Annotated in this window: 372 protein-coding genes, 4 pseudogenes and 3 riboswitches (2 of these 379 running past the window's edge); of the genes and pseudogenes, 229 read left to right on the forward strand and 147 right to left on the reverse strand. The window is 45.6% G+C overall.

What is annotated here, in order from left to right; genetic code table 11:
* Positions 1-606 carry the 3' portion of a Bcr/CflA family multidrug efflux MFS transporter gene (locus QMG91_RS06305; protein ID WP_281829675.1) on the forward strand. 585 nt of this gene lie to the left of the window's left edge, so only the last 606 of its 1,191 coding nucleotides appear in the window; its start codon lies beyond the left edge, outside the window; it ends in the stop codon at positions 604-606.
* Positions 606-1,265 carry a DUF2913 family protein gene (locus tag QMG91_RS06310; protein WP_281829678.1) on the forward strand — a complete coding sequence of 220 codons (660 nt, stop codon included), beginning with the start codon at positions 606-608 and terminating at the stop codon, positions 1,263-1,265. The genes QMG91_RS06305 and QMG91_RS06310 overlap by 1 nt, the downstream gene beginning before the upstream one ends.
* A gap of 38 nt (positions 1,266-1,303) precedes the next feature.
* Here the strand turns inward: QMG91_RS06310 and QMG91_RS06315 are convergent.
* Positions 1,304-2,755: pseudogene (locus tag QMG91_RS06315) on the reverse strand (DUF2867 domain-containing protein).
* 101 nt (positions 2,756-2,856) lie between these two features.
* Here QMG91_RS06315 and QMG91_RS06320 point away from each other — a divergent pair.
* The 5 genes from QMG91_RS06320 to nhaA all read left to right on the forward strand — a co-directional run bounded on the left by QMG91_RS06320 (position 2,857) and on the right by nhaA (position 10,108).
* Positions 2,857-4,236 (forward strand): MATE family efflux transporter, encoded by a 1,380-nt coding sequence (locus tag QMG91_RS06320; protein WP_281829680.1) that lies wholly within the window; start codon positions 2,857-2,859, stop codon positions 4,234-4,236.
* 128 nt (positions 4,237-4,364) lie between these two features.
* Positions 4,365-5,036 (forward strand): ABC transporter ATP-binding protein, encoded by a 672-nt coding sequence (locus QMG91_RS06325; protein ID WP_004402320.1) that lies wholly within the window; start codon positions 4,365-4,367, stop codon positions 5,034-5,036.
* Positions 5,017-7,470 carry an ABC transporter permease gene (locus tag QMG91_RS06330; protein WP_022599084.1) on the forward strand — a complete coding sequence of 818 codons (2,454 nt, stop codon included), beginning with the start codon at positions 5,017-5,019 and terminating at the stop codon, positions 7,468-7,470. Before QMG91_RS06325 ends, QMG91_RS06330 begins: the two co-directional genes overlap by 20 nt.
* A gap of 1 nt (position 7,471) precedes the next feature.
* On the forward strand, positions 7,472-8,590 hold the full coding sequence (locus QMG91_RS06335; protein ID WP_223094353.1) for a lipocalin-like domain-containing protein: 1,119 nt from the start codon (positions 7,472-7,474) through the stop codon (positions 8,588-8,590).
* Positions 8,591-8,938: 348 nt separating this feature from the next.
* A complete protein-coding gene (nhaA, locus tag QMG91_RS06340) occupies positions 8,939-10,108 on the forward strand; it encodes a Na+/H+ antiporter NhaA (RefSeq protein WP_004402317.1) in 1,170 nt (389 codons plus the stop codon).
* A 59-nt stretch (positions 10,109-10,167) separates the two neighbouring features.
* On the opposite strand, the gene xthA is transcribed toward nhaA, so the two are convergent.
* Complete coding sequence (gene xthA / locus QMG91_RS06345) at positions 10,168-10,974, reverse strand: exodeoxyribonuclease III (protein WP_004402316.1); 807 nt, start codon at positions 10,972-10,974, stop codon at positions 10,168-10,170.
* A 742-nt stretch (positions 10,975-11,716) separates the two neighbouring features.
* Here xthA and QMG91_RS06350 point away from each other — a divergent pair.
* Both QMG91_RS06350 and QMG91_RS06355 read left to right on the forward strand, forming a co-directional pair.
* Entirely contained in the window at positions 11,717-12,196 is a 480-nt protein-coding gene (locus tag QMG91_RS06350; protein ID WP_022611063.1) for a GNAT family N-acetyltransferase, read from the forward strand.
* A 309-nt stretch (positions 12,197-12,505) separates the two neighbouring features.
* Positions 12,506-13,006 carry an SLATT domain-containing protein gene (locus tag QMG91_RS06355; protein WP_022611064.1) on the forward strand — a complete coding sequence of 167 codons (501 nt, stop codon included), beginning with the start codon at positions 12,506-12,508 and terminating at the stop codon, positions 13,004-13,006.
* Positions 13,007-13,044: 38 nt separating this feature from the next.
* On the opposite strand, the gene QMG91_RS06360 is transcribed toward QMG91_RS06355, so the two are convergent.
* On the reverse strand, positions 13,045-13,587 hold the full coding sequence (locus QMG91_RS06360; RefSeq protein WP_281829689.1) for an outer membrane beta-barrel protein: 543 nt from the start codon (positions 13,585-13,587) through the stop codon (positions 13,045-13,047).
* 421 nt (positions 13,588-14,008) lie between these two features.
* Between QMG91_RS06360 and QMG91_RS06365 the strand changes: the two genes are divergently transcribed.
* The 3 genes from QMG91_RS06365 (at position 14,009) to QMG91_RS06375 (ending at position 16,806) form a co-directional block, all read left to right on the forward strand.
* Complete coding sequence (locus QMG91_RS06365) at positions 14,009-14,824, forward strand: ABC transporter ATP-binding protein (RefSeq protein WP_281829692.1); 816 nt, start codon at positions 14,009-14,011, stop codon at positions 14,822-14,824.
* Entirely contained in the window at positions 14,824-15,780 is a 957-nt protein-coding gene (locus QMG91_RS06370; RefSeq protein WP_281829694.1) for an ABC transporter substrate-binding protein, read from the forward strand. The genes QMG91_RS06365 and QMG91_RS06370 overlap by 1 nt, the downstream gene beginning before the upstream one ends.
* A gap of 69 nt (positions 15,781-15,849) precedes the next feature.
* Positions 15,850-16,806: a FecCD family ABC transporter permease gene (locus QMG91_RS06375; protein WP_281830446.1), complete on the forward strand. Its 957-nt coding sequence runs from the start codon at positions 15,850-15,852 to the stop codon at positions 16,804-16,806.
* A gap of 33 nt (positions 16,807-16,839) precedes the next feature.
* Here QMG91_RS06375 and QMG91_RS06380 read toward each other — a convergent pair whose 3' ends face one another.
* Entirely contained in the window at positions 16,840-17,715 is an 876-nt protein-coding gene (locus QMG91_RS06380) for a substrate-binding periplasmic protein (protein WP_281829695.1), read from the reverse strand.
* A gap of 141 nt (positions 17,716-17,856) precedes the next feature.
* A complete protein-coding gene (locus QMG91_RS06385; RefSeq protein WP_004402309.1) occupies positions 17,857-18,153 on the reverse strand; it encodes an ArsR/SmtB family transcription factor in 297 nt (98 codons plus the stop codon).
* Positions 18,154-18,256: 103 nt separating this feature from the next.
* On the opposite strand from QMG91_RS06385, the gene QMG91_RS06390 reads away from it, so the two are divergent.
* From QMG91_RS06390 to QMG91_RS06400, 3 genes are all read left to right on the forward strand, one after another.
* Positions 18,257-19,180 (forward strand): permease, encoded by a 924-nt coding sequence (locus tag QMG91_RS06390; RefSeq protein ID WP_409351254.1) that lies wholly within the window; start codon positions 18,257-18,259, stop codon positions 19,178-19,180.
* A gap of 387 nt (positions 19,181-19,567) precedes the next feature.
* On the forward strand, positions 19,568-19,894 hold the full coding sequence (locus tag QMG91_RS06395; RefSeq protein ID WP_022551072.1) for a hypothetical protein: 327 nt from the start codon (positions 19,568-19,570) through the stop codon (positions 19,892-19,894).
* The gene (locus QMG91_RS06400) at positions 19,891-20,337 is read left to right on the forward strand and encodes a GNAT family N-acetyltransferase (protein WP_281829698.1); all 447 of its coding nucleotides are present in this window, start codon (positions 19,891-19,893) and stop codon (positions 20,335-20,337) included. Before QMG91_RS06395 ends, QMG91_RS06400 begins: the two co-directional genes overlap by 4 nt.
* Before the next feature lies 1 nt (position 20,338).
* Here the strand turns inward: QMG91_RS06400 and QMG91_RS06405 are convergent, their stop codons facing one another.
* Complete coding sequence (locus tag QMG91_RS06405) at positions 20,339-21,094, reverse strand: 3-hydroxybutyrate dehydrogenase (RefSeq protein WP_004402306.1); 756 nt, start codon at positions 21,092-21,094, stop codon at positions 20,339-20,341.
* 233 nt (positions 21,095-21,327) lie between these two features.
* On the opposite strand from QMG91_RS06405, the gene QMG91_RS06410 reads away from it, so the two are divergent.
* From QMG91_RS06410 to QMG91_RS06430, 5 genes are all read left to right on the forward strand, one after another.
* Positions 21,328-21,630, forward strand: a complete 303-nt coding sequence (locus QMG91_RS06410) for a Dabb family protein (protein WP_004402305.1) — start codon at positions 21,328-21,330, stop codon at positions 21,628-21,630.
* 198 nt (positions 21,631-21,828) lie between these two features.
* Positions 21,829-22,176, forward strand: coding sequence for a hypothetical protein (locus QMG91_RS06415; protein ID WP_281829700.1), 348 nt, complete (start codon positions 21,829-21,831; stop codon positions 22,174-22,176).
* 36 nt (positions 22,177-22,212) lie between these two features.
* The gene (locus tag QMG91_RS06420) at positions 22,213-22,680 is read left to right on the forward strand and encodes an OsmC family protein (protein WP_281829702.1); all 468 of its coding nucleotides are present in this window, start codon (positions 22,213-22,215) and stop codon (positions 22,678-22,680) included.
* Between the two features lie 173 nt (positions 22,681-22,853).
* Positions 22,854-23,378, forward strand: a complete 525-nt coding sequence (locus QMG91_RS06425) for a lipocalin family protein (protein WP_200766987.1) — start codon at positions 22,854-22,856, stop codon at positions 23,376-23,378.
* A 150-nt stretch (positions 23,379-23,528) separates the two neighbouring features.
* Complete coding sequence (locus QMG91_RS06430) at positions 23,529-24,473, forward strand: polysaccharide deacetylase family protein (protein ID WP_281829706.1); 945 nt, start codon at positions 23,529-23,531, stop codon at positions 24,471-24,473.
* Between the two features lie 82 nt (positions 24,474-24,555).
* Here QMG91_RS06430 and QMG91_RS06435 read toward each other — a convergent pair whose 3' ends face one another.
* The 6 genes from QMG91_RS06435 to QMG91_RS06460 form a co-directional block, all read right to left on the reverse strand.
* Positions 24,556-26,247, reverse strand: coding sequence for an LruC domain-containing protein (locus QMG91_RS06435; RefSeq protein WP_281829709.1), 1,692 nt, complete (start codon positions 26,245-26,247; stop codon positions 24,556-24,558).
* A gap of 10 nt (positions 26,248-26,257) precedes the next feature.
* On the reverse strand, positions 26,258-26,737 hold the full coding sequence (locus tag QMG91_RS06440; protein ID WP_004402299.1) for a hypothetical protein: 480 nt from the start codon (positions 26,735-26,737) through the stop codon (positions 26,258-26,260).
* Between the two features lie 275 nt (positions 26,738-27,012).
* On the reverse strand, positions 27,013-27,465 hold the full coding sequence (locus QMG91_RS06445; RefSeq protein WP_281829712.1) for a DUF302 domain-containing protein: 453 nt from the start codon (positions 27,463-27,465) through the stop codon (positions 27,013-27,015).
* A gap of 109 nt (positions 27,466-27,574) precedes the next feature.
* A complete protein-coding gene (locus QMG91_RS06450; RefSeq protein ID WP_281829714.1) occupies positions 27,575-28,249 on the reverse strand; it encodes a spondin domain-containing protein in 675 nt (224 codons plus the stop codon).
* A gap of 169 nt (positions 28,250-28,418) precedes the next feature.
* On the reverse strand, positions 28,419-29,300 hold the full coding sequence (locus QMG91_RS06455; protein WP_281829717.1) for a DMT family transporter: 882 nt from the start codon (positions 29,298-29,300) through the stop codon (positions 28,419-28,421).
* A gap of 86 nt (positions 29,301-29,386) precedes the next feature.
* The gene (locus tag QMG91_RS06460) at positions 29,387-30,553 is read right to left on the reverse strand and encodes a phytanoyl-CoA dioxygenase family protein (RefSeq protein ID WP_281829719.1); all 1,167 of its coding nucleotides are present in this window, start codon (positions 30,551-30,553) and stop codon (positions 29,387-29,389) included.
* A gap of 100 nt (positions 30,554-30,653) precedes the next feature.
* Here QMG91_RS06460 and QMG91_RS06465 point away from each other — a divergent pair, with 100 nt between their 5' ends.
* The 4 genes from QMG91_RS06465 (at position 30,654) to QMG91_RS06480 (ending at position 34,092) form a co-directional block, all read left to right on the forward strand.
* Positions 30,654-31,661 (forward strand): LacI family DNA-binding transcriptional regulator, encoded by a 1,008-nt coding sequence (locus QMG91_RS06465; RefSeq protein WP_281829720.1) that lies wholly within the window; start codon positions 30,654-30,656, stop codon positions 31,659-31,661.
* Positions 31,662-31,814: 153 nt separating this feature from the next.
* Complete coding sequence (iolB, locus tag QMG91_RS06470; protein WP_281829722.1) at positions 31,815-32,630, forward strand: 5-deoxy-glucuronate isomerase; 816 nt, start codon at positions 31,815-31,817, stop codon at positions 32,628-32,630.
* 22 nt (positions 32,631-32,652) lie between these two features.
* A complete protein-coding gene (gene iolG, locus QMG91_RS06475; protein ID WP_281829724.1) occupies positions 32,653-33,642 on the forward strand; it encodes an inositol 2-dehydrogenase in 990 nt (329 codons plus the stop codon).
* Positions 33,643-33,810: 168 nt separating this feature from the next.
* Positions 33,811-34,092, forward strand: coding sequence for a hypothetical protein (locus QMG91_RS06480; RefSeq protein WP_281829726.1), 282 nt, complete (start codon positions 33,811-33,813; stop codon positions 34,090-34,092).
* Positions 34,093-34,145: 53 nt separating this feature from the next.
* On the opposite strand, the gene QMG91_RS06485 is transcribed toward QMG91_RS06480, so the two are convergent.
* The 5 genes from QMG91_RS06485 to QMG91_RS06505 all read right to left on the reverse strand — a co-directional run bounded on the left by QMG91_RS06485 (position 34,146) and on the right by QMG91_RS06505 (position 37,830).
* Positions 34,146-34,964: a MurR/RpiR family transcriptional regulator gene (locus tag QMG91_RS06485; RefSeq protein WP_281829728.1), complete on the reverse strand. Its 819-nt coding sequence runs from the start codon at positions 34,962-34,964 to the stop codon at positions 34,146-34,148.
* A gap of 182 nt (positions 34,965-35,146) precedes the next feature.
* Positions 35,147-35,881, reverse strand: a complete 735-nt coding sequence (locus QMG91_RS06490) for a BPL-N domain-containing protein (RefSeq protein WP_281829730.1) — start codon at positions 35,879-35,881, stop codon at positions 35,147-35,149.
* Between the two features lie 49 nt (positions 35,882-35,930).
* Positions 35,931-36,479, reverse strand: coding sequence for a biotin transporter BioY (locus QMG91_RS06495; protein WP_022551053.1), 549 nt, complete (start codon positions 36,477-36,479; stop codon positions 35,931-35,933).
* Positions 36,480-37,094: an energy-coupling factor transporter transmembrane component T family protein gene (locus QMG91_RS06500; RefSeq protein WP_281829732.1), complete on the reverse strand. Its 615-nt coding sequence runs from the start codon at positions 37,092-37,094 to the stop codon at positions 36,480-36,482.
* The gene (locus QMG91_RS06505; RefSeq protein WP_281829734.1) at positions 37,069-37,830 is read right to left on the reverse strand and encodes an energy-coupling factor ABC transporter ATP-binding protein; all 762 of its coding nucleotides are present in this window, start codon (positions 37,828-37,830) and stop codon (positions 37,069-37,071) included. Before QMG91_RS06505 ends, QMG91_RS06500 begins: the two co-directional genes overlap by 26 nt.
* Positions 37,831-38,432: 602 nt before the next feature.
* On the opposite strand from QMG91_RS06505, the gene QMG91_RS06510 reads away from it, so the two are divergent.
* Complete coding sequence (locus tag QMG91_RS06510) at positions 38,433-40,922, forward strand: reprolysin-like metallopeptidase (protein WP_281829736.1); 2,490 nt, start codon at positions 38,433-38,435, stop codon at positions 40,920-40,922.
* Between the two features lie 102 nt (positions 40,923-41,024).
* On the opposite strand, the gene QMG91_RS06515 is transcribed toward QMG91_RS06510, so the two are convergent.
* The 7 genes from QMG91_RS06515 to iolD form a co-directional block, all read right to left on the reverse strand.
* On the reverse strand, positions 41,025-41,561 hold the full coding sequence (locus QMG91_RS06515) for an AAA family ATPase (RefSeq protein ID WP_281829738.1): 537 nt from the start codon (positions 41,559-41,561) through the stop codon (positions 41,025-41,027).
* Positions 41,562-42,003: 442 nt separating this feature from the next.
* On the reverse strand, positions 42,004-43,167 hold the full coding sequence (locus tag QMG91_RS06520; RefSeq protein WP_281829740.1) for a Gfo/Idh/MocA family protein: 1,164 nt from the start codon (positions 43,165-43,167) through the stop codon (positions 42,004-42,006).
* Between the two features lie 10 nt (positions 43,168-43,177).
* Complete coding sequence (locus QMG91_RS06525) at positions 43,178-44,008, reverse strand: class II fructose-bisphosphate aldolase (RefSeq protein ID WP_281829742.1); 831 nt, start codon at positions 44,006-44,008, stop codon at positions 43,178-43,180.
* A 12-nt stretch (positions 44,009-44,020) separates the two neighbouring features.
* Entirely contained in the window at positions 44,021-44,878 is an 858-nt protein-coding gene (locus tag QMG91_RS06530; protein ID WP_281829745.1) for a 5-deoxy-glucuronate isomerase, read from the reverse strand.
* Positions 44,871-45,944, reverse strand: a complete 1,074-nt coding sequence (iolC, locus tag QMG91_RS06535) for a 5-dehydro-2-deoxygluconokinase (protein ID WP_281829748.1) — start codon at positions 45,942-45,944, stop codon at positions 44,871-44,873. Before iolC ends, QMG91_RS06530 begins: the two co-directional genes overlap by 8 nt.
* A complete protein-coding gene (locus tag QMG91_RS06540) occupies positions 45,937-47,115 on the reverse strand; it encodes a Gfo/Idh/MocA family protein (RefSeq protein WP_281829749.1) in 1,179 nt (392 codons plus the stop codon). The genes iolC and QMG91_RS06540 overlap by 8 nt, the downstream gene beginning before the upstream one ends.
* 10 nt (positions 47,116-47,125) lie before the next feature.
* Positions 47,126-48,982, reverse strand: coding sequence for a 3D-(3,5/4)-trihydroxycyclohexane-1,2-dione acylhydrolase (decyclizing) (iolD, locus tag QMG91_RS06545; protein ID WP_281829750.1), 1,857 nt, complete (start codon positions 48,980-48,982; stop codon positions 47,126-47,128).
* 252 nt (positions 48,983-49,234) lie between these two features.
* Here iolD and QMG91_RS06550 point away from each other — a divergent pair, with 252 nt between their 5' ends.
* The 9 genes from QMG91_RS06550 (at position 49,235) to QMG91_RS06590 (ending at position 59,778) form a co-directional block, all read left to right on the forward strand.
* Positions 49,235-50,125 carry a TIM barrel protein gene (locus QMG91_RS06550; protein WP_022602622.1) on the forward strand — a complete coding sequence of 297 codons (891 nt, stop codon included), beginning with the start codon at positions 49,235-49,237 and terminating at the stop codon, positions 50,123-50,125.
* Between the two features lie 55 nt (positions 50,126-50,180).
* The gene (locus QMG91_RS06555) at positions 50,181-51,308 is read left to right on the forward strand and encodes an ABC transporter permease (protein ID WP_022551040.1); all 1,128 of its coding nucleotides are present in this window, start codon (positions 50,181-50,183) and stop codon (positions 51,306-51,308) included.
* A 20-nt stretch (positions 51,309-51,328) separates the two neighbouring features.
* On the forward strand, positions 51,329-52,132 hold the full coding sequence (locus tag QMG91_RS06560) for an ATP-binding cassette domain-containing protein (RefSeq protein WP_004409189.1): 804 nt from the start codon (positions 51,329-51,331) through the stop codon (positions 52,130-52,132).
* Positions 52,133-52,242: 110 nt separating this feature from the next.
* The gene (locus QMG91_RS06565) at positions 52,243-53,208 is read left to right on the forward strand and encodes a sugar ABC transporter substrate-binding protein (protein ID WP_004409187.1); all 966 of its coding nucleotides are present in this window, start codon (positions 52,243-52,245) and stop codon (positions 53,206-53,208) included.
* 242 nt (positions 53,209-53,450) lie between these two features.
* Complete coding sequence (locus QMG91_RS06570; protein ID WP_281829755.1) at positions 53,451-54,485, forward strand: LacI family DNA-binding transcriptional regulator; 1,035 nt, start codon at positions 53,451-53,453, stop codon at positions 54,483-54,485.
* A 373-nt stretch (positions 54,486-54,858) separates the two neighbouring features.
* Positions 54,859-56,160, forward strand: coding sequence for a hypothetical protein (locus QMG91_RS06575; protein WP_022551038.1), 1,302 nt, complete (start codon positions 54,859-54,861; stop codon positions 56,158-56,160).
* 104 nt (positions 56,161-56,264) lie between these two features.
* Positions 56,265-57,185 carry a hypothetical protein gene (locus tag QMG91_RS06580; protein WP_281829757.1) on the forward strand — a complete coding sequence of 307 codons (921 nt, stop codon included), beginning with the start codon at positions 56,265-56,267 and terminating at the stop codon, positions 57,183-57,185.
* Positions 57,186-57,203: 18 nt separating this feature from the next.
* Complete coding sequence (locus QMG91_RS06585) at positions 57,204-58,391, forward strand: c-type cytochrome (RefSeq protein WP_281829759.1); 1,188 nt, start codon at positions 57,204-57,206, stop codon at positions 58,389-58,391.
* Positions 58,392-58,401: 10 nt separating this feature from the next.
* Positions 58,402-59,778, forward strand: a complete 1,377-nt coding sequence (locus QMG91_RS06590; RefSeq protein WP_281829761.1) for a hypothetical protein — start codon at positions 58,402-58,404, stop codon at positions 59,776-59,778.
* A 65-nt stretch (positions 59,779-59,843) separates the two neighbouring features.
* Here the strand turns inward: QMG91_RS06590 and QMG91_RS06595 are convergent, their stop codons facing one another.
* The 5 genes from QMG91_RS06595 to QMG91_RS06615 all read right to left on the reverse strand — a co-directional run bounded on the left by QMG91_RS06595 (position 59,844) and on the right by QMG91_RS06615 (position 65,153).
* Positions 59,844-60,296, reverse strand: a complete 453-nt coding sequence (locus tag QMG91_RS06595; protein WP_281829762.1) for a hypothetical protein — start codon at positions 60,294-60,296, stop codon at positions 59,844-59,846.
* Between the two features lie 114 nt (positions 60,297-60,410).
* Entirely contained in the window at positions 60,411-61,019 is a 609-nt protein-coding gene (locus QMG91_RS06600) for a hypothetical protein (RefSeq protein WP_022551033.1), read from the reverse strand.
* Between the two features lie 175 nt (positions 61,020-61,194).
* On the reverse strand, positions 61,195-61,566 hold the full coding sequence (locus QMG91_RS06605) for a VOC family protein (RefSeq protein ID WP_281829765.1): 372 nt from the start codon (positions 61,564-61,566) through the stop codon (positions 61,195-61,197).
* Between the two features lie 101 nt (positions 61,567-61,667).
* Entirely contained in the window at positions 61,668-63,179 is a 1,512-nt protein-coding gene (locus tag QMG91_RS06610; protein WP_281829767.1) for a CoA-acylating methylmalonate-semialdehyde dehydrogenase, read from the reverse strand.
* A 30-nt stretch (positions 63,180-63,209) separates the two neighbouring features.
* Complete coding sequence (locus QMG91_RS06615) at positions 63,210-65,153, reverse strand: bifunctional 5-dehydro-2-deoxygluconokinase/5-dehydro-2-deoxyphosphogluconate aldolase (RefSeq protein ID WP_281829768.1); 1,944 nt, start codon at positions 65,151-65,153, stop codon at positions 63,210-63,212.
* 478 nt (positions 65,154-65,631) lie between these two features.
* On the opposite strand from QMG91_RS06615, the gene QMG91_RS06620 reads away from it, so the two are divergent.
* Positions 65,632-67,752 (forward strand): methyl-accepting chemotaxis protein, encoded by a 2,121-nt coding sequence (locus tag QMG91_RS06620; RefSeq protein ID WP_022551030.1) that lies wholly within the window; start codon positions 65,632-65,634, stop codon positions 67,750-67,752.
* A 65-nt stretch (positions 67,753-67,817) separates the two neighbouring features.
* On the opposite strand, the gene QMG91_RS06625 is transcribed toward QMG91_RS06620, so the two are convergent.
* The 8 genes from QMG91_RS06625 to QMG91_RS06660 all read right to left on the reverse strand — a co-directional run bounded on the left by QMG91_RS06625 (position 67,818) and on the right by QMG91_RS06660 (position 77,802).
* On the reverse strand, positions 67,818-68,963 hold the full coding sequence (locus QMG91_RS06625) for a cupin domain-containing protein (protein WP_281829771.1): 1,146 nt from the start codon (positions 68,961-68,963) through the stop codon (positions 67,818-67,820).
* A 113-nt stretch (positions 68,964-69,076) separates the two neighbouring features.
* Positions 69,077-70,093 carry a glycosyltransferase family 2 protein gene (locus tag QMG91_RS06630; RefSeq protein WP_004406693.1) on the reverse strand — a complete coding sequence of 339 codons (1,017 nt, stop codon included), beginning with the start codon at positions 70,091-70,093 and terminating at the stop codon, positions 69,077-69,079.
* Between the two features lie 380 nt (positions 70,094-70,473).
* Positions 70,474-71,700, reverse strand: coding sequence for an alanine racemase (gene alr / locus QMG91_RS06635; protein ID WP_281829774.1), 1,227 nt, complete (start codon positions 71,698-71,700; stop codon positions 70,474-70,476).
* A gap of 99 nt (positions 71,701-71,799) precedes the next feature.
* Positions 71,800-73,434, reverse strand: coding sequence for a methyl-accepting chemotaxis protein (locus QMG91_RS06640; RefSeq protein ID WP_022595670.1), 1,635 nt, complete (start codon positions 73,432-73,434; stop codon positions 71,800-71,802).
* 397 nt (positions 73,435-73,831) lie between these two features.
* Positions 73,832-75,202, reverse strand: a complete 1,371-nt coding sequence (gene purB / locus QMG91_RS06645; RefSeq protein WP_022595668.1) for an adenylosuccinate lyase — start codon at positions 75,200-75,202, stop codon at positions 73,832-73,834.
* A gap of 34 nt (positions 75,203-75,236) precedes the next feature.
* The gene (gene hflD, locus QMG91_RS06650) at positions 75,237-75,854 is read right to left on the reverse strand and encodes a high frequency lysogenization protein HflD (protein ID WP_004406683.1); all 618 of its coding nucleotides are present in this window, start codon (positions 75,852-75,854) and stop codon (positions 75,237-75,239) included.
* An 18-nt stretch (positions 75,855-75,872) separates the two neighbouring features.
* Complete coding sequence (gene mnmA / locus QMG91_RS06655; protein WP_281829779.1) at positions 75,873-76,985, reverse strand: tRNA 2-thiouridine(34) synthase MnmA; 1,113 nt, start codon at positions 76,983-76,985, stop codon at positions 75,873-75,875.
* A gap of 142 nt (positions 76,986-77,127) precedes the next feature.
* On the reverse strand, positions 77,128-77,802 hold the full coding sequence (locus QMG91_RS06660) for a pseudouridine synthase (RefSeq protein WP_281829781.1): 675 nt from the start codon (positions 77,800-77,802) through the stop codon (positions 77,128-77,130).
* A gap of 433 nt (positions 77,803-78,235) precedes the next feature.
* On the opposite strand from QMG91_RS06660, the gene QMG91_RS06665 reads away from it, so the two are divergent.
* Positions 78,236-80,464 carry an NADP-dependent isocitrate dehydrogenase gene (locus tag QMG91_RS06665; RefSeq protein WP_281829782.1) on the forward strand — a complete coding sequence of 743 codons (2,229 nt, stop codon included), beginning with the start codon at positions 78,236-78,238 and terminating at the stop codon, positions 80,462-80,464.
* A 124-nt stretch (positions 80,465-80,588) separates the two neighbouring features.
* Here the strand turns inward: QMG91_RS06665 and cspD are convergent, their stop codons facing one another.
* A complete protein-coding gene (gene cspD, locus QMG91_RS06670) occupies positions 80,589-80,810 on the reverse strand; it encodes a cold shock domain-containing protein CspD (protein WP_004406675.1) in 222 nt (73 codons plus the stop codon).
* A gap of 425 nt (positions 80,811-81,235) precedes the next feature.
* Between cspD and clpS the strand changes: the two genes are divergently transcribed.
* The 3 genes from clpS to QMG91_RS06685 all read left to right on the forward strand — a co-directional run bounded on the left by clpS (position 81,236) and on the right by QMG91_RS06685 (position 85,087).
* Positions 81,236-81,556, forward strand: coding sequence for an ATP-dependent Clp protease adapter ClpS (clpS, locus tag QMG91_RS06675; protein WP_004406672.1), 321 nt, complete (start codon positions 81,236-81,238; stop codon positions 81,554-81,556).
* A gap of 42 nt (positions 81,557-81,598) precedes the next feature.
* Entirely contained in the window at positions 81,599-83,872 is a 2,274-nt protein-coding gene (gene clpA, locus QMG91_RS06680) for an ATP-dependent Clp protease ATP-binding subunit ClpA (RefSeq protein WP_004406671.1), read from the forward strand.
* A gap of 168 nt (positions 83,873-84,040) precedes the next feature.
* Positions 84,041-85,087: a serine hydrolase domain-containing protein gene (locus tag QMG91_RS06685; RefSeq protein WP_281829786.1), complete on the forward strand. Its 1,047-nt coding sequence runs from the start codon at positions 84,041-84,043 to the stop codon at positions 85,085-85,087.
* 69 nt (positions 85,088-85,156) lie between these two features.
* On the opposite strand, the gene infA is transcribed toward QMG91_RS06685, so the two are convergent.
* From infA to aat, 3 genes are all read right to left on the reverse strand, one after another.
* Positions 85,157-85,375, reverse strand: coding sequence for a translation initiation factor IF-1 (gene infA / locus QMG91_RS06690; protein WP_001040192.1), 219 nt, complete (start codon positions 85,373-85,375; stop codon positions 85,157-85,159).
* An 84-nt stretch (positions 85,376-85,459) separates the two neighbouring features.
* Entirely contained in the window at positions 85,460-86,161 is a 702-nt protein-coding gene (locus tag QMG91_RS06695) for an arginyltransferase (RefSeq protein ID WP_004406558.1), read from the reverse strand.
* Positions 86,158-86,883 (reverse strand): leucyl/phenylalanyl-tRNA--protein transferase, encoded by a 726-nt coding sequence (gene aat / locus QMG91_RS06700; RefSeq protein ID WP_022551019.1) that lies wholly within the window; start codon positions 86,881-86,883, stop codon positions 86,158-86,160. Before aat ends, QMG91_RS06695 begins: the two co-directional genes overlap by 4 nt.
* A 34-nt stretch (positions 86,884-86,917) precedes the next feature.
* On the opposite strand from aat, the gene QMG91_RS06705 reads away from it, so the two are divergent.
* On the forward strand, positions 86,918-87,373 hold the full coding sequence (locus QMG91_RS06705) for an outer membrane lipoprotein (RefSeq protein ID WP_281829848.1): 456 nt from the start codon (positions 86,918-86,920) through the stop codon (positions 87,371-87,373).
* A 139-nt stretch (positions 87,374-87,512) separates the two neighbouring features.
* On the forward strand, positions 87,513-88,793 hold the full coding sequence (gene aroA, locus QMG91_RS06710) for a 3-phosphoshikimate 1-carboxyvinyltransferase (RefSeq protein WP_281829850.1): 1,281 nt from the start codon (positions 87,513-87,515) through the stop codon (positions 88,791-88,793).
* A 60-nt stretch (positions 88,794-88,853) separates the two neighbouring features.
* On the opposite strand, the gene QMG91_RS06715 is transcribed toward aroA, so the two are convergent.
* Positions 88,854-89,102: a YciN family protein gene (locus QMG91_RS06715; protein WP_022592885.1), complete on the reverse strand. Its 249-nt coding sequence runs from the start codon at positions 89,100-89,102 to the stop codon at positions 88,854-88,856.
* A 430-nt stretch (positions 89,103-89,532) separates the two neighbouring features.
* Here QMG91_RS06715 and topA point away from each other — a divergent pair, with 430 nt between their 5' ends.
* The 5 genes from topA to QMG91_RS06740 all read left to right on the forward strand — a co-directional run bounded on the left by topA (position 89,533) and on the right by QMG91_RS06740 (position 99,174).
* Positions 89,533-92,163, forward strand: a complete 2,631-nt coding sequence (topA, locus tag QMG91_RS06720; RefSeq protein ID WP_022592886.1) for a type I DNA topoisomerase — start codon at positions 89,533-89,535, stop codon at positions 92,161-92,163.
* A gap of 194 nt (positions 92,164-92,357) precedes the next feature.
* Complete coding sequence (locus tag QMG91_RS06725; RefSeq protein ID WP_281829853.1) at positions 92,358-95,057, forward strand: EAL domain-containing protein; 2,700 nt, start codon at positions 92,358-92,360, stop codon at positions 95,055-95,057.
* Between the two features lie 439 nt (positions 95,058-95,496).
* Positions 95,497-96,717, forward strand: a complete 1,221-nt coding sequence (gene glgC / locus QMG91_RS06730; protein ID WP_022551014.1) for a glucose-1-phosphate adenylyltransferase — start codon at positions 95,497-95,499, stop codon at positions 96,715-96,717.
* A 1-nt stretch (position 96,718) separates the two neighbouring features.
* On the forward strand, positions 96,719-98,176 hold the full coding sequence (gene glgA / locus QMG91_RS06735) for a glycogen synthase GlgA (protein ID WP_281829855.1): 1,458 nt from the start codon (positions 96,719-96,721) through the stop codon (positions 98,174-98,176).
* Positions 98,177-98,376: 200 nt separating this feature from the next.
* On the forward strand, positions 98,377-99,174 hold the full coding sequence (locus QMG91_RS06740) for an alpha/beta fold hydrolase (protein ID WP_004406541.1): 798 nt from the start codon (positions 98,377-98,379) through the stop codon (positions 99,172-99,174).
* On the opposite strand, the gene QMG91_RS06745 is transcribed toward QMG91_RS06740, so the two are convergent.
* The 4 genes from QMG91_RS06745 to torD form a co-directional block, all read right to left on the reverse strand.
* Positions 99,152-99,481 (reverse strand): putative signal transducing protein, encoded by a 330-nt coding sequence (locus tag QMG91_RS06745; RefSeq protein WP_045961228.1) that lies wholly within the window; start codon positions 99,479-99,481, stop codon positions 99,152-99,154. The genes QMG91_RS06740 and QMG91_RS06745 overlap by 23 nt on opposite strands.
* Before the next feature lie 146 nt (positions 99,482-99,627).
* Positions 99,628-100,218, reverse strand: coding sequence for a TfoX/Sxy family DNA transformation protein (locus QMG91_RS06750; protein WP_022551011.1), 591 nt, complete (start codon positions 100,216-100,218; stop codon positions 99,628-99,630).
* 124 nt (positions 100,219-100,342) lie between these two features.
* Positions 100,343-100,436, reverse strand: a riboswitch (cyclic di-GMP riboswitch).
* 161 nt (positions 100,437-100,597) lie between these two features.
* On the reverse strand, positions 100,598-101,602 hold the full coding sequence (purR, locus tag QMG91_RS06755; RefSeq protein WP_004400957.1) for an HTH-type transcriptional repressor PurR: 1,005 nt from the start codon (positions 101,600-101,602) through the stop codon (positions 100,598-100,600).
* A gap of 315 nt (positions 101,603-101,917) precedes the next feature.
* Positions 101,918-102,559 carry a molecular chaperone TorD gene (gene torD, locus QMG91_RS06760; RefSeq protein WP_281829859.1) on the reverse strand — a complete coding sequence of 214 codons (642 nt, stop codon included), beginning with the start codon at positions 102,557-102,559 and terminating at the stop codon, positions 101,918-101,920.
* Positions 102,560-102,855: 296 nt separating this feature from the next.
* On the opposite strand from torD, the gene torR reads away from it, so the two are divergent.
* Positions 102,856-103,569 (forward strand): two-component system response regulator TorR, encoded by a 714-nt coding sequence (gene torR / locus QMG91_RS06765; protein ID WP_022551009.1) that lies wholly within the window; start codon positions 102,856-102,858, stop codon positions 103,567-103,569.
* A 76-nt stretch (positions 103,570-103,645) separates the two neighbouring features.
* On the opposite strand, the gene elyC is transcribed toward torR, so the two are convergent.
* The gene (gene elyC, locus QMG91_RS06770) at positions 103,646-104,437 is read right to left on the reverse strand and encodes an envelope biogenesis factor ElyC (protein WP_022551008.1); all 792 of its coding nucleotides are present in this window, start codon (positions 104,435-104,437) and stop codon (positions 103,646-103,648) included.
* Positions 104,438-104,552: 115 nt separating this feature from the next.
* Here elyC and cmoM point away from each other — a divergent pair, with 115 nt between their 5' ends.
* The 14 genes and pseudogenes from cmoM to QMG91_RS06840 all read left to right on the forward strand — a co-directional run bounded on the left by cmoM (position 104,553) and on the right by QMG91_RS06840 (position 123,708).
* Positions 104,553-105,338 carry a tRNA uridine 5-oxyacetic acid(34) methyltransferase CmoM gene (gene cmoM, locus QMG91_RS06775; protein ID WP_022610568.1) on the forward strand — a complete coding sequence of 262 codons (786 nt, stop codon included), beginning with the start codon at positions 104,553-104,555 and terminating at the stop codon, positions 105,336-105,338.
* 11 nt (positions 105,339-105,349) lie between these two features.
* Positions 105,350-106,687, forward strand: coding sequence for a chromosome partition protein MukF (gene mukF / locus QMG91_RS06780; protein ID WP_022551006.1), 1,338 nt, complete (start codon positions 105,350-105,352; stop codon positions 106,685-106,687).
* Positions 106,668-107,378 (forward strand): chromosome partition protein MukE, encoded by a 711-nt coding sequence (gene mukE, locus QMG91_RS06785; protein ID WP_004400943.1) that lies wholly within the window; start codon positions 106,668-106,670, stop codon positions 107,376-107,378. Before mukF ends, mukE begins: the two co-directional genes overlap by 20 nt.
* Positions 107,375-111,844: a chromosome partition protein MukB gene (mukB, locus tag QMG91_RS06790; RefSeq protein WP_045961224.1), complete on the forward strand. Its 4,470-nt coding sequence runs from the start codon at positions 107,375-107,377 to the stop codon at positions 111,842-111,844. Before mukE ends, mukB begins: the two co-directional genes overlap by 4 nt.
* A gap of 163 nt (positions 111,845-112,007) precedes the next feature.
* A complete protein-coding gene (locus QMG91_RS06795) occupies positions 112,008-112,919 on the forward strand; it encodes a LysR family transcriptional regulator (protein ID WP_045961223.1) in 912 nt (303 codons plus the stop codon).
* Positions 112,920-113,017: 98 nt separating this feature from the next.
* Positions 113,018-114,031 carry an AraC family transcriptional regulator gene (locus QMG91_RS06800; protein ID WP_281829869.1) on the forward strand — a complete coding sequence of 338 codons (1,014 nt, stop codon included), beginning with the start codon at positions 113,018-113,020 and terminating at the stop codon, positions 114,029-114,031.
* Between the two features lie 202 nt (positions 114,032-114,233).
* Positions 114,234-115,397 carry a DmpA family aminopeptidase gene (locus QMG91_RS06805; protein WP_281829870.1) on the forward strand — a complete coding sequence of 388 codons (1,164 nt, stop codon included), beginning with the start codon at positions 114,234-114,236 and terminating at the stop codon, positions 115,395-115,397.
* 45 nt (positions 115,398-115,442) lie between these two features.
* Entirely contained in the window at positions 115,443-116,627 is a 1,185-nt protein-coding gene (locus tag QMG91_RS06810) for an MFS transporter (protein WP_281829872.1), read from the forward strand.
* Positions 116,628-116,865: 238 nt separating this feature from the next.
* Positions 116,866-118,230 (forward strand): omega-aminotransferase AptA, encoded by a 1,365-nt coding sequence (locus tag QMG91_RS06815; protein WP_281829874.1) that lies wholly within the window; start codon positions 116,866-116,868, stop codon positions 118,228-118,230.
* 3 nt (positions 118,231-118,233) lie between these two features.
* Positions 118,234-119,725: pseudogene (locus QMG91_RS06820) on the forward strand (CoA-acylating methylmalonate-semialdehyde dehydrogenase).
* 206 nt (positions 119,726-119,931) lie between these two features.
* Entirely contained in the window at positions 119,932-120,480 is a 549-nt protein-coding gene (locus tag QMG91_RS06825; RefSeq protein WP_022592901.1) for a TFIIB-type zinc ribbon-containing protein, read from the forward strand.
* Positions 120,481-120,601: 121 nt separating this feature from the next.
* On the forward strand, positions 120,602-121,699 hold the full coding sequence (locus tag QMG91_RS06830; protein WP_281829877.1) for a YcjF family protein: 1,098 nt from the start codon (positions 120,602-120,604) through the stop codon (positions 121,697-121,699).
* On the forward strand, positions 121,686-123,230 hold the full coding sequence (locus QMG91_RS06835; protein ID WP_281829879.1) for a GTPase family protein: 1,545 nt from the start codon (positions 121,686-121,688) through the stop codon (positions 123,228-123,230). The genes QMG91_RS06830 and QMG91_RS06835 overlap by 14 nt, the downstream gene beginning before the upstream one ends.
* Positions 123,231-123,330: 100 nt before the next feature.
* The gene (locus tag QMG91_RS06840) at positions 123,331-123,708 is read left to right on the forward strand and encodes a VOC family protein (RefSeq protein ID WP_022550994.1); all 378 of its coding nucleotides are present in this window, start codon (positions 123,331-123,333) and stop codon (positions 123,706-123,708) included.
* 8 nt (positions 123,709-123,716) lie between these two features.
* Here the strand turns inward: QMG91_RS06840 and arfB are convergent, their stop codons facing one another.
* The 3 genes from arfB to QMG91_RS06855 form a co-directional block, all read right to left on the reverse strand.
* The gene (gene arfB / locus QMG91_RS06845) at positions 123,717-124,130 is read right to left on the reverse strand and encodes an alternative ribosome rescue aminoacyl-tRNA hydrolase ArfB (protein ID WP_004401116.1); all 414 of its coding nucleotides are present in this window, start codon (positions 124,128-124,130) and stop codon (positions 123,717-123,719) included.
* Positions 124,131-124,208: 78 nt separating this feature from the next.
* Positions 124,209-127,004 (reverse strand): PAS domain-containing hybrid sensor histidine kinase/response regulator, encoded by a 2,796-nt coding sequence (locus tag QMG91_RS06850; RefSeq protein WP_281829882.1) that lies wholly within the window; start codon positions 127,002-127,004, stop codon positions 124,209-124,211.
* The gene (locus tag QMG91_RS06855) at positions 126,991-128,013 is read right to left on the reverse strand and encodes a cytochrome-c peroxidase (protein ID WP_281870202.1); all 1,023 of its coding nucleotides are present in this window, start codon (positions 128,011-128,013) and stop codon (positions 126,991-126,993) included. Before QMG91_RS06855 ends, QMG91_RS06850 begins: the two co-directional genes overlap by 14 nt.
* A gap of 218 nt (positions 128,014-128,231) precedes the next feature.
* Here QMG91_RS06855 and QMG91_RS06860 point away from each other — a divergent pair, with 218 nt between their 5' ends.
* On the forward strand, positions 128,232-128,831 hold the full coding sequence (locus QMG91_RS06860; protein WP_281829885.1) for a beta-phosphoglucomutase family hydrolase: 600 nt from the start codon (positions 128,232-128,234) through the stop codon (positions 128,829-128,831).
* A 325-nt stretch (positions 128,832-129,156) separates the two neighbouring features.
* On the opposite strand, the gene QMG91_RS06865 is transcribed toward QMG91_RS06860, so the two are convergent.
* Positions 129,157-132,516, reverse strand: a complete 3,360-nt coding sequence (locus tag QMG91_RS06865) for an RCC1 domain-containing protein (protein ID WP_281829887.1) — start codon at positions 132,514-132,516, stop codon at positions 129,157-129,159.
* Between the two features lie 245 nt (positions 132,517-132,761).
* Here QMG91_RS06865 and QMG91_RS06870 point away from each other — a divergent pair, with 245 nt between their 5' ends.
* The 23 genes and pseudogenes from QMG91_RS06870 to QMG91_RS06975 all read left to right on the forward strand — a co-directional run bounded on the left by QMG91_RS06870 (position 132,762) and on the right by QMG91_RS06975 (position 150,965).
* Positions 132,762-132,977 (forward strand): Flp family type IVb pilin, encoded by a 216-nt coding sequence (locus tag QMG91_RS06870; RefSeq protein ID WP_281829889.1) that lies wholly within the window; start codon positions 132,762-132,764, stop codon positions 132,975-132,977.
* A 96-nt stretch (positions 132,978-133,073) separates the two neighbouring features.
* A complete protein-coding gene (gene cpaB / locus QMG91_RS06875) occupies positions 133,074-133,961 on the forward strand; it encodes a Flp pilus assembly protein CpaB (protein WP_281829891.1) in 888 nt (295 codons plus the stop codon).
* A 107-nt stretch (positions 133,962-134,068) separates the two neighbouring features.
* Positions 134,069-134,320, forward strand: a pseudogene (locus tag QMG91_RS28975) (pilus assembly protein N-terminal domain-containing protein); the annotation flags it as partial.
* Between the two features lie 99 nt (positions 134,321-134,419).
* The gene (locus QMG91_RS06880) at positions 134,420-135,445 is read left to right on the forward strand and encodes a type II and III secretion system protein family protein (protein ID WP_281870205.1); all 1,026 of its coding nucleotides are present in this window, start codon (positions 134,420-134,422) and stop codon (positions 135,443-135,445) included.
* 8 nt (positions 135,446-135,453) lie between these two features.
* Positions 135,454-136,098, forward strand: coding sequence for a hypothetical protein (locus QMG91_RS06885; protein WP_281829895.1), 645 nt, complete (start codon positions 135,454-135,456; stop codon positions 136,096-136,098).
* Positions 136,095-137,267 carry a MinD/ParA family protein gene (locus tag QMG91_RS06890; protein ID WP_004401095.1) on the forward strand — a complete coding sequence of 391 codons (1,173 nt, stop codon included), beginning with the start codon at positions 136,095-136,097 and terminating at the stop codon, positions 137,265-137,267. The genes QMG91_RS06885 and QMG91_RS06890 overlap by 4 nt, the downstream gene beginning before the upstream one ends.
* Before the next feature lie 3 nt (positions 137,268-137,270).
* The gene (locus tag QMG91_RS06895; protein ID WP_281829897.1) at positions 137,271-138,593 is read left to right on the forward strand and encodes a CpaF family protein; all 1,323 of its coding nucleotides are present in this window, start codon (positions 137,271-137,273) and stop codon (positions 138,591-138,593) included.
* 322 nt (positions 138,594-138,915) lie between these two features.
* On the forward strand, positions 138,916-139,488 hold the full coding sequence (locus QMG91_RS06900) for a type II secretion system F family protein (RefSeq protein ID WP_158091116.1): 573 nt from the start codon (positions 138,916-138,918) through the stop codon (positions 139,486-139,488).
* A gap of 135 nt (positions 139,489-139,623) precedes the next feature.
* Positions 139,624-140,391 (forward strand): type II secretion system F family protein, encoded by a 768-nt coding sequence (locus QMG91_RS06905; protein WP_281870207.1) that lies wholly within the window; start codon positions 139,624-139,626, stop codon positions 140,389-140,391.
* A gap of 9 nt (positions 140,392-140,400) precedes the next feature.
* Positions 140,401-141,129, forward strand: coding sequence for a tetratricopeptide repeat protein (locus QMG91_RS06910; RefSeq protein ID WP_281829900.1), 729 nt, complete (start codon positions 140,401-140,403; stop codon positions 141,127-141,129).
* Positions 141,122-141,583, forward strand: coding sequence for a TadE/TadG family type IV pilus assembly protein (locus QMG91_RS06915; protein WP_004401090.1), 462 nt, complete (start codon positions 141,122-141,124; stop codon positions 141,581-141,583). Before QMG91_RS06910 ends, QMG91_RS06915 begins: the two co-directional genes overlap by 8 nt.
* Entirely contained in the window at positions 141,583-142,239 is a 657-nt protein-coding gene (locus QMG91_RS06920) for a hypothetical protein (protein ID WP_281829902.1), read from the forward strand. The genes QMG91_RS06915 and QMG91_RS06920 overlap by 1 nt, the downstream gene beginning before the upstream one ends.
* Positions 142,229-143,680, forward strand: a complete 1,452-nt coding sequence (locus QMG91_RS06925) for a Tad domain-containing protein (RefSeq protein ID WP_281829904.1) — start codon at positions 142,229-142,231, stop codon at positions 143,678-143,680. The genes QMG91_RS06920 and QMG91_RS06925 overlap by 11 nt, the downstream gene beginning before the upstream one ends.
* A 234-nt stretch (positions 143,681-143,914) precedes the next feature.
* Positions 143,915-145,843, forward strand: a complete 1,929-nt coding sequence (gene thrS / locus QMG91_RS06930; RefSeq protein ID WP_004401087.1) for a threonine--tRNA ligase — start codon at positions 143,915-143,917, stop codon at positions 145,841-145,843.
* A gap of 3 nt (positions 145,844-145,846) precedes the next feature.
* Complete coding sequence (gene infC / locus QMG91_RS06935) at positions 145,847-146,398, forward strand: translation initiation factor IF-3 (RefSeq protein WP_079655637.1); 552 nt, start codon at positions 145,847-145,849, stop codon at positions 146,396-146,398.
* 120 nt (positions 146,399-146,518) lie between these two features.
* Positions 146,519-146,713: a 50S ribosomal protein L35 gene (gene rpmI, locus QMG91_RS06940; RefSeq protein ID WP_004401085.1), complete on the forward strand. Its 195-nt coding sequence runs from the start codon at positions 146,519-146,521 to the stop codon at positions 146,711-146,713.
* A gap of 40 nt (positions 146,714-146,753) precedes the next feature.
* The gene (rplT, locus tag QMG91_RS06945) at positions 146,754-147,107 is read left to right on the forward strand and encodes a 50S ribosomal protein L20 (RefSeq protein WP_004401084.1); all 354 of its coding nucleotides are present in this window, start codon (positions 146,754-146,756) and stop codon (positions 147,105-147,107) included.
* A 217-nt stretch (positions 147,108-147,324) separates the two neighbouring features.
* Positions 147,325-148,131, forward strand: a complete 807-nt coding sequence (locus QMG91_RS06950) for a nucleotidyltransferase domain-containing protein (RefSeq protein WP_281829914.1) — start codon at positions 147,325-147,327, stop codon at positions 148,129-148,131.
* Positions 148,132-148,165: 34 nt separating this feature from the next.
* On the forward strand, positions 148,166-148,936 hold the full coding sequence (locus tag QMG91_RS06955) for a phosphotransferase enzyme family protein (protein WP_281829916.1): 771 nt from the start codon (positions 148,166-148,168) through the stop codon (positions 148,934-148,936).
* A gap of 129 nt (positions 148,937-149,065) precedes the next feature.
* On the forward strand, positions 149,066-149,491 hold the full coding sequence (locus QMG91_RS06960; protein WP_022592923.1) for a hypothetical protein: 426 nt from the start codon (positions 149,066-149,068) through the stop codon (positions 149,489-149,491).
* Positions 149,492-149,629: 138 nt separating this feature from the next.
* Positions 149,630-150,046, forward strand: coding sequence for a GNAT family N-acetyltransferase (locus QMG91_RS06965; RefSeq protein ID WP_022592924.1), 417 nt, complete (start codon positions 149,630-149,632; stop codon positions 150,044-150,046).
* 66 nt (positions 150,047-150,112) lie between these two features.
* The gene (locus QMG91_RS06970; RefSeq protein WP_281829920.1) at positions 150,113-150,556 is read left to right on the forward strand and encodes a GNAT family N-acetyltransferase; all 444 of its coding nucleotides are present in this window, start codon (positions 150,113-150,115) and stop codon (positions 150,554-150,556) included.
* Positions 150,557-150,629: 73 nt separating this feature from the next.
* The gene (locus tag QMG91_RS06975) at positions 150,630-150,965 is read left to right on the forward strand and encodes a hypothetical protein (protein WP_281829922.1); all 336 of its coding nucleotides are present in this window, start codon (positions 150,630-150,632) and stop codon (positions 150,963-150,965) included.
* Between the two features lie 2 nt (positions 150,966-150,967).
* Here QMG91_RS06975 and QMG91_RS06980 read toward each other — a convergent pair whose 3' ends face one another.
* Positions 150,968-151,156 (reverse strand): hypothetical protein, encoded by a 189-nt coding sequence (locus QMG91_RS06980; RefSeq protein ID WP_004401077.1) that lies wholly within the window; start codon positions 151,154-151,156, stop codon positions 150,968-150,970.
* Between the two features lie 243 nt (positions 151,157-151,399).
* Here QMG91_RS06980 and QMG91_RS06985 point away from each other — a divergent pair, with 243 nt between their 5' ends.
* The 14 genes from QMG91_RS06985 (at position 151,400) to QMG91_RS07050 (ending at position 167,773) form a co-directional block, all read left to right on the forward strand.
* Entirely contained in the window at positions 151,400-151,690 is a 291-nt protein-coding gene (locus QMG91_RS06985; protein WP_022595624.1) for a hypothetical protein, read from the forward strand.
* Between the two features lie 361 nt (positions 151,691-152,051).
* Positions 152,052-153,224 carry an HD domain-containing phosphohydrolase gene (locus QMG91_RS06990; protein WP_004401075.1) on the forward strand — a complete coding sequence of 391 codons (1,173 nt, stop codon included), beginning with the start codon at positions 152,052-152,054 and terminating at the stop codon, positions 153,222-153,224.
* Positions 153,225-153,292: 68 nt separating this feature from the next.
* On the forward strand, positions 153,293-153,778 hold the full coding sequence (locus tag QMG91_RS06995) for a GNAT family N-acetyltransferase (protein ID WP_022550983.1): 486 nt from the start codon (positions 153,293-153,295) through the stop codon (positions 153,776-153,778).
* A gap of 540 nt (positions 153,779-154,318) precedes the next feature.
* Positions 154,319-157,207 (forward strand): pyridoxal phosphate-dependent class III aminotransferase, encoded by a 2,889-nt coding sequence (locus tag QMG91_RS07000; RefSeq protein WP_281829926.1) that lies wholly within the window; start codon positions 154,319-154,321, stop codon positions 157,205-157,207.
* A gap of 15 nt (positions 157,208-157,222) precedes the next feature.
* Positions 157,223-158,476: a carboxynorspermidine synthase gene (locus QMG91_RS07005; RefSeq protein WP_022592929.1), complete on the forward strand. Its 1,254-nt coding sequence runs from the start codon at positions 157,223-157,225 to the stop codon at positions 158,474-158,476.
* 108 nt (positions 158,477-158,584) lie between these two features.
* Positions 158,585-159,718: a carboxynorspermidine decarboxylase gene (gene nspC, locus QMG91_RS07010; RefSeq protein ID WP_281829929.1), complete on the forward strand. Its 1,134-nt coding sequence runs from the start codon at positions 158,585-158,587 to the stop codon at positions 159,716-159,718.
* A gap of 134 nt (positions 159,719-159,852) precedes the next feature.
* Positions 159,853-160,872: a LacI family DNA-binding transcriptional regulator gene (locus QMG91_RS07015; RefSeq protein ID WP_022607007.1), complete on the forward strand. Its 1,020-nt coding sequence runs from the start codon at positions 159,853-159,855 to the stop codon at positions 160,870-160,872.
* A 382-nt stretch (positions 160,873-161,254) separates the two neighbouring features.
* Entirely contained in the window at positions 161,255-162,232 is a 978-nt protein-coding gene (locus QMG91_RS07020) for an ABC transporter substrate-binding protein (RefSeq protein ID WP_004401069.1), read from the forward strand.
* A gap of 76 nt (positions 162,233-162,308) precedes the next feature.
* Positions 162,309-163,346 carry an ABC transporter permease subunit gene (locus tag QMG91_RS07025; RefSeq protein ID WP_004401068.1) on the forward strand — a complete coding sequence of 346 codons (1,038 nt, stop codon included), beginning with the start codon at positions 162,309-162,311 and terminating at the stop codon, positions 163,344-163,346.
* On the forward strand, positions 163,339-164,100 hold the full coding sequence (locus QMG91_RS07030; RefSeq protein ID WP_022592932.1) for an ATP-binding cassette domain-containing protein: 762 nt from the start codon (positions 163,339-163,341) through the stop codon (positions 164,098-164,100). Before QMG91_RS07025 ends, QMG91_RS07030 begins: the two co-directional genes overlap by 8 nt.
* A gap of 10 nt (positions 164,101-164,110) precedes the next feature.
* Positions 164,111-164,944: a class I fructose-bisphosphate aldolase gene (locus QMG91_RS07035; protein WP_022550976.1), complete on the forward strand. Its 834-nt coding sequence runs from the start codon at positions 164,111-164,113 to the stop codon at positions 164,942-164,944.
* Positions 164,944-166,080, forward strand: coding sequence for a Gfo/Idh/MocA family protein (locus QMG91_RS07040; protein WP_281829934.1), 1,137 nt, complete (start codon positions 164,944-164,946; stop codon positions 166,078-166,080). The genes QMG91_RS07035 and QMG91_RS07040 overlap by 1 nt, the downstream gene beginning before the upstream one ends.
* On the forward strand, positions 166,077-166,745 hold the full coding sequence (locus QMG91_RS07045; RefSeq protein ID WP_022592934.1) for a D-lyxose/D-mannose family sugar isomerase: 669 nt from the start codon (positions 166,077-166,079) through the stop codon (positions 166,743-166,745). Before QMG91_RS07040 ends, QMG91_RS07045 begins: the two co-directional genes overlap by 4 nt.
* A gap of 23 nt (positions 166,746-166,768) precedes the next feature.
* A complete protein-coding gene (locus tag QMG91_RS07050) occupies positions 166,769-167,773 on the forward strand; it encodes a carbohydrate kinase family protein (RefSeq protein WP_022612961.1) in 1,005 nt (334 codons plus the stop codon).
* 1 nt (position 167,774) lies between these two features.
* Here the strand turns inward: QMG91_RS07050 and QMG91_RS07055 are convergent, their stop codons facing one another.
* The 3 genes from QMG91_RS07055 to QMG91_RS07065 form a co-directional block, all read right to left on the reverse strand.
* Complete coding sequence (locus tag QMG91_RS07055) at positions 167,775-168,512, reverse strand: substrate-binding periplasmic protein (RefSeq protein ID WP_281829937.1); 738 nt, start codon at positions 168,510-168,512, stop codon at positions 167,775-167,777.
* A gap of 174 nt (positions 168,513-168,686) precedes the next feature.
* Positions 168,687-169,199, reverse strand: a complete 513-nt coding sequence (locus tag QMG91_RS07060) for a glycine cleavage system transcriptional repressor (RefSeq protein ID WP_022550972.1) — start codon at positions 169,197-169,199, stop codon at positions 168,687-168,689.
* A gap of 185 nt (positions 169,200-169,384) precedes the next feature.
* Positions 169,385-170,275 carry a DUF3943 domain-containing protein gene (locus tag QMG91_RS07065; RefSeq protein WP_004401060.1) on the reverse strand — a complete coding sequence of 297 codons (891 nt, stop codon included), beginning with the start codon at positions 170,273-170,275 and terminating at the stop codon, positions 169,385-169,387.
* Between the two features lie 219 nt (positions 170,276-170,494).
* Here QMG91_RS07065 and QMG91_RS07070 point away from each other — a divergent pair, with 219 nt between their 5' ends.
* Both QMG91_RS07070 and QMG91_RS07075 read left to right on the forward strand, forming a co-directional pair.
* Complete coding sequence (locus QMG91_RS07070) at positions 170,495-171,730, forward strand: CinA family nicotinamide mononucleotide deamidase-related protein (protein WP_281829940.1); 1,236 nt, start codon at positions 170,495-170,497, stop codon at positions 171,728-171,730.
* A gap of 219 nt (positions 171,731-171,949) precedes the next feature.
* Positions 171,950-172,231 (forward strand): hypothetical protein, encoded by a 282-nt coding sequence (locus QMG91_RS07075; RefSeq protein ID WP_004401058.1) that lies wholly within the window; start codon positions 171,950-171,952, stop codon positions 172,229-172,231.
* 27 nt (positions 172,232-172,258) lie between these two features.
* On the opposite strand, the gene yfaE is transcribed toward QMG91_RS07075, so the two are convergent.
* From yfaE to ubiG, 4 genes are all read right to left on the reverse strand, one after another.
* Positions 172,259-172,534 (reverse strand): class I ribonucleotide reductase maintenance protein YfaE, encoded by a 276-nt coding sequence (yfaE, locus tag QMG91_RS07080; RefSeq protein WP_022550969.1) that lies wholly within the window; start codon positions 172,532-172,534, stop codon positions 172,259-172,261.
* Complete coding sequence (gene nrdB, locus QMG91_RS07085; protein ID WP_004401056.1) at positions 172,534-173,667, reverse strand: class Ia ribonucleoside-diphosphate reductase subunit beta; 1,134 nt, start codon at positions 173,665-173,667, stop codon at positions 172,534-172,536. The genes yfaE and nrdB overlap by 1 nt, the downstream gene beginning before the upstream one ends.
* 81 nt (positions 173,668-173,748) lie before the next feature.
* Positions 173,749-176,031 (reverse strand): class 1a ribonucleoside-diphosphate reductase subunit alpha, encoded by a 2,283-nt coding sequence (gene nrdA, locus QMG91_RS07090; RefSeq protein WP_281829944.1) that lies wholly within the window; start codon positions 176,029-176,031, stop codon positions 173,749-173,751.
* Positions 176,032-176,716: 685 nt separating this feature from the next.
* On the reverse strand, positions 176,717-177,424 hold the full coding sequence (gene ubiG, locus QMG91_RS07095) for a bifunctional 2-polyprenyl-6-hydroxyphenol methylase/3-demethylubiquinol 3-O-methyltransferase UbiG (protein WP_022550967.1): 708 nt from the start codon (positions 177,422-177,424) through the stop codon (positions 176,717-176,719).
* A 275-nt stretch (positions 177,425-177,699) separates the two neighbouring features.
* On the opposite strand from ubiG, the gene gyrA reads away from it, so the two are divergent.
* Positions 177,700-180,315 carry a DNA topoisomerase (ATP-hydrolyzing) subunit A gene (gene gyrA / locus QMG91_RS07100; protein WP_281829947.1) on the forward strand — a complete coding sequence of 872 codons (2,616 nt, stop codon included), beginning with the start codon at positions 177,700-177,702 and terminating at the stop codon, positions 180,313-180,315.
* Positions 180,316-180,504: 189 nt separating this feature from the next.
* Here gyrA and QMG91_RS07105 read toward each other — a convergent pair whose 3' ends face one another.
* The 7 genes from QMG91_RS07105 to QMG91_RS07135 all read right to left on the reverse strand — a co-directional run bounded on the left by QMG91_RS07105 (position 180,505) and on the right by QMG91_RS07135 (position 191,825).
* Entirely contained in the window at positions 180,505-181,077 is a 573-nt protein-coding gene (locus QMG91_RS07105; protein ID WP_022550965.1) for a TetR/AcrR family transcriptional regulator, read from the reverse strand.
* Positions 181,078-181,361: 284 nt separating this feature from the next.
* Positions 181,362-181,757, reverse strand: a complete 396-nt coding sequence (locus tag QMG91_RS07110) for a phosphate ABC transporter substrate-binding protein (RefSeq protein WP_022550964.1) — start codon at positions 181,755-181,757, stop codon at positions 181,362-181,364.
* A gap of 9 nt (positions 181,758-181,766) precedes the next feature.
* Positions 181,767-183,146 carry a hypothetical protein gene (locus tag QMG91_RS07115; protein ID WP_281829951.1) on the reverse strand — a complete coding sequence of 460 codons (1,380 nt, stop codon included), beginning with the start codon at positions 183,144-183,146 and terminating at the stop codon, positions 181,767-181,769.
* 19 nt (positions 183,147-183,165) lie between these two features.
* Complete coding sequence (locus tag QMG91_RS07120; protein ID WP_281829953.1) at positions 183,166-184,785, reverse strand: methyl-accepting chemotaxis protein; 1,620 nt, start codon at positions 184,783-184,785, stop codon at positions 183,166-183,168.
* A 139-nt stretch (positions 184,786-184,924) separates the two neighbouring features.
* Positions 184,925-186,112, reverse strand: a complete 1,188-nt coding sequence (locus QMG91_RS07125) for an EAL domain-containing response regulator (RefSeq protein WP_281870210.1) — start codon at positions 186,110-186,112, stop codon at positions 184,925-184,927.
* A 14-nt stretch (positions 186,113-186,126) separates the two neighbouring features.
* On the reverse strand, positions 186,127-187,419 hold the full coding sequence (locus QMG91_RS07130) for a response regulator (protein WP_281829957.1): 1,293 nt from the start codon (positions 187,417-187,419) through the stop codon (positions 186,127-186,129).
* Complete coding sequence (locus QMG91_RS07135) at positions 187,416-191,825, reverse strand: ATP-binding protein (RefSeq protein ID WP_281829959.1); 4,410 nt, start codon at positions 191,823-191,825, stop codon at positions 187,416-187,418. Before QMG91_RS07135 ends, QMG91_RS07130 begins: the two co-directional genes overlap by 4 nt.
* Positions 191,826-192,697: 872 nt before the next feature.
* Between QMG91_RS07135 and QMG91_RS07140 the strand changes: the two genes are divergently transcribed.
* From QMG91_RS07140 to QMG91_RS07175, 8 genes are all read left to right on the forward strand, one after another.
* A complete protein-coding gene (locus QMG91_RS07140) occupies positions 192,698-193,294 on the forward strand; it encodes a GTP cyclohydrolase II (RefSeq protein WP_004399766.1) in 597 nt (198 codons plus the stop codon).
* 162 nt (positions 193,295-193,456) lie between these two features.
* The gene (locus QMG91_RS07145) at positions 193,457-194,716 is read left to right on the forward strand and encodes an imelysin family protein (protein ID WP_004399767.1); all 1,260 of its coding nucleotides are present in this window, start codon (positions 193,457-193,459) and stop codon (positions 194,714-194,716) included.
* A 66-nt stretch (positions 194,717-194,782) separates the two neighbouring features.
* Positions 194,783-196,168, forward strand: coding sequence for a di-heme oxidoreductase family protein (locus tag QMG91_RS07150; RefSeq protein ID WP_281829962.1), 1,386 nt, complete (start codon positions 194,783-194,785; stop codon positions 196,166-196,168).
* Between the two features lie 12 nt (positions 196,169-196,180).
* On the forward strand, positions 196,181-197,248 hold the full coding sequence (locus QMG91_RS07155) for an imelysin family protein (protein ID WP_281829964.1): 1,068 nt from the start codon (positions 196,181-196,183) through the stop codon (positions 197,246-197,248).
* Positions 197,229-198,320 carry a DUF1513 domain-containing protein gene (locus QMG91_RS07160; protein WP_281829966.1) on the forward strand — a complete coding sequence of 364 codons (1,092 nt, stop codon included), beginning with the start codon at positions 197,229-197,231 and terminating at the stop codon, positions 198,318-198,320. The genes QMG91_RS07155 and QMG91_RS07160 overlap by 20 nt, the downstream gene beginning before the upstream one ends.
* Before the next feature lie 108 nt (positions 198,321-198,428).
* On the forward strand, positions 198,429-200,015 hold the full coding sequence (locus tag QMG91_RS07165; RefSeq protein WP_281829968.1) for a L,D-transpeptidase family protein: 1,587 nt from the start codon (positions 198,429-198,431) through the stop codon (positions 200,013-200,015).
* A 111-nt stretch (positions 200,016-200,126) separates the two neighbouring features.
* Complete coding sequence (locus QMG91_RS07170; protein WP_004402081.1) at positions 200,127-200,678, forward strand: DUF882 domain-containing protein; 552 nt, start codon at positions 200,127-200,129, stop codon at positions 200,676-200,678.
* 91 nt (positions 200,679-200,769) lie between these two features.
* Positions 200,770-201,423 (forward strand): MBL fold metallo-hydrolase, encoded by a 654-nt coding sequence (locus tag QMG91_RS07175; RefSeq protein ID WP_223094179.1) that lies wholly within the window; start codon positions 200,770-200,772, stop codon positions 201,421-201,423.
* 25 nt (positions 201,424-201,448) lie between these two features.
* Here the strand turns inward: QMG91_RS07175 and QMG91_RS07180 are convergent, their stop codons facing one another.
* A complete protein-coding gene (locus QMG91_RS07180) occupies positions 201,449-202,129 on the reverse strand; it encodes a DUF2982 domain-containing protein (RefSeq protein ID WP_022550955.1) in 681 nt (226 codons plus the stop codon).
* A 199-nt stretch (positions 202,130-202,328) separates the two neighbouring features.
* On the opposite strand from QMG91_RS07180, the gene QMG91_RS07185 reads away from it, so the two are divergent.
* From QMG91_RS07185 to QMG91_RS07210, 6 genes are all read left to right on the forward strand, one after another.
* Positions 202,329-202,697 carry a MarR family transcriptional regulator gene (locus QMG91_RS07185; protein ID WP_004402084.1) on the forward strand — a complete coding sequence of 123 codons (369 nt, stop codon included), beginning with the start codon at positions 202,329-202,331 and terminating at the stop codon, positions 202,695-202,697.
* Between the two features lie 385 nt (positions 202,698-203,082).
* Complete coding sequence (locus tag QMG91_RS07190) at positions 203,083-204,180, forward strand: TRAP transporter substrate-binding protein (RefSeq protein WP_004402085.1); 1,098 nt, start codon at positions 203,083-203,085, stop codon at positions 204,178-204,180.
* 156 nt (positions 204,181-204,336) lie between these two features.
* Positions 204,337-204,861 carry a TRAP transporter small permease subunit gene (locus QMG91_RS07195; protein ID WP_022550954.1) on the forward strand — a complete coding sequence of 175 codons (525 nt, stop codon included), beginning with the start codon at positions 204,337-204,339 and terminating at the stop codon, positions 204,859-204,861.
* Between the two features lie 15 nt (positions 204,862-204,876).
* Entirely contained in the window at positions 204,877-206,160 is a 1,284-nt protein-coding gene (locus QMG91_RS07200) for a TRAP transporter large permease (RefSeq protein ID WP_038123810.1), read from the forward strand.
* A gap of 135 nt (positions 206,161-206,295) precedes the next feature.
* On the forward strand, positions 206,296-207,651 hold the full coding sequence (locus QMG91_RS07205; protein ID WP_281829974.1) for a cache domain-containing protein: 1,356 nt from the start codon (positions 206,296-206,298) through the stop codon (positions 207,649-207,651).
* A gap of 27 nt (positions 207,652-207,678) precedes the next feature.
* The gene (locus QMG91_RS07210) at positions 207,679-208,335 is read left to right on the forward strand and encodes a response regulator transcription factor (protein ID WP_281829976.1); all 657 of its coding nucleotides are present in this window, start codon (positions 207,679-207,681) and stop codon (positions 208,333-208,335) included.
* 53 nt (positions 208,336-208,388) lie between these two features.
* Here the strand turns inward: QMG91_RS07210 and QMG91_RS07215 are convergent, their stop codons facing one another.
* Positions 208,389-208,877: a MarR family winged helix-turn-helix transcriptional regulator gene (locus QMG91_RS07215; protein ID WP_281829978.1), complete on the reverse strand. Its 489-nt coding sequence runs from the start codon at positions 208,875-208,877 to the stop codon at positions 208,389-208,391.
* Between the two features lie 447 nt (positions 208,878-209,324).
* Between QMG91_RS07215 and QMG91_RS07220 the strand changes: the two genes are divergently transcribed.
* Positions 209,325-210,899: a BCCT family transporter gene (locus QMG91_RS07220; protein ID WP_022550940.1), complete on the forward strand. Its 1,575-nt coding sequence runs from the start codon at positions 209,325-209,327 to the stop codon at positions 210,897-210,899.
* Positions 210,900-210,964: 65 nt separating this feature from the next.
* On the opposite strand, the gene QMG91_RS07225 is transcribed toward QMG91_RS07220, so the two are convergent.
* The 6 genes from QMG91_RS07225 to QMG91_RS07250 all read right to left on the reverse strand — a co-directional run bounded on the left by QMG91_RS07225 (position 210,965) and on the right by QMG91_RS07250 (position 220,022).
* Positions 210,965-211,690, reverse strand: coding sequence for a 3'-5' exonuclease (locus QMG91_RS07225; RefSeq protein WP_022550939.1), 726 nt, complete (start codon positions 211,688-211,690; stop codon positions 210,965-210,967).
* Positions 211,691-211,701: 11 nt separating this feature from the next.
* Entirely contained in the window at positions 211,702-213,585 is a 1,884-nt protein-coding gene (locus tag QMG91_RS07230) for a DUF294 nucleotidyltransferase-like domain-containing protein (protein ID WP_281829981.1), read from the reverse strand.
* A gap of 114 nt (positions 213,586-213,699) precedes the next feature.
* On the reverse strand, positions 213,700-214,890 hold the full coding sequence (locus tag QMG91_RS07235; RefSeq protein WP_281829982.1) for an amino acid aminotransferase: 1,191 nt from the start codon (positions 214,888-214,890) through the stop codon (positions 213,700-213,702).
* A 215-nt stretch (positions 214,891-215,105) separates the two neighbouring features.
* On the reverse strand, positions 215,106-216,608 hold the full coding sequence (locus QMG91_RS07240) for an HD domain-containing phosphohydrolase (RefSeq protein WP_004400163.1): 1,503 nt from the start codon (positions 216,606-216,608) through the stop codon (positions 215,106-215,108).
* A gap of 271 nt (positions 216,609-216,879) precedes the next feature.
* On the reverse strand, positions 216,880-218,280 hold the full coding sequence (gene asnS / locus QMG91_RS07245; protein ID WP_038123680.1) for an asparagine--tRNA ligase: 1,401 nt from the start codon (positions 218,278-218,280) through the stop codon (positions 216,880-216,882).
* Positions 218,281-218,402: 122 nt separating this feature from the next.
* Positions 218,403-220,022: a methyl-accepting chemotaxis protein gene (locus QMG91_RS07250; RefSeq protein WP_281829983.1), complete on the reverse strand. Its 1,620-nt coding sequence runs from the start codon at positions 220,020-220,022 to the stop codon at positions 218,403-218,405.
* Between the two features lie 461 nt (positions 220,023-220,483).
* Between QMG91_RS07250 and QMG91_RS07255 the strand changes: the two genes are divergently transcribed.
* From QMG91_RS07255 to QMG91_RS07285, 7 genes are all read left to right on the forward strand, one after another.
* Complete coding sequence (locus tag QMG91_RS07255; protein ID WP_281829985.1) at positions 220,484-221,074, forward strand: hypothetical protein; 591 nt, start codon at positions 220,484-220,486, stop codon at positions 221,072-221,074.
* Positions 221,071-222,246, forward strand: coding sequence for a hypothetical protein (locus tag QMG91_RS07260; RefSeq protein ID WP_281829987.1), 1,176 nt, complete (start codon positions 221,071-221,073; stop codon positions 222,244-222,246). Before QMG91_RS07255 ends, QMG91_RS07260 begins: the two co-directional genes overlap by 4 nt.
* A gap of 342 nt (positions 222,247-222,588) precedes the next feature.
* Positions 222,589-223,155 (forward strand): hypothetical protein, encoded by a 567-nt coding sequence (locus tag QMG91_RS07265; protein WP_140050472.1) that lies wholly within the window; start codon positions 222,589-222,591, stop codon positions 223,153-223,155.
* A 138-nt stretch (positions 223,156-223,293) separates the two neighbouring features.
* The gene (locus QMG91_RS07270; protein WP_281829990.1) at positions 223,294-224,307 is read left to right on the forward strand and encodes a hypothetical protein; all 1,014 of its coding nucleotides are present in this window, start codon (positions 223,294-223,296) and stop codon (positions 224,305-224,307) included.
* 371 nt (positions 224,308-224,678) lie between these two features.
* Complete coding sequence (locus QMG91_RS07275) at positions 224,679-225,074, forward strand: hypothetical protein (RefSeq protein ID WP_281829992.1); 396 nt, start codon at positions 224,679-224,681, stop codon at positions 225,072-225,074.
* A 134-nt stretch (positions 225,075-225,208) separates the two neighbouring features.
* Entirely contained in the window at positions 225,209-225,979 is a 771-nt protein-coding gene (locus QMG91_RS07280) for a GNAT family N-acetyltransferase (protein WP_281830448.1), read from the forward strand.
* A 207-nt stretch (positions 225,980-226,186) separates the two neighbouring features.
* Positions 226,187-226,687, forward strand: coding sequence for a GNAT family N-acetyltransferase (locus QMG91_RS07285; RefSeq protein WP_281829994.1), 501 nt, complete (start codon positions 226,187-226,189; stop codon positions 226,685-226,687).
* A gap of 201 nt (positions 226,688-226,888) precedes the next feature.
* On the opposite strand, the gene QMG91_RS07290 is transcribed toward QMG91_RS07285, so the two are convergent.
* Positions 226,889-227,302: a RidA family protein gene (locus tag QMG91_RS07290; RefSeq protein ID WP_281829995.1), complete on the reverse strand. Its 414-nt coding sequence runs from the start codon at positions 227,300-227,302 to the stop codon at positions 226,889-226,891.
* A 40-nt stretch (positions 227,303-227,342) separates the two neighbouring features.
* Positions 227,343-228,278, reverse strand: a complete 936-nt coding sequence (locus QMG91_RS07295) for an NADP-dependent oxidoreductase (protein ID WP_281829996.1) — start codon at positions 228,276-228,278, stop codon at positions 227,343-227,345.
* 223 nt (positions 228,279-228,501) lie between these two features.
* Between QMG91_RS07295 and QMG91_RS07300 the strand changes: the two genes are divergently transcribed.
* Positions 228,502-229,428, forward strand: coding sequence for a LysR family transcriptional regulator (locus QMG91_RS07300; protein ID WP_281830449.1), 927 nt, complete (start codon positions 228,502-228,504; stop codon positions 229,426-229,428).
* Positions 229,429-229,530: 102 nt separating this feature from the next.
* On the opposite strand, the gene QMG91_RS07305 is transcribed toward QMG91_RS07300, so the two are convergent.
* The 4 genes from QMG91_RS07305 to QMG91_RS07320 form a co-directional block, all read right to left on the reverse strand.
* Positions 229,531-230,007, reverse strand: a complete 477-nt coding sequence (locus QMG91_RS07305; protein ID WP_004407552.1) for a GNAT family N-acetyltransferase — start codon at positions 230,005-230,007, stop codon at positions 229,531-229,533.
* 65 nt (positions 230,008-230,072) lie between these two features.
* Positions 230,073-231,434, reverse strand: a complete 1,362-nt coding sequence (locus QMG91_RS07310) for an L-serine ammonia-lyase (protein WP_004407554.1) — start codon at positions 231,432-231,434, stop codon at positions 230,073-230,075.
* An 82-nt stretch (positions 231,435-231,516) separates the two neighbouring features.
* Entirely contained in the window at positions 231,517-232,770 is a 1,254-nt protein-coding gene (locus QMG91_RS07315; protein ID WP_004407556.1) for an aromatic amino acid transport family protein, read from the reverse strand.
* A gap of 336 nt (positions 232,771-233,106) precedes the next feature.
* Positions 233,107-233,697 carry a CoA pyrophosphatase gene (locus QMG91_RS07320; RefSeq protein ID WP_022550921.1) on the reverse strand — a complete coding sequence of 197 codons (591 nt, stop codon included), beginning with the start codon at positions 233,695-233,697 and terminating at the stop codon, positions 233,107-233,109.
* 117 nt (positions 233,698-233,814) lie between these two features.
* Between QMG91_RS07320 and QMG91_RS07325 the strand changes: the two genes are divergently transcribed.
* Together QMG91_RS07325 and QMG91_RS07330 are read left to right on the forward strand one after the other, a co-directional pair.
* Positions 233,815-234,354: a heme NO-binding domain-containing protein gene (locus QMG91_RS07325; protein ID WP_004407560.1), complete on the forward strand. Its 540-nt coding sequence runs from the start codon at positions 233,815-233,817 to the stop codon at positions 234,352-234,354.
* A 10-nt stretch (positions 234,355-234,364) separates the two neighbouring features.
* Entirely contained in the window at positions 234,365-236,080 is a 1,716-nt protein-coding gene (locus QMG91_RS07330) for an ATP-binding protein (protein WP_022592983.1), read from the forward strand.
* An 18-nt stretch (positions 236,081-236,098) separates the two neighbouring features.
* Here the strand turns inward: QMG91_RS07330 and pabB are convergent, their stop codons facing one another.
* Positions 236,099-237,469 carry an aminodeoxychorismate synthase component 1 gene (gene pabB, locus QMG91_RS07335; RefSeq protein ID WP_281829997.1) on the reverse strand — a complete coding sequence of 457 codons (1,371 nt, stop codon included), beginning with the start codon at positions 237,467-237,469 and terminating at the stop codon, positions 236,099-236,101.
* Between the two features lie 239 nt (positions 237,470-237,708).
* On the opposite strand from pabB, the gene QMG91_RS07340 reads away from it, so the two are divergent.
* From QMG91_RS07340 to QMG91_RS07400, 13 genes are all read left to right on the forward strand, one after another.
* Positions 237,709-239,229 (forward strand): fumarate hydratase, encoded by a 1,521-nt coding sequence (locus QMG91_RS07340; RefSeq protein ID WP_281829998.1) that lies wholly within the window; start codon positions 237,709-237,711, stop codon positions 239,227-239,229.
* A 134-nt stretch (positions 239,230-239,363) separates the two neighbouring features.
* Entirely contained in the window at positions 239,364-239,549 is a 186-nt protein-coding gene (locus QMG91_RS07345; protein ID WP_022550917.1) for a hypothetical protein, read from the forward strand.
* 87 nt (positions 239,550-239,636) lie between these two features.
* Positions 239,637-241,016, forward strand: a complete 1,380-nt coding sequence (locus tag QMG91_RS07350) for a YcjX family GTP-binding protein (RefSeq protein WP_281829999.1) — start codon at positions 239,637-239,639, stop codon at positions 241,014-241,016.
* The gene (locus QMG91_RS07355; protein WP_281830000.1) at positions 241,013-242,035 is read left to right on the forward strand and encodes a YcjF family protein; all 1,023 of its coding nucleotides are present in this window, start codon (positions 241,013-241,015) and stop codon (positions 242,033-242,035) included. The genes QMG91_RS07350 and QMG91_RS07355 overlap by 4 nt, the downstream gene beginning before the upstream one ends.
* 212 nt (positions 242,036-242,247) lie before the next feature.
* Entirely contained in the window at positions 242,248-243,789 is a 1,542-nt protein-coding gene (tyrR, locus tag QMG91_RS07360; protein WP_022550914.1) for a transcriptional regulator TyrR, read from the forward strand.
* 2 nt (positions 243,790-243,791) lie between these two features.
* Complete coding sequence (gene rimJ, locus QMG91_RS07365; protein ID WP_022550913.1) at positions 243,792-244,373, forward strand: ribosomal protein S5-alanine N-acetyltransferase; 582 nt, start codon at positions 243,792-243,794, stop codon at positions 244,371-244,373.
* A 10-nt stretch (positions 244,374-244,383) separates the two neighbouring features.
* On the forward strand, positions 244,384-244,863 hold the full coding sequence (locus tag QMG91_RS07370) for a DUF2947 domain-containing protein (RefSeq protein ID WP_022592989.1): 480 nt from the start codon (positions 244,384-244,386) through the stop codon (positions 244,861-244,863).
* A gap of 591 nt (positions 244,864-245,454) precedes the next feature.
* Entirely contained in the window at positions 245,455-245,664 is a 210-nt protein-coding gene (locus QMG91_RS07375; protein ID WP_004402953.1) for a hypothetical protein, read from the forward strand.
* Between the two features lie 44 nt (positions 245,665-245,708).
* Positions 245,709-246,875 (forward strand): radical SAM protein, encoded by a 1,167-nt coding sequence (locus tag QMG91_RS07380; protein ID WP_281830001.1) that lies wholly within the window; start codon positions 245,709-245,711, stop codon positions 246,873-246,875.
* A gap of 1 nt (position 246,876) precedes the next feature.
* Positions 246,877-248,151: an aKG-HExxH-type peptide beta-hydroxylase gene (locus tag QMG91_RS07385; protein ID WP_281830002.1), complete on the forward strand. Its 1,275-nt coding sequence runs from the start codon at positions 246,877-246,879 to the stop codon at positions 248,149-248,151.
* Between the two features lie 106 nt (positions 248,152-248,257).
* Positions 248,258-248,494 (forward strand): hypothetical protein, encoded by a 237-nt coding sequence (locus tag QMG91_RS07390; protein ID WP_004402945.1) that lies wholly within the window; start codon positions 248,258-248,260, stop codon positions 248,492-248,494.
* Between the two features lie 191 nt (positions 248,495-248,685).
* A complete protein-coding gene (locus QMG91_RS07395) occupies positions 248,686-249,900 on the forward strand; it encodes an iron-containing alcohol dehydrogenase (RefSeq protein WP_281830003.1) in 1,215 nt (404 codons plus the stop codon).
* A 165-nt stretch (positions 249,901-250,065) separates the two neighbouring features.
* Complete coding sequence (locus QMG91_RS07400) at positions 250,066-250,662, forward strand: NADPH-dependent FMN reductase (RefSeq protein WP_281830004.1); 597 nt, start codon at positions 250,066-250,068, stop codon at positions 250,660-250,662.
* A gap of 21 nt (positions 250,663-250,683) precedes the next feature.
* Here QMG91_RS07400 and QMG91_RS07405 read toward each other — a convergent pair whose 3' ends face one another.
* Positions 250,684-251,214 carry a Crp/Fnr family transcriptional regulator gene (locus QMG91_RS07405; protein ID WP_281830005.1) on the reverse strand — a complete coding sequence of 177 codons (531 nt, stop codon included), beginning with the start codon at positions 251,212-251,214 and terminating at the stop codon, positions 250,684-250,686.
* A 91-nt stretch (positions 251,215-251,305) separates the two neighbouring features.
* Between QMG91_RS07405 and QMG91_RS07410 the strand changes: the two genes are divergently transcribed.
* Genes QMG91_RS07410 through QMG91_RS07420 form a run of 3 tightly spaced genes read left to right on the forward strand, consistent with a single transcriptional unit; the run spans position 251,306 to position 253,139 of the window.
* Positions 251,306-252,034 (forward strand): SDR family oxidoreductase, encoded by a 729-nt coding sequence (locus QMG91_RS07410; RefSeq protein WP_281830006.1) that lies wholly within the window; start codon positions 251,306-251,308, stop codon positions 252,032-252,034.
* Positions 252,035-252,036: 2 nt separating this feature from the next.
* Entirely contained in the window at positions 252,037-252,465 is a 429-nt protein-coding gene (locus QMG91_RS07415) for a DUF2141 domain-containing protein (RefSeq protein ID WP_281830007.1), read from the forward strand.
* 14 nt (positions 252,466-252,479) lie between these two features.
* Positions 252,480-253,139 carry a TVP38/TMEM64 family protein gene (locus QMG91_RS07420; RefSeq protein WP_281830008.1) on the forward strand — a complete coding sequence of 220 codons (660 nt, stop codon included), beginning with the start codon at positions 252,480-252,482 and terminating at the stop codon, positions 253,137-253,139.
* A gap of 43 nt (positions 253,140-253,182) precedes the next feature.
* Here QMG91_RS07420 and QMG91_RS07425 read toward each other — a convergent pair whose 3' ends face one another.
* On the reverse strand, positions 253,183-253,872 hold the full coding sequence (locus QMG91_RS07425; protein WP_022550904.1) for a DNA-3-methyladenine glycosylase I: 690 nt from the start codon (positions 253,870-253,872) through the stop codon (positions 253,183-253,185).
* A gap of 118 nt (positions 253,873-253,990) precedes the next feature.
* Here QMG91_RS07425 and QMG91_RS07430 point away from each other — a divergent pair, with 118 nt between their 5' ends.
* A complete protein-coding gene (locus QMG91_RS07430; protein ID WP_281830009.1) occupies positions 253,991-254,632 on the forward strand; it encodes a DUF6796 family protein in 642 nt (213 codons plus the stop codon).
* A gap of 55 nt (positions 254,633-254,687) precedes the next feature.
* Here QMG91_RS07430 and QMG91_RS07435 read toward each other — a convergent pair whose 3' ends face one another.
* Positions 254,688-256,586 carry a PhoX family protein gene (locus QMG91_RS07435; protein WP_281830010.1) on the reverse strand — a complete coding sequence of 633 codons (1,899 nt, stop codon included), beginning with the start codon at positions 256,584-256,586 and terminating at the stop codon, positions 254,688-254,690.
* Between the two features lie 322 nt (positions 256,587-256,908).
* On the opposite strand from QMG91_RS07435, the gene QMG91_RS07440 reads away from it, so the two are divergent.
* Entirely contained in the window at positions 256,909-257,229 is a 321-nt protein-coding gene (locus QMG91_RS07440) for a heavy metal-binding domain-containing protein (RefSeq protein ID WP_004408273.1), read from the forward strand.
* Between the two features lie 110 nt (positions 257,230-257,339).
* Here QMG91_RS07440 and QMG91_RS07445 read toward each other — a convergent pair whose 3' ends face one another.
* The 4 genes from QMG91_RS07445 to QMG91_RS07460 form a co-directional block, all read right to left on the reverse strand.
* On the reverse strand, positions 257,340-258,215 hold the full coding sequence (locus tag QMG91_RS07445; protein ID WP_281830011.1) for a 6-carboxytetrahydropterin synthase: 876 nt from the start codon (positions 258,213-258,215) through the stop codon (positions 257,340-257,342).
* 149 nt (positions 258,216-258,364) lie between these two features.
* Positions 258,365-261,172: an Hsp70 family protein gene (locus QMG91_RS07450; protein WP_281830012.1), complete on the reverse strand. Its 2,808-nt coding sequence runs from the start codon at positions 261,170-261,172 to the stop codon at positions 258,365-258,367.
* A gap of 90 nt (positions 261,173-261,262) precedes the next feature.
* Positions 261,263-263,182 carry an Hsp70 family protein gene (locus QMG91_RS07455; RefSeq protein WP_281830013.1) on the reverse strand — a complete coding sequence of 640 codons (1,920 nt, stop codon included), beginning with the start codon at positions 263,180-263,182 and terminating at the stop codon, positions 261,263-261,265.
* Complete coding sequence (locus QMG91_RS07460; protein ID WP_281830014.1) at positions 263,182-263,814, reverse strand: DUF2760 domain-containing protein; 633 nt, start codon at positions 263,812-263,814, stop codon at positions 263,182-263,184. The genes QMG91_RS07455 and QMG91_RS07460 overlap by 1 nt, the downstream gene beginning before the upstream one ends.
* A gap of 337 nt (positions 263,815-264,151) precedes the next feature.
* Between QMG91_RS07460 and QMG91_RS07465 the strand changes: the two genes are divergently transcribed.
* Positions 264,152-265,699, forward strand: coding sequence for a sensor domain-containing diguanylate cyclase (locus QMG91_RS07465; protein WP_281830015.1), 1,548 nt, complete (start codon positions 264,152-264,154; stop codon positions 265,697-265,699).
* A gap of 122 nt (positions 265,700-265,821) precedes the next feature.
* Positions 265,822-266,352, forward strand: coding sequence for a 3'-5' exonuclease (locus QMG91_RS07470; RefSeq protein WP_281830016.1), 531 nt, complete (start codon positions 265,822-265,824; stop codon positions 266,350-266,352).
* 66 nt (positions 266,353-266,418) lie between these two features.
* Here QMG91_RS07470 and QMG91_RS07475 read toward each other — a convergent pair whose 3' ends face one another.
* The gene (locus tag QMG91_RS07475) at positions 266,419-267,312 is read right to left on the reverse strand and encodes a bile acid:sodium symporter family protein (protein WP_281830017.1); all 894 of its coding nucleotides are present in this window, start codon (positions 267,310-267,312) and stop codon (positions 266,419-266,421) included.
* 255 nt (positions 267,313-267,567) lie between these two features.
* Between QMG91_RS07475 and QMG91_RS07480 the strand changes: the two genes are divergently transcribed.
* The 3 genes from QMG91_RS07480 to QMG91_RS07490 all read left to right on the forward strand — a co-directional run bounded on the left by QMG91_RS07480 (position 267,568) and on the right by QMG91_RS07490 (position 270,472).
* Entirely contained in the window at positions 267,568-269,265 is a 1,698-nt protein-coding gene (locus QMG91_RS07480; protein WP_281830018.1) for a vWA domain-containing protein, read from the forward strand.
* A 92-nt stretch (positions 269,266-269,357) separates the two neighbouring features.
* Positions 269,358-269,912: a sigma-70 family RNA polymerase sigma factor gene (locus QMG91_RS07485; protein ID WP_281830019.1), complete on the forward strand. Its 555-nt coding sequence runs from the start codon at positions 269,358-269,360 to the stop codon at positions 269,910-269,912.
* Positions 269,909-270,472, forward strand: coding sequence for a hypothetical protein (locus QMG91_RS07490; RefSeq protein WP_223094102.1), 564 nt, complete (start codon positions 269,909-269,911; stop codon positions 270,470-270,472). Before QMG91_RS07485 ends, QMG91_RS07490 begins: the two co-directional genes overlap by 4 nt.
* Positions 270,473-270,552: 80 nt before the next feature.
* On the opposite strand, the gene QMG91_RS07495 is transcribed toward QMG91_RS07490, so the two are convergent.
* A complete protein-coding gene (locus QMG91_RS07495; RefSeq protein ID WP_281830020.1) occupies positions 270,553-271,329 on the reverse strand; it encodes a helix-turn-helix domain-containing protein in 777 nt (258 codons plus the stop codon).
* 125 nt (positions 271,330-271,454) lie between these two features.
* On the opposite strand from QMG91_RS07495, the gene QMG91_RS07500 reads away from it, so the two are divergent.
* The 6 genes from QMG91_RS07500 to QMG91_RS07525 all read left to right on the forward strand — a co-directional run bounded on the left by QMG91_RS07500 (position 271,455) and on the right by QMG91_RS07525 (position 275,385).
* Entirely contained in the window at positions 271,455-272,369 is a 915-nt protein-coding gene (locus QMG91_RS07500; protein WP_281830022.1) for an alpha/beta fold hydrolase, read from the forward strand.
* 266 nt (positions 272,370-272,635) lie between these two features.
* On the forward strand, positions 272,636-273,658 hold the full coding sequence (locus QMG91_RS07505) for an NAD-dependent epimerase/dehydratase family protein (protein ID WP_281830024.1): 1,023 nt from the start codon (positions 272,636-272,638) through the stop codon (positions 273,656-273,658).
* Positions 273,658-273,978, forward strand: a complete 321-nt coding sequence (locus QMG91_RS07510; RefSeq protein ID WP_281830026.1) for a hypothetical protein — start codon at positions 273,658-273,660, stop codon at positions 273,976-273,978. Before QMG91_RS07505 ends, QMG91_RS07510 begins: the two co-directional genes overlap by 1 nt.
* Positions 273,971-274,405: a hypothetical protein gene (locus tag QMG91_RS07515; RefSeq protein ID WP_281830028.1), complete on the forward strand. Its 435-nt coding sequence runs from the start codon at positions 273,971-273,973 to the stop codon at positions 274,403-274,405. Before QMG91_RS07510 ends, QMG91_RS07515 begins: the two co-directional genes overlap by 8 nt.
* Entirely contained in the window at positions 274,395-274,973 is a 579-nt protein-coding gene (locus tag QMG91_RS07520) for a nucleotidyltransferase family protein (protein WP_281830029.1), read from the forward strand. The genes QMG91_RS07515 and QMG91_RS07520 overlap by 11 nt, the downstream gene beginning before the upstream one ends.
* A complete protein-coding gene (locus tag QMG91_RS07525; RefSeq protein WP_281830030.1) occupies positions 274,951-275,385 on the forward strand; it encodes a GNAT family N-acetyltransferase in 435 nt (144 codons plus the stop codon). The genes QMG91_RS07520 and QMG91_RS07525 overlap by 23 nt, the downstream gene beginning before the upstream one ends.
* A 2-nt stretch (positions 275,386-275,387) precedes the next feature.
* On the opposite strand, the gene QMG91_RS07530 is transcribed toward QMG91_RS07525, so the two are convergent.
* Positions 275,388-275,837: a tellurite resistance TerB family protein gene (locus QMG91_RS07530; protein WP_281830032.1), complete on the reverse strand. Its 450-nt coding sequence runs from the start codon at positions 275,835-275,837 to the stop codon at positions 275,388-275,390.
* A 365-nt stretch (positions 275,838-276,202) separates the two neighbouring features.
* On the opposite strand from QMG91_RS07530, the gene QMG91_RS07535 reads away from it, so the two are divergent.
* Positions 276,203-276,490, forward strand: coding sequence for a UxaA family hydrolase (locus QMG91_RS07535; protein WP_022589098.1), 288 nt, complete (start codon positions 276,203-276,205; stop codon positions 276,488-276,490).
* Positions 276,491-276,506: 16 nt separating this feature from the next.
* Positions 276,507-277,673, forward strand: coding sequence for a UxaA family hydrolase (locus tag QMG91_RS07540; RefSeq protein WP_281830034.1), 1,167 nt, complete (start codon positions 276,507-276,509; stop codon positions 277,671-277,673).
* A gap of 77 nt (positions 277,674-277,750) precedes the next feature.
* Here QMG91_RS07540 and QMG91_RS07545 read toward each other — a convergent pair whose 3' ends face one another.
* The 8 genes from QMG91_RS07545 to QMG91_RS07580 form a co-directional block, all read right to left on the reverse strand.
* Positions 277,751-278,470 (reverse strand): GntR family transcriptional regulator, encoded by a 720-nt coding sequence (locus tag QMG91_RS07545; RefSeq protein ID WP_022550882.1) that lies wholly within the window; start codon positions 278,468-278,470, stop codon positions 277,751-277,753.
* 221 nt (positions 278,471-278,691) lie between these two features.
* Entirely contained in the window at positions 278,692-279,690 is a 999-nt protein-coding gene (locus tag QMG91_RS07550; protein WP_281830037.1) for an alcohol dehydrogenase catalytic domain-containing protein, read from the reverse strand.
* A 16-nt stretch (positions 279,691-279,706) separates the two neighbouring features.
* Positions 279,707-280,474 (reverse strand): SDR family NAD(P)-dependent oxidoreductase, encoded by a 768-nt coding sequence (locus QMG91_RS07555; RefSeq protein WP_022596378.1) that lies wholly within the window; start codon positions 280,472-280,474, stop codon positions 279,707-279,709.
* Positions 280,471-281,775, reverse strand: a complete 1,305-nt coding sequence (gene hisD, locus QMG91_RS07560) for a histidinol dehydrogenase (RefSeq protein ID WP_281830039.1) — start codon at positions 281,773-281,775, stop codon at positions 280,471-280,473. Before hisD ends, QMG91_RS07555 begins: the two co-directional genes overlap by 4 nt.
* A gap of 87 nt (positions 281,776-281,862) precedes the next feature.
* Positions 281,863-283,185 carry a TRAP transporter large permease gene (locus tag QMG91_RS07565; protein ID WP_022604634.1) on the reverse strand — a complete coding sequence of 441 codons (1,323 nt, stop codon included), beginning with the start codon at positions 283,183-283,185 and terminating at the stop codon, positions 281,863-281,865.
* Between the two features lie 8 nt (positions 283,186-283,193).
* Positions 283,194-283,712, reverse strand: coding sequence for a TRAP transporter small permease (locus QMG91_RS07570; RefSeq protein ID WP_281830041.1), 519 nt, complete (start codon positions 283,710-283,712; stop codon positions 283,194-283,196).
* A 69-nt stretch (positions 283,713-283,781) separates the two neighbouring features.
* Positions 283,782-284,936: a TRAP transporter substrate-binding protein gene (locus tag QMG91_RS07575; RefSeq protein ID WP_022550876.1), complete on the reverse strand. Its 1,155-nt coding sequence runs from the start codon at positions 284,934-284,936 to the stop codon at positions 283,782-283,784.
* 83 nt (positions 284,937-285,019) lie between these two features.
* Positions 285,020-285,271 (reverse strand): hypothetical protein, encoded by a 252-nt coding sequence (locus tag QMG91_RS07580; protein ID WP_004400006.1) that lies wholly within the window; start codon positions 285,269-285,271, stop codon positions 285,020-285,022.
* 340 nt (positions 285,272-285,611) lie between these two features.
* Here QMG91_RS07580 and QMG91_RS07585 point away from each other — a divergent pair, with 340 nt between their 5' ends.
* From QMG91_RS07585 to QMG91_RS07655, 15 genes are all read left to right on the forward strand, one after another.
* The gene (locus tag QMG91_RS07585) at positions 285,612-286,658 is read left to right on the forward strand and encodes a LacI family DNA-binding transcriptional regulator (protein WP_004400005.1); all 1,047 of its coding nucleotides are present in this window, start codon (positions 285,612-285,614) and stop codon (positions 286,656-286,658) included.
* Positions 286,659-287,797: 1,139 nt separating this feature from the next.
* Positions 287,798-288,664 carry a LysR family transcriptional regulator gene (locus tag QMG91_RS07590; RefSeq protein WP_022550873.1) on the forward strand — a complete coding sequence of 289 codons (867 nt, stop codon included), beginning with the start codon at positions 287,798-287,800 and terminating at the stop codon, positions 288,662-288,664.
* 281 nt (positions 288,665-288,945) lie between these two features.
* Positions 288,946-289,155 (forward strand): Flp family type IVb pilin, encoded by a 210-nt coding sequence (locus tag QMG91_RS07595; RefSeq protein WP_045961049.1) that lies wholly within the window; start codon positions 288,946-288,948, stop codon positions 289,153-289,155.
* Between the two features lie 50 nt (positions 289,156-289,205).
* Positions 289,206-289,979 (forward strand): hypothetical protein, encoded by a 774-nt coding sequence (locus tag QMG91_RS07600; protein WP_281830046.1) that lies wholly within the window; start codon positions 289,206-289,208, stop codon positions 289,977-289,979.
* Positions 289,979-291,289, forward strand: a complete 1,311-nt coding sequence (locus tag QMG91_RS07605) for a type II and III secretion system protein family protein (RefSeq protein ID WP_409351255.1) — start codon at positions 289,979-289,981, stop codon at positions 291,287-291,289. The genes QMG91_RS07600 and QMG91_RS07605 overlap by 1 nt, the downstream gene beginning before the upstream one ends.
* Positions 291,289-291,777: a hypothetical protein gene (locus tag QMG91_RS07610; RefSeq protein ID WP_281830048.1), complete on the forward strand. Its 489-nt coding sequence runs from the start codon at positions 291,289-291,291 to the stop codon at positions 291,775-291,777. Before QMG91_RS07605 ends, QMG91_RS07610 begins: the two co-directional genes overlap by 1 nt.
* A gap of 5 nt (positions 291,778-291,782) precedes the next feature.
* Entirely contained in the window at positions 291,783-292,970 is a 1,188-nt protein-coding gene (locus QMG91_RS07615) for an AAA family ATPase (RefSeq protein ID WP_281830050.1), read from the forward strand.
* A gap of 9 nt (positions 292,971-292,979) precedes the next feature.
* Positions 292,980-294,245, forward strand: a complete 1,266-nt coding sequence (locus QMG91_RS07620; protein WP_281830052.1) for a CpaF family protein — start codon at positions 292,980-292,982, stop codon at positions 294,243-294,245.
* Positions 294,242-295,153: a type II secretion system F family protein gene (locus QMG91_RS07625; RefSeq protein ID WP_281830054.1), complete on the forward strand. Its 912-nt coding sequence runs from the start codon at positions 294,242-294,244 to the stop codon at positions 295,151-295,153. The genes QMG91_RS07620 and QMG91_RS07625 overlap by 4 nt, the downstream gene beginning before the upstream one ends.
* Positions 295,153-296,025 carry a type II secretion system F family protein gene (locus tag QMG91_RS07630; RefSeq protein ID WP_281830056.1) on the forward strand — a complete coding sequence of 291 codons (873 nt, stop codon included), beginning with the start codon at positions 295,153-295,155 and terminating at the stop codon, positions 296,023-296,025. The genes QMG91_RS07625 and QMG91_RS07630 overlap by 1 nt, the downstream gene beginning before the upstream one ends.
* Positions 296,018-297,154, forward strand: a complete 1,137-nt coding sequence (locus tag QMG91_RS07635; protein ID WP_281830058.1) for a tetratricopeptide repeat protein — start codon at positions 296,018-296,020, stop codon at positions 297,152-297,154. Before QMG91_RS07630 ends, QMG91_RS07635 begins: the two co-directional genes overlap by 8 nt.
* A 10-nt stretch (positions 297,155-297,164) precedes the next feature.
* On the forward strand, positions 297,165-297,710 hold the full coding sequence (locus tag QMG91_RS07640) for a TadE/TadG family type IV pilus assembly protein (RefSeq protein WP_281830060.1): 546 nt from the start codon (positions 297,165-297,167) through the stop codon (positions 297,708-297,710).
* On the forward strand, positions 297,703-298,248 hold the full coding sequence (gene tadF, locus QMG91_RS07645; protein ID WP_281830062.1) for a tight adherence pilus pseudopilin TadF: 546 nt from the start codon (positions 297,703-297,705) through the stop codon (positions 298,246-298,248). Before QMG91_RS07640 ends, tadF begins: the two co-directional genes overlap by 8 nt.
* 29 nt (positions 298,249-298,277) lie before the next feature.
* Positions 298,278-299,558 (forward strand): vWA domain-containing protein, encoded by a 1,281-nt coding sequence (locus QMG91_RS07650; RefSeq protein ID WP_281830064.1) that lies wholly within the window; start codon positions 298,278-298,280, stop codon positions 299,556-299,558.
* Between the two features lie 2 nt (positions 299,559-299,560).
* Positions 299,561-300,130, forward strand: coding sequence for an OmpA family protein (locus tag QMG91_RS07655; protein WP_281830066.1), 570 nt, complete (start codon positions 299,561-299,563; stop codon positions 300,128-300,130).
* A gap of 84 nt (positions 300,131-300,214) precedes the next feature.
* Here the strand turns inward: QMG91_RS07655 and QMG91_RS07660 are convergent, their stop codons facing one another.
* Positions 300,215-300,562, reverse strand: coding sequence for a VC1380 family protein (locus QMG91_RS07660; RefSeq protein WP_004406872.1), 348 nt, complete (start codon positions 300,560-300,562; stop codon positions 300,215-300,217).
* 175 nt (positions 300,563-300,737) lie between these two features.
* On the opposite strand from QMG91_RS07660, the gene QMG91_RS07665 reads away from it, so the two are divergent.
* The 12 genes from QMG91_RS07665 to QMG91_RS07720 all read left to right on the forward strand — a co-directional run bounded on the left by QMG91_RS07665 (position 300,738) and on the right by QMG91_RS07720 (position 314,020).
* Entirely contained in the window at positions 300,738-302,075 is a 1,338-nt protein-coding gene (locus tag QMG91_RS07665) for a MipA/OmpV family protein (protein ID WP_281830068.1), read from the forward strand.
* A gap of 692 nt (positions 302,076-302,767) precedes the next feature.
* Positions 302,768-303,499: a FadR/GntR family transcriptional regulator gene (locus tag QMG91_RS07670; RefSeq protein WP_281830069.1), complete on the forward strand. Its 732-nt coding sequence runs from the start codon at positions 302,768-302,770 to the stop codon at positions 303,497-303,499.
* Between the two features lie 6 nt (positions 303,500-303,505).
* Complete coding sequence (locus QMG91_RS07675) at positions 303,506-304,594, forward strand: ABC transporter ATP-binding protein (protein WP_281830071.1); 1,089 nt, start codon at positions 303,506-303,508, stop codon at positions 304,592-304,594.
* A gap of 84 nt (positions 304,595-304,678) precedes the next feature.
* Entirely contained in the window at positions 304,679-306,025 is a 1,347-nt protein-coding gene (locus QMG91_RS07680; protein WP_022610800.1) for an extracellular solute-binding protein, read from the forward strand.
* Positions 306,026-306,179: 154 nt separating this feature from the next.
* Positions 306,180-307,100, forward strand: a complete 921-nt coding sequence (locus tag QMG91_RS07685; protein WP_281830075.1) for a carbohydrate ABC transporter permease — start codon at positions 306,180-306,182, stop codon at positions 307,098-307,100.
* A complete protein-coding gene (locus QMG91_RS07690) occupies positions 307,097-307,969 on the forward strand; it encodes a carbohydrate ABC transporter permease (protein WP_022589122.1) in 873 nt (290 codons plus the stop codon). The genes QMG91_RS07685 and QMG91_RS07690 overlap by 4 nt, the downstream gene beginning before the upstream one ends.
* A 61-nt stretch (positions 307,970-308,030) precedes the next feature.
* Positions 308,031-309,137, forward strand: coding sequence for a lactonase family protein (locus tag QMG91_RS07695; protein WP_281870219.1), 1,107 nt, complete (start codon positions 308,031-308,033; stop codon positions 309,135-309,137).
* Between the two features lie 20 nt (positions 309,138-309,157).
* The gene (locus QMG91_RS07700) at positions 309,158-310,687 is read left to right on the forward strand and encodes an FGGY-family carbohydrate kinase (RefSeq protein ID WP_281830079.1); all 1,530 of its coding nucleotides are present in this window, start codon (positions 309,158-309,160) and stop codon (positions 310,685-310,687) included.
* Positions 310,684-311,334: a 3-dehydro-L-gulonate-6-phosphate decarboxylase gene (locus QMG91_RS07705; protein ID WP_022604662.1), complete on the forward strand. Its 651-nt coding sequence runs from the start codon at positions 310,684-310,686 to the stop codon at positions 311,332-311,334. Before QMG91_RS07700 ends, QMG91_RS07705 begins: the two co-directional genes overlap by 4 nt.
* A gap of 1 nt (position 311,335) precedes the next feature.
* Positions 311,336-312,214: an L-ribulose-5-phosphate 3-epimerase gene (locus QMG91_RS07710; protein WP_281830080.1), complete on the forward strand. Its 879-nt coding sequence runs from the start codon at positions 311,336-311,338 to the stop codon at positions 312,212-312,214.
* Entirely contained in the window at positions 312,207-312,902 is a 696-nt protein-coding gene (gene araD / locus QMG91_RS07715; RefSeq protein WP_281830082.1) for an L-ribulose-5-phosphate 4-epimerase, read from the forward strand. The genes QMG91_RS07710 and araD overlap by 8 nt, the downstream gene beginning before the upstream one ends.
* Positions 312,903-313,171: 269 nt before the next feature.
* Positions 313,172-314,020, forward strand: coding sequence for a Cof-type HAD-IIB family hydrolase (locus QMG91_RS07720; RefSeq protein ID WP_281830084.1), 849 nt, complete (start codon positions 313,172-313,174; stop codon positions 314,018-314,020).
* 68 nt (positions 314,021-314,088) lie between these two features.
* On the opposite strand, the gene QMG91_RS07725 is transcribed toward QMG91_RS07720, so the two are convergent.
* A complete protein-coding gene (locus QMG91_RS07725) occupies positions 314,089-315,105 on the reverse strand; it encodes a serine hydrolase domain-containing protein (protein WP_281830085.1) in 1,017 nt (338 codons plus the stop codon).
* Between the two features lie 179 nt (positions 315,106-315,284).
* The gene (locus QMG91_RS07730; protein ID WP_004406850.1) at positions 315,285-315,869 is read right to left on the reverse strand and encodes an FMN-dependent NADH-azoreductase; all 585 of its coding nucleotides are present in this window, start codon (positions 315,867-315,869) and stop codon (positions 315,285-315,287) included.
* A gap of 200 nt (positions 315,870-316,069) precedes the next feature.
* Between QMG91_RS07730 and QMG91_RS07735 the strand changes: the two genes are divergently transcribed.
* Positions 316,070-316,495 (forward strand): hypothetical protein, encoded by a 426-nt coding sequence (locus tag QMG91_RS07735; RefSeq protein ID WP_281830086.1) that lies wholly within the window; start codon positions 316,070-316,072, stop codon positions 316,493-316,495.
* A gap of 30 nt (positions 316,496-316,525) precedes the next feature.
* On the opposite strand, the gene QMG91_RS07740 is transcribed toward QMG91_RS07735, so the two are convergent.
* Entirely contained in the window at positions 316,526-317,458 is a 933-nt protein-coding gene (locus QMG91_RS07740; protein WP_281830088.1) for a glycosyltransferase family 2 protein, read from the reverse strand.
* Between the two features lie 370 nt (positions 317,459-317,828).
* On the opposite strand from QMG91_RS07740, the gene hrpA reads away from it, so the two are divergent.
* From hrpA to QMG91_RS07755, 3 genes are all read left to right on the forward strand, one after another.
* Complete coding sequence (gene hrpA, locus QMG91_RS07745; RefSeq protein ID WP_262415332.1) at positions 317,829-321,743, forward strand: ATP-dependent RNA helicase HrpA; 3,915 nt, start codon at positions 317,829-317,831, stop codon at positions 321,741-321,743.
* A 141-nt stretch (positions 321,744-321,884) separates the two neighbouring features.
* Positions 321,885-322,337 (forward strand): outer membrane beta-barrel protein, encoded by a 453-nt coding sequence (locus QMG91_RS07750; RefSeq protein WP_004406845.1) that lies wholly within the window; start codon positions 321,885-321,887, stop codon positions 322,335-322,337.
* A 350-nt stretch (positions 322,338-322,687) separates the two neighbouring features.
* On the forward strand, positions 322,688-323,167 hold the full coding sequence (locus tag QMG91_RS07755; protein ID WP_281830093.1) for an outer membrane beta-barrel protein: 480 nt from the start codon (positions 322,688-322,690) through the stop codon (positions 323,165-323,167).
* 73 nt (positions 323,168-323,240) lie between these two features.
* On the opposite strand, the gene QMG91_RS07760 is transcribed toward QMG91_RS07755, so the two are convergent.
* Positions 323,241-324,188 (reverse strand): cupin-like domain-containing protein, encoded by a 948-nt coding sequence (locus QMG91_RS07760; protein ID WP_022606436.1) that lies wholly within the window; start codon positions 324,186-324,188, stop codon positions 323,241-323,243.
* A gap of 222 nt (positions 324,189-324,410) precedes the next feature.
* On the opposite strand from QMG91_RS07760, the gene QMG91_RS07765 reads away from it, so the two are divergent.
* Positions 324,411-325,661, forward strand: a complete 1,251-nt coding sequence (locus QMG91_RS07765) for an MFS transporter (RefSeq protein WP_281830095.1) — start codon at positions 324,411-324,413, stop codon at positions 325,659-325,661.
* A 6-nt stretch (positions 325,662-325,667) separates the two neighbouring features.
* On the opposite strand, the gene QMG91_RS07770 is transcribed toward QMG91_RS07765, so the two are convergent.
* Positions 325,668-326,984 (reverse strand): hypothetical protein, encoded by a 1,317-nt coding sequence (locus QMG91_RS07770; protein ID WP_281830097.1) that lies wholly within the window; start codon positions 326,982-326,984, stop codon positions 325,668-325,670.
* 176 nt (positions 326,985-327,160) lie between these two features.
* On the opposite strand from QMG91_RS07770, the gene QMG91_RS07775 reads away from it, so the two are divergent.
* From QMG91_RS07775 to QMG91_RS07785, 3 genes are read left to right on the forward strand one after another with little or no spacing between them, the layout of a single operon-like run.
* Positions 327,161-332,194 (forward strand): non-ribosomal peptide synthetase, encoded by a 5,034-nt coding sequence (locus QMG91_RS07775; protein WP_281830099.1) that lies wholly within the window; start codon positions 327,161-327,163, stop codon positions 332,192-332,194.
* A complete protein-coding gene (locus tag QMG91_RS07780; protein ID WP_281870220.1) occupies positions 332,194-344,022 on the forward strand; it encodes a non-ribosomal peptide synthetase in 11,829 nt (3,942 codons plus the stop codon). Before QMG91_RS07775 ends, QMG91_RS07780 begins: the two co-directional genes overlap by 1 nt.
* Complete coding sequence (locus tag QMG91_RS07785; RefSeq protein ID WP_281830104.1) at positions 344,015-352,795, forward strand: non-ribosomal peptide synthetase; 8,781 nt, start codon at positions 344,015-344,017, stop codon at positions 352,793-352,795. The genes QMG91_RS07780 and QMG91_RS07785 overlap by 8 nt, the downstream gene beginning before the upstream one ends.
* A gap of 73 nt (positions 352,796-352,868) precedes the next feature.
* On the opposite strand, the gene QMG91_RS07790 is transcribed toward QMG91_RS07785, so the two are convergent.
* Positions 352,869-353,978, reverse strand: a complete 1,110-nt coding sequence (locus QMG91_RS07790; RefSeq protein WP_281830105.1) for a substrate-binding domain-containing protein — start codon at positions 353,976-353,978, stop codon at positions 352,869-352,871.
* A gap of 89 nt (positions 353,979-354,067) precedes the next feature.
* On the opposite strand from QMG91_RS07790, the gene QMG91_RS07795 reads away from it, so the two are divergent.
* Both QMG91_RS07795 and QMG91_RS07800 read left to right on the forward strand, forming a co-directional pair.
* Positions 354,068-355,186 carry a substrate-binding domain-containing protein gene (locus QMG91_RS07795; protein WP_022550839.1) on the forward strand — a complete coding sequence of 373 codons (1,119 nt, stop codon included), beginning with the start codon at positions 354,068-354,070 and terminating at the stop codon, positions 355,184-355,186.
* Positions 355,183-357,657 carry a putative bifunctional diguanylate cyclase/phosphodiesterase gene (locus QMG91_RS07800; protein WP_004402135.1) on the forward strand — a complete coding sequence of 825 codons (2,475 nt, stop codon included), beginning with the start codon at positions 355,183-355,185 and terminating at the stop codon, positions 357,655-357,657. The genes QMG91_RS07795 and QMG91_RS07800 overlap by 4 nt, the downstream gene beginning before the upstream one ends.
* Positions 357,658-357,723: 66 nt before the next feature.
* Here QMG91_RS07800 and otnI read toward each other — a convergent pair whose 3' ends face one another.
* Both otnI and dld read right to left on the reverse strand, forming a co-directional pair.
* Positions 357,724-358,503, reverse strand: a complete 780-nt coding sequence (gene otnI / locus QMG91_RS07805; protein ID WP_281830108.1) for a 2-oxo-tetronate isomerase — start codon at positions 358,501-358,503, stop codon at positions 357,724-357,726.
* Between the two features lie 125 nt (positions 358,504-358,628).
* Entirely contained in the window at positions 358,629-360,335 is a 1,707-nt protein-coding gene (gene dld / locus QMG91_RS07810; RefSeq protein WP_281830110.1) for a D-lactate dehydrogenase, read from the reverse strand.
* 478 nt (positions 360,336-360,813) lie between these two features.
* Between dld and QMG91_RS07815 the strand changes: the two genes are divergently transcribed.
* Positions 360,814-361,233, forward strand: coding sequence for a hypothetical protein (locus tag QMG91_RS07815; RefSeq protein ID WP_281830112.1), 420 nt, complete (start codon positions 360,814-360,816; stop codon positions 361,231-361,233).
* 38 nt (positions 361,234-361,271) lie between these two features.
* On the opposite strand, the gene QMG91_RS07820 is transcribed toward QMG91_RS07815, so the two are convergent.
* The 3 genes from QMG91_RS07820 to QMG91_RS07830 all read right to left on the reverse strand — a co-directional run bounded on the left by QMG91_RS07820 (position 361,272) and on the right by QMG91_RS07830 (position 363,334).
* Positions 361,272-362,021, reverse strand: coding sequence for a helix-turn-helix domain-containing protein (locus QMG91_RS07820; protein ID WP_281830114.1), 750 nt, complete (start codon positions 362,019-362,021; stop codon positions 361,272-361,274).
* A gap of 295 nt (positions 362,022-362,316) precedes the next feature.
* The gene (locus QMG91_RS07825) at positions 362,317-362,775 is read right to left on the reverse strand and encodes a carboxymuconolactone decarboxylase family protein (RefSeq protein ID WP_281830116.1); all 459 of its coding nucleotides are present in this window, start codon (positions 362,773-362,775) and stop codon (positions 362,317-362,319) included.
* Positions 362,776-362,878: 103 nt separating this feature from the next.
* Positions 362,879-363,334 carry an Lrp/AsnC family transcriptional regulator gene (locus QMG91_RS07830; protein WP_004402221.1) on the reverse strand — a complete coding sequence of 152 codons (456 nt, stop codon included), beginning with the start codon at positions 363,332-363,334 and terminating at the stop codon, positions 362,879-362,881.
* Between the two features lie 148 nt (positions 363,335-363,482).
* Here QMG91_RS07830 and QMG91_RS07835 point away from each other — a divergent pair, with 148 nt between their 5' ends.
* On the forward strand, positions 363,483-364,397 hold the full coding sequence (locus tag QMG91_RS07835; RefSeq protein ID WP_281830118.1) for a DMT family transporter: 915 nt from the start codon (positions 363,483-363,485) through the stop codon (positions 364,395-364,397).
* A 104-nt stretch (positions 364,398-364,501) separates the two neighbouring features.
* Here the strand turns inward: QMG91_RS07835 and QMG91_RS07840 are convergent, their stop codons facing one another.
* From QMG91_RS07840 to QMG91_RS07850, 3 genes are all read right to left on the reverse strand, one after another.
* Positions 364,502-365,146, reverse strand: coding sequence for a copper homeostasis protein CutC (locus QMG91_RS07840; RefSeq protein ID WP_281830120.1), 645 nt, complete (start codon positions 365,144-365,146; stop codon positions 364,502-364,504).
* A 43-nt stretch (positions 365,147-365,189) separates the two neighbouring features.
* A complete protein-coding gene (locus tag QMG91_RS07845) occupies positions 365,190-365,939 on the reverse strand; it encodes a copper homeostasis protein CutC (RefSeq protein WP_281830122.1) in 750 nt (249 codons plus the stop codon).
* An 85-nt stretch (positions 365,940-366,024) separates the two neighbouring features.
* Complete coding sequence (locus QMG91_RS07850) at positions 366,025-366,741, reverse strand: SIS domain-containing protein (protein WP_281830124.1); 717 nt, start codon at positions 366,739-366,741, stop codon at positions 366,025-366,027.
* Between the two features lie 165 nt (positions 366,742-366,906).
* On the opposite strand from QMG91_RS07850, the gene QMG91_RS07855 reads away from it, so the two are divergent.
* The gene (locus QMG91_RS07855) at positions 366,907-367,764 is read left to right on the forward strand and encodes an AraC family transcriptional regulator (RefSeq protein ID WP_281830126.1); all 858 of its coding nucleotides are present in this window, start codon (positions 366,907-366,909) and stop codon (positions 367,762-367,764) included.
* A 110-nt stretch (positions 367,765-367,874) separates the two neighbouring features.
* Here the strand turns inward: QMG91_RS07855 and QMG91_RS07860 are convergent, their stop codons facing one another.
* The 4 genes and pseudogenes from QMG91_RS07860 to QMG91_RS07875 form a co-directional block, all read right to left on the reverse strand.
* Positions 367,875-368,327 (reverse strand): GNAT family N-acetyltransferase, encoded by a 453-nt coding sequence (locus QMG91_RS07860; protein ID WP_281830128.1) that lies wholly within the window; start codon positions 368,325-368,327, stop codon positions 367,875-367,877.
* 85 nt (positions 368,328-368,412) lie between these two features.
* A pseudogene (locus QMG91_RS07865) lies at positions 368,413-368,670 on the reverse strand (carboxypeptidase M32); the annotation flags it as partial.
* A 13-nt stretch (positions 368,671-368,683) separates the two neighbouring features.
* On the reverse strand, positions 368,684-369,682 hold the full coding sequence (locus QMG91_RS07870; RefSeq protein ID WP_281830131.1) for an HNH endonuclease: 999 nt from the start codon (positions 369,680-369,682) through the stop codon (positions 368,684-368,686).
* 2 nt (positions 369,683-369,684) lie between these two features.
* Positions 369,685-370,263, reverse strand: a complete 579-nt coding sequence (locus tag QMG91_RS07875; protein WP_281830451.1) for a class I SAM-dependent methyltransferase — start codon at positions 370,261-370,263, stop codon at positions 369,685-369,687.
* Positions 370,264-370,368: 105 nt separating this feature from the next.
* Here QMG91_RS07875 and QMG91_RS07880 point away from each other — a divergent pair, with 105 nt between their 5' ends.
* The gene (locus QMG91_RS07880) at positions 370,369-370,482 is read left to right on the forward strand and encodes an AraC family transcriptional regulator (RefSeq protein WP_080927993.1); all 114 of its coding nucleotides are present in this window, start codon (positions 370,369-370,371) and stop codon (positions 370,480-370,482) included.
* A 280-nt stretch (positions 370,483-370,762) separates the two neighbouring features.
* Positions 370,763-371,941: a hypothetical protein gene (locus QMG91_RS07885; protein WP_281830133.1), complete on the forward strand. Its 1,179-nt coding sequence runs from the start codon at positions 370,763-370,765 to the stop codon at positions 371,939-371,941.
* 163 nt (positions 371,942-372,104) lie between these two features.
* Here the strand turns inward: QMG91_RS07885 and QMG91_RS07890 are convergent, their stop codons facing one another.
* Positions 372,105-373,586 (reverse strand): carboxypeptidase M32, encoded by a 1,482-nt coding sequence (locus QMG91_RS07890; protein ID WP_281830135.1) that lies wholly within the window; start codon positions 373,584-373,586, stop codon positions 372,105-372,107.
* A 183-nt stretch (positions 373,587-373,769) separates the two neighbouring features.
* On the opposite strand from QMG91_RS07890, the gene QMG91_RS07895 reads away from it, so the two are divergent.
* Complete coding sequence (locus tag QMG91_RS07895; RefSeq protein WP_022550824.1) at positions 373,770-374,402, forward strand: LysE family translocator; 633 nt, start codon at positions 373,770-373,772, stop codon at positions 374,400-374,402.
* Here QMG91_RS07895 and QMG91_RS07900 read toward each other — a convergent pair.
* The 6 genes from QMG91_RS07900 to QMG91_RS07925 form a co-directional block, all read right to left on the reverse strand.
* The gene (locus QMG91_RS07900; RefSeq protein WP_281830138.1) at positions 374,399-375,307 is read right to left on the reverse strand and encodes an alpha/beta fold hydrolase; all 909 of its coding nucleotides are present in this window, start codon (positions 375,305-375,307) and stop codon (positions 374,399-374,401) included. The two genes, QMG91_RS07895 and QMG91_RS07900, sit on opposite strands and share 4 nt — an antisense overlap.
* Before the next feature lie 146 nt (positions 375,308-375,453).
* Positions 375,454-376,830, reverse strand: a complete 1,377-nt coding sequence (locus QMG91_RS07905; RefSeq protein WP_281830140.1) for an alanine/glycine:cation symporter family protein — start codon at positions 376,828-376,830, stop codon at positions 375,454-375,456.
* 116 nt (positions 376,831-376,946) lie between these two features.
* A riboswitch (glycine riboswitch) is annotated at positions 376,947-377,026 on the reverse strand.
* 2 nt (positions 377,027-377,028) lie between these two features.
* Positions 377,029-377,113: riboswitch (glycine riboswitch) on the reverse strand.
* 146 nt (positions 377,114-377,259) lie between these two features.
* Positions 377,260-377,784, reverse strand: a complete 525-nt coding sequence (locus QMG91_RS07910) for a hypothetical protein (protein ID WP_281830142.1) — start codon at positions 377,782-377,784, stop codon at positions 377,260-377,262.
* 211 nt (positions 377,785-377,995) lie between these two features.
* Positions 377,996-379,381 carry a TRAP transporter large permease gene (locus QMG91_RS07915; protein WP_022589153.1) on the reverse strand — a complete coding sequence of 462 codons (1,386 nt, stop codon included), beginning with the start codon at positions 379,379-379,381 and terminating at the stop codon, positions 377,996-377,998.
* Positions 379,368-379,910: a TRAP transporter small permease subunit gene (locus QMG91_RS07920; protein ID WP_281830145.1), complete on the reverse strand. Its 543-nt coding sequence runs from the start codon at positions 379,908-379,910 to the stop codon at positions 379,368-379,370. The genes QMG91_RS07915 and QMG91_RS07920 overlap by 14 nt, the downstream gene beginning before the upstream one ends.
* 62 nt (positions 379,911-379,972) lie before the next feature.
* A complete protein-coding gene (locus QMG91_RS07925; RefSeq protein ID WP_281830147.1) occupies positions 379,973-381,049 on the reverse strand; it encodes a TRAP transporter substrate-binding protein in 1,077 nt (358 codons plus the stop codon).
* Between the two features lie 213 nt (positions 381,050-381,262).
* Between QMG91_RS07925 and QMG91_RS07930 the strand changes: the two genes are divergently transcribed.
* The 5 genes from QMG91_RS07930 to QMG91_RS07950 all read left to right on the forward strand — a co-directional run bounded on the left by QMG91_RS07930 (position 381,263) and on the right by QMG91_RS07950 (position 385,276).
* Positions 381,263-382,648 carry a cache domain-containing protein gene (locus QMG91_RS07930; RefSeq protein WP_281870257.1) on the forward strand — a complete coding sequence of 462 codons (1,386 nt, stop codon included), beginning with the start codon at positions 381,263-381,265 and terminating at the stop codon, positions 382,646-382,648.
* Positions 382,645-383,274: a response regulator gene (locus tag QMG91_RS07935; RefSeq protein WP_004401413.1), complete on the forward strand. Its 630-nt coding sequence runs from the start codon at positions 382,645-382,647 to the stop codon at positions 383,272-383,274. The genes QMG91_RS07930 and QMG91_RS07935 overlap by 4 nt, the downstream gene beginning before the upstream one ends.
* A gap of 143 nt (positions 383,275-383,417) precedes the next feature.
* The gene (locus QMG91_RS07940) at positions 383,418-384,152 is read left to right on the forward strand and encodes a beta-ketoacyl-ACP reductase (RefSeq protein WP_281830149.1); all 735 of its coding nucleotides are present in this window, start codon (positions 383,418-383,420) and stop codon (positions 384,150-384,152) included.
* Positions 384,153-384,347: 195 nt separating this feature from the next.
* On the forward strand, positions 384,348-384,506 hold the full coding sequence (locus tag QMG91_RS07945; protein ID WP_022589703.1) for a hypothetical protein: 159 nt from the start codon (positions 384,348-384,350) through the stop codon (positions 384,504-384,506).
* Between the two features lie 14 nt (positions 384,507-384,520).
* Positions 384,521-385,276: a hypothetical protein gene (locus tag QMG91_RS07950; RefSeq protein ID WP_022589702.1), complete on the forward strand. Its 756-nt coding sequence runs from the start codon at positions 384,521-384,523 to the stop codon at positions 385,274-385,276.
* 54 nt (positions 385,277-385,330) lie between these two features.
* On the opposite strand, the gene QMG91_RS07955 is transcribed toward QMG91_RS07950, so the two are convergent.
* The 4 genes from QMG91_RS07955 to QMG91_RS07970 are packed head-to-tail and all read right to left on the reverse strand — an operon-like array spanning position 385,331 to position 390,012.
* Positions 385,331-386,485 (reverse strand): ABC transporter permease, encoded by a 1,155-nt coding sequence (locus QMG91_RS07955; RefSeq protein ID WP_281830153.1) that lies wholly within the window; start codon positions 386,483-386,485, stop codon positions 385,331-385,333.
* Entirely contained in the window at positions 386,482-387,630 is a 1,149-nt protein-coding gene (locus QMG91_RS07960; protein ID WP_004401405.1) for an ABC transporter permease, read from the reverse strand. The genes QMG91_RS07955 and QMG91_RS07960 overlap by 4 nt, the downstream gene beginning before the upstream one ends.
* A gap of 1 nt (position 387,631) precedes the next feature.
* Positions 387,632-388,615 (reverse strand): HlyD family secretion protein, encoded by a 984-nt coding sequence (locus QMG91_RS07965; protein WP_004401404.1) that lies wholly within the window; start codon positions 388,613-388,615, stop codon positions 387,632-387,634.
* The gene (locus QMG91_RS07970) at positions 388,612-390,012 is read right to left on the reverse strand and encodes a TolC family protein (protein WP_281830452.1); all 1,401 of its coding nucleotides are present in this window, start codon (positions 390,010-390,012) and stop codon (positions 388,612-388,614) included. The genes QMG91_RS07965 and QMG91_RS07970 overlap by 4 nt, the downstream gene beginning before the upstream one ends.
* A 217-nt stretch (positions 390,013-390,229) precedes the next feature.
* On the opposite strand from QMG91_RS07970, the gene QMG91_RS07975 reads away from it, so the two are divergent.
* The 4 genes from QMG91_RS07975 (at position 390,230) to QMG91_RS07990 (ending at position 395,936) form a co-directional block, all read left to right on the forward strand.
* A complete protein-coding gene (locus QMG91_RS07975) occupies positions 390,230-391,789 on the forward strand; it encodes an ATP-binding protein (protein WP_281830453.1) in 1,560 nt (519 codons plus the stop codon).
* Positions 391,786-392,472, forward strand: a complete 687-nt coding sequence (locus QMG91_RS07980) for a response regulator (RefSeq protein WP_004399284.1) — start codon at positions 391,786-391,788, stop codon at positions 392,470-392,472. Before QMG91_RS07975 ends, QMG91_RS07980 begins: the two co-directional genes overlap by 4 nt.
* A 71-nt stretch (positions 392,473-392,543) precedes the next feature.
* Positions 392,544-393,506 (forward strand): ABC transporter substrate-binding protein, encoded by a 963-nt coding sequence (locus tag QMG91_RS07985; protein WP_281830155.1) that lies wholly within the window; start codon positions 392,544-392,546, stop codon positions 393,504-393,506.
* Between the two features lie 303 nt (positions 393,507-393,809).
* Positions 393,810-395,936: a methyl-accepting chemotaxis protein gene (locus QMG91_RS07990; RefSeq protein ID WP_281830157.1), complete on the forward strand. Its 2,127-nt coding sequence runs from the start codon at positions 393,810-393,812 to the stop codon at positions 395,934-395,936.
* 105 nt (positions 395,937-396,041) lie between these two features.
* On the opposite strand, the gene rtcR is transcribed toward QMG91_RS07990, so the two are convergent.
* Entirely contained in the window at positions 396,042-397,646 is a 1,605-nt protein-coding gene (rtcR, locus tag QMG91_RS07995; RefSeq protein ID WP_281830158.1) for an RNA repair transcriptional activator RtcR, read from the reverse strand.
* Positions 397,647-398,183: 537 nt separating this feature from the next.
* On the opposite strand from rtcR, the gene QMG91_RS08000 reads away from it, so the two are divergent.
* From QMG91_RS08000 to QMG91_RS08015, 4 genes are all read left to right on the forward strand, one after another.
* Positions 398,184-399,338 (forward strand): slipin family protein, encoded by a 1,155-nt coding sequence (locus tag QMG91_RS08000; protein WP_281830160.1) that lies wholly within the window; start codon positions 398,184-398,186, stop codon positions 399,336-399,338.
* Between the two features lie 84 nt (positions 399,339-399,422).
* The gene (locus tag QMG91_RS08005) at positions 399,423-400,658 is read left to right on the forward strand and encodes an RtcB family protein (protein WP_281830162.1); all 1,236 of its coding nucleotides are present in this window, start codon (positions 399,423-399,425) and stop codon (positions 400,656-400,658) included.
* A gap of 7 nt (positions 400,659-400,665) precedes the next feature.
* A complete protein-coding gene (gene rtcA / locus QMG91_RS08010) occupies positions 400,666-401,697 on the forward strand; it encodes an RNA 3'-terminal phosphate cyclase (protein WP_281830164.1) in 1,032 nt (343 codons plus the stop codon).
* 10 nt (positions 401,698-401,707) lie between these two features.
* On the forward strand, positions 401,708-402,502 hold the full coding sequence (locus QMG91_RS08015) for a nucleotidyltransferase domain-containing protein (protein WP_281830166.1): 795 nt from the start codon (positions 401,708-401,710) through the stop codon (positions 402,500-402,502).
* 49 nt (positions 402,503-402,551) lie between these two features.
* Here the strand turns inward: QMG91_RS08015 and QMG91_RS08020 are convergent, their stop codons facing one another.
* The 3 genes from QMG91_RS08020 to QMG91_RS08030 form a co-directional block, all read right to left on the reverse strand.
* Positions 402,552-404,087 (reverse strand): tripartite tricarboxylate transporter permease, encoded by a 1,536-nt coding sequence (locus QMG91_RS08020; protein ID WP_004405853.1) that lies wholly within the window; start codon positions 404,085-404,087, stop codon positions 402,552-402,554.
* A 9-nt stretch (positions 404,088-404,096) separates the two neighbouring features.
* Entirely contained in the window at positions 404,097-404,576 is a 480-nt protein-coding gene (locus QMG91_RS08025; protein WP_281830168.1) for a tripartite tricarboxylate transporter TctB family protein, read from the reverse strand.
* Positions 404,577-404,806: 230 nt separating this feature from the next.
* Positions 404,807-405,778, reverse strand: coding sequence for a tripartite tricarboxylate transporter substrate binding protein (locus QMG91_RS08030; RefSeq protein WP_004405843.1), 972 nt, complete (start codon positions 405,776-405,778; stop codon positions 404,807-404,809).
* Between the two features lie 249 nt (positions 405,779-406,027).
* On the opposite strand from QMG91_RS08030, the gene QMG91_RS08035 reads away from it, so the two are divergent.
* The 10 genes from QMG91_RS08035 to queC all read left to right on the forward strand — a co-directional run bounded on the left by QMG91_RS08035 (position 406,028) and on the right by queC (position 417,019).
* The gene (locus tag QMG91_RS08035) at positions 406,028-406,546 is read left to right on the forward strand and encodes a hypothetical protein (protein ID WP_281830171.1); all 519 of its coding nucleotides are present in this window, start codon (positions 406,028-406,030) and stop codon (positions 406,544-406,546) included.
* Positions 406,547-407,047: 501 nt separating this feature from the next.
* Positions 407,048-407,728 (forward strand): GntR family transcriptional regulator, encoded by a 681-nt coding sequence (locus tag QMG91_RS08040; protein ID WP_281830173.1) that lies wholly within the window; start codon positions 407,048-407,050, stop codon positions 407,726-407,728.
* Entirely contained in the window at positions 407,725-408,627 is a 903-nt protein-coding gene (gene prpB / locus QMG91_RS08045; RefSeq protein ID WP_281830175.1) for a methylisocitrate lyase, read from the forward strand. The genes QMG91_RS08040 and prpB overlap by 4 nt, the downstream gene beginning before the upstream one ends.
* A 101-nt stretch (positions 408,628-408,728) precedes the next feature.
* Positions 408,729-409,859, forward strand: coding sequence for a bifunctional 2-methylcitrate synthase/citrate synthase (gene prpC, locus QMG91_RS08050; RefSeq protein ID WP_281830177.1), 1,131 nt, complete (start codon positions 408,729-408,731; stop codon positions 409,857-409,859).
* Between the two features lie 17 nt (positions 409,860-409,876).
* On the forward strand, positions 409,877-411,328 hold the full coding sequence (locus QMG91_RS08055; protein ID WP_281830179.1) for a bifunctional 2-methylcitrate dehydratase/aconitate hydratase: 1,452 nt from the start codon (positions 409,877-409,879) through the stop codon (positions 411,326-411,328).
* A gap of 52 nt (positions 411,329-411,380) precedes the next feature.
* Positions 411,381-413,267 (forward strand): propionyl-CoA synthetase, encoded by a 1,887-nt coding sequence (locus QMG91_RS08060; RefSeq protein WP_281830180.1) that lies wholly within the window; start codon positions 411,381-411,383, stop codon positions 413,265-413,267.
* Positions 413,268-413,415: 148 nt separating this feature from the next.
* Positions 413,416-413,895, forward strand: a complete 480-nt coding sequence (locus QMG91_RS08065; RefSeq protein WP_004405835.1) for a GNAT family N-acetyltransferase — start codon at positions 413,416-413,418, stop codon at positions 413,893-413,895.
* A gap of 44 nt (positions 413,896-413,939) precedes the next feature.
* Positions 413,940-415,397: a bifunctional NUDIX hydrolase/phosphatase PAP2 family protein gene (locus QMG91_RS08070; RefSeq protein ID WP_004405834.1), complete on the forward strand. Its 1,458-nt coding sequence runs from the start codon at positions 413,940-413,942 to the stop codon at positions 415,395-415,397.
* Positions 415,398-415,652: 255 nt separating this feature from the next.
* A complete protein-coding gene (gene queE, locus QMG91_RS08075; protein WP_038143663.1) occupies positions 415,653-416,303 on the forward strand; it encodes a 7-carboxy-7-deazaguanine synthase QueE in 651 nt (216 codons plus the stop codon).
* A gap of 14 nt (positions 416,304-416,317) precedes the next feature.
* Positions 416,318-417,019: a 7-cyano-7-deazaguanine synthase QueC gene (gene queC, locus QMG91_RS08080; RefSeq protein ID WP_281830183.1), complete on the forward strand. Its 702-nt coding sequence runs from the start codon at positions 416,318-416,320 to the stop codon at positions 417,017-417,019.
* Here the strand turns inward: queC and QMG91_RS08085 are convergent.
* The 4 genes from QMG91_RS08085 to QMG91_RS08100 form a co-directional block, all read right to left on the reverse strand.
* Complete coding sequence (locus QMG91_RS08085) at positions 416,973-418,943, reverse strand: GGDEF domain-containing protein (RefSeq protein WP_281830185.1); 1,971 nt, start codon at positions 418,941-418,943, stop codon at positions 416,973-416,975. The genes queC and QMG91_RS08085 overlap by 47 nt on opposite strands.
* 256 nt (positions 418,944-419,199) lie before the next feature.
* Complete coding sequence (locus QMG91_RS08090; RefSeq protein ID WP_004405831.1) at positions 419,200-419,553, reverse strand: DUF2750 domain-containing protein; 354 nt, start codon at positions 419,551-419,553, stop codon at positions 419,200-419,202.
* A 131-nt stretch (positions 419,554-419,684) separates the two neighbouring features.
* Positions 419,685-420,302, reverse strand: a complete 618-nt coding sequence (locus QMG91_RS08095; protein ID WP_004405830.1) for an OmpA family protein — start codon at positions 420,300-420,302, stop codon at positions 419,685-419,687.
* Between the two features lie 11 nt (positions 420,303-420,313).
* Complete coding sequence (locus tag QMG91_RS08100) at positions 420,314-421,615, reverse strand: TolC family outer membrane protein (RefSeq protein ID WP_457853493.1); 1,302 nt, start codon at positions 421,613-421,615, stop codon at positions 420,314-420,316.
* Between the two features lie 400 nt (positions 421,616-422,015).
* On the opposite strand from QMG91_RS08100, the gene QMG91_RS08105 reads away from it, so the two are divergent.
* The 3 genes from QMG91_RS08105 (at position 422,016) to QMG91_RS08115 (ending at position 450,509) form a co-directional block, all read left to right on the forward strand.
* Positions 422,016-434,567, forward strand: coding sequence for a VCBS domain-containing protein (locus QMG91_RS08105; RefSeq protein ID WP_281830188.1), 12,552 nt, complete (start codon positions 422,016-422,018; stop codon positions 434,565-434,567).
* 925 nt (positions 434,568-435,492) lie between these two features.
* A complete protein-coding gene (locus QMG91_RS08110) occupies positions 435,493-441,678 on the forward strand; it encodes a VCBS domain-containing protein (RefSeq protein ID WP_281870226.1) in 6,186 nt (2,061 codons plus the stop codon).
* Between the two features lie 59 nt (positions 441,679-441,737).
* On the forward strand, positions 441,738-450,509 hold the full coding sequence (locus QMG91_RS08115) for a VWA domain-containing protein (protein ID WP_281870227.1): 8,772 nt from the start codon (positions 441,738-441,740) through the stop codon (positions 450,507-450,509).
* Positions 450,510-450,563: 54 nt separating this feature from the next.
* Here QMG91_RS08115 and QMG91_RS08120 read toward each other — a convergent pair whose 3' ends face one another.
* Both QMG91_RS08120 and QMG91_RS08125 read right to left on the reverse strand, forming a co-directional pair.
* The gene (locus QMG91_RS08120) at positions 450,564-451,760 is read right to left on the reverse strand and encodes a class I SAM-dependent methyltransferase (RefSeq protein WP_281830192.1); all 1,197 of its coding nucleotides are present in this window, start codon (positions 451,758-451,760) and stop codon (positions 450,564-450,566) included.
* A 119-nt stretch (positions 451,761-451,879) separates the two neighbouring features.
* Positions 451,880-453,283 carry a methyl-accepting chemotaxis protein gene (locus tag QMG91_RS08125; protein WP_281830194.1) on the reverse strand — a complete coding sequence of 468 codons (1,404 nt, stop codon included), beginning with the start codon at positions 453,281-453,283 and terminating at the stop codon, positions 451,880-451,882.
* Between the two features lie 87 nt (positions 453,284-453,370).
* Between QMG91_RS08125 and yccX the strand changes: the two genes are divergently transcribed.
* Positions 453,371-453,643 (forward strand): acylphosphatase, encoded by a 273-nt coding sequence (gene yccX, locus QMG91_RS08130; protein ID WP_004399707.1) that lies wholly within the window; start codon positions 453,371-453,373, stop codon positions 453,641-453,643.
* Between the two features lie 7 nt (positions 453,644-453,650).
* Here yccX and QMG91_RS08135 read toward each other — a convergent pair whose 3' ends face one another.
* The 6 genes from QMG91_RS08135 to QMG91_RS08160 all read right to left on the reverse strand — a co-directional run bounded on the left by QMG91_RS08135 (position 453,651) and on the right by QMG91_RS08160 (position 459,184).
* Entirely contained in the window at positions 453,651-453,980 is a 330-nt protein-coding gene (locus tag QMG91_RS08135; protein WP_004399706.1) for a TusE/DsrC/DsvC family sulfur relay protein, read from the reverse strand.
* A gap of 115 nt (positions 453,981-454,095) precedes the next feature.
* Positions 454,096-454,758, reverse strand: a complete 663-nt coding sequence (locus QMG91_RS08140) for a Bax inhibitor-1/YccA family protein (protein ID WP_022550783.1) — start codon at positions 454,756-454,758, stop codon at positions 454,096-454,098.
* A gap of 232 nt (positions 454,759-454,990) precedes the next feature.
* Positions 454,991-455,740, reverse strand: coding sequence for an amino acid ABC transporter ATP-binding protein (locus tag QMG91_RS08145; protein ID WP_022550782.1), 750 nt, complete (start codon positions 455,738-455,740; stop codon positions 454,991-454,993).
* Between the two features lie 22 nt (positions 455,741-455,762).
* Positions 455,763-456,860, reverse strand: a complete 1,098-nt coding sequence (locus QMG91_RS08150) for an amino acid ABC transporter permease (RefSeq protein WP_004399703.1) — start codon at positions 456,858-456,860, stop codon at positions 455,763-455,765.
* Position 456,861: 1 nt separating this feature from the next.
* Positions 456,862-458,064 carry an amino acid ABC transporter permease gene (locus QMG91_RS08155; RefSeq protein ID WP_004399702.1) on the reverse strand — a complete coding sequence of 401 codons (1,203 nt, stop codon included), beginning with the start codon at positions 458,062-458,064 and terminating at the stop codon, positions 456,862-456,864.
* Between the two features lie 91 nt (positions 458,065-458,155).
* Entirely contained in the window at positions 458,156-459,184 is a 1,029-nt protein-coding gene (locus QMG91_RS08160) for an amino acid ABC transporter substrate-binding protein (RefSeq protein ID WP_004399701.1), read from the reverse strand.
* A 446-nt stretch (positions 459,185-459,630) separates the two neighbouring features.
* Between QMG91_RS08160 and QMG91_RS08165 the strand changes: the two genes are divergently transcribed.
* Positions 459,631-460,575: a precorrin-2 dehydrogenase/sirohydrochlorin ferrochelatase family protein gene (locus tag QMG91_RS08165; protein WP_022608257.1), complete on the forward strand. Its 945-nt coding sequence runs from the start codon at positions 459,631-459,633 to the stop codon at positions 460,573-460,575.
* Between the two features lie 88 nt (positions 460,576-460,663).
* Here QMG91_RS08165 and QMG91_RS08170 read toward each other — a convergent pair whose 3' ends face one another.
* Both QMG91_RS08170 and QMG91_RS08175 read right to left on the reverse strand, forming a co-directional pair.
* A complete protein-coding gene (locus QMG91_RS08170) occupies positions 460,664-461,146 on the reverse strand; it encodes a YajQ family cyclic di-GMP-binding protein (RefSeq protein WP_004399699.1) in 483 nt (160 codons plus the stop codon).
* Positions 461,147-461,150: 4 nt separating this feature from the next.
* Positions 461,151-461,373 carry the 3' end of a 3-deoxy-7-phosphoheptulonate synthase gene (locus QMG91_RS08175; protein ID WP_022550778.1) on the reverse strand. It continues 839 nt past the right edge of the window, so the window shows 223 of its 1,062 coding nt (coding positions 840-1,062); the start codon falls outside the window, past its right edge; its stop codon occupies positions 461,151-461,153.

The following is a 461,373-nucleotide window of genomic DNA, read 5'->3' on the forward strand; positions in this document are numbered from 1 at the left end:
AGGCAACCTTTAAACTTCAGAACGAGCCTGCGAAATTACGCCAAGCTATTTAAGAACCCGGTTGCGCTTGGGCTTAATTTTTCTAGCGCTTTTTCTTTTTCTGGCATGTTTGTTTTTTTAACAGCAGGCTCTTTCGTATACATCGACCTTTATCATGTATCGCCTGATCAATTCGGTTACTTATTTGGTCTGAACATTATCTGCATGATAGCTATGACCGCACTAAATGGTCGGATTGTTAGGAAAATGGGCTCTCACTGGATGCTTAAGTTTGGGTTAGCCATTCAGCTCATTGCGGGTATTGGCTTGTTTGTCGGCTGGCTATTTGATTTCGGGCTTTGGGGCATCGTGCCTTTTGTCATGCTGTTTGTTGGCACCATCTCCACCATTGGTAGTAATAGCATGGCGTTATTACTCAGCGGTTACCCCACTATGGCCGGGACTGCTTCTTCATTGGCAGGTACGCTAAGGTTCGGCATTGCTTCCATTATGGGTGCTGCTGTTGCAATGATGCCATCCGACAGTGAAATCCCAATGATTATGATGATGTTCTTGTGTGCGGTATTATCCGCGCTGTTCTATTGGACGTTAGGAAGAAAAGCGTAATGTCTGCGTATCATATTGAAATTCAAAAACTGGTAAATGCTGCACTTGATGAAATGGATCAGGAGCATGTAAAGGGGCGATTAACCAATGCGCCTGTCAGCAACACTAACTTTTTATTGCGCTGGATAACCAAATCCATCAAAGGGCAAAGATTTCACCGCTTGGCGAGTGGCGACCTTATAAAGTGGCAAAAATCGGGAAGAAGTAAAGGGACCCAATTAGATCTGCCTACTTTGTTTCGTCAGATATCGACGCTTTACAGTGAACTTGCACCTGTTGACCAAGAACCAAAAGCCATTCTAGATAGTGAAATCGAAGCATTTATCGATTTTATGGAAGAGAAAGGCTGGGCAGTGTGTACAGAATACGATGCACGCGAAAAGATTCAGGTGTTTACCGAAGGTGACAGTTCATTCCTGCTTTGTTCGCATCAATGTGATGACTGCTTTGATGGAGAAAACCTCGTCAAGCCTATGAGCTGGTATGTTCGTGGAAATCACGCCGAGTTTGTTAAGCTGGCGACAGAGAAAGGTTTTTTGGTCCACAAGGTGACGGATTACAAATCCAAAGTGAAATACCACGGTGAGTACCTGATTTTCCCAAATAACCACGGACCGCAGCTGGCGGAAATACCAATTGGTTATGCGGTGGATAGTTAAATCTATCAAAACTGGAAAGAGAGCCAAGCGGCTCTCTTTTAGTTTGAGTTCTTTTCAGCCAGTTTTGCAATGGCTTTCACCATCCCTTTGAATACAAAAAGATGGGCGGGCATCATGGCAAACCAGTAGAGTAATCCCAAGAAGCCTTTTGGATGCCACCAGGCTTTTACTTCAAGTTCTCTGTGCTCTCCATGATCTCTCAAAGTGAATTCCAATCGCCCAAGCCCGGGACCTTTCATTCCAAACAGTAGAGAAACAAATTCATTTTCCCGATGCTTAATAACTTTCCAGGAATCAATGAAATCGCCTTCCTTCAATGTGCCGTCACTTGGATGTTGTCTGACTGGCAGACCGCCGCCAAAAAGTACATCCAGTCACTCTCTTAATCGCCACAAACCTGTTGCGAAAAAATAGCCATGCTCAGCACTTCCAATTTGTTTTACATATGTCCATATTTCATTTGCCTGAGCATTTGATCGGATTTTAGCGCCTGTCTGCTTAGGGTAGTAACCAAAACCGGGCTGCCACCGCTTTAGGGCGGCGGGGTCAAAACCCCAGACATTACTTCGTAAGTATTTCCCTTCGCTGGCGATGGCATTTGCTACTGCATCTTCAAAAGAAATTAACGACTGAGGGATCTGGCTTCGTATCTCGCGATTGTCAGCAATAAAATCGTGGGTGAGCCCTGCCAATAACGCCCGACCAACGCTGGAAGGCACTGAAGTGACTAACCCTAGCCAATATCCGGCAATGGCAGGTGTGAGCAGAGCAGTAGAGTAGATCTGGCGCTTTTCCCCGGTAATTGCGCTGATGATTTCGAATTGCTGGCGGTAACTGACGATATCAGGACCGCCAGCTTCGTACATTTGATGCTGCGTAGGAGAGGTCTTTGCGAGTTCCAGTAAGTAGTGATTTAAGTTCTCCAGAGCGATAGGGTTTGCTTTAGAGTCTATCCACTTAGGGGCAATAATGACGGGTAAGTTGTAGATGAAATCACGCATTATTTCGAAAGCTGCGCTTCCGGCACCTATGATAACGCCAGCTCGCAACTCTGTTACGGGAACCTTCGAAAGCCTCAGCGTTTCTCCTGTTTCTCTTCTGGCTTTTAAATGTCTGGAATCTCCTGTTTGCGGTTGCAGCGAACTCAGGTAAATCACATGCTTTATATCGCTGTTATCCAAAGCTTCACGAAAATTAATCGCCAGAGACAGTTCATAATCCAGGAAATCGTAGCCTTGAGCCATTCCGTGTACTAAGAAAAAAGCTATATCGACATTTTTTACGGCGTTCAGCGTCGCTTGCTTATCCGATAGATCGAGAAATTCTATGGTCAGGTCGGGATGAGGTGCGACTCTCTGCCTCAGATAGTCGATCTGGCGCGCGGTCGCAATGACTTCATATCCTTGCTCTAAAAGCTGTGGAATCAATTGCGATCCGACATACCCAGAAGCACCTAGCACTAACACACGAGTTTTTTCCATATAATCCATATACTTATTAATGTTATTCATATAGATTGATAGTTCGGATGAAATTATCGCCATTTCTCCGCGCTCACTCCATATTTCTTACCGGATGCTCAGAGGGACGTATGACATCAACCGCACATCTTGCATTTCAGCATACTCGAGGAGACTTTGTTCGCAAACTGTTCGCGATTGCCTTACCGATCACATTGCAAAGCATGATGTTTTCTAGCCGGGGTATGGTGGATGTTTTGATGTTGGGACAACTCGGTGAAGCTGAAATTGCCGCAGTTGGAATCGCCTCTCGTGCCATGTTCGTCACTACCATCATGCTAGTGGGCATCACTACCGGTGGGGCTATGCTTATCGCCCAATATTGGGGAGCGGCTAATCATCAGGGGGTAAAAGAAAGTACGGCATTAACCTGGATGATTTCGATGCTGGTGGCTGCGTTAACGGTGTTTGGGTTTGTCTTCTTTCCATCCGAGATAATGGCAATTGCGACCGATTCCCCAGAGGTCGTTGATCTTGGAAAAGACTACATCATTCTTACCGCATTCAGCATGTTTGGTGTTGCCTGCGTTGCCAGTATGGCGGTGGGGTTAAGGTCGATTCAAAAACCCGGGTTAAGTACATTTTTTAGCGGTATCGGAATTCTTTCGAATGTCTTTTTTAATTGGGTTTTGATCTTCGGTAACCTCGGCGCTCCGGCGCTCGGAATTAAAGGGGCAGCAATTGCAACGCTTATCAGTAGCTGTATTGAAGTCACCTGCCTGTTTGGTTACCTGTATTGGAAAAAACACCTTTTGTCGTTTGGTTTTAAAGAGATGGCAAAGGTTTGGAATATGGATACCGTTACCCGGTTTTTAAAACTGTCATTGCCAACGACCTTTAACTTTCTTGCATGGGCGGGAGGTTTATTTGCTTACCATGCAATATTAGGGCAAGCCGGAGTACAGGGGTTGGCGGCGTTGTCCGTTATGACACCAGTAGAATCTATGTCACTCTGCTTGTTGATTGGAGTATCAAATGCATCCGCAGTGCTCATTGGCAACCAATTGGGTGCCAAAGATTACGAGTCGGTTTACTACCGGGCGATTGGTTTGGTAGCCATCAATATTGTTCTCGGCATAATCACTGCGACGGTGCTTTTTGTCGCTCAAATGTATATCTTGGATGCATTTACCGCGTTAACCGAAGAAACTCGGGCGTTAAGCGAGAAATTCATCTTGATTTTATGCGTGGGCATTGTCCTGCGATCTTTCCCAATGATGGCCATTGTCGGTATCTTGCGGGCGGGTGGGGATGTGAACTTTTGTCTTTATCAGGACTTGATAGCTCAATGGGTCATAGGTATTCCGGTAGCGGCATTTTGTGCGATCATATTGGGCTGGAAACCCGAGTTCATATTTGCTTTATTTTTGCTTGAAGAGCTCATCAAATGGTTCGGATCTTCATACCGTATAAAAAGCAAGAAGTGGATACGTAATTTGGTCGGAAATTGAACGAATATCGCTATGATAATGTAACGAAGTGCATATAGTGTGATCCCTGCGTCAAAATGCTTCCTAGTCACAGGGTTTTAGTGTAGATTCTCTTACCTAATTTCTAACTAAGCCTGTTGAGTAAGTGAATGTTAAATCTTTCAGACCTATGTAAAGGGTACGTAGATGGTGGTGAATTTCATCCCGTACTGCAAGGGGCTGAATTAACGTTGGAGCAAGGTGAACAGCTAGCCCTAATGGGGGAAAGCGGCTCCGGAAAAAGCACTTTACTCAATCTTATTGCAGGTATCGATCAAGTCGACTCTGGCGAGATTTGGTTCGCCAAATTTGGTATGCATACCCAGCCAGAATATAAGCGCACAGCGTATCGTAGAAATAACATCGGACACATCTTTCAGCAGTTCAACTTACTTCCTACCCTGAATGTCGCAGACAATATCCGCTTTTGTCGTCAGCTCAAAGGTCTTCCTGAAGACAGAGGACTGTGGCGTCAGATTTTGTCTGCTCTTGACCTAATGCCTTTATTGGGTCGCTACCCTGAAGAAGTATCCGGTGGACAGCAGCAACGTGCCGCCATTGCACGTGCTCTGTATATGGAACCGAAACTGCTCCTTGCGGATGAACCAACGGGCAGCCTGGACGAACGTAATGCTGAAGCTGTGATGCGATTGCTTACCACCCTGACCAAACAGCTGGATTGCACCTTACTACTGGTCACTCACAGTGAAAAAGTGGCGCAGCATATGGAAGGCTGCATTCGTCTTCAGGGAGGACAACTGCATGTTATGGCCCGTAGTTAAAGCACTACTCGGTCACTACAAGCGTCACCCGCTTCAGATTGTTTTAGTCTGGCTTGGTCTGACCCTCGGGGTTTCTCTTCTGGTTGGCGTTCTCGCCATTAACCACCATGCTAAACAAAGTTACAGCGCAGGCGAAAAGCTGTTTTCAAACCCTTTACCTTATCGTATTCGACCTGTCCAAACTGCCAGCAAGATCCCTCAGGGTTTTTATGTTCAACTGCGGCGTGAAGGGTTTCACCAATGCATGCCGTTTGATGCTTACCGAATTTCTACCCAAACTGGTTTAGAACTGACCATTACTGGTTTAGACCCTGTCGCCATGCTGGAATTGCAGCAGGGCGCATCTCTTCGCGACATCAACACCCTTAAGCTCAAAGAGCCACCGTATCCGATCATGGTCAGCTCTGATCTAGCATCTCACCTAAACTGGCGAGATGGTGACTACATTCCTTTGGAAGACGGAAGCTTACTGGGACCACTTCTGGTTGATGAGCAGAACTTGCTTTCTGGTACCCGAGTTGTTGCAGATATCGCTTTGATTCGAATGCTCAGTCGCCGTACAGGGTTTGATCTTATCGCGTGCGGAAAAATGCCACCAGAAAAAGTGGAGAAGCTCAAAGAGCTGCTTCCTAATGGTATGAAGTTCTCGCAGAATACCAGAGCCGAACTGGACTCTCTTACACTGGCGTTCCATACCAACTTAACAGCGTTGGGAATGCTTTCCTTCTTTGTAGGGTTGTTCATTTTCTATCAGGCAATGACGCTTTCTTTTGTTCAGCGTCAGCCCCTCGTTGGTGTATTGCGCCAAACCGGGGTTTCGATGTGGCAACTTACCTTGGCTTTGGTATACGAGCTGATTTTCTGGATCTTGATAGCATGGCTCTGCGGAAATGTGTTTGGCTTGTTCCTGGCTAACCAGCTAATGCCAACGGTTTCCGCAAGTTTAGAAGACCTTTACAACGCCAATGTGGGGCTAGATATTCAGTGGAGCTGGGAATGGAGCAAGAAGAGCCTTCTTGTCGCCATTATGGGGACTCTTCTGGCCTGTAGTTTCCCATTATTCCGCCTTCTTCGCACTCAGCCTGCACGTCTGAGTGCCAAATTGTCGATTGTTCGCTTTGCAGGTAAAGAGTTTACGTTTCAGGCGATGCTTGCGTGCGTGTTTTTGATTGCAGCAGTTGCCGTTCATCAGGCTAACCAAACTCAGGAATCGGGCTTTGCCTTGATAGCACTGCTTCTGATCAGTGTTGGCTTATTCATGCCATGGGTGGTGTGGAAAATCTTTAACATTCTTTCTTTCTCTCTAACCTGGGTGAAAGCTCGCTGGTTCTTTGCTGATTGTGCTGCCAGTATGAGTTACCGAGGCGTTGCGGCAATGGCGTTTATGCTGGCGCTTGCCACCAACATTGGTGTTGAGACCATGGTTGGTAGTTTTCGTGAGACAACCGACAAATGGCTGACTCAACGTTTGGCTGCCGACGTTTATGTGATGCCAACTAACAGTATTGCCAAGCGAATGAGTTCTTGGCTAGATGACCAAGATGAGGTCAAAGAGGTCTGGTGGCGCTGGGAGAAAGACATCAATAACATTGATGGGACACTTCAAGCCGTCAGTACCGGAAATTCTACAGGTGAGAAAGGCGCTCTGACGATCAAAGTAGCTATTCCAGATTACTGGTTCCACCTTCACCATTCCCAAGGTGTGATGGTCAGTGAATCGATGGCGATTAAACTGGGCATTCGCGCAGGTGATTACATTCAACTTCCTGCACCTCTGGAAAGTAATTGGCAGGTAGTGGGCGTCTATTATGATTACGGAAACCCATACAATCAGGTAATGTTGTCGCATCGAAACTGGCTGACTCATTTTGCCAATCAGGGTGAAGTGGGGTTGGGCATCATCATGGAAGACGGGGCAGAAACCAGCATTTTACTCAGAAAGTTGAATCAAGAATTCAAGCTTTCTCCTGAACGAGTTTACGACAACAATAAGGTGCACGATCAGGCTCTGAAAGTGTTTGACCGTACCTTTGGTATCGCAGGAACTCTGGGGAATATCACCTTAGTCATCGCTGTGTTTGGGCTGTTCTTCGCAACTCTTGCAGGTGAGATATCACGACAACGTCACTTTGCGCTTCTCCGGTGCTTTGGGTTGTCTGCGAAAGAGCTGGTGCTTTTAGGTGGCTTACAGCTGCTTGTGTTGGGGGCTTTTTCTGCGCTAATCGCTATTCCTCTCGGGTTAGTTTTGGCAGATCTGATGATTGACGTTGTTCTGAAGCAATCTTTTGGCTGGACGATGCAGCTGGAGGTTATTCCTTGGGAATACGGGGCAACATTTGCCTGGTCGTTCAGTGCGCTGATGATTGCCGGAGCTTGGCCTGTATTTAATATGGTTCGCAAAACACCGATGAAATCTCTAAGGGACGCTCTGTAGAATGGCACGCCCCACCAAACTTAAAATATTTCCTATTCTGTTTTCTATCATTGCCCTGAGCGGTATTGGCTGGATCTTTTATGACTCATTTTACGGTGGCGTAACTGGGGAACATCACAACGAAGTGAATGCGGTGCTGATAGGCAGCAAAGACGCAGTATTTGAACCTGTCTTACCTGATGATCCTGTCGCTATTCCCGAGGATTTTAAAGAACACCCAGAATTTCAACACGAATGGTGGCACTTTTTTGCCAACGTACAAGACGAACAAGGTGAGCACTACGGGATACAGTGGAGCTTTTTCCGAATAGCCAATGACGAACGTGAAATGAGTGGTTGGCAAAGCCCTCAGATGTACCTGTCTCACGCTGTTATCACCTCGAATCAAACCAGTATTAAAGAACAGCGCGTTGCTCGAGGGGGCATTGGGCAGGCGGGTATTCAGGAACTACCTTTTGGTATGTGGATAGACAACTGGCGTTGGAAAACCACAGGTAGCTCACCATTTCCGGGTAGCTTACATATCTCGACGGATGAGTTTGAATTGAATCTGGATAGCACTGCCATCGGTCCCTATGTGGTCAACGGCGAGCTGGGTTACCAGATCAAACACGATTTATTGCCTGTTGCATCCTATAGCATTAGCGCACCTTTTATCAGGACGAAAGGTGAACTAACTCTTGGAGGCAAGACCTATCGGGTACAAGGCGAAGCCTGGTTCAACAAAGAATGGGGCAGTGGTCTGCTGGCGGAAGGTCAGCAAGGCTGGGATCAATTTGCGTTGCGTCTGGAAGACGGAAGAACGTTGATGGTTAACCAATATCGCCATATCCGTCAGCCGTCCTATACTTTTGGTACATTAGCAAACCGCAAAGGTGATGTTGTAGTGTTGCAAGGTGACGAATTAGAAATTATCCCAATAAGTAATTCTACCCTTCGCAACGGTCGTACTTTACCCCTTCAGTGGATTATTAATGTACCGGAGCACAATATCAATCTGACGACACGAGTGATGAAAGCAGAGCAGTGGCTACCCTTTGCGATTCCATACTGGGAAGGACCAATAGTGGCAACGGGAAGCCATGACGCCATTGGTCTGATGCAGTTAACTGGCTATTGAATGAATAGGATTTACAGTGCCTAACGATTCAAAATAAGCATTCACTCTCATAATTCGATTCAGAAAAAACCGTGTTCTTGTAGCGCGGTTTTTTTGTAGCTATAAATAGCGAATAAGTTGCAACGATTAGCCTTATAAACTGTGAAGAGGTTTACACTTAGGTAAGACGTAACAGGCAGCTTAAGAATAACAGTAAGGAATACTCTGGTTAAAACATGGTTATCTTCGGAAATACCGATGTTTTGACTCTGAACAAGCGATTTTTCTAAGACCAAGTCACATTATAAACTTTGGCGTATTGTTTGTTAGCATTCTATTAACAAAAGTAGATAAAAAAAGGGCGATATCATGAATGATGTCATAAAACACTTTTTTAAGATGGAATCAGCGGGTGGCATAATCTTGGTAATTGCAGCAGCAATTGCAATGTTTGTAGCAAACTCTCCACTTAATGAAATGTACCAAGCTGGTCTTCATACCTACATCTTGGGCATGTCCGTCTCTCACTGGATCAATGACGGCTTAATGGCTGTGTTCTTCCTTCTCATTGGTCTAGAAGTAAAACGCGAACTTCTCGAAGGTGCTTTAAAATCGAAAGAAACAGCTATCTTTCCAGCCATTGCCGCTGTCGGCGGTATGCTAGCACCAGCACTTGTTTACATTGCTTTCAATAGCGGTGACCCAACAGCAATGCAAGGTTGGGCGATTCCTGCGGCAACCGATATTGCGTTTGCACTGGGTATCATGGCGCTGCTAGGTAAACGTGTACCAGTTAGCCTGAAGGTTTTCCTGCTTGCGCTGGCTATCATCGACGACTTGGGTGTTGTTGTTATCATCGCTCTGTTCTACACAGGTGAACTTTCTACAACCGCACTGCTGATAGGCTTTGTCGCCACCGCTGTACTGTTCTTTATGAACAGCAGGCACATCACCAAACTTCGCTGGTATCTGATTGTCGGATTCATCTTGTGGGTAGCGGTACTTAAATCTGGTGTTCACGCAACACTTGCTGGTGTGGTGATTGGTTTTGCTATCCCACTCAAAGGCAACGAGGGTGAAAGATCTCCACTGAAACATCTGGAACATTCATTACACTCTTACGTAGCGTTCCTGATTCTGCCTATCTTTGCGTTTGCGAATGCGGGTATTTCGCTGGAAGGTGTTTCACTTTCAGGTCTGACGGACATGCTTCCGCTAGGTATTGCGCTAGGTCTGTTGGTTGGTAAACCTCTGGGTATCTTCAGCTTTAGCTGGGCTGCTGTAAAACTTGGTGTAGCAAGGCTACCAGAGGGAATCAACATGGTGCACATCTTTGCGGTGTCGGTTCTGTGTGGTATCGGATTTACGATGTCGATATTCATCTCCGGGTTAGCGTTTGTCGATGTAAGTGCCGAGTTCGATACTTATTCAAGACTGGGTATTTTGATGGGATCGACAACCTCTGCGATTCTCGGATACCTGCTGCTTCACTTCTCACTGCCTAAAGAGCCAGTGGTTGTAGAAGAAGTACAACACTAAGCGTTAGAAAAAACAAAACCCCGCTAGAGATAGCGGGGTTTTTTCGTTGTAGAGAATGATTATTTAAATACAGACCAGATAGGTGCGTGGTCAGACGGCTTTTCAATCCCACGCAGTTCGTAGTCGATATCCGCTTCAATACATTTGCTTGCGAGAGTAGGTGTTGCCAAAACTACGTCAATACGGAGTCCACGGTTGTCATCGAACCCTCTTGAGCGGTAATCGAACCATGAGAATTTATCATCCACCTCTGGGTGCAGATTACGGAACGTGTCTTCGAATCCCCAATCTAAAAGTGTTTGCAACCATTCACGTTCAATAGGCTGGAATGAACATTTGCCCGTTTTCAACCAACGCTTGCGGTTTGGTTCACCAATGCCAATATCAAGATCGACCGGGCTAATGTTGATATCACCCATCACAATGATTTGCTCATCGTTGGTGTGATGATCGTTAAGGTAGGTCATTAAGTCTTTGTAGAACTGCTCTTTGTATGGAAACTTTGTTTCATGGGCGATATTGTCACCCTGAGGGAAATAACCATTTAATACCGTGACTTTCTCACCATTGGCGTCTTCGAAAGTCGCCATAATCATACGCTTTTGATGATCTTCGTTATCGGTTGGGAAGCCTTTTTTAACTTCAATTGGCTCTTGTTTACATAACATGGCCACGCCGTAGTGGGCTTTCTGTCCATGGAAGTAAACTTTGTAGCCCATCGCTTCCACATCTTCTAACGGGAAAGCATCGTCGTGAACTTTGATTTCCTGCAAACCAATCACATCTGGCTGGTGCTTATCAATAAGTGCTTGTAGTTGATGAAGGCGAGCACGCAAACCATTGATATTGAAACTTATTACTTTCATTTTATTAATATCCTCTGATGAGACCTTGCAATCCTTTGCAGTTCTAGGTTTCTGTTTGTAAAGGTATTCATTGGAGTGACTACCTATCTCTACGCCAATTTAAACACTTTTGAATGGGAACGGCTATACTGCCAGGTTACAGGAATAGAAATATTGTTGTTTGTAGTCTTGATGTATCGACAGGCAGTTTAGCGTTGAGGAGCTTGATGTTCACTTATCAGCGTCTGAAATGCTTTCATTTCAAACTATCAGGTAAATAACGGATATATTTTCAACAAGTTAGTTATTGGTTACAAATGAATGTCAATGTTGGAATTCTGTAAATTTGATAGTGTACGGTATTTTGATTTTTTATGGGATGATTGACTGTACATGGGGTTGAGTATCACTTTTTTGTCTACTAGTATTCGCTCTGAAAATGCCTTATCCGTCCGATGGATGGTATATGCAACCTTAATTTGTGGTACTTAGCACATCCTCACCTACGTTGCGGTACGTAGGTGATCTTTTTTTGCTTCTTCTATCCTGAAATACGAAAGTAAGCCTATCTTGCTCTTCTTATCATTCTCATCACTCCTTTATTTAGTTAGCTACTGGCGCGACCAATTGCTGGTTATACTCAAGTGTTAAATGGCAAATCATTTTAATTGTTAGTCAGGTTTATTAGCGAATTAGTTTGTAGTTACACCAAGTGATGGTTTATAGGTGAACCGACCGAGACTATGGAAAGGGGGGGGGAAACATGGAAATTAAGCTAGTAGGCAAAGCTGAATGTTCTGAACTTGTGCCAATATTTGCCGAGCTGGAACGTTACTACTTTTCAGATAATGCTGCGTCTTGCGATGAGCTTGAAAACTATCTCGTTAATCAGGTGTTTTCAGATTTCTCGGGTGTAAGAGTCGTCGCTGCATATAAAGGTTCGCAAGTTCTGGGTTTTGCTACTTTTACCGTGATGTACCCAGCACCGACTTTGGCAGGTCAGATGTACATGAAAGATCTGTTCGTTTCTTCCCAGTCAAGAGGAAGCGGTGTTGGTCTTAGTATCATGAAGCATCTAGCAAAAATTGCTTCTGACAATGGGTGTGTTCGTCTGGACTGGACTGCTGAAACCACGAACCCTACTGCCGGAGAGTACTATCGCTCTATCGGTGCCTCTCTGATTAAAGAAAAAGAATATTATCGATTTGAAGGCGACGAACTGCATCGTTTTGCCACATCCTAAATCATTGGGGTAACGTGCTTCTAGATGGATTAGTGCTTTATCCTACCTGTCTCAATTCCTATCACTTTTATCCAAAACTGCGACGATGTTTCGGGCTGACCTGCCGCAATTCGAATGTGTTCACAAGCAAGCAACAGTGCAAAAAAATATCGGTAGAAAACTGTATATACATACAGTATATTTTAAAAGGTTGATATGAATTGATATGCAAAAGGAGAGGCACGATAACTTTCGCGGGGGGCGAAAAGTGCCTTGAATATGCTGTGACTGGGCAGGGAATGCTGGACATGAGATGTTCAGGTTGTGTTTATGGCAAAGAGTCTGAATGAAGGTCAGGTAGCGACGCTAGTTAAATGGCGGGCTCGCTGTAAGCGTGCGCAGTTGGCGCATAGCTATACAGCGATTTCTTATGGTCGCTATCACTTATTGTTAGGGGTTGTTCTGATCGTGCTGACTACGGCTTCTTCCGTACTGATTTTTGCCAGCCATGTTCAGCCTGTGTGGCTGTCACCAGTTGTCGGTACTTCCGCGGCACTATTTGCTTACCTGCAGACGTTTCTTAGGCTGTCGGAAAAAGCAGACACTCACCGACAGGTTGCGCGCCGATACGGTGCTCTGAAAAAACGGATTGAATATGTCGTCGACTTTCGATCACCGATTAAAGATCTGGGTACGCAAATTGATGCGATACGACAAAAAGAAGATGAGATAGCATCGGATGCTCCGCACGCACTGAGTCACAGGTGGAGCAAAGCGAAAAAAGAAACACACACAGAAAATGAAGCGGCGCGACTTCTGACTCGTCTATAGAACTGCGCGAACAGAGTTGCCCGCGCAGCTTTTCAGAATCAGAACTTAAAGTTTACGCCAGCAAACAGGGCGTTAGACTCATAACTGTTTTCAAGTATAAACCGACGATATTCCAAACTTAAGCTAAGAGTATCGACAAATATCAGCTCTGCACCCCCTCCAAAATAAGGGTTTACACCTTTGTACGAATCTACGGTTTCTACACCGCCGGATTTTGGAGTGAGTATCTTTTCAACGTTGGAGTAACTGGCTCCGCCCACTGCATACAAATTGAAAAAATCTACGGGGATTAAGTGTGCTTTAAGCCCGACAAATGTTGCGCTATAGCTAAGTGATTCTGTTGTATCCCCAAGAACACCAGTTATGATTGAGCTAGAGATACCACTCGCAGTTGTATAGCCGATTTCTGCCGAAAAATTGGGGTGAAACTGGTACGCATAGTCGACTAAAAAAGAAAGCCCAGCATCTTCGTCTTTTGAGTTTTCGATAGATGATGCGCCAATTTTTAAACCCAGGTGATTTTGCGAGGCAAGCGTTACTGGCGAAAGTACCAGTGTGAGTAAAAGTAATAATTTCTTCATGTTACATCCTTTCCGCTAACAACAGATTTCCCCACCGTACAACTCTAGGTTTAACTTAGTGCTGATTCTGTTAGAAGCTATTTCTGTAGTTGTTCTGTGACTAAACTGTGCTCGTTATTGGAGCTGAACCCCCTAAAACACAGCCACAGCACATTAGCAATTTAGTGTTATTAACAATATTGCCAATTCTTGAAATCAGGACGCTTATCACAAATTTTGTACACTGTTTTTTATTCGTGCTCTGAACCATAATCTACATGTTTCTTACCTATTAAATTTGGTTTCGTCGCGCCCTGAAGGTAGGACGTAAAAGACCCGTATCAAAAATGGTATTTCCCAGGCTGAGCTAAAAATACTATTGACAATTATATTTCTATAAATGTTATGTTATAACGTATCTTTTTGGTTCAATGGATTTCTTATGAAGGGATTGCCTACGTCAATAGTTTCCGCTCAGCAGCTCTGTTCGAACAGTTCACAAGGTTGGAGAGCTGTCACTGATGCGACGTTTTCTGTAGCTCAGGGCGAATGTGTGGCTGTGATCGGCCCAAATGGAAGCGGTAAATCCAGTTTGCTCAAAGCCATTACTGGAGAATTTAAAACAGTGAATGGCAGGCTGTTAATTAATGGGACAGATGCCAATCAGCTGGATCCAAACCAAAAGGCGAAAATGGTTGCGGTTGTGGCGCAACATGAACACGCTGATCCTCGTTTAACTGTTCGTGAATATGTATGGCTGGGACGTGTTCCCCATACTTTCTGTTGTAGCAATAAAGAACACGAGCGAGCGGTTGAACAGGCTTTGGAAGACGTAGGCTTATCAATGAAAGGCAACCGCCCGATTGGTTCGCTTTCAGGAGGCGAACAACAACGGGCAAATATTGCGCGAGCATTCGCTCAAGAACCCAGACTGTTGCTACTCGATGAGCCGACTAACCATTTAGACCCACTTGCTCGCCTTGAACTGCTAGAGCTCATCAAACTGAAAGGCGTTGCGTCCATCGCTGTGTTACATGACTTGCCTTTAGTCGCCCCTTTTGCCGACAAAGTCCTTTTAATGTCAGAACAAAAAATGGTGGCGTACGCCTCGCCAGAGCAAGTGATGCAAAACGAATACATCACCCCCGTTTTTGGGCTGCGCGTTGTCACGCTCAGTCATCCTCAAATCGCAGGTGCGGTGCATCATTTTGAAGCCGCATCGTCAAATTACAATATTCCATCAATAGGAGCCGCCTAATGAAGTGGTCTGCAATACTGACTCTTTTATTCCCCATTGCCGTTGCCAATGCAGCAGATACCCAATACCCCGTAACTGTCGATAACTGTGGTAGCCCGCTTACCATTGATAAACGTCCTACACGCGCAGTGTTTCATGACATCAACATGACTGAAATGGCGTTTGCACTTGATCTTCAGACAAGCATGGTTGGCGTAACAGGTATTACTGGTTGGTACAAGATGTCGCCATCGTTCAAAAAGACCTTAGGCGAAACGCCCGAGCTTGCGCCTAAATATCCGTCGCTAGAAACACTGATTTCAGCAAAACCCGACTTCTTCTTTGCGGGTTGGAACTACGGAATGAAAGTGGGCGGTGAAGTGACGCCTCAAAGCTTAAAGCCTTATGGCGTTGATACCTTGGTTTTGTCTGAAAGTTGCATTCACACGCATAAACTTAAAGACGGCGCCAGCATGGAACTGCTTTACGGAGACGTTAAAAAACTGGGTGTGATATTCGACCGACAAGACAAAGCCAATGCTCTGGTTAAAGAGTGGAAGGCAAGAGTCAAAGCAGTTGCAGAAAAGAAAAATAGCTCGGGTCAGCCCGCGCCAAAAGTTTTCCTGTTTGACTCCGGCGAGGACAAACCTTTCACCGCTGGCAAATTTGCCATGCCGAATGCAATGATCCATGAGGCCGGTGGGCACAACATTACCGAAAATATGGAAACAAGCTGGGCAAGAACATCGTGGGAAAATGTGGCGAGAGAAAACCCAGATGTCATCATCTTACTTGACTACCAGACCGCCAACGGAGCCGATGCTCTTAAGGACTTTCTGGAGCAACACCCTCTAATGAAACATACCAACGCTGTTAAATCTGAGCGCTATGTGAAGTTACGATATGAACAACTCACTCCTGGTCCTGCCAACATTGAAGCGATAGAAAAACTCTCCAATGCGTTCTTTTCTCAATAAGTGAAGGCAAAGTAACGCTTAATGAAATTGTCTAAATACCAGATGGCATGGTGGCTTGGAGGAAGCGCCATGCTTGTTTCGTTTGTGTTCAGCTTAAAATTTGGTTCGGTGTCACTGTCACTTGATGAAGTACTGGCAGGGCTACGTGCTTTCAATGACGAAGAGATGAGCATGACCAGCCGGATCCTCATTGATTTACGGCTTCCAAGAGCTCTTCTAGCCATCATTGCTGGGGCAGGGCTCGCAATGGTTGGTGCTCTGCTTCAGACAACGACGCGAAATGATCTGGCAGATCCGTTCTTGTTTGGTTTGTCTTCCGGCGCTTCTGCTGGCGCTGTAATGGTCATAACTCAACTGGGCGATGCGTTAGGGGTGTGGTCGCTTCCTTTGGCAGCTTTTGCCGGAGGGATTGTGTCTGCCTCCGCAGTGCTGATCTTATTCTCGATGCAGAAAAAGCGAGGCAACAACAACCTGGTGCTGTGTGGTCTGGCGATCTCGTTTCTATTCGGAGCGGTGACCAGTTTTCTGATCTACTCGGGTGATCAGCGCGCCGCCACTTCTATTTTGTTCTGGACCATGGGAGGTTTGGGACTGGCTCGTTGGGAGAACCTGATTTTTGCTGCGATTGGCGTATTGTGTGTGGTGGTGCTGATCTTATTCCGCTATCGCGAGCTCGATACTTTACTGGTTAGTGAACAAACTACGCATTCCCTTGGTGTTAATGTGCATCGACTTCGAAGTGAAGTCTTCTTATGTTGTGCGTTTTGCACCGCATCCATTGTTGCCCTGACTGGAGTGGTCGGTTTTATCGGGCTGATGGTTCCTCATCTTGTACGCCCATTTTCAGGGATGACTCACAAGCTTGCGCTGCCACTGGTAGCCTTGTGGGGAGCCGTGATGCTGACGCTGGGTGATATCGTTAGCCGGACTATTCTTTCGCCACAGGAACTCCCGGTGGGCATCGTAACTGCAGCGTTAGGTGGTGTGTTTGTTTTGTACTTAGTGTGGAAAAAGCCTGCAAGCTGACAGCTTGCAGGCTATCTAACTAAAGAGGTTATATCACAGGCAGTCGAGTAGAGAATTTGGATCATCACCGATCACGGATTTCATATAAGTATCAAAAATCGTCTGATGTACGCCATTAGTTTTTAACTTCACTAGAGACGCATTGAGCTTCGTAACCAGCTCTTCAGCACGAGGAGACTGGCGCGAGATCATCAGATAAAAATCGACAGGCTTTTCAATCAGGCGTTGGCATCTGATGTCTTTGGGAAGTGACAGTTTCCCCGTCGAGATACTGCCTGCCACTATGGATACCTGAGTTTCCAAAATCTGGCATCGCTCTTGTTGCAGCATCTTCATTACGCTTGTCAGCCCGCCATGAACGGTGGTGATAATGTTGTCCTGAGGAATACCATATTTACTGGTGTAAATCTCATAGTTCCAGCCTGCCATTCCACAAATCTCAAAGTGTTTTAGTTCTCTCACTTTGGTCACTGCTTTCTTGGTTTCAGGGTTGATCACTCCGTTTGGGAATGCTCTTCGCGAGTAGAAGATAGCAATAGGTGCCGAATAAATCGGACCGACGAAGTGATATTTCTCGCCCCGACTGGCGTTATAGGTGGCGTCAGTGGCAACTTCATGTTTTTTGAGTGAACTGAACTTTTCTGTATTGTGCAGGCAACGTTTCCAAGGGATCACTTCCGGCAAGAATTCCAGATCAGTGTCTTGGCTGATGGCTTTAAAAAGCTCGATATTTATCCCTTGAACTTTGGGGCGTTCACCAACCGAGGGATTAGGGTCCAGATAAAAGTAGGGCGCCCAGGGTTTGCCGCAAACCCGAATAGGCGGTTCAGTAATACTGGCGTGAACAGAAAGAACCACGAACAAGTTTACTAGTAATGTAAACAAGGAAAACAAAACGAAATGATGCATGTTATCACCATAATTTTTGTGTGGTCTTAAGTTTAAAAGGATAGATTAGATTAAAGTCTCATGGTTGAGGAATGCGCAATATTCTCGCAGAAGAGAATATGTATCTCCTATTGGCGGGGAGAGTTGCATATGTGGAGGGCTTTATGATTCTTCTTCGTCGGCGCAACATTCATCTAAAAGGAAACTGATCACATACTGCAGTTTTTCGTATTCAGCAACGCAAAACAGTGTACGTCCTTCTCTTCGCTGCGTTAGCAGACCAGCTGAAACCAATCCAGAGATATGGTGTGAGAGCGTTGATCCGGGAATGTTCAGTTTTTCTTGTAAGCCACCCACGGCAATACCTTTAAACCCTGCTTTGACCACAGATTTGTAAATCGTCAGCCGCGTCGGGTGCCCAAGTTCTTTTAGTGATTTCGCAACAATATCAATGTCCATTTCAGATCCTGTAAAAAATTTATTTCGATAATAATAGAAATATCTTGATCGATACAATAGATGATCTTATATTTCGAATATTCTAGAAATATAGATGTGTAAAATGATGACTATTGATTCTCTCGCCTTACAAGAAACGCTGAATATGTTTGCCTTCTTAGCAGTCGAACTGACGTTGCTTTTTTTGCTGATTAGCTATCTGGTTGGGGTAGTACAAATGTACATCCCACCTTCAAAAATTCAGCGAATTTTGAGCAGCAAAAATGGCAGTGGTTACATCATCGCTGCATTTTTGGGGGCAATTACGCCATTTTGTTCTTGTTCAACCATTCCATTCTTAAAAGGATTGCTAAGAGCAAAGGCAGGGTTTGGGACCATGATGGTCTTTTTATTCGCAAGCCCGCTACTTAACCCGATTATCATCGGGCTATTTGCAGTGACTTTTGGGCTAAAAGTGACGATGCTCTATTTCACTGTGGCAATGAGCGTATCGATTGTCGCAGGGTATCTGCTTGAGAAGCTTGGGTTTGAGAAATACATTAAACCAGAAGTGTATGAGGCTCCTGCATCCTCTGGCTGCTCGGCATCTTCTTGTGGTGCGGAATCGAAACCCGAGAACAAGTGGCTAAAAGTCTGGAACAGTACCTGGAGTGACTTTAAAAAGGTGTTGCCTTACCTCATTGGGGGAATTGCATTGGGGTCGGTGATTTACGGGTTTATGCCGACTGAGTTCATCGCTTCTGTTGCGAGTGAAAATAATCCGTTGGCGATACCTGTCGCGGCTGTAATTGGCATCCCGCTCTACGTTCGCGCTGAGGCGGTTATTCCCCTCAGCGCAGCGCTGGCAGCAAAAGGCATGGGGTTAGGTGCAGTCATGGCACTCATTATCGGGAGTGCTGGTGCCAGCCTGACAGAGGTTATCCTGCTTAAATCCATGTTCAAAAACACCATGATAGTGTCATTTGTCGCGGTCATTCTGACCATGGCAATAAGTGCGGGTATTCTCTACAATTTGGTGTTTTTATAAAATAGTGTGAACAGTGTTAGGAGGCGGCGTGCGAAATTGGATGTAGTGCGCCGCTTTTGTTATGATTTCTATACCCAAGTGACTTCAAGATGCAGGATTCAGAGCTTCATATTCTGTTTCAGTTCAAGCTTCTCTATTTCAAAATCAGGAACGCAGTGGAATGACAAGTCCTTTCCAAGTTCTTTGGCGATGAAATGGAATAGAATATGAGCTCCCAAGGGCGAGTTTAACTGGCTTTTATACCGCGTTACCGATTCTTGATTTAGAACCACTAGATCTTCAAATCGGTGTCTTGTCTAAAAGCCAGTTAATTCTCGCTGAACCAAGCATCTTGAGGTTACTTGGGTATATTGGATTAAACCATGTGAGTCAAAGGATTGAATAGTCATGGATGCAGCGTACGCCAACGTTATTGTTGGTTTCTATTATATTGCCGTCATTGTTTTAGTTGAGAAGCTGGGATTGCTCCGATGCAATGGCAGTAAGTGGTTGGCAATTTCCACCTTTTTGTTGGCTCCTGCCATTATCTTTGTGAGTGCAACAGCTCTCATTCTGTACTTTCAGTCTACTGGTGCGGATTATTTTGCAAGGGTAATGACCAACACCATTATGATTGCCGGTCCCCTCGCCACACTTTATTGGGCGCGTCTGGCATATCACTATCGCGTTGCTCTTGCTGAGGCTCGCGCTTCTGCTCAAAAAGAAAGCCTATGAGTTCACTTCAATTCAAAGCATCTTCTCCTGACTCTTCAGATTTTCAGGCGCTTATCAGTCAGCTCAACCGTTCTCTTACTCAGATAACTCAGGATAGCGGGGAAAGCTCGTTTCAGGCTGAGGAATTTTCTCCGCAGCGGGATGGGGCATTGGTCGGGTATGACCAAGATGAGCCTGTCGCCTGTGGAAGTTTTCGTTTCCATCAGCAAGGTATTTGCGAAGTAAAGCGCATGTTCTCTGCTAAGCCGGGCAGCGGAAGCGCGCTGCTGGTTGCTCTGGAAAATTTTGCCCGAAGTAAAGGGTATCAACGCGCCATACTTTCTACTCGGCGCGTCAATACTCAGGCGGTCAATTTTTATCTGAAAAACGGATACGTGGAAATCCCACCCTATGGGAAATACGTTGGCAGAGAAATCTCTATCTGTTTAGGAAAATCGCTCTGATTTACTGCGCTGTCCAGCCTAAATCTATCGATAAGCTTGTGCCAGTAATAGAACGTCCGGCATCGCTGATCAGATAGTTCACCATGGCACCAATTTCCTCAGGTTCGATCATCTTCTTGATTGCCGCTTTTTTTAGCATGATTTCCTTAATCACTTGATCACGATCGATGTTGTGATTGCTCGCCTGATCAGCAATCTGTTTTTCAACCAGAGGTGTTTTAACGTAAGCAGGGCAGATCGTATTGGCGGTAATGCCGAACTCGCCCCCCTCTAAAGCAGAAGACTTCGTCAAACCCATTAGCCCATGCTTTGCCGTGACATAAGCGGATTTATAAGGAGAAGCAATTTTCCCGTGAATGGATGCAATGTTGATGACTCTGCCCCAATTGTTTTTCTTCATATACGGCCAGCAGTATTTGGTGAGAAGAAAAGGGGAAGTGAGCATAACCGAAAGCATGGTATTGAACGTGTTTTCTGGAAAGGACTCGATGGGTGATATGTATTGAAAGCCAGCGTTGTTTACCAGAATATCGATATGTCCAAAGTGATTGGCGACCGCTTTGACAAGTGAAAGATTGTTTTCCTGAACCGATAAGTCGCACTGAAAAAATTCAGCGTTTAGCTGCTGTGCAGCGGCTTCACCATCCTCTTGATTGAGATCGGCTATCGCGACCTGTATTCCGTTATCTCGCAGTGATTTCGCAATGGCGAACCCAATACCACTGGCACCACCTGTGACCAACGCAACTTTTTCCATGTTTACTCTCCTTTATGGTTATATTTTACTCTAGTGCAAAAGGCATAAGCAGACGTTGTTCTGTGTCTCAGGCTAAGAAATAGACACCTAAAAGTAATGAGAGTCAAAGGGATACCTTGCCAGATAGCAAAATGGCTGGCTGGAATACACATCGCAGAAAGCTTAGCGAAAACACCATGTTTCTAATTCGTCCCGTATGATGATGTTTATTTTATAAAATAAAGGAGAGGGAAATGATAAGGCATTTATTACTGGTTCAGTTTAAAGCGTCAGCACAGGAATCCGACATTCAGACTTTGCTGGGGCTGTTTGTGGAAATACCTCAAAAAGTGGACGGAGTGTCTGCGGTTGAATGGGGAGAAAATGACAGCCCGGAAGGAAAGAACAAACAATATACGCATTGTATTTTTATGACCTTCGCTGATGAAGCGGGTCGTCAAAACTATCTGGAACATCCTGAGCATGAGGATCTAAAAGCCAAGTTCCATCCGATTCTAGAAGACATTGTGGTGCTAGATTACCAGCCTCAAAGTTAACTTTATTGCCGTATTGATAGCGCGAAACACCATCGCGCTTTTAAAATCACCTCGCTCAATAGTTCCTTAAATCCCAGCATTTCTTTTGTCTTAAGGTTAAGTTTGGAACCGAACTGACAAGAAGCTCAAAAAACTTTGATAAAAAAATGGTTATTTATAAAATAAATGACCTGAGTTGTACCAATAAACAAAACATTAATGAACCGAATTCTTTTAGGCACATCTTTGCTTGCTGCCACCATCTCTATTATTTCAACCGCCCAAGCCAATTCTATTCTTTACGATTCCTGTGAGCGTAATTCTCATGCATCGACCAGTGTGAACTGCGAAGACGAATCCAAAGTAAATAACGACTTTGAATATGAAGGCTCCATATGGGAAAGCGATGATTCCGATGCGTCCCTTATTACTTTCGTTGACCGGGGTCGATCTCCTGATGATAATGAGTGGGAAATCATGAACATCGAAGACAAGGTTCAAAACGAAAAGCGAAATGAATGCGCAAACCGCAGCTACGGTGAATGCATTATTTACGAAAACGATTAGAATACTCGTCACCAATTTCCAATGTGATGTAAACGGATGACGACCCATCGCGCAACAGTTCACTGGCAAAAGCTGCCTGAACAACCTTTTACCGACAGCCAGTTCAGTCGGGTACACACTTGGGAATTTGATGGGGGAGTCTGTATTCCTGCTTCTCCTTCACCCGAGGTCCTGCCTCCTCCTCTTTCTGATGAATCCGCGGTAGATCCTGAAGAAGCCTACATAGCAACGCTTTCGAGTTGTCATATGATGGCGTTTCTGGCAATAGCTGCGAAGCGAAAGTACGTCGTCGAGCAATATCGGGACACAGCACAAGGTGTTCTCAGCAAAAACGAATATGGAAAATTCTGGGTAAGCAAAGTTTGCCTTTGTCCAGACGTTCAGTTTTCGGGTGGCAAAATCCCTTCACCAGAACAAGTTCAAAAACTGCACAAGCTAGCCCATAAAAATTGCTTTATCGCAAACTCTGTTAAAACCGTAATAGAAATCTCAAGCGCTTCATAGCAATATGCATTCAGGTTGTTACTCTTCCTGCAAAGGCTAACCTGGAATTCGATATAGAGTTCTCTGTCCGAAGAGGGAAGTGATCTTCCTGAAATAATTTAGAACCGACAGAACCAACGGGTACTTGCATACGTAAAAGCGTGCAAAATCAAAAGAATTATTGAGGATCCGATATGCGAATGTTAACTGCGCTGCTTGCTTCAATTGTGTTGTCAGGTTGTTTGGGTATGCCAGATCAGGTTAAGCCAGTACAAGGGTTTGATGGCGAAAGATATCTTGGGAAATGGTACGAAATAGCGCGGCTGGACCACTCGTTTGAGCGAGGTTTAGAGCAGGTAACGGCCGAATATTCTTGGCGAGATGATGGTGGCATACGAGTCATCAACCGTGGTTACTCCATTGAGGAACAGGAGTGGGATCAAGCCGAAGGTAAAGCGTATTTTGTTGAAGGCGATAATCAAGGTTATCTGAAAGTGTCTTTCTTTGGTCCTTTCTATGGTTCTTACGTGGTGTTTGAACTGGAACAAAATAACTACGACTATGCGTTTGTTTCCGGACCGGACAATACCTATCTATGGCTACTTTCCCGTACTCCAGAGGTAGACCAGTCCATCAAGGACAAGTTCGTTGCTATGTCTAAAGAACGTGGTTTCAACACCGACGAGCTGATCTTCGTGAATCAAACTTCCTCGCAATAATTCTCTAAGTACTCCAACTGGTAATGTTTTACTGCTCGGACTTTCTGTTCGAGCCAACTGAAAAACCAGCAAAATCAAAACATAAGTCAAGTTCTGCTTATTCCATATATGTCATATTACGCCCTGTTGTTAAAACGAACAGGTGCATAAATGGCTAGGGTATGGATGTGTGTATTGGCTCTGATCTTTGTTGTTGGCTGTACAGACTCAAGTAAAGTCAGCCAATGTATTGGTTTTGGTAAAGATGACACCGTCTTTGTTATTAATGCCGATGATATAGGTATGCATCCCGATATGGATAATGCGGTGTTCGAGATGTATGAAAAAGAGATAGTCCAGACCTTCTCACTTATGGTGCCTACACCAAATTTTAACTTTTCTGCGCGCTATGCGATCAACAACAAAGTGCCCGTCGGGCTGCATCTCACCCTCACCAACGAATGGCAGGAAGCCAATAGCTGGACACCTCTACTAAGTAAGGAAGAAGTTCCTTCCCTGTATAACGAAAAAGGTTATATGTGGCCAACTGGAGAGGAGCTTGCCGAGTATGCTGATATTAAAGAGGTGCGCAAAGAGCTCGAAGCGCAGATAAATAAAGCGCTAGAGATGGGGCTTGAGGTTACGCATCTGGATTTTCACATGCTTTACTGGGCGTATCGAGAAGATTTCTGGGACGTCACCTTAAGCATTGCTAAACATTACAAAATGCCGATTGTGATTCAGCATCACTGGATGACTCAAAGAGAACAGCGTAGCCGAACGTCCACGCTCCAATGGAAAGACTTTTTCACTGCCGACGTTTTCTGGATGTATTACAACCCAACAGATAGATTGATGGATGAAAACTTAAGTCGTTCCCAATATCAGAACATGTTCAAAGATGCGAAACCTGCATTGCACCATGTCGCCATTCACCCGGCTTACCGAACGGAGAGTGCAAAACAACAGTTCAGAGATGCGGAGTTCCGCTTTGATGAATTTCGAGTCTGGACCGATGGTTCGCTTAATGATGCCATTAAAGAAAACGACGTGAAGTTCACCAATTATCGAGAGCTAAAACGCCTGATGACTTCTGGCAGCGATTGCCTGAAATAAGCGAGAACACTACAAAATACCCCCTACGGCTCAAGTAGTTTCCGTAGGGGGAGGTGTAGCAGGCTAAAGCACCTTTAGCTTGCTACTGACACTTCCAGCACTTGCCTGAAGACTTATTGTCATACCAATCCATTTTATCTACGCCACCGGATTCTGCCCAAGAGCGGATGTCTGGATAAGCTTCGGTAACGTCAACCGTTTCGTGCGGGTGAGACCACTGTGACTGAACATCTAACGCCCATGGAAGCCCTGTCGAAGTCTGGTAATACCGAGATGCGCTAATATCCGAATCATCAGAATCGGTACCAAACAAGCTGGTGTCTGCCAAATCGGTATTTGGGTAATTGACCAGATGGACTTCTTTGTTCCGGTTGTAGGTGTTGTAAATGAATGGGTTAAGAGTCTGACTGGTAAAGCTTACCAATGGCGTGTTTAGTACTACCGAAACGCGGTAATCTTTAGCGTCTCTGTCGTCACCTGCATTGGTGTTATAGAAGGAATACGTGCCATTTGCTGGTAGTGTATCGCTCAGATTACTGAAGACCACAAAAACCAATTCACCTGAATGCCCGCTTTCCGCGCTGACAAGAGAATCCGACCCTTCGTAAGTTTTGGTGATAGACGTTGCGTGACCGGGTTCCACACCATTGAGTGAAATGCCAAATCCGTTTGCTCGGGTTGCCCCTCTCGCCACCGCCTGACCGATGAAATCAAAGCGCGTCATTTCGTTATCCGCATTCGTGTAGATCTCATAGGCATAGCGCGTCACAAAGTCATTTAAGTCATAATCACCCTCGGCTGGCCAACGATCCTCAAACGCCAGAGTGTACCAACCGCTGGTGGGCGTTCGGCTATAAAAGGCGATGTTAGGATCATTTGGGGCGTAGTCTGAAGCGTCACCCACTCCGTCTCCGTCTGCATCTCCTATTTCTGGCCAGCTGATCTCTGCGATCTCACTGATCAAGCCATTGGAATCGGTGGCGAAAACCTGAACTTTCCATCGTTCTCCAATGGCTGTTTGACTGGATGGCACGGTTGCGCCCGTTGTATTAGATTTGCTGGCGAACTCATCATCCACATAGAAGCCTTGCCCGACATCCACAAACCATCGGTAGCTGTAGGTAACAGAATCACCATCTGGATCTGCAGGAGATGGTCCGGTAATCGTAACGACCAAATCGTCTCCTTCGGCAATACCTGAACTCCGGCTAAGTGTCGGTGTGTATGGAGGGTCGTTGGGTATGATGATGTAGGTAACAGTCATCTGGCTATAGCTTACGGTGGTAAGCCAAGACAGGTTTGCCATGTCAATATCTAGATCTACGTCCACAACCCCGTCATCTAGGGATGAAAGAGGTAAATCAAACTCTGTATTTGACCATGTGCCATTGGTTCCCTGAAGAAAACCGGGGTTAAGCTGAGCTCCGTCGACAGATACTCCGTCATATTCGCCATTTGCCCCATGAAATGGCTCTGAGTCGACGTCGTATGCGCGGATCATCAGAGTCGCTGAAGTGACCTGAGCGCCTGCTGGAAGCGTAATACTGTGTTGCCAGGAAAAGTCGCTATTTTTACCACTGTAAAGATTAAAACCGTAACCGTTTGGCGCGACATAGTGTGGCGATGTACTAGAGGCATCAATTTTCTGAGTAAATGTAGTAGAACCATCTCCATTGTCGACATACTGCTCTTCTGTTGGGGCCGCTAATGCATGAAAGCTAAGTATGAAATACAGAGCAAGTGGCAGCTTTATCATCTTTGATAGTAAGTTCATCTTGCTCTCCTTAGTCGGAACCAATTGTAACGTCGCACCCAATTAGCATCTCGGACGTCATGGTGCTGATAGAAGCTTGTTGGGTGCAGGTAGTGCCATCGACAGAAGCCACAATTTTTATCTGTTCCCAATTAGAAGAAAGCTGGAGTTCTCTGGTCAGCTTTCCAGTCTGGTCTGTACGACCTGTGTAGAAGGGTTGGCTGTCTACTCCTGAGGACGAGACGCTGTACATTTTGAGAATATGGCGTCCGTTTACATTCACGCCCACACCGTTTTGCGTAGAAAAGTTACTGACAACACGAAAGGTAATTTCTTTGCTTTCGCTGCTCTTCCAGGTGAATCCACTCGGGATCGTAATGTCTTTAAACGTGTATGAAGACCCTGAATCAGAAGAAGGGGAGGATGAAGGACTATCACTACTGCCACCACCACATGCGAGTAGGGAAAATGGAACAAATGAGTACAGAAAGTATCGGAATATTGGTTTCATTATAATGACTCTATCCAGTGAGATCTGAAGTCACTAAGCAAACAATATGCCGTTTTTAACTTATTGAAAAATAAGAAATATAAAATATTAGCATTGACTAATTTTCTTTTTGAAAGTCATATTAGAGAGTTTTTGAAGGATTTAGCTCTCAAATTAAGAAGTTTGAAGAGAATAGGGAAGGGAAATAGCCCGATATTCGTTGTGTAATTCCGGAAACGCCTGCCAATAAAATTCTACGTTTCCGGACTTATGTTGCTATCTGTCGATTAGTGGCTTCACTGTGTGGCTGCCTTGGCAAAGTTACCCAGTGCTTGTTTCACTTTTCCGATGACTTTGGCGCAGCCTTCTAAACCGTGTCGGTCATTGAGATAATCCGGGCTGTTGTAAGAAAGCCAGTTTTCACCAGAGGCATCCTGCCAAATCAGCATTTTTTGTGGTAAGTCGATAGCAGTGGTCTGACTGCACTTCATTAGTGGTGTGCCTACCTTGGGGTTCCCGAAGATAACAAGTCGGGTAGGGAGCAATTCCATTCCGACCTTTTTCGCTCCTTCGTCGTGCTTGATCTGAGTGAAAACGGTCATGCCTTTGCTTTCAAGCACGTTGATTAATTTCTCAACAGTTTGCTCGACACTGTGATGACTTTTTACTGTGATAAGACCATTGTCAGCAGCAAAAGCTGAATAAGAAAGCAGGCATGAAATCACGCCCGTTGCGATGGTTTTTTTCATTGGGTTGTTCCTCTGTTATGGGTTGATTGACGGTTCCTCCAATTCCCCACTCAGAGCGAACAATCATGAATCAGAATACGGCAGGGCAAATACCCCGCCAAGCTTCAACTTATTGAATACGTTTGATTCTTACTTTGGCGACAGCTCCCTGCCAGTCGTAAGCAGACTGAGCAAGATCGCCTTCTCCATGTATTCCCGGGCTTGGGTAAACGTAACCTTCATCCGTTGCAGCATCTGCCGAGAAAGGCTGACCACCACAAAGCGGACCTGGGATATTGGCGCACAATTCATCATTGGCTTCCGTACCTGCATCGTAGGCGTGCATTTGGTAGGTTACTGATGTGCCAATGTATCTTGGCAGGCGTTTTCCTCGCAGTGAAACCATGGTGTCGTTGGTCGGCAATAGCATAGAAATCAAACTGATACGGCTATGCGGGCGCTGAGATGTGATTTCAAAGGTGACACTTTGCCCGTTAGTCAGTAAGCCTTCGGATGCCGCCGTTGCGGAGTATTGGCTTGACGCATCAAGCTCCGCTCTCAGAGGTCCAATATCACCCCCTTCAGCGACACGTTCTACGTTGTCTGTGACAGGTTCTCCCAAGCGGAAAAGTTGGTTTCTGGGTAAATGGGTAGTGCCAAGAACAGGAGTAAAGGCGATACCTTTGGTCAGGTTGGTCACCGTTACCTCATACACGCGTTCATGATAGTAATAAGAGCTTGCCAGCAGCGAAGGAGACAGGCTTAACAAAGCGAAAGAAATGAGCGTTTTAGTTGCGTTTTTCATACGAAAACCTCGCAGGTCGTTATTGATTGCAATTCGCGAGTGGAACAGGTCAGTACGACTATACGCAGGTGTATGATGAGAATGGCTCACAGAAAACTCACAAAAGCATCACAATTGATGCTTTTGCTAGCATTTCTTTTGTCCTGAGGGGAATTAAACCAAAGTCAGGTTATTTGGATTTTTTGCTTTCCCAATGGGTGATGAAAGCGACGGAAGCAATGATGATAGCGGCACCCAGCCACAATCTGCCCGGAGGCACCCAACCAAATACCATCCAACCCGCCAGAACGTTTAACGGCAGTTTGGCGTGATCGAAAGGCTGTACAAATGAAGCATCAGCCACCGCATAGGCCTTTACGATTGCCCATTGTGCAAGTGCTGTAAACAGACCCGCAGCAAACAACACACCCCAGATATTGAAACTCTCAGGCATGGTGAAATCTGGCAGTGCTAACAGAATATTGAAAGGAGTAATCAGAAGCAGCAGATAAACCACCATGGTAGATGGCGGATCGTTTACTGATAATTTTTTGACCATAAGTGAATAACATGCCCAGAAGAAGGCCGCACCCACAGGCAGTAAGGTTGCCCAACTGAAATCATCTGCCCACGGTTCAAGAATGATCATCGCACCTGCAAAGCCAGTGAGAGTGGCAAACCAACGGGCAACGCCGACTTTTTCTTTCAGGAATAAACCTGAACCGACAGTGGCAAACAGCGGTGAGGTCATCAGCAGTGCAATGCCCTGCCAAATTGGTACGGGGTAGGCTAACGCCCAAAGCCAGAGTTGAATGCCGATAACAGACAGAAAAACACGGGTGGCATGCCAGCCAAAATGCTCAGTCCTGAGTGACTGGCGAATACCTAGTGTTCGCAGGTAAGGCAGTATCACAATCAGTGCGATGCCGTACTGAATTAGAGCGACAGTGGTCGAAGGTACGCCAAAATTGATACTGGCGACTTGAGCAAGGCTGTTCACAATAGCGAAAGCCAAGCCCGCAGTGAGCATCCAGGACGCTCCCTGCAGTGGGTTGTGGTGTTGAGCGTTCATAAAAGTGGTGAATAAAAATTGTGTTTGCAAATCATACGTTTTATTCACTATGAAGCCAACGCTATTATTTCTGGGGTTTTGATACGTTACGGAGCCGCTTCTGCCTGACGCCTCTCTATCTGATTATTCATCGCTTCCTGATACCTTGCCTTTGTCCAACCTTGATCTAACGCTTCTTGAAGAAGTTGTTTCATGGTTTGCGGGGCAAGTTCTCCAATTGGCGAGTCGGTATCAAGGTTTGTCGGAAACGAATACCCATCAGCGGATGCCGTGAGTATTGCGTCCTTTTCCTCTTTGGTCAGAGAGTTACCTGACCAATGTTGTGCTAAGTATTCGAAGAGTGTGGTTGAGATTTTTGCCAGATCGACGGTTTCCATCGGCTTTCCAAACGCTGAAGAGATCTGAAGTAGATTCGCGCTTCTGTGCACATCATCAGTGTCGTTTTGCCCTGCGGCATGAATGATGGCTGGGTTAAAAAATACAGCATCCCCTTTTTGCAAGGGTAGCTGAACGTAGTTTTCTTCAAAGTACTGCTGAAACTTCTCTTCGCGGCAGGAAACGTATCCGAGCGAATAATGCTGGGAGTAGGGAAGCAGCTTTGTTGGTCCTGATTCCAGTGGCATGTCTGAATGCGCGACCGCACCTTGCAAAGTCAGCATGGCAGACATCTTCTGCGCGTGAACGGGATAGTCCTTGAGTGTGTCGGCATGCTGAAAACCCAGATGATAGTCTCGGTGCGATTGCTGCGCGCGACCACCCGGTCGCACTATGTTGACCTGAGACGTTACCTGATAATTCGATCCCAGCCAGGCTTCGGAGACCAATTTGAGTAGCGGGTTTTTGTAGTAGTCGATGAAGCTTTGAGGATCGAGAACCGCACTTTTCTGAAACGCATTCCAAATTCGACCATTTGACATAGCCCCCGCTTGGGCGAAATGATCCCCTTCGCCAAACCCAAGCTCTGAGTCGAGAATATCGTCGAAAATGCGGTTCATTCGGTCAATGATGTCTGTATTGGCGAAAAAACTCTTAAACACAACAATGCCGCTGCCGTTCAAAAAAATATCGGCAAATTCGCTTCTAAGTATCTGCCATTTCTCAGGTGTTATTGTTTTCGTATCATAAATCATAATGCTTTTGTAGCACTGCATGGCGTTGGGGTAATTTTGATTGTCTCTAGGCTTGCAACTGTCAATAAACGAGTCGATGTCCAAATGCGCTTTGCCAGCAAATGTTGGAATTGGTCTGTCCATAGAAATCTCCTTAATTGGTGACAAAAATGTTAATCATTTGTAATCTTTTGGGTGAGGCAAATGTCCATCAAAAGTCCATCAAGAAGCGGAGAACTCCCTGATGAGCAAATTCACAGTGAAGCAGATAGCGGCTCAGGCTGGGTTCAGTACCGCGACGGTGGACAGAGCATTACATGGAAGAAATGGTGTGCATGACCAGACACGGCAACGCGTGGAGCAAGCCATCTCTGAGCTTCGCGAGCAATATAAGCTAGACGCCCTGCAAGGTCGGACTTTTTATATCGACGTCATCATGTACACACCTGCCCGGTTCAGTCATCTTGTCCGTGAAAGCCTGAACCGCATCTCTGTGCAAATGGCTCCGTTTCGAATTCGGCTGCGGTATTTTCTTTATCAGGATATCGATATTGAGTCCCTGTCGGAGGTGATTCACGAAGCGGAAGATCGTGGTAGCCATGGGGTATTGCTAAAAGCCCCTGATCACCCCGAGATCAATCAGGCAGTGAATAGGCTTCATCATAATGGCATTCCTACTGTCACACTTGTAACCGATCTACCCAGTTCTAAAAGGCTGAACTACATAGGGATTGATAATATTTCGGCTGGAGAAACCGCCGCGTTTCTGATGACTCAATGGTTGGGTTCCGATCCAAACGGCATTCTTCTCGTTCAGAGCAGTCATTTGTTTCATGGCGAAGAAGCACGCGCAGAAGGCTTTTCACAATTTCTTAGCCATCATCCTCACATAGAAGTCACTACAGTTAGTGAAGGGCATGGGTTAAATCTCAGTACCAAAAAGCAAGTGAAAGATGTACTCGGCAAGAAAGAGAACATTAGCGCGGTATACAGCATTGGTGGGGGAAACCGAGCCATTCTGGATGTTTTTCAGGAAATAAACCGACCTATTCAAGCCTTTATTGGTCACGATCTGGATGATGACAATCGGCATTTACTGCGATCCAGACAGCTGCACGCGGTTATCGATCACAATCTCGATGACGACGCCAGAGTGGCATTTTCAAACCTGCTGTCACCCTATGGTCTTATGCCGACTTTCTCGTATACCACCAGTCGAATTAATATCGTGACGCCTTTTAACTTACCTTAGATTTTGTCAGGAGCACCTGACTGTGAGTTGATGCTTTTCTAGCCAGTCATCACACTTTTTAATTTTGCTTTTTGAATTAACTGTTTCATTATAGTTTCATGTGAAATATTCATTTCTAGTAGTTAATCATCTAAAGATCGTGTGGGGCAGAAAATGTCGGATTTGCTGTCAAAAATGCAACCTAGAGACGAAGCGAAACGGACTCAGCACATTACGCCTGAATCCGCAGGCTGGACTTATATTGGGTTTGATGTGGTCAAGCTGAAAGAAGGCGAAGATCTAGAATGGATTGCAGACAACGGGCAAGAGCTATGTATTGTTCTGGTTTCAGGAAAAGCATCGCTAGACCTGAATGGAGGCTTGCAGGGTGAAATTGGGCAAAGGATGTCGCCTTTTGAGAAGACAAAACCTTACGCTGTCTACCTAACGCTGAATGATAAGTGCTCTCTAACCGCGACAACAGACGTTGAGCTGGCGGTATGCCGGGCGCCGGGAAAACGGAGCTATCCATCTCGATTGATCACACCACAAGAGATAGGGGCAGAGCATCGCGGAAAAGGCAGAAACCAGAGACAGGTACATAATATTCTGCCGGACGATGAGCCCGCAGACAGTCTGCTGGTGGTAGAAGTGTATACCGATGAGGGATGTACCAGCTCCTATCCAAGCCACAAGCACGATCAGAATGATCCACCCAATGAAACCCAACTGGAAGAGACCTACTACCATCGACTGAATCCGCCCCAAGGTTTCTGTTTTCAAAGGGTATATACCGATGACAGAACATTAGATGAATCCATGGCCGTGTATGACGGTGATGTAGTTCAGGTACCCAGAGGATATCACCCAGTGGCAACGGTTGCTGGTTATAACAGCTATTACTTAAATGTGATGGCTGGACCAGTACGGAAGTGGTTGTTTAGCTGGGAAGAAGATCACCAATGGGTAAATACCGAATCTTATCGTTAGCGATTCTAAAGGGAATAAGAACATGTTTAATATCGCTTTATTTGGCGCTGGTCGTATCGGTCAGGTTCACGCCGCAAATATAGCTGCTAATCCAAAAACGCAACTCGCTGCTGTGGTTGACCCCTATCTGGAGGGGGCGAAAATGTTAGCAGAAAAGTACGGCGGCGAAGTCATGTCGATTGAAGAAGCTATGAACAACCCGGGGATTCACGGTGTATGCATCGGCTCTGCTACTGATACCCATGCCAACTTGATTGAGCTGGCTGCAAAAGCCAACAAAGCCATATTCTGTGAAAAGCCGATTGACCTGAGTTTGGAGCGTGTAAGAGAGTGTCTGGCGACCGTCGCTGAACATCAGGTTCCGTTTCTTGTCGGATTCAACCGACGTTACGATCCCAATTTCTCCGCAGTACAGCAGCGATACGCCATGGGGTCGATAGGCAAAGCAGAAACCTTGGTGATCACCTCACGTGACCCAGCGCCACCGCCTGTGGAATACGTGAAAGTATCCGGAGGAATGTTCCGAGATATGACCATTCATGATTTCGATATGGCACGTTTTATTCTGGGGGAAGATCCGGTTTCCGTTATGGCACACGGTCATTGTCTGGTTGACGAAAACATAGGTAAAGCGGGCGACATTGACACCGCCGTTACCGTATTAACTTTTCCGTCTGGCACTACGGCAACCATCATTAATAGTCGACGTTCAGGCTACAGCTACGACCAACGCGTCGAGCTGCATGGCAGCGAAGGTGTATTGGCCGCAGAAAATGTTCGGGAAAATCAGGTTCAGCAATGGGATGAATCCGGTTTTCAGGCAGCCAAACCACAGCTCTTTTTCCTTGAAAGGTACGAAAAAGCCTATCAGGTTGAATGGCAACACTTTGTTGACGTTCTCGAAAGAAAGTCCGCTCCGTTATGCGGTGGGTACGATGGTGAAATGGCGCTGGTTATCGCTGAAGCTGCAACGGAATCCCTAAGAACAGGTCTGCCAGTTAAAATTGGCTAATTCTCATTCTAAAGATTTGAAATGCTGACAGATTGCCAGCATTTTTTGCTTTATTAGCATGAGAAATAAATAGTTCTGCGTCGCATTGTTCTGCCGATTCACTGAGATTTTCTTCTATGAAGATTATCCTCTTACGCAATCTATTGGCTACAGTATGTAGGAGTTTAAGTGTCTCTTTTATGGGTGATTTTAGGATCCATATTTCAGTTTGGGTTGGCTCCATTCTCTATTATGTTTTTTATTTTTGGTACTGGTGCAGGACACCCCAAAGTGCTCACATTGGCAATGTACATAACGCCTTTAACATGCCTTGTAAGCGCATTGATCGTGATCTTTGGATACCTAAAAGGATGGTCTGGGTTTACCTATTGGTGGTACGGCTTCCCACTGATCGTGACTGTTATTTTCTTTTTTGTCGCAGGAAATATGAATGAATCAGATTACGGATGACACAATGACCCTATTTTAGCTTTGAAGTGAAGCTTAGTATCAAATCTAAATTGTCACTCACTGGCCAGTGAAACGGCGAGGGTCTGAGCCAGACAAAGCGAAGCAGACTGCCCTCTAAACCCGCCAACGTTGGCTTCGTTGACCACAAAATTCACATCAGACAGCTCCGCAATGGGGCTAACCTGGCTGTCGGTCAGGGTTACCTGCTTTGCTCCTTTATCTCTCGCTGCTTTCACCCAGTTATGAGTTTCTTCCGCATAAGGAGAGAAGCTAATGGAAACAACGGCATCTTTGCCTGTTACCATCGAAAGCTGTTCATCATACATTCCGCCCAAACCGTCGATCAGTACCACTCGTTTACCCAAATGGCGCAACGCATACACCATGTAAGATGCAATACTAAAAGATCGGCGGAGACCAATCACATAAAGACATTCAGCGTTTTTAAGCAGGGTGATAGCATTATTCAGGTCGCTCTCTTCAATCTTATTTGCCAGTTGTTCAAGCGCGTGTGCGTTGGCGTTGGCGAAATTGTGGAGCTGAGAAATCGGCGTGCTCGCTTGCGCGTCATCAGGGGACATGGCTTTAAACAGCTTAACTCGCTCTGAGTAGTTGCTCGTTTCTTCAACCATGTTCTGACGATACAGCTGTTTCATGTCGTTGAAGCCACTAAAACCCAACGCATTAGCGAAACGAATTAGGGTAGAAGGGGGAACATCAGCATTACTGGCAATAACCGCAACCGTATCAAATGCCACATTTTCTGGGTTATCTAACAGGTACTGACCCACCTGCTGAAGCCGCTTACTCAGGTTGCCGTATTCTTTTCGAATGTCTTCTTGAAGCTCAGAAAGTGTCGTTGCTGGTTTCATGCTTGTCCCATAAATAAAGAGGATCATCCCTCAATTGTTTCGAGGTTACTTTATTTGGAATAAACATTTCAAATGTTGCGTAGTTTTTCGTGAGCCAAATATTCACTAATGAACTCGATAACTATTCCATATCTCGGTCATGTCTTTCGAAAATCAATGTGAACATATTGCATTGATAATGGTTATCCATCAGAAAGTAAGATATCGAGTAGTTCCAGCGTTAAGGTATCTGTGTTTTTCAGAGTGTTAAAGTCTTGGTAGTCGTTACCAATAACATCAAACTGCATCAGTTGTGTGGCCTCAGCATCGTATTCTGGATGCGTAGAACACAAAACGTATTCCCCATCGCCAAACTCGCCCTTAACTATTGCTGCAGGTTTATCTGGCAGTTCTGAAAAACGAGCGACGACTTCATAGTTGCCTTTGGTTTCATTGTTCGCTTCAAAAAAGCAGCCCCCAAGATACATAGACTCAAATACCTGCTTCTCGGTTTCGAGCTGAACAATTCGAGCTTCGGTGGCATTGTAATTGTCCGCCAGTGCAAATTGTTCGATAGGTCCTCTGGCAGTTCCGCTGAAAAAAGCCAGTTCATTGGGAGTAATGATTTCAAATGGTGTGCCTTTTGCCCATTCTGTGCGTTTACAAGCCAGATAGGCACCGCCGCAAATCCCTAAATATTTGCCTCCATTAGCGACATATTCAGAAATGCGTTGGTAGCCTTCACCATTGAGTTTGTCAGATTTGTAGCGGCTGGCTCCACCTGGCATCACCAATAGATCAACGTTTTGGTCGAGAGCTCCAGCCAGTATTTCATTGGCATTAACAAAAAAGACGTTACTTTTGCCGCGCAATCTTCCCAACGCATAATAAAGGATATGGTTGTTAGAAACGTTGTCGCTATAAATTAGAGTTGTCACAGTCGTTTTGATCCCGCGGCAAAAAGTAAATTATCTCGAATCAGATTAACTAGGCTGCACGGGACAGCAAGCTTGCTGGTCGGGCTTTCGCAATCGCTGAGGTAATCAACCCCGTCACTACTGCTTTGGCGATATCGCCAGGAATGAAGGCAGTGACCAGAGCACTTGCTTCAAGCAATGTCTTGTTTAGTACGATAGACATTCCAACGATCCCGAAGATATACATCACGATAATACCACCGACGATGGCTGCAACTGTCGCAACCAAAGTCAGGTTTGCGCTGCGCCATTTTTCGACAATAAGACCGGTAACAAAGGCAGCAACTGGCCAGCCAATAAGGAACCCACCTGTAGCACCTACAAATAGCGCAATTCCGCCGCGTCCACCAGACAATACAGGGAGCCCGATAGCAACCAGCAGAAGCAACAGCAGCACCGCCAGAGTGCCTCGCTTAGCGCCTAAAATCGCGCCACAAAGCATAATGCCAAGGCTCTGCGCCGTGATTGGCACGCCGAAACCTAAAGTAAAGGGAGGGATTATGCCAAGTCCGACAATCAGTGCTGCAAACAAGGCAATGTATGCAATGTTCTTTTCCATTTATTTTTTCTCCAAAATGTGTGTACCGCCGCGCGCTTTTAGCGCCTCGGCTACGTGGTCAGCATCGTCCAGTGCAATAACAGTAAAAGGGATAATAATTCGCCAGCCGGCACGTTTTGTTGTTCGTGCTCGCCATGCGAGAGAAAGTGTTTGTCCTTTAGACATTAAAACGGGTGTCATTCTAATGACCAAAGCGATTGAAAGTTCCAGCGCTCTGCTACTCAGTCCAAATCGCCTTAGAGGGCGTGCCACAAAATGGGCGACATCCATCATATCGGCTAGGCGAGTGGTCATAGTAACAAGGTTGGCAAGGGCAACGGCGGATATCATTCGAATTATAACCATTGCCCCTAATTGATACTCTTGCGTGAAGCCATGCCAAATAGCCATGATCAACACCACTGGCCACAAGATTTTTAGGTGTTTCATTCCCTGAATGAAGAATGCTTTCCCAGGGAGTACATACAAAATCAAAACACTGATAAGGAAAGCGAGGTGTAAAAGAAGATGCTGAACAAAAAACAGAGCAATAGTCGTTACAGCCAGAGCAGAGAGTTTGTATCCTGCCGACCAGCTATGCGCTCTGGTCTCAATGGGAGAGGTTAGAGATATCATCACTTTCCCCCAATCTTTCCATCTCGGTCAGATATTTTGGCAGCACAACTTCTGGTGCATCCAGTTCCGATAACTTACCGGATTCAATCCAGAGGACCTGGTCGTAGTGCTCAATATCTGCCGGGTCGTGGCTAATATGTATCAAGCTACCGGAAAACGAATCTAAGTATCTTTGTAGCTGTTTTTTGGTCGGAATATCTAAACCGGCAAAAGGCTCATCCAAGATAATTAGGTTTGGCTGCATCGCGACCACAGCCATAAGGCACACCAGGTGTTTCTGACCCTGAGAAAGGGCAGAGGTGTGAACATTCGCCCAATGAGTTTTACCAAATTCAGCCAGCACAGAGCGGGCATTGTCATCTGCTTCATTTTTGGACTGACCTAACTGGCGGAGACCAAAAGAAATCTCTTCAATGACCGTCGGGAAAATGATCTGGTGATCTGGGTTCTGGAACAAAATCCCGATTTCAGTCAGTGCTCCCTTACGATTTTTAAAAGGATCGATTTGAGCGACCCTTACCTCGCCGGAATTCACTTCAATCAATCCAGATAAAACTCGGGACAAAGTAGACTTGCCTGAACCGTTGCGTCCAATTACCCCGAGACGCCTAACCTGAACGTCAAACGACAGGTTATTCAACACCGTTTTTCCCTGTATTTGTAAGCTCACGTTTTCCAGCCTTATCTCACTGATTTTAGACAGTTTCTCTTGTTCAGGTGTGTGCAACGTGCTCATGTAGTTCCAAATACAGTTGTAAAAACAGTCAAATTAAAGATGGTGACGGTAGCCAGAAAGCTGTGATGCTCCTATGAAGCCCATGGCAAAAGAACAGCTTCACCGCGAGCGAATACTAACAAGTTGGTTTAGTAGGGTAAACCACCAAAAAGCTGTGGTATTGGAATGTTTTGTATTTGTGTGGGGATTTGGCTGGAAAGTAATAAAACGACTAGGGGGTTCGCCAGAAAAACAAAAATATCCTTTTAAATCGAGGTGAAAGAATTTACATATGCGTATGATTTCACTTTGTTTTTATAAAATAAAGTGGAAATTATTAATCATATGAATGATCTCTCATTTTGAGCTCAACGTCATTTCAATTCATTGAAATGACACGAAAAAGAGAATCCATGCGGTTGGTGTTGTTAATCTTGTATGTCATTGATAATAGGCAACTTATGGTTTTCTCAATAGAGTGATTCTTCATGTCTTGGGAGTAACAGACATGCTGCTTTTTACTGTACGCAAACTTTCTATTGTGAAATTCAGCGAGCTGCATTTATCCAAATAACACTGTGTTTATATATGCCTGAAAGGGCATATCACTCTTGGAGCCCTACATGAAAAAAAATATGAATCGATGGATTAATGTCTGTTTTGCTTTATCTGCTACAGCCCTCGGTGTGAGTCAGGCGATTGCTGCTAATGACGTCCACTCAGCTGCGTTAGAAAAAGAATACATAAACCAGCCATCAAGTGCCCAGTTTTGGCAAGAAACGGTGGAACACTCTTCCACTTCCGAAGCTGACCGCCAACGTTATATCAAGCCAGCTAAATTCCGCTTAATTCAGTTAGAACTTGACCAACTTAAACATCACCTAAATCAGACCGTAACTGCTTCTACAGATTTGGTAAATGAAAGGGCAGCAAGCGTCGATCTTTCTATCCCATTGCCGAATGGGGGTTACGAAACCTTTGTTGTTGCGCCAAATCAAGTGCTGCCAGTTGAACTGGCTGCGCGCTATCCCGGGATTAAAACGTTTAGCGGAACCAGTGCGGAGACTAAGAATACTCGAATTGTACTGGACTACACGTTGCAAGGGTTTCATGCGATGGTGACATCAGAGAAATACGGTACGTTCTATATCGACCCTTATGAATCAGGAAATACTAGAACATACATCAGTTATTTCAAAAAGGATTATCACAAAACCAAGGATTTGCGCCTTATCGAAGAAACACTGACTCACAGTGATTCTCAGCTTAACAATGCTCCTTCATTCCGATCTGGGCGCTCAGGTTTTGGAACTTCAGATATGTATCCGTTAAGAACATATCGTTTAGCAATAGCAACGACTTATGAATACTCTCGCTTTCATGGTGGGACAAAACAGAGCGTGATGTCAGCCGTTGCAACCACAATCAACCGAGTGAATGAGATCTATGAGCGTGATTTGGCCATACGCTTGCAATTGATCCCTACCACTGATCAGCTATTTTCCCTCGATGTAAACGATTACTACACAAATAATCGCTCAGATTTAATGCAAGGAGAAAGTCAGGTCGTCATTGATAAGGTGATTGGTCAGCAAGGTTACGATGTTGGTCATCTGTTCAGTGCAACGGGCGGCGGAAGCGCGCTCATCGGTTCTGTTTGTACCCGAGGCAAAGGAAGCGGTGTTTCAGGGTTAGGTATGCCAATGGGTGATGCATTTGATATCGACATTGTCGCGCATGAGATTGGTCACCAATTTGGTGCCGAACATACCCACAATACAGGGTGTAATCGCGTCTCTTACAATGCGGTGGAGCCGGGAAGTGGGTCAACAATCATGGGTTATGCGGGCGTTTGCGGACCAAATGTTCAAGTGAACTCCGATGCCATGTTCCATAGCTATAGCATCGGGAATGTTCGTCATTTTATGGATCGCGGGTATGGCAGTGGATGCGGTACGTCTGAGATGTCATTAAACACACCTCCAGTCGTCCGTGCAGGACCAGACGTGACAATTCCAAAAGAAACGCCATTTGTTTTGACAGGGTCGGCAGCTGATACAGAAGACCAAGCCAGCTTAACCTACAGTTGGGAACAAATTGACCGGGGTGATTTGGTCGCACGTCCAACCGCGAGTCAAGTGACAGGCCCCACATTCAGAGCAAAACTACCAGCCGTATCTCCAACTCGTTACCTGCCCAACCTAGACGCAATTATCAACAACCAGACGCCTACCTGGGAGGTACTTTCTTCTGTGGCACGCAGCTACAAATTTCGGTTAGTGGCTCGGGATAACAATGCAGAATCGCCTCAGGTTTCATGGGATGAGCGTGTGATTACAGTCGATGGAACTGCGGGTCCGTTTGTGGTCAGCGAACCAAATACAAAAGTAAACTGGCTTCCCGGTTCAACGCAGACGGTACGCTGGCAAGTTGCAGGAACCCATTTACCACCAGTGAGTGTAAGTTTGGTAAACATCCTGCTTTCTCTGGATGGCGGTAAAACTTACCCACACACCCTAGCCACAAACGCCCCTAACACAGGTAAAGCGGAGGTTGTTCTACCGAATTCGATAAGTAACACTGCCCGAATCAAAGTTGAAGCGGTTGATAACATCTTCTTTGATATTTCAAACGTAGATTTCTCAATCTCTGAAGGGATAGGTTTGAATCAGGCTCCGGAGTTCACCTCAGTCGCTCCGGTGAATGCGACCAGTGGTATGGCATATCACTATCAAGTTAGCGCTAAGGATGTGGACAGCCCTGAAATACGATTCAGAGCCAAAACCAAACCTGCATGGCTATCTTTTGATGCGAGCACATTGGTACTTAGCGGTACACCAACAGATGCAGATATTGGTAGCCATCAAGTGGTACTGCAAGTATCAGACAGCCAGATCGTCACCAGCCAGACCTTCCAGATTACGGTTACAGGTAGCGCAACACAGACTTGTGGCACCGCTGAACCTTGGAGCGCCAGTCAGGTATATGTTACAGGTGATCAAGTTTCCTATGGAAACAAGACCTTTGAAGCGAGATGGTGGACAAAAGGGCAACAGCCTGACGCATCAAAAGTAGATGGCGACTGGAAACTGATTGACCCATGCCAGCCATAGTGAAATAACGTCTTATTGATATTTATAAGGTGTAATAAAATCAGGCGAGCCTAAGATCGCCTGATTGTTGTTATAGAGAACAGATCACGCCAGTTAGTCCGTTTAACGTCTTGTTCGCTGGAATGCTTGGTCAACATCTGACTGAGGCACAAAAATCACCTCTTGCTTCGTACACTCGATTTCATTTGGCTCTTCCCACATATTGCTGGCAAGTTCGAATACTTCATCAGAGACTTCCATTGAAAAAGTACTCCCTTCTGAAATATTCCTGTACTGCACTCTTTTTCTTCTCTGCTCTTTCGGGGCATCCAACACGTAAACAGAAACCTTGTGTCCAGATTCGTTGATAAGATCGTACATCGACTTTCTACTATCTGATTGAATCAGTCCCAGTTCAAGAATGACATCGCTACCGGAGTTGAGAATGCTAAGAGCGACTTCCCATATTTGTTCATTGCAGCGCTTCTTCCTTGCAACATACCACTCAAAGATATTTGTCGAGGGGCGATCGGGGCTAAAGAGTCTGCTCATCCAAGAATCGAGGTTTATATGTGGCGCACTCATTCGTTTGCTCAGATCTTTGGAAAACGTCGACTTTCCTGCGCCAACAGGTCCTTCTATTAAGAATACTTTTGCCAAAATGCCTCCGATCTTCACAATTAGTTATCTAGGGTCTGTTGACCTTTCGCGGTTAAATTTTGTTCGATTTCTATGTGTTTTAATCGCGGCGCAAGGTCTTTAGCCTAGTCATTCTAAGCAAATACCTTGCAACAAAGAGTAAAGCACATAGAAACGAACCCTTCGGGCAGCCTTTGTGGCTCCTTTCTACTGCGTTACCGCTTATTGATGTAGAGCGACTACACCGATTAAGCGCTGCCTTGTATAAAGAACCCACAAAAGGCTGCAAAAATCAGCTCGAAAGGTCAACAGACCCTAACAATCAGTTATTAAACAGCAAAACTACTAATTTATATATGGTGGAGTTGTTGCGTTGTAGGTGGCAACAAACTTATTCAGCTGTACGGATTTCAAACAAAAAGCCCGCAAACTCTAGCTTGCGGGCTTTCTCAAAATCAATTCATCAAAACTTTCTAACAGAAGTCCACTGGCTGTCAGAGTCCCGTGAATCCAGTGAAGAATAGACAAATGCCATGCCTTCTGCGCCTTCTTCAACACTAGGGTAGGAAAGGCAAAGAGGGTCGGGTGATTCGCCTTGCTCTAGAGCCACGATATGATGTGCCAAATCGAAATAGAGGTTGGCGAACGCTTCGCGATACCCTTCGGGGTGACCAATGGCGACGTGAGAAACTCGCTCCGCTTCAGGAAGTAACCCTTTACCGCCTTTTGTTAAGACGTAGGCAGGGGCATTAATTGGGCGAACCAGTAGCTCGTTGGGTTGTTCTTGATTCCACTCCAGCCCACCTTTGGTGCCATAAATGGTAAAGCTTAATCCGTGCACACCACCAGCGGCTGCCTGAGTGACAAACAGTTGCCCGCGAGCCTGATTAGCGTAGCGAAGCTGAATGCCACAGTAATCATGGGCTTCCCGACCATCGACCAAAGCCGTCACATCCGCACTTAAAGCTTGTGGCACCATGCCGGATACGTAGCTCAGAAGGTGGTAACTGTGAGTGGCAATATCCCCCAGAATCAGTGACGGACCAGCAAGTTCAGGCTTCATGTGCCAGTTTGTGCCGTCTTTTTCGCTGGGTGTCAGTTCCGCCAAATGTCCCTGAATGTATTGGCTCTGAAGCATTTTAATTTCGCCAAGTATGCCGTGTTCTATCATTGCTCTGGCTTGCCGAACCATAGGGTAGCCAGTGTATCCGTATGCCACGCAATAACATTTTCCGGCTTCTTTGGCTTTGCTCACCAACGCATCGGCTTCCTCCACGTTCATGGTTAATGGCTTTTCGCACATCACGTGAAAGCCATGCTCCAGAGCCTGAACGGATAAGTCATAGTGCGAATTGTTTGGCGTCATAATGGCAATCACATCGGCACCGTCTTCGCGCTTGTTTTCAGAAGAAAAGAGCGCTTCGGGCGAACCATAACCTCTTAGCCCCATAGACTCCGCCGCCTGTATAGAGCGTTCCGGATTGGAGGATACTACTCCCGCGACCACTTCAAACTCTTCATGCATGGTGGCGGCACTTCGGTGAATCGAACCGATAAAAGAATCGGGGCCGCCTCCGATCACTGCCAGCCTTAGTCTTCGTCCTAATTTTTGAATAGATACGCTCATCAGGTTTTCCTTAATCCGGGGCGAGAAGGGTTAATACGCGTTCCACTTCCTGTTGCAAAGCAGGCATGGCGGCCAGAGCAAACCGGCTGCGGTCGAAGTGCCTATCCTGTTCCATCAAATCTCGAATACGTTTACCCATAGCCATGCGTAGCGTGGTACCGACATTGAATTTAGCAACGCCAGTGCGCTTAAGCTTCATTAAGTCGTCAGGGTGAATACCAGTTGTGCCGTGAATCACCAAGGGAATCGGCATGTCTTGCTCAATTTCCTGTAACAATTCAAAGTGAATGGGGCAATCGGCTTCAGTTTTTCGGTGAACGTTGCCGACGGAAACTGCGAGCACGTCTGCGCCGCTCTCTTTAGCATAGCGCCAGGCTTCTTGCGGTGATGTGAGTTCTGAACGAATATGATCTCGTCCTTCCTCATAAGGAACCGATCCAAGCTCGCCTTCTAGCGATACGCCCATAGAGCGGGCAACCCGACTCACCTGATACGTTCGCGACAGATTTTCTTCGAAAGGAAGCTGAGAACCGTCAAACATGACCGATGTAAATCCCGCTTTCATCGCTTTAAAGACGACGGTTTCTTCGTAGCAATGATCCAGGTGAACCACCACAGGCACCGAGCTCTGCTTAGCTAAGGGGACAAGAATCCCTGCCATAACGTCCACGCCTGCAAGGTCGACCATGTCTTTATTCACGGCGAGAATCACAGGGCGATCCACGGCTTCTGCACCCTTTACAATGGCGATGGCTTCTTCGATACCGAACACATTGCAACAGGCAACCGCGCCAGAACTTGCCGAGGCTTGTGGCAGTATCTCGTTGAGTGATACAAGCATGTGTTTTCTACCTTATTTGAATTTCGCGACCATATCTTTGATGCCGGGAATGGTGTGCACCTGATATTCATGGTGAGGGTCGAAGTACTGGATCAGGGACTTGCTGCTTTCACCCACAATGATGGTGAAGTAATACATTTCGTATCCCGGAGCAGCAACGCTGGGGTGGTAGCCTTTGTCGATGGCGATCACGCTGCCTGTTTTCACGTGATAGACCGGACCCTGATCGTCTTCGTGCTCATACAGAAACTGTGCACCAAACCCCTGTCCGGGATTAAAGCGGAACTGGTAGACTTCTTCATAACGCGTTTCTGTTGGTGGTCGTTCTTCGTCGTGTTTGTGCGACGGGAACCCAGACCAGCCACCTGCACCGACGGTGAACAGCTCGCTAACCAGTAAGCGACCGCGTTGATCCGCGTTTTTCTGCCCCAGAATGTGCTTGATCTTGCGGTGAGTTTTGGTGTCGTCGCTGCCGTACTGCACCTTGTCGACCTCATCTGGGGTGACGGCAAAAGGCTGAAGCTCGGGTTTGTCTTTATCATCGTATCGACCACCAGCGATAAGCACGTCGGCGGCATTAGAAACACAGGTAATGACTGCTTCGGATCCAACAGGCACATAGACGCCAGAAGGATCGCCATCCCAGACCGATTCGCGCTGACCAATCTCAGGGAAGTTTTCGCCATTTACCGTGATATCGCAGGTTCCGCCAGCCAGAACCACAACACTCTCGTAGCTTTCTAAACGATAAGTGTGGCTCTCTCCTTGTTTAAGAGATACGGGGTTGAAATAGCACAGTGGAGTAGTGTCGTCATTGACGTCGATGACTGGCTGATTCTGATTATCGAATGGTGGAATATGCTTACCCATGACACGACTCCTTGTGAGATAAGAGGGAAAACTGAGGTGAAAAGTCATAACGATGCGTTTTCATAAATGCCAGCAGCTCAGGCAGTTCTGCCATGGCTTCAGAACAAGTGTTGCCCATCACGTTTATGGCGGCGTTCGCGGAACCTAACGCTATGCTGTCTTCAAGTGGCTGCCCACGTAGCAAACCAAATAGAAGTGCTCCGGCAAACGCATCCCCGGCTCCATAAGGTTTTCTGGCTTCTACCTGAAAAATGCCCTGAGAGAACGAAGTGAGTGACTGATTCGCGTCCAGCCCAAATACTTTGCAGCCATGTTCGCCCGCTTTAGCCACAATCATCTCTGGCTTTTTTGCAAGTAACTGGTTTGCGATGTCTGCCATAGCGTCGCTGTCTTTTGAATGAAGATCGGATGCCATCATCACCTGAAATTCTTCTTCATTTCCGATAATGACGTCGCTCAGCTCCGCGGCTTTCTGGTAGCAAGACGCTGCCTCTTCCGCGCTTTGCCAGCTATACGCTCGATAATCCAGATCCAGTACTACTTTGCAGTGTTCAGCAGCGGCTTTTTTCATTGCTAGATAACAGGATTCTCTTGATGGCGACCGAGACAATGCCGTACCAGATACCACAAGCGCACGTATCTGACTAAAATCGATCGCAGAGATGTGTGATTCACTCAGTGCCAGATCGGCGGCAAGGTTCCGATAGATCACCACTTCAGGCTTAGGATCGTACTCTGCCAACGCAAGGCTGGTTCGATGTTCGCCGCCTACAGTGAACAGGAAATCGGTGTTGATTCCTTGCTTCTCCATTGCCTTGCGAACAAATTCACCGACGCCGTCTTTCGAGACGCAACTTAAAATTGCAGCGTTGGCACCCAGCTTCGAAAGGGCAAATGCGATGTTGGCGGGCGAGCCGCCAACAGCCTTGTGATAAGTGGAAGTGGTCGCCAGCGTTGCACCAAAATCACTGGCGTACAGATCCATGCCCGCCCGCCCCAGGCAGATTGCCTCGATAGGACGGTTGTGGCTGGCAGACCAGTCATGCAATACCAGTTCGCTACTCATTGCAGTTCACCCATATTGCACCGTTATCGGCGGATTTAACGCACGACTCGACAAACTTAACGCCGCTGATCCCGGCGTTTATGTCTGGATACCAGTGGTTATCAAGAAACGCCTTATCGTTACGTTCAAATGCATCGATGGCTAATGCAAATCTGTGATACAGGTTTGCCCAGGATTCAAAGAACCCTTCACCATGACCGCCACCGATTCGGGAACTGTTGACGCCTGCCACATCGTTGTAGAGGTAAGGCATACCGCGTTCCAGCACCTGAGCAGGTTCGCCCTGAACCTCATAACGAAGCTGGTTAGGGTATTCATCCCACCACTCAATGCTGGCCTTTTCTCCTACTACCCGAATTTTTTGCTGATGCATGGAACCGGAGTTAATGGCGCTTGCCCACATGGTGCCCACTGCGCCGTTATTGAAGTTCATGATCACGTGTGCGTTGTCTTCAAGTGGCGCGCGAGACTCAATGAAAGACTGTTTGCTGCACAGTAAAGACGTGACTTCCAACCCGGTGATCAATTCTGCAAGGTAAAAGGCATGTGTACCGCAGTCTCCAATGATAAAGCTGGGACCAGAGACTTCAGGGTTCATGCGCCATTTTGCTCCGGGGGAATGCTTCTCTACTTCAACATTGTGATAACCGTGAGCAAACTGCATCTGGATTACTCGCACACTGCCTATGTCGCCGCGTTGAACCATTTCACGTGCCTGTTGCACCATCACATGCCCTGTGTAGCCGTACATCACGGCAAGCATGAGATTGTTTTCACTGGCGATATTTTTGAGTTCAAGTGCCTCATTTGACTGGAAAGTTACGGGTTTTTCGCAAATTACATGCAGACCCGCTTCCAACGCAGCTTTGGCAATTTCGTAGTGCGTGGCATTAGGGGTGGCAATCGACACCGCCTGAATACCATCTTCACGTCTGGCTTCCTGCTCGAACATCACTTTGTAATTCGCGTAGCAGCGACTCTCTTCCAGACCAAGGTTGGTGCCGAAATCAATGCAACGCTGGTGGTCGATGTCCAGTGCACCGGCGACAAAATGAAATAATCGGTCACGCGCAGCCGCGGCTCGGTGTGAATAGCCGATTTCGCTGCCACGACCACCGCCTATCAGTCCCCAGCGAATTGGGGATGTTAATCGTGTTTCTTCATTAAACATTCACTGGCTCCTATACCCCACGGCGTTGATGACGTCGACCTTCATCCCAGGTCGCTTTGGCTTTAACCACTTCCTGACGGTCGGTTACTTCTGGCAAGCCAACTTCCCACCACGCATCCACCGATGACCAGACTGTCGGGTCAATATCAACGACCAACACATAAGTGCGATCCGCTTCTTTTGCTCGGTTAAAGGCGTCTTCAAATTCCGACAGGGAGCCGACTTTTTCAGACAAAGCACCAAGCCCTTGTGCGTGTTTCACAAAGTCCACTCTTGGCAGCTCTGCGTCTTCGCGTACCGTGGTGCAGTCTTTAAGCAGGTTATTGAAACTCTCGTTACCTGTGTTGTTTTGCAGTTTGTTGATAACGGCAAAGCCAGCGTTGTCGCAAACCACCACTATCATCTTGTGACCAGTGAGCACGGAGCTATAAATGTCGGAGTTAAGCATCAGGTAAGAACCGTCACCGACCAGCACAATGGCATCATGATCAGGGCGAGCCATTTTGGCTCCCCAGCCGGCAGCCACTTCGTAGCCCATACAAGAGAAACCAAATTCAATGTCGAGTTGCCCCGGCTTACTGGCGAGCCAGTTCATATTCAGCTCTGCTGGAAGCCCACCCGCGGCAGTAATGATTCTGTCATCGGGGGAAGCGAGCTGGTTTACCTGACCTACGACTTGTGCGTAAGACGGCGCGGCAGTGTCAGTTGGCTCGGTGCGACTTGCGACAATATCCAGCCATTTCTGACGTTCCTGTCTTGTATAGATCGACCAGGTTTTGTCGATCTTCCAATTGGTCAGCATGGGAGATAGCTGGTCAATCGCTGCTTTGGCATCTGCCTGTATCGGGCACGACCAGTGCTTGATGGCATCGAAGCGACAGGTATTAATGCTCACGAGTTTCATGTCTTCACGGCGGAAAACCGTCCAAGAACCTGTAGTGAAATCCTGTAGTCGTGTACCGATAGCAATCACTAAATCGGCGCGCTCAGCGATATTGTTGGCGCTGTCTGAGCCTGTAGCACCGATGGGACCACAGTTAAGCGGGTGGTTCGCAGGTAACAGAGTTCTGCCCGCAATAGTTTCTAGCACCGGAATGTCGTATTTTTCAGCGAAGCTTTGCAACTCAGCCTGAGCACCGCTGTAAAACACGCCACCACCTGCCACGATCACTGGTTGCTTACTTTGCTTGATCAGGTTGGCTGCGGCTTCTAGATCTTCAAATTCTGGCTGCGGTCTTCGAATTCGATGGACTTTCTTTTCGAAAAAGATTTCTGGGAAATCCCAGGCATCACCCTGAACATCTTGCGGTAACGCCAGAAAAACAGGACCACAATCACCAGGATCTAACAAAGTAGCGAGAGCCTGAGGCAAGGAAGCCACTAGCTGCGCAGGGCTGGTAATGCGATCCCAGTAACGCGTTACGGTTTTGAAAGCATCGTTTACCGTCAGTGTCGGGTTACTGAAATGTTCCGTCTGCTGCAAAACCGGATCAGGAAGGCGAGAGTTAAAAGTGTCTCCTGAAAGAAGAAGCAAAGGCAGTCGGTTGGTATGTGCGACGCCAGCGGCAGTCACCATATTGGTTGCCCCCGGACCGACAGATGAGGTCGCAATTCCTATGCGTTTGCGTTGATTCGCTCGGGCGTATGCAATAGCAGCCATAGCCATCGACTGTTCGTTCTGCCCGCGCCAGGTTGGAAATACATCCTGATTTTCCAGCAATTGCTGACCAAGGCAGGTTACGTTGCCGTGCCCGAAAATGGCAAAGGCGCAGCCAAATAAAGACTCTTCCTTTCCATCAATCTCTATGTATTGCGCTGCTAAGTACTTTACCAGTGCTTGTGCTGTTGTGAGCCTAACCGTTGTCATCTTTATGCTCCTTGTCTACTCACGATTTGTATTGATCAAATAATAGCCACACTCTGAAAATGTTTTCAATATGTTTATTGCTTGTTAATTAAAAAATGAGCTTTATTTATATCAATATGAGATCCATGAGCACAAAATTGGTCAATAAATAGACTTTTTAAGTTGACACATTGAAAACATTTCCACTATTGTTTGCTTATTGTTAATTAAATGTGAATTTTGTTTGTGTTTTTTTCACACGGAGAAACGACAGTGGAACTAAAGCTTGCAAATGCCCCATGCTCTTGGGGAATAGAATTTCCGGATAACCCAGACAACCCAACGTGGGAGAGAGTGCTGAATGAAATCAGCCTGTCTGGTTACAAAGCGACGGAATTGGGACCTTTGGGATACCTTCCTCAGGATCAACAGGTACTGGAGAAAGAGCTGTCACAAAGGGAGCTGGACTTGATTGCAGGTACGTTATTTGTGCATCTGCATCGTCAGGACAATCGCGAAGCCATTTACACTCAAACCCGAAAAGTTTGCCAGATACTGCAACAGCAAAACGCAAAATATCTGGTGGTTATAGACCATGTATCTTCACCCAGAACCGATCAGGCAGGGCAGGTAGACACAGCCACGCGCCTCTCTCCTGAAAGCTGGTCCTTCATGATGGACACGCTGAAAGAAGTCGGACGTATTTGCGCTGACTACGGCATTACGCCAACTCTTCATCCCCATGCCGGGACTTACATTGAGTATCGCGATGAGCTTGATCGTGCCATGAACGATTTGCCACCAGAGTTAATGTCTCTGTGTGTGGATACCGGGCACTGCATCTACGCTGGTATGGACCCTTGTGAGGTACTGTCCACCTATCGAGACCGCGTGAAGTATCTACACTTTAAAGACATTAATGCCGCCGTTCATAAAGAGTCGGTAGCAAATGGTGTCGACTTTTATTCAGCCATTGGTAACAACATATTCTGTCCGCTTGGCGAAGGGTGTGTCGATTTTGACGCCGTTAAACACACATTGATTGAAATTGATTTCAAAGGGTGGGTGACGGTAGAGCAGGACACCGACCCTAAAGCCAAGAGCGACGCCAAAACGGATGCGGAAAGAAGCCGAACGTTTATAGAACAAACCATCTTAGCCTGATCTGCGATGACAAAGCAGTTCGAGGATAGCGCGAATTAAGATTTGGAGAAATTGTATGACAGGGAAAGTAGAAGCGGAGGCAGTACCCATGACTTCGAAAGGTGATGAAAGGGTTCGCAAGGTTTCAACCTTGAATCGATTGCTGTCACGACCTGAACTGGGGGCAGTATCGGGTACGATATTGGTCTTCCTATTTTTTGCAATCGTTGCCTGGGATTCAGGCATGTTTAACGCCGACGGCATAATGAACTGGACAACGGTTTCGGCGCAGCTCGGCATTATTGCTGTCGGAGCCTGCCTGTTGATGATCGCCGGTGAGTTCGATTTGTCCATCGGTTCCATGATTGGTTTTGCGGGCATGATGATTGCGATCCCCTCTGTGTATTGGGGATGGCCAGTCTGGCTAGCCATCATCTTTGCGTTTGTGGGCGCAATGGCTATTGGCTTTGTCAACGGGTATATCGTGGTGAAAACCGGATTGCCGTCCTTTATCGTGTCATTGGCTTTCTTGTTCATTCTGCGCGGTCTGACCATTGCACTTTCAATTATGTTGACTAATAAGACCATTCTTTCTGGTGTGTCTGAAGTGGCGGAAGGCGACATTCTGGCCGCGGCATTTGGCGGGCAGATAGGGACGGGTTTCTTCCAATGGCTCGCCAATATAGGGCTGATCGAAACCTACTCCGACGGCTCTCCTATCGTGTCGGGTATTCCTATGGTGGTTGTCTGGTGGTTCCTTATTACTGCAGTTTGTTCATTCGTCCTCTTGAGAACCCGATTTGGTAACTGGATTTTTGCCGCAGGCGGCGATGCCAATGCAGCAAAAAACGTGGGTGTACCTACCGAGAAAGTCAAAATTTCCCTTTTCATGTTTACCGCATTTTGCGCCACGGTATTTGCGGCGTGTCAGGTGCTTGAATTTGGTTCGGCTGCTGCAGACCGAGGGCTGTTGAAAGAGTTTGAAGCCATCATTGCTGCCGTTATCGGAGGAGCACTGCTTACCGGAGGATACGGTTCGGTTATCGGCGCATTCTTCGGTGCTCTGATATTTGGTGTGGTGCAGATGGGCATTTTCTTTACCGGAGTGGATTCAGACTGGTTCCGGGTATTCCTAGGGGTGATGCTGCTTATTGCCGTTCTGTTCAATAACTTCATTCGCAAGAAAGTGACCAACGCACGCTAAGACGTTTCAAGGAGTGAAATATGGATAAGTACATTCTCGAATTAAAAAACGTCAGCCGCTATTTCGGATCAGTGATTGCGCTAAAAGACATCGACATGAAAGTCAAAATGGGTGAAGTGCACTGTCTGCTTGGCGATAACGGAGCAGGTAAGTCAACGCTTATTAAGACTCTGGCAGGCGTGCATAAACCTTCCGAAGGTCAGTTTTTAATGAACGGCAGCCCGGTGAAATTTGAATCACCAAGAGATGCGCTGGATGCCGGGATTGCAACGGTTTATCAGGATCTGGCTTTAGTCCCTTTAATGAGCGTAACGCGCAACTTCTTTATGGGGCGAGAGCTAACCAAGAAAATAGGACCTTTTGAAGTCTTCGACACAAAACGCGCGAATGAAATCGCTCGCGATGGACTGGCAGATATGGGGATAGACGTACGAGACCCAGAGCACCCAATCGGCACTATGTCGGGCGGTGAAAGACAATGTCTGGCAATAGCCAGAGCCATCCACTTTGGTGCAAAAGTGCTGATTCTGGATGAGCCCACTGCTGCGCTTGGGGTGAAACAGTCGGCCAATGTTCTAAAAGTGGTCGCGAGAGCCAGAGGGAAAGGGCTGGCGGTGATTTTGATTACCCATAACGTCCACCATGCTTACCCCGTTGCAGACCGATTTACCTTATTGAACCGTGGGCGCAGCTTGGGCTCATGGAAAAAAGATGACATCTCCCGTGAGGAGATATTGGAAATGATGTCAGGTGGAGAGGAATTAGAAACCCTTGAAGCAGAACTGGCAGAGTTTGCCAGAGCAGATGCCGCAGCATCGGCTTGATAACCGAGATCAGCAAATCTCGAACTACTAAAGCTCTGTCATTCAAACGAAAACAGAGGTGAAGGAATTGGATGACTTTCACCTCATTCACAACACATGGAGATATCCGGATGAACAACCTACTGAGCAATATCGCGAAAAAGGCATCTGTGTTGGCATTAGCACTTTGCAGTACTGCAATTGCATTTTTGCCTTCAACGGCTTCAGCGGAAGAACGTTTCGTGCTGGTGAGCCACGCACCTGATGCTGATTCGTGGTGGAATACAATCAAAACCGCGATCAAAGAAGCGGGTCAGAACATGGACGTATCGGTTGAATATCGTAACCCGCCTACTGGTGATTTAGCCGATATGGCTCGTATCATCGAGCAGGCTGTTGCGTCGAATCCGCAGGGCATCATTACCACCTTAGCCGATTATGATGTGCTAAAAGGCCCGCTTGAAAAAGCGAAGAAAAAAGGCATCCCAGTTGTCACCATCAACTCTGGTACTAAAGAGCAGAGCGAAAAGGTCGGGGCATTGCTGCACGTTGGTCAGCCAGAATACGATGCAGGTTTTGGAGCGGGTAAACGCGCCAAGGCAGATGGCATCAAAAACTTCCTTTGTGTGAATCACTACATCACGAACCCAGCGTCTGTAGAGCGTTGTCAGGGTTTCGCTGATGCGCTAGGTGTCGATCTGGGCGGTCAGATGATTGATTCAGGGCAGGATCCAACAGGCATCGAGAAAAAAGTGCTGGCTTTCCTACGTAAAAATCCAAACACAGAAGCGATTCTTACTCTGGGACCTACATCTGCACACCCAACACTTCGTGCATTGGAGAAAAACCGTCAGCTAGGCAAAATCTACTTCGGCTCATTCGACCTAAGTAATGAAATTGCCCAAGGTATTAAAGATGGCAACATCAAATGGGCAATTGACCAGCAGCCATACCTGCAAGGGTATCTGCCAGTTATGGTGTTGACACTATTTAACCGTTACGGCGTTATGCCATCAAACCACATTAACTCTGGTCCTGGTTTTGTCACACTGGACAACCTGGCACTGGTAGAAAAACTGGCTGGTGAATATCGTTAATCAAAGCCGATACCTATAGTGGGTAAAGCCTTAAGTTTAGGCTCACAGGTTGCGTTAGCCGGTAGGGGCGAACGACGTAACGAATGTTGGCTGTGGTAGGGAGCAACCAACATTCACCATGACACCAGCTTTGTGAGCCGTTTTAAATAAACCAGCAAAGAAATAGCGTGATTAGGATTTTGAAAACATTTTCAGTTAGACTGCGCTATCAGGGACGAAAGATGTAAATAACGGGAAAGCGAATGGATACAAACGACAGTACGAAGAAATCAGAACTCAAAGTGCGCAAGGTGACCGTCGTTGACGTTGCAGAGCGGGCAGGGGTTTCGTTGTCTGCTGTGTCGCGTGCTTTTAACCCGGAGGCAAGCATCTCTTCCAAGCTCCGAGACAAAGTCTTGGCGGCGGCAAGCGAACTGAATTACAAACCAAACCGTCTGGCTCGTGGCATTAAATCCCGTTCAAGCCTTATCGGTATCTTGGTAACCGATTTTGATAACCCTTTCTACCTCCCTGTTCTTTCCAAATTTACCGAAGAAATTCAAAAGCGTAATTGCCATAGCTTACTCATCAAAGTCACCGACGAACTGGACATTGAAGAAGCGGTTGAACTGGTGATGGAATACAACGTAGACGGTTTGATCATTACCTCTGCATCTCTTCCTGAAGCTTTGTCTGACGCCTGCAAAGCGCAGAATACACCTGTGGTGATCTTTGGTCGAAACTCCGATGAAAACAGTGTTACCGTCGTCAGTTGTGACAACTTAGCAGCGGGTGAATTAGCCGCAGACATCATTCTGGATGCCGGTTATGAAAGACCTGCATTTGTCACTGGTCCCGTTGGCACATCTGCCACCGTTGAACGTCAACGCGGCTTTTTAAGTAATCTGATAAAGCGTGGCTGTGACAAATGGCAAATCGTTGAAGGTGGGGAGTTCAGTTACGACGCCGGTTACGACGCCACTCTTCGCATTTTCAATTCAAATGAAAAGCCAGACTCTCTGTTTTTTGCAGACGACATCATGGCCTGTGGCGGTATGGATGCCGTTCGCTACGAGTTCGGCTTAAGAGTGCCTGAAGACATAGGCATTGTCGGCGTTGATGATATTCGGCTGGCAAAAAGCAGAGCCTATGATCTTTCAACCATTCGCCAGCCTTACGAAGAGATGATCAGCGCAACGATAGATACACTATTCGATCATATCGCAGATTCGAGTCTCGCTCCTCAATCCATCACCCTACGCTGTGAGCCGATTATCCGTGGTTCGACTAAGAGATAGAACTTCATGATGCTTTAACTTTTTTCAGTTGGTGTTCGTACTTCTAATTTAGTTGAATTTTCCCAAAGCTCAGAGTGGGTATTCTTCGTGTTACTAAGTATTTGTTTATTTTAATAATTGTCAAACTTATAAGTAGAGAATTCATAAAAACCTATACTTATTAACTAGTTAAACTATAAATCAACTTGTTAAATAACCCCACAAAACATGCAATTACTCACATAAATCTCTTGATAATGATTCTTATTGCATATTGAATTTCAGAGCATATCTACATATTGAGTGCTAGATACTTCTTCTGTCATTACACCTCTAGGCATAATTTATATTCAACGCGTTGAATTATAAATACATTTGTCAATTCGAGGAAAAAATGAAAAGGACTCATATTCTTAAGCTGAGCGCGATTGCGTCGGCTTTGTTAAGTTGCGTTGCTACAGCTACACCAATGGATCCAAACGATGACAACGCATACCGTCATTTCCCTGCAAGCGTTTCAGCTGAAATCGAGAGTAAGTACTACCTTTATAAAGACTCTCACGCTGACGACCTTATCTGGTATGTGCCTAAATCGGGTTACGTTTCCTACCGCGGAAGAGGAAACAATACTCGTCCAAACTTCAATGCTAGCAGCTATGTGCCGCGATTCGGTACTTGGGCTGCACTACGCCCAGGTGAAGCACAAATTCGAATGGGTGGTGCTTTTAACACGATGGGACGTGTTGAAGACGTAAACTTTTTGAAAACGGAAGCTGAAAAAGTCGGTTTCAGAGTGTCTCCAGCAGTGGTCAATCGTGGAACCGCGCTCTTTGTGGTTGACGGTATTGATGCAGATGCGGATGGTCGAATCGATGTTCAATGTATTGATGAGCCTCTCACCATTACAGATGCGCTGGGTCAAACGGTTAACGTGACCATCAACAAGTGTTCGGTTACGGCTATCGACGGTACTCAGCAAGAAACCTCTATCGTTGAAAAAGCGTACGCAAAAGTGCCGAGTGGCAGAACAAGCTCATCGGTAAACGTGCCGTTCCAAATCGTCACATTGCCAGACAATGACATGACTTATGCCATTCAAGATGACCTCGCGGTTGGAAACAGCCTCGCGCCATATTTCAGCTTAGTTGTAGATTGGGAACTTGAAACCGAGCGCGCAACTCGTGCTGCTCGCATTACGGTAGATTGGAACCAAACCTTTGAACAAGCGCATACTTTTGCGGCTTACCATAACTATGCGTGTGTCGACATCGAAATCCAAACCTTCTTCAAGAAGTTGGTTCAGGAAGGGAAAGGGGTATATGTCGAGTACTACAACCCGAAAACTGGTCAGTACCAAGAGCAAGCGCCTAACCAAGCAGCATTTATCAAAGCGGTAGAAGCGATTCAGGCGGAGCTGCAAGCAGAACTGTTCGACCAGATTCAAGAGTATAGCCAATCTCAATTAGGGCAAGTGGATACTAGCACTAACGCTATGTGGACACTGCGTGCTAACTACGAGAAGCAAATCTTGAAGCGTCACGAAACCAGAACCATTAACTGGAACCCTGGTATGTCAATGGAAGCCGTTCAAACTGAGATGAGTGTGGACTGTGTAGTTGGAGGTTTCGGTCAGCCTGTTGAATGGAGCACCGACGTAGGTTGTCACGCCATTGTTGATGATGCCACTACACCGTAAGTAAGCGTTACCTTGTGCATCGACGTTTGGTACACAAGGATTTATACGGATTCTAACGCAGTATCTAGCCCACGCAATATGTGGGCTAGCTCAAGGATTAGCTCATGATAAAAATTAGTCATTTAATGGCAAGTGTTGCATTGTTATCTGCGGTGTCGGCACATGCCAGTGATTATACGCTGTCATTACTGGACTTTAATTCCACAATTGATAACGGTGATATCGTCTTCGCGCCATTTAAAAATACGACTCGTGGAACAGGGTACGTTTGGTTTCGTGATTATGATTACGAGTACCGTCAACCTGTTCCGGGAGAGTACAGAAACAAAACTCTGACGGTCAGTTTTACGCCAAGAAGTATATTGACGGGTGAGTTCACCGCGTTTGCACAGGAACACAATATTCGTCCTAACAGAAAGACAATTGTTCCTGATGATGCAGTACTTTGCCAGCCGACCCAAGCTCTAACAGATGTTTTGAGCACTTTCGAGTATTCATCGGTTTCTACACGTCCACCGGGTTATCCGAAGCTGTGTAGTTTGGTTATTCGATACAACACCAGTGCTGAAAAAGAAGCCAAGTTGCTAGAGCTTATCGACACTAAACAGTTGATGCATGCTCAATTCTCTCTATCGGATCCTGCTAACCAACCAGCACCGGGTGTTTACATTGAAGTGCCAACTATTGTGAGTCAATTGGTCGAGCAAAAAGTGCTGGAGCTTGATCTGCCACCTTTGGCTGATCCGGTAGAGCCAAGTATTCCTCATGTTGATATCGGATTTTATGGTCAGGCACAGGGTATTATTTTTTACTCTGCTCATGCCGACGAGACGTTGTTTGGCTTTGAAGCAGGTTTACCTATTGAGCAGTCACAATTGTTTCAACGTTGGACACAGTTCATTGACCTGTTCCAGTCGGTAGAAGGTCAGCCGGGTTATTGGGTTATTCCCGATGCTTTGGCAACGACACCAATAGTGATTTCAGAACCCATACCCTCAACACCATTTATTGAGGTTATGTACTGATTTTCTATGCCGATTGTTATGACCTACTTTAGTTGTTTGTGGGTTCGTTGCGCTCTGTTTTTCTTACGGGGCGCAACGTTTTTACTGCCTTTCGATGCGTTGGCATTGGAGATTGATGAACGCGAATATAAGACCGCAATTGAACAAGAATGTCACGGATGCCATTTTGATAACCGCATGAAGCCAGTTGGTAAGTTACCTAATGGTTCTAGAAAATGGACTGACCAAAAGTGCGTGGCTTGCCATACCGAAATTGATGATATTGCATACAACTATAGAAACAACATCAAAGATGCGAGGTACGTTGCACTGCCTGTCAAAGATAAGCGTCTTGAGTCTATGGAAAAGTACCCACTTTCTTATCTGCATGCCCCCATTTGGCCGATTTTTAAAAAGCAGTCAGTCAGGGTTAATAGAAAAACACTCGCCCAGTTTCTGAATGCGCCACATGGCAAATGTACACACGATGAGTGTGATGCCCCAAAGATGATGGCCTACACCCAAATCTCAGAAGATGAAGTGGTGGCAATCAGTGAACACTTAAAGGTGATTCCTGTTGAATCTGAAAAGGAGGTACAGGGTTCGCCAACCAGAGGCAGGGCTCTGTTTGAGAAGACTTGCAGCATGTGCCACGGCTCCAGCCAACTGTCAGGTTATAACGCCAACGCAATGAGTCTTTTTTCTGCAGATTGGATCTATGAATACGCGAATGGCAAGGAAGTGGAAGGACGCGTAATGCCCAAAATGCCAGTTTCTAAAGAGCAAGCGCATGATCTTTATGCTTACTTTCAATCCTCGCGAGAAGAGAATGAGAAAGCGCTCGCCACTTCGGTATCCCAGATAAAAAAGGAATTTGCATCGTTACCAAAAGGCAAAATTCCGCCTAATGCTCTGAACTTTATATGGAATCGACTGTGGCGAGATACTGGTTGTGTTCATTGCCACGGCATCGAAGGACGCGCTAAAGAAGAGTTCAATATGGCAACTCGTACCGACATTGAAGAATGGCTTAGAGAAAGTGACCCAAGCATTTTGTATCAGCGTTTGGCAATTAGGGAAAAAGAAAAGGAGTTTGGTATGGGAGCAACCCCAGCAGGTATGCCTGCAACTGGGCAGCCTCTGCCTGAACAACTCATAAAGTTACTGGGTATATGGATTAAATCTGGATGCCCAAATGAAGAAAACGACATGATTTGCAAGGAATAATGGAATCACCATGCGCAATAAAATCGTAAGTATCGCTATCACGTGTTTTTTACTGGTGGCTGCCTCGCTTAATTCTGCATCTGCAGCTCCGATTGATCCATCACTGAAAAATGTCGAAGCGGAATTTCCGGTCGATATTCTCAGTAAGTTCTACTTATATGGAGATACAGTAGATTCAAATTTGATTTGGTTCGTACCAAAATTTGGCTCGATTGCAAAAGACAATACTGGGTTTAATCAGCCCGAATTCGATATTGGTAGCGCTTACAGTGAGCACCCGAACTACTTCTATGGAGAGGAATTGGTTTGGTTCAGTGGTGCTTTTGATACCCGAGGATTCGAGCGGGACATTGAACACCTTTCTCAGGTCGCATCTCAAAAAGGTTATCGCATTCTTGCTGCGCAGCCCAAAGCCGCTGAAACTTATTTTGTGGTGGATGGGGTGGATGTCCAAACTCTGAATTTGGATTGCTCAGAAAGCATCAGCACGCCTTATGGTGACTTCCCAATTTGTTATGTTTTCGACCAACTAGGTCGCAAACATCCTGCAGAATTTGTGGCGAAGCTCGAATCGACTCTACCTGAAAACACAATGAGTGATTATGTTGGTTTCAGGGGGATAACTGTACCTTTTTGGAAAGACACACTAAAAGACTTGATGGGGTATGGTTTACCTGCAGACGACCCGTTTGTAGGTCAAAACTGGGATGACAAAATTCAAGTGGTTACGGTTTGGGACTTGGACACACACTACAATCGCCCACGAGGTCGAATCAATATTAATTGGTCCGACTTGGTTCATCGCTTTATGATTTTTCAAAAAGCACACCCCGCTTTGTTAAGTGTTTCGGACATTAAACGTCAAATAAATTCGTGGGTGAGAGCCGCCTTGGCTGCGCAAAACGCACCGTTTTATTTGCAAACATTCAGTGCCAACAACGACGTTAATTTAATTACAGAAGCCATTTACAAGGTATTAAACAACCGACGATTGTTTGTACCACAGTGGGTGTTTACCCAAGACCCGATAAAAGTGAATGTTCCTTCCAGTGCTACACGAAGTGAGCGCCGTATGATACCGATCGCTAATGGGGGAATTACCTTCTTTATTCCAGCCGATGTTGTTGAAAAACCGGAACTGAGATTTGCAATTAACAAAGGTGTTGGGAATCAGCCAAGAGCGGATATCGACCTGTACTACGGACCGAGCGTACTAACGCTAAATCCGCAAACCAACATGTATATTGAGTGTTTGCATGGAGGGTGGAATTTACCAGTTCGCTGGGCACAGACTTCCGCGTGTTTAGATTCGTACTCAGCGAGACAGGTGAGTCCACGTATTAGCCTGGAAGCGATGAAAACGTTTATGCCCACTTCTCTAAAATAATCAGGTTTGAGTGGCACGTGAAAAACATGCGTGCCACTTAAAAAGTTCTTTCTGATGAATACAAATTACTTCGCATCGATATTGCTGAACTCGCCGTTTTTCGCCCATTTGCAAGCAGGTAAGATCTTCTGTGCGATGGATTCGTCTACTTTATTGATTGGTATGATCATTTCACCGTCGGAAAGCAAAGGCAGTTTGACTCGATAATACGTATTGGTCGTTGGCTTAACTTCCACGTTGAAGTCAATTGACTGAAATTCTTTTTTGAACGAAAGGGTATAGCTACCTGCTGGTAGGCTCGCTGCGTAATACGTTCCCTGATTCAGGTGTGCTTTAAATTCTCCGTCTACGTAGACGTTAACTCCCGCACCAACGACTCCTCGTTCAGAGCATTGATAATACGCCACCAATGCCCCGTGGCTGTCGTTTTTATAAGCGGGTGGCTCATAGTCTTTCCAGTCATTTGAAGCACATGCAGTTAGCAACAGTGCTAGTGCAATGAAAAACAGCTTACGCATTATTTGAAGTATCCTTTCTTTTCATGAAGCAGAAGAAATGTTGAGTGTAGCGCCACCTTATTGAAAAGAACCACAGTAACGCTATCAGACGTTGCGAACTTTACGATCTAGCGCTTACTCCTTGGATTGACTTGGGGGTTCAGGCGCATCAGTGAAAAAGTTCTTAGGAACAAAGGCTTCATTAATTTTGATCAGCGCGTCGACCACGCCGGGCATGATCACTCTGGCACCCATGATATCGATTTCCCCACCACACAGAATCACCGCAAGAATAAGAGGGCGAGCCAGACCAGCAAAAGTGACTTGCAGAGGGCTGTTGTAGTTAATAGACAGGACTCGCAGTGTCGGGTCATCATCAACTAAAAGAAAGCCTTTAATTTCAGCTTTTGTGGGGAAATATCGGTACATTTCAACATCAATTTCCTGACCGCTAAGGGTGATTTTCTTATCCGCAATCTGGCTAAGTACCTGTGCTCTTGCTTGCAGGCTTCTTTCTCTCACGTATTCTTTAAATGCAAGGGTGCTTTCTACCTGATCGTATGGGGAAGAAAAAGACTCTTCGATATTTCTCGCTTCTTTGTCACAAGTGTATTCAACAGCAATAGCGTACATTCTGGAAAGGTCATTGAGCAGGTCAGCCAGTTCAGATACCTGATAAGGCTCGTTTCGGTTGGGGAAGGTTAACTGGCAAGAGAAGCAATCCGTTTTTTCTTCGATTTCCATATCAGCTCCTGAAACAGGGATTAATTGTCTATGCGAAAGACAGGAGCTTCCACTGTTACAGCGAGTAGAAGCGGAAAGTAGCTGGTTGAAACTTATCCACCTTACTGCCTGATTTCAAGCGCTTAATTCAGAAAAACAGCCTCTGGTGTACTTTTAAGATTTTACCTTTGAGCTGCTAACTTGCTGTGCGGATTTCCATCATCTCAACCCGATTACCGAAAGGATCCCGAAAATTGAAACGCTCGACACCTGGAATCGGTGTGTCCTCAAAAACCTCTATACCAAGTGATGTCAATTTGTCTCGCCAAATTTGAATATCTGTGACCTCATAGGCGATGTGGGAAGAGGTTTGGGAACGGTAGTCTGCGTCTTCCACAGCAAAATGAATGGACACTTCCCCGAGCAGAAGCCAGAAGCTGCCATTTCCTTTTAATGAATCGGGCTTTGCGAGCTCAGTAAGCCCGAGAACATCACAATAAAATGCTTTTGCTTCAGATTGAGCACCCGAAGGAATGGTGATTTGAACATGATTTACCGCTTTCAACATGACGATTCTTCCTTTTTTAAGAACAGAAAGCTCTCTGCTCTGAGAAAAGGGGGAGTTGAGCAGAGAGCCGTTTAACCAAGATGGGTAGAGCTTAAATACGGCTAGTCCATAGTGGGCATAACAAAGTCACTTTTGTGTGTTTCTAGTCGGACACTGGTTGGCCAGCGAGTGGTCACTGTTTTCATTCGGGTATAAAAACGCACACCATCATTTCCATGAACGTTTAGCGGACCGAAAATAGATCGTTTCCAGCCACCAAAACTGTGAAATGCCATAGGTACCGGGATGGGGACATTTACTCCGACCATTCCTGCCAGAACGTCTTCACTGAACTGTCTGGCTGTTTCACCGTCTCGGGTGAATATCGCTGTGCCGTTTCCATATTCGTGGTTGTTTATGAGTTCCAGTGCCGTTTGATAGTCAGGCACACGAACAACAGACAGAACCGGACCAAATATTTCATCCTGATAGATGGTCATATCGGGGCTCACTTGATCGAACAGGGTTGGACCGACGAAGAAACCATCTTCATGCCCTTGAACTTTGCAGTTTCGACCATCGACTACCAAGCTTGCACCTTGCTGCTCACCGGATTCGATATAGCCAAGAATTTTTTGCCTGTGCTCGGCTGAAATAACGGGGCCCATGTCATTTTCTTCGCCTTCAACCAGACCCGGTCCCACTTTCATTATTTCGATTTTTTGTTTCAAGCTTTCTACTAGCTGATCTGCTGTCTCATCACCTACGGCTACCACCACCGAGAGCGCCATGCAGCGTTCACCAGCAGCTCCAAAACCCGCACCAAGAATGGCTCCAGTCGCCATTTCCATGTCAGCGTCGGGCATGAGTATGCAGTGGTTCTTTGCACCACCTAACGCCTGGCAACGTTTGCCATGAGCAGATGCTGTCGAGTAGATGTATTCCGCAATTGGGGTGGAACCCACAAAACTGACTGCCTGCACTTTAGGGTGAGTAAGAAGGACATCCACAGCTTCTTTATCGCCATTGACGACGTTGAAGACTCCATCGGGTAAACCTGCCTGCTTTATAAGATCTGCCATCATTAGAGAGAGTGACGGATCTTTCTCAGAAGGTTTCAGAACAAAGGTATTTCCCGTTGCAATGGCTATAGGGAACATCCACATAGGCACCATAGCCGGGAAATTAAACGGAGTAATACCCACACAGACACCAAGTGGCTGCATGATGGAATGGCTGTCTACGCCGCAGCCGACATTGGCTGAACTTTCACCTTTTTGAAGGTGTGGTATGCCACAGGCAAACTCAACCACTTCCAGCCCTCGGGTCAGCTCGCCCATCGCATCTGAAAACACTTTACCGTGTTCGCTGGAGATCATTTCTGCCAGCTCTTTGCTATGAGCCTCAAGCAGGGATTTGAATTTGAACATAACTCTGGCGCGGCGCAGAGGTGGAGTTTTCGACCATTCAGGAAAAGCACTCGCTGCTGCTTCAATGGCGTCTTCCACTTCGCTGACCTGGCTGAGTACGACCTGTTTGGTCTGTTGTCCGGTTGCTGGGTTGTATACTTTTCCGAAACGGGATGTCTGGCTTTCTGCACGCTGCCCGTTAATGAAATTATTGATGGTTTCCATAGTGAATTCTCCAGTTCATTGTGCAGGCAATCAGTGATTTCTTTGTTGCCAAACCGATACCAGTGCTCGGTAGTTTTCTTTAACGTTTGAAATAAACGTTTCATCGTCAATTTTATGGGCGAGCCATCGTCTGGTAGGTTGCCCGAATATGGATCGACCAACGGCAAATCCCTGAACATGCTTGCTATCCGATGCTTGTTTAAATCCCTTATCTAGCTGTTCGATGGGGGCGTCCAACCCTAGCAGAACAATACCTCTGCAATGTGGGTCGTGTTCGTCAATAAGGCTGTCCAGGTTGCGCCAGCCATCAGATGTCATGGCGGGCAGCTTCCACCAGTCTGGCTTAATGCCCAGTTGATAGAGCTGAGAAAGGGCGGCGAAATAGTGGTGTGCCTCTTCATTCTCTGAATAGACCTCATCGCTTTTAGGAAGAATGATTTCCAGCAAGAGTTCATGCCCGCTTTGGCAACACGCCTGATAGATTTCGCTAATGGTTTTCTGCTGATGAACTTTGATTTGCTCTTCATCATCGGGATGGTAGAACACCAGACATTTTACAATGTGCTCTCGTGGCCAACTTACTAACTGACTTCCAATGTTTCCGTGTTCCAGTTCGAGCGGTCTTGAAGACGGTAGCTCAATAGGACGAGCAATCCAGACTGCCGGGTCATTTCCCGCTTTGATTCCAGTTGCTGCATTTAACACGTGTTGCCCGAAAGTGCTGTCGCAGAGAATGCCTGAACGACCTGTCAGACCAAGTTCCTCGGATGCTTCACGATAAGCCTGCCAGATCAGAGATTTAAGATATGGAATGCAATCCCAATCACGCTCGGCTTCCTGCACCATATCCACAAACTGAGAACGGTGGTCAAAGGCGAGTATGCACACGTCTTCCCATTTTCGGGCACGCTTAGTCACCCGATGTAAATGGTTAAGCTCTGGGCTGATGTCTGGTCTGGGTATGGCTTGAGCATGTTCGAGGTAATAGTCTAGCTCGTCTTTTGTTGGCATTGCCGGGGCACAACCATGGCGAGACACCACCAATGCACCACACGCATTGGCATAGTGACAGCTTTGCTCCCAGGATTCGCCGCTAAGGTAGCCCCTTAGCAATCCTGACATGAATGCATCGCCTGCACCTAATACGTTTAACACATCAACCCGAACACCTTTTACGGTAATGCCTTCATCCAGTGTTTCAGGGATCTCTGCCGTAAATACGCTACATCCCATAGGACCACGTTTACACACCAGCTCTGCTTTAGAATGCAGGCGAACAGCTTTTAAAGCGCCGATGGTGTCTGTTGATCCTCCCGCGATGTGGAATTCTTCTTCGGTGCCAACGATCAAATCGAAATAATGAATGACTTCTTGGAGTGACTCTGTCACTTTTTCCGATTCGATGAAGCGAGTTTCTCCATCACCCAAAGAGGTTAAGCCCCAAAGCACCGGGCGATAATCAATGTCGAGTGCGATTTTAACACCATGCCGTCGCGCATATCTCAAAGCTGTTAGAACCGCTTCTCTCGATCTTGGATTCGACAAATGGGTGCCCGTTATCGCCAGACAGCGAGAAGAAGCGATGTACTGCTCATCAACGTCCTCTGGTGTAATTGCCATGTCGGCACAGTTGTCTCGGTAGAAAATAAGGGGGAAGGTTTCTTCATCCTTTATCCCTAAAAGCACCAATGCAGTCAGACGATCTTTATCTGTGATGAGGAGACTGACATCGACACCAGCGCGAATCAGTTCCTCCCGCACAAAGCGGCCCATATGTTCGTCGCCAACTCTAGCCAGCATTCCGGATTTCAATCCTTGAATCGCGGTTCCATACGCAACATTGCCTGAAGAACCACCCAGATATTTTGCAAAAGTTGTCATGTCTTCCAGCCGCGAGCCAATCTGATCTCCGTACAGATCGACGGCCACACGCCCCATGCAGATGACATCAAGTTCCTTCTCCACATTTGCCATTTTTCGCTCCTGAAACTTGTCGAGAATAGATTAAATGAAATAAATGTTTCATTTAATCTATATGTGGAATTATTAATTCGCAAGAGATTTGTTCGCTTTTTGAGCGCTTAAACAGAAGGTTTCTGAGCTTGAATCGATTCATTTGGCACTTTAAAAGAACAAGTTTGAGCTACTTAAGAAACGGTTTTTTGGCACTAGGATTTGTCTCAAAAATATGACTAAAGATTTGACTCAAGTGTTCGATAAGTAAGAAATTAATATTTTTATCACCATCGTCAAAAAGTTGACTTCAGCATGTGAACCATTGCTGTTGGTCACTTGGATAAAATTCGTCATTAGATTGACGAGTCAGCAGAAAAAACTTGTTGTAATCGCGCTAGTATTTTGCATTTTGTGTTGATAGATTGAGCTGTAAAAAATTTGTTAATGCTCGCTTGTGGCGGTAACAAACTGGCGTTTGCACAAGGAGGTTGGGTATATGCGAACACTATCAGTCCACTGGAAGATCACATTATTGGCAGGGTTGTGCCTGCTGTTCACTTCAATAAGCTTGATCGGATTTTCAATCTACAATGCGACAGGCAACCAGAAGATCATCATTGACCACAGTTCCCAATCCGTTATCAATAAGTCTCAGCAAATCCTGGCTGGGTTGGCGAAACTCAATGCTGCGGAAGTTCAAACGTATCTCGACGAGGCGACGTATCGTGCAGAGATGCTGGGCGAAAGTGCTTTATTCTTGCGTCGTAACGCATTAGAGAACTTTACGCCGAGTGAAGAGTTGCGAACCGCGCTCAATGAAATGATCAACAATACGGTGGAACGCTTTCCAACCGTTCGGGGCGCTTATCTGGTGTTTAATCCAGAAGCCTTGGATGGAGAAGATAGCAACTACCACGGTGCGGATTACGTTGGATCTAACGAAAAAGGACGCTTTGCCAGCTACTGGTCGGTGTCGAGTGAAGACGAGTCTCTGGTTTTTGGTCAGCCACTTGAAGAAAGCACTCTGGCCGATCCCTCTCAGGCGGAACGTTTTCTCTGTCCGACCAATTCAGGTCAAGCCTGTGTCACCTCGCCACGTGTGGTGAAAAGTCAAAATGGCGATGTGCTTCAAACCTCTCTTTCTGTCCCTCTTGTTACTGATGAAGAGATCGTCGGCTTTTTAGGTATCGACTTATCATTGAATGCGTTGATTGAAACTGTGATGGAGTCAGATCAGGCGCTCTTCGAAGGGAAAGGGCATATTGCCATTCTTAGCTTGGATGGCAGCTTAATAGCGTCTGATGATGTAAATGCTGGTGTGGGGCAAAAATATCAGAGCAGCCGAATTAGCGCCGCTAAGCTGGAAGAATTCCTGTTTTCCAGTGAGGTTCAGTCTGAATGGAGTGACGACAAGCAATGGCTAACCGTGTTTTCCCCCGTTTCTGTCGCGAATCAGACTTGGGGTGTATTGCTTGAAGTTCCCCGTGACAGCGTACTTTCTGATGCTATCGTGCTCGATTCAGTGATTACTGACCTAGTGAATGGCTCGGTTTCGACAGAATTACTTGTTGGTGTGCTATTGGTCTTGATTGGTTTGGGTTTGATTACTGGGCTTTCTATTCGTCTGGTGAAACCGATTCGAGAAGTGGTAACGAGGCTTGATGATATTGCATCTGGAGAAGGGGATCTGACTCAGCGTCTGGAGGTTCAGACTCAGGATGAGATTGGTCAGTTGGCTTCAGGATTCAACAAGTTTCTCGACAAGCTGCAAGTGACTATTAAAGAAGTGGTCGCCACAACGCACGATATTGCGTCGACTTCCGACCAGTCTGGAAAAGCTGCATCCGTCACAAGGCAGAGCAGTGATGCTCAGTTTAAAGAGGTGGATTTGGTTGCCACTGCGTCAGAAGAGATGACTCAGACCGCCGGCTTGGTGGTTCAGAATGCAGAAATTGCGGTTCAGGCGGCTAATGAAGCCAATCAATCTGTCGCGCAGGGCAAAGATGTTATCGCAGACTCGTCTGATGAAATGACAAAGCTGGTGGACAAAATGACCAGCGCTGTTCCAGTAGTGGAAGACCTAGCGAAGAACAATGCGGCTATCACAGAAATTCTGACCGTTATCGAAGGCATCTCTGAGCAAACCAACCTACTTGCACTTAACGCTGCTATCGAAGCCGCAAGGGCAGGGGAGCAAGGTCGAGGCTTTGCAGTAGTAGCGGATGAAGTTCGTAACTTAGCAAGCCGGACACAGGACTCTGTGGGTGAAATTCGTGAAGTGATTGAGAAAGTTCAGGTAGGAACGAAAAACGTGGTCAGCGCCATTCAGGAAGGTAACGAGTTAGCCGCGCACACCAATGAGCAGGTTGATAAAGCCGTGAATGAACTGAATACAATTGACCAGTCCATTGCGGCGATCGTTGATATGAATTCACAGATTGTGAAAGCAGCGGAAGAGCAGCAATCGGTATCCGGTGAGGTCAATCAGAACGTGTCCAACATAAGGGAATTGAGTGCTCAAATTCTGAATCAGGCTGAATCCTCTGAGCGTGTAAGTCAGGAAATATCTGCTATTTCTTCTAGACAGAAAGACTTAGTCAGTCAGTTTAAGGTGTGATGATTAGTCTGTGATTTGAAAAGGGAGCAGGTGCTCCCTTTTTTAATGATGGTAAACAGACTCTCTTAATCCTGTGGGAACCAGTAACCGCGGTTAACAAAGTCGGTCATGATGTCCAAAGCGGTTTCTGTGTCACCCGCCTCCACAATGTCTTCCCAAATCATGACTTGGTTGTCGCACATTGCGATAACAAGACCCTGTTGCGAAGCTTCTACGGTAACGACATCACCATTGACGTAAGCGGTGAGTGGCTTCTCTTGGTGATAGTAGGCGCGAAGCCCCGATACTCGTTCGATAGCACCACCATCTTCTAAGTACTCTTTCAGCTCGTCGGAAGACCACTTTTCTTCCATCGCGACAATGTCTAACTGATGGCGAGACTGGCTGACCAAGCAGCCGATGAATTTGTCCAGTACATCTTCATCTTCGAGCGAGTTCTTAAGCATGCTCTTTAGCTGATCCAGATCTTTTGACTGGATAACGCCCGTCGATTCCTGTGTTTCCTGTTGTGGATTGTGGAGGTGGTGATCGCCCATATCCTGCACAAGAACATAATCGGCAAAATTACTCAGCAATTCTTGCTGCTTTGGCGAACGGTATCCCACGGAGTAACTCATGGAAGGCTCCTGTGCATAGCCATCGTGTGGAAAACCCGGTGGAATGTAAAGAATGTCCCCCGGTTCTAATACATCATCGATAATTGGGTCAAAACCCTCAATTTGACGCAATACCGAGTGGCGGCAGGTTTCAGTGTATTGACCTTCGTCTTTTGCACCTACGCGCCAGTGCCTTTTTCCTAGGCCCTGGATGATGAACACATCGTACTGGTCAATGTGAGGACCAACGCCACCACCGTTTACCGAGTAGCTGATCATCAGGTCATCGAACAGCCAGTTTGGCATGGCGTCAAACGCTTTAACCAGTTCTGCGGCTTCAGGGTGCCAGTGGTTTGCTGCCTGAACAATAAAAGACCAGTTAGTTTCTCCCAGTTCTGCGAATTTCTCTTCAGGAAAAGGTCCGTGTTCAGCCACCCAGTTGTCATCGAGGTTTGAAACGAAGCGCGAGTCGATCTCCTCTTCCATGGTTAAGCCAGCCAGCTCGTCAGGAGAAAGAGGGTCAGAAAAGTCAGCAAATCCACCTTTTATAATGGTTGGTTTTTTTTGCCAGTATTGGGTTAGGAATTCTTCAAGTGAAAATGAGAGCTGGTACATGTGAACTTCGCAAATATGAATTTGGCGACATTCTAACTCTATTAAGATTTGAATTTAACAATCGTTCAAGAAAAAAGGCGAGCAATGCTCGCCTTTCGATTTTCGAGTATCGGCTAACTCGACGACGCCTTGTTCTTTTTATCAGAAGAAAAATCCACTTCTTTAACATTAACAGGGGCTTGTTGAGTAGGCGTTGCCAGTGTTTGCTGAGTTTTCAGAAGGTATCTTGGGCGTTGTTTGGACTCGATGTAAACGCGACCCACGTATTCCCCAATGATGCCAATTCCTATCAACTGTATGCCGCCAAGGAACACTATGGCCACAATAAGAGTCGGAAAGCCCGGTACAGGGTTTTCATTGATGAACTTATCCAGAATGATCCAGCCGCCATAAAGCAGTGACATAAAGGAGATGACAAAACCGATGTAGCTCCAGACCCGAAGCGGCAAGGTAGAAAAGCTGGTAATACCTTCAATCGCGAAGTTCCACAGTTTCCACCCGTTGAACTTGGAATCACCCGCCGAACGTTCTTGTCGTGTATATTCCACGATTTCTACATTACCGCCCACCCAAGAGAGGATACCTTTCATAAACAAGTTGCGTTCAGGAAGGAGTTTGATGTGCTCAACGGTGTCTCGGGAAAGCAAACGGAAGTCCCCAACGTTTTCCTGTATCTGCAATTCGCTGATTCTGTTGTGCACCTTATAAAACCATTCCGCGGTATTGCGTTTCAGGACGCTGTCTGTGGTGCGATCGACTCGTTTGGCAAGGACAACATCTGCTCCATTGCGCCATTTTTCTACCATTTCAGGAATGACGTCAATGGGGTCCTGAAGATCGACATCGATGGGGATGACAGCGTCACCGGTTGCGTGTTCTAACCCTGCCATTAAGGCGGGTTCCTTGCCAAAATTTCGAGTAAAGCTCAGTGGGATAACACTATTATCAGAAACGGCAAGCGCCTCTATAATACTTTCGGTCAGGTCGGTACTGCCATCATTAATAAACAAGATCTCAATGTCGTATTTATTTAGTTCTTTATTTTCTTTTACAGTTTTATAGAAAAGAGGAATTGCCTCTTCTTCATTAAAGACGGGAACAATTAATGATATTTTTATATTATCTTTCATCTGTCACCCATAGAATATAATTATAATTTAGCGATTATTGAAGTGAGTACATCATCTTGTGTAGTAAGCCTTGTGTACACTGGTTTTCTGTAAGTAAGAGTGTTTAGTTGAACGATGTCTCATAAAAATGTTAACTCGCTGAATGTTTCTTAAGTAATTATAAATCTGGTCATTATTTAATAATAAACTAGGATTCGACTTTCATCGAATTGATATTATTCTCATATATCGTCTACCTTCATCAATCTGCTTTTCATTTATTTACAAATGGATGAATTGATTATTATTTACGTTCAATTCAATTAGAAAGATCAGAATGTTTGAGTACAAAAAAAGCCGCCAGATTGGCGGCTTGGTTTTCATTAATGGCTCAGTGCAAATTAACGCACGTAGCGGCGAGGGTTTGAGTTACCCCAAATGGTGTAGATCTCTGGGAAAATCATGTCGGTGTGCGTTTCTATCTCACTGATAGTCACCGCTTCTTTACCTTGTTCACCAAACAGAACTACCTCAGCATTTTGGCGGATGCCGTCGATGTCTGTTACATCTACCATGGTGGTGTTCATTGAGATTTTTCCTACCACTGGTACGCGCTTGCCTTGGATGATCACTTCCCCTTTGTTGCCCAGGCTACGGTTGTAACCGTCTGAGTATCCAAGAGGCAGGTTAGCCAGAACGCTGTCACGTTGCGTAACGAAAGAGCTATCGTAACCAACCGTGCTGCCTGCTGGCAGGCGGTGCAGAGATGCTACCTTGGTTTTGTAGCTTACGATTGATGGGTACTCTGCGTGTCCAGGCAGGTCACCGTAAAGTACGCCACCAGGGCGAACCATGTCGAACTGTGCTTCTGGAACGTTTAGAGACGTGAACGAGTTTGCAGCATGCAGAGTAACGTCTTCACGGTCCAGATCAGAGTTTTCAATTATCCAAAGTGCGCTTTTCTCAAAATCCGCTGCTTTTTCGCGAATGTAGTCCACTTCGTAGTTAGGGAAGTGAGTCATGATGCCAACAATTTCAACGTTGTCGAAATCTGTCATCTTAAGTGCGTCACGCTGACCACGCTCTGTCGACATGTCCAGACCATTACGACCCATACCACCGGAGTTCAGAGCAAGGTGAACGTTGATCTCAGCGTCGAAGCGCTCTGCGATACGCTCGATCTGGCGCGCTTTAGACAGAGAACCCACAAGCTCTTCTACTTCGTACTGAATTGCATCGGCAATTTCTTTGTTGCTTGCCGAGCGCACGCGAATTAGCTGACCGTTGAAGCCTGATTCACGAACAATACGCGCTTCTTCGTTGCTTGCAATAGCTACACATGGGATACCCTGAGCCATAACAGTAGGCATCAGACCCTGAATACCATTGCCGTAAGCATCAGCCTTCATTACTGCACAGATGCTTGTACCGGAACCAACGTGCGTGCGGAACTGGTCAATGTTGTCGTTGAACTGAGACAAGCTGACTTCCAGCCATGCGTTGCTGGTTCTGTGTTCGCGGTTGTATTCACCTTCGATACCAGAAAGCAGGGGAGCACTCACTGCTGGCGTCGAAATCGCCGTTGTAGCAGCAAGAGAAAGGGCAAGAAGCGTAAGTTTGGTTTTCATTTTTTAACTCCAATAAAACCCCCTCCCGATTTAACGGGTGTGAAATGGGGGCTGAAAATAAATGGATCAGATGGTGCGTATGGAACGGATTTCGATGGGTTATACCAGTCGGAATTTCGCCATTGATTGTTGCAGAGACTGAGAAAGCTGCTCTAACTCTTCACAGGATTGAGCGGTCTGGAGCGACCCTTGCGCTACCTGTTCTGACGAGCTTTGCATGTTCTCGACGCGAACGGTCAGGTCGCCAACTACAGCGGATTGCTGGCTACATGCACTTGCGATTTGTGCACCCATATCCGAGATTTGGGTTACCGCGTTTTGAATGTCAGCCATTATGTTTTGTACCTGATCGCCCATGCTCAGGCATCGCTCGGTGCTTTCCTGGCTGTCATCTGAAACGGTCTTCACTTTTTGAGTGCTGGCTTTGAACTGTTCGATGATGGTGCTGATCTCGCCTGTTGAATCTTGCGTTCTTCCTGCAAGTGAACGAACTTCAGCTGCGACTACCGCAAAACCACGACCACTTTCACCTGCACGAGCAGCTTCAATCGCGGCATTCAGAGCAAGTAGGTTCGTTTGCTCGGCAATGTCCTGAATAACATCAACAAACACGTGGATCTGTTGAGAACGTTTTTCCAGCTCAGCCACGGTTTCACTTGAAAGACGAATCGATTCCGCGACTTCCATCATCGCATCGATCATCAGCTTCACCTGATTGTTGCCGTCCTGAGTCAGGTTCATGGCATCTTGGGTTTCTTGTGCTGACGTTTCGGTGTTGTTAGAGATGTCGTGGATTACAGATTCCATTTCCGTCATCGCTGAAGAAACCTGACTTGTCTCTTCCTGCTGATGTTGCATACCAGTTGCAGACTGTCTGGAGATGGTATTCACTTCACCAGCAGAATGGTTGACCTGAGACACAGCAGAAGCCACTTGCTCAATCAGGGATTTCAGGTTGTTCTGCATCGACTGTACAGCTGTAGCCAGCTGACCAAGTTCGTCTTTACCGATGGCATTGGTATCCAGATTCTTGGATAAGTCACCACTTGCGATATCGTTTGCCAGATCGACAACCTTCTTAAGTGGACCACAAATAGCCTTGGTAAGAACGATGGTGATGATAAGCATTGCGAGCAGGGCAAGACCATTGCTGATCAGGTTCTTGTTCTCAAGACCATTGATTTCATCAAGGATGGTAGAACGGTTGCTCAGCATCGCGTCATTCAAAATGCGTTTCAAAGTAGTGAAAGCGCGCGACATAGACTCAGCCGTTGCCTGATTATTCAATACCAATTCCTGAGCTTTTAAGCCTTGCGCGCTTGCAAGCAGCTTGTGGTATTGATCACTTTGAGTCACGTAAAGTTTCCAGTCGGTCATCAACTGATCGAAAGTGGTCTGCTCTTCCCCCGGCCAGACAGTCTTCCCGTAAGCCTTCAGATTTTCAGTCAGCTCTTTTTTTAGTATTTCGTTGCTCTGAATATCGCTCAGCAATTCTGATTGGTTTGAGTGTGCCTTCAATAGTTTGTACTGAGAAAGACGCAGCTCTAAAAAGTCTTGTTGCAGAGATTCCACTGTCATTACGGCTGGCAATGTGTCATCTGCGTAGTTAAGTAGTTCATTGCGAATGTGTTTTAAACCATTCAGGAAGAAGACAGCAAAAATAACGTTTATGATCGCAATCAATGAAAACGAAAGTGCTAGTTTTCTGCTGATTGCCAGATTCTTAAGAAACATATATTCCTCTTTATTATATGGCTCAGATTGGTGTTGTGTATCTTTATGGATTTTTAGGTTCGTCCCTGAGTTGGCGTGATTTATATCACAATAAGTGATTAAAAGAACCTCATTTATATATTTGGTTACATTATTGAAAATGAGAATTCTTTAATATCAATGAGTTATATTGATATGTAATTGTATTTGTATGAAATTAGAGCTAATTGGTGAAATGGTGAGCTAAAAACGGAAACATTTTTAATTTTGTTTACTATTTGGCTCATTGGTGAGATTTAAGGGGGAGAGTTAAATTCGCCAATTGGCAGAATATCTGGAAGATTAGTGGGATTACGGGCAATAAAAAACCAGTTGGATAACCAACTGGTTTTTGTGAAAACAAAGGATTACTGAAGAATTACAGCTTGTCAGTTAGCTCGATTGCCTGACCAATGTAGTTTGCTGGTGTCATTTCTTTCAGGCGTGCTTTTTCATCTTCAGGCAGTTCTAAGCCATCAATGAAGTTGCGCATTGCTTCGCCATCGACACGCTTACCACGAGTCAGCTCTTTAAGCTTCTCGTATGGCTTCTCGATACCGTAACGACGCATCACTGTTTGTACAGGTTCTGCCAGTACTTCCCAGTTTTGGTCAAGTTCTGCCAATAGTGCTTCGCGGTTCACTTCCAGCTTACTGATGCCTTTTAGTGTTGAAGTGTACGCAATGATTGCGTAACCAGCACCAACACCAAGGTTACGAAGAACCGTTGAGTCTGTCAGGTCACGCTGCCAGCGAGAGATAGGCAGCTTTTGAGCAAGGTGGCTGAATACGGCGTTTGCCAGGCCAAGGTTACCTTCGGAGTTTTCAAAGTCGATAGGGTTAACTTTGTGAGGCATTGTTGAAGAACCGATTTCGCCAGCGATGGTCTTCTGCTTGAAGTGACCCAGAGCGATGTAACCCCATACGTCACGATCGAAGTCGATCAGAATGGTGTTGAAGCGAGCGATCGCGTCAAACAGCTCTGCAATGTAGTCGTGTGGCTCGATTTGAGTGGTGTAAGGGTTCCAGGTTACGCCAAGAGATTCAGTGATGAACTCTTCGCTGAACTTGTGCCAGTCTAGCTCTGGGTAAGCTGATAGATGTGCGTTGTAGTTACCTACTGCACCGTTGATTTTCGCCAGAATTTCAACGTCTGCGATTTGCTTGTACTGACGCTCCATGCGGTAAGCAACGTTCGCCATTTCTTTACCCATAGTCGTTGGGGAAGCTGGCTGACCGTGCGTACGGGAAAGAAGAGGAATATCGCGGTATTCTTCTGCCAACGCTTTGATCGCATCAATGATGTTTTTGATTTCAGGAAGGATAACCGTTTCACGTGCTTCTTTAAGCATCAAAGCGTGTGACGTGTTGTTGATGTCTTCTGAAGTACAGGCGAAGTGAATGAACTCGTTCACTGCGTGCAGTTCAGGAACACCTGCTACTTTTTCTTTCAGGAAGTATTCAACCGCTTTAACGTCGTGGTTGGTAGTGCGCTCGATTTCCTTAATGCGTGCTGCATCTTCTTCACTGAAGTTTGCCGCTAGCTCGTCCAAGAACTTGTTCGCTTCTGCGCTGAATGCAGGGACTTCTGCGATTGCATCTGTCGCTGCAAGCTTCTGTAGCCAACGGATTTCAACGATTGAACGATACTTTAGGAGGCCATACTCACTAAAGATACTGCGTAACGCAATCGTTTTACTTCCGTAGCGGCCGTCTACCGGTGAAACAGCAGTCAATGCTGACAGTTCCATGTTTATCTCCTGAATATCTGAGTGATTTGTTAAGTTAAATTCGTGCCAGCAGAATTTGGGCCTGCTCGAGCATGCTCTTGCGACCAAATATTAAGTGGCGACGCTTACCGCCGGTCTGGCGCCAAAGTACGGCACATCGAATACCCGAAAGTAATAGTGCGCGGACTTTATGCTGGTTAGCGGTTTGCTGTAAAACTGAAGGGGTACCAGTGACCTGAATTCGTGGACCAATTGGGCTGATCACGTCAAGGTAAATGCTGGCGAGGTTGCTGATCATGTTGTCATCAAACAGATCAAAATGTTCGGTTTGGCGTTGAGCCATTTGAATGCGGTCACCAAGCTGTGACAACGAGTCGCGGCGGGCGCTGAGTTTGCGTTCCAGCGCCATAAGAGAGATAAGGTATCGAGTGACTTCACTGCCTGCAGGTGTGCTGTCGATGCCTTTTTCCAGGCACTCTAACCCTGTTTTTAAGTTGGACTCATCGCCAAATACTGCCAACGTATTGGAAGGATTGGTGTTCAGAATAGCTTTTATAGAAGTCTCAAACGCGTCTTTATCACAGTGACCCTCTTTTGCGATATCTTGCATCAGCGCTACCGCTTGGCACATGCCAGCAAAAGCAATGGTACGGTCATAAAGTGTATTAGCCACGTAAGTGCTCCTTAATTATCAAATTCGTTCTTCAATAATGCCGCCGCCCAGGCAGACGTCATCTTTATAGAAGACAGCAGATTGACCTGGAGTGACAGCGACTTGCGGTTCATCAAAGATGACTTTAATGGTTTCATCGTCGACGGGGATGATAGTACAAGGAATGTCTTGCTGACGATAGCGCGTTTTCACCGTACAGGACATCGGTTGCTTGATCGCTAAGCGATCTACCCAGTGAAGCTGAGATGCGATTAACCCATTTGATTTTAATAATGGATGATCGCTTCCCTGAACCGCAATAAGCACATTACGTTTTAAGTCTTTGTCGGCGACATACCAGGCAGCTTCATTGCCGCCACCGCCTTTTTGTCCACCAATATGCAGACCTTTGCGCTGACCAAGCGTGTGATACATCAAGCCTTGATGTTCGCCAATCTCTTTGCCTTCAGGCGTTTCGATTTTGCCCGGTTGTGCTGGCAAGTAACGAGAAAGGAAATCAGTAAACTTACGCTCGCCAATGAAACAGATACCCGTAGAATCTTTCTTCTTCGCGGTGATCAGGTCTTGTTCTTCGGCAATACGACGAACTTCAGGTTTCTCCAGTTCACCAACAGGGAACAGGCTGCGCGCGATTTGATCGGAGCTTAACGTATAAAGGAAGTAGCTCTGGTCTTTGTTGCCATCCAGACCACGAAGCATCTGAGGCTGTTCGCCTTTTGCTGTTGGGAAGGTACGACGAACATAGTGACCCATGGCAATGTAGTCCGCGTCTAGGACTTCATCGGCAAATTCCAGAAACGCTTTGAATTTGATTTCTTTGTTACACAGAATATCTGGGTTTGGTGTACGACCCGCTTTGTATTCTGCTAGGAAGTACTCAAATACGTTGTCCCAGTATTCGGCAGCAAAGTTAATGGTGTGCAGGTGGATACCCAGTTTGTCACATACAGCCTGTGCATCGGCGAGGTCTTCCGCTGCCGTGCAGTATTCCTCGTTGTCGTCTTCTTCCCAGTTCTTCATAAACAAACCTTCGACTTGGTAGCCTTGTTGTTTTAGAAGATAGGCGGACACAGAGGAATCAACGCCGCCGGACATACCGACGATCACTTTCTTTTGGCTGTTATCTGACATTGGTTATACCACTTAAATTGCTTGGGGGCAGATTCTAACAGAAAGAATTTGCTGGATACAGATCCGAGAGTTAAATCACAAAAAGCCTGTCGACTTAACCATCAATAAAGGCATCAGTGACTTACAAAAAGACTTCGTCGAACTATAAAGTGACGAATTTCCATTCGCCTGGCTGAAGATCACTCACCGTCCAGTTACCCATCGAGTAACGAATGAGCCGAAGAGTAGGGAAGCCAATGTTGGCTGTCATACGGCGCACCTGTCGGTTTCGTCCTTCAACAATGGTGATGGCAAGCCAGGTGGTGGGAATGGATGCTCTAAAGCGAACCGGAGGGTGGCGTTCCCAAACCTTAGGCTCTTCCATAATCTCGATTTGAGCAGGAAGTGTCATGCCGTCTTTTAATTCAACGCCTTTTCGTAATTTATCCAAATCCGCTTCTGTTGGTGCTCCTTCAACCTGAACCCAGTAAGTTTTTGGCGATTTGGATTTAGGCTGAGTGAGTTTGGCCTGAAGAGTCCCGTCATTGGTCAGCACCATCAAGCCTTCGCTGTCTCTGTCCAGGCGACCTGCGGCATATACCTCTTTAACCGAAATATAATCGGCAAGCGTTTTTCTGCCCTCGCCATCGGTAAACTGACTCAGAATATCGAAAGGTTTATTGAAGATGAGGATCTTTCTGTCTTCAGCCGACACAGCAGCGATTCTTTGCGTGGGTTTTCGCGATTTTTTTGAGCGATTTTTAGAATTTGTTTTAAAAGATTGGGTGCGAGAAGAGCCGGAACTCTTTGATTTTACGCTGCGAGAGCGAAAAGACATGTTAACTACCTTGCAAAAATGTAAACGAACTGTGGGTGAAAGTTTAACTTCATTTGTGATTGGGCTATGATTTGCGCGCCAAAAAACAGGAATCACGAACTGAATGATAGACTAAACACTTTTGTTTGTTTAGTTTTACGTGAGTACGGTATCCGGCACTGGATACAAGCACGACACCCTTGCCATTAATTATGATAAAGAGGATGTGTACGTGTTACCAAACTGAGGCAGTGCTTCCTGTTGGTCAAATTACCGGAACAGGTAAGCAGGTAGACTACAATAAGAAGCACTATTAGGGTCGAAGACCTTAGAAGGAGTTTGGATAACCAATCGCGGTCAGCCATAGGAGGATGTAGTACGGACTGACTGACGATTCATTAATGCAGACCTATTTCTCATCCAATAGAGACTGTCAGATATATAGGGAAATTTCATGCCAACAACTAAGCCTACTATTATTTATACCATCACTGATGAAGCACCCGCTTTGGCAACATATTCGCTACTGCCTATTATCCGCGCGTTTACTTCATCATCTGATATCAACGTCGAAACAAGGGACATTTCACTAGCAGGGCGTATTATTGCAAACTTCCCTGACTACTTAACTGAAGAGCAACGTATTGGTGATGCTCTGTCTGAGCTGGGCGAACTGGCAAAAACACCTGAAGCAAACATCATTAAACTTCCTAACATTTCTGCATCTGTACCTCAGCTGCAAGCAGCGATTAAAGAACTTCAAACAAAAGGCTACGCGCTTCCTAATTACCCTGAAGAACCAAAAACAGACGAAGAAGCCAAAGTTAAAGCGGTATACGACAAAATCAAAGGTAGTGCGGTAAACCCAGTTCTTCGTGAAGGTAACTCAGATCGTCGTGCTCCTACTTCTGTCAAGAACTATGCAAAGAAAAACCCTCATTCAATGGGTGCTTGGAGTGCTGAATCTAAGTCGCATGTTGCAAGCATGTCTGGCAACGATTTCTTTGGCAGCGAAAAATCAGTCACCATTAATGGTGCAACAAGCGTTCGTATTGAATTTGTAGGCACAGACGGTGAAGTCAAAGTGCTTAAGAGCGAGTTTGCTCTGCAAGACCAGGAAATCATCGATGCCTCAGTAATGAACAAAGCGGCTCTGGTTTCATTCTTTGAGAAAGAAATTGAAGAAGCCAAAGAACAAGACGTATTGCTTTCCCTTCACATGAAAGCAACCATGATGAAGGTGTCTGATCCAGTTATCTTCGGTCACGCTGTACGCGTTTACTACAAAGAAGTATTCGATAAGTACCAGGATGTTTTTGAACAGCTTGGCGTTGACGTAAACAACGGTATCGGTGACGTTTACGCGAAAATCACTTCTCTACCAGAAGCACAGCAAGAAGAAATCAAAGCTGCACTTCAGGCGGTATACGAAACTCGCCCGGCATTGGCTATGGTTGATTCAGATCGTGGTATCACAAACCTACACGTTCCAAGTGATGTGATTGTTGATGCTTCTATGCCTGCGATGCTTCGTTCTTCTGGTCAAATGTGGGGACCTGATGGCAAGCTGAAAGACACTAAAGCAATGATCCCGGATCGCAGCTACGCAAGTGTTTATCAGGCTGTTATCGAATTCTGTAAAGAAAATGGTGCGTTCGATCCAACTACTATGGGTAGCGTTCCAAACGTGGGTCTGATGGCTCAGAAAGCGGAAGAATACGGTTCGCACGACAAGACATTCATTCAACAGGCGGCAGGTAAAGTTCGTGTAGTAGATTCTGCTGGTACTGTTCTGATCGAGCAGGATGTAGAGGAAGGCGACATCTTCCGTATGTGTCAGGTTAAAGACGCACCAATTCAGGACTGGGTGAAACTGGCTGTGAACCGTGCTCGTGCAACTGGCGCACCAGCGGTATTCTGGCTGGATGAAAGCCGTGCACACGATGCAGAGCTTATCAAGAAAGTGAATGCGTACCTGCCTGAACACGATACTTCTGGTTTGGAAATCAAGATCCTTTCTCCTCTTGAAGCAACGAAATTCTCTTTGGTTCGTATTAAAGACGGTCTGGATACCATTTCAGTAACAGGTAACGTACTGCGTGACTACCTGACAGACTTGTTCCCAATTCTGGAGCTGGGTACATCTGCGAAGATGCTGTCTATCGTTCCACTTATGAATGGTGGTGGTCTGTTTGAAACGGGTGCTGGTGGTTCAGCGCCTAAGCACGTTCAGCAAGTTGAAAAAGAAAACCACCTGCGTTGGGATTCTCTGGGTGAATTCCTTGCACTGGCGGCTTCACTTGAGCACCTGAGCAACGTGACAGGTAACAAGAAAGCACAGGTTCTTGCTGATGCGCTAGACAAAGCGACGGGTGAATTCCTGGACAACAACAAGTCACCATCACGTAAAGTGGGTGAGTTGGATAACCGTGGTAGCCACTTCTACTTAGCTTCTTACTGGGCGAAAGCACTGGCAGAGCAATCTGATGACGCAGAGCTGTCTACTCAGTTTGGTCCAATTGCTAAGCAAATGGCTGAAAATGAAGACGCTATTGTGAAGCAATTGAATGACGCTCAAGGTGTTGTCGGTGAGCTAGGCGGTTACTACGCGCCAGAAGATGCGAAAGCAGCTCCTCTTATGCGTCCAAGTGACCTACTAAACGGCATTGTTGACGCTGTTTAATAGAATCCGGCTACTTAGCGTACTGAAGTAGCCGTTCTATTTAGAGAATAAGTCTTTTGTAATTAGTAAGAGACAAAAACAAAGAAACCCGCTTAACGCGGGTTTCTTATACTCTGAATTCCAATTATTTGGCTTGATCGCCTTCAATTGGAACAACAGAGCTTGCATGGAAGCCTTTTGGACCTTGTTCAACTTCGTAGTTGACTGGTTGACCAGCTTTTAGGGTACGGTATCCGTCCATTTTTATTGTTGAGTAGTGTGCGAAAATATCGCCTTCTTCTCCTTCCGGACAGATAAACCCAAATCCTTTGGCGTTATTAAACCACTTCACTGTACCTGTAGCCATGCTATACATCCCTCATGCATTTTTAGTAACTGATGTTGTTTACGTCGACGCAGCTGTATCTATCAATATTGATGCATCATATTGCTATGACTATCAATTCAGCAATTGCTAAATTTTTAGCCACCAAGAACACAATTTAGTCAATGGATAAGCCCAGTCAATAGTTTGCAGTAATAAAATCTAACAATTTGACAAAGATTTCATTTTTGAGATTAACAAAATTATAACTAAGGTGCATATTGACAATAATGTTGTTGTGGACATTTCCGGTGATATTTTTCTCAGTTAAAAATCTACCTAAACTTTGAAGGTCACCAATGGCAATGTTTTATTTGCAGGGATACAATTGGTGCATTAGTCTTAAGTAGAGGGTGATATTCGGGCAACATCCTTGAATCTCAAACCTCCTGAAAACCGACGAAATAATGAGCAAACAATACCAATGGGTCACTCCAGACTCAGATTTACTGGAGAAGGAAAAAACACAGGTAAAACCGCCGGCTATGTACAATGTCATACTCAACAATGACGACTACACGCCAATGGATTTTGTGATTGAAATACTCGAACGTTTCTTTTCAATGGATTTGGAAAAGGCAACACAAGTGATGCTCAAAGTGCATTACGAAGGGAAAGCAATCTGCGGTACTTTTACTGCCGAAGTTGCGGAGACAAAGGTGGCGCAAGTCACTATGTACTCAAAAGAGAATGAGCATCCGCTGTTATGTACAATGGAGCAGGCATAAAGCTTGCTTGAGCAACATAGGTTGTTCTTTGGGGAGGTACTTATGCTAAATAAAGAACTAGAGTCGAGCCTTAATAGTGCTTTTGCTCGTGCGAGAGACAAACGCCATGAATTCATGACCGTTGAACATCTGCTCCTCGCGCTACTCGACAACGACGCTGCACAAGAAGCACTAAAAGCGTGCCAAGCTGACCTGGAAGTTCTTCGTCAGGAACTTGACACATTTATCGATCAAACCACACCTCTCATTCCAGAAAACGATGAGACAAGAGAAACTCAGCCTACATTAAGTTTTCAACGTGTACTCCAACGCGCGGTCTTCCACGTTCAGTCATCTGGACGCAGTGAAGTCACTGGTGCAAATGTTTTAGTTGCTATTTTCAGTGAACAAGAGTCTCACGCGGCGTATCTACTTAAGAAAAACGACATCAGCCGCTTGGATATCGTTAATTACATTTCGCATGGAATCAGTAAATCACCTCAAAACAATGAAGAAGATTCCTCTTCAAACGTGTTTGGTGAAGAGTCTTCATCCGATGAAGGCAATTCAGAAGAGCGTTTGGAAAACTTTGCTACGAATCTAAACCAAATTGCAAAACAAGGTCACATCGACCCGCTGATTGGTCGCGATAAAGAGCTTGAACGCACCATTCAGGTGCTTTGCCGCCGTCGTAAAAACAATCCATTGCTTGTCGGTGAAGCAGGGGTTGGTAAAACCGCTATCGCGGAAGGTCTGGCATGGCGAATCGTTGAAGGGCAAGTGCCTGAAGTGATTAAAGACAGCGTTATTTATTCGCTGGATATCGGTTCGTTGCTGGCGGGTACTAAGTACCGTGGTGATTTCGAGAAACGCTTTAAAGCCATCTTGAAACAGCTAGAAAAAGAAGATGACGCGATTCTGTTTATCGATGAAATCCATACAATCATCGGTGCAGGTGCGGCATCTGGCGGGCAAGTTGATGCCGCCAACCTGATTAAACCATTACTAAGTAGCGGCAAGCTTCGTTGCATTGGTTCTACCACTTATCAGGAATACAGCAACATTTTTGAGAAAGAGCGCGCGCTATCACGCCGCTTCCAGAAGATCGATATCGTCGAACCATCGCTAGATGACACAACTAAGATCTTGATGGGTCTCAAACCAAAATACGAAGCACACCATGAAGTTCGCTACACCAAGCAAGCGCTACGTGCAGCGGTTGAACTTTCGGCTAAATATATCAATGAGCGTCATTTGCCTGACAAAGCCATCGACGTGATTGATGAAGCTGGTGCACGCAGTCGTCTGGCTCCGGCAAGTCGTCGTAAGAAGACGGTGGGTGTTTCCGATATTGAGAATATGGTTGCCAAAATGGCTCGCATTCCGGAAAAATCGGTTTCTTCTTCTGACAAAGATATCCTTCTGAATCTGGATGAGAAGATGAAGATGCTGGTATTTGGTCAGGATCCTGCCATCGAGGTGTTGAGCGAAGCTATTAAACTGAGCCGTGCGGGCTTGGGGGCAGACAATAAACCTGTCGGTTCTTTCCTATTTGCAGGTCCTACTGGGGTAGGTAAGACCGAGGTTACCGTTCAGCTGTCCAACCTACTTGGTGTTGAGCTACTGCGCTTTGACATGTCTGAATACGGTGAGCGTCACTCCGTGAGCCGCTTGATTGGTGCTCCTCCTGGTTACGTTGGATACGATCAGGGTGGTCTGCTGACGGATGCAGTTATCAAACATCCGCACTCGGTAGTGCTTCTGGATGAGATCGAGAAAGCGCACCCAGATATCTTCAACTTGCTGTTGCAAGTTATGGATAACGGTACGTTGACAGATAACAATGGTCGTAAAGCGGATTTCCGCAATGTGATTCTGGTTATGACAACGAACGCTGGTGTTGCAGAAACGGTTAAGAAGTCGATTGGTCTGATTCAGCAAGATCACAGCCATGATGCGATGGGTGAAATTAAGAAAGTCTTCACTCCTGAATTCCGAAACCGCCTGGATAACATCATCTGGTTCAACAGCTTGGATGAAAGTGTTATTCACCAGGTTGTCGACAAGTTTATTGTCGAACTTCAGGCTCAGCTGGACTCACGTGGCGTGTCAATGGAAGTATCAGAAGATGCTCGCCATTGGCTGGCTCACAAAGGCTACGACAAGACAATGGGTGCGCGACCAATGGCTCGTGTCATTCAGGAAAACCTTAAGAAGCCTCTGGCGAACGAACTTCTGTTTGGCTCGTTGGTTGATGGTGGCACTGTTAGAGTCACACTCAAAGACGACGAACTTGTTTTCGACTACGAAAACAAAAAAGAAGCCGTTCCCCATTAATTAAATCGTTCTAACAAAAATGCGCCTTTAAGGCGCATTTTTTTATGCCCGCAAAATACACTTTCTGTTGTTTGTCTCGCAGTGATAAATCTTCATTCTGTCTTAATCTAACCTTTAAGTTTACTGTGTAAGGCTAAAAACTCTATGAAATTAAGTGGAAATTTAAGTATGCGCAGGTGGTTTTGTTTACTGTTGGTTTTCTTTTTGGCTGCTTGTGGTGAAGACAAAACGGAAGTGGTTTTAGCCCCTGAAAAGTTCTCTGGCATCATCGAAAGAATTGAAAACAACCAAGCGAATAACTTACACGCTTTAGTGGTTTGGCAAGACAATAAGAAGCTTCTCGAAGTATTCCGGGAGGGTGGTGGGCAACATGGTCATATTCAGATGTCAAAGGTGCCTATCGGGCGTGATGCCCTTCATAATGTCCACTCAGTCACAAAATCGTTTGTAGCGACACTGATTTTTATGGCAATTGATGAGGGACGACTAGAAAGCCTGGATGTGCCCGTTTTCAGCTTGTTCCCCGAATATCAGGAGGAGGATGCCCAGGATAAGATGGCTATTACAGTCCGGCACATTTTGAATATGTCGACTGGATACGCCCTCAACGAGCACGCGATGCCTTATGGTCTTGCAAATCCATTCCACCGTCATTACTCAGCTAAAGATCTCAAAGCCATGTTCCTGGGGACTCCTCTCAAGTTTGAACCGGGAAGCCGCTTCTGTTACAGCGGTCTTTCCACTATTGGCTTGTCCAAGGTAATAGAACGCATTTACGAGAAACCGTTCGCGACAGTAATGCGAGAAAAGCTATTTGAGCCGTTGGGAATCGACAATTACAGATGGATAAATCAGTTGGGTTCTGGAGAGCCTGGAGCCGATTGGGGTTTGATGACAGATAGCGAATCCATGGGCAAGTTTGGTCTGATGTTACTTAATGACGGAGCCTGGGAGGGGAAACAGATTATCCAGCCTCATTGGGTTGAAAAGATAAAGGTGAGTGAGTTTACAAGAGGCATGATGGGCTACGGGATGCATTTCTGGCAATTGCCGCAGTTTTCCTCTGCTTTCGCTGCACTTGGGCATGGAGAACAGTATGTGATTGTTATTCCGAATAAGAATGCGGTTATTGTTACAACCGCAGGTAACTACAGTCAGGTAACACAATCCAACCCAGTGCTCGAATTAGCGCATCAGGTTTATCAGTTGCTGTGAATAAATGTGACTAACAGTAAACGCAAAAAACGGAGCTAAATAGCTCCGTTTTTTGTAAAGACTCGAGAATTAACGAGCGCGGAAGACGATACGACCTTTTGATAGATCGTATGGAGTCATCTCTACAGTTACTTTGTCACCAGTAAGAATACGGATGTAGTTCTTACGCATTTTACCGGAGATGTGTGCAGTTACTACGTGACCGTTTTCTAGCTCAACACGGAACATAGTGTTTGGCAGAGTATCAAGAACAGTGCCTTGCATCTCAATTACGTCTTCTTTGGCCATTTAATCCTCTTTAGAAATTTGGCTGAAATTTTTAACGACCGAATTTTGCCGCTAAAACAATAAAAAGTAAAGTTGCGGCGTATTCTAACCCTGCCACCGATGATTTACTAGCCTTTGATGAGGATGAAAGCGTACTTTGTAATTCATGGCCTGACATTCATCGATCTGATAACCGAGATATAACCACTGCTTTCCGCTCTTTTTGCAGTATTCCAGTTGGAATAATACGCAAAGTGTCCCTAAAGAGAGCTCCGAATGTGGATTGTAGAAAGTATAAAATGCGGATGCACTATTGGACATTACGTCGGTGACGGCAACACCAATAAGTGTTTCATCTTGGTAAACATGCAAAAACTGAGTGTTGAGCCACTCGTTCTGAGCAAAGTCAAAAAAGTCCTTTTTTCTTGGAGGGTACATGGTCCCGCTCTTGTGCCGGTGATTGATGTATTCGGCATAAACGTCAAACCAGTTTTCGTCGAGCGTGTTTTTCATTTCCCAATGTATGCCTTTGGCTTTGTTTTTAAGCCTTTTCTGGCTTTTGGAGGGCACAAAATCCGCCACAGCGACACGAAGCGACTGGCAGGCATTACATTGATCACATTGAGGCTTGTAGATGGCATTTCCGCTGCGACGGAATCCATTTGCCATCAGAAGTTCGTATCCTGAGCACGTGTGTAATACATCATCCAGAACGACAGCAACCCTTTCCTGTTGTTCGGAAAGGTAACTGCAGTCGTGCGATTCCGTCATTCCTATACGGATAAGCGTTTGATCTTTCTGATTCACAACAACTCCCCTGAAATCGGACTTTCAAGTATCTGGGGGCGATAACACTGCTGAGAAACGCGTCTGGAATTTAAATTTTTCAGCTTATCTAAAAAGTTTGCCCGGTTGCATTCCATCGCACCCAAAGATTGCAAATGCGCATTCATAAGCTGGCAATCGATCAGCACTCCTCCATTTTGCTGAAAGTGGTGGCAAAAGTGCCACAGAGCTATTTTTGAAGCATTCGGCTGTATGCTAAACATAGACTCTCCACAAAAGACTTGTCCAATTTCTACACCATATAATCCACCCACAATCTGGTCTTTGAGCCAAACTTCCACAGAATGAACATGACCCAGTGACGCAAGCCGCTTATATGCGTCTCTCATTTCTTCAACTAGCCAAGTTTCTTCAGGTGAACGGGTCTCAGCACAAAGAGTGATCACTCTTTCTGTTGCGCGATTGATAGTGACTGTGTAACCGGATTTACGAAAATATTTTTTGAGACTTTTCGCAGGTTTGAATGTCTTAGGATCGAAGATGGCGCGAATACTTGGACTCCACCATAAAATAGGTTCATTGTGGCTATACCAAGGGAAAATGCCTTGTCGATAAGCTGACATCAATCTGTCTGGATGTAAGTCGCCCCCCATAGCGATCAACCCATCTGGGTTGTCCAGCGCCTGATGTGTAGGCGGGAAGCTTTGTCGGTCGGTGCTCAGCTCAGGTAGAAAAATCTTCATATCAACTATTTTGGCAGAATTTGGGAGAATTATAATGAGAAAGATATTGCTATTGTTATTAATAATTCCTGTTTTTGTGCAGGCAGGGTACCAGAGAAATCAAGCCAGAACGGTAAATGAAGTTGTGTTCGGTCAAGTAGACAGCGTTCGCTATATTACTAAACAACAAATCATTAAATCTAAATCTTCGGGGTGGGAGACTTTAGCTGGTGCAACTATTGGCGGTTTAATCGGCAATCAATTTGGTGGTGGTACAGGCAAACAAGTTGCCACCGTTGTTGGTGCGGTCGCGGGAGGCAGTATCGCTCACAACAAAGCGAACGAAGTCTATCGAATCGAGCACAAATTGGTGGAGATTTTGATCGATACGGAAAAAGGCGAGTTAATTAACGTTATTCAGGACGTAGACCCCAATATGCTTTTTACCCGGGGTGATTCCGTCAGAATTCTTTACTTTGATAATGGCGTTCGGGTGGACAAAACCTACTGATTTTTTCAGTAGGTGAAAATCCCCGTTACTTCTGGGTACGAGCCCCTAGCCAAGCCCAGTGTTTTTGGTTAGTCTGCTAGCACGAAAAATAAAAACTCGCATTCGGACGTGCGAGACTATGCAGGAATAATCAACATCAATGGAAAGCCTTACGTTACAACCCATTTCTCTCGTTTCTGGTGAGGTCAACTTACCTGGCTCAAAAAGTGTTTCAAACCGCGCCCTTTTGCTTGCTGCTCTGGCATCTGGCAAAACCCGTCTAACTAACCTCCTCGATAGTGATGACATTCGACATATGTTGAATGCATTGACTAAGTTAGGCGTTACATATCAATTGTCCGAAGATAAGACGGTATGTGAAGTAGAAGGTCTGGGTGGCAGTTTTCGCACTGAAGAAGCGCAGGAACTTTTCCTTGGAAACGCGGGAACGGCGATGCGCCCATTGGCTGCGGCGTTGTGTCTGGGAAGCGGCGAGTATGTACTTACTGGCGAACCAAGAATGAAGGAGAGACCGATTGGTCACTTGGTGGATGCACTTAAAACTGCGGGTGCAGACATTGAGTATCTGGAGAATGAAAATTATCCACCACTGAAAATCAAAGGTACTGGTCTGAAAGGCGGCAAAGTAGAAATTGACGGGTCAATTTCAAGCCAGTTTTTAACTGCATTTTTGATGTCTGCTCCACTGGCACAAGATCAGATTCAGATTGATATTATTGGCGATCTTGTCTCTAAGCCTTACATCGATATCACCCTACACATCATGGCGCAATTTGGTGTTAAGGTTGAAAACAACAACTACCAGTCTTTCGTGATTCCGGCTGGTCAAAGCTATCGCTCTCCTGGAGACTTCTTAGTGGAAGGAGATGCCTCATCGGCTTCTTATTTCCTTGCAGCTGCGGCGATAAAAGGTGGCGAAATCAAGGTTACTGGTATCGGTAAAAACAGTATTCAGGGCGACATTCAATTTGCAGATGCACTTGAGAAAATGGGTGCAGAAATCGAATGGGGAGATGACTATGTGATTTCTCGCCGAGGCGAATTGAAAGCCGTGGATTTGGATTTCAACCACATTCCGGATGCGGCAATGACTATTGCCACTGCCGCTCTGTTTGCTGAAGGGACAACAGCGATTCGCAACGTTTACAACTGGCGCGTGAAAGAAACCGATCGCTTATCGGCTATGGCGACAGAGTTGCGCAAAGTGGGAGCGGAAGTAGAAGAGGGTGAGGATTACATTATCATCACACCAACTTCTGAGCTAAAACATGCAGCCATTGATACTTATGATGATCACCGTATGGCAATGTGTTTTTCTCTGGTGGCGTTGAGTGATACGCCCGTTACCATCAATGACCCGAAATGTACTTCGAAAACATTTCCTGATTACTTCGACAAGCTATCATCGCTTAGTCAGTAGCCTTAGGAATTTTAAAGAACCCCAGCATATCGCTGGGGTTCTTTATTCGGTCAACGAGCTCTATTTCTCTAACGTGAATTCTTTAGAAAGCTGATGAGCCAGATATTTGAACATATTGAAAGCAGCAGGGGTATTTTCTGTCGGTAATCCCTGATCGTTTAAGAAGTACTGTCCTTTGAAAATCAGAACGTCGTCTTTTTCTTCTACATTATCCGCACGCATGCCTTCAATATAGTTGTCATGTTCCTGAATAATGGAATTGGCGATAAGCAGCAAATCGAATTGAGAAATCGGCTTTTTAGAACTCATAAAACACCTCTTATATAGAAGAGGGAAGTGTAATTCCTAAGCAACAAATAGCAAGCCCTCAAGTTCCGCCAATATTGAGCTGCCTCAATACAGGATTAATTAAGACAGGCAGCCAGATTCCCAACAATAATCCAATATGAAATCGTCTCTTTTTTGTGAGCCAATACAGAAATCCGTCATTTTCTCTAGTGTATGGCAACGTGCATGATTACTATGTGCGCAAATTTAGCCTGAGCTACGTATCTTAAGAGAGATGTGGCCGTATTCAACGCCATTTTACAGATCGACCACTTGTCGACCACTCAGAATTGAAATGTAAAAAACTGGTTGACCTTCTTATAAACTCGCACAATAGTAAAAAAAGAAGCAATGAATCAGAATGGTGTGCGCTAAATGCATGCAATCGAATTTGAGGACGTTTGAGTCAGATATGGGTAAATCTCTCGTAATAGTGGAGTCACCTGCCAAGGCAAAGACCATTAATAAATACCTTGGTAAAGACTATATAGTTAAGTCGAGTGTAGGACACGTACGTGATCTTCCTACCGCTGGCCAAAGTACTGGCACTAAAAAAGCAGCAGCAGTGTCGACAAAAGGTATGAGCGCCGAAGAGAAAGCTCGTATCAAGAAAGAAAAAGATCGTAAAGCACTGATCAAGAAAATGGGGATCAACCCATATCAAGATTGGGAAGCGAACTATCAAATTCTTCCTGGTAAAGAAAAAGTGGTCTCTGAACTGCAAAAATTAGCGAAAGACGCAGACCACGTTTATCTCGCAACCGATTTGGACCGCGAGGGAGAAGCCATTGCGTGGCACCTTCGTGAGATCATCGGTGGCGATGAAGAACGCTATAAACGTGTTGTTTTCAACGAAATTACCAAAAACGCCATTCAGCAGGCATTCGAAACTCCGGGTGAATTGAATCTGGATGGAGTCAATGCTCAGCAAGCACGCCGTTTTATGGACCGTGTTGTGGGCTTTATGGTTTCTCCACTGTTGTGGAAGAAAGTTGCTCGTGGCTTATCTGCGGGTCGAGTTCAGTCTGTTGCGGTAAAACTGCTGGTAGAACGCGAACGCGAAATTAACGCATTTATCCCAGAAGAGTTTTGGGACATCCACGCTGATACCAAAACGGCAGATAAAACCGATTTCCGTTTGCAGGTAGCGCAAAAAGATGGCGAAGCCTTTAAACCGGTTAACGAAACTCAGGCACTGTCAGCGGTTTCGGATTTGGAAAAAGCGAAATACGAAGTTTGTAAGCGCGAAGACCGCCCAACCAAGAGTAAGCCGTCTGCACCTTACATCACTTCTACCCTTCAACAGGCTGCAAGTACACGTCTAGGGTATGGTGTTAAGAAGACCATGATGCTTGCTCAGCGCTTGTATGAGGCGGGTTACATCACTTATATGCGTACCGACTCAACCAACTTGAGTGCGGAAGCTGTTGATGCCGTTCGTGGCTTTATCACGTCTGAATTCGGCGACAAGTACCTACCTGCTAAGCCAGTTGTGTATGGCAGCAAAGAAGGGGCTCAGGAAGCGCACGAAGCGATTCGTCCTTCTAGTGTTGAAGTCACCGAAGCCGATCTTCAGGGCATGGAGAAGGACGCACACAAGCTTTACCAGTTAATCTGGAATCAGTTTGTTGCCTGTCAGATGACGCCAGCTCAGTATGACTCCACAACGTTAAGCGTGAAAGCAGCTGAATACACACTGAAAGCCAAAGGTCGAATCCTTAAGTTTGACGGTTGGACTCGTGTTCAACGCCCAATGGGTAAGAATGAAGATCAGATTCTTCCTGCGGTTCAGATTGGTGACGTACTTGATCTGGTTGCTCTTGATCCAAAGCAGCACTTCACTAAGCCGCCAGCGCGCTTTACTGAAGCGGCATTGGTTAAAGAACTTGAAAAGCGTGGCATTGGTCGTCCTTCGACTTACGCTTCTATCATTTCGACCATTCAAGATCGTGGCTATGTGAAAGTCGATCAGCGTCGTTTCTATGCCGAAAAAATGGGTGAAATCGTTACAGACCGTTTAGACGACAGTTTCAACGATCTGATGAACTACGACTTCACCGCTCGCATGGAAGAGAAGCTTGACCAGATTGCAGAAGGCGATGCGAACTGGAAAGGTGTTCTGGACAACTTCTTTAGCGATTTTACCGGTGATCTGGAAAAAGCAGAGTTGGAAGAAGATTTGGGTGGTATGAAGCCAAATCACATCGTTCTGACCGACATTGAATGCCCAACGTGTTCTCGCCCGATGGGAATCCGTACTGCTTCCACTGGTGTGTTCCTTGGCTGTTCTGGTTATGCACTGCCGCCGAAAGAGCGTTGTAAAACCACAATCAACTTGGGCGATGAAGAAGGCATCATCAATGTTCTGGAAGAAGACGTTGAAACAGCAGCCCTGCGTGCCAAGAAACGTTGTCCTAGCTGTGGAACAGCAATGGATGCGTATCTGATCGATGACAAGCGTAAAATGCATGTTTGTGGTAATAACCCGAACTGTGACGGATACATCGTTGAACACGGTGAATTCAAAGTGAAAGGTTACGACGGTCCCGTCGTTGAATGTGACAAGTGTGGTGCCGATATGGTGCTGAAGAATGGTCGCTTCGGTAAATACATGGACTGCACTCAGGAAGACTGTAAGAACACGCGTAAGATTCTGAAAAATGGTGAGGTTGCGCCACCTAAAGAAGATCCGGTTCACTTCCCAGAGCTGCCATGTGAGAACTCAGATGCTTACTTCGTGTTGCGCGACGGTGCATCTGGTCTGTTTATGGCTGCCAGTAACTTCCCGAAATCTCGTGAAACCAGAGCACCTTTGGTGGAAGAGCTGGTTCGATTTAAAGATCGTATCTCTCCAAAGTTCCAGTACCTGACGGAAGCTCCGACTCACGATCCAGATGGTCGACCAACAGTAGTGCGCTTTAGCCGTAAGTCTAAAGAAAACTATGTTCGCTCAGAAATTGATGGCAAACCTTCCGGCTGGACAGGTCTTTACATCGATGGAAAGTGGGAAATTACAGATAAGCGTAAGAAACCAAAATCGTAATTTACTGATACTAATAGTGATAAGGCAGCCAATAGGCTGCCTTTTTCTTATCATGTTTGACGAAAGTATTATCCTCGCTAACACTTATTAATAGCATGGCATATGCGAAAAACTCTCATTTTCAAAACTTAAAATAATCCCGAGATGTAATTCCATTTGCCGGTGTTAAACGTCAGTTGGATAGGAGGGAGCGGTTGAGGCTTAAAGCGAGATTATTGCTGATCACAGCAATAGGTCTGTTTCCTGCTGTCGTGCTGATTGCCGCGAATTCATGGTGGCAGTTCCTGCAGGAAAAATCTGCAGCTGCTCGCTGGGCATCGGGTGTGGCAGAGCAACTGGTGCGCGAACAGGCTCTGACGCTCGCGGAGTCGGAACGTTTCTTAAATACCATCAGCTACTCATACGAAACGTTAATGACAAACCAAGTGGACTGTCAGGATGCACTGCGCCACTGGTTACAGCTCAGCCCTTACTTTTCCAACCTGATCATTACTTCTCCAACTTCAGGACAAATTTGTCAGGCGACTGAGTTACATGAAAATGCGCAAGTGATAGTCAATCAGATTTATGTTCAGCAAGCCATAATGAATCAGAAGCTGTCTGTAGGCGAAGTGTTAACTGATCAAAAAACTCATAAACCTTTTCTGCAAGTTGCTTATCCGCTTGGGTTGTTTCACAAAGGCAGCCGTTCGGCAATAGCAGGAGAGTTGTCTTTTGACTGGTGGCAAACCAAGCTTTCGCAAATGAATATCCCTTATAAGGCGTCCATTAACTTACTGGATAGCCGTCAGGTAGTATTGGCAACTAATGGACTACTCCCTTCACAAGTGGTTAGCGACGACTCGCTACGAATTGAGAAACAACGTTCGTTACTGCCAAATGTGACCACATCTCCTCAAATTGTTATCTCACTTTCGACCCGAAGCTATTTCACTATTGTGATCGAAAACTTAGCAGGCAATATTCTATTTTTGCTCTTTGGCTATCTGCTGGCTATCGCCATTATCTGGTGGGGGTTCTCCAACACAGTGCTTAAGCCAACCTTTGAATTGCTACGTCGAAGCCGCCAGTACGTGAATGACTGCACATCTGGCAGCTCTGCAACACTCGATGAACTGTCGGGATTCTGTGAGCAATTTGATAACGTTCTGAAAGAGCAGGATGCACTCAAAAACCGCTTAATGGAGCAGGAATCCAACCTCAGTCAGGCATACAACCGCATCAATAGCTTATTGGATAACTCGCCATTTGGAGTGGTGGAGTGGGATACTCATTTACGAATCCAGCGCTGGTCTACGCTGTGCGAACAAATTTTTCAGATGAACCAAAATGAGGTGGAGGGGCGACAGATCGCTCAGCTACCGGTTCAGCTTAAGCGTCACTTATGGTCGATAGAGCCGTTTCTTAAGCTGTACCAAAACGGCAAAGACAGCAGTAAACGGATAGAGGTTGGGTATCGGGATGAAATGGGAAGCGAAAAAGTGCTTCGTTGGTGTTTTTCAGCCATATACGACGACTCAGGTGATCTATCGAGTATTTTAGGCTTGTTTGAGAATGTAACTCAGCAGGCAGAATACCAGCGAGAGATTGAATATCACGCTCGCTACGACAGCCTGACTGGCTTACCCAACCGATATTCCGCGCTTCAGCTGATTTCCGATCGGCAGTCTAAAAAGGTGGAATTTGCCGTAGCTCTGTTAGACATCAAAGGCTTTAAGCTTGTTAATGATCACTATGGGCACGAATATGGCGACATGCTGCTGGTCGAGCTCTCAGAACGCGTCAGTGGCAAAATACAGCGAGACGAAAGCTTCGCGAGGTGGGGAGGGAATGAGTTCATTTATGTGCTTCCTTATATCGATGAAGAGCGGGTCGCAAAAAGGCTAGAGGAAGTGATCACCGATATCGCGCAGCCCATATTGCTTGGTACCAGCAGTTACTCCACTCAGTTAAATTGTGGTGTTGCGCTGTCAGACCGCCCGCTCGAATCCCCTTCGGAACTGATTCGTTTTGCCGACCTTGCCATCTTCTTTGGTAAGAAAGAGAAAAATCGCACCATTAATTTTTATCAACCTTCGATGTCTGAAATTGGCAGCGCTCAGTTTGAAACTGAGAGTGAACTAAGACGTGCGATTTCAAACAATGAATTTGCTTTGGTATTTCAGCCTATCCTGAATACTGAAACACAGACCATCGAATCCGCAGAAGCCTTGGTAAGGTGGAACCATCCGCAGAAAGGACTGATTCCACCTTCACATTTTATTCCTGTGGCTGAAGATTCAGGGCTAATCCTTCAGATCGGAAACTGGGTACTGGATCAGGCAGTATCACAGCTCAAAGCCTGGGTTGACGAAGGGCTAGAGATTCGAGATATCGCCGTCAACCTGTCGGCTCTACAGATTAATGATGTAAATTTTGTCGCCAATATTAAGAACATTCTTCAGCGTTACGACCTACCTCCCCAATACCTCACATTGGAAGTCACCGAAACGTCATTATTAGCAAGTTATACTGACGTCATTGCAAAAATAGGAGAACTGAAAGCTCTGGGAATAAAAATTGCACTAGATGATTTTGGAACAGGATATTCAAGCCTCAGCTACCTGAATGAATTGCCATTAACTAAGTTGAAGATCGATCGATCTTTTGTAGCAAGAATTGATGAACCTAGAGAACCCACTGTCTTGCTGGATGCGATCATTTCTATCGCACATAACATGGGTTTAAGCGTGGTTGCAGAAGGTATCGAAACCTTAAGTCAATATGAATATCTTGAAGCGAAAAGGTGCGAATTTAGCCAGGGTTATTATTTCAGTCCACCCATAGATGCCATATCTTTTCGAGAATTGCTTGCACAAAAGTTGTGCAAGGATGCACCAGCTAAAAACAATTAGTTAACGATTAGGTTACAACGCGCAAACGTTTGCTGTTGATTGCACATTTGTTGTTACGGATCGCAAAATAATGATTGTAATTGCATATGCAATCAGTTAAAAATGAGCTCATAAAGCGCATTCCATAAAGTATAAGTATAGATGTGCGCAATTATAAAAAAATGAACAATATCAGTATTTTCGCTTGATTTGCTTGGTGGGATGAGAAATTTATCAACAAAATTCCATTCTCTTAGCTTTATCAGATCAGGCTCACCATGTGAGCGACAGTTATCTCTTCGGAGATCACCCAAAATGTTGTTTTGTGCTTTCAAGCTAGCGATGCAATGTCGTCTTGGCATATGGCTGCATGCTGTCTCAGCACATGGACGTATGCCGCGACGATTTGAGGTTCTCTCTGATTGTTCGGATTGAAAACTATAAGATATGGAGATATATAATGGCTGGTGTATTAGGAATGATTTTGGCGGGGGGAGAGGGCTCCAGATTAAGACCTCTGACAGAATCACGCAGTAAACCCTCGGTGCCATTTGGAGGAAGTTATCGTCTGATAGACTTCGCTCTGAATAATTTCGTAAATGCAGACTTAATGAGAATTTACGTTCTCACGCAGTTTAAGTCGCAATCCCTTTACCTTCACATGAAAAAAGGCTGGAACTTGTCGGGGATTACTGACAGGTTTATCGACCCGATTCCTGCGCAAATGCGCGACGGAAAACGCTGGTACGAAGGAACAGCAGACGCCATCTATCAGAACATTCGCTTTATAGAGCTTGCGCAGCCAGATCAGGTGTGCATCTTTGGCTCGGATCACATCTACAAAATGGACATCCGACAAATGTTGGATTTCCACAAGCGAATGGAAGCGAAGCTTACGGTTTCTGCTCTTCGTATGCCACTTAAAGAAGCATCGCAATTTGGCGTGATTGAAGTGGATAAAAACGGGAAGATGATTGGTTTCCAAGAAAAGCCGGAAAACCCTAAACCTATCCCGGGTAGCCCAGATGAAGCGCTGGTCTCTATGGGGAATTACATTTTTGAAGCCGATGCTCTAGGAAAAGAACTACGCGAAGATGCCGATAATGGTTCTTCAAGCCATGATTTTGGCAAAGACATCATTCCAAAAATGTTCCCGGCGGGTGAGGTTTACGTTTATGATTTCTCAACCAACAAAATTAACGGTGAGCGTGCCACCGCTTATTGGCGTGATGTCGGAACTATTGATTCTTACTGGGCGGCACATATGGATTTGCTGGACAAAGATCCGGAGTTCTCTCTCTACAACCGTAGTTGGCCGCTTCATACCTACTACCCGCCATTACCACCCGCAACTTTTGTCGATAGTAACGACGACTGCCGAGTTCGGGTGAATGACAGCTTAGTGTCGGGGGGCAGCTACATTCAGGGGTCATCTATCCATAAATCGGTGTTAGGATATCGAAGCAACGTTGCCAGCGGCTCCGTTATCAGCGAATCGATTCTGTTAGGTGATGTAAAAATTGGTGCGGGCTGTAAAATACGCCGAACCATTATTGATAAAGATGTCGAGATTGCACCGGGAACCGTCATTGGTGAAGACTTAGAATTGGATTCTCAACGTTTTCATGTCTCACCGGAAGGCATTGTCGTCATCAAGAAAGGAACAAAAGTTGGGTTCTAAGATGGATCACATGAATATCTGGTTTACGGTTTCTGAAGCGGAAGGTTTGGTAAAAAGCGGCGGTTTAGCCGATGTAGCAAAAGCGCTGCCTAAAGCTCTGCAAACATTGGGACACGATGTATCTATCGCCATTCCAGGGTATCGGACGTTGCCAGGGCGGGAAGAGGCAGAGGTGGTACTGACTACAGAGCTTGATTTCTGGCCTCATGTTAAATATCAGGTTAAGAAGTTAGATCTGGATGGGGTTCCCGTTTTTGCGGTTGAATGTCATCAGTATTTTGATAGAAGTGAACTGTACGCTGAGTCGAATCAGGCATACCCTGATAACGGTGAGCGTTTTGGATTCTTTGCTTCTGCGTGCCTTGATATGCTGCCCAAGCTAGGCATAAAACCAGATATTGTCCATGCCAATGACTGGCATACAGGGCTTGTGCCTTTTCTTCTAAAAACCCGTTACGAACACGATGAACGCTTTCAATCTATTCGAAGCGTTTTAACGGTTCATAACGCGATTTTTAAAGGGATTTACTCCTACCACGACTTGGAAATTATTCCGGAACTTAACCTGTCTGGTTTGGAAAACATCCAGTACGGACAAGATCACATCAGCATGCTTAGAGCCGGTGTGGCATATGCCGATAAGGTGAATGCGGTTAGCCCTAATTATGCAGCGGAGCTCATGACTGCCCTGGGTTCTCATGGGATGGTGGATGACTTTGTTCATCGCAGTGCCGACCTATACGGAATACTGAATGGCTGTGATTACAGTGAATGGGATCCAAGAACTGACAGATATCTGGAGTATCACTACGAGGCTAGTGCCTCTAGCATTGCTGAAGGAAAACAGCTCAACAAACGCCAGCTTCAAAATGAAGTGGGGCTTCCTGTAAATCAGAATCTTCCTGTTTTTGGAATGGTTTGCCGTTTGACACATCAGAAAGGTTTTCACTATCTGCTGCCAATACTTGAACAGTTTCTGCTGAATGATGCTCAAGTAGTGATTGTTGGAACGGGAGAGCCACAGGTTGCAGCCAAGTTGCATGAGATAGCTCGTCGCTTCCCCAACAAACTCGCGTTTATTGAAGCATACAATAATCGCCTGGCGCACTTGGTGGAGGCTGGGGCAGATTTCTTCCTTATGCCTTCTGAATTTGAAGCTTGTGGTCTGAATCAGATCTACAGTATGGCTTATGGTACGTTGCCAATCGTTCGAGAGGTCGGGGGACTGAAAGACACGGTAACGGACTATGATACCGATAGGGTCAGCGCAACCGGGTTTGGTTTTTTGGAGCCTACACCGGAAGCCTTACTCATAGCAATGCAGCGGGCACTCATATTCTATCTTCAGCAACCTGAAGAGATGCTCAGAGTACAGCTCAATGCAATGAATACCGAGTTTAGTTGGGACGCATCCGCCAAAGAATACGTCAATATGTATCAGGCAGCCTTACTTCATTAAAAAAGTCAAAATAACGTTAAGCCTCCTTACGGGAGGCTTTTTCTTATCTTAAGTCTATAAAATTACTATACTTTCATTTGTTCACATAACAAATCATGATTGATGAAGCTTGATGAATACTGCTTAAACCACATATTTGTTCAGAGTGTGGTAAGCTTTTAGATAATAAAATAAGAAAGTTTCAAAAATATTGTTAAGCGATGTCTAACTCATTGTTATTTCATAAGGTATATACCCACCCAACCAGCTCTGAATGGGTGGTTTTTGTTCATGGTGCTGGTGGCAGTTCTTCGATTTGGTTCAAGCAAATCAAGGCATACAAGCAGCATTTCAACCTATTACTCATCGACTTGAGAGGTCATGGCAAGTCCAATAACCTGTTTCAGGGGTTGATGAAAAAGAGCTATACCTTCAAAGATATCTGTCAGGATATTCTTCAGGTATTGGATCATCTTAAGATTCAGTCCGCGCATTTTGTCGGAATGTCATTGGGCACCATCATTGTCCGAAATCTTGCTGAAATGGCATCAGAAAGAGTGTCTACCATGGTGATGGGAGGCGCTGTAACGCGTTTTGACATCCGTTCTCAGGTGTTGGTGAAGGTAGGGGACTGGAGCAAGCATATCATCCCGTATATGTGGTTATACAGCTTGTTTGCCTATATCGTAATGCCTCAACGAAACCAGAAAGAATCTCGGCACCTGTTTGTCCGCGAAGCTAAGAAGTTGTGCCAGAAAGAATTTAAGCGTTGGTATACCTTGTCGGCAGACGTTAACCCACTGATGAAGTATTTCCGTGAGAAGGAGCTTCCTATTCCGACTCTTTATCTGATGGGTGACAAAGACTATATGTTCTTAAGACCGGTCAAAGAGATGGTCAAAGTACATAAGCAGAGCGCACTGATTGAAATCCCAGATTGTGGGCATGTGTGTAACGTAGAAAAGCCGGACATTTTTAACGAAGAGTCGATAGAGTTTATTCGTCAACATTCTCGCTGACCTGATAGCCGCACTTCCAGCAGGCACCAAACTGCGCTTCAATCCACTCATCACACTCAGGGCAGCACCAGTTGGGCTGCTCTCTGTTCTCCGATTGGTTTAGATAAGCATCGACTATGGTTTTTGCCTTGTCGTACTGGTATTCGTTTAATAACCAGATATAGGGTTCTGTATCGGAACCAAAAGGCAACTCACCCTGTAGACCAAACAAACCTTCTCCTCGTACTTCCACATCTACCCCTTGCGCTTTTAGCAATTCGCAAACAATGTGGGCTTCTGTAGGCAGCGAGGCAGAGTACAACTTCATAATGATTCCTATTTGGTTTGGTCGAATGACCTGGAGTTATATTAAGTATGACAGGAGTCTAGAGAGTGTGGTTTGTTGCTCTGCACCAAACTGTGAATTGCAGCAATAAAAAAGCCTCCGAGAGGAGGCTTTTTTACAAAGGTTACTTAGCTCAGACGCTTCATCAATTCATCTCGCCTGTCTTGAGGAATGACAGACCAATGAGTTCCTTTGATAGCACCTTCAAGTGCCCATAGAAGCTCAAGCCCCACATCACTAGAATGTGTTTGCTTGATGGCTTTATAAGCTTCTACTGAACCATAATCCTGCAATTCTTGAACAGAGGATATACCTGCTTTTTTAAGCATTCGTTCAGTGCCCAAACGCAGGTTTGGCAGATCTTTAAGGCGAGTGGGTTTAGTCTCGGCTTGCTTCTGCTTTTCAGTTCTCGCAACTTTGAGTGCTTGCGATGCTTTTTCGATGATGTCGTCAGTATTTTCCCAGCTGATTTCTGGGAGGGCAAAATACTTGGTGACGACCGGGAATCCACGCTTTTTGTAAACGTAAGGCTTTAGACCTTGTTGCTCGAACTTTTGAGCACTTTTTGAGTCAGCTCTGATATGTAACGTGTTTTGAACTACTAAGGCGAACATAGTGTCGTCGGCAAAAATGCCAAAACCACCAAACATTGAACGTGATTTAATCGTCCCTAATGGTTCAAATAGCTTCAATGAGTTTTTAAGTATTGGTTTATCCATGCTGTACTGTCTCGGCTAAAGAAGTTATGCCACTACTAAGTTCAGGTCCGAGAAAAAATAGCAAAGTGATGCAGCCAGATGTCAGAGTTCGGTTAACTCTGGAAAAGAAGTATGCATATTTGCCATCGGCAACCCCGCTACCATTTGGATTTTTTATACATCCATTTAGGCCGGAAGCTTTGCGTCCCACTTTTTCAAATGGTTTGCCCTGTGCGTGACAGTAAAATCATAGAGAAAAAATTGAACAAGAATCACATCGAGATGCCTCTAGTGTGATCTTAATCCAAAAAATAAATGCATAGATATAAATATTGTTTCTTATTTGACCAAAAACGCAAAAAGCCTGGATTATAACCAGGCTTTATTAGAATTAACTAAATCAATTTAACTTTTTAACAGAACTTCGCTCTATGATCTCCGGATGCATTTCGAAGATTCTCTTATCATGCTCTTTGTCTTTGATTCGCTGAAGTAAGATTTCAAATGCGGTTTTCCCGACACGACGTTTTGGCTGGTGAACGGTAGTCAGGGGAGGGGAGAAATACCCAGACAGTTCAATGTTGTCGTAACCGATGATTGATATGTCATCAGGAACACGCAAACCATTCTCCTGCAAACGGCTAATCACACCTAGTGCCATAAGGTCGTTAAAACAGAACACAGCAGTTGGGCGTTTGTCCATTGCTAGGATCTTGTCTGCTGCGATAACGGCTGTGTCACACTCAAAGTTACCCACAAGAATTCGTTCTTGGTTGAACTCCACGCCAAATTCATTCAGTGCGCGTTTGTAACCTTCAACACGCTCGATACACGCCACCTTTTCTTCGTGACCAGTTAAACAAGCAATGTCAGTGTGACCATTTTCGAGCAAATACTTGGTTGCCAGATAGCCCCCTTCTTCGGAGTTATCAATAATCTTATCAGCCTGAGAACTTTCAGGACCCCAGTCCATGATGACCTTAGGAATAGAGGCATGTGCATCCAGCATTTCGCGAAGATCTTCAGTCAGATCAGAACACATGACTAAGATGCCATCGACGCGTTTTTCTGCCAGCATACGGATGTAGTCGCGTTGCTTTTCGTAGATACCACCAGTGTTACATAAAATGAGTGTGTAGCCTTGTCGGTAACAGTAGCTTTCTACACCATCAACAACCTCGGCAAAAAACGGGTTGCTTGATTGTGTAACCAACATTCCTATCGTTCGTGTGGTATTGCATTTTAGGCTTCGCGCTACTGCACTTGGTGCGTAGTTCAGTTCATCGACTGCTTTTTTTACTTTTTCTTGTGTGGCTTCAGCGACAAAGCGAGTTTTGTTAATAACGTGGGATACCGTTGTAGTCGATACTCCGGCTAGTCGTGCGACATCTTTAATTGTGGCCATAAAACAAATATCCTGTAGAGCCTGGCTGAGAGGTAAAATCAAAATTCAGCGGGCGGATTTTAATTGTATTATTTAAATTCGGCTAAAAACACAAAAACCGCTATTAAAACAGCGGCTTAGGTTAAACATTTCAGCGATTTCATATTTTATCGTTTGCGATCACGATCTTAGTCTTTAATTCGGCATTAGACAATGGACGGATTCGTAAAAATTTATACCAAGTGTCACATTTATGAAGATAACGAATTCGAATTAAGCAACTAGGTTTATATCTCATGTATTATCACCAAATATCTCGCAGTGGCTTTGGTATACCTATTCTCCAGCTATGTAATCGCAGTCCAATCGGATGAAGTCTATTAAAAGCTGAGAAACAGAGGCATAGAAACCAAAGTCATCATACTTTTGACAGTTTTCATTAAACTGTGGCAGCCATGTCATAAGATGTGTTTCAATAAAATCTTTCTGTTCCAACAGTGCTTTTTCAAGCGCTTCTTCATTGAGAATTTCGTTTGATTTAACAATCAAATTACCTAGGAAATCTAATTGAATTGCAAGGTGATCGGCAGGCTCTTTGAACCCTTCCATCATCGCGATGTTTTTTTCAAGCAATAGCGCTTCCATCTGTCTGGTTGGTTCGCCATTTAACAGACCTGAGTGGTAAATGGATGCGTAGGGCAGTGCCGCGTGCTTATCGGTGGTCAGGAACAACCCACAAAAATCAGCCGCAAGCTCCAGCCTTGCATCTTCGCGGTCTTGCAGTTTATTCAACGCTTCGATCAAGCGTGTAGCTGCTGAGTTGAGCGCACTGTTTTCTGCCAAGCCACCAATAAAACCCCGAATTTCAGCAGTTTGATATTTCGCAAGTTCTTCATCACTCATCTCACGAGCAAATAAACTCGATAGCCACCAATATATTTCCGCTCGCTTCTCATTGAATAATTTGGTTTCTTGCATGGCGTTAACACTCCGGACGAAATAGATGACGCAATTTTAACGGATAAAAATGAACAGAACTATTCCAAAGAATGGCGAAAAATGAAAGGAAATAGAGGATTGTTAACAGGAACGGATAGGTTGTTTTGAATCAATAAAAGTTAGGAAATTAACTCGATTTTAGTGAATTCGCTAGAAATGTAACGATTTGTGAATAGAATATAAAGAGTCGCAAATAAACTGTGGCGAGTTTGTCTTTTTTTCAATTATAACGACGAACAAATTAAACCTTATAAATACAAAAGAAAGTGGTGTAAATGAGCTATCACGTATTAGTCGTAGAAGACGATGTGGTTACCCGAAGTAAATTGGTGGGATATTTCCAGAATGAAGGCTATCAGGTGAGTGAAGCTGAAAGTGGAGAACAAATGCGTTCTGCACTGACAGAAAACTCGGTTGATTTGGTCATGCTGGACATCAACCTACCAGGTGAAGACGGGCTGATGCTAACTCGTGAACTACGTAGCCAATCTGATATAGGGATCATTCTCGTCACAGGACGCACGGATAGCATTGATAAAATCGTTGGGCTCGAAATGGGTGCTGATGATTATGTGACAAAACCTTTTGAATTACGCGAGCTGTTGGTTCGAGTGAAGAACCTATTGTGGAGAATTTCTGCAGCGCGACATGTACCAGCACGAGCCGATCAGAAAGAAGAATCTGGTCAGCTCATTCGATTTGGTGAATGGACATTCGACATTCAACGTCGGGCGTTGAGCAAAAATGGTGAGCCTGTAAAACTCACTAAAGCAGAGTATGAATTACTGGTTGCTTTGTCTTCTCATCCTAACAAGGTGTTAAGTCGTGAACGTATTTTGAATATGATCAGTCATCGAGTTGATGCACCAAATGATCGTACGATAGATGTTCTGATCAGAAGAATGAGAGCCAAAATGGAATTCGACCCGAAGAACCCACAAATCTTTGTGACGGTTCACGGAGAAGGTTACATGTTTGCTGGGGACTAAGTTCGAACGTTCAATATGATAAACAAAAAAACCGAGGTTAAAGCCTCGGTTTTTTAATTTCATAATTTCAAAGCACTTAGGATGCTTCGTTTAACTGAGCATTTGAGTTGGTTGCAAAATCACGAAGGGTTTGCCACCAAAGCCCTAAACGCTCATGCCAATAGGTTTCGGTCCATTCTAGGTACTTAGCTTGTGGTCGGTATTTGTTCCAAGGCAACATCGCACCGTTGGAAGCTAGGAAATTGGTTGGGGCAGGGGTGGGGTCCATACCTGCATCATGAAATTCACGCAATGCTCGCGTCATATGGCTGGCAGATGTCACCAGAACGAGCTTCTTATTATTAACGAATACCGAGGCTTGTCTGGCTTCTTCCCAAGTGTCTTTTGCTGTTTCCAGTAAGATAATATCGGGCTTGGCAACGCCAAGAGCGAGTGCGACCTTAGCCATCATACGTGCATTGCTGATTTCAGACCCACCAGCATAGCCAGATAAAATGAGCTTCGCTCCGGGGTACATGCGTAAAATACGAATACCCTCTGAAAGCCTCATTAATGCCGTACGGCTCAATTCTGAAGTTGGAGGAATATCATCATCAACAACATGTCCGCTTCCCAATACCATGACATAATCAATGGTTCCTTCAACGGGTAAAAATCCTTTGTGTTGGCGCTCCATGGGCATCAGTAAACTGCTGGCAACAGGTTGGAAAGAGGAGAGAAAAATACCAGCAAAAGATAAGAAAATAAGAAAACAGCCTGTACCGCGTTTCAACGTGAACATGACCAACAATAACCCTACCACCCCAATTATCAAAAAGCCTGGGAGCGGCATCAGCAGCGCAGAAAACACTTTTTTCAGCTCAAACATACTTAAATAGCCCGAAAAATCATCACTTGATTATGAAAAAGGCGATGAAGCCTTTATTACTTCTTATCCTGTGACAGAATAAGCGGCACGAATAGCCATAATAACCTAAGCCACAGTGACAGAAGATCGTAATTTCGACGATATTGCCCACAAATTCGCAAAAAATATCTACGGATCCGAGAAAGGTGATATACGTCAAACCATTGTTTGGGAAGATTTAATTGTAGCATTAAGTGAGCTCAATGATGAAAGCCGCCGATTAAAAATCCTTGATGCAGGCGGTGGTCTTGGGCAAATGTCGCAAAAAATTGCCCAACGCGGACACGATGTCACACTCTGTGATCTATCTTCTGAAATGCTAAAACTGGCTAGGGCAGACATTGAAAAACACGGTTTGCTTTCCCAATATCAGCTAGTTCACTCTCCAGTTCAAGAAATTGAACAGCACCTCACAGAGAAAGTTGATATGGTGCTTTTCCATGCGGTCATGGAGTGGTTAGGAGACCCAAAAACAGCGCTTGAAAAAGTGCTTGAACAAATCAAACCGGGTGGAATTGGCTCTATCATGTTCTACAACCACCATGGTTTGGTGTTAAAAAACGTGATTTGCGGCAATATTCCTCACATTTTAGAAGGAATGCCGCACAGAAAACGCTTTAAACTTCAGCCTCAAAAAGGTTTGAAGCCGGAAGAGGTCTATCAGTGGATAGAAGACGCCGGATTTGAAATATGTGGTAAATCGGGTATTCGCTCCTTCCACGACTACATAGGTAATATGGAGTACATGGGCGATTATCAATTTGAAGATGTACTGGCACTTGAAAGACAACTGTGTCGTCAGGAGCCTTACCTTTCTTTAGGACGCTACATCCACGTATGGGCGAAAAGAAAGGCACAATAACAGGATGAACAATGAGTAATGTAACTCTAGATGTTGTAGAGCAACCAATCGATGAATTGGTTGGCTGGGTAAAACAACACGATTTCTCATTGAACTTGTCTACTGAACGTCTGGCTTTTCTAATTGCGTTAGCCGTTTTAAGTAACGAGAGATTTGATGAAGAGCTGGGTGAAGGAGAATTGCACGACGCGTTCTCGATTGTCACCCGCTTATTTGAAGACACGGGGGAAGCCTCAGCATTTCGAGCGAACAACGCCATTAATGAAATGGTTAAACAAAAGTTGCTAAGCCGTTTTACAAGTGAAATGACTGAGGGAGCGAGTATTTATCGCTTGTCACCTTTAGCGGTGGGAATTACGGACTACTACGTACGCCATCGTGAATTTTCTAAGCTTCGGCTGTCCATTCAGCTGTCTATGGTGGCGGATGAAATGGAAAAAGCCATTGCCGCTGCCAAAGAAGGCGGAACGCCGGGTCACTGGAAGAAAAACGTATACGGAGTGCTTAAGTACTCCGTAGGGGAGATCTTTGACCAAATTGACCTAAACCAGCGCGTAATGGACGAACAACAGCAATCGGTGAAAGACCAGATTGCTGAACTGCTAAACCAAGACTGGCGCGATGCCATCAACAGTTGTGAAGCCTTGTTGAGTGAAACGTCCGACACCCTGAAAGAGCTGCAAGACACCCTGCAAGCGGCAGGTGACGAGATGCAGACTCAGCTTCTTGATATTCAGGAACTGGTGTACGGGCAAGACGAACTGGAATTCGTCGAGGAAGCGCTTTTCGGTCTTCAGATGAAATTAGACCGCATCATCAGTTGGGGTCAGCAAGCCATCGACCTGTGGATTGGTTATGACCGCCACGTGCACAAATTCATCCGTACAGCCATTGATATGGATAAAAATCGCGCCTTTAGCCAAAGGCTGCGTCAATCCGTCAATGAGTACTTTGATGCACCATGGATGCTGACTTACGCCGATGCCGAAAGGCTTCGAGACATGCGTGATGAAGCGCTTGTGCTGCGTGACGATGAAGTCATGGGGCAAGTGCCATTGGACGTGGAATACGAAGAATTTGAACAAGTGAACGATGAGTTATCGGAGCGCATCAGTGACATGCTTCGAGTTCACAAAGAGCAGGGGGCACCGATTGATCTCGGTATCGTACTGAAAGACTACCTGTCTACTCACCCGCAGACTCATCACTTTGATTTAGCCAGAATCGTTGTCGACCAAGCCGTGCGCTTAGGTTATTCCGAATCCGATTATCAAGCGATTCAGCCAGACTGGCAGGCAATTAACGATTTTGGTGCGAAGGTACAAGCAAATGTCATCGATAAATACTGAAGAATATATGCCAGAGAAACTGGCAAAAGCGATTTCTAACCCGCTATTTCCTGCTTTAGACAGCGCACTGCGTGCTGGGCGCCATATCTCCTCTGAGGACTTGGATAACCACGCTTTACTAAGCGATTTTGAAACCGAGTTGGCGTTGTTTTACCAACGTTACAACACCGAACTGGTGAAAGCGCCGGAAGGCTTTTTCTACCTTCGCCCACGTTCCACATCTTTGATCGGTCGAAGCGTCTTGTCTGAACTCGACATGCTGGTGGGGAAAGTGTTGTGCTTCCTTTATCTCAGCCCAGAGCGTTTGGCACACGAAGGCATCTTCACCAATCAAGAGCTTTATGACGAGCTGATTTCCCTCGCTGATGAGAAAAAGCTGATGAAGCTGGTTACCAACCGTGCGACGGGTTCGGACCTGGACAAAGAAAAACTGTTTGAAAAAGTTCGTACATCACTGCGTCGGTTGCGCCGCCTAGGGATGATTATCCCAATTGGAGAAAACGGTAAATTCCGAATCAGTGAAGCCGTATTCCGCTTCGGTGCAGATGTGCGAGTTGGCGACGACATTCGCGAAGCACAACTGCGTTTGATCCGTGATGGTGAAGCCGTAGTGCACCAACAAGAGCCTAGCCAGGTCAGCTTGCTAGAAGAACCTGAAGAAGAACAACAAGAATTAGAAGGTGAAGCATGATTGAAAGAGGTAAATATCAATCACTAAGCATGATCAACTGGAACGGTTTCTTTGCCCGTACCTTTGATATTGATGAGCTTGTTACAACCTTATCTGGGGGTAACGGTGCCGGTAAGTCGACCACCATGGCGGCATTCATCACTGCACTTATTCCAGACCAAAGCTTGCTTCACTTCCGAAATACAACCGAAGCCGGCAGTTCGCAAGCCTCTCGTGACAAAGGGTTATACGGTAAGCTTCAGCCAGGTGCCTGTTACTCCGTGCTTGACGTGGTGAACTCACGTAATCAACGTTTGTTGTTCGCCGTTAAGCTACAGCAAGTAGCGGGTCGCGATAAAAAAGTCGACATCAAGCCATTCGTGATTCAAGGCTTACCAAGTTATGTCAAACCTACCGACATTCTCATTGAGTCGGTTTCCGACAAGCACGCTCGCGTTCGCCAAATTAATGAAGTGAAAGAAACCGCTCTGGCACACGAAGGTGTCCAGTTCAAAGCGTTTTCTTCTGTGGTTGAATACCATTCACAAATGTTTGAATTCGGTGTGTTGCCGAAGAAATTGCGTAACAGTGGCGACCGCTCTAAATTCTACCGTTTGATCGAAGCATCGTTGTATGGCGGTATTTCCAGTGCCATCACTCGCTCATTGCGTGACTACCTATTGCCGCAAAATGGTGGGGTGAAAAAAGCCTTCCAAGACATGGAGTCGGCACTTCGCGAAAACCGCATGACGCTAGAAGCGATCAAAACAACTCAAGCCGATCGTGACTTGTTCAAGCACTTGATCACCGAATCGACTAACTACGTTGCCGCAGACTACATGCGCCACGCTAACGACCGCCGCAATAAGCTTGAGTCCACCATGTCATTTCGTGCGGAGTTGTTTGGCTCTCGCGAGAAGCTGATTGAACACAATAATCTTCTTAACCGCGTGCAAGAAGAGCTGGAAATGCTCGTCGAGCAAGAAAGCGGTCTGGAACAAGATCACCAAGCGGCGTCTGACCATCTTCAACTCGTGCAGAATGCACTGCGCCAGCAAGAAAAGATTGAACGCTACCAAGAAGACTTGGAGGAGCTCAGCGAGCGCCTTGAAGAGCAAATCATGGTCGTGGAAGAAGCGCAGGAGCGTTTGAGCGAAGCGGAAGAGCAGGCACACATTTCTGAAGAAGAAGTGGATAGCTTGAAAACGCAGTTAGCGGATTACCAACAAGCGCTGGACGTTCAACAAACCCGCGCTCTGCAATACCAGCAGGCGGTAAAAGCGTTAGACAAAGCGCGTGAGCTCGCAAGCTTTGAAGGGTTAACTGCTGACAACGCGGCAACACTGTTGAGCGAGTTGAAGCAGTCTGAACAAGACAAAACCACAGCACTTCTTTCTGTTAAGCACAAATTGGATATGTCATCTGCGGCGGCAGAACAGTTTGATTTGGCATACAAATTGGTGAAAAGCATTGCGGGTGATGTTGAACGTACGCAAGCCGCAGACGTGGCAAAAGCGAGTTTGCAAAAAGCGCGCGACAATCAGCATCTGCTTCAAAACGAAGCGCAATGGCAAGCACAGTATCGCGATTTAGAACGCAGCCTTAACCAGCAGCGTGTAGCAAAACTGAGTGTTGACGAATATCACAAGCAGCACAATGTTGCTTTGGATGGCGAAGTCACTCTGGAACAAGAGCGTGAACGTCATAGCGCAACGGTAGAATCGGTTGAACACGACCAAGAAGTGCTTCGCGAGCAACGCAGTGAATTACGCCGTAAAGAGCAAGACGCTGATGCGGAAATCAAGAAGTACGAAGCCATTGCACCTACATGGATTGCTGCAAATGATGCGCTTGAGAAACTGAAAGAGCAATCAGAAGCTGATTTATACGACAGCCAGGCGGTTATGTCGGAAATGCAGCAAGTCCTTGAGCGTGAAAAAGCGCAGTCAATGGCAAAAGACAAGCTGAATGAGCGCCGTACCCAATTGGATCAAGAGATTGAACGCTTGGCATCACCGGGTGGTTCCAACGACCCTCGTCTCAAAGGTCTGGCGGACACCTTAGGTGGTGTACTGCTTTCTGAGATTTATGACGACATTACCATTGATGATGCGCCTTATTTCAGTGCGATGTACGGTCCTGCTCGTCACGCAATTGTCGTGTCTGACTTGTCGGGCATTAAAGAAAAACTGGTGGAATTGGATGATTGCCCTGAAGATCTTTACATCATAGAAGGTGATGTGGATGCGTTTGATGACAGCTCCATCAATGCCGATGAACTTGAAGGTGCGGTATGCGTGCAACTGAATGATCGTCAGTTGCGTTATTCCCGATTCCCAGAGATCCCTTTGTTTGGTCGTGCTGCGCGCGAACAACGTCTGTCGTTGCTCCGTGAAGAGCGCGATGAAGTGGTAGAGAATCACGCCAAAGCTGCGTTCGATTCGCAAAAGCTTCAGCGCCTATACCAAGGTTTCAACGAATTCGTCGCGAAGCACATCTCTGTCGCGTTTGAATCCGACCCAGAGCAAGCACTGCAAGTGGCTCGAGATCAGCGCAATCAGATTGCGCGTCAGTTGTCTGACCTAGAAAGCCGTGAACAGCAGCAACGCAGTCAATTGAGTGCTTCCAAGCAGGCGTTGTCGTTACTGGATAAACTCGCGCCAATGATGGGCGTTGTTGAAGACGAAACACTGGCGGATCGCCATCAGGAACTGGAAGAAAAGCTGTCACACTTAAGTGAAGCGAAACACTTCCAAAGCATGCATGGCAAAGCAGCCGAGCAGCTTGAAAAAGTAGCGAACGCGCTGGAGGCAGATCCAGAGCAGTTTGATGCTCTGAAAGCCGAATACGATGCAGCAGATGCAGAGCTACAAGCGCTGAAAACCACGATCTTTGCACTGGCTGATCTGGTCGAACGCCGTCATCACTTCGGCTACTCCGATTCAGTTGAATTGCTGAACAAGAGCAGTGAACTGAGTGAACAGCTGAAATCTAAGTTGGTGGAAGCCGAACGCGCGCGTACTCGTCATCGTGAATCGTCTAAGCAAGCTCAGCAGCAACTTAGCCAATACAACCAGGTGCTGGCGTCACTCAAGAGTTCGCATCAGGCGAAAACAGAAACCATGCAAGAATTCCGCGCTGAACTTCAAGAGTTTGGTGTGAATGCCGATGTGGGTGCCGAAGAGCGTGCTCGCAACCGCCGCGATGAATTGCAAGAGCGTTTGCACGCTTCTCGCAACCGTAAGAGCGAGTTTGAGCGTACTATTACCTCTACTGAGCTGGAAATGAAAGCTCTGGCGAAACGACTGAAGAAGGTTCAAAAGGAATATATTGAACTTCGTACCTTTGTGGTGGCTGCGAAAGCTGGCTGGTGTTCAGTACTTCGTCTGGCGCGTGAAAATGATGTTGAGCGTCGTTTACATCGTCGTGAACTGGCTTACATGACGGCTGATGAACTACGCTCTATGTCGGATAAGTCATTGGGTGCGCTGCGTTTAGCGGTAGCAGACAACGAAGATCTGCGTGATGCACTTCGAGCGTCGGAAGACAATGCTCGCCCAGAGAAGAAGGTTCTTTTCTACATCGCGGTGTATCAGCACCTGCGTGAACGTATCCGTCAGGACATCATTCGTACTGATGACCCGGTTGAAGCAATCGAAGAGATGGAAGTGGAACTGGCTCGCTTAACGGAAGAGCTCACTCAACGTGAAAACCGTCTGGCAATCAGTTCTGAGTCTGTTGCGGCAATCATCAAGAAGACCATTCAGCGAGAGCAAAACCGCATTCGAATGTTGAACCAAGGCTTGTCCAATATCTCGTTTGGTCAGGTGAAAGGGGTTCGCTTGAATGTCAACGTGCGCGAGAGCCATGAGGTACTTCTAAACGGGTTAGCCACTCAGCAAGAACAGCACAAAGATCTGTTTGAGAGCAACCGCTTTACCTTCTCCGAAGCGATGGCGAAATTGTTCCAGCGCGTGAACCCACATATCGATATGGGTCAGCGTTCTCCTCAAGTGCTCGGTGAAGAGTTACTCGATTACCGTAACTACTTAGAGTTGAGTGTGGAAGTCAACCGAGGCTCAGACGGTTGGTTGCAGGCAGAGTCCGGTGCGTTGTCTACTGGTGAGGCGATTGGTACGGGTCAGTCGATTCTTCTTATGGTGGTTCAAAGCTGGGAAGAGGAGTCACGCCGCTTGCGCAGCAAAGACATTGTTCCTTGTCGCTTGTTGTTCCTGGATGAAGCGGCACGACTGGATGCTAAGTCTATTTCAACGCTCTTTGAACTGTGTGACCGATTAGACATGCAATTGCTGATCGCGGCACCTGAGAACATCAGCCCAGAAAAAGGCACAACCTATAAACTGGTGCGTAAGGTGTTCAAAGACCATGAGCACGTGCATGTGGTTGGTTTACGTGGCTTTGGCAATACGCCAAAAAACAGTGATGTAGCACAGGAAGCGCTAGAAGAAGCAGATTTAGTCGACTAGCTTCCAAGCTGTCGCAACCAAGGTTAATTCCGCTTAATAACGCCTCCATTCAGGGGGCGTTTTTTTGCTCTGTACTCAAACAAAGTCAGGATGTAGGATTCAAAACTCTATCTTCAGGTTACTTGGGCATAGTTATAAGCGCATCTCAATATCGGACAGTTTTATGAAAAGGAAATCGCTAACGGGTCAACTCAGTGATATCGATCTACGCCTACTGCGTATTTTTCGTTGTGTCGTGGAATCAGGCGGGTTTTCGGCAGCAGAAGTTGCGTTAAACATCAGCCGCGCTGCGATCAGTGCAGCAATGGCAGATCTAGAGATACGATTAGGCTTTAAGCTTTGCCACCGTGGGAGGTCGGGTTTTTCGATGACAGATGAAGGGCAGCAGGTTTACCAGTACACCCTTCAATTACTGGCATCGTTGGAAGAATTCAAAACTCAGATCAATACTTTGCATTCGAGTCTCGTTGGTGAACTAAACATTGGTATCACGGATAACATGGTATCGATGACGGAAATGCGTATAACCAACGCTCTTGCGGAGCTAAAGAAAGCGGGACCAGACGTCACCATTAACATTCGAATGATCCCACCGAATGACGTCGAAAAAGGAGTTTTGGACGGCACTTTACACGTTGGAATGATCCCACATATCCGCACATTATCTGGGCTTCAATATGAGCCTTTGTATGACGAGACGTCACTGCTTTATTGCGGTTCAGGACACCCGTTATTTTCCGAGACTGTTCAATCGGTTGATCTCACTGAATGGGACGCGATAGTCCCAGCTTATGCGCAAACGCCAAAAATTCAGTCGTTGTATAACACAATGAAAAGTGCAGCCACGGCGACAGACAGGGAAGGCATCGCGTTTCTTTTACTTACTGGACAATACTTGGGCTATCTGCCTGATCACTTTGCTCAAAGGTGGGTCGATGATGGCGTGATGAAAGCCATCTTACCTAAGCAATATGGTTACTCTCAGCCTTTCGCCTCCATTACACGTAAAGAGCGTCGAGCAAACTTAGTGTTGGAAACGTTTTTGTCTGCCCTTAACCAGGTCAACAAACCCTAGCGTATTTTCCGAAGTGGCTTATTTGGTTAACGCTTTCCATTTATATGATGGTTTGCTTGTGTTAGAAATAAAGGCTGTTTGAGCAATAGTTGAATTTCATGGTTTCAGGTACGATTTCGAGAATTTTTTCCGATCAGGTTTTGGCTTATCTTCGCACCCTAGATGAAGAGGTTTCTGATGACCTATTACCAGAACCAGGAGAAGCTGTTCAATACTTAGAAGACGGTAGCTATCTTTATCTGAGTGACTTCTATCAGTTTCTGAATCGGGTGGAAACTTTGACGGGAAATCCAGATTTTGGCTGGGATATCTATAAAGATTTCGATTTTCGTAACATGGGCATTATGGGGTATGCGATTGTCAATTCGACTCGTCTCAAAGACGCCATATCAGTCACTTGTGACTACGTACAATTGGTGCAAAGCCACACAGAGGTTTTTCTAAGGCCTAGCCTCCATCACCCTGACTGCATGGATTTGTGTTACCGCGTGAATTCTGAAGGCTTAGCGTCGACGCATGATACCCATATGTCTTTAGGCTTTTTTATCCGCCTCATACAATACTTATGTAATCCAGATTGGAGTCCAGTACTCATTGGCTTAACACACAGTGAGCGAAAACAAAACATCAGCGAGAAGACTCAGTCTTTGCTTCTGGCAGAGCAGCCATTCAATTTTGTCACGATAGAAAACCACATTCTGGAAGCGCAGATTGCCGCATCGGATCAGCGTTTGTATGACATTATGTGTAGCAATTTGAATGAAAAAATTGACCAGCAGTCTGAAACACTGTCTTTTTTCCAGGAACTGGAAGATGTCATCTTTCAACTGCTATCCGACGAAGAGTGCGGAATTGATAAAGCCGCTGAGCACATGTGCATGAGCCGTCGTACACTTCAGCGCAGGTTAGCGGATCACGATGTGAGCTTTTCCTATCTAGTGGACAATGTGCGTCGTCATTTTGCGTGTCAGTTGTTACATGAAGCCAGCATTTCAATGATCGATATCGCCTTAACTTTAGGGTATTCGGAGCTTGCTGCGTTCAACAGAGCGTTCAAACGCTGGCATGGAATTACCCCTACGCAATATCGCGAGTTATTTTTTCCGAAGTAGCGGCTTTCATTAAGTTGTTCTTCTCTCTTTTGGCCTCATACGCAGAACGTTTACTCTTGAATCGCCGTAAATTTCCCACGTGCCACTAAGTTGTCACTTCAAGTCAATACAGCGGCTTCTTACCCTTTTATCTTAATTTGAGTTGTTAACAAGTTGTGAATTTCACAATTGTTCTTGGATATTCAAATTAAGAGAAGGTTTCATGGCAGTAACTCGTTCCAATTCCAAAACCCCACATCATTCTTCAGCCCCTCGTGCTCGAGACTTGGGCATTCCATTCGAAGGCGAAACCGCCACCTTTAATGCCATTACCGATGTAAAAGGGGTGGAAGTTGGGTACACCACCTTGATCGACCCGTTGAAAAAAATGTGTACGGGTGTGACCGCCATTCTTCCTAGAGGGAAAAGTAAATCCCCAAGCCCTGTCTGGGCTGGTCAGTATGACCTGAATGGGAACGGAGAAATGACAGGCACCCACTGGATCAACGAAGCCGGCTATTTTCTCGGTCCTGTCTGTATTACGAATACGCACTCTGTCGGTATGGTGCACCATGGCGCGACCCGATGGATGATGGACACGTACGATACGCACTTCAAAGATGGTCACGCCTGGGCAATGCCCGTTGTGGCAGAGACTTACGATGGCTTTATGAATGATATTACGGCTCAGTTTGTCACTGAATCGGATGTGCTTGAAGCAATCAGCCGAGCCCAGTCTGGTTCAATAGAAGAAGGCAATGTGGGTGGTGGAACGGGTATGCAAACTTACGAATTTAAAGGCGGTTCGGGAACGTCATCTCGCTTGGTTCGTATACCCGGGCATGAATTTGTCGTGGGTGTTTTCGTTCAGTCCAATTTTGGTTTAAGGCACGAGTTTAACGTGGCTGGTGTACCCGTAGGGCAATATTTAAATGAAAATTGTCCGATTCTTCAAGCGATGGACAGCGATGCAAGAGACACAGGCTCCATCGTTGTAACCATAGCAACAGACGCCCCGTTACTGCCTTTGCAACTCCAGAGCCTGGCGAAGCGGGCAGCGATAGGGTTAGGCAGAACGGGTACATCTGGTGGTCACTACTCTGGCGATATCTTTCTTGCATTTTCTACAGCAAACGACAATGGCATGTCGTTCAGTTGCGGTACGGTTTCTAATGCAGTTCTGCCCTTAGAGCATGTGAATGAACATTATTTAGATGAATTCTACATGGCAACGGTTCAAGCCGTGGAAGAAGCGATTTTGAATGCCATGGTGGCAGCAAAAACGACATTAAGCGTGAAACCCAAAGGATTGGTGTTTGATGAAATTGACCATCAAAAGTTACGTTCGCTTCTCAAGAAGCATAACCGTTTAGTTGATAGACCCTAAAACCAATACACATTTATCTGTCAAAGGACTGAAGAGAGAAGTGCAATGAATAATTCGATACAACACCCCAATTTACTGTCCATCATGATGCTTGCATGTGCGGGAGTATTGCCTGCTTTTGTGTTTCTCGTCGCCCCTGTCTTCGTCGGTGGGTTGGTTGAAACGGGAATGGCGGTTGAACAAGCCGGTTTTTTACTGTCAGCAGAGCTAGGAGGCTTTGCCGTAGGTGGGCTAATAGCGACGCTGTGTTTGAAAAATATCCAATGGACAAGAATCGTATTTGTTGCGTTATGGATAATGATTTCTGGGAATCTTGCCAGTGCGTATTTGTCCGACAGTCATGAAAGCAGCTATGAGGTGCTGATGTGGGTGCGAGTGATGTGTGGATTAGGGAGCGGAAGTTTGGCTGCCATTATTAACATTGCGCTGAGTAAGGCTCAGAATAGCGATCGAGCATTTGCGTATCTGTTGTTTGCACAACTCTCTTTTAGTGCGCTTGGCATATACTTTTTCCCTAATGTCATTTCCTCCGTTGGAAGCGTCAATGTCATATTTTATGTGCTCGCAGGATTATGTGTGTTGGTGTTTGCTACGTCACCGATATGGACTCGGAAGCTGTCTATTTCAATCTCGTCTGTTACGTCATCTTCTGATACGTCGTCGACGCGCAATATCGTGATTCTGCTCTCTGTTTGCACCATGTTCTTCTTCTACGCTGGCGAAAATGCGGTGTGGGCGTTTTTAGAGATCATTGCCGAAGAAGGTGGCATTGCAAACAGTGAGATTGGAGCATTGCTTGGGACGATAGGCTTAGCTGGTCTTGCAGGTGCTGCTTGCGCCGTGGTTCAAGCTGAAAAATTAGGTCGATTGTTTCCCATTGTGCTGACCATCGGCATTCAAGTTGTTGTTGTCTTACTTTTACAAGGCAGCCTGGAGACCATGCCCTTCTTGTACCTCGCTTCAATATTTAACTTTCTTTGGAATTATTGTGCTCCGTATTTGTTTGCTGTAGTTGCAGATTCAGACTCATCAGGTCGAGCGGTGGCACTTAGCATCCCTGCATTAGGTGCAGGGTTAACAGCGGGTCCTTTAGTTGTGGGGGTACTGCTACCAAGCTTCGGTTTATCTATCGTCAATACTATAGCAATTGTCGCTCTTGTATTGAGCGCGATTGCGGTACTGCCATTGATACGTAATTCAGAGGCTTTTAAAGCAGAAACAGTGAGCTAAGGGCTCCAAACATCATAGAGATAACCATCGCTTCAACTCAGATATTGAAAAATCTGGTGTAATGAAAATCTGGGCACCCTGACGTTTTATTCAAAAGACGTTAGGGTGCTTTTTTATAGGGTGAAGGAGGTTTTTTGCGTAATTAAAAGGTTAACTTAGCGTAACTAACTCTGTATTTAAGTTGCCTAATTTGAACATTACATTGGAGGAATTGTGTAACTAATAAGGCGATCAGAATATGGAAGTTCAGTCTTCTCACAGCAACTCCTTAACCTCTTATACCAGCAGGTTAACCAAGACACAGTTGGACGCGCACTGGATGGCATTTACAGGGAACCGAGAGTTCAAAAGTGCGCCCAGAATCATCCAGTCTGCAAACGGTCGATATTATACCGATGATAAAGGACGCAAGATCTTTGATGGTCTATCGGGTTTATGGACCTGCGGATTGGGGCATTGTCATCCACGCATTGCAGAAGCGATATCAAAGCAGGCAGCTACGCTTGATTATTCTCCGGCCTTTCAATTTGGTCATCCAAAAGCCTTTGAGCTGGCAGAACGTATCGCCTCGCTGATGCCACAAGATTTAAACCGAGTTTTCTTTACAGGATCCGGGTCAGAATCGGTTGATACTGCGCTGAAGATAGCGCGAGCGTATTGGAAGAAACGCGGTAAAGCCAGTAAGACAAAGTTGATTGGACGTGCCAAGGGTTACCACGGCGTGAATTATGGTGGAATCAGTGTTGGTGGTATTGGCGCTAACCGAAGCCTCTATGGAGAAGGGCTGGCGAGTGATCACCTTTCTCATACCTTGTTGGAGAAGAACTTATTTTCCAAAGGGCTACCAGAAGCTGGAGCTTCATTGGCGGATGAACTTGAAGAAAAAGTACTGTTGCATGGCGCAGATAACATAGCTGCTGTGATAGTAGAGCCCATTGCTGGGAGTGCTGGTGTACTACCGCCCCCAAAAGGGTATTTGTCTCGCTTAAGAGACTTATGCACCAAGCACGACATCTTACTGATTTTTGATGAAGTAATTACCGGTTTTGGACGAATGGGAGCAAACAGCGCCGCGGAGCTCTTTGGAGTCAAACCCGATTTAATGACGATCGCCAAGCAGCTCACGAATGGTGCTATTCCAATGGGAGCAGTGGTCGCATCTCAGCCTATTTACGACACATTCATGGAAACGGGTGGGTCGGAGTATTTACTGGAATTACCCCATGGCTACACCTATTCAGCACACCCAATTGCGTGTGCTGCCGCATTGGCGGCATTAGACCTGATTGAGCAAGAGGGTGTGATATCTCAAGTGCGTGATCTATCGCCACTCTTCGAGCAGAAAGTCCACAGCCTTCACTCTCATGACTCCGTACTCGATATTCGAAATTTTGGTCTGGCAGCCGGTCTCACGTTCTTAGCCAAAGAAGCACAACCACTGCTACGACCATACCAGATAGCCATGTCCTGTTGGCAAAAGGGTTTTTACATACGTTATGGCGGCGACACAGTTCAGCTTGGTGTGCCATTTCAAACAACTGAAAAAGAACTCGACGCATTAATTAATGCGTTGGGTGAAGCGATAGAAGAAGCAAAGGATTAAAACATGGAAACGATAGGGCATTGGATAAATGGAAGATATGTACAATCACAGGGGCGAGAGCTGGGGGTATATAACCCCGCACACGGAGAAATACGAAGAAATGTGCAGTTGGCCGAACGAGGCACGGTCGAAGATGCGATTCTCGCGGCACAAGCGGCGTTCCAAAGCTGGCGAGACACCCCAGCAACCAAAAGAGCAAGAGTCATGTTCCGCTTTAAGCAGCTGGTGGAAGAAAATTTAGAGCGATTGACTCATTTAATTGGAGAGGAGCATGGTAAAACCGTCAGTGATGCGATGGGGGGAACTTCAGCGCGGGCTGGAAAATATTGAATTTGCATGTGGCATTGCAGATGCCTTAAAAGGCGAACACAGTAAAAATGTAGGAACGGGCATCGATTCCTGGAGTGAATTTCAACCGCTAGGCGTGGTTGCCGGAATCACACCGTTCAATTTTCCTGTTATGGTGCCGATGTGGATGTTCCCTCTGGCGATTGCATGTGGCAATACCTTTGTCTTGAAGCCATCTGAACGTGTGCCGAGCTCTACTTTGTTGTTAGGTGAGTTGCTGTCACAAGCAGGGTTGCCAAATGGTGTGTTCAATATCGTCAATGGCGACAAAGAAGCCGTGGATGTACTGCTTTCAGATGACCGAATCAAAGCCGTCAGTTTTGTTGGTTCAACAGCCATCGCGGAGACGATTTATAAGAAAGCGTCGGAAAATGGCAAGCGTTGCCAAGCATTAGGTGGGGCGAAAAATCACGCCATTGTGATGCCTGATGCCGATATTGATAGTACGGTAAATCAGTTACTCGGCGCAGCATTTGGATCGTCCGGAGAACGATGCATGGCGTTATCTGTTGTTGTCGCGGTCGGTGATGAGATTGCAGAACAACTGGTTGAAAAGCTTCAACAAGAAATGAGTCAGCTGCAAGTGGGAAGCTGCGAGCAAAGCGAAAGTGATTTTGGCCCGTTAATCACGTATCAGCATCAACAAAAAGTATCTGGCTACATTGATAGTGCACAAGAGCAAGGTGCAGATATATTGGTCGATGGTCGAAATATCGAAGTGGCTGGGTATGAATCTGGTTACTTTATTGGCGGGACACTCATCGATAATGTCACAGCGGAAATGACCAGTTACCAAGAGGAAATATTTGGACCAGTCCTTCAGGTGATGCGAGTGGAGTCTATGGAAGACGCTATGTCACTCATCAATGACCATGAGTATGGGAATGGCACCTGTATTTTCACTCGCGATGGGGAAGCCGCTCGATATTTCTCAGATCGAATTGAAGTTGGAATGGTGGGAATTAATGTTCCCTTACCAGTTCCCGTTTCCTACCACAGTTTTGGTGGATGGAAGCGCTCGCTATTTGGTGATTTGTCGGCGTATGGTCCCGATGGTATTCGTTTTTACACCAAGAGAAAAACCATCACTCAAAGATGGCTTTCAGCGGAGCTACGTGAAAAGGCTCAGTTTGCTTTTCCGAGTTAAAAGCCAATTCCATCATTTTATTAAAAAGCCCTTATTTGGGCTTTTTGTAATTTATGTGGTTCATATCATTAAATCGATGTGCATTTAATTGTCTAGCTTGTGTAAAATCCTTGAATTATATGGAAAACCTGACGTTAGGTTAGAGATATAAGTGCCAGTCACAGACTGAATATAGCACTTGTCACTGTATGGCTAAGGATACAAAAATGAACTGCACAAGTTGTAATACAGGCGTTTTAGAACCTCAATTTATCGATGGTATGTTTCCAGCTCACATCTGCAATGGATGTGAGGGAAATTGGATACTGGTTGAAGACTACGTAGCTTGGAAAGAGAAAAACCCTGCTTACCCGATCTCAGAAGATGCGACCTGCGAAATTACCGATACAGAAAAAGCGCTGCTTTGTCCTCAGACAGGCACCATTATGCGCAAACTCAGAATTTCCAGCAGTATTTCTCATCGCCTGGATTACAGCGTGGCGGTGGGTGGAATCTGGCTAGACAAAGGTGAGTGGGATTTAATCAAAAATGGAGGGTTAGCTAACTCTCTGAATGCGGTTGTTACTTCACAATGGCAAAAGAATATCCGCACCAATAACTCAACGGAGAACTTTGTCGCACTGTATAACGAAAAATTTGGTGACGAGACTTACAGCAAATTGAAAGAGATCCGTAACTGGCTAGCGGAGCAACCAAACAAGCATGAACTGCAGGCTTATCTGTCAGCGGAAGATCCGTACTCCGCAGAGCGTTAAGCTTCCATTCATTTCTACTTCGCTACATTCTTAAAAGATGGAATAAACGGAATTGCATTCTGTTTATTCCATCTTTTGTGATATTCTCATCCCACTTCTTTATCTGTAACTCGGTATAGCGATGTTTGACGCCATTAAAGACTTTATCAATCCGGGGAAAAATCCCGACCTCTCATCAGCGCATGACTATCAAAATTCACACCTTCCTACTTTGTGGTTGTTAGGAAAAACAGGTGCTGGAAAATCCTCATTCATTCAAGCGTTAACCGGGTTGTCTGAGGTTGAAGTGGGTAATGGCTTTGCACCTTGCACTATGACGTCATCGGCTTATGACTTTCCCCAAGACACACCAGTTCTGCGTTTTCTCGATACCCGCGGGCTTGGAGAAGCGAATTATGATCCCACCGATGACATTAGGATATGTGCGGATCAAGGGCATGCTCTTATCATCGTCGCGAAGGTTGATGAACCCGAACAAAGCTCCGTTATCAACGCCTTAAAACAAATCCGAAAGCAGTCGGACATCAAACATTTGTTGGTTGTGCATACAGCGATTAAGTCAGTCAGTGAAACCGATAGAAAACGGATGGTGGAGCATAATCAACAACAGTTTGAGAGTGCGTGGGGCAAGCCCGTTAAGTCAGTACATGTCGATTTTGAGTGTGAATCAGAAGACTTCTACCACCGTGAAGAATTGATCGAGATGCTTTCAGAAATGCTTCCAATTGTTGGCTTGATGGTGGAAGAAAAAGAATACGCCAATTTGGAAGAACAGAATTTCGATAAGCTGGAAAATGAAGTGCTTTGGTACTCTGGCAGCGCGAGTGCTTCTGACTTAGTTCCAGCGGTAGGGTTAGTTTCAGTACCTGCTATTCAGGCTAAGATGCTCCATAGCCTTGCGAATCAATATGGTGTGGAGTGGAGCAAGCGGACGTTCAGTGAACTCATCGGAACCTTGGGTACGAGCTTTGGCATTCAATATGGCGTCAAGCTGGGGGCAAGGCAGTTAGTCAAACTGATTCCTGGCTATGGTCAGACTGTTGGAGCTGTCGCTGCTGCTGCGGTGAGTTTTGGAACCACTTACGGGTTGGGGCGTGCTGCATGCTACTACTTCTACCACAAAAGCAAAGGTGAAAGCGTAAACAGTGAAGCGATGCAGCAGTTGTACAAAGATGCATTTAAGAAAGGCAAAAAGGTAGCAGGCGATGACGAGAGTTAAACAGGGTTTGAAAAGCTTAAACCACTACGCTGGTGGGCTGATGCTGGTGTCTTTCATCGGGGTTATCTTGCCTCTTCTAGTGCTGAGTGGCTTTGGTTTATACGCCATTGTTCAACATGGCTATGTTATTCATTTTGCAATAGCTCTGCTGATTTCAGTGTTAATGGTGTTTGTTCCCCGTTGGTTATGGAGCAAGCGTTCATCTGCCGAGCAGGTAATTGAAGAAGGTTCTGAAATCTTTGTTGCGGCATCAACCGACTGGTCAGATAGAGAGCTTTCAATTTGGGAAGAAGTAAATCAATCGATCGAAACAAAGTTGAGTCGTGCCAGTGACTGGGGTGTGCTCAAAGCGCACGGCTTTGAGATCGCAACGGAAGTCGCTCAAGCATTTGGAAAGAAAGACCTTGATTTCACCGTGCCTGAAGGGCTGCAACTTTTAGAAGAAATAAGCCGACGTTATCGACAGGTGTTAAACGAGCATGTTCCCGCTGTCGACATGATCAAAGTGTCGCAGATTAAGTGGGCTTATGATGTCAATGACAAATATGGTGAGCAGGCTGTCAAAGTAGGAAAACGCGGCTTACTGGCTTGGAGAATCTTTCGTGCTGCTAATCCCGTTGCTGCCGTTGCGAATGAAATTCGGGGAAAGGTGTTGGGCACTCTCACAGAAAAGGCAGCCGAAAACCTTCAGCAAAATGCCAAGCGTGCTCTGCTTCAGGAAGTCGCTAAAGTATGTATTGACCTGTACAGCGGGCGATACACAATCGAAGAGCAAGCCGTTCATGTAAGTCGTATCAGTGAAGATGATGAGACCCGAAAAGCTAAGCCTCTTGAGCCTGTCCGGGTCACTATTATTGGTCAGCTTAGCTCCGGTAAATCTTCACTGGTCAATGCCCTGACAAAAGAGATCAATGCAGAGGTCGATGCTTTACCTGCAACCAATGATATTCGTGTTTATCGCTGTAGCATTGATGACGAAGAGCAACTGAATCTTATTGATATGCCAGGATTAGATGGCAATAAAAAAGTGACCGATAACGTGCTTGAACAAGTCACCCAATCTGATTTAGTACTGTGGGTGCTTAAAGCAAACCAGTCTTCTCGTCAGCTTGATGTGGATTTGCAAACCCAGATAGAGGAGTTTTATTCCCGTAAGGAAAATATCTCTCTTAAGAAGCCTAAAATTGTGGGCGTGCTTAATCAGGTAGATAAGCTCAAACCAGCAAGTGACTGGGCTCCCCCTTATTCTCTTGATGATGAAACCAATCCAAAAGTACAAACCATAAAAGCTGCGATGGAGTTTAACCTTTCTCAATTATCGATAGATGCCATTTACCCGTTGGGAATGCCAGAAGAACGACAAATGTTTGGAATCGAACAGTTGGAAACTGAGATACAAAACCAGTGTGATCATGCTAAAAATGTTCAGCTTAATCGCCAAAGAAATGAGGCGAAAGGCGCAGCTGGTCTTATGGGGCAAAGCAGACGCTTGTTTAAAGCGGGTGGGAAGATCGTCAAAAACATGATTTAGAACAGTGTGATGAATGAATTAATTCGTCACATTTGCATCATTGATATTTATTGGCTCTTCATTAATATCATATGCAGTCAAATTCATTTTGAGGTTAAAAATGATCATAAATCATGTGTCGGTTGGAACAAATAATGTTGAGCGCTCCACTCAGTTTTATGACGCAGTACTAGGTAAGTTAGGAGTCGAACGTTCTCATACCATTGATGGTGTCGCTGTCAGTTATGGGAAAAGCTTCGAGTTTTGGGTAGGCAGTGCTTGTTGTGGTCATTCCAGTTCTGGAATAGGCTCTCATATCGCCTTTAACGCGCCAGACATAGAAGCGGTCAATGCATTTCACCAGACCGCTCTAAAGTTTGGCGGTCTTTGTGCCGGAGAACCTGGATATCGGCCAGAGTATGGGGAAGGGTATTATGCTGCGTATGTGCATGACCCAGATGGTAATAAAATCGAGGCAGTACTCTTTAATCCTGTCTGACCGCATTTCTAATAGGTAACTTTACTGCGCAGCTTTTTGGTCTGCCCTCGCTGAGATTTCTTGTCCATTCTCTTCATTTTTGATGAAAAGGTCGGTTTAGTTTCACGCCTTTTCTTCTGGACAACCGCAACGGAACGAACAATTTCAGCTAACCGATTCAGCGCATCTTCTTTGTTTTGTTCTTGTGTTCTGAACTGCTGAGCTTTAATAATGATCACGCCATCTTTGGTAATACGGCTGTCTTTAAGGTTTAACAAACGTTGTTTGTAAAAATCTGGTAAGGCAGAGCGCTGAATATCAAACCTCAAATGAATGGCGCTGGATACTTTGTTTACATTTTGCCCACCAGCACCTTGAGCACGGATTGCGTCAATCTGAACTTCCCACGGTGAAATCACCACCGAATTTGAAATTGTAATCACGCCGTTTTTCTCCACCAGTTCATAAGCCGCTTAAGGCTAACATATCTCAACCGGTTTTGTTGGTATCAGAGCCTCTGGTTATTTAGGTAAGGTTTGTTCTATTGGGTGTTCGGCGACGTATTCTTCCAGAAGACGCGATGTCTGGTCTGCGTTGACTTTCAAAAGATTCACGAGTTCCTGAAGTCTTGGAAGTTCAGGCATGTTTCCTTTAGAAGCTATCTGAAAGACTTGCTCCGACTTTGCCAGCATTTTGTTGGCGTTCAGGCTGCTGGCGATGCCTTTCATCGTGTGTGTGTGAAGTGTCACGGATTCAATATCGTCTGACTCAGTTGCAACCATAAGCGCATCAATACTTTCCAGCATTGATTCTTTGAGAGTCGAGATGATTTCCACTAATTGCTCAGTATCGCCTGCGCAAACTTCATCAATGTAAAAACTGAGGTCTATCTCAGATTCTGATGTGGAATTCGATTCGTTTGAATTGGTGAAGTGCTCCATTTCAACCACCTTACTGCTGTGGGACCGATGCTTTTCAATCAGTGATTTATGTTCGACCAAAGCATCATTAAAACTGTTCTTTTGCAACGGCTTGGTGAGGACGTAATTTGCTCCGGCGTTGATGAAACGGTCATGTGCTTCCTGAAAAACATCAGCCGTACAACCGAAGATGACAGTATTGAGTTTTAGTTCATTGCGAATGTGTTTTGTCGTTTCAATCCCATCAAGCCTTGGCATGTGGTTGTCCATGATGATGACATCAAATGTCTGGTCTTGGAGACATTCGATCGCCTCTATGCCGTCTTTAGCGACCGTTACCTGGTGATCTAACGTGTGACAGAATTTCTTGGTGACCAGTGCATTCACCGGGTTATCTTCCACAATCAAAATGTTTAATCCAACAGGGAGAGTACTCGTCAACGTCTCGTCCTGATCTAGCTCTATAGGGCGATCTTGTGTCTGTTCGAGACTGATGTTGATGGTAAAACAGGTTCCTCTGTCTATCTCGCTGCTTACTTTGACCTGCCCTCCCATTAACTCAACCAGTTGTTTGACGATTGCCAGCCCCAGACCCGTCCCGCCAAAGTTTCGGGTCGTGGAGGACTCTGCTTGAATGAACGGGTCGAAGATATGCTCGAGTCTGTCCTCGGCAATACCAATTCCAGAATCTTCAATCTCAACCCAAAGGTTATAGATGTTGTGTTCAGCCAGTTTGCAGTTGCATCTCAGTTGAACATTTCCATGGGCAGTGAACTTAACTGCGTTGCTCATCAGGTTAAAAATGACCTGGCGAATTCGGGATATGTCGGCAAGAAAGACCAGTTCATCAGGAATCTGGTTATCAATGATCAAATCTATGCCTTTTTCATCACACAAAAGCTGGTAGGTAGAGGCGATAGGAGTAAGTATCTGATTAAAGTGAAAAGGAACCGCATCCAGCTCAAGCTTGTTTTGTTCGATTTTGGAAAAATCCAGAATGTCGTTTAGCAAAGATGTCAGGTGTTCCCCGGATTCAAGTAGTACCTTCAGTTGTTCTTTGTGTTCGCTGTTGGTGGTTTCACCGCGCATGATTTGCGCCATACCTAATATCCCGTTGAGGGGAGTCCGGAGTTCATGGCTCATGGTTGCAAGAAAAGTTGATTTCGCTTCATTAGCAACCGTTGCACGTTTTGCGGACAGTTCGAGTTCCTTTTCGAGCTGGACTTTTTTAGTGGTGTCTCTTTCAACAGCGATAAAGCAACTTAACTCTCCGTCGTCATCAAAAATAGGAGTGATGATGATATCTACCCAATAAGCAGTGCCATTTTTTCGGTAGTTAAGTAGAGTCAGTTCGATGGTCTGTTTGCATTTTATGGCTTCTGAAAGAAGCTTAATCTGCGTGCCATCGGTATCCTTTCCCTGAAGGACAGCCCCGGGTTTTTTGCCCATCATTTCGGTCAGTGAGTAGCCCGAAAGCTTCTCAAATCCCTTGTTTACCCAGGTCACTAATCCTTTTGGATCCGTCACGATAATAGCGTCTTTTGCATGCTCTGCTATGAGTGCATGACTGGCGCGCTGACGTTCAGATTCAAGCATGGCTTGCTTCATTTTCAGTAGTTCGGTGAAAGCAAGTTTTTGTCGGTGCAGTGCATAGGTGCAGACAAATATAATGAGTAAAAGAATCAGAACACCAATGTTCTTAGTGGTATCGGATACTTTTTGTTCCCAATAAAGATCAATCTGTTTTAAATGTTCAGTAACCCCCAGATTGGCTAGTGAAACCTGTTTTCTTTCCAACTGGTGCTTCACACGTTCTTGCAACTGAACATAGCTCAATAGCGACTGGTATGTCGGGTCTTGATACAGAGCGGAATCTTTAAGGTACAGGCTATCCGATATTCCGCCTTGTGTTGCGGTTGATATCACTAGTCTTTCGTCTACGGAGGTGTATTGTTGGTAAAGCTCATTCTGCAGCAAATCAATGGTTTTGCCAGAATAGTTAAGCGATACGTTGGCACTTAACAGAGATTCCATCTCTCTCACGAAGGCTGCCAGCTTGAGTTCGGTGGTTTTGCTTTTTTCTAGTGCAGCGGCATCGAAAGGTTGAACCAGATAGGGCGTTTCAGAAAAATGTTTCTGGATGGAGTGGTTTAAAGACTCCGCATAAATTTCGGTGTGAACCAGCAACTCAGACAACTCATCATAGCGATTGAAGTTCCTGAACTGAAAACTGAACAGATTCTCTTGCAGCGCGGTAACGTTCTGAAGAAGCGAGTGATAATTAGCTTGCAGCTTGGTATGAATATAGTGTTTGTAGAGATTAAAGCTCAGTACGGCAATCACTACCGTAATCAGGGTAATGAGCGTTGCTTCCTTGAACGTCTTACTGATTTTCATTGATCAAATCCCTGAGTATTGGGGGCTTAGGAGCGGTCAGGCTATTCAAAAATGCACTTAGCTCCAATGTGGTCACTGCATCCAATTCCATTCCCAGTTGGACTCGGGTCATTATCGCTATTGCTTCTTCCAACGTTGCTGCATGACCATCGTGAAAGTAAGGGGGAGTGGTTGCTACGTTGCGCAGCCCCGGGACTCGGAAAACGTATTTATCTTCATTGTTACCCGTCAGATTATAGCGACCGAGATCTGTGACCTGTTCGTCAGGCAATATACTTTGCAAGTTCCCAAATCTCTGGAACAGGTTTCCGCCAAGATTTTGTCCTTGATGACAGGCAATGCATCCCAGTTTTTGAAAATTGAACCAGCCTCGTTTGGCAGCCGCTGACAGGGCAGAGTCGTCACCCATCAGGAATTTATCGAAAGGCGCATCCGGTGTGTTCAGAGAACTCATAAAGATGACCAGCGCATCCTTAATTGTCTGTTCAGTGATTTCACCATCATAGGTTGAGGAAAAGAGTGCTTTGTAATCTTTGGAGCGTTTAACTTCTTCAACAACAGTTGCCCAGTTAGTGTTCATTTCAAGGGGATTATGAATAGGTCCGTCAATTTGGTGTTCTAAACTGGATGCACGACCATCCCAGAAAAAACGTGTGTTCAAGCTTACATTGAAAACGGTGGGGGAGTTTCTTAAGCCAAAACCGTTGACGCCATGAGAGACTCTGAGTTTTTCTGCTCCGTTGGTTTCAAGGTGATGACAACTGGCACAACTGACTTGCTGATTTGATGAAAAATTTGGATCGTTAAAAAGAGTAAAGCCCAATAAAACTTTCTCTTGGTTATCGATTCGGGAGGAAGGGATCGGTTTGACAACGTCAGTACTGTACGCTTTCTTTTCTGGAAGGCGCAAAGGCTCTCCGGACCATTTAGACCCTTGAAAAAAGAAGTAGCCAGCGAATAAGAGTGATATGGCTAAACATGCCCACCACATTTTTGTTATTTGTATCATTGCCCAACTTACCTTGACGCTATACTTTGAGTATGGTCGGTGTCTGGGTATTTTCAACTTGGCTCAGGTCTTAATTACCTTCGTCTGTTCCTCTTTTTTCATTGGAAGGTATATAGGTAAAGTTCATGGAAATTTTATCCGTTTTTAGTGTGTCTACATGAGTTCAAGGGTTATGATTACCCGGAGTAATTAATAAAGATGTAATTTTGGAGTAACGAATGGCGTTTGACCTAGACCAGTACCAGGGGCTGATTTTCGATATGGATGGTACGCTTATTGATTCTATGCCCGCGCATCTTGATGCCTGGGAAAAAGCGGCTAAAGACTTTTCTGTTCCGTTTGATCGGGAGTGGATAGGTTCAATGGGGGGGATGCCATCAGCTAAGATTACGTTAGAAGTCAACAAGCGCTACGATCTGTCTCTTGATCCAGTTGCAGTGTCTTCTTCAAAGATGGCGCACTTTGAGGCAATGGAAGATTTTGGAGACCTTATCCCACAAACATTCGCTTTAGTACAAAAGCACTTTGGCAATAAAAAAATGGCGATTGGTACGGGGAGCGTAAGGCAAAATGCAGACAGAATGCTCAAAGCAAAGGATGTTATTCGCTACTTTGATGCTGTAGTTACTGCTTCGGATGTAGACAACCATAAACCTAACCCTGATACGTTTTTGCTTGCCGCTGAAAAGCTAGGCGTTCCTGCTGAAAACTGTGTGGTTTTTGAAGATACCTTATTGGGAAAGCAAGCTGCGCACGCAGCAGGAATGGATTGCATCATGGTGGTTGAGGGCGGGTTTGAATTTTGTCCTAAGCCTTGAGGTAACTCGAGTATAAGTTGCCATATATACGCAAAAGCCACCCATTTCGGGTGGCTTTCTCAATTCCGTTGATTTTGCAGTGCGGCTTATAGCGCGCCAGCCCAAAACAGGGCATTAGATAATGTGATTCCAAACATTACTGCCATCATCAGCAAGAAACCTGCTGCAAAACGTAATTTTGATAACATTTTTGTAACTCAATTTCAGTTTAAAGTAAAATCGGCGAAATAATGCCTAAAATGTGTGCGCTATACAACATTTTTTTGTTTTTTTAAACAAAAAAAGGTGGCTGTAATTAGCCACCTTTATCTATCAAACAGTTATATTAATTCCAGCTTGCCGGAACCCCTGTCTGAGAGTTAATCATCAGTCTGTCTTCTGGCAAAGGTTGTAATGCACCATTGACTGATTCAAATGGTTTACTGTAATCATTCAGTGGTTGAGTACCCATTGTGTTCACTTCAACACCATCAGGAACACCATCATTGTCACTGTCGCGAACATTAGGAGAGGTGCCTAATACTCGTTCTTCCTGACGATCAAGTCCATCATTATCTGCATCTGTGATTGGGTAAGCGACATTTGTATTTTGAGCGCCTAATTCACGTCGTAGGAATTCAGAATTACCGCCTTCCCAACTTCTTCCCCAGGTAGTTACAGAGCCATCTTCATGTAGAGTGATAAATGAATTTTCAGTAGCTGATAACTCTACAATCGGGTTACTACCATCAAATCTTGAGTTGTCTAATTGGATCCTAGGTGTCGGTGTGTTTCCAACTTGGTAGTTAGGTGTGATTTCAAAACCTATGGTTCCCCATTGAATAATGGATCCATCCTCCATAAGAACTGCCACAGAACCCAATGCAATCTTCACGTTTTTAACTTTTACCGTGCCATCCAGTTTCTCTGATGGGAATGGTATCTCTTCTCTTTCAGGAGAGAATGAGCGACCCCAGGTAACAAGAGAACCATCAGATTTTTTTGCTACATATATCTTCTCTTCTGCCCATACACGAGTAATATCAGAAGCCACAATCAACTGCTTTTGCTCTGTTGTAAGTTCAGCCTCATAGCCCCAAGTCTGATGCTTGCCATTTTCCTTTAGCGCGGTAAACCCGTCATCGTTTGCATATAGCGCAACCACTCCTGTTTCAAGTTCAGCAGGATCTTCTGGCATAGTTGCACCGATGTATATCAGTTCGCTATGTACCTTATCGAAGTCGATCCCCCCATTTCCATCGCCATAGTCCGTGTACAACCAGCTTGCGAAAATGTTGTTCTCTTTGTCTTCGTATAGCCAGTCAGGATAGTCTGCTACAGATGCCTGAAGTACGCCGCCTTGGGTTTTACTTCCCCACGCAACTACTTTTCCATCTTTGCGAAGAGCTGCAAAAGCCCCTTGGCTTGCAACTAAGCGAACAATATCTGAAGACCCATTTAGATCTTGCTCAACTTTTCTCGAATCAGCACCAAAGCCAACCGAACCCCATGTGAATACTGAACGGTCTTTTTTGATAGCGGCAAATGCACCTTGGTTAGATACTATTTGCAGTGCTGCCTGGTTTGCACTGTCTTGAGGACGTTGCGGATCCTCACCAGGGAACTCAAGCTTGAGTTTACGTAGATCTTCTGCACTTATGTTCCCCCAACTGACGATTACGCCGTCGTTTCTAAGTGCCGCAAAAGAATCTTTGGTAGATGAAATTGACACAAATCTTTGACCGTCAGAAAGCATTAAGTCTTCTCTGACTTCTGTAAGGTCCGTGGCGTTACCGTGCCCAATTACCACGATAGAGCCATTCTCTCTCAAAACAGCAAATGCGTTAGTGGTTGCAGCAATGTCGAGGGCTTTTGTTGTGCCATCAAGCTCTTGATATGTCTTAATAACTTGATCTTCTAAGCGAGTATCCCAAGTGATTACAGACCCATCTTTTCTTATTGCAGCGAAGTAAGATGAGTTGACAAATACTTGCGTAACAGGATTGTCTTGATTGTCAGCGTTAAATGACTTGATTATTGGATTCTGTACAACGCCAGTTTCGGGCCATCGTTTCAATTTTCCATCAATACGCCAACTTAAAACGCTTCCATCATTCTTTATGATTGCGTGTCGGTATTTATGACCATTGAGCTTATTACTTTGCACACTCACAGATGCAGCACCTGCAACAGTTAAATTATTGATGCTTCGTTGAGTGGCATGTATATCTAGCATGTTGTCATTGGCATTCAAAATCAAATCTGGTTTGTGATCAACTGTGTTGTTATTTTGCACATTTTTAGGAAGCACGAAACCAGCGTTTAACACGAGCTCTTGTAGCTCTTGGCTTGTAGGGGCTGTATCTAACACGACAGAGTCCGGGAACCGGCTTTGTAGTGGCCATTTAACGTAGCTTCTAGCATAAGAAGCCAGCGTATTCGTTGAATCTACAACGGATTGCATTGCACTGATTGATGGATTCTCAAGATTTAAAACATTGGTAAGCATGTAGTCTTGCGCAGCTACTCTGTTTTCAACATATAGATTTAAGATATTCTCAACCGAGTATTCAGCGTGTTCTGAGTCTAAGGCAATGTTTTCGTAGGTATATTTGTTATCCGTTGTTAATGTAGACTCGACTTTTGCCATGGCTCTGGCTCGGTATAGAGTTTTTGAAATATTTACAGTACGTTTGTAAGTGTCAAAATCAAAGTCATACTTAATGTAAAAGTAGGTTCGTTTTACAAAGAGAGACGAGTCTAAACCAGTAAGTGACGCTAGGGTGTCGTAAAATTCCTGTTGACCTTCAGGTGTTCTGAGTGTCGCAAAATCCAGTGCCTGATCTTCGAATTGGTTGATAAGCAGTATTTTTTGGTTGGTTTCAGCAATATCAATTTCGACTTCACCTTCACCTTTACTTTTGGTGATTGCGAACTGATAAGGCTTATCAGCCAGAAGATTTTCAATTCCTTCTACTTGAGAAAGTGCACGGAATACAGCGCCATCAGAAAGTTCCTCTGGAGTTTCAATCAGACGCTTTTGCATCATATTTTGAAAACCACCTTCCTCAACGATAACAGGGTTTTTCTCTAGGTGTTGCTTAGCTTGATCAACCGAGACAAATGTGTAGGTTACGCCGTCAGCTGTTTCATTGAGTCTATCTAGAACACTTTGCAGATTAGTTTCAAAATCTGCATCACTAAGTTCATCTAAATCTTTTAACTGTTTGATTACGTCATTGTTTTCGATCCCATGAAGTGAGTCAGGAATCTGAATTCCATCAATGTCAGGGTTGCCATCCTGATCGATGGATTGAAGAAGCTGTGCAATCTTAATAGGGCTTGGTAGATCAACTGGTGTAACGTCACTTTTAGCAGCAGTTGTCCCAAGAGTTATACTACCAACTTTGAATGTGATGGTACTTGAAGGGAAATACTCAAATTCACCTTTCTCGTTTGTTAGCCCTTCAATCAATTGCTTGTCATTCTGGTCATGAACAACGTATGCAATGTTTGAGACCGCTGAGTCAGTGAACTTGCCAATTAAAGGTTTATTTTGATTTTCACCAGTGTCCGGAATTGTAGGTTTATTATTGTTCAATCCATTTCCTGGGGAAACGGCTCCATCTGATGAAGATCCTCCTCCTCCACATCCCGCCAAAGCAGAAATTATAGCGGCTGAAAGCAGCGCTTTTTTAAGACTCATTGATAAGCTCCAAACTTAGAAAAATGTAATGTTTTTATATAATTAGAAATTATTTTTAATAAAGATAATAGTGATGCTTTAAGTATGTATTGAAGTGTCTGGTACTTCATTTCGTAAACTTTACAGAATTATGTTTTGTCAAATATGTCTTGACCAAAATATTAAACTTGTAAATAATTTCTGGCGACGAATGCTAAATGATAACTATTATCAAATGCAATAAAAAATTTTAAAAGGTTTATAGAATGCTGTATGAGCTTTACAGAAAGTTAATTGTTTTATGGCTTGATGTTCGTGGAGTAACCACTATCGAGTATGGTGTACTGGCTGCAGGTCTTGCTCTTGTAGTAAGTGTTATTCTTGGTGAAGATGGCGCTTTTACTGATGCGTTAGAAAGTGCATTCGGTAAAGTTACAGAATCGATTGATGGTAATTCAAGTGGTGGTGCTGAGGGTAATTAATTTATCCTAAATTACCTATCAAACTTGTTTTATTAGTATGGGTTTCAGTATTTTCTGAAACCTATTTTATTTGTTAAATAAAATTGGTTGGATTTTATGCCTATTAGGCTAGTTTTATATGTATTAATTACCATTGGTATGATGAGTGGTGGGTATTTTTATTGGGTCAATAAAAATTCATCTGAAAAGCCGTTACTGCATCCTACAAACACATCCGTAGATGATAAAATAAAAGTAAAAACTGTACATGTATTATCTACAAGTATAGATCTGCCTACGGGTACTCTAATTGAAGGAGAAGATTTGATATGGGTGCCAATTGAAAGTGGAATAAAGTCAACAGAACTAGATAAGTATTACTTGAAAAAAATTGCAAGCGAGAACGACTTAGATAATTTCGTTGTACGAAAAAGTATCCAAGCCGGGCAACCCATTCTAAAAGCCAGTGTCATTAAGCCCGGAGACAGTCAGTACCTGGCATCAGTACTTACACCAGGTATGCGTGCCGTAAGTGTTCCTATTGATCCGGTGACCGGAAATTCTGGATTGATTAAGCCGGGTAACGTTGTTGATGTGATCCTGACAACAAACATCGAAGGGGAGGGGCTTACTGGTCGAGAGCTTTCTAGCCTGATGTCTAAAACCATTTTAGGCGGTGTGAGAGTTCTGGCGATCAATCAAAGCACTGAAAATCTAACCCAGTTTAAACCAAGTGAAGAAGACTATGGTACGGCGACCTTGGAAACGTCAGCAAAGCAGGCGGAGATCCTTACCGTAGCAAGAAGATTGGGAAGACTTTCTTTGAGTGTGCGAAGCGCATTTGAAGAAGTCACAAGCGAAGTCTCTGGTGGTGAAACACTCGCGGGAGATGTGGCAAGCGGTCTGGACACTCCAATTGACTCTCCTGATCTTATACTAATGCACGGAATTAAGCGTAGAAATACTAGCGTTTTAGATTCGGCTCCTGAGCATATAGCTGACTAATTTTAAAGATTAATAAGTCATCATAACTATGTATTATTTTAGGTATAACAGATGAATTACCTTATTAAAAATATCCTAAGAGATTACTTCAGGGTATTTGTTTTATTATTTTTTTCGATTTTTTTGCTTCAAATTCTTATGCTGCCAAAGTTGAGTCAGCTGAAAGGAATGTTAATTTATATATCGGTGAAGCAAAAATTCTTAGCATCAAGAATCAAGCTCATACTATTTTTGTTGCAGACCCGGAAATTGCTAGTTTTCAGGCGCCAAGTGCAAGATCATTAATTCTTTTTGGTCGAATGCCCGGTTCTACTAGCTTATTTGTATTAGATAAAAACGGGAAACAAATCTATTCAACAAATATTAATGTTGGGTTTAATATTTCTAAGCTAAGACCAGCACTAAAGCGTGAGTTTCCAAACTCAAGCATTGATATCCGCCCATATGGTATGGGAGTTATGCTAACCGGAACAGTGCCCGATGCAGATACCGCTGCTCGAGCTTTAGCACTCACTGATGAGCTAATAAAGCAAGCGATTCCAGTAGAATTGAGAAATGGGGTACTCGCTAGCAATGCTTCAGATAAATCTGTTGGTGCAGGTATGGCTGCAATCAAATACGGCACTGTAATAAACCATCTAAAAATCAACTCTCCTACACAGGTCAATATTCGTATTCGAATTGCAGAAGTGAGTAAAACGGTCCAGGAGAATTTTGGCTTTAACTGGAACTACATGTACAGCGGATTAAGTAGCGTTGCCGAGAAAGTCGCTTTTAAACCCAATTCATTAGTCTCAAATTTGTCCAGCTCAAATGGCGATGTGATTGGGATGATCGATATTCTTGCACAGGAAGACATGATCAGCGTGTTGGCAGAACCAAACCTGACGGCTACGTCAGGCGAAACAGCCTCATTTCTTGCGGGTGGTGAAGTGCCGCAGATTGTAGGTGGTTCAGCAACCGAAGCTCCGACCGTTGAGTACAAACAGTTTGGTGTTTTACTTGCTGTGACACCGACAATCTTGTCTGGTAACCGTATCGGATTAAAAGTGAAAACGGAAATTAGTGATGTATCGAGCACCAACAGTGTGTCAGACGGGCAATTCGAGCAAAAAGGTTTTGATATTCGACGAGCAGAAACCTCTGTCGAGCTTGCTTCGGGTCAAAGCTTTGCACTGGCAGGCTTAATCCGCAGAAAAACCGAGGACGAATTACAAAATCTGCCTTGGTTAAATGAAATACCGATAATTGGAAGGCTATTTGAGTCTTCGCAGTTTAAAAACAATGAGACTGAACTAGTCATTATTGCCAGCGCGTATCTAGTTGAACCTACCAATACTCCACTTACTTTACCTACAGATAATGTGCACCTGTCTAGCCCGTTAGAACGATTGATTTTTGGACGAAGCTTAAAGCCTATAGAAGGCTATCAAAAACCTCCTCAAGTGATCGCTGATCAAGTATTTCAAGATTTCAAATTTTAGGGTAAAGCATGAATATTAAATACATAGGATACGCTAAAAGCGTAAGCCTTTTGACTGCATTGTTTGCCGTTGGAGGATGCGCAGAGCTGAGTCGACAAGGTATGTTGATGATGGATAATCGTCTATCTGAACCTTACGAGACACCTCAAATTATCGTGCGTGCCATACCTAAGATGGCGTCGTTTGAAAGTTACGCTGATTTTCGTGAATGGACGTCTTCTGTCGATTTTTCAAAAAATGAACTGATTGGTCTTGAGCTTGAATATCCAAAGCATTGGCAAAACGAATCCCTATCAAAATGGTTTAAGGTTATCGAAAACAAAGGTCTTTCAAAATCAAAGGTGAGATCTGAGGCTCAGAAGCGTAATGACGTGTTAATCACCCTGTACTCCGCGAAAGCATCGGTACTAGGTTGTGATTCTTCAGCGTCACCGCGTGTTGCTGATTCAAAAACGGGTTATTCCAGTCAATTTGGGTGTTCAGATGTGAAAAACTTAGTCGCTATGACACCAAATCCGTTGACCTTCCTTGAAGAAAACCAGTACTTACCCGGAATAGATGTGATCCCTGTTAATGCGATTTTGCGATTTAACAAAGGAGACGTAATCAAGCCTGAAAGCCCAAGTGTTGTTGTCGGAGGCTCAAGCGAATGAACATGATTTCAACCGCAGACTTTCAAAGCGTAAAAAATGCCGCTTTATTCTTTTCGAGAAAAGAAGAAACGGAAATGGCAGAAGCAGCACTAACGCTAAAAGGTTTTAAGGTGAGTGCAAAGGTGGGCGACGTATCTGAAGCGATAAGTTACCTGAAGACCAACACAAAACCCGATGTGCTTGTATTGGAGATAACCCACGAAGAGGAGGTTACTCATACCGTAAAGCGGCTTAGTCAGCATAAGCATCCGGCGACCAAATTAGTCGTAGTCTCGGAAGACCGTGGTATCAGTGTGTACAAACAAGCACTTCAGGCTGGTGCTTTTGAGTACATGATTACACCGCTTAACCACGACGAGCTTGCTTCAGTGGTCGAGCGCGAAAACAGTATCGAAAGAACTCATACCAATGGTGGCGTTGTTGTTTGGGGGCTAGTAGGTGGAATAGGCGCATCGACGATCAGTTCTAATATTGCATCTTATGCAGCCAATGAACTCCACCGACACGCCTTACTTATTGATATGAATCTTCATTCCGGGACTTGTGGCACCTTACTCAATCATCATGAGCCAGGACAACTCGCAAGCCTAATGAACTACGGTGATGATGTAGACTCGCTGTTACTTGGAAGAAGCGTATCAAAGATTAGCGATCATCTTTCATTACTTAACGATCAACTGGAGTTGACGCAAAACGTCGTGCTTACATCATCCAGTTACCGTTCTCTGGTTGAGTCAGCGAACAGCGAGTTTAACGCTCATGTATGGGATGTAAGTGGTTCTGCATTGACTGCTTTGCCTGAAATATTGTCCCGTTCAAAGACTTGTGTTTTGGTCACTGAACTCACAATTGCTGGCGTGAAAGGTTTGTCTCGTTCTCTGGAGCTACTTGAAAGCTATCCAAATGTACGACCCATTATCGTCATTAATAAAGTTCGACCGGATTCAGGCCGCCTACTGAAAATAGATTATGTGGAGAAGACCGTTGGTAAAAAAGTTGACCACATTATTGAATACAGCGGCAAATCCTTTATCGCATGTGACGAAGACGGTTCGTTGTTGATTAATGGTTCAGGGAAAGTTTCTCGCGAAATTAAAAAACTTGCGGGTAATGCTGTCGGGGTAGCTGAGCAAAGTACAGGCATCAAGAAATGGTTTGGAAAGAGGTAATAAATGAAGTCGGAAGAGCAACCAAACCAAACATTTGAGCAGCAGCGCCTCGCACAAGTTTACGAGCTGAGAAAAGCCGTTTTGGAATCTCTTGATCCCACTGAAGCGGTAGGTATGTCAGCAAAAGAGCTTGAATTCTCTATCTATCAGAACCTGAGCCGTCTGGCTCAGGAATCTAAAGTAACCATTTCGATGCGCGACCAGCAACTGCTCACAAAGGAGTTGATGGATGACATTCTGGGATTAGGTCCACTGGAGCCCTTGATTAGAGATGCTAATGTGTCGGACATTATGGTTAATGGTCCTGATCAGGTGTATGTCGAGAAATTCGGGAAGATCCAGATTACGGATGTAAAGTTCCGCGATCAGGAGCACGTGCACAATGTCGCCCAGAGGATTGCAAGTGCAGTGGGACGACGAATTGATGAAGCGTCTCCTATGGTAGATGCGCGTCTGGAAGATGGCAGCCGGGTAAACGTTATCGCTCCGCCTTTGTCTCTTCGCGGTACCGTGATTTCGATTCGTAAATTCTCCAAGAAAACGCTTTCTTTAGACATCATGGCTCAGCAAAAAAACCTGTCTGATGATATGGCAAAACTGCTAGCCAGCTACGTGTCCTGTAAGCTGAATGTTTTGGTATCTGGCGGTACAGGTGCAGGTAAAACCACGCTCTTGAATGCCTTATCAAAGCACATTGGAGACGACGAGCGACTCATCACTATTGAAGATGCGGCAGAGATTCAACTGCAGCAACCACACGTGATTAGTTTAGAAACACGATCAGCGAGTGTTGAAGGTTCGGGTCAGGTCAACCAGACTGACTTGGTTAAAAACGCCCTGCGTATGCGTCCCGATAGAATTCTTCTTGGTGAGGTTCGTGGTGAAGAGGTGTTTGATATGCTTCAGGCAATGAACACTGGTCATGACGGTTCGCTTTCTACCGTCCACGCAAACACGCCAGCCGATGCACTTGTCCGACTAGAAAACATGATGAGCATGAGTCAGTCGAAGTTGAGTTCAGACTTTGTTCGCAAGCAAATTGCTTCGTCTATTGATGTGATTGTACAAGTGGAACGTTGTCGGGATGGTGTGAGGCGTATTACTGAGATCACTGAAATCTCGGGTTATCGCGAGGGTGAATTTGATATACAGACTCAGTTTAAGTTTGTGAATAGCGGTGAAATATCTGACGACAGGCTAGTGGGTGAGTTTATCTGTAGGAGCAATAATACGTGCAAAGCAGATAAGCTGACTAATGGTGGTCAGTTACGTCAGGTGCAAGCTCTGCTATCGCAATCCTATGAGGCAGCTCAGAATGCTGGTTAGTCTGATTGAATTCATAAAGGAAATACAGGTTTTCCTTTTTGTCACCATTGCCTTTCTTGGGGTAGTTATTACCTTGGAGCACAGGCAAAAGCGTTTAAGCATATTCAAGAAACGTGTTGCCTCACATCTTGACATTTATTCAAGATCAGTACGCGCAAGCGAAGGGAACAAAGTCACTTTGCTCGGTAGAGTCTATCAGGATTTTCAAGCAAGACTGACAGCCCGCGTTCTGATTCCTAGTGGATTAGTGGGATTTTTTGCGCACAAGCTATATGGATATGCACCGCTCACTTTCATAGCGTCAGTTCTTGGGATATATATCGTGAGTACTGTCCTTTCCAGACAAGAAGCTAGAAAGCAAATATTGGAGTTGGAAGACAGGCTACCAGATGCCATTGAAGTATTCGCTCGGGCCGTGTCTGCAGGTGTTCCTATTAATCGGGCTGTGTTGAGTGTCGGGCATGCATTTGAAGGTCTTTTAGGTCAAGAATTTCGTCGTATCTATGATGCTTTAATACTTGGTGTTCCGTTTCAACAAGCTTTTGAGGATTCTTCTAAACGCGTTGATTCTGATTCCTTTGGTTATTTTACCGCCATTCTTTGCCTGAACTCAGAAACTGGCGGTCCTCTTGTAGAAGCGTTAAATAACCTAAGTCAGGGGCTTCGAGAAAAAACCAAAGCCGACAGGAAAATGTTGGCATTAACAGCAGAGCCAAGAATATCGGCACGAATCGTAACGGGTATTCCGGTTGTACTCCTGTCGCTGCAATTCGCAAAACAACCTGATCAGGTTGAATTCCTGTTTAAAGATCCCTCGGGTCAAAAAATACTGATTTATGCGGTGGTGAGCATCATTGCAGGCTTGCTCTGGATTAAGCGTTTGGCTCGGATATAACACCATGATTGAAATGATTATTCTTACCATATTTATTGGTTTGTTTTTATATAGTGTGTTCAAAGCAGAAAAAAACGACGCCAGTTAAATACTCGTGTCCATGCTACCCTGCACCTGCCGAAACAAGAGTCTGTATTGATCCAGAAACTTCGTCTTGGTAGTCAGCGTCTGGCAAACTGGATGGAAAAGCATTTAGTTTCTGAAAAAGACAAATCGCAGCTAAGAAATCTATTGTTGTCTGCGGGTTACTTTCATTCTAGAGCTCTGGCTTGGTTTCTTTTAATCAAGTTTGGTTCAATGGCGATTGTATTGCTTATCGGAGCCAGCTTTTTCCATTTGGGTGTTATAGAGTCAAACGCCAAATCGATTCTGGTACTCGTATTTCTGGGTTTTGGTGCGGGTGTGATCGGCGAAAGGGTGGTCCAAAGTCAGGCAACGTCTCGTCAGGAGAAAATCAGTCGTTTCTGCCCCGACGCCATGGATATGCTGGTGATTTGCGCGGAAGCTGGTACCAGCATTGATCAGGCATTGATCAAGGTCAGTCAGAAGATCTCGCCAATCTGTCCTGAAATCGCACATGAATTCCGACTGGTGGTTGATGAACTCAGGGTACTTCCTAACCGTGGTCAGGCTTTTAAAAACTTGGCAGAACGCTCTCAGGTTGAAGAGCTTAAAATGCTCGCAACCACGCTTTTGCAAGCGATGAATTATGGTTCTTCCATAGCGAAAACACTGAGGATTGTCGCATCTGATACTCGGGACAAGAGGTTACTTGGTATGGAAGAGAGAGCGGCGAAAATTCCGGCGAAAATGGGACTCCCGCTAATCATCCTCGTTCTTTTCCCTACCTTAGTTTTAATTGCAGCACCAGCAATGCTGAAACTTATTTCTACACTTTCTTAAGGATTGGCTATGCGTCTTATATTTGGAATTTTTCTGTTTGCTCTCGCTGGGTGTTCAACCGTTCCAGAAGAAAATAAATCGGCGGCTGATTATGAAAACCAGCTCAATATCGCCCAGTTAGCAGAACAAAATCAGCAATATGATGCTGCTCTGGTGATTTATAACCGGCTGAATGACATGAAACAAAGCGATGAAGTTAGCTTATCTCTGGGGCGACTTTACTATCGTGCTGGTGAGTGGTCTCTTGCTCAGGCCCACCTGATAAGCGTTGAGTACGAAGATGAGTTCTATCCAGAAGCACGATTGTGGTTGGCAAAAACTTATCTGAAGCTGTCTCAGCCAGGAAAAAGCTTTGCTTTGTTAGAGAACTCGGCATCCAACTCAGAAGAGTTAAACGTAAAGGCGGTTTCCCTCGATTATCTTCAAAGACATTCTGACGCGCAGAAGATTTATGTTTCTTTGCTGGAACTACATCCGCTTAAAACAGACGTACGAAAAAACCTTGTTTACTCATACATTCTGTCAGGAAACTTCCGTCTGGCGGAAGAAGAACTCAAAGTTCTGCATGGACATGGAGTCCGTGACAGGCAACAAGAGATTCTAGCGGCTGTGGTTTCGTTATTAAACAGTCCAGACAAAAATGCGGTGAGTACTTTGGAAGAATACGCTTCTCCAATGGAAGTGGCACATTTTATTGAAACGCTAGAGCAACTCAAGCAGGAAAAACTGAATGACTAGTTGCTTACGCAAGAAATGTCAGGGCGTGTATGCTGTAGAATTTCCACTGGTTTTCATTGTTTTCCTTTTTGTTGTTTTCATAGCTTTGGAGATAAGTCGGTTCTATCTGACAAAAACCGCCTTAGATGCCAGTTTACGATCTTTGGTAAATGAGGCAAAAACTACGAATAACAATGCTTTGTCGAGTCTTATTCCCAAGCACTTTAAAGGAAATTATTTCTATGATTTCGACAAAGTTGAGATATCCGTAAGATCTTGTATCGGTATCGAAAATTATTTGTCAGATATCTGTTCTAGTGGTTTGGGAAAGCCTCAGGATATTGTTCATTATAAGTTGATATATGATTTCAACCATTACCTTCCTGTAATCTCTGGAAAAATACTTCCAGACTGGGAGCATGTCAGTGTACTGATTGTTCGAAATGAACCTCAATTTGATGGAGGGAACTGGTGATGAATCAAGCACTAAACGTCAAAAAACAGTCTGGTTTTGCGTCAATAGAAGTTTTGTTGTATGTGGTAGTTTTGTTCTTCATCATCTGGATGTCTTCGGACATTGCTAGGTACGTGTATATGCAGGACCGCATAAATACAGCAGTCGTGGTAGTTGGCAATCTCGCAGCGGATTTGGTCCCAAAAAATGATCAGAATCGAACGTTTGAGTCGTTGTTGTGTAACGTCAATGATGCAAACAAGCGTTACGACTTATGTCCGGATAGCCTAGCGTTAAGAGGACTCAAAAAAGCTGCACGAGAAGTGATGGGCTTAGCCGATGACAGTAATTTCGCGATGAGAATCGAATACATCAGTCGCCCCAATATTTCTCAAAGCGAAGAATATGCACGTTCACCTGTTCTTGGGAGGGGGAATTGCAAACTGATTCAAACTGTACCTGGAGGTATCCGTATCCACAACTACCTGACACGAAACTACGTTAACTCTCCAGCAGAAGTAAAAAATAGAGCTCACAACCAATATGTCTACGTATCAGCATGTTACGTAGACTTGTCGTCAAATTGGTTTACGTCAAAACTTCTTGGTGTTCAGCACTTTTCTGACTCATTCAGTATCAGGCGTTACTGGTATCAAGGAGACACCATTGAAAATTAAAATCAGTGAAAGGCTTGCTCCTAAACACGAGTCAGGAAATGTCACAATTGTTATGCTAGGTAGCCTGACACTTATATTGATTATGTTTTTTGTCGCTATTAGTACCATTCGTTATACAACGCTCAAAACGCGAATGCAGCATGCTAGTGATGGGGCGCTCACCCTTATCGCACGGGAAGGACCCGCTTTAAAACAAAATGAAGCACAGTATTTAACAAAAACCTTTGTTGCTTACAATCTACCTTACGGAATCCGTAATGAATCTCTCAAACGAGTCAGTCAGGTAAATTTACAATTTTCTGAAATCAGTTTCGATTCCCACCTTTGGATTAAATTATCTCAAACGACGCAGCCGTTTCTTAGTTTTCTACCAGAATTGAAAGCGACGGTAGAGAGTCGAATTGAACGTCGGTTTAGTCCCCATGAAACTGTGATTACCTTGGATGCATCCAGATCCATGTCAGGTGAAGGGAAAGGAGGAGAGAAAGCTTCCATCAAGATGAAATCAATTCTGGAAGACTTTGTTCGGACTGTTATGGCTGAACAAGAATTCTCCCATGATTATAATTTGGGGTTTGTGCCTTATTCAGGCTATGTGAATCTGGGAAGAGACTATCAAGATTTGCTGATTACCGCGACGTCTCGAAAAATCCCGGAAGAACTACGGGAAGTGGCGCAGGAGTTTGGCTATGACCATGATTTTCTTCATAAAGCAGGGGTTGAAGGTAAGCGCAAGGGGGCTTGCGTAAACAGGCAGAGATATAATATTCATCGCCCTGAAACATTGCTCCGAGTGCCCTCAAGTGCTGCTAATGCGTTTGATTTACGAGTGCACACGTCGAGCAATGGTGTCGAATATGTTGATCCCAAAGAAATCAATGACGCCAACCTTGGATTGGTTCCAAAACCACTTTTACCGTTCAAACAGGAATACAAGGGTAAGGCAATTGGTACTGCTGGTGACTGTGCATCTATGCCTCTGACGCCTTTAACAAGTGACAGCGCTCGATTGGAAGACCGAATTAGTATGTATTACGCAACCCACAACACTGGTGGAGATGCGGGTATCGCATGGGCTTGGCGATTGCTTTCACCTGAATGGGAAGGGATTTGGGAAAAACCAGGGTATGAAAGAGAAGTGCTCACAGATCCAATACAGCAAATCATTTTTTTCACTGATGGAGAGAACAACGAAGGGCTTCAGGATCAGGAGTTCGATATTTTCTTAACAAATGTATGCAAAAATTTTGCTGACAAAGGCATTAAAATGCATGCGGTTTTGTTTGACCGAGGTATCACTGAGCAAGAAAAAAACGTATATAAACGGTGTACTAAAATGACAGGGGGGCGTTTTCAATATGTTAAAGGTAATAACTTGGCTAAGCTGGAGTTGTATTTTGCAAGGTTAGCTATCCGCCAATATAAGATTAAGCACTTGTAGAATCGGGTATTTTCCTTACAAGCTGAATTAACTGAGATTTCATTTTCTTCTTGCTTAATAATTCGTTAGAATTGCGCGTTCGTCAGGCAAAGAGCATCCGTATTTGTTTTGAGCCTGACTGACGAATTCATGTCTTTAAGACAATTATTTTCTCTTACGCTTTGAATGCATGAAGCGTTTGAACGAACTAAACATGTGTTGCTTGGTGTGCAACACCACTGTAAAGGACAAAACATGCCTATTATTACTCTTCCTGACGGCAGTCAGCGTCAATTTGACAACCCAGTTTCTACACTTGAAGTTGCACAATCCATCGGTCCGGGTCTTGCGAAAGCCACCATTGCTGGTCGCGTAGACGGTAACCGTGTTGATGCCTGTGACCCAATTGAACAAGATGCAAGCCTAGAAATCATCACCGCAAAAGATGAAGTAGACGGTCTTGAAATCGTTCGTCACTCTTGTGCTCACCTATTAGGTCACGCACTGAAACAGCTTTACCCACAAGCTAAAATGGCTATCGGTCCAACCATCGACAACGGTTTCTACTACGACATCGACTTGGACGAGTCACTCACGCAAGAAGATCTGGAAAAGATTGAAAAGCGCATGAAAGAGCTGGCGAAAACCAAGTACCAAGTGGTTAAGAAAAAAGTAAGCTGGCAGGAAGCACGCGACACGTTTGAATCACGTGGCGAACCATACAAAATTGAAATTCTGGACGAAAATGTTTCTCGTGATGATCGTCCGGGGCTTTACCACCACGAAGAATACATTGACATGTGTCGCGGTCCTCACGTACCACACATGGGTTTTTGTCAGCACTTTACGCTTCTAAACGTAGCGGGTGCATACTGGCGTGGTAATAGCGACAACAAAATGTTGCAGCGTATCTACGGCACGGCTTTCCATGATAAGAAAGCCCTGAAGGCGCACCTGACTCGTCTTGAAGAAGCAGCAAAGCGTGACCACCGTAAAATCGGTAAACATCTAGACCTGTTCCACATGCAACAAGAAGCTCCGGGTATGGTGTTCTGGCATCATAATGGCTGGTCTATCTTCCGTGATCTTGAAGTATTTATTCGTCAGAAATTGACGGAATACGGTTACCAAGAAGTAAAAGGTCCATTGATGATGGATCGCGTACTTTGGGAACGCTCTGGTCACTGGGACAAATACGCAGACGCAATGTTCACAACCTCGTCAGAGAACCGTGAATACGCAATCAAGCCAATGAACTGTCCGGGTCACGTTCAGATCTTTAACCAAGGTCTGAAGTCTTACCGTGATCTTCCGCTACGTATGGCAGAATTTGGTTCCTGTCATCGTAACGAACCATCTGGTGCGCTACACGGTATCATGCGTGTACGTGGCTTTACTCAGGATGATGCTCATATCTTCTGTACAGAAAGCCAAATCCAGGAAGAAGTTACTAGCTGTATTAAGATGGTGTACGACACATATCAAACCTTTGGTTTTGATAACATCGTCGTGAAATTGTCTACTCGTCCTGAAAAGCGTGTGGGTAGTGATGAAATTTGGGATGAATCAGAAGAAGCGCTGAAACAGTCTCTTGAAAATATGGATATTCCATACGAGATTCAAGAAGGCGAGGGTGCGTTCTATGGTCCTAAGATTGAATTCACGCTATACGACTGTCTGGATCGTGCATGGCAGTGTGGTACGGTTCAGCTAGACTTCAACCTACCAAGCCGTTTAGGTGCAACTTACGTTGGTGAAAACAACGAACGTTTGGTGCCTGTGATGATTCACCGTGCGATTTTGGGCTCTCTGGAGCGCTTTATCGGTATTCTTATCGAAGAATACGCGGGTTTCTTCCCAACTTGGTTGGCACCAGAACAAGCAGTTATTATGAATATTACGGACAAACAGTCTGAATATGTTCAGGAAGTAGCACAAAAACTGCAAAAAAGTGGAATTAGAGCCAAAGCAGACTTGAGAAATGAGAAGATTGGCTTTAAAATCCGCGAACATACATTGAAGCGTGTTCCGTACATGCTGGTTTGTGGCGACCAAGAGATGGAAGCCGGAGAAATCGCAGTACGTACTCGTAAAGGTAAAGACCTAGGCAAATTTAAAGTGGATGACTTTATTTCATACATCCAAGCCGAAGTGTCGAGCCGTAAGCTCAATCTGGAGGAATAAGCTATTAAAGGCGGAAGACGTGGCCAACAGCCGGCCAAACAAAACCAGCACCGTTTGAACGGTGAAATTCGTGGCGTTCGTGAAGTTCGTTTAACAGGCGCTGACGGTGAGTCAGTTGGTGTTGTATCAATCAACGAAGCACTAGATGCAGCTGCAGAAGCTGGTATGGATCTCGTAGAGATCAGCCCTAACGCCGAGCCACCAGTTTGTCGTGTGATGGACTATGGCAAGTTCCTCTTCGAGAAGAGCAAAGCTGCTAAAGAGCAGAAGAAAAAGCAAAAGCAGATTCAGATTAAGGAAGTTAAATTCCGTCCTGGAACTGACATTGGAGACTATCAGGTAAAACTACGCAACCTGACGCGTTTCCTTGAAGACGGCAACAAAGTGAAGGTAACAATTCGCTTCCGTGGTCGTGAAATGGCTCACCAAGACATCGGTGTTGACGTTTTGAATCGTTTGAAAGAAGACACAGTAGATTTAGCTGTTGTGGAATCTTTCCCGACTCGAATCGAAGGTCGCCAGATGATCATGGTGCTAGCCCCTAAGAAGAAGTAATTAACGGCTTACAAGTAATTCAACCCTGCCGCAATTCCTTTGAATAAAGGCTTAAACGGCGGGGTTTTATTCGCCCTGATTACTAGTGTTAAATAACTCAACAATGCGGAGTTCTTCATCATGCCTAAGATGAAAACCAACAAAGGTGCTGCTAAGCGTTTCAAGAAAACTGCTGGTGGTATTAAGTACAAGCACGCTACAAAACGTCACATCCTGACTAAGCGTACTACTAAGAACAAGCGTCAGCTACGTCCAAATGCAATCCTTCCTAAGTGTGAAGTGGCTGCAGTTGTTCGTATGATGCCATACGCTTAATTCTTTTTAGTTATCAATCGTTTAGTTTAGGAGAAGCATAATGCCTCGCGTAAAACGTGGTGTACAAGCTCGTGCACGTCATAAGAAAGTTCTAAAACAAGCTAAAGGTTACTACGGTGCTCGCTCTCGCGTATACCGCGTAGCTTTCCAAGCAGTTACTAAAGCTGGTCAATACGCTTACCGTGACCGTCGCAACAAGAAGCGTCAATTCCGTCAACTGTGGATTGCACGTATCAACGCTGCATCTCGTCAAAATGGTCTATCTTACAGCCGTTTCATCAACGGTCTTAAGAAAGCATCTATCGAGATCGACCGTAAGATCCTTGCTGACATCGCGGTATTCGACAAAGCTGCATTTGCAGTTCTAGTTGAAAAAGCGAAAGCTGCTCTTTAATAAGCAGTGTAAGGTTTAAGAGAAGGAGAGCATTTGCTCTCCTTTTTTCTTTTTGTTGAATTCTCCCATCTCCCTTCCTATTTACTTTCTCTTATAGAACCTCATAAGAAATCAAAACAGCGCCTAAAAATTAGTTTCGATCAGTGCTATTTCATTGCATGCCGTCGTTTACTTTGTCAGAGTGACTTTTTCTCTGCCACTTAATCGGGGTTTAGCCATGTCCGATGTACATGTTTCTCTTGGGCTTGACCAAGATGGATATATTACAAATCCTTGTTCGATTGACCGAATCCACCCCGATTTCCAGCCCGTGGTGAACGCCGTGTCTGACATGCTCTATTCCGACTTTAAAAATAAAGTTCACAGCCTATATCTGTACGGTAGTGTGGCTCAGGGAAAAGCCCTACCGGAGATATCTGATCTCGATGTTTCGGTAGTGTTTAACGAACCACTAAGCGCGCTTGAAAGCAATCGCCTTAAAGAAATATCAAACGAAATAGCTCGGAAACACGCCGTAGTTAGCAAGCTCGATATCGACCCCGGTTATCTAGAAGAAGTGATACATAAAAGGGAGAAGTATCGGTGGCATTTTTGGCTTAAGCATTGCTGCTGTTGTATTGCGGGTGAAGACTTGTCAAAAAGGTTTAGTCGCTTGAAACCTGGCGTTCAGATAGCGTATGAATTGAACAGCGACCTCGAAGCTTTTATTGAAACTCTGGACGTTGAGTTTTCTCACGTTTCTAAGGTGAAGCGAAGACAAATTCTAGCGAAGAAGATTTTACGCACAGCCTACACACTCATTGCGGAGAAAGATGGCAGTTGGCATACAGAGCTAGAACACTGCATGCGTGCTGCAATGCCGTATTACCCAGAGTATGAACAAGACCTTCAACTGGCACTGAAAATATCTAAGAGTGTGCTGGCTGAAGACGGGCAGGTTAACCAACTCGTTGAACGTTTGGGGAGTAAGTTAATTGATACGTTGAATAACGCCAAACCATTTTCAGCAGCCTATCGCGAGTAGTAACCTCTAACTATATTAATCAGCAAGGAGACCCATGAAGGAACTCAATGGAGGTCGGGAAAATTCGATCTTTCAATGTGGTGATACTGTTATTCGTCCATTGAATCCGTGGTCGTCAACGATACATCAGCTCCTAACCCACTTGTCACAGAAGGGAATGAGTGGCATTCCAAAATTAGTTGGCAAAGATGAAAGCAATGAACACTTAACTTTTGTTGAAGGCGACACGTTCAATTATCCACTTAGAGGGGCTATCGCATCGGAAGAAGCGCTGGTCTCTGCTGCTCAGCTCCTCAGAAAAATGCATGATGCAAGTGAGTCTTTTGTTCACGAACATTCAGTCGAGGAGCTTTGTTGGATGCAAACACCAAGAAAGCCCTATGAGGTGATATGCCACAATGATTTCGCTCCTTACAACGTGGCTCTTGTTGGCAACGAAACCGTTGGTGTTTTCGATTTTGATACAGCTCACCCCGCCCCAAGAATTTGGGATTTAGCATATGCAGTGTATTGTTGGTCTCCCTTTAAAACGCATCCATCCGATCGTTTGGGAAATTTGCAAGATCAAATAGATAGAGCACGGCTTTTCTGTGAAGGATATAGCATTAGCGTTGAGGAGCGTGAGCAGCTACCAAGCGTTATGATTTCAAGACTAGAAACTCTGGTTGCCTTTATGCACAAAGAAGCCTCGCTAGATAACGAGAGCTTTGTCTCTAACATCAGAGACGGGCACCATCATGCTTACATGAAAGACATTGAGTACATTCGAAAAAACCAGAAAGCCATCAGAATGGGCTTAGGCTAAGATCGACTTAACAGTCAGGTTATGGCTGTACACAAAGGTAACTCAACACTCTGTTACGTTACTTCAGTTTCTGAACGGGTAGCTATGCATTAACATCAATGTCTAACTATCCGTTTTTGTAGAGGTAATATGAAAAAGTCACTCATCGCATTGTTTGTTATGGCTTCTCTGGCAGGGTGTGAAGATGCAACCAAAGCTATTGATCAAGCACAAGAGGCAGCAAACAGTGCCGTCGACAACTTCCAAGAACAACTGAATGTGGTAGATCTCAGCGATTTCAATCTGGACCAGTTAGGTAGTGCGGCGGATTCTGCTCAGGAGCTTGCGTCGGCTGTTGAAGAAGTTATGAATATGGACTTGAGCAACCCAGAATCACTTGTCCAAGCTACAGAGCACATTTCTAATGCTTACAGTTGCCTAGTCGAAGCTTCCTCGGACACTACTGCAGATAAGCTTATTGAAAAGGTAATGAATTCTATCAGTAACGAAGATGCTTTAAATTTAATAGAGCAGGGTGTTGAAAAGGCAAAAGCGGCGCAAGAGTGCGTAATGTAAGAAATACTTAGCTCCTGTTTATTACTTTAATTGGCAGATTGGGGTGAGGAATTTGCGACGCAAATCTTTTTAAATGAGAGTGACTACCACTGATCGGTTGTAAAGCAACTGGTTCACCAGCCAGAATAGAGGTTTAAATTGGATATTCAAATTTACACATCTCCTGAGCAATCAGATATTGATGAAATTAAAGCTGGTCTTCGTAAACACAATACCCCATTTCTTAAAGATGTAAGACATGAGGATTTTCTCTGTTACCTGAACGACGATAATGGCAAAAAGATCGCTGGCTTAATTGGAGAGATATGGGGGAACTGGCTTCAAGTTAATTTCCTTTGGGTAGATGAAAGCCAGAAGTCGCAAGGCTTGGGAAAACAATTGTTAAAGCGTGCTGAAGACTTTGCCAAAAAGAACGGATGTCACTCCTGTTTGCTCGACACGTTCAGTTTTCAGGCAAAGCCATTTTACGAAAAGCAAGGTTACCAGGTTCAAATGCAACTGGAAGATTTCCCCGAGAATGCACAGCGCTTTTACATGGTCAAAACTCTTAAGTAATGGATAATGATTGGCTTGGAAAACACCTTCAAAATTACACACAGATAAAAGAATGGAAAAATGTAAATGGAAATAATTAAAGTAACAACGTCAGAAGTCGAATTGGCTGCAAGTCTTTTCGACCAGTATCGTGTGTTTTATGGCAATGAATCTGACCTGGCATTAGCCCGAACATTTATCGGTGAGCGTATTGCCAATGCCGAATCGGTTGTTTTTCTAGCCAAGGATGACTCAGGGAACGCAGTCGGTTTTACCCAGCTTTACCCCACGTTTTCTTCGGTATCTGCCCAGAGAAGCTGGATTTTAAATGACCTATATGTCTCGGCTGATGTCCGCGGTCAGGGGTATGGAAAAGCATTAATGAACGCAGCTAAAGATTTCGCGATTGAAACGGGAGCCAAAGGGTTGGCATTAGAGACAGCTCACGATAACCAGAATGCGCAGAAACTTTATGAATCTCTGGGTTATCAGCGTGACGAGCATTACTACAGCTACTTCTTGTCCGTGTAATCAAATATGATAGAAAATAGCTCAGAGCAATCTGGGCTATTTTTTTATGATCACCGGAAATCATGGAGGCAATATGCCAATAGCTATTTGCTATGCACGACAAGAGGTTCTGGAAGCATTAAAAGCATCACCGCTTATAGAAATGTGGGCTCAATGCTCGCAAAAAGATGCCGAACATATGACGGTTAATTTCATAAAGTGTGAGTATCAAAAAGGGAATCCGTACAAAATACTTGTTGATTTGACGTTACCTTCGCTATGGAATCAAACCAGTCGAGATGCCTTAGCACTTGGGTTGTCTCAAGCTTTGTCAGTAAAAGCGGGGGTATCTGAGACAGAGCTATTAATAACAGTCAATGTCATTGAATCGGGCTGTGTGGTGTCCAATGGTCAGATTGAGACCTGGTAGACCTAGACCACTACCTCATGAAATTTTGGGTCATCCCTGTCCAGCAAAATCTTGGAACCATCTTTAAAGGTATAAAGCTTTCGTGTGGATGTGATGTATTCCGACTGTTTTGCTTTCAGCACCGTTTTTAAAACCAGTGTTAAGCCATCTGAAAAGTCATCAACTAACTCATCTGCAATTGTTTTCTGCATTGTGATTTTCTGTAACCTTTTGAATAGGCATAGACTAACGTTTGTACCTTATAAGAGCAATCTCAGAACACCATTCCCTTAGCACACATCAATTCTATCTGCTTACCTGTCCATTCTCATATTTGCTTATCCCAAGACTTTGTTTCACTAATGAGACGGTTGTTGAAGTCTGATGGGGAAATGGCGAAATTACGTCTAAAGTAGTTTAAGGAGGAGTTTATCTTTGTTGATTCGGAGGTGAACATGGCTGTTTCCCCAAAACACAATGACATTGGCAAACACTACAATCCTGATCAGGATTTCAGTAACGATCAAAGACACCGTTTTACTGAAATAGCGAACAGGGCTGCGGAGCGACGTGCTCAAAAAAACGCAGTCGGTAGTAGTGCCGCTTCACATAAGCAACCCCAACCCAAAGCTAAAACTCACAAGAGAAAGAAAACCTTCTTCTCAGGTTTAGCCAGAGCGGCTATCTGGTCTGCCGTTCTGGGTCTGACCTGGCTATGGGTGATCTTTATGACTGGGGGCTACTAGCGGCATATTTCAATCCCGCTCATATTTCACAATAAATCTTATACCCAAGTAACCTCAAGATACTAGGTTCAGCGAGAATTAATTGGCTTTCAGACAAGGCACCGATTTGATGATCTAGTGGTTCTAAATCAAGAATCGGTAAAGCAGTATGAAAGCCAGTTAAACTCGCCCTTGGGAGCCCATATTCTGTCCCATTTCCTCGGCAAAGAACTTGGAAATGACTCGTCATTCCACTGCGTTCTTTTTCTTGAACTGAAACAGAATATGAGGCTCTGAATCCTGTATCTTGAGGTCACTTGGGTATATTAATGGTTTCAGTGTTCTATACTGCTATTAGACGTTTATAGAGCAGGCACACACCATGGCAATTCCTAACGAGATAACGGAAGAAGAGATCCAATACGAATCATTGGGTGACTTCTTCCAAGATTTCCGTGAAGCGCATGAAAAATGCGAGGTTATTCTGATCGATCTGGAACACAGACCAGACGATGTCGATTTATTGAATGGCTTGTTTCGTGTAGTGCACACCATAAAAGGCAATCTGGTGTATGTCGGGTTGGTATCAATCACTCCATTGATGCAAAGCTTGGAAGATCTCCTCGATTATATTCGTAAAGGGCATCTGTCGTATGACAGCATCTTGTGTGATGTGATTTTGCTCTCCTTGGATAAAACGAAGCAGATGGTCGAAGCAAGGCTTGATGGACGAGAAAGTCCTCTGGCTTCGGATGTTTTAGATAAGATTTGTGAAGACATCAGTTTAGTGGCTGATGTTTCTGCCAAGAAACAAGTCAAGCTGATTAACGATGTGTTACTACTGCTCGACCCTTCAGCTCAGATTACAGAAGTACCTGATGATGGAGTCACATCCAGTGAAAGTAATGAATCTGAGCAAATAAGAGAGAGTTACCAAGAAGAACTGCTTGGGATGTTAACTCAACATGGAATTGAAATAGACGACGATATTCGGTTTTATTCCAGTATGGTTCAGCCTCTTGAAGACAGAAGTAAATACTGGCACGGGCGAACTCTCAGACAACTGTTTCTGAGCATGGAAATGAACAGAGTTGCCGGAAACCCCGTTGACCCTTCCCAGTTGGCAGTTGCTGTTATGCTGCACGATGTCGGTATGTCCTTCATGCCATTAGAAATGCTTAACAAGAAAGGCACGATTACTTCCAGTGAACGTGAAATTTTGCATCACCATCCATATTCTGGATATCTGCTTCTCAACGAGTCAATTCGTTGGCACGATGCGGCGGTAATGATACTCCAGCATCATGAACAAATGGATGGTTCTGGTTACCCTAATCACCTAAATCAGGATCAGATATGCGATGGTGCAAAAATCTTAAGCATCGCTGATACGTTTGATGCCAGAACCCATGAAAGAGCCCACCATACTTTGCTCAAGCGACCACTTGTCCGATGTATTGTCGAGATCAACAATTACAAAGACAAGCAATTTGATGCGCGTTGGGTCAATGTCTTTAATCAGGTTGCCAAGCAACATTTCAAATCAGATTCTTAACATTCGTTAATGGATAACTTTCTCTATCTGGGTATAGTTTTGTCTCATACCCAGTTTGAGGAAGCACCATGGATGTTTCATTGATGACCCGTCAGGACTTCGAACTGTTCTGGAATACTTTTCAGGAAATCGTTCGTGCAGAAGAAACCTACGCTTTTGACCCCGACATAACGTTTGAAGATGCTTACTCATTGTGGGTAGAGAACACCACCGCCACGTTTGTGTTTAAAGAGAACGGTACTGTTTTAGGGAGTTATTATCTCAAGCCTAATGCAGCTGGGCCGTCCAATCATATTTGCAATTGTGGGTACATGGTGGCTTCCAGTGCCCGAGGAAAAGGATTAGCAACACAAATGTGCCTTCATTCTCAGGCTCATGCAAAAAAGTCCGGCTTTTTAGCCATGCAATTTAATTCTGTGGTTTCTACCAACGAGAGTGCGGTTAAATTATGGGAAAAATTAGGCTTCAATATTATTGGGGTCATACCTGATGCATATCGCCATAAAAAGAAAGGTTTTGTTAGTAGTTATATTATGCATAAGGTACTGATTTAAAATTGTAACCTATGTATTTCTCTTGCGGTCTAAAGGGTTGAATATATACGACATGAGAATGAGATTTTTATAAGTAATATTATTGTTAATAACCAAATGTAAAAACCGTTGCGCTCCATAATAATCTAGTATATTCTCCGCGCTAATCTCGAAGAGCGTTTTGGGGGATACGCACAGTGACCATTCAAGCTGATTGTGACACTGTGTAGGGTAGGTACTGATTGGTTCTTCAATCAGTAGATGGGAAGAAAATGCCATAGGACTGGTATTGTTATAGGAAGCCCAACATGACTAACTTAACTTCAATTTTTAAAATCAGCTTCGTACTTCCAAACTGCAGTATCATTACTGAACCTTGATACGTCGCACATTTCTCTATTAGCACACTTTGCTAAATCCTTGCCTTTGTTTGCATGACAAACACAGGTTGCTTTCTATTGCTTTTCTAATACGCCAAAGATCTATTTTGCGTTAATGAAAGCGAATCTTTGCTATTCAAAATCAATAATTTGAAATGGCGCTATTTAAAGGTTTTTTGCGATGAGCACAGCTTTTGAAATGGACGCATCACGCTCCAATACACCTTTCTCATCTGTTGTTCCTGGGGTTGAAGGCGTCTATGACCTGACTCCAGACCAAGTATTACTCGACCAAGAACAACATGAGTCGGAAGTACGTTCTTATCCGCGTCGTTTACCAATCGCCATTAAGCGCGCATATGGTGCATTGGTGGAAGATACCCGTGGACAAATTTTCCTAGATTGCCTTGCTGGTGCAGGCACACTTGCGATGGGTTATAACCATCCCGAGATTAATCAAGCACTAAAAGATCAACTAGACTCTGGTCTTCCGTACCAGACTCTTGATATCACAACGAAAGCCAAAGACACCTTCATCAAACGTGTTAAAGCGTTTCTGCCCGAAGAGTTTGCCAAAAATTCCGCCATTCAGTTCTGTGGTCCCTCTGGTGCCGATGCAGTAGAAGCGGCGATCAAGCTGGCGAAGCAAACCACCGGTCGCAACACCATGTTCGCATTCCGAGGTGCTTACCACGGAATGACCAATGGCACTATGGGCATGATGGGTAACCTTGGCACCAAAGCGCGTCGCACGGGTTTGATGTCTGACGTTCACTTTATGCCGTTTCCATACAACCTACGCTGCCCGTTCGGTTTGGGTGGTGATGAAGGTGCAAAAGCCAGCATTCGCTACATGGAGCGTCTGTTGAATGATGACGAAGCGGGCATCATGAAGCCAGCTGCGATAATCGTTGAACCTGTACAAGGCGAGGGGGGGGTAATTCCTGCTCCGGCATTCTGGTTGCGCGAACTGCGTCGCCTTTGTGATGAGCACGGTATCCTGCTGATTTTTGATGAAATCCAGTGTGGTGTCGGTAAATCTGGTTACCGATTTGCGTTTGAAGAATCCGGTATTTCTCCAGACATTCTCTGCTTGTCTAAAGCAATTGGTGGCGGTTTGCCGATGTCTCTGCTTGTTTTCAACAAAGAGATCGACACTTGGAAAGCGGGTGAACATACAGGTACATTCCGTGGTAACCAACTCGCAATGGTTTCAGGTGCAAAAGCGCTGGAAATCATTGAGCGCGATAACCTTGTTGAACATGCAAATATTGCGGGTCAATACCTTCGTCTTGGATTAGAAAGAATCCAGAAGCGAGTGAAGTGTATTGCAGAAGTTCGTGGCAAGGGGTTGATGTTGGGTGTTGAAATCCAGAACCCTAATGGCGAGAAAAACAAATTCGGCGAGCCAGTTGCAGACGGCGACCTTACACTCGCAATTCAACGAGCAGCGCTTGAGCGCGGTTTGATGGTTGAGAAAGGTGGCCGTGAAGGTTCGGTGATTCGTTTCCTACCACCTCTTATCATCTCGTTTGAGCAAATCGATTTTGCACTACGAGTGATTGAAGAAGCGATGTTAGTGGCTGGTGGCGGTCTGAAAGATGAAACGCCAGAAGAAAGTGAATGGCAAAAGCATTTTATCCAGACGGGTGAAACCGGTGCTGATGAGTTTGCTTCAGTAATGAATCATACAACCAAAGCCATGAAACAGTTGTTCGAGCAAGTGGACAAGCCATACTCAGGCATGGACCCAAAACTGCTTGAAGCCCAAATCAATGGGGTGAATCTGGATGCGTCGAACGAAAGCCTGAAAGACGTTATCACTGGTGCAACCGATCTGGTTGCTAAGAATGCGATTTTCACGCAACACCCTAATTGTATTGCCCACCTTCACACGCCTCCTCTGATGTCAGCGGTAGCTGCAGAAGCGATGATCGCGGCACTGAACCAATCAATGGATTCTTGGGATCAGGCCTCCTCTGCCACTTATGTAGAGCAGAAAGTCGTGGACTGGTTGTGTGAACGCTATGAGCTAGGTAAAGAAGCTGACGGTATCTTTACAAGCGGTGGTACACAAAGCAACCAAATGGGTTTGATGCTGGCACGTGACTGGATTGCAGACAAACTCAGTGGTCACTCCATTCAAAAGCTTGGTTTGCCAGACTATGCTGACAAACTTCGCATTGTTTGCTCAGCTAAAGCACACTTCACCGTGCAAAAATCCGCATCTTGGATGGGGTTAGGTGAAAAAGCCGTACTGCCTGTTGATGCATTGCCAAACGGCACTATGGATGCGACCAAGCTAGAGGAAACCATTGAGCAAGCCAAAGCAGAAGGTCTGATTCCATTTGCGGTAGTGGGTACTGCTGGCACAACCGACCACGGTGCGATAGATGATCTGAACATCATTGCCGATGCTGCAGCAAAACACGAACTTTGGATGCACGTTGACGGTGCCTACGGTGGCGCATTGATCCTGAGCAGCCACAAGGCGCGATTGTCGGGCATTGAACGTGCAGATTCAGTGAGCGTGGACTTCCACAAATTGTTCTATCAAACAATCAGTTGTGGTTCTCTATTGGTGAAGGATAAAGCGAACTTTAAGTTCTTGCTTCACCATGCGGATTACCTTAACCGCGAACACGATGAGCTGCCTAATCTGGTCGACAAATCCATCGCAACAACCAAGCGTTTTGATGCATTGAAAGTCTTCATGACTATGCAAAACGTGGGTCCAAAAGCGTTAGGTGATATGTATGATCATCTGCTTGAGCAAACACAACAAGTGGCGGATCTGGTTCACCAACGTAAGGGCTTTGAATTGCTCTCAGAACCTGCATTGTCAACGGTGCTATTTCGAGTAACCAATAACCAGGTTGATGAGCTGTGTAAGTTGAACCAGAAGGTGCGAATCGAAGCTTTGGTTCGCGGCATTGCAGTATTAGGTGAGACCACGGTAAACGGTCAGTCAGCGCTGAAATTCACAATTTTAAATCCGTGTCTGGCTCTGTCAGACTTCGAAAAACTATTAAACGACATCGACCAACTAGCGGTTGAACTAGCGAAATAATAAGGGACAAGAATAATGGCAATTCTTCAAATTGGTGCAGGCGGCGTAGGTTGGGTAGTCGCACACAAAGCGGCTCAGAACAACGACGTGCTGGGTGATATCACCATTGCTTCACGTACCGTAGGCAAATGTGAGAAAATCATCGAATCTATTCAGAAGAAAAACAACCTGAAAGATCCATCCAAGAAGCTGGAAGCTCGTGCAGTAAACGCAGACGATGTCGACGCTCTAGTTGCACTCATCAAAGAAGTACAACCCGATCTAGTGATTAACGCAGGTCCTCCTTGGGTGAACATGACCATCATGGAAGCGTGTTACCAAGCGAAAGTCTCATACCTTGATACATCCGTTGCCGTAGACCTTTGCTCTGAAGGTCAGCAAGTACCAGAAGCGTACGACTGGCAGTGGGGTTACCGCGAGAAGTTCGAAGAAGCGGGCATTACAGGTATTCTGGGCGCGGGCTTTGATCCAGGTGTTGTATCTGTATTCGCTGCTTACGCAGTGAAGCACCTGTTTGATGAGATTGACACCATCGACGTAATGGATGTAAACGCAGGTGACCACGGTAAGAAGTTTGCCACTAACTTCGATCCAGAAACTAACATGCTAGAGATCCAGGGCGATTCTTTCTACTGGGAAAACGGCGAGTGGAAACAAGTTCCTTGCCACTCTCGTATGCTTGAGTTTGATTTCCCGAACTGTGGTTCGCACAAAGTTTACTCGATGGCGCACGACGAAGTACGCTCAATGAAAGAGTTCATTCCAGCAAAGCGCATTGAATTCTGGATGGGCTTCGGTGATCGTTACCTGAACTACTTCAATGTTATGCGCGATATTGGTCTGTTGAGCCCAGAACCACTGACTCTGCATGACGGCACGGTTGTCCAGCCTTTGCATGTACTTAAAGCGCTATTGCCAGACCCAACGTCTCTTGCGCCGGGTTACACAGGCCTAACGTGTATCGGTACTTGGGTTCAGGGTAAGAAAGACGGCAAAGAGCGCAGCGTATTCATCTACAACAACGCTGATCATGAAGTCGCGTACGAAGACGTTGAGCACCAAGCTATCTCTTACACCACAGGTGTACCAGCCATTACTGCGGCGCTGCAATTCTTCCGTGGTGAGTGGGCAGACAAAGGTGTGTTCAACATGGAACAGCTAGACCCGGATCCGTTCCTTGAAACCATGCCTTCTATTGGTCTTGACTGGCATGTACAGGAACTGGAAGCAGGGCAGGGACTTCCTAATATTCACGAACTGAAAAAGTAAGAACCTAGCTCAGGCTAATCTTGAATTTACTAAAGCCGATGCCACTGCGTCGGCTTTGTTCGATTTTAAAGTGCTTTATTTGTTAATAAGGCACGCAAGGTACTAAGAATGCAAAAAAGCGAACTGAAAACCCCGTACTTCATGATCAATGAAGATAAGTTGATTGCAAACCTAGAGAAAGCCAAACAACTGAAAGAGATTTCCGGAGTGAAGTTGGTACTGGCACTCAAGTGCTTTTCTACTTGGGGTGTGTTTGACATCATCAAACCTTACTTAGATGGAACGACAAGCTCGGGTCCATACGAAGTCAAACTTGGGCACGAAACGTTTGGTGGCGAAACGCATGCCTACAGCGTGGGTTATAGCGAAGACGATGTTCGTGAGGTCGCCGACATCAGTGACAAGATGATCTTCAACTCACAAAACCAGCTGGCGGCATACCGTCATATTGTTGAAGGCAAAGCTTCAATTGGTCTGCGTTTAAACCCAGGGGTGAGTTACGCGGGGCAAGATTTAGCAAACCCGGCGCGTCAGTTTTCTCGCTTAGGTGTCCAAGTTGACCACATCAACCCTGAAGTGTTCGATTCCATTGAAGGTGTAATGTTCCACATGAACTGTGAGAACAAAGACGTTGATGCCTTTATCGGTCTGCTGGATTCCATCTCAGAGCAGTTTGGTGAATACCTGAATAAACTGGATTGGGTCAGCATGGGTGGTGGGGTGTTCTTCACCTGGCCAGGTTATGACATTGAAAAACTTGGCTTGGCACTGAAGGCCTTTTCTGAAAAACACGGTGTTCAGATGTATCTGGAGCCTGGTGAAGCGATCATTACGAAAACGACTGACTTGGTAGTAACGGTTGTGGATGTCGTTGAAAATCAGAAGAAGACAGCGATTGTTGATTCAGCAACTGAAGCTCACCGTCTGGACACGCTCATCTACGACGAGCCTGCGTCAGTTTTAGAAGCGTCTGAAAATGGTGAACATGAATATGTCATTGGTTCATGCTCTTGTCTGGCCGGTGACCAGTTCTGTGTCGCCAACTTTGACCAGCCACTCGAGATTGGGCAGAAACTGCATATCATGGACAGTGCCGGTTACACCATGGTGAAACTCAACTGGTTCAATGGGCTTAAGATGCCTTCAATTTACTGTGAGCGTTCCAATGGTGACATTCAGAAACTGAACGAGTTTGACTACTCTGATTTCAAACGTTCTTTATCTCAGTGGTCTGTTTCTTAGGTCTAGATAAAAAAGAATACCTAAATAGGGCGAATACGTGGCGTATTCGCCCTTTTGTTATCTTCTCTATTGACTCGTGTAAAGATTACTGAAAAATTCATCTTAGGAAGATGATTAACGTGATAAGGAAGTGCATGTCGAGTAAACCCTCTAACGCTGTGACCATGACGGACGTTGCTAAATTAGCCGGAGTTTCTCGTGCTTCTGCTTCCAAGTATTTCAATGGAGACATGTCTCTTAAGCCTGCGACCATTCAGCGCATCCAAGCGGCTTGTGAAGCCTTGCAATACGTGCCCAATCAGCACGCTGTAAACTTGGTAAAAGGGCAAAGCTCGCTAATTGCTGCTGTAGTGCCTTCCACTACCGATAGCTTCTATTCCGATACGCTGAAACACATTGAAGATTTCGCTAACGAGAAAGGTCTGAACCTGATTGTGCAGAGCACCCATGGTGATGCAGAACGAGAGCGCAAAATCATTCAGTCGCTTCGCAGCTTGAAACCCAGAGCATTGATTTTAGTGCCGACGGCAAGTGATGAGGCGTCGGTACGTTTTTTCGAAGCACTGCGTCACGATATACATATCGTCTGGCTGGATAACTGTTTGTTGGAAAACGCGAGTTATGTGGTCAACGATAACCGACACAGTCTGGAAATCATCTGTGATTATTTCCTGGAAAAGGGCATTCATCCTTTCTACCTGGATGTGCCCAAAAAGCTTGAAAAACCGTCTATTACCACTCGTAGAAAAAGTTATAGCGACCGAATGAAAGAAGCTGGTTTGGAGCCTAGATTCATTGTGGATGAAGAATCAGACATCACCTGGCCAGACGCTGCGTACGGACACACGATGATCTTTAAGTGGCTGCAAGAAACCGACTGGGCGAATGAGAAATGCGGCATTATTTGCATGAATGACAACATCGCAGTAGGCGCATTAAGTGCGTTAAACAACGCTGGGGTAAAAGTCGGGAAACAGGTTTTGCTGGCAGGACACGATGACATTGAACTCGCGCCATTTTTGACTCCACCCCTGACCACTGTGAAGCAAAGTTGCAGTCAAATGGCGAGGGCGGTGGTTGATGCGGTGTTGGAGCCGGAGATTATTCGAGAAGTCACCATTCATTCCCGTTTAGTGAAGCGTTTGTCTGCTTAGTTGAGGTTTAAAGTAACGATGTGATCTTGTCAAAGATCTTCTTATTTTTCCTCACGCTACAGAATGTTTTTCCTAAAAATAAAAGCACTTTACTTCCAAAATTGTTAGCTTTTTTTATCCAATAATTTAATTCTTTTAGTTTTAAATTAATATAAAACAATGAGTTAGCTTTTCTCCTTCTACTCTTATTCACAAAACTGTTCACTAAATCACCTTTCTCATTTTTGATTCTGTACACGTGTCAAAATATAACATAGGGTTAACTTTAACGAATCGGTTAGAGAATTGGGCATCTGGAAAAAGATCCAAAAGATAGGAAGCGTTTCTTTTTTACAGCCATGTTATGCCCGTGTCATCCCATCTGATACAAGGAAGGAAAACGATGAAACATACCGTGAAAGTTGCCACCCTGACAGCGATTCTGGGTTTGGCTGCAATGTTCAGCCAAATGACAAATGCTGCTGAGAAACTCAAGCTTGCCCTAATCCCCGGGGTTGTTGATCCATTTTATTTCACCATGCACAGAGGCGCGCAACACGCAGCAGATGCCATTGGTGCTGACCTGGCATTTCAGGTTCCGCGCGAGTGGAACACCACCGCTCAAGTGCCTATTTTGAACGCCATCATCGCCAAAAAACCAGATGCGATTTTGATTTCTCCTGTCGATAAACAACAGTTGATTGCACCGTTAAAACAAGCCGCTGACGCGGGTATCCGCGTGATTACAGTAGATACATTCATTGATGACGGAAACTATCAGGACGGAAGTGGTCCAGGCGATTTTGTCGACAGTTATATCGCATCCGACAACGTGCTAGGTGGTCGAATTGCTGCCCGAGCGCTGGCGAAATCCATTGGTTACAAAGGCAAGGTGTACGTTGCCAGTGTGAAACCTGGCATTTCCACCACTGACCAACGCGCGGAAGGCTTTATGGATGAGATGAAGCGCTGGCCAGATGTAGAAGTTCTGAAGATTCAGTACAACGAAGATGATTCCAACAAGTCAGCTTCACAACTTCAGGCAGTCTACGCACGTAATCCAGACCTTGCAGGTGTGTTTGGTGCCAACACGTTTTCTGCGTTGGGTGCAGCCGAAGGTGTGAAGAAGCTGGGTAAAGTGGGCGAGATTAAGGTAGTGGCATTTGATGCATTGCCAAGAATTGTTCAGGACATTAAAAGTGGTTTGGTCGACATTGCCGTCGCTCAGCAACCTGCCACCATGGGTTACTACGGTGTCATGACTGCCCATGCGTTGTTAACAGGTCAGGCAGTACCTACTCATATTGGAACTGGGTTTGTGGTGATGGATAAATCGAACATCGATTCACCAGACATCCGTAAATACGTGTACTCCGACTAAAGAATCGCAGGGCAGGCGCGTCCTGCCCTAAGTCAGCATTCTAATTACAAACCTAAATCCATAGATAGGTATTTTTATGTCTAGTGTTCCATCTACCACAAAGGCAGAGGAGTCGTCTGCTCAAAATTCAGGATTTTCCTGGCTGGAGTGGTTGAGCAAAGCCTGGCCCTGGTTATTTTTAACTTTATTACTACTGTTTTTTGAAGTGTGGTCTCAAGTGATGTTTGACACTACATTTCTGGGCAACAGCTTCACATTGCAAAGTATTGCTTTATTTGCTGCTGCCCCATTGTTACTGGGTATTGGTCAAACCTTTGTGATCATTGCGGCAGGCATCGATTTGTCGCTCGGATTCATCATGGGTTTTGCCTCGGTCATTATGGCCGCTACCATGAATTTGATGCCAGCGGATACCTTTATTGCACTGATAGTAGGGTTCGGTGCAGCGCTGTTGGCATCCTTTATTCCCGGCGTCATCAATGGCACCCTGATTGCGAGGCTTGCTATCCCGCCGTTTATAGGAACATTAGGCATGTATGGTGTTGCAAGGGGGATGGGGTTCATTTTTGCTGACGGCACTACGGTCCCAGTCAACAATAGCTATCTGTATGCTTTTGGTAATGGGAAATTATTAGGCATTCCTTATCCGGTTTTACTTGCCATCGCGGTGCTTATTCTAGCGCATTACCTGTTATCTCAAACCAAGTTCGGGCAATACACTTACGCGATTGGTGGTAATCGCAATGCGGCGATTCGCTCAGGCATTAAAGTCAAACGCCAACTGACCTGGGTATATATTCTTGCTGCTTTATGTGCAGGTCTAGCAGGCGCCACTTACACAGCCCGTTTCTCTGCTGGGGCAGCGCAGGCCGGCGAGCCTATGCTTCTCGATTCCATTGCGGCTGTGGTGATTGGAGGTGCCAGTTTGTTTGGCGGCTACGGCACTGTTATTGGCACATTGATCGGAGCATTGATCATCGCCGTTATCCAGTTTGGCTTAGTGTTTATTGATGTTGAGCCATTCTGGCAGTTTGTGGCGGTTGGTGTGGTCATCATAGTTTCAGTGTTCATTGACCAGTCGAAATCTAAGCTGACAGGAGGTCACGATGAATAGCGCTGAACAAGCAAAGCCCATCCTGTCGGCGTCTAATCTTTGCAAAACCTTTGGGGGCGTCGAAGCGCTAAAACAGGTGTCGTTTGAAGTTCGACCTGGCGAAGTTATGGCATTGGTGGGGGATAACGGAGCGGGTAAGTCCACCCTGATTAAGACCTTGTCTGGTGTGTACATTCCCGATAGCGGCACCATGACTTACCAAGATGAGGATGTCGCCTTCGAAGACCCGTCGCAAGCGCGAAGTTCAGGGATTGAAACCATCTATCAGGATTTGGCATTAGCCGACAATCTGGATGTGGGCAGCAATATCTTTCTTGGTCGGGAACCCAAAACCAAGCGATTAGGGGTGTTTCCCGTATTGGACAGAGCCTACATGACCAAGGTGGCTGAAGAGGTCATCAAGCCACTCGATATCATCATTCCAAAAGCCTCACTGAAGAAACCCGTGCTCAGTTTGTCGGGTGGACAGCGACAGGCGATTGCCATTGGGCGAGCGGTGTACTGGCAAGCCAAGGTACTGATTATGGACGAACCCACAGCGGCACTGGGCGTACCCGAGCAGCGCAAAGTGATGGAGCTGATTTTGAAGCTCAAAGAGCAGGGCGTCGCCATCATTCTTATCTCTCACAACATGAATGATGTGTTTGCGGTGTCAGACAGAATTACCGTTCTTCGCCGAGGGCAGGTTGTTGGTGTACGAGAAGCGAAAGAAACCAACAGCGAAGAGCTGGTGCATTTAATGGTTGCAGGTTAAGGAAAATCACATGTTAGAAGCAAGAATGAACCGTCTGTTTGGAGAATCCGGGCACTGTTTTGATGTCGCGATTGATCACGGCATGTTCAATCAGGGGGCATTTCTCCAGGGTATCGAAAATATGGATCAGGCGATTTCTGCCATTGTGGAAGCCGACCCAGATGCGATTCAGCTTCCACCGGGTAGCGCACGTATTCTTCAAGGGATGAACAAGCCGAAAAAACCGGCTTTGGTATTAAGAACAGACATTGCCAACTGCTATGGGACGGAATTGGTTCCACCCATTTTCTCGGAAATGATAGAAAACCCAGTGGAGAGAGCGGTTAGGCTAGATGCAGCCTGCGTTGTTGTGAATTTATTGCAGTTGCCGAATGAAACGGATTTGTATCGCCAGTGCTTAACGCGCATTAACGCGCTCAGAAAAGAGTGTGAAATCTACTCCATGCCGTTGATGGTTGAGCCATTAGTTATGCAGCCCAATAGTCAGGCGGGTGGATATATGGTGGATGGGGATCTGAGTAAGATCGTGCCATTGGTTCGCCAGGCCAGCGAGTTAGGTGCCGACATCATTAAAGCCGATCCCTGTGATGACGTAAGTGAGTATCACAAGGTGATAGAAACTGCCCAGCGAGTGCCAGTACTCGTTCGAGGGGGTGGGAGAGTCAGTGATGATGAAATCTTGAATCGCACTGCTCAGTTAATGAAGCAGGGCGCAAAAGGGATTGTTTACGGGCGTAATGTAATACAACACCACGATCCTGCGGGCATCACTCGCGCTCTGATGGCGGTGGTTCACCAGGGAACAACGCCGCAAGACGCAAAAGCAATGATTGGGGACGCGTAATGAAAACCATACGATTTGGCATTATAGGCGGCGGCATGATGGGTAAGGAATTTGCCTCCGCTGCCGCGCGCTGGTGTCATTTGACCGAGGTATCGGGTAAACCAGAAATCGTGGCGCTATGTGATACCAATGAATCCATTTATGGCTGGTATCAAAACAACTTTCCCAGCATCACACGCTATACGTCTGACTATCACGATTTGTTGAATGATGAATCTATTGATGCCATCTATTGCGCTGTCCCTCATCATCTTCATGAACAGCTGTATATCGACATCATCGAAGCGGGCAAACATCTTTTCGCAGAAAAACCGTTTGGGATAGACAAATCAGCATCAGAAAAGATCTTAGCGTGCATTGAATCTCACCCGGATGTGTTCGTGCGCTGTACCTCTGAGTTCCCGTTCTATCCAGCCATGCAGGCGTTAATTCGAGAACTCAAACCCAGCTCAGATAATACGTTGCTGTATGCCGACATTGGTTTCCTGCATTCGAGCGATATCAATCCGGATAAGCCAATTAACTGGAAGCGTCAGCAACAATTTTGTGGCGAATACGGGTGCATGGGTGACCTTGGGATGCACATTCTGCATGTACCTCTCAAACTAGGATGGGCGTTTGATTCAGTGTACGCCCAATTGAGCGATGTCGTTCAGAAGCGTAAGAATACACAGGGCGAATGGGTGGATTGCGACACCTACGAGAATGCCGACTTGCATTGTCAGGCAAGATGGGAAAAACAGAGCTTTCCTGTTCGCCTAAAAACCTACCGAATTGCGCCGGGGCATAACAATTCCTGGTACTTCGAACTTCATGGCACCAAGCGAAGCTATCGCTTTTCCACTGCCAGTCCCAATCAGTATCAGAAGATGGAATATGAATCAGGCGGTGAGCAAATCTGGCAAACCGTACCAGTTGGCTACTTGCCTGCTTATTCCACCATTTCGGGTGGGATCATGGAGTTTGGCTTTACCGACGCGGTTCAGCAAATGTGGGCGTCTTTTGTCGATGAACTTGCAACGGGAAGTGTGTCGGGTTTCCAATGTGTGACGCCGCAAGAGGCGTTTATTCAGCATCAAATTTTCACAGCAGCTTTGCTGTCTCATCAGAATCAATCCGTGGAGGAAATACAATGAAACGATCTCAGGTCAACCAAGCGATTCGAGATGCGGAAGCTTTGATGGAACAATTCCATTTCAAACTTCCACGCTGGGGGAAGTGGAGTAAAGAGGCTTGGCAGAAAAACTCAGATCTTGCGGCATACAACAACCAATATCAGCTCGGGTGGGATGTGACGGACTTTAATGAAGACCGATTTGATCAGCGAGGGTTGGTGTTGTTCTGCATTCGAAACGGTGATCAGTCTGATAAAAACAGCGTGCCTTACGCCGAGAAGATCATGATGGTCAAAGAGGAACAAGAAACGCCGCTGCACTACCACAAAAAGAAAGTGGAAGACATCATCAACCGAGGTGGCGGAAATTTGGTGGTCGAATGTGTCAAAGTGAATGGGAAAGGTGAGCATCTGGACAAAGACATTAAGGTGACAGTTGATGGTGAATGGGTACAGGTAAAACCGTTTGAACCAATCATTCTTTCGCCTGGGCAGAGCATCCGAATCCCTACAGGGTTGATGCATCGTTTCTATGGTGAGAAGGGTAAAGGTCCGGTGCTGACAGGTGAAGTCTCGATGGCGAATGATGACAACGGAGATAACTATTTTGATCAGCCACTTGGTCGTTTCTCTGACATTATCGAGGATGAGCCCGCGATCTACCCATTGTGGAATGAACTCAAGTAGGCTGGCTACGGAGCAGGTTGGTTATGGATCAGCGGCAGGGGATTTTGTGCATTGGCAACTGGATCGTTGACCTTGTGCATTTCGTTTCGCCTTGGCCAGAAAAATCTGGCTTAGGCTTAATTGAGAATCAGGTTAAGGGGCCGGGCGGATGCGCATTTAATGTGTCTATAGGCTTGAGTGTACTGGATGACACCGTTCCAGTTTACGGGTGTGGTGTTGTCGGCGATGATGAGTACGGGCAGTTTGTTCTTGATGTTTGCCATCAGTACGGATTTGATTACTCCTGGATTAAGTCGATTCCCGGCATCACGGCTCACACTCATGTCATGACGGATTCAAAAACCGGAGAGCGCACGTTTTTTTACCAAGACGGTGTATCAGCGAAGTTTTCCCCTGTCGATATTCCTTACACCGCAATTGGGATGCGCAACATCAAGATGGCGCATTTTGGTTATCTGTTACTGCTTAAAACCATGGATTCCCTAGATGCCAACGGTCTACCTTATGCTGTAAAAGCACTAAAACAGTTAAAGATTCTTGGGTTAGAGACCAGTTTAGATATGGTGTCGACCGAGATAAGAGATGTGGATTCTCAGGTTACCCCCTGCCTGAAATACGTTGATCACCTGATCATCAATGAACTTGAGGCGGGGTACTGCCTGCAAAAGACTCTGAGAAAAGAGGGCAGCATCAGTTCAGATGATGTTTTAGCGGCGGGTCAGGCACTGCTTGAAAAAGGTGTGAACAAGAACGTCATTATCCATATGCCGGAGGGGGCGGCTTGGGTTTCAAAGTATGGGGATTCAATATGGGTGGAGAGCCTGGCACTTAGCTCTGAAGACATTGTTTCCAGCGTAGGTGCAGGGGATGCATTTTGCAGCGCGTGTCTCTGGGGAATTTACAATGAAATTAGCCCTGTAAAAACACTTCATCTGGCCAATGCCAATGCTGCCGAATGCCTGAAAGGGTATACAACGGTCGATTCGCTGGTTTCTATTCACCAAATCCGCAAAAAGCACGGTTTGTAAGTTATTGGTTAAGCGACTGGGTGGCAATCTGATTGACTTTGATTTTCTTCAGTCCCTGATTAATGATTTCCCGCCATTTTCGACCCAGATCGTCGTTAGTAAACGCAATAAACAGCTCTTTGTTTTCTAGTCTTTTGGCGTTCATCTGCAACTCACCATTCAATAAATCGAGTTTGGGATCGTTTTCCATTAGGTATTGAAAGACGTATTCGTCTATCACAGCGATGGAAATGCGTTCAGCTCCCAATTTACGGATGTTAGATGCGTCATTTAAAACAGGAGAAGCGCGCAACGTGCCGTTTGCTATTTTTTCGTCCAGCTCTTTGGTATTAACGTAATCCTGAACCACACCAATACTATAGGGTTTGAGATCAGACAATGTTGACCATTTAATTGGATCCTTAACGCGCTCCACGAAGCCCAAAGTACTGGAGCCGATGGAATCAGAAAGTAGAAGGTCGTCGGATTCAAGATGATACTCCGGGAAATAGCCAGCGTAATCCTTGTTGTTCTTTGCAAGCCGGACCGCTCTAGACCAAGGATAAAAACGAATTTCGAGGTCGTGTCCCATTGCCTGTAAAGCTGCTTTAACAACTGCGGAAGATGCACCGTGATCAGAGAGGTATTGGCTGGTGTAAGGTGGCCACTCAAGAGATGTCAGTACCAACGTATCTGCGTTTGAATCGGGTGATTTTATCAAACTGCAAAGGACGATAGCAGCAAGCGCAATTTTATTCATAGGCTCAGTAATTCAGACAACCATTAACCTGAAGGTTAACCAATAATTGTGTGAGCTGAAACTATTCTTGTTGATGAAATTAAATATAAGACAGGAATACAGAGGAATGTGCGGGTTTTGTTTTAAAACCCGGGAGTAGAGAGCCCAAACTCGCTGCGGCTTGGGCTCAGTTTATTAACTTTCCAGAACGACTCTCGTATCTTCGCTAAGAGACTCTAGCTCATTGATGATGTCTTTGATGTTCGCTTCTTTTGGAATTTTAACCGCTATTGTTGAACTAAACAGGCTGGAGCTGACTCCGCCTCCTCCGGCGATAAACACGCGCTGGCAATCCATGTCTAGAATACTGACGCCCTGACCATCCAGCACATGGCTGATTTCATTGACAATACCTGCCCGGTCATTCGCATCCAACCTGAGCTGGTGGATGGTGTCTGTTTCATTGCTTAGGTCGTTTGCATTACTGAATTGAACCAGAAGGTCGGGTGTTTGAGCAAACGCGTCTTTGACTGTGTCTTCGTTTTCCGAAGGTAACTCGATTTTGATGACGGCAGCGACCTGATGTTCGATGAAATTCACCTTACTGAGTAGCCACTTGCCTCCGTTGTCGTGAGTAATGGAAGCCAGTTTTTTGATTGTGGTTGGGGTCGCAGTTCCTACAAAGCTCACTATGAAGGTCGTGTACATACGCATCCTCCTATCTTAAGGCTATTGACCTGATTCAGAGCCAAAAATTTGCTCTGTGATATCAGTTTAGAGGTTTACCGGTAGGGAAATATGATAGTAATCAAGTTTATTAAAAGAGGGGCGGGCATAGCTCTAAAAACTGAAAAAGCGCCTGAGAAGGCGCTTTAATGATTTCCGATTGCAGCTTAAAACGTGATGGTCAATTCCATACCGTAGAATTGCTTGTCCAGAGGTCCTTGTGGGTTAACGGCTAAGTCGACATCGGTTTGGTAACCAGTCCACGGAGTCGTTCTGAAATTGAATTTCGCATCTCCGCCCCAAGCATCGGTTACCCAGTAATGAATGTGACCAACTGGGTTTAAGAAGAACAGGGAAACATCGCCAAGCGTCTCAGAGCCTAGCACCTCTCCACCATTGGCAACGATGCTCTGCTCGCCTTCAAACATCAATTCACCGACTACTGCGCCGAAAAATGGAGTAATGAAAATGTCCTGCCACGAAGGGATTTCCGCAAATGCCTCAACGCCAAACTCCCAGAACAGGGTAGACATGGTCAACGAGTAGAGGTACGACTCAAACTCATTGAATCCAGCGTGTCGGGAAGCGGTGTAGTAAACACCACCGAAATAAGGGTGCATGATGTAGTTAAGGAAATGTTCGTCGCGGTCCCAGACAGGTCCCTGGCTAACATTATCGACCCACTTCTTACCGAGCTTACTCATGTCACGTGCTTCGGCATCCCACTTGGTGATGCTTTCTGGCAACAGAGTCATTAACCCGACAGTCGCGACACTCAGTCCAAGAATGGTATAGGTCTGCTCTTTCAGGTACTGCCAATCCTTTTCTGGCTGTACCTGCAGGTAGAGCGGGAGCGGCTGTTCCACTTCAGGGTTCGTCTCAATATTGTCATTAAAAGACAGATAGAATGGATTTATGCTTGTATCAATGTTAAGACTGTAGCTCTGATGGTCATAGCCGCTATTCAAGTCATAGGATAAGTTGTCGATATCAAAATCAGCAGCTTGAGTCGAAGTTGTAAATGCAAGCAATGCGGTAGACAGTGACTTCAGTCGCACAGAGATCTCCGTTGAGAATAACCAATAACAGTGAGCTGAGCATTATTTCCTGTACGAATCATAGATGCAATCACTTTGATCGTTAAAAAATTGAAAAATATCAGCCTTTAACACGGTCTAAGAAGAATAGTTGAACAGAAAATAATTGACTAATTTGAGTCAGCTTGCGTAGCAGAACTGTGAAAATAACAACAATTCGAAAGATAAAGGATTAGGTTTATGTTGAAAGTGGCAATGTTGAGCACCGGTGAGGAGGTGCTTCATGGCGACATTGTGGATACCAATGCGTCATGGCTTGGTGAAACGCTGTATCAGAGTGGGTTTCAGCTCTCTGCCCGTTCTACCGTCGGCGATCAGTTGGATGTGCTTCAGGACGAAATCGAACGTCTGAGCAAGACATTTGATGTGGTGATTGTCAATGGAGGTTTGGGTCCTACAACTGATGACCTGACGGCTTCAGCAGCGGCAAAAGCAGCGAACCAAAAGCTGACTTTGTTTCAGGAGTGGCTGACCGTTCTTGAAGATAAGTTCACTCGTCGCGGGCTAACAATGCCAGACAGCAATCTAAAACAAGCTATGTTGCCTGAAAAAGCCAGCATTATAGATAACCCAATTGGCACAGCTTGTGGGTTCGAAATGCAAATCGACAAAGCCATGTTCTACTTCACACCGGGCGTTCCTAGTGAATTTAAAAAGATGGTATGCGAGCAAATCCTGCCAAGCCTTGGTGATAAACATCGTGACATCTTACCTTCCGAATGCAGCCGGATATACACTGTGGGGCTTTCTGAGTCCGGTATTTCAGACAAGTTAGACCTTATTAAACTGCCTGAAGAATACGAGTTGGGTTATCGCTCTTACATGCCATTCATTGAAGTTAAAATCTTCGGACCTGCTGCGGACATGGAGCGCAGGCTCAAGCTACTTCAAGTGGTATACGGACACTTGAAAGACAATGTAGTGAGTGTTGATGAGCCTATGATCGACAATGTTGGTGCATTGTTAGCGGAAACTGGGACAACGCTCTCTATTGCAGAGCAAGCCAGTGGCGGCTTTTTAACGAGTTGGGTCCACGAAAATGAGCTAGTAGCGCAACAGCTTAAGCAAAGCTGGGTGATGAACACTCAAATGGATAAAAATTTGGTTGAACAGGATCCTCTGGCCGCCGCTTTAGCGCTTGCGGCGGCAACTCGTGAAAATGGTAAAGCGACGTTTGGCTTGTCTTGTGGAAAATTGAAAGACAACGTGTTTGCCATCGCACTATCAACGGGAAACGGCGAGTGGGGGCAAGTGCTGGAATTCGCCAGAAACTATGCCAAGCAGGATAAACGCAGTCTGATTGCCGCAGTGATGTTGGACATGTTAAGGCGTCATTTAGAGCAAAAAGCTGTCTTTGGACAATATAGTTCTCTGGTTAGAAAAAAAGAGCTCTATGTGCCAAATTCTGCGGTGTAAAAGTTATAAGGAAAAACATTGACAACAAAATTGTCTTTGCGTCTCAAGGAGTAATGAGAGCCAAAAAACGAAAGAAAACAAATCACGTTTTATGCAAGTGTTTTTTTCAACATTTTCTTTAAAATGAGTCTTGGGATTGGCGAAAAATTAGCTAATATAAGAAGGTCAGAACAACATATTGACACCTTTACTCACTTCATTTGCGATCTGGAGGGACCCATGATTACACAAACGATGATCAAAGTTTGGTACCGTGTATCCGGTGAAAAAGTGTTGTTGGGAGAAGCACATAGCCAACATGTCAGTGATTTGGTATCAACTTGGTTGGAAGCGCCCAGAGCAGACAATGATACCCCAAATGGTGGTTACAGAATGTCTCTGTTTGATGATGGTGGAAAACCAATAGGTGAGAAAGATATTTCGTCCAAGACGGCTGAATATTTACTCAAAAAATATGCCGGTTTAAGCAATTCTGAGTGCATTCAAGACGCTGCAAATTGACGGAAATGAAGGTCAAAAACACAAAAATCAGGCTGTTTTGACCTTTAGCTGATAGTTTACTTTTTCCAATTCTACATCGGTTTTTGCCCTGCATATGCAGGGCAAAATTTCTTTTGGCTGTGTAAATGCCATAGCAAAACCAACATATTCAACTTCACCAGACTTCAATTCACATCGACATGCACCGCAATGACCGTCTCTGCAATTGTATTCTGGCTCAAAACCAGCCAGTTCCATTTCTTCTAGCAGCGTTCTTCCACTACCAGTGATTGGGTTGAGTTCGTTGATTTTGATTTTCTGCATTACAGCTCGAAGTCTCCGAAATCTTCTGCATCAACTTCGTTGTCAATCTGACCAACCAGGTAAGAGCTGATTTCCGCTTCCTGTGGCGCAACCTGTACGTTGTCTGAAGACAACCAAGCGTTAATCCATGGAATAGGGTTAGAGTTTGCTTCAGGGTATGCCGCATCCAGACCTACTGCCTGCATACGAATGTTAGTGATGTACTCAACATACTGACAAAGAATGTCTTTGTTCAGCCCGATCATTGAACCGTCTTTGAACAGGTATTCTGCCCACTCTTTTTCCTGCTCAGCTGCATCTCTAAACAGATCAAAACACTCTTGCTTACACTCTTCAGCGATTTGCATGAACGTGAAATCATCCTGACCGTTACGAAGCAGGTTCAGCATATGCTGAGTACCTGTAAGGTGAAGCGCCTCATCACGAGCGATAAGCTTGATGATTTTTGCGTTACCTTCCATTAGCTCACGCTCAGCGAATGCAAATGAACATGCGAAGCTTACGTAAAAACGGATGGCTTCCAGTGCGTTAACTGACATTAGGCAAACGTAAAGCTTCTTCTTAAGATCATGCAGCTTGATCTCAACAGTTTCGCCATCGATTTTGTGAGTTCCTTCGCCGTAGCGGTGGTAATCGTTAGTCAGCTGAATCAAATCGTCGTAGTAGTGTGCAATGTCTTTTGCACGCTTAAGAATGTGCTCGTTTTCAACGATGTCATCGAATACCAAACCAGGATCGTTCACGATATTACGGATGATGTGCGTGTAAGAGCGTGAGTGAATGGTTTCAGAGAAAGACCACGTCTCGATCCAAGTTTCTACTTCAGGTAGAGAAACCAACGGCAGTAGTGCCACGTTCGGGCTTCTGCCCTGAATAGAATCCAGCAGAGTCTGGTACTTTAGGTTACTGATGAAAATGTGTTTTTCATGATCAGGCAGGTTGTTGTAGTCGATACGGTCGCTCGACACGTCTACTTCTTCAGGACGCCAGAAAAAAGAAAGCTGTTTTTCAATCAGCTTTTCAAAGATTTCAAATTTTTGCTGGTCGTAACGCGCTACGTTTACTGACTGACCAAAGAACATAGGTTCTTTTAGCTGATCGTTTTTCTTTTGAGAAAAAGTACTGTAAGCCATATATGCCTCAAATCCTTTAAAGCCTCTTTGAGAGTCAAAGAGGCTGTTTATATCTATTACCTTGATTCAATAACCAAAGTTTTAAATCTTACAAGCGCCGCCTGCACAATCGTCATCCTGAGCTTTCGCCGCTTCTGACTGCTCGTCCGTCGCACCATCTCGGGTGTTATGGTAGTAAAGCGTCTTCAAGCCGTATTTGTATGCAGTAAGCAGGTCTTGCATAAGAAGCTTCATAGGTACTTTACCGTTTGGCTGAACACTTGGATCATAGTTAGTGTTCGCCGAGATAGCCTGATCCACAAACTTCTGCATCAAACCAACCAGTTGCAGGTAACCATTGTTAGATGGAATGGTCCAAAGCAATTCATACTGGTCTTTCAGGTTTACGTAGTCAGGTACAACCTGCTTCAAGATACCGTCTTTCGATGCTTTAACAGATACGAAACCACGTGGTGGCTCAATACCGTTAGTTGCGTTAGAGATCTGAGAAGAAGTCTCTGATGGCATCAGTGCCGACAGAGTGGAGTTACGCAGACCGTGTTCAACGATTTCCTTACGCAGTGTTTCCCAGTCGTAGTGCAGTGGTTCATCACAAATCTTGTCAAGATCTTGCTTGTAAGTGTCGATAGGCAGTAAGCCTTTCGCGTAGTTTGTTTCGTTGAACAGCGGGCAGGCACCTTGCTCTTTCGCCAGGTTCATTGATGCTTTCAGCAAGTAGTACTGAATCGCTTCAAATGTGCGGTGAGTCAGACCATTTGCACTGCCGTCAGAGTACTTCACGCCATTCTTCGCCAGGTAGTAAGCGTAGTTAATGACACCAACACCCAGAGTTCGACGGTTCATTGTAGACTTACGCGCAGCCGGTAGTGGGTAGTCCTGGTAATCCAGAAGTGCATCCAGAGCACGAACAACCAGGTCAGCCAGCTCTTCAAAGTCATCCAGGCTTTGAATTGCACCCAAGTTAAATGCAGAAAGCGTACATAGTGCAATTTCACCTTCGTCATCTTCAACATTGTTAAGAGGTTTAGTTGGAAGAGCAATTTCCAGACAAAGGTTAGACTGACGAACGGGTGCTACAGCCGGATCAAATGGGCTGTGAGTGTTACAGTGGTCAACATTCTGAATGTAAATACGGCCTGTTGAAGCACGCTCTTGCAACAGTAACGAGAAGATATCTACCGCTTTAACTGTTTCGCGCTTGATCGATTCGTCTGCTTCGTATTTCTCGTACAGACGATCAAACTCATCCTGATCTTCGAAGAATGCGTCATACAGACCCGGAACGTCAGAAGGAGAGAATAGAGATATGTTGCCGCCTTTAATCAGGCGAGAGTACATCATCTTGTTGATTTGTACGCCGTAATCCATGTGACGTACACGGTTTTCTTCAACACCGCGGTTGTTCTTCAGTACCAGCAAAGATTGCACTTCACGGTGCCAAAGTGGGTAGAAAACAGTCGCAGCACCGCCACGAACTCCACCTTGAGAACAGCACTTAACCGCTGTTTGGAAGTACTTATAAAATGGGATACAGCCAGTGTGGAAGGCTTCACCATTGCGGATTTCAGAACCCAGTGCACGAATACGACCAGCGTTAATACCGATACCCGCACGTTGAGAAACGTAACGTACAATAGCGCTGGAAGTCGCGTTGATAGAATCAAGGCTATCATCACACTCAATCAGAACACATGAACTGAACTGACGAGTAGGTGTACGTACACCAGACATAATCGGTGTAGGTAGGGAAATCTTGAACGTAGACGCGGCATCGTAAAAACGTTTGATGTAATCAAGACGTGTATCTTTCGGATACTTCGCGAATAAGCAAGCGGCTACTAGAATGTAGAGGAACTGAGCACTTTCATAGATTTCTTTCGTTACTCGGTTCTGAACAAAGTATTTGCCTTCAAGCTGCTTCACTGCTGCGTATGAGAAGTTCATATCGCGTGAGTGATCGATGAAACCATTCATCTGTTCAAATTCAGATTTGGTGTAGTCTTCAATCAGGTGCTTGTCGTATTTGCCAGCGTCAACCAGCTTAGCTACGTGATCAAACAACACAGGCGGTTCAAACTGTCCGTACGCTTTTTTACGCAGGTGGAAGACCGCTAGGCGTGCTGCCAGATACTGATAGTCCGGAGACTCTTCAGAGATGAGGTCAGCAGCAGATTTGATAATGGTTTCATGAATATCCGACGTTGTGATGCCGTCGTAAAATTGAATGTGTGACTTTAATTCAACTTGAGAAACGGAAACATTGTCCAGACCTTCTGCAGCCCATGCGATAACGCGATGGATCTTTTCCAAATCAATGTTTTCTTTGCGACCGTCCCTTTTTGTCACAGTTAGTTGTTGGTTCATTCTGGTAGATTTCCCTGACGAAACTGCTAAAAGCCGTATTTCTTTGGTAATTCTTGTAAAACTGTAGTCGGCTTTGTGATCTATATCCACCACATATAGTGACTCAAAACACTATATGTGGTGTTGTTCGGTTGAACGAGTTACAAGATAGTGCGCGGTGGGTGATTTTTCAAGTTGGAAGAGTTGCACGACTTGTGGATAAGTTGGGGGAAGAAAAAAAAAGGTAAGTATCTACTAACCTATCATTTTAGGCAGAGATTACCTGCAAAAATGATCCACTCATAGACTGTTTTAATTATGAGCAGAGGAAAAAATATTTTTCTTGATCTTTGAGGAAAAAAGGTCTCCAAAACCAAGCTGTACAAAGGTCACACAAGTCGTTGTGATATTGCGCAAAAAGGAGAGGAACCTCTACTTTTTTACAAAAAATAAGATTTGTTGATTATTGTCTCACTTTTCACAAATTTGCGAAAATCCGATTTGCATAATGAGCATTTATATTATGCAGAATGTGGCTATGAAATGATGAGTTTTGGGGCTTAGGATAACTTCGTGAATATGCGCCCTGTGACTAGGTTTATGCGCAACGAAACACCAACGGATTTTATAGAATGGGAAGACTAGAAGAATGCTGAAAATGACCACCTAACGATTCGATAGGCGGTCAGGAAAGCAATAGATCCAGTTATTGACGAGTGGTATGAACAATGTAGTTAACGTCTACATTAGTACCGAGAGAATAGCGGTCGTTTAGAGGGTTGTACTGCAAACCTGTTATGGACTCTTCATAAAGGTCCGTGGTGTCAATCATCTTTAGAAGTTCGGCAGGTCTTATAAACTTATCGTGATCGTGAGTACCTTTTGGAACCAGCTTAAGTAAGTGTTCTGCCCCTACAATGGCGAACAAATAGGATTTAACGTTTCTGTTTAAGGTAGAGAAGAAGACTTTGCCACCCGGTTTTACCAGCTTGGCACAGGAACGGATAACAGATAGTGGGTCTGGTACATGTTCCAGCATTTCCATACAAGTTACGACGTCATACAGTCCAGGGTTTTCAGCGGCGTGGTCTTCTACCGTACTTTGTACATAGGTTAGGGTAGTGCCTGTTTCCAGCGCATGAAGCCTCGCTACTTCCAGCGGTTCTTTACCCATATCCAGCCCTGTAACTACGGCTCCTTCTTTCGCCATGCTCTCTGCGAGTATGCCGCCACCGCAGCCTACATCGAGCACTTTCTTACCGAATAGCCCTTCACATTTGTCCAGAACATAGTTCAGGCGGAGCGGGTTAATCTGGTGTAGAGGTTTGAATTCACCTTCTAAATCCCACCAACGAGAAGCCATATCTTCGAACTTTTTGATTTCAGCTGGATCGACGTTTTGCTGCTTGGTCATAACAATCACATTAAAGATTAGGATGGGAGCATTATAGCGGCTGAAAATGCGCAGGACAGCAGATTTCCATTTTTGTGAAATTCACCTTGATAATCTGGCTATAATTCATACAGATAAAGTTTTACTGTGCAATTTCTCATCGATTGAATCACAACCAAGGTCACAACCTGATAAAACGAAGGGGAAAGAGATGCCGAATGGGGTATTTGTGTGTTATATTTTTGAACCTTGTACGTATCTAACATACGATCAAACTATAGAGGGATAATGGCTCTATGAGCGATCTAGCTAAAGAGATCACGCCCGTAAATATTGAAGATGAGCTTCGAGGTTCATACCTAGACTACGCGATGTCCGTAATCGTGGGTCGTGCTCTTCCTGATGTGCGTGATGGCCTAAAACCAGTACACCGCCGCGTATTGTTCGCGATGAATGTACTAGGCAATGATTGGAACAAACCATATAAAAAATCCGCCCGTGTGGTTGGTGATGTAATCGGTAAATACCACCCACATGGTGATAGTGCTGTATACGACACAATTGTGCGTATGGCACAGCCTTTTTCGCTTCGCTACATGTTGGTCGATGGCCAAGGTAACTTTGGCTCGATAGACGGTGACTCTGCTGCGGCAATGCGTTACACCGAAGTTCGTATGGCAAAAATTGCCCACGAGCTTTTGGCTGATCTCGACAAAGAAACAGTGGATTACGTACCTAACTACGATGGTACTGAGCAAATCCCTGCGGTACTGCCAACAAAAATTCCTAACCTACTGGTGAATGGTGCCTCTGGTATCGCGGTAGGTATGGCAACAAATATCCCGCCCCATAACCTGACCGAAGTGATCGAAGGTTGTCTGGCGTACATCAATAATGAAGAAATCACTATTGATGAACTGATGGATTACATTCCAGGTCCTGACTTCCCTACAGCAGCTCTAATCAGTGGCCGTAAGGGCATCGTTGATGCTTATAAGACAGGTCGCGGTAAGATCTACATGCGTTCTAAAGCAGAGATCGAAGCCGACAAGAATGGTAAAGAAACCATCGTTGTTACTGAAATCCCATACCAAGTCAACAAAGCTCGTTTGATCGAGAAAGTCGCTGAACTGGTTAAAGATAAGAAAGTAGAAGGCATCAGTGCACTGCGCGATGAGTCTGATAAAGACGGTATGCGCATTGTTATTGAATGTAAGCGTGATGCAGTCGGCGAAGTGGTTCTGAATAACCTTTACGCTCAAACACAACTGCAGACCACTTTCGGTATCAACATGGTTGCGCTGAACAATGGTCAGCCTCAACTGTTTAACCTGAAAGACATGCTGAAGTGCTTCGTCGATCACCGCCGTGAGGTTGTGACACGTCGTACTATTTACGAATTGCGTAAAGCTCGCGACCGTGCCCACATCTTGGAAGGTTTGGCTCTTGCACTGGCGAACATCGATGAAATCATCGAATTGATCCGTAATGCGCCAACTCCTGCCGAAGCGAAAGCTGGTCTTGTGGCTCGTGGCTGGGATCTAGGCAATGTAGCGGCAATGCTTGAACGTGCTGGTACTGACGCCGCTCGTCCAGACTGGCTAGAAGAGCAATATGGCATTCGTGACGGTCAGTACTTCCTGACTGAGCAGCAAGCACAGGCTATTCTGGATCTGCGTCTACATAAGTTGACCGGTCTGGAACACGAAAAGATTCTTGATGAATACAAAGCACTTCTAGAAGAAATCGCTGAGCTGATGCACATTCTGGCAAGCACAGAGCGCTTGATGGAAGTGATTCGTGAAGAACTTGAAGCAGTACGTGACGGTTTCGGCGATACTCGTCGCACAGAAATCACAGCAGCGGTTCACGACATCGACATGGAAGAGCTAATTGCTCAAGAAGATGTGGTTGTGACTCTGTCACACGAAGGTTACGTGAAGTACCAAATCCTAAGCGATTACGAAGCACAGCGTCGTGGTGGTAAAGGTAAGAGTGCAACGAAGATGAAAGATGAAGATTACATCGAACGTCTGCTGGTTGCGAACACTCACGATAACATTCTATGTTTCTCTACCCGTGGTAAGACGTACCGCCTGAAAGTGTATCAATTACCTCAAGCGAGCCGAAATGCTCGTGGTAAGCCAATTGTGAACATTCTTCCATTGGAGGAAGGTGAACGTATTACGGCTATCCTGCCAGTATCTGAGTACTCTGCTGATAAGTACATCTTTATGGCAACGGGCGACGGTACAGTTAAGAAGACGTCTCTGGATCAATTCGCTAACGTTCGTTCAAACGGTCTGATTGCTGTTAACCTTCGTGATGACGACTCTTTGATTGGCGTCGATATTACTGATGGTGACAGCGACATCATGCTGTTCTCGAAAGAAGGTAAAGTCGTACGCTTCTCTGAAGATAAAGTTCGTGCAATGGGTCGTACCGCAGCAGGTGTTCGTGGTATGAAACTCGCTGAGAATGACCAGGTAGTGTCCTTGATCGTCCCATCTAACGAAGGTGACATCTTGACAGTTACGCAAAATGGTTACGGTAAACGTACACCACTAGCAGAATACCCAACGAAAGGTCGTGCAACTCAGGGTGTTGTTTCTATTAAGGTTTCTGAGCGTAACGGCTGCGTAGTTGGTGCGGTTCAGACTGAAGAAAACGACGAGTTCATGATGATCACCGACGCGGGTACCTTAGTTCGTACTCGTGTGTCTGAAGTGAGCCAGGTTGGACGTAACACGCAAGGTGTAACGCTAATCAGGACGGCAGAAGACGAGAACGTTGTTGGTTTGCAGCGCATTGATGAAGTTGAGGAATCTGATTTGCCGGAAGGTGAAGAAGCTGAATCAGCAGAAAACAGTGCAGAGCAACCCGCTGCTGAGCAGGGTGACTCAGAAGAGTAAAGTCCAGCAAATTAAATAACGAAAGCCGTTTCATTTGAAACGGCTTTTTTATTGAAGAAAGATCTAGAAATCGCTTTAAAATAAAAAGAACTTAAATAATAAAATGCCTAAGTGGGGGAACTTATATCCACTTAGGCATATTTTGATCAACTTAGATAATTCTGATTTAAATTAAGGTCACGCTCTTTATTAGCAGAGAGCAGGTGCAGCAAATTTTAAATCTTCCAGAATTCTTGTATAGCCACTGATATTGAATTTATTACAGTCTTCTTTTGTATCAATGTTTAAATAAGGCTGTGTACTTAGTGAAGAAACGAGCATGTAGTAATAATCGATGTTCATTTCATTACATCCTGGCACCTTTCTGAGCGCGGAATACAGGGTTTGTTTCGTCACGTGGTTAAAGCGTGATTCTTCCAGTTTTCTTCTGGATTCAATATCCTGGCTTAGTCCACCACGTGTCAGAAGGACAGGGATATTTGGGTGGTCTTGCCAGAATTGGACATACTTAACGATAATTTCTGACAACTGGACCTGGCTGCGTGAATTAAATGCAGCAAATTCTTTTGCCAGGCGAGGTGTGTGTTCTTCAATTAGCTGATCAAAAAGTTGTTCTTTATTTTTGAAGTAGTAAACAACCAGTGCTGGGCTAACTCCGGCTTTTTGAGCAATCAGCCTAAATGTGACTCGTTTGAATGCATGAGTTAAAAAAAGTTCTTCAGCAGCTTTTAAAATCGCTTCTCTATTTTCATTCATTGGCATAATCAGTACCGCTCCCCCTTATTGATATGCTTGATTCTATTAATAGAGCGAATGATGTCAATTTACCCAACCCTGAACAAACGACAGGATTAGTGTTAAATATTGTTATTGTTGTCAATTGTTGATGTTTGTGAAATTTTGTTAACTTAAAAAAGATATGAAATACAGATGGTTAGAGAGCGAAGGAATATAATGTAAGAATTGTAAGGTGGTGAGGTATATTTGTAATGGTGTGTAGAATGTAGGGCAATTCGGAGAAATCCTACAAATTGCCCTGTATTTCGTTAAGGTTTCAGTAGTACTTTAACTGAATCATCTACCTGACTTTCGTCAATATAACCGATGATGTTTTGACCGCTTTTAACTGTATTTTTCACCAATTCAGCACTTGGTAGAGCTTTCGGTGGCTGACCTTTACCGGTAAATACACGTTTTGCCCAGTAAGCTTGCAATTGCGCTTCGGTTTTTCCCGTCACTTTCTGGTGGAATTCATCTTTAAGTGCCTGACCGTCTTCCAGATCCAGTACTTCAATGTTCAGCGACTTCGCCTTACCTAGGTACAGCTTCTTGATTGTTGATGCATTGAGTTCATCCATCGAAGGGTTACCTACCACAACAACGGCTGCGTTGGCTGCGGAAGTCAACGCTAATGCAGATACTAAAACTAGCTTCTTAAACATATCTTTTCCTTAAAATACAACGTCCACTTTCAGCGTGTAGAGTAGGTTGGTTTTGTCCTTGCTCTCGGAGTTTAGCCCGCCAAATGTTTCACCAAAACCAGTCATATAGCTAATGTCACCCTTAAGCGCCACGTTGGTCATAACATCCCAGCGAGCACCAATGCTGTAGGTTGTGCGTTGGATGTTTTGCGCTGCTTGGATGACTTTTGCTGAACCTTCGATACTGCCCGCTGCTTTGGCTGCTGCCGCTTTTTGCTGTGCTTGAGCCATAAGTACTGCTGCCATACCAGGGCTGGTTGCTGAAATAGCTTTGGCTCTTGTTAGCAGCGCTTCAGCTTCAGCCGCAAGTTTAGCGGTACTGCCTTTTACCGAGTCGTAGTGTTTGTCGCGCACATCGTTATCTTTCGTTCTCATATGCGAAACGGTGAAATAAGGTGTTACGTTGTCAATGCGGTATGCTGTTGTTACGTAAGCCGAATCAACATCGGCATAGAAACCTTCAACTTCTGTGCGTGTCAGTTCAGAAGACAGCATCAGGCTACCATTGTCGTAGCGGCCGCCAATACCATAGAATTTCGCAACTTCATTGTTGAATGTCGTATTGGAAAGCTTTCCACCAAGTGGTTTTAGAGCTGGATTCGTTGAATTCCAGTCTACGTCCGAATTCACCTTAGCCTGACCATACACTGCGCGTAGAGTCCATGTATCGTCAGTCCAATTGACTACACCACCGTAGATATCATTAAACTCTGTTGGTGCATTGTAGCTGTGCTTATTTGCAGTCAGCTTTTGAGCGCCGGCAAAACCTTGGAACGACAGAGTGCTGTCATCCAGCTCCATGTCGTAGATGAAGTCTGCACCAGTAATCGAAGTCAGAACCACCGTGGAGTACACTTCTTGTGGAACGCGAACGCCAACCTGTGCATAGCCTACTTCTAAGTAATCTGAATACATAAAGAGTGGAGCACGTAGCTTACCGCCACGCATCTTGAAGTTTGGCGTAAATTGGTGGCTGATGAATGCCCATTCAATGTCAGGGCTCCAGCTCTCTCTCTTGGTACCACGAGCAACCAGCTGAACGGTTGCAGACGTTGAATCGTTAATCGAAAACTCGCTCTGCAAGCCAACCAACGAACCTTCGTTAAATTTGATTTGATCGGTTGAGTATGCAAAACCATGTTTGTTGTTTGCCAACTGCATATTCACCGAGGCAAAACCATTGAAGCTGATTTTGTCTGCCAGTGAAGAAGATTTTTGCGCTTCCAGAAGCTTAACTTGATGTTCAAGTGCTTCGATGCGCTGGTCGGAATTTGCTTCAGTCGCCTGGGCTGAAAAAGCAGCAGCACAAATCGCAGCTAAAGGCAGCATGCGAAAGGTAGTTCTTGTCATTATTATTCTCCGAAAGAGGTTAGACTTTGAATTGAGAAGTAGATTGGCTCAATTGAGAGACAATATGGCTTAGCTCGTTACTGAGCGATTCAAGTTCACTGGTTGATTGTGAAACTTGCTGGGAGCAGGCATTGAAATCGTCCAATCTCTGCTGAATATTACTGGATGTCTGATGCTGCAATTCCGTCGCCTGAGCAATCTGCTTATTCACCTGAGTGATACTGGCGACCTGAGTCGTGATTTCAGAAAGGCTTTGCCCGGCTTCTCTGGCGTTGGTGACACCCAGAGCGGAGCTTTCTAGCCCCTGAGACATAGCATCAACTGCACTATGAGCTTCGTTCTGCAGTTCTATAAGCAGAGTGTTGATCTCTGTCGCTGAGCTTTGAGTGTTGCTTGCCAGCACTCGAACTTCATCAGCGACAACGGCAAAACCGCGTCCGTGCTCACCTGCTCGCGCCGCTTCTATCGCCGCGTTGAGAGCGAGTAAGTTGGTTTGTTCGGCAACGTTTTGAATGGTGCTCAGGATAGAGCCAACGTTGTTTGTGTTTGCTTCCAGGTCTGAAATTTTAGATGCGGTATCGCGAATCTTCTCTGCCAGTTGCTCTATCTGGCTGGACGTCCTGGTCACTATGTCAGCCCCTTGTTCCGCTTTTAAATTCGCGGTCTGAGCTTGCCCGTCTGCCTGCGCAGCGAACTCGACAACACGCTCAATGGACTTCAGCATGTCATTGATCGAATGGGTGACATCTTCTATCTGAGATTGCTGCTGGTTGTTTAAGTCCAGAGTGTTTTGAGCGCTGAATTCCATTCGGTTAGAGACCTTTTCAAGCATCTGGCTGCTGTCTAATGTGCTCTTGATGATAAGTTGCAGCTTCTCGATAAACTGATTTACGCGTTCAACCAGTTTCGAAATTTCATCCTTTCCTGCGTACTCAATCCGCGCTGTTAAATCACCATTACCGCTGGCGATCTCTTTCATTTTTTCGGTCACTAGCGCGATAGAACGGGTAATAGAATGCTGAATGGCGAAAGACGTCATACACAGAACCACCATTAAGATGCCTCCAATTAACCAGGATATGGAGGAGGCATGGCTTGCGGAAGATTCTGATTCTTGAATGGTTGCAACAACTTGGTTGCGGATGCTTTCGCGCAGCTTATCGGATTGATGAGTCAGCGTTTTTAGCGTTTCATCGTTGGCTTTTGCCCGGCGACTAAGCTCTTCAAATGTTCCATTGAGCTCAATAAAATCGACGCTTAGCTGTCTTGCCTGAGACGAATACTGGCTCAGGCTAGCCTGAAGTGTTGTAAAGTCAGAACGGTATTCTGGCAGAACCGACGCGCCTTTCTGCGTTTCCCCAATCAGGGTAAGGGTCAGTTCTTCTGCCGTGCTCAGGGCGCTTTCATCTTCCAGCACTACAGCAGAATCGAACTGCTGCTTTAGGCTTGGTAACAGAGAGTTCAGCTTGACGGCGCTTTCAAGAGCTGGGTAGTAATGTTTTTCTAGTGTGTTCAGACGTTCACTGCTTTCAGAATGAATGCTGACATTCACTGAAATGATAGAAAACAGACTTGCTGCAACCACCAGTAGCAGCAAGATAAACTGGCTTCGGATAGAGATGTATCGGGACAGTAGCATGACTTAGACTTACTTATTGGTTGATCACATCGGACCATTTTGACTGTCAGTCATTCTATCTTGTCTGGCTCATTACACTGAGCGGTTACATTAAACAATCATCTGACGTTGTTTAGATTCACCAGATAAATATCTTAACTTAGATTAAATTCTCGGTGATTATTCTTTCTTTCCAGTTGCTATGCCATTGCTCTAGTTCCGTTACAGGCATAGGTCTGGCTACAAAAAAGCCTTGTGCGAGCCCATTTACCTCAGACAAACTTTGCATGGTGGCCCATAGTTTTTGGTCCTCAATCCCTTCCGCAACGGTATCAAATCCCAGTTTTTCTGCCAGAAACAGACTGGCTTCCACGATGGCTCTGGAGGAACGGTTGTGGTTCACGTTTTTAACGAAATCCACGTCTAGCTTCAGTTCTGAAAAAGGGAGGTCTTCCAGTAACTTAAGAGAAGAATATCCCGTCCCAAAATCGTCAATTGCCAGTGTGATCCCTTTCATACAGATTCGAGTGGCGGAAGCCAGTGCGCGACCAAGATTCTGCACCACATCGGACTCGGTCAGTTCCAACCGGACGTGAGTTGGGGAGAGAGTGTTGCTTTCTATAAGCTGCAAAAGGTGGTTCGTGAATTGTTCATTCATTAACTCATTGGCGGTAATATTGAATGCGAAACGGCGAAACTCGGTATAAGGCAAGTCTCTGATTGCCTGATTCAGAGTTTGAAGGGCAACCGTAGGCAGCAAGCCCAATTGCTGAACCTTATCTAAGAAGAAAAATGGGGAAAGCACACCATAATCGGGATGATTCCAGCGGATGAGCGTTTCGCTTTCCTGCCAGTCACCCGTTTTAAAGTTGACGAGTGGTTGGTAATAAAGCTCAAATTCATGATTTTCCACCGCCTGACGGATTTGCGCCTCGGTGACCTCTATCTGAGAAGAAGCTGAACTCGTACTTAAAGAGGCAGTCTGGTTCAAAAGGTTAGCCAGCTTTTCGGTTGTTACTGGCTTTTCCATCTGCCCAATCAAATTGAGACCATACTGGATGCACATTTTGTTTGCCGCGTTAATCACCATTTCATTTTGCGCGCTGGAGATGATCACATCACCGCGGTAGTTTTGTTCTCCCAGTTTTTGTAAAAGCTCCACACCATCCATAGTTGGCATGTTGAGGTCGCAGATAAGCAAGTTTGGATGATGCTTACCAATGTATTCCAAAGCCTCAGTACCGCAGGAAACGGACGAGATGTGGTTAAGACCAGCTTTTTCCAATTGGAGATGTAAGAATTTTCTCTGGAAATCATGGTCTTCGATTATTAATACGTGTCTATCCATACTGACTCCTACAACTATGCAAGCTGGATGGCTTCTTCTTTAGAGTGCTTATTGATCGCTTGCATAATCATCAGCCTTTTAAAAAAGCATAAGACCTTTTTGCTGTTATGGTTAATGCGTTGATGCGTTTTGTTGGTTTCATTGTCATTAGGTGAATGAGCAAGAAGATCGGCTAGGTATAGGTTGGCTAACGGAGAATGTTCCAGCAGTGGAGAACTCAACAAGCTGTTGAGAGATTTGTCATCTTTCTCTCCCATTTTATGCTTACTCCAGGTGACAAACAGGGTTTTGTAAACGTCGGAAAATCGGTTGTTGACAGCTAAAGGTGTGGAATCCCATAGGAGTTTTGCCTTGTTCCAATTGCCTTTCGCCAGCAAAGAACAAAGCAGAAGTTTGTGTTCTTCATCGAACCAAAGATCCTGAGTTATTGCTGCTTTGATCTTGGAAAGGGTTGCCGAGTCTAATAAACCCGGTTTCTGATGAGTCAGCCACAACGCAGATGACAGGGCGTTTGAATCAGGAGATTTTTCCTCAGCCAGAGAGACCAGCTTGGTTCTGATTTCCTTAACTTTTCCCTGTGCCAGCAAAATAGCCAGTTCCAGCGGGAAATATTCGGCTGCCTGAATGCCACTCTTTTGTTTAATTTCGGTGAGAACATCATTCGCCCGACTGACTTGCTGGTCTTGCAACAAAAGAAATGCATAACCCAGCCCTAACTTGGGAGTGGGGTGTGATTTGTAGAAAGCCTGAAGAACCATTAAACGATGCTGCAGGGTGGCTTTCTCGTTGCTCGCAAATTGCTCTATTACGTGAGCGACCTTTTTAGGTGATGACGTGGAGCGCAGTGACGTCATAAACCCGTTGATGCCAGACCGATGGTATTCCTCGCAAGCGCGAGCACTCAGTGTCTGTATCTCCAGATTAGTCTGTATGCTGGCGGTGAGTGAGTCCATCCTAAGTGGTTTAACAATATACGAATTGGGGCGATATTGTGAAAACCTCTGAACCACAAGCGAAGAATTGTCCGCAGTTGCCACGATGATAATGGTATGGGATTGTCTGAGTTGCTGAATGTGTAGCGCTTTAAGAAAGTCTAGACCACTTGCACCTTCACCAAGATTTTGGTCGATGATGACGACATCAAAATCGTGAGCTTTGCAGAGCTGTAATCCTCGTTTTGCGGTCGCACACATGAAGATGTTTTCTGCCTGAAACCCCAATTTCAATATCATGATCCTTGAAGTACCCCGAATCAGTTCGCAGTCATCGATAAGCAGGACTTTTTTATTTGAGATTGAGTTCATCATGCAAGTTCACTTTCATTGAGCCTATCGGTGAGCGAGCTCACCTCTGAAAACAGTTCTGAGTACAGGTGTTCATCTTCTTTGTCTGCGGCCTCTTCAAATCGAGCAAGAGCTTCAGAAAGCGGCTGGCATTCGAGCATTCTGGCTGCTCCTTTCATTCTGTGTGTTACCTGTTTGATGTCGGCGTGGCTATTGCGAGACAAGACGGAGTTCAGTTCGTCCATATCTTTGTTCTGACTGGTAATAAACTCTTTAATGATCTGCTTGGCGATCTCCATATCCCCGAAAATGTCACATACTTTCTGTACGTCAATCATCTCTGATGGGCCGTTATCTGACTGCAAAGCCAAAGTGTGTTCAGGCTCGGTACTTTCTTGAAGTTCCGTATCTGAAAAATCTAAGAATCCGAAATCAAGCTCAGGTTCTTCTTCATTTCCCCTCTGCTCTAAATCGGTATTGGGCGGGTCAATCACTGGTGGAAGTAGCCTTGCAATGGCTTCATCCATTACAGGCATCTTGGTCGGTTTAGACAGGAAGTCATCCATACCAAGCTCTAGGCACTTTTCTCTTTCGCCCTGAATGGCGTTGGCGGTTAACGCGATGATCGGTGTGCGGATCAGGCTTTCCTGACTTTCAAGTTTTCTAATGGCTTTGGTTAAGGCATACCCATCCATTTCCGGCATATGGCAATCTGTGATGATCAGACCATAGTTTTGCTTTTGGAATGCATCATAAGCTTCTTTACCGTCGACAAAGATATCTGCGTGATAACCGAGCTGCTTAAGCTGGCTGGCGATGACCTGTCGATTGATCGGGTGGTCTTCGGCAATCAGAATTAAGCGACCAGAATGAATTGCTTCGTCTCGTGTTTGAAGAGGGGCGCTGTCTTCAATATTCTCGATCACCAAATCAGCATCGTTTCGTGCCGGATCAGAATCTATACAATGCTTAAGCTGAGATGGAATAATCGGGTTCGAAGACAGTAACCAATGGTTGTCTTGCGGAGTAGGGGAGAGCATCCCTTTATCCGAAAGCACTAAGCAACGGACATTACTGTGATGAGCCTTCCACCACTCTTCCGTTAACTGGAGTTGGTTGTAATCAACGTCTGAAATAAACAGCAAATCACATTGATGTTTGCTGATTAAGAAATCCAGCTTATCTCGGCTATGGGTTTCTCCACGGCTGGCGGTTATGTTCCAGTTTTCAAGGTAAGTACACAGCTCTTCTGACTGGAAGAAGTCGTTGATAATCAACCCCTGGAGTGGCGATTTATCCAGTTCTTCAGCACGTTCGATGACATCAACAGGCAGCATGACCTTAAACTGCGAACCAGACCCGATCTGACTGCTGACGGCAATGTCTCCACCCATCTGGTTGATGAGCTGCTTACTGATGGTTAACCCAAGCCCGGAGCCGCCAAATTTGCGAGTAGTGCCTTCATCCGCCTGAACAAAAGGTTGAAACAACCCTTTGAGCGAATCTTTTTCAATCCCGATCCCGCTGTCGATCACGCGCATCATGATGGTTTGTTTTTGATCGGATTCTTCGACCAAACTGACGGAGAGTCTTACGGTTCCATGCTCTGTGAATTTCACCGCATTATTGAGGAGATTATTCAGAACTTGTCCCAGCCGGACTTCGTCGATGCTAATCAGATAAGCAAGGGCAGGGTCTAGCCATAGTGCGAATTTCAACCCTTTTGCCTGTGCATGTCTGGCCTGCAACTGAGTGATACGAATGATCAGCGACTCAAAAACGCAGGGCTGTGGGCTCAACGTGAGTTTCCCTGCTTCTATTTTTGAAAAGTCCAGAATGTCATTCACAATGTGCAGCAGGTTATTTGCCGATTGCGAAAGGCTGGTGTGAATCTTCTCTACTTCATCCACAACTGAGTACTGCTCGCACAGTTCCAGCAGGCTGATAATGCCGCCAATTGGAGTACGGATCTCATGGCTCATATTCGCCAGAAATCGCGATTTTGCCTCTGTGGCTGAAATGGCTTTCTGACGGGCTTCTCTTAGTTCCTTTTGCTGTTGTTTTAGCTCGGTAATGTCGGTGAGAACCGTGTTCCAGATATAGCTGTCTTCTGTCTCAGTGATTTTGCTCTGAATGTGTAACCACTTTTCTTCGCCATCAATGACTAAGCCAACATCTTGCGACATAAAGCCTTCGTCCAGCGCATGACGCACACATTTGATCAGCTCTTTTTTGTCCTTCTGCCTCATTGGGCTGAAAAAAGTGCGCGGAGATACCATCAACTGTTCAGATTCAATGCCGATCAGATCTGAGATTCCGGCGCTAACAAAAGTAAATTGTATGGAATGGAGGTTTTGCTTGCTCTGAGTGTGTTGAAGTACCGCGCCGATAACATTATCAGCCAGTTTCTGAACCCTTTGCTCGGCATCTTTCGCGCGTTTTCGCGTTAAATGAAGTTCAGTAATGTCGTCCAAAATGGTGACTGTGCCGTCGATCTGATGATCAGGCGTGACATAAGGGCATTTCCAGTAAGCGTAATGTTTCTCGGCGCCATCAATGATCACTTCATTCTCTAAGCGTGGAAGAGAGTAACCACTCAGAATGAGGTTGTCTTCATCCTTGTTGTTAACCAGAGATTCCGTGAGATAATTCAGGTACTTAAGATCGCTTGCGGCTTTGTTTGTGCTCTGGATGATGCCGTTGGCATCCCGAACCACGATAGGGAAGGGGATTGCATCAAGAAGAGAGCGTTCGTAATTGACTCGCTTTTTCAGATCTTCTTCGGCTTTTTTACGGTTGAATACTTCTTTCTTTAGTTTCCAGTTCCATGCCATTATCACCAAGATGATAAAGCCAGCGATGCCCGCGACGGACAGTAATCCGTATAACACGTCACGTGTTTTCACTCCACTTTCGTAGTTTGCGTTACGCCACTTTTTCTGAATTTCCTGAATACGGCTTGGTGGAATAGCACTGAGTGCTTTATTGATGATGTTGATAAGAAGCTGCTGGTCGTGCTCAACCGAAAAAGAGACGGGTACTTCACTCTCTTTATTCAGCAGGCTTACCACGCGCAATTGCCCCGCATACTGGCTTTGCAGCTTAGGGGAAGCAATAAACAGTGACATCACAGCATTGTCTATCTGTTTGTTGTCCAGCGCATCTAATACTTCGTCGTCGGTTTTGAATGGTTTGATGGTACAGGTCGGGCAATACTCGCGAATGACATCGACTCCAACGGTATCGTCAACAGTACCTATCGTGGCTCCATCAAGCTCCGAGAACATCAGTCCCGCTGTGTAATTTTCGCTTCGTCCTATGACCACCCAAGGCTCCTGCATGTAGGGACGAGAGAACAGGTGATCGGCGTACTTTTCTTGTTTGATGCTGGCAGCAGCGTGAATCAGAGGTTTGGTATTGGAATGGTGGTAGTTCAGTTCATCTTCATTCAGTGTTTGCAGATTGAAGTAATCCCATTTCAGCCCGGTAATCAGGGCAATCTCCTGAAGAATCTCTGCTGATATCCCCTGATGACCTAGGTTGGCTGAATAAAAATCAATAGGTTTCGAATTCCCTCTCGTGACTACCAGCACACTGGGGTGGGTTCCAAGCCATTTCTGTTCAGCTTCTGTCAGAGCTAAAGTATCGTTCTGTACTAATAGAAAGCGTTCTTGTGTTTCATCCAGCCAGTTTTTAAGTATTTCCTTATAGCGGGTACTGCGGCGAAAGCTGTTGATGGCTCGGTTAAATTCTTCAACTAACTGGGTGTTAGTGGATTTAGTCGCCAGAAAATGACTTTGAACAGGCAAATCATCAAACAGAGAAATAGAAAGAAAATCGGCGTAAGGACCGGTTTGCAACTGCTGATAAAGCATTAAGCCATCGCCAACCGTCGCGTCAGAGACTTCCATTGCCACTTTGTAGATGGCATCGCTAACGGATTCGGATGGTAAAAGGCGGGAAGCTGGATACAAATCTTTCAGGTAGGATTCATTACCAAACTGCCTCACATACGACAGAACCCGACCATTTAGCTCATGATAGAAGCCAATTTGTTCGTGAGACAATCCAATCTGACGCGAAGAAACAATAGGGTTGGTGAATGACAGTGCCACGTCCCGATAATTTGCCCCGTGAGCAGTGATGGCATCCACTTCTTCCTTTAACAACGCGTCGTATAGATCCGTGGCGTTGTCGTACGGGACAAAATGTATGTTGCGGTTAACGTAGAACTGAAATTCGTTAATGATACTGGGCAAGAGTCCAGTTACTTCACCCTTCTTCACTGTAGAGTAGGGGGCAAAGTCTTCTTTCAATACACCAATATTAACGGTGTAGGAATATCGCTTCTCTTCTGTTTGTTCGGCATTTATTGGCAAGCTCAAGACCAATATGCTGAACAGAGATAGGATGTATGTGACGAATTTCATTTTTATTCTCAGTAATCGCAATCGATTAAAGTTTAAAAAAAATGAAACAGGTTCGATATTTACCCGGTTAAACAAGGTGTTAACTTTGTTTAGTTTTCAAAACAATATCAATGATGAATATAGAAGGGTCAGGAGGGATCCAATGCATAACTTCTTGATAAGCTCTATGTTTTATTATTTAGCTCAATTATAATTGCTTTCATAACATTTTTGTTGTCAATGTAATCGATAGCAACGCTTTTTTGATGGTTGTAAAGCTGTAAGGTTATGAAGTTTTTGCTTTTTTCTTTATTAGCTCAGTGTGGCGCTTGGATTTTTGTGACATTAAGCCAGAAAAACTGCTAAACGTGGCTTGTACTGTATAATAAATGTTACTATCATTCTTATAAATTATTGTAGTTATATAGAAAAAACGCTTCTCACCAAGGGACGATGTTTGTGGAACCAACAATCTCCAATTTACGGCAAATCTTTCAAAATAAGATTCACAATGCGGCTGTTACGCAATCTCCGTGCTCAGGTTCTGCAACCACTTTATCAGTGTTAACAAAAGAAGAACTGTCTGAACTCGAAAATCTATGGGTTCAGCTTATTTTGTGGCAGAAGGAACAGCACTGAATCGAGGCGTTACAACTCCGACTCTTGAAAGCTCGCATTTAGCGAGCTTTTCTTTTTTCAGGCGCTAGCAAACGGGCTTGAGCCCTCTTTGAATTAAATGTTACATTATAACAATTGTGTACTAGAGACGGATCGAGTGATCGCTTGATTATCCTATCTCGTATCCCCATCTAGTAGTCAGAGCACCTCTGTCATACAATGTATAGAGCTAATATAAAAGTGCAGTAAAGCGCTTAATTCAAATGGGAAGGGTTATGGCGGAAGTACGAGCCAGAATAGAGCTAAAAGTTGGTTCCAAAAGTCACATCGATGCAGAATTATTGTCTTTTCATGGATTGAAAACAGACAAAGAGCACGTCGCAGTCATTTTCAAATCAGCAGATAAAACCGGGGAAACACCACTAGTTCGAATGCACTCTGAGTGCCTAACTGGCGATGTTTTCCATTCTTCGCGTTGTGATTGTGGTGAGCAATTGGATGAAACGATTGAGAAGATGGGTGAATACGGCGGAATTCTTCTTTACCTTCGGCAGGAAGGGCGTGGCATTGGCCTGTACAACAAGATCGACGCTTACCGCTTGCAAAGCGAAGGCATGAACACCTATGAGGCCAATAATCATCTGGGATTTGGTGATGACCTTCGTGACTTCACCGAAGCTGCACAAATGCTTAAAGCATTGAATGTGCCTAAGATTCGCCTGATCACTAACAACCCTAAAAAGATCAAAGAGCTTCAGGAACACGGCATTGAGATTGAAGAAGTGGTTAATACCCACGCTCATATCAAGAATGGAAACGAGAGCTACCTAAAAGCCAAAGTCTCCCATGGTAAGCACCTGTTAGATTTGTGATAGATTTATTATTTATTTGAATAAAACCCCACGATTGTGGGGTTTTTTTGTTTTTGTTGCTTGTATTTAAATTGTAAATTTGTATGATCGCAATCAAGGTGCAAATGATAATAATTAGCACTATTACTACAGATAATATTTCGCTCAACAAGGACGATTTCCATGATTTCAAAACGTTTCGTTGCTCGTGCCGTGGCAGCTTCACTCCTCGTGACTAGCGCAGCCTCTTTCGCAGCAGTAACCAAAAGCCAAGTCGTAACCCACTATGCCGATCTTGCTCACGCAGTATTTTCTGATGCAACTTATACGGCTAAGAAACTTGACAAATCCATTGACCAGTTCCTCGCTAACCCTTCTAAAACCTCTTTGGAATCTGTTCGTCAAGCTTGGATTGATTCTCGTGTACCTTACCAGCAGACGGAAGTTTTCCGTTTTGGTAATGCCATCGTTGACGACTGGGAAGGTCAGCTGAACGCATGGCCACTTGATGAAGGTTTGATTGATTACGTATCTTCTGATTACCAGTACGAACTGGGTAACGAAGGTGCACAGGCTAACATCGTAGCAAACAGCAAAATCCAGGTGGGCTCTCAGGTTGTAGATGCAAGCCAGATTACCCCTCAACTGATTGCAGACCTGAATGAAATTGGTGGTTCAGAAGCAAACGTTGCTTCCGGTTACCACGCCATTGAGTTCCTCCTGTGGGGACAAGATCTGAATGGCACAAACTCGGGTGCGGGTGAGCGTTCATACACAGACTTTATTGATGGTTCAGGCTGTACCAATGGCAACTGTGACCGTCGCCGTGAATACCTGAAAGCCGCGTCTCAACTTCTTATCCAAGATCTAGAGTGGATGGAAGGTCAGTGGGCGCCAAGTCAGGCGGGCAACTACCGTACAGAACTGTTGTCTGAATCTGCTAATAACGGCCTGCGTAAAATGCTGTTCGGAATGGGTTCACTTTCTCTGGGTGAGCTTGCCGGTGAGCGTATGAAAGTAGCACTTGAAGCCAACTCTACGGAAGATGAGCACGATTGCTTCTCTGACAACACTCACAACTCTCACTACTACAACGAACAAGGTATCTACAACGTATTTACTGGTCTGTACAAGCGTGAGAATGGTCAGCTTCTATCTGGTCCTAGCATCTACGACTTAGTAGAGCAGAAAGACAAACAAGCAGCTAAAGAAATTCAGAAGCAGTTTGACCGCGCTCGTGCGCAGGTTGGTCAGCTAGTTGTATCTGCTGAGAAAAACAATCAGCATTTTGATCAGCTGATTGCTGCGAATAACTCTCAAGGTAATGCTTTGGTGAATGACACCATTATGTCGCTTGTCGCACAAACTGGCTCAATTGAGCGTGCAGCGAGCATCATTGGTATTGATAGCCTGAACCCAGACACTGCTGACCACGAGTTTTAATCGCATAAAAATATAATAAAATCCAAGGGCTCTTTATGAGCCCTTTTTACACTTGAGAAGCCAAGAATGAAGCCGTTTCTAATACCTACCATTGTTTCAAGCCTAATCGCAACGAGCGTCTATGCGTACGATACCAAGTCGGGTGGTAACACCAGTGTGAAGAAAGATGGTTCGAATGCCTTTTCTTTACCTGCCAACAACCTGCCCATGACATCGCGTTTAGATTTCAGTGTCGGTAACAGTTTTTTCCGTAATCCCTGGGTTCAGGCACCTGCGTCAACCGATGCGAGAGACGGCCTTGGACCACTGTTTAATACCAACGGTTGTCAAAACTGTCATATCAAAGATGGGCGAGGGCATCCCCCAGAAGAGGGCGACGAGCACGCGGTATCCATGCTGGTCAGGTTAAGCATTCCAGCCATGACGCCTGAGCAGAAGAAAGCCTTCATTATGAATGGCGTTATCCCTGAACCAACGTACGGCGGTCAGCTTCAGGATTTCGCTCTCCCAGATGCCAAGCCAGAAGGCAAAGTGAATATTACTTATTCTGATGTGGTGGTTACTTTTAAAGACGGCGAACAGGTAACACTTCGTAAGCCTAACTTGACGATCACAAATTTGAACTACGGAGAGATGCACCCGGACACTCAATTCTCGGCACGTGTGGCGCCACCCATGATAGGGCTTGGATTGCTGGAAGCCATTCCTGAAGAAACCATTCTTGCCATGGCAGATCCTGAAGATAAAAACAAAGATGGCATTTCCGGAAAAGTGAACCGGGTCTGGGATGTTCAGGCAGAAGGCTTTGCGCTTGGTCGATTCGGATGGAAAGCAGGTCAACCTAACCTGATGCAGCAAAATGCCGCAGCATTCAACGGCGATTTGGGACTGACCAGCGCACTGTTTCCAGTCGAGAACTGTACTGAAAACCAATCCATCTGTAATGACCTTCCTCACGGTGGCAAACCGGAAGTGAGCGAAAAGATTTTAAACTTTGTTGAATTCTACTCTCAGCACCTTGCCGTTCCAATTCGTCGTAATACCCGAGACCCTCAGGTTCAGCTGGGTCAGGCCAAGTTTGCTGAAGCGGGTTGCCAGTCTTGTCATGCCGTGAACATTAAAACAGCGAAAAATGATCGCTTACCTGCACTATCAGAGCAGATTATTCACCCTTATTCGGATATGTTATTGCATGATATGGGCGAAGGGCTTGCCGACAACCGTCCAGAGTATCTGGCAAATGGTCGTGAATGGCGTACTCAGCCACTTTGGGGGCTGGGTTACACCAAAGAAGTGAATGGTCACACGAACTTGCTGCACGACGGAAGAGCACGTAACGTTCTGGAAGCCGTGCTTTGGCATGGTGGTGAGGCAAAACCCGCGCAAGAGAATGTATTGAACATGTCCAAAAAAGAGCGAGAGGCGCTGGTGGCGTTTCTTAACTCGCTGTAACAGGAGCCACGTATGAAGAAAACGTTAAGCCTTTGCCTCCTGGCTCTGGTCGGCTGTCAGTCGAACGATGCACAAATGCCACAGGAAATTGCCGTTCAAAGTGGTGGTGAATTACCTGAAAACAAGCAATATGCCAACCTTCACATCAGTGAAGCGGTGTATGATGTTGAGAAAGAAGCCGCATTTCTATTGCTTGCGGAAGCGCAGCAACAGGCGTTAATTTGGCAGCAATACTGTGGTTCGGAAGATCTTACAGAGGACTCACTGAAGTCAGCGTGGCACAGCACCATGCTCCGTTGGATGGCGCTTCAGGGGCAAGAACGTGGTCCTGAAAATGCGTTAAAAGAAAGCTGGAACATGCAATTCTGGCCAGATAAGAAAAACACCACGGGTCGGAAAATGTCGACGCTGGTTAAAGCCGATAAAGCATGGTCCGCCAATGAGTTATCGCAAATGAGCGTTACGGTTCAGGGGCTAGGCTCAATGGAATGGCTTCTGTATGACAAGGCGTCTCCTATCCATAAAGACAAGATCAAGGCTTGTGATAGCGGGTTGGCTATCAGCCAGAATATCGCAGACAAATCCGATAACATTGCTGACGCTTGGCAGGCAAACCCGTGGAAAACTCTGGACGAGAAGAAATGGCGCACCGAGTACCTTAGCCTGTTGTCTAATCAGCTTGAGTACAGCATGAAGAAAATGAGCCGCCCTCTGGCGAAAGTTGGGAAACCTCGTCCTTACTTTGCCGAATCATGGCGCTCTGAAACCTCCCTCTCGAACTTAAAAGCCAATGTTGAAGCCATGAAAGCGCTTTATATAGCGCTTGGTTACGGGCTAGATAAAGAGCTGAGAGACAGAGGACGTATTCAGCTAGCAGACAGCATTGTGGAGCAATTTGATTTAACGTTGGATACGTGGCCAGAAGAGTCCAGCATGTTTGCCATGCTGAAATCGAAAGAAGGCTACAGAAACGTATTAGCGCAGTTCAACAAGCTTGAGCATTTGAAATATCTCATCCATGAAGAGGTCGCAATCGAATTGGGTGTCGTCGTAGGGTTTAATGCAACAGATGGTGACTGATCAAACAAGAAGAAGGCTGCTTAAAGCAGCCTTATTTGGCGCTTCAGCGCCTTTTTTACCTTTTGGGTGCGCTTCCACTTCTAGCCAGCAAAAAACGCCAGCTCTGATTGGTTGCTCCATTCTGGGTCGGGATAAGTTCTTTGCAACGGTTGCCGATATCAACGGTAACCCCATCCATCAACTCACTTTGCCTGCCCGTGGACATGGCGTTGCCATTCACCGCGCTGGAAGTGCGGCAGTGGCATTCGGCCGCAGACCGGGGACATTTTTCCAACCGTTTGATTTCGTTAGCGGCGCAGCAAAACCCATCGTTTCATCGGGTCCTAATCGTCATTTTTACGGTCACGGTGTTTATTCTCCGGATGGTCGCTTGCTTTATGCGACAGAGGGGGAAAGAGGAACAAGCCGTGGGATTATCGGTGTATACGACGTTCAAAACGGCTACCAGAAAATAGAGGAATTCACCGGGTTTGGGCTGGGTCCTCACGAGGTCATCATGCTTCCAAGTGGTGATCTGGCGATAGGAGTCGGTGGTGTTCATACCAATGGAAGAACACCGATGAACCTCGAAACCATGTCTCCAACTCTGACATATTTGTCCTCTACCGGAAAAGTATTGGAACAAGTGTCGCTTTCCGACAATAAACTGAGTATTCGCCATCTTGCACATAATGGCCAAGGTATGGTTTTCTGTGGTCAGCAATATCGCGGATCGCCAGACGATTATCCAGCACTGTTAGCTGCTCACCAAATGGGGAAACCAATGGTCGAGTTCAAAGCTGAACCGGAACAATGGGCAAGATTCAATCATTACATTGCTAGCATCGCCGCCACAGGGGATTGGGTGCTTGCTACTTCTCCACGGGGAAATAGTTATGGTATCTGGCAATTATCTACGGGTGAACTGCTGGAAATTGAATCTCTGCCTGATGCGTCAGGTGTTGTTGTGAATGATAATTCTTTCAAAATTAGCTCAGGTGTGGGAAGGGTGGTTTCCCATTCTTTGGCTGGAGTTGAAAAAAAATATTCATCAGGTATTCATTGGGATAACCACTGGTCGGCGATAATCTAATAAACGATACAAGTTTTTGCTGCAATTTTTGCCATACTTTAGGAATACATTTATTAGTAACTATGATCCAGGGAGCGGGCTATGAGGTTAAGGAAATACTTTTATTTCATGATCATAGCTATGCTTCCACTGGTTTCCAACGCTAACAGTTACTACGCCACAACCTGGGTGAATAGCTCAACACCAGCTCATACACCTCTGGCTCACCAACCTGTCATTACTGCGCTTTATCACGAGTATCAATATCAGCCTATCTGGTTTCAGTACGACGCGATTGAAGCCTTCGAAACGCAGCTTGAGCACCTTGCTCTGTCTGACGTGAGTGAGCTTTTCTATAAACGTTTGATGGCGCTAAAAGAAGCCAGATATCACAATCGATGGCAAGAATATGATGTGCTGGCGACAGACACCTTGTTGAGTTACATCAGCTATACCGAGCTTTCTCAGTCTATGGGGAAGGGCTGGTTTTTTGGTGGACGAGTTCCAGCCATGCTGCCCACTCCATCAGGTTCTAGCTTTGAGACTTTTTATAACGCAGTAATGTCCGACTCCTTGGTTGAATACATTGAAGGGTTGAAACCTCAATCGCCGCTGTATTCTGATTATGTAACCGCCATCTATGAGCTGAAACCCTGGCTAAACGTCTATTTGAGCGATTACAGCCAGAAAAAGCGCTTCACTCGCAAAGGAGATGTACTGTCACACAAACGGGTGCTGCTTAATCGCCTGCAGGTGCTAGGTTATGACGTGTCGGCGGTGAATGCCGATGACAAAACCTACGATAAACCTCTGGACGATTTGGTTCGTCAGTTTCAGGTTCAGCATGGTCTGGACGCAGATGGCATTATCGGTCCGAAAACCATTAAGTGGATCAATGCTTCTATTGAAGAACGTTTAAGACTTGTCGCTTTGAATGCGCAAAGGCTACGTATCTGGCCATTGCAGCGCGACCAGATTGTTCTGGTGAATGTACCGCAGTACTCGATGTCTTACTGGCTAGATGGTAAAGAAGCGTTTTCTTCAGACGTGATTGTAGGGCGTCCATCAAGGAAAACACCGCTCATTGATACCAGAATGGATTCGGTGATTGTGAATCCAAGCTGGAATGTGCCAAGGAAAATCATGGTGAAAGACATTCTTCCCAAAGCGATTGAGGAAGAAACTTACCTTCAGGAACACAATTACGAAATTGTTGAAAGCTGGCATAACCGGACTCTGGTCGACCCACAGGATATCGACTGGCAAACCATTGACCCAGACAGCTTTCCGTACCGAATCCGACAAACTTCAGGACCATACAACGCACTTGGCAAATACAAGTTCAATACGCCAAATAAGAATGCCATTTTTCTCCACGATACACCGGCGAAGTCGCTGTTCACCAAGGCGAGAAGGGCATTCAGTTCTGGTTGTATCCGAATTGAATCTGCCGAGGGTTTTGCCAATCTGCTTTTAACCAGCAACTCTAAGCTGCGTCCAAGTCATCAAGAGAGAATCAGCCGTGAAGAAACGGTTGCTGTGGCACTGAAACAACGCATTCCTGTTTCTATTATTTATCAAACGGTTTGGACAGAAAGAGGGCAGGTGCAATACCGAAGCGACATCTACAAATACGATCAACTGAGTCGTAGTTCAAATTTTGACGCGAAACTTACAAATTTGATCAATCTGGATAAAAATCTTTCTGCTCAATAACTAACCATACCTTTGGCACTATTCCGTCAATAATTTGAGCTGATGACTAATTGACGCTTGTACGGAATCTGGTTACTGTCGCGACTTTGGAAACCGCGCCAGACCGTTCAGATGACAACCAAAGAAATCTCGAGAAGACACTTCCTCCGTAATACCGCCGTTCTTGGCACTTTTGTCTCATTGCCTTTTTCTCCTTCAGTTTTTGCAACTTATGCAAACCAGCCGAGAACGTTGCAGTTCAACAATCTGCACACCGGAGAGATTCTGGAGTCCTGTTATTTTGATGGTCAGAGATACGTAGGAAGCGAACTCGCACGTCTTAATCATCTGTGCCGGGATCACCGCCGCAATGAAGTGTATTCGATGGACGCGGCACTATTCGACCAAATCAATTCCATTCAGGGCTTAATTGGCAGCGATGCAGAAGTTCAGATCATCTCTGGTTATCGCTCTCCTGCCACTAATAAGGCGTTACGAGCCAAATCCAAGGCTGTGGCGAAAAAGAGCTACCACATGCTTGGCAAAGCCATCGACTTTCGACTGGATGGCGTCAAACTGTCTGAAGTGAAAAAGGCAGCCTTATCTCTCAAAGCGGGTGGCGTAGGCTATTACCCAAAAAGTAATTTTATTCATATAGATACGGGACCTGTCCGAAACTGGTAGTCTGGGTCTGTTCCCCGTACCTAATGGCTTGTAAAACTAGGGGGCAAATGTCATAGTTCCCGCAGTTTAAAATGAATACGGGATAGTTTTTATGAGCCTTCAATACAGAGTCGTGCCGGTGACTTCATTTCAGCAGAACTGCTCAATTGTCTGGTGTGATGAGACCATGGACGCGATTGTGGTCGATCCGGGTGGTGACGTACCTAAACTGGAAGCCACAATCAAAGAACTTGGCGTTAAAGTTGTGAATGTCGTGCTGACGCACGGGCATCTTGACCATGTTGGTGGCGCAGAAGAACTGGCTAATGCACACAGTGTCGACATTATCGGTCCTCATAAAGCCGATAACTTCTGGCTTCAGGGGTTAGAAGGGCAGAGCCAGATGTTTGGATTTCCTCTTACAGAAGCGTTTGAACCAAAACAGTGGTTAGATGAAGGTGACGTTGTCACTTTTGGTAATGAAGTACTGAACGTTTACTTCACACCAGGTCATAGCCCAGGCCATGTCATCTTGTTCAATGAATCATCTAAAACCGCATTTGTGGGCGATGTTCTTTTTAATGGTGGTATCGGAAGAACCGATTTCCCGCAAGGGGATTTCAATACACTTATCCAGTCCATCAAGCAAAAACTCTGGCCGCTTGGTAACGATGTGCATTTCATTCCTGGTCACGGTCCGGAGTCTACATTCGGGCATGAACGCGCTTCTAACCCGTTTGTGGCTGACGAAATGCCTCTTTACTAGGTCAACAGACCCTAGGTTTAGCTAACTAATTGATTAAATCTTCTTTGTCGGCTGCCGCGAGAAATCGTCTTGCCAGGCCGACAAATTCATCTCCGCTTCTGTCCAAATCGGACGTCGAAATAAAAATATCGTAACCAAAATTTTCTCTCTGGTAAGCCATTCGGTTCGCCAGCATGGCTTGCAGACCTGTGTACTGCTCACCGTTACTCGATTCGTAAGGCTTTGAGTCCAACACGATGTCTTCAAAAGGAATGTTCTTCTTATCCATCTGCTTTAGACCCAGATAAAGAAGGGATCGTTGCTCCAGAAGTATTTGTGTGCTGATTCTGGGGCAGATATTGTCGAGGTAAGGTTCGTAGTCTTTAAGCTTAATGCCGATCCACGGAATGGGTTGATGCCATCCTTCCTGAGAGTACGTACAGACGCCAATATGACTGATGTTATTCCACCTCACTACCCAGCCCCCTTTAAACATATGCTGCTGAAAGTGTGTGGCTGTGAGGGTAAATGACACCTTACTCTTCTCGATAAGAAAATGCGTGACCACAAAAAAGGCAATCAAACCAAACAGAGAGAGTAGCGCCTGTTGGATCCCAGGAGAGAGTATAAGAAGAAAGAAGGCAATCAGACACGCCAAGCCCATGACCAATCTTCCTGTTGGAGATTGATAACTGAATGGTATGTTTGTCATGTGAATCGTATTCATTGTGGTGCAATTCCTATGCATCTCCGAGGAGAAAGTGCATTCCTTGTTTCTGTATAAAATATAGCCTTTGAAAGGCTCTTCCCCCATTTTTACGTTGAAAGTGACCGTTAGGCTACAAATCAGTGTCAGTTTTTGGTATAACTCGCGCTTCAAATTTTTCACCACTGCGCGGTATAGCAGTGAAATGGAGAAAAACTCAATGAGACTCGCTCACAAACGTAAAGTGCAGGCTAAACTGCAAAAACGCATCAAAGCGACTTTAAATGTGGCTAAAGCAGCTCCTGAAGCCAAAAAACCTGCTGCTAAAAAAGCCGTTGAAGCAAAAGTGGAAAAGCCAGCACCGAAAGCGCAAACCACTGTTAGCTTAACGCCAAAACAACAAAGCGTTCTAGACATCGTAGCTAAGAACCCTGAAGGCATTAACCCTAAAGGTATCGGTCTGGAAGCTGGTCAGGAAGACGCAAAAGCGGCTTCTTGGGCAACCGGCGCTCTTAAAAAACTGCTAGAAGAAAACTTAGTAGTTAAAGAGCAACTGGCAGGCAACAAGGTTGTGTACAAGCCAGTATAATTCGATTAAGAATCGTGAAGGAGCCCCAATTTTTGGGGCTTTTTTACGTTTTATAACTCTAACATTTTAACTTTTCTCAAGAACTAGTTCTTACGTATAAATCGCTTCTCAATTTACGTTTTTATTTCACAATACTTTGTAATTTAACACTTCAATAATTTTTCAATTGAATATCCTACGTATTAGTACGTAAAACTAAAGTCTAATACAGGGTGGGTGTAAAGAAATACGTCCGTGCTCTCCCGAATAGGTTAATGCTCTTCAATCAGGCATTGTTGTGATACCCAAGTACTGCTAATGGCACCGAGCCCATTATTCCACTTGGGGAAATTCGCAATCCACACAGGAATGGATTGTGAACAAACACAACATAGGACGTGAAATAATGAGTCTCTTAAAAAAATCAATCCAACGAACTCTTAAAGGCACCTTTGTCGCTGTAGCGGCTTGCGCTGCCTTGGTCACAGCTTCAGCCAATGCTGCCGATAAAGTCTACCGACTTAAGCTAGCTGAAACCTGGGGACCAAACTTCCCGGTATTTGGTGACGCGACTAAAAACATGGCCAAAATGGCTGAAGAAATGTCGAATGGCCGTCTGCAAATCCGAATCGATTCTGCCAACAAGCACAAGGCACCACTGGGTGTTTTTGATATGGTGAAATCGGGTCAGTATGACATGGGACACTCAGGCTCTTACTACTGGAAAGGTAAGGTACCTAATACACTTTACTTCACGTCTATGCCTTTCGGCATGACTCCGGCAGAGCAATACGCATGGTTCTACCATGGTGGTGGTATGGAACTGATGGAGAAAGTGTATTCTCCGCATAACCTGATGTCTTTCCCTGGCGGTAACACCGATATCCAAATGGGTGGCTGGTTCCAGAAAGAGATCAATTCGGTTGATGACCTTAAAGGTCTGAAAATGCGTATCCCAGGCTTTGCCGGTGAAATCCTGGCAGAGCTGGGCGCGAAACCAACAAACATCGCACCGGGTGAACTGTATACATCGCTTGAGCGCCGTACTATCGACGCACTGGAGTGGGTAGGTCCTTCTCTGGACTTGCGTATGGGCTTCCACAAAATCGCACCTTACTACTACACAGGTTGGCATGAGCCAGGTTCAGAGCTTCAGTTCCTAGTGAATAAGCGTACCTGGAAACGTCTGCCAGACGACCTGAAAGCGATTTTGCGTGTAGCGATGAAAACTGCTGCGTACGACATGTACACGCAAGCCACGCACGAGAGCGGAAAGAACTGGTCTTCAATTAAGTCTGAATACCCGAATGTTCAGGTGAAAGACTTCCCACCTCAAGTAATGAGCGCGTTACGTGAAGCGAACGATCGCCTTCTTAAGAAACACGCAGAAAGCAACGAATTGGCGAAAGAGATCCAAAAATCTCAGGCAGACTATCTGAAGCAAGTACGCTCGTGGACAGATATCTCTCACCGCGCTTACCTGAACAGTCAGGCACAACAATAATTATTTTAGGTCATTGAACCAAATGCCGAGGGGTGAACCCTCGGCAAATAGCCCAAGAAAAACAGGGTCTGCAAGGACACTACGCCCCCCAAAGCAGTCGACGTAGCCATTTGCAAGACCCTGCCTCTTCTAGTTTGTCTTTCCAAGGAGTATGGAATGAGAAGCCTAATTTACATGGAGCGACTGTTTAACCGGATCAGCGATGTGCTGGGCTGGGTTGCCAGCATTCTATTTTTACTGCTGTTGCTAAACGTCGTTTACGATGTCGTGATGCGTTATGTATTTAATGACGTATCGATAGCCTTTCAGGAAATGGAATGGCACCTGTTTTCCAGCGTCTTCCTTCTTGGCGTGCCTTATGCGCTAAAAGCAGGAGGGCATGTCCGTGTCGATATCTTCTATGAACGCCTTTCTTATCGCGCGCGCGCCATCATTGATATTCTGGGAACCGTTTTCTTCTTATTCCCGTTTTGTCTTCTTGTTGCCTGGTACGGCATTGACTTCGCCAGAGAGTCTTATGAACTCGGCGAAACGTCGGGCGACCCGGGTGGTCTGCCTTACCGATGGATCATTAAAGCCATGATCCCGGTTTCTTTCTTCTTTATGGCAGTGAGTGGCATTGGATTGCTTCTGAACTCACTGAACAAAATTTTTAATCCTAGTCCAGCCCATACCAGATAACAGGGAAGTAGTTTTATGATAGGAATTGTTATGTTTCTGGTAGCGCTGGTGGCCTTACTATTAGGCTTCCCCGTTGCCTTTACCTTTGGTGGTATTGCCCTGCTATTTGGTGTTTGGGCAGAAGGTCCAGAAATGTTTGCCTTTATGCCGTATCGCATAGAGTCAATCATGCAGAATACAGTGTTAATGGCAGTGCCGTTGTTCATTTTTATGGGGCTGGTTCTGCAAAAAACTCGACTGGCTGAGCAACTTCTTGAAGCCATGGGGCGCTTATTTGGCACCGTCCGTGGCGGTATTGCGATTTCAACCGTGTTGGTTGGAGCTCTATTGGCGGCTTCTACAGGTGTTGTAGGGGCATCTGTTGTCGCCATGGGGCTCATTTCTCTCCCTGTAATGCTCAAATACAATTACGACAAAGGGCTGGCGTGTGGCACTATCTGTGCGTCGGGCACTTTGGGGCAAATTATCCCGCCATCCATTGTATTGATCTTGCTGGGCGATGTTTTGGGTGTACCTGTCGGTGATCTCTTTCAGGCAGCGGTTGGACCGGGCTTAGTTCTGGTTGGTGCGTATGTGGTTTACATTTTGATTTACGCCAAAATGAACCCTGAAGCTGCTCAGCCGATAGAGCGAGATGAATCCATTTCACGCAGAGAAGAAGTCATTGAAGCACTCAAAGCAGTGGTTCCACCGATGGCTTTGATTGTCGTCGTACTGGGTTCCATCTTCGCTGGTATTGCCACTCCAACAGAGTCAGCGGCTTTGGGTGGAGCCGGAGCCATTGTATTGGCGCTACTGTACCGTCAGTTTAGCTGGGCAATGATATACGATGCGTCCAAAGAAACCGTAAAAGTAACGGCTATGGTTTTTGCCATCCTACTCGGTGCAACTGCGTTTTCCATGGCGTTCACCTACACGGGCGGAGACTATCTGGTTGAAGAGTGGATGATGCAGATCCCGGGTGAGAAGTGGGGCTTCCTGATCATCACTATGCTGGTCATCTTGATTTTGGGTTTCTTCATCGACTTCGTTGAGATCTGTTTCATCATCGTACCGATTCTCGCTCCTGTTGCCGAACTTATGGGGATCAACATGGTTTGGTTTGCGATACTGGTTGCGATGAATCTACAAACCTCGTTCCTGACGCCACCGTTCGGCTTTAGCCTGTTCTATCTTAAAGGTGTGGCACCGAAAGGCGTAACCACAAGAGACATATACCGAGGAGTAATGCCGTTTATTGCCATCCAGATTCTGGTACTGGCATCAATTCTGTTATTCCCGTCATTCTATGGAATGTGATCTCACAACTGTTACAGCTCGTTGATTTCGGTAAACAATGGGCGCTAATGTCAGCCTCTGATACATTCAGAGGCTGATTGTATTCGTGAACCCCCATGGACGTATCGCTGACGCATTGGGTGAGAGAGGGAGCTTATGCCTCTTAGAGCCAAACTGATATTACTCACCTTATTACCTCTGATTTTGGTTACAGCCAGTATCAGTTGGATCTCGATTCACCAAACTAAAGCGTTGGGTGTGAAAGAAATCGAAACGCTTCGAACCAGCTTGATACGGTCTAGAGAAAACGCATTAAAAGACAAGTTGGATCTTGCCTTTGATGCCATCCACCATGTCTACGCCAACGATGAGTTGAGTGAAGAAGACGCCAAACATCAGGTGAAGCAGATCCTTACGCGCTTAAGATACGGCTCGGACGGGTATTTTTTTGCTTACGACAAAAATGGCGTCAATCTTGTTCACCCCATTCTTCCAGAGCTGATCGGGCAGAACCTGATCAATATGCAGGATGAAAACGGTAACTTTCTGATTGTTTCTTTGATAGAGCAGGCAAGAAGCGGAGGCGGGTTCGCTCATTACCTATGGCAAAAACCGTCGACGGGTGAAATAGTGCCTAAGCTCAGTTATGCAGCGTGGTTGCCTAAGTGGGAATGGATGGTTGGAACAGGGCTTTACATCGAAGATATTCATCTCGAAGTCGCTCAGATGGAAGATTCTATCAACCAGAACATCGAAGCCACTTTTATCAGTACCATGTCGATTCTGAGTGTTACGGTTGCTGTGATTGTCGTGCTGACATTAGCGGTGAACTGGCACGAACATCGAATTGCAGACAAAAACCTGAAAGAGCTGGCCCACAAAACGGTCATGTTTCAGGAAGACGAAAAAAAGCATCTGGCGAGAGAACTGCACGACGGTATCAACCAGCTTCTGGTTTCGTGTAAATGTCACCTGGAGCTGCTGGCACATAAATTAAAGCAGAAAGAACCTAATATCGACGAAAGAGCACTGGCGCATTTGGATAAGTCCCAAATGTCGATGCTGACTGCGATCAATGAAGTACGTCGGATTTCCCATAACCTGAGACCGAGTTCATTGGACGACATAGGCTTGCAGGCCGCTCTCGAAACCTTGCTTCAGGATTTTCGCGAGCACGCTCAGATTCCAGTGGAATACGAGATCGACAAATCCATGTCGAAAATGAATTCCGAAGTGGTTACAACATTGTATCGAGTGGTTCAGGAATCGCTCACTAACATAGAGAAACATGCGTACGCCAACCGAGTCGAAGTGGTGGTGCATCAGCTTGGTGAACAAATTCAGCTAATGATTCGAGATGACGGGCGAGGGTTTTCAGTCAGTGATACCATGAGGGCAAAAGGGATCGGATTGCGAAATATGCGAGAAAGAGTCGAATTTATCGGAGGAGATTTTGAACTCTTTAGCGAACCCAACTACGGTACAGAAATAACGGTTTTGATTCCGGCGTAATTAAGATAGAAAACTGGACAACATGGAATGCAAAAAGCAGTAAGCCAAGGTAAGGCGATAAACATAGTAATTGTGGATGATCATCAGGTAGTACTGGATGGTTTCCTCGCCCGGCTAGAAATGGAAGATGAAATTAACGTGGTCGCGACCGCAAGCAATGGTGCAGAAGCCATAGATGCCGTCACCAGAGTGCGACCCGATGTGGTGTTAATGGATGTTAGTATGCCTGTTATTAATGGCATTGAAGCGACTATGATCCTGAAAGAAGAACACCCAAGTGTGAAAGTGCTGATGCTGACAATGCATGACAACCGTGAATACATCATGAAAGTGATGCAGGCAGGAGCTGTCGGGTACATGCTGAAAGAGATTTCGGCAGAAAAGATGGTTCAGGCCATTAAGACGGTGTATCAAGGTTCCACGTACTTTTGTGAGTCCGTTACACAAACCTTGTTCACCCAGCCCATCACCCCCGCGCAGCAAAAACCCAACCCACTAAGCCGCCGAGAAGAAGCGGTGCTTAAATTAGTGGCAGAGGGGCAGAGCAGTAAGAAAATTGCCTCAGCGCTCAACATCAGTTACCGCACGGTTGAAACCCACCGGCAAAACATCAAACACAAGCTGGATCTGCATTCTACCGCAGAGTTAGCGAAATACGCGCTAGAGAAAGGTTTGGTTGACTGAGTCCAAGAGAATCAGAGAATCAGAAAGCGAGTGGTGATTCACTCGCTTTTTCTTTATGGCGCAGGCTGTTCGTTTTTGGTGATACTGCCAATTTCCAAAACAGGCGCAACGTCATAGCTTTCGGCATTCATCATTGAAGACAAACGCTGTACTGAAGATAACAGTAAGCTTTGTTCCCATTCTTCCAGCTTATGAAATTGATCGATAAAGTTGTCTTGCAGCGGAAGAGGAGCTTTTTCCAATATGGCATTACCTTCATCAGTGAGGTAAGCGTGAACTTTACGCTTGTCGCTCATACTTCTGACGCGCTTAACATAACCATTTCTTTCAAGTCTATCCAGAATGGTGGTGGCAGTAGCCTGACTCATATTGGTGTTGTTCGACAGTTCCCGTATGGTCACTTCACCCAGTTCTTTGATGGAACGCATCAATATCAACTGAGGACCGGTTAATCCCAGTTCTTTGCCAAGTTTTTTTGAGTGCAGATCGATTGCGCGGATGATTTGTCGTATCGCAATCAGAACTTCTTCGTGTTTTTCCAAATTCTTTATCCGTACCAGTGTTTTCGGGGGTTATATAAAGCTTTTGCTACACAAGAGTCAACAGCGATGTTCGACTCTTGAGTACTTTGACCGTTTATCTCTTTAAAAGATTACTTGGGTATATACCTGAGTAATCTTTTTGATGCTTTTGTTAAGAAAACAAACGTGTTCCACAAATATCATAAACGCGACGCTCTCTGTTGAGAGTACAAATGTTTAGACTTCAAAACGAATTCTAGTATTGATTGATTTAAAAATAGCCATTCAAATTGAGAAAACTGAGATTTTGGGACGTTTTTTGAGTTATCTCTGGTTTTAAACGGACATTTTCGATAGGGTTTGTGGGTTTTAAAATCAATGAACTGTTACGTTCACTAACCATTCTGGTGAGGAAAGGTTTCGAATAGGTTCAAAATCAACAAACCTGTTAAGGGTTAAAGAGGAGATATGACAAAAGGAATCGACAAGTACAGTATCGATAGTACCGACTACACGGTTGGTCAGGATAATGTACAGAAGTGGGGATTTGATGTTCATAATCCGGTATTTGGGACCAGTGCTGGTCTTATCATTCTATTTTTAGTTGCTGTACTCATCTCAGACGCGGAAACCGCAAAGTCTACTCTGGATGGTTTGAAGTGGTCGATCATTGGTAAATTCGACAGCCTGTTTATCTGGGCGGGGAACATATTCCTGATCTTCTGTCTGGCACTGATTGTGTCGCCATTCGGCAAAATTCGCTTAGGCGGTCAGGAAGCTTCCGCCGATTATTCATTCATGTCCTGGTTGGCGATGTTGTTCGCAGCGGGCATGGGTATCGGTTTGATGTTCTGGAGTGTAGCTGAGCCTGTTGCTTACTTCACTGGCTGGTATGAGACTCCTCTGGGCGTTGAACCAAATACCCCAGAAGCGGCAAAACTTGCCATGGGCGCAACCATGTTCCACTGGGGTCTTCACCCTTGGGCAATTTATGGCATCGTAGCCTTATCGCTTGCGTTCTTTACCTACAATAAAGGGCTTCCGCTTTCTATCCGTTCAATCTTTTACCCTATTCTAGGCGACAGAGCCTGGGGCTGGGCGGGTCACGTTGTTGATGTATTAGCGGTACTGGCAACTCTGTTTGGTCTGGCGACATCCTTAGGCTTAGGTGCTCAGCAAGCCGCGAGTGGTATCAACCACGTATTCGGTGTGGATGGCGGCATTGGTCTGCAGATTGCGGTAATCGTACTGGTAACATTGCTAGCAGTGGTTTCGGTTTTCCGCGGCATTGATGGTGGTGTGAAGGTCATCAGTAACATCAACATGATCGTGGCGTTTGTGCTGCTTATTTTTGTTGCATTACTAGGTTACGCGGTTGCATTTGGTTCTATCCCATCCACTCTGATGGCATACGTTGAAAACATCATTCCGCTGAGTAACCCTCATGGTCGTGAAGACGAAGCATGGTTCCAGGGCTGGACAGTATTCTACTGGGCCTGGTGGATCTCTTGGTCACCATTTGTCGGCATGTTCATCGCGCGTGTATCTAAAGGTCGTACAGTACGTGAATTCATGGTTGCGGTTCTTCTGGTGCCTACTGCTGTTACGTTGATCTGGATGTCTGTGTTTGGCGGTCTGGCGATTGATCAGGTGGTTAATGGCGTTGGTGCTTTGGGTACGGAAGGTCTTAAAGAAGTGCCTCTGGCGATGTTCCAGATGTTTGAAGAGCTGCCGTTTAGCACTCTGCTTTCAGTGATTGCTATTCTGCTGGTTATGGTGTTCTTCATCACGTCATCGGATTCAGGCTCTCTGGTTATCGATAGCATCACCGCTGGTGGTAAAGTGGATGCACCAGTGATGCAGCGTGTGTTCTGGGCATTTATGGAAGGTGCCATTGCGGCTGCGCTACTTTGGGTCGGTGGCACACAAGCCATTCAAGCTCTGCAAGCGGGTGCTATTTCTACGGCACTGCCGTTTACCTTCATCTTATTGCTAATGTGCGTAAGTTTGTTGATGGGTATGAGAACCGAACGTGTTCGCTAGTCACTACCTTTAAAAGCTAGTCACTACATTTAAAAACAGAAGGCTGCCATGTTAGGCAGCCTTTTTTATAACCAGACTTTTTCAATAGGAGTATCAGGAGAGAAATGATGCTGAATCTGAGCCTGAAGCAGCTCTGCTGTTGCCATGGCGTCCGTTAGTGCATGGTGAGGCGGGTAAACAGGCAGCCCGTAACGCTCGCGAGAAGAGCCTAACCGCACTGGCTGACGTTTGTTGCCTTTAAGGCGGTTGAAAATACCCTTGGTATTCATATCCTGCACATAGGATTCAATTTCCATGGTATCCATGACCGGAAACACGATGCCCTCTTCAATCCGGTCTTTTAACGCCGTATCCAAGAATTCGCGTTCGATCTTTCTATAGTGCACAACCACGACCTTCCCAGCCAAGGCATCCAGTACTTCATCTAATACTCTTCTTAAATCGGGTGCATCCAGAATATCGTTGTGAGTGATACCGTGGATCACTACGGACTCTTCCTGAAGCGGTGTGTTGGGGCGAACGATCCAGTGTCTGGCCTGATTGCAGTAAATCCGGTTAAGGTTGAAAGGGACAAGCCCAATACTGACGATGTCGTCTTTTTCAGCGTCTAAGCCCGTCGTTTCAAAGTCCAGGGCGACAAAAGGCACTTTAGACAGAGGAGTATCACCTGACACAATACCAGCCTGATAGAAGTCGTGAAGGCGCTCATCGGTGACAGATTGGGCTTTCTCCTTAAAGCGGCTTTGCCAGTCCGTTTGACCGCCTAAACGGCTATTTCTGAATAAACTCATACCAGCTCCGACTACTTAAAGGTGTTCGCTTGGTAGCGATATTTAAGGAAGTTCTGAGCATTGCTGAGAATCTGGAATGCGTCTTTCAGGTTTCGTCTTTCGAAATCAGACATGTTGTCTGGTTCGATATTGTTGTCCGGTTCGATCTCTGCCTCTACATCTAAAGCCTGATGGCGAATCCGAACCATAGAAATGAACTCCATTGCGTCGCGTAAGTCTTCGGCACGACCATTTGGCAGAATCCCCGCGTCTATGATGTCGTCTAAACGCTCAAAGGAGTTTTGAGAGCGAGAACCCACTGCAAGTGCATGAACGCGAATCAAATCAGCGAGTGGGGCAGTGCCGCGGCGTTTGAGGTTGATGGAGTTTTTATGCTGACCATCTTTTTCCATTACAAAGCTTTTGAAGAAGCCAAGAGGTGGGGTTCGGCTGATAGCATTACGCGCCAGACAGGCAAGGAAGCGATTATTCTTTCTTGCCCTGCGCACTATGTAACCATTGAGTTGCTCTGCCCACTTGGTTCGTCCATACACGCCATCCAGATCGAAGAAGATCGAGCTGTTGAGCAGAGCTTTGGGGTTCGGATCATCAATCCAGTCATTAAAGCATTCTTCCCATTCGCGGCGCGTCATGCGCCACATAGGGTTCGTTGCCATGATGTCTCCGGTGCAGTAGTTGTATCCGCACTGATCTAAGCCATCGCAGACAAACTTCGCCAGCTTTTCAAAGTAGTCGCCGTGCTGATCCGGCTTATAGCTTTCGTCGAGAATAATGGCATTGTCCTGATCGGTGACGATAAGCTGCTCGTCTCTTGCCATGGAGCCTAATGCCAGGAAGCAGTAGGGTACGGGAGGTGGTCCCAGCGTTTCTTCCGCCAGTTCAATGATTCTCTGTTTGAAGCTGCGTCCAATCACCGACATGGCGCTGCCCACCATATGAGAGTTGGCGTCTTCATTGACTAAGCGAACAAAGCTGTCTTTGACCTGCTCGGAAAGGGTCTGCAATTCTTCCATTGTCTGTTGCTGGAAAATACTGCTTACCAGCAACAGGGAGTTCTGAGACTCATAGCGAACAATGTCGGTCGCTTCGATGATGCCAAGAGGCTGCTGGTTTTTCACTACAGGAAGGTGGTGAACGTTGTATCTGAGCATGGTCAGCATGGCTTCGTAAACGTAGGCGTTGTGATCCAGCGAAACTACATCTGTGCTCATCACATCGTAAACCGTAGATTGGGGCGACAAACCCGCTGCCAGTACGCGGGTACAAAGATCTCGGTCAGTGATGATACCTTTAAGAGGGCTGTCATCTTCATCGTTTTCAGCGGTTTCGCGATCAAAAACCAACAGCGAAGAGACGTTTTCTTCTGCCATAGTTTGCGCCGCTTCTTGAATCGACTGATCGGAATAAATGGTGACAGGCTCGCGGGTAATCAAAGTACGCACTTTGGATGTAGTGAGGTCGTTGGCATCACTGGTGTTGGATACCGCCTGACGGAGCCGGGCTGAATCTTCCACTTCAACGAAATCGGCAAAGAGATCGTTTTCATCATATAAGGTCTGAAAGATTGCTTCCGGAATGCAGTAAACAAGGGAGTCTTCAATTGCCGTAACAGGAAAGCGAACTTTGTTGTTTGTCAGCAGACCCATCTGCCCAAAAATGTCGCCTTCATCCAGCCGGTTATAGAGCTCTCCGTTGCGACGATAGACTTCCACAACGCCGCTTCGCACTAGGTATAAATCGTGGATATGATCGCCAAAATGGATGATGGGCGTCCCCTGACGAAAGTAAGATATTTCTATGTTGCTGGCGACTTTATCAAGCAGCTCTTCTGGCAATGCACTGAAAGGAGGGTACTGGGAGATAAAGGATTTTATTTCTATTATTTCTGCTTGCATAGGAGAGCTGACTGTAGGCTTTTTTATTGTTCACCATCCTATAGTAATCAATAAAAAAGACCAGTCGAATGACTGGTCTTTAAAATATATTAATACGTAATGTATCGGTAGCGATTAAAGAACCGCAGCAATACCTTTACAAAGTGGACCCATGTTTTCTTTTGTCATGCCTGCAACACTGATACGACCTGAGCCAACGATGTAGATTGCAAATTCTTCTTTCAGGCGGTTAACCTGATCTTTTGACAGACCAGAGAAAGAGAACATGCCGTTCTGGCGCTCAATGAAGCTGAAGTCCGCGTCAACGCCTTCCGCTTTCAATGTAGAAACGAACAGCTCACGCATTTCTTGAATACGGTCGCGCATTTCTGCCACTTCTTTTTCCCATTCTGCGCGCAGTGCTTCGTCGTTCAGGATGTGAGTAACAACCGCTGAGCCGTGCGCTGGTGGGTTAGAGTAGATAGAACGGATAATGCTCTTAACCTGAGAGAAAGCTGTTGCAGCAACGTCTTCAGACTTAGCGACAAGCGTAAACGCACCAACACGTTCGTTGTACAGGCCAAAGTTCTTAGAGAATGAACTCGCAACCAGAATCTCTGTGTTGTGCTCGGCAAATACACGTAGACCTGCTGCGTCTTCCTCAACACCTTTTGCGAAACCTTGGTATGCAAAATCGAACAGAGGAAGCAGACCTTTTTCCGCACACAGCTTAGCCAGAGTTTCCCACTCTTCTGCCGTTGGGTCGATGCCCGTTGGGTTGTGACAGCAGCCGTGCAGAAGAACGATGTCACCAGCACTTGCCGTTTCAAGATCAGCCACCATTGCAGCGAAATCTTTGTCTTTGGTTTCAGCGTTGTAGTAACCGTATTGAGCTGTTTCTATACCAGCAGCTGTGAATACGCCGTTGTGGTTTGCCCAAGTTGGGTTACTGATCCAGATTTTAGGGCTGTTCAGGTGACGTTTGATGAATTCGCCTGCCACGCGTAGTGCACCCGTACCACCTGGAGCTTGTGCTGTTTTTGCACGTTTAGATGCGACAACATCAGAATCTGCGCCAAATAGTAACTTTTGTACCGCTAAACCGTACTCAGCTGTCCCTTCGATGGTCAGGTAAGATTTGGTTTTTTCTGTTTCAAGAAGTGCAGCTTCCGCTTTTTTAACTGTAGCCAGAACTGGAGTCTGACCTTGTTCATTTTTGTAGATACCCACACCTAGGTTAATTTTTTCTGCGCGGGAATCTTTTTTGAATTCTTCAGTCAGACCAAGGATTGGGTCAGCGGGGGCGGCAATGACTTTTTCAAACATAATCGGCGTCCGTGTTGATTAAATGGGAAAGGTATAAATATACGCTAGTTATACCTTTCCCAGTCACGGGTTACAACCGGATTTCAACAGAAAGTAGTATTTTTCTTTGTTAGGTCGCTCGCAGCTGATCAAGGTCAGAAAAAGCGGGCTAATCTCCTACAAAAACCTAAGATTTTTGCCAGATAAGTCCTGAAAATGCCAAAACTACGTCAACCTTATGCAAATTGCAGATTACCCGTATCAGGATCTTGTTTCGGAGTTTCCTGTTTCATGTCTTTATATTGAGCGGCAATAGCCATAAATTCTTCTTCAATAGCAAGAAAAGCGTCCACGACTTCAGGGTCGAAATGCTTCCCTTTGCCTTCAAGAATGATCCCTTTGGCTTTTTCATGGCTGAAAGCGGGTTTGTATACGCGTTTTGTTATCAATGCGTCATAAACATCGGCCAGCGCCATTAAGCGACCGGACAGTGGAATGCCCTCACCACTTAATGCATTCGGGTATCCTGTACCGTCCCATTTCTCATGGTGGGTCAAGGCGATTTCGCGGGCAACACGAAGAAATGAACTGCTGCCCATGCGCTTTTCGGCGATAGAGAGGGCATCGGCACCTATTTGAGGGTGACCTTTCATTATCTCGAATTCTTCATCTGTCAGTTTACCCGGTTTAAGTAGCACGGAATCTGGAATACCCACTTTACCTACATCGTGCAAAGGTGCCGATTTGTACAGTAAATCTATATAGGAAGGGGTAAGCTGTTCTTTGAGTTTTGGGTGCCCTGAAAGATGAATCGCAAGCGCTTTGACGTATTCCTGTGTACGCAGAATATGAGCGCCGGTTTCGTTGTCGCGCGATTCTGCCAGTGCCGCCAGACTGACAATGGCCACGTCTCGTGTGGTTTTCACTTCGTCTTGTGAGTCTTGCAACGAATCGAGCATTTGGTTGGTCATTCGTGCCATGGCTCCCAGTTCATCATTCTGGGCAACGGGCAGGCGGGCATCAATATTGCCGTTGGTCACCTGTATCAGAGCTCTTTCCTGGCTGATCAGGATTTGCTTCATCAGCTTCGCCCAGAGCAACATAATGGTAATGGCATAACCGGTTAATACAGCGGAGATGTAGATGAATTCTTTCAGAATACTGAGCTTTCCTGACCCGTCATGCAGCGCTTCCGGTGTGTTTTCCAGCCAGTGGATGTCTTTAAACGCGACCATGCTCATCATGATGGCAAGGGTACAAAGTAGGAGTACAACCAGAGTAATCATCTGCTTAACCAAGGAACGACGTTTGCCCATTAGGTTAAAGCTGGCTTGGTTTTGTTTTAGTAAATCGTTGAAGCTGTTTATCTGATGGCTCAAATGCAAAATACTGCCAGTGAAGAAACCAAACAGAGTCATCCCGAATAGCACCTTGAGATTGCTGTCGTATGGGAAGTCGTAAACTGTGCGATAGAAGAGCGAGAAAGGGACGCTCATAAAGAAAAAGAGTGCGGTGTCCAGCTTGATGTAATTCACATCTTCCTTGTTTACCAAGGATCGGGTAATTGCCATACGTATCACAAACATCACACTGAATACGACGCCAGTATGAACCAGCACTTCTTCTAATGTGAGCGTTTCCAGCATTGGGCAGACACGCCCCCCGTAAATGCCGAATAGCAAGCCGGCAATAGTGTACAGCTTAAAAGTCAATGATGTATTGAAGTCCTGAAATTTCATAGGACAATCCTTTCTGGTTCTGTGACCTGTTTTATCTTTTGTTCAGTCTAGCATTTTAATGAGCTTCTACACTCAAATGACCGCTCATGATGAGCTTTATATCACTACGTTGTATTTATCTAGACCCGATTATGATTCTTTTCATTTCAGCTTACCTAGGGCGCAAGCAAAGCCGGGTATATACCAAAGTCTCTTAAGAACTTTTGGGTATAAGTGCTGAAAATAAAAACGCCACTCCCGAGAGTGGCGTTTTCGATAAGATTAAAAAATCTTAGAAGTTTGCGCTGCGCGGCGTACGTGGGAATGGAATCACGTCGCGAACGTTACCCATACCTGTTACGTAAGAAACCAGACGCTCAAAACCAAGACCGAAGCCCGCGTGTGGCACTGTGCCGTATTTACGCAGGTCGCGGTACCAGCTCATGTGTTCTGGGTCGATACCCATTTCACGCATGCGAGCATCCAGAACGTCCAGACGCTCTTCACGTTGTGCACCACCGATGATTTCACCGATACCCGGAGCCAGTACATCCATAGCAGCCACGGTTTTGCCGTCTTCGTTAGAACGCATGTAGAAAGCTTTGATGTCTTTCGGGTAGTTCTTCACGATAACTGGCGCCTTGAAGTGCTCTTCTGCCAGGAAACGCTCGTGCTCAGAAGACATATCGATACCCCATTCAACAGGGAATTCGAATTCACGACCCGAGTCCAGAAGAATCTGGATAGCGTCTGTGTAGTCTACTTGTGCAAAATCAGAAGCAACGAATTGCTCTAGGCGAGTAATGGCTTCTTTGTCGATACGCTGAGCGAAGAACTCAAGATCGTCGCGGCATTCTGCAAGTACGGCTTCAAATACGTATTTCAGCATGTCTTCAGCCAGCTTTGCGATGTCTTCAAGATCCGCAAATGCCACTTCAGGTTCAACCATCCAGAATTCCGCAAGGTGGCGGCTGGTGTTTGAGTTTTCTGCACGGAACGTAGGTCCGAACGTGTACACTTTGCTTAGGGCACACGCATAAGCTTCTGCGTTTAGCTGACCAGATACCGTCAGGAAGGTCTCTTTACCGAAGAAATCTTCGTTGAAGTCCACGTCGCCTTTTTCAGTGCGAGGCAGGTTTTCCATGTCCAGCGTTGAAACGCGGAACATTTCACCAGCACCTTCTGCATCGGATGCAGTGATAAGCGGAGCAGATACCCAGAAGTAGCCTTGCTCGTGGTAGAAGCGGTGAATCGCCTGAGACAGACAGTTACGTACGCGCGCAACTGCACCGATAACGTTTGTGCGAGGGCGAAGGTGCGCAACTTCACGAAGGTACTCAATTGAGTGACGTGTTTTTGCCATTGGGTAAGTTTCAGCATCTTCAACCCAGCCAACTACCTTCACACCAGTAGCAGCAAGTTCAAAATCCTGACCTTTTGCTGGAGATTCAACAATCTTACCTGTTACTTCAACAGAGCAGCCAGTTGTTAGCTTAAGCACTTCGTCTTCGTAATTATTAAGATTATTTGGGACCACGGCCTGAATCGGGTCGAAACAAGAGCCGTCATAAATGGCAAGGAAAGAGATTCCGGCTTTGGAATCACGACGTGAACGGATCCAGCCTTTAACAGTGACTTCACTGTCTACAGCTAGCTTACCGCTTAGTACGTCTTTTACAGGCGCGTAAGTCATGTTTGTTATATTCTCCATAGAGGTCAAAATACAACCCGACTGAGCGGTTTTTAATCGCTCAGTCGGGTTAGAAATCATTTCTTTAATTTCAACCTGACATATTACCTGTCAATTCATCAGCTTCAACCTTTAATATCGCTTGGCAGGGTAAATTGATTCAGTAATGACTCGAGTTCTTCCGACAAATGTTCAAGATTTAGACTGATCTCTCTCGTTTGACGGGCTGAAGCAGAGGTTTGATCCGCATGTAGGGTAATGGTTTCTATCTTCTGACTAACATTTGTACTAACGGACGTCTGAAGTTTGACCTGCTCCTGAATACTGGTTGCATGCGAGTTTGCCTGTTGCATTTCACTCACGACATCTTTCAGGGTGCATGACAGAGATTCGATAGATTCTGCTCGGGAGTGAGCTTGTTGGCACACCTCATCAACAGAGTTTAAGGATTGAACGCTGCCTTGCTGAAAATCGGCAATGATGTTTTCGATGCTGCCCGTGGCCTCTTGTGTTCGGCTGGCCAGTTGTCGCACTTCATCGGCAACCACGGCAAACCCCCGACCTTGTTCTCCCGCCCTTGCAGCCTCTATAGCCGCATTTAATGCAAGCAGGTTCGTTTGTTCTGCAATGCCCTTTATGACTGAAAGAATCGAAGACACTTCACCGGTTTGTTCGTTCAAGTCGGAGATCATGCCTTTTACTGATTCGATGTCTCCAACCAGGTTCTGAATATCTTCGCTCGCATTGTGTGACTGTGCTGAGCCGGATTTCGCGGTTTCGGTGTTGTGAGTAATCAATGCAGAGGCATCAGTAGTGGCGTTTTCAATGCACTGCTGCTGTTCTTGCAGCTCAGCAATATTCTGATTAACTTCGGCGGTCTCCTGTTGCTGGTTGTTCGCTGCGTGGTCGTTATCTTTTGCCACATTCGTTAACTGAGTGGCGGATTCAGCGAGAGAATGCGAGGTTTTCTGAACCTGCCACATGCTGGACGCCACACTGTCTAATAAATGGTTGATGTCTTTTGATAGCTGACCAACTTCATCCTTTTGCTTTGTATCAAGCCGGATGGAAAGGTCTTTGTTTGAGCTGACCTGTTCCATCAAGCGAGAAGTCATTTTTAGTGGGTTGACCACGATTTTCCTTATCATGCTCAGTGCAATCAAAAAACCGACCGCGGCAATCGCCGTCATGATAGCGACCGCAATAATGGTTCGCTGGCTGATAAGCTGGTTCAGATGGCTTAGGTTATATTCAAGCCTGATGGCACCTAACACTTCGCCTTCTTTCGCCATGTGGCAATTGATGCAGTTTGTTCCGCGATAGTTGTCGCTGGCTTTCATTGGCAAAGCCACCACAATGCCTTTGCCCCAATCCGCAGAGATGCTTTCAATAACGGTTTCTCCGGCTAAGGCACGTTGATCGATGTCGTCAATTGCAGACTGGTTTTCGCCTCCCGCGCCATACAGGCGAGATACGGCTTCTGCTCGTAAAACCCGGACATTTTCAATGCCGTCTTGGGCAAGCGCTTTTTCCCGTAACGTCTCTTTCTGGCTCATGGTGCCAGTGAGCATCATCATGTTCAGGCTGTCGAAGTAGTTACCTGCCTTGTCCAGCAGTTGCTCGCTTAATACCGTATTGATTAAGTTGCGCTGCTGAAAATACTGGTAACCCGTAGAAGATGCCAATACTAAAGTAAATACTGACACCAGCGTGAAAAGCAGTTTATAGGTAATAGACACGTTCATTGGCTGACTTTTTATTTTGATTATTAAATTAATTGAGCAACAGATAATGCTCTGGTGTTATTTTAAGTTAATAAAAAGTTAAGTTGTCTCAGTTTTAATTGTTACTGTGAACTTAGTAATGAATAATTAATATAAATTGATTTAGAACAAATTTATTAAAATATTACCTGACATAAATACTCGGTTATTTATCCATTCTGTTAATATTTTAAAATACAAAATAAATATGATCAGGTTTGGTTTAATTTATCTATTAGACTTTAGTTGATAATGTTTTTGGCGAATTTTAAAGAAAGAGGACAAAGAAACTTAATTAGAATGCGCTAATTATCCTTTCACGTTGAGTGATACTTAGCCGATAAAGCATCGAGTTGCCCTTACGCTGACAAGACACTGACATAGCGCTGGTTTGAGTGCGATAAAACGCAACCTTTCACTTGTTGCTGCATAAGGAAACTGGTATGTCGGAAGAGGTAATGAGGCACGAAACTGGGGTTTCTGCTCATCTGGAAGGTGATAAAATCACAAGTCATGCTTCAAATAGTAAGTTGCGTATATTCTTAATTTTCCTATTTTTTATCCTTTCTGGGTACTACCTTTGGGTGCTGTATTTAATTGCGACCCCACAAGTGAGCCTGTCTTATCAAACCTATTACATGGACACAAGAACACTTTACTGGGGTAGAGATAAAGAAACATTTGCCATTCCTGAGTCGGGCATGGTCAATATTACAGAAAAAAGCCCGCTGCTGACGAGAGAAGGGTGGAGAAAGAAAATAGTGGAGGGACATCGTCCGCTAAATTCTGCCGGAGGATTATTATTTTCTTCCACTCCAGACAAAGCCGAAAGAATAACAATTTCACTGTCGAGAGATGCGTCAGAATTACCCAGAATAGATTTTTATTTGAACGACGTACCATTAGAACCGAATTACTTTAGAAATAAAATTACGCTCAAGTTCTCGATGAACCAATTAAATAAAGAAAATCTAAATTATCTAAAAATAAAGCCTATGGAATCCGTTAATGTTCAGTCGGTGGTGTTCCAATGAGTACAGTTCAACTTGCTAATAAGCCTCTGGTAGACAAAACATCTTCTTCTCTACCAGATATTTCCTTAACCAAAGAAGACTGGATCACCATTGTTTTAGCTGTTCTGGTAAGCCGGATCGTTCTCTATTTCATTGGGTTAGTTGGGGTTGATCTATTTAAAACGGTTGATACCACTGAGCTGACAGCCTGGCAAACAATCTGCCGATTTGATTGCGTATGGTTCAGAAGAATGATCGATTACGGTTACGACCTGTACCCGAAATGGTTGAGTAACAAAAACGCGGCAAACTGGGCGTTTATGCCGGTAACTCCGTTCTTGGGCAAGCTATTGATGCCAATTTTTGGCGACGGAAAAATCACGTTGGTGATTGTCTCTAACCTTGCATTCCTGATCAGCGTACCTGTTTTCATTATGGCGCTGAAACAAATGGGAATCAGTGAAAAAGGTCAAAAGCATGCGATCTGGCTAATGTGTTTTTCGCCGTTTACCGTTTACTCAATGGCAGGGTATGCCGAACCCTTGTTTATCGCACTAGTGAGTGGTGTTTTCCTTTGCGCGTATCGGGAACAGTGGCTTTGGGCTGCCATACTCGGGCTGATAGCCGCCATCACCCGTAATCTGGGCGTGATGCTGGTGTTCTCGTTACTGATCATTGCCATTCAGCATTACGGTTTTAGAAACCTTCTCACATTCAGGTTACCCGCATTGAGAGCGGTTACCACAATTTGGGTAGTTCCATTTGGCTTCTTTGGCTTTATGACCTTCCTCTATTTCCAATCGGGAGACGCTCTGGCTTTCGGGCATATCCAGATAGCGTGGGGGAGGGTTTTTACTCACCCAATAGACTGGATCGAATACGGCTTTGAAAGAGGAGGGTCGAAGCTTTACCTCACACTGGTCGGTCTTGCTGGGTTTGCGATGGTCGGTTACTTGTGCGTGAAAAAGTATTTCGCAGAAGCGATCTTTATGTTTATCAACCTCTACCTTCCATTCTCATCAAGCCTGAATGCGATGCCGAGATACCTGTTTGGGTTGTATCCAGCGTTTTTCTGCATGGTGCTGTTGTTAGAACGTTACCCTAAAGCCAGAACTCCGGTGCTCTGTTCCTTCGCCGCTTTCGCCCCTATCATCACCATTGGGTTCTTCTCGCGAGCGTTCTTTACGCTATAACCGTGTACCCATAACCTTAAATCACCGATACCCGCGTAGCATCCTGATCCCCAGCTCGCGGGTTTCTGCCTTATGCGAAGAAGGAGAGATTACGTTCCTTCTTTTTATACCAAACCGTTGGAATGAACCGGATATTCCAAAGTGTTGTTGCCTTGTCCACTTTTCTCGAAAAGTAATCTAATTCTGTGAATGACGCTTCTGTCCCAAAAGTCGATTTAGTCAAAGATTACATAGAGATATGTGTTATATATTTCGACCAGTAAGAATGTTAAATGACGAGCTGTGGATAAATTATGTGGACAGTTTGTTGCATAATAACTGTTAGTAGCTTTAGGAGTAATAATGGGCTTAATGATCCATTCAATGGGTGAAGTACCCGCAAATGTAGAAAGAGCGTTCTACATCTATTTATTAGATTACGGATGGCAAGAGCCTATTCGTGATGCGTTGTTTGATAATTTTCAATTGTTAGCTGATCATGCTTCAAAGAACGATGCAGTTGTATTCCAAGGGACTGTTGGTCATCATTTCACCGATGAGGTCCTTTCTTGGCACAGTGTTAATGGTCTGGATGGTGAGGATATATTACCTGCAATCTTAATTACAACACGAAATCCACATGAGTTTTCGGAACGTCGAGTAGATCCAACGCAACACAACATGCTTCTGATACCATTGAAAAATATCTGTAAAACACCGACAGATGTTATAGGAACAATTAAAAAGATAGTTTCTGATATCAGTGCAAAAAAAGAGTTACCTGATTTTAAAGTAGCCCAAGAAATTAGAGCAGGAGATTCCGGTTCATTGGTTGACGCGCTGATTTTGCAGCCAAATATTTCTGGTGTCGGGGTTGATCTCAATAAAATCATTTCATTGTTTAGACGCAAAAAGGAAACACGCTACTAACAAACGCTTTAAGACGGATTCGCAACGCGTGGCATTTTTACTATGCGTTAATTTTAGTGATTAAGGTGGTATGCAGAAACATGGCATTGCGTTGCTCACCACTTAATCGGGCGTTAGGAAAATTGAGAAGTACAGTGAATGAAAAATAAGAAGAACGCTAGAAAGCTACGAAGAAAGTTGGCTAAAGTACAGCGCAGAAAGCAAAGAAAGAATAAGAGTTATGTACCGAGAAAACAAAAAATGAATCAACTTGATAAGATTCTAAAAAAGTCCATGTTTGACGTAGAACATGCACTTAGCTTATATGCTACGAGCTATTTCTATTTACCAGCAAAATTGCTTTATGATAAAGAGTGTTTAAAGCAGTACGAGGATATTTCAGAGAAATGCCATATCTATATTATCGGCTATCTGCCTAAAACAAAGCTGCTGATAGGGTATCAAGAAGAGCAAGATGCGGTGTTAGAGTTTGAAATAGGCTCGGTTAAGCATGACTTCAAATTACCATTACCTAAAGGCTGTCGGTTAGAGTCAGATGATGTCGGTCCTTACGCTGTAAATGAGCAAGGAAAAAAGTTTGCTATACCTGAAGAAGCAATAAATCTCTTCCTGCAACAACACTCGAAATTTGAGGTGAAATACGTCGGGCAAGCTTACGGGAAAGACGGTTCCAGAAATGCGATTGACCGATTAATGAAACACGAAACACTTCAAAAGATCTCATTATCGGGCGTACCAGATAATTATGAACTCCAGTTATTGCTTTTGGAGGTAGAGCCAAGTCCACAGTTAATTACCGCATTGAACCCTTTTGCACAACAAAAAGACGACACTGGTGGCAGAATCAAAGCGGGGCTAGATAAACTCTTTAATACAAGTGAACAAGAAAGGGTATCTTTGTACGAGGCTGCCTTAATACGTTATTTCTATCCTCAATTTAATCGAGAGTTTAAGGACAGTTTTCCTTCTACAAGGCTTAAAATCTTACATGATTGCTATGAAAAAGACTTTTCAATGGTATCTGCAGAAATTATCTTCGATGAGCTTCCATTTCAACTATGGTCAGACGCAGTGCCAGCAAAACATTCACATATGGCGGTGCATGACCTGCATGATGATAAGTCAAGAAAAGCATTTTTCTACGGTAAGTAAATTTGCCTAACACATATGAGCCTTCCGCCTGTCAATAGGCAATAACATTCTATTGGCTGCGGTAGCAGCCAATCCATCTCGAACAACAAAGTCATCTACTTCGTTTTGTCATTTCGATCATCAAGCATGGTATTTTCAAACTTCAAGCAAGCTGTGTATCGCAACACTTCTCCAATCCTATGCACACAGTCAGCATATTTACTATGTTAGTCAGCAGGTTAGAGCGAGTTTCTAGTTTGTGGAGAATGACGTCCGTTAGTGGCTGCTGCTTGGTTACCAAAGTGATTTTTCGTTAAGTCGGTACCACTACAGCGTGGTAGAACCTCGGAAAAGGAAGCTCATTTCGTTCGTTATGTTTATTGAGGGAGAATATGAATAATACTTTATTAAAGGTATTAGCTTGTAGCTGCGTCTTTTTATCCGGTTGTAATTTTAAAACGACTTCTGATGGCAAAGTTGTCGCATGTAGTGGTTCCGTTGAACCAGCTATTAAGGTTGAAGTTATAGATAAAGAAACGGGGTATCGTATTTCTTGTGGAGCTTCAATTGTCATTCGTGATGGTGAATTTTCCGAAGAAAGAAGCAACCTTCATGGCACAGGTTGCGACAACTCAAAGGCTTTACTTGGTGCATACGAGCGTGAAGGAACATATAAAGTATCTGTATTTAAAGATGGTTATCTTGATTGGAGCACAGAAGGCATTGAGGTATCTTCAAACGTTTGCCACGTCAATACGATAACGATTCAGGCATACTTGGAAAAATAAACACCATAAGTAGTTCAATCAGACCGAAAACGCATGGCGCTTTTGTGTGTTATGAAGGCGAAATATGGCGATTTGGTTATTGTTCTGTTTGCCGTTTAAGTGGGTACTATATTTCATTCAATGTCGAGGGAATGATGCAAGATAAAAGAGTAAAAGACGTATATAACTCTTACTTTCATTTTAATAATGAGCGAACGCTTTCAACAGATTTGGCAAGTGAGCTTTTTACGGTTGAAGCTGATGGGTGTTCTATTTATGTGGACAAAACACGCAAGTATGACAACCAGATAATCATTCATGGTGCATGTAGTTCAGAAGCGTTAGAGAGTCACCTGATGCTGTTTGAAGGTAGTTTTTCTCCCGAGATTTCTATAGAGCCTCAGGCATTTACAAATGAACTGAAGACATGGCTATCAAACCGCGGATTTGCACCAGTTTTTGAACATGAATTTCTCGAACTAAGGGCGTCAAATTATGCAGTGTCCAAAGACGTCTTAGACCAAGTTTCAGTTGAACGCTGGGAAGATAATAAGGTCGATGATTTTTTAGCTTTACTCAAAACGTCAGGGCTAGAGTGTACAGACGAAATCTGGGAAAAGAAGCACTCGCTTTATTGCACCGATACGTTTCGTTGTTATGTTGCAAAAGTAGATGGGAAGCCTTGTGCTTGGGCAACGAGTTTTATCGAAAATGGGTATACAATTTTAGCTAACGCGTATACACAAGAGAGTCACCGTTCTAAAGGGTGTCAGACTGCCTTACTGAGAGCTCGAATCGAAGACGCAATATCTTTAGGCGCTGAAGTGATCTTAACGGACGTAATGCCAAGCAGTACTAGCAGCAAGAACTGTAAATCTGTAGGTTTTAGCAGTGTTGGTATACGAAGCGTCTGGTGTAAAGAGTAGATTTATAGTGTAAGGCGACCATTCCAGCATTGAGTCATTATCATCTTTCTTATCTCGGTGAATCCTACGATTTTAGGGGATTTCTGACTTCTAACAGGTCTTTGTAAATGGTCTTGAGTACGATATTGCAGCCATCACTGGATATAGTTGCTGAAAGCCTCGAACTCATGTACAAAACATCTTTTAATGTAATAAGGGATAGGTTGCATGAATTTGGTAGTTCGTCAGGTGGCTCTGGAAGATGCAGAGGGCATTACTAATGTACTCAATCCAATCATTTCTGAAGGTTTATACACGGTTCTAAATACGACCTTTACTCCAGAAGAAGAAAAAGAGTTTATTGCCAGTTTCCCTGAGCGTGGTGTGTTTACCGTAGCGCTGTCTGAACTCGATTCTAAAGTTGTTGGTTTTCAAAACATTGAGCCGTTCGATCAATACACAAAGGCTTTTGAGCATGTTGGCATAATTGGTACGTTTGTTTGCGAAAGTGCTCGTGGTCTCGGTGTCTCTAAACAACTTTTCGAGTCTACGTTTGCGGTCGCTAAGCAAAAGGGATATGAAAAGCTATTTGCTTACGTCCGCTGCGATAATGAGCGTGCGCTAGCTGCTTACGTTAGACAAGGCTTTGAAGTAGTAGGTACTGCGAAAAAGCACGCAAAAGTTCGGGGTGAATACATTGATGAAGTTCTTATTGAGAAGTTTTTGTAGGCGTGGTCTGGCTACTTTGATGGTTTGGTGAATTCTTCGCTTATCAGTGACCAAACTTATTGGTGTTCGATTGGATAGATCATTTTTAAAGGCGGGTATCAGCTTTTAAAACAATATTAACGAGTACCGCTTTGAGGTGTTGGCGTGGTACTCGTTGGTCTAGAAAATCAATGTTGTTTGCAACCGTGGTTGAACATTGTGTTAGCGGGCTAGCATCATCTCATATTCAACCATCATATCTGGCATGCCTAGCCGCTGCACATATCTTAATGTTCCTGTTGCAGGTTTGACCGGAACGTCACTTAAAAATTCTTCCCACAATGCGGCGATTTGTTCAAATTGCGCAGAGTTCACATCGTTAGTAAACGTCCAGTCCGTGCGCACAATGTCGTCAACGCTATAACCAGCTTCTTCGATAAATGATTGCATTTGGTTAAGAATCAACTTGGTTTGAGCAACAGGGTCACCAGGGTGCTGAGTCACAAAGTCTGGGTTGCAATCGGCATGACCAGTCACAAAAAAGATGTCGTTAAAATCGGTTAGTTTTAAACCCCAGCTAAAGGCATTACGAAAGTCAGGTAGCTTGCTATTATGAAACGCTTGTTTATGAGCCATAGTATTTTCTCCATGTTAGTTATTTTGATTTGGCTGATGACTACGCCGACAAATCGATAATGATCTTTCCAGTTGTTCTCTTTGATTCGCTTAAGCTATGAGCCTGTTTAACCTGATCTAACTTAAATATTTTTTCGATATGGACCTGAACTTTCCCGCTATCAATTAACTCGCTTATTTGTTGGAGATCGTTAGCGTTCGGCGTAACAAACCAGCGTTGATAGTGAATTCCTTGCTGCTGTGCCATTTCGTCATTCAATTCATCCAGCAATGAGATCAAGTAACCTCCGGGGCGTATCACTTTGAGCGAGCGTGTTAGAACGTCATCTCCACCTACCGCGGCTAACACGGCATCAACCTGTTCAACCGAGTTTTCAAAACGCTGACTGCGATAATCAATAAACTCATCGACGCCCAATGCTCTTACATAAGGTTCTTTTACAGCGGATGCTGTCCCTATTACATAGGCACCATGCGCTTTGGCAATTTGCACTGCAAAGCTGCCAACTCCACCTGAGGCGTTATGAATAAGTACCTTATCACCGGATTGAAGCTGGCAACCTTGCATGAGTGCTTGCCAGGCGGTTGCTGCTGCAAGCGGAACGGCGGCTGCCGTCAACGTAGTTAATGAATCTGGCTTTCGCGCTACTATGTCACTGTCTACTGCAATATATTCAGCGTATGCACCTTGGTCAGAAATAGGGGCGTAAACAAATACTTCATCACCTAGCTGAAAATCTGTTACCTGCTCACCGATTTGTGCTATTTCACCTGCGGCATCCCAGCCTAGTATCAAGGGCAATTTATGTTCTGTAATGTCTCTTACTAACCCTTCACGTACCAACCAATCGACTGGGTTTACGCCAGCGCCATGGACTTTAATCAGAACTTGATTTGGCTGAATTTGAGGTTTTGCAATGTCACCAACGATTAGTTTTTCAGCATTTCCGTATTGTTCAATGTAAGCAGCTTTCATACGTATTCCTCTTGTTAACTCTCAGATAGTTATGGTCTTTTCGTCCAATGAGGATACTTTGCCAAAGCTGATTCATATCGTCTAATTGATGATTGGTATGATATGCATTGAATATTTGAATGTATTTGGTGATACTGAAGCCCGCTTGCTTATCCATTTCGAGCTGAATTCGAATGGTAGAGGTGAGCAGACCCCTATTACCCCCATAGAAAACAAACGTGATATGGCGAATCTTGATCTAAATTTGTTGGTTATTTTTGATGTCATCATGCAGGAGCAATCCATAACCGCTGCTGCTGAAAGGCTTTCCATGACCCAGCCATCGGTTTCCAATGCGGTTGCTCGTATGCGTCATGCATGGAAAGATCCTCTGTTTGTTAAGCAAGGGCGGGGCATACGTCCGAGCCCTTATGCTGAAAAACTATGGCGAGAAATTTCACTACCTTTAGACGACATTAAGCGCGCAGCGGAAAAGCAGGTATTTAAGCCAGCTACGCTTAAGCGCACATTTCGTATTGCTGTTACAGACTGGATGGCGGATTTGTTTTGGCTGCCTCTGCGAAAAATGATTGAAGAAGAAGCTCCACAGGTAGACATCCATGCAGTGCCGTATACGGTGAATGGGGAAAACTTGTTGCTGAATGCCGATGTTGACATGGTGCTGGATTACTTTGAAGGGCGTTCAGGCAAAGTGCAAAGCCAGCACTTGTTTGATAATCATTTTGTTTGCGCGATGCGTGCAGACCATCCACTCGCCGGGGAAGAACTCAACTTACCAAGCTTTACGTCTGCTGAACATTTACTGTTGTCGCTGTCAGGTGAGGCTATTGGGGGCGTCGACAAAGCATTACAGCAACAAGGATTAAAGCGCAGAATTTCGATGACAGTTAACCACTGCTACCACATCCCCAAGATTCTGATTAACACAGACTTAATTACCACAATACCACTGCCGATCATCATAGATGCGGTCGAGGCTGGGCAACTGATTATAAAAAAGCCGCCTTTTGATCTTAAAGCAGGACCAATATCCATGACATGGCATACTCGACATCAACAGGATAAAGAGGTTTTGTGGCTAAGGGATAAGGTTCAAGTGGTACTAAAGAACCATCTGCACGAGAGTATATTTGTTCCACCTTTTACTTAAAGGTTGTTGCCCAAATAGCCGTGGGATTTCAGAAAATAGTAAAAATCGCTGAGGCAAGCAGAAAAAACCGGAAACAGTGGAGACGTTTCCGGTTTTCTTTTATCAGAATGGTGCTGTGATGGTCTTGCGAAGAATTCGGATTTGCTTTGAATTTTCGTAAAACGGTTTGTTGGTGTCTTTAAAATCGGCGCTTAAAAAACACTGATAAGCCGCTTCGTTTTCCTTTTCTACCATCACACAGATGGAATCGTAGTTCGGGTAAGCCGTGTACAGATACGTAAGAAGCCTTTCCAGTGTTGCTTTGCCATGACCTTTGCGCTGGAAGCGATGGTCAATAACAAAGTTCTTTAAGCCAATTTCACGGTTTTTCACAAAGGTAAACTTCTTCTCGAAGCCTTGGTCCAGTGCAAAAAATCCGATGGGGGTTCCGCTGTCTGAGATCGAATAGATGACGTCCTGTTTGTCTCTGTGTTCATACAGATGATCAAAGGTTTCAACAAACTGGCTTTGTTCGGCAGTGACGTTTAATTCAATAAGCGAAGAAAAATCTTTAATTTTCGGGCGTTTAATCGCAATCATAATAATTATATATACAAAAAAGGGCATGGATATCCATGCCCTTAGTTTATTTCCTGTTCAAGCTATCAGCAAATAACTTTTACAGCCAATCCGCCTTGCGATGTTTCGCGATATTTGGCGTTCATGTCTTTACCTGTTTCCAGCATGGTTTCAATGACTTTATCCAGAGAAACACGCGGGTCAGAAGAGCGACGTAACGCCATTCGAGAAGCGTTGATCGCTTTAACCGCAGCAATACCATTACGCTCGATACAAGGCACCTGCACCTGTCCGGCTACTGGGTCACAGGTTAACCCCAGGTTGTGTTCCATCGCGATTTCAGCCGCCATGCAAACTTGCTCTGGGCTAGCACCCATTAGTTCAGCAAGACCAGCCGCTGCCATGGAGCAGGCAACGCCAACTTCACCCTGACAGCCGACTTCTGCGCCAGAAATGGATGCATTTTGCTTAAACAATCCACCAACCGCGCCAGAAGCTGCGAAATAGCGTGTGTACTCTTTCACGCCAACTGGCTGAACAAACTTATCGTAGTAAGCCAGAACCGCTGGAATGATGCCACATGCGCCGTTTGTTGGAGCGGTGACCACACGTCCACCCGCTGCGTTTTCTTCGTTAACCGCAAATGCGTACATGTTTACCCAGTCGACAACGGTCATCGGGTCGTTGGAAAGACGCTCGGTGGTTTTTAGCTGCTGGAATAGGGCAGCGGCACGACGAGGGACTCGCAATGGACCTGGCAGCACACCTTCGGTGTTTAAACCACGCTCCATGCACGCTTTCATCGTGTTCCAGATGTGTTCGAATTCTTCTTCAATTCTGTTGGTGTCTTTTACGACACGCTCGTTTGCCATTACCAGTGCACTAATGGACAAACAGTTGTCTTTGCAGTGATCCACCAGCTCTTTCGCGCTGTTGAATTCATAAGGTACGACAACTTTATCTTCAGGCTCTACACCGAAGTTTTCTTCATCCACAATAAAACCACCGCCTATGGAGTAGTAGGTTTTAGAGTGAACCAACTCACCACCACTTAACGCGTGAATCTGCATACCGTTTTCATGCAAAGACAGGTTGTCGGTGTGGAAAGTCAAATCAACATCGTAATCAAACGCTGCGTCTTTTTGACCATGAGCAAGGGATAGAACTTTTGAAGATTTCACCGTTTCAATGAATGAGGGAATAGAATCAATATCTACACTCTCAGGTGAGTTACCAGCTAAGCCAAGAATAATGGCTATGTCCGTATGGTGGCCTTTCCCGGTTAAAGAAAGAGATCCATAAACATCCACTTTAATATGGTCAACCTCCGTCAAACGACCCATTTCAACAAGATCGTTTACGAAGCTTTGACCGGCCTTCATTGGCCCTACCGTGTGTGAGCTTGAAGGCCCAATACCGATTTTATAGATGTCGAATACGCTGATCATATTTTTACCTTAGGTTGAGCCCCCGCTTGAGCAGGGGGACTCTTTATTATCTTTATAAATATGGCTTTCGCTTAAGCGAATTTTAAAGAGCGCCGTAGATTACAGAACTTATAGACGCCAGACCACACATTGCTGTGAAAATTTGCACAAACGCTGAAGTTTTGTACTTAGCCATCGCAGGTACTTTTTGCATTGCAAATACAGGCATAAGGAACAGAATAGCAGCGATCATTGGTGCGCCCATCGTCTCAATCATACCCAGAATTGAAGGGTTCACAATCGCAACAATCCAGGTTGTGATCACGATGAAGATGAGTGAGAACTTCTCGATGCGTTTTACTGGAGCTTCGCTACGAGATTTTACTAGTCCAACCAAGCCTTCGTGTGCACCCAGGAAGTGACCAAAGTAGCTAGAAGTGATTGCTGCAAACGCAACCACCGGACCAAGGATAGAAATCAGCGGAGACTCGTGAACATTAGCCAGGTAAGAAAGCACACTGATGTTTTGATCTTGTGCGGTAGCCAGCTGTTCTGGCGACAGAGACAAGACTACAGAGAAGACAAAGAACATCACGAAGCCCATCAGCATCATCGCGCCGCCGCCTGTGATCATATCGGTCTTTTTCACCGCATCTTCACCGTAAACGCGACGTTGCTCTTTCGTAAACTGGCTAATGATTGGGCTGTGGTTAAAAGAGAACACAATGATTGGAATCGCAAGCCAGATAACACTTGGCATTGCAGACCAGTCTGGGCTAACAGACATCATGGATGTGTTCCAGTCAGGGATTAGGTAGAAAGACAGAGCAAGAAGAATGAATACCAAAGGGTAAACCATCATTGATGTGGCTTTCAGCATCAGATCTTTGCCGAATACCACGCCTGTGGTCATCAAGGTAATCAGAGCTCCAGATAGCAACCAACGGGGCATTGATGCAAATCCCAGCTGGTTAACCATGAATGAGTCCACCGTGTTAGTGATTCCGACACCGTAGATCAAAACGATTGGGTAAATAGCGAAGAAGTAAGCAAAAGTGATGATGTTTGCGCCAGTTTTACCGAAGTGTTCCTCCACTGTGTCAGTGATGTCTGCGTTAGGATTTTTTGCTGAAAGGACAAAGCGAGCCAGTCCTTTATGAGCAAACCAGGTCATTGGAGCGGCCAAAAGGGCCAAGATGACTAATGGCCAGAAGCCACCAGCGCCAGCTTTAATTGGCAAAAACAATACACCCGCACCGACTGCGGTACCAAAAAGAGAAAGAGCCCAGGTAAAGTCTCTGTAAGTCCATTTGGATTGAGTTCCTTCGGCGCGAGCCGTAGTAACGTTTGTTTGCATAGTTATATTCTCGTGTAATTTATGGGAACAGGAATTACAGGAGCTATTGTCTCTGTTTTTGAGTGAAATATCAGGATCAGGATCAATAAATGTTCCAGGTTTGAAAACAAAGATTAACAAAAGAGAGATAAGTCACGTAAAACACGTGCTACACATTAGAAATACTAGTCTTTGCTATAAGTAAAACTAATCCGAAGCTGCGTCTAATTTAGGAAGAACTTACGCAAACGTTTGCTCTGTTGGGGCTGTCTGCTGTGAATAGGAAGGAAACGGGTGGATTTATGAGGTTTACGAATAAGAAAAATTAAACAATAGAAATGGATTATTTAACCACTTTTACTTTGTGAACTGAGTGTGAAGAGTGTGAATAATCTGCGCTGTCACTCCCCATATGAGATGCTGATTATAGGGGATGTTATACACAATTCTTCGGGTGCCTTGAAAGTGTGCTTCTACCGAATGAATGTTCCCTTTGTTGAATAAATATTCAACTGGAGCTTCAAAAACATCATCAACTTCATTGGGATCGGTGACGGGGGAATATTGATTATCTGCAAACGCAATCACAGGGGTTACCTCAAATCCGCTCACGGTTTTGATTGGCGTTAACTGACCAAGGTGTTCAATCTGGTTTGCAGTAAGCCCGATTTCTTCATTCGCTTCACGCATAGCGGTTTCAAAAGGCGAGGCATCTCCTTTTTCTGTCTTGCCGCCGGGAAAGCTAATTTGCCCAGGGTGATGGCGTAAGTGGCTGGCGCGGCGCGTCAGGATCATGTTTAGCCCGGCATCACGTTCTACAAGCCCGATAAGGACAGCAGCAGTTCGGTATTCCTCGTGCCCGAAATCCAAATGTCGTGTAAAGCTCCCTTTATGGTATTCAGCGGGCTGCGTGAAAAGAAAGCGACTGAGAAAATCTTCTTTGTACATAAGCTCTTACTTTGGCTGACTATCTTATTAATTGTTAATGAAAATTGAAAAAATGACTAGTGTGGATCATGCTTTTATTACCAAAGTCTTATTTTGGCAATTGTGAGAGGGTTGGAGATGAAGGGTTTAATTTTTACCGAGTTTCTTGAGCTGGTTGAAGAAAAGTTCGGGTTGCCCACTGTGGACAAAATCTTGTTTCAGTCTGAGGATGATGGCATTTACACGTCAGTCGGCAGCTACGATCACCGGGATTTGGTGAAGCTGATTGTTGCATTGAGCAAAGAGACAGGCGTGTCACCGGAAGACCTGCAAGAGGTATTCGGGCGAACGGTATTCAACAAATTACTTTCATCACTGGCTCCCGACGAGTCGCTTTCTCACAGTCAATGTACCTTTCAATTCTTGCGCCATGTCGAAGAATACATCCATCTGGAAGTAAAAAAGCTTTACCCTGATGCGCATCCGCCTAAATTTACCTTTCAAACTGAAAATGAATCTGAGTTAGTGATGGACTATAAAAGCGCTCGCTGCATGGGCAGTGTATGTAAAGGACTGATCCTCGGGTGTGCCGATCATTTCAGTGAAAAACTGAAAATTACAATGAACCCAATGACAGACGATGCCAGCCACGTAAGGTTTGTTCTGACAAAGGTTTAGCGAGGTATTCATGGATTCCCGGCTAGAGTTACTAGAAAAGAAGCTGTACAGGGAAATTGCAGCCAGAAAACACGCCGAGAAGTTGCTGGAAGAAAAATCCGTTGAAATGTACAACCTGAACAAGCAACTGGATGAAAGCTTGCAGCAGGTAAAGGCGCAGTCTGACGCTCAGATGCGCAAAAAGGTATTTCAGGAACAGATTTCCAGAATTCTGATTCGTTATGGGCGGCAATTTCTTAAACATGCGCCTGATGAAGTCATACTAAACAGCCTGATAAAAGAGCTTTGCGATTCTGACCTTGTCGTCAACGCAAAGCTCATTCTTCTTAAAAAAGACACCTTGGCTCTTTCCTCTGCCGAATACGGCGAGCTGAACTTTAGCGTGATACCGGTTCAGGTCATCGAAAATGCAGAGAAAGTGTGGGATGGCTGCGGTGTTTTGTGGTGGCCTTTAATGGCTGAAGGGATAATGGTTGGTACTTTGGCGGTAAAGCCAGAGCAGAGTACTGACGACAGAGAATGGTTTGAACACCAGATTACTTTGCTATCCGAACTGGTGAGCAGTGCCATCAGCCGTCAGCTTATTCTGAGAAAAACCATCGATGCCCGGGAAAGAGCCGAAGCCTCAGAGCGTTCAACCCGTGACTTTCTTGCGATGATCAACCACGAGCTGAGAACGCCTCTCAATGGCTTACTTGGAACGCTAGAGCTTTTGTCCGACACGTCACTTACCAATGAACAAAAACGAATGCTCAACACGTTGGAGCAATCCGGCCAGTTTCTGCGAGTTATCATTGATGATCTGCTGGATTACAGCAAGATAAATGCAGGAATGATGCAGCTTAGTGAAAGGGCATTTCGCTGGTCAGACATTCAGACAACTCTACAAAGTATTTTCATCAATCTGGCAAAAGAGAAACGGATTGAGTTTCGTATCGAAAATTTTGATTCTGTGCCAAACGTCCTTGTCGGTGATGTCGAACGGGTTAAGCAGATCTTCGTGAATCTGATAGGCAATGCCATTAAGTTTACCCAAAGTGGTCACGTGACGGTTAATGCATCCTGGCAAAGCAACTGGCTGACTTTCTATGTGCAGGACACAGGGTGCGGGATTGCCGAAGAAGATCAGGAAAACCTGTTTAACCCATTTACGCAGGCAGATATTTCCAGCAAGCGCAATCATGGAGGAACAGGGTTGGGCTTGGCCATCTGTAAACAGTTGGTTGCGATGATGCAGGGGTCGATCACGTTAAAAAGCAAGCCAGACGAAGGAACCCGGTTCGATGTCTCTCTTAGATTGTCTGAAGGGGTGATTCAGGACGTTGAGCAGGAGAAGCTCGACAACCTTGCTGAAGATGAAATGCTGGATTCGCTAAAAATACTGGTGGTGGAAGACTTACGCGTGAATCAGTTTGTGATTCAGAAGATGCTGAAAAAACTGGGTATTACCCCAGATTTTGCCAATAACGGTGAAGAAGGTGTGGAAGCGGTAAGCAGCCATCACTACGACCTCGTTTTCATGGATTGCCGAATGCCCGTGATGGATGGGTTTGACGCCACGTTAACGCTAAGGGAGAGAAACATTCGTGTCCCCATTGTTGCTCTAACGGCAGGAACAACGTTAGCGGAGCGAGAGAAGTGCTTGCAGGTCGGTATGAATGACATACTCAACAAGCCCTATACCAGCGCCGATTTAAAAGACGTATTGGTGAAGTGGGGGCTTTGACCCTCATTCGAACCAGAGCTAGTCACCCAAAGCAGGAAGAATTCGACTGAGCTTATCAAAGGTTTCCTGATATTCAGATGCAGCTTCACTGTCTGCAACCAAACCGCCGCCAGCCCAAACGTAGAGCTTTTGTTTTTCTGCCACCAAGGTTCGAATCGTAATGCTGGTGTCCATTTGACCACAGCGGCTAATGTAACCAATACTTCCGCAGTAAGCGCTCCGACGATGAGGCTCCAATTCCTCGATGATTTCCATCGCTCTGACTTTTGGTGCTCCGGTTATAGATCCGCCGGGAAAGCATGCCCTAAGCAGGTCAGTTGCCGATTTCTCTTTATCCAACTCTGCAGTCACGGTGCTGACCAGGTGGTGCACAGCAGGGAAGCTTTCAATCGCAAACAATTTGGGTACGGAAACGGTGCCGGGTTTGGCAACGCGACCAACATCATTTCGTAGCAAGTCCACAATCATCAGGTTTTCTGCCTGATCTTTTTCTGCCAGCTTTAGCGAATTGGCGTTCGCATTGTCTGTTGCTTCATCGGCACTGCGAGGTCGTGTTCCTTTAATGGGCTTGGTTTCGATAATCCCATTCTTTAGCTGCAAGAAGCGTTCAGGTGAGATACTGAGAATTGCGCTGTCTTCCATTCGAATAAATGCGGAAAACGGTGCTTGGTTTTGTTCTTCCAGCTTTTGGTACGCCTGCCACTCACTGCCTTGATAGCTAGTTTCAAAACGCTGAGCAAGGTTGATCTGGTAACAGTCGCCAGCCTGAAGGTAATCCTGAACCTGATTAAAACGAGTGGTGTACTCGTCCTGCGTGAGGTTAGATTGCCATTCGGATAATAAATGGAAGGGTAGTTTGCTCTCAGGTAATGTCTGACTTAGCAGCCAATCCAGATGTTGCTGGGGTTCCAGACCAACGACGACCGCTCGTTTGAGTTTGTGGTCGCAAATGAGCGTCCAATCATAGATGCCGACTGCCATATCAGGGGAGCCGATATCCTTTGTTGCAAGCTCCGGCAGGGTTTCGACTCTTCTGCCCAGATCATAACTGAAATAGCCTAACGCGCCCCCAAGAAAAGGTAAGCCTTGAATAGCCTCGGCTTCTGGCAAACATTCAGCCTGAATTCTCTCAAGCAAAGCAAATGGATCGTCAGTTGACGTAGTGGTTTCGCCAGCTAAAGTGATTTGCGTTTCTTCGCCGCTAGTAACCAGCGTAGCAATGGGCTGTGCCACTAAGATGTCATATCGGCTATCAGGGTGGCTCTCAGAGGCGGAACGCAAAAGCATCGACCAGGGTTGATTTTCAATTCTACTGAACAGGTCGGGAGCTAAAGAGGGCGTATACTCAAGGGAGACCAAAGAGATAGATTTGATAGACTTGTTATTCATTTGTATAAATTTGTGACAAAGAGTTCGGAGACTACGTGGCGCATTGTGGCGAGCAAGAGTATCATAAAAGAACACGAGAGGATGCATCCGTACTAACGGTCTGATTAAAAAGCATCCCATGTGGAAGCAATCGTTAAGACTTCTTACTATACCTAAGCCACTTTGAGCTGTTTAACAAAGCCCAAAAGTGTCTTTGGTATACAAAATGGAAGCATAAATTATAACAATCGAGGCAATGTATGACCGTCATTCGTAAGCAAGATGTTATCAGCAGTGTGGCTGATGCTCTTCAGTACATTTCTTATTATCACCCTATGGATTTTGTCCAAGCCCTAGATGAAGCCTACCAACGTGAAGAAAGTCAGGCAGCGAAAGATGCCATCGCACAGATTCTGATCAACTCCCGCATGTCTGCAGAAGGGCGTCGTCCTATCTGTCAGGATACTGGTATCGTAACCTGTTTTGTGAATATTGGTATGGGCGTGCAGTGGGATTCTACTGACATGACTGTACAGCAAATGGTGGACGAAGGTGTTCGTCAGGCTTACACCAACCCAGACAACCCTTTGCGTGCATCAGTACTGATGGACCCTGCTGGTAAGCGCATCAACACTAAAGACAACACGCCTGCCGTTGTTCACATCAATATGGTGCCGGGCAACGAGGTTGAAATCCAAATTGCGGCTAAAGGTGGCGGCAGTGAAAACAAAACCAAGATGGTGATGTTGAACCCGTCTGATGATATTGCTGAGTGGGTTGAGAAAACGCTACCAACGATGGGAGCAGGATGGTGTCCACCGGGTATGTTGGGCATAGGCATTGGCGGTACGGCTGAAAAAGCGGCAGTACTGGCAAAAGAATCCCTGATGGAGCACATCGATATTCATGAATTGATCGAACGTGGTCCACAAAATGCGGAAGAAGAACTGCGTTTAGACATCTTCAATCGAGTCAACAAGCTTGGTATTGGTGCGCAAGGTTTGGGTGGTTTGACTACTGTTGTGGATGTGAAGATCAAAACAGCACCTACTCATGCTGCTTCTAAGCCGGTGTGCCTGATTCCAAACTGTGCGGCAACTCGCCATGTACACTTCACACTCGACGGTTCTGGTCCAGCAGAGCTAAACCCACCGAAACTTGAAGAATGGCCAGACATTACTTGGGAAGCCGGTGAAAATACTCGTCGCGTGAACCTTGATACTGTGACCAAAGAAGATGTTCAAGAGTGGAAAACCGGCGAAACAGTTTTGCTGTCTGGCAAGATCCTAACGGGTCGTGATGCGGCGCATAAACGAATCCAGGGGATGCTGGAAAGCGGTGAAGGGCTACCGGATGGGGTCGACTTGAATGGCAAGTTCATTTATTACGTTGGTCCTGTCGATGCGGTAGGAGACGAAGTCGTTGGTCCTGCGGGTCCGACAACCTCTACTCGTATGGATAAATTCACCGATATGATGCTGGAACAAACAGGCATCATGGGGATGATCGGTAAAGCAGAACGTGGTCCTGCAACGGTTGAATCCATCAAAGACCACAAGGCCGTTTACCTGATGGCAGTGGGTGGCGCAGCTTACCTAGTAGCGAAAGCGATTAAGAAAGCGCGTGTGGTGGCATTTGAAGATCTTGGAATGGAAGCCATCTACGAGTTTGAAGTGGAAGACATGCCAGTGACGGTTGCTGTAGATTCAACTGGTGCGAATGCACACCAAATTGGTCCGGATACCTGGAAAGTGAAAATCGCAGAAGCTGAAAAAGCCTAGGTTAACAGACCTTTTGAATTCTCATTTTTCAAATATCAGTTAGAAAAACGCAGCTTAGGCTGCGTTTTTTGTGGTTTTTCATTCGGTAAGCAGTACTATCTTTTCTAGAAAGGCAAAAATTAAAAGGAGAAATGATGCCTCGCTTTGTTAAGTTTTTACAGATTCTGATAGCCGTTGTGGTTGGTGCCATTGTTGGCTACGACATGATTTTACGTGGTATCGCGATTTTTCAGGAAACTTACGTTATCACTACGGTTGTCCTGACCTTGCTGCTTGAGTTGGCACTATTCGTTATCTTCAAGTTGATAGAAGACGATTAAGAAGCTTTATGGTTATTAAGAGATAGTTCATCTAGCATTAATCGCAGTTTTTGCATACTCTGAACCCAGAAAATTCGGAGCATGTGAATGAAGAGAATAACCCAAGAAGTCAATGATTTAGTCCATCGCGGTATGGACAGACACGTTAAATTAGCCGTTACTGGTCTTTCGCGAGCAGGTAAAACGGCTTTTATTACGTCTTTAGTCAACCAACTGCTTCACTCATCTACTCACGATAATCTTCCTTTACTCGGCGTTTCTCAAGAGCACCGCCTGATCGGGGCTAAACGCATTCCACAATCCAATTTAATGGTGCCTCGTTTTGCTTATGAAGAAGCAATGACATCTTTGCATTCGTCCCCTCCTGAATGGCCTCAGCCGACTAGGGACGTCAGTGAAATTCGCCTTGCCATAAAATATCGCCCTCAAAGCGGAGTGATGAAATACCTTTCTAATACCGCAACGCTTTATCTGGACATTGTTGATTACCCAGGGGAATGGTTACTGGATTTGCCCTTACTTGAAATGACCTTTGAAGAGTGGAGTGCATCTCAGTTTGACGCCCTGAAACATGGCCGAAGCGAGTTAGCTCAACCGTGGCTAAGTGCATTGGAAAATTTTGATCCTAACGCTGACGCGAACGAAAAAGTGTTGGCGGAAATCAGCGCCGTCTACACCGAGTTTCTGCTTCAATGTAAAGAAGAGGGGCTTCACTGGGTTCAGCCCGGGCGTTTTGTTCTTCCGGGGGAACTGGCAGGTGCGCCCGTCCTTCAGTTTTTCCCGCTAAATAATCTTGATGAAATAGACACTGCTAACAAGCACAGTCAGTTTGCGATGTTAAAGCAACGGTATCAGGAGTATCAGCAGAAAGTCGTTAAGGCGTTCTACAAAGAACACTTTTCTACATTCGACAGGCAAATCGTGCTGGTGGACTGCCTGCAACCCCTTAACGCAGGCAGAGACTCTTTCAATGATATGAAAGGCGCCATCGAACAGTTGCTCCGTTCGTTCAAATATGGTCGGAATAACCTGCTCAGACGCCTGTTTTCAACCAAAATCGATAAAGTTTTGTTTGCTGCAACCAAGGCAGACCATGTAACACCCGACCAGCACGCTAATTTGTCTGCACTTCTCAAGCAGATGGTTCATCCAGCATGGCAGCATGCCGCTTTCGAAAACATCGATATGACTTGTATGACGCTTGCTTCGATTCAGGCGACTCAGTCTGGATTTGTTGGTTCGGGCGATGACAATTGCCCAGCAATTCAAGGGAACCTGATGAGCGGAGATGCAATGACGGTTTATCCAGGAGAAGTGCCCAAGTCATTACCCGATGAGGCTTACTGGCAAAAAAATCAATTTGATTTTCAAAGCTTCCGACCACAGATCAGTAACGAGAACGATCCACTGAACCATATTCGAATGGATAAGGCGTTGCAGTATTTGATAGGGGATAAATTGTCATGAATGAGTTTAAGCAGAAAAAAGTATTCAGCGATCCCATAGACAACCCGGAAGAAAGGCAAGCACAAGAGCTGAATGCGCATATTCAGTTCAACGAGCAAGAAACCTTTATGCCAGCTGAAATAGAGCAGGATAGCGATGCAGTACCAGAACTGGGCGAAGCAATAAAGCCCTCAACAAAGCGCCGGTGGGGGCTGACAGGGTTACTTGCCGGATTCACTGGGCTTGTCGGATGGCAAACGGTAGACACCTTTGTTACGGCAATTCAATCCGGTGACTGGCTCTCTTTCGGCTGGGCAACCTTTGTCGCTGCTATTGCCGCATTTGGAGTAGGTGCCATCGGTAAAGAGCTTTGGCGACTGAGAAAACTTCGCAACCAGTTCTCCACTCAGGAAGAGGCGAAAGTCTTATACGATGCCGATCAGATCGGTAAAGCCAAACCTTTTTGCATGAACGTTGCGAAACAAGCTGGCATTAGCGAAATGTCGCCAGCTTATGATCGTTGGGTCAATGCGATTAACGCTAACCACAGCGATCAGGAAGTCCTGCAGATGTACGACAGTATCGTGCTTAAAGATCTGGATGCAAAAGGGAAGGCGCTCATTACCAAGTCCGCCGGAGAATCTGCCTTGTTGGTAGCGGTGAGCCCGCTTGCGACAGCAGACATGTTGCTGGTGGCATGGCGAAACTACAAACTCATCGATGATCTTGCCAAGCTGTATGGTGTTGAACTGGGGTACTGGTCGAGAATCCGATTACTTAAACTTGTTCTGGTCAACATGGCTGCAGCGGGCGCAACCGAACTGGTTGCTGATGCCAGCATGGATATACTGTCTATGGACTTAGCTGGTAAAGTTTCTACGCGAGCAGCGCAGGGCATCGGTGTTGGGCTTCTCACTGCCCGGCTTGGCATTCGAGCAATGTCGCTTTTACGCCCGGTTGCCTGGCAGCCTGAATCACAAATCAAGTTGGGTGAGGTTCGAAAGGGCATTGTTTCTCGCATTTCCAAATCGCTTTCCTAACGCAACGCATATCTAGGTCAACAGACTCCAATCAATTCGGTACGAAGTTTAACCTCAACCACAGGCTTAAACTTCGTAATTCGCACACAGATTCAGCAAACGGCGGCTATAACGCCTTAAGAACTCTCAATTTCGACAGCTTTTCTTGACTGGATAGAGGGCTTGTTTCAGACTGAGTGTCAACTTTTCCTGACACCTTGATGGACTCCGAAGTGCGTTTAGAAGTTTTATGTGAAGACCGATTGGGTCTGACTCGCGAACTATTGGATATTCTCGCAACCAAAGAGATTGATTTGCGAGGAATCGAAATTGATCGACGCGGCATTATTTATCTTAACTGCCCAGAAATAGAATTTGATGATTTCCGTGATTTGATGGCGCAGATCCGCCTGATCAGCGGAGTAACAGACGTACGCAAAATCCAGTTTATGCCGAGTGAAAGGCAAAGCACCGAGTTGATGGCTTTGCTGGCAAATCTGCCTGATCCGGTACTGTCAGTCAGCCTGAAAGGCACTATCGATGTGGCAAACCATTCTGCGAGAGATCTGTTTTTCCACCAAGGTGCGGAGCTAATCGACGAGCCAATCAATCACTACATTCCCCAGTTTAATTTCGCTCGTTGGCTTGAGGAAAGCAGCGCGCGTTTTCGTGATAACGTGGTGATTAATGGGTTGGACTACACTCTGGAAGTTATGCCTGTTTATATCACAGGTGAAGCCAATGACACGGTATTGGCGAGTGCGGTTGTGACACTCAAGAACAGACAGCAGAATGTTCAAAGTGACCCGTTTCTTTCCGAAAGTAACAATCTGGGCTTTGAGCACTTTGTCGGTAGCTCAAACCGCCACAAAAACCTGATGGCTCAGGCTAAGAAGCTTGCCACCATGAGTCAGCCGCTTCTGATTGAAGGTGAAACTGGGACAGGCAAAGAGATGCTGGCCCGAGCTTGTCACAATCGTTCAGAACGTGCCAGCAACCCATTCTTGGTTCTGAGTTGTGCCTCAATGCCGGACGATGTTGCGGAAACGGAGTTGTTTGGTCACGCCCCTGGCACATTCAACAACCAAGCAGGGCACATTGGTATTTTTGAACAGGCGAATGGTGGCACCGTATTTCTTGATGAGATCGGGGAGATGAGTGCTCATCTTCAAATCAAATTCCTTCGCTTTCTTCAGGATGGCACTTTCCGCCGTGTGGGTGAAGAGAATGAAGTGCATGTTGATGTGCGAGTGATTGCCGCGACCAAACAGAAGCTGTCTGACCTGACTGAAACAGGCGTATTCCGTGAGGATTTGTATTATCGACTGAACGTACTAAGCCTTCATATCCCAGCCTTGCGAGAGCGTAACTCAGATGTTGCGACTCTTTTGGATCTCTTCGTATCGAAGTACGCTCATCAATTAGGTATGAACAAACCTTCCATTAGTGACGAAGCGCTGGAACAGCTGACTCAGTACCCATGGCCTGGAAACATTCGTCAATTGGATAACATGGTGCTTCGAGCCATGACAAGGCTGAACGGGGAAACTCTACAAACCGAAGATTTCGAATTGCCAACCATCGAGCAGTCAAACGCACTGGTTGGTGTCAATCTGGATGGCTCTCTTGATGAGATCATGAAATCTTACGAATCCCAAATTCTTCAAAGCTTGTATCAATCGTTCCCATCAAGTCGAAAATTGGCGAAAAGACTGAATGTTTCTCACACCTCTATTGCCAACAAACTGCGTGACTACGGAATTCGGAAATCGTAATTATGACTTCATACATTATGCAAGCCACCAGTGGCAACATCATGGTTCGTACTGCCGAGCCAAGTGATGCGAAAAAGATCAGTGAGTATTTTCGTCGAAATAAAGCGCACCTAAAACCGTGGGAGCCGAAGCGTGAAGAAGCCTTTTTTCGTGAAGACGGCTGGGCACAAAGGTTGATCAAACTGCACGAACTCCACCGCATGGGGCTGGCTTTTTACTTGCTTATCATAGACAAAGATACCGACGAAATGATGGGAACCGTCTCTTTTAGCAATGTCTCCCGTCATCCATTTCATGCCTGTAACGTCGGATACTCGGTGGCGGAATACCATCAAGGTAAAGGCGTGATGAAAACCGCTCTGAAACTATCGTGTGAATGGATGTTTGAAAATCAGAATTTGCACCGTATTATGGCCGCGTATATCCCGACCAATCAGCGTAGTGAAGGGGTATTGAAACATCTGGGTTTTGAACTTGAAGGGACGGCAAAAGACTATCTGCTTATTGATGGTAAGTGGCGAGACCACAACCTGACTTCACTGATCAACCCGAATTGGCGAGATACGCCAGATTACTCGTTATAAAAGGAAACACATGTCCTATCTGTCTTTGGATGAATATCAACGCAAATGGATTTTCACCCATCAGTCGATGCCAGTTCCGGAAGAAGAACTGGAACAAATAAAGCCAATGACGCAAGCTCGTTCGGCGCAACTGTGGAAAGAAAACATCAGTGCCCAAAGCCCTGATGCAGAGCGCCTGAGCTCTCAAGACTGGCCTATGAAGACCAGTAACTGGTTACATGAAGTAGACTGGATGCAGGATTGGGATTCGGAAATTGAAGATTTGCCCGCTGAAATTCTGGAACATGTTGATTGGCAAGACGACGTAACAGTGTACTTTTGCTACGAAAAGTACAACATTATTGAAACCAAATGGGCATTCTTTAAAAAGTATTGGAAGAACTTTTTGTTCTATGATGACGGACCTATTTTGATTGGCCGACGTCGTAATGAAGCCTTGTGGTTTAGTGACAGCGGGAGTGTCAAAGTCGGTTACCGTAACAAGTCGTAGTACAAAAAATTTCGAGAATTGAATTCAAATCGAGAGTTCTCAAAATCAAGACAAGCCACTTAATAGATAAGTGGCTTTTTAATTGGTCTTTAGAATAAATAGCCTTACCAATATTTCTTTTCTAACTTAGTGTATTTTTCAAAATTCCAAATGTATGTGAGCTAAGGGATAAATTTGTAATCGATTTCACAGAGATCTGGATGAATTAAATGTTTTAAACTTTCTTATGTGACTAAGCATATGAAATAAATGGCTATATATTTTAATTTTATAAAAACAAAATGCAGTCTCAAGGATGTGACATGCATAAATAATAAAATTAAGTAATGCTAATAGTCGGGTAATGTCAGTTGTCTGTTTTATATATCCAAGCTATCTCTGTCGCATGAATACCAATATAAGCATGAAATACGTTCAGGCTTCAGGTGGCTTACTGATTTTTGTTTTTAGGAGTTTGTTTGTAAAAAATATTGAAATCATAGTGTTGCCTTATGAGGTCAGGTTAATAGCCTGATGCAATGAGGTAATTTGGGTGTGGGCTATTACCCAGTTGATGAATTAAAAACGATGCAAATTAAATGGAGAATTAAGATGCCAATCGAAAAATTTGAATCAATTGGAAAACTAGAAATCAGTCCTAAAGCTTTTCGAAATCTAGACATGAAAATTAAATCAAATGTCGGGGATATCGAAAGGGAAGTTGCGAAAGCAAGAATCATGGAGTCGGCTTTAAAAGAGCTCAAAGGCAAGGAAGGGTTTGATCCCGCCGCCTTAAGCATATCCTTCGGTCTACGTTGGTAAAGGAGTTAAGCCACAGATCTATTTTCTGTGGCTTAATTTTCAACATGACTTTTGAAAGTTGCATAGTAAAGCTTACGTCTTTCTGCAATTTAAATTGCACATATTGCTATATGTTTAATTTAGAAGACGAAAGCTATAAATATAACGACAGGAACATGTCTGAATGGACAATATTCCAACTTCTTGATCGTTTGGCTGAATATATTGATAAACAAGCGCTTTCCCACTTCGATATTACGCTTCATGGTGGTGAACCAACTTTATGGCCAGTAAAACGATTTGAATCCGTCTTTTCCGTTATTTCAAATAACGATATATTGCGAAAAACCGTTACTCTTGGTGTTCAAACTAACCTCTATAAAATGCCTTCCGATTCTCTGTTGGACATGTTTTTAGAAAACAATGTCGCGGTCAGCCTGAGCCTGGATGGACCAAAATCTGTGAATGATGCTTACCGAATTACGTCGTCCGGTAAGGGGTCTTATCAATCCATTCACCAAAACCTGAAAACACTGCTTAATGGAAAGTACCAGCCCCTGGTAAAAGGTATTTTAAGTGTCGCTCAAACTTCACTTAAGCCAGAAGATTATTTCCAGTGGGTGAAGTCGTTACCGTTAAAAAGCGTAGACGTTTTGTTCCCAATTCATTATCACTATGGTCATAAACCCTGGGATGAAGAGGGACGAACGGAGGCAGCGTACGCAGAGGATCCAACAATAGGAAAATGGTACGCCGAACTGTTTGATTGCTGGTGGTTTAACGACGACCCGAACATAAAGATTCGCTTGTTTAACCACGTTATTGCTCTGATTTTGGGGGGCAAACAACACGTAGATGCTTTGGTGAACGACACGTTGAACATGTTTGTGGTGAGTTCAAGTGGAGACATTGAATACCCGGATTATTATCGAGTAGGCAGCAACGGCAACGCAAAAACACAATACAACGTCTTTGAACATACACTCTCGGAACTGCATTTTGACTCCGGGTTTCGAAATCTATCCAGTCTTAGAAAGTCTATTCCTGATGAATGTCACGCCTGTGAGCATCACGACTTATGTGGAGGAGGCTTTCTGGCCGGAAGAAACGGTCCAGATGGGATGGTACTCAACCGACGATCGGTATTGTGTTACGACGAAATGTTTCTGTTTCATCACATCAAGCAGAGAATATTTCCAGCTCTGGAAATGGACCCTGCTCACGGAGCCTAACATGAGTGCGATTAACAACTCGGATACCAGCCCTACGCAAGTACTTCTTAATTTGCTGGATAACACATCTGAGCAGGATGCAGAAAAATTAAGATATTTTTCCTGTTCATTGCAGGCGCAGCTGTTCAAACATGCCAGTGGCATACTCCTGATGCGAGAAGATTTATTGGAATGGCATCAGGACATTCAGGAATCTGTCAGCACTTTAAGCTCGTGCCCCAGTCATATCAGTCAGAAACTCTACTCTTCCCCTTTGTTTCGATCTTGGCTGAATCAGCTTGTTACCAGCTTGCTTGAAGAGCATCAGGAGAACCAGCTCAGGGCATTGCTTGGATTGTGGAATAACATGACTTATCTGTCTGAGGATACTGCCATCAAGCGAGTAGCCATTGTCTCCGGGTATTTGGTTACCTGGGATGTTGGATTACTGTTCGAATTGAGAGGAGAAGAAACGCAACGAAACTGCGACTGCGCTTTGCGATACGACCGTGAAGAAGGGCTGTGTGTGGTTTCGGTAAGCTTACCTATCGAACAGATTGAGCAGCGTCGGTTAGAAGGATCTTCGATTATTGTCTCCAATGCCAACCCATTGCTCAGAATGAAATTGGACGAAAGGCAAGTGCCACAGCGCAGCGGGACGACTTATTACGATCAGATAGACGAATCTTCGATAAACTTTCCTCCAGACTTTAGCCACGATACCTATGAGTCACCTTATCTGTTGATCAAAAAGTATTGCCCCGACATTGCGAATGATATCGATGAATACGTGTCTGTGATTGTACCAAGAGGGGAACCAACAGGCTGGACGATACATGGCTACACCATTTCTTCTTATCAGGGAGCGTGCTGGATGACGGATCACGGTCTGCTCAAAAGCGTCGAAACCATGGTACACGAAATGAGCCATATTAAGCTTCGCTATCTAGAAGAACTGATCCCCATCTTTAAACCGGACGACAAGAACTTACGGTTTTCGGTCCCGTGGCGTTCAGATGAAAGACCTTTGGTTGGGATATTTGAAGGGGTATACGTTCATGTTATGAGCGCCAAGGCTTTATGCACCATCAGCCAGCGTCACTGGACGGATCATGCTTTCGCGGAAGGTGCAGGTAAACGGGCATTGGAAATGGTTAAAGATGTTCGGTATGGCTTAGAGATATTACTGGAACATTCTGATGTCACCGATGTGGGGGAAGTGTTCTATGAGTGGATTGCTCAACAGTGTGCGGACATTGATTTGAGTCTAAGCCAGTCTAAGTGTTATCAGGCATAAACAGGAGCTTGAGTATTTTTACTGTATAAAAATACAGTTTTCTCTTGACCCCGATTGTTCATTCTCTATACTGTATGTGTATACAGTTTTTATAGGAGGGCTGAGTATGTTGTGGGAAACAATGGAAAGGGTGAACAAATTACGTCAGCAGGCATTGGCTGATCCCGAATTTATCAAAGCTGCGAAAGAGCATGAGAAAGCGCTGAGATCGATGGAAAAAGAAGAATTGGAAATTCGTCGCAGACGCTACAAAGCTGAGAACCAGAACAAAGGTCCTAAGCTGCTTTCAGATATTTATCGGCAATCGGAATTCGGTTCAAACCCGACTGGTGAGCAACACTGATTTTAAGACTGGCATCTGCCAGTCTTTTTTATGTCTGTTATCTAACACAGAGTGTTCATTTTCATATTTTGGATTGTTTTTTCACTGCTGAACCGAATTGTAATCTTCATCTCGAAATTGTGGTTTCTGCCTAGAGATAAATCGTTGTATTGCCTAGACTTGTTTTAAAAGGTTTCAACTTAGGCAATACCATGCAATCCCAGTTACTCTTAATTCTGCACAAAGCTTACATCAAAGCTCTAAAAGTGGCGGCGGCTGTGGTTCCTATTCCCAAACCGACTCTGTTTATGGGGAAGGACTCGTTAAAGCAGCTTTGTCACTCTGTATCTCTGCTCGGAGTGAAAAAGGTGCTGATTGTAACGGACGAAGGAATCAGTGCGTCTGGGCTACTAGAAAAGCTGGAAGCTGAGCTGGTGCGTGCGGGTGTTGAAAGCTTTGTGTTTAAAGACGTCACTCCAGATCCCACTTATGATCAGGTTGAGAAAGGACTGGAGCATTATCAACGAGAGCGTTGCCAGGGCATTCTTGCGTTAGGGGGAGGTTCTCCTATCGATTGTGGAAAAGTTATTGCAGCGCGAGTAACTAACAAGAAGTCCATTAAACGCCTTACTGGTCTGTTTAAGGTTTGGCGCGCAACGGCACCACTTTTTGTTATGCCGACGACTTCAGGCACAGGTTCTGAAGTGACGATCGCCGCAGTCGTTTCTGATCCTGTATCCCATCAGAAGACCCCAATAATGGACCCTAAGCTGGTCCCGACATTAGTGGCATTGGATCCCGCATTTTCAATGGGATTACCACCACATATCACGGCGCACACAGGTATGGATGCACTCACTCATGCCGTTGAGGCTTACCTGTCTGTGAATGCGACTGCAGAAACCGACGCTTACGCCAAAGCTGCGATTACTCTGATTCACGATAACCTTGAAAAAGCGGTGATATACGGTCAAAACAGTGCTGTGCGTCAGAATATGTCTCTGGCTTCTTACTATGCCGGTTTGGCTTTTACAAAAGCGAGTCTTGGTTATGTGCATGCCATATCTCATACGATCGGAGCCAGATATGGCACACCGCATGGTCTGGCGAATGCCGTGATTCTTCCACATGTCCTTGAGTTCTCTAAGCCAGCAGTGGTCAACAGGCTTGCGGATTTGGCTGATCTGATTCATGTGAGTGAAACCAAAACCACTGAAAGTATGAGAGCACAAAAATTCATTCAGTACGTTCGTGATTTACAGGTAAGTTTGAATATTCCAGCTAATATTGATGCCTTACTGGAAGAGCACATTCCTGACATAGCAAAAATGGCACTGCATGAGGCGCAATGGAACTATCCGGTGCCCAAACAGATGAATCAGGAACAGTGCGAAGTCTTGATTGGAAAAATCCTTCCCAGCGCTTAAACGTTCATTTCTTTGTCTAACAGTACTCATTTGCCTCAATGTGAAGTATCTTCAAGAAAAGATACTTGAACTATCCGTTCTTATCCGGTAGCGTAATTATATCTTTCTGGAAAGATACTTAATGAAGATAAACTCAACATAGATAATAACGTTCTGGAGGTCACCATGAAAATTGCCATTATTGCAGGTAGTCAGCGCGCAAATTCTCAAAGCCTGAAAGTAGGGCAGTACTTAGAGAAGCTAAGTAAAGCTCACGGATTTGATGAATCAAAAGTATATGATTTGGCTGAGGTTAACTTGCCATTCTGGAATGAAGGCGTTTGGGAAGGCACAGAAGAGTGGACTCCGTGGAACAACATTGCTGAAGAGCTGAAAAAAGCCGATGCCTTTGTTTTCATCACACCAGAATGGCACGGAATGGCAACCCCAGCTTTGAAAAACTTTTTAATGCTAAGTACGGCAAACGAGCTGGGACATAAGCCCGCATTGCTTTCCAGCGTGACGGTAAGCATTAACGGTGTATACCCGATTACGGAACTAAGGCTGACTGGCAGTAAAAACAATCACGTATGCTTTTTGCCTGACCATCTTATTTTCAGAAACAGTCAGGATCTTTTGGACAGCGATAACAACTGCACCGATGAAGACTTTGAGCGTCGGGCACAGTACACCATGTCTTTGTTAGCGGCTTACGCTAAAGCACTGGCACCTATTCATCGCGATATGGTAGAAGCGGGCAAAGAATTTGTATATGGCATGTAGCTGGTGCAATAACACCAATTTCTAATGACCTAATACCCGCTGCTTAATTCGACTCAGACCGACTGGCGTCACCCCCAAATATCTGGCGATGTCGTTCTGGGTCACCCTCTCAATCAAATCTGGAGCCGATTCGAGCAGATTTTCGTAACGCTCTTGCGCAGAAAGACATAGAAGGTCTCGCTCTCGCTGTTCTTTTTTCATCGCAAACTTGAGTAGAATTTCAATCACATTTTGTGAAAGCTCTATGTCGTTTTGGGTTTGCTGGTGCAATGTCTGAAAATCGAACTTCGTCAGCTTGCATGGAGTCAGCGTAATCAGGCTAAAGGTGTTTTGCAGCCTGGCGTAGGCGGCAGACATACTACCAATTACATCTCCTTCGATTAAAAACGACTTCACCGATTCCTTCCCCTCGGCAGTAACATAATAGGCTTTCAACATGCCTTCCTGAATGATGTACATGCTGCCGTCGTAGTCACCTTGTCTGAACAGGTGTTCTCCGTCTTCTTTATTTACTTCTGTTCCGTACTTTTCTACAAACTCAAAAAAATTCATCGCTTTTAACCCGGGTTAACGCTGACCCTATCCAAACGCTCTAAAGTCCTTTTCAGAAAGACTAACTTAATAACCTGAAAGGGAGAAGTTCATGGAGCTAACGAATAAAAAAATAGTGATTACAGGGGGAACCTCTGGTATTGGGCTAGACGTTGTTAAGTCACTTGCAACCCGCAATGAGGTGATCGTTATTGGGCGAAATTCCGCAAAGCTGTCCCAGATTGAAACAAGCCTTAACGTAAAAACCTATCAGGCTGAGTTGTCTGACATTACTTCAGTTGAATGGGTTGCCAGCGCAATATCAAGTGAGCATCCGACCATTGATGTGTTGATCAACAATGCTGCCGTTCAGTTTACCCCTAGCTTCATTAGCTCAGATTTTCGTTACGAAGATATCCAGAAAGAGATCACCACAAACTTTACTTCCATATGCTGCCTGACGTCGCTGCTACTGCCTTCGTTGATGTCATCCGCTTCAGCTGTGGTTCTCAATGTTAACTCCGGCTTAGGGTTAATGCCTAAAACGACGTCTGCGGTTTACTGTGCGACAAAAAGCGCACTCAATTCATTTTCGCAATCGCTCCGGTATCAGTTAGAAGGCACTAACGTAAAAGTGCTTCAGGCGTTAATGCCTTTAGTGGAAACCAAAATGACTGATGGGCGAGGGAGCGGAAAACTCACCTCGGAAGACGCTGCCCAAAGGCTGATTAGTGGAATCGAAAGACAGATCGAAGATAACGATATAGGCAAAGTGAAAATGTTGCGTTGGTTAATGCGTTTATCACCCAAAGCCGCAGCCAATCTTATGAAGAGAGCGTAAAGATGAACAAGAAAACCGTAGCAATAGGAGTCGGGATCATGAGTGCCATATTTGAAGCGAATAGTGTAGAGATTGAAGTGACGGGTATCGAAACCAGCCGGGGAGGTAATGTCATCGTGTTTATCTTTGGAAAGCAGGGGTTCCCGAAAAAACATGAACAGGCTTTACAAAGGCAAGTCAAAACCGAGCTTAAGCCAACCATGACTTTTGAGTTCGAGATCCCTCAGCAAGAAATCGCCATCAAGGTGCTGCACGACGAAGACCAGAACGGAAAGGTCACTAAAAACTGGACAGGCATTTACCCCGCTGAAGGGCTTGGATTTTCAAAGGAACAGAAAGTCACGTTAACAGGTGCTCCGGTTTATCGAAAATCCCGTTTAGAGAGAGAAGAGTTCATCTCTGGCGTTTCAATTCAAGTTGTTTATCCATAACAGGAGAGTAAAAAATGAAAGCACTCATTCGAATCATGCTTGTTGTGGCGTTAGCGTTTGCCTCTACCTTCATTATTTTAAAAGTCGCTGGAGTTTTGAGTGTCGAGCAGATCGAAGGTTGGTTAACCTATGCTCAGTCGCTATCTCCTATTTACGTAGGCGGCACAACCGTATTGTTATTGTTCGCCGATCTGTTTGTTGCCATGCCGACATTGACGATCACCATATTGTCGGGTTTTTTCCTCGGGCAATGGTATGGCGCTGTTGCTGCGATATTGGGAATGATGCTTGCGGGGACAATCGGCTATTTACTTGGCAATCGCTTTGGCGACCGGTTACTGAATGTTCTGGTCAAAGATACGGAACAAATAGAGGAGGCAAAATCGGCGTTTCAAAAACATGGATTTGTCATGATCTTACTTTCGCGTGCCGTACCGATTCTGCCAGAAGTAACCGCTTGTCTGGCGGGCATGACAGGAATGAAGTTCTCTCGCTTTATTGTCGCCTGGTCTATCAGCACAATTCCTTACTGCTTGATAGCAGTGTATTCAGGCTCTATCAGTTCTCTTGATGATCCAAAACCAGCCATCATTACCGCAGTGCTTATGACGTCTGGTCTGTGGCTGGGCTGGTATATGTTCAGGCGCTTCAAATTGAAACGCTCAGTAATTTAATCTGAGCTTGGGTTGCTTGGCGTCAGCGATTAGTCAACTCGTTCTAACTAACGCGATTGTCACCGCAACTGTAGGCGATGATCTGGCTGATTTCAGACAGGCTTCGACCGCTTTCCTGTTGCCATTCTGCAAAAGCTTTATTTGTTGCTTTCAATGAAGACTTGGTGTTCTTCCCACCTGTGATGATGCCGTTACTTCGCAGGTGAGATTCCACATCTGAAGACAGAATAAAGGTGTCGACTCCGAGACGACGTAGCGCATAAGGTCCTGTGTTGCCACCCAGTCTTTTGCCATGCTTCTTTAAGTATTCCCAAAGCTCAGTGACCCGATCACTTTCCCAATTCGCTACCATGTTGGCAAACGAACCGTGCTCGATGCTGGCTTCGTAGATCATCTGAGCGTTGGCAGGAATGGTCATTACTTTCGCTAAGTGGCGAATAATTCTGGGATCCTGAGCTTTTTCTTCCCAAACCTCATCTGAAAGCATTAATAGTGGTTCGATTCGAAACTGGAAAAAGATCTCTTCAAAATTCGGCCATTTCTTTCTAACCACTTCCCACGAAATCCCGCTCTGAAAGACCTTTTGAGTAAACTCAGCAAGAAACCGATCATTTGGGATTTTTGCTACTTCTTTTTTATCCAGCGGTCTGGAAATCAGACTTTCCAGATTACCTTCTCCTCCTTTGCGTTCAGCAGCGCGTTGGTAAATGCTTTGAAACTTCTCGCGAGGCATACATTAATCCTTATAAATCAAAGAGGTTTATACCAGTTAGCCGATTGTAAAACTTATTTACAGATGAGAATCATTATCATTAAATTGGCGAACTACTCTGCTATTAAAAGGGAAAAAAATGAAAGGATCAACGTATCTTCTGCTAGGAATGATGGGGGCTGTTCTCATGTATGTTGGTGATATGCTTCTGTATTTTACAGCCGAGCCCCTTGCAGATTCTCCTGTAGCGATTCTCCTCGTCATGACGGAAGTCAGTGATGTGCGGTTATTCTGGGGTGGCTTCGTCGGTCCGGTCGCTGCTTTCTTGTATCTATTTGGGTTTATTGGTGTCTTCCTGAAATTGGATGCGGGCAAAATGCGTAATGCTGTATTCGCGATTTTTGGGTTAGCCATTGTTATTGGTGGGGCTTACCACAGCCAGTTCACTCATATTGGGGTTGTTGGAAAGCTGAGCGAGGAAGCACTTCTTCGTAGCTGGGATATCAGTGTTATTTATCTGTTTGTCATATTTGGGATGTTTGCTTTAGCATCACTGCTGTTTAGCTATATGGTTCTGCGCAGGCAAAGCTTACTTTCTCGGAAAGTCGTATTTTTCTCTCCACTTCCAATGATGCTTCTTGGCTCCGTTCTGATGGATGTCATGGTGCAGCCGTTCTCAATTATTATTGGGGGAGGCTGGTATAACATTATGATGTTTATCTTCTTTATTGCAGTATGGAAGGGAAACAAACAATACGTTGCTGAACAAGCCACTGCTTGAGGATATAAAAAACAAAGCCCTGCAATGCAGGGCTTTTACTGTTAGGAGGGTAGGATTACGCCCCAATCACACCGCCATCTTTTCGGGTGATAGCAATAACCGATGAACGTGGAATACTGTCTCCGCCATCTGGGAAGTGAGAAGGTGCAAGATCTTCACCGGGGTGCTGAACACCAACAAACATGGTTTTGTAGTCGGGTGTAAAGGTAAGCCCTGTTATCTCACAGGCAATCGGACCGGTTAGGAAACGGCGAATTTCGCCAGTTTCTGTGTCGCCACACAACATCTGGTTGTTGCCCATCCCTGCAAAGTCTCCTTTATTGGAGTATTTGCCATCGGTCTGAATCCAAAGCCTGCCTGCTAAGTCAAAGCCTATGCCATCTGGGCTGTTAAACATATTGTCTTTGTTGATGTTGTCTGATCCTGCCATCAAACCAGACTCATGCACTTCAGGGTTGCCCGCCAGAACATAAATGTCCCAGTCGAAGGTGTTTGCAGTGTGATCCCCATTTGTCGGACGCCAGCGAACAATATGACCGTATGGGTTTTTCACGCGAGGGTTTGCTACGTTGACGGGCTGGTTTTCGCGAACACCACGGTATTTGTTGTTTGTTAATGTGCAGAAAACGGATTTCTGATCAGCATGAACCGCGACCCATTCAGGGCGGTCCATGGTGGTGCCACCCACCTGAGTTGCCGCCATTCGAGCGAAGATCATCACAGATGCGGCATCGGGAAAGCCGTTCTCTGGTGTCAGACCATTTTTGCCCCAGGTCAGCTCAAGCCATTGACCCTTTCCACCCAGTTCGCCTTCTTTACCGTCAAACTTGGCAACGTACAAAGTACCTTCTTCTAGCAGATCTCGGTTAGAGTCCGCACCCGGTTTGTATTTGTTTTTAGAGACAAATTTGTACAGGTGCTCGCCACGTTCATCGTCACCTAAGTAGACCACTACGTGACCATCGTCATTCACGGTCAATGCTGCGTTTTCATGCTTAAAGCGACCTAATGCGCTGCGTTTTTTCGGTGTGGAATTAGGGTTCATTGGATCGATTTCTACTACCCAGCCAAAGCGGTGCGGTTCATTCGGGTGCTTACCCAGATCGAAACGCTCGTCATGTTTAAACCAGTCGTATCCCCAGTCTTTGTCTTTCAAGCCATAACGCTTGTAGGTACTGCCCAGCTTGGTCTCTACACTTGATGCAAAGTAACCATTAAAGTTCTCTTCACAAGTCAGGTAGGTGCCCCATGGTGTTTGCCCGTTCGCACAGTTGTTAAATGTTCCGAGAATCTTCTTACCCGATTTATCGGCTGCGGTTTTTAGAAGATCATGTCCTGCGGCAGGTCCGGTCATCTCCATTTCAGTAAAAGCGGTAATCCGGCGGTTTAGTCGACCTTCAATATTGATCTGCCATTTGCCGTTTTTTTTGACCAGTTCGACAATCGAAACTCCGTGAGCCGCTTGCGCTTTGCGCGCGTCATCAGCAGAAATGTTTTTGCCCTGATGTTCATATAGGTATTCGTTGTTGGTGTACTCGTTGTTTACAGCAAGCACGGCGCGTGTGTCTGATAGCGGGAAAAACGTCATGCCATCGTTGTTATCGCCAAACTGCATTTCCTGAGCTTTTGAATTGGCTTTCTGGCTGAACGCTGGTGCATTCTTGAAGATAGGGTCTCCCCAAGAAACCAGTACATCCGCCTGATAGCCTTGAGGCACTTCAATGGTGTCTGCGGTTGAAATGGTAATCGCATTGAAGCTCATTTTGTAAGAGGGAGCAGATGCGGCTTTAGCTACCGCCTGGCTCAGTGGTGTAGCGGCAAAGAATCCCACCGTACCAGCGGCTCCTGTCGCCTTTAAAAATCGACGGCGTGACAGGGCGGCTTCTATGAAATTATTGAATTCCGGTTCTTTATCCAGAGTGCGTTGATCGTGATGTTGGGTAAACTTGCTCACTTTGCTTTCCTTCTTAGTGTCTTCATCGCCAGTTCATCCTTATGTGTTTTAATTGCGGATGTTTCTGGAACTGAGGTTCAGTTTGAAAAGCTAGCGTGTCAGATTCTTTACATTTTTCTGATGCTATTGTGTAACCTGTTATTTTTGTGATGTTATAACAAACGTGAGCTATTGATTAAACTGTTGGGGTTTTGGTTTCTACTATCTTATTGAAATAAATAATGATAAATTCGTGAAAGAGTAGTTACCGTTTCTTTTCTATCTTTTAGAACAACATTTTTACTGTCTCGAATGAGGCAGATTCAGAGAAGGAGAGTAACCTATGATTTTTACTACGACAGAAACCATACCGGGTAAAGAAATTCAGGAAGTGGTTGGTGTTGTGACGGGGAACGTTGTTCAGTCTAAACACATTGGTCGAGATATTATGGCTGGCTTGAAAGGCATCGTTGGTGGAGAGCTGAAAGGTTACACTGAAATGCTATCGGAATCCCGAGATACGGCGATTGAACGATTAGTCCAGCAAGCTCGAGATCTCAACGCCGATGCGATAGTAGGCATTCGATTTACCACCAGTTCCATTATGGATGGGTCATCAGAAATTCTGGTATTTGGTACAGCGGTTAAGATCAAACCTGAATAACTAAATCTGAGCAAATTCATCAGAACAAATATCATTAAAAAGCCAGCGCCTAATGCGCTGGCTTTGTCGTTTCAAAAGGAATTGAAGTGAAATACTAAGGCCATCAGGCCCTAAAAAACTTTAGCGCCTTTTCCTACACCTTCATAAGCTACAACGCTTAGTGAATCTTCTGAGTTCAGCGTCTTCTTTACTTCTTTCTGTATAAATTGAGCCAGCAACTCAACCGTGGTATCGGTATCGATGATTTCCGTCACTTCCTTCGAAATGATCAATTCATAGTCGCCCTGGCTGGTGGAGTACATAAACGCGTAGTGAGAATCGTCACTCACTAGGTTTTCTTGAGCAATGAAATCCAAAGACGCGATGCTTACTTTATCTTCTTGCGAGCCCAGATAAATGTCTTTCCAGCGTTCACAGAAGTCTTCCTCTCGCTTGGAGTCTCTCTCATCATTCACGTATATTTCCAGAGTAGATCGGTGCCCGTGTGCAATTCGCTGGCAGTTACCATCGTGCTTTTTCAATCCGTGAGTATAGTGATAGTAATGCTCTTTGATGTCTTCGTGACGTAAAGTGATATCGATATCGCTTACATTGTTCGGCAAATACTGCTTCAAAACCTGATAGATGTGAGCGGTCAGCGCGCGGTTATCGATTTCCGATGTTTCGATAAAGCAGTAAGCGCTGTTCGGGCAGTTCAGGTGAAGTGTTTGTTCACCACGTAAAAAGCCCAGTTTGGTGTAACCCGGTCGGGTCTCAGAATATTCAATGTTTGGGTTTGATGCAGGCACGATCAGTTTGTGATCGACATGTTCATCAATGAGTTCCTTGATGATTTTCTTCACTTTCCCGAAATCTAAAATCATGCTCATTTCATTTAGATCACCAGTCAGTGATACGTCGACAATCCAACTGTCTCCGACCATACCGCGTTTTTCACATAGGTAAGACGAATCAATGACGGTCAGATTCTTAACAAATAGGTTCAAGGATTACCTCACGAATTAGGGAGTGATTTTCAGTGTGCGTATAATACTGAAATTCGCCGCAAGGAACATCACTTCTTACACGATATTCTTTGTAACAGGTTATTCTTTGTAAAAAGATGACTGCGGCGAATTTAGTACAACTAATCGGGCTATTTTGAAACCAAAGTCAAACCACTTGGCAAGGCGTCACCAAACACACGTTTCGATTCGCTTTGCGACAACTCTTTCACTTCTTCCACTAGAGACACCCACGAATCAGGCACTTTACTCTGCTTGAGTTTTTCCAGTACCTGTTCACGGTAATCATCGGAAACATCAAATAAGCGGTCACCGGTTTTACGACACATCATGACGACTGCAAATGGGATCATTGGTTCCTTATGCCAGTCCAAATCCAGCAATTTAGGTAGCCATTGCTCGACCTGTTCGCGAGGCACAACATTGTGCTGACTGCCATACAAAGGCGTACGGGAAGCGAGCCTTCCCAACGCCCACCAGTGCGCCTGTTCGAACTGGGTATGATTGATGGCTTTGCTCAAATACCAAGTGGATAGCAGTACTTTGTCTTCTACATCGAGGTTTTCGAGAGAAGCAGAAAGGCGCACCATGGACTCGTACCCCATGTCTTGCGCGGCTCTCGCCGACTGAGGGTTTTTCATTGCTCCCGGATGCAGATATTTAGCAATGTCGGCCAGGATCGTTTCCTGTTGTTCTTGATTGAGCCCTCCAGCGACGCGACGCCAGAAAACCCACCAGTCTGTCCAGCCTTGGTGGTTTTTAAACTGAATCCCTTGCTGATAGAGGCTCCAAATCTGCTCGACTCGCCATGAATCGGTGGCATCACCAAAGCCCGGTCTTAAGGTAAAGCCTGCTAATCGAAGCCAGTTTTTCTCATGTTGTTCAGAGCGTCTTCGGCGTTTCCGACCTTGTGAAAAAGCATCGAAAAGTTGGCGAAGAGTAGGGAAGTCCCATTCCTCGCGCTTGCCTAATTTCTTTTCCAGATCTTTAGGCAGTGTTTTGATCTCTTTCGAGTCGGCACTTTTCTTGTTTGCGCTGTATATCCGAGTGATCAGTTCTTTACATTCATTCAACCTAGGGTTGAGCTTGGCTTCTTCTTGTTCTTCCGCTTGCTGATTTCGAACTTCAAATTCCAGTTCCCAACGCTTACTTTCATCTTCCGTACTGACGCACTCCATTTTCAAAGTGCCGACTTCGGTAAGCTGACAGGCAAGCTGGACTTCAACTCGCTCTTTTTGGTTAGCATGCAGCTCTGCGCCATCGCCTTCGAGAGTCGAGATGTAAGGGGGCAATGGTTTGAATAAATCTGGGTCGATTTCTGCCATGACACCGTTTTGAATGGCGGTGTTGTTGCCAAGTGAGTCTTGGGTAGATGTAAGCAAATTGAAACGAACGGGCTCACCCAGTGTGAGGGAAAAGCGTCGACCACTTAGGCGAATCTCGTGACCTTCTTCTGTGCCTTTTGCGAGCAAGCAGAGCGCCTTGCCCATTTTGTTTTTCTCTTGCAGATGCAAGAAGTAAGAACGTGCAGCACCGCCACCAATTTTAAGTTGCGCCCCTCGGCGGGCTTTACCGAAAGCTACCGCGCCCAATGCGACTGACCAGTCAGGGTGAGGGTTATCCAATACGGTGACTGGCGAGCCTTTCCAGTTTTCTAAAAGCTGCGTGATGCGTTCCGTTACCAGCTCACTATTGAAAACACCCCCATTAAGCAAGAGCCCAACAGGAATGGCTGGTTGATCTTTGTCTTCGCTATTTAATGCTGCGTGAGATACTTGCTGATGTTGAGTTAGAAACTCCGCCACATGTTTGCTGACGGCAGGGTCGGCTACGTAGGGCAGACCAAATTCGACAACCGCACTTCGTCTTTTATCAGGCGTTTGCGAAAAATCAGAAAGCGGGAAAAAGCCATCTAAGGCGATCTGATGAACTTCTTGTTTGCTCAACTGAACACTTTTGGTGCCGCCCAGTAGTTTAGAACCACTGCCCAGCATGGTGATTTTGACGTCTTCTGGCGCATCGGCTGAAAGCAGGTTCTCTTTGGCTTTTCGGGTTTGCTGAATCAGCTTTGTGAGGCTTGCGGCATTCAGTTTTTTAGTCTGATTAAAGCGTTGCTCAGCTAAGTGTGCGAGCGCCAAATCGAGATTGTCACCGCCCAGCATGAGGTGTTCACCCACGCCAATTCGGTCCAGTGAAAGCTCGTCGGATTCAAACTTCGCTTCAATCAAACTCAAATCGGTTGTACCGCCACCCACATCACACACCAAGATCAGCGGGAGGTGTTTGAGTTCTTCTGAAGCTGTCTTTTGATGACGAGCGTACCAGTCATAGCAGACAGCTTGTGGCTCTTCCAATAGAACAATTTTTTTAAGACCCGCCAATTCAGCGGCTTCGAGCGTCAGCTTGCGCGCGGTTTCGTCGAACGAAGCAGGAACCGTGACTACCACATCCTGATCTTCCAGTTTGTTACCCGGATTTCGGTGGTTCCAAGACTGACGAATGTGATTCAGGTAGCTTGCACTCGCAATCAGTGGCGAGACTTTCTCAACATCGGATGCACCTGCCCATGGCAGTATTTCCGAGCGGCGATCAACCGCTTGGTGCGACAGCCAGCTCTTGGCACTTGATACCTGTCGACCTTCTACTTTTGCCCCAAGTTCACGAGCCCATTCACCCACTATGGTATTGGGTACGTCACCTTCTACAGGTTGAGGTTCCCATGGCAATGTGAGATCGGAAAGGGCTATTTGTCCTTCGGCTGGATGATAACGAAAAGAGGGGAGTAGCGGTTTGCGAACCACTTCGCCCGGACCAATAAGCTGGTCGATGTCGAATAGGTTGACTTCGGATTGTTCTAGGTTGTCGGTGATTTCACAGAATGCGACGACGGTATTGGTCGTTCCTAAATCTATCCCGACGAGGAAACGAGGAGATGCCATATAACAAAACCTTCCGTTGATTGATTACTCAGGCGTCTGAGTGAATAACGGCATCCTTCTGGATGCCGTCTATCTAACATTATTATTCGTTTATTCTGATGAATTGCCGTCTTCACGGACATCGAATTCAACATGCCATTTTTGACCATTGTCGGCAGCAATGGCTTCTAGGTAGAGCGTGCCCAGTTCTGTTACACGAGAAGCAAGGGTAACTGGCACCACTTCGCCTTCACGTCGACCTTCTGAAACGGGCAATGTCACCTGAATTTCAGGCAGTTCTTCCAGTTCTTCTGGTGCCCAGTGATCAAGGTGTGTACCCGCTTCATCTTCACGGCGAACGGTAGAGCCAAAGAACTGGAAGTTCACGGGCTGACCGATGATCAAACCAAACTCCTGACTTGGAACCTGTACGCTTGAACCTTCTTCCATACCAAAAGGTGCGACACACAAAGCTTCCATTGGAGGCGCCATACCCGGAATCGCTGGCATAGCACTTTCGATACCCACATAGTAGCTCGAAGCGATACCGCCGCGAATTCGAACGCCTTGCCCGCGACGTACCGCGCCGTAGTAGGACGCCCCACTCGCAACGGCTAGATCCAAATCGACGCCAGTCAAACGTTTCGCGTAATCCGCATCGGCTTCAATCAGCCATTCATTGATGGTTTCTTCCAGTCGTTCTGCCAGCAATTCTGATTTTAAAACGCCGCCGTTAAACAGGATAACAGTGGGTTTGATAAAGTCAGCTGACGGTGTCTGTTCGCCACCTGGCATGCCCGGCATATTGGCAAATGGGTTAAATTCCTGAGCGGGTTCAGAGCTACCTTCTTTAAGTGCATTCGCCTGCTTTGAAAGGAAAGCCGCAATATGACGAGTAATGCCAGCATCTTGTGCGTAAGGCAGACCCATTTGGGTCAGAGCACCACGGGTTTTCTGAACTGGGTGATCAGTAATAGCCACTTTCGGGAAGAAGCCATCCACCAGAGTCTGCTGTACTTCTTCTTGAGTCAGTTCTGTCTTTAATGTTGCGCCAAGCAGCTTTGAACCACGGCTTGGCACCACAATCGGAACTGATTGCAGTTCAGAGTCGTTCAATAGGGCTTCTTTGGCATCACGACAGGCGTGTGTCATCGCCTGAACTTGCCAAGGTTGAAGATCTTTCCCTTCCTGAGCAAGTTTCATTTTTAAGCGGTAAGCCAACGCTAGATCCATGTTGTCACCGCCAAGTAGAATATGCTCGCCAACGGCAACACGGTTAAGTGTTAGGTTGCCATCTTCTTCAGTCACTTCGACTAAAGATAAGTCAGTAGTACCACCGCCCACATCGACAACCAGTACCACATCGCCAACGTTCACTTCATCACGCCACGCGTCGTTGCTGTTGTCGATCCAGTTGTATAGCGCCGCTTGAGGCTCTTCCAGCAAAGTCAGGTGAACAAAGCCAACGTTACGAGCCGCTTCTGCTGTTAAGTCACGAGCGGCAGGGTCAAACGAAGCAGGAACGGTAATTGTTACTTCTTGATCGGCAAGGGGGTGATTTGGGTTGGCATGATTCCAAGCGTCTTTCAGATGCTCCAGATAAAGTTCTGTCGCGCGAAGTGGAGACGCTTTTTCGACTTCTTCTGGGCTGCCTGCTGGCAAGAAAGCATCACGACGGTTTACACCACCGTGGCACAACCAGGATTTTGCGCTTCCGATTAATCGAATTGGGGTTTTAGAACCGAGATTACGTGCAATAGCACCCACTAAGGCTTTTGGTTCAGATGACCAAGGCAACACGCGAGATGAAGAGTTCATCTCATGTTCGTGTGGCTGGTACAAGAAAGAACCCAATTGGTTACGGTTTTCAACTGTGCCCGGAGCGGTAAGCTGAGGAATAGGCATTACCTGAACGCGTGCGTCTTCATCTAGTGTATTGACATAAGACAGAACACAGTGCGTGGTGCCTAGGTCGATGCCAACACTGAATGTCGGTTGTTCGTTGTTAACTGGCTGAGATTGGTGTTCCATTATAGCTCTACCTCTGCTGGAGCAATAATAGAAGCATCGTAGTTCTCTGCCAGTTTAGGCAAGTTCATGGAATCAGCTTTCCAGCCTTTGTGTACCAGTGTGCCATTGAATGGCGCATTACCAGTTACGTTGCCGATCAGGCGAACTTCTTGAGGGTTGAAACCTTCTTCAACTGAGATGCGTGTTTCTTCGTCTTCGCTACGAACGTGAGAAAGTGTCACGTAATCGTTAAGCACTTTTTGGCCGCCAGTATGAATTACACGAGCCGCAGCGCCCACTTCTTCATCAGAGAACGATGTCAGGTCTTCTTTCAGGAAGTCTATCAAGCGCGCTTCTTGCTGCATGATAGAAAGTAACTGCATAGCAGAATCAGTAGAAGCAGTGGCAAGTTTAGATTCAACCTCGACGACTTTCTCAATAACTTTTTCGACTTCGACGACTTTCTCGACTTCGACGATTTTCTCAACCGGTTTTTCTACTTCAACGATCTTCTCGACAGGTTTTTCAACCACCTTCTCAATAACTTTAGACTTACGACCAACGGCAATAAGGAGAAGAAGAACACTGGATGCTGCTAAGCCTGTGTGCAGCATGTCGAAAGTTTGGGGAACTAAATTGATGTCAAAGTTCATAATGAAATTCTCTATATAAACGATAGGCATTCCAGCAATAGATACAGTGTGAAACTTTTGTCACCGAAATGCAGAGATATAGCGGAAAAATTGGGTCGAACTGTAACATATTCAAGGGTGCGGGCAGGAAGAAATATGGCATAAATGCCCGAAAAAAAACGCAGTAGCTGAATTTTTGCGCTATGTAATAACTTGTTACATCTCAAAATGGGCTGGCAGAGCGCTAATCTATTTTCGATACTTCATTCTGTATATGTGTGTGATAGGATAATTGTTGCTTAGCGAACGATCAGTAGCGCAGGGTTGAGCAATGTAGAAACAGGCTTGCGAGGCGTTTATGCCATTGAGTACACAGAGACAACAAAAACCGAAAAAGAGTGCTTTGCCCTGGCTGACGTTGGGGGTCATTCTCTTTGTGACTTTATTCTTCGTTTACCTTGCTGCCATAAGCCAACAAAATCATACCTTCCGAATTTTTGACAATTTAGCCGAGCGCCAAAGCCAGATGCTTAAGGTTTTGGTCGAAAAAGACATCGACTTCATTGGTGCTGCCGCGAACTTCTTTCACTCTGTTGAACCTGAAAACTGGGGACAATTTCCCATATTTGCGGAGGAGGTGATCCAGGATTCTTCAAGCTTGATTGGTTTTCAGTGGATGCCGAAAGTTTCGAAAGAGAATCTTGAAGAACATATGGCTAAGGTCAGAAAGCAATATCCCGATTTCCAGCTCCACACGATTCCGAAAGATCAGCCCAAACAATTTGGTTTTATTCTCCCTGAAGGTGAGGATGCCTACATCGTTTCCGACATTTATCCCAGAAGCCCACGTAACACCAAATTGATTGGCTTTTACTCGTCCAGAGATCGTTTTCGCCTGATTCTGGAAGACATCACCAAAACGGGTGATTCCAATATTTCAGATAAGATTCGTCTCTTACAGGGTGGAGAAGACAGAGGGCTGGAAAAAACGGGAATGCTGGTTTATCACCCGGTTTTTTCTCATCAGGATGACAGCCTTCTAGGGGTTATGGTTGGTGTCGTCCGTACCACCCGATATTTTGAAAACCTGATGTTAAGAACCGCAGCCGAGCAGGAATTGGTTATTCAGGTAAAAGATATTGGGTTTGACGCGGAAGACGATCCGATTTTGTTCTCAAGTACCGGTTGGTCTGAGACCGAAGGGTTAAAAATTCGCAAAACCATTAGCCTGCAAAATCGCGAGTGGATTTTGAAGTTTCGTTTACTGGCACCAATGACGGCTAATGATAAATGGACGTTAGCGAGCATTGCCCTATGTGGTTTGGTGGTTGGGTTATTGGCTGCTTTCGTGGTGAACATGATTTCAAAAGAGAAATATCGACTGGCGCAAAAAGTGGATGAGCAAACCCGCGAACTGCGTTATCTGGTCGAACACGATACGCTCACAGGAATCTACAATCGCCGCGCTTTCAATTCTCTGTTCGCAACCATGCTGGAAAAAGAAGAACCTTTCAGCTTAGTGGGTTTTGATATTGATAAATTTAAAGTCATCAATGATCGTTATGGGCATGCTGCTGGTGACAAAGCCCTTCAACACGTTGCCAGTATTATCAGTGAAGAGCTGAATGAAGGTGATTTCTTTGCCCGAGTAGGAGGTGATGAGTTTTGTATTCTTACCTACGATACCAACTCCAGTATTCTTTCCGCTTACTTAAACCGGCTGATTCGCAAAGTGGCGTCGTCTCCGGTCGAATGTTCACCTCATCAGATTGATATTACGTTGAGTGTTGGAGCAAAACCTAGAACTGACGAAAATGGTGAAGAACTGATGAAAGCCGTCGACGGTTTGATGTACGACAGTAAACAAGCTGGGCGGAATTGTGTCTCTGTTTCTGAAGTCGCATGATCTGATGTTACTTGATGGAACTATAAGCATAAGGCTCTCATCCTTGGCTCTGAACCTAGCATTTTAAAGCGACTTAAGTATAAAATGCCGCCCCTGACGTTTTGCAACCTTTAAGGCTAAGAATGAACCACAACCGCGTTGTCTGCTTTGATTTAGAAATGTGCTGCTGGAACACTGATGGCGTTGGCACAACAGGCGAGATCATTGAAGTGGGGCTGGCGGAAATAGACCTTCAGAAAGGTGAGGTGGTCAAACGCGCACAATATTACGTTAAGCCAGAACAAGATGAGATCTCACTTTTCTGTAGTGAGTTGACGGGAATCACCCCGCGCAAAATCGAAAAGCAGGGTCGCCCGCTTGCGGATGTAATTCAGTCGATGGTGAAAAACTTTGGCGGAGCCAACAAAATTTACGCATCCTGGGGGCGTGACGATCTTATTCTGAAAGCAGAATGTGAATCTAAAGGTATTGATTTACCTTTTAAAGAATTTATCAATCTTGCAACTCTATACCGGGTTCAGAATCGTCTTAAAGACAAGCGTATCGGTCATAAAGCAGCGCAGGAAGAGAAAGGCATAGAGTGGGAAGGAAGGCAGCATTCTGGCTTTGTCGATGCCTACAATTTAGCCAAGCTTGCGTTGGTTATGCTTTAAGAAAAAGAAATGCAAAGAGGCGCTTGATGCGCCTCTTTTTGATCTTAAGGGTACTTGAGTATATAGCTAGGAAGTCGCCATAGAGGGTGTTCTCATACGTCCGTACAAGATCAACGTAATAGCAGGGATATTCATTAGTAATCCATACATAAGAGGAACGGTTGCCAGGGATGGCGATTGCAAAAGTGCCAACGCAATGAACATCCCCGTTCCTGCATTCTGCACGCTGGTTTCAATCATTAATGTAAGCTGGCTCGAATCTTCTAACTTAGCTTGATTGCTAACCCAGTAAGACACCAGCATCGCTATAACACTCAAGCTCAAGCACATTGCTGCAACCAACCATCCAGAATCGAAGAGCTTGTTCCAATTGACCGCTGTGAGTGACAAGACCATCAACAGAAACAATATGGTTGAGGCTTTGCTTATTCGTTTTTCGTTTCTCTGTGCCCATTTCGGGAACTTGGCTCTTAGTGTCATCGCGATAACAACCGGAATTACGGTGACCACGATCAGTTGCATCAGCGTTTTAGCGACGGGTAAAGAGAGTGGTGTATCCTGACTGTCATTGAGAAGGGTTAATTGAAACGCGAGTGTGACAGGCAAGATAAATGGAGTCAGTAAACTGACGATTGCAGTCATGCTAATGGAAAGTGCGCCATTGCCTCCGGCTAGATGTGAGATGACGTTAGATGTCGCGCCGCCTGGGCAGGCAGCAAGAATGATCAATCCACTCGCGACAATGAGCGGAACCGAAACAAACATCCCGAATAGCCAGATTAATAGCCAAGCCAGCAATGGCAAGACCAAAAGTTGCAATCCAACTCCTAATCCAAATGCCTTCGGGTGCTTAATCACTCGTGTAAAGTCTTTGACTGTCAGGCTAATTCCCATAGCAAACATCATTAAAGCCAAACAAACTGGCAACGCGACCTGCGATACCCACTGCGCCAAATCCATAGTTTTTATACCTTTTTTAAAGGGTGAGTTTACTCGTTTAAGTTATCTTACGAGTTTTTAATAGGATTTTTATTATGTGAAGAAGTTTTTGAGATCGATTCTGCGTCAAACGAATTGTTTTGATATTTAATTGTTTGCTAACTAATTGTAATAAAAGAAAATTTAAAATAATTGAATATTTTTATCAATTTTTTCACCCCTTTACCCAATTCATCCGTTTATAGGAGAAACAAGCAAAAAAAGCAGGACAAAAAAATGAAACTAACAAAGAGCTATTTATCCGTCGCTATCGCATTAGGGTTAGTTACAGCGTGCACAGAAAGTGTCGATAACCCTCATGTCGAAGAGGTCTCGAATGAAGTGCAGACACAAGATTCCACTCAGTCACCAAAACCAGAAATAGCAGTAGAAGACATGAGTTTGGTTCTTCTTGAATCTGCGCAAGGAGGTGATGTTGCTTTTGCTGCCCCCAGCAATCGCATGGCAAAAACGATGATCGCTCGACCAATGCCAGTGCTAGAACCTTTCCCTAATGCAGAGAATCGCGACAACTACCTTGATTCCCCAAGTAACGGGGTTGTACAGGTAGCGACATCGCCTCTTTCTACCTTCTCAATAGATGTGGACACAGGAAGCTATGCAAATGTACGTAGCTACCTGAATATGGGGCAGAAGCCGCCTTCGGATGCCATTCGAGAAGAAGCATTCATTAACTACTTTGACTATCAATACAATACGCCGAATAAGCAAAGCCAGCCTTTTTCAGTTCAGTCTGAAGTCGCACCTTCACCATGGAATGTCGAAAGAAAGCTGCTAAGAATCGCCATGAAAGGGTATGACATACCTAAATCGGAGCGAAAATCATCCAATCTTGTGTTTCTGATAGACGTTTCTGGCTCAATGGGAGAGCCAAACAAGTTGCCGCTTTTAGTGCAAAGCCTTTCCATGATGACGAAAGAGCTGGGCAAGAGCGACAAAGTCAGCCTGGTTACTTATGCCGGTCAATCCGCAGTGGTACTAGAACCAACGTCGGGAGACAACAAACAAGAAATTTTGAATGCGCTAAAACAGCTACAAGCTGGTGGTGGCACCTATGGTGAAAGCGGAATCAAAATGGCTTATCAGCAAGCTCAGAAAGGCTTTATTAAAGGTGGTATCAATCGAGTCATTTTAGCGACGGATGGTGATTTCAATGTGGGTGAAACTAACATGGACACGCTCAAAGACTTGATTACCAAAGAAAGAAAAAACGGCGTATCTCTCACCACTTTGGGTTTTGGTCGTGGCAACTACAACGATGCTCTTATGGAGCAACTTGCCAACGTGGGTGACGGGAACCATGCGTACATTGATACGTTACATGAAGCGAAAAAAGTACTGCTACGCCAGATGAGCGGAACGCTTCAGAGCATTGCTCATGACGTTAAAATTCAGGTGGAGTTTAATCCAGCTAACGTCAAAGAGTATCGTCTTATCGGGTATCAGAATCGTTTGCTTAAAGATGAAGACTTTAATAACGATGCAGTCGATGCCGGCGAAATTGGAGCGGGGCATAGTGTTACCGCGTTATACGAGCTAACACTGACCGGTTCCAAAGGGCAGATTGACGATTTACGCTATCAGTCGAATCAGAGCAAACCAAGTAGTGACTCCCTAAAAAATGAACTGGTTCAGGTGAAAGTTCGTTATAAACTGCCCGGCAAAAACGATAGCATTTTGGTGAAAGATACGGTGCTGATGAAGGATATCAAAGCGGAATTTTCTCAGGCGAGTTCAGACTTTCAGTTTGCTTCTGCCGTCGCTGCATTCGCTCAGAAGTTGAAAGACAACAACTACTTATCCAGCTACGGCTATGAAGACATTGTGAAGGTAGCGAATGCCAACAAAGGTGCCGACCTATTTAACTACCGAGGTGAGTTTGTCCGCCTTGTTGAAATTGCCGAGGCGCTTTAACTTGCATTCTATCCAGTATCTTAAGGTTACTTGGGTGTAAAACTGGGCTAAGATTCTGTATTAATTCGAATCTTGTTAGTGGCAAATTCTGAATGGATCAACTTACAGACGAGCAACTGATGCTCCGATTCAGCAAAGGCGAACAACCCGCCTTTGCTGAACTTTATCAACGGCATAAAGGGTCGTTGTATCGCTATTTCGTTCGACAATTGGGTGCGCAGCACAAAGCAAGGGCTGAAGAGCTATTTCAGGACGTCTGGTTCCGTGTGATTGACACTCGCGTTAGCTATGAAGTGACAGCCAAATTTACTACCTGGCTCTATCGAATTGCTCACAATATGGTTATTGATGAACACAGAAAGAAGCTTTCTGAAGATGCCTATCTTAATCAAGTCGAGCAGGATGACACCATTCATCTGGATGAAAATACTCTGACTCAACGAAAAAAGTCCGCTTTGAAGCACTGCATGGAACAGTTGGCACCCCTACAGCGCGAAGCTTTTCTGCTCAAAAATGAAGCGGGCTTTTCGGCAAATCAGATCTGTGAAATTGTGGACGCCAAAGCTGAAGCGGTAAAAACGCGTCTACGTTATGCCATGAATCAGCTGAGAGACTGCCTGACTCGCAAACTGGGGAGCAATCTATGACATCACCAATTAAAGATGAAGAAATAGAAGCGCTCTACAAACAAAGTGCGAACGAGCAGCCTTCTCCCGAAATCGACGATGCTATCTTAAATTACGCCAATAAATCATCGAATCGTGATCAGGTGGTGAAATCTACATGGAACTGGAAGCCCGTATTGGCGGTAGCGGCAAGTGTTGTGTTTGTGACCTTGTTAGCCCCGTGGAAATGGGTGGATGATACCGTCCACGAATCATTGGAAGTCGAGTCCATGATGGATGATTCTCTTATGATAGAAGAGAGATATGACCTTACACCGGAAGCCGCTCCTGCAGCCGATGTTCCCGAACAACCGCAATCTTTTCTGAAGTCATTGCCTAAGAAGCCAGAATCTTCGCAGCGTATGATGGCGGAAGTTTTGGAATCGCACACTGAAACGTCTCCGTTTTTGAAAATTGAAATGCTGCTTAAAGCAGGGAAAGCGGACGAAGCGCGAAAGGCATTGTCGTTGTTATTGGAAGAACAACCAGAACTGAAAGACCAGCTACCAGAGCATTTGAAAGCTCTGCTAGAGTCAGATTGATGACCAGTCTATTTATGATAGTAAGCCAGCATGATTGCTGGCTTTTCTTTTATACCAACTACTTATTACGATTGGCATTACTAGCCTGTATAGAGTTCGATTTTATTTTCCGAGTGCAGAATCTGGGAAGGAGAGAGACCAAGCAGCTTTCTACAGCTTGAACTGAAATGGGACGAGTCACTAAACCCGGCCTCAATAGCCGCTTCTGTCATCGATTTTCCTGCAATGTAGAGCTCTATCACTTTCCGTAAACGCCGCCAGATCCGATATCGCCTTATTGGCATGCCTGTGTGCTCTCTGAAAATGTGCCCCAATCTTCCGGGAGAAAGGTGTACAAGCTCCGCGAGCTGATCCAGTTCTTGATTGTCTTCAAGGTTGTTATCAATTTCTCTAACTACCCGGATTAACCGCGGATCCACAATTTGGGGAGCATTCTGAACGGGTGCGACCGAAGCAAGAATCTGGCACAAGGGAGACGTATTTTCTCTTCGGTAACTGTCTTTAGATGTCAGTTGCTCGGCAAACTGAATCAATTCGGATTCGCTATCAAGATGAGCTGAAATTCTGTCTAGGGAGTATTGATTGTGAGCTTGAAACTGGTCATAAAAATGACTTTCTACCTCAAAGCAAAAGATCAGCACAGGCTGAGATGAAAACTGAAAAGACGCCATATGGTTTTGCGGAACAAACACACTTTTGGTTTCCACTGGTTTATTTTGGTTTTGTTCACCGATCTTCATTGATGCACCTAAAGAAACGCATACCGCACCAGTGGTATGTTTGTGAAGAGGAATGTCACTAAGATACCCAGTGAATACTGAGTAATGATCACCTAAATAAAACCGATTCGCCTGCAAATTAGCCCCCTTTATACCTGAAGCTCGCTCCATCTCACTGATTTTTAAGATAGCCAGTTCTTACAAGTATTCAAAGGGTTTCCTGATTAATGTGAAGACATCGCACAATGGTCAGGAGAGCACATATGGAAGAAACCAAGTCATTGCATAAAGTTCAGGGAGAAGAAACAGCGACCTCCAGAGCTGCAAAGCAAGAGGAGTATTTTAAAGAGGCGGTATTAGAGTGTGGGACGATCAGATACAAAGATGTTGGTCAGGGAAAAGTATTGCTGTTTTTGCATGGCGCTTTAGCAAACAGCAATAACTGGCGAAAGGTGCTGCCAGAGCTTTCCAAAACATATCGCTGTATCGCGCCGGATTTACCCCTTGGTGGGCATGCCATCCCATTGGACCAATCGGCAGATTTATCTCCTGACGGTATTTGCCAGATATTGACCCAGTTTCTAACTGCGCTAAATCTCGATTCAGTCGTACTAGTTGGAAATGATACAGGTGGAGCCTACGGTCAGATATTTACCGCAAAGTACCCCGAACGAGTCTCGGCAATGATCTTAAGTAACTGTGATGCACTTGATGTGTTTCCACCAGATCAGTTCTCGACATTACCTAAGCTAATTCACGTTCCCGGTTATTTATCTTTGATGGCTCAGTTGTTCCGAATTAAGCCCTTACTTACTTCTAATCTGGTGCTCGGTCTGCTGTCGAATAGTTTGACCAAAGAAGAGGTGTATCATCAGTATGTCTATAATTTTATTAACAATAAAATGATACGTAATGATTTTAAAAAAGTGGCTCAGGGATGGTCTTCAGATCACACCAATGCGGCAGCCGAGGCTCTCAAGGATTTTAACAAACCTGTTGCCATCATCTGGGCGACAGATGATAAAGTTCTGTTTCCTGAATCTTTGGGACGTAGGCTGCGTTCAGTATTTCCAGAGTCCGAATTCCACACAGTTTCTAGCGCGTTAACATACGTTCATCATGATCAGCCGGATATTTACTGTGAAAAAGTATCGCTATTTTTGAGTCGACTAGAATGACCTTTTTGAAACTGGACACAAAAATCCACCAAAGCCCGCTGAAGGCACCGGGCTTTACATCTAAGGTTCCAAATCTTACTTATTTGACAATAGGTCTCTGCTGGAATTGTAAGATTTTCGACGCAGTTCTAAGCTCAATATTCCTCAAAATAAAGAGAGACCAGTCATGATGATATGATTCGCCTATTATGGCTCGGTTATCAGCTCATATAGATTCACCATTTGAATTTAATAACCAGTAAAAGCTAATGGAGAAGCTTTCAATAATGAATATCTTGGTGTTAGGCGGTACAGGGTTTCTAGGGACAAAACTGGTTGAAGATTGCTTACGGCAAAATCATAGAGTCACTGTATTTAGCCGAGGTGCAACGGAAGATCATTTAAGTGAGGATGTACACCGAATCACAGGGGATCGAGATGTTGGGCTGACAGAGCTATCAAGTTGCCCTGAAAAATGGGATGTATGCGTAGACATGTGTGGGTACACGCCAAAACAGGTGAGAGACGGCATCGAGCACCTCAAAGACAAGGTTGACCACTATATCTATATCAGTGCGGTTCGCTCATTTCTTCCGTCTCCAGAACAAGTGATCACAGAAACTAGCCCGCAATATGATCTTGTTGATGAAAATATCCAGATTATTGATAGCCAAACCTATGGCGCTTCCAAAGCATTGTGTGAAGCTATTTTGGCAAAAGGCTTCCCAGAAAAATACACCATTTTGCGACCCCAAGTTATTGTTGGAGCAGGAGATAAGTCCGGTCGTTTAACCTATTGGATTTCCCGAATTCAAAACGAAAAAGTGTTGTTGCCAGGAGATGGAGAAGACTTTTTGCAACTGGTGGGCGTTAAGGATGTTTCTCAGTTTATTACCCACGTTATCTCTAACCGAATCCTTGGTGATTTTAATTTGGCAGGTCCTAAGTTGACTTGGAGAACGTTTGCCGAGTTACTGGGTATTAAAAACGGAACATGGATACCGAATTCTCTGATTCAGGAGGAAAAGCTGACGTTTAGATACCTCCCATTGTACCGACCAAGAGGAAGCGGGGACGCTTCTTACATGAATATCTCAAACTCAAAAGCCATTGTGAACGGATTTACAGTGCGTGACATCAAATCTACTTTGTCAGAACTGGTGAAATATCACAGTGAAACGGATGTCTCTTCTATTGTTCCCAATGACATTCTGAGAGAGCAATTGGATTTCAGCGTTGAGGCTAGTCTGATCGAGAAGTATCTCGCTGATAATCAAAGAAACGAAGACAAAAGGGAGTTAAGCAGCTAATGCCATTGTGGTTAACCATTGTTATTGGATTCGTACAACTTTGTGTTGGTGGGATGGCAGCTTTTGGTTTTGTTTTTGGGATGAGTGCTGAACGAGCCCCAAGTCTTAATAAACGTCATAATGACACCGTATTTAGGATGCTGTTTTCCTTTTGCTTTGCATTGATCGCGAGTCTGGCAGCGCAAGCATTTTTCTACTTACAGCAAGACTTGGCTGCATACGTTAGCGCAATAGCCTTACCTTGGTTGATCTTTGTGGGTATGGTTATCTATTTCAAAAAGCACGCGATAGATTCAAAAGTCAGCAGAGTAGGTGAGTAACTTGAAAATGGATTTTTCGTCAGTCAGAAAACACATTCTTTGGCTAGATGGCGGTGCAGCATTAGTGGTGGGAACTGCCGTTGTTTTACTTCAAGACTTTCTAGTCAAACTGTATCAAATGCCTTCTGATTTGGTCTTATTTCTTGGCATAGCAAATCTCACTTATGCCGCATATTCCCTTACTCTCGCCACCCGTGAACAAAAGCACCTAAACGCTATCCGCATCTTGGTGACTGGCAATGCGATATGGGTTTTTGCGTGTCTAATCATCGTCTTTAACCAAATGGCTTCAGCCAGTATTATCGGGTTATTGTTTGTTGCGAGTGAGGCAGTTTTTGTTGCTGCCTTGGCATATTTTGAGTGGCAGTGGAGGTATATTCTGACTGGGGACACCTCCGATTCTAGAGAGCTTACAGATGAAGCTTAAGTTGATTACTTTAATCAAATCCGTACCTGAACTAGTAGAAACAGCGAAAGAGTGTTCATCGCTAGGAATACCAAATTACTACATTGCTGGTGGCGCTATTACGCAGGTGATATGGAACCACTTAGAGGGACGACCTCTACTTGATCGGGTTAAAGATTTCGACATTGTCTATTTTGATTCTCAAGCCACTCACTCTGAAGAGTGGTATGAAGCCGAGTTAAACCAGCGATTGAACCATCCCATTAAAATAGATGTGAAAAACCAAGCCACGATTCACTCTTGGTACCCGAAAAAGTTTGGCTGTTCAATACCAGCATATGATCGAGTAGAGCAGGGGATTGATTCCTGGCTGTCAGCGTTTGCTATCGGTTTCCATTTGGATAAGCAAGGACAAATAGGTATCTATGCGCCTTATGGTCTGGAGGATGCTTTTGAAAGAAAAGTGAAGCCAAATAAAATCGCGATGACAGAAAGCAGCTACAACAAAATGACCAAAAGCTTTAAGGCTCGATGGCCTTCCATAAACGTTGAAGCGTGGGAAACCGATGCAGAAGTTAACAGTCATTAAGTGTGAGAAAGACTCACCATTTGTCGAGCCGTTAGAGGCGCTGTTTCAGCAATCCTGGGCGGATTTCACCTTTTTAAGATCAGACGCATTTTCCAGTGATTTGCCGCCAGTATTCGCGGCATTGATTGGAGAGAAACTTGCTGGAGGGTTGTCATTTACTCGCCACCAAGCTCCCAACAGTGAGCATGATGCCATTTGGGTTAATGCTCTTTACGTATTGCCTGAATATCGTACCAATGGGATCGCTCGAACTTTGTTAAAATCGGCGGAGCGTCACGCAGCAAAAGTAGGGTATTCTTGCCTCTATGCTTACACCAATGTTTCTTATATTTACCTATCAAATGGTTGGAAAATATCAGAGACATCCAGCAGCTCAGATCACCACGTAGTGCACTTTCAAGTTAGGAATTAGATCTATCGGTTATCAGTCACTTCCAATTTGGTTCTAATAAAATCTTTATGATCCACATACAGCAGCTCGGCGGTTTTTCTGATAACAGATTCTTCCAGTGGATCTAAATGGTTATCGGCAAAGGCGACTTCCCATAAAGCTCTAATGATTTCAATACGCTCTGGCTGATCTAAGTGCCTTAGTTGAGAGGTGAATTCATAAAGTGATGCAGAGTTTTCGGTTTTACTCTTAGCCTGGACAACCAAAGCTCTGGCTTCATCATCATCAATTTCCAGTACTTTGGTGAGCATAGACAAAGTAGCGGCTTCTTCCGATTCATCGACATTATGGTCGGCACTGGATACTTCGCAAAACAGGGCAGCAATTGCAAGGTTAGGGTTAGCTACCTCACCAGAATTGAGGTCGCTGCCTTCGGTGAGTTGCTTAAAAATTTTAGAAAGTGTCGAGATCATTCTTAATCTCCAAAAAAGGTCTTAACGTTAACTTTGGGGCAGTTTACAGAAATTACAAGATTCAACGTTTCTCATTACACTTCTTTACTCTTCTCGATCCAATAGCGATCTTTGTCTTGAACCTAATTTGATTTACATCACGAAAAATGAAATATGTATTTTCCCCATAAAATATGGAGTTATCAGTCTCATCTGCATGAAATATAAAGGTTAGTTTCAATTTTATTGATCATATCTTATGTCTTATATAAGACATAAGATATAAAAATTAATTGATCATAAAATGAGCGACTGATAGCGTGGTTTTAACACGTCCTGAGATCGGATTTAGGGCGTTTTGAGTCATAAAAGCTAAGGATGGAAAAATGAGTGAAACACATTTTCTGGTGCATGATGTGAACGACACTGTCGGGGTAATGGTGGTAGAAAACGTCGTAAAAGGTATGGAAGTCACGGGATACATGATGGATACGGACGAGGAGATCAGGCTAACAGCATTGGCGGATATACCTCTTGGTCACAAAATTGCGCTCCGAGATCTGAGTGTTGGTGACACCATCATCAAATACAACGAAGACATGGGGAAAGTGGTCGAAGCGGTTGCTGCTGGTGGTCATGCTCACGTGCACAATATTAAAACTAAGCGTTGGTAATCAGGGAGATAATAGAATGAAAAGAGCAACATTTATGGGTTACCGCCGTGAAAATGGTCGAGTCGGGGTGCGTAACCATGTACTGATTTTACCCTTGGACGATATTTCAAATGCAGCGTGTGAAGCTGTAGCAAATAACATTAAAGGGACTATCGCGATACCTCATGCTTATGGTCGTTTACAGTTTGGTGCAGACTTGGATCTTCACTTTCGTACTATTATCGGTACAGGATCAAACCCGAATGTAGCGGCGGTCGTGGTCATTGGTATTGAACCGGGCTGGACGCAGAAAGTTGTCGATGGAATTGCAGAAACAGGTAAACCGGTGAAAGGGTTCTCGATCGAGCAAAATGGCGATATCAATACGATTGCCACAGCGTCTCGCACCGCCAAAGAATACGTTCATTACGCAACCTCCTTGCAGAGAGAAGAGTGCCCAATCAGCGACCTTTGGGTTGCCGTGAAATGTGGTGAATCCGATACAACGTCTGGTCTTTCTGCCAACCCAACGGTGGGTAACTTCATCGACAAGATGAATGAAGTGGGTGCCACAACATGCTTTGGTGAAACCTCAGAGATTACTGGTGCAGAGAAAATTGTAGCAGCGAGAGCGGCTAATCCCGAAGCAGCAGAAAAGTTCATGAGCACCTGGTCTTCTTATAACGATTTCATTCTCGCTGAAAAAACCAACGATCTTTCCGATTCACAGCCAACCAAAGGGAATATTGAAGGGGGGCTGACCACCATTGAAGAAAAAGCGCTGGGCAACGTTCAGAAAATCGGTAAAAAAGCACGTTATGTCGATGTTCTCGAACCCGCTGAAACGCCAGCGAAAGGACCGGGCTTGTACTTTATGGATACGTCATCGGCAGCAGCAGAATGTAATACGCTTCAGGCTGCGGGTGGCTATGTCGTTCACCTTTTCCCAACTGGGCAGGGGAACGTTATTGGTAATCCAATCATGCCTGTATTGAAAATTACAGGAAACCCGAGAACAGTGAGAACCATGAGCGAACACATTGATCATGGTGTGTCTGCCATTCTTCGACACGAAATGACGCTGGATGAAGCGGGTGATGAGTTGATCGAAATGGTGATAGATACCGCCAACGGCAGGAATACCTGTGCAGAAGTCTTGGGGCATGTCGAGTTTTCACTGACCAAGCTCTACCGAAGTGCTTAACTAAAACAGATGCAGTTGTCATAAAACAAAGCCTTTCCATTTGGAAAGGCTTTGTTTTTACTTGAATTTGTGAAGGCTTAACTTAATTCATTCAAATAGCAATGCTGTTCCGTATGGCAGCGAGTCACACGTAATTCCACTGCTTCACCATTCAGTGCATAAGCAATTCGTGTGGCTTCAAGTAGGGGAGTACCTTCGTCAATCTCCAGATGAGTTTTCTCTTCATCTTTAGCAAGCACTGCTCTAAGTTTTTCAACAACTTTGACCACAGACAACCCAAACTCACGCTGATAATAGCTGTAAAGTGTGTTGGGTAAATCGTCCGAGAGAGGCATGTTAGAAAATAACCTGTCAGGCAGAGAAACGGTTTCATAAATAACCGGAACACCCTCCAGAGCGCGAACACGAGTAATTCGAATGACTTGTTCTTCATCTGGGATAGAAAGAGAATCGCTTTCTAGTCGGGTTGCGGGATAGCGGTTAAAGTCGAGGATACGGCTTTCTGGTAAATGGCGTTTGCCTTGAAGATCAACAAGTCGGAAGAAGTGATAGAGTGGCTGCTCCTGAGTATGTTCAGCTACGTATGTCCCTTTCCCTTGACGACGAACCACCAGTTTTTCCGCTGCCAGTTCGTCCAACGCCTTTCTTACGGTGCCCTGACTTACCTGCAATTCATCCGCAAGCTGGAATTCGCTTGGCAACGGGCTTCCGGGTAACCACACTTTATCTATTAGTCTCTGTATCAATAGCTCTTTTACTTGCATGTACAAAGGAAGAAAATGTGTGGGTTTGTTCATCGATTTTCGCTCGGATTAAGGATCTGACTTACTTCATATTATCAATCAAGCACTAAGCTGTCTCTATGGGCTTCACTCTTTGTCACAAGGAATTTGTTTAACGTGATCAGGCGAAAGATCTACGCTACGGTTAAAAACGCAGAACCAGAACAGAATTTAACGGCGCAGGGCATTAAACTCTGGTTCTGATGAACAAACATGATGACAGACGGCAGATTCATTTAGGCATTTATATCCAAAATGATTTTGGCTGCGGCGGTGCGGTTATTGTCTAGATCACTAAATGCCTGACTACCCTGGCTTAAAGGTCGTTCTTCAATCCAGGACAAATCCCCCAACGCGCCACGATGAAGTATTTCGATAGCAGAAATCATATCAAGCTGAGTGTAAGAGAAAGAGCCCAGTACGGTGATTTCCTGCAAGGTCATTTTTCTCACATCAAATTCGCCAGAGGAATCCTGCAAACCGACATGCAGAAAAACACCCCCTTGTTTAATCACGTTCATCCCCGCTTTTCTTGTGTGGCTTGAGCCGACGGCATCAATCACGACTTCGATGCTGGAATCGGGTAATGGGTCATCGGTCAGAGGGTTATGCAAATACTGGATTCCAGCATGCTTTGCTGTCTCAAGTCGGTCTGCATTGGTATCACTTAGCGTAACCTTTGCTACTCCCTTAAGTTTAAGAAATAGTGCGCAGAGTAAGCCTATCGAACCCGCACCAATCACCACCGCTCGGCTATCGCTCAACGTTCGATGCATGTGCTTTTCAATCAGCTCAGAAGCATGGAGCGCAGTAGCGGTCGGCTCTGTAAGAGCAGCGTGTTCGGGTTTCATTCCTTCGGGAACTGGAATCAGATTCTGCTCGGGAATGACCGTGTATTCAGCGAAAGCCCCCGGCTTTTTTAGACCTATTGCGGTGCGGTTTACGCAGAGGTGAGTTCTGCCACTCAGGCAGTCTTCGCATTGCATGCAGGTGAGCAGCGGGTTCAGTACGACTCTTTTGCCCAGATACTTGCCATTCATTGCAATTCCACACGCTTCGTGCCCGAGAATTAAAGGTGGGACACGTCTTGGGTCATGCCCGTGATACGCATGCATGTCTGATCCACATATCCCGGCTTTTTCGACCTGTACCAACACCTCTCCTTCGGCAGGTGTCGGTTTGATTTGCGATTCAAACGTTACTTCATTTGTATTGGTGTAAACGAGTGCTTTCATCTTTGTTCCTCGTTGTTTATTTGGCAGTAAATCCGCCATCTACGAATAGAGTCTGACCGGTGACATAATCGGAAGCTGGAGAGGATAAAAACAGAAGAGGTCCGTCTAAATCATCCAGATTTCCGTTACGTCCAATTGCTGTTTGGTTTGCCAGCTTATTCAGTGCGTCGTTATCTTCGTAAACAGGTAAGGTGAGTTCCGTAGGAAAAAATCCGGGTGCAATGGCATTGCATGTAATGCCATAACAAGACCATGCTTCCGCCATGGCTCTGGTGAGCTGACACACACCGCCTTTCGACGCGCCATAAGGCATGCTGTTGGGAAAGGCACGTTCACATTGTAGCGATGCAATGTTGATGATTTTGCCAAACCCTTTTGCTTTCATATCCGGTACCAGCAGTTTTGCCAGGAAAAAGGGCAGCTTAAGGTTTATATCCAGAGTGGCATCCCAACTGGCTTCATCCACTGCTTCTACTGGTTGCCTCAAGTTAAGCCCCGCAACATTGGCAAGGATGTCTGCCGAGCCGTAAAAGGATTTACACCGCTCAATGTTCGTATCTAACTCGCTGAACTTAGTAAGGTCGCACGCTAAATAGCTGGCTTCACCTGCCGAAGATTCAATCTCGTTAACCGTTTCCTGAAGCAAAGATTCACGTCTGCCCAATACCACGACTTTTGCTCCGGCTGAAGCGAGAGTTTTGGCAAATTGACGACCAATCCCGGTTCCCCCGCCAGTCACAAACGCGACGCGATCTTTCACAGAGAAATCAGTGGAGTTCATCATTCATACCCCAACTGAAACTGTTCTTTCGGGAAATATTTAGCTAGGCGGGCATCCCCCGTTCTTGCGTGCGCTTCCATCCCTTCAAGGCGAGAAATTCTAGCTGTCACAGCCGCGACTTCACGGTTGGCATCTTCAGTGAGTCTCTGGAACGAACAAATTTTAATGAACTTGCTGACCGATAATCCGCCTGTGTATTTGGCTGCGCCTTTTGTGGGAAGAATATGGTTGGGACCGGAGCATTTATCCCCGAAAGCGACGGTTGACTCTTCTCCGAGAAAAAGCGAACCATAATTGGATAGGGTGTTCAGCCACCAATCTAAATCCTCTGCCTGCACTTCCAGATGTTCAGAAGCATACTCATCACTGATTTGGACAACTTCTTCTCTGGTGTCGCACACAATCACTTCACCATAATCGTTCCATGCAGCGGTGGCCGCTTGCTTGGCGGTATCTGGCAATTCTGAGATAAGCTCAGGTACACGCTTCATCACTTTATCGGCGAGAGAGTCGGAAGTGGTGAACAGCCATGCTGGGCTGTCGAATCCGTGCTCTGCCTGACCAACCAAATCAACAGCAACGATTTCTGGATCAGCGGATTCATCCGCAATGATGGCAATTTCAGAAGGACCGGCAAACATATCAATGCCAACCTGACCGTAAAGCTGACGCTTGGACTCGGCCACAAAGCGATTACCGGGACCAACAAGAATGTCGGCTTTGTTGCCTGTAAACAGACCATTTGCCATGGAGGCAATTCCCTGAACTCCACCAAGTGCCAGAATGTAGTCTGCGCCACACAGTTTCATGGTGTAGAGAACCGCTGGATTGATGCCGACTTCAGGTCGTGCTGGTGAGCAGGCTACAACGTTTTTGACGCCAGCAACCTTGGCAGTTGTGATACTCATGATGGCAGAGGCAATGTGCGAGTATCGCCCTCCGGGAACATAACAACCTGCCGTGTTCATGGGGATAAGTTTTTGTCCTGCATACAAACCGGGGGAAAGCTCCACTTCAAATTCTTGTAGTGACTCAAGTTGCGCTTCAGCAAAGCGTTTTACTCGCTCATAGGCAAACTGAATATCTTGTTTCATTTGGTCGGAAAGCTTGGCTTCAGCTTCTTGTATAGCACTTTCGGAAACCAAAATGTCGCCGTCCCAGTCATCAAAAGACTTCGTGAACTCAATCACTTGTTCTTCGCCCCCCAGTGCGATCTTATTTAGCATGTCGCTAACGATTCGACTGGTGTCCTGTTCGCCTGTCGCGGCGGTTTTTGTTGCTTTTTTCTTGTATTGAATCGCCATTTCTGTCTCCTTGAAAAGTGCTTCTTGTAAATTTTGAATGCAGAGATCCCTACAACAGACGCTGCATTCATAAAACTGGTGTAAAGACTAATTAAATCGGAGTGCCCACAATGAAATTTCGGGCACGAATGCTAAAAGCAAAACCACCAATAGCATCGAGAAAACATAAGGTGCTGCATATCTGGCAACTTGTAGAACGGGTGTTTGTGTTACCCCAGATACTACAAACAGGTTGAGCCCTAAAGGAGGCGTTATAAACCCAACGCCCAGAGCGGTAACCATCATGATGCAGAAATGAATTTCATCCATGCCAATTGACTGCGCTAACGGCAGAAGAATAGGGGAGAGCACCACAATGTTCGGGGTGGTTTCCATCACGCAGCCTGCAAGAATAAGGATTCCAATCATTATAAGAGTCAGGTAAACCGGATCTTCGGTAATGTCGGTCATCTGAACTACAAAACTTTGAGGTATTTCCAGCACTGCCAGAGTCTGAGCTAAAGGCAATGACATGGCTATGATCGGTAAGATGATCCCGTTGATTTTTGCTGAGCTATACAGCATTTTGGGGAAGTCTCTCCAGGTTATGGATTTTTGATACAGCCCGATAGTCAGACCAACCAAAACAGCCACTGCTGCCGCCTCTGTTGGGGTGAATATTCCAGAGTAGATCCCGCCTAAGATAATGAATGGAATTAACAAAGCATCGCGCGACCGATAGATCGTATTCAGCCAGTGCTTCATAGAGAAACCGGTTTTTGAATCCTCATAACCGTTGATGGCGTTGAGTACGACATTGGTTGCCATGATGGAAAACATGATGAGTAATCCCGGAATGGCCGCAGCCAGAAACAGGGTAGAGGCAGATATGCCCAGTATCAGTCCGATGATGATGTAAGCGATAGAAGGTGGGATCAAAATACCAGTACAGGCACCAGACGCCACTAGTGCGCAGGCGTAAGCTTTTGGGTAACCTCTGTCGACCAGCCTGTCTATGGTCATTCTCCCTACCGCCGCAGCACCAGCAGCATCGGATCCTGAAATGCAAGCGAAGAAACCGCATCCTAAAACCGTTGATGTGCCCAATCCTGATCTTGCGCTGCCCGTTGTTGCCTCAGCCACATCAAGCAATTTGTTCGACAACCCTGTCCTTACCAGAACATCGCCAGTCAGGATGAAAAGTGGGATCGCAATCAACGCAAACGCATCGATTCCGTCGAAAAGAGATTCACCAACAAGAGACAGGGGAAGCACGTCTGTTGCCAGTAACATAGCAATCGAGCCTAACCCTAATACCACCCAGATCGGAACAGCCATAAAAATCATCACAATCATGGCAATCACAGGGATGTACACTGCCATTCCGTAAGAGGCTGCGGAGGCTTGTTCTAGCAAATAGTAATTGTTCATTTGTCCTCCTAGTCGATCAGACGTTCGTCCTGATAAACGGGTTCGTTGTTAGAGAATGACTTGAGATCTCGTCTTATCGATTGCAACAAGCGCAGCACAATCAACGTAAACCCAAAGGGGACAGCAAACAGAAACCAAACCTGACTCACGCGCAAGCCATGTGTCACGGAGCCAAATTCTAACGACGTCATGACCGGTCCAATAGAAACAATGAGTGAAATGACCGCTAGCACGAGCGTAAGAAAATCACTAAACAGATAAACCGCAATTTGTGCTCGGTTAGGTAAGAATCCCAGCAGTACGTCGATACGAATGTGGGCTCGATTTTTGACTGCAAGGGCAGCGCCGATCCATGCAAGATAAATAAAACAGTATCGGGCAACTTCTTCCCCCCAAATGGAGGAATAACTGAGCACGAATCGTCGAGTCACCTCTGAAATGATGGTCAGAACAATCATGGAATAGAACATCAAACACAGCCAGCGCTCTAAATTTTGCTCGATGTGGGAGATACGGTTTGTCGCCATAGGAAATGCCTTCATCAAATGACCAGTTTGGAAAAAGGGCAGCCGCAAGCGTCTACGGCTGCCAACGCCCTACACGTCGTGGACGTAGTAACGCCCTTTCGTGTTCGCTGCTTCAAGCAACTTGTCGAAGGTATCCAGTGATCCTGCTAGCGCTTTTTTAGTGGAATCCCAAACCGGAAGCTGGTGACCTGCTTTCTCTTGCCATTGCGCCAGTTCTGAAGGGGTAGGAGAGTAGAACTGTACATTGTTCTTAGTAAGCTCCGACATAGCGTACGCGCGGGCTGCTGGCACTTTCGCCAAGTTTTGGTGAGCCGTAACTTCGCTAGCCGCTTCGATTCCCTCCTGAATATCTTTAGGAAGCTTATTAAACCACTGCAGATTACAAGAGAAGACCTGTGCATCAGGTACAGAGCGAATGAAGGTGACCGAAGAGAGTACGTCTTTGAATCCGAAAATGTTCAGTGCTTCTACGCTTGGATCCAGAGCATCTGCCACACCTTGCTTGATGGCGGATGGTGTCTCGCCCCAGGCAATTGGGGTTGGGTTAGCGCCGAGCAAATGATAGAACTGCTGAAGAATTTTTGAGCCCGGGACCCGGAATTTAATGCCTTCCATTTGATCGGGCGTTTTAATGATCTCACTGCGACCTTTTCTTAATGCAACAACTCGAGGGTCTATGGTGACATACCAAAGTGCTTTGAAATTTCGCTCTTCAAGTTTAGGGTCGACTTCTGCTTTCCAGGCAGGTGAATTGACCAGATTAACGAATTTCTGATTTTCACCACACCAGTAAGGAATGTTGATCAGGTCGACAACAGGTGCAAAAGACGAGAAATTAGACAACGAGTGTTGTGCTGCCTGAATGGTCCCTTGCTGCACTTTTTGGGCAAGCGCTCCACCTGCACCAAGCTGACCACCCGGAGCCAGTTTTACGTAAACCTGCCCATTGGTCATATTCTGGATGTTTTCTTTAAAATCCAACTGCATAATGGGGTAGCCACGAGAAGCACCCAAAATGTAGGCAGTGGCAATAGTCATGGTGTATTTTGCGGCTTTCTGGCGTTCTCGTTCTTCTTTCGAAATCGCAGCCGCTGCACTCGGGCTCATCAAAGCGCCCGCAGAACCAATCATAATCGCGGCTGTTACCCCAGCTTTGCCCGCAATTTCAAAAAACTTCCGTCGTTCGGCAGACTCGATTTGATCTTTTTCACTGAATCCTTTCATTTTTGACTCCATTTTCACGTTAATGGGAATGACGTTGAGCACCCGCTCCTTTATCCAGATTATTAGGAGGGCAGATGGCTTTTTTATTGAGTATGTTTTTCTTGCAGCAATACAAATATGACGCCAGAAACAACCGCCACTAAGAGCAATAAGGCTTCTGGTACAACGTCAAGTGGAGTAACGGGAAACTCGAACCGAATCGAAGCCCACCCCGCGAGAATATTGACAAGGTAGAATGCAAAACTACTAAGACAAACAATTAGATACACCTTACTGCCCGATGCCAGCTTATTAACTTCAGACTGTGTTGAACTTTGTGTGGTTGTGTCTTTCATAGTTACGTCCCTCGCAACAACTCGTTAACATCACCATAAATTAGTGTTCAAATAACAGTCAACTGTAAGCGCTTACATTTTTATTATTTGAACAATAATTGTTCATTTTTTTCAGTAACGATCACGAAAATTGGTTATTAAATAGTCAATTGGTTTCACTTTATCGCGAATTTTTCAGAGGGGTTATGATTATTTTCAATAAAAACATCATGTTATATATGAAGTTTGAATTATGAAACACTACGTCGGTTTAACTTGTATCACAGAAAGAAATGAGTAATTTCTAATCAACGACATATCTGGATATACTGAATAAGTACTTAAGAAATGTCTGATTATTATGGTTAAAGGTAAGCGCTTACGTAAGTCAACGGATAAACCCACACTCGGTGATGTGGCAAAAGCGGCTGGTGTTTCTACCGCTACGGTGTCACGAGCGTTAAATCAGCCGCATCAAGTCAAAGAGCCGCTTCGTCTGAGAATTGAAGAGCAGATCAACAAACTTGGCTATGTGCGTGATGGAGCCGCTCGCGCCCTTGCATCAAATAAAAAACGCATGATTGGGGCGGTTATCCCAACGATCGACAACGCCATTTTTGCCTCAGGTATCAATGCTTTGGAACGTCGTCTTTACGAAGAAGGCTACACTCTGATGCTGGCGGTAAGTAATTATGACCCCATGCACGAGCTTAAACAGGTTCGTGACATTATGGAGCAGGGCGTCGATGGGTTGCTATTGGTGGGAAACGAACATGCCCCCGAAACTTACTCGATTCTGGAAAAGCACAATCAGAACTTTGCTAACTTATGGGTGTTAGATCGAGAAAGTCCGTACCCCAGTGTAGGTTTTGATAACTTTAGAGCCGCTCAACAGATTACCCAGTACCTTATCAACCAGGGGCATCGTCGGTTCGGGTTCATATCCGGAATAACGGAAGGAAATGATCGGGCCACAGCTCGTCTGAACGGTGCGCTTTCTGTCTTGGAAGAGCAGGGAATCGTTCTTTCTTCGCAGGATATTGTTGAGTGCAGATACGACATCTGGGAGGGAAGAAACGCTTGCCGACACCTTTTATCCCGGAAAAAATCGTCCAGACCTTCAGCCATTATATGTGGGAATGATGTTCTGGCATTCGGCTGCCTGACAGAATGCCGAGAGTTAGGTGTTTCAGTCCCTGAAGAAGTCTCCATAACAGGTTTTGACGATCTGCCTTTGTGCGAGCACCTCACCCCAAGCTTAACCACGATACATGTCCCTTCCCAGATGATGGGGGAGAGAGCAGCAGAGTTTATTCTGGATAAAATTGCTGGTCGAGAATGCCCCAGCCACATCGAAGTCCCAACACAGTTGGTTGTCCGAGAAAGCACTGCACAGGCACCGAACTAGGAGTGCCACGATCATCTAACTATAGAGCTCTATCAAGAAGTTTATATTGATTATTGCTTGGCTAGATTTAGCTTCTAAAGAAAAAATTCGATCAGACAATTCTCGATAAGAACCCCTTCTATTCAAAAGTTTCAGCATGATATGTTGCGAGCCAGAGCATAAAAAGCGATGGCTTGATGGATGATATATGCTCCACTGCTTTAAAAAATAAGCTTCTTGATCTTAAGAAAAATAAGCCAATTAAATCTAAGAATACAAAGTAATCGATTTAACTATTTGTTTACATATTTCGCCGCTATTTTAACTGCGAAAATTACAAATATATTAATAGATAAACTCTTTTTTTATAACAGATTTAAGTCAAATGTAACTGTGTTATGTGTATGGTAAAAAATATTGTTACATAAGAAATGGTACATTGGTTCAAAAAAAGTAATAAGAAGCTGTACGATATATAATATTATGAAAAATAAGGATATTTAATGGAATGGCAGACTATTTGATATGGAGTATTACGTAGTCTTATCAGGGTATTAGAAAAATTTATAAGAAAATCATATATATGTGATGTTAAATTAGATTACAGAATAAAAATGTTTGTTATGATGGATTTTTATAAATCTTAGCTTGTGATGTCTATCGTCTGAAATTTAATCAGCAAACAACGACAGTTGTTATATTTGGTTACATTGCCGTTCATCAACAGATGAGTGATATTAACTTGCCCAAGATAATCGAGATTTGGCTATATTGAATGTCCAGAATGAGAACGCAAATCGCGTACGCTTATATTCAAGTAATCCAAATGTAACAATCTAGAGTGAACTTAAAATGGGATCGGAGAAGCTCAACAATGCGAACAATGGGTCTAATGTTTTGGTCTATTTCGCCCAAAATCAAAAGTAATTGATGAGCTTTAAATGACAAAAATTTAGTCTTCTTTAGGAGTACTTCTCTCTTAAAGTTGATGCAGCTCTTCGTAAATTTAGCTTCCCAGTTCTTGAGGATTGAGAAGTTTGGGATTGGTTAGGTTCTTTGACATCGTTAGTCTGGTTGAGTTGTACAGATGAACACTCGCCACTGGAGAATTAAGGTCAGTCTAGGTTTGTAATGGCAATAATAAGTAAGAGAAAGTTCAAATGCTGAGAAATGTGATAGAAATTAAATACTTAAAAACATTCTCATGTGTGGCGAAATGTAAAAGCTTTTCAGCTGCGGCAGAATCACTTTTCATCACACAGCCCGCCGTCTCACAACACATCAAAAAGGTAGAGGCTCATATTGGCGCAAGTATTTTTGACAGGGAAGAGGGCTTTGAATTAACCAAAGAAGGTGAGATTTTATTGAAGTATACTGAACTGAGTTTGGAACTTTATGATCAGCTTTTTGAAGAGTTAGGCAAAGCAAAGAACAGGGATCACTACAAGATTGCAGTATCTGATTCCTTTTCAACCGAACTGGTTGATGAAGTGGTAAAAGCATTCCGGATATTGAGTCATTTAGATCTGAGCCTAGTGAATTTCAGAGACCCAAAAGATATCGATGCAAATAAGTACGATATTGTTCTTGGCGTTAACTCTGAACCCTCTCGCAGTGGTCAGATGGTAAAAGTAAAGCGAACTCAATATGTGGTTTGTGAACGCTTACGAGATCCGAAGCTCATCCGAAAGAACCCAATACGTGTAGTACACTGCAGCTCTATAGAGCGTGAACAAGTCGTTAAACTATTGGAGGAGTCGGGTATTGGTATTGCCAACATCCAAAGCTGGTTTAACACAAGTAGTGCTAGGTTGATGAAAGGTGAAATGGAGGAGCCTGGCACCGTATTGGTTTGCCCTAGTTGGTGTATTCAGTCAGACAACCTATATGTTAAAAAAACATCAAATGTAATTAACTGCTATGCGTGGTGTAGTGAATCTACATTTGAAGAGCTTAGTCAGATAGGGCTAACTAATCAAATCAAAGAATTATTTGTCCGTTCAGAAGCTAGCTTGACAACAATGTGATATTTATTCAGTTTAATATCAGAAAAAACTTATATTAAGTATATTTTAAATTCCTTTAAGGCGAGCTAAAAAGTTCGCCTTTTTATTTTTGCAATTATTATTGATAAAAATATTTTATAGGATTAGAAGTATCTCTTATATGACTGGCGTCAAAAGTGAATAATATCTCACTTTTTCTCTGATCATAACGATTAGTAATATATGTATAAATAACTATTAATTGTTCTATTTATATCGTCTGATATATTCAATTCGATTAACTAATAAAAGGATTGTATAAAATGTTCAGCAACTTTAAAAAACAATTAAGAAAGTTCATCAAAGATGAGCGTGGGGTAACTGCAGTTGAGTATGCAATTATCGCAGTAGTTATTTCAGGTCTAATTTTGATTGCGTTCAATAGTGAGCTAGGCGAAGCGCTAAAAGGTGCCATTGAGCAAGTTAAAACAAATCTAGGTACTGCCAAAACTAATGGTACACCTCCACAATAATTCAAAATGGGTAGGTTAAGTATCCTACCCAATTCTAAGAAATGGACATTATGAGTAAACCTGTCTTATTCATCTTAATTTCAGCAATCCTGTTTCTTGGGTTGTTCCTCAGCAAAGATATACTTTTTGTTGAGAAACCTGTTTTAGCCTCATCAGAACCTGTCATAGAAACAGCCAAGGTTTTGAAGCTGAATAAACCAGTAACCAGAGGTAGCTTTAGAAGTACAATGGAATTCAGCTTAATTGAAGTTACAAAAGAACAGGTCCAAAGTAATGGGTTACTTACGAATGAAGACAGCATTCCCGATGGAGCATTATTCAGGGCTTCATTGGCTGAAGGCATTTATTTAAAACGCGGTCATTTTGCCTATCCAAGCGATGATGATTACGTTAATTTCACACTCACAAAAGACCACATCCCTTACTATTACACCACAGATGGTAACAGCGCTGTTGACGCAATAGGTGTTATACCAGGTGACATAGTGAGCTTTATTTCAACGACTAGCCAATATTCTAATATTCATAAGTCTGAGTACAAAGACATCGGTAATATCATTTCAGAAGTTTTAGTTCATAAGGCGAGAGTGATTAAAGTACTAAATATTAGTGAAAGTAACCAAGAGAATAGTATTGAAGTCAAAAAGAAGCAGTTAGTTATTGAATTAAAGATACGAGATATAATGAAGCTGGATATTGCCAATAAAATAGGAAAAATTAGCCTAATTCCAGCCAACATGGCTTCCCCATATTTGTCTGTTCGTAGTGTCGACATATTAGAAAAACAACATGGTGTCCGTGAACTTAGAGCAGGTGCGAACTAATGAAAATTCTGAGTTTAATGACTTTTTTGGTTGCGATAAGTTCTCCAATTATTGTGATGGGCTCTGAGCTTGTTTCCATCGATCGGGGTGCTGCAAAAACAGTTAAAACTAGCCGTACAATAGACACAGTTTTCGTGTCTGATCAGAAAGTTGCGGATTATAAAGTTATTGATGAAACCAAAATTGTTATTCATGGTGTAAGCGTAGGAACGGCAAGCCTGATTATTTTCGATCGAGGTGGGAATGAAATCTACAATTCAGAAATAATCGTAAACAAGAGTCTGCGCTTAGTTAAACAGATGCTTGTGGCGCATTTCCCAGATGAAGAAGTCAACATCACCAATGTTGGTGATCAGGTGGTACTGGATGGCACGGTACAGAGCGAAGAAATCAAAAAGAATATCTATCGCCTTGTTGGTGAGATGCTCAAAAAGAAGCCTACACGTAGTGTTTTTTCACTGTCCAAAGAAGATGCTGGGACAGATGACGATTTGGACTACACGGAATCTTTTGTTTTTGAGGGTATTATCGATAACTTAAAAGTACTTTCCACAGAACAAATCAACGTAAAACTCACCGTTGCTGAAGTATCCAGCAATTTCCTTTCAGAGCTAGGCGTCTCATACAGCAACGTCGGGCAGCCTGGTAAATACGTAAAACAAATACTGGAATTTTCAGCCGAGGACATAGTGGCCGTAATTGCAGCAAGTAAAGACGACTCTATTGGTCAGGTACTGGCAGAACCCAATCTATCTGTAATTTCTGGTGAAACAGCCAGCTTTCTGGTGGGAGGTGAACTCCCAATGGTTGTGCGAGATAGAGATGGTGTAACGATTACTTATAAGGAGTATGGCATCAAATTATCCATGGTAGGTAAAGTGACGGATTCTGAAAACATTCGGCTTACGCTGTTGCCTGAAGTGAGTTCAATTGATGCTTCCAATAGCCAAAGCAACGCTTTTTATAACATGCCGTCTTTACGAACTCGAAAGGCACAGACAACCGTGCAGTTGAAAGATGGACAAAGCTTTGTTCTGGCTGGTTTGTTGACCACGGAAGAGCGCGAAACGCTAAGCCGGGTACCCGTCTTGGGAGACATTCCAATTCTTGGTGCTTTATTTAGTCACACTAAATCTGACCGGACCAAGACCGAGCTGATCATTGTCGCTACGGTTAATTTGGTTGATCCGGTTAAAACCAACGAAATCAAATTGCCAAAATTCAAAGCCAGCAGCGACTTAGAGCGTCTGTTCAGAATTAACTTATCTGATCCTGAAGTAGAACAAACCATAAAAGCAGGAGGGTTCTGATGTTTTTAAGACTTGCTGTTGCCACTGTCCCGTTTCTAGTGGGTTGTAGTGCTCCTTTAACAACGAACCCGACTCAGGTAGATGAGTTAGAACAAGTGTATGAATTTAATGTTGTTGATAAGCACATTGCATTAAAACGTAGTATGGGCTTTATCGAAGACGTAAACAAATTCCACAAAAAATCTGAATTTGAGGTTTTCTACGATCCGCAAGAAAGTGAGTTTGTGGCAGAACTGATAGAAAACGCACGCAGAGAGGGCATTCATCGCCATAGGATTTCTGCAACCATCAAAGGTTCGGAGCAGTCCCGACAAGAATCTCAGCCCCTTTCCAACAAAGCGATTTCGATAGTGTCTCGTTATACGTTAGTTAATGACAAACACTGCCAGACACTACACATGGGGAGTGTAAGAACCTTCCGGTTTGGCTGTGCTGTTGAATACAACCGCGTCAAAAGTCTGGTGAAACCTTTGAAGGGTGTTGAATAAGAAAGATGGATTTAAATAACTTATTTAAGACCTCGGCTGCTCCTAAAAAGCAAACTTCAGAATTTGTCGATCTTCTGGTATCGGATGATGCTGATTTTATACAGTCTGTCAAAGACCTGTATGCCATTGAAGGTTTTCCAGCTCCGGTTGAAGTTCCGGATATCGATTCAGGCAAGATTCCTGAGAGTAAGAAAATCAAGCATGTGATTCTGGATTACCGGAATTCAAATAACCTGACTGATGAGATCACCGATATTACCAGTAAGCTGGATGTCGAAATTCGCATTATCGCTGTAAGCAATTCCGATTCCATTCGGTTAAAAAATCAGGTTCAGGCGTTAGGTGCGGAATATGTGTTGTGGGATGAGGATCTACAAGACCTGCTAAGCGCAGTGACGGTAACAGATCAAACTACAGGCACAAGTAACAAGTCTCGCGTTGCGAAACGTGTGTTGATCCTCTCCTGTAAAGGGGGGATTGGTCTATCTACAGTTTCATCTCTTTTAGGGTATGGACTATCCGCCGAAGCCCAATTAAAAACCTTACTGGTTGACCACGATTCTGGTGCATTTGCATCCGATATTTTTCTTGGCATGAAAGGTGTGAAACCTCGCCATAATAGTATTGAATTGAATCAACGGGACATTGATAGTGCTATAGCCCAAACTTATGTTTCCAAAGTGAGCGAGAAGTTGGACTATCTTATCCTCGAAAAGACAACGGCTTGCGTCGGAGACCACGCTTCTACCTTACACAATCTGTCACTTCAGCTAGAAAGCAATTACAACTTTATTGTTGATTCTGTACCTTTGACGTCATTTGAAGAGATTCATGACCAGGATCTGAATGATAAGTATCACCGAATTTATCTTATCTGTGACCCTTCCGTAGCCTCGCTTAGGGCTTACAACATAATCCAAAAGAAAATGGGTAAAGCGGTGCACCAGGTTCTGTTTGTTCAGAACCGCCCTGCCAAGGATTACATGGTTTCGCTGGAAAATGCCAAAGAGCGAGTTAAGCGTAAGGAAGCGTTAACCTTTGTCTACGAATCTGGATTGGAGAAGCAACTTATCCAGCAAGGAATGAAGGTGGTCATTAAAAGTAAAGTGGCTCAGCCTGTTGTTCAAATGGTGCAGGAACTGACGGGAAAGAGTATCCGCGGTCGATCCAAATTTTCACTGTTTAAGAAATAGGGCAGTGATATGAGCCAGTTTAAAAAGGTTTACATAGAACTCAGAGACGAGATATTTGATGCACTAGATGCATCCACTCTGGTTGAAATCAGTAACGAAGACTTAGAAACCCAGCTCAAAGAAACCGTAAATCTGCTGATTGATAGGCGTGGATTACAGGTCTCCAATTCACAAAGAGCAGAACTAGTAAAAGCACTTTTGGCGGAATTAAAAGGATTGGGTCCGCTACAAACCTTGCTGGATAACGATGATATATCGGACATTATGATCAATGGTCCGCATGATATTTTTATTGAAATTGGCGGCAAAGTTCAGAAATCACCCATTGAGTTTGTTAACGAAAAGCAGCTCAATACCATTGCAAAGCGCATTGCATCTAATGTAGGGCGCCGAATCGACGAATCCAAACCTCTCTGTGATGCTCGCCTTGAAGACGGAAGCCGTGTAAACATCGTGATCCCCCCATTGGCGATTGACGGCACCTCGATCTCCATCCGTAAATTCAAGCAGCACAAAATCAAATTGGAAAACCTTGTCGAATTCGGCGCTCTCTCCATCGAAATGGCGAAACTGCTTTCTATCGCAAGCCACTGTAAATGCAACATTTTGATCTCTGGTGGTACAGGTTCGGGTAAAACAACCTTGCTGAATGCCCTTTCAGGCTACATAGGGGAATCGGAGCGCATTGTTACCATTGAAGACGCGGCCGAACTGCAGTTACAACAACCACATATCGTTCGTCTGGAAACCCGTCAGGCGAGTGTGGAAGGTACCGGTGAAATAACGGCTCGTGACTTGGTTATCAACTCACTTCGTATGCGACCCGATCGCATCATTGTGGGGGAATGTCGTGGCGGCGAAGCTTTTGAAATGCTTCAGGCGATGAATACGGGGCATGATGGTTCCATGTCTACTCTGCACGCCAACACGCCACGAGATGCCATCGCACGTACAGAAAGCATGGTGATGATGGCGACAGCAAGCCTCCCTATTCAAGCCATACGCCGCACCATTGTGAGTGCGGTAGACCTGATTGTTCAGGTCAAGCGTCTTCATGATGGAAGTCGGAAAGTGCTTTACATATCTGAAGTGGTAGGGCTTGAAGGTGACAGTGTTGTGATGGAAGACATCTTCCGGTTTGAGAACAAAGGAACGCTAGAAGACGGGAAAATCGATGGAGATTTTCGCACCCCAGGTCTTTCGAAACGTTCCATTGTGTATGAACGCGCACAATTCTTTGGATTAGAAAACGTATTAGAGGAGCTGTTCTCATGATCTGGGCTTTTTTGATTTGGTGTGCTGTCGCCTTTGTATTTTGGTTGTCTCACCGAAAGAACGATAAAAAGGTCACGGCTCTGATAGAGCAGGAGAGTGAGTTCGATGGTATCGAAGGAGTGAAAACGGTCATAGACACTGACTACTTTGAAACCAGCATCCGCATACAGATTAAATTTGTGTTCAAAAAGCTAAAAAAGTTACTTGAACCGAATATTCCAAAGAAGCTGTTTCTGTTCTTTGCCATCAGTGGTGCACTGATATTTGTGGTCAACATGTTTTTGTTTAATCAGGATATTTTAGTGTGTCTTGCAATTGGACAACCCATCCTCTTTGTCGTGTTTCTTTTTAAGCTTTCAGATATTCAGGAAGAGAAGTTCAAAAACGATTTCCCTGATGCTTTGAATATTCTGTCGGGTGCCATCGCAGCAGGACAGAGCATCATCCACGCCTTTGAGTATGTCGGCGAAAAGCTCGACAACGATGTGGGAAAAGAATTTAAGTACATGGCCGAAAGATTGCTGATAGGGGAAGACCCAGACGATGTACTTTCGCGTAGTGCGTCAACTTTTCCCTATGTTGAATACTTCTTTTTCATTTCTACGATCCGGATCAACCTAAGCCGAGGCGGGCAGCTAAAGGATGTAATAACTAAAATCAACCGCATCATGTTTGATGCTCGAGCTCTAGAGAAAAAGAAAAATGCAATGACGTCAGAAGCGCGTTCCTCAGCAAAAATAGTGGCGTGCTTACCTGTCATCTTTTTGCTGATTCTTCGTTTTACCAGCCCGGAAAACTATAATTTTGTGATGTTTGAAGAGGGCGGGAAGCCCATTTTTTACTACGTATTATTCAGTGAGTTAATCGGCTTCTTTTGTATTTCCATGATACTGAGGAGCGTGAACTAATGACTACCTCAACTCATTTGTATCTGGCGATAGCATTTCTGGCTTCCATGCTGGTTGCATGGTTCTTGATTCGAATCTGGGATTCGCTTATTGCTAAGTTTTACACCAGTCAGATTATTGGTTCCACTAAAGAAGAAAAGCGTCAGATGGAATTGATGACCAAGGTTGTAGACGCATTTAGCTTTAACCATGAAGAAAACCGACAAAAACTCATTGCTGCAGGGATATACAACGAGTTTGTTGCGAAGAGCTACTACCTATTTAAATTCATCCCTTTCCTCTTGGTGTTCTTAAGCACTTTATACGGCTTTTTCACAGGTGATCTCGAGTTCGCAGAATTTTTTATGCTTTCTGGAATCGCCTTGGTGATCTTTTTGATAGGACCAGATACCTACGTAGCGGCTAGGGCAAAGAAAAACGTCAAACACATTAGCGCTCGTCTGCCATTTCTGCTTGATCTCATGAATGTATGTGTTCACACCGGTATGACCATTGAGTCCAGCCTTGAATTCCTCAGTAAAGAAATCGCAACGGTAGATGAAAATCTGGCTTATGTTCTGCGCAGAACAACAGAGCGCTCTCGCTTGGTTGGACTAGAAAAAGCATTAGCAGAGTTCTATGAGACGGTGCCAACAACCGAAGCCCAGAGCTTTGTAATGACTTTGACTCAAAGCCTTCAATATGGCTCCTCTGTTGGTCCCGTGCTTGCCACTCTGGCTACGGATATTCGAGAAATCAATATGATGGAGCTAGAAGAAAAAATCGGAAAAATGGGTGCGAAAATGTCTATCCCACTGATCGTTTTCATCATGGTGCCCATTGTGGTGCTGATCGCTGCGCCTGGAATCGTAAGGATGTTTACTAATGGCTAGTTATAAATACGTATTACTCATGGTTTTGCTTTTGGGGGGGTGTGCCTCGACCAACAACGAATTGGATACCAAAGAAGACTTGCTGTTAAGAGCTAACGATAAAACGCAATTGGTAGAGTTTTATAAGTCCAATTTAAAAGAGAATGATGAGTACAAAATAAAGTTGGTGAACCTGTACATTGATCTGAAAGACACGTCATCGGCAGAGCTTTATCTCAATACTTTCAGTGAATCCGAAAAAGACGAGCCCGAGATTATTCTTGCGGACGCCAAAATTGCTTACCTAAAACGGAACTATGCCCGAAGTGAGTTGTTATTGGAGACATACCTGAAGGAAGGTGGCGACAAATACCAGCACCATATATTGATGGGGCAAATTAAAGCTCAACAACGTCAGTTTGGATTAGCCATTGATTACTTCGAACAGAGCCGAAAGCTAGGGGCTTCAGACAGGGAAGCGAAAAACAGCATTGCTGTCGTTCATCTAATGCAAGGTCGGTATCAGGAAGCGATGGTATCTCTTTACGATCTTTACCTCGACCAACCAAATGATGAGAAAGTGCGCTCTAACCTGATACTGGCGTCGGTGAATGCCAGTCGACCAGATATTGCTTTGGATGCACTACGAGAAAAATACCCAGAAGAGGAAGCGCGTAGGCAGTTGAAAAAGCTAATGAAATCAGTAAAGAAAAAACCAAATCCCTTGCTCGCACGCGCACATTCTACCCCCATGCAGCCAGTCGCTGTGAACCATCAAATGAAGGCGGAGGACAACGCTTTGTATAAGCCACATAGCCAATTGCAATCTGCGGTGGTCGCTGTAGACAGAGCAGGAAACCATCAGTCGGTAGCGGGTAAAGTCGTATTTAACCCTGATAGTCTAAAGCCAAAAACGCCTTCGATATATCGCATTCAAGTGCTTGCCACCTATAAAGCGATCTCAAGCGAATACTTGAACTACTTACGTGATAATTACGGAACGGTTTACGCGTATTCTCACAACCTTTGGAAACGATACTGCATTGGTGAATTCGATTCTGTCGAAGAAGCTAAAGCTTATCTGGATCGAATCCAAATCAAAGGGGCGTTTGTGGTGGACTACACCAAAAATCGCCATATAGAGCTGTGACGAGCATTTTATGAAACCGTCTGTTTTTAAAGGCAATCTTTCAAAGCAACGAGGTGTCGTTGCAATTGAAGCTGCAATTGGTTTTCCAATTCTTATCTTGATGATTTTAACCTGGATAGAGTTGTGCTTGATGGCTTTTGCTATGGCAATTTCTGATCACGCTATCACAAGAGCAGTTGCAGATACTAAAAAGTTGGGGCGTGCTGACAGTATCGCAACCATAAACTATGACCGCGCCATTCGATCTGCTATACGCCATAGTGGAGGAATCATCATTCCCGCAGTAGTTGAGGAAGGTTCCATTGAATCTAATATTTACTACATCGAGAGCTATCGAGCTTTAGTTAGGTGCAGTAACTCTGCACAAGATTTCCGCAACTGCTCAGGAGTGTCCAATGAGCCTCAAAACAAAGCACTGGCGTTGTATGAAGTCGCTTTCACTTATTCTCCATTGTTTAACTTTTTGTTACCCAATATTGAAATGAGACGAGAAGTGATGGCCATTCAAGAGTATGAGCGATGCACTTTCAAATTAGGAGGGCAACCTTGTGCGTAACAAACAACGAGGTGCGTTTTCCGTCGAATTAGCTTTGATACTTGCATTTGTGGCGAGCTTTTTTGCTCTTCAAGTAAATTTTGTTATTGCGACTTCGAATAAAGGGCAAATGGATAGGCTCGCTTATTCATTGGTGTCAGTTTTGTCTGAGCGAAGAGAATTGTTTCGCGATGAAGGGAATATTTGTCAACTTCCTAAAGACTGCGAAGAACTGGTCGAGGAATTCTACGATATTGGTCTGTCTGCAATGAGACGGATGTCTAATGTCTTTGATTCAGACCGGTTTGGTATTCGAATTGAAGAGCTAATTATTTACCCTGGCGGCAAAATCAATTGGGTGCGACAAAGAGGTTACGTCGGTTGCAATTTCGTCCCTTTAGACAATGTTCCTGAAATCATCCCAACAACCTCCCGGAACAGAAAACTTCCCGTCTATCAAGTGTCTCTATGCTATAGAACACCATTTAATATTCTGGGAGCAACCAGAGGAGAGCTCGTCAATGTGGTCTCTTCTGCCTTCTCATTCGCAAGGATTTAATTATGGTTCCATCCTTAAGCAGATGTTCAATGCAAAAGCAAAAAGGAGCCGCATTTATCGCGTTTGTTTACTGCGTTCCTTTTATGATTGGTACTCTGGTTCTGGCCATGCAGTCTACTCAACAGCTTCATACTCACGCAAAGCTTGGTGAGGCTGCCGAGGTGGCAAGTCTTGGATTGATTTCATCATCGACGGGTAACAACGAGCCCGATTTGGAGCTGGCAGAAAAAATCGTCAACCACTATATGCCAACAAATAAAGGTAAAGTGGACATTTCGATTAAGGATACCCGTTGCGATTACGATGATGGCTGTGTTCAGGAAGCCGGAGAGCTCTCCCCATTCGCAGACTTCTTAGTTACGGCGACCACAAAGCACGACTCGTGGATAAGCTTTAGCCAGTTCAATATGGAGCCTGAGTTTGAAGTATCGAGTCAATCCACCAGCCGGAAATACCTCCCTAAGCCAGTCGATATTTATTTTGTGGTCGACTTCAGTGGTTCAATGAACAACCCGTTTTCGCACAGCGTCGTTCAGGATAACAAACTCCAAATAGTAAAAAATACGATAGATCGAATCTTGGAAGACCTTGAAAATTTCAACCGTTTTAACAGTCATAAAAGTCGTGTTGCGTTGATTGGCTATAACAATTTCAATTACCAGAGAGTCAATGGAAGGCGAGTAGCGTACGACCAAGTTTTATCCGACCGTGTAGCTCATTCTATTCATTGGCGCAATGCAAAGAAGAGACCGCTAAGCTCATTCCCCCAAAAAGTGGCAGATCTGATAAAAAGAAAAATCCCACCTTTACCGCTATTTAACGATATAGATCTTACATTTGATTACGATGCTTTTACCCAAGAGCTTAGTACTTTCCAAGCTGGTGGAGGGACGAATTCATGGCAAGGTTTGTTAAGAACTGCGGAACTTGCCAACAGCCAGGATGAATACAACCCCCACCAAGTGATCATTGTCTTGTCTGATGGTGAAGACACATCTAGACCTTGGAGGATTTGGAGTCCTGATGGGACAGGTCGCACAGAACGTATCCTAAAAGAATTCACCAAGTACGGGCTTTGCGACCGTATGGTGGAAGACCTGGAAAACAAGAAAGACCGATTCGGAGAACCAATTAGCGTCACATTTGGCGTTATTGGTATCGATTTTCAGATGAATCGGTCAAAGAACGGCTTCTTTGATTGTGTGGGAGAAGACAACGTTTTGCACGCTTCAAGTGGTATCGACGTCTACAAGCATATTTTAAACCTGTTGAATGAAGAGACAGGTCGATTAAAAGGCAATGGAATATAACGATGAAAACACTAACCTTTATCCTCCTTTTGGTATTTTGCGGTAACGCTGCAGCCAATTGTCTGGCTCAGGAAAATACCTATTTAAAAACAACACGAGTTTTGGCGCAGAACCACTTTGGTACACAAACTAGCGGACGCCTTCTTAGCCATCACATCACTCAGGCGGAAACCCCCGCTCTTATCAATGAAGAGACTGAGAAAGAACAGTTTTCAGTCAGCAAGGAGTGTATTTACGACAGGGTATCGCAAACTTTGGTGCTGAATTATGAGTTTGACAAAGACAAGCTTAGCGACGACCACAAACACATTTTGCTCGACTACATGAATCTATTGGACAAAAGTGTCTCGATAGCGGTGGAAGGGCATGCCGATGAGGTTGGAACGGAAGCGTATAATGCGGCATTGTCGCAACGCCGAGCTTCAAACGTTTCCAAGTTTCTTAAGAAAACGTTTGGAAATGACAAGCAGGTGATTGAAAGGGCGTATGGTGAAACCGCCCCCATCTGTGAACAGTTGGAAAACAAGCTAAAGGGGTGCAATCGACGGGTAGTACTCACCGTTCAAAGCTAGAAAAAGTTGATCCAGATAAAAGAGAAGGGCGCTGAACGAGCGCCCTTCTCTATGAGTCTTATACCGATTGTGTCATTGGAATTGCTATTCTGCGTCTTCTTCCAGAATCTCAATGACTTCTGAAGAAGAGCGTTCGTGACCAATCAGGAACAGGGCAAGAAATGCCTCTGCTTTCATGCTGGTGTCGCCTTCTTCTTCTAAAATAGTTCTGATTTTGTCTCTCAACATTGAGATTTCATGTTCAACAAATCCGCGACCTTCTTCATCTCCACCCTGATCAGCGGGCTGTTGATCGAAATGAAGAAACAGAAAATCCTCGTTCAGCTTTGTTGTTAGCAAACGTTCTGGCAACCACTCTTCTCCCGTCACAACGTGAGGATCGTTGTTATCGGAGAATTTACTTAATATTTGCAATAATTCAGATACTTTCACAATGATTCGTTATACTGTACGCCTCTACTTAGTGTAGCGGCTAATTTGCGGGAATCTTAAAGTAATTTCACTGATTTTACTACGAATGTTGACATTTGACTCAATAAAATGGCTGTCTTTCGTTCATCCTGCCATCAATCTCCCGAGTATGAATAAATAGAGGTAAACAACATCTATGCGCGCTTTAATTCACCTAACGCCGTTGGCGACGTTAATGGGTGCTATGACTTTTACTGCCACAGCTTCTGAAGTGAATAAGGTGAAAGAGCAAGAATGGGGAGTAGGGATGGCCTATCGCAATGCGTCCATTGTGTACAACCTTCCCGGTGAAGACGATGCTTCGGTTTCAACGTTTACCCCGCTTTTTTATTACAAAGGCGAATCGGTATTTCTCGATGGTTTGGAAGGCGGTGTTCATCTGTACAAACAAGATGACTATAAGATTAATGCCCTTACTCGCCTCAGATTTGTTGACCTGCCTGCATCTCAGCAAAACCGCTACGGTGGTCATTCATTTGATTTAGGTTTCCAGTACCGCCACTTTTTTCAGGATTCTGACTGGTACATCGATGCAGAGATAATGAGTGATGATGCCGCTCGGTTGTTCGGTAATCTTCGCGCAACGGCAAAGAGTTCAACAGAAAACTGGGACTTTAAACCAAGCGCTGAACTCCGTGTTAAATCTAACGATTTTAACTCTTACTACTATGGTGCCAACGGGCTAGAAGGCTCTCCGGGTTTCGGAAAGAACATTGGTGGTGGTGTTGAGTTTAAAGTGGGTTTTGAAACTCGTTACCGCGTCACTTCAAATTTATATTTATTGGGTAGTGCTTACGCTACTAGGTTAGACGACAACGCTTACGACAATATTGTGGTGAAAGAGCGGTGGGGTCACGAGTATTTCATTGGCTTCGGGTTGTTCAATGACAAAAACACACCAACGCGTTCAGACATCAAAACACGCCCTTACCTGAGAGTGGCACAGGGTTTTGCAACGCCTTCCGACATGGGAGACATCTTCCAGTTTAAGGGTGTGCCGGATGAAAACGGCAATAAGATGACTTCGTTCTTTTATGGTCACCCGTTAACGGATGAATTGTTCGGTGCTCCCATTGATATCTACCTGACTCCGGGGGCAGCGTGGCACTGGTCCAGTTCTACTCAGAGTGCCAGTCCAGAATACGTGATTGCGGTGAAAGCGTACTACACCTTCGAATGGCCATTCCGTTGGAAATTTGGTGCCGCAGAAGGTATCTCCTATGTTCAAAACATCACTTACATTGAAAGTAGTGAGCTGGAAGGAAAATATGAGAACATGAGTAATTTGATGAATTACTTAGATATTTCCTTCGATTTCAACATAGGTGATATGGTTGGAAAGCCTGAATGGGATCACTTGTGGGTGGGCTACGGACTGCACCATCGCTCTTCTATTTTCGAAAAAGCTTCTCAGTTTGGACGAATTAAAGGTGGCAGTAACTACAACACAATTTACCTGCAATACGATTTTTAATTGGTACGAAGACAAGAAAACGGGGCGATGGATTCGCCCCGTTTTTTTGTGATTTAGCGATGCCTGAATGGCATTGATGCAGGCTTCAAAAACCTTCATTAAGTTACGTATCCATACCTGACGAATGAGCAGCACATTCAACAAGCTAAGATGGTTTTACACCATACCAGAAGTGGTCTTCTAACATACCAAAAGTGGTTTGAATTCCTACCTCTTATAGAACCACCTTCTATTATCTATTCAATAAACAGTTCAAAAACTCAATCGTTACATTTAGCGTTATGTTGAATGTTATTGCCAGTAAAATTTAATAATATCAAGCTCTTAATGTTGAGTTTTTCAGTGCAAGTTAGGGCGTTCGTAGCCTGTTAAATTCGAGCTGTGCGCCTGTTTTTGAAAGGTACTAAACTGGTATTGAAGTATTTCCAATCTCCATGAAAAACTGGTAGTAGTTGCATGCCAATTAAATGGTATTCCGTTTTGTTAAATGATGATTTTTGATAACCAGATCAATAAAACGATCAAAAAATGATCGATTTAAATTGAAAATCGAGTTGTTTGTCGGTTAATTTGAGCTCTGTTAACAATGTGGTCACAAATTTTGGTTGCCACCGTTACATTCTAAAGAAATAAACTGGTATTTAATAAGTACCAAAATGTGAGTGTAGTTATCAGTAAAGGATTAATCACGTATGTCCGATGAATCAAACGAAATGCCTTATTACCGCTCGGACGTGGCCAGGCTAACGCTCAAGTCACAAATTGCGGACAAACTGAGTGATCTCATTGCGTCTAAGATGATTGCGGAAGGTGAAGCCTTACCTTCAGAGCGAGAACTTGCCAAGTCTTATGACGTCAGCCGGGAAACCATTCGTGGGTCGTTGGCTTTACTGAGCGAACGTGGGCTGATCACCGTTTCACGTGGACGAAAAAGTATTGTGACTAAAGGCTCTGCGGAGATCATTCAGTCCAACCATCTTCTTGAAGACATTCAAAGTTACGACGCATATACAGTTGCGGAAACAAGAAAGGTTATCGAGTCATCCATTTTGCGTTCAGCCGCCATCAACATCAAAGAAGAAGACTTAGAAAAACTCACAGCGTTAATCGAATATCAGGAAACGGTGTTAGACGACCATGTGGCGTTTCAGGTTTCTGATAAAGAGTTTCACGAGATCATTTATCAATCCTGTCGCAACGATTTGTTATCGAAAATTGCTATCGATGTTTATTCCTACGCGCTGGAGCATCGAACTGCTGCAATGGCAGAAGAGAAATCTACCGTCAGAAGTCTTCGAGAACACCATCAAATCCTGCGGTCATTAAAGAATCACGATCCAGACGCAGCGGAACGTTCCATTTTAGCTCATGTCGATAGCATCTTTAAATCGACACTTATTATGCAAAACAAGGACAACGAGTAACGGATTATGCCTGTAATAACTTTGAACAAACTGACAAAAAGATATCAATCGAGCGAAGTGATCCATCAAATCGACTTAGTAATGGAAGATAACGAGTTCACCGTATTCGTTGGACCGTCAGGGTGTGGGAAATCGACCACGCTTAGAATGATTGCAGGTCTGGAGACCGTCAGTGATGGCGAAATCAAAATGGATGACCGATCCATTTCGAATCTGGAACCTATTGACCGAGACATTGCCATGGTCTTTCAGGACTACGCGCTTTACCCGCACATGGATGTCTATAAAAACATGTCCTTTGCGCTGAGGTTAGCAAAGCATCCAAAAAGCGACATAAAAAAACGAGTCACCGAAGCGGCTGAAATGTTGGGTCTGACTGAATACCTGCATCGTAAACCGGCAGAATTATCCGGTGGTCAAAGGCAACGTGTGGCAATGGGGCGGGCGCTGGTTCGCAATTCTTCAACACTTCTAATGGATGAACCACTGTCCAATCTGGATGCAAAACTGCGAGGTCAGATGCGTGCTGAACTGGCAATGATGAGTAAAAACATTAAGAAAAACATCATTTATGTTACGCACGATCAAATTGAAGCGATGACACTTGCTGACCGAATAGTCGTGATGAAAGACGGGTACATTCAGCAACATGGCACACCAAGAGAGTTATTTGAAAAGCCAAGCAATAAGTTTGTCGCGGGCTTTATGGGAATGCCTCCGATGAACTTCCTCAATATGACGGTAGAAGAAGAAAATGGAACGTTATATGCGGTAGGGGAGTCATTTAAGCTTCAGTTACCTAAACTCGATAATTTATCCTTTTTACCTGAATCTGGCGAAATTATTGTAGGAATTCGTCCTTCTGCATTAATTCCAACAGATCCAGGTGAATCTCAAAATACCATTACTTTTAAAATAAACGTCAATGAGTATATTGGAAATCAAACTGTTTTGATTTCTACAATTCAAGAAAGCCGATTTATGGTTGAAGTCGATTCATTAAATGAATTTCGTATTGGAGATACTGTTAGTTTTAAAGTTGATCCAGATGACATTTATGTTTTTGACAAACACACGGAAGAAACAATTTACTAATTATTAAATCATCATAAAGATGAAGGGAACACAAATAACGTAATTTGGAACATCAACTTTATTCGCTTGCTCTTAGGAGGCAACATGATTAAGTATCTGAAAAAGGTGTTTAATAAGAAAGCACTGACTGCAATTACTGTCAGTGCCATTACAACATTTTCTTATGCTAGCCCTTACGATTCATTTAAAGGCACAACTCTGGTTGTGAATTTTCCAGCGCATCCGCATTACAATGCGGTAATGAAAGTACTGCCGGAATTCACTAAAGAAACGGGCATCAAAGTAGAAGTCGACCAACTTCAATATCTGAGAATGCGCGAAAAGCAAACACTGGAATTAACAAAAAGAAAAGGCGACTACGATTTAATTGCGTACGTTGTATTTTCAAAAGCTGATTATGTTTATGCCGATCAACTAGAAAATTTGGCGAGATACTTCATGAATCCGCTTCTGGCAGATCCCAATTTTGATGCAGAAGATTTGATTGATGGTTATGTCGCGAACATCGGCGTTGCCGGCGGTAAGAAAGGCTATCTTAAAGGACCTACAGGTTCACTATTTGGACTGCCATTCGGTGCAGAGACTTCTATCTTAGGTTACCGAAAAGATATATTCGAGAAACACAAACTGAGAGTGCCTCAAAGCTACGAAGAATTGCTGTACCTGGCGTGTGAGATTCCAAAGCTAGAACCCGGTATGGGTGGACTGGCTTCACGAGCGGCTTCTGGTCACCACGCGTCGCATGCGTTTTTACTTCACCTGGCACCTTTAGGCGGTCGTATCTTCGACGACCAGTGGAAGCCAATCGTCAACAATGCAGAGGGCGTAGCGGCGGCAAAAGCGCTGAAGAAAATTGTTGATTGTGGAGCGGAAGGAGCCAAAACATTTGGTTTTGCAGAAGCAGGAACTTCATTCTTGCAAGGGCAATCCGCGATGTTCCTCGACTCTACAGTGTTTGCTGGTCAAGTGAATGACCCAACTAAATCTAAAGTGGTTGGTAAGATCGGCTGGGCACCACATCCAATGGGTGTTCGCAGAGGCTCGCAGACTGGTGGATTTGGAATCGGCATTCCTAAAAACGCGCAGAATAAAGAAGCGGCCTTCCTTCTGATGCAATGGCTAACCTCGAAGAAAGTAGACAAAATGATTGCTTTGGCTGGTGGTAACCCATCCCGTTACTCTACTCACTTCGATGATGACGTGAACGCGAAATTCCCTCACATGGCTACCTTTGGTACTGCACTTAAACATGCGGATCCTGACTGGCGACCAATCATTCCTGTATGGGGAAAAATCAATTCAGATTTAGGCACCACTTTGTCTAAAGTACTGACCGAAGATCTGGACATTCAAGAGGCACTTGATGGAGTAGCGGAGCGAGCAGAAAAGATAATGGCTGACGCTAACTACTATTCTTGGAGTGAGAAATAACCTGGAATAAATAGTGATATACCCAAGTGAAGTATTAGAACACTTGGGTGTATCCCCGACTCACTCCCTTCGGGTAATTTGAGATAAAGAGATTATATCGTCGTTTTATTACGCTCGGTATGAACTCTAGCCTTTGTAATCTCGGTATATTTTAATGAAAGCTGATAATTTAAATCGCATGACTCCATATCTATTTTTAGCTCCGGCTGGAATAGCATTAATATTTGGACTTTTATATCCGATATTTTACATGATGTATGCGAGTTTTTTAGACTGGAATCCCAGTCAATTAATAAGTGAAGCTGAATGGGTAGGATTTAAAAATTATATAAACCTATTCCAAGATGACTCTTTCCGTGAGTCATTAGGCGTGACGTTAAAGTTTGCAAGTGTCGTTGTTATTCTTGAAATGTTTATTGGCGTTGGTCTCGCCTTATTATTGGACAGAAATATAAGAGGGATGTCCCTGTTAAGAACCATATTTATATTACCAATGATGATTGCTCCAATTGTTGTGGGATTAATGTGGCGATATATGTATCACCCAACCATTGGCATATTTAACAGAACATTGAATGCTCTGGGTTTTGAATCCATTCCTTGGCTATCAGATTCAAGTTGGGCATTGTCATCCATTATTATCGCAGACGTCTGGCAGTGGACTCCTTTTATTTTCATTCTTTCTCTGGCTGCCCTGCAGTCTTTACCAAAGTCGACGTTAGAAGCTGCAAGAATTGATGGAGCGACGCAATGGCAGCAAATTCTGTACATCAAGATACCTTTGATGATGCCAGTGCTTATTGTGACCTTACTTCTCAGGCTCATCGACGCCTTCAAAGTTCTTGAAGTGATATTGGTGATGACCAATGGCGGTCCTGGGTTATCAACCGAAATTCTCGCGCTCCGGATTTCTCGAACAGCCTCTGAATTCAGAGAGTTGGGTGTGGCAGCCGCGATGTCAAACCTACTGTTGATTGTGCTCCTCGTCCTGACTTTAGCCATGTTTATTTACAACAAAGTCAACGAGAAAAGGATCGAAAAACAAGCGCTGGCAAATAAGGAAGAAGAACAATGAGCAAAGATAAAGAGAACAGGCAAAACCCTGCATTTTATGCCTTATTGGTCGCGTTGATCGTGATGTCAATCGGACCCATCATGCTAATGATCATGACCTCGTTCAAGCTGAACGTAGACATAATGAATGACAGCAGCAGTCTGTTTTTCGCACCGACTTTGAAAAATTACGAAACGGTCTTGTGCGATGTGCTCTGGTATACGCCTGACCACGTAGATTTCTGCAGTCCAACGTTCACGCGATCACTGGGCAATTCCATATTTATTGCTCTTGTTTCCACCGTGATAACCCTGACCATAGGGTGCATGGCAGCCTACGCTCTGGTTCGCTTCAAGTTTATGGGAAGAGGCGTGGTCTCTCTGACTACTTTGATGATGCGCATGGTGCCACCAGCGGTACTTTTGGTGCCTGTTTTCGGGATCTGGACGTTCGACTACGGATTAGACGGAACATACAGCGGGATCATCTTGCTGTACGTCGCCATGAATCTTCCATTTGTCATTTGGATTCTTCAGAGCTTTATCGTGCAGGTTCCACTGCCATTAGAAGAGGCCGCGAAAGTGGATGGTGCTCGTCCGCTGCAAATCTTCTTCCTTGTGGTGTTGCCCATTATAAAACCGGGCTTAGCAGCCGCGGCCATCTTTACTTTCCGAATCGCTTGGAACGAGTTTCTTCTGGCTAATGCCTTGTTACAACGTGACACGAGAACCGTTCCAGTCACCATCGTGAACTCTTTAACCGAATACGACATTGACTGGGGCGTCATTATGGCGACGGGGATGTTGCTTGCTGTCCCACCCATTATTTTCACCTTCGTCGCATCAAAGCAAATTATTACGGGCATGACTGCTGGTGCAGTTAAAGGCTAATAGATTGAATTTATAAAGATTATTTAAGGTATTAATATGAAATTAGAAAAAGACTACCAGCTTGTTATTGGGTACATACAGTGACATCGACGCACTCGCACACCAACCTTATTCTCCAGTTCCGGGCGAGGGGATGTACTGCACTACTTTGACTCAACAAGGCAAGCTTGTAGTGAATAACTCGGTGGAATCACTCAACCCAGCGGTACTGATTCCGAGTGCAGACAGCAAATACCTTTACGCAATCCTCGAAACTATTCGAGAGAACGGAACCGTCATTCAATACGAAGTGCAGAAGGATGGCAGCCTGAAAGAGTTGTCCAGTTTTCAGGCAAACGGAAAATCGACCTGTTATGTATCGTTTTCTCCAAATAACGATGCGGCAATAGTGATCAATTACTGGGATGCCATCATTGATGTTGTTGCCGTTGATGCCGAAGGTCGTCTGGGCGAAGTGATTCAGACCTTTAAGCAGTACTACCGCCCTGAGACAGAGTGGCGTCAGGTTGAAAATCGTGAAGATCACTGGGGGAATCGTCAGGTTGGTCCTCATGCGCATTGCGCGCACTTCTGGCATGACTGGGTGTTTATTCCTGACCTTGGAGAAAACGCAGTTTTCCAATACCGCTGGGATGCACAAAGCCGAACTTTGACCCGTGAAACCTGGATAGAGTTTGAACCTGGCTCCGGTCCACGACACATGGCAATGCACCCAACGCTGGACATCTGCTACGTCTCAAATGAATTGTTTAATACAGTCTGTGCCGCGCAGCTCGATAGCTCTGACCCATCAGAGATAAAACCGCGTCTGATACCGTTCCAATATAAGTCGACGCTAGAGAATCACGATCAGATCAGTTACGTGTCAGAGATAAAGCTGTCACCGGATGCTCAATTTCTATATGTATCCAACAGGGGCGACAACTCTATAGCAGTATTTAAAGTGTTGGAGGACGGTAAGTTAGATCTCGTTGATATCACTTCTACAGGCGGTAAATTCCCGCGCCACTTTGCCATTTCTCCTTGTGGTCATGCGGCTGTTGTGTCTAATCAGGATACGGGCAATGTGATTGTTTTCTCGAGAGACATTGAAAGCGGTTTGATCTCAATGACGGATGAAATCATCGATATACCTGCTCCAAACTACATTCGTTTTCTGGACCTGTGACGGCGTAAAGGATGACTAAGATGAGTTATTGGTTGGGAATTGATTGCGGAGGTACTTACCTCAAAGCAGGTTTATACGACAAGAGTGGCAAAGAAATTGGCGTCGCGCGTGAATCCCTTGAATTGATTTCTGAACATTCTGGCTGGGTGGAAAGAAGTACCACCCAACTCTGGGATTCGACCTGCTCAGTGATCAAAAAGGTGATTGCGAAAACGGGTGTCGACGCTGCTCAGATTCAAAGCATCGGGATTTCTGCTCAAGGGAAAGGGTTATTTCTGCTAGATAAAAACGATGAACCTATGGAAAGAGCAATTTTATCGGCCGACCAGCGTTCAATTGACATTGTTAAACGCTGGCAGAAAGAGGGGATTCCGCAATCTATTCATCCGAAAACCCGACAAACGTTGTGGACCGGGCACCCTGTATCCATTGCCCGTTGGATAAAAGAGAATCGACCAGAGCAGTACGAGCAGATAGGCACTGTGTTCATGAGTCACGACTATTTGAGATGGTGCCTGACGGGTGAAAAGCACTGCGAAATCACCAATATCTCGGAGTCCAATTTATACAACTTTGATACTCAGGATTACGATCATTCTCTTGCAGACACGTTGGGTATTCCAGAAATGATGGAAGCGCTGCCACCCATAATTGGTGCAACAGATATTGCAGGAGAAATTAGCTCTTCTGCCTCTAGGCTGACGGGGCTTCGGGAAGGGACTCCAGTTGTAGGTGGTGTATTTGATGTAGTAGCAACCGCCATTTGTTCCGGTGTTAGAGATGACAGTGCATTGACCTTAACCATGGGGACCTGGTCGGTCACTACGGGGGTCACAGACCACCTGTTTGATATTCGTAATCCAGAAGCCAAACCTCATGTGTTTGGACACTATGCCCAAAAAGGTCAGTACATCACACATGATGCCAGCCCCACATCGGCTGGCAACCTAGAGTGGTTTACCGATTTGTTTGGTGATGAAAACTTTGAAGTGATCAATCGCTCTGTTGGTGAACTTCCAAAGTTGAGCTCTGAGCTTCTGTTTGCCCCATTTCTTTATGGTTCAAATGCAGGTCTGGGCGTGAAGAGCGGGCTTTATGGTATGCAGTCACTGCACACCAAACCACAGGTTTTTCAGGCAATTTACGAAGGTGTGGTGTTCAGCCATTTGTTCCACCTCGATCATGTCAGGCTTCTATACCCAAATCTCACGCACTTGATTGTGTGTGGTGGTCCAGCGCGCTCAAAGGAGTGGATGCAGATACTGGCAGACGCGAGCGGGCTTCCGGTGTTACTTCCACAAATTGAAGAAACAGGCTGTTTTGGTGCGGCAATTGTCGCCATGGTTGGCAGTCAGGCTTACGCCTCGACAGACGAAGCCATGTCCGTGATGGACGTCAAGGTCAACAAGGTCTCACCAGACTCAGATGTCTATGAACAGTATCAAGCGAAGAAACACAAATACCGGGTGTACGTCGAATCTCTGTCAAAACTTGAAGACGGACTCCAACGCCCGACCACAGGCAAATCCGAATCAGGAGGATTGTCATGATTCCGAAATTACAGGTTGCACTGGATGTAACGACTGAAGCTGAAGCACTTGATGCCGCGAGAACGCTAGCACCAGTAGTGGATGTGCTGGAAGCGGGGACCTTAATCTGTTTTTCCGAAGGCATGTCGGTTGTTCGATCGCTTCGATCCCAGCATCCGGAAAAGCCATTAGTAGTCGACATGAAACTTGCCGATGCAGGGAAGGATTTGGGGGAAATGGCGTTCAAGGCGGGTGGTTCGTTACTGACGGTTATATGTGCTGCGCCTTTAGCCACAATGGAAAGCGCTCTGAACGTTGCAAGGGCGCATAACGGTGACATCCAGATTGAGTTGTTCGGAGACTGGACTTTTGAGCAGGCTCAGGAATGGAGAAAACTCGGGATCTCGCAAGCCATTTATCACAGAGGAAGAGATGCTCAGGCTGCCGGTCAGACCTGGCATCAGGAAGATTTAGACTGGTTACAAAGGATGTGTGACTTAGGGTTCAAGATGTCAGTAACAGGAGGTATCACCCCTGAGCTTCTGCCGACCTTCCGTCATCTTCCAATCGACACCTTTATCGCTGGCAGGGCACTTTTAACCGCACCCGACCCAAGAAAAGCGGCCATGGATTTCAAAGAAACCCTGTCATCTCTCTGGAGGGAATAACATGAATTATGATGATTTAGATGGAATACCTCCAATAGGTATCTATGAAAAGGCACTGCCCAAACACTTGTGTTGGTCTGAAAGGCTGGCTTTAGCGAAAGCGTGCGGTTTTGACTTTGTTGAAATGTCCGTTGATGAAACGGACGAGAGACTGTCTCGATTAGACTGGACAAAACAAGAACGCAAAGCGTTAACCAATACCATTATAGAAAGCGGTATTCGCATTCCGTCCATGTGTTTGTCTGGGCATCGCAGGTTCCCATTTGGTAGCCATGATCCAAAGATTAGAGAACAAGCTTATTCAATCATGGAAAAAGCCATCACTCTCGCGCAGGACATTGGCATACGAACCATTCAGCTAGCCGGTTACGACGTGTATTACGAGGAACAGGACGAAGGAACGCTTGCAAGGTTTGAAGAAGGGCTAAAGTGGGCAGTCGACTTAGCGGCGAAATCTCAGGTCATGCTATCGGTGGAAATCATGGACACATCGTTTATGAATTCGATTACCAAATGGAAAGCATGGCAGGAAAAAATCAATTCACCCTGGTTTACGGTTTACCCCGATGTGGGGAATCTGTCAGCCTGGGGAAACGATGTAACGGCGGAGCTTGAACTGGGTATTGATCAGATAGCCGCATTACACCTTAAAGATACCTATGCCGTGACCGATACGTGCCCGGGTCAGTTCAGAGATGTTCCATTTGGAGAGGGTTGCGTGGATTTTGTGCAGGCATTTAAAACGTTAAAGCGTTTGAATTATCGCGGAAGTTTCCTGATAGAAATGTGGACTGAAAAAGCGGACGAGCCTGTGCAGGAGTTGATCAAAGCCAGACGTTGGATGGAAGAGAAGATGGTTCAGGGAGGATGGAATGTATAAATCGCTAAAAGAGGAAGTACTTGAAGCCAACCTGGCGCTTCCAAAATACGGCTTAGTTACCTTCACATGGGGAAATGTCAGTGCCGTTGATCGTCAACGTGGTGTCATCGCAATTAAGCCTTCCGGGGTTGAATATGACGTCATGAAAGCCAGTGACATTGTGATACTGGATTTAGAAACAGGAGAGGTGATCGAAGGTGACAAGAAACCTTCATCAGACACCCCTACACATCTATGCCTGTACCGTGCATTCACTGACATTGGAGGGGTTGTTCACACGCATTCACGTCACGCAACGATTTGGTCGCAGGCGGGGCTCGATATTCCTGCGTGGGGAACGACACACGCCGATTATTTCTATGGTTCAATCCCATGCACGCGCCAGATGTCTTTAGATGAAATCGCGGGGAATTATGAGTGGGAAACGGGGCAGGTCATTGTAGAGACATTTGGACGCCGTCAGCTGGATCCGAATCAGATGCCAGCGGTGCTGGTTAATTCCCATGGTCCTTTTATCTGGGGGACAAGCGCGAGTAGTGCGGTTCACAATGCTGTTGTGCTGGAGGAAGTAGCGTACATGGGGCTGTTCTCGCGTCAGTTGTCGCCTCAACTCGGTTCAATGCAGCAGCCGCTTCTGGATAAGCACTATCTCCGAAAACATGGGGAAAACGCCTATTACGGGCAGTAGATACTAGATCCAGTTAATGCACGCTGAACCTAACACCTTGGGGTGATTTGGGTATGGATTCACTTTTAAGATTCAATTTTCAATATAGGTCTGGCTTTGTTGATGTATGAATATGGGTTACTCAGTTTAGACCTCTATATTTTTCAATACGCAATATTGATCAAACTCACTTCGGGTATTTGGCAAAAGTGAGGGGATACTTCTCGGTATGACTGCAAGTACCTTGTGATGTTTATACCGGAGAAGAGATAAAATTTAGGGAGAGGAGAATGAGTAAACTACTGGCACTTGATATGGATGGTACACTGCTCACCGACAGGCGAGACATACCAAGCAGTGTGATCAACGCAATTAGGGTTCTGAAAAATCGTTGTCACGTTATGCTGGTGACCGGGCGTCATCATACGGCTGCATTGCCTTATTACTCGCAGTTGCAGTTAGACACGCCAACAATCTGCTGTAATGGCACTTACGTGTACGATTACGCTCAGGCTAAAGTGCTCAGCCATTCAGATATAGACAAAGAATTAGCGTTGGAATTTCTTTCTATCGCGGAGCATTACCAGCTAGAGCTGGTGGTTTATGTCGATGAGATGATGGCGTACCACAAATCTTCGAAGAGCGGTCACATGCGTTCTCTTCAGCTTTGGGCGGACAATATCAAACGCAGTATCCGACCTCAAATCAAACCTTGCAGCAGTTTCAAAGCTGTTATTCACAATGCTAACCATGTTTGGAAATTTGTGGTGGAAGGAAACAGCCCGCAAATGGAAAAATTCATGGGACACCCGTTAATAAACCAGCACTTTATCGGTGAACGTTCATGGATCAACCGAATTGATTTTGCACGCAAAGGCAACACCAAAGGCGCTGCACTAGCTACTCATATTGAAAAACTTGGCTTAACCTGGAACGACGTGATAGCGGTGGGCGATAGTTATAACGATCTCTCTATGCTGGTAACTGCCGGAGTTGGTGTAGCAATGAAAAACTCTGACCCTGCCATTCAGGAAGCATCCAACCGGGTGACCAAAAGCACAAACAATGAAGGGGGAGTATTAGAAATCATTACTGAACTGCTCCAACAAACAGACAGTTACAGGCGGATTGCACTGTAGGTTATCATTTAAGTGCTATGTGTAAGCTGCACACACCACAAGGCGAGCCAAAACTCGCCTTTGTAACTCTAAGAATCCGGGTGACCTTTGATTAACGTGTCGACAAGTCTGTCCAACACGGGACCTTTTCGTTTTTGTAGCCCTGTGATGTTGGATAGCGCGACATATCCAGTCTTTTCCTGAATATCAATCATCATGCAAGAGCTATAGCCACCAGTTCCACCGTTGTGAAAGTAATAGCGTTCTTTCTCATCTGGTTCCCCCAGAATTACCCAACCTAAACCGATGCGCGCCCCATGCTCCGTGCTGACTGGCTGTCTTTGCAGTTTAAAAATGGCGTTATCCTCTTTTAAGCACCACAAGATATATTTTGAAAAATCCTCTACTGTAGAAAGCACCGCTCCAGCGCCTGCCAAAACTCCGAGATCCCAATTTGGTGTTGGCTTTCCGGCGCTATTTAACCCCTGAACTAATCTAGACTGAACCAAGGACAATTGAGACGTCGAATTGTGCATGTCCAAGGGTTTAAAAATCGACTCTTGAAGTAAGTCTTCATAGGTTCTATTGGAGTGCTGACCGAGTGTGTAGCCGAGCAAACCCATACCGAGATTTGAATAAACAGATTTTCCCTTGCCTTTTAGTTTGAGTTTATGTTCAAGGTAAGACAGTAGTTGGGGTTCCAGGTAATCTCTGTAGGGGTTCTTAGCGTTCTTAAAAAGCGCGCCCCAAATCAAACCGGGTGGCAAACGCGGAAGCCCAGAAGTATGACTGGCGAGTTCTTTGAAGGTGATGGAAAGTTTATTCCTGAAGGGTACTGCGATGTGATGATTAATTGCTTCATCAAGCGCAATTTCCCCATTAAGAACGGATTTGGCAAGTAAGTGACAGGTCAGAACTTTGGTTATCGAACCAATTTCGAATACCGACGTAAAGTTTTCAACCGCGTGAGGAGTTCCAGATTCGTTTCTCGCACCATAAAATGCCACCTGATCACTTTGAATCTTAGCTACTGCGATCTCAGTGTCGTCGTCAAATGGCTGGATAGCGTTGTGAATCTCATGGATTTCTTGTTCAGTAAAACTCATCGTAGACCCTAAGCTTTAGAAGCGTGTTGTTTAAGAATGTGTCATAAGGCTACCGAACGATAATAATGCAAGTGGGTTAACAGGCAATTAAGTCTGAACAAAACCTATTACTTTCAGACAATTAAAAAAGCCCACCATAAGGTGGGCAAAGAGACAAGGTGTATTAAGAAACTAATGCATTAAAGTGTAGGAAGTTGCTGTTTTGCGCTTTCGATGCCTTTAGCGGCGATTTCTTCACCCATACCCAGAGCTTCAGCGTAAACAAAATTCACATTGTGGATGCCAACGAAACCCAAAGTGGTTTTCAGGTAGCTTGTCACGATGTCATTTTCTGTGTCTTTATGAACACCACCACGGGTTGTAATAACCGTCGCTTCCTTAACATTGGTTAACAGACCAACGGGACCATTCTCCGAATACTGGAACGTCACGCCAGCACGAGCAATCATATCAATCCAGTTTTTTAACTGAGTGGGTACGGTAAAGTTATACATCGGAGCTGCGATAACCAGCTTGTCTGACTGTTTGATTTCTTCAATCAACTGGTCAGATTTAGCCAGAATCTCTTGCTGTTCTTCTGTCAGATCCTCTCCACCGCCAAACGCCGCCAAAACGTTATGATCAAGAATCGGGAGAGGATTTTCAGCCAGATCGCGGATAACCACATTTGATTCAGTCGCATTTTCAGCAATCACATCGATTAGAGCATTAGATTGAGAATGAGCACCTAGAATGCTTGATTTAAGAATCAGTACTTGAGCCATCATTTCGTCCTTTGTTTATCTGTTTTGGTTTTGATGGTGTCATTCTAGGCAGACCGAATCTCAAAGATAATACGCTGTTCACGATTATGTCATTCAAATTTTTCGAATGAGTTTTGTTGTCTGAAATGTCGAATAACCTATTGACCCGTCTATAGGTTTAGGGTGCATTCTGGAAATGAATAAGCAAAAAGGCAGGTTATATGAACAGCATCATTTCTCAGGAAGACAAGATCTTTTTACAGCAAGTGGAATCTTGTGGTTTTCCGATATCAGAATTTAATCACAAAGCGCATATTAGGCTGGGCTACATTTACTTAGCGGGCATGTCGCTTGAGTCAACATTAGACAGAATGCGTAATTCGTTGACCAATCTGCTGTCTCATAATGGAATTGCGCCCGAAGGTAAATACCATGAAACGCTTACCAAAGCATGGCTTATGGCAATTCTGTGCTTTATGAAAAAGTCAGAAGGCTGTGTTTCATTCGATCACTTTATTGAAGCTAACCCAGAGCTCTTAAACAGTAATCTTCTGTTGCACCATTACACCAAAACGACGCTATTTTCAGACCAGGCAAGAGCACAGTTCGTCGAACCAGACGAGTTTCCATTTCCTGATTTGTCGTGATTTAGGTGGTCAACTGTCTGGCTTAGCCACTTAGTTCGCTCTAGAAGGAGAGCGCATCAAGTAGTACAAATCTCGGCTTAAGTGCTTGAGCTTACGGAATTCTGGTGCGCGTCTTAATGATACCCAATCCCAGCGCAATGCCTTTTTTGCCTCTCCCTGTTCGCGATGATACTCCGCATAACCTTCCTCAAGCCGTGACCACGCAAGCTCACATGCTTTGTCAGAGGCTGGATAACGGTTTATGTAGCCGGTGATTATTCGTCTCATCGCTTCGAGTCGATTCAGGCGGTTTGATGTTATGGATCCGGCTCTCATCAAATATTGCATCTGAATTTTTGGATTCGCCGATACTTTCCCGCATTGCGCCAGTTTCAGCCACATATCCCAATCACTGGCCGATTTCAGTTCACTGCTAAAACCTCCGACTTTAAGAAGGGCGTCTCGTCTGGCAACAACCGTGGAAGTACCTATCATGTTGGTCGCAAGAATTTCGTCTCCGGCACTATCGAGCTCGAAAAAGCGATTGGCATGCGGAAGGTGATTGAAAACTTTCCAGTAGCCAAAGCAATCGATGATCTCTTTACCTTCCTCATTGAAATGCATGTAGTTGGTGAAGCTGAGAACGTGGTCTTCACTTGCCATGTGCCAGTTAAGCTGGCACTTGAGTTTTCCGGGAAGCCAGTAATCATCCGCGTCCAGAAAGGCGATGTATTCGGAGCGAGCCATTTCGATTGCGTGATTTCTCGCCGCAACCACACCAACGTGATCGAGCCTGACAGGAACGATCTGCGGGTGCTGCTCGGCGATTTTCTCTAGCCAAGTGAAAGTGCCATCTGTGGAACCATCGTCCATCACCAGAATTTCAAGTTCCTCCAAATCTTGCTCAAGTACACTGCCTATCGCTTTGGATAGATAATCAAGGCAGTTATAAGTAGGAATAACGACACTGACTAATGGTTGCATGATGATTACCTCTGCTTGTAAAAATGGGGGACTGAGTTCTTACTAAGCAGAATCCAAGCCAACTGTGATCCTCTAATTTAACTCTATGAATATTCGTATTTTTCCTCGTTAAATTACATATTCAATCAAGTCAGTATGCTCGCGTTCTGTCATTTTGCGAGGGGTTATCTCAAATTGCGTGTAGATTTACTCATGCGTATTTTTCAATTTAACAATTGTTGTTAGAGGGGGCGTAAAGAGATCTAACTAGCCGAAATTGCGTAAAATTTCCTGACATCGCCTTTGGTTCCACCATGAGGTGACTTTCGCGCAGTTGTGATACAATTCGCGCCAGTTTTATCGAGAGAATTAAAAATAAGAAGGTATCGCTTTGACCTCGTCACAGCAAAATGCAGCTGGCAACGTTCCAAACAGCCCATCTAAGCTAAGAGCTGCACTCAAAGATTGCATGATTAAAGACCGTTTTCGTTTTTCACGACGAATTCAGGGTGCAAGTAAAATAAAGAAAGAAGAATCCAGACTCGCGGCATTCGACGACATTGCATTGGACATCGCAAAGTCCATGATGACCGCCGAGCAGCGTTCAGCGTACCAACCGACCATCGAATATCCAGAAATCCTGCCTGTAAGCCAGAAGAAAGACGACATAGCCGCGGCAATCGCAGAGCATCAAGTCGTGATTGTGGCGGGTGAAACAGGATCGGGTAAGACAACTCAGCTTCCGAAGATTTGTGCGGAACTTGGTCGTGGAAAGTTCGGATTAATTGGTCATACTCAGCCACGCCGGCTGGCAGCGCGATCGGTGGCTAACCGTATTGCGGAAGAGATGGAAACCAAGCTCGGCGAGTTTGTAGGTTACAAAGTTCGTTTTAACGACCAGATTTCAGATAACACCCAAATCAAATTGATGACCGACGGTATATTGCTGGCGGAAATCCAGCATGACCGTTTCTTAAATCAATATGACACCATCATTATCGATGAAGCGCACGAACGCAGCTTAAACATCGATTTTATTTTGGGTTACCTAAAGGAATTGCTTCCACGTCGCCCAGACTTGAAAGTCATCATTACCTCGGCAACCATCGATCCAGAGCGTTTTTCTAAGCACTTTAGCAACGCGCCCATTATTGAAGTTTCCGGTCGTACCTACCCAGTAGAAACCCGTTATCGTCCGCTTTCTGGCGATGACGACAATGATCGTGACCAGCTTGAAGGCATATTCGAAGCGGTCGATGAATTGTGCGACGAAGGATTAGGAGACATCCTGATCTTCATGAACGGTGAGCGAGAAATTCGTGACACCGCCGATGCGCTTAATAAGCGAAATCTCCGTGACACAGAAATCGTGCCTTTGTACGCGCGCCTTTCAGCTGGTGAACAAAACAAAATCTTCCAGCCTCACGCAGGCAGACGTATCGTCCTAGCTACTAACGTCGCGGAAACATCGCTGACGGTTCCGGGCATCAAATACGTTATCGATCCGGGTACAGCGAGAATCAGTCGTTACAGCTACCGAACCAAAGTGCAGCGATTGCCGATTGAGCCTGTTTCTCAAGCGAGTGCGAATCAGCGTAAAGGTCGCTGTGGTCGTGTGGAAGAGGGTATCTGTATTCGTCTTTATTCTGAGGAAGATTTCGAATCTCGCCCGGAATTTACCGATCCTGAAATCCTGCGAACCAACCTTGCCTCCGTTATTCTTCAAATGACTGCGCTTGGGTTGGGTGATATTCAGGCTTTCCCGTTCGTTGAAGCACCAGACAAGCGCAACATTCAAGACGGTGTCAGGCTGCTTGAAGAGCTGGGTGCCATTAACGACAAAGCGAAGGACCCTAAGAAGCGTCTCACACCCGCTGGTCGTCAGCTTGCCAGACTGCCTATCGACCCGCGTTTGGCTCGTATGGTACTAGAAGCACCAAAATACGGTTGTCTGAAAGAGATAATGATCATTGCGTCAGCGCTGTCGATTCAAGATCCGCGTGAGCGTCCATCAGACAAACAGCAATCGTCGGATGATAAACACCGCCGTTTCTTCCACGAAGAATCGGACTTCCTGACGTTTGTAAACCTTTGGGAATACGTTCAAAAGCAACAAAAAGCGCTATCAGGCAATCAGTTCCGCAAGCAGTGTAAGCAGGATTACTTGAACTATTTGCGCGTTCGTGAATGGCAAGACGTGTACTTCCAGATCCATCAGGCAATGCGTGAGATGGACTTTAAACTGAACGATGAGCCAGGCGGTTATCAAGGCGTTCACAGTGCGATATTGGTGGGCTTGCTTTCTCATATTGGTGTGAAAGACCAAGAGAAAAATGATTACCAAGGAGCGCGAAACGCACGCTTCCATATTTTCCCTGCTTCCGGTCTGTTCAAGAAGCAGCCTAAGTGGATCATGTCTGCTGAGCTGGTTGAAACCTCCAAGTTATGGGGGCGAATCATTGCCAAGATTCAGCCGGAATGGATTGAGCCACTCGCCAAGCATTTGATCAAACGAACATACAGCGAACCGCATTGGTCGAAGAAACGCGCCGCCGTTATGGCGTATGAAAAGGTGATGTTGTACGGAGTACCGATTGTTCCTAAGCGACTGGTCAACTATTCCAACATTGATAGCACGGTGAGCCGAGACATCTTCATTCGTAGTGCGCTGGTGGAAGGTGAGTGGGAAACCAAACACGCCTTCTTCAAGCAAAACCGAAAACTGCTGATGGAAGTCGAGGAGTTGGAGCACAAGTCTCGACGCCGCGATATTCTGGTCGATGACGATGAGCTTTACGACTTCTACGACCAACGCGTTGGCACTGAAGTGGTATCCGGGCGTCATTTCGATACCTGGTGGAAAAAGGCATCCCAAGAGAATGCTGAGCTGCTCAACTTTGAAAAAGAGATGCTCTTCAAAGGGGACGCCAGCCACATCACCGATCTGGATTACCCGAACTTCTGGCATCAGAACGGTTTGAAACTCAAGCTGAGCTACCAGTTTGAACCGGGCGAAGACAGCGACGGTGTGACGGTTCACGTTCCGCTTCCGATTCTCAACCAGGTAGAACCTGCCGGGTTCGACTGGCAGATTCCAGGCTTAAGACATGAATTGATCGTCAGCCTGATTAAGGCATTGCCAAAAACTTTGCGCAAAAACTTTGTGCCAGCACCGAACTATGCCGATGCGTTTTTGGCGCGTGCGACACCAATGGAAGCGCCATTGCTTGATTCGTTAGAGAAAGAGCTGCGCCGAATGACTGGTGTGGAAGTACTGCGTGAAGACTGGAATTTAGATCAGGTAGCGGAGCACTTAAAGGTAACGTTCCGCGCTGTCGATCACCGCAATCGTAAGCTGAAAGAGAACAAAGATCTCCACGAGCTAAAAGAAAGCCTGAAAGATAAGGTGCAAGAGACCTTATCAAAGGTGGCGGATGACGATATCGAGCAGCAAGGTCTCCATACGTGGAGCTTCGGCGAACTGCCAAAAGTCTATCAACAGAAGCGCGGCGGGTACGATGTGAAAGCGTACCCTGCGATTGTTGATTCGAAAGACAGCGTTGAAATTAAGCTGTTTGAAACCGAGCAAGAGCAGATCTCTGCGATGCAGGCAGGTCAGCGTCGTCTGGTGTTACTGAATGTGCCGTCTCCTATCAAATACCTGCACTCGAACCTTCCAAACAAGTCTAAGCTTGGGCTTTACTTCAACCCCTATGGCAAGGTCCTGGACTTGATCGATGACTGTATTGCCTGTGGTGTGGATAAGCTGATAGAAGAGCAAGGCGGTTTGGTTTGGGAGTCGGACAAGTTTGAAGCCCTGAAAGAACACGTTCGCGCGGAGCTGGACGACACAGTTGTCGATATTGCTAAGCAGGTAGAAACGATTTTGACCACGGCTTTCAACATCAACAAAAAGCTGAAAGGGAAGATCGATTTCACTATGGCGTTTGCCTTGTCAGATATCAAAGCTCAAATCGAAGGTTTGATTTTCAAAGGGTTTGCGACAGAGTGCGGTTGGAAGAAGCTGCCAGACATTCTTCGCTACATGAAGGCGATTGAACGTCGAATGGAAAAGCTGCCAATCGATCCAAACAAAGACCGACTGCACATGCTGAAAATTGAATCAGTGACCAACGACTATAAAGAGCTGTTGAACAAGATTCCAAAAGGCGTGGCAATCCCGGACAACGTGAAAGAAGTGCGTTGGATGATCGAAGAACTCAGGGTGAGTTTCTTCGCTCAACAGTTAGGTACGCCTTATCCGGTGTCTGATAAACGTGTTAAAAACGCCATTTCTGAGTGCTAAGGATATTCCAGCGATAATAATGGTCTATTCTTTGCAAGAAGGAATTAAGCTGACGTAAATACTGACGTTGTTCTAATGTGTTACGTCAATTTACCGGGGGATAAATTGTTATTCTCTGAACACGTATTTGAGGGAATGGAAATGAAAAAAACATTGTTGGCTCTGGGTTTAGCGAGCATTGCAGCAACAGCCAGCGCAGATTCGTTTTTTTACGCAGGCGGCAACTTTGGTCAGTCTGATTTCGGAAGCGGCGACAAAGAAACGGCATTTGGTTTCCACGTAGGTACCGGCATCTTGCCGATTTTGGGTCTGGAAGCAGGCTACTGGAGCCATGGCCGTGATACCACTTCTTTGTTTGCGGCAGTTAAGCCAAGCATTGATTTTGGTCCTCTTCACATTTACGCAAAAGGTGGTCTGCACTCTTGGGACAACGATGGTGCAGGTGATGGGACTGGCTTAATGTACGGTGCAGGTGCGGAATATTTCTTAGTGGATAATCTGTCTCTTGGTGGTTCGTGGCAGTCATTTAACCGTGGTGACAACTACAGTGATATCACATCGTTTACTGTGACGGCAACTTTCCACTTCTTGTAAAGAAAATTTGAGCTGTTATCTAAAATGCTGGCGTTTGCCAGCATTTTTATTGAGCGTCTGAATAAAAGTGCTTTTAAAGCATAAAAAAACTTAAGAAGTTTTACATCTAAGTATGGCTAAAGCGCATTGTTAACCTTAAAATAATCGCGCTTCGGTACAATTCGAGTTTTCCTTAATAGCAACAGTTTCCCAAGGGTTGAAAACCATACCCAAATGACTTGGGTGAGAATGAGTAAATCTCACCGTCGTCAGGTTATTTAGGTATGTTCGTGGTTCATGATGAATCATGGTTGTAATTGGAAACACGTGGAGCGGGACGTTTCACACGATCAGAAGTAAAGTTGTACGAAATGAAAAAAACACTTTTAGCTTTGGCATTAATGGGCGCAGCGACAACAGCTAACGCAGACTCTTGGTTGTATGGTGGTGTAAACGCAGGTCAATCTGATCTGGACAGCAAAAATGCGACTGCAACCAGCTTCCATGTTGGTACTGGTATTTTACCTATCATCGGTGTAGAAGCAGGCTACTGGAATCACGGTAAATTTGATGGTGGTATTGAAGGCAGCTCTGTTTACGCCGCACTAAAGCCAAGCATCGACTTTGTTCCTCTGCATATTTACGCGAAAGGCGGCATGCACAACTACGATTTGGACAAAGGTTCTAACAAAAAAGGCTCTGGCACTAAAATGATGTACGGTGTCGGCGTAGAATACTTTGTTATCGACATGCTTTCTGTTGGTGGTTCATACCAGCAGTTTGAAGTGAACAAGAACGATGTAGGTTCAATCGGTTCATTCACACTGAACGCGACGATTCACTTCTTGTAAGAAAGACGGTTCAATGCAAAACCTCCCAATATGGGAGGTTTTTTTGTGTCTGATATCTATATATCTACGATATCTATGTCCGCAGCGGTTTGGTTATCCAGCGCCACAATTGAGCTCCCAAACTCGCAATGCCCAGCGCTGTAATAGCAAAAGTCACTTTGCTCGGTTCGGTGTACGCTTTCTTCCAGATTTTTCTCACTGTGGGGTAGGAAAGATCGCCCATCACATGAAGAGGTGAACGCCAGCACTGAGCAACCGTAATTCCAAACTCATTGTCAGTGGGTTCTATGCCATGCCACCAGAATGGTGGGATATACATGGCGTCACCTGGCTCAACTAGGGCAGTAAATGGTTTGATTGCGTTTGACTTACTCTGATCAAAACAGTCCCCATTTTCCAAGTATGCATCGGCTTTAAAAGCATCAAATACTAAGTCATCGGTTAGCTTGTCAGGTGGCAGCAAGCCGACTTTTTTCGTTCCAATCACCTGGCTCATTAACGTTTCATCGGTTACGTGAAAATGCCAGCCTGTTCCGGCACCTTTGTACATAAAAGCTCGGGATTTGGGATAAGCAATGGGCTTAGGCGGATTGGGCAAGAATCGATAACCGTTGGTGTCAGGAGCCAATACTTTAAATGGTTCTTCACTCAATACGACAGACGGCGCACTCAGTATTTCCTCAGTACCGGAACGAAGCAAATCAAGCACATGATGAAAAGGTTCGACTTTTCTGCCTTCTCCCATTCTCTCTGCACTTTCATAGTTCATGTGAGGATAATAAGGTGTTGGGCTGTCTCCATTTTTTTCTTTGAGATACTCGGGATCCTGCCATTTATCCATAGCCTCCCAGTGGCTGATTGCCCCTTTGATTAAGCAGGGCTGATTTTGCGACACGTATCGATCATAGAATTCTTTGGGAGTGAGTTCGCTGGCAAGTACGGTTTCAATTTCAGGAGCGGAGTCCATGCCCGGTATGAACTTAAAAACGTGCTCTTCCTGAACCTTATCTGCCACTTCCATTACGTAGTCTCCCTGAGCGATCATCCCAAAATGTGCATTCAGAATGATGTTATATATTTTTATAAAAAATGATAAATTTTGTTGCTTTGTATGTGATCAAAACGTTGTTCTTTTGTCGGCTGACTATAAGCTTATAAACAACCTCTTTATCATCAGTATCTTATCTGGCAATCTTCTTTGATTGCTTTTGTTCTAATTGTCTATGGGGAGAAGGATTTCCAGATGAATCGATTGCAGCTCAGTCATCGCTATGGTCTTTTTATGGGGCTGTTTTTCGTCTCTCAATTCGTCGTATTACCCGTTATGACCCCTATTTTTATGAGTTTCGGCATGAGTATTCCCCAAATAGGGATGATCATGGCGACCATGGGCGTTACCGTCATGCTTCTGGAATTGCCGACTGGCGGGCTGGCAGATCAGGTTGGCCGGAAAAAAGTATTTCTTGGCTCGATTGCCTTTAGTGCTTCTTCCTATTTAACACTCCTCCTTTTTCCTACTTTTGCTGGTGGTGTCATTGCCATGTTTCTGTGGGGAGCGAGTATCGCCATTAGCTCTGGCACACTCACTGCCTGGTTTGTCGAAACTTTTAATCAAAGTGAAGGGGATATGACTCTGCAAACTGGTTTTGCAAGAGTAGGGGTTAGAACCAGTTTCTTTGCTGCTGTCGGTGCTCTGCTGTGCGCAGGTATCATGTTTGTCGGTAATCAATGGGGCTATGATGATCGGACTCTGTATGACTTTGCTTTGAGTGTTGGTCTTATCTGTCTGGTTCTGGTTTTTGCTATTGGTTTGGTGTGGGTTAAAGAACAGAGAGAGTTTCAACCATTTACGAGAGATGTGTTTACCACCATACCTAAGCAGGTCCGAACAGGAATCATCGCTGCGAGGCACCCAGTTTTGTGGCGTTTGCTGTTTGCCATGTTCTTAACCATTCCCATTGCCAGTGCCATCGAAAAGTTCTGGCCAGTTCGATTTGAAGATCTGGCAGGGGAACAACCGTTAGAGTGGGTTTATGGTTTTACTTACGCGGTGACCATGTTTTTAGGCAGTGCCGCAGCGGCTTTTACCAACTGGATGACAGAAAAACTGAATCAGCAAATGGGTAAGGTATTGGTGGTGAGTGTGACATTTCGTCTTATTGCCGCTACCGTTTTTGCTCTTTCCGGTGATCTGATTTTGTTTGTTCTATTGTTTATTTGTTACGACTTCACCAACCATTTAGGAAAATCTGCTTATAACCACCTTTTGCATCATGCAACGGATGATAACGTTCGCTCAACCATTGATTCTCTTAATTCTTTGGTCATGCGAGTCGGTGGTGTGACGGGGTCACTGCTATGTGGGTTTGGAGCAGCCTATGTAGGGCTCATCAACATTTGGTTGCTGTGTGTGGTGATTGGAGTTGGGGCTTTGTTCCTATTCAAAAGCCCGTTGCTCAATGAATCACACGAACCAGCAGATTCGACAAACTAACAGACTTTAGTCTCTTTGAACTCGCATGACACCTAACGCCGCATGGTTGGCAGTGCAAATCACGCCTTTACCTGACAGTGACTGACGGACGCAGCCTCCTCCGAATAAGTCATTGAGCATGAAGACACCAAGTACCATAGTTTCATCAGACTCCACAAACACGCCTTTCGGCGTCATCGATATGGCAGGGTGTCGCTTTCCAACCACTCGCTTTTGCAGAATAAATAGGGGAGAGTTAGGGGAAGCAGCGTCTGACAGGATTTGATGCCAAGTATCTTGATCGCATTCCCAGCCGCACGTGACACCATGTCCACCATAGCCGATGGCACTTTTTAGTACCCAATCCTTCTTATTGAGTGTTAAAAGCTGCGACAGGTTGGATTCACCGACGGCATACGTCTTGGGAACAGACACCTCGATGAGCTGCCGCTCTTGCTCGGAAACCGAAGCTAAAACATCATCTTGGTGCAAAATAGCCAAAGCAGCTTTGCTCATGTAAAGCTCACTGAATGGGTGAATGATCGAATGAATTTTCCCGCTTTTCAGACCACTCAAATAGCCTGAGTAACCATCCAAATCCTTTGCCATATCACTTAGCGTGAATACTTCAAAAACAGCAATATCACCCGTATGCGAGGCGAGCACATTCTGTAGCTCATTGTGGGGGATCGCGCTGACTTCGATATCCAGATGTGTGCTCAGGGCTCCCGCAGCGCTATTGGCGACTAAAGGGCTGTCTTTAAACTGAATGAAATCATCAACAACGACAAGTTTTGGGTTATTGAGGGACGCTAGCTTTTGAGCCACAGCAGGGCAGATATGTGAATAAGGAGACTGCCAGAACTCGTCGATCTTAAGACCTGAATCTTCGACTTTTTCGTTTTCAAGCGCCTGATCATACAGTGCCTGTATACCGTCATAGGCAAATCCACCTATGGCGCCGCCAACATTGACTTCCATAACTTTCCAATGATTGCCGTCATCCAGAATGTCCCACCTGCAAGGTATGATTCCGTTAACGCCTTTCAGTTGTTCCATCAGTGAGATCACTCTCTCATCTGAAAAGCCAAGGGCATTAGCAAACGCATCCATCTCGCCATCGAAAGCGATATTAGGGAGGTTACGAATCAGGTTAAATAGCTCATGTAGAATTTTTGTCTGTTTTTTAACCAATTTCTCGGGATATACCACAGGGGTCATCAATAAATGCCAGTCGGGTCGGGAAAATCGACTGTCCGCGCCACTTAGTCGAATGTCATCGGCTAAGTCGTCTGCCAAAGGATTCTCTTCAAAGTAGTCGAGCCAAAAATCATTTGATTGCATATTTATCCCTAGAAAAAGAACCTAATTCTTTGTTTTTAAAACAAATGTGAGAGCTATGAAATGAATAAGTCAATATTTATGAGCAAACCATTATAAACTTTAACAAGTCATTTACAATTGTCTCGATGTCGTATAAGAATATGTAAATTTTTGTATCAAAGTTTAGGCATTATCAGATGATTACAATCAATAATAAAAAACAAAAAGATCTAACTCATTCAATAGTAAAACAATTTATCAGTCTCGCCTCGCAAACCCCAGAGTCCATAGCCATAGAAGATAATGCCGAAATTTTGACCTATAAACAGGTCGATGTGCTTAGTGACCGGGTTGCTCATTGCTTGGTTGAGCAGAACATTGGATCCGCGCCAATTCATGTCGGAGTGGTAACAGACAGAAGCTATCGAATGATCATCGCCATGTTGGGAGTCTTAAAAGCGGGGGCGGTTTATGTACCCATTGACCCTAAACATCCAGCAGAGCGACAGCGGTATATTTTTGAAAATGCTCGTTGCTCGATTCTTCTTACCGACAATATCGCCCCTCACTTTTCTCCTGAACGCGCTTTTCATATCGATTCTCTTCTGGAGAACAGCACCATCAAGCCGCTTTCTCAGGTCCACCCTCACTTTGATACCGCCTGTATTCTCTACACTTCTGGTACTACGGGTAAGCCCAAGGGCGCAATGTTGACCAGCAAGGGCATAATGAATACCTGTGAGGCACTGAGCGAAACAATGGGTATCTCTCCGAACTCGATCATGCTGCATTACGCATCGTTAGGTTTCGATTCCGCCACGTTAGAATGGCTGATGGCGCTGACAAATGGGGCTAAGCTGTCGATCATATCGGAAGACCAACGTACCGACCCAGAGGCGCTGTCGTCTTATCTGGTTGAAAAGAAAATTACGCACGCCATCTTGCCTTCGGCGATGCTTCCGTATGTGAACAGTGATCGAGAATACGTACTTGAATCGTTAGCCGCGGTAGGTGATGTGTCTGATGAAAAACTGCTGTGGCACTGGTCAACCAAGTGCAGTGTATTCAACGGCTACGGTCCAATGGAAATGTCAATTTGCACCTCGATCCATCAGGTCGAAAATGGTCAGCCTGTCAATTTAGGGCAGCCGATTCAGCATACCCAAGTGATGGTGATGGATGAGCAAGGTTGTCAGGCAAACGAAGGTGAATCGGGCGAACTGTGGGTAACAGGTGTCGGGTTGAGCCTCGGGTATGTGAACAATCATGAGCAAACCGAACTGGCATTTGTGACCGATAAAAATGGGCGGACTTGGTACAAGACAGGTGATTTGGTCAAGCAAGATGGAATGGGTAATCTCCATTTTAATGGGCGTTATGATCATCAGGTCAAAATCCGTGGAAATCGGGTCGAGCTGGAAGAGATTGAACAGTCCCTCAAGACGTTAAATACGATTGATGATGCCTGTCTTGTTACTCCGACGCACTCAGATGGAAGTAAGTATCTGGTTGCTTTTTATAGCGGGACTGGCGATGAGAAATCTGTTCGAAATATTCTTACCGAAATGCTTCCAGAGAGCCACGTACCTTCTAGTTTTATCAAACTAGATACCTTACCACTTACTACCAACCTCAAGGTTGATCGCCTAGCTCTACACGAATTGTATGCCGGCGACTACGCCGATAAAGCCAAAACTCTAAAGGCAGATTCCGCAAACAATCGAGAAACCATAGCAGCATTATTCTTGTCGGAACTTGCTGTCAGCACACTGAATGAAGGAGAGAGTTTCTTCCAGTTTGGAGGTGACTCTATTGGCTCCATTCGCCTGATCAACAAGCTTAATCAGACCTTCAGCTGTGCCATCTCTATGCGCCAGTTTAGAGAAAACCCAACAGTGTCAGGTGTGTTGGGATTAGTACAAGAAAATGAAACAATTGCGAATGACGGTTCGGAGTCTAAAGCCCTTTCCATTTCCAAACATCGCCCAGATACCTTTGAACTTTCAAGCCAGCAATTGGTGGCGTGGTACATGGCGCAGCAACAACCTGACAGCAAAGCATACCTCGCCGAAGCAGCAATTCATTTTGAAGGTGAGCTCGATGTGCCCGCGTTAGAAGCGGCACTGAACGATGTGTATGCCCGACACGATATTTACCGCACTATTTTCATCGAAGAAGAGGGAGAACCTCGCCAAAGGGTACTGCCAGAAATCCAATACAGACTCAGGGTGGTAGAAGCCGATTCGCAAGACAAAACCGAAGTGATCAACCGCGTGCTGGCAGAACATCTTCCGGGTATCTCCGATCTGTCCCAATTGCCGTTAGCGGAATTTGTCTTGATTCGATTTGCAGGCGATGACCATGTTCTGATGCATCAGGAGCACCACATCATTCATGATGGCTGGAGCGGCAGCGAATTCACATGCGAGATGATGGATGCGTATCGTGCTCGTTCCAGCGGTACGCCGTGGCAACCAGAACCAGTGGCGCAATATTACGATTTTCATACGGCTCAGCAGGGTTGGTTGGAATCTAACGAAGCCGAAAAGCAAAAGAAATACTGGTGCGAAAAGCTGGAAAACTGCCCTCAGGGCGTTCCGTTGTTTGGTAAGCAATCCCACGCGCTTGGGTTTTCAGGTGGTCATCAGAAAATGGTGTTTAGCCAGAAAGAATGGCAAGCAATGGAAGCATTGTGTGGGGCGCAAGGCATTACCCCGTTCGCCTTTACCTCTGCCGTTTTGTATCTCGCGATGTGGCGCTATTCAGGGCAGAGCGATCTGACATTTGGTTCCGCGTTCGCCAACCGAAACTGGCAAAACTCGCACGGTGTGCTGGGCATGTTGGTGAATACATTGGTGCTTCGTCAATCGCTAGATAGCACTTCTATACTGAGTGAACTGCTTGAACAAACTCAACAAACCATAGACGAGGCACAAGACAATCAAGAGTTGCCTTTCACCAAAGTGGTGGAGGCGCTGAACCCAGACCGAAGTGCGGTCAGCAACCCGTTTTTCAATGTGTTGCTTGGGTTCCACGATACCCCAATTGATGTTGCGCCAATTGAAGGTTTGAAGTGGCACAAAGACGAAACCATGATCTCAGAAACGTCGAAATTCGACTTAGACTGCCTAGTGGTGCCAAGAGGAAAATCCTTCAACAAAGACGGGGAAGTACACTTCCTTTGGGAGTACCGCAGCGACGTCTATTCCGCTGAAGAAATCGCCTTGTTCTTAGAAAGTTTTCAGTACCTGTTCCTGGATTTAGTCAATCGATTCGAAGTGGTGTCGAATCAACCGATTGATCGTCTGACAGCAATAACCCCCCGTCAGCAAACACTTATGGATAAGCAGTGGGGAACAGGACCGCAGCTTTCCAATGCCGTGCAAGCGAAATATAGCAAGCTGTCGCTGGTGGCGGCGATCGAACGCGCTGCGCAGCAGAACCCTGATAGTATTGCACTTGCATTTGGTGCCCACTCTTACACCTATGCTCAGCTTGAACTTGCCTCGAATCAACTGGCTATTGAGCTTGATAAAGCGGGCGTGCAGCCGGGAGAGCGAGTCGGTCTTGCCACCAGTCGTTCTCCAGAACTGATCGCTGCCATGTATGCCACTTTCAAGTTTGGCGCTTGTGCTGTGGTCATCGAACCGAGCCTGCCACCTCAGCGCCAAGCCTTTATACTGCAAGATGCTGATATATCCGCTGTTCTGGGAAGTATTTCTGAAAGCAAAGCATCCGTTACTTGTATTCCGATTGAGAGTGCCTTTACACATCATGAAACGTCGCGAATGTGGAAAACACCAAGGTTCGAACACGACCTAAACGCCTACATTCTTTACACATCTGGTTCGACTGGCGTGCCGAAAGGGGTAGACGTGCCAATGTCTTCTCTTCATAACGAATGCTGCTGGCACATTGATGAATTCAACTTAACACCAGAAAGTACAGGAACCTGTCTGGCGTTTGCGGGTTTTGATGCCTTTATGGCAGAAGTCTTCCCACTTCTGATGGCGGGCGGGCAGGTGTTGATTCTGGATGATCAGGAACGTGACGATCTTTCTGTTCTCAGTCAAAAATTGGGTGAAGCTCAGGTCACGCATTGCTGTTTACCAACAGGGCTGTTAGAAGCGGTCTGTGCGTCGGAATTTATCTGGCCAGATTCGTTGCAAACTTTGCTTGTTGGAGGCGATGCTTTGGGGCAGGTTACCTTCCCACAAGGCTTTAACGCTAATTTTTACAACTTGTACGGTCCAACTGAAACCACGGTTGATGCCACATTCGCCAAGCTCGTCCCACAGGTTGCAGGTCAAGCTTTAGAACCACAAACGCCCACCATTGGTCGACCTATTGCCAACGCCTATGCCTGTGTGGTTAATCAGGCAGGAACTGGAGTGAGTACACCTTCGCCAATCGGGGTGCCCGGTGAACTGGTAATGGGCGGGAAAGGCATCACTAATGGGTATCTTAACCAGCCAGAACTGACTCAAGAACGATTTGTTCAGGGACACATTGTGCCTGATTCCGTAGACACCAGATGGTATCGAACGGGGGATCAGGTGCGCTGGTCTCCATCTGGGGAATTAGAATATCTCGGACGCCTGAATGACGAAGTTAAAGTGCGTGGGTTCCGTGTTTCTCTAGGGGAAATTACCGCACATTTGCAAGACCATGATGAAGTGGCTCAGGCGGCGGTGATCGTCCGTCAGGGCGCAATTTACGCTTACGTGACGCTGGTTGAAAGCGAGGTCGCACAGTGGCAAAACAACACCACCAAATACGAGCGACAACTGGCGAGGAAGATTCGGGTGTCGCTGAAAAAGTCTCTGCCAGAGTACATGCGCCCAAGTGCGACACTGATTCTTGAATCCCTGCCACTGACCGAACAAGGCAAGCTGGATAAGCGCAAACTGCCATCCCCATTTGAAGAAGACACCACGTTTGAAGCAGCAAGCAGCGAGATGGAAAACGCCATGCTGTCCATCTGGTCGGAATGCTTGGAACTGCCCAAAATCAGTGTTACGGACAACTTCTTCTCTATTGGTGGACACTCGCTTTTGGCGATGCGAATCATCGCGCGACTGCGTATGGAATTCAGTGTTGAGCTGAAAATGAGTGACTTCTTTGAGTTTGGCACCATTCGCGAACTTTCAGGTTACATCGAGAGCATTTTGGCGGTACAAACCGACGATGTACTCGACGACATGGATGTGATGGAAGAGGGCGAAATATAATGGCACACGAACTGATTCGCCTGGCCAAGTCTCAGGGGGTGCACCTGTATCTGGAAAATGGGGCACTGAAATATAAAGCGAAAAACGGGCTAAGCAAGGAACTGGCAGGACTGCTCAAAAAGAACAAGCCTGAAGTGATGGCATTTCTGGAAATGCACACCACCTCATCGGATTCGAGACCTAAGCCACGTCCAGACAAAACACGTTTTCCTCTGACCTCGGCGCAGCAAAGGCTGTTCTACCTTGAATCGCTCTACGGTGAGAAAGCACCCTATAACATGGCGACCGCTTTTCGCTTGAGCAAAGTTCCCGATATTCAGAAGTTAGAACAGGCGATTCAGACTGTTGTCTCACGTCACAGTGTGCTGTCGACCTGCTTTCTGATGGAAGAGGGCGAACCGTACCAAACCGCAAAAACCGATCTTCCATTTACCATTGAAATCGACCAACCCAAGGAGTGGCAGTCAGATTCATCATGGATGGCACAGCAAGCCAGTCGACCATTTTCATTGGCACAGTCACCTTTGTTCCGAGTTGTCACCAAGCCATGTACTGAAGACGACAATCATCTGTTGTTGTTTGTTTTTCACCATATGGTGTTTGATGGCTTGTCTTATTCTCTGTTCTTTAACGAGTTGAATTTGGCACTCAAGCAGCAATCGGAATCGCTTCCAAGCTTGGATTACCAATACGGCGATTATGCACTGTGGCAACAAGATGCAACTGGAGAACCGCACCAACATAGCGAGCAATACTGGCTGCAGAAAATGAAAGGTGCCGAGGAACTGAATAGCTTGGTGACGGATTACCCGCGTCCGGCAACGCCAGAATTTTCGGGATCCATTTGTCGCCAAAAGTTGGAAAAATCTCTGACGGCAACCTTGAGAGCCTTTGCGCAGCAGCAAGGAGTGTCCGTATTTACATTGCTTCACAGCCTGTTTGCTTTGCTAATTGGGCGCTGGACGGAACGCTCTGACGTGATCATTGGTACACCCGTTGGAGGCAGGCAGGTATCCGGAACGGAATCGTTGATCGGTTTTTTCGTTAACACCTTAGCATTACGAATTGGGCTAGACGAAGACGACCACTTCCTTTCACTGTTACAAAAATCCAAAACCACGCTCTCAGAGGCATTTCGCTACCAAGATGTTCCGTTTGAACGCATTGTTCAGGCGCTAGGTCACGAGAGAAAAAGCAGTTACGCGCCCATCCTTCAAATCTTGTTTGCGTTGCATGAAGACGGCGGATTTGCTCTCGATCTGGACGGTAGCGAGGTAGAAAACCTCAGTGTTGAACGCAGCAATATTAACTTCGAGCTAGAACTTCATGTGATGGATAAAGGTGAAGAGCTAGAAGCAACATGGGTGTACGCAGATAACCTGTTCAGAGCAGAAACCATGGATGCTCTGCAAGATGCTTTTCTTACCCTAATTCAAGGTGTACTCGCGAACCCCAGTGAGAATGTTCATCAATTGCCGATGATCTCATTGGAGGTGGAGCAAAAAATTGAAGGCTGGAATGAAACCAGCCGCGATTTTCCTAACCATCACACCTTTGTTGATATGTTTGAGCAGCAGGTGAAAAAGACCCCCGACAACATCGCCTGTGAGTGGCTGGGGGAAACAGGTACAGAGCAGCTTACGTATGCTCAGCTCAACAAAAAAGCCAATCAACTTGCCCATTTTCTGATTGCTCGGGGGGCGAGCAGTGACCAATGTATTGGTCTGATTGATGCGTGGTCTTCGTCGGCATTGGTCGGAATACTGGGGATACTCAAAAGCGGCGCAGCATACTTACCTCTGGATCCGAACCATCCTGTTCAACGACTAAACGAAATCCTTGAGCTGGCAGATGTCAGCATTACTCTTGCGGGCAGCCAATCTCCTGAGGGTTGTTCGGCTAGTGAGGTTTTTGATCTGGCTTGCGATGAAACTTGGAAAGCACTGGACAGCTATTCGGCGCGAAACCCGAGTGAAGTCAGCGTCCTCACAGATGCCGACGATTTGGCATACGTGATTTTCACTTCCGGTTCGACAGGGCAACCAAAAGGGGTGATGGTCGAGCACAAAAACGTGTCGAACTTCCTGTTCTCCACTCAATCGGTGGTGTGTATTGAAGAAGACGATGTGGTGGCATCGATTGCACCGCCAGCGTTTGACATCCACGTCACCGAAATGTATCTGCCGCTGATGTTTGGCGCAAAAGTGGTGCTGATGAACTGGGAGCAGACGCGTTCTCCTGCCTTGATGGCAGAGTGTCAACGCACCCACAAAATCTCCGTTATGCAAGGCACACCTTCCACGTGGCAAATGTTGATAGATGATGGCTGGATGCCATACCAAGGGCTAAAAATGCTGACCGGAGGCGACGCACTTGGCAGGCAGTTGCATGACAAGTTGCTCGACAGCGATGCTCGCTTTTACAACCTTTACGGACCTACCGAAACTACGGTGTATTGCTCAGGCACAGAAACGCATCTGGACGTCGAAAAAATCCATGTCGGGGCAGCTTTCCCTAACAACCGCTACTACGTGTTGGACGATCATCGACAACAAAAACCGATTGGTTGTGTAGGAGAATTGTATCTTTCCGGTGACAACGTCACGAGAGGGTATTTAAATCAGCCCACACTTACGGCAGAAAAATACGCCCATAACCCTTTTGTGTCACACCAAGAGCGCATGTATCAAACTGGGGATTTAGGGCGTTGGCTACCAGACGGCACGATAGAAATCGTCGGGCGTAAAGATTTTCAGGTGAAAGTGAACGGCTTTCGGATTGAATTAGGTGAAATCGAATACCAGCTTCGTCAACATCAAGACGTTGAGCAAAGTTTGGTTACTACTGTATCGATCAATGCATTGAAGGGTGACGACCCAGAAGGTCAAGGTGCTCAAGCCGATCAAGCTTCTCAAGTACTGGTGGCGTATGTCAAAAGCCAAACCAGCCAGTCTGAATTGGTGCCAAGGCTGACCAAAACGCTGACGCAATCTCTTCCACAATATATGGTGCCGCATTACTTTGTGGTTCTGCCTGTGTTCCCACTGACCGACAATCGCAAGGTGGATCGCCGTGCTTTGCCTCTGCCAGTACTCAGTGAAGAGGCAGAAGGAAAATCTCCATCCACCGAGATTGAAAAAAGGCTTGCCGCACTTTGGTCGGAGTTGCTGGAAACCGAGGTGAGCAACATTGGGCTGAGCTTCTTCGCCTTGGGTGGTCACTCGTTGCTTGCCATCAAGATGGTCAGCCGAATTCAAACTCTTTTTGGCGTCTCGTTATCGCTGAAAGTCCTTTTCGATGCTCCGTCGATTGAAAAGCTGGCGCAGTTGATTGATGAACAACGTTCATCGGATCCGGCTACACAAGATGAAGCAATCCTTGCAAAACAACAAATGAGCGCGCCACTGTCGTATTCCCAGCAACGGTTGTGGACGTTAGACAAAATGGACGCTCATGGACGTTTTTATGCGATCCCACTGATCTATGATCTTCACGGCGAACCTGATCTTCACATTTTGAAGCAGGCAATCAACGCGCTGATTCAACGTCATCAGGTGCTGCTCACTGGCTACATCACTTCTGAAAACGGAATAGACTATCAGCAAGTGATACCGCGTGATGTCGAAATTCAATGGGTGGATGCGGTGGACAACCCATCCGACCTATCGGCGTTGGAAACGACCATAGTGGATGTGCCATTTGACTTGGCAAAAGGGGAAGTGATTCGAGCGGGTTTAGCGAAAATCAGCGAAGATCACACCCGCCTGTATCTTGCGGTGCATCATATAGCGGCTGATGGCTGGTCACTGAGTATTCTTATTGAGGAACTCAACCATTTCTATCAGCAGTTTTCTAAAGAGAGCCACGATTCGCCATTGCCAAATTTGCCCATCCAGTTTTCCGATTACGCCCTTTGGCAGCGAGAACGATATGGCAAAGGTACGTGCATTGCCAAATCGCTAGAAGCTTACTGGCAGCAAAGGTTGGATGGAGCACCGGAGCAACACAGCCTGACGCTGGATTTCCCAAGACCTGCCCAGCCAAGTCACCGAGGAAAAAGTCTGGTGACAAGGTTGGACAGTCAAACCAGTGACAGGCTGACTGACCTCGCCAAAGAACACCAGACCACGTTGTTTAATGTGCTCTATACTGCCTTTTCTGTCTTACTGGCGCGTTTCTCTGGTACGCAGGACATTGTTATTGGAACGCCCGTAGCCAACCGAGAACGCCCTGAGCTTGAAGGGCTGATTGGCTTTTTCGTCAACAATTTACCTTTACGAACTCAGGTAGATGAGTACTCAAATTTTGACGATTTGTTGGCTCGGAATCACCGCCAGATCTTGGAAGATTTTGAGCATCAGTCCTTGCCGTTTGAACGCATGATTACTCTGGCGAAACAAAAGCGCATATTAAACACCAGCCCGTTGTTTCAAGTGATGTTATCGATCGAGCAAGACAATTTGGAACAGGTCGAGCTGCTGGGTTTAGATGCCGAGGCAGTCGCACCTACGGAGACAGAAGCACGATTCGACCTGACTTTAGGTGTCCGCCAATCCAAACATCACCTAGATTTCTCGTGGAATTTCGCCACTGATCTGTTTGCCGAAACGTCTGTTCAGGCAATGGCAGACGCGTTTAATTGTCTATTGAATCAAGTGGCAGAGAACCCGCAACGAACCATCGAATCTTACGCACTCGCGAAGCCAAGGCTCATTGCTGAGGCTCCAGCAGCGCCTTGCAGGACATTACTGGATCTGTTTGAACTCTCACTTGCCAACAACCCTGAACACATAGCTTTGGTTTATGGCGGCGAAACGCTTAGCTACGCATCTTTAGATGCAAAATCCAACCACTTGGCGAACCGATTGGTGTCTCACGGGGTAGACGTTGAAGAACCTGTAGCTTTGGTGTTTGAACGCTCGATAGACATGATTGTCGCTATGTTAGCGGCGGTGAAAGCTGGCGGCGCGTACGTTCCTGTCGATGCCAGTCAGCCAGCGGCGCGAATTGAGCAGATCATTCAAGATTGCGGAGCGAAAGTTGTTCTTTCCCAACAAGCTCTGATCCAAAGTAAGCTATCGGGGCTAAACAATTCAGAGCTTATAGAAATCGCTCACAACGATTTAATGGGTGAGTCCTTAGCATTCGAACGAACGGTTCTGCCTAATCAACTTGCCTACGTCATTCACACATCGGGGTCGACGGGTAAACCCAAAGGCGTGATGGTCGAACACCAAGGTGTGGCAAATTACATACAGAATCAGCAGCGCTATCTGGATCTGGATTCAGAAGAACTGCATCCCAATGCGGGCTTTTTGTATCTTACCAACTTTGCCTTTGATACCTCTGTGGCCAGTATATGGGGGGCACTCGCAAGTGGCAGACCGCTGCATATTGTGTCTGAATCGGTTCGTTTTGATTTGGATGCACTCAGTGAAGCCTTATATCAACCAGACCGTTATGCAGTGGCGTATATTCCCCCAGCGTTGTTGAAAGAGCTGAATACCAATGAGGATGAGGCATTGATCCCGAGAATTGTGGTGTCGGGGGAATCGACTCATCCAGACCTGATTCAAAAATTTGTAACGCGAACTCGCCTTTTCAATGAATACGGACCTACTGAAAACAGCGTCTGTACAACGGTACACGAATATCAAGAGGGTGATGACCCAAGTGTGATTGGTTGCCCTATTGGAGGTGTGCAATGTGTGATTTTGGATGATGTTGGCAATCCCGTACCTGATGGCGTGTATGGTCAGTTGTATCTGACGGGGGAAGGAGTGGCGCGTGGTTACCTACGTTCACCCGAGCTGACCAAAGAGAAATTTGTTTCGCTGAACGGCTTAACAGAGCGATTCTACCAAACGGGCGATATCGTCCGTCTCAATCACTTAGGGCAGTTAACGTTTGCTGGGCGGGCTGACGATCAGGTCAAAGTTCGAGGGCATCGTATCGAGCTGGGCGAAATTGAACACGCCATTTGTTTAGCCTCTGGAGTGGCATCTGCACGAGTCTGGGCAGATGAAAATGCACGTTTGCAAGCGTATGTTCAGCCAGAGAAGAGCGTTGATAACCCATCTGAGTGGTTGGCAAGCGTTCGTGAAGAACTGGCAGATCAACTTCCGGATTATATGATTCCGGCTACCTGGGCATGTGTAGAATCCTGGCCATTAACGGTTAATGGAAAAATTGATCGAAATGCCTTGCCTCAAGCCAAAGCAATTCAGGTTGAAAATAGTCAATCCAAAACCGAAACGCCCAAGACGGAAGCAGAAATCGTTATCGCAGAGGTCTGGCAATCTCTGCTCAATCTGGAAGTGGTGAACGCCAATGATAACTTCTTTGTCCTTGGTGGAGACTCCATCTCGGCGATGCAAAGCGTTTCGCGTTGTGCGGCTAATGGCGTGCACTTTTCTGTTCGGCAGCTATTTGAAACACAAACTGTAACCAAATTAGCGAATGTCGCTATTTTCGACACACCAGATGAAGAACAAAAAGCGAGTGAAGGAAGTGTGTCACTCACGCCGATCCAGCGTGAATTTTTCCAGTTCGCTCGTGAAGAATCACAACGAAACCACTTTAATCAATCGGTGCTCCTGAACGTTTCCAGCACAATCGATCACGCGTCTCTTTTGAATATCGTTAAAGTGATGGTGACAAGGCACGATGTGCTGAGGCTTCGCTTCGAAGCGACTTCTCTTGAAGGTAAAAAATCATCAAAACAACAGTGGCAGGGGATCTTCCAGCCATTGGATAACATGGACTTCCAATCTGTTGTATCGAGTGAACCTCTGAGCGAGAGCAGCACGTTGACAACAGCAAGATGCAATCAGATCCAAACAGAATTGGATACTCAAAATGGTCCTCTTTTCCGATTCGCTTTGTTTGGAGCAGGAACCAGTCATGCCAAGCTGTTCATTGTTATTCATCACCTAGTGGTGGATGGAGTGTCCTGGCGAATTCTGCTCGATGATCTACAAACTTTGGTTGCGCAGCATGATAACGAGCAACCGCTTACCTTGGCGGCTAAGCCTGTTACCTTTAAGAAATGGGTTGAACTCAATCAACAAAGATCTTGGTGCGCATCGGAGATAGCATTCTGGCAGCAAGAAGAAAGGCAAATACGACCGAGATTTGAATCTGTTTCAGGCATCGATACCCAAACCGTTCGGCTTTCTCTTAATTCAGCCGACACTGAACGGCTAACTAGCCAAGCGAACAGAGCATTTGGGACGCAAACTCAGGATTTGTTGCTTGCAGCTTTGTTCCAAACCTTGTCTACCGAAGAACCCAATCAAGGATCATCAAATCATACAATTCGACGTCTTTCTCTTGCTCTTGAAACTCACGGTCGCCATACGGAAGGCTGTGACCTGAATTTGAGCGAAACCCTTGGCTGGTTTACGTCAATTTACCCACTCAATCTGGTGTCTGATGATCCGACACTAGGCGATGTGATTTGCGCAATTAAAGAAAAAGTTCGTCAAGTTCCTCAACATGGGCTGGCGTATGGCTGGCTAAAAGATAACTCCTCCGAGCTTGATGCAAACGCTCAGTCTCCAGATATCTTATTCAACTTCTTGGGGCAAATATCCAGCGGAGAGTCTGGCGCGGAAGACCAGAGCCTGTCACTGGTGACGGGGTTTGAAACCGATGATGGCACGCAAAATCAGATGATGTCTAGAGCCTTGTCTTTTAACGGACGCATCATTGATGGTGTGCTGTCGATAGACTTGGATTACAACGCCAATGTTATCAATCAAGCAGAAGTCGCTCGCCTGACTCAGAGCTACATTGAACACCTACAATCCCTTATCGAACATTGCTGCGAGCAAGAAAAAATTCGAAAAACGCCATCAGATTTCCACTGCCTACAACTCAGTCAGTCGGATGTTGACCAGTGGCTACAGGCGCTTGAAAAACAAAACAGAAACTTTCTGGATGTATATCCGGCAACTGGCATGCAGCAAGGCATGATTTATCACAGCGAGTTGGAGCGAGACGCTTACATCACCCAACTTACGCTGTCTCTCAATCACGTAGATGGAGAGTGTCTCAAAGCCGCGTGGGAAAAGGTACTGCATCGCCATGATATTTTCAAAACCTCGTTTGTTTTGGGTTCTGATGGCAGTCATTACCAAAGGGTCGCGGATCAGGCGGTTTTGCGATGGCAGGCAGTCAATCTGGTTGGAATGAGTGAGTCTGATGCGCATGACAAATTGTCTACCATCCAGAAAGAAGAGCGAGTTTCTGGCTTTGAACTGAGTGATACCACTCAGACCAAGTTTTATTGGCTCCAAACTGAACAAGACAAGGGGAAACTGGTCTGGTCTACCCATCACGCGCTGACCGATGGCTGGTGTATGCCCATCTTGATGCACGAGCTGTTTGAGTGTTACGCCTCAATTGATTCGGCGACAGACTCAAATCTCGACGACTCTATTCCTTACAGGCGCTACGTAGATTGGTTGCAGCAGCAAGATTCCGATTCTGCCCGCTGCTTCTGGCAAGCGAAGCTCGGTGATATTGAAGAGCCGACCCAACTACCAACCAAATCGTTCAACGAAAAAATGGATGAAAACCTTCAAGGCAAAGGCAATGTGCCTCTTGTGTTGAATGCAGATCTTACACGTCAGTTGGAATCACTGGCGAAAGAAGCGCAGTGCACCTTAAACACAGTATTGCAAGGGGCGTGGGCGTGGCTGTTATCGACATACTCTGGTGACAATCAGGTGGTGTTTGGCACCACCGTTTCGGGGCGTCCGGCAACCTTAGCCGGGTCGGAGTCGATGGTTGGTTTGTTCATCAATACCTTGCCTGTTGTGGCAGAGATTGAGCGTCAAACAGGGGTATTAGACTGGCTGAAAGGGTTGCAGCAGGGCTTCGCTGAAGCGGAGGAGCATGGATATTTGCCTCTGCACGAGATTCAAAGCCTGTCTTCGGTAAAAGGGCGTAATCTGTTCGACAGCATTGTGGTGTTTGAAAACTACCCGATTAATCACTCAGAGCAGCAAACCGTTAAGAACGGCTTTAGTGTGGACAAGGTTGAAGCAGAGGAGGAGACCAACTTTGGGCTCGCGCTGCAAGCCTTCAAAACGCGAGATGCAGAGGATTCGCGGTTAGAGCTGTCGCTGCAATACGATCGTGCTCTGTTTGCAGATTGGCAGATGACCCAGTTGATGGAACATCTCAACAACATTTTAAATGGCTTCATAACGCATAAAACCTCCGCGTTGCAAAACGTTCAATTGCTGGGAGCTTCAGAAGTAGAAGAACTGATGTCCACTCTGAATGGCAGTACGAATCCCATTCCAGATTGTTCCATCCATGAACTGTTTGAGCAGTATACCCGAGAAACTCCCGATCAAATTGCGCTGATCGATGGGGAAAGGCAGTGGAGTTACCGAGAGCTGGATAACGTAACTAACGCCTTGGCACGACATTTAAAAGCGTCGGGCATTAAAGAAAATGACCGCGTTGGAGTATGTGTTCAACGTTCGGCAGAAATGGTGGTCGGCGTGCTGGCGGTGCTGAAAGTCGGGGGGCTTTACGTTCCCATGGACGCCAAACATCCGCAAGCGAGAGTCGAATTGATTGCCGAGCTGGCAAGCGTTCAATGCCTGCTGACAGACGGCAGCGCTGAGATAGCAAAAAGTGACAATGCACTCCCTAGTTTCCGGCTTTCAGACTGGATGAGCGCTACTTCCGAGAACGAATTTGAAAGCGCGCGTCGCAACCCACAAGACAGTGCCATGGTGATTTTTACCTCCGGATCAACGGGTCAGCCGAAAGGTGTTGAAATTGCTCATCAAGGAGTCGTCAGGCTGCTTAAAAATACCAATTTCGTTTCTATTCCCGCCAATAGCTCGGTCGGGCAAGTCAGCAGTTTCTCGTTTGATGCATCCAGCTTCGATATCTGGGGCGCGCTGATTAACGGCGCAACTACTGTCATTCTGCGTGATGAAGACATCCACAATGTGGATGTCTTTGCAGACAAGATTGCCCGCCACAACATCAAAACCTTCTGTATGGCAACGGCCTTGATGAATCAACTTGTGGAGTTGAAGCCTGATTTATTCACTACAGTTGATTACCTGCTGTTTGGTGGCGAGACCGTTAACGGCAGTGTGGTGGAGCGAATGTTCGAATATGGCAAGCCAAAGCATTTGGTGAATGTGTACGGACCGGCGGAAAACGCCACCATATGTGCAACTTACGATATCCAAGCGATACAGCCCGATTACCCAATGGGCAGAGCAACCAACCATTCCACTGTGTATGTGCTCAATCAGCACAAGCAATTGTTACCTAAAGGTGTTGTGGGAGAGCTCTACGTAGGGGGCAAAGGCATTGCCAAGGGCTATTTTGGTCGAGACGACTTAACGCAGGCGAAGTTTGCCGACCACTCGTTTGAAAATGGTCGTACAGAAAGGCTTTATCAGACTGGGGATCGGGTTCGTTACAACCAGGATGGGCAGCTGGAATTTGTATCGCGCGTTGACCATCAGGTCAAAATCCGCGGTCAACGGCTGGAGCCTTCTGAAATTCAATTACGATTGCTTTCTATCCCTAAAGTGGAAGCTGCGTACGTTGCTACGTTGGATGGGGCGACGGAGAAACAACTCTTTGCGGCGGTCCAGCTGACTTCGAATTCAAACGATGAAGAGTTAGAGCGGATAAAAGCGCAACTTATCGACACGCTGCCTAGCTACATGGTGCCAAGCATCTGGCTGAATGTGGAAGAGATGCCATTAACACCGAATGGAAAAGTAGATGCGCGCTCACTGATCGCCATAGCGCAAAACAGCAACAACCGGCAGGTCAATACGGGAGCACCTCGTGACGACATTGAGATGAAGCTGTATCAAATATGGCGAGACATCTTACTGGAAAAAGAAATCGGTATTCGTGACCACTTTTTTGATGTGGGTGGATCATCCATTTCTGCCATCAAAGTCATGCATTTTGTGGAGAAACAGTTTGGCGTAAGGATTCCGGTAGTTGACCTAATTAAGCACCCAACTATCGAAGCCTTGGGTGGTCTGGTTCGCCAGCAGTTGCAAACGCAGAAAGGGGAACGTGACTCCGCAACGCCTTCGTCGTCCTGGCCGCATGGCGTAATTGAATTTCGCCCTAGCCAGAACGGCAAAAATGTCATCTGTATCCATCCTGCAGGGGGGACAGCATTTGGGTATTTGCCGTTTGCCAAAGCGATGCCAGAAGAATTCGGGATTTACGGCATTCAAGCCAAAGGCGTCGACACTGATGAAGACTTTCTGCCCACCGTTCAGGCAATGGCGGAATTTTACCTGAGCCAAGTTAAGCCTTTGCTGTCTATGCCGCATGTGTTTGTCGGAGCTTCTTACGGTGGCATTGTCTCGTTTGAAATGGCGAGGCTGATGAAAGAGCGAGGCTGCAACCATTCCACTGCGGTGGTGCTAGACAGCGAAGCCACCGAAAAACCAGAAGTGCTGGCGATGATCGCGCCTGTTTCTGCCGATGTTTTCCGTGAAAAACTGGTGAAGTATAACGGGATGTATCCGGGTATTCAGGACGAACAAATCGCCCGTTACCACCGACTCTATAACCACCACTTAGCCACGATCAAAATTCTTAGGTTGGCAGTGTCCAACGCCCAGACACTATTGGTGATGGCAACCGAAGACAAAGACGACGAGCACTTGGGGCTGATGGAGGCATTCTGGTCTTCCAAAGTGAGTACGTTGCTCAGGGTTGAAACCATCAAAGGGGATCATTCAACGTTACTGGAGCCGCCTTACATCAACGATGTGGCTGCAATGATCGAAAAGGAGCTATCTGATGATTGAGTTGTTTGAAGAGATAGTCGCTTCTCACCCTGATCACCTTGCCATTGAAGACGGTGAAAGAGAATTAACTTATGTTCAGCTGGACAGGTTAAGTGATGCGTTAGCCGCTCATTTTGATGGTTTAGGTATTAAATCGGGCGATCGCCTTGGGGTTTGTTTGCCCCGTTCCATCGAATTGGTGACAACATTGTTGGCAGCAGTGAAAATGGGTGTGTGTTACGTACCCATCGAGCCAAGCACGCCTCAAAAGCGGCGCGAGGAGTTGTACCAGCAATGCGGTATCGAAACTGTGGTGTCTGAATCAACGATTCTCTCCAAGTGGGTGCAAGAGTCTGACAAGGAAGAAACAGTCGCTATAAGCCCTATCGAGCAAGGGTTTACTGAGTGGCTAAGTCATATTGATACGCTTGATGTGCCCATGCCTCTTTGTTCCGCAAACAACTGTGAAGACTTGGCGTGTCTGTTTTTTACCTCGGGTTCAACTGGAGTTCCCAAAGGGGTGTCGGTTCTGTGTACGGGTATTCAAAGCGTGGTCCATCAGCCGAACTATGTGCCGATTGAGCTGGGCAGCCGGGTAGGGTGTTTGGCCAACCCAACGTTTGATGCGTTAACCTTTGAAGTCTGGGGTGCATTGCTTAATGGCGCGACCATCGTCGTCGTGAATCAAGAATCTTTGTTTAACCCGGCTCTGCTTGCCAGCAAGTTAAAACATTCTCAAATTGACGTTGCCTTTATGACGACGGGTCTGTTCAATTTGATGGCGTTGGAAGACCCACAGGCGCTGGCGTCCATTCAACATTTATTGGTGGGGGGAGAGGCATTCGTTCCTGCCAACGCAGCGTATTTTTTTGATGCAGACAAAACCAAAAAAGCGCACTTATACAACGCATACGGTCCAACAGAGTGCACCACGTTCAGTGCGTGTCATCCGATATTGCCTGAGCGATTACCTGAATACATTGAATCTGGTCGCGTACCCATTGGTACAGGTATCAACCAAACGCAGATTCATATCATGGTTGATCGAAATCGTTTTGCACAACCCGGTGAAATTGGGGAGATTGCGATTACCGGCCCCGCTTTGGCAAAAGGGTACTTTGGTGACCAGAAAAAGACCGAAGAACGTTTCCTATTTCTCCCATGGTTGAACGAAAAAGCGTATCTGAGTGGCGATTTGGGACGAATTAACGAGCTTGGCGAGATCGAATTTCTAGGGCGGGAAGATCAACAAGTCAAAGTTCGGGGGCATCGAATTGAGCTGACCGAGATTGAACAAGTCCTTCAGTCACACCCAAGCGTAATGCACGCATCCTGTGTGCCTGTCAAAGATCAGGAAACTGACATCTACGCTTATCTGGTATTAGAAAGTGACGCCAGTAAGGAGTCGCTGAGAACCCACTTAAAGCAGCATTTGCCTGCGTACATGTTGCCGCACCGATATTTTGCAATTACCAATCCTCCATTGAACAAAAACGGCAAGCTCGATCGACGCCAACTTCGTAAGATGGAAAACCGAGAAATCACCGATTCTGACAACCGTGTGATAAGCGCGAGGGCAGAGTTACTTCGGCAAGCCCCCGTGTCTGGTGAGTACTTTATGTCATTGACCAAAGGGGTTCTGCATCTGACAAGCGAACCGAATTTGGATGAAAGCTTTGTCGAATGTGGTGGTGATTCCCTGAAAGCCATGCGACTGGTGGCTAGGCTGCGTGAAAAGTGGGATTGTTCACTCAGCGTGGGCGATGTCATGTCGAGCGAATCATTGTTGTCTGTAGCGAAACAGATCGAGCAGCAAGCTTTGATACCCCAAGAAGCAGGCGCAGAATGGGCGGCAGAAAAGCAAGACGGTTCTCGCTATTTGGCTTCCCCCGAGCAGGCTCGCTTGGTACTGTTGCAATATTTGAATGCAAGCTCGGTGGCGTACAACGCTCCATATCACTTTGAAATTCAAGGTGAGTTGGATGTTGATGCATTTAAAAAAGCGTGGGAGTTCACCGTGAAACACCACGGCGCGCTGAGAAGTGCCTTTCTTCAGAGCGACGGTCAAATTGAAGTAGTTGAACGCGACTACGAAGATTCTCTGTTCGGGTGCCAATGGTTGGGAAGTCAAACCCATAAGTTGGACAATGTCGCCAACGCGGTATTCGATATTGAAAACGACGCTTTGTGTCGGGCAGCCATTGCCCAATCCACCAATAAAAATACCTACTACTTGGTGCTGTGTTTTCACCACTTGGTGATTGATGGTTGGAGTGTCAATGTACTGTTTAAAGCGTTAAGCGAAGCGTACCATTCAGTCATTAAGAATCGCTCTTTGGCAAAAAATGACGACGAGGATTTGTTTGAATCAAGGTTGACTCCCGTTTCTTACGCATCGTTCAGCGTTAAGCGTCAGCAGTACCACCAAAGCCGTTCAGCTCAAGTGGCGCGAGCATTCTGGCAGCAGCAAAGCAAACTCTCTCCACCCACGTTGTTTGGTGAAAATGCACCTCTTTGCCAATCTAATAATACCGATGGCACGCATGAAATCATTTTGGATGATGACTTATGGCGCACGGCAAAACTTCGCGCTAAACAACAAGGCATCTCCTTATACAGCCTTCTTCTGGCAGCGTTCAGCCTGACTTTAAACCGCTACTTTCAGCAAGATCGTGTGTCCGTTGCCTCTCCAGTCGCTAACCGTGAGGGCGGAGATTTCGAATCACTGGTGGGCATGTGTGCCAACACCTGTTTGTTCCAGGTGGATATGCCTTCGGGGTTGAGTGTCGACAAGTATCTGGCTTTGGTGAATCAAGTGGTGGTGCAAACCCAGAAACACCAAGAGATAGACTTTGGTGAAGTGGCTGCTCTTCACCGTGATCGAAACCAGGACATCATCGAAGCCATGTTGGTGTTGGAAAACACCGATACTCAAGCACTGAATCTTGATGGATTGGCGCTCACTGCAAAAACGCTGTTTTCTGGTGAAGCCAAGTTCCCGCTCACACTGTTTGTGACCGACTTGGATGAAAAAGCCGAATGCGTACTGGAATTTCAAGGCAGCAAACTGAATCTTGAACTGGTGAGCCAGTTTGCGCGCTCGTTTTCTGCTGTGTTGAATAATCTTGCCACGCAGCCGAATTCTGCGATTCATTTATTGCCCGCATTTAATCAAGAACAGATGACACAGCAAATGGGGCGGAGTGAACAGCCACAAACGGAGAGCCTGCCTTGGAAGCGGCTTGATGAATGGTTTGACTATCAGGCATCGGTTACGCCTGATGCTCTGGCGGTTGAACTCGGTGAAGCAAGGCTTACTTACTACGAACTGCACGAACAGAGCAATCGTATTGCGCAAGTGTTAGCAGAATATGTTGAACCAGACGGCAGCAGTATTGTTGGGGTAAGTTTTCATCGTAGCCCCGAGGTGTTGTTTGCGATACTCGGAATTCTGAAAGCGGGCGCAGCGTACCTTCCTCTTGATCCTGATTACCCAAGTGATCGCTTGGAGAGAATGATTGAGATGTCTGGGGTGGCGCTCACGATCGGAGGCGCGCATTCTGCACTTCAACACCACTGCTCATTCAAAACCATCGCGCAGCTACTTCAGGGTTTCGGTGGGCTGAACGCGCCTGATAAATTCCTGAATCTCGCGGAAATGAAGACAGACAGAGCCTACGTGCTTTATACGTCAGGCTCGACGGGTACGCCCAAGGGTGTCGATGTATCACACCGTTCGCTACTCAACTACCTTTCGCATTGCACCCATCATTATTACAGCGACGCTGAGCGAGGGGTGGTGTCTTCATCAATCAACTTTGACGCCACGATTACCACCTTATTAGTGCCCCTTGTTTCAGGCAAAACGGTTTCGTTGATAGAGCAAGATGGCAATGAAATCCAATCCATTCTTAATGCGCTGACGAGTTCAGAGCCAGCAGTGTTCAAGCTAACGCCGACCCATTTGAAAGCCTTGAGTTTTTACTTGGATTCAGAACAACCGCTTTTGACCAATCACACGTTGGTCATTGGTGGAGAAGTGTTCGATGCGACAACCGCAAAACGTATCGCAAATTCGCTGCCCAATGCACGAATCATTAATGAATACGGGCCAACCGAAGCCACGGTAGGGTGCACTACGTACTCTTATCGCTACAAAGACACGTTCCATTCCGATTCTAAGCTAGCTTCAGTGCCCATTGGCAAGCCGATCAGCGGCACGGCTATCTATGTGCTAAATCCATACGCTCAACCCTGTCCTGTCGGTGTTCAAGGGGAAATTTATATAGGCGGAAACGGGTTAGCGAATGGGTATTTGAATCAGCCTGATACCACTCTAGAACGTTTTGTCCGAGTGAATGTGTTTGGGAAAACTCATAGGCTCTACAAAACCGGCGATCTTGGCTATTGGAATGAGCAAGGCGAACTGATTTACTGCGGTCGAAACGACGAGCAAGTGAAACTCAACGGCTATCGGATTGAGTTGGGTGAGATAGAAAACGCCTTAGCCAATGTACTGACCAACGCAGCGTGCGCGGTGGTGTTGAAATCCAACTCAGAAGGAATGGAAACACTAATCGCGTATTGTCAGATGGGTTCTGAAGAGCTGGCAGAAAACAAAACGCGCTACATCGATGTCTTATCTCAGCAACTGCCGGACTTTATGGTGCCGAAGCTATTTGTCGCCATCAATGCATTACCAGAAACGCCTAATGGCAAGCTGGATCGTGATGCGCTGCCTGTCCCTAAGGAGTGGTTTACGGCAACCAAAGAGGTGAGTAATCAAAGTGAGATGGCTTCGTCGATTGGGCAGCGAATACACTCTATTTTCAATGAGCTGCTTGGTCGCTCCATCGACCCGGACAGTCACTTTTTTGAAGCAGGATTTAACTCTTTATCATTGATGAAAGCGCACAGCCATATCATCAAAGATGACCAACTCGGTCAGATGACGCCGCCGATAAAGCTGGTGGATCTGTTTGCCCATTCCAGTATTCGCAAACTTACCGAACATGTCGAAAATTCCACGCCAGTATCGGCATCACATATTCAAAATTCTCCGTCTCAAACCAGTGATATAGCGGTTATCGGCATGGCGGTGAACTTACCCAACGCCGACAATCTAGAGGCGTTTTGGCGTGTGATTCAAAGTGGTGAAGAATGCATTCAGCGCATAGAACAACCGGATGACAATACCGATCCATCTTGGGTTTCCGTCCGTTCAAGTATGGAAGGTGTCGATGCGTTCGATGCGGGATATTTTGGTATTTCAGAGCACGACGCCAAGTTGATGGATCCGCAGCAACGCCATGCGCTGATGAACGCCGTTCATGCTTTGGAAGACGCGGGTATTCAATGGAGCAACGCCAACCCTATCGGTGTGGTTATGAGTGCCAGTGATAACACCTATGGCAGCAAAGTTTTAAGAAACAGCGATGGAAAGCTGGATGACTACGCTTTATCTCTGCTGAATGAGAAGGACTTTATCTCGACTCGGATCGCTTACCACCTCAACCTGACGGGGCCTGCGGTCACCTCTCAAACAGCCTGTTCCAGTTCCCTCGTTGCGATTCACCAGGCGTGTCGTCAAATTCAAACTCAGGAGTGCGATATTGCGTTGGCGGGCGGGGTAAATGCAGATTTGGATACGCTGGAAGGATACGCCTATCGAGAGGGGATGATCCTATCGAAAGACGGTCACTGCAAACCGTTTTCGAAACACGCTGGCGGCACAGTGCCTGCTAATGGCATTGGCATGGTGGTACTGAAACGATTGGATTTAGCCCAGCAAGACGGTGACCGAATTTACGCGGTAATCAAAGGCAGTGCAGTCAATAACGATGGCAAGGATAAAGTCAGCTTTTACGCTCCTTCCGTAAAAGGGCAGGCAGACGTCATCGTTCAAGCGCAAAAAAATGCGGGTGTCACTAGCGAGCAGATGGATTACATCGAAGCACACGGCACAGGCACTAAACTGGGCGACCCAATAGAAATTGAAGCGCTCAGCCATGCGTTTGAACGCAATCGAAGCAAAGGCGTGCAAAGCCCCGAGTGCTTAATAGGTTCGACAAAAAGCCAGATGGGACACCTTGGCAGCGCGGCAGGTGTGACGGGCTTTATCCGCACTGCGCTTGCTCTTTATCGAGAGGAGTTGCCAAAGGGTACTTGGAATGACGAGCCGAACCCAGACATCGACTTTTCCCGAGCAGGTCTTTTACTGACCAAAGACAGCTACAAATGGAATGGCAACAACCGAGTAGCCGGCGTCAGTAGCTTTGGTATGGGAGGAACAAATGCCCATGTGATTCTCGGATCTTATGATGCAGAGAATCCTCCTTCTGCGGGTAGCCTGCCGCTTACGCAGTTCCACAAAAAGCCTTATCTGAGTGATTTCTATCATCGTTCAGTAACGGCAGAACCCAGTGAACGCGCAGAGTTTGAAGACTGGTTCAGAGAGGAGTGCTGGCAAAGAGCGACGAAGGTGTCACAGAAAGAAACGGATCTGCCGACATTGGTTTACAACTCAGAACTCACTCATTGCCCTCATCTTTCAGAAGTGTTCCACGCCAACACCGTTGAGGTGACCAATATTGAGGCGTTTAAAGCGTCTTTGGAAGCATTGAGTGCCAATCATACCCGTGTGAATGTGTTGTACTGTGTCGATGAAAAAAATCCTCTCTGGCAAGGTGTGGAACTTATTCAGGCTTGTCTATCTGCACCACAAAATATGGAAGTCTCTCTGATTTGCCTGCTTAAGGGCGTTGCTGATGTGACAGGGGATGAAGCCCTGATACCAGAGAGCAGTACCGTTCTAGGTTTGGCGAATACAGTAACGATTGAACAGCCCAATCTGTCAATGATGTGCTTGGATGTAACTGATTCGGCGTCCACTTCTCAGCTTTCAGCAGGAATTGCCACCTTGTTTGAACGAATGAAAAAGCAAACTGAAGAGAGTGCAGAGCACATAAACCTTTATGCCTTAAGAGGACGCTACCTTTGGAAGCCTACGTATCAGCCATATCACTTTGAAAATGAAGCATACCGCTTTGAAAGTGAACCCTATCGCTTTGAAAATAAAGAAGTGGCGATGCCTGACTCAGGTGTGTACATCATAACTGGGGGGACAGGTGGGATAGGGCAACATCTTTGCGAGTATCTAAGCAGTCTTAATGAGAATAACGTGGTGATCTCCGTATCACGCAGCGCAAGCGATTCTTCACTTTCAACTCAACCTGGCATTCAGACTGTTCAATGCGACGTCAGTGATTCCGAGCAGTGGCATACGCTTATCGATTCTGTCGCAACCACATTTGGTAAGGTAACGGGCATCGTTCATGCCGCGGGTTCTGCTGGGGGCGCTATGTTGCACTCCGCAACCGCAAGCACCATTGAATCGAGCCAGAGCGCCAAAATAGCGGGTGCGCAAAACATCGTAAATTCAGCGCGCCAATATCATCCTGAATTTGTCGCGTTCTGTTCGTCTATGTCTTCGGTTTATCCAGTAGCAGGACAAACGGATTACTGCGCGGCGAATACGTTTTTAAACCAACTTGTGGCGTCTGAGAATCAATCTGGAACCGTTCGATATATTTCTCTGAACTTCCCAACATGGGCAAAGACGGGAATGGCGAAAGCAGTAGAAGACACGGCTTTTGCCATCACACCAGAGGAGGGCGTTAGGGTATTCGAGCGAGCGGTTGAAAGTGGTGAGAGGGTAATTTACGTTTCTCCGCTGAAACCAAAATTCGCACAGGCGTTTTTCCATCGTTTGAATAGCAAGCCTGAACGGACTTCAAATATTGAGCAATCTGCCTTTGCGAACTCTAATGTGCGCGAACAACTCACCCGCATCTTTTCTGAGGTGCTGGGGATGGACGAAAGCGATACAGAAGCGGACGTGTGTTTCTATGATTTGGGAGGAGACTCACTAACGGTTCTGGATCTGTTTGATGAGCTTAATGCGACATTTCCCAACCAATTTTCTCTGGCAGAACTGAACCACAATATCTCGATTGATCGTCTTGTTGAGAAGTTAGAGTGTGGAGCTCAGTCTGACAGTTTGGTGCCAGATGATGATGAAATTGATGTTGTGATTCACCCCGTTGGCGGTGAAGTTTCTGGTTATCGATACTGGTTAGAAAACTATCCGAAAAATCGAACGGTGTTAACTCTTCGTGATCCACTGTTAGGTGATGAACGTGAGTTTCTATCTACGATTGAATCCTTAGCAGAGCATTACCATAACACCTTGAAGGGTAAGAAAGTTAGCAGAGTTATCGGTTGGTCATTTGGTGCTGTTATTGCACTGGAAATGGCGAAAAACCTCGATCCTGCTGTTGAGCTGGTTTTGATTGATCCTCCTGCTTTGGATGGACAAAGGGAGACCGACCAGCAAGAACTCAATCGGGTGTTTGTCAGTGAAATCATCCAGCAGTATCCAGAACTTGAAGGGCTGCTTAACTCTCAAAGCTCAGTATCAGACATTGTGAAGACCTTGTCCCAACAAGGGCACGTTCAAGCCAGTGAACAGACTCAACAATATCTTGAAAAAGTAGTGTCTACTTGCCAAAAGAATGCGGCTGCGCTGGCAACTTATCGCTCCACACACAAAGCCAGTAATCCTACATGCCTATTTTATGCCTCTGAACATGAAGAAGAAGAGCAACAAAGAATGCTGGCTTCATGGCAAATACGTCTTTTGAACATGACCAGTCAGGTTGTGAATGGAGACCATTATTTGATTCTCAATAATGAAGGGAGTAAAGCCATGATTGAAGTGCTGCAGAGCTACTAGGGAATAGGAAAACAAAAGCCCTCTAAACGTGAAGTTGAGAGGGCTTAAAGCTTTCAGTTATTCAGGGGTTTAGCTATTCGCTGCCTGAGTACCGAAATGCCTCACGAGTCAGGGTATTGAGCTCCACATCGCTCATATCACTGTGTGCCACGGTGATCCTTCCCAGATAAATTAACGGAACCTCAGACGCTCGTTTTTCAAGGTAGAATTTGATTGACTCAGCCGTTGCCACGCCTAAATCGTCACTCATGCGCATGGGAGTTGCGTCTAGCTCGTCCAGCTTGATTTTTTCAATCTCTTTGGCTGTACCGCCCCAACCAGTGATAAAAATATCATCCAGTTTCTTGGCTTCACGCAGCGCATCAACCGCACCCATGGTCATTGCTGTATTGGCATTGTGAACCATGGTGACCTCTGGGAAATTATCCAATATCAGGCGCACTCCATCTGCTCCCCCAAGCTTCTGGTATTGTCCAAAGTGCTCGTACACGCTTAACCATTCACCTTTTTCCTCAACGCAGTCAATAAACCCCTGAGAGCGCTGAGTATCGGTGATCCCCGGAATACCACGGTTAGCCGCGAAGCTCACGTCATTTCCGAGATGTTTAATGACGTAATCACAAAGCACTTCTGCACCCATCGCGCTGGAGAAATCGAACCAGGCATCCGGCTGGAATTCCCATTCAGGGTTTGGGGTATGGAACGCCCAGATGAACGTCTGAAAGTCGGTGGATGCCGCCAGTTTCTGAATATTGCTTGATTGCAATTCCAGTTCCGAAGGACCAAAAATCACAAAATCGTAGGAAACTTCAGCATTCAAAACTGAGTTGGTGTGCTGAGTCTGAAGGGAGTGCTCGATCTGCTTAGATGTGAACTCGGTGACTTCGAACGGAAGCTTCAGAGCTTCAAGTCTTTTTGTCATTGCGGTGTAGTTTCGGACCCAAAAGTCAGAAATATCCGCACTGGGATAAATAATTGCGATGCGTATCGGCTTTTCTGGTTTTTTCGTCAGCGGTTCAGGTGGGGCACTTACCGTGATCTGAAATTTCTCCAATTTACCCGCATCTATCTGATGTATCTGGGAGTTCTTAGTGTTTGAACTATCAGCAAGCCCATCCGTAGGTGAAAGTGCCAGAGTTCCGGTTATAGCAGCAAATAAAAATTTATAAATGTGATAGTTCATCACTGTTACCAATTATTAAAATATGTATTAACATTATTGTAATTATATAAAGCCGATTCTTACAAAAAGATACTTTATCGAATAAAATTATGACAAAAATCATAAGGCGAGCAGTAAGCCTGTTTGCTATTGCTTTCAGCTCATCCAGTTTTGCTGATGGTGCCGAAGGGGATTTCCTTGCATATGCGCAGGAAAAAGTTGCAAAGGCGATTGCCAGTAATCAAATTTGGGATGGTCCGACTGATGGACCACGCATTACACGAGACAAGAACATCATTTTTATCGCTTCCGACCTACGTAACGGTGGCGTATATGGCGTGGCAAGGGGGATGTCAGAAGCCATATCAAACCTCGATTGGCACCTGAGGTTTATCGACGGGCTGGGGTCTAAAGTCCGTCAGGGTGCTGCATTGAGGAAGGCGATAGGGTTTGAACCTGATGCCATTGTTCTTGGTGGAATCGATGCCCAGCGGCACCGGGAAACCCTCAAACTTGCAGAAAGTTTGGGGATTGTGGTCATTGGCTGGCACGCGACAGAGCTGGCGGGCGGCAACAAAGATCTCGGTCTGTATATGAACATCACCACCGATCCGCTTGATGTTGCGGAAGTGGCGGCGTTGCTGGCAGTTGTTGATTCTAAAGGCACCGCTAAAGCGGTGGTGTTTAACGACCCTAACTACCAGATCGCAACCATCAAAGCCAATAAGATGGCGCAGACTATCGAGCGTTGCCCGACCTGTACCATGCTCGAAATTCAGCCTCTTCCGCTTGATGAAATTGCCGAGAAAATGCCTGACACCTTCGAGTATTTGTGGAAAAAGCACGACGAACAAATCACTCATATTCTCGCCATCAATGATCTGTACATCGACTATGCGATTCCTTCCCTTGAATCAAACCTTGAGAAAGGAAAACCCGTTCCAAGCAACATCTCTGCGGGTGACGGCAGTAAAGCGGCTTACAAACGCATTGATCAGGACTTCTTCCAACTGGCTACTGTCCCAGAACCCCTTTATTTGCAAGGATGGCAAATTATAGATGAGCTAAACCGAGCTTTTCACCAACTTCCGCCCAGCGGTTACTCCGCACCTGTTCACCTAGTGACGCCCGAGAACGTCGAGGAACTGATCAACCAGGATGACACTGGTATTTATGATCCTGAAAACGGCTATCGTGACGCGTACCTGAAGATATGGAAGGGCCGATGAAATTATCTCAAGTTAGCATTACTCAGCGGATTATCTTCTCCAACCTGTTGCTACTGGCGATAGTCAGTGTGGCTATATTTACTGTGATTCGCTCGCTCTACTACGTCGAGTCCACTCTGAAAACGGAAGCATCTGAACACGTTTCAGTACTAACGGTGAACTCTGAAATCAGCCGACGCGTATTTGCTCTGACGTCACGCGTGAAGTTACTGGAACAAACGTTTCTGTTCAGTGAAACCACGCTTTCTGAAGAAGCGTTTAACATCGATCTCCAATTGCAACGCTTAAGAGATCTCTCTACCAACCGAGATTTCTCCAAGAAGATGGACTCGTTTATCGATAACTTCCATCGCTTTCTTGGCAGTTCGCTGGCGCTAAACCGCATTCTTAAACAGACGCAGGAAATCGACGACACCCTAGCTGAGCAGTTGGATCAGCTAGAATTAGTGGTCGCAGACAGCAAGCTCACTAACATCCGCGAACCCGATTATATTCGTTACAACAACGAGCTGGACTTGGTGAACATGTTGCGTGAGGTGTTCCTGACCGTAGGTAAAATGGTCGGCAACATTCACAGCCGAATCACACCAGAGACCGAAAAAGTTCTGATCATCGAAATTCAGAAAGAGCTGGATATCTTCCTTCTTCATCTCGAAAACGTCGATATCGACACGCCACAAGTGTCTGCGCAGAAGAAACGCATGAAGCGCACGGTAAAACGCTACAACGCTGCTCTTCGCCGTATCAGTGCGAATCTGGAACAACGTTGGCTGGTGATGGCGGCGTTAGTCAACGCTCAGAACGAACTGCTTGCTATGGTAGAAATGACCGAAGCGAGAGTGCAGAAGCAGGCGCTAGAGCTCAGTCAGCAACTAGAACAGGAAATTGGAAAATCGCGTTTCAACGCCGTCGTAACCAGTATTCTGGCCTTCTTGTTGTCCATTTTGCTGATCAGTCAGGTAGTGAAACGCCATATTCGTAAACCTTTGGATGACTTAAAAGAAGGCTTTGAAGGTTTGGAATCGGATGGAGCCAATAAGCCTATCAATCTAGGGCGGACCGATGAATGGAGCCACATCGAAAACGCCTTCAACAAAATGGCAGTCAGGCTATCTGAAGCGTATTCAGATTTGAATGAAGAGAAGAAAAACTTCGACTTCCTGGCACACCACGATCCACTCACGGGGCTGGCGAACCGCTTGTTAGCCACTAAGCGTCTGGATGACGAAATTGAGAAAGCCAAAAAACAGGATAGCTCGTTCCTGCTGTTGTATCTTGATATTGATGAGTTCAAAACCATAAATGATTCACTTGGTCATGCATCAGGTGACAACTTGCTCGCCAATATTTCAGAGATCCTCGATCAACTGATTACCGATATTGGATTTGTTGCCCGAATGGGCGGCGACGAATTTATGGTTGTGCTTTCTAAGGTAGAAAGCCTTGAAAATGGTGAAGTGCTGGCAGACCGAATTAACAAGGCGCTGCGCAAACCTTATTACATCAACGATAAAACCGTATTTGTTTCCGCCAGTATTGGTGTGTGTCAGTTCCCACAACATGGTTCGGATGGCGAAACCCTGATTCGAAATGCCGATACGGCGATGTACCACGCGAAACGCAATGGTCGTGACCAGTATCGTGTCTATGCCGACAAGATGACGCTCGAAGTGACCGACTTGATCGAGACTAACGTGGGCTTGCATCAGGCAATCAAAAACGACGAGCTGGTGGTGTTCTTCCAGCCTAAAATCGATCTGGATACTCAGAGCGTCGTTGGTGCAGAAGCACTAGTGCGCTGGCAGCATCCGAAGCTCGGCTTGCTTCCACCTGTCGATTTCCTTGAAGTAGCAGAAAAAACCGATCTGATTATCGATATTGATAAGTGGGTCTTCCGCGAAGTCGCGAGCATGATCACCCAGTGGCAGCATTCAGGCATTGATTTGGAAGGAATTATCTTCTCGGTCAACTTCTCGGCGAGGATGTTCTTCATGACCGATCTTGCCGACCAGTTGCAAGCCATTCTGGACGAAACAGAGTGTCGACCGGATCAGCTTCTGCTGGAAATTACCGAACGGGATATGATGCGCGATTTTGAAACCTGTGTACGTACCATCGAATCGCTTCGCTCAAAAGGCTACAAGATTGCGATTGATGATTTCGGAACGGGTTACTCTTCGCTATCTGTGCTTAAAAATCTTTCTGCAGATTGCATCAAACTCGACAGAGGCTTTATTCAGGAAGTGAACTCTTCCAAGCTCGATTACGAGATCACCAGCGCAGTACTGAAAATGGCGCAAGTGCTCGATTTAACGGTGATTGCAGAAGGGGTAGAAACAGAAAGCCACGTCGACGCATTGGTGAAAATAGGCTGTCGCTGTGCTCAAGGCTACTACTTCGCCAGACCTCTGCCTGTCGATGATTGGATTGGCTATCTGACCGATGATCAAAAAAAGCAGAATATAGGGTAAATTTCTTATCTGTATAGACAAAAAGAAAGAGACCATTTGGTCTCTTTCTTTTTACTAACCCGCTGTTTAATTTGTATAACGCCTCATCCAACCCAAACCTTCATTTGTCGTTGTTCTAGGGCGATATTCGCAGCCAATCCAGCTCTTGTATCCGATGTTTTCCAGCACGTCGAACAGGTAGGGGAAGTTGAGTTCACCTAAATCGGGTTCGTGTCTGTCGGGGACAGAAGCGACCTGAACATGCCCAATGTATTTGCCACATTTTCGAAGTAAGCGGGTGATATCGCCATCCATAATCTGAGCGTGATAGAAATCAAACTGAAGCTTCACGTTTGGACGGTCAATCTGGTGGATGAGCTCAATGGCTTCTTGTTGATGGGAGATAAAATACCCATGCACATCACGGCTGTTGAGAGGTTCGAGCATAACTTCAATACCCTGTGTTGCAAATGCATCTGCCGCGAAACGAATATTCTTGATAAAGGTTGATACGTGCTGCTCTCGGGAGAAACAAGATTCGACGATGCCTGCCATGGCGTGAACTTTTTTGCAGTTGAGCGCTTGTGCGTAGCCTAGTGCTATTTGAACACTCTCACGGAACTCGCTTTCGCGATCGGGCAGAGCAGCGATGCCTCTGTCGCCGCTTTTCCAGCTTCCGGGTGGGAGGTTGAACAACGCCAGTTCCAGATCATTCTCTTTCAGTTTGTCCGCGATATCTCTGGCTTCATACTCGTAAGGGAAAAGAAATTCGACCGCTTTAAAACCAGCGCGTTTAGCCAGCTCAAAACGATCCAGGAAATCCACTTCATTAAAAAGCATGGTCAGGTTTGCCGCGAACTTTGGCATGGGGTTGTCTCCATTCATCCGTGAATAGCGAAGTGATAATTCTAACAGTGCGGTTCATAGAAAGAAAAAAACAGCAAGTCTGAGCTTGCTGTTTTAGGATCACAATCTCGAAGGGCTGTCAGATTCTAGCCGCAACAGCTGCAATTGCGTTTGTACTTGCTCATTTTCCCAATACCGGGGTTAAAGGTATTGGTCGGATCAAGTGAGTGATAAAATGCCTGCAATTGCTTTTCTGCTTCGTATAGATGCCCGACGTTGTGCTCGGCAGGGTATTTCGCCCCTTTTTGGGTAAGCAATTCCAACATTTTGGCTTTGATCTTTTTGGTGTCAGCCCCTTTTTTGAAGATGTAATCCTGATGGAATACATGACACATGAAGTGTCCGTAGTAGAGAGCCATGACCATGTCGTTTGTGATTTCTTCTGGCAACTGTTCCACCCAGTCAATGTCGTTTCGGCGTAAAGCGATGTCCAGAGCGAGAATGTCTTCCACCTCTTTCGAATGAATGGTTTCGTAACGTATGGCTGCACCTGCGGCTGCAAATCGGTGAAGCAGCGCTTTTTTACCTTCATCAGCCGTACATTCAAAGTAATCACAGCCATCTTGTTTAGACCAAACGTTACCTAGGTACGCTTTTGCTTCTTCAATTCCACCATCACTCATCTTTAGAATCAGGTGATGTTCGTATTTATTCCGATAATCCAGCATGCGTTCCGGCAAATGTTGAGGGAAGAGTTTACTCATCCAATAGAGTAGGGTATCGGGCAGGTCTTTCGAGACAAAAGGAATGCGATTTAAAACCGACTCAACTTTGGCTTTTAAAGCAAAGAATTTGGGGAGTTTGTCTGTGCCTAAATGATGAATAGAAAGGAATACATCTTTACCGTAATTTTCCGCTAAATCGAATATGTCGCGGTGCATATATTCGCCCATTTCCGGCAAGTTTTTAAAATTACTCAGCATTTCGCGGCGAAGCATGGTCAGCTTAGCGGGGTCGTTACAGCCAATGTAAAAAAGCTGCTCTTTCTCAGGAACTGGGTAGGTATCAACACGCACGGCAAAAACAGCCAACTTTCCGGCACAGCCACTGGCTTCAAATAATCTACGTGAATCGGCGTTAAAACGAGATGGGGTTTCTGCATCTACGTCTCGGACTCGTTCGTCGTATTCTCTATCTGATGCCATGGCGTCGTTGTGGATGATTTTGCTCGCGTCGAAGTTACCCGCTTCGACATTTGCAAGGATCTCTTCCGGTGTTTCTCCAAGCCCTTCAATCCCCAAATGGTTAACAAGCACCAGTTCGCCTTCTTTTGTTACCTGACCGAACAACGCCAGCTCGGTATAAGCTGGTCCCCGTTTGACCAGAGCGCCACCAGAGTTATTTGCAATACCACCGACCACGGTAGCGCCAATAGAAGAAGACCCGATCACCGAATGGGGAGCTCGGTTTACCGTTTTCAGCGTTTTCTCAAGCTTGTGCAAGCTGACACCTGGTAAACTGATGATCTGCTTACCCTCTTCGATTAAATGGAGCTGATTGATACGCATGATGTTAATCACAACGACTTCTCGATCATAGTCGTTACCGTTGGGAGCACTGCCTTCCGTCAAGCCGGTTTTCGCTGCCTGCATAATCACAATGCAGTTAGCAGCGACGGCTGCCTGCAATAACTTCCATTGTTCTACCAAGCTGCCCGGGAATAGCACAGCGAGTGCTTTTCCTTTACCAGATCGAAAACCCGAGCGGTAATATTCGGTTTTCTTTTCCTGGGTTAAAACATGCTCTTGCCCGACGATATCGATGAAGGTGTTGATTAGCTCTTGGGTACTCATAGCGTCCTTTTCACAATGTGTGATCGGTTTGTTAATCGTTGTAGTGTGTTTATCTTAATTTCGAATACCAATCTGAACCAGAAGCAGACACCACATATTTGCCAAAAACTCCATTAAAGCTACACGACAGAAATGGCTGATTTGTTTGAAAACAATCAGTTAGTTAGATTTTATTTTGTCATTATTGGAATAAATAACATTGTATTTTTCCAAAAATGACATAATTGTCTGAGTGTGAAAGTTAAATTTTATGTGAATGGAAAGTGATCTGGTGCAAGGTTTTGAATGTGGAGACTAAATGGATAATATTGGTGATGAAGCGAGGTTATTTTGAATGTTAAAAAACGAACTATGCTGAATTTTGCGTTGAAATCTTCAGTCATTTTTTATTAACTACTTGATTATTGGAACGTAAAAAAATATTTAAGCTGTGAAGTGTTAGGCTAGTGTTTCTTGTCTTTAAGGGAGTTAAAGCACAATGTTTGATTGGTCAAAAAAGAAAATTGCAAAATCGGTAGCTAAAGAAGTGACCCCGAGGCTAGCTGTAAAATTCGGCATAAAAGAGCATTACTCTAAAGAGGAAATAGACTGGGCGTTAGTGGCGCTCGATAAGAAATCTGATCCAAGCTACAGCAATTATGCTTATGGCATGATGGCTAGCCAAAGCTTATACATGTCTCTTGGTCTAAGTTCATCTTTTGGTGCTCACCCAGATTTTCATCGAGAAGTCAGCGAGATTCTCTTCAATCATCCTTCTGCAACAACAGCCGATAAATATTTGGAATATGCATCCACTCATGGTGTAAGTACACCGAAACCTAATGTATCGCATGATGGTTTTGGTTCTGCTGGTGCGGAATCTGATTTTAGTTCTGGTGGGGGAGATTCAAGCTTCTAGAAAGAGCATTCCAATAAAAAGTCAGGGTTAATAACAGGTTATCTATGGTTACTTGTGTTTCCTTTCCCTTTCAGCCGCACACTCAATTCCCCCGGAGTGGTTAGTAAAAAGGTTTTAAATTCTCTGGTCATATGCGCTTGGTCTGAAAAGCCTTGTGCATATGCAAAGTCGCTGAGCGATACGTTCGGGTTTTCCCTTAGTTTTGCCACACTGCTATGCACTCGGCGGAGGCGCTGAAAGTACTTTGGGCTCATGCCGATCCATTCACGGAACTGTCTTTCCACCTGCCTTTGGCTTTGCTGAAACTGCTCGCCAATTTTTCCGTTTGTCGCCAGATGAATCAGCGAAGAACGCTTGGCAAAGCTCGGGTTGTTGAGTTCAATATTGTGGCTGCACCATCGGTATAGGGTTGATAAGAGGGCACTATGATTGGTTTGTGTTGAGAGTTGGGTATAGAGTTCAGATAAGAACGCTTGTGAGCTGGAGGCATCTGAAAACAAAGATGAAGGCATCATTCCTGGGTGAAATCGCATGCCGCAAAGTTCGGCGTTTTCTCCTAACTCTATAAACTGTGTTTGCTTACTGTATTGTTGAAAGTAAATAGGAGTTTTGATGAGCTCGCCTGCCATGCAGACTTCGCCACGTAGCAAGAAGGTGACTCCTGAACCTCCGTCACAATATAGAGGTTTGGACGTCGAATCGTGTAAACCTTTTACGACTTTAGCCGACCAGATGGCTTGCACATGGTCGGCTAACTTCTTCTTCGGTTTTATGATTCGAAAATCCATTGCGTTGATAGGGTCTGTTGGCCTTTCGCGGTTAAATTTTGTTCGAGTTCTATGTGTTTTAATCGCGGCGCAAGGTCTTTAGCTTAGTCATTCTAAGCAAATACCTTGCAACAAAGAGTAAAGCGCATAGAACCGAACCCTTCGGGCAGCATTTGTGGCTCCTTTCTACTGTGTTACCGCTTATTGATGTAGAGCGACTACATCGAATAAGCGCTGCCTTGTATAAAGAACCCACAAATGGCTGCAAAAATCAGCTCGAAAGGTCAACAGACCCTAAGTGTTTTTTACCATTTGGTTAACCCGATAAGCTGCCGATTTCGGGCTTGAATGTTTTGGCAATGCGATTCCAGCTATTAATGGCATTCACCGCCAGAGTCAGAATGACGATCTCCTGTTCACCAAACACATCGAGTGTCGCGGAATAGTCATCATCCGAGGCATTACCTTGTTTCGTCAGAACTTCTGCCCAATGCAGTGCAGCCTGTTCTTGTTCACTATACAACGGCATTTCACGCCACGCACTTAACCCAATCAATCGGTGTTCTGATTCCCCGTTTTTTAGCGCATCTTTACTGTGCATATCGATACAAAACGCGCACTGATTGATTTGTGAAACACGCAGTTTTACCAGTTCCCATAGTTCAACGGAAAGGTGGGGAAGCTGCTCGAACTGAGCTCGAAGGTAATTTTCCTGCCCGAGCAGAATTTGAAAGCCCTCTGGGGCTGCGTTGAAATAATCCAATCTAGTTGCCATAAGCCTATCTCCTTCATCGTTTAGCTATAGGCTAACCGGCGTTGAAGGCGATTGATTGAAGAAATTCGACATCAGCTAAAAAGACGGAAAATCTTACTCAACCTCACACAAATATCGGTAGCGGGCTTTTACTGATGACCTGCCTTACAGAAAGGTGGGTGTGTATGTCTTTCACGCTGGTTATTCTGTGTAGTTTTCGGGTAAAGGCTTCGTATCCTGCCAGATTAGGACTGACGACTTCGAGCAGATAATCGTAGCCACCCGACACAATGTGCGCACTCACAACTTCTTCGATGTTTTCCAACTCTTCTTCAAACTTTTCTATCGACTCAGCTTGGTGGTTATTGAGGCTGACTTCCACAAAAAAACTCATTGCGATGCCGACTTTTTCCCGGCTCAGGTTCGCCTGATAGTCTTCGATATACCCCTCATCTTCGAGGCGTTTAAGGCGTCTGGCGCAGGGAGAAGGAGAGAGCCCGACTCTTTCGGAAAGTTCTGCGGTAGATAAGCGTCCTTCTTTTTGAAGAACGGAAAGGATGTGGCGATCAATTCTGTCCATAATCTTCTTGGCGATTTTCGTTAACAATTGTACTAATCATGATGGAATCCACTAATCTTGACAAGAAACTGTGCCACATTCGCCGAATAAGTGCGGCTGATCTGATGAATAATTTGTCTGTTCGAAATTCTTGTTCAGGTATTTTGTTATGGAAAAAGTCGCCAGCTATTTTCAATCCGCTGTAGGTTTCCCAAATGTATCTCCTAATTTAAAGGGGTACGCTGTTATCACATTAGTGCTGTTTATCTGGACAGGATTTGCTCTTTCTATACGAGCGATTGGATCGTCACCATTGGCTACAGCCGATGTTGCGTTGATACGCTTCTTGGTTCCCGTTGTTTTGCTATTGCCTTTTACCGCTCGTTACCTGAATGAAATCAAACAAGTAAAAATGACCGATATGATCATGATTTTGCTTGGTGGTGTGCCATTTCTCTTTATCGCTTCTATGGGGGCGAATTACGTTCCTGCTGCGTATGTAGGCACTGTTCTGGCAGGAACTCCGCCATTTTTTGTCGCAGTGATTGGCTGGTTATTCTTCCGTAATGCTCTATCTCTGAAGCGAATTGTTTCGCTGGCTCTTATTATGCTCGGCGTTGCCATTATGGTTGTAGGGCAGGGTATGGGAATTTCTGGCGAATTTCTAAAGGGCATCGCTGTACTGTTATGTGCGAGTACTGTTTGGGCTGTCTACACCATGAGCTTAAAGCGTTCAGGATTAAGCCCTATTGCTGTCACCATCTTGATTTCCTGGTGCTCTTTGTTGATAACAATTGCGCTGGTTTTGAGTGGTTCCGTATCCAGCCAGTTTGGAAACTTCTCTTTGAGTGATGCTTTGCCATTTATTCTGGTGCAGGGGCTTTGTGTGGGCTTGTTTTCCACCATTGGTTATAGCTACGCCATCAGGCAGCTCGGCTCGGAGCAGGCGTCCATCATTGGATCACTATCTCCAGCGTTAACGGCGCTTGCGGCAGTGCCAGTGTTTGGTGAGGGATTAACAATCGCGATTGCATGCGGGATAAGCTTGACTGTGATAGGAGTAATTTTGTCTAACCGTTCTTAAGGCAATCATCCGATTGCGTTCAACCTGAACCTGATTCACTGCGCAGTGATGTTTTTGAACTTCTAAAGGTTCTTATGGTTTAGTTCCAATTTGCTGCTGGGGGGCTAAAACTCATAGCTGTCTAACTTGGCGATATGCGAGCCGTGCACTTCGCTCACATTAAGTTCGCTGGCAATAGTTTCAACATTGGAGTAGTTGATACCGCCACCGGGAACGATGGTTAGCTTGCCCTTTGCCATGGCTATGGTCTCTTTCAGATAAGCGATATCGATGGGCTCCGAAATAGGGCATCCGTGAGAAAGAATATGGGTAACACCTTGCTTGTGTAGCCAGTCAATCGTTTCTTGATGTTCTGATCTTGGAATACTATCAAACGCCATGTGAAATACCGTTTTTAGACCCTCAGCAGATTCGAGTATTTTTAGCGTAGCTTCTTTGTCGATAGAGTTATTCTGGCTTAAACAACCAAAATCAATCGCATCGGCACCGAGTTCTTTGGCGAGCTTAATATCGGTCTGCATAATTTCAATTTCTTGCGGTGTATACATAAAGTTGCCTTTACGAGGTCTTATACAGACTACAACCGGAATATTATTTTTATGTGCGTATTCAATCGATGCTTTCATTACGCCGTTACTGACGGTTGTTCCCTGTTCTAAATAATTATCTTTTAAGCTGATTCTGTTTGCGCCATTTTTTATAGCATCCGGTATGGAGGTGAAATTCTCCACACAAATTTCTTTGATCATAATATTTCCTGATTGTCATTAAGTGATGAATGAGTATTTGGAACTATTTGCTTTTAAAGAGGTGAACTATTTCAGAAATAGCCGCTTTATCTGTAACCGGAATCTGATAGTCATCTATATCGTTCGCCCCCATTTTGCTGTGCTCGGAGGTAAACATCATTTTCGTCGGGCGAGTCGTTTTTCCGGAAAGATGCAATTCTTTCACTCTGGTTTTTGCAGCAAGGTCTTTAGCATTACCGGCATTCACACCAGCGCCTGCCATGATGGAAATGCGGTCTCCAGCCTGTTGGACAAGACTTGCTAACATGTTTGTACCTAACGGGGCAGTTGCAGCAAGTCCAGAAGTCAAAACCCGCTCACAACCGAGGCTGATAATGTCTTCCAGCCCCTTTTCTGCGTTATTGCAATGATCAAATGCGCGATGAAAGGTGACACCGAGCTTCAGTTGGTGGGCGTAATCGCAGAGCTTTCTTGCGTGCTGCATATGAATGTGCCCCGTGGATGTTAGTGCACCAAGTACAACCCCCTGCAACCCTGCCTGTTTCGCGCAGGTTATGTCTGACATCATAATGTCTATTTCATCTTCGCTATAAAAGAAGTCTCCTTGGCGAGGTCGAATAATAGCGTATACCGGGATACTCGATATTCGCCCTGCTTGTTGCATTAATCCGTAGCTAGGTGTTAATCCACCCAATGCTAATGCTGAGCAAAGCTCTATTCGGGTTGCGCCTCCTGCGATAGCGCTATAAAGAGACTCGATATTTCCAATAGACACTTCAATTTCCATATCCATAATAAATTCCTCCATTTTTGAATGTATATTTGATGGAATGAATAATTCTCATATCTGGTTTTATCGATATGAGCGCTTTAATTATTTACATGGACTTTAATCGTGAACCGAAGTGTTGATACACGTAGTCATTATCGAAGCCATCTACATTCTGACTGGAGAAAATTAGCGGTGTGACACCTTGTTTTAAGGCTTCTTTTTGCGATTCGACAACAAGCATATTCATGATCAGAATGCCTGCGATGCTGGAAAATGCCCCCGTTACTTTCCCGTTTACGTTACACAACCCATCACCTGGTGGCACCTGGTTATCAATGACGATATCTGCAATATTCATCAGTTTCAGACCAGAGCTATGACGGCTCGGATACTTAGACGACTGCTCGACTGAGGTTATCGCGATAACCGAATGACCTTTGGACTTTGCGATTTGTGCAAATTCTATGGGAAGTGGATTTCGTCCAGAATTGGAAATCACCATAATCACATCGTTAGGCGAGATGTTCTGATCATTCCAGATGACTTCAGCCAGCCCCGGCAGTTTTTCCATTGCCGATCCTCGGAGTGCTCCATCGTTGGTGAGCAATACCGAATCCAAAATAGCGTTGATGTTGCCAAGGCCACCTGCACGAATAAATCCTTCTAAACCAATCATATGAGAATGACCCGTTCCCAGAACCTGAATCATGTTGTCTTCAACAATAGCCTGTGTGAACAGCTCCGTTGCCTGAGACAAAGCCTGTTGATTGGATTCCACAAGCGAGGTGAGCTTTGGCAGCAAGCGGTTAAAATATTCGGACATACCTTGTTTCTCCTTTACTGTGCCGACTTATTAACCGTAACACTTCCATTTTGCGTTCCTGATACTATTCTATCGACTATTGATACTTTTCTTGATTATTGCTGATTGTGCGTGGTATCACTGCCAAACACATCGAAGTGAAGGGTGAGTGGGAGTCGAATCCAAATGAAAGCAACGATGCAAAAAGTCCCTCAACGGGTCGGTTGGTCTTGGCGCTATAAGATGTTTGAGGAGGTGACGAAGCCAGAATATTGGCATGCCCATCAAGAGTTTGAACTCGTTCTACACAGAAACTTTCAGGGCAAATCGAGAGTTGGGCATTTTGAAGGTCAGATAGAGCACAACGAACTGCTTCTGATTGGTCCGGGTATTGCACACAGCTTTGAATCGGTAAATTCCAGTGAACAAAATCCGTGTGAAACTCACGTTATCTGGTTTCGTGAGGAATGGATTGCCAAACTCATGTACAGCTGCGTCGAACTCAGGCAGTTAGGTCCCGTGATTAAAAATGCGAGCAAAGGTGTCAGGTTTTCTGCAGACACCGCAGAAAAAGTTTTCCAGCACCTCGATAATTTTAACAGCCTGACCCCCATAGGGCAGCTTGCAGTATTAATTCAGATTCTTGGGGATTTGTGTGCCGACCAATCCCACACAACTTTGCTTTCCTACCTTTCGGAAGGGGAAAGAGAAAAAACAAACAGCAATTTCAGTCGAATTGACCAAGTCTGTAAGTACATCGACAACCATTACTCATCCGATATCACGTTAAAAAGCCTTGCGGATTATATGTACGTGAGTGAAAACACCATCCATCGTTGGTTTATCCAACACTTTAACGAAAGCTATACCTCTTACTTGATGAAGCTAAGGTTGAATCACGCATCTCAACTGCTCACAACCACTTCTCAGCCCATTAGCTTAATCGCAGAAAATGTTGGTTACACCAACCGATCTAACTTCAACCGATTGTTTAAGAAATACAAAGGTATGTCGCCTAGTCAATATCGGCAAAGATTTAGGTAAAATGACTTTATTTTCAAAAGAATAGCTATTGAAAATGCCAGCCACCTTGAACTGAGTAACTGGCATTTTTTATTGGAAAGGCTTTTACTGCTGGCGTGAAATTCTGCGGATTAGATCTTCAGTTCCGCCATCATATCGCTCCATTCACCGATACCTGTTTCAACGAAACCTAAGCTTTTATAGAGACTTCGAGCAGCGTTGTTGGACTCAGAATAGCCAATGTGGATGGTCGATGCACCTTGCTGTTTGATTTCTTCTATGGTCGCTTTCATAGCCTGTCTGGCGTAGCCTTTGCCCTGATGTTCTTTATCGACCATCACTCGAAATATATAGAATTCTCCGAGCTTTTCTTCTTTCGCCCATGCCGCATCGCGCCATTCGCTGTACATGATAAAACCAACAATCTGGTCATCGACAGCAATGGCTCTTGGCTGATAATAAGGATGCAGCCCTGCTTGTGCCATGGACACGGCATTGGAGGAAACGATGCCTTGCTGGCTGTCTGCCAACTCAAGGTTGAGAACGTTACGTAAGTTTTCGCGGTTTACTTTTTCTAGCTTCATGAGTTTCGTAAATACTATGTGTTTGATTGATATTCGCTATAAAAGAGCCGCGATTGTGGCTCCTTTCGATTACAGCTCTTTTCGATTACAAATAACGCCCTTCTAAATGCGCTTTAAAGTGCTTCGCGTTGAGCACTTCGCCCGTTGCGCGTTTCACTAAATCGTCGGTGGTGTGCAGGCAGCCTTGGCTCCATACTTTCTCTTCTAGCCAGTTGAAGATAGGAGAAAGATCCTGGCTGGCGATAACGCTTTCAACGTCCACGGTTTTCTTCATGCTTGCCATCATTTGAGCGGCATACATGGCACCTAATGTGTAGCTTGGGAAGTAACCGAAGCTGCCGTCTGGGACAGTTCTATTACTTATTGTTCAAAACTGTAATGAGCCTTCTATAGAATGGATCTATTGTTGGATTATATGATTCCGAACCACCCCAGTAGTAGTTCCCAAGCACTGTTTTTACATTGTCGTAATGGGTTTGAAGAGACACAGCTCTTCGTCTTACTGTTGTACCTAAATAATTTGCAATTTGAGCTTTCCATGGATGGTTACTACCCATGATATTCTCATTTCGCTTAATCAGCTTCTCGATAAAGTGTTTTCCAACCAGCTTGTCTGATTTCAGTAAGTTACAATCTCCATGAGCCAGAACCAGATTCCAGATTTCATCGTGATTCACGACTTGCCTTGGTAATACATGGTCTACGTGAATGTCATCATCCATCGATTCGCCGCAATAGAAGCAGGTGTTGCCTTGATAGCCCGATAAGAAGGGAATGTTGTTAGTTAAAGCTTTTCTGTCGTAACCGCTCTCTAGATATATTTCTCGAATATCGTTAGCCAGTTGAAAGTCAGTTTGATTGATACTGAATGCCCCTTCTAAGAGACCCCACCTAGCATTGATTTCACTGTTTAACGTATCTAATTGAGTCGTATCAAAATCAAGTAAAGTATCTTTCAAAATAAGTTTGTTACCAGTGTCGATTTCATAGAAGTAATTGGCAACGATTGTCTTATCGGTACCTATAGTCTGAAACCGTGGCACTACATCTTCAAAAGCAGTTTCAGCAACCTTCTTAATTGCATCCTGTCTATTGGTAGCGCCGACCAAGTGTTCTTTAACAATTCGTTCCATCTTGGTCAATCGGTTAGGGTTGCCTTGTTGTGGCATCGGATTGCGCTCTAGACGAGTCAGATAAGCATCGAAATAACTCTCGGCTAAATCGCCCCACAGAATCTCTGTCTGTTGATTTTTTGATGCTTTCAACAAAGTTTGTGCAAGACTCATCTTGTATGTGGCAGCGTTTAAGCCGAATAGAATAATTCCTTTGAAGAAGTCTTCGTTGTCGAAATCCATGCTTATCCTTTAATCAAAATAGCGTTTAACCATTTCTCTGATTCACGACCTTTACGTAAATCAGAAGTACACCAAGTCTTTAATACTTTTAACTCTGAGTTTGAAATCACTTGTGCGAGTAACTTTTCATCTAAGTTTGTGAATTCACGACCGTTACGTATGACCTCTTCACGACCATATTTGAACGAGCAATAAAATACCCCTTGTAATCTGAGCGGTGCTGCGAGTTTTTTGAAAGCTAGTGGAAGTTCTTTCATCGGGACATGCAGAAGAGAAGCACAGGCCCAGACGCCATCAAATTGTTTTTGCGATCCAAATTCTTGAAAAGTTGTTACTTCAACTGGCTGTTTCGTTAAATGTTCAGCCAATACAGCCAGCTCTTTACTTGCATCTATCGAATGAACTGAAAAACCATTTTCTAGAAAGGATTTTGTATCACGACCAGAACCACAACCAGCGTCCAGAATCAAGCCATTTGCAGGTAGAAGAGGCGTGAACTCACTGTATAGCGTAGACATATCGACATTGATTGTGTCGTCAAAGAATTCTTGTGCGTTTTGGTTGTAGTAACTCATATCAATTGTTGCAAAGGTTTTTGCATATCATACACGACTTTGGTCTTGTTTCCTTTTGCTTAATAATTGATTTATTAATCATTAACTATATGAAATATTTAATCTAAATCTATTTTTGCTCTTGATGTCGCAGAAAGAGTTTTTCAGCATTCCGATAACTTCAACCGGCTGTTTAAGAAATACAAAGGTATGTCGCCTAGTCAATACCGGCAAAGATTTAGGTGAGGGAGGGATGAGATTAGATGAAGTCTGTCTAATACTCTAGTACTTTAGTTTATCTAACTTTTTTGGAATATGCATCTAAAAATAATTTTATCAATAGTAACTTTTGATGTTGTTTTTTTGAAGTTTAGTCATTGGAAAAATAATCGTGGTTTTATTTTAATAAATTTATCATTAGTGTTTTTCTTGAGCGGTGAAGCTCAAATAAATTAATTTAATATAAATCGAATTTTAAATTAACTGCTGTTGGTTTATTTAGGTTTTAATTATCCAAGGAAATAAAATGAAAGATAAATTAAATAAAATAACATTATCTCTACTATGTTCTGGTCTTATTTTCTCAGGAGCAACTTATGCTCAAAAGCCTGTTGAAGAAACCGCTACTGCAACAACTATCAAAGCGGTAAATAAAACTGGTGGATTTGTTGCCAATGTAAGCGCTTATGCCAGTAATTTCACTCCGTATAAAGTGAATTTTGTTTCTGGTAAAGCTGGCGCTTTTGGAGCTGTATTGGGTGTTGTTGACAAACTTACAACAATTTTTGTTGAAATGGCAATTGATGCAGAATGTAAATCAAATACTAGCTATGACAGGAATGAAAACGTTTGTGAAGTCCCACCAAGTTTTAGGCAGGGCAATTTCTGTATAGCAAACACAGATAACGTAAATAATGGATCTATCCGTGTTTATATTTCAGATTATGTTACTCCGCTTTCTATTAATACACGTAATCCAGAAACTGTAGAAATTGGTCACGGAGAGGAAGCGTGTTTTTCCGTTGCTAAAGAAGTAGGTAGTTTGGCAGTGGTAAATGGGAACAACGAAGTCGTTTTTGACAGAGTAATGCCAAAAGACTTCTACTCTGGAAATTATGGTTTGGTAATTAAAAATGGTAAGCCTTGGTTAAAGCAGAAAAGGTCACGCAAGATTTATAACACCACTCTTGCACATAAACTTTGCTACAACATTATGATAAATCATTCATTTGATATGGATAATGGAGTAAGAAAATGTATGGACCGAGTTTCCGGAGGGAATCCTGCTCAGGTAGAAAAATACTTTACCAATACGATGCAACACGCAGACTATCAAGACGTCAAATCAAATATCCTTTTAAAGACACGTGATCTGAAAGACTTCCTAGCCAATGCGGTCTACCACCAAAAAGATCCTTCCAACCCAGATCTGTTTGTTATGAGTGGTACTCTTATGATTGACGATAATACTTATGCACATATCGAACCCGTGGATGTACCAATGGTCAATGGTAGTCTCTCGCTTCCAGATAGTATTAACGTTTATAAAATTAACACGACACCACGAAATGCGCCCAACTTCCTAGGTGAAACTTCAATGCCCGATGCACCTGTCGTTTTGGATTCTGCAAGTGGTCCGTTGGATTTTGCGACGGCGAAACCAGTTAGTAACAATACAGTGACTATCACGCCTATCGACTTCTAATAACAAAAAGTCGTTAAGAGGCGGCAGATATATGCTGCCTCTATTGTTTTTGAAATAGGCTTGAACGCGCTGGATATTGATTTGAAATCAATGAATGAATTAATGACTACTGAAACAAAAAGAGCCGCGATTGCGGCTCTTTTTCGATTACAGCTATTTTCGATTACAGGTAGCGCCCCTCTAAATGGGCTTTAAAGTGCTTCGCGTTGAGCACTTCGCCTGTTGCTCGTTTCACCAAATCGTCGGTGGTGTGCAAGCAGCCTTCGCTCCATACTTTCTCTTCTAGCCAGTTGAAGATAGGAGAAAGCTCCTGACTGGCGATAACGCTTTCAACGTCCACGGTTTTCTTCATGCTTGCCATCATCTGAGCGGCATACATGGCACCTAACGTGTAGCTTGGGAAGTAACCGAAGCTGCCGTCTGTCCAGTGAATGTCTTGCATACAGCCATTGGTGAAGTTACCGCGAGTATCCAATCCTAGGTAAGCTTGCATCTTCTCTGCCCAAAGCTCGGGTACGTCGGTGTGCTTGATCTTACCGTTCATCAAATCGCGTTCGATTTCGTAACGAAGAATAACGTGAGCAGGGTAGGTCAGTTCGTCAGCATCCACTCGGATAAAGCCTTTTTCAACGCGAGTGTATAGCTTATGGAAGTTCTCTGCCGAGAAAGATGCGTCTTCACTGCGTTGGAATTGCTGGCGTGCTTTGTCTGCCAAAATCTGGATGAAAGGCGTGCTGCGACCAATCTGCATTTCAAAGAACAGAGATTGCGACTCATGGATCCCCATAGAACGCGCTTCACCTACTGGTAAACCTGCAAATTTCTTAGGCAGACCTTGCTCGTAGCGTGCGTGACCCGTTTCGTGCACGGTACCCATCATTGATTGGATAAAGTCGTTTTCATCGTAGCGAGTGGTCAGGCGAACATCAGTCGGAACACCGCCACAGAAAGGGTGGACACTTTCATCCAGACGACCGTGATTAAAGTCGAACTGCAATAGCTTCATTACATCCAAGCCCAGTGCTTTTTGGTCTGCGGCGCTGAATGTGCCTGTAGGCAGAATCATCTCTTCTTTGGCTTGCTTGTCGATGACCTGGTTGATCAACTCAGGTAGCCAGCTTTTCACATCGCTGAATACTGTTTCCAGGGCTTGTGTTGATACGCCAGGCTCGTAAAGATCGAGCATCGCATCGTAAGGCGTTTTTCCCGTTGCTTCTGCGCGGATTTGCGCTTCTTCCTGAGAAAGCTTAACCACTTCAGCCCAGTTCTTTTCAAAGCCTTCCCAGTCGTTGTCTCCACGTTGGGTACGCCATGCGTGTTCACACTTAGAACCTGCGAGTGACTGCGCTTCAACAAGATCGTCTGGCAGCACGGTTTTTTGTTGCCAGATGCGTTTCATTTCCGCAAGGCTGGCTTTTTCATCAGAACTCAAAGACTCGGATTCGGCTTTGTCGAACCACTCCGCCAGTTCTGGTTTGGTAGAAAGTTGGTGCAGGTGTACAGAAAGCTCAGCCAACGCTTCAGAACGGGCTTCGTTACCACCAGAAGGCATCACAGCGGCGGCGTCCCAGCTACAGATCGCATCAAGGTGTTCAAAGCGAGATATTTTTTGGCAATGTTTTACCAATTTATTGTAGTAACTCATGGTTTTCCTTGTTACATGGTTGGTGTTTTGACGGAGCCAACTATACCAAGCCTCGCGCATAATCGCATGGAACAAAATCGTAAATATTTTTTGTCCTGTGACCTGAGCCAAGCCGCTCAAAATTTGGGACTGAGGGTGATTTGGGGTATAAATTCACATTGAGCGAATTGATATGGAAATACGATGCAAATCCTGAATATTGAAGCCTTTTTAATTGCGATTACCATTCTGACGTTAACGCCGGGCTTAGACACTGCGCTGGTGATTAGAAATACCACAAGGGCAGGGAGCCAGCATGGTTTTCTTACCAGCTTCGGGATTTGCTGTGGTTTGTTTGTTCATGCGACGTTTTCTGCCATCGGAATTTCCGCCATTTTGTTGCAGTCGGCAGAGTGGTTTATGGCGTTGAAGATGGTCGGAGCGGCGTATCTGATTTGGTTGGGCATTAGTTCGATTCGCGCAGTGTTTGGATCGCATGGGAATACCATGACAGATGCCGAGAAGACAGATGATGTATCCAGCTTAATTGCACTAAGAGAGGGATTTCTTTCCAACGTGCTTAACCCCAAAACGGCGGTGTTTTACCTTGCATTTCTGCCTCAGTTTATCGATCCACAAGGCAGCGCACTGGCTCAATCCATGTTGATGGCGACCATTCATTTTGTGATTGCCATGGTGTGGCAGGGCGGGTTAGTAGTAATGGTCAATAAAGCCAAACAACTGCTGAAAAGCGAAAGCTTCTTAAAAATAATAGAAGGCGCCACAGGGCTGGTGTTGATTGGCTTGGGTGTTAAATTGCTGGTCGACGAGCGTTAACGCTGGCAAGCAAGTAAAAAATCCACCACCAGTTGATTGATAAAGTCGGTGTGAGTCAGCAGCAAATCGTGACCTGCACCATCTATTGTTTGTACCTCTATTTGCTCATTTAATGCTTTAATTCGTGATTCTGCTTCTCTGGAAGAATAAATAACGTCATCTCGTGCCAGAATTATTTTGGTTGGGATATCTAAGGTTTTTATTTCCTGATTATTTAAAGGTTCTGCTTTAGGTAACGCTTTAGGATTAATGGGAGTAAAACTTCTTGATGATATATCAAAGTCTTGTATAACCGATGAAAATAACGCAGGGTTTTGATTAAATAAATTGTTAAATACCCACTTGAAATAACGGTTTCGAACAAATTTAAATGGGAAAATATGCATTAGCATGCTTCGAAATTGATACTTGTTGTCCAAAGGAAGAATAGAACCTGCGGGTGCAACCAGTACCATCTTGGCAATGGATTCTTGTCTTTGTTTCGCGTAGTGACTAGCAATCCACCCCCCATAACTTGATCCCAGTATGTGAATAGGGGCGGTAATGCCTAAACCCTTAAGTAACTCGTCTATCCATTTTGCAGCATCATACTCATTTTTAATGGGTTTGTCTGGAGCGCTCTTCCCTAAGCATCCAAGGTGAATCAGTCCATCAATGACATAGGTACGGAAGTGTTTGGAAAGCGTTTCAATATTCAATAACCACTGCAAAGAACAGGTGCCAGCTCCATGAAATAGAATCAATGGAGGTGCGTTTTTATCTCCGTTAATTCGAGCATTGGTGACCCCAAAACTGGTTTTTATTTGAAGTTCTTTATAGGGCTTTGGCCAATGCATTAACTGGGATTGGTAATAATTTAAATATTCTTCTTTGTGTTGTTGGCTTTTAAATGGGAAGTGGTTCATAAGTTATTCTCCTAAGGTGTTTAGAGAATAAGATAAAGAAATATTTTTATAAGATCTAAATAGATTTTAAAATTATTTTTATAATTGATATTTTTTATGAAAATAAAAAAGCCCGGATTTTATCCGGGCTCTCAATGGTTATTTCATTAGTTTTGATGTTTTGCCACTAATTGTGAAGGCTCTGCAACTTTTTCAAAGAAGAGTCGGGTTTCTTCTATTACAACGTGTCGCAAAGCAATCAGACCGATCAGGTTAGGAATAGCCATCAAGCCATTCACGATGTCGGCAATCAGCCAAATCATATCCAGCTTCAGGAAGGCACCAGACGCCACTAGTAAAACAAACACAATCTTATACGGAAGAACTGCCTTGGTGCCCATTAGGTACACCACGCAGCGTTCGCCGTAGTAGTTCCAGCCCAAAATCGTCGTGAATGCAAAGAAGATAAGCCCAACGGAAACCAGCATCGGACCAAAGGTTTCTGAGCTTAGCCCCATTGCGAAAGCGGAGGTCGTCATTTCTGCGCCCGCCAAGTCGCCTTGCCATGCCCCCGTCAGAATCAGAGTTAGACCCGTCATGGTGCAAATGATAATGGTGTCGAAGAAGGTACCCGTCATTGAGATCAGCCCTTGCTTTACACAAGAATCGGTTTTCGCGGCTGCCGCTGCAATAGGGGCGCTTCCGAGACCAGATTCATTCGAGAACACACCGCGTGCTATACCGGATTGAATCGCTAGCATAATGCTTGCACCCAAGAAACCGCCAGTGGCAGCCGTGTTGGTAAAGGCAGAGCTCAGTACAAGCTGAATGGCAGGAATAACTTGGTCGGCATTCATTGCCAGCACACTCACGCATGCGCCAATGTAGAGCAGAGCCATTGTCGGGACGACTTTACCTGCGACGCGCGCAATGGACTGAATGCCTCCAAGCGTGACGAAAGCAACAAGAAGGGTTAGGACAACCGCAGAAATTTCACGCGGTAAGCCAAATGAAAGCTGTGTGGCATCCAATATCGCGTTAACTTGAGGAAAGGTTCCGATACCAAAACACGCCACACCCAAAGCAAAGATCGCGAACAGAGATGCCAGCCACTTTGATCCAACACCGTCTCGTAGATAGTACATAGGACCGCCGACCATCTGACCTTTGCTGTCCTTCTGGCGGTACTTCACGGCAAGCAAGCACTCAGCGTATTTGGTCGCCATTCCAAACAGAGCGGCAAGCCACATCCAGAAAAGTGCGCCCGGTCCACCCAATTTGATTGCGGTTGCGACACCCACAATGTTACCGGTGCCGATAGTCGCGGAAAGGGCAGTGCACAAAGCAGCGAAGCTGGATACATCCCCATTGCCAGAAGACGGATCTTTGCCAAACACCATTTTCAGTGCTTTCGGCAAGTGACGGAACTGAATCAGGTTCAGTTTGAATGTAAAGTAAGCGCCTGTTCCCACCAGCAGTAAAAGCAGTGGCGGTCCCCAGACCAGATTATCAATGGTAAGTAAAATAGAATGCAGTTCTTGCATGATTTCCCCTTAATTACAACAACATAAGGAGAAGAGAGAAAGGAGGTCTCTACAAAAGCAGATCCCAAAAAACGGATGATTTTCCCAGTAATGGGTTAAAAATGTTGCCTTTCGCTCCTCTGTCCTTTTGCCTGAGAGTTTCACTTCTTTCGAAGCTTGCTCCTTCGGCGACCGATTTAACGGTTCTCTCCAGAGGTTCCTCCAACGACAGTCCACTTTGCCTGAAATAATTAATTCTTCGGCGGACATACTCTAGGGTATGTCTCTCTCCTGTTCATCTTCACTGGAACAAAAGTCTTTCGACTTTAAGCTGCGCATCGTACAAAAAGAAAGGGGGGTTGTCAGTAGTGAAAAATCTGTTTGCTTAATTGATGAGCAATGCAAACGATTGGATGAGAAGAAGATTTTTTGGAGGAGCCAGTGATGCCCTCAAGATCCTGAATAAATGATCGGGGAGTTTAAGATCAGCTCTCTCATGTGCTGACGATTGTGCGTGGGATGTTCTAGATACATGGCGTTTAAGAAGGTCAGTACATCTTCACCTGTCTGCTCGTAAATAATATTCAAGTCTGCACCGTTTCTGACCAACCAGTTAAACCCTTCCAGGTCGTCTTGCAATATTGTGCTGTGTATAGGGGGCATATTAAGACCATCCGTTGGGTTTGGCTGATTGATATCTACCCCTGATGAGATGAGCTGCTTGGCGATTAAGAACCGTGTTTCTGTATTTGCACTTAATATCGGGCTAATTCCGTATCCTCTTTGCACAATGTCTTTCAGTTCAGGGGATACGCCGAAAACGTAGAAATATTGGTAGCAGCCTTTTTCGCTTAGCAAGCTGACATCTGCCCCTAAGGCACAGAGCATTAGCCTTTCTTCGGAAACAGAGAATTTAAAAGTAGTAGCGATAACAACAGAGCAGAACAATGCTGTAGCCAGGATTCTCTTCAACATTCAATGACCATAGATTGGGTAGGTTCTAAATGAGTTCGGTTAGTGCGAGATACTGCAAATATGCACTTTGCTCTGCAATCGAAATCATGGTTTCGGGTGGAATGTTACGATGCACTCTTTCTTTCAATGTAACTGATAGAAGCCATTTGCAATTTAGAGACAACAGAGGGTCACGAGCCAGCCTCCACAGGGGAGGCTGACGGTTTGAAAATTATCCGTAGGCGACACTCGGGAACCACAAGACGAGCTGTGGCCAAACAACCAAACAGATAAGAGCGATAAGCTGAATAACGATAAAAGGGATAACGCCGCGATAAATGTCCCTGAGTGCAACACCATCTGGGCAGACGCCTTTTAAATAGAACAACGCGAAACCAACTGGAGGTGTCAGGAAACTGGTTTGTAACGCCATGGCTACCAGCATAACAAACCACACCAAACTGGGGTTGTCGACCACACCATGCCCGTCTAATTCAATGCCTAAGCTTGAGATGACCGGCGCCAATAAAGGTAATGCAATCAAAGTGATCTCAATCCAGTCCAAGAAGAAGCCAAGCAAAAACACAATCATCAGGATAAAGGCGATAATTCCGTATGGTCCGAAAGGCAAGCCACTCAGGAATGATTCGATCAGTTCGTCTCCTCCCAGCTCTCTCAGCACCAAAGCGAAGCACGAAGCGCCCAGGAAAATCATAAAGATGTAAGCGGTGGTGCCATAGGAAGCGAGAAGTACTTCTTTCAATACTTTCAGATTCAGTTTCCTGTTATACGCCGCGAGCAATGTTGCCCCCAGAGCACCAATGCCTGACGCTTCCGTAGGTGTGGCGACGCCGGCAAAGATGGAACCTAGTACGCACAATATCAACACCACCGTTGGAGTGATGTCCTTGAAAACCTGCAAGATCAAATTCCAGTCAACAGGCTCAACATCGTTGGGAACGGGGGCTTTATCTGGCGTTACTTTTCCAACAAACAGGATATAAAGTATGTACAGGCTACCCAGCAATAATCCGGGCATGATAGCGCCCATAAACAGGTCGCCAACAGAAAGCCCAAGCTGATCCGCCATGATCACAAGCATGATAGAAGGCGGCAGTAAGATTCCCAGTGTGCCAGCAGAAGCCACAGTGCCAAGCGCGAGAGGCAGGTGATAGCCCTGTCGCATCATACTGGGCAGTGACATCACGGTAAGCAGCACAACCGATGCGCCAATAATGCCTGTCGATGCGGCGAGAATAATGCCGATCGCCATAACAGTAATCGCCAGACCTCCATGCACCTTGCCAAACAACGCCTGCATAGACGCCATCAGCTTTTCGGCAATGCCCGATTTGTCGAGCATGTTTCCCATAAAAATAAACATGGGTAGGGCAACCAGAATCCAGTTATCCATAATCTTGTAGATACGGTTGACCACCAGACCCAGGCTGGTGTAATCGAGCCCGGTAAACGTATCCAGATAGATATCTGCAAAATAACCTACAGCAGCGAATACAACGCCGATTCCCCCTAAAACATAAGCAACGGGTATTCCTGTGAAGAGCAGCAGGATAAAAGAGCCAAACATGGCGATGACGATCCACTCATTTGCTTCCATGCGTGCCTCCTTTAACTAACGTTTCAATGTTGCGCAGAAGCCTAGCAAACATGGAGAGAAGCAGAAGACCAAAGCTCAGCGGAATGACACTTTTAATCAGCCAGCGATAGGGCAAGCCGGATGGCGACGCAGAGCTTTCGTTCACCCGCCAGGACTCGTACGCGAAATCGTAAGAGTGAAGAATCACGATAACGACAAAAGGAATGGCGAGAAACGTCAGTCCAAAGAAGTCGACAAGGGCTTTTCTGCGCTCAGAAAATTTGTGGTAGAACAGGTCGACGCGAACATGAAGGTTTGTCACCTGAGCGTATGCGGTGCCAAACATCACGGCGGTCGCGTACAAATGCCACTGCAACTCTTCCAGTGCAATTTGTCCGTTTGAAAACACTTTCCTGAGAACCACCTGAATGATGATTACGGCAACTAAGGCAAAGTTGGTCCATGCCAGCCATCGGCTGACGGCGGTAATAAACGTCTCTATTTGTTGATAAAGCGGGGGTGTTGGGGTCATAGCAAGCACCTTGTTCATTGGTTACTCCTTAGCGCAAATGGTCGGCATCTAGCACCGACCATTCAGCCCAATTCACAGGGTTATTGCTGGTTCTGTGTCGCGCGAGGCAGGAAGCCGTTCGCCTGCCACAGCGCATAACCTTCGCGGAACTCGCTTAGGTCTTTCCACACTTTGGCAAAAAACGGATCTGCGGCGACTTTTTCATCGACCACATCCAACCAGGTGGTGCGGAACAGGTTCAGCATTTCATCGTTCCAGTATCGAATTTCCACACCTTGTTCTTTTGCTTTCTGCATGGCGGAGAACTGAAGTGCTTCGCCCTCTGCAATGGAATAGGTCATGGTTGCCATGCAGGTGGTCTCTACCGATGCCTGCTGACTGACACTCATCTTTTTCCAGGTATCTTTGTTGATCAGAAGTTCGAAAACCGTAGATTGTTGGTGCCAGCCCGGGAAGTAGTTGTATTTCGCGACCTTATGAAAACCCAGTCGCTGGTCGATGGCTGGCTGAGAAAACTCGGATGCATCTATCGCCCCTTTTTCTAAGGCACCAAATATCTCACCACCCGGCAACTGAACTGTGCCCACACCGAGTTTTTCCATCACCGATGCACCAAGACCAAAGAAGCGCATGTTTAGCCCTTTCAGATCTTCTGGCTTTTCAATTGGTTTGCGGAACCAGCCAGAGGTTTCCGGAGAAATAATGGCACAAGGGAGCACCTTCACGTTGTATCCGCCCTGATCGTACATTTCTTGATACAGCTTTAAGCCATTGCCAAAGAACAGCCACGCCATGTATTCACCCGCTTCAGGACCAAAAGGCACGGCAGAAAACAGTGCAGACGCGGGCAGCTTGCCTTGCCAGTAGCCAGCCGTGGAATAGCCTGAATTCACCTTGCCGGTAGAAACGGCATCCAGAATTTCGGCGGGGTTGACCAGTTTACCTGGTTCGTAGATTTTCATTTTGATGGTGCCACCCGATGTTTTGGTGATGTGGTCGGCATACCATTGAATCGGGCTGCCAAGCGCAGGAAGATGGCTGCCAAACGCGATAGGGGTCTTTAGCAGGATTTTCTTATCCTTTGCATGAGCTGAAATTGCAAGGCTGGTTGCGGCGATAGCGAGTGTGGTTGAAATGGCGACTTTTCTAAACGTCATGGGGCTCTCCTTAGTCAGGTTACGATCCGTGTAAATACCAAGAAATGTGAACGCGGCGTAATCACTTTTGTTAACGCGGTGTTACATTTGATGCTAAGTGTAGAGACGGGACAGATTCCTCTCTATTGGGATAACTGCGCAAATTTTGTCGGTAAAAAGTGCAGTTTTCCGAACAAAATGTCAGTAAAACTACGTACTGTTCTGGGTGAATTAATGGGATTAATCAGTAACCGAAGACTCTCGATAAACATCATTTTGCTGTCTATCGTCCCCCTTGTTCTGGTGGTGATTGTTGTCGCTACGATTCTTTTTACTCAAGCAAAACAATTGGTTGAAGAGCAGGTCTCGCTTACTCGCAATAACGTACTTGCCGTGAAGAAACAAGAATTGAAGCAGTACGTAGAAATGGCAATCAAAAGTATCGAACCTTACTACCAGGATGAAAGCCTGCCACCGGAAGCTGCCAAGCAAATCGTGACCGAAAAATTGAGCCAGCTCACGTATGGAAGCGACGGCTACTTCTTTGCCTACACATGGGACGGCGATGCGCTGGTGTTGCCTTATCAAACCGAGCGAATAGGAAAAAACTGGTGGAATGTTGAAGATGTTCAGGGCAAAAAGCTGTTGCAGGAATTGATACGAGTCGGGCGAGAGGGCGGTGGATTTGTCGATTATCTATGGCACAAACCGTCGAAGAAAGAGCCGCTGCCCAAACTCAGTTACGCCGTTTCACTGGATAAATGGCAGTGGATGGTGGGAACAGGGGTGTATTTGGACGACATAGAACAGCAAGTCGCCCATATGGAAAACGGGTTCGATGAAAATATAGGGAAAACCAGTACTGCGCTGTTTGTGGTGATGTTTATCGCCATTTCGGCGATTGCCGCACTTGGGGCGTCGCTCAACCTGAATGTGCGTCGTCTGGCGAACCAGCAGTTAAGCATTTTGAATCAGCAGATTATTGATTCTCAGGAAAATGAAAGGCATCGGGTGTCGCGCGAGCTGCACGATGGGGTGAACCAGCTTTTAGTAGCGGCGAAATACCGCTTAGACAACGTGTCTAAAGAAACTGATGACGGTAAAAAAGAGCAGGAGCTGGATGCCAGCAAAGATGCGATGGAGCTGGCGATTATTGAACTTAGAAGGATCTCGCGGGATTTAAGGCCACCTCAACTCGACGATTTAGGTTTGGTTGCGGGTATAGAAGCCTTCATCAATGACCTGCGAGAGCGTTCTCAGCTTGAACTGATTTTCGAACATGACATCGAAGGCGTCGATCTTCTGCCGGAAGTGGAGACCACTCTCTACAGAGTAATGCAGGAAGCACTGCACAATGTAGAAAAACATGCTAACGCCCAAGGAGTTGACGTAGTAATGCAGCGAGAAGGGAAGCAGTTAATCTTAACCGTCAGCGATGATGGCAAAGGCATTTCTACCAAAGCACTTAAGAATGGAAAAAAAGTGAAAGCCACTTTTGAGCACATGGGGTTACAAAACATGAAAGAGCGTATTCAGGCAATTGGAGGCTCATTCAATGTCACCAGTACCCCAGGGGAAGGAACGGAAGTGCGCGTAAGTTTGAACATGGAGTTTGTATGATTAGATTGGTATTGGCGGATGATCATCGCCTTATGCAGGATGGTCTTAAATCTCGCCTTGAACGGGAAGACAACCTCGACATACTGGCGTGTGTCGGCACCGGAACGGACGCACTGGAAACCACATTATCTCTGAAACCTGACGTTTTGCTACTGGATATCAACATGCCTAACCTAAACGGGATTGAAGTACTGGAAAAGTTAGAAAGTAAGGCGTCCAAAACGGGCGTCATCATGCTTTCCATGCACGACAGCCGCGACTACGTGGTTCGCTCCGTAAAAGCCGGTGCGAAGGGGTATGTTCTAAAAGATGTCGGCTCGGAAGAGTTGGTGATGGCTATCAATCAGGTCGCGCAGGGAAGATCTTACCTTTGCCCTCAGGCATCCGATCGCTTGCTGGAGCAAATCAATGAAAAGCCTCAGCCTAAAGATGACACGCTGTCGAAACGTGAGTCGGATGTTCTCAAGGCGATTGTAGACGGTGCCTGCAATAAAGAAATTGCCCACTCCCTGCATATCAGTGTTCGCACAGTCGAGACCCACAGGTTAAGGATCAAAAAGAAACTAGGAGCAACGTCAACCGCCATGCTGGTTAAGCTCGCGCTTGAAAAAGGACTGGTACATTGAAATTTAACTCGCGGGTTCAGTATTTAATCCTATGATTAGAACAGTACTAAAAACTGGATCGCGACGTTTTCACGCTGGATTTTAAGCCCAAATCAACATCTGGCAGTGAAATGCGAATGGATTAGCCCACTAGAGGACACTCAATGTTAAATAATAAAATATGTGTTGTAACAGGTGCTGCCCAAGGAATAGGAAAAGCCATTGTTGAACGCTTTGCCGAGCAAGGTGCACAGATGGTTTATGCCCTTGATATGAATGAACAAGTGTTACAACAAGCATTTTCTTCCCATAACAACGTTAAACCTGTCACCGTTAATATCTGCGATCGTGAAGCCATAACCGCTTTGGTTGAACAAATTCGCAGTGAGTTCAACCGGATTGATGTACTGGTTAACAATGCTGGTATCACGCGAGATGGCCTTATAGACAGATTGACAGAGCAGGACTGGGATCAGGTGATTGATGTGAACCTGAAAGGTGTCTTTAACCTGACTCAGGCAGTTGCTCCTATCATGATTGAAAACAACCACGGTTCCATTGTGACCATGTCTTCGGTTGTTGGAACGGATGGGAACATTGGTCAGACTAACTACGCCGCCACTAAAGGCGGGGTGATTGCGATGACCAAAGGCTGGGCAAAAGAGTTTGCTCGTAAAGGTGCACAGGTTCGAGCGAATTGCGTCGCCCCAGGTTTTGTTGAAACACCCATGACGGCGGATTTGCCTGAAAAGGTGCTGGATATGATGAAAGGCAAAACCCCACTTGGTCGAATGGGGACTCCAGAAGACATCACCAATGGTGTCGAGTTTCTTGCCAGTGACAAAGCCAGTTTTATTACGGGGCAGGTACTCAAGATTGATGGTGGACTGGTAATTTAGCTACAAGGTCAATTGTCTGACGTTGCCTTATACGTTTCTTACCCACAACCGACCAGCATGCCATGTTGGTCGGTTGTTTTATTTACATTGTATAAATTCCCAGCAGTTCAACCATCTATCTGAAATTTTCGGACAGAGTGTTTACGTTATCTACCTGAAAAAGTGGTATAACAGGCACAAGGTAAGGAGAAAGTTATGACCAGATTAATTGCAATTGCGGCGCTGATAGCCATCGCAGTACTTCTTTTTCGCTATAGAACTAACGAAAAGGTACAAAAGGGCGTCATTCTTGCATCAATTATTGGGTTTGTAATCTACGTTGTATCTGTCGTAGTCACAGAGCTGGTCACATGATGCCGGAGTAGGAAATGGTAGACAAGAATATCCAAGACGAACGCGATGACGATCAGGAAGAAGAAGTTGTCATCATAGAAGAGCGCAACAAGACTTCGTATCTCTATATTGCAGTGGCAGCCGTGCTGGGTTTAGCGATTGGTGGTTTAGGCGGAGCAGTTGTGACTCAAAGCAGTTGGCAGGATGCCTACCTTTCTCAGGAAGAAAAGCTTCAGGCGCTGGAAGGCGAGAAAGCGCAGTTGAAATTGCAGTTAGACAACTACGACAAAGACTCTTCTGAATCTTTGAAAGTAGAATTAAATAACCAGTCAGATGAAATCACTGAGAAATACGAAGCTCAGATAAAAGAACTAGAGACTACCGTCACCGAGCTTGAAAAGGTGAATTTAGAGCAGGAAGCTTTAATCACTCAGCAGAGCTCCCAATTAGAAGAGCTGGGGATTTCAAATCAAAGGTTGAATCGACAGGCAGATTTGCAGGCATCAGTTTTTGAGCGCTCTCGCGAAGTGTTTCAGCGTGAAATGGCCATTCGTCAGGAGCTGGAAAGCCTGTTAAAAGAGCAAAAAGAACTATTGCCTCAAAAAGAAAAACTTGCCAAAGAATGTGATGAATTTTTGGCGGGCACTTCATGGGATGCTTCGTCGGACGCGTGTGATCGCAGTGATGATGTGAATTCCAAACTGAGCCAGATAACACAAATGATCGAAGTTCACCGATTGGATCTGGAACAAATCAAAGCTTTGTCTGAAGGACTGGGTTTAGGCAACTGATGATATGAAATAGAAAGAACCCCACCATTTGGTGGGGTTCTTCGTTTTAAGCCGTTAATTTATCGAAGGTGACTGCTTTATCGGAAGTGGCTGCATTTTGAGTTTCAACCAGGCGAGAAAGCTCCATATCGCCGCTAAAATCCAGAGCTGTGCGACCACGTCTTTTATCTGCCATATTTCTGCACCCATCTGGTTGATTTTCAAAAAGCCTTGAATGGCAGGTGAACTTGGCAAAACGTTCGCCAGCCAGACCAGTGGAGCAGGGATACTTTCCAAAGGCCAGATAAACCCAGCCGTAAATATCAATGGCATTGAGCTGACCAAAACCAACAGTGTCACCAGCTCAACGCGGGGCAGAATACCCCCCAACACAATGCCAATCGCACCCGCCCCAATCAGAAATGGCACAAGCAAGATAAACAAATCACCAATACCTGCCAGTCGATTGATCTCATAGAAGTTGAAGCTAAAACCAAAGTAATACAGGCTAAGCGCAACATAGAGTAGACCAAAGATCACGATTCTCGTTAGAGTCAGTTCGGTGGCAGAATACTCGTTCCAATAGCCTTTTCGGTTTCTCTGACTTGCCGTCAGGATGCCAGTCCCCATGATCAGTGTCTGGTGCAAAATCAACACAAACACAGCAGGAACGACGTAATCGACATAGCCCATTTCAGGGTTGAACGTCGGCTTTAAGTTAAGATGCACTGGAGAATAGAGCTCAGCGGCTTGAGACAAAGGCAAGCCATCGGAAACCAATTTAGCCACTTTGGCTTTCGCCGCCAGGGTACCGGAAGCCTGAGCTAACCCCTCGACCACAGTGCCGAAAACTAAGAAGTAAGATGCATCGCCAGCGTAAGAAAGCACCGGGCTTTTACCCAGCATCATATCGCGGTAGAAGTGCTCAGGAATCACCAAAATACCCCTGACTTCGTGAGCCAGAAATTGCGCCTTTGCGTCTTCAACCGTATGGGTTCTGGATACAATGCTCACCTGTGGTGTGGCATCCACCATGCGTTCTAGCTGATAACTGGTTTGGCTTTTGTCTAAATTCACAACCGTAATCTGTTGCTCCTGTGCAACCTGATTAGCGTAAGGTAGTGGGTAGAGAAATGAATAAAAAAGCGTACCGCCAAATACGGTTAGAACAATTGCAGGGTGGCTGAAGATGGCTTTTAGCTCATCGCGGATCAACTGGAATACATTCATCGCAATACCACCTGCTTTGATTTCTTCTTGATAAGAATGAGCAACATAAGGAATGGGATAAGGTAACCCAACATTGGAACCAGCTCGTTCAGTGTATCGAGAAAGCTTGCTCCGTAATTAGACTGGTAAACATGGGCTTCGATGTAATGACTAACAGGGAGCATTGATCGCCATGCCTGCGCCCATTGATTCATTTCAGTCACAGGGAAGGTGATGCCCATAAACGCAAAGCTAGGGGCAGTGAATGCACCGGCAAAACTCATTGCACGAGTCGCATCCAAACTTATGAAGAAAAACAGGCTCCCCATAATCATACAAGCCAGCACCATCAAAATTTGAGCGAGAAACAACACCGCAATATTACCGTGAAACGGCCACTTTAAACCAAGGTAAAACCACGCCAGCATGCCCAAACCTTGCAGTATAAACACCGGAAAGTATGGGGCGAGTGAACTCATCACGCGGCGGACAGGCGATTGCCCTAACCATTGTGCTGCTCCCCGCAAGCGCAAATTCGCCGCCAATACCATAACGGTGCCTACTACTATGGCAATCTGCCAGATAGCCGGGACAACTGCGCCAAGCAAAAACTGGCTGTAGTTGGTATTGCTATTAAACAAAGGGGTAATCTGGCTGCGGCTAGGCAGGGCACTTCCCAATGCCTGTGAGGATGTGGTGTCACCTTTAGCTAAGGCTTTACCCGCTTCAACTTTCGCGTTAAACGTGCCTTGAGCTTGCAGCAGTGCTGAATTGATCAGCCGACCAATCAGAATGTACTGCGTATTGACGAAGGCAGACACTTGCGGCGGTTGGTTTAATGCGGTTTGCTTAAAGCTATTGCGTGTGATCACCACATAACCGTAGATGTCTCCGGATGTGAGTGCCTGACTGGCAGACAAGGTATCCGGATAACTCGCCGTGATTTTCAGGCTCGGAGAAGCGTCGTAATGCCTGATAAGCTGATGGGAGAAAGCGGTATTGTCTAAGTCAACGATGCCAATCTTGAGGTCGCGAGCCAATCCCTGCGCGAACACCGCCCAAATGATAAAAGCGACAACGAGTGGAATCCAGGTCAAGGCAGACAAGAGCCATTTGTCTGCTTTGACTACCTCCAATTGCCCCGATAATCGGGTGAGCGTATTCATATCAGAGATTCTCAATAACCACGCTCATGCCCATGCGCAATCCTTCCACTGGTTCTGCCGGGCGAGCTTCTACCTCAAAGGTTCGCATGTCAAAGCCTTGGCTGGAATCAGTCGAACGCCAGGTGGCAAAATCGCCCATAACCGCCACGTGAGACACTTTGAACGTCACGTCTTTGCCAAGTGCCGGAACATTGGCAACAAATTCCGTGCCTTTCGAAAATTGGCTTAGTTTATCTTCGCGAACGTTAAATACTGCCCATGCGTCCTGCATGTCTAGTACAGTGACAACAGGGAAACCCTGCGGTGCCAGTTCTCCCGGGCTAAGCAATACCTGAGACACTTCGCCCTTGAACCAGCTACGAATTTTGGTGTCGGCAGCGAATGCTTCTACTTCTGCGACTGCACCAGCCGCCATTCTGGCTTTTTCGGCTGCCGCGCGTTTGGTTTCATCTCGCGCCCCTTCTTTCGCTAATTCGTACATCTGGTAAGCTGCGCTTTCGGTGTATTTTGCTGCTTGCCACTGGGTTAGCGCTTCGTCTCGTTTTTGCTCCGCCACGACGCCGTCTTTGTACAGGTTATTGATTCGGTTGTAGGTCTTTTCCATCAAATCAGATGCGGCTTTGGCTTTTTGCCACTGATCCTTCGAAGCCTGAATCTGTTGCTCTCGCGCCCCTTTTTCGGCTTCTTCTGCCAGCGCGCCAGCCGCTTCTTTACTCGCCAGAGCCTGTTCAAGCTTCGCATCCAGTTCAGGGCTATAGATAGTGAAAATAAGATCGCCATTTGCAACCTCGTCGCCTTTGCTTACCATCACCTGATCGATACGACCTGCCACTTTGGAGGAGATGTTGTACTGCTGTGCTTCGATCTGCCCCTGTAAACGCATCGGCTGTTCTTCATACGCGACGTTAAAGCTGTGAACCAGCCATCCACCCAAACCCAGAGCGATAACGCCCGCGACCACAGGTTTTAATAGATTTGTTTTCATGAGTGGTTCTCCAAAATAGCTCGGTTTTCGTATTGTTCGAAGGTGTTCATTTCATTGCTCAGGGCAAGCAGTTTATTTAAGGCAATCAGGTAGTTGAAACGAGCGGCATGCTGTTGAGTACGAATGCTCGCCAGATAAAGCTGAGCATCGACCACTTCCAGAGAGTTGGATAAACCTTGCGAGAATGCCCGTTGGCGAAGTTTGAGGTTTTCTTCCGCCAGATTCAGGCTGGAATCGAGCCCGTTGACTTCTTCTTTAGCCTGTTCGGCTTCCAGATAGGTTTTTTCGACCAGCACCTGCAAGTCTTTTTTGGCTTGTGCCTTGAGGTACTGCACCTGCTGGACTGCACTGTGTGCTGCCTGAGAGCGATCGGAACGACCAGAAGAATCAATAAGAGGAATGCTCACACCCACGCCGACCATCCAGTCTGGTTTCATCTGGCTGGCGAGGCTTTCGTGCTCATATACCGTGTAGTTCCCGTACAGATAAACGTTGGGGTAGTACTTGCCGTCTTCGGCTTTAACCAGGTTGCTTGCTTGCTGCGCTTTGGCATCCAGAAGCTGCAAACCCGGGTACGTGTTCAGTGTTTGATCAACGAATGCAGAAAGCGGTGGCAAGGCATCGTTGATGAAAAGCTGGCTGTCCAGCTCGACGCTATCGACATTCAATAGTTTCGCTAACGCGGTTTTGGCAATCTCAAGATCACGCTCGGCTTTTTTTCTGTCGACTTTGGCTTTATCGAAAGACGCTTCTGCCTGCAGGCGTTCGACTTTCGCTATCTGACCCTGCTTCTCCATTTTCAATGCAAAGTCGCGGTGTTTTTCTAATCCTTTTTCAACCGCCTGACGTGTTTCGACGACTTTCTCTGCCAAAACCACACTGAAATAGAACTTGGTCAGATCTTCATATTTTGCCTGACGTTCCATTTCTAACTGGCTTCGGGCTTCTTCGGTTTGTCCTTTTGCGATTTCCTGAGCTGCGGTGATTTTGCCACCAGTAAAAATCGGCCATACCGCTCGAATAGAGGAGGAGAAAATGTCTTTTTCAGTAATGGTCGACGTAGCACCACCTAAGCTCTGAATCACGCTGGACGGCAGCATATGGGCTAAGCCGGAAAGGTCGACGTTGGAGCTCTCGGCAATTTGATGCGCAGAGAGGGTTACATCGTCATCCAGTCGGGTGTAATTCGCTGAAAGCGTTACCTTTGGCAGGTTAAGGCTGTCTTTGGATGCCTGTAAATGTTGGTAGCGTTCTAGGTTGGCTTGAGAGGCGGAAAGGGAGTCGCTCTGCTGCTGAACGATTTGCCACGCCTGATCAAAGTTGACGGGTTGAGCAAATGCCGACAGAGGCTGGGTGAGAAGTGCGCCCAAAAGTACAACCAGAGGTCTTTTGTTCATCATTAAACTTACCACTTAAAATTTGAATTAGAGTTTATACTCTAAAAAATAGCTGTGCAACTGGATCCTATACTTAGCAAAAGGTCTGAAGTTCAAATTCTTGCGGTGACTAACGGAAGCGATGTTTCGAGTTTGTTAAAGTTATGTGCTGAAATTAAGAGGGACGATTTTGTTTAGTTGGAAAAATCTGAGCTTTCGCCGCAGGTTATTGATTATCATGACTTTGTCGGGGTTAATTGAGCTACTTATCCTGACCGCGGCGGGATTCGCCTATATTAAGCATTCCCAGCAAGAAGAAATGGGCTACAAAGCACTTGGCATTGCGCAGTTTCTGGCGCAGTCACGTTCCGTTGTAGACATGGTCGAAAGTGAGCGGGTGGGAGAATTACCCCTCGAATTTCGAGAGCTTACGGAACTGATCGGTGCAACTTTCATTGTAATTGGCAATAAAGAAGGCATTCGATTGATTCACCCAGTTGAAGAGCGCGTTGGCAAGCCGATGAAAGGGGGCGACAACGCAAGAGCACTGGAACTTGGTCAGTCTTATGTGTCTTATGCCGAAGGGTCGTTAGGTAAATCGGTTCGGGGTAAAACCCCTGTCATTGATCAACATGGGAACATCATCGGGGTTGTCTCTGTCGGGTATTTGCTCGACAGTCTGCAAGACAGAATTGAGCCTTATTTAGCGTTTCTTATTGCCATGGCTTTGCTGGTAGTGATCGCCAATGCTGTGTTATCAAACTATGCGTCCCGACGTTTTCAAAAAGCCATTCTTGGATTTGAACCAGAGGAGATAGGGCGACTGTATGTCGAGCTGGACGTCACCATGAGTACCATCAAGGAAGGTGTGATCAGCATCGACAATGCCGGAACCGTTCGTTCGATCAACAAAAGTGCGTGTGAAATACTCAAAATCGACCGAGAGAATGTGTTGAATCTGCCGATGAAAGATGTCCTTCCCGACAGTGATTTGGTGGATATTCTAGCAACCAAAGAGCCTCAGCATGACATAGATCTCTATTTGAATGATCAGCGCATTGTTGCCAACCGAAACCCCATTATAGTCAAGGGCGAAGTGGTCGGGGCTGTGTCCAGTTTCCGTCGAAGGGACGAAATAACCGAGCTGACCAAACAACTTTCTCAAACCCGTGAATACGCCGATATGCTTCGGTCACAAACTCACGAACACAGAAATAAACTCAACACCATCAGTGGGCTGGTTCAGTTAGGAGAAACCGAACAGGTTCAGAAACTGATAGGACAGGAAACCGCACATTATCAGGCGTTAATTGGCTTTATCCGAGATGCAGTGAAAGATCCATTAGTAGCTGGCTTACTCTTGGGCAAAACAGAGCGCGCCCGTGAACTCGGTCTTATGCTGGAAATTGATGCTGGTACTCGATTAGAGCAGCTGCCTGAAAATATCATTGCAGATGATCTGGTCACGATTCTGGGGAATTTAATCGACAACGCATTCGATGCCATGATCGCAGAACGCGAGAATAGAGTGGCAAACAATGTGTTTGTGTCCATTAGTGACTACGGGACAGAAATCATTCTGGAAGTGGAAGACACAGGGTGTGGTTTGCCAGAAGACATTAACGTATCCAGACTGATAGAGAAAGGCGTTTCCAGCAAGGCGAAAGCCAACAGGGGCGTGGGGCTTTATCTGGTCAGCAAGTTAGTCAGCCAGTATGGCGGACAGCTGGAGCTGGGAAATGGTCCGACTCAGGGAGCAAGAGCGACGGTGTATATACCAAAGGACAAAAGAAAATGACGACGAGTACGAAGGTAATGATCATCGAGGACGATGAGGGCATTGCTGAGGTGCACAACAGGTACTTGAATCAGATTGGCGGTTATGAAGTGGTTGGTATTGCCACTTCTCAAACCGAAGCCGAAATGCAGCTTGAACTGTTGCAACCAGAACTGGTTATACTCGACGTTTACCTGCCAGACGGCAATGGGCTGGAGATCCTTCGTCAGGTTCGTCAGCAAAAACAGCATTGTGACGTTATTCTTGTCACCGCCGCGAGAGATGTGGACACGCTACAGGAAGCTATGCGAGGTGGTGTGGTCGACTACTTGCTGAAACCGGTGATTTTTTCCCGTTTGGAGGCGGCACTAAAGAAATATCAGGCGCAAAAACAAGAGCTGGAGACGGTGTCGGATCTTGATCAGAAGCTGGTGGACAAAATGCTGCAATCCAGTTCGCAACAAGAGCCCGCAAACAACCGCCTGCCTAAGGGGATTGATGGCGTAACACTGGATAAAATCCGTCATCTCTTCGTGGGGGATACCCAGCTCACGGCGGATGAAGCCGGGGTGAGAATCGGTGCCAGCCGCACCACAGCCAGACGTTATCTCGAATATCTGATCAGTTCCGGCGAACTTGAAGCCGATGTTCATTACGGCTCAGTCGGAAGACCAGAGAGGACCTACCGAAAAATTCTGCGCTAAGCTTCCATCAATTCTTATGAGCCCTGACTTTTTGTCTAAACTTGTAAAAGACATAACGTTAGGGCTTTTATATGAGAAATCACATCGTTGTTCTTCTGGTACTACTCTTTGCTTTTCCAGGCTTTGCTAAAGAGCTCGTTTTTATTCACAGCTATCACTTTGAGTATCCTTGGGTCAAAGAGTATCGGGAAGGGTTCGAGAGCGAAATAGGTGCGATGACGATCCATGACTTCCAGATGGATACTAAGCGCAAACCCGCTGAGCAGTTTCCTGCAATCGCAGATAAAGCGTGGGAGTTTATCCAGCAACATAATCCTGATGTTGTTGTGGTGTCCGACGACAACGCCCTCAAGTATTTAGGTCCTCGCCTGATAGACAACAAAATTCCGACCTTCTTTCTAGGTATTAACGCAAACCCGAGAAACTACATTTCAATCACGCCGACTATTTCTGGGGTACTAGAACGGCCCTTGATGAAACGCTCGGTGTATATGATCAGCAAAGTACTGCCAGAGGTGAAAAACATACGTGTATTGATGGACGATGCCGCAACCTCACACGCCATATTGGAGACCTCTTTCAGCAATAAACTCAATCAGGATATCAACGGGATTACTGTTCACACCAGCCTGGTCCCTAATTACGAGAGTTGGGAAAGTAACGTGTTGGAATCTAAGAATCAGGGCTACGACGCCATCATCATCGCCAATTATGCCGCTTTAAAAGATGAGTCTGGCAAGCACTATTCTCTGGATGAAGTGAGCGCATGGACGAGTGAAAACTCACCGTTACCCATTTTTGCGTTTTGGTCCTATTCAGTCGGTCCGGGTAAGGCGATTGGCGGGCTGAGCATCAGCGCGTTAGAACAGGGTATCGAAGTGGCGAAGTTGATTAATCAGTTTAATGAAAAGGGAAACATGCCAACGATCACGACCCCGAAGAAAGGCGCGTTTATCTTTAGCCAGACAGAACTGGAACGCTGGCAACTACAAGTACCGAGTGATATTGAGAAAAATGCCGAAATGCGAAAATGAATGAGCTGATAGTTAAAGAATTATGATTTATTCCTCGCAGTTTTCATACACACGTCATGGTTCTGATGAGTCATAGTGTTAACATAGTGTAAAACATAAATAAGCAGGGAAAACCTGTGATGTAAACAAAGGAGTGGCACCTAAGTGTTCAGTGCTGAAAGCACCGATCATCGAGACAGAGGCAAAGACCAATGTCGTAGGTGTGTGCTTGAAGTGACGAAGTTTTGCTTCAGGCACAAAGGCGTATTTAACAAACATTATTTCAGCCTTCGGGCTAAACCGTTAAACGCCTAGGAGTTACAAATGAGCGATCTACGCAAGCGAAGTTCGTTGTCTGTACAATGGAAAATCACCCTGTTGTCTGGGGTATGTTTGGTACTGACTTCGATTGCCTTGATTTGTTTTTCAGTTTTTAACGCAATTCAAAATCAAACCGTCATCAAAGGGAAAAGTACTGAGTCCGTTGTATTAAAATCTCAGCAGTTATTGAACGCCGAATCCCGATCTAACGCTGCCCAAGTCCAGAAATATTTAGATGAAGCTACTTACCGAGCAGAAATGCTCGGTGACAGTGCGCTGTTTCTGATCCAAAACGCACAAGAAAACTTTACTGCCAGTGAAGTGCTGCGTAATGCGCTGAACGAACTGGTGGAGCGTGCCGTTAATCAGTTTCCTACGATTCAGGGAGCGTACCTGGTATTCGAAGTCGACAAGGTTGATGGGGAAGACAAGTATTACAAAAGCGCCGGTGAACTTGGCTCTAACGAAGTCGGACGTTTTTCCCCGTATTGGGCAAAAAGCAAAGAGGGCGACAAAGCCGTAGTGCGACTGATAGGGGAGAATGAACTCTCCGATCCAGCCAACGGTGAGAAGTATTCCTGTCCACTCAATACTGGCAGCGCGTGCGTGTCGAGCCCCAAAATTTCTGAACAAGGTGCGCTTACAGCTTCCATTTCTGTCCCGTTAAAAAGAGACGATGAACTGGTGGGTGTACTCGGCATCAATTTAAGCTTGGACCAGCTTAACCAATCCATTTCAGAAGCGGACGAAGCCCTGTTTGACGGGCAGGGTGAAATAGCGATTGTTTCCTTGGACGGTACGCTTATCGCCAGCGATGTGATGCCCGACAAAGTCGGTTTTCCTTACAAAAGCAATCACGTATCAGACAGCAAAATGACCGATTTCTTATATGGAAATCAAAGCCAGGTCAGTTGGAGCAAAGATGGAAACTGGTTAACAGTTTTCTCTCCTATTCAAATTGCCAATCAGAACTGGGGTGTGTTGATAGACGTACCGAAAGGCAGCGTTCTAGCTGATGCGAACGCTCTGGACGCAGTTATCAAGGGGCTGGTTGAAGCTGGCATTGTTACCGAAATCTCTTTTGGTGCTTTGTTTGTCGTTATTGGTTTGATAGTGATTAGCGTGTCTTCATCTCGCTTAGTTAAGCCTATACGTGAAGTTGTCGCTCGGCTCCATGACATTGCGTCGGGAGAAGGGGACCTAACGCAGCGCTTAAAAGTCACGTCTAACGACGAAATCGGTCAACTGTCCTCTGAATTTAATCAGTTTTTAGAAAAGCTGCAGACGATCATCCGGGATCTGGTCAATACGACGGAAGTGGTGGGAGAGCTGATTGAACAGTCGAAACGTTCTGCCACAGTCATCCGGGACAGCAGTGACTCCCAGTTTAAAGAAACGGACTTAGTGGCAACGGCTTCTGAAGAAATGACGCAAACCGCGACCGTCGTGGCGCAAAATGTTCATTCAGCGGCTGATGCAGCCAATCAGGCTAGTGCCGCAGCCGTTTCTGGTCATGAAGTGGTTGAGAAATCTTACAGCGAAATGACTAGGCTGGTGGAGAAGATGCAAACCGCCGTACCCACAGTAGAAGCCTTGGCAAGCAATAACGCTAGCATTACTGAGATTCTGACTGTGATAGAAGGAATATCTGAGCAAACCAATTTGTTAGCCCTGAATGCGGCGATAGAAGCAGCAAGGGCAGGTGAGCATGGACGCGGATTTGCAGTGGTGGCAGACGAAGTTCGAAGCCTGGCGAGTCGCACTCAGGAATCGGTAGGAGAAATTCGCGAAGTCATTGGCAAAGTCGAACTCGGCACCAAAGACGTGGTCAGTGCGATTCAGGAAGGAAATGACCTTGCTAATAATACCTCTGTCTACGTTCGCAACGCAGTGAATGAATTGGAATCGATAAAGTCGGCGATTCAGGCTATCACCGAAATGAACAACCAGATCGTGAATGCAACGGAGCAACAGCAGCAGGTATCCAGCGAAGTGAACCTCAACATCGCAAACATCCGAGATCTTAGCGCGGATATTTTAAATCAGGCGCAATCTTCCGACTCTGTTGTGTCTGAAATCACCGAGATGTCGCATCAACAACAAACGCTGGTCAGTCAGTTTAAAGTGTAACAATGATAGCTCGATAACCATTGGAAGAACTAGCTAAGTTCCATTGCTCATCTATCACACGAAAGGGCTTCTGGTTTCCCCAGAAGCCTTTTTCATGTCATACATCTATGACGTTTGTTTGAATTCGCTGATGTCTTTCCAAGTAATGCCAAACTTGGCGAGGTATTTTTGCAATCTTGTTGAGTCATTAGACTGTGCTTTCTTAGCCCGGCTCTTATCAAACAGTTCGCGTCCGGCGGAAGCCATTGAAGGGTGCCGTATACAGGTTTCGAGTACAAACGTTAGTTGATACCTGTCGAACGTATCCAGCTCTTGTATTTGATTTGAGCTCAACAGTTTGCTTACTAAAGTGGGTGTTGGCTTTGATGTTCCCCAATCTGACTCTAGCCTTTTTATCTCAGTGTTTACGTCATCTATCGTGATTCGGGATGAATCTGCCAGAGTAGAAAGGCGAGTAATAGATGAGCTCAAATCCCGAAAGTTACCATTCCACGTCGATGAGGGTAAGTGGGCAAATTTAAGATAGGACTGTTTAGCTTCTTTATTGAATCGGACTTTTCGACCATTTTTTTCACTAAACCTATCCAGTTCAAACTCGATATTAGGCTCTATGTCTTCTTTGCGCTCCCTTAGCGCTGGGAGTTGGTAAGTCCAGAGGTTGATTCGAGCAAGTAAATCTTCTCTGAAAGTGCCATTAAGCACTACCTGACGCAAATCCTTGTTTGTGCCCGCAATCAACTGGAAATCACTTTTGACTTCCTTATCTGAACCAACGGGATGGAAAGATTTGTTCTCTATGGCGTGAAGCAACATGGACTGCTCTTCCGAACCGAGTTCACCAATTTCATCAAGAAATAACAGCCCTTTATTGGCTGACACTAAAAAACCATCACGCGATTGAAGGGCTCCGGTAAAGGCACCTTTGGTGTGCCCAAATAACGTTGCCATTGCGTTTTCACCTTTTAATGTTGCACAGTTTACAACGATAAGGTTCCCGCTGAGTGCAGACCGCTTCTTCTTCAACTGGTAGATTTTCGACGCCAGTTGGGTTTTACCTGCACCTGTTGGTCCGGTCAGCAAGATAGGTTCTTTTGAGCGAATGGCAACTTTTTCAATCTGACTGATCAACGTGTTGAAGTGGGTATTGTTCGTATTGATTCCATTTTTGAGGAACGCGCTACCCAGTTCATGTTCAGCGTCAAATCGCGTAGCCAGTTGATCGTACTTAGAAAGATCCAAGTCTATTACCTGAATTTTCCCAATCGCACGATTGTCAGCTTTGTTATCTGGAGCAGTTTGAATCAACCTTCCCGGAAAATGCCTGCTTTCAGTAAGTAGGTAACCGCATATTTGCGCGACGTGAGTACCCGTAGTGATATGGAAGAGGTAATCCTCATTATCAATATCAAACGTCAGGCTAGAGCAAAAGTCGTAAAGCTTTGCGTAAACTTCTTCGAAATCCCAAGGATCTAAAAAGTTTATTGGTACGAGTTTTACCCTTGTCTCGGGCGAAATTGTCTCGATATCAACGGCGATGTTATTGGCAAGCCTGTTATGGTGATTGTCATGAAGGAGATAGAGTTCATTGATCACTAAGTCTTCCTGACTCACAAGCGAAATGTTAGGGCGCCACTTCGCCCACCTGTCGCTTCGTTTCCCTACTTTATCTAGCTGAGTACCTAATAGGCTGATTGCTATAGTCTTTTTCATTGACGTATCCAAATGGATATTTTTGTATCTATATTTCTATTTTATTTAATATCGATGGATAGTCAAATTTCCAAGGATATTATGATTTGTATTTTTTAGTATTTAAAAATCAATTAGTTAAAAATTTATTTGTATGTCTTATTTGATTTGGCACGCCGCTTGAAATAACTAGGGTATGTCGAGATAAAAGCGTGTTTCCAAAAACACCTTGGTGCGGTAAGCAATGCGACTCCGTATTCCTCCTTCACAAGCTTGATTTAAGCGCCAGATTGGATGGCTGAAAAGGGTTCGACTCCCTCTTAGATCTCCGGGTAGCTAAATTGGTAGAGCGGCAAAGGTTTCCTTTGTGTGTTGCGGGTTCAAGTCCCGTCCCAAATCAAAATAAAACAGTAAGTCAGTAAACCGTTGACACCAATGGTTGAGAGACGCCAACAGGAAATGTTTAAAGCAAGCAGGACGCTCCCTTTAAACCATCACTCGCGGCCACTTTCAACGCAAGTGCTCAACAGTTACTGACACAACGAAAGGAACGAGAAAATGTTAAGAAAAATCATAACTGTTGCGGAAAACCAGCGTGCATTAGTGTTTAAGAACCAAGTTTTGTCTGACGTACTTTTGCCAGGTGAACACAAATACTGGAAGTTCGGTAATCAGTTTGAGTTTCAGTCATGCAACGTAGATTCACTGTATTTTTCACAGCCTAATGCTGAACGCTTGTACGAAGCTTCTGAAGTGCTACGTAGTCAGCTAACACACTTAAAGACAGACAACCACGAAGTAGGCATCCTTCGATTGAATGGCTACATGATGGGAGTTATTGCTCCAGGGCAAAGTTTGTACGTGTGGAAAGCAGCAGGCAATATTTCTTTGGAAAAGCGTGATATTTCAGACTCCTTTGAAGTCGATAAGCAAACCCTATATCAGGTTGAACAGTCAGGTACTAACACTGCCGATGCTTTGATCAGAGGAGCCGGAGTTTTAGGAATTGCGCCAATAAAAAAAGTTCAGGTAGCAAACGAACACGTAGGGCTTCTTTTCGTCGATGGTGCGTTGGCTTCTACTTTGGAACCGGGTGTATATGGCTTCTGGCAATTTGCTCGAAAAATCGAAGTGAAAATTTTTGATTGCCGAACTCAACTGATTGATGTGTCTGGGCAGGAGATATTGAGTAAGGACCGAGTTAGTCTTCGCATCAATTTGACCGCCGGAATTAAGATCGAAAATGCAGAATTGGCATCGGCGAGCGTAGATAACGTAGGGGACTACATCTACAAGACGTTGCAACTGGCACTAAGAGAAGCGGTGGGCACCAAAACCCTTGATGATTTGCTTTTGGATAAGTTGTACATCAATGAAACGGTGACCGACCTGGTGGCGGAGCCTCTCAATTCTATTGGAGTGAAACTCGTTAACGTTGGTATGAAAGACATCATCCTGCCAGGCGAGATGAAAGCCATTCTAAACCAAGTGGTGGAAGCGCAAAAAGCCGCAGAGGCAAATGTTATTAAGCGAAGAGAAGAAACAGCGGCAACACGAAGCCTGCATAACACAGCGAAAGTGATGGAAAACAACCCAACACTTATGCGTTTGAAGGAACTGGAAGCACTTGAAAAAGTGGCAGACAAAATTGAAACGCTGACAGTGTATGGCGGGCTGGACGGATTAATGAATGGCGTCGTTAAGATTGCCTAGATAATCATAGCAAGATGATAAATAAACAATAAAAGGAACAAACCGCTTGGCTTTTTTTGCTGGGCGGTTAATCAGGAAAATACTATGTGTACTAAAAATTACAGTCTGATTGAAAGTGAAAGTAGAAAGCCGATTAAGGCGTGGGTTAGCGGAGTTCCGTTTGAAGACAAAGCGCGTGAACAGCTGGATAACATTGCAAAAATGGAGAGCATTGTTCACTCACATATTGCCGTTATGCCTGATGTTCACATGGGTAAGGGAGCTACTATTGGCAGTGTCATTCCGTCGGTTAAAGCCGTTATTCCAGCAGCGGTAGGGGTCGATATAGGGTGCGGAATGGTGGCAACAAAAACCACGTTGAAAGCTAGCCAACTGCCAGACAATCTGGCTCCGATCCGCCACGCATTTGAATCAGCAGTTCCTCATGGCAGAACAACGGGGCGAGGGCGTAAACATCGTGACAGAGGCGCGTGGTACAACATTCCAGATGTTGTAGCAGGTGAATGGAAAAAGTTGGAAGCACGCTTTGAGCGAATTTGCGATAAGCACCCTGCAATTCGACATAGTAACAACGTTACGCACCTTGGCACGATGGGAACGGGTAACCATTTCCTTGAGCTTTGTATTGATGAAAGTGACGCCGTTTGGATCATGCTTCACTCAGGAAGTCGTGGTGTTGGTAACCGTATAGGGACCTACTTTATCGAACTGGCGAAAAAAGAAATGCAACGCCACCAAATAAACCTGCCTGATGTCGATCTTGCTTACCTTGAAGAAGGAAGTGATTACTTTGATGATTATGTCGAAGCTGTGGAGTGGGCTCAAGACTATGCGGCTAAGAACCGTGAGATCATGATGTTCAATGCTGTTATTGCACTCAAGAAGCAAATGCCTATTGCGTTTGAAACCTCGGAAGTCGCGGTGAATTGCCATCACAACTACATTTCTCGTGAGAATCACTTTGGTAAAGATTGCTACGTTACGCGTAAGGGAGCGGTTCGGGCCAGGAAAGGGGAGCTTGGTATCATTCCAGGAAACATGGGGGCACGATCTTACATCGTGCGCGGACTAGGTAACCCAGACAGCTTTGAAAGTTGTAGTCATGGAGCAGGTCGAGTTATGTCTCGTACCAAAGCGAAAAAAGTGTATAACATTCAAGACCAAATAGAAGCGACAGCAGATGTGGAATGTCGAAAAGACAAAGACGTGATTGATGAGATTCCACATGCTTATAAGGACATAGATAACGTCATGGATGCGCAGAAAGATCTTGTCGAAGTCGTGCATACGCTCAAGCAAGTCGTGTGCGTAAAAGGGTAGTCACACGATGGAAATAACTAGGATAGATGGCTCTATGGGAGAGGGAGGCGGTCAAGTGCTGCGTACCTCTCTTACCCTGGCAATGTTACAAGGAAAGAAGCTAGAGATTACCAATATTCGGGCTAACAGGAAAAAGCCCGGTTTGATGAGGCAGCACCTGACTTGCATCCAAGCAGCCAAAGCCGTTTCAAACGCCAAGGTAGAAGGGGATGAATTGGGTTCAGATTGCATTTCGTTTGAGCCTAATAGCGTACAAGCGGGGGAATACGAATTTTCCATCGGTACGGCAGGGAGCACAGTGCTGGTATGCCAAACTATTCTTCTTCCCTTGTTGCTTGCTAATGAAAAATCAACCGTGCTTCTGGAAGGAGGGACACACAATGGTCTCTCACCTTCTTTAACCTTTTTTGAAGAGTCCTATCTAAAAGCACTAGGTCAGTTTGGTATCAGTGCGGATATTAAAAAAATGGCAATCGGCTTTAACCCAGCAGGAGGTGGGAAATGGCAAATTCAAATTACACCGATTCCGCTACTGAACTCCGCTCATTTCAAAACACAAGCAGAAGTGTTGGTTGATCAAAGTAACTGCGAAATTGAAACCCTTATATCAGGAGTCTCCAGAAGTATCGCAACCAGAGAAATAACAGCGACAAGAAAAAAGCTGGGTTGGTTTGACGCGCAAAGCAAAATCGAACATGTAGACAGCATAGGTTCGGGTAACAGTCTCCATATGAAAGTGATGAATGAACCAGTCACTACGATATTTGAAACGGTAGGGCAGTACGGCATTTCAGCTGAACGAGTTGCGGCGAGGTGCGCAGGTAGAATGAAAGCTTTTTTGAAATCCGGTGCTGCAATAGAAGAGCACTTGGCGGATCAATTGCTTTTACCCATGGCTTTGGCGGGTAAATCTTCAATGCTGACGACTAAACCAAGCAGCCACACGCTGACCAACATCAGGGTAATAGAAATATTTACTGGGATGCAGATTCTTACAACACAAATTGATGAAAATCTTTGGGAAATAAGTGTTTGCTAAGGAGGTGAAAATGAAAGAGCAAAAAGTTATACCTACAAAAGTAAGGGAAGAGATACTCGTTAGGCTTCAAAGAGCAGAGCAAGAGCATAATGTGCGTGTTCTTTATGCTATTGAATCGGGTAGCAGGGCATGGGGCTTCGCATCCGAAAATAGTGACTATGATGTCCGGTTCGTTTACGCCCACCAAGCGGATTGGTATTTGTCTGTAGACGTTGAAGAGAAACGTGATGTGATCGAATATCCTATTGTGGATGAGATAGATATTAATGGTTGGGATATTCGTAAAGCGCTAAAGTTGTTGCGAAAATCTAACCCTTCAATTATTGAGTGGCTTCACTCCCCGATCGTTTATCTGGATCGCGAAGGCTTTTCGCTGGCTACTAGGGAGTTGCTTCCTATCTATGCTTCAAAAACGAGAAACATTTATCATTATCGCCATATGGCGAAAGGTAACTTCAGAGAGTATCTGAAGAAAGAAAAAGTCCCTTTGAAGAAGTACTTTTATGTTCTTCGACCTTTGTTGACTATTCGCTGGATAGAGAAGTTCGGAGTACCCGCTCCGATTGAGTTTGATGTACTCATGGATGTCATCAATGATCATGACGAGTTACAGAGTACAATCTATGAATTGGTAGAACGCAAGAAAGCGAGTAAGGAAAAAGAATACATTGGTGCAATTCCCATTTTGAACGACTTTATCGAAAAAGAGTTCAGACGGTTGGAAAACATTATCAGCGAGGAAAAAAGTGGTACTCCATCTTTTACTGAGTTGAATGCAGCTTTTCAAAAAATCGTTCAAAAATAAAAAGGCTTCTGGTTTTCCAGAAGCCTTTGTTTTGCACTCATTTCGATGATTAATCTTGATGAGTAGGGTTTGCTACATTGCGCTGTTTTAGGTAATTAATGAACTTCGCCGCAATAGGACCAAGCAATACAGCAACCGCCAGACAAGCGAATACAGCTGTGATTGGGCGCTCCCATAAGAAGCTCAATTCACCGTCACTGATCATCAGGGCACGACGCAAGTTCTCTTCCATCAATCCCCCCAAGATAAACCCGAGCAATAACGGAGCGAGCGGGAAGTTCGCTAACCTCAGTGCAATTGCCGCCATTGCGACCAGCAGCATGATAAACACGTCCACAGTATTGAAGGATACCAAGTACACACCAGTGATTGAGAAGAACAGAATCATTGGAAGAAGTACGGTACGAGGCACCATCAACAGTTTAGAGATGTACGGGATTAGTGGCAGGTTTAAGATCACCAATACGATGTTACCAAAGTACATGGAGATGATGACCGACCAGAATACATCAGGGTGATCCACAAACAGGCGAGGACCCGGCTGAATACCGTAAGCAATTAAAGCACCCAGCATGATTGCAGTAGTACCTGAACCAGGAATACCTAGGGTAAGCAGAGGTACAAAAGAGCCGCTAGACGCTGCGTTGTTCGCTGATTCAGGCGCAACCAAACCACGGATACTGCCTTTACCAAATTCCTCACGTTTTTCTTTTGGTGCCAGGTTACGTTCCATACCGTAGCTTAAGAAGGCTGCGATTGTGGCACCGGCACCCGGAAGAACGCCGGTAAAGAAGCCAAGAAATGAAGATCGCAGAGATACAGGAGCGACTTCTTTTACTTCTTCTTTAGTGACTTTCATGCTGCCTAAGTTGTCGAGCTGATTGCTTTCTTCAGCACGAGTATCCTTCTGCGGTTTTAGGATGCCCATTAAGGTTTCACCCAGAGCGAAGGTCGCCATAGCAAGCAACAAGAAGCTAAAGCCATCCATCAGGTCTGTTAACCCAAAGGTAAACCGTTCCACACCGACACCTTTGTCGATGCCCACGGTAGACAACATCAAGCCAAGGATGGTCATCATCCAAGCTTTCAACACTTGTCCTTTACCAGCAAAGGCAGCAACGGCAGACAAGCCAAGAAGCATCAAGGCAAAGTAGTCAGACGACTGAAAGCTTAAGGAAACGCTTGCCAGGGCAGGAGCCGCAACCAAAAGCATGATGGCAGACAGTGTACCTCCAGTAAAAGACGAGTAAGCGGCGAGTGCCAGAGCTTTACCTGCCATGCCTTTCTGTGCCATTGGGTAGCCGTCGAATGCCGTAACCACGGTAGAAGAACAGCCCGGCGCGTTGATTAAGATTGATGAAGTTGAACCACCAAATACGGCGCCGTAATAGACACCTGCCATCAGAATCAAGCCGGAAGCAGGGTCAAGACCGTAACTGATTGGGATCATCAGTGCGATAGCCGAAATAGGACCAAGACCGGGCAACATGCCGATAAAGGTACCCACAAAACAGCCAACGATCACCATCATGATGTTCATTGGCATTACTGCGGTAGAGAGACCCGCTAAAATTCCATCTAACATGTCATTCTCCTACCAGATAGAAAACAGAACACCTGGCTCTAGATAGATATCTAAGCCTTGTGTCAGCAACAAATAGAACGCGATGACGAACGGAAATGAAGCACCAAACAGAATGGATTTTCTTCTTTCACCCAACAGGTAGAAACCGATCATCAGGAAGAAACCAGTGGCGAGCACGAACCCCACGTAAGTCAGACCTACACCATACATTGCCATCAACACTAAAAAGCCGATCAGCAATTTCCAGTTGAAGCCAAGGGTTGCACCACTTTCTTCGTCTGGCTGCGCAGTCACAAGAAGCATCAGGGACAGAATGACACCGACAACCGTCAGAAGAGTAGGGAGGGTGCGAGCGGTAAAGGGTTCGTACTCATCACCGGGGAACATAGGGATTTGCGTGGTTTGATAGCCGTAACATAAACATACGACCAGAAAGATCATCGCACCCACGCGGTCACGACAAAATAAGTTGGTGGGCTTAGCAGACATAGCTCAATCCTTTGTTTTGATGTAAGGAAAAGAGCCGCATACGCCTAGTTAATCAATTTAGTTGTGATGAAACCGATAAAGCAGCACCACTTGAGGGATAACTAAATAAACAAAGGAGTTTGGCGTTTTACAGCGTACGCGGCAAAGGGGCTACCAATCCATTTTAAAGAGCAGAATAAACTACAGCCTATTAGGTTTTCTCTGCACCTCTCAACGGATTGGTAAATGCTTTACTTCAGGAAACCAAGTTCACGCATCAGTGAACCCATTTGTTTTTCCTGATCTTCCAAGAACTTGTAAAAGTCTTGGTCTGGCTTGTAGTTGTCGATCCAGCCATTACGGTTACGAACGGTTGCCCACTCTTTAGTGGTGTACATTTTAGACAGCGCCTCGTTGTACTCATCAATTTTGGCTTGTGTTGTACCCGGTGCCGCAAAGAAGCCACGCCAGTTTGCAAATACCGTTTCGTTGCCGTATTCCGTCAGTGTCGGAACTTCAGGTGCCGCAGGAAGACGCTTAGGCGCAGTTACCGCTAAGATTTTTACCTGACCGTTTTTCGACATTTCCAGTACTTCGCCTAAACCGGTAGACAGAAGCTGAGTTTCGCCAGAAAGTAGGGCAGCCATCGCTTTACCACCAGCATCGTAGGCAATGTAACGAACTGCTTTGGCATCAAACCCTTCGCCTTTAAATGCTGCTGCTACGACAAGGTGGTCCATGCTGCCACGTGCAGAACCGCCAGCAATTTTTACTTTACGAGGGTTATCTTTGAAATCTGCAACTACTTCTTTCCAGTCGTTGTACTTGGAATCAGCAGGTGCCACGATCGCACCGTAGTCGGCAATGGTGGCTGCAACAGGGGTAAGGTCACGGAAAGATTGAGGGAAAATACCTGTTAACGAGCGAATAACGATAGGTGTAGAGTTCACCATCAGCGTGTCTTCTTGACGCTCCGCCGTTTCGATAAGGTGCGCAATGGCTTTACCACCGCCACCACCGGACAGGTTTTGGAATGAAACTTTGTCGACAATGTCAGATTTTACCAATGCATCACCCGTACCACGCGCGGTCATATCCCAACCGCCACCAGCACCGCCAGGGATCAAGAAGTGGATCTTCTCCATGTCTGCTGCAAATGCGCCGAAAGAAAAGCTTGCGGCTATCGCTGCAGCGGCAAATGTGGGTTTCAGTACCTTTATCATGTCACGTTCCTTATGTGGTTAAACTCATTCTCTGATGAGATTAATTGTTATGTTTATGTTGCCATTTAGGGCTGATTGTTAACTTAATGTGCGTGACCGACATTGCCCAGATAGAAGACTTAAAAAGAATAAAAAACAAAAAATGAATTAAGTTCATATTGTTCACAGTATCAATATTTAAACTTGTTGCATATGAATTGCGCGATGGCTACTATTTAGCAAAACCATGTTATATAAGGATATATTTTTGTGGGTAGCGCATTATCTGAAAAACAGAAAAACCTCATCGCAGCTAAAAGAGCTGTTGAATATGTAAAACAGAAAATGACTATTGGTGCTGCAAACAAACCACTTAACAGTGTCTTAGCGTTTGTAAGTGGTTCAGAAAGTCCGACTGCGTGTTTAACGAGAATTCGTAGCGTAAATGATGAAGCCGGAAGCAACTTAGAGTGGCTTAGAGCTGTTGCTAAAAGAGCTGAATCAAACGGCTGTGGAAACTGTGGTGAGCAAGCTGCCATTGCATTCTGTTGGTTACTGGATCATGGCTATAAGCCTGTTGATTATATGGTCCGTGTAAATGCTGATCACGCCTTCGTCGTAATTGGGAGGTTGAAAGAAGGTACTGCTGGAGATCCAAAAACGTGGGGAGACGATGCGGTTGTATGCGATCCTTGGGATAGAAGTGCTTACTCAGCTTCTTATATTACATCGAGAATGTGGGGAGGAGGCCAAGTTAGTCCCAATTCTCTATGCAGGACGGAGAAATAGGAATCGCGTTATGTTTTTGTTTATTTATATACTTTCTTGGTTGAGTGTCATTTGCGGAGCATGGCTAATTACACTTAACGCAAGACCACACCTATTACAAATTGCTCCATTTGTATTGTCTCTAGTACTGGTGGCGTTTGTTGCAAAATATGGGAAAAGGTCGCTAATTATTGTTCTTTGCGCTGCTGCGATACTTGGATTGATAGTTGGATCTCTACAAGTAAATGGATTGATTTCAATAGGACACACTGGTGTCATGGAAATACCCGCTGATAGAAAATAGTCATTTCCTACCTGTTAGCCGTACTGGTACACACCGAGTACGGTTGTTTTTCTAATTCTTCATACAAACCTCTCGTTTCATTTCTCAAAAACACGCAAGTTAAATTAGGTCGTTTATTCGACATTAGTCTAAATTGTCGACAATCTACTTGATCTAATAGCTTTTGGTGGCTAAATTTTGATCTAAATATGCAGATTGTTGACAATGTTGAGATTGAAATGTCTATAGCAGTACCAGAAAAAGAAGCCACCAAATCAGAAAACCTCACCAGTAGCTTGGTGGAATCGATTGTTGAAGGGCAGATTGCGCCCGGCAGCAAAATCTCGGAACCCGAACTGGCAAAGCGCTTTAATGTGAGCCGAGGACCGTTGCGTGAAGCCATTATGAGATTGGAAGGTTTGGGTTTGATAGAGCGAATTCCTCATGTTGGAGCTCGTGTTATTCACATCTCCCTTACTCATTTATCGGAGCTTTATGCCGTGCGTGAGGCTCTAGAAGGCATGGCGGCAAGATTAGCGGCGAGATACATCACTGACGAAGAAATCGAAGGTTTGAGTCAGTTATTGTCGACACATTCCGATCACATCGAACAGGTAGAGGGGTCTTCTTACTTCCACCAGCATGGCGATTTCGACTTCCATTACCGAATTATTAAAGCCAGCCGAAACAGCAAGCTAGTCACCTTACTTTGCGATGAGCTGTATCACCTGCTTCGGATGTACCGATATCAGTCTCCACGCTCGCATTCTCGCCCCGAGCAAGCGCTGGAGGAACATAAATTCATACTTAAAGCCATTCAAAACCGAGACGAAGAGTTAGCGGAAATGCTGATGAGAAGACACATCTCGTGCAGCCGCCAGCTTATCGAACAACAAATTCAACAGGAGAGTGAAGCATGACGGCAGAGAAAGCCTCACCAGGGAAGAAGTTTCGCTTAGCAGTCGAAAACCATCACCCACTGCAAATTGTCGGCACTATCAATGCGTATTGCGCCATGATGGCGAAGAATACTGGTCACCAGGCGATATATTTGTCTGGCGGTGGCATTGCTAATGCTTCTTATGGTTTGCCCGATCTTGGTATCACCACACTTAACGATGTGCTGGTGGATGTGGAGCGCGTCACTAACGCGTGCGATTTGCCTTTGTTGGTGGATATCGATACCGGATTTGGTGGCGCATTCAATATTGCGCGCACTATCAAGTTGATGGAGAAAGCAGGCGCGGCAGCAGTACACATGGAAGATCAGGTTGCTCAAAAGCGATGTGGTCACCGACCAAACAAAGCCATTGTGACCACAGATGAAATGGCTGATCGCATCAAAGCTGCAGTAGATGCCAAAACCGATTCTGACTTTGTTCTTATGGCAAGAACCGATGCACTCGCCGTAGAGGGAATGGACAGCGCAATTGAGCGCTGCATAGCTTATGTGGAATCGGGCGCTGATATGTTGTTTCCAGAAGCATTCGTCGAGCTAGACCAATATCAGGTGCTTTCAGGCGCGTTACGACGTCACTTTGGAAGGTCCATTCCCATCCTTGCCAACATTACAGAGTTTGGTCAAACCCCACTTTTTGGTGGGCAGGAACTGGCAGAGCACTCAGTGGATATGGTGCTTTACCCTCTCAGCGCCTTCCGCGCCATGAATAAAGCGGCGGAAATGGTCTATTCCCATCTACTAAATGAAGGCAATCAAGAAGCATTGGTTGACCAAATGCAAACCCGAAAAGAGTTATATCAACACCTAAATTACCACGACTATGAGGACAAGCTAGACGAGCTGTTCGCAGAAAAATAGGGTTTCGACCCACTCAAATCCAATAACGTGAAGCGGCTGGCGAACCAATCAACCTAAAAATATAAGGATTGGGCAAAAGCCACAATGACAAGGAGTCTGTCATGACAGATAAACCACTTGGCGGCGCAGGGCTGCGGGGACAGAGTGCGGGTTCTACTGCACTGTGTACCGTAGGAAAAAGCGGAACAGGCTTAACCTACCGCGGGTACGACATTACCGATCTTGCCAACCATGCGGAGTTTGAAGAAGTCGCGTATTTGCTGTTGCGCGGAAAGCTGCCAAATCGGCAAGAGCTTAGCGAGTATAAGGAGTTACTCCGTTTATTACGTGGTTTACCAGAGCCACTAAAAAAAGCGCTGGAGCTTTTGCCTTCCGAAGCGCACCCCATGGATGTCATGAGGACGGGATGCTCGGTATTAGGGAACCTCGAAACCGAAAACACCTTTGACGACCAGCTTTCAGCGACTGAAAGAATGCTGGCGCTTTTCCCAGCCATTATTTGTTACTGGTATCGCTATTCTCACGATGGAATAAGAATTGATACCGAAGATCGCTCCGAAGACAGTATCGGCGGCTACTTTCTCAAAATGCTGACCGATGAACCTGCCTCTGAACTGCACAAGCAGGTGATGCACTGTTCTCTTATTCTGTATGCCGAGCATGAGTTTAATGCCTCTACCTTTACTGCAAGGGTATGTGCATCGACTTTGTCGGACATTCATTCCTGCGTGACGGGTGCGATTGGCACTTTGCGAGGTCCATTACATGGTGGCGCAAATGAAGCTGCTATGGCGATGATCGAAAACTGGCAAACCCCTGAAGAGGCAGAGCGAGAAATTCTTGGCATGCTGGAGCGTAAAGAGAAAATCATGGGCTTCGGTCATGCCATATACCGCGAGAGCGACCCACGTAATGCGCTGATTAAAGCGTGGTCAAAAAAACTGTCAGAAGCCGTTGGTGATACTCACCTTTATGCGGTGAGCGAACGGGTTGAGTCGGTTATGAAACGCGAAAAAGATCTGTTTTGTAATGCCGATTTCTTCCACGCGTCCGCTTATCACTTTATGGACATTCCCACCAAGTTGTTTACCCCGATTTTTGTAATGAGCCGACTGACAGGTTGGTGTGCGCATGTGTTTGAACAGCGGGAGAACAACCGAATCATTCGCCCAAGTGCCGATTACATTGGTCCAGAACATCAAGAATGGCTGCCAATCGACCAGCGTCAATAGAATTTAAGGAAGAAGAAATGACACAAAACGTAGAGATTAACGAACGCCCAGCTCCCGATGATCTGCTGGTGGAAATTGCAGAATACGTGAGTAACACCGACATTCAATCCGAAGAGGCGTACAACACGGCGCGAAACTGCCTGATGGATACTTTGGGATGTGGTTTGCTGGCGCTTCGTTTCCCAGAATGCACTAAGCACCTCGGTCCGATTGTTCCGGGCACTACCGTCAGGCATGGTGCACGAGTACCAGGCACATCTCATGAACTCGATCCAATCACTGCTGCGTTCAATATCGGCTGCATCATCCGCTGGTTAGATTTTAACGATACCTGGCTGGCAGCAGAATGGGGGCACCCATCGGATAATCTAGGCGGTATTTTGGCTACAGCAGATTATCTGAGCCGAAGTGCAGTAGCGGAAGGTAAAGCACCGTTGACCATGAAAGATGTGCTTACGGCGATGATCAAAGCACATGAAATTCAGGGTGTGCTGGCTCTTGAAAATTCCTACAATCGAGTTGGTTTAGATCACGTTCTATTAGTACGTGTTGCCTCAACGGCAGTGGTAACCAAAATGCTGGGTGGCAGTAAAGATCAAATCATTGATGCAGTGTCTCAGGCTTGGGTAGACGGTTGTGCGCTTCGTACTTATCGTCACGCACCGAATGCTGGCTCCCGAAAATCCTGGGCAGCGGGGGACGCGACTTCTCGCGCTGTTCGCCTTGCGATGATCACCATGAAAGGCGAAATGGGTCTGCCTTCTGTCTTAACTGCGCCTAAGTGGGGTTATTACGATGTGCTGTTTAATGGCGTGTCGTTCAAAGTCAGCCAGCCATTCAGTAGCTACGTGATGGAGAATGTTCTGTTCAAGATTTCATTCCCTGCAGAATTTCATTCTCAAACCGCGGTGGAATGTGCCGTGGCGCTTCATAACGAAGTCAAAGACAAAGTGGATCAGATTGCGAGAATTGAGGTGACCACGCATGAGTCTGCGATTCGCATTATTTCTAAATCAGGCAACTTAGCGAATCCAGCCGACCGTGACCACTGCTTGCAGTACATGATTGCGGTGCCATTGCTTTACGGCGACTTGGTTGCAGAACATTACGAAGACAGTTTCCATCATGGCGATCCCCGTATTGATGCGCTGCGCGAGAAAATGATGATCATCGAAGACTCTCGCTACAGCCGTGAATATCTGGAGTCGGACAAGCGTTCTATCGCCAATGCGATTCAGGTGTTTTTTGAAGACGGTTCGTCTACCGACAAGATAGAAATTGAATACCCAATTGGTCACCGCCGACGCCGCGAAGAAGGGATTCCAGTATTGGAGCAGAAGTTCCTACGCAATCTGCAAACTCGTTTCCCGGCTGGTCGTTCGCAGCAAATCTTTGACCTATGTAAAGACCAACAAGCACTCGAAAGCATGCCCGTACATGAATTCATGAGCTTGTTTGCCATTAACTAACCGAAATGTGGGGTCAATAGAGACCCCACATTTCTTCTCGGAGGAAGAACGGATGTCTACCTACGAAAAAGAATACCAATTTGCGTGTAATGAACCCGAAGCGTTTTGGAAGAAACAAGCGCAAAATCTCGATTGGTTTCGATTCCCTGATCAAATCCTTAGCAAAGATGAACACGGAATCGACCGCTGGTTTGCCGACGGTGAAATCAACACCTGTTGGCTGGCACTGGATTACCACATTGAGCAGGGAAATGGCGATAAAACAGCATTGTTCTATGACTCTCCGGTCACCAAAACTAAACAGGCGTACACCTACAGTGAACTCCTTAAAGAGGTGTCGCACGTTGCAGGCATGTTGGTAAAACATGGAGTAGGCAAGGGTGACCGGGTGGTGATTTACATGCCAATGATCCCCCAAGCCGCGATGGCAATGTTGGCTTGCGCCAGAATTGGTGCCATTCATTCGGTGGTGTTTGGTGGATTCGCCCCAAACGAACTGGCGGTAAGAATTGAAGACGCTGAACCAAGAGTAGTGCTGACGGCATCCTGCGGGATTGAAGTGAACAAAGTACTGGCGTACAAACCCATCGTTGATAAAGCCATTATGGACAGCCGCTGGAAGCCCTCGTCGGTGATTGTGTATCAGCGTCCGGAATGTGTAGCTAATCTCTCCCATGAAAGAGATAGGGAATGGCAAAGTGAGCAAGAGAGTGCGCCAAATACCGATTGCGTATCACTAAAATCGACCGATCCGCTTTATATCCTCTATACCTCAGGAACAACGGGAAAACCCAAAGGTGTTGTTCGGGACAATGGCGGTCATGCGGTTGCGATGAAGTATTCCATGTCCTGCGTGTATAACTTGGGTCAAGACGGTGTGTTTTGGGCAGCGTCAGACGTGGGTTGGGTTGTTGGTCATTCTTACATTGTGTACGCCCCTTTAATTCACGGTTGTACAACGGTTTTATTTGAAGGAAAGCCTATCAAAACGCCTGATCCCGGTGCGTTCTGGCGAGTGTGTGAAGAGTACCAAGTGAACGTTTTGTTTTCTGCACCAACGGCATTTCGTGCGATTAAGAAAGAAGATCCAGACGGCAACCACGTTAAGCTTTACGACTTAAGCAAGCTTCAAAGCATATTTATGGCAGGTGAAAGGCTTGATCCTCCGACGCAAGCTTGGGTAGAGAATTGCACTTTGAAACCAGTGATTGACCATTGGTGGCAGACTGAAACAGGTTGGGCGATTGCGGGTAATCCAACTGGTATAGAAATGCTAAAGGTGAAACACGGCAGTGCGACCAAACCGATGCCGGGGTATCAAGTGTCGATTTTGGATGAGCTTGGTAACCAGAAAGCGCCCAACCAACAAGGGTATGTTGCGATAAAACGCCCACTGCCTCCCAGTTGCTTACCAACTATTTGGCGAAATCACGACAGGTTTGAAAGTGGCTATCTGTCGCAGTTTGAAGGCTATTATGTATCCGGTGATGGAGGTTACCTAGACGAAGACGGTTATCTTTTCATTATGGGCAGAGTGGATGACGTAATTAATGTTGCAGGTCATCGCCTGTCTACCGGTGAGATGGAAGAAGTGGTTGGCGGGCATCCCGCTGTGGCGGAATGTGCCGTAGTTGGAGTACACGATGATTTGAAAGGGCAAACCCCACTTGGGTTTGTGGTGCTTAAAGACGGTGTCGCCATTTCTGATGAGAATATTCAAACCGAACTCGTTGGTAAAGTTCGTGAGGAAATTGGGGCGGTAGCGTGTTTCAAAAACGCATTGGTTGTCGACAGATTACCCAAAACCCGATCAGGTAAAATTTTGAGGCGGGTCATTCGTCAAATCGCTGATGGAGAGCAGTATACCGTGCCATCTACGATTGACGACCCAACCAGTTTGAACGAACTGGAAAGGGTGATTCACCCAGCTAAAAAATAACCCAACACAGACGCGCCAATTGGCGCGTTTTCATTTGTTAGTGTCTGTGAAACAAGAAATTCCATTTTGGCACTGCACCTTGTTGTGTCTTATGTATATACTTACAAAGTCAACAGACCCTAAACATACGCTTTATTTCCATAAACTTATGAGCACTTATCGCATTCGCGCTGCCCAAGTTGAAGACTTGGAAGCACTCAACAAATTCATGTACCAATTACACGACTACCATCATCGTGAGACCCCCGATTTATTCAAATCACCGGAAGAGGTTGAACAAGAGAAAAGTATTTCCCGGTATATCGATGATCCTGAGTGCTTTGTTTATGTGGCGGAGGACGACGAACAATCGCTTGTGGGCTTTGTTTCTGGTCACTTTTGTGAGTTACAGTCGTCAATCATGAAGCCTGTAACCATGGGCAGTATTGACGAAATCTTTGTTACTCCCGAACACAGAAAAACCGGAGTGGCTCAGATGCTATTCGAACGTCTCGAAACGGCATTTAAAGAGTGTGGAGTGAAGCAAATGTTTGTTGAGGTCTGGCACTTTAATGAAGCTGCTTTAAACTTTTATAACAAACTGGGCTTGAATCATCATATTCATTGGATGCGTAAGCCACTGACTTAAAAAAATTAACCTATCTTTCAAACTAATCACAGGGATTGCTCATCGTGACACCTCGTCATCTCTTTTCTTATTTGGCGCTTGTTTTATCTTTTTTCGCCAGCTTTACCCATGCTTCCTCTGAAACACCACCTAAGTACAAAGGGGCACTTTGCTTAATTGCCAGCCATGACGGAAAAATTGTTATGGTTCGCGAGGCTATCACAGGTCAGCTTTCCATTCCCGGAGGTCATGTTGAAGAAGGGGAAGAACCAGCCAAAGCCGCTGAACGAGAAGCCTGGGAAGAATCCGGGCTGGTTGTGACAGCGATAGGTAAACTGGGTGTTTTAGGGAACGCGGCGCTATATGACTGTGTGTCTGATTCCCCTGTGGTGGCTTTCAACCACAAAGACGAAGGTGGGCACAATATTGTTCCGGCATGGTTTGCTCCTCACTACGGAATAGAAACCAAACAGGTTGTATTGGCACACATCGCAGAGGTCAATAAGGCGAATTACCGTTACCCGTCTCAAATCGATGCACTTCAATACTATTCCGAAAAAGCCGCAAGACAAAAAGTGGCGTACATCGATGACATTGTAGAAGCTGCGATTCCGTTTCATCAGAAAGAAATTCGTTATATTAAAGCCCTGCAAGAAGGGGTATTGAGTGCTTCGCCTGCGTTGTTGCCGTACATTCATTCCTTCTTCTACGTTGGAGATATTCTTGCCAGCCCCTGGATGCTGATCGTACTGATTCCGGCAGCATTTATGGTATTTGGTCGTTACTTTGGCGCTGAGCTTTTGTTCGCCGTGGTGAGTGTGGCGGTGTTAGCGCTGGTTGCTCAAGTCGGTGTTGGTTTTGCGAGACCTCATGCCTTTATGCCGGAGCTTATGTTGGGTGACACCTTTGGCTTTGGAATGCCGAGCATGACGAGCGCACTGATGGTCACTGTACTGGGGCTGTTTTATCTGCATGCAACCCGTGAATACCCAATTGAAATGGTCAGGCGCTATTTGCCAACGATTGTGGTGCTTGTCCTTTTTCATGGTTTATCGACCGTTTATCTGGGTGCTCAGTACTTCACCGACGTTCTGGCAGGGATGGCGTTAGGGGGAATGGCAGTTTGGCATTTCAACAGACTGGATAAAAAAGACGAAGTACATACTGGTGAGATCCTAAGTAGTGCCTCCGTTTGGTGGGTTGCCGTAGTCATTATCGCTGTTTTGGGTACATTGTGGCCAAGACCGGACTTTGCGTATTGGTTTGCCACATCCATCGCAATTGCTTCTGTGTTTACGTTCCTTAAACCAAAAGTTGAATCCAGACATCGCAGCGTTAAACACATCGTAACCGTCATTTTCATATTGATGTTTGCCAACTTACTTTACAGTGTTGTGAAAACATTCCTGAATTACAGCTCAATCATCGCTTTGGTACTGGAGGCGTCTCGCTACCCGGTATTGGTTTTGATATTCGCTATTACCCAACTTCGTGAAGGGAAAGATCAAACAGAGAAGAAATAGTTAGACCAGAAATAAACAGAAATCGTTATAGACCCTAAAAATAGAGCCCATTTGGGCTCTATTTTTTTGTCGGTTGGTCGGTACTTTTACAAAGGCTGGCATGTTCGTTAGAAGTGCGTATAATCCGGCAGTTCGCTGTATGAGAAGGGCAAATTTGCCTAACCAGCTTGTCTAGTCTGCTTTGCAAGACTAGTAATTAAAACTCAATCAAAAAGAAGTATTGTCGTGTTGAATAGCCAGTATAAAATCAACGAAATGTTTGAAACCATTCAGGGGGAGGGCACCTTCACCGGAGTGCCATCTGTATTTGTCCGTTTGCAAGAATGCCCAGTCGGTTGTGCGTGGTGTGACACCAAGCAAACCTGGGAAGCAGAAGAACAAGATCAGGTCCCTATTGGCGACATCATGATTAAAACGGCAGACTCACCTACTTGGTGTTTTGTCTCTGCTGGCGACATCGTTGAGCAGTATCAAAAACACGGCTATACCGCCAAAAACATCGTCATCACTGGTGGCGAACCCTGCGTTTATGACCTTGTTGCACTTACAAAGGCATTTGAGGATATTGGCTGCCAATGCCAAATCGAAACCAGCGGAACCTTCGAAGTTAAAGCCACTGATTCCACTTGGGTGACGGTTTCCCCTAAAATTGCCATGAAAGGCAAGCTGCCAGTGCTGGTCTCTGCTCTTGAAAGAGCGAATGAGATCAAACATCCGGTTGGTACTCAGAAAGACATCGATCAGCTAGATGAATTGATTGCCAGCGCCGATGTGTCGGATGAAACCACCATTGCGTTGCAGCCAATCAGCCAGAAGCCAAGAGCAACTAAGCTTTGTATCGATACCTGCATCGCTCGTAACTGGCGCCTGTCTGTTCAGACTCATAAATATTTGAATATCGCTTAAACCGAGGATTTATCATGAAAAAAGCAGTCGTAGTATTCAGCGGTGGACAAGATTCGACAACGTGTCTGGTTCAGGCGATCAAAAATTTTGATGAAGTTCATGCAATTACGTTTGATTATGGTCAGCGTCATAAGCTTGAAATCGAAGTGGCGGAGCAACTTGCTAAAGATCTGAAAATTGCCGCGCACAAAGTCATGGATGTCGGGCTTTTGAATGAACTGGCTATCAGCTCACTAACGCGAGACGACATTCCTGTTTCCCATGAATTACAAGAGAATGGCTTGCCAAACTCTTTTGTTCCTGGGCGTAACATTTTATTCCTGACTCTTGCCGGTATTTACGCGTATCAAATCGGTGCTGAAACAGTGATCACTGGAGTGTGTGAAACTGACTTTTCCGGCTATCCAGATTGCCGCGACGAATTTGTGAAAGCAATGAACACAGCCCTAGTGTCTGGAATGGATAAAGCGCTTGAGATCAAAACCCCTCTGATGTGGTTGAACAAAGCGGAAACCTGGGCACTGGCAGATCAGTACGAAGCATTGGATCTGGTTCGCCTACATACTTTAACCTGCTACAACGGCGTAATTGGTGATGGTTGTGGAGATTGTCCATCTTGCGACTTGCGTGCAGCAGGTTTAAATGAATACCTCGACAACAAAGACAGTGTTATGCAGTCGTTGGTGTCGAAGCAGAATGGCGTATCGCATCAATAGGGTCAGTGTAGGCATCAACAATGCAGTTTCTGCCATTGAGTTTTGCCTGATACAGTGCCTGATCCAAAATTGAGTAGAGCACATCAAAGTCGCTGAGCTTTTCTGATGTAGACAGGTAAGAGAAGCTCGCGGTTAAGTTCAGAGTCTGATGGTCTTCCGACATAAAGGTTTTAGACTCAATCAAATCCCGCATTTTTTCTACTTTTACCCACACTTGTTCTTCGGGAACATCGGTAAGAAGCACCATAAATTCTTCACCACCGATTCGACCGATACTGTCTCTTTCACCTAGCTGAGACGAGATGGTTTTTGCTACATGTTTTAGCGCGATGTCTCCGGTAGGGTGACCGTAGTTGTCATTGATGTCCTTGAAATGGTCGAGATCGAATAGCACTAGTACATGCTTTAAATCTGGAGAGGAACTTTGCGGTTGCCGGCGGATTTTTTCTAGAATCGTTAGTCGATTGTAGGTGTGTGTTAACGAGTCCTTTTCCGCCGTTTGACGAGTTCGTTTGTTTGCATACAGTATCCCGCCAATGATCAAAAACAACACCACCATAAACATTCGGTTCATTAGGTCGCGTTGAGTTAAAGACTCCAACTGATGCTGCTGCTCTGTGTTTTTCAACACCAGTTTTGAGTTTTCCAGTTCTTCTTCAAGCTTGCTTTTACTTAAATCCAGCGCTTCAAACGCATTTTGGTTTTCTCGGTCGCGCTTTTGTATTTCCAACTCATGAAAACGTTTGTAACTCTCTAACGCTTGCGAGTAGTTACCTGTTGTCTCCTGAATTTCCGACAGCAGTTGTAGTGAGTCGGCTTCGTATTTAGGCAGTTCGTCTATTTTGGCTAATTCAGTTGCCGTTTCAGCGTACTCAATGGCTACGTTATACACTTCACGAGTCAGATATTCATTCGCCAAGCTTAATGCAATGCTGATTTTCATCTCTAGATTGTTTTGGTCTTCAGCCATATCCATCGCTTGGTGCAAGTAGGCGTTGCTGAGGTCGTGATGCCCCAGTTCGGTATTCAATTGCCCAAGACCAATATAGGTGAGTGCCATGCCGTACTGGTGATCCAGCTTTTTTAGGATTTGCAGAGACTCTTGATAGTGTTGCTCGGCTTTGTCTAGCTGCTTAGCTTTAAGGTATAAGCTGCCTAAACTATGTAAGATCTGGGCTCGGGCAAGTGGCAGGGTGTTTGGTTCACTGCGCAATTCCAGAGATTTGAGTAAATAGGTTTCCGATTCTTCGTACCTGCCCATATCAGATAGCAGATTGCCGATGTCGTTGTAGTTGCCTGAATTATCGTGGTAGTCCTTGGAGTTAGAAATGATTTTGAAATACGTTTCCAACGCGACTTTGTAGTCGCCCAAATGGGCATAGTTGTTGGCTAACAGACGATAGGCATCCCTCAAAGGAATAAAAGGGTCCGTTAATTGCTCAAGGTGAGCAGAAATCGAAGAGCAATAAAACTTGGCGCTATGATGCTCACCCATGCGGCTAAGGAGTAGACAAAGGCGATACTCAATTAGAGCGCGACTTTGATAATCGTGGGTGACTTTAGTCTGGTTAATGAGGTTTTTATACTTGGCATATGCCGCTTTATTGTCGTGCTTTACTTCATCATTCAGTGCGGCAACTAAGGTGTGCTGAAACTTATCATAACTTGTTGGTGTATCGGGTAATTCACTGTAATAGGGCTGTTTTCTAAGTGTATAAAAACGGTGAATTTGTGTTGATATATAAAGCTTTTCAGCGTTGTCGGGCAGGATGATATAACGCTCTTGAAGCATCATAAGTGCAGCATGTTCATCACTCTGAAGTTTTTTAGAATACAGTGCGTTCCAGGCTTCACGATCAAAAGCAAATGAAGAGGTGGAAAGGACTAATGCGATGATGCTTGAAAGTAGCGTGAGTTTTCTCACTTATGCTCCCGAGTGAGTATAAATTGACTGCGCCATTTTACGTTCATCGAATAATGGTGGTAGTGCAAATGTCACCTTTTGAAACAGAAAATGATAATTGTGCAAAAGAATGGGCAAATAGTTGAGGTGAGCCGAAAATTATAGGTTTGAATATATATAAATACAGTTTCACTTTGTGAAACTAGATTAGTTTCAGAAAAATAAAAAGCTCGGAAAATTAATTTCCGAGCCAGAAGTACTTATTTTAATTGTATTGTCATTTAACGTACAATTTTGCCAAATCTGAAGGTTCCATTTCCTTACCTTCTAAGGTGGCATTCCAGTTTGTACCAACTAAAACACCATCTTCTGCTAAAGTAAGCAGCCAGTCTTCAGCAAAAATATCGAGTGGAATTTCCAGTACCTCAAAATCTGCCCACTCTTCAACGTTATGAAGTTCAGCATCTTCTTTAGATGACCAGAATGGCATTACTTCGCTGTTTTCAAACTCTGTTGAATCACAAGCCAGCCATCCATCTTCATTTTTCAGACCCCAAACCAGCTTGGTTTGTTTTGTCTCTTCAATGAACAGATTAAGGTTAGACTCGATATCTGAAGTCAGTTTTGTCATCGGGATTTTCCAATACAAGTGATAATTGCGGCAAAGGGTAGCATTTCAGAGGGGATTTTACACGGTAAATAAGACAGAAATAAAAAAGCCAGCCTCTATGGAGGCTGGCTTTGAGGTCTGAGCGTTTGAATTTACTTTTTCTTAGTAGTAAAAATGTTCCACTCGTTGATGACTGAGCCTTTGTACCCCACAACAGTCGCGACTACGCGGCGGTTGAGTGCATGGCTAACCTGGCTTTCACCCAAGTCATCTAATACCGAATCACCAAAACCGATGGTTTTAATTCGTGTGTGGCTCACTCCATAGCTGATCAAAGCCTCACGAACGGCTTTCGCTCTGCGCTTAGAAAGATCCAAATTGTGTTCTGCGTTACCTGTTTTACTGGCAAATCCCTGTAGCTCAATTGAAGTTTCAGGGTAAGCATCCAAAAACTCAGCCATGGTGCGAATCTGGGTAATAAAGGCTGGTGTGATTTCGTCTGAGTCGTTGGCAAACAAGACTTTTAGCTGCTTTTTATCTTCCGACTCAATGTAGGTTTCACACCCATCATTGTCTACGCTAGCGCCACGAGGTGTACCAGTACACAGGTCACGGGCGTTCACTACGCCATCGTAGTCATCATCACTTAAATCAGCAATTTGGTCAGACTTTGGTACGTCAATATAATCGTATTCGTCATCGCTCTGATTGGCGGAAGCGTGCCAAGATAGTGTAAGCAGAGCTGAACACGCTATTGCTAGATACTTCATTCATTCCAACCTTAATATTCTACAGATTCTTTCCACTCGTCTGGTACTTCAACCAGAAGAGAGTCAAGCAGGTTTCCGGAAGCATTCATGACACGATATTTAGCCAATTGCTCTGCATAGTGTGCATCAATGTATGCTTTACGGGCTTCAAACAATTCGTTCTCGGTGTTGAGTAAATCAAGAAGAGTACGTTTACCAATTCGGTATTGCTTTTCATAAGCAATAACCGTTTCCGCAGCGGAGTCAACGTGGTCTGCCAAGAATTCTTTTTGTTGCAAGGTCAGATCCAGCGCACTCCAGGAAAGCTGGAGGCTTTCTTTAATGGTGCGAAAAGTTCTGTCACGGAGATCTTTTGACTTATTTAACTGGTAGGCAGCGCGCTCAGAGTTGGCACTGTCGGAACCGCCGTTATACAGGTTGTAACGCATACGAAGCATTGCAGTTGCTTCATCTGCCTGACCACGTACACCCCCAGCATCTTCACGCCATGTGCCGGATGCCTCGAAAGAGAATGTAGGGTAGTTCACACCTTTTGATTGGTCATACTGGAAACGCGCGGCTTCAACGTCTGCTACCGCAATGCGAATAACAGGGTGATCACCGTATGCGTTATCCAATGCTTCTGCAAAGGTCAGTGGAATGGACGTTTCATCCGCTCTTGGGAAAATAAGACCCTGCGGAGTCTGTCCTACCAGGCGGGTGAACTGAGTGTGTGCATCGAAGATATTGTTCTGTGCTGCGAGCAAGTTGCCGTGTGCTTTAGCAATACGCGCTTCAACCTGAGAAACATCCGCTACAGAACCAATACCAGACTCGGCTCTGCGCTTGATATCTTTATAGATCTTTTTGTGAACAGCGAGATTGCTTTCAGAAAGTGCCAGAATTTCTTCAGACTTAACGGCTTCTAGATAAATCTGAGCAACTTCAAGCGCTTTATCCTGAGCACTGGCTAATAATTGCAGTCTCATGGATTCAGCTTCAGCAGCTGTTCTATCTATATTATTAAGTGTGGCTGAACCATCCCAAATAAGCTGAGTAAAAGTTAAAGTTGCTTCTTTTCTCGTCAGGTCAGTTGTTTCGCTATTTACCGGAGCTGGGTTTACATGTTCAAAACCAATTCCAGCATCTAGATCAACTTTTGGAAGATATGCACCGCTTGCCGCTTCGTTATCTTTTCGATAACTCATGTAATCGTTGAATGCACTCTTTAATTCTGGGTTGGTGGCGAGCGTAATGGCCACGGCTTGCTCCAGCGTTTGAGCATAGACACTTGTGGCTAAAGAACCAGCAAGCAAACAGCCAATGGCACCTATATAACGTCCTTTCACTTTACCTCTCCAGTCGTGTTAATTCTTGATATGTTTATATATTATCCCAATTATAGTCTCATTTTTGAGATGCATGCAAAATACAAATTATTGGGTGAGCTATATATTGCGATATTTATTAATCATAAGCCATTGAATGTTTTCACAGACAAACACTTATATTCGCTTGTTCTCATTTTTGAAACAGATAACTATCAATAAATACATATACTTAAAAGGGTCGAATATTATAGGTTGAGACACTTAGAAGCAATATTATCAGTTTGAATTTTTAAGCCTTTTACGAAATTATATTGCTCTAATTCTCAACCTTCCACTTGTTAATTTAATACTGCGATATTGGATAGAAATTCGTAGTGTTTTTACTTCTTTGGGAGTAGGGAATATGGCTTCTTTTTCGTCTTTATTTTCTGCAGGCTTGTCTGCACTGGGTAAAGTAATAGTGATAGATGTTGAGGGGAATTTAAAAACTGTCTCCGAAGATTATTCACTTTTACCTGGCGAAGTATTTGTAACTATTGATGATGAAGTGGTTTTGGCTGAGCTTCCTGCGAAAGAGGGAGAGCCCGAATTATCTACCGATATAGACCAGATATTGTCCTCAATAGAGGCGGGTGAAGACCCTACTTTACTTGTGGAGTTTGCCACCGCAGCGGGTGTAGAAACACCAACGCAAGAAAAAATTATAATTATTGATATTGCGGGCAACATCAAAATTGTTCCTGCTAACACTGTGTTGTTACCTGGTGAAGTGGTACTTGAAGATGAACAGGGCTATTTACTGTTTTCCGAGAGCGATTTACCAGATACAGCGATACTGGATGAAAGCGGTGAATTGCGCATATTGGACACCGACCCTGAGATAGATCAGATTTTCGCCGCGTTAGAGGCAGGGGCTGACCCGACTCAGATTGAAGAATTGGCACCTGCAGCCGGTGGAGGTGCAGCGGGTTCATCGATTGGAACGTCTGGGGAAATCGAACGTACTGGTACGCAAGTGCTTGCGGCTACGTCTTTTGACACCTCTGGTTTAGCCAGTCAAGGGTTATCCGAAACTCAAAGTCTTTCACTTCTTAATCTTCTGCAGATCGCGGCAGTAAATCAGTCTCCCGTCGCTCAGAACAGCAGCGCAGCTCTTGATGAAGATACCAGCATTTCTGGACAGGTTTTGGCAACAGATGCCGATCTACCTGCTGGTTCTACACTGACATACGCGACTACATCGACAGCGACTGGACTCACGTTCAACAGTGACGGTACTTACACGTTTGATGCTTCCAGCTATGACTCATTGTCTGAAGGTCAAATCCTCGTCATCACGGTGCCTTACACCGCGACTGACAATCAGGGAGCAACAGGTAGCGGTACGCTAACCATAACCATCACAGGTACGAACGATGCACCTGTCGCTCAGGCTGAATCTTTCTCAGTGAATGAGGACGAGACCTTCTCAGGGCAAATGGACGCTACCGATATCGACCTTCCAGCGGGCAGCGCTTTAAACTTCTCAATTACTGACACAATTGAAGGGTTGACCTTCAATACTGATGGTTCTTATACCTTTGATGCCAGCAGTTACGACTACCTTCAGGAAGGGCAAATACTGCAAATTCCTGTCGTAGTAACCGTAACCGATGAAGCTGGCGGAACCGATACAACAATATTGACCATTACCATCGTGGGTACTAATGATGCGTCTGTTGTGTCGGCAGATACTCGTACTCTGACTGAAACAAACAGCGTCCTTACCTCCTCTGGCACATTGACCAGTACTGACGTTGACGGTCCAGACAATAGCTTTACCGCCAACACCATTACTAATGATTTTGGTACTTTTACTATTGATGCCAATGGTAATTGGACGTTTTCATCAAATGGCGCGTTTGATCATCTTCGCCAGGGCGAAGAAGCAAGTTTCATTTACCCGGTAACCACCACAGATGGAACAGAAACCACGGTTACAATAACTATTCAGGGTACAAATGACCTTCCTGTTGTTGAAGAGAGGTTAGGAGGTTGGATTCAAGAGGATGAGACTACACCAATTGTAAAGAACTTAGTTGTTCAGGATCCAGACAACACGAATCACGATTTTGAAGTGGTGGGTGGAATTGACCCTGCTGACAGCGTCGGCGTATTCAAAATTAACTCAGATGGCGTCTGGACGTTTGAACTGACTCCGGGTAAAGCTGATTACTTAAAAGAAGGGCAGAAGCTATTTGAAACCTATCTGGTGAAAGTTACTGACGAAGATGGTGGTGAAATCATTGTTGAGGTTACGGTTGGCATCGTTGGTACTAACGACGCTTCAGTGGTGTCCTCCGATTCGGTAACCTTAGTCGAGACCGATAGTGTATTAACTTCCTCTGGCACTTTGACTAGTACAGATGTTGATGGACCAGACAATAGCTTTGTCGCCAACAGTATTACCAATGACCTTGGCACATTCACCATTGATGAAAACGGAAACTGGACGTTTACAGCAAGCAGCACGTTTGATCATCTAAGAGTTGGTGAAGAAAAAACATTTACCTACCCAGTTACCACTGCGGATGGTACGGAAAGCTCGGTGACTATCACCATTCAAGGCACGAATGACCTTCCTGTTGTTGAAGAGCGTTTAGGGGGCTGGATCCTTGAAGATGATGCTGGGCAACTCGTTAAAAACCTCATTGTTCAAGACCTTGATAATGACAATCATACCTTTGAAGTTGTCGGCGGAATTGACCCGGCAGACAGTGTTGGCGTATTCAAAATTAACTCGGATGGCGTCTGGACGTTTGAACTGACACCAGGTAAAGCTGATTATCTGAAAGAAGGTCAGAAGCTTTTCGAAACTTATAAAGTGAAAGTGACCGATGAAGATGGCGGCGTAACGATTGTTGATGTAACGGTCGGTATCGTAGGTCAAAATGACGCCGCTGTTGTTTCTTCAGATGTTCGCACTTTGGTTGAAACAGACAGCGTACTTACTACGTCAGGTACATTAACCAGTACAGATGTAGATGGACCAGATAACAGCTTTGTTGCCAACTCCATAACCAATTCTCTTGGTACATTTACGATTGATGAAAACGGTAACTGGACGTTTACGGCTAGTGAGACCTTTGACAGCTTGCGAGTGGGAGAAGAGCTTTCTTTCACTTACCCGGTTGAAACTACCGACGGCGCAACCAGCTCGGTTGAAATCATCATTCAGGGTACGAACGATCTTCCTGTTGTGGAAGAACGATTGGGAGGCTGGATTCTTGAAGATGATTCTGGGCAACTCGTTAAAAACCTCGTTGTTCAAGACCTCGATAATGACAAGCACACCTTTGAAGTAGTAGGAACGCCAGCAACGGTCGTCGGTACTTTTGCTATCAATAGCGATGGCGTGTGGACATACGAGCTAACTCCGGGGGCGGCGGATTACTTAAAAGAAGGTCAAAAGCTCTTTGAAACCTATCAGGTGAAAGTCACTGACGAAGACGGTGGCGTGACGATTGTTGATGTCACGGTTGGTATCGTTGGTCAGAATGATGCCGCTATCGTTTCTTCCGATTCTGTTACGCTTGTCGAAACAGACAGCGTTCTTACATCTTCCGGTACTCTAACCAGTACAGATGTAGACGGACCAGACAACAGTTTTGTCGCGAGTTCCGTTACTAATTCACTCGGAACGTTCACCATTGATGAAAATGGCAACTGGACATTTACAGCAAGCAGCACTTTCGACCATTTACGAGTCGGCGAAGAGGCGACATTTACTTACCCGGTCACTACTACCGATGGGGCAACCAGCACGGTCGAAATCACGATTCAGGGGACGAATGATCTTCCGGTGGTGGAAGAGAGACTGGGTGGCTGGATTAGTGAAGATGAGACGACACAAATTGTCAAAAATCTTGTTGTGCAAGACTTGGATAATGACAACCATACTTTTGAAGTCGTCGGTTCTGTCCCTGGTGCTGTAGGTACGTTTGTCATCAACAGTGAAGGTGTGTGGACTTATGAGCTGACTCCAGGTGCCGCAGACTACCTTAAAGAAGGGCAAAAACTGTTCGAAACGTACCAGGTGAAAGTCACTGATGAGGATGGTGGTGTAACCATCGTTGATGTCACCGTAGGTATCGTCGGCCAGAACGATGCCCCTGTAATTGATTCGACCATCAGTGTGACGGGCAGCGTTGCAGAAGATACGGCGGGTAGTAGTGTAGCAACAGGTCAGCTTGTTGCCACTGACCCGGACAATGATACGGCACCAAATACGGATCTCACGTGGTCTGACATTACAACCAATCCTTCTCAATACGGCAATTTCGTTATCGATTCGGGAACTGGCGAATGGACGTTCCAGATAGATAATACGCTACCAGCAGTTCAAGCCTTGTCTGAAGGTCAGTCGGTGACTGAAACCTTTACTGTTCAGGTGAGTGACGGAATGGGAACCGATACCCAGGAAGTCGTCATTACCATCACGGGCACCAACGATGCACCAGTTGCTCAAAACGCTTCTGTTGGCGTGGATGAAGATGCGAGCATTACTGGCAATGTGACGGCGACAGATGTCGACCTTCCAGCAGGTTCTTCTCTGAATTATGCGACAACATCTACAGCAACTGGGCTGACGTTCAATTCAGATGGTTCATACAGCTTCGATGCTTCCAGTTATGATTCGCTGTCTGAAGGGGAGACTCTGGTCATTCAGGTTCCTTACACCGCGACGGATGAGCAGTCTGCCGTAAGCAATACAGGCATGCTCACCATTACCATAACCGGGACAAATGATGATCCGGTTGCTGACGCTAAAGTGGTTGATGTTCAGGAAGACGCTTCAATCAGTGGTCAAATGACGGCAACTGATGTCGATTTGCCTACAGGGGAGTCACTGACATTCAATACGACCAGCACTGCGACCGGGCTAACTTTTAATTCGGATGGTAGCTATACATTCGATGCCTCTAGCTATGATTATCTTCCTGCGGGACAAGTACTTGAAATAGTAGTACCTGTAACCGTAACCGATGAAGCAGGTGGAACCGCAACGACCACTCTTACCATCAAAGTAACGGGGACAAACGATGCTGCCGTTGTAGACAGCGCGACCAAAACGTTACAAGAGACAGATGCAGCGCTCACCACTGGTGGAACTCTGACCAGCACGGATGTTGATGGCACAGACAACCGCTTCAATGCGTCCACAACTAACGGAACCATAGGTACATTCTCAATTAATGCCAATGGTGTCTGGACGTTTGTTGCGAGCAAAGTCTTTGATGAATTAAACGTTGGCGACAAAGTAGAAGAAACTTACAACGTCACAACCGAAGATGGTACACCTACCACTGTTACTGTGGTAATTGAAGGCACTAACGATGGTCCGGTGATAGATGAAACCACGGGGGTTTCTGGCACCGTCAAAGAGGACGTTGCTGCGAGTGCAACTGCTACAGGAACACTGGTCGCTACCGATCCAGACAACGACACCGATCCAAACCAAGATATGGTGTGGACAGACGTTACGACAGGCTCTCCGACTTACGGCAGCTTCTCGATAGATTCAGGCACTGGTCAGTGGACGTATCAAATCAATAACTCACTGAGTGCCGTTCAGTCGCTTGCCGAAGGGCAAACTGTGACTGAAACCTTTACCGTTCAAGTCAGTGATGGTTCAGCGACAGATACTCAGGAAGTGACAGTCACTGTAACGGGAACCAATGATGATCCAGTGGTCACGGGCGGCAAATTCGCTGATACCGTGATTGAAGATTCTCAAACCACGGCTTCCGGTGCTATTACGTTTGATGATGTCGACACATTGGACACTCATACCTGGGTTGTATCGGGTGGTGGAACAGGTACTTACGGAAATCTGACCATAGATAATGATGGTAACTGGCAGTACGTCTTGGATGCGGTTAAATCAAACAGCTTGCACGAGAATCAGAAAGAAACTGAAACTTTTACCGTTACCTTGAGTGATGGCAAAGGTGGAACCGTTTCTAAAACCATCGAAATTTCAGTGGTTGGTAGCAATGATCTGCCGTCTGTAACAGGCGGAACAACTGGCGATGTAGAAGAAGATAATGCCGCCGAACAAAATGCAACGGGCACGTTAGCAATACAGGATCCAGATGTACCGGACAACGCTGAGTTTACTTTGCTTGGCAGTGATACTCAGACTTACGGTTCGTTCTCAATAGACAAAGACACCGGTGAATGGGAGTTTGTGCTCGATAACTCCGCAGCACAAACTTTGTCTGAAGGGCAGGAAGTCACGCATACCTTTACGGTTCAGATAGAAGATGATTACAACGGAATTGTAACGCAAGACGTTGTTATCACTATCAAAGGTGATAATGACCAGCCTTCTATATCCGGTACACAGTTAGGTCAGTTGAAAGAAGATACTACGTTGACAGCGACTGGCTCGATGGACGTTGCCGATGTCGACCTGAATGATGTTCATAGCTGGACTATGAGTAATGGTGGTGTGGGCAAATACGGCTCCATTTCTATTGATGCTAATGGTGACTGGACATACACCCTTAACAACAGCAGTAAGCGTGTTCAGCAACTGGCAGAAGGTCAGAAAGCCCATGACTTCTTTACCGTCACGGTTAGCGATGGTCAGGGCGGAACAGACAGCAAACTGATTACCATTGAAGTGACAGGAACCAATGACGTACCGCGTTTGGGCGGTTCTCGTGTTGGCACCGTTACTGAGGATGGCACGCTTTCGGTTTCTAAACAGTTGAAACCTAGTGATGTGGATAAAACGGATACACATCAATGGGAGGTCACTCAGTATCATCCAGATAGCCTGGGGACATTTGTTCTCGATGCGAACGGAAAATGGACCTTCACTCTGGATAACGATAAAGCCGATGACTTGGATGCAGGAGACAGAGTTCGCGAAGAATACTGGGTAAAAGTGACTGATAACCACGGAGCATCAACTACCAAGAAAGTGGTCATCACAATCGAAGGGACCAACGACATTCCAGCACTGGATGGCGATTTAGCGGGAGAGGTAACAGAGGATACTCAAACCACGACCACAGGTCAGTTGTTGGATGGCGATCCGGATGCGGACGATTCTCACACCTTTGCAGTGCTCAACCCTCAAGGCTTATTTGGTGAGCTAACGGTAAATTCTGACGGCAGTTGGAGCTACGATCTGACCAATACCAATAGTCAGGTACAGGCACTGGCGGTGGGCGAAACGCTGACTGATACCTATCGCGTCACCGTAACCGACAGTCATGGTGAGAAAACAGAGAAGAACTTAGTCATCACCATTAAAGGTAATAACGATGACCCGGAAATAACCGGTAAAGTTTCTGGGACCGTGATTGAAGCAACGGCAGGTCAATTAGAGACAGACGGTCAGCTGGCAGCACTAGATGTGGACACATCCGATACCCACACTTGGTCGGTGACTGCGCCAACGGGCACTTATGGTTCACTCTCGGTAGACCCTAATACTGGGAAATGGACGTATGTTCTGGATTCAGGCAAACCTGCGACGCAGGCACTGGATGCTGGTGAGGTTGCACAGGACAAATTTACCATCGAAGTCGATGATGGCAATGGTGGTACAGCAACCAAAGAAATTGTCATTAATGTCGTGGGTACAAATTCAGACCCAAGTATTGTTGGTGATGATACTGGCGACATAAAAGAACTCGCTGGTACATCTACACCTACCACACCGAATACCACAACAGGAACGCTTGGCTCTGGCGATCCAGATGGTGACGATTCACACACATGGATGGTTGTTGACCCAAGTGGCACCTATGGCACATTGTCTATAGACAGCGATGGAAAATGGACCTTCACCCTCAATGATGGTTCAAACGTGGTAAATGAACTTGATGAAGGCGATACAACAACGGATACCTTCACCGTTCGTGCGACCGACAGCTTCGGTCAGCAGAGTGAATCCCAGGTTGTCATTACCATTGAGGGTACCAATGATGCGCCAACGCTTAATGGAAGCGCACTTTCCAAAACCGTAACGGAAGATGGTGCGAGCTCCGTATCTGGTCAATTGAATTCTGGTGATCCAGATAAAGATGATGGAGCTGAATTCGGTATCTCTGGTGCACATCCTGCCGGCGAAGGTACTTACGGCAACCTTGTTGTCGACCCGTCAACAGGGCAGTGGACCTATACCCTTAAAGATCCAAACTCATCAGCGATTCAGGAATTGTCTCCGACAACCAGTCTGACAGAGACATTCACCGTGTTTGTTAAAGATGACGCAGGTGAAATGGTCTCCAAACCGCTCACTATTACGATTGCTGGTACAAACGACGAACCGGTGATTTCAGGTGCTACAGAAGCAACCTATAAAGAAGATACTGGTACGGGTTCAAGTGTTTCGTTAACCGGAGCACTGAATATCACCGACATCGATAAAGACGTTGCTAGTGGTTCGGATACCGATACTGTCGATTCCGCAAAAATTGTTTCCTCTACCTTTGCAGGCAATCTAGGTACTCTCACCATTGACGCGGCAGGTAACTGGGAATATCTCATCGATAATGACTCGCCACAGGTTCAGGGATTGCGTGAGGGAGAAACTTACGTGGAAACCTTCACCATTCTTGGTGAAGACGAGTTTGGCGCCATTGTCAGCAAGGACCTGGCAATTACGGTTAAAGGAACGAATGACATCCCAGAAGTCTTTGGTGATGACGCCGGAACGGTAACCGTCACTAAGTCTGAAACCGCTAAGGGTATGGTACTGGCAACGGATGTAGACTCACTGGATGATGTGAAAGCCTGGACGGTTGAAAGTGGTGATGGCACATATGGTGTTCTAAGCATCGACGGGACAACAGGCGAATGGGTCTACACGATAGACAGCACTAAATCGATGCCTGGTCCGAACGACACGGCAACGGATACATTTTATGTCAGGGCGGAAGATCTTGATGGTGGTGTGTCAGAAAAATTCGCGATTGTTATCAATGTTCAAGGTTCAAACTTCCCACCAGTTGGCGGAGGTGGCAGCCCAACGAATGATCAGCCTGATATTGGTGGAGACATTACAGGTTCAGTTACAGAGGATTCGCTAACTGCAGAATCTGGACAACTGACGGTGACTGACCCTGATACCGGAGACAGTCACACATGGAGTCTGATTAATTCGGGCGGTACAGCAGAACCAGATAATAAGTTGGAAGGCACGTACGGTACGCTTGAGCTCAATCCGGCTACAGGTAAGTGGCATTATGTACTTAACAACAATGATCCTGCTGTTCAAAACCTCAAACCGGGTGAGACGGTGCAGGAAACATTCACAGTTAAAGTGACGGATTCTTCTGGCGAAGCCAACGATTCAGATACGCAGACCATCACCATTGATGTTGTTGGTAGTGCTGATCATGTCGAAGTTTCTAATCCGGTTATTGAAACGGCTGTTGTTAAAGAAGATGCCGTTACTACCGATTCCGGAACGCTCACTACCCCAGCTGGTCTCGGAACGGGTACCTGGCATCTGCCAAGTGGTGTAGGTCAGTTTGGTACATTAACTCTGGACTCTTCCGGTAACTGGACATACAACCTTAACAGCGCTAACCCTACAGTTAACCAACTGAAAGAAGGTGCGAAGCTCACAGAAACATTCGAAGTAGTGGTTGTTGATCAGTATGGTAAAACGACGGTTGATGCGAGTGGAAACCCCATCAAGCTTCAGGTCGAAATTGATATAACCGGTACTAACGATGCACCAAATATTACGGGTGAGTTAACCAACAGCATTGCGAACAGTGATTCTGATGGAAAAATTACCGGTGATTTGAATCCTGGAGACCCTGATGTTGGTGATACACACACTTGGCGCCTACCAAATGAAACCGCTTCAAATGAAGAGGAAGGCACATACGGTAAGCTGATTCTCAACCCAACAACGGGTGAGTATGAATACCAGTTTGATAGCAGTAACAACACGGTTAAGAATCTAGGTCAAACAGAAACTCTGACAGAGACTTTTGACGTCATTGTTAAAGATGACAACGGGCTCGAATCTACCGATACAGTCACTATCACGATTACTGGTTCGAACGATGCTCCCGTTATTACGGGAGCAACGACAGGTACAGCCGAAGAAGACAGTGGTATAGCTGCGTCTGGCAAGCTGAATGCGGTAGAAGCGAACACTGATGATAGCGCGAGCTTTATCGCCAAAGAGGGAGCGAATGCGCTGCAAGGAACTTACGGTAAGTTCGAAATTGATGCAGAAGGTAACTGGACATACAACTTGTTCGACGGTCAGCCTCATATCGAAGAGCTGTCTCCAGACAGTTCTATTACTGAGTCCTTTATTGTTACTGCGGTCGATAGCTTTGGTGTGACCACCAGAGAAACAGTCACAGTCACCATTACTGGTACTAATGATGATCCTGTTGTTTCCGGTGATTCAACGGGCGTGGTTGCAGAAACGGCGGTTACAACGGCAACTGGTCAGTTGGTGACAGCAGATGTCGACGATAACGATACCGCGACTTATAGCGTAACGACGGTTGCTTCTTACGGTACTTTGAGTGTGAACCCATCTACAGGTGCCTGGGAGTACGTCGTTGACAGCAACAACGCAACCGTAAACAGCCTTGGTAAAGGTTCTTCAATCACCGATACGGCAGAGATTACGGTTACAGATAAATTCGGTGGTACGGATACCATAACGGTAAACATCACCATCAACGGTGAAAATGATGCGCCTTCCATTTTTGGTAACCTTGCAACCGATACGGACGCAGAAGCACAGGAAGAGTCAACAACGACTGTGACTGGGCAACTGCAGTCTGGCGACCCGGATATGTTGGATTCTCCAGACACCCATACGTGGGAAGTACTCAACGACAATTCTCCTTATGGCAGTATGGACGTTGATCAAAATGGTGAATGGACCTTCAATCTCGAAAACAGTCATGCAGACATCCAGAAATTGGGAGCAGGTGAAGAGATTGAAATTCAGTATCAGATAAAAGTCTCTGATCAGCATGATGTCAGTGATACGCAGACTGTCACTATTACAGTAAAAGGTACCAACGATCTTCCTGTCGTTACTGGCCCTCTTACTGGAGCAACTGCAGAAGACGGAACAAGCACCGCGACGGGAGATTTGGATGTATCAGACATTGATGAAAATGATACTCACACATGGAGCGTGTCAGGCAGCGATGTCGGAACGTATGGCAGCATTTCGGTAGATGCGAATGGTGTTTGGACTTACATATTGAATAACGCCTCGGATGCGGTTCAGAATCTGGCGGCTGGTCAAACTGAGCAGGATACCTTCCAAATCTCTGTGTTTGATGGCACGGATACGGTGACCAAAACGGTGACGATTGATGTTACTGGCTCAAACGATACCCCAAGTATTACTGGCGATACTTCCGATTCCATTTCACAAGACGCAACCGCATCGGTAACGGGCGACCTGAATGTGTCGGATAAAGACCTGTCGGATACTCATAGCTGGTCTATCGTTGGTTCTGATACCGGAAAATACGGCGAACTGAGTTTGAATACGTCGACAGGTGAGTGGGAATACACCATTAACAATTCACTTGCAGGCAGTAACGCGCTTGGACAGGGACAGACAGAAGACGAAGTCTTTACCGTTATGGTTTCTGATGGTCAGGGTGGGACAAAAGAGCAGGATGTAACCATTACCATTTCAGGTCGAAATGACGCACCTCAGGTTACGGCAGTTGTGGTAGCAGGAACGACAACGCTTGGCTTCACAGCATCTGCTACTGGTAGTTTGACCGCCACTGACCCAGATGCCAATAACGCATCACTGACCTGGTCGGTTTCTAACCCAAGTGGTACTTATGGCAACTTAAGCATCGACCAGTCCGGGCAATGGACTTACAGCATCGATGAGAGTAAACCAGATACGACAGATTTAGTGGCGGGCGTCACTAAGACGGAAACATTCACCATTGAAGTAGAAGACAGTCACGGCGCTGTTTCTACTGAAACGGTAACCGTAACGGTTAACGGTTCGCTATTTGATGGCACTCCTACGACTGGAAATGACATTCTCATTGCAACGGATGACGATGAAATCTTCTACGGGGATCCAAAAGGAAGTGCAGTGGCGTCGCAAGATACCTTTGTTTGGCAGCCTGGTTCTCTGGGGACTCCGGCAGGGCACGACATTATCCGAGAGTTTGATGTGAGCAATGACAGACTTGATTTAAGCGCAATTGTGGCTGCTGACAATGTTTCTGGATTGAGTGAGCTGACTTCAAATCTGACACTTTCTGAATCTTCCGGAAATACTTACTTGAATGTGAGTAACGGCTCTGGAACCATTCAGACCATCGAATTAGAAGGTATTGGCTTAGGCAGTCTGTTGTCTCATGCCTCTCCGGGTAGTTTGTCACCGGAAGAGCAGATCGAGCGTTTGTTGGACAATGGAAGCTTGATATTGAGCGACAACATCGGTGATAGTAGCGCCAATACCATTAGTGGTAATAGCTCCGCTTATAGTCTGTTTGGGTTATCGGGTAATGACATATTAGACGGTGACGGCGGCGATGACTTGATTGCTGGTGGCAGTGGGAATGACATCCTCACAGGTGGTGCAGGCAACGACTTGTTCATTTGGTACAAGGGTGAAACTGACAGTGCAGCCAGTCACGATCAAATTACCGACTTTGAACTGTCGGGAGGTGACAAACTCGATTTAAGAGACATCCTTCCAGATACTGTAGATGGCAACAGTCTGTCTTCTTTGCTAGGGCATATCTCCGCCACAGTATCTTCAGACAGTTCCACACTAGAACTGGTTGTTACACCTGAAAGTGGCATGTCACAAGCGATCGACGTCGTAATTGGTAACGCTGCCGACTACGGTTTATCGATGACATCTACTTCCAGTGATATCGTCAATGAACTGATGAATAACAATGCATTTAAATGGGACTGATAAATAAACTCATTCCCCTTAAATAGCAAAAGCGCAAGACTTGGTTTTCACATGCCGAGCCTTGCGTTTTTCATTGCAATTGAGCTAGCCAAATTAAGCTGTAAATTCATCTCGTAAACGTTTGCTCTGTAATTGAAACCCTTTCAATTCCTCAGTATTTCCATCCTGAAACCTGCACCAATTTATCTGGCATCCAACAAAAATATACCTTCCTTTATGGATTGTTTATAAATTCATTTTTTAGTTCTTTTCTAATACTCTAAGTATTAGAGAATTGATCGTTTTATGATCTCAAGATCCTCAGTCTTAATTATCAGGTTGAATAAAAATTTGGAAAGAGAGCAGACAAAATACTCCTGAAAAAGATTAGTAATGTGTGGTTACAGATAAATATTCTTATTAATCGATTATTAAAAGATGTTAATAGAAATCCTAATAAGAAATAATGAGTTAGCTCTATTAAGAGTTTTACTCACTCTGATGAGTATCAAAGCAGAGTTTTCTATGAACCATTATTGAGAATTTATTCTCAATAATGAGAATATCAATCAAATAAATCTTTAGTATGAGTAGAATTTATCAATAAGTTACCGATACAGATAACTAATAGTTTTGTAATTAGCTCGATTCGCAAATTGATATTCAGTTCTTATTTTAGGAACAGTATGAAAAATACTCTTAATAATGGTCATTGAATCATTAAGTTAAATTTTTAAACAACTATTTACGATTGATGCAAAATTGAAACACCTTAAGTTTGAGAGCTGGCTCATAAACTTGAAAGAGTAATGAATGAGACATTGCTTCAAACATTTGCTTTTGTGGAGTTAGTTCCATATAGGTGTTAAATTATTAGTTTAACTAATAAAAATCTAATGCGTTATTCATCCTGGCGGAAATACGCAAACAAAAATTAGAGGTTAGCATGGATTCTATTCAGTCTCTTTTATCTTCAGCGATCGCAGGTGTTGGTCAAATGATTGTTATTGACCAGCAAGGAAACATTCGAGTTGTTCCAAAAGGAACCCCACTTTTACCCGGAGAAGTCGTTCTTGAAGCCGACGGTGCTTCCAAAGACGGTGCGGCACCACGAGCGGGTATTGTTGACGATAATCAAGACATCAACCAACTTGAGCTTGATGAAGATATTCAAGAAATTTTCGCAGCCTTAGAAGGCGGAGAAGACCCAACTCAGTTGGACGACGAATTTGCAACTGCTGCGGGTGACGCTTCATCGGGCTCAAGTTTAACTACATCCGGTGAAATCGAGCGTATTGGTGCGCAATCCATTGCAGAAACATCGTTCGATACAGGCAGCTTTGAACGCCAGGGGCTGTCCAGAACCCAAAGCCTGACACTTCTAGAATCCTATCGAATCTTGCTAACCGCCACGACCGATTCGGGTCCAGAAGGTGCTCCTTCTGTTTCTATTCCCGAAGCGGTGAACTCTGTTAATGCTGAAGAAGCAGAGGATGGTGTCGATCTACTAATCACAGTGCCAGCAGGTACAACGAACGAAGACACCATATTTGTCGAAGTTTCGACACCTACTGGTGAATCTGTCTTCATTGAAGTTCCCGTTCCTGATGACTGGGATGGAACCTCTCCAATTGTTGTGACTATTCCGTCAGGAAATTTAAATACAGATGGGAGTTACACGGTAACATCTGAAGTATTTAAGCCAAACGGAGATTCAACCTCTACCAGTGCACCAGTTACTTTCGATTTAGATACAACACCACCGTCTACACCAACAGTGACCATCACAGAAGATGCAAATAACGATGGAACGTTAAGTGATGATGAATTAGACGGTCAGGTAACAGTCACTGTTCAAATCCCGTCCGATGCAGAAGTTGGCGATGTATTAAAAGTGACAGGACAGCCTGACACGATCATCACCCAAGACATGATTAACGCTGGTTCAATCACCTTGGAGTACGACAGACCAGCCGATGGTGAAACCCTTGACATAACAGCCACTATTACCGACCAGGCAGGTAACACCTCTACAGCGGGTAACGATAGTGTTGTAACAGAAGACAATACACCAACAGGTGCACCAACCGTTCAGATTCTTGATGATGCCAACAATGATGGCATATTAACATCTGATGAAAATGACGGTTCGGTGGATGTTCGAATCACACTACCAGAAGGTGTGAAAGTCGGTGACGTTCTTAAAGTGACTGGGCAGCCAGATATTGTCATCAATCAAGAACAGATCGATGTCGGATTTATCACTGTCAGTTACCCAGTTCCCGAGCAAAATGAAACACTAACAGTAAACGCGACAGTAACAGATTCGTCAGGTAATGTGTCCGCAACAGGCAGTGACTCGGTTACTGGTGAGAACATCAATGATAATCCAGTAATTGGCGATGAAAATGGTGATCCTGTTGGTGACTCAATTACTGTATCTGTTAACGAAGATACTACGAAATCAGGTAAGTTAACCGCTTCGGACGTTGATGGAGACGACCTGACGTTTTCAAAAGGCACAGATCCATCCAATGGCACTGTTACTGTTGACGCAGATGGGAACTGGTCTTACACACCGAATGAAAACTACAACGGAAATGACAGCTTTACCGTTGTAGTCAGTGATGGAAACGGTGGTACAGATACCATCACTATCAATGTTGAAGTCGCAGCAGTTAATGACGACCCAACAGCGACCGCTGAAAACGTTGAAGTTAATGAAGACGCAAGCGTAACCGGGCAGATCGAGGCATCTGATGTCGATCTTCCGGCTGGAGAGTCTCTGACCTTTACAACGGATGAAGTTGTGAAAGGTTTGACACTAAATTCAGACGGTTTGTATACATTCGACGCAAGTGAATATGATGATCTGAAAGAAGGTCAGGAGCTCGTCATTAGTGTGCCTGTTACTGTTACAGACGATGCGGGCGGCAGCACTACAACAACACTCACCATTACCGTGACTGGCAGTAACGATCCTGCTGACGTAACGGCGGGTGTTGCAAATCTCACAGAATCCGATTCAGTATTGTCAGCAAACGGGAAGCTTGAAAGTACCGACCCTGATGGTAACGACAATACGTTCAAACCTACAACGATCAATGGTACCTACGGTGTGCTGACTCTTCAGGCAGACGGTACATGGAACTTCGAGTCCCATACAGCTTTGGATGAGCTGGACGCAAACGACAAGGTAACGGAACAATTTGTTGTCGAGACCGAAGACGGAACAAAAACCACCATTGACATCAAAATTCAGGGAACCAACGATGTCCCTGTTGTTGAAACTCAGACTCAAGCCTGGATTTTTGAAGACGACACATCAAAGACCGTAAAAGGCTTTACGGTTAATGACCCTGATGCCAGTGACAGTCATACTTTTACCATTGTTTCCCAACCAGACTCCAGTCTTGGTGAATTTGAAATGCGAGCAGACGGTAGCTGGACGTTTGTCCTAACCGATACCGAAGCCGCTGATAAACTTCCTGAAGGTCATAAGCTCAACGAAGTTTACCAAATCGAAGTCAAAGACTCTCAGGGTGCGACAACAGTCGTAGACGTAACGGTAACCATCATAGGTAAGAACGATGCTGCCGACGTCACCGCAGCATCAAAGACACTTACAGAAACTGATGCAGTGCTAAGAACTAGTGGCACTCTGACGCACACTGATGTTGATGGTGCGGATAACACCTTTAAAGCCGACACTATCGAAGGTGATATCGGCACACTCTACATGCACAAAAGCGGCGAATGGCAGTTTGTTGCTAATGGCACATACGATCATCTAGACGATGGCGAACACGTTACAGAAACCTTTAACGTCTTTACCGAAGACGGTACACCAACAACCATCACCATCCGAATCGACGGCACAAACGACGCACCAGTTGCAGTCGCAGATACCGCTACGACGCAAGAAGATAACACTGTAACTATTGACGTTCTTGCAAACGACACGGACGCCGAAGATAACACCTTAACAATCAAAGAAGCTTCTGTTCCATCAGAACAAGGCACCGTCGCCATAGTCGACGGAAAAATTGTCTTTACACCAGCCGACAATTTCAACGGCGAAGCCACAATTACCTACACAGTAACCGACGGTAAGTTGGATAGCGAACCTTCTACAGTGAAAGTGACCGTAGAAGCGGTTAATGACGAAGTAGGCGCGGTAACGGATTCAAACGAAAACGACAATACTGTTGCCGAAAATGCAGCAATAGGAACAGAAGTAAATATTACAGGTCTTGCTGTCGACCCCGACGGTCAAAAAGTAACTTACTCACTTACTAACGATGCAGATGGTCTATTCACCATCAACCCAGAAACTGGAGTCGTTACCGTAAATGGCGCTCTCGACCACGAAACCTCTGATTCTCACATCATTGAAATCACTGCAACCTCAGAAGACGGCAGCAAATCTAGCCAAACATTCGTCATCAATGTTAGTGATATTGATGAGATTGCACCAGAAGCACCTGGCGTAACCATCACTGAAGACGCGAACAACGATGGTCTGATTAGTGACGCAGAGCTTGACGGGCAAGTGAACGTTACCATTTCGCTAGAAGGTACGAACGCAGTCGCAGGCGACACATTAACGGTAAATGGTACGAATATCTTACTGACTGATGATCATATCAGTGCTGGTGAGGTCCTAACGAGTGTCGATGCACCATCAGAAGGCGAGACACTAACTGTCGAAGCAACCATTACAGATATAGCTGGTAACGTGTCTGAGAAAGGTATTGCTGAAGCGATGGTGGATACCGAAATCGCGGCGCCAGAGTTAGCGCTGAACGCGGACACTGGCAGCAGCGATAGCGACAGCCTCACCAACGATGGTGTGGTGAACGTGACCCTGGCAGACGAAGCGGTCAGCTGGGAATACACCACAGACGGCGGCACGACCTGGGTAACCGGCACAGGCACGAGCTTCACGCTTGCTGAAGCCGAGTACGCGGATGGTGCGGTACAAGTGCGTCAAACCGACGCGGCGGGCAACACCAGTAATGGTGTGTCGCTGGGTGCGGTGACCGTGGATCAAACCATCGCGGCGCCAGAGTTAGCGCTGAACGCGGACACTGGCAGCAGCGATAGCGACAGCCTCACCAACGATGGTGTGGTGAACGTGACCCTGGCAGACGAAGCGGTCAGCTGGGAATACACCACAGACGGCGGCACGACCTGGGTAACCGGCACAGGCACGAGCTTCACGCTTGCTGAAGCCGAGTACGCGGATGGTGCGGTACAAGTGCGTCAAACCGACGCGGCGGGCAACACCAGTAATGGTGTGTCGCTGGGTGCGGTGACCGTGGATCAAACCATCGCGGCGCCAGAGTTAGCGCTGAACGCGGACACTGGCAGCAGCGATAGCGACAGCCTCACCAACGATGGTGTGGTGAACGTGACCCTGGCAGACGAAGCGGTCAGCTGGGAATACACCACAGACGGCGGCACGACCTGGGTAACCGGCACAGGCACGAGCTTCACGCTTGCTGAAGCCGAGTACGCGGATGGTGCGGTACAAGTGCGTCAAACCGACGCGGCGGGCAACACCAGTAATGGTGTGTCGCTGGGTGCGGTGACCGTGGATCAAACCATCGCGGCGCCAGAGTTAGCGCTGAACGCGGACACTGGCAGCAGCGATAGCGACAGCCTCACCAACGATGGTGTGGTGAACGTGACCCTGGCAGACGAAGCGGTCAGCTGGGAATACACCACAGACGGCGGCACGACCTGGGTAACCGGCACAGGCACGAGCTTCACGCTTGCTGAAGCCGAGTACGCGGATGGTGCGGTACAAGTGCGTCAAACCGACGCGGCGGGCAACACCAGTAATGGTGTGTCGCTGGGTGCGGTGACCGTGGATCAAACCATCGCGGCGCCAGAGTTAGCGCTGAACGCGGACACTGGCAGCAGCGATAGCGACAGCCTCACCAACGATGGTGTGGTGAACGTGACCCTGGCAGACGAAGCGGTCAGCTGGGAATACACCACAGACGGCGGCACGACCTGGGTAACCGGCACAGGCACGAGCTTCACGCTTGCTGAAGCCGAGTACGCGGATGGTGCGGTACAAGTGCGTCAAACCGACGCGGCGGGCAACACCAGTAATGGTGTGTCGCTGGGTGCGGTGACCGTGGATCAAACCATCGCGGCGCCAGAGTTAGCGCTGAACGCGGACACTGGCAGCAGCGATAGCGACAGCCTCACCAACGATGGTGTGGTGAACGTGACCCTGGCAGACGAAGCGGTCAGCTGGGAATACACCACAGACGGCGGCACGACCTGGGTAACCGGCACAGGCACGAGCTTCACGCTTGCTGAAGCCGAGTACGCGGATGGTGCGGTACAAGTGCGTCAAACCGACGCGGCGGGCAACACCAGTAATGGTGTGTCGCTGGGTGCGGTGACCGTGGATCAAACCATCGCGGCGCCAGAGTTAGCGCTGAACGCGGACACTGGCAGCAGCGATAGCGACAGCCTCACCAACGATGGTGTGGTGAACGTGACCCTGGCAGACGAAGCGGTCAGCTGGGAATACACCACAGACGGCGGCACGACCTGGGTAACCGGCACAGGCACGAGCTTCACGCTTGCTGAAGCCGAGTACGCGGATGGTGCGGTACAAGTGCGTCAAACCGACGCGGCGGGCAACACCAGTAATGGTGTGTCGCTGGGTGCGGTGACCGTGGATCAAACCATCGCGGCGCCAGAGTTAGCGCTGAACGCGGACACTGGCAGCAGCGATAGCGACAGCCTCACCAACGATGGTGTGGTGAACGTGACCCTGGCAGACGAAGCGGTCAGCTGGGAATACACCACAGACGGCGGCACGACCTGGGTAACCGGCACAGGCACGAGCTTCACGCTTGCTGAAGCCGAGTACGCGGATGGTGCGGTACAAGTGCGTCAAACCGACGCGGCGGGCAACACCAGTAATGGTGTGTCGCTGGGTGCGGTGACCGTGGATCAAACCATCGCGGCGCCAGAGTTAGCGCTGAACGCGGACACTGGCAGCAGCGATAGCGACAGCCTCACCAACGATGGTGTGGTGAACGTGACCCTGGCAGACGAAGCGGTCAGCTGGGAATACACCCAGACGGCGGCACGACCTGGGTAACCGGCACAGGCACGAGCTTCACGCTTGCTGAAGCCGAGTACGCGGATGGTGCGGTACAAGTGCGTCAAACCGACGCGGCGGGCAACACCAGTAATGGTGTGTCGCTGGGTGCGGTGACCGTGGATCAAACCATCGCGGCGCCAGAGTTAGCGCTGAACGCGGACACTGGCAGCAGCGATAGCGACAGCCTCACCAACGATGGTGTGGTGAACGTGACCCTGGCAGACGAAGCGGTCAGCTGGGAATACACCACAGACGGCGGCACGACCTGGGTAACCGGCACAGGCACGAGCTTCACGCTTGCTGAAGCCGAGTACGCGGATGGTGCGGTACAAGTGCGTCAAACCGACGCGGCGGGCAACACCAGTAATGGTGTGTCGCTGGGTGCGGTGACCGTGGATCAAACCATCGCGGCGCCAGAGTTAGCGCTGAACGCGGACACTGGCAGCAGCGATAGCGACAGCCTCACCAACGATGGTGTGGTGAACGTGACCCTGGCAGACGAAGCGGTCAGCTGGGAATACACCACAGACGGCGGCACGACCTGGGTAACCGGCACAGGCACGAGCTTCACGCTTGCTGAAGCCGAGTACGCGGATGGTGCGGTACAAGTGCGTCAAACCGACGCGGCGGGCAACACCAGTAATGGTGTGTCGCTGGGTGCGGTGACCGTGGATCAAACCATCGCGGCGCCAGAGTTAGCGCTGAACGCGGACACTGGCAGCAGCGATAGCGACAGCCTCACCAACGATGGTGTGGTGAACGTGACCCTGGCAGACGAAGCGGTCAGCTGGGAATACACCACAGACGGCGGCACGACCTGGGTAACCGGCACAGGCACGAGCTTCACGCTTGCTGAAGCCGAGTACGCGGATGGTGCGGTACAAGTGCGTCAAACCGACGCGGCGGGCAACACCAGTAATGGTGTGTCGCTGGGTGCGGTGACCGTGGATCAAACCATCGCGGCGCCAGAGTTAGCGCTGAACGCGGACACTGGCAGCAGCGATAGCGACAGCCTCACCAACGATGGTGTGGTGAACGTGACCCTGGCAGACGAAGCGGTCAGCTGGGAATACACCACAGACGGCGGCACGACCTGGGTAACCGGCACAGGCACGAGCTTCACGCTTGCTGAAGCCGAGTACGCGGATGGTGCGGTACAAGTGCGTCAAACCGACGCGGCGGGCAACACCAGTAATGGTGTGTCGCTGGGTGCGGTGACCGTGGATCAAACCATCGCGGCGCCAGAGTTAGCGCTGAACGCGGACACTGGCAGCAGCGATAGCGACAGCCTCACCAACGATGGTGTGGTGAACGTGACCCTGGCAGACGAAGCGGTCAGCTGGGAATACACCACAGACGGCGGCACGACCTGGGTAACCGGCACAGGCACGAGCTTCACGCTTGCTGAAGCCGAGTACGCGGATGGTGCGGTACAAGTGCGTCAAACCGACGCGGCGGGCAACACCAGTAATGGTGTGTCGCTGGGTGCGGTGACCGTGGATCAAACCATCGCGGCGCCAGAGTTAGCGCTGAACGCGGACACTGGCAGCAGCGATAGCGACAGCCTCACCAACGATGGTGTGGTGAACGTGACCCTGGCAGACGAAGCGGTCAGCTGGGAATACACCACAGACGGCGGCACGACCTGGGTAACCGGCACAGGCACGAGCTTCACGCTTGCTGAAGCCGAGTACGCGGATGGTGCGGTACAAGTGCGTCAAACCGACGCGGCGGGCAACACCAGTAATGGTGTGTCGCTGGGTGCGGTGACCGTGGATCAAACCATCGCGGCGCCAGAGTTAGCGCTGAACGCGGACACTGGCAGCAGCGATAGCGACAGCCTCACCAACGATGGTGTGGTGAACGTGACCCTGGCAGACGAAGCGGTCAGCTGGGAATACACCACAGACGGCGGCACGACCTGGGTAACCGGCACAGGCACGAGCTTCACGCTTGCTGAAGCCGAGTACGCGGATGGTGCGGTACAAGTGCGTCAAACCGACGCGGCGGGCAACACCAGTAATGGTGTGTCGCTGGGTGCGGTGACCGTGGATCAAACCATCGCGGCGCCAGAGTTAGCGCTGAACGCGGACACTGGCAGCAGCGATAGCGACAGCCTCACCAACGATGGTGTGGTGAACGTGACCCTGGCAGACGAAGCGGTCAGCTGGGAATACACCACAGACGGCGGCACGACCTGGGTAACCGGCACAGGCACGAGCTTCACGCTTGCTGAAGCCGAGTACGCGGATGGTGCGGTACAAGTGCGTCAAACCGACGCGGCGGGCAACACCAGTAATGGTGTGTCGCTGGGTGCGGTGACCGTGGATCAAACCATCGCGGCGCCAGAGTTAGCGCTGAACGCGGACACTGGCAGCAGCGATAGCGACAGCCTCACCAACGATGGTGTGGTGAACGTGACCCTGGCAGACGAAGCGGTCAGCTGGGAATACACCACAGACGGCGGCACGACCTGGGTAACCGGCACAGGCACGAGCTTCACGCTTGCTGAAGCCGAGTACGCGGATGGTGCGGTACAAGTGCGTCAAACCGACGCGGCGGGCAACACCAGTAATGGTGTGTCGCTGGGTGCGGTGACCGTGGATCAAACCATCGCGGCGCCAGAGTTAGCGCTGAACGCGGACACTGGCAGCAGCGATAGCGACAGCCTCACCAACGATGGTGTGGTGAACGTGACCCTGGCAGACGAAGCGGTCAGCTGGGAATACACCACAGACGGCGGCACGACCTGGGTAACCGGCACAGGCACGAGCTTCACGCTTGCTGAAGCCGAGTACGCGGATGGTGCGGTACAAGTGCGTCAAACCGACGCGGCGGGCAACACCAGTAATGGTGTGTCGCTGGGTGCGGTGACCGTGGATCAAACCATCGCGGCGCCAGAGTTAGCGCTGAACGCGGACACTGGCAGCAGCGATAGCGACAGCCTCACCAACGATGGTGTGGTGAACGTGACCCTGGCAGACGAAGCGGTCAGCTGGGAATACACCACAGACGGCGGCACGACCTGGGTAACCGGCACAGGCACGAGCTTCACGCTTGCTGAAGCCGAGTACGCGGATGGTGCGGTACAAGTGCGTCAAACCGACGCGGCGGGCAACACCAGTAATGGTGTGTCGCTGGGTGCGGTGACCGTGGATCAAACCATCGCGGCGCCAGAGTTAGCGCTGAACGCGGACACTGGCAGCAGCGATAGCGACAGCCTCACCAACGATGGTGTGGTGAACGTGACCCTGGCAGACGAAGCGGTCAGCTGGGAATACACCACAGACGGCGGCACGACCTGGGTAACCGGCACAGGCACGAGCTTCACGCTTGCTGAAGCCGAGTACGCGGATGGTGCGGTACAAGTGCGTCAAACCGACGCGGCGGGCAACACCAGTAATGGTGTGTCGCTGGGTGCGGTGACCGTGGATCAAACCATCGCGGCGCCAGAGTTAGCGCTGAACGCGGACACTGGCAGCAGCGATAGCGACAGCCTCACCAACGATGGTGTGGTGAACGTGACCCTGGCAGACGAAGCGGTCAGCTGGGAATACACCACAGACGGCGGCACGACCTGGGTAACCGGCACAGGCACGAGCTTCACGCTTGCTGAAGCCGAGTACGCGGATGGTGCGGTACAAGTGCGTCAAACCGACGCGGCGGGCAACACCAGTAATGGTGTGTCGCTGGGTGCGGTGACCGTGGATCAAACCATCGCGGCGCCAGAGTTAGCGCTGAACGCGGACACTGGCAGCAGCGATAGCGACAGCCTCACCAACGATGGTGTGGTGAACGTGACCCTGGCAGACGAAGCGGTCAGCTGGGAATACACCACAGACGGCGGCACGACCTGGGTAACCGGCACAGGCACGAGCTTCACGCTTGCTGAAGCCGAGTACGCGGATGGTGCGGTACAAGTGCGTCAAACCGACGCGGCGGGCAACACCAGTAATGGTGTGTCGCTGGGTGCGGTGACCGTGGATCAAACCATCGCGGCGCCAGAGTTAGCGCTGAACGCGGACACTGGCAGCAGCGATAGCGACAGCCTCACCAACGATGGTGTGGTGAACGTGACCCTGGCAGACGAAGCGGTCAGCTGGGAATACACCACAGACGGCGGCACGACCTGGGTAACCGGCACAGGCACGAGCTTCACGCTTGCTGAAGCCGAGTACGCGGATGGTGCGGTACAAGTGCGTCAAACCGACGCGGCGGGCAACACCAGTAATGGTGTGTCGCTGGGTGCGGTGACCGTGGATCAAACCATCGCGGCGCCAACCATCACCAACATCACCGATGATTCGGCGAATAGTGATTACTCTGAAGTGACTCTGCATGGTACGGGTAGTGAAGTCGGTAATACTATTGAGGTATTTGCTAAAGATTCTGACGGTGACTATGTATCTATTGGAACTGCTACCGTCCAGGCTGATTTAAGTTGGACTCTTGATATCTCCAGTATTAGCGTTACGCCGATCAACGACAATGAATTCATGTTTGCTAAGGAAACGGATTCTGCTGGAAATGTGAGTGAGGCATCCGATACCGTTCACTACTACCATGGTAGTTACGACCCAGCTGTTACGGAGTCTTCTGATGACTATGTACTTCTTGGTGGAGGTCGAGATGATCTACAAATGGTTTCTGATGACGATAATGATTACTTTGTCGCGGATGGTGGTGCCCACGATGACAAGGCAATTTTCTCTGAATCCATTGAAAACTATGTGATCAGTGTTAACAGTGCTGGCGAGATTGTAGTATTTGAGCCATCTGAGAATGATACGAACGTATTCCGCGAGTTTGAACGCTTTAAGTTTGGCGATGAGACTTACACAGTTGAACAGCTTCTGAAACCTACGGTTACCATTACCAGCGATGTGAATGACGACGGTGTTCTTGCCGGTTCTGAAGTTGAATCATCTGTAAGCTACCGAGTTGATCTTCCTGCCGGTGCAGCAGTGGGCACAGTTCTGCTTGTAACACTACCTTCCGGAGTTCAGTCTATTACTCTTACAGAGCAGCAGATTGAAGACGGTCAAGTAACTGGTTCTTACACTACACCATCAGAAGGTAGTGATTTCACTATAAGCGTTTCTATTACACATGCGAACGGTCAGGAATACACGTCGTCTGATTCTGTGCATGTGAATGAAGCTCCGGAAGTTAATGATTTCACAGTGTCTTCAACATCCAGTGTCTTCAATATTCCTTTCTCTGGAAATGCGACGGATACAGAAGATGACAGCAGTGCTGACAAGACGACAGACATAGTAGTGACCGAATTACCACAGTTCGGCAGCCTTTATGTCATTAACGAAGATGGTTTCAAAACGAAACTGGAAGTTGGCTCAGTTGTCGCTGATTCAGCTGTCGTTAAATATGAACTTGATAGTGATGTAAATGAAAATCTAAGCTTCGATTCGACAGCATTCAACAACGAAACGCCAATCAATAATTTGTCGGAGATTGCTCTGGATAGCGGAGTAGTTATCACCGGTGGTGTAGTTGGCAATGATGGTTCACTTACACAAGGTACCCTGAATTACGATAGCGACGTAAATGAAGTCGGTATTGGTGTAAATGGTGGTGAAATAGAGAGTGGTAACAAAGAATACGTTTCCATCGACTTCGGTGACAATATCAATGTTACTGAAGCTAACGTATCTTTAGCGAGCCTACATGGACACTATTCAAATGCTGGTTTGGGTATTGATGCCAAGGTTCATATTGAGTTGTACAAAGATGGCGTTCTGCAGACAACTGTAGTTGTAGACTCTTCTAGCGATATCGTAAATTCTCAGTATGTAGCGAATCTGCAGCTTGATGGTGGCTTCGATGAAATCCGCTTGACTACCACAGCGAACCAAAACTCCAACTTTACGCTAACGGGCGTCGAGGTTGTTGACTCTCAAATCAATGATGAGATTGAGTACAAAGCGGTAGATTCAGATGGTCAGGAAAGCGATGGAACAGCTACTGTCGATATCAGTATCCCTAGCTCTGAATCCGCTTTGGAACGTGCCCCAGTCGTAAACGGAGACGCTGATTTCGGTAGCTCGGACGAAGATAATGCATTCATCATTGACGCAGCTAAACTTCAAATCCTGCTCAATACTGCTACCGACGAAAATCAGGATGACTTGTTCATTTCTTCACTGTCTGTAGATGAGTCTAAAGGTGAGCTGGTCGTTACCAATAACGCTCAAGGTGAGGTAACTGGCGCTGTATTCTATCCAAATGAAGACATGGCGGCTGAAGACATCAAGTTTGATTTCACTGTTAGTGATGGAAAACTATCAGACACTGGCTCTGCTTATTTAGACGTAGCTCCTGTAGCAGATGCACCTGAAGTTGATGTGTCAATTGCGGGAGATGCAGAGCGAAATTACGATGACTTCCCAACATGGGGTATATCGACGGAAGATTTCCAAACAGGAAACTTTGATAAGTCACAGTTTAATATTGCTAACGAGAAAACGGACAGTAAAACCTGGGCAGAAACGATACATGGCACATCGGGTAATGACTACATTGTGAGTACCCATGGTGGAGGTGACTCTATCTATGGAGATGTTCACCAAAATTACCACAACGATGGTGACGATATCTTGGTGGGCAGCGATGATACTAATGGTGAGTCTCTGTATGGAGGTAATGGAAAGGATATCCTCGTTTCTGGACTGGGTGTTGACTCTCTACACGGAGGCACAGGAGCAGATATTGCGATTTTGCCTGGTAAATCGACAGACTACACAGTAACGAAAGGATCGGGTTATAGCTCTAACGATAAGTGGTTTGATTTCACCAGTGTAGAAAATGGCGTTGAAGTCACTAAGGCTCTGCATGACATCGAGACGGTTCAGTTCGAAGACGGTATTTACACACTGAATTCAACAACGGGTGAGCTCGTTCTTGTTGAGCCAACTTCGACAGAATACCCATTGGAAATTGAAGCGTCACTAAATGACACCGACGGAAGTGAATCACTAAGTCAAATCGAAATATCAGGTCTTGTGCAAGGCGACGTATTGAAAGGAAGTGATGGTTCTGTGTTGGGCACTGCAGGTTCGAATGGCACTATCACTTTGACCGGTCCTTGGGATTCTGATGCCACCAAAGTTACCCTGACAGGGTTAACTTTAGTTTCTTCTGCATCTAATGCATCTGAAATAACGGTTACAGCTACTTCTCAGGAAGGAAGTGATACATCGAATACCGCGACAGCAGATGACTCAATTGTGTTGAGTGATTTTGTAGGAACAACCATTGGGGGAGACGGGCAGACTTACACGACCGGAGACACTCATGACACTGTAGTAGGTGATACAACAGGTACTGTTGTTACTCATGGTCAGGACTACAATATCGCCTTCATGGTTGATACATCAGGGAGTATGGGTAGCAGTAATATTGATGACATCGAAGACCAACTTGAGAAGGTCTTTGAAAGTTTGATCAACAGCGCTAAAGGTGAGCACTCTGGAACGGTTAACGTCATGCTAGTCGATTTCGACACTCTGGCGCATACCAGCGTGAGCGTAAATCTAGCGGATCCAGACGCGGAAGATAAGCTGGAAGACGTATTGGATAGTCTCAGATCTGGAGGCGGGACAAACTATGAAGATGCATTCACTGTGACAAACAATTGGTTTGAAACTGTGAAGACAACGCATCCAGATGCGAACAATATGGCTTACTTTATCACCGATGGACGCCCGACTTATTACACTACTGATGTTACCGATCCTTTGGTTTACAACAGCAGCTACAACAGTAACGATCGAACGTTGAGTGATATCTTGGGCAATTCAGATTATGTCCCTGGTCAATCTTATTCATACCAAGGCAAGCTGATTATTGATACGTATGGAAGAGTTTATAGCTATAACTCTTGGTCAAGCGACGCGACTTTCCAAGGCTATATGCGTCCAGATGGTACGGGTGAGCACGAGTTTGTTCAAATCGCTGGCCCAGGGTACTACGCAGACAGCAACACGATTTCGAATGCAAATTCTGGTTTTGACTTACTTGAAAACAGCGGAGTCACCGTTGAAGCGATAGGTATCGGGAATAGCCTTGATGAAAATCAGTTGAAGGACTTTGATACTGATGGCAACGTTCAGGCGAATGTTGATGCTGATGATCTAGCTGAAGCGATTCTAGGGCATTCAGAAGATAAGCTTCCGGGTGAAGATACCATTGATGCTGGTGCTGGCGATGACATTCTGTTTGGTGACTCAATCCACATGGCAGGAGTAAGCAGTCAGGGTTATGAAGGTATTAAAGAGTATGTTGCTGGCAAACTGGGTGTAGTTGAGGTGTCCGATGCGCAAGTTCATAACTACATCACTGAAAACGTGAATGAGTTCAACCAATCTACCGACAAAGATAAGGCTGATACCTTATATGGCGGGTCTGGTGATGACATCATGTTCGGTCAGGGAGGCAATGATTCACTGTACGGTGGAGCAGGTAATGACATCTTGTTAGGCGGGTTAGGCAACGATATCTTAACTGGTGGTGACGACGCTGACGTGTTCAAATGGGTTAAAACTGATTTGGATGGCAGCACGGACCGTATTACCGACTTCCATATCGATGATGGTGATAAGCTGGACTTAAGCGATCTGTTCTCAGATTTATCTGATTCAGAAGTAACGTCCTTGCTAGACAACATTAAAGGTTCTGTGGATGGCGATGACAGCGGATCAAGCATTACTGTTAACAAAGATGGAAATTCAGTCACGATAGACTTTGACGGTGTGTCGGCGACAGATTTGACCAACAACTTAACCACAATTCTTTTGATTAAAGACGATTGATAAAAATAAAAAATGCCGGGATAAAAATCCCGGCATTTTTTTTAACGTCTGATTTTACAGAACCTTACATGCAAAACCTTTAAGGTAAAAACCTTCAGGGTACGCGGTGTCGACTGGATGGTCGGCTGCCTGTTCAAATCTTTCAACAAACTTTACGCTTCTACCCGCATCAACAGCTGCATCTGCAATGATCTTCTGAAACAGATCGTTTTCCATCAATCCTGAACACGAATAGGTGAGTAGTGTGCCACCTGGCTTTAAGATTTGCATCGCCAGCATGTTGATGTCTTTGTACCCACGGCAAGCGCCATTAAGCTGAGATTTCGACTCGGCAAACTTAGGGGGATCCATAATAACAACATCAAACATTGTGCCCTGATCCCGGTATTCACGAAGAAGCTTAAATACATCGGCGTTAAGAAAGACTGCACGCTTTTTAGAAACATCAAAACCGTTTTGTTCTGCATTCAATTTAGCGGTATCTAGAGCTGGTTGAGACACGTCTGCATTAATGACTCGGCTCGCTTCTCCTTTCATTGCGTACAGCCCGAATCCGCCCGTGTAAGAGAAGCAATTCAGTACCTCTTTGCCTTTTACATACTTCATCGCCTGTTGGCGACTGTCTCTTTGATCAAGGTAAAACCCTGTTTTATGCCCGTTTACGATATCGACGTTAATTTTTACGCCATTTTCTTCAATCGAAACAAACTTAGGCGGCAGTTCGCCATGTAATACACCAACGGCTTCTTCTAAGCCTTCTTTCTTGCGCACAGAGACATCAGAACGCTCGTAAACGTTGTGATTAGGAAAGCAGGCAACCAGAGCTTTGACTAGGTTCTCTTTATGATACTCCGCGCCTGCGCTCAATAGTTGACATACCAAGTAGTTGTCATACTTGTCTATGGTAATACCCGGAAGACCATCGGATTCAGCGGCAATCAAACGGTATCCAGTGAGACCATCTCTTTCAATGATGTCTTCGCGGAGCAACTGAGCATCATTCAAACGTTTTTCAAAGAATGCCTGATCGACTGAATCCGATTTATCGAAAGTCCAGACACGGGCACGAATTTGAGATTTTGGTGAGAATGCTGCTTTTGCTAACCATTGACCATTGTGAGAAAAAACATCCACGGTTTCACCTAAGACAGGCTCTCCAGTCACTTTCTCTATACCACGAGAAAAAATCCATGGGTGCTTGCGACGCAATGATTTATCGCGTCCCTTTGCTAGGTGTATAGCTGGAGTCATAATTTTGCCTGAAGTAAAAATAGGATAGGGGCGGTATTTTGGGACACCAAAAGGGGAATTGCAAACGGTGATGGAAATAAAAAGGGCTGCACCTGCAGCCCTTAGAAATCAAAATTGAATTACGCTTTCAATCCGGTGAGCAACTTTTCCATTTGGTTACTCTGATTTCTCAGACTTTCAATATTGCTATTGGCTGACTGAATTAGATTGTTGACCTCTGCTGACTGGTCGCGAATGGCTTCGACGCTAGAAGCGATGCTGTCTGCCACAACGCCTTGTTCTTCAGCAGCGGTTGCAATTTGAGTACTGCTGTCAGAAATGACTTCATTCTTTGATGACAAGCTTCCTATCTCTGTATCGACTTCGTTCATCAGCGATTGACCTCGGGATGCATTTTCAACCGTGACTTCCATTAGTTTCGTCAGAGAAGAACTATTGTTTTGAAGTGACTCAATCATCGTTTGGATCTCAACAGTAGCCTGCTGTGCTCGCCCTGCCAGACTTCTGACTTCATCTGCAACTACGGCAAATCCGCGACCTTGTTCTCCAGCCCGAGCTGCTTCTATCGCAGCATTCAGCGCGAGAAGGTTTGTCTGTTCGGAGATTGAACCAATGGTTGCGACTACTTCATCAATTTGTGCTGCGTTGGCATCAAGTTCTGCAACAGCCTGAGCGGCTGACTGAATTTCAGTACTAAGACTAGAAATTGACGTTAGTGTATCGGCAACCTTCTTTTGCCCACCTAACGCAACCAGTTTTGCCTCTTCTGTTTGAGAGCTTGAATCCTGCGCCAACGAAGCAACTTCACGAATAGTTGTCGCCATTTCCTCAGACGCACTAGCCAAAGAATCAAGGTTCGACTGTTGCTGAGAAGAGATTCCATAGCTGGCAGTTGAAGACTGATTCAGCTCTGAACTTATTTGTTGCATTAGCGCGACAGATTCTTGCATCGCCAGCACTAGCTTTTGTTCACGCTCAGAAACTTTATCTATGTTAATGGCAATGACGCTAAATTCGTCCCTTACTGGGAAGTAATTCATTCGGTTAGTCAGGTCGCCATTGGATAGAGTGGATAGCGCCTTGTTTGCGGAGAACATTGCTCCACCAATGAAGGTCATAATATAGTAGACACCAAGCGCGACGATTAGCAGGCTTACCAAAATGGACGTCAGCTGTATGCCCGAAAGAGACGAAACAAGGTCACTTGATGGGCTTGCGATCAACGAGAATTGCCCGTCCGAAGTAGAAACAGAGTTAGATCCCGAACCAAGCTGGATATTAGGTGATTGAGCAATAATAAAATGAATATCTTTCTTATTTAGCTCAGAATTTTCAATTAGACTCGTGACTGTTTTCAGTTCCTGCGCAATCGTTTGCTCGACAAGTCGATTAGCAGCATGGTTAAGAACAGAAGATACAATGATAATCGCGAGAGTGGGAAGAAGAAAAAGCAGATAGAACTTCTCTTGAATTTTCAGATGGATAAGGTACTTATCTATCCATCGAAATGGTATTTCTTTCATGAGTAAAGCAGTTCCTTTTGTGAACATCTAACGGAGTTTTATTAATGGATCACACTATACCATTCAATAATTTGAAGGAATATATACATGTCTCAAAAGTCTATAAAGTTTTTCGTTAAAGGATTAGTGCAGGGAGTCGGTTTTCGCTACCACACTGCACATCAGGGTCTTAAACTGGGCTTGGCTGGTTACGCTAAAAACTTGAATAATGGTGATGTTGAAGTATTGGCAAGCGGGCAAATGAGCCAAATCAATGAGTTGGCATTGTGGTTAGAAAAGGGACCAAGAACGGCTAGGGTAGATTCGGTGACAGCCAGTGAAGTCGAATTTGAAGCTCACACTGGCTTTGAAATATTGTGACGAAGTGTTACAAGCATTTGGCTGGTTTAGGCAGACCAGCTAATTTGGTTGCTTGTTTTGCTGGACCCTGACGAAATAGTTTAAAAAGGTACTTGCTGTTTCCTTTTTCTGGTCCGTGCTCCTTTTCAATTGCTTTTACTAACATTCGTACAGCAGGTGAGGTATTAAACTCTTCATAAAACTTACGAACAAAACGAATGACTTCCCAATGAGCTTCTGTCAGCTCGATTCCTTCTTTCTCTGCAAGTAAAGGCACCAATTCTTCATTCCAGTCTTGGTGATTACACAAGTAGCCTTGTGCGTCAGTCTCGATTTGTTTTCCTTGATATTCCAGCATAGTCATCAATCATAGAAAATTATGGTCGCGTAGATTAGCGCAGTTAACTTCAAGTTGAAAGTACAAAAAAAGCCCGGCTTTAAAAGCCAGGCTTAGAGTAAATCTCGGACGCAAATTAGTCGTCGTTCATGATACCCAATATGCTCAACAAACTGATAAACATATTGTAGATAGAAACATACAAAGTAACCGTAGCTGAGATGTAGTTTGTTTCGCCACCGCGAATGATACTTTGTGTTGTCATTAGGATTGCCATTGTTGAGAAGACAATAAACAAGCTGCTAAGTGCCAAGCTCAAAACAGGTGACTGGAAGAAGAAGCTTGCGATCATCCCGCCAATCAACACTACGAACAAGGACAGCATCAATCCACCTAGAACAGACAGGTCTCGCTTAGTCGTCATTGCATACGCAGAAGCTCCGATAAAGGCAAGTGCCGTACCACCAAGAGCTGTAACGATTGCTTCTCCCATACCCGCGCCAATGTAAGCGTTTAAGATAGGTCCAAGCGTGTATCCCATGAAGCCTGTAAACAGAAACGTGAATACAAGTCCCATTGAGTTATTTCTATTCTTTTCAGTCAAGAAAAGAAGACCATAGAACCCTACAAGGGTAATAATGATTCCGGGATGTGGGAGATTCATTGCCATGGAAACGCCAGCAACACCAGCAGACCAAAGCAGGGTAAGGGATAGAAGGAAGTAAGTATTTCGCAATACCTTGTTGGTTTGGATCAGACTCTCTGTGTTGCGAGAATTTGATACTATTGGACCGTTCATAATGTTCCTCATCAGGTGACACGTTATTTATAAGACATTTATGGCGCTTAAAGTTCCAAAAATCAAGGGCTCGCAGCGTCTCATGTCTAAAAAATGGTACGAATTATAAAGAGATATGCATTAAACTGTTTGTAACAATTTGTTAATGCTAAGGCTCATAGAGTTTTGCCTCGAGATTAAACGAAAAAATAAGGCGGCAAATGCCGCCTTATCAATACAATGAATCTTGCCATTAATGGTGAAGAATCTGACTCAAGAAATTCTGAGTTCGGTCGGATTGAGGGTTTTCGAAGAAATCCACTGGATTATTTTCTTCAATGATTTCACCCGCATCCATAAAGATAACTCGGTCAGCGACTTCTTTTGCGAAACCCATTTCGTGAGTTACACAAAGCATCGTCATACCTTCGCCAGCAAGCTCTACCATTACATCCAGAACTTCACGCACCATTTCGGGGTCAAGTGCAGATGTCGGCTCATCAAACAGCATGACTTGTGGACTCATGCACAATGAACGTGCAATGGCCACACGCTGCTGCTGACCACCAGAAAGCTGACCTGGGAATTTGTCTGCCTGGTCTGGGATCTTCACGCGCTCTAGGTATTTCATCGCAATCGCTTCGGCTTCCTCTTTAGGCATTTTCTTAACCCAAATTGGTGCCAGCGTGCAGTTTTCCAAAACAGTCAGGTGGGGGAAGAGGTTAAAGTGCTGGAAACACATACCCACTTCACGTCTAACAGCTTCGATGTTTTTTAAATCTTCAGTCAGCTCTGTTCCTGAAACAATGATTTGACCTTTCTGGTGTTCTTCTAAACGGTTGATGCAGCGAATCATTGTAGACTTGCCGGATCCTGAAGGACCACAGATAACAATTTTTTCACCCTTCTTCACGTCCAGGTTTATGTTCTTCAATACGTGGAACTCGCCGTACCACTTATTCATGTCCTTCAACTGGATCATGTATTCTTCTTGTTGCGTCATAATACGTCCTTGAACCTGTTAATTATCGTTTGTGACCGGTATGAAGTTTGTTCTCTAGCCATATCGAGTATCTCGACATGCCAAAACAGAACACCCAGAACACTAACGCGACAAATACGTAACTTTCTGTGGCGAAACCTAACCATTCCGGGTCGGTGTTCGCTGCCTGACCAATACCCAGTACGTCAAACATACCAATGATAAGTACAAGACTGGTGTCTTTAAATAGACCAATGAAAGTATTAACAATTGATGGAATCGTGATTTTAAGTGCTTGAGGCAGAATAATTAACCCCATTTTTTTCCAATATGACAATCCTAGGGCATCAGCCGCTTCATATTGTCCTTTTGGAATAGCCTGAAGACCACCACGGATTACTTCTGCCATATATGCGGCACTAAACATTACCACACCGATAAGTGCGCGTAGCAATTTATCTGTTTCTGAACCTTCAGACATAAACAAAGGCAGCATAACAGATGCCATGAATAGGACGGTAATCAGTGGAACACCACGCCACACTTCAATGTACACAGTACACAGGCTTCGAATGATCGGCATTTCTGAACGTCTACCCAATGCCAATGCTACACCGATTGGAAGCGATACAATGATACCAACCAAGGCAATGATGAGTGTAACTAGCAGACCACCCCATTTGTGGGTATCGACCACTTCAAGACCAAACACACCACCATATAGCAAACCAGCGGCTAGGAATGGGTATACATTAACGAAAAATAACCAGATCCAGGTTCTTTTTGGCGTACCTTCATAAGCCAGCAGTGCAACGAAGATAGCTAATGTTGCAAAGAATAGCTGAGGTCTCCACAGTTCTTCAGCAGGGTAGAACCCGTACATAAACTGGTCCCAGCGGACACTGATGAATACCCAGCAAGCTCCGTCTCGGGTACAGTCTTCTCGGGTAAGCCCTGTCCAGTCTGCTGAAAGAAATGCCCAGTCGACAATATTCCAAGTGGCGACAATGGTTATATAACCCAAAATCAAGGTAACAATAGAGTTAACCGGACCGTTAAAAAGATTTTTTCTTGCCCAGCCAACAACGCCTACTGTGTTAGCCGGCGGTGGAAGGTCGGGCTGAAATTGATGCTGCTTCATACTATCTCTCCACCAATGCTACTTTGCGGTTGTAGACATTCATCAACGCAGACGTCACCAGGCTCAGGGTCAGATAAACGGCCATTGTCATGGCAATAATTTCAATCGCCTGACCAGTTTGATTGAGAGTGGTACCTGCGAATACTGACACCAAGTCTGGGTAACCAATAGCCATCGCCAAAGATGAGTTTTTGGTTAAGTTAAGATATTGGCTAGTCAGTGGAGGAATAATGATTCTTAAAGCTTGAGGAATGACAACAAGCTTAAGCGTTTTCGAACGTGGAAGCCCAAGTGCCATTGCTGCTTCAGTCTGACCATGGCTTACTGCGTTAATACCAGATCGAACGATCTCAGCAATAAATGATGCGGTGTAAACGCTCAACGCGATCAACAGTGCTGCAAGTTCAGGGAGAATGGACACACCACCCCGGAAGTTAAACCCTTTCAGTACGGGGTATTCGGCGCTGATAGGCATACCAGCAAGCAGATAGGCAATAAAAGGAAGACCGACAATCAACCCAAAGCCAATCAGTCCAACAGGCGTCTGTTGCCCCGTTAGCTTTTGCTTATTCTTCGCCCAGACACTGATCACGATGGTGGCAATAATACCAGCGATCAATGCAACGAAGATAATACCACTGCCGTCTTCGAAAACCGGGCTAGGCATGTACAAACCACGGACGTTCAGGAATATCGCTTCGCCTAAACTGATACTTTGTCTTGGAGAAGGCAGAGCCTGAAGAACAGCAAAGTACCAAAAAAAGATTTGCAGAAGTAGAGGAACGTTGCGGAATACTTCGATATATACCGCTGCGATTCTGCTGACAAGCCAGTTACTGGATAACCTGGCAATACCAACAAAAAATCCAAGAACCGTCGCGACTATGATCCCGAGAACAGATACGAGAGCGGTGTTTAAAAGACCAACAACAAAAGTTCTGCCGTAAGAGAAGGTTTCATCATACTCGATCAGAGTAAGGCCAATCCCAAAGCCTGCTTCCTGTGAAAGAAAATCAAAACCAGTGGCAATGCCCCGAGCATCAAGATTGCTCAGTGCGTTGTTGATAATGGTGTAAAAGAAACTCGCCAATGCGGTAACAGCAATAACCTGAAACACAATTGAGCGAAACGTAGGATTATAGAGAAGATTTGTGTTCTGTGCCGGTTTATCCGAGCCAGTCACTTTTTTATCAGTAGGTTGCATACAACTATAACCTCAAATCCATGTAGCTAAATCTATGTAACAAAAGGGCGGCAAACACCGCCCTTTTTATTTAATTATAATAATCAGTAATTTAGCGGATTGGTGGCGCGTACATAAAGCCGCCTGCATTCCACAGTGCATTCACACCGCGAGAAATTTGAAGCGGAGAACCTTTACCTACTGTGCGCTCGAAGCTTTCGCCGTAGTTACCTACTTGCTTAACGATTTGGTAACCCCAATCGTCAGCTAGACCAAGACCTTTACCCTTAGGGCCGTCTACGCCAAGAATACGCTTAACGTTTGGATCTTTAGATTTCAGCATCTGGTCAGCATTCTTAGAAGTAATGCCGTATTCTTCAGCGTTAACCATTGTGTTAAGAGTCCACTTCGCGATGTTAAACCAAACATCGTCACCCTGACGTACAACAGGACCTAGAGGCTCTTTAGAGATGATTTCAGGAAGAACGACTGCAGAAGCCGGATCTTTCAGGTTCAGACGAAGTGCGTACAGACCAGATTGGTCAGTTGTAAGAACATCACAACGACCGGAGTCGAAACCTTTTGAAGTTTGCGCCGCTGTATCGAATACAACTGGCTTGTAAGACATGCCCTGGTTGCGGAAGTAATCAGCCAGGTTCAACTCTGTTGTTGTACCAGACTGAACACATACAGATGCGCCATCCAGTTCCTTAGCACTGCTGATACCAAGATCTTTCTTAACCATGAAACCTTGACCGTCGTAGTAGTTTACGCCAACAAAGTTCAGACCAAGAGCCGTATCACGGTGCAATGTCCAAGTGGTGTTACGAGATAGAACGTCAATTTCACCAGACTGAAGTGCGGTGAAACGTTCTTTTGCAGTTAGGGGTACGTATTTAACTTTTGACTTATCGCCCAAAACTGCAGCGGCTAGTGCCTGACAGTATTCAACGTCAATACCTTCCCATTCACCTTTAGAGTTAGGGTTAGAAAATCCTGGTAGACCGGTACTTACTCCACACTGGAGGAAGCCCTTAGACTTAACCTTATCTAAAGTGCCATCTGCTGCGTGAGCGGTGGTTGCCATCATGGCGGCTGAAGCAGCAACTACGGAAGCAAGAATAGTGAGTTTCTTTGCCATTTGAATCCTTCCTGTATCATCCATGTAAAACCAATCGAAATCGGTTCACGTTAAGTTGTGTTAGTGTTTTATGCTGTTGTGGTAGCAGTACGGCACGCTATTCACACAGCTATTTATAAGCGTAGGAAAGGATTTGAAATTTCTCAAATTATTAATTTAAAAGAATTTTTGAGTGCAATTGCAAATCCGGACGTATTTAGAATGACGAAATGTAATACGAATGTAAATAGTGCAAGAGCGCTACAAAATTGTGCGTTAGAGTTTTTATTGCTGTCAGAGGTCATTAATTAGCCATTGATATTGCTATGAAATTATTTACTAGATGATATATCTCGCAATAAGTAGAAATTTGAATGATGATCTCTGGATGATTATTGACCACATATCCCTAATGCCCCCTTTTTGTTAGTATTAGGGAATCACGAAATTCATTGCAAAGGAATAGGATGCGATATTTCCCGTTATTTTTTGACTTAAATCACAAGCCAGTATTGGTAGTAGGAGGGGGAGAGGTTGCATCTAGAAAGGTAGATTCACTGCTCAGAGCTGGTGCAGACGTTACGATCATTTCTCCAAAAATTGACCCTTATCTCCAAAAGCTGGTCGAAGAGCAAAAATGCCATTGGGTAAAAGCCTTTTATAGCCCGGATATGATGACAGATTATATCCAGGTTTGGGCAACGACCGATAACCCAGAACTGAATCATAAAGTTCATGCCGATGCCAAGCATAAAGGCATCATGGTGAATGTGGTTGATGACCAACCATACTGCGACTTTATTACGCCATCTATGGTTAACCGTGGTCGAATTCAAATTGCCATTTCAAGTGGTGGGGCGTCACCAGTACTGGTTCGAAACATTCGCGAGAAGCTGGAGTCGCTGTTATCTCAGAACATCAGTCTGCTTGCTGAATTTGCCGCATCTAAAAGAAACAGCATCAAAGAATCGCTTCCTTCGGTAGATTCGCGTAGGAAGTTCTGGGAAGCGTTCTTCTCAGATCCTAAGCTAGATACTGTTGAAGACAGGGCATATCTTGAAGAGTTATACGAAGCGCGCCTAAAAGACACGGACTATGACAGCGGATCTATGACATGGTTGGAATACAGTGATGACGTAGAGTTGATGTCAATTAAAGGACTAAGGCTGATGCAACAGGCTGAGCTTGTTTTAGCACACAAAGATTGCCCGTTTGAATTTGTTGATTTGTGCCGTCGTGATGCGGAGCGAGAAACATTTTCTAGCTATGCTGAGCTTTCTGCCAAGCTCGCACATTCTGAGATTCCTTCTCTTCGTGTTGTGGTCTTCTTCCCGAAAGGTGAACAACACAACCCAGAGCTCAAGATTCTGGCTCAAAACCAGACTTTGATAGAGATTGCCGCTACAAGATAGAAAGCAGATAAAACAAAAGGCTTCATTCAATGAAGCCTTTTTTATAAAGTTAACTGCAAATTGCGAGATACCCGCTTGAAACGCTGAGTTAGTCTCGGAAGTTTTCGTATTGGAAAGGCTGACCGAGGTCTGACTGCTTAATCAGAGCAATCACAGCTTGCAGGTCGTCACGCTTTTTACCCGTTACGCGTACTTTCTCGCCCTGGACAGCAGCTTGAACTTTTAATTTGGCGTCTTTGATTGCCTTAACAACCTTCTTCGCCATCTCTTTGTCGATACCTTGCTTGAATAGTACCGTTTGGTTCCAGGTTTTACCTGTTGCATCCGCTTTCTGTGAGTCCATTGAGTTTACATCCACCCCACGTTTGGTGAGATTACCACGTAAGATGTCTCTCATCTGCTTTAACTGGAACTCTGCTTCTGCACTAAGTTTTACAGTTTCGTCTTTCAGCTCAAAGCTAGCTTCAACGCCACGGAAGTCGAAACGTGTAGCCAGCTCACGATTGGCATTATCTACCGCATTACGAAGTTCAACGGTGTCAATTTCAGAAATAATGTCAAAAGAAGGCATGGATTTATCCTTTGGTTGCGCGTGATTTTATGGCGTCTGCCAGCATGTCTAGCATATCGACCGTGTGCTCCCAGCTCAAGCATGGGTCGGTGATTGACTGCCCATAAGTCAAAGAGTGAATGTCGTTCATCGGCTGGTTACCTTCAAGAATGAAGCTTTCTGCCATAATGCCTGCAATGTAATTTGAACCAGAACGGATTTGGTCACAAATATCTTGCGCCACTTCC

Source organism: Vibrio nigripulchritudo, from assembly GCF_027924785.1.
GTDB lineage: Bacteria > Pseudomonadota > Gammaproteobacteria > Enterobacterales > Vibrionaceae > Vibrio > Vibrio nigripulchritudo.

Excerpts from the sequence above, each read along its gene's own strand:
- QMG91_RS06310 (WP_281829678.1), top strand. The coding sequence starts at position 606 with ATGTCTGCGTATCATATTGAAATTCAAAAACTGGTAAATGCTGCACTT.
- QMG91_RS06320 (WP_281829680.1), top strand. The coding sequence starts at position 2,857 with ATGACATCAACCGCACATCTTGCATTTCAGCATACTCGAGGAGACTTT.
- QMG91_RS06325 (WP_004402320.1), top strand. The coding sequence starts at position 4,365 with ATGTTAAATCTTTCAGACCTATGTAAAGGGTACGTAGATGGTGGTGAA.
- QMG91_RS06330 (WP_022599084.1), top strand. The coding sequence starts at position 5,017 with ATGTTATGGCCCGTAGTTAAAGCACTACTCGGTCACTACAAGCGTCAC.
- QMG91_RS06335 (WP_223094353.1), top strand. The coding sequence starts at position 7,472 with ATGGCACGCCCCACCAAACTTAAAATATTTCCTATTCTGTTTTCTATC.
- nhaA (WP_004402317.1), top strand. The coding sequence starts at position 8,939 with ATGAATGATGTCATAAAACACTTTTTTAAGATGGAATCAGCGGGTGGC.
- xthA (WP_004402316.1), bottom strand. The coding sequence starts at position 10,974 with ATGAAAGTAATAAGTTTCAATATCAATGGTTTGCGTGCTCGCCTTCAT.
- QMG91_RS06350 (WP_022611063.1), top strand. The coding sequence starts at position 11,717 with ATGGAAATTAAGCTAGTAGGCAAAGCTGAATGTTCTGAACTTGTGCCA.
- QMG91_RS06355 (WP_022611064.1), top strand. The coding sequence starts at position 12,506 with ATGGCAAAGAGTCTGAATGAAGGTCAGGTAGCGACGCTAGTTAAATGG.
- QMG91_RS06360 (WP_281829689.1), bottom strand. The coding sequence starts at position 13,587 with ATGAAGAAATTATTACTTTTACTCACACTGGTACTTTCGCCAGTAACG.
- QMG91_RS06365 (WP_281829692.1), top strand. The coding sequence starts at position 14,009 with ATGAAGGGATTGCCTACGTCAATAGTTTCCGCTCAGCAGCTCTGTTCG.
- QMG91_RS06370 (WP_281829694.1), top strand. The coding sequence starts at position 14,824 with ATGAAGTGGTCTGCAATACTGACTCTTTTATTCCCCATTGCCGTTGCC.
- QMG91_RS06375 (WP_281830446.1), top strand. The coding sequence starts at position 15,850 with ATGCTTGTTTCGTTTGTGTTCAGCTTAAAATTTGGTTCGGTGTCACTG.
- QMG91_RS06380 (WP_281829695.1), bottom strand. The coding sequence starts at position 17,715 with ATGCATCATTTCGTTTTGTTTTCCTTGTTTACATTACTAGTAAACTTG.
- QMG91_RS06385 (WP_004402309.1), bottom strand. The coding sequence starts at position 18,153 with ATGGACATTGATATTGTTGCGAAATCACTAAAAGAACTTGGGCACCCG.
- QMG91_RS06390 (WP_409351254.1), top strand. The coding sequence starts at position 18,257 with ATGATGACTATTGATTCTCTCGCCTTACAAGAAACGCTGAATATGTTT.
- QMG91_RS06395 (WP_022551072.1), top strand. The coding sequence starts at position 19,568 with ATGGATGCAGCGTACGCCAACGTTATTGTTGGTTTCTATTATATTGCC.
- QMG91_RS06400 (WP_281829698.1), top strand. The coding sequence starts at position 19,891 with ATGAGTTCACTTCAATTCAAAGCATCTTCTCCTGACTCTTCAGATTTT.
- QMG91_RS06405 (WP_004402306.1), bottom strand. The coding sequence starts at position 21,094 with ATGGAAAAAGTTGCGTTGGTCACAGGTGGTGCCAGTGGTATTGGGTTC.
- QMG91_RS06410 (WP_004402305.1), top strand. The coding sequence starts at position 21,328 with ATGATAAGGCATTTATTACTGGTTCAGTTTAAAGCGTCAGCACAGGAA.
- QMG91_RS06415 (WP_281829700.1), top strand. The coding sequence starts at position 21,829 with ATGAACCGAATTCTTTTAGGCACATCTTTGCTTGCTGCCACCATCTCT.
- QMG91_RS06420 (WP_281829702.1), top strand. The coding sequence starts at position 22,213 with ATGACGACCCATCGCGCAACAGTTCACTGGCAAAAGCTGCCTGAACAA.
- QMG91_RS06425 (WP_200766987.1), top strand. The coding sequence starts at position 22,854 with ATGCGAATGTTAACTGCGCTGCTTGCTTCAATTGTGTTGTCAGGTTGT.
- QMG91_RS06430 (WP_281829706.1), top strand. The coding sequence starts at position 23,529 with ATGGCTAGGGTATGGATGTGTGTATTGGCTCTGATCTTTGTTGTTGGC.
- QMG91_RS06435 (WP_281829709.1), bottom strand. The coding sequence starts at position 26,247 with ATGAACTTACTATCAAAGATGATAAAGCTGCCACTTGCTCTGTATTTC.
- QMG91_RS06440 (WP_004402299.1), bottom strand. The coding sequence starts at position 26,737 with ATGAAACCAATATTCCGATACTTTCTGTACTCATTTGTTCCATTTTCC.
- QMG91_RS06445 (WP_281829712.1), bottom strand. The coding sequence starts at position 27,465 with ATGAAAAAAACCATCGCAACGGGCGTGATTTCATGCCTGCTTTCTTAT.
- QMG91_RS06450 (WP_281829714.1), bottom strand. The coding sequence starts at position 28,249 with ATGAAAAACGCAACTAAAACGCTCATTTCTTTCGCTTTGTTAAGCCTG.
- QMG91_RS06455 (WP_281829717.1), bottom strand. The coding sequence starts at position 29,300 with ATGAACGCTCAACACCACAACCCACTGCAGGGAGCGTCCTGGATGCTC.
- QMG91_RS06460 (WP_281829719.1), bottom strand. The coding sequence starts at position 30,553 with ATGGACAGACCAATTCCAACATTTGCTGGCAAAGCGCATTTGGACATC.
- QMG91_RS06465 (WP_281829720.1), top strand. The coding sequence starts at position 30,654 with ATGAGCAAATTCACAGTGAAGCAGATAGCGGCTCAGGCTGGGTTCAGT.
- iolB (WP_281829722.1), top strand. The coding sequence starts at position 31,815 with ATGTCGGATTTGCTGTCAAAAATGCAACCTAGAGACGAAGCGAAACGG.
- iolG (WP_281829724.1), top strand. The coding sequence starts at position 32,653 with ATGTTTAATATCGCTTTATTTGGCGCTGGTCGTATCGGTCAGGTTCAC.
- QMG91_RS06485 (WP_281829728.1), bottom strand. The coding sequence starts at position 34,964 with ATGAAACCAGCAACGACACTTTCTGAGCTTCAAGAAGACATTCGAAAA.
- QMG91_RS06495 (WP_022551053.1), bottom strand. The coding sequence starts at position 36,479 with ATGGAAAAGAACATTGCATACATTGCCTTGTTTGCAGCACTGATTGTC.
- QMG91_RS06500 (WP_281829732.1), bottom strand. The coding sequence starts at position 37,094 with ATGATATCTCTAACCTCTCCCATTGAGACCAGAGCGCATAGCTGGTCG.
- QMG91_RS06505 (WP_281829734.1), bottom strand. The coding sequence starts at position 37,830 with ATGAGCACGTTGCACACACCTGAACAAGAGAAACTGTCTAAAATCAGT.
- QMG91_RS06510 (WP_281829736.1), top strand. The coding sequence starts at position 38,433 with ATGAAAAAAAATATGAATCGATGGATTAATGTCTGTTTTGCTTTATCT.
- QMG91_RS06520 (WP_281829740.1), bottom strand. The coding sequence starts at position 43,167 with ATGAGCGTATCTATTCAAAAATTAGGACGAAGACTAAGGCTGGCAGTG.
- QMG91_RS06525 (WP_281829742.1), bottom strand. The coding sequence starts at position 44,008 with ATGCTTGTATCACTCAACGAGATACTGCCACAAGCCTCGGCAAGTTCT.
- QMG91_RS06530 (WP_281829745.1), bottom strand. The coding sequence starts at position 44,878 with ATGGGTAAGCATATTCCACCATTCGATAATCAGAATCAGCCAGTCATC.
- iolC (WP_281829748.1), bottom strand. The coding sequence starts at position 45,944 with ATGAGTAGCGAACTGGTATTGCATGACTGGTCTGCCAGCCACAACCGT.
- QMG91_RS06540 (WP_281829749.1), bottom strand. The coding sequence starts at position 47,115 with ATGTTTAATGAAGAAACACGATTAACATCCCCAATTCGCTGGGGACTG.
- iolD (WP_281829750.1), bottom strand. The coding sequence starts at position 48,982 with ATGACAACGGTTAGGCTCACAACAGCACAAGCACTGGTAAAGTACTTA.
- QMG91_RS06555 (WP_022551040.1), top strand. The coding sequence starts at position 50,181 with ATGACAGGGAAAGTAGAAGCGGAGGCAGTACCCATGACTTCGAAAGGT.
- QMG91_RS06560 (WP_004409189.1), top strand. The coding sequence starts at position 51,329 with ATGGATAAGTACATTCTCGAATTAAAAAACGTCAGCCGCTATTTCGGA.
- QMG91_RS06565 (WP_004409187.1), top strand. The coding sequence starts at position 52,243 with ATGAACAACCTACTGAGCAATATCGCGAAAAAGGCATCTGTGTTGGCA.
- QMG91_RS06570 (WP_281829755.1), top strand. The coding sequence starts at position 53,451 with ATGGATACAAACGACAGTACGAAGAAATCAGAACTCAAAGTGCGCAAG.
- QMG91_RS06575 (WP_022551038.1), top strand. The coding sequence starts at position 54,859 with ATGAAAAGGACTCATATTCTTAAGCTGAGCGCGATTGCGTCGGCTTTG.
- QMG91_RS06580 (WP_281829757.1), top strand. The coding sequence starts at position 56,265 with ATGATAAAAATTAGTCATTTAATGGCAAGTGTTGCATTGTTATCTGCG.
- QMG91_RS06585 (WP_281829759.1), top strand. The coding sequence starts at position 57,204 with ATGACCTACTTTAGTTGTTTGTGGGTTCGTTGCGCTCTGTTTTTCTTA.
- QMG91_RS06590 (WP_281829761.1), top strand. The coding sequence starts at position 58,402 with ATGCGCAATAAAATCGTAAGTATCGCTATCACGTGTTTTTTACTGGTG.
- QMG91_RS06595 (WP_281829762.1), bottom strand. The coding sequence starts at position 60,296 with ATGCGTAAGCTGTTTTTCATTGCACTAGCACTGTTGCTAACTGCATGT.
- QMG91_RS06600 (WP_022551033.1), bottom strand. The coding sequence starts at position 61,019 with ATGGAAATCGAAGAAAAAACGGATTGCTTCTCTTGCCAGTTAACCTTC.
- QMG91_RS06605 (WP_281829765.1), bottom strand. The coding sequence starts at position 61,566 with ATGTTGAAAGCGGTAAATCATGTTCAAATCACCATTCCTTCGGGTGCT.
- QMG91_RS06610 (WP_281829767.1), bottom strand. The coding sequence starts at position 63,179 with ATGGAAACCATCAATAATTTCATTAACGGGCAGCGTGCAGAAAGCCAG.
- QMG91_RS06615 (WP_281829768.1), bottom strand. The coding sequence starts at position 65,153 with ATGGCAAATGTGGAGAAGGAACTTGATGTCATCTGCATGGGGCGTGTG.
- QMG91_RS06620 (WP_022551030.1), top strand. The coding sequence starts at position 65,632 with ATGCGAACACTATCAGTCCACTGGAAGATCACATTATTGGCAGGGTTG.
- QMG91_RS06625 (WP_281829771.1), bottom strand. The coding sequence starts at position 68,963 with ATGTACCAGCTCTCATTTTCACTTGAAGAATTCCTAACCCAATACTGG.
- QMG91_RS06630 (WP_004406693.1), bottom strand. The coding sequence starts at position 70,093 with ATGAAAGATAATATAAAAATATCATTAATTGTTCCCGTCTTTAATGAA.
- alr (WP_281829774.1), bottom strand. The coding sequence starts at position 71,700 with ATGAAAACCAAACTTACGCTTCTTGCCCTTTCTCTTGCTGCTACAACG.
- QMG91_RS06640 (WP_022595670.1), bottom strand. The coding sequence starts at position 73,434 with ATGTTTCTTAAGAATCTGGCAATCAGCAGAAAACTAGCACTTTCGTTT.
- purB (WP_022595668.1), bottom strand. The coding sequence starts at position 75,202 with ATGGAACTGTCAGCATTGACTGCTGTTTCACCGGTAGACGGCCGCTAC.
- mnmA (WP_281829779.1), bottom strand. The coding sequence starts at position 76,985 with ATGTCAGATAACAGCCAAAAGAAAGTGATCGTCGGTATGTCCGGCGGC.
- QMG91_RS06660 (WP_281829781.1), bottom strand. The coding sequence starts at position 77,802 with ATGTCTTTTCGCTCTCGCAGCGTAAAATCAAAGAGTTCCGGCTCTTCT.
- QMG91_RS06665 (WP_281829782.1), top strand. The coding sequence starts at position 78,236 with ATGCCAACAACTAAGCCTACTATTATTTATACCATCACTGATGAAGCA.
- cspD (WP_004406675.1), bottom strand. The coding sequence starts at position 80,810 with ATGGCTACAGGTACAGTGAAGTGGTTTAATAACGCCAAAGGATTTGGG.
- clpS (WP_004406672.1), top strand. The coding sequence starts at position 81,236 with ATGAGCAAACAATACCAATGGGTCACTCCAGACTCAGATTTACTGGAG.
- clpA (WP_004406671.1), top strand. The coding sequence starts at position 81,599 with ATGCTAAATAAAGAACTAGAGTCGAGCCTTAATAGTGCTTTTGCTCGT.
- QMG91_RS06685 (WP_281829786.1), top strand. The coding sequence starts at position 84,041 with ATGCGCAGGTGGTTTTGTTTACTGTTGGTTTTCTTTTTGGCTGCTTGT.
- infA (WP_001040192.1), bottom strand. The coding sequence starts at position 85,375 with ATGGCCAAAGAAGACGTAATTGAGATGCAAGGCACTGTTCTTGATACT.
- aat (WP_022551019.1), bottom strand. The coding sequence starts at position 86,883 with ATGAAGATTTTTCTACCTGAGCTGAGCACCGACCGACAAAGCTTCCCG.
- QMG91_RS06705 (WP_281829848.1), top strand. The coding sequence starts at position 86,918 with ATGAGAAAGATATTGCTATTGTTATTAATAATTCCTGTTTTTGTGCAG.
- aroA (WP_281829850.1), top strand. The coding sequence starts at position 87,513 with ATGGAAAGCCTTACGTTACAACCCATTTCTCTCGTTTCTGGTGAGGTC.
- QMG91_RS06715 (WP_022592885.1), bottom strand. The coding sequence starts at position 89,102 with ATGAGTTCTAAAAAGCCGATTTCTCAATTCGATTTGCTGCTTATCGCC.
- topA (WP_022592886.1), top strand. The coding sequence starts at position 89,533 with ATGGGTAAATCTCTCGTAATAGTGGAGTCACCTGCCAAGGCAAAGACC.
- glgC (WP_022551014.1), top strand. The coding sequence starts at position 95,497 with ATGGCTGGTGTATTAGGAATGATTTTGGCGGGGGGAGAGGGCTCCAGA.
- glgA (WP_281829855.1), top strand. The coding sequence starts at position 96,719 with ATGGATCACATGAATATCTGGTTTACGGTTTCTGAAGCGGAAGGTTTG.
- QMG91_RS06740 (WP_004406541.1), top strand. The coding sequence starts at position 98,377 with ATGTCTAACTCATTGTTATTTCATAAGGTATATACCCACCCAACCAGC.
- QMG91_RS06745 (WP_045961228.1), bottom strand. The coding sequence starts at position 99,481 with ATGAAGTTGTACTCTGCCTCGCTGCCTACAGAAGCCCACATTGTTTGC.
- QMG91_RS06750 (WP_022551011.1), bottom strand. The coding sequence starts at position 100,218 with ATGGATAAACCAATACTTAAAAACTCATTGAAGCTATTTGAACCATTA.
- purR (WP_004400957.1), bottom strand. The coding sequence starts at position 101,602 with ATGGCCACAATTAAAGATGTCGCACGACTAGCCGGAGTATCGACTACA.
- torD (WP_281829859.1), bottom strand. The coding sequence starts at position 102,559 with ATGCAAGAAACCAAATTATTCAATGAGAAGCGAGCGGAAATATATTGG.
- torR (WP_022551009.1), top strand. The coding sequence starts at position 102,856 with ATGAGCTATCACGTATTAGTCGTAGAAGACGATGTGGTTACCCGAAGT.
- elyC (WP_022551008.1), bottom strand. The coding sequence starts at position 104,437 with ATGTTTGAGCTGAAAAAAGTGTTTTCTGCGCTGCTGATGCCGCTCCCA.
- mukF (WP_022551006.1), top strand. The coding sequence starts at position 105,350 with ATGAGTAATGTAACTCTAGATGTTGTAGAGCAACCAATCGATGAATTG.
- mukE (WP_004400943.1), top strand. The coding sequence starts at position 106,668 with ATGTCATCGATAAATACTGAAGAATATATGCCAGAGAAACTGGCAAAA.
- mukB (WP_045961224.1), top strand. The coding sequence starts at position 107,375 with ATGATTGAAAGAGGTAAATATCAATCACTAAGCATGATCAACTGGAAC.
- QMG91_RS06795 (WP_045961223.1), top strand. The coding sequence starts at position 112,008 with ATGAAAAGGAAATCGCTAACGGGTCAACTCAGTGATATCGATCTACGC.
- QMG91_RS06800 (WP_281829869.1), top strand. The coding sequence starts at position 113,018 with ATGGTTTCAGGTACGATTTCGAGAATTTTTTCCGATCAGGTTTTGGCT.
- QMG91_RS06805 (WP_281829870.1), top strand. The coding sequence starts at position 114,234 with ATGGCAGTAACTCGTTCCAATTCCAAAACCCCACATCATTCTTCAGCC.
- QMG91_RS06810 (WP_281829872.1), top strand. The coding sequence starts at position 115,443 with ATGAATAATTCGATACAACACCCCAATTTACTGTCCATCATGATGCTT.
- QMG91_RS06815 (WP_281829874.1), top strand. The coding sequence starts at position 116,866 with ATGGAAGTTCAGTCTTCTCACAGCAACTCCTTAACCTCTTATACCAGC.
- QMG91_RS06825 (WP_022592901.1), top strand. The coding sequence starts at position 119,932 with ATGAACTGCACAAGTTGTAATACAGGCGTTTTAGAACCTCAATTTATC.
- QMG91_RS06830 (WP_281829877.1), top strand. The coding sequence starts at position 120,602 with ATGTTTGACGCCATTAAAGACTTTATCAATCCGGGGAAAAATCCCGAC.
- QMG91_RS06835 (WP_281829879.1), top strand. The coding sequence starts at position 121,686 with ATGACGAGAGTTAAACAGGGTTTGAAAAGCTTAAACCACTACGCTGGT.
- QMG91_RS06840 (WP_022550994.1), top strand. The coding sequence starts at position 123,331 with ATGATCATAAATCATGTGTCGGTTGGAACAAATAATGTTGAGCGCTCC.
- QMG91_RS06850 (WP_281829882.1), bottom strand. The coding sequence starts at position 127,004 with ATGAAAATCAGTAAGACGTTCAAGGAAGCAACGCTCATTACCCTGATT.
- QMG91_RS06855 (WP_281870202.1), bottom strand. The coding sequence starts at position 128,013 with ATGATACAAATAACAAAAATGTGGTGGGCATGTTTAGCCATATCACTC.
- QMG91_RS06860 (WP_281829885.1), top strand. The coding sequence starts at position 128,232 with ATGGCGTTTGACCTAGACCAGTACCAGGGGCTGATTTTCGATATGGAT.
- QMG91_RS06865 (WP_281829887.1), bottom strand. The coding sequence starts at position 132,516 with ATGAGTCTTAAAAAAGCGCTGCTTTCAGCCGCTATAATTTCTGCTTTG.
- QMG91_RS06870 (WP_281829889.1), top strand. The coding sequence starts at position 132,762 with ATGCTGTATGAGCTTTACAGAAAGTTAATTGTTTTATGGCTTGATGTT.
- cpaB (WP_281829891.1), top strand. The coding sequence starts at position 133,074 with ATGCCTATTAGGCTAGTTTTATATGTATTAATTACCATTGGTATGATG.
- QMG91_RS06880 (WP_281870205.1), top strand. The coding sequence starts at position 134,420 with ATGCTAACCGGAACAGTGCCCGATGCAGATACCGCTGCTCGAGCTTTA.
- QMG91_RS06885 (WP_281829895.1), top strand. The coding sequence starts at position 135,454 with ATGAATATTAAATACATAGGATACGCTAAAAGCGTAAGCCTTTTGACT.
- QMG91_RS06890 (WP_004401095.1), top strand. The coding sequence starts at position 136,095 with ATGAACATGATTTCAACCGCAGACTTTCAAAGCGTAAAAAATGCCGCT.
- QMG91_RS06895 (WP_281829897.1), top strand. The coding sequence starts at position 137,271 with ATGAAGTCGGAAGAGCAACCAAACCAAACATTTGAGCAGCAGCGCCTC.
- QMG91_RS06910 (WP_281829900.1), top strand. The coding sequence starts at position 140,401 with ATGCGTCTTATATTTGGAATTTTTCTGTTTGCTCTCGCTGGGTGTTCA.
- QMG91_RS06915 (WP_004401090.1), top strand. The coding sequence starts at position 141,122 with ATGACTAGTTGCTTACGCAAGAAATGTCAGGGCGTGTATGCTGTAGAA.
- QMG91_RS06920 (WP_281829902.1), top strand. The coding sequence starts at position 141,583 with ATGAATCAAGCACTAAACGTCAAAAAACAGTCTGGTTTTGCGTCAATA.
- thrS (WP_004401087.1), top strand. The coding sequence starts at position 143,915 with ATGCCTATTATTACTCTTCCTGACGGCAGTCAGCGTCAATTTGACAAC.
- rpmI (WP_004401085.1), top strand. The coding sequence starts at position 146,519 with ATGCCTAAGATGAAAACCAACAAAGGTGCTGCTAAGCGTTTCAAGAAA.
- rplT (WP_004401084.1), top strand. The coding sequence starts at position 146,754 with ATGCCTCGCGTAAAACGTGGTGTACAAGCTCGTGCACGTCATAAGAAA.
- QMG91_RS06950 (WP_281829914.1), top strand. The coding sequence starts at position 147,325 with ATGTCCGATGTACATGTTTCTCTTGGGCTTGACCAAGATGGATATATT.
- QMG91_RS06955 (WP_281829916.1), top strand. The coding sequence starts at position 148,166 with ATGAAGGAACTCAATGGAGGTCGGGAAAATTCGATCTTTCAATGTGGT.
- QMG91_RS06960 (WP_022592923.1), top strand. The coding sequence starts at position 149,066 with ATGAAAAAGTCACTCATCGCATTGTTTGTTATGGCTTCTCTGGCAGGG.
- QMG91_RS06970 (WP_281829920.1), top strand. The coding sequence starts at position 150,113 with ATGGAAATAATTAAAGTAACAACGTCAGAAGTCGAATTGGCTGCAAGT.
- QMG91_RS06975 (WP_281829922.1), top strand. The coding sequence starts at position 150,630 with ATGCCAATAGCTATTTGCTATGCACGACAAGAGGTTCTGGAAGCATTA.
- QMG91_RS06980 (WP_004401077.1), bottom strand. The coding sequence starts at position 151,156 with ATGCAGAAAACAATTGCAGATGAGTTAGTTGATGACTTTTCAGATGGC.
- QMG91_RS06985 (WP_022595624.1), top strand. The coding sequence starts at position 151,400 with ATGGCTGTTTCCCCAAAACACAATGACATTGGCAAACACTACAATCCT.
- QMG91_RS06990 (WP_004401075.1), top strand. The coding sequence starts at position 152,052 with ATGGCAATTCCTAACGAGATAACGGAAGAAGAGATCCAATACGAATCA.
- QMG91_RS06995 (WP_022550983.1), top strand. The coding sequence starts at position 153,293 with ATGGATGTTTCATTGATGACCCGTCAGGACTTCGAACTGTTCTGGAAT.
- QMG91_RS07000 (WP_281829926.1), top strand. The coding sequence starts at position 154,319 with ATGAGCACAGCTTTTGAAATGGACGCATCACGCTCCAATACACCTTTC.
- QMG91_RS07005 (WP_022592929.1), top strand. The coding sequence starts at position 157,223 with ATGGCAATTCTTCAAATTGGTGCAGGCGGCGTAGGTTGGGTAGTCGCA.
- nspC (WP_281829929.1), top strand. The coding sequence starts at position 158,585 with ATGCAAAAAAGCGAACTGAAAACCCCGTACTTCATGATCAATGAAGAT.
- QMG91_RS07015 (WP_022607007.1), top strand. The coding sequence starts at position 159,853 with ATGTCGAGTAAACCCTCTAACGCTGTGACCATGACGGACGTTGCTAAA.
- QMG91_RS07020 (WP_004401069.1), top strand. The coding sequence starts at position 161,255 with ATGAAACATACCGTGAAAGTTGCCACCCTGACAGCGATTCTGGGTTTG.
- QMG91_RS07025 (WP_004401068.1), top strand. The coding sequence starts at position 162,309 with ATGTCTAGTGTTCCATCTACCACAAAGGCAGAGGAGTCGTCTGCTCAA.
- QMG91_RS07030 (WP_022592932.1), top strand. The coding sequence starts at position 163,339 with ATGAATAGCGCTGAACAAGCAAAGCCCATCCTGTCGGCGTCTAATCTT.
- QMG91_RS07035 (WP_022550976.1), top strand. The coding sequence starts at position 164,111 with ATGTTAGAAGCAAGAATGAACCGTCTGTTTGGAGAATCCGGGCACTGT.
- QMG91_RS07040 (WP_281829934.1), top strand. The coding sequence starts at position 164,944 with ATGAAAACCATACGATTTGGCATTATAGGCGGCGGCATGATGGGTAAG.
- QMG91_RS07045 (WP_022592934.1), top strand. The coding sequence starts at position 166,077 with ATGAAACGATCTCAGGTCAACCAAGCGATTCGAGATGCGGAAGCTTTG.
- QMG91_RS07050 (WP_022612961.1), top strand. The coding sequence starts at position 166,769 with ATGGATCAGCGGCAGGGGATTTTGTGCATTGGCAACTGGATCGTTGAC.
- QMG91_RS07055 (WP_281829937.1), bottom strand. The coding sequence starts at position 168,512 with ATGAATAAAATTGCGCTTGCTGCTATCGTCCTTTGCAGTTTGATAAAA.
- QMG91_RS07060 (WP_022550972.1), bottom strand. The coding sequence starts at position 169,199 with ATGTACACGACCTTCATAGTGAGCTTTGTAGGAACTGCGACCCCAACC.
- QMG91_RS07070 (WP_281829940.1), top strand. The coding sequence starts at position 170,495 with ATGTTGAAAGTGGCAATGTTGAGCACCGGTGAGGAGGTGCTTCATGGC.
- QMG91_RS07075 (WP_004401058.1), top strand. The coding sequence starts at position 171,950 with ATGATTACACAAACGATGATCAAAGTTTGGTACCGTGTATCCGGTGAA.
- yfaE (WP_022550969.1), bottom strand. The coding sequence starts at position 172,534 with ATGCAGAAAATCAAAATCAACGAACTCAACCCAATCACTGGTAGTGGA.
- nrdB (WP_004401056.1), bottom strand. The coding sequence starts at position 173,667 with ATGGCTTACAGTACTTTTTCTCAAAAGAAAAACGATCAGCTAAAAGAA.
- nrdA (WP_281829944.1), bottom strand. The coding sequence starts at position 176,031 with ATGAACCAACAACTAACTGTGACAAAAAGGGACGGTCGCAAAGAAAAC.
- ubiG (WP_022550967.1), bottom strand. The coding sequence starts at position 177,424 with ATGACCAAGCAGCAAAACGTCGATCCAGCTGAAATCAAAAAGTTCGAA.
- gyrA (WP_281829947.1), top strand. The coding sequence starts at position 177,700 with ATGAGCGATCTAGCTAAAGAGATCACGCCCGTAAATATTGAAGATGAG.
- QMG91_RS07105 (WP_022550965.1), bottom strand. The coding sequence starts at position 181,077 with ATGCCAATGAATGAAAATAGAGAAGCGATTTTAAAAGCTGCTGAAGAA.
- QMG91_RS07110 (WP_022550964.1), bottom strand. The coding sequence starts at position 181,757 with ATGTTTAAGAAGCTAGTTTTAGTATCTGCATTAGCGTTGACTTCCGCA.
- QMG91_RS07115 (WP_281829951.1), bottom strand. The coding sequence starts at position 183,146 with ATGACAAGAACTACCTTTCGCATGCTGCCTTTAGCTGCGATTTGTGCT.
- QMG91_RS07120 (WP_281829953.1), bottom strand. The coding sequence starts at position 184,785 with ATGCTACTGTCCCGATACATCTCTATCCGAAGCCAGTTTATCTTGCTG.
- QMG91_RS07125 (WP_281870210.1), bottom strand. The coding sequence starts at position 186,112 with ATGGATAGACACGTATTAATAATCGAAGACCATGATTTCCAGAGAAAA.
- QMG91_RS07130 (WP_281829957.1), bottom strand. The coding sequence starts at position 187,419 with ATGATGAACTCAATCTCAAATAAAAAAGTCCTGCTTATCGATGACTGC.
- QMG91_RS07135 (WP_281829959.1), bottom strand. The coding sequence starts at position 191,825 with ATGAAATTCGTCACATACATCCTATCTCTGTTCAGCATATTGGTCTTG.
- QMG91_RS07140 (WP_004399766.1), top strand. The coding sequence starts at position 192,698 with ATGGCGGAAGTACGAGCCAGAATAGAGCTAAAAGTTGGTTCCAAAAGT.
- QMG91_RS07145 (WP_004399767.1), top strand. The coding sequence starts at position 193,457 with ATGATTTCAAAACGTTTCGTTGCTCGTGCCGTGGCAGCTTCACTCCTC.
- QMG91_RS07150 (WP_281829962.1), top strand. The coding sequence starts at position 194,783 with ATGAAGCCGTTTCTAATACCTACCATTGTTTCAAGCCTAATCGCAACG.
- QMG91_RS07155 (WP_281829964.1), top strand. The coding sequence starts at position 196,181 with ATGAAGAAAACGTTAAGCCTTTGCCTCCTGGCTCTGGTCGGCTGTCAG.
- QMG91_RS07160 (WP_281829966.1), top strand. The coding sequence starts at position 197,229 with ATGCAACAGATGGTGACTGATCAAACAAGAAGAAGGCTGCTTAAAGCA.
- QMG91_RS07165 (WP_281829968.1), top strand. The coding sequence starts at position 198,429 with ATGATCATAGCTATGCTTCCACTGGTTTCCAACGCTAACAGTTACTAC.
- QMG91_RS07170 (WP_004402081.1), top strand. The coding sequence starts at position 200,127 with ATGACAACCAAAGAAATCTCGAGAAGACACTTCCTCCGTAATACCGCC.
- QMG91_RS07175 (WP_223094179.1), top strand. The coding sequence starts at position 200,770 with ATGAGCCTTCAATACAGAGTCGTGCCGGTGACTTCATTTCAGCAGAAC.
- QMG91_RS07180 (WP_022550955.1), bottom strand. The coding sequence starts at position 202,129 with ATGAATACGATTCACATGACAAACATACCATTCAGTTATCAATCTCCA.
- QMG91_RS07185 (WP_004402084.1), top strand. The coding sequence starts at position 202,329 with ATGAGACTCGCTCACAAACGTAAAGTGCAGGCTAAACTGCAAAAACGC.
- QMG91_RS07190 (WP_004402085.1), top strand. The coding sequence starts at position 203,083 with ATGAGTCTCTTAAAAAAATCAATCCAACGAACTCTTAAAGGCACCTTT.
- QMG91_RS07195 (WP_022550954.1), top strand. The coding sequence starts at position 204,337 with ATGAGAAGCCTAATTTACATGGAGCGACTGTTTAACCGGATCAGCGAT.
- QMG91_RS07200 (WP_038123810.1), top strand. The coding sequence starts at position 204,877 with ATGATAGGAATTGTTATGTTTCTGGTAGCGCTGGTGGCCTTACTATTA.
- QMG91_RS07205 (WP_281829974.1), top strand. The coding sequence starts at position 206,296 with ATGCCTCTTAGAGCCAAACTGATATTACTCACCTTATTACCTCTGATT.
- QMG91_RS07210 (WP_281829976.1), top strand. The coding sequence starts at position 207,679 with ATGCAAAAAGCAGTAAGCCAAGGTAAGGCGATAAACATAGTAATTGTG.
- QMG91_RS07220 (WP_022550940.1), top strand. The coding sequence starts at position 209,325 with ATGACAAAAGGAATCGACAAGTACAGTATCGATAGTACCGACTACACG.
- QMG91_RS07225 (WP_022550939.1), bottom strand. The coding sequence starts at position 211,690 with ATGAGTTTATTCAGAAATAGCCGTTTAGGCGGTCAAACGGACTGGCAA.
- QMG91_RS07230 (WP_281829981.1), bottom strand. The coding sequence starts at position 213,585 with ATGCAAGCAGAAATAATAGAAATAAAATCCTTTATCTCCCAGTACCCT.
- QMG91_RS07235 (WP_281829982.1), bottom strand. The coding sequence starts at position 214,890 with ATGTTTGAAAAAGTCATTGCCGCCCCCGCTGACCCAATCCTTGGTCTG.
- QMG91_RS07240 (WP_004400163.1), bottom strand. The coding sequence starts at position 216,608 with ATGAAATTTCAGGACTTCAATACATCATTGACTTTTAAGCTGTACACT.
- asnS (WP_038123680.1), bottom strand. The coding sequence starts at position 218,280 with ATGACTTACGCGCCTGTAAAAGACGTACTAAGCGGTAAGCTAGCTGTA.
- QMG91_RS07250 (WP_281829983.1), bottom strand. The coding sequence starts at position 220,022 with ATGAACGTGTCTATTACCTATAAACTGCTTTTCACGCTGGTGTCAGTA.
- QMG91_RS07255 (WP_281829985.1), top strand. The coding sequence starts at position 220,484 with ATGTCGGAAGAGGTAATGAGGCACGAAACTGGGGTTTCTGCTCATCTG.
- QMG91_RS07260 (WP_281829987.1), top strand. The coding sequence starts at position 221,071 with ATGAGTACAGTTCAACTTGCTAATAAGCCTCTGGTAGACAAAACATCT.
- QMG91_RS07265 (WP_140050472.1), top strand. The coding sequence starts at position 222,589 with ATGGGCTTAATGATCCATTCAATGGGTGAAGTACCCGCAAATGTAGAA.
- QMG91_RS07270 (WP_281829990.1), top strand. The coding sequence starts at position 223,294 with ATGAAAAATAAGAAGAACGCTAGAAAGCTACGAAGAAAGTTGGCTAAA.
- QMG91_RS07275 (WP_281829992.1), top strand. The coding sequence starts at position 224,679 with ATGAATAATACTTTATTAAAGGTATTAGCTTGTAGCTGCGTCTTTTTA.
- QMG91_RS07280 (WP_281830448.1), top strand. The coding sequence starts at position 225,209 with ATGCAAGATAAAAGAGTAAAAGACGTATATAACTCTTACTTTCATTTT.
- QMG91_RS07285 (WP_281829994.1), top strand. The coding sequence starts at position 226,187 with ATGAATTTGGTAGTTCGTCAGGTGGCTCTGGAAGATGCAGAGGGCATT.
- QMG91_RS07290 (WP_281829995.1), bottom strand. The coding sequence starts at position 227,302 with ATGGCTCATAAACAAGCGTTTCATAATAGCAAGCTACCTGACTTTCGT.
- QMG91_RS07295 (WP_281829996.1), bottom strand. The coding sequence starts at position 228,278 with ATGAAAGCTGCTTACATTGAACAATACGGAAATGCTGAAAAACTAATC.
- QMG91_RS07300 (WP_281830449.1), top strand. The coding sequence starts at position 228,502 with ATGGCGAATCTTGATCTAAATTTGTTGGTTATTTTTGATGTCATCATG.
- QMG91_RS07305 (WP_004407552.1), bottom strand. The coding sequence starts at position 230,007 with ATGATTGCGATTAAACGCCCGAAAATTAAAGATTTTTCTTCGCTTATT.
- QMG91_RS07310 (WP_004407554.1), bottom strand. The coding sequence starts at position 231,434 with ATGATCAGCGTATTCGACATCTATAAAATCGGTATTGGGCCTTCAAGC.
- QMG91_RS07315 (WP_004407556.1), bottom strand. The coding sequence starts at position 232,770 with ATGCAAACAAACGTTACTACGGCTCGCGCCGAAGGAACTCAATCCAAA.
- QMG91_RS07320 (WP_022550921.1), bottom strand. The coding sequence starts at position 233,697 with ATGTACAAAGAAGATTTTCTCAGTCGCTTTCTTTTCACGCAGCCCGCT.
- QMG91_RS07325 (WP_004407560.1), top strand. The coding sequence starts at position 233,815 with ATGAAGGGTTTAATTTTTACCGAGTTTCTTGAGCTGGTTGAAGAAAAG.
- QMG91_RS07330 (WP_022592983.1), top strand. The coding sequence starts at position 234,365 with ATGGATTCCCGGCTAGAGTTACTAGAAAAGAAGCTGTACAGGGAAATT.
- pabB (WP_281829997.1), bottom strand. The coding sequence starts at position 237,469 with ATGAATAACAAGTCTATCAAATCTATCTCTTTGGTCTCCCTTGAGTAT.
- QMG91_RS07340 (WP_281829998.1), top strand. The coding sequence starts at position 237,709 with ATGACCGTCATTCGTAAGCAAGATGTTATCAGCAGTGTGGCTGATGCT.
- QMG91_RS07345 (WP_022550917.1), top strand. The coding sequence starts at position 239,364 with ATGCCTCGCTTTGTTAAGTTTTTACAGATTCTGATAGCCGTTGTGGTT.
- QMG91_RS07350 (WP_281829999.1), top strand. The coding sequence starts at position 239,637 with ATGAAGAGAATAACCCAAGAAGTCAATGATTTAGTCCATCGCGGTATG.
- QMG91_RS07355 (WP_281830000.1), top strand. The coding sequence starts at position 241,013 with ATGAATGAGTTTAAGCAGAAAAAAGTATTCAGCGATCCCATAGACAAC.
- rimJ (WP_022550913.1), top strand. The coding sequence starts at position 243,792 with ATGACTTCATACATTATGCAAGCCACCAGTGGCAACATCATGGTTCGT.
- QMG91_RS07370 (WP_022592989.1), top strand. The coding sequence starts at position 244,384 with ATGTCCTATCTGTCTTTGGATGAATATCAACGCAAATGGATTTTCACC.
- QMG91_RS07375 (WP_004402953.1), top strand. The coding sequence starts at position 245,455 with ATGCCAATCGAAAAATTTGAATCAATTGGAAAACTAGAAATCAGTCCT.
- QMG91_RS07380 (WP_281830001.1), top strand. The coding sequence starts at position 245,709 with ATGACTTTTGAAAGTTGCATAGTAAAGCTTACGTCTTTCTGCAATTTA.
- QMG91_RS07385 (WP_281830002.1), top strand. The coding sequence starts at position 246,877 with ATGAGTGCGATTAACAACTCGGATACCAGCCCTACGCAAGTACTTCTT.
- QMG91_RS07390 (WP_004402945.1), top strand. The coding sequence starts at position 248,258 with ATGTTGTGGGAAACAATGGAAAGGGTGAACAAATTACGTCAGCAGGCA.
- QMG91_RS07395 (WP_281830003.1), top strand. The coding sequence starts at position 248,686 with ATGCAATCCCAGTTACTCTTAATTCTGCACAAAGCTTACATCAAAGCT.
- QMG91_RS07400 (WP_281830004.1), top strand. The coding sequence starts at position 250,066 with ATGAAAATTGCCATTATTGCAGGTAGTCAGCGCGCAAATTCTCAAAGC.
- QMG91_RS07405 (WP_281830005.1), bottom strand. The coding sequence starts at position 251,214 with ATGAATTTTTTTGAGTTTGTAGAAAAGTACGGAACAGAAGTAAATAAA.
- QMG91_RS07410 (WP_281830006.1), top strand. The coding sequence starts at position 251,306 with ATGGAGCTAACGAATAAAAAAATAGTGATTACAGGGGGAACCTCTGGT.
- QMG91_RS07415 (WP_281830007.1), top strand. The coding sequence starts at position 252,037 with ATGAACAAGAAAACCGTAGCAATAGGAGTCGGGATCATGAGTGCCATA.
- QMG91_RS07420 (WP_281830008.1), top strand. The coding sequence starts at position 252,480 with ATGAAAGCACTCATTCGAATCATGCTTGTTGTGGCGTTAGCGTTTGCC.
- QMG91_RS07425 (WP_022550904.1), bottom strand. The coding sequence starts at position 253,872 with ATGCCTCGCGAGAAGTTTCAAAGCATTTACCAACGCGCTGCTGAACGC.
- QMG91_RS07430 (WP_281830009.1), top strand. The coding sequence starts at position 253,991 with ATGAAAGGATCAACGTATCTTCTGCTAGGAATGATGGGGGCTGTTCTC.
- QMG91_RS07440 (WP_004408273.1), top strand. The coding sequence starts at position 256,909 with ATGATTTTTACTACGACAGAAACCATACCGGGTAAAGAAATTCAGGAA.
- QMG91_RS07450 (WP_281830012.1), bottom strand. The coding sequence starts at position 261,172 with ATGGCATCTCCTCGTTTCCTCGTCGGGATAGATTTAGGAACGACCAAT.
- QMG91_RS07455 (WP_281830013.1), bottom strand. The coding sequence starts at position 263,182 with ATGGAACACCAATCTCAGCCAGTTAACAACGAACAACCGACATTCAGT.
- QMG91_RS07460 (WP_281830014.1), bottom strand. The coding sequence starts at position 263,814 with ATGAACTTTGACATCAATTTAGTTCCCCAAACTTTCGACATGCTGCAC.
- QMG91_RS07465 (WP_281830015.1), top strand. The coding sequence starts at position 264,152 with ATGCCATTGAGTACACAGAGACAACAAAAACCGAAAAAGAGTGCTTTG.
- QMG91_RS07470 (WP_281830016.1), top strand. The coding sequence starts at position 265,822 with ATGAACCACAACCGCGTTGTCTGCTTTGATTTAGAAATGTGCTGCTGG.
- QMG91_RS07475 (WP_281830017.1), bottom strand. The coding sequence starts at position 267,312 with ATGGATTTGGCGCAGTGGGTATCGCAGGTCGCGTTGCCAGTTTGTTTG.
- QMG91_RS07480 (WP_281830018.1), top strand. The coding sequence starts at position 267,568 with ATGAAACTAACAAAGAGCTATTTATCCGTCGCTATCGCATTAGGGTTA.
- QMG91_RS07485 (WP_281830019.1), top strand. The coding sequence starts at position 269,358 with ATGGATCAACTTACAGACGAGCAACTGATGCTCCGATTCAGCAAAGGC.
- QMG91_RS07490 (WP_223094102.1), top strand. The coding sequence starts at position 269,909 with ATGACATCACCAATTAAAGATGAAGAAATAGAAGCGCTCTACAAACAA.
- QMG91_RS07500 (WP_281830022.1), top strand. The coding sequence starts at position 271,455 with ATGGAAGAAACCAAGTCATTGCATAAAGTTCAGGGAGAAGAAACAGCG.
- QMG91_RS07505 (WP_281830024.1), top strand. The coding sequence starts at position 272,636 with ATGAATATCTTGGTGTTAGGCGGTACAGGGTTTCTAGGGACAAAACTG.
- QMG91_RS07510 (WP_281830026.1), top strand. The coding sequence starts at position 273,658 with ATGCCATTGTGGTTAACCATTGTTATTGGATTCGTACAACTTTGTGTT.
- QMG91_RS07520 (WP_281830029.1), top strand. The coding sequence starts at position 274,395 with ATGAAGCTTAAGTTGATTACTTTAATCAAATCCGTACCTGAACTAGTA.
- QMG91_RS07525 (WP_281830030.1), top strand. The coding sequence starts at position 274,951 with ATGCAGAAGTTAACAGTCATTAAGTGTGAGAAAGACTCACCATTTGTC.
- QMG91_RS07530 (WP_281830032.1), bottom strand. The coding sequence starts at position 275,837 with ATGATCTCGACACTTTCTAAAATTTTTAAGCAACTCACCGAAGGCAGC.
- QMG91_RS07535 (WP_022589098.1), top strand. The coding sequence starts at position 276,203 with ATGAGTGAAACACATTTTCTGGTGCATGATGTGAACGACACTGTCGGG.
- QMG91_RS07540 (WP_281830034.1), top strand. The coding sequence starts at position 276,507 with ATGAAAAGAGCAACATTTATGGGTTACCGCCGTGAAAATGGTCGAGTC.
- QMG91_RS07545 (WP_022550882.1), bottom strand. The coding sequence starts at position 278,470 with ATGAACAAACCCACACATTTTCTTCCTTTGTACATGCAAGTAAAAGAG.
- QMG91_RS07550 (WP_281830037.1), bottom strand. The coding sequence starts at position 279,690 with ATGAAAGCACTCGTTTACACCAATACAAATGAAGTAACGTTTGAATCG.
- QMG91_RS07555 (WP_022596378.1), bottom strand. The coding sequence starts at position 280,474 with ATGATGAACTCCACTGATTTCTCTGTGAAAGATCGCGTCGCGTTTGTG.
- hisD (WP_281830039.1), bottom strand. The coding sequence starts at position 281,775 with ATGGCGATTCAATACAAGAAAAAAGCAACAAAAACCGCCGCGACAGGC.
- QMG91_RS07565 (WP_022604634.1), bottom strand. The coding sequence starts at position 283,185 with ATGAACAATTACTATTTGCTAGAACAAGCCTCCGCAGCCTCTTACGGA.
- QMG91_RS07570 (WP_281830041.1), bottom strand. The coding sequence starts at position 283,712 with ATGGCGACAAACCGTATCTCCCACATCGAGCAAAATTTAGAGCGCTGG.
- QMG91_RS07575 (WP_022550876.1), bottom strand. The coding sequence starts at position 284,936 with ATGAAAGGATTCAGTGAAAAAGATCAAATCGAGTCTGCCGAACGACGG.
- QMG91_RS07580 (WP_004400006.1), bottom strand. The coding sequence starts at position 285,271 with ATGAAAGACACAACCACACAAAGTTCAACACAGTCTGAAGTTAATAAG.
- QMG91_RS07585 (WP_004400005.1), top strand. The coding sequence starts at position 285,612 with ATGGTTAAAGGTAAGCGCTTACGTAAGTCAACGGATAAACCCACACTC.
- QMG91_RS07590 (WP_022550873.1), top strand. The coding sequence starts at position 287,798 with ATGCTGAGAAATGTGATAGAAATTAAATACTTAAAAACATTCTCATGT.
- QMG91_RS07595 (WP_045961049.1), top strand. The coding sequence starts at position 288,946 with ATGTTCAGCAACTTTAAAAAACAATTAAGAAAGTTCATCAAAGATGAG.
- QMG91_RS07600 (WP_281830046.1), top strand. The coding sequence starts at position 289,206 with ATGAGTAAACCTGTCTTATTCATCTTAATTTCAGCAATCCTGTTTCTT.
- QMG91_RS07605 (WP_409351255.1), top strand. The coding sequence starts at position 289,979 with ATGAAAATTCTGAGTTTAATGACTTTTTTGGTTGCGATAAGTTCTCCA.
- QMG91_RS07610 (WP_281830048.1), top strand. The coding sequence starts at position 291,289 with ATGTTTTTAAGACTTGCTGTTGCCACTGTCCCGTTTCTAGTGGGTTGT.
- QMG91_RS07615 (WP_281830050.1), top strand. The coding sequence starts at position 291,783 with ATGGATTTAAATAACTTATTTAAGACCTCGGCTGCTCCTAAAAAGCAA.
- QMG91_RS07620 (WP_281830052.1), top strand. The coding sequence starts at position 292,980 with ATGAGCCAGTTTAAAAAGGTTTACATAGAACTCAGAGACGAGATATTT.
- QMG91_RS07625 (WP_281830054.1), top strand. The coding sequence starts at position 294,242 with ATGATCTGGGCTTTTTTGATTTGGTGTGCTGTCGCCTTTGTATTTTGG.
- QMG91_RS07630 (WP_281830056.1), top strand. The coding sequence starts at position 295,153 with ATGACTACCTCAACTCATTTGTATCTGGCGATAGCATTTCTGGCTTCC.
- QMG91_RS07635 (WP_281830058.1), top strand. The coding sequence starts at position 296,018 with ATGGCTAGTTATAAATACGTATTACTCATGGTTTTGCTTTTGGGGGGG.
- QMG91_RS07640 (WP_281830060.1), top strand. The coding sequence starts at position 297,165 with ATGAAACCGTCTGTTTTTAAAGGCAATCTTTCAAAGCAACGAGGTGTC.
- QMG91_RS07650 (WP_281830064.1), top strand. The coding sequence starts at position 298,278 with ATGCAAAAGCAAAAAGGAGCCGCATTTATCGCGTTTGTTTACTGCGTT.
- QMG91_RS07655 (WP_281830066.1), top strand. The coding sequence starts at position 299,561 with ATGAAAACACTAACCTTTATCCTCCTTTTGGTATTTTGCGGTAACGCT.
- QMG91_RS07665 (WP_281830068.1), top strand. The coding sequence starts at position 300,738 with ATGCGCGCTTTAATTCACCTAACGCCGTTGGCGACGTTAATGGGTGCT.
- QMG91_RS07670 (WP_281830069.1), top strand. The coding sequence starts at position 302,768 with ATGTCCGATGAATCAAACGAAATGCCTTATTACCGCTCGGACGTGGCC.
- QMG91_RS07675 (WP_281830071.1), top strand. The coding sequence starts at position 303,506 with ATGCCTGTAATAACTTTGAACAAACTGACAAAAAGATATCAATCGAGC.
- QMG91_RS07680 (WP_022610800.1), top strand. The coding sequence starts at position 304,679 with ATGATTAAGTATCTGAAAAAGGTGTTTAATAAGAAAGCACTGACTGCA.
- QMG91_RS07685 (WP_281830075.1), top strand. The coding sequence starts at position 306,180 with ATGAAAGCTGATAATTTAAATCGCATGACTCCATATCTATTTTTAGCT.
- QMG91_RS07690 (WP_022589122.1), top strand. The coding sequence starts at position 307,097 with ATGAGCAAAGATAAAGAGAACAGGCAAAACCCTGCATTTTATGCCTTA.
- QMG91_RS07700 (WP_281830079.1), top strand. The coding sequence starts at position 309,158 with ATGAGTTATTGGTTGGGAATTGATTGCGGAGGTACTTACCTCAAAGCA.
- QMG91_RS07705 (WP_022604662.1), top strand. The coding sequence starts at position 310,684 with ATGATTCCGAAATTACAGGTTGCACTGGATGTAACGACTGAAGCTGAA.
- QMG91_RS07710 (WP_281830080.1), top strand. The coding sequence starts at position 311,336 with ATGAATTATGATGATTTAGATGGAATACCTCCAATAGGTATCTATGAA.
- araD (WP_281830082.1), top strand. The coding sequence starts at position 312,207 with ATGTATAAATCGCTAAAAGAGGAAGTACTTGAAGCCAACCTGGCGCTT.
- QMG91_RS07720 (WP_281830084.1), top strand. The coding sequence starts at position 313,172 with ATGAGTAAACTACTGGCACTTGATATGGATGGTACACTGCTCACCGAC.
- QMG91_RS07725 (WP_281830085.1), bottom strand. The coding sequence starts at position 315,105 with ATGAGTTTTACTGAACAAGAAATCCATGAGATTCACAACGCTATCCAG.
- QMG91_RS07730 (WP_004406850.1), bottom strand. The coding sequence starts at position 315,869 with ATGGCTCAAGTACTGATTCTTAAATCAAGCATTCTAGGTGCTCATTCT.
- QMG91_RS07735 (WP_281830086.1), top strand. The coding sequence starts at position 316,070 with ATGAACAGCATCATTTCTCAGGAAGACAAGATCTTTTTACAGCAAGTG.
- QMG91_RS07740 (WP_281830088.1), bottom strand. The coding sequence starts at position 317,458 with ATGCAACCATTAGTCAGTGTCGTTATTCCTACTTATAACTGCCTTGAT.
- QMG91_RS07750 (WP_004406845.1), top strand. The coding sequence starts at position 321,885 with ATGAAAAAAACATTGTTGGCTCTGGGTTTAGCGAGCATTGCAGCAACA.
- QMG91_RS07755 (WP_281830093.1), top strand. The coding sequence starts at position 322,688 with ATGAAAAAAACACTTTTAGCTTTGGCATTAATGGGCGCAGCGACAACA.
- QMG91_RS07760 (WP_022606436.1), bottom strand. The coding sequence starts at position 324,188 with ATGGAAGTGGCAGATAAGGTTCAGGAAGAGCACGTTTTTAAGTTCATA.
- QMG91_RS07765 (WP_281830095.1), top strand. The coding sequence starts at position 324,411 with ATGAATCGATTGCAGCTCAGTCATCGCTATGGTCTTTTTATGGGGCTG.
- QMG91_RS07770 (WP_281830097.1), bottom strand. The coding sequence starts at position 326,984 with ATGCAATCAAATGATTTTTGGCTCGACTACTTTGAAGAGAATCCTTTG.
- QMG91_RS07775 (WP_281830099.1), top strand. The coding sequence starts at position 327,161 with ATGATTACAATCAATAATAAAAAACAAAAAGATCTAACTCATTCAATA.
- QMG91_RS07780 (WP_281870220.1), top strand. The coding sequence starts at position 332,194 with ATGGCACACGAACTGATTCGCCTGGCCAAGTCTCAGGGGGTGCACCTG.
- QMG91_RS07785 (WP_281830104.1), top strand. The coding sequence starts at position 344,015 with ATGATTGAGTTGTTTGAAGAGATAGTCGCTTCTCACCCTGATCACCTT.
- QMG91_RS07790 (WP_281830105.1), bottom strand. The coding sequence starts at position 353,978 with ATGAACTATCACATTTATAAATTTTTATTTGCTGCTATAACCGGAACT.
- QMG91_RS07795 (WP_022550839.1), top strand. The coding sequence starts at position 354,068 with ATGACAAAAATCATAAGGCGAGCAGTAAGCCTGTTTGCTATTGCTTTC.
- QMG91_RS07800 (WP_004402135.1), top strand. The coding sequence starts at position 355,183 with ATGAAATTATCTCAAGTTAGCATTACTCAGCGGATTATCTTCTCCAAC.
- otnI (WP_281830108.1), bottom strand. The coding sequence starts at position 358,503 with ATGCCAAAGTTCGCGGCAAACCTGACCATGCTTTTTAATGAAGTGGAT.
- dld (WP_281830110.1), bottom strand. The coding sequence starts at position 360,335 with ATGAGTACCCAAGAGCTAATCAACACCTTCATCGATATCGTCGGGCAA.
- QMG91_RS07815 (WP_281830112.1), top strand. The coding sequence starts at position 360,814 with ATGTTTGATTGGTCAAAAAAGAAAATTGCAAAATCGGTAGCTAAAGAA.
- QMG91_RS07820 (WP_281830114.1), bottom strand. The coding sequence starts at position 362,021 with ATGGATTTTCGAATCATAAAACCGAAGAAGAAGTTAGCCGACCATGTG.
- QMG91_RS07825 (WP_281830116.1), bottom strand. The coding sequence starts at position 362,775 with ATGGCAACTAGATTGGATTATTTCAACGCAGCCCCAGAGGGCTTTCAA.
- QMG91_RS07830 (WP_004402221.1), bottom strand. The coding sequence starts at position 363,334 with ATGGACAGAATTGATCGCCACATCCTTTCCGTTCTTCAAAAAGAAGGA.
- QMG91_RS07835 (WP_281830118.1), top strand. The coding sequence starts at position 363,483 with ATGGAAAAAGTCGCCAGCTATTTTCAATCCGCTGTAGGTTTCCCAAAT.
- QMG91_RS07840 (WP_281830120.1), bottom strand. The coding sequence starts at position 365,146 with ATGATCAAAGAAATTTGTGTGGAGAATTTCACCTCCATACCGGATGCT.
- QMG91_RS07845 (WP_281830122.1), bottom strand. The coding sequence starts at position 365,939 with ATGGATATGGAAATTGAAGTGTCTATTGGAAATATCGAGTCTCTTTAT.
- QMG91_RS07850 (WP_281830124.1), bottom strand. The coding sequence starts at position 366,741 with ATGTCCGAATATTTTAACCGCTTGCTGCCAAAGCTCACCTCGCTTGTG.
- QMG91_RS07855 (WP_281830126.1), top strand. The coding sequence starts at position 366,907 with ATGAAAGCAACGATGCAAAAAGTCCCTCAACGGGTCGGTTGGTCTTGG.
- QMG91_RS07860 (WP_281830128.1), bottom strand. The coding sequence starts at position 368,327 with ATGAAGCTAGAAAAAGTAAACCGCGAAAACTTACGTAACGTTCTCAAC.
- QMG91_RS07870 (WP_281830131.1), bottom strand. The coding sequence starts at position 369,682 with ATGGATTTCGACAACGAAGACTTCTTCAAAGGAATTATTCTATTCGGC.
- QMG91_RS07885 (WP_281830133.1), top strand. The coding sequence starts at position 370,763 with ATGAAAGATAAATTAAATAAAATAACATTATCTCTACTATGTTCTGGT.
- QMG91_RS07890 (WP_281830135.1), bottom strand. The coding sequence starts at position 373,586 with ATGAGTTACTACAATAAATTGGTAAAACATTGCCAAAAAATATCTCGC.
- QMG91_RS07895 (WP_022550824.1), top strand. The coding sequence starts at position 373,770 with ATGCAAATCCTGAATATTGAAGCCTTTTTAATTGCGATTACCATTCTG.
- QMG91_RS07900 (WP_281830138.1), bottom strand. The coding sequence starts at position 375,307 with ATGAACCACTTCCCATTTAAAAGCCAACAACACAAAGAAGAATATTTA.
- QMG91_RS07905 (WP_281830140.1), bottom strand. The coding sequence starts at position 376,830 with ATGCAAGAACTGCATTCTATTTTACTTACCATTGATAATCTGGTCTGG.
- QMG91_RS07910 (WP_281830142.1), bottom strand. The coding sequence starts at position 377,784 with ATGTTGAAGAGAATCCTGGCTACAGCATTGTTCTGCTCTGTTGTTATC.
- QMG91_RS07915 (WP_022589153.1), bottom strand. The coding sequence starts at position 379,381 with ATGGAAGCAAATGAGTGGATCGTCATCGCCATGTTTGGCTCTTTTATC.
- QMG91_RS07920 (WP_281830145.1), bottom strand. The coding sequence starts at position 379,910 with ATGAACAAGGTGCTTGCTATGACCCCAACACCCCCGCTTTATCAACAA.
- QMG91_RS07925 (WP_281830147.1), bottom strand. The coding sequence starts at position 381,049 with ATGACGTTTAGAAAAGTCGCCATTTCAACCACACTCGCTATCGCCGCA.
- QMG91_RS07930 (WP_281870257.1), top strand. The coding sequence starts at position 381,263 with ATGGGATTAATCAGTAACCGAAGACTCTCGATAAACATCATTTTGCTG.
- QMG91_RS07935 (WP_004401413.1), top strand. The coding sequence starts at position 382,645 with ATGATTAGATTGGTATTGGCGGATGATCATCGCCTTATGCAGGATGGT.
- QMG91_RS07940 (WP_281830149.1), top strand. The coding sequence starts at position 383,418 with ATGTTAAATAATAAAATATGTGTTGTAACAGGTGCTGCCCAAGGAATA.
- QMG91_RS07945 (WP_022589703.1), top strand. The coding sequence starts at position 384,348 with ATGACCAGATTAATTGCAATTGCGGCGCTGATAGCCATCGCAGTACTT.
- QMG91_RS07950 (WP_022589702.1), top strand. The coding sequence starts at position 384,521 with ATGGTAGACAAGAATATCCAAGACGAACGCGATGACGATCAGGAAGAA.
- QMG91_RS07955 (WP_281830153.1), bottom strand. The coding sequence starts at position 386,485 with ATGAATGTATTCCAGTTGATCCGCGATGAGCTAAAAGCCATCTTCAGC.
- QMG91_RS07960 (WP_004401405.1), bottom strand. The coding sequence starts at position 387,630 with ATGAATACGCTCACCCGATTATCGGGGCAATTGGAGGTAGTCAAAGCA.
- QMG91_RS07965 (WP_004401404.1), bottom strand. The coding sequence starts at position 388,615 with ATGAAAACAAATCTATTAAAACCTGTGGTCGCGGGCGTTATCGCTCTG.
- QMG91_RS07970 (WP_281830452.1), bottom strand. The coding sequence starts at position 390,012 with ATGAACAAAAGACCTCTGGTTGTACTTTTGGGCGCACTTCTCACCCAG.
- QMG91_RS07975 (WP_281830453.1), top strand. The coding sequence starts at position 390,230 with ATGACTTTGTCGGGGTTAATTGAGCTACTTATCCTGACCGCGGCGGGA.
- QMG91_RS07980 (WP_004399284.1), top strand. The coding sequence starts at position 391,786 with ATGACGACGAGTACGAAGGTAATGATCATCGAGGACGATGAGGGCATT.
- QMG91_RS07985 (WP_281830155.1), top strand. The coding sequence starts at position 392,544 with ATGAGAAATCACATCGTTGTTCTTCTGGTACTACTCTTTGCTTTTCCA.
- QMG91_RS07990 (WP_281830157.1), top strand. The coding sequence starts at position 393,810 with ATGAGCGATCTACGCAAGCGAAGTTCGTTGTCTGTACAATGGAAAATC.
- rtcR (WP_281830158.1), bottom strand. The coding sequence starts at position 397,646 with ATGAAAAAGACTATAGCAATCAGCCTATTAGGTACTCAGCTAGATAAA.
- QMG91_RS08000 (WP_281830160.1), top strand. The coding sequence starts at position 398,184 with ATGTTAAGAAAAATCATAACTGTTGCGGAAAACCAGCGTGCATTAGTG.
- QMG91_RS08005 (WP_281830162.1), top strand. The coding sequence starts at position 399,423 with ATGTGTACTAAAAATTACAGTCTGATTGAAAGTGAAAGTAGAAAGCCG.
- rtcA (WP_281830164.1), top strand. The coding sequence starts at position 400,666 with ATGGAAATAACTAGGATAGATGGCTCTATGGGAGAGGGAGGCGGTCAA.
- QMG91_RS08015 (WP_281830166.1), top strand. The coding sequence starts at position 401,708 with ATGAAAGAGCAAAAAGTTATACCTACAAAAGTAAGGGAAGAGATACTC.
- QMG91_RS08020 (WP_004405853.1), bottom strand. The coding sequence starts at position 404,087 with ATGTTAGATGGAATTTTAGCGGGTCTCTCTACCGCAGTAATGCCAATG.
- QMG91_RS08025 (WP_281830168.1), bottom strand. The coding sequence starts at position 404,576 with ATGTCTGCTAAGCCCACCAACTTATTTTGTCGTGACCGCGTGGGTGCG.
- QMG91_RS08030 (WP_004405843.1), bottom strand. The coding sequence starts at position 405,778 with ATGATAAAGGTACTGAAACCCACATTTGCCGCTGCAGCGATAGCCGCA.
- QMG91_RS08040 (WP_281830173.1), top strand. The coding sequence starts at position 407,048 with ATGTCTATAGCAGTACCAGAAAAAGAAGCCACCAAATCAGAAAACCTC.
- prpB (WP_281830175.1), top strand. The coding sequence starts at position 407,725 with ATGACGGCAGAGAAAGCCTCACCAGGGAAGAAGTTTCGCTTAGCAGTC.
- prpC (WP_281830177.1), top strand. The coding sequence starts at position 408,729 with ATGACAGATAAACCACTTGGCGGCGCAGGGCTGCGGGGACAGAGTGCG.
- QMG91_RS08055 (WP_281830179.1), top strand. The coding sequence starts at position 409,877 with ATGACACAAAACGTAGAGATTAACGAACGCCCAGCTCCCGATGATCTG.
- QMG91_RS08060 (WP_281830180.1), top strand. The coding sequence starts at position 411,381 with ATGTCTACCTACGAAAAAGAATACCAATTTGCGTGTAATGAACCCGAA.
- QMG91_RS08065 (WP_004405835.1), top strand. The coding sequence starts at position 413,416 with ATGAGCACTTATCGCATTCGCGCTGCCCAAGTTGAAGACTTGGAAGCA.
- queE (WP_038143663.1), top strand. The coding sequence starts at position 415,653 with ATGTTTGAAACCATTCAGGGGGAGGGCACCTTCACCGGAGTGCCATCT.
- queC (WP_281830183.1), top strand. The coding sequence starts at position 416,318 with ATGAAAAAAGCAGTCGTAGTATTCAGCGGTGGACAAGATTCGACAACG.
- QMG91_RS08090 (WP_004405831.1), bottom strand. The coding sequence starts at position 419,553 with ATGACAAAACTGACTTCAGATATCGAGTCTAACCTTAATCTGTTCATT.
- QMG91_RS08095 (WP_004405830.1), bottom strand. The coding sequence starts at position 420,302 with ATGAAGTATCTAGCAATAGCGTGTTCAGCTCTGCTTACACTATCTTGG.
- QMG91_RS08105 (WP_281830188.1), top strand. The coding sequence starts at position 422,016 with ATGGCTTCTTTTTCGTCTTTATTTTCTGCAGGCTTGTCTGCACTGGGT.
- QMG91_RS08110 (WP_281870226.1), top strand. The coding sequence starts at position 435,493 with ATGGATTCTATTCAGTCTCTTTTATCTTCAGCGATCGCAGGTGTTGGT.
- QMG91_RS08120 (WP_281830192.1), bottom strand. The coding sequence starts at position 451,760 with ATGACTCCAGCTATACACCTAGCAAAGGGACGCGATAAATCATTGCGT.
- QMG91_RS08125 (WP_281830194.1), bottom strand. The coding sequence starts at position 453,283 with ATGAAAGAAATACCATTTCGATGGATAGATAAGTACCTTATCCATCTG.
- yccX (WP_004399707.1), top strand. The coding sequence starts at position 453,371 with ATGTCTCAAAAGTCTATAAAGTTTTTCGTTAAAGGATTAGTGCAGGGA.
- QMG91_RS08135 (WP_004399706.1), bottom strand. The coding sequence starts at position 453,980 with ATGCTGGAATATCAAGGAAAACAAATCGAGACTGACGCACAAGGCTAC.
- QMG91_RS08140 (WP_022550783.1), bottom strand. The coding sequence starts at position 454,758 with ATGAACGGTCCAATAGTATCAAATTCTCGCAACACAGAGAGTCTGATC.
- QMG91_RS08145 (WP_022550782.1), bottom strand. The coding sequence starts at position 455,740 with ATGACGCAACAAGAAGAATACATGATCCAGTTGAAGGACATGAATAAG.
- QMG91_RS08150 (WP_004399703.1), bottom strand. The coding sequence starts at position 456,860 with ATGAAGCAGCATCAATTTCAGCCCGACCTTCCACCGCCGGCTAACACA.
- QMG91_RS08155 (WP_004399702.1), bottom strand. The coding sequence starts at position 458,064 with ATGCAACCTACTGATAAAAAAGTGACTGGCTCGGATAAACCGGCACAG.
- QMG91_RS08160 (WP_004399701.1), bottom strand. The coding sequence starts at position 459,184 with ATGGCAAAGAAACTCACTATTCTTGCTTCCGTAGTTGCTGCTTCAGCC.
- QMG91_RS08165 (WP_022608257.1), top strand. The coding sequence starts at position 459,631 with ATGCGATATTTCCCGTTATTTTTTGACTTAAATCACAAGCCAGTATTG.
- QMG91_RS08170 (WP_004399699.1), bottom strand. The coding sequence starts at position 461,146 with ATGCCTTCTTTTGACATTATTTCTGAAATTGACACCGTTGAACTTCGT.